Here is a 461373-nt window from a genome sequence, read left to right as displayed (position 1 = left end):
ACCTGGGCTGAACGGCATAATTCGCCACCTTGGTGCGCGCCAAACCAGAGTGCGCACAGGCAACCCGCGAGTGCGTGATGAAACCCGACGATCTGCTGTTGCTGGTAACCCGCGAAATGCCCTTCGGCAAACACAAAGGCCGCTTGCTCGCCGATTTGCCGGGTAACTACCTCAACTGGTTCGCCCGCGAGGGCTTCCCTAAAAGTGAGATTGGTCGGCTGCTGGCGTTGATGCAGGAGATCGATCACAACGGTCTGTCTGGCCTGCTCGACCCGCTGCGAACCAAGCCGCGTGTGCCGCTCAAGGGCCAGTAGGCTGTTGCTTAAGCAATAAAAAACCGGCGCTCGGCCGGTTTTTTATTGCGCAGGCGTTGCTCAGTTATTAACCAGGCTGAGGAACTCGCTGCGGGTGGCGGGGTTCTCGCGGAACTCGCCGAGCATCACCGAGGTGACCATCGAGGAGTTTTGCTTCTCTACGCCGCGCATCATCATGCACATGTGCTGCGCCTCGATCACTACCGCAACGCCGAGGGCACCGGTGACCTGCTGGACGGCTTCGGCGATCTGCCGGCTAAGGCTCTCTTGGATCTGCAGGCGGCGTGCGTACATATCAACAATGCGTGCGACTTTCGACAGGCCGAGCACTTTGCCGTTGGGGATGTAGGCGACGTGGGCTTTGCCGATAAACGGCAGCAGGTGATGCTCGCACAGCGAATACAGCTCGATGTTTTTCACCAACACCATTTCGCTGTTGTCAGAGCTGAACAGTGCGCCATTGGTGACTTCTTCCAGCGTCTGTTGATAGCCCTTGCACAGGTACTGCATGGCTTTGGCGGCGCGCTTTGGGGTGTCGAGCAGGCCTTCGCGGGATACGTCTTCGCCGAGTTGGCCAAGGATCGCGGTGTAATTCTGTTCCAGAGACATGGACACTCTCGTAGGTCTTTGCAGAGCGCGCAGGGTAGGGCGCAGGGAGAAGGCTGGCAAGTGCGCCAGCCGCCAGTTGCAGGGGCTTATTCGTCGCGACCATCCATCATGGTGCGCTTGAGCATCACGTAAACCGCCCCCGTGCCGCCGTGTTTGGCCAGACAGGAGGTGAAGCCGAGCACTTGCGGGTGTTGGCGCAGCCAGGTGTTGACGTGACTTTTGATCATCGGTTTGCGGCCGTCCATGCGTACGGCTTTGCCGTGGGTGATGCGCACGCAGCGCACCTCCAGCTTGTTGGCTTCGGCGATAAATTCCCAAAGGGTGTCGCGGGCTTTTTCGACGGTCATGCCGTGCAGGTCGAGGCTGCCTTCAAAGCTGATTTGACCCAGCTTGAGCTTGCGCATCTGACCTTCTTGCACGCCATTGGCCGCCCAGTACAGCGGGTCTTCGGCGCCGACATCGATAACGAACTGATCGGACAGGCCGTCAACCTTGATCGAATCCACACGCGCGGTGGCCGCCTGACGCAAGGTGGCCAGTTGCGCACGGTTGGTCTTTGGCTTGCCGGTGTCAGCGCGGTCATATTTGATCGGTTTGACGCCGTGCAGCTGGGCTTTAAACAGGGAAATATCGTCGTCTTGCATCTGGGCCTCCGCGAAGGCCGCTAGTGTAACCAACCTGCAGGCCTTCGTGCTGTGCGGATCAGTCAGGCTCAGTCACGCTTTTTCATCAGGTGCGGGGCCATACTCAGGTCGCTGGGGCGATGCAGCCGGCGTCGACAACGCCGCCAGAGCAGCACGCCAACGCAAAGCAGTAGCAAACCGATGACGATAAATGCGCTGGCAGCGGCCGGCGAGTCGTTGAGCGGGCCGAGCGCAGCCGGCTGGCCGAGCAGGGTGGCGGCGCCGGCCATGCTCAGCAGCACGCCAACAGTGGCGAACAGCGCCGCCAGCCCAGCGCCCAGGCGGAAGCGCCAGTTGCGGACATTGCGTGGGCGCAGGCGGCGTGCATCAAAACCATCGGAGAATTTCATTCCGATTTCCTCATGCCAATTTCCTCGGTGGCTATCGGCGGTATGACCGGCATGTACTGGCGTGGTTCAACTGTGGCGGCCAGTACATGTGCAAGTTGCGAACTGCAGCGCGCTGGGCGGCTGCTTAGATCAGGGCGCTGGCGTGCGGTACCACGGCGGCAAAGTTGTCGGCTAGGGCGATCATCTCGGCGCGGTGCATGTCGGCGGCGCTGATTACCTGGTCGTCGAGGGTCGGTAGGTCGCGGGTGGCGCAGGCGGCATCGACCACCGTGCAACGGTAACCATAGTCTTTGGTGGCGCGTACCGTGGTGCTGACGCTCGAGTGGGTCATAAAGCCGCAGACAATCAGATCCAGGTGCCCCAGCGCTTGCAGGCGCTCATGCAGGTCGGTGCCATTAAACGCGTTGGGCATGCGCTTCTCCACAATGATTTCCCCCGGCAGCGGCGCGACTTCGGGCAGGTGCATGCCGCGTGGGCCGCGGGGGTCGAGCAGGCCATCGGGAATGCCCAGGTGTTTGATATGGACGATGGCACTGCCGTGCTGACGTGCAGCGGCGAGCAGTTGAGCAATCTCTGCCAGTGCCGCATCCAGCCCCGGTAACTGCAAGACGCCGCTGCGGTATTCCTCCTGCGCATCGATGATCAGCAAGGTCGCATTACTCAAGTTGGCCGGTGCATGGGCACGGCCAGTGAGGGCGAACATCGTTTTTTGGCGGGACATGGCAGAAGCTCCAAGCTGGCATGGACAGACCAGCCATTGTCCACCCGTACCGCACTTCTGTGAACCATTGCAGCTGATGATCTTATGTGCTGCCTGGGTGGCGGGCTGTTCGCCTGGCTGCCAAGGGCCGGCAATTGCCGGGAAAGGCGTTGCGCCTCACGCGTGACCGGGGGCCGTTATCCAGCCCGCTAAGTCACGCCACAGCTTATGAATCACTATCAGTACAGGCCGAACAACTCGAACTGCAGGTACCAGATACCCAGCGAGCCGAAGAAGTTGACCAGAATCGCGGGCAGGAACTTCAGGTGCACGGCGAAGCTGTAGGTCTTGTCCAGTGACATGGCCATGATCCCAGCGGCTGAACCGACCACCGTCAGCGAGCCGCCAATGCCGACCATCAGCGCATTCAGTGCCCACTGGTTAAGCCCCAGTTCGGGGTTCGACATCAGCGCCGCCGCTTCTACTGGCACGTTGTCCATTACCCCGGAGGCCACGCCGAGCACCACGTTCACGGCGGTAGGGTGCATCACGTCGAACAGCTGCGAGATATACGACAGCCAGCCGACGTGGTTGAGGCACGCCACCGAGGTGATGATGCCGATAAAGAACAGCAGGGCGTTCCACTCGACTTTTTGCAGCTGGTCCTGCCAGGGCAGTTCGATGCCGCGGCGCATCAGCAGCCAGGCGTACAGGGCGACGATGCCCAGGCCGATGCCGATGGCAAATTCGATGCTGACTTTCAGCACAATATTGCACAGCACCGCGCCGAATACGGCGCAGAAGCCAACCAATGCCAGGCCCGCGCCACCAGGCTTGAGAGCTGACTCGGCGGGGTCAGCAAGGTGGACCAAGCTCTCCCCATCGAGTTTGCGTAGGTAGAAAAAGTGCAGAGTGGCGGCGAACAGCAACCAGCCAATCAGCGCCGAAGGGATCAGCAGCAACAAACCGGCGATGCTGATTTTGCCGGCCAGCACCACCATCAGGCTGGTCGAAGTGCCGAGAAACCACACCCCGGAGTTAGACGCGACGACGATGTTGCACAGCGAAATATGCGTGTAACGCTGATTGGTTGAGATGTTCTTCACCGTTTTGCCGAAGATCATCGCCGTGGTGATGTTGTTGAGAAACGGCGAGAGCAGCGCCGACAGCGCGCCGGTGGCCCAGAACATGCCGCGTGCACCGAGGCCTTTGCGCATCAGGTAGCCATTGAGCGCGGTGAACACATTTCGCTCGTTAAGCAGCTCGACGATCATCCACATAAACGCCATAAAGGCGATCAGACCGAACAGTTCTTCCTTGATTTCATTCTGCGCATGCAGGAAGTACTGGAAGCCATTGGGGTCGTAAAACGCGTAGTGGGCACCGATAACGATCAGGCCGGACATCATGAACATCGCCGGCTTGAATTTATCCATCTCCAGTTGTGCTTCAAAAACAATCAGCGTCATGCCAATCAGGAATATCGCCAGCACGAGTAAGCCCGTGAGCGAGAAGGGATCTATGACCATGGTTAGGGATTCTTGAGAAGGGGTAGGGAAGGGTTAGAAAATTGGTAACAAAATTATACGATGTGGCGTGAGGCTTAGGCAGGTTTACTTTGTGACTACGGCGGCCTTTACAGTCAGCTATGCGTCACCCCGATAAGCAGGCGCTGAGTCCAGGCGCGGGTAAGCGTGGCAGGCTGCTAGAATGGCGGACTTTTTCTTGCGGAGAGTTACCGTGACCGACGCTATACATGCCCACCCAACCCGCCTGCGCACTGTGCGTGACTACATTCGCTGGGCGGTCAGTCGGTTTCATGGCGAGGAGCTGTTCTTCGGCCACGGCACCGACAATGCCTGGGACGAAGCGCGGCAGTTGGTCCTCGGTGCCCTGCATCTGCCCTATGAGATTGCCGACAGCTACCTCGATTGCCGCCTGGAAGACGACGAGCATGCGCACCTGCATGCGCTGCTCGCGCGGCGTATCAATGAGCGTGTGCCCACTGCCTACCTGCTGGGCGAGGCTTGGTTTTGCGGCATGTCGTTTATCGTCGATGAGCGCGTGCTGATTCCGCGCTCACCGATTAGCGAGCTGATTGAGCAGCGCTTCGAGCCGTGGCTGGCCATGCAGCCAATGCGGATTCTCGACCTGTGCACCGGTTCGGGTTGTATCGGGATTGCCTGCGCCTATGAGTTCCCCGAGGCCGAGGTGGTGCTCGGTGACTTGTCGTTTGAGGCGCTGGAAGTGGCCAACCAGAATATCGAACGGCATGGCCTGGACGAGCGCGTCTACACCGTACAGGGCGATGGTTTTGACGGGCTGCCGGCTCAGCGTTTCGACCTGATTGTGTCGAACCCGCCTTACGTCGACGCTGAAGATTTTGCCGACATGCCGGCCGAGTATCAGCACGAGCCGGAGCTGGGCCTGGCCTGTGGTGAAGATGGTCTGGACCTGGTGCGGCGTATGCTGGCTGAAGCCGCCGACCACCTAACCGAGAAGGGTGTGCTGATTGTTGAAGTCGGTAATAGCCAAGGGCATGTCGAAGCCCTGTACCCGGAAGTCGATTTCACCTGGCTGGAATTCACGCGCGGCGGTCACGGGGTATTCCTCCTGGCCGCCGAGCAGTGCCGTGAACATCAGGCCTTGTTCCGCGCGCGTCTCTAGTCGTTGTGGGGTAAAGCCGCTGCAGCTGCAGCGTGCTCAGCCCCGTTGTTTGTCCTAACGCAGGGTTAAATGGCGGCTTAGCAGGGCACGCAAAGCCGCCGGCTTGACGGGCTTGCTCAGGTAGTCGAGGCCGGCGGCATGCACCTGGGCAATCAGCTCGGGGCGGCCGTCGGCACTGATCACCACGCCGGGAAGCGGCTCAGCCAGGTAGGTGCGCAGCCAGGCCATCAGCTCGGTGCCGGTTTCGCCGTCATCCAGGTGGAAGTCCACCAGCGCCAATTGTGGCCGCACGTCTTCACTCAACAGGTGCTCGCATTCCAGGCGATTACGCGCCGTCCAGACCTGGCAGCCCCAGCGTGATAACAGGCTGTGCATGCCCGTGAGGATGCTGTCTTCGTTGTCTACGCAGAGCACCTGGGTGCCGGCCAACGGCTGGCCGTAATGGTCCACTGCAGCAACCAGCTTCGGTGCGTCGGCCTTTAGCGCCAAGGGCACGGTGACACTGAAGACACTGCCCATGCCTGGCCAGGAGCGCACTTGCAGCTCGTGGCCCAGGACCCGGCACAGGCCATCGGCAATCGCCAGGCCCAGGCCCAGGCCTTTCTCGGCACGGGTCTGGTGGCTGTCCAGGCGTTTGAACTCCTCGAAAATCACCTGGCGCTTGTCGTCCGGTATGCCTGGCCCGCGGTCCCAGACCTCCAGGCGCAGATGCTGGCCTTGGCGACGCACACCGAGGACCACGTGACCCTTGGCGTAGCGGAAGGCATTGGTCAGGAAGTTCTGCAGGATGCGCCGCAGCAGTTTGATGTCGCTGTCGACGCGCAGGCGGCTGCCGTGCAGGCGGAAGTCCACGCCTTGTTCGGCGGCCAGCACCTTGAATTCCGCACCGAGGGTGTCGAACAGATTATTCAGCACGAAAGCATGACGGTCCGGGGTGATACGGCCGTTTTCCAAGCGCGAGATGTCCAGCAGGTCGCTGATCAGGTCTTCGGCCGAACGCAGCGAACTGTCCAGGTGGCGCACCAACTCGCGGGCATCCGCAGGCAGCACGTCATCCTGGTGGGAGAGGGCGGCGGAAAACAGCCGTGCGGCATTCAACGGCTGCATCAGGTCATGGCTGACGGCAGCCAGGAAGCGGGTTTTCGACTGGTTAGCGGTCTCGGCCACGCGTTTAGCTTCGGTCAGCGCTTGGTTCAGTTGCGACAGCTCATGGGTGCGCTCGCTGACCCGTTGCTCCAGGCCCTCGTTGGCATCTTTCAGCGCACGCTCGGCCTCGCGGAACTCGGTGATGTCGGTAAAACTCATGACAAAGCCGCCGCCTGGCATCGGGTTGCCGATCAGCTCAATCACCCGACCGTTGGGGAACAGACGCTCGGAGGTGTGCGCCGTACCCTGACGCATCCAGTACAGGCGCTTGCTGACATGCTCTTCGATATCGCCACCACCGAGCAGGCCGCGCTCGGCATTGAAACGGATTAATTCCGCCACAGGTCGGCCGACATACACCAGGCCATCGGGGTAGTTGAACAGCTCGATATAGCGGTTGTTCCAGGCCACCAGGCGCAGCGACTGATCGACCACACTGATGCCTTGGGTGATGTTCTCGATCGCCCCTTGCAGTAGCGCGCGGTTGAACTGCAGCACTTCCGAGGCTTCGTCGACGATGCGCACCACATCTTCGACCTGCATTTCGCGGCCTTCAATGGCGGCCTTGACCACCGCGCGGGTTGAGGACGCGCCCAATACGCCGGCCAGTAGGCGCTCGGTGTGGGCAATCCAGTCACTGTTGGCGGTCTGGCTGGGGTCGAAGCTTTTGCCCTGGCGATAGGCAAAGCGCATAAAGCTCTGGCGTGCGCGGTCTTCGCCAACAAAGCGGTTGGCCAGCAGCAGCAGATCGCCGACCTGCACGGCCAGCATGCTGCGGCTACTCGGTTTGTTGCCCAGGTCATGGCCAATAAAGCGCCCGGCCTGCCAGTATTCCGCTACCCGTGCGCGGGAAAAGTACGACACCCAGGCAAACAGCAAGAAGTTACCGGCCAGCGACAGCACTACGCCACGGGTCAGTGGGTCGACTTCAAAGCCTAGGGTGCCGTACAGCAGGGTTTGGATCCCCGGCAAGGCCTCCATCGGCCAGCCGAAGCTGCGCGCGATCAAGGGCATGACCAGGGTGTAGAACCAGATCAATGCACCGATCAGCAGCCCGGCGAATACCCCTTGGCGGTTGGCCTGTTTCCACACCAGCGCGCCAAACATCGCCGGAGCCAACTGGCCGATGGCGGCGAAGGATACCTGGCCAATGGTCGCCAGGCTGGCGTTGGAGCCGAGCAGGCGATAGCAGACGTAGGCCAGCAACAGGATCACCACGATGCTCACGCGGCGCGCGGTGAGCATCCAGTGGCGGAAGGCTTCGAAAGGCCGTTCGGTGTTCTGCCGGCGCAGCAACCAGGGTAGCAGCATGTCGTTGGAAATCATGGTCGACAGCGCCACCGAGGCGACAATCACCATGCCGGTGGCCGCCGACGCACCGCCGATAAAGGCCAGCAGCGCCAGTGCTGGGTGCGCCTCGGCCAGCGGCAGGCTGATCACGAAGGAGTCCGGGGTCACGCCACTTGGCAGCAACATCTGCCCGGCCAGGGCAATCGGCACCACGAACAGCGCAGCGAGTATCAGGTAGGCGGGGAACACCCAGCGCGCCAGCTTCAAGTCATTGGGCTCGATGTTCTCCACCACGGTCACATGGAACTGCCGCGGCAAACAGATGATGGCGATCATCGCGAGGCCGGTCTGCATCATCATCGCCGGCCAGTTTACGGTTTCCGCCCAGAAGTTCGTCAGCGCAGGGCTGGCATTGGCTTGGTTAAACAGGTCGGCAAAGCCGTTGTACAGGCCATAGGTGACAAAGGCACCGACGGCGAGGAAGGCCAGCAGCTTGACCAGCGACTCGAAGGCAATCGCCAGTACCATGCCGCGGTGGTGTTCGGTGACATCCAGGTTGCGCGTGCCAAACAAAATGGTGAACAGCGCCAGGACCAGCGAGACGATCAGCGCGGTGTCCTGAGCGCTGGTGCCCGTAGCCCCTGCGCCTGCGCCAATCAGCAGGTTGACGCCGAGCACGATGCCTTTGAGTTGCAGGGCGATATAGGGCAGTACGCCGACCAGGCAGACCAGCGCCACCACCACCGCCAGGGGCTGCGATTTGCCGTAGCGCGCGGCGATGAAGTCGGCAATCGAGGTGATGTTTTCCTGTTTGCTGATCATCACCATCTTCTGCAGCACCCAGGGCGCAAAGACCAGAATGATGATCGGTCCGAGGTAGATCGGCAGGAACGACCAGAGCTGCTCGGCGGCCTGGCCGACGGCACCAAAAAACGTCCAGCTGGTGCAGTACACCGCCAGCGACAAGCTATAGACCCAGGCCCGCACCCGTGGCGGCATGGGCGCGGCACGGCGGTCGCCGTAGAAGGCGATGGCAAACAGAATGGCCATGTAGATCAGCGCAACTGCGGCGATCAACCCGCTAGACAGGGTCATGCGTACTCCAAAAACAAAGGTTGAGAGACTGCCGCAGCCTTAACAGCAGCGTGGCAGTGGTGCAGAGCCTAGCGCTTCAGGACTCAGGGCAGATTATGGGCAGTAGTCTCGCAGCAAAGTAGCGGCGCGTCAGGCACGACCAAGGTCGCACGCGTGGAGGAGGTTATTACTGTTGCCGATTGTGTGTGCCAGTGGGCGCTGTTAGCGTGTTGTGCAGCGACGCTGTGCGAGGAAGGGCCCTATGTTCAAGCCGCAACTGATAACGCTGCAACGGGGTGGGGTGCGCATCGAGCCCATGGTCGATGGCGATATCCCGGCGTTGGTGAGCCTGGCTGAAGCCAATCGCGCCGAACTGCTGCATATGAATGGCACCCAGCGCCTCGACTGGTACCGCGAGGGCCTGCTGGCGCAGCGCGAAGGGCGGGCCTTGCCCTTTGTCATTCGCCTCGGCGAACAGCTGGTCGGCACCACCCGCTTTGCCGATTTTGTCAGCAGCTTGCCGGCCACAGAGATCGGCTGGACCTGGCTGGATCGCAGTCAGCATGGCACGGGGCTCAACACCCTGATCAAATACCTGATGCTCAAACATGCCTTCGAGAGCTGGGGCATGGTTCGCGTGCAGCTGAAAACCGCTGCCAGCAACCTGCGCTCGCAACGCGCCATCGAAAAACTCGGGGCGCGGCGTGAAGGCGTGCTGCGCAATCACCGCCGCCTGGCCGATGGACGTTTGGACGACAGCGTGCTGTACAGCATCACCGACCATGATTGGCCGGCGATCAAGCTGCAATTGGAAGCACGCCTTAGCCGCTGAGCAGTGTTTCGGGGCGGTGGCACCGTCTACGTTGCTTTTGATACCTGCTAGCGCGTGGCCATCCAGATCAGCAGGCAGGCCTGAAACAAGCAGAAGGCCACCAGGCAGGTGATGGTGAAACGTAAGCTGCCGTCTTCGCGTTTCAACACCTCAATGCGCTCGGCCGACTTGCGTAGCTTGACGTCCTGCTCGTGCAGATTCTGATCGGCCTGCTGGAGCATGCTGGCGGCGTCCAGCAATTCGATGATCTGCACTTTTTCCGTATGCCAATCGCCATGCAGCGCGCTGACCCGTGCTGCGCCGCACTGCGCGTTGAGGTTTAACGGGTCGAGGTACTCGACCACAAAACCCTGAGCCTGCAGGCAGTGGTCACGGCGGGCGCGCGCGACCTCGCTCAAGCCGCTCTGGCTAGGCAGCGAGTTAGTTTCCACGTGGTAATGGGCAAAGTGCTGGCGTGCCCAGACAATCCCCTGGGCCAGAAGAAAGCGCCCAAGGCCACGGTTCTCCGGTTCGACTTGCAGGCCTTGCTCCGGGCCAAATCGGACCCTGCGGTGCTCATGCTCAGCCCAGATTTCGAGGGTGTTTTGTTCCTTGCGCTGCCGTTGGCCGGGTAGCTGCAGGGTCAGGCGCAGCAGGCTGTGCTGCTTGCTCTGGCGTTCGACACGGCCCAGCTGGATAAAACGCAGCGGCCGCGCGCCGGTATGGCGGTCGATGGGCAAGGGCGCCAGGCGCAATAAATGAAAGTGCTCGGGCGCCAGCTCGGCCCAGGGGTGAGCGGGCTCGACGACTTCTTGCGGTGCAGCGTCGGTGGCAGTTTGCGGCGCGGGGCTGGTGGTCATAAACAGCGGTCCTGTGCGCGACGCCGAAACAGTTGGCGCCTGTCAAAGCGCTTATCGGCCGTTACTCGGCTAACTGGAGGTCGGCCTTTTGCCGCTGCGCTGGATAAAGCGCGCGATCTGCTCGCTTAGACCGTGGGCCAATGGCAAGCGAGGGTTGTCATAGCTGGCCAGTTGCGCCGGTAAATCCAGCGCGCTGATGCGCAGCATATGGTTCATGCCTGGGATGATCAGCAGCTCGGCATCCGCTTTGGCGGCTTGCAGCGCTTTGGCGTCGGCGACGCTGACCTGAATATCGTGGCTGCCTTGTACGATCAGCGCAGGGATCTGCAGGCGCGCGAAAGCCTGGCCAGGATGCTGTTGCAGCAGAGAAATCAGATAAGGCTGCACGCTGGGGCGAAACAGCACCTGCAATTGTTTAGGTACCTGCGGGCTGAGTTGCCCAGCCAAAAGGCGGTCGAGCAGCAGGTTACTTTGCGCCAGCAGTGGCGGCGGCAGGCGTGCGGCCAGTTGCTCGCGCAGCAGTTGGTCAATCGGTCGTGAGCTACCGGCTATTGATACCAGGGCATCGGCCTGGGCTTGTTCGGCGACCAGGCTGGCAATCAGTGCGCCTTCGCTGTGGCCGATCAGAATCAGCCGGTCAAACGTCGGGTCGGTCTTGAGCAGCTGCGCCCAGGCTACGGCATCGCTGACATAGCGCTCGACACTGAGTTCGCGCTCATCCGGCGTGGCGGCGCGGCTGGCGGCGACCCCGCGTTTGTCGTAGCGCAGGCTGGCGATGCCCTGTTTGGCCAAACTTTGCGCCAGGCGCTTGAGGCTGTCGCTCTGGCCACCTTCGGGATTATTGCCATCGCGGTCAGTCGGGCCGGAGCCAGCAATCAGCAAGGCCACCGCCATCGGCGTCGTAACACTGGGCTTAAGCAAGGTGCCGTAGAGGGAGCCTTGGCCCGTTTGCAGGCGCATCGCTTGCTGCACGCTGTTGTGCGCAGCGCTCTGGACCGTGGCTTGAGCCAGAGCGGGGAGTAGGCAAAGGGTCAATAGAAGCGCTCGCAACATGGATAACAACTGCCAGAGGGGGAACCGTTGGACGGTTATACGCGCCGAAGGTTCGAGGATGAACTGTACGAACGCCACGGGTATACTCGCCGCCTTACTTAAGTGGGGCTTTGCGCGGTTTAGCGCGGCCCTGTGCTGATTTTCGCGGAGCGTTTTGCACATGTCCGGCAATACCTACGGCAAGCTGTTCACTGTCACCACCGCTGGCGAAAGCCATGGCCCGGCGTTGGTCGCCATTGTCGATGGCTGCCCGCCGGGGCTGGAAATTAGCCTGCAAGACTTGCAGCGCGACCTCGATCGGCGCAAGCCTGGCACCAGCCGGCACACCACTCAGCGTCAGGAAGATGACGAAGTGGAGATCCTCGCCGGGGTGTTTGAGGGCAAGACCACGGGCTGTGCGATTGGCCTGCTGATCCGCAATACCGACCAGAAGTCCAAGGACTACTCGGCGATCAAGGATTCTTTCCGTCCGGCACATGCCGATTACACCTACCACCACAAGTACGGCATCCGTGATTACCGTGGTGGTGGTCGCAGCTCGGCGCGCGAGACCGCCATGCGCGTCGCCGCCGGGGCCATCGCCAAGAAGTACCTGGCCACTCAGGGCATCGTCATCCGCGGCTATATGAGCCAGCTGGGGCCGATTGAAATCCCGTTTAAGAGCTGGGACAGCGTTGAGCAGAATGCCTTCTTCAGCCCTGACCCCGACAAAGTCCCCGAACTGGAAGCCTATATGGACCAGCTGCGTCGCGATCAGGACTCGGTTGGCGCGAAGATCACCGTGGTCGCCGAAGGCGTGCTGCCAGGCCTCGGTGAGCCGATTTTCGATCGCCTGGACGCCGACCTGGCCCATGCGCTGATGAGCATCAACGCGGTCAAAGGCGTGGAAATCGGTGCCGGTTTCGCCTCTGTAGCTCAGCGCGGCACCGAGCACCGCGACGAGCTGACCCCAGAGGGTTTCCTCTCGAATAACGCCGGCGGCATCCTTGGCGGCCTTTCCAGTGGCCAGCCGATTGTCGCCCACCTGGCGCTCAAACCAACGTCGAGCATCACCACCCCGGGGCGCTCGATTGATGTCGACGGCAACCCGCTGGACATCATCACCAAGGGCCGTCATGACCCGTGTGTGGGCATTCGCGCCACGCCAATCGCCGAGGCAATGATGGCCATTGTGTTGATGGACCACCTGCTGCGCCATCGCGGGCAGAATGCCGATGTACAGGTCAGCACGCCGGTGCTGCCACAGCTGTGACAGCCGGGGTCGGTTGGGTTGAGCGCAGCGATACCCAACACTGCACTCCCTGGGTATCGCTGTGCTCAACCCAGGCTACGGTCAAACCATGAACGGCACATTGCCTTACTGGCGGCTGTCCGGTTTCTACTTCTTCTACTTCTCGCTGCTCGGCGCCACCGCGCCGTTTCTCGCGCTGTATTTCGACCACCTGGGGTTTTCTGCGGCGCGGATTGGCGAGTTGATCGCCATTCCTATGCTGATGCGCTGCATCGCGCCGAATATCTGGGGTTGGCTGGGGGATTACAGCGGCCGGCGGCTGGCCATCGTGCGCTTCGGCGCGCTGTGCACGCTGCTGTGTTTTGCCGGCATTTTTATCAGCCAGAGTTACGCCTGGCTGGCGCTGATCATGGCGTTGCATGCGTTCTTCTGGCATGCGGTGCTGCCGCAGTTTGAGGTCATCACCTTTGCCCACCTCAAGGAGCAGGCCGCGCGTTACAGCCAGATTCGCCTGTGGGGCAGCATCGGCTTTATCGTCGCGGTGGTGGGCTTGGGTAAGTTGTTCGAGCTGCTCAGCCTGGATGCCTACCCATGGGCGCTGATTCTGATCATGGCCGGCATCGTCTTGAGCAGCTGGTGGGTGCCCAATGCGCAGCCGCAGATGCGCCCCAATACTCAGGAGCAAGGCGGTTTTCTTCAGCAATTACGCCGTCCGGGAATTCTTGCCTTCTACCTCAGCGTTGGCTTGATGCAGCTGAGCAATGGCCCGTATTACACCTTTCTTAGCTTGCATCTGGAGGCCCTGGGTTATGCCCGCGGGGTGATCGGCCAATTGTGGGCGCTGGGTGTATTGGCCGAAATTGTGCTGTTTATGCTCATGGCCCGGTTGCTGGCGCGCTATTCCCTGCGTACGGTGCTGCTGGCGAGTTTTCTGATCACCGCGCTGCGCTGGTTGCTGCTGGGCAACCTGGCCGGGCATCTGCCGGTGCTGCTGTTTGCCCAACTGATGCATGCAGCCACCTTTGGTGCCTTCCATGCGGCGGCCATGCATTTTGTCCAGCGCAGCTTTGCCGACCGACAGCAAGGCCAGGGCCAGGCGTTATATGCCGCGCTGGCCGGCGTGGGCGGGGCGTTGGGTGCCCTGTACTCCGGTTACAGTTGGCACAGCCTCGGTGCGGCCTGGACCTTTGCCATTGCCAGTTTGATTGCACTGGCCGCGGCAGTAATAACCGCACGCTATATGCGCGATGAGCGGCCGTAGCCCTTATTTGTTGAATTTTAAGGCTTGAATTGAGCCATTTCTGATCGTACGAGAGCCCTGACCATGAGCTGCCTAACCGTCTACCACCAGTCCTCGCCTGAGCATCCCAACAAGCTGCTGAGCCATGTCGAAGACATTGCCAGTACCCTGGCAGCCGTTGGGGTGCAGTTCAGCCAGGTAGCCGTGCAGCAGCCGGTGATTGCCGGTACTGCCAGTGCTGAAGTGATCGCGGCCAGTCGCGTGCAGATCGATCAGCTGATGAGCACGCATGGCTATGCCGCTGCTGAGGTCCTGAGCCTGTGTGATGAGCGCGGTGAAGGCAGTGAGTTGGCCCGTGCCCTGCGCCAGGAACAGCTTTGCCCGTCAGCACACCTGCACTACTACTTGGCCGGCCGTGGTGTGCTGGCGCTGCATATCGGTGAGTACGTTTACAGCCTGTTGTGCGAGAAGAATGACCTCGTGCTATTGCCCGCCGGCACTGCGCATTGGTTCGATGCAGGCGAGCATCCACGTTTTGCCGTGCTGCGGGTGTTCGACAGTCCCCAGGTGCCGGCCCTGGTGAGCGTTGCCGGTGATTTCGCTGCGGCCTTTGCCGGCTTGGATGACTGTTGATTGACCCTTTCGCTGAACTCTGCGCCTGAGCGTCTATCCTAACTGAGCGAAACCATCGCAAAGGAGCGACATCGTATGGGTTCAATGTTTAACGGTTTACTGGGTTTGGTCATCCTGGCGCTGAATATCTGGGCGATTCTCAGCGTGATCAAAAGCAGCGCCGAATCCGGCATCAAGGTGCTGTGGATCTTACTGATCGTCTTGCTGCCGGTGCTCGGCTTGATCATCTGGGCGCTGATGGGCCCGCGCGGCACGATTAAGTTCTAGCGCCCTAACCCAGGCTGCTGGGTTAAAAGCTCAGCAGCGTTTGTGCCGCTAGCGGCACCCCCTCCAGTTCCAGCAGCAGTGCTTTGCGCGGCAGGCCGCCGGCATAACCGGTAAGGCTGCCATCGCGGCCGATCACCCGGTGGCAGGGGATGATGATGGCAATCGGGTTGGCACCATTGGCCGCGCCCACCGCGCGTACCGCCTTGGGTCGCTCAATCGCTGCAGCCAAGGCGCTGTAGCTGCTGGTTTGGCCGTACGGAATACGCTGCAGCGCTTGCCATACCGCTTGCTGAAACACCGTGCCTTGCGGTGCTAAGCGCAACTCGAAACGCTGCCGACTGCCGGCAAAATACTCATCCAGTTGTTTGCACGCCTCATCCAGCTCATCTGTAGCGCTGCGCCAGTGCTCACCGATTCGCCAGGGTTTGCTGTCAATGTCCATCAGCAGTTGCTGCAAGCCGCTTTCATCCGCGGCCAGTAGCAGGCGGCCAATAGGGCTGTCGTGGTAGCAGTAGCGCATCGCTTCAGTCCTCGGCGTAGTTGTGCCACAAGTGCGCTGCGGCATAGGCGCGCCAGGGTCGCCAGGCTTCGGCCCGCGCCCTGAGTTGTTTGGCGTCGATGCCTTCGGAGCCCCACACCGGCGCTTTGAGCAGGCCCAGGTCGCTGGCAGGAAAGGCGTCAGCTTCGCCAAAAGCGCGCAGCGCAATATATTCGGCGGTCCAGGGGCCGATGCCGGGCAGGGCGCAGAGTTGTTCGATAAAGGCTGCGTAGCCTGCCTGCAGCTCCAGACGTAAAGCACCGCTGGCCACCTGCGCGGCGAAATGCTGCAAGGTCTGCACACGCTTGCCGGGCATGCCGATGCCATCCAGATTGGCTTCGGCGATGGCGCTTGGGCTGGGAAACAGGCGCTGAATCTCCGGCGCATCGGCAAACTGCAACGGCTCACCCAAGCGCGTGACCAGGCGACCAGTAATGGTCACCGCCGCCTTGACGGTGACCTGTTGGCCGACGATAGCCCGCACTGCCTGCTCGAACGGATCAAAGGCGGTCGGCAGGCGCAGCCCCGGATTGCGGGCGCGTAGTGGACCGAGCAGCGGGTCACCGGCAAAGTGCGCGCTGATCTGCTGCGGCTGGCAATCCAGGTCGAACATCTTGCGCACCCGCGCGGCCAGTGTCGGCAGGCTGGGTTGCAGTGAGGCGCTGTAGTGCAGTTGCAGTGCGTGCTGAGCACTCAGCGGCTGCACGCACAGCCAGCCGTTCTGGCCATCGAGTTGCACGCTGCGGGCGTAGCTGTCGGGGCGTAAACACTCGACGCCGGCGAGTGCGCGTAGGGCGAAGTGGGCATGAAATTGCTGCCAATCCCAAGGGGCTTGGTAGGTCAGGAGTATGGGGGCGGGTTTCAAGTTGGCCATGCCTGCACAATAACCGCAGCGCCGCCGGGCTGTCAGCGCGCAACTGACTTTCAAACAGTCGCGGTAAGGGCCTGCCGGTATTGCCCTGGGGTCTGGCCTTTCCAGCGTTTGAAGGCATGCAGGAAGTTCGACACCTCGCTGTAGCCCAAGCGCTCGGCAATCTCCTCCTGGCTCAGGCTGGCAATCGCCAGCAGTTCCTCGGCCAGCGCCTGGCGCACTTCTTCCTGCAGTTGGCGAAAACTGCTGCCTTGCTCCTGCAGACGCCGGCGCAGGGTACGGCTGCTGATGTTCAGCTCGCCGGCTATCACTTGCATATCCGCCAGCCGCCCTGGCGTGCTTAGCAAACGGTCACGAATGTGCCCAGCCAAGCCACTGCGCACTTGGCGTTTGGCCAATAAGGCTTGGCACTGCAGTTCGCAGAGCTGAACGCTGTGTGGATTGGCGCGCGGCAGGGGCAGGTCGAGCAGGTGGCGGGGGAAACTGATGCGGTTCTGCGTGCAGGCGAACTCCGGCAACAAGCCGAACTGTTGGATAAAACGCGCCGGATTAGTGGGCGCAGGCACACTTAACTGCACGCTGCTCAGGGGCATCTTAGTGCCCGTTAACTCACGCTGAATCACCATCACTGCCACGGCGTCACGCAGCAGGAGAAAGTCGTGCAGCGTATCCGGTAAATGGCTGCCATCCAGCTGCAGGTGGGCGTGGCTGGCGTCCTCACTCAAGGTGATGCGGTTAAAGGCAAAGGTCAGGTCCAGGTAACGCAGGCCCAATTCGGCAGCTTGGCGGAAGGTCTGGCTGCTGAGCAGGGCGTAACCCCAGATGCCGTAGGTGGTCAGCTGATAGCGCAGGCCGGCTTGCAAGCCCAGGTCGTGCTGCTCGGGCAGGGCGTCGATCAGGTTGCGGATCAGCTGCAGTTCCTGTGCGCCTTCGATTTCGCTGTGCAGTTCGGCCAGTTGCAGCGGGCTGAGGCCGGTGTCGTGCAGGCAGCGCTCAATACTCAGGCCATGGTCGAGACCCAGTTGAGTGAGCAATTGGGCGCTGGTGATGCTGCGTTTGGGTAAGGGCACGGCGTTGGTTGGCATAGGTTGTCCGCGGCGGTTGTCCGAAAGTCACAAACCATTGGCCGACTATGCCATAACTCATCAGCCGCCTGGCAAGTAGCATCCAGCTAGCGCTACTGACAGCGACTGGGGATCTAACAATGCATAACAACTCCCAACATCAGGCCACGTTACGCGTGCTGATTATCGGCAGCGGCTTCGGCGGCCTGGGCATGGCGATTCAGCTACAGAAGGCCGGAATCAAGGATTTTTTGCTGCTGGAAAAAGCCGCAGAAGTGGGCGGAACCTGGCGTGACAACAGCTACCCCGGAGCGGCCTGTGATGTACCGTCACACCTGTATTCGTTCTCTTTTGAGCCGAAACCCGACTGGAGCCGCAAGTTCGCCCCGCAGGCGGAAATCCACGGCTACATGCTGCACTGCGTGGCCAAGTACCAGCTGCGCTCGCGCATCCGCTGCAATGCCGAGGTGGCAAAAGCGCTGTTTGATGCGGACGCGGCGCTGTGGCGAGTGACCCTGAGCAGTGGTGAGGAACTCAGTACGCAGGTGTTGATCAGCGCTTGCGGCCAGCTTAACCAGCCGGCTTACCCAGCGTTGCCGGGTATTGAGCGTTTTGCCGGCGAGGCGTTTCACTCGGCGCGCTGGCGGCATGACGTCGACCTGTCCGATAAGCGCGTGGCGGTGATCGGCAGCGGCGCTTCAGCGATTCAGTTTGTCCCGAAAATCCAGCCGCAGGTTGCTCAACTCAGGCTATTCCAGCGCTCACCGGCCTATGTATTGGCCAAGCCAGACCGTGCTTACAAGCCCTGTGAGCTGGCAGTCATGCGCCGGCTGCCCTGGTTGCAGAAGATTGACCGGGGCCTCAAATACCTGCAGTTCGAGATGCGCGGTCTGGCGTTTATTAGCCTGCCGTGGCTGATGAAGCTGTTCCGCTTCAGCTTCGAGCGGCACTTGCGTCAGCACGTTAGCGACCCGCAACTGCGCAGCCAGCTGCAACCGGACTACCCCATGGGCTGCAAGCGCATCCTGATCAGCAATGACTACTTTCCAGCCTTGGCGCAGGCCAATGTCACGGTGGTGAGTGAGGCCATCAGCGCCGTCACTGAAAACGCTATCGTCACCGCCGATGGCCGCGAGCATCCCTGCGATGTGCTGATCTACGGCACCGGCTTCGCCGCCACGGACTTTCTCGCACCGATGCAGATTACTGGGCTTGATGGGGTGGAGTTAGACCAAGTTTGGCGCGACGGCGCCGAAGCCTACAAAGGCATCAGCGTCAGCGGCTTTCCCAATCTATTTATCCTCTATGGCCCCAATACCAACCTGGGGCACAACTCGATCATCTACATGCTGGAAAGCCAGTTCCGTTACGTGCTCGGTTGCATCGAGATGCTGCGCGAGCAGGACGTACGCTACCTAGACATCAAGGCCGCGGTGCAGCAGCGCTTCAATCAGCGCATTCAGGCCCGCTCGCACCGCACGATCTGGGAGCAAGGCTGTTCAAGCTGGTACAAGACGGCTTCCGGCAAAAGTACGAATAATTGGCCGGGTTATACCTTCACCTACCGCCAACAAACCCGCGCACCGGAGTTGAGTGATTATGACTGTACCCGTTGAATTTACCGCGCCAGCGGCCGATCAGGCGCTGTTGCGCGGCGTGTTGCGCGGCAGTTTGCGCCTGATGTTCCGCGGCCTGGTGCGCCCCCCTATGCCGATTGCCGGCCAGCGCGCGGTGCTGCGTATGCTCACCGCCGTCAGTCCAGCGCCGCGCGGTATCAGTCGCAGCGCCGGCACCCTGGGCGGGCGGTCCTGCGAGTGGCATAAGCCGCCGAGTGGTCGCGGCAGCGTGCTGTTGTACCTGCACGGCGGCGCTTACCTGATTGGCGGGGCGAATACCCACCGGGCCATTTGTGCCCACCTGGCCAAACGCGGGCAAATGGATGTCTGCGCCCTGGATTACCGCCTGGCGCCAGAGCACCCATACCCAGCCGCTCGTGATGATGCACTGGCCGCATTCCAAGGGTTGATCGAGCTGGGTTACCCACCGTCGCAAATCGTCATCGGTGGCGACTCGGCCGGCGGCAACCTGAGCCTGATTACCAGCTTGCGCCTGCGCGACTTGGGCCAGGAGCAACCGGCGGCGCTGGTGTGTTTTTCCCCCGTTACCGACTTCACCTGCACCCAGCTGCATGAGCCGTCAGCCGGTGACCCGCTGATTCACCCTAAGTGGATCGAGCAGGCGCTGGCGTTGTATTGCCCGGCCGACGTAGCGCATGACGATCCCGGCTTATCGCCGCAGTTTGCCGAACTGCACGGCCTGGCGCCGCTGCTGATTCAGGTGGGTGAAGACGAAATTTTGCGCAATGACAGCCTGCGTTTTGCCGACAAGGCCCAGGCCGCCGGTGTGGATGTGCAACTGCAGCGCTACCCGAACCTGTGGCACGTGTTTCAAGCGCACGCCGGCATGCTCAACGCTGCGGATTTCGCCCTGGCCGAAGTGGTGAGCTTTTTGCGCGCACGGGGGTGCTGATGAACAATATCCTGATTACTGGTGCGGCCTCTGGCATTGGCGCAGCAACGGCGCGGCTGTTTCATCGGCAGGGCTGGCAGGTGGGTTTACTGGACATTAACCCGCAGGCCCTGGCCACGCTTGCCGCCGAGCTGGGCAATGCCTGGCATGCCCAGCTGGATGTGACCGATGCGGCGGCGGTCAAGGTCGTCCTGGCAGACTTCTGCGCCCTGCAGGGTGGCCAGTTGCGCCTGCTGTTTAACAGTGCCGGTGTTCTGCAGTGCGGTCACTTTGAGGCAATCGCGTTGAGCGAACATGCGCGCATTCTGCAGATCAATGTGCAGGGCACGCTCAACATGACCCATGCAGCGTTTGCCTACCTAAAAGCCACGCCACAGGCCCAGGTGATCAATATGGGCTCGGCCTCCGGGCTGTATGGCGTGCCGCATTTGGCCAGTTATTCGGCCTCCAAGTTCGCCGTGCGCGGGCTGACTGAAGCGCTGGATCTGGAATGGGCCAAGCACGGTATTCGTGTTGGCGACCTGATGCCGCCGTTTGTCAGCACACCGATGCTCAACAACCAGCGCTTCCAGGCCCCCGTACTGCGCCGTTTGGGCGTCAAGCTGGAGGCCGATGCAGTGGCGCAGGCCGTTTGGCTGCAAGCGCAGCGTAACCAGGTGCACCGGCCGATCAGCCTGCAGTTTAAGTTGTTGTATTGGTCGGGACAGTTAACCCCTGCCTGGCTGACGCGGCGCATTATGGCCTGGTTGGGGCGCGAGTGAAGGTTCACGCAGGTGGCGATAAAGCCGGTGATGCATACGCGCTTACAAGTTTCGCTGGGCAAACGCCGCGCGATAGGGCTAGTCTGCAAATAACGCGTCTGACTTGTTCACTCTGAGCAAGCCTGCGTTGGCCAGCCTTGGATTCAGGTCTGGCTTATGACACATCAAGCGGCTTCAACGCTTGATTCTCGGGCGGCACTGCCACTGGTGCCGCGACATCGCTGAAGCTCAAGCGGTAGCAATGGGAAAGCGTTTAACAGGTTCTCGCACTGCAGTATCGACATCGAGTTGGTTCTTTAGCGTCCTGTAAATTTATCCATCGCCTGAGGAGATCACTTCATGAGCACAGCCTTGCACGACGATCTCAGTAATGGGGTTTTGCGGCGGATGAAGGAAGGTGGCTTCGACTTTGCCAGTTTCCATCCCATCGAGTTCTACGCCCTTTTTCCGGATGAGGCGCGAGCCCGTCAGGCCACCCGTAACTTTCGTGGTGAGTCTTTACACGCCCTGGTAACCGAGCGTGATGACGGTGTATGGCACCTGCAAGTCAGTAAAGTGATGTTTGCCACCTGCGGCGGTATCGACGACTTTGAGCATGACCTGGAGTCAGTCGTGATACCTCTTGGCGGCAAGCTGGACGGGTGGGGCGTAACCCAGGAGGTCAGGCAGCCCTGAAACCCTCACACCGGCCAGCGTTAAGCTGGTCGGTGTCATGCAAACCGCGCTTACTGGCATCCCAAGACAACCCGCTCTCGACCTCAGCCTGCGCTTTGCTTCAGACTTGGCGCATGACTGACATTCTGATTTTTACCCATATTGATTACTGCCCGCCGGCCCATCTCGGCAACGTGCTGGCGCAAGCGGGCCATGCCTTTACGGTGCTACGCGCCGACCTCGGCGAGCTGAATGGCATCGACCTCGACCGCCCCAAGGCTGTAGCCATCATGGGCGGGCCAATGAGCCTGAATGATCCGTTGTCCTGGATCGAGACGGAAGTGGCTGCGCTGCAGTACCTTATTCGCCGTGATATTCCGCTGATCGGCCACTGCCTGGGCGGCCAGTTGCTGGCTAAGGCGCTGGGCGCTGAGATCAGCCGCATGCCCTTTACCGAAAGTGGCTGGCAACCGCTTAGGCGTATTGATCAGGCGGCACCAAGCCCCTGGCTGGCGCATTTGCCCGAGAGCTTTCCGATGTTTCAGTGGCATGGCGACAGCTTCGCCATCCCGGCCGGCGCGCAAGCGTTGCTGAGCAGCCCTTGGTGCAGCAATCAGGCCTTCTCTTGGGGTGACAAGATACTGGCCTTGCAAGGCCATCCAGAGATGCACGAAGCCCTGGTGCGCCAGTGGCTAGGTGACTGGCACCACCTGTTGGACGAAACCCAGCCGAGCCAGCAGAGCCGGGCACAGATGCTCGACGACCTGCCAAGCAAAATCACTGAGCTCAATCATGTGGCTGAGGGCTTCTATCGGCACTGGCTGCAATTGGCCGGGCTCTGAGTCGCGCAGAGGCTTGATGAAGCAGTAGGTGGCTGACGCTTTAACCATTCACGCGGCAATTTGATGGGTGTCGCGCTGCGCAATTTACCTACGGGTCTGCGGAGAGCGTACGAGCGGCCTTGGTCGCGATGTTTTTTTGATCGCGAATCACGGGCAGCCCGCTCCTACCAGGGCCGTGCCTGTGTTCAATCCTGTGATTCCAGGGCGACCTTCAGCTCGTCATAGCCACCGGCGTTGATCAGGTTGGTGTAGCCCATGGTGCGCAGGCTTTCCTCGGCAATGCTGGAGCGGCGACCGCTGCGGCAGTAAAGAACGATGGGCGTGTTTTTGTCTGGGGCCAGGGCGCTGATTTGGCTGGCGATCTGTTCGTAACCAATACGCTCGGCGTTTGGCAAAGCGCCGTCGGCGAACTCCTCAGCCGTGCGGACATCGATCAGCAGCGTGTCGGGCGATTGCAGGGCGGTGACGGCGGCGTTGAGTTCAACTTCGCCGGCCATAAGCGGCAGGCAGATGAGTAAGCTAAGGGTGGCAAATAGGCGGCGCATGGCAGGCTCCCTGGGGTGATTGCGGCAACCCTAGCACAGGCGCTGGTCTTCTCGTGTGGGTGGCGCTTGTGCTGCCACTGCCAGCGCACTCCACGGTGGCGGGCAGGGCAGCAACGCTGATGATTAGCTGACCAAGCGGGTCAGGTTGGGAAGGATCAGGATTACGGTAGTGGCAAAAACGATCATGCCTGCCTGACGCATTTTTATTGGATTGAGCATGGCGATTGGCCTTGTTGTTTTTAGCGGCGGGGCTCACTGCCCTGTGCGTGATGCGGACGCGACGCCTCGCCTCATGTGGGTCATTCAAACCGTCCCGGCAAAACCCGGCGACGACACCTACAGCAGCCGCTCTGCACAGCATTCAGATGGCTTTAGTCAACTGTAGTGGTGAGCCGTGACTTTCTATAGACGCCTTGATTACTAAGGCGCGCTGGTTAGTTTCAAGCAGTTATGACGCCTACCTTGTTGTTGGCGTGCGGGCCTTGAGCTAGACACGCTTAAGCACTTTTACCCAGTGATTGACCGTTGGTCTGAGCTGAGTGGTCAATAGCCCTGAGCATTTCGGTCATTGAGCCTGTCTTGGCGCGGCGTATGGTAGATCCACGCAAACAAAAAACAGGCGTGGGCTCGACCTACGCCGCCAGCCACCCTCCAATGGAGGTCTGAGGACGCCATGACCGAAGCATTTATTTTCGATGCAGTGCGCACGCCCCGCGGCAAGGGTAAGAAGGATGGGGCGCTACACAGTGTCAAGCCTGTTGACCTGGCCGCCGGCCTGCTCAAGGCGCTGCAAACGCGCAACAACCTCGATACCAGCCAGGTCGATGACATCGTGCTGGGCTGCGTAACGCCAGTGGGCGATCAAGGTGCGGATATTGCCAAGACGGCGGCCATGGTTGCCGATTGGGATGTCAGCGTGTCGGGCGTGCAGCTAAACCGTTTTTGCGCTTCGGGTTTGGAGGCGGTGAACCTGGGGGCGATGAAGGTGCGCTCCGGTTTTGAAGACTTGGTGGTGGTCGGCGGCGTCGAGTCGATGTCGCGCATCCCCATGGGGTCGGATGGCGGCGCCTGGGTGATGGACCCGGCCACCAACATGCACACCCACTTCACCCCGCAGGGTATCGGCGCCGACCTTATCGCCACTCTGGAAGGGTTCAGTCGCACTGACGTCGACAGCTTTGCCCTGCGTTCGCAGCAGAAAGCTGCCCGCGCCAGCAAAGACGGCTCGTTCAGCAAATCACTGATTCCGGTGACGGACCAGAACGGCATCGTCCTGCTCGATCACGACGAATTTATTCGCGGCGAGTCCACCCTCGAAGGGCTGGGCAAGCTCAAGCCAAGCTTCGAGATGATGGGCCAGATGGGCTTCGACGGCACCGCGCTGCGGGTTTACAGCCACGTCGAGCAGATCACCCACGTACACACGCCAGGCAACAGCTCAGGCATCGTTGACGGCTCGGCGCTGATGCTGATCGGCTCCGAAGCCAAGGGCCGCGAGCTGGGCCTCAAGCCGCGTGCGCGGATTGTCGCCACCGCCGTCACTGGCACCGACCCGACCATCATGCTTACTGGCCCAGGGCCGGCGACGCGCAAAGCGCTGGCCAAGGCCGGGCTGAACGTCGATGACATCGACCTGTTCGAAGTCAACGAGGCGTTTGCCTCGGTGGTGATGAAATTCATGAAGGACATGGGCGTCAGCGAAGACAAGGTCAACGTCAACGGCGGCTCCATCGCCATGGGCCACCCGCTGGGCGCGACCGGTTGCGCCATCCTCGGCACCCTGCTCGATGAGTTGGAGGCACGCCAGCTGCGCTACGGCCTGGCCACCTTGTGTGTGGGCGGTGGTATGGGTATTGCCACGATTATCGAACGAATCTGAACCGTAGGGTGGGTGGAGCGAAGCGATACCCATCGCCCCGATTGATGGGTATCGCGGGGCTCAACCTTTCCTACGTCCCCCACTTTGGGATGAGAGCAAGAATATGACTGACGCCATCCGTTACGAAAAAGGCCAGGACAATATCGTCGTGCTGACCATTGACATGCCTGGCCAGAGCGCCAACACCATGAACGCGGTGTATCGCGAGGCCATGGGCGCGACCGTTGCCCGTTTGGAAGCCGAGAAAGACGCTATTGCCGGGGTGATTGTCACTTCCGCGAAGAAGACCTTCTTCGCCGGCGGCGATCTGGGTGAACTGATTAAGGTCACCAAGGCCGACGCGCAAAGCTTCTACAACATGATCCTCAACATCAAAGGGCAACTGCGCCGCCTGGAAACCCTGGGCAAGCCGGTAGTAGCCGCCATTAATGGCGCGGCCCTTGGCGGTGGCTGGGAAATCGCCCTGGCCTGCCATCACCGCATCGCCCTGGACAGCTCCAGCGTGCAGCTGGGCCTGCCGGAAGTGACCCTGGGTCTGCTGCCGGGTGGCGGTGGCGTGGTGCGTATGGTGCGCCTGCTCGGTCTGGAAAAAGCCCTGCCGTACCTGGCCGAAGGCAAGAAAGTGCGCCCGGGTGCGGCGCTGAAGGCTGGCCTGATTCATGCTCTGGCATCAGATAAGGATGACCTTCTGGCCAAGGCGCGTGCCTGGATTATGGCTAACCCGAGCGCCGTGCAACCGTGGGACGTCAAGGGTTACAAGATTCCCGGCGGTACGCCATCGAGTCCTAATGTGGCGCAGATGCTGGCCATCGCCCCGAGCGTACTGCGTGACAAAACCAAAGGCTGCTTCCCAGCGCCGGAGAAGATCATGTGCGCTGCCGTTGAAGGTGCTCAGGTCGACTTCGACACCGCGCAGATCATCGAGGCGCGTTACTTCACCGAGCTGACCACCGGCCAAGTGGCGAAGAACATGATTGGCACCTTCTGGTTCCAGCTCAATGAAATCAATGCGGGTGGTTCGCGCCCGCAGGGTTTCGAACCCTACGTGACCAAGAAGGTCGGCGTGCTCGGTGCCGGCATGATGGGCGCCGGTATTGCTTACGTGTCGGCTGTGGCGGGTATCGACGTGGTGCTCAAGGACATCAGCATCGAGAGCGCCGAGAAGGGCAAAGATTACTCGGCCAAGCTGCTGGAGAAGAAAGTCGGCCGTGGCCAGATGAGCGCCGAGAAACGCGATAGCATCTTGGCGCGGATCAAACCGACCATCAGCGATGCTGACTTTCAAGGTTGCGACCTGATCATCGAAGCCGTGTTCGAGGATCGCGACCTCAAAGCCAACGTCACCGCCGCAGCGGAGCGTGCGGCGCTGAGCTATGCGGTGATCGCCTCGAACACGTCGACGCTGCCGATCACCGGTCTGGCCGCCGCCGTGCAGAAGCAGGACAAGTTCATCGGCCTGCATTTCTTCAGCCCGGTGGACAAGATGCCGCTGGTGGAAATCATCAAAGGTGAGCAGACCAGCGATGAAACCCTGGCGCGCGGCTTTGACTACGTCATGCAGATCAAAAAGACCCCGATTGTGGTCAACGACAGCCGCGGCTTCTTCACCTCGCGGGTGTTCGGCACCTTCACCAACGAAGGTCTGGCCATGCTGGGCGAAGGCGTATCGGCGGCGATGATCGAGAACGAAGCGCGCAAGGCCGGTATGCCGGTCGGCCCGCTGGCGATCAGCGACGAAGTGTCGATGAGTCTGATGAACCACATTCGCCAGCAAACCATCAAAGACCTGGCTGCCGAAGGCAAGCAGATCCCTGCGCACCCGGCTTTTGCGGTAATCGACCTGATGCTTAACGAGTACAAGCGTCCGGGCAAGGCCGCTGGTGCGGGCTTCTACGATTATCCGGCGGGTGGCAAGAAGCACCTGTGGCCAGAGCTGAAGAGGCGTTTCGAGAAGACCGATGCGCAAATTTCGCAGGTCGATGTGCGCGACCGCATCCTGTTTATTCAGGCCATCGAGACCGTGCGTTGCGTGGAAGAAGGCGTGCTGAAGTCGGTGGCCGACGCCAATATCGGCTCGATCTTCGGCATCGGCTTTGCCGCCTGGACCGGCGGTGCACTGCAGTTTATCAACCAGTACGGGGTTAAGGACTTCGTCGCCCGCGCCCAGTACCTGGCCGAGCAGTATGGCGAACGCTTCCTGCCACCGGCGTTGTTGCTGGAGAAAGCCGCGAAGGGCGCAACCTTCTAACCCTGGCTGGCACTGCAAACGGCTCGTGGGCAGCCATGGGTGAACGTATTGCATGCGCCATGGAGGTTTAAACATTTACCGCTAAGGCGCAAAAAATCCCCAGAAGGCATATGTCTTCTGGGGATTTTTGCTTTCTGGGTTTCAGCTCGATAGCTGGCCAAAGCTTTGGGCGGCTAAACCAGCGCCTTACCCTGCAGGTGATCTTGTTTTTTTGGCAGAAGTTCGTGGGAATATAGGGTGGCGTACTGATGCAGTGGCCGGGGTAATTTTAGAGGGGTAAGTAGCTGTGGGTGATATTAAATGTTGCGGGGCGAACATCCCTGTTCGGACTTTTAAATTAACGCATGCTGAGGGCGTAGTTATTCAGTACCCAGCTCTGATGATGCTCTTCGCTACGGCTTATCGACCACTTGGTTAGGGCCAGCATGCCCAGCGTCGCGCCAGCGATCATCAGCGGGTAAGCCGCCATAAGTTCGACCAGCGAGTATTTCCACGCCAGCGGACGGCCGACGCCTAGCAGCGCGGCATAGAACCAGGAGACCCCGGACAGTGCGCCGGAAAAGATCGCCAGATTTCGCATGCTAATCGGCAGTTTGAGCAGCGAGCCGGTCTTCTGCAGGGCCGGCAGCACCATGTTGTGCAGTACCACGCCATTGATAGTCAGCAGCACCACGATAGCGACCTTGGCTTGTAACTTGGGATTGAGGAAGTACTGCATGCCGGCGCTGGACGCGTCTAAGGCGATGATGGCGATGCCGCTAATCCAGAGGACGACGAGTGAGAGGCCTACGACGTTCTTCAGGTGCTCAAGGTGCTCGCTAGACTGATGCACGCCTTGGCCTTTGAGCAATTGTTTGACCATGGTGATATCACTGGTCAGTACCAAGCCTATTGCCACACAGCAGGCAATTAGGTGGACGTAAATTATCCCTAGGCGCATCAGTTCCATTGTTTCTTTTTGCTGCAATGCCGAGATTAGAATGGTGTAGAGATCCATGGGATGCCTCTTGTTCTGTAATTAATAATTTAATAGTGCGTGTGCGCATAAACTTTATAAGTTGGCACTGGCTTAAATTAATTTATTAATAAATTAATAGGTGTTGCTGTCACGGTTCTGCTGGACGAACCTCTGGTGGCTCCATTTTTCCGAGCAACAACCATGCGCTGGCGCAATCTCTTGCGGCCAAGAATCGTCCTGATTCAGCGGGGGGAGTCGCTCGTGGGTGGGTGCGTACCCAAACGTGGGGAGCGGATGTAGGAGCGGCAATTATGATGGGTAGTTCATTTTTTGATCAGCCGTTCGTCAGCTTCACCATCTCAGGCGGTCTGTGCTGCATGGGCTGTTTTTGGCCTGTAAGGCCGCTCTGGTCGTGGCTGGCACCTTCTTGGCAGCATTTTGCCGCCGCGACGAGCGGTATCGAGTCATGGCTGGCTGCTGTTCGTTGAGGAGCATTTTTTGGCGAGAGGGTGGCTTGCTCATGGCGGCGATAGCAGTGTGATGCGTCTCTACTAGGGAGAGGCTATTCCTTTGCGCAGAGTCGTATGTTAATAAGCCGCATAAAAATACTCTCCCTCGATGTTCACCTCAGGAAACCTCATGCCGCTGCGTATTTGCATCTTGGAAACCGACATCCTCCGCCCTGAATTGGTCGACCAATACGACAGCTATGGCCGTATGTTTGAACAATTGTTCGCCCGCCAGCCGATTGCGGCCGAGTTCAAGGTGTACAACGTGATGGAGGGGCACTACCCGCCAGACAGCGAGCGTTACGATGCTTATCTGGTCACGGGCAGTAAGGCGGACTCCTTCGGTGCCGATGCCTGGATCCAAACCCTGAAAACCTACCTGCTGGAGCGCTACCGTCGTGGCGAAAAACTGTTGGGGGTGTGTTTCGGCCACCAGATTCTGGCGCTGCTACTCGGCGGCAAGGCTGAACGCGCCGTGCAGGGCTGGGGCGTGGGCATTCACCAGTACCGTATGGCCAACAAGCCGGGCTGGATGAGCCCCGACCTGGAAGACCTGACCCTGCTGATCAGCCATCAGGACCAAGTTACTCAACTGCCAGACAATGCCACCTTGCTGGCCGGCAGCGACTTCTGCCCGATTGCTTCTTACTGCATTGGCGATCAGGTGCTGTGCTTCCAGGGGCACCCCGAGTTTGTCCATGACTACTCGCGGGCGCTGCTCGACCTGCGTCAGCAGCATATCGGTGAGCAGGCGTACGCCAAGGCGGTCGACAGTTTGCATCAGGCTCACCAAGGCCACACGGTGGCCGAGTGGATGATGCGCTTTGTCGCCCATGGCCGCGCAGGCCTGGCCGAGTAACCGGCGGTTAAATGAAAAAGCCCGGTCACTGACCGGGCTTTTTTGTTGCAGTCGGGTCGTCAGGCGCGGCCTTCAATCTCTGCATCAAGGCTGTTGATGCAGTCGTGAATCTGTTGCTGGCACTGCTGCATCAAGGCGGGCAGATCGTCTAGCGTCAAACCGCAGGTGGGAATCGGTGGCAGGGAGCGAATCTTGATAGTGCCGCTGTTCCAACGATTGAGCTGCATGTGATTGACGTAGGTGCTGGTGCACACCTGGATGATCGGTACGCCGGCGGCAATGGCCATCTGAAAAGCGCCTTTCTTGAACGGCAACAGGCCCTTGCCCAAGTTGCGAGTCCCTTCGGCAAACACCCAGATGGAGGTGTCTTTGTGCTGCAGGGTGTCGGTGGTGGTGAGCATGGCCTGCTTGGCCTGCGCTGCATTGCCGCGCTCGATAAGCACGTTGCCCGATAGCCAAAACAGTTGGCCGAAAAACGGTACCCATTTCAGACTTTTCTTACCCAGGCAAACGGTACGTTCCGGCACCACGCTACCGACCACGAACAGGTCGTAGTTGGATTGGTGGTTGGCGACTATCACCGCGCTGCGCGCGTGATCGCGCAAGCTGGCGGTGTCGGCTTCAACTTGGAGGCCGAGAATGCGCAGGGCTGGCCAGGAATAGAGCCGTGCGCATAAACGGCTGTTGTCCGGATTGAACGGGCGGCAGATGCCAAGCAACAGCCCCAAGATGCCCGCCATGATGAAGTGAACGCCCATCGCCAGCATGCGTAGAAGAAAAAGCATTTGGTACGTCCGTCATAGGAAAAAGGCGCGCAGTGTACGGGCGTGCACTGCTTTCGGCAATTGATGCTGATCAGAGGTCGTGGCAGGGTTTGTGGGGGCTCGGCATGGCCTTAAACAGGGGGGCGTGTTAGGCCCCTGGGGGCAGGCGCGACGCTGCTGAGCAACGGCGCGGCTGGTCGAGCGACGCGGTGCTGCTACGCCGTAGCTGGGCATAAATGAAAAGCCCGGCGGATTAGGCCGGGCTTTGTCGTGTGCTACATGGGCTGTACGCCAGGGCGGCTCAGAGGGGGTGTTGTTTATCCACCTCAACGGCCAGGTCGAGGGCTTCAAGCAGCGCTTTGCGTACTTTCAGCTTGGTGTTCTTGTGCGCGTTCATGTTGATTTTCTTCATTTGCTGGGCAACCGCCTGCGCGGTTTCCAGCAACTGTTCGGCCGGGACTACCTTATCGAGGAAGCCAGCATCCACTGCGGTTTGTGGGTTGAACATCTCACCATTGATCACCGAGCGATGGAACGCCGACTTGCGCAGACGATCACGGGCCAGTTCGATGCCCGCGTGGTGCATGGTCATGCCGATCTGCACTTCATTAAGACCGATGCTGAACGGCCCTTCGACGCCGATGCGGTAATCGGCCGACAGCAGAATAAAGGCACCCTTGGCCACGGCATGGCCTGGGCAGGCAACGATGATCGGGAAGGGGTGGGCGAGCATGCGCCGCGCCAGGGTCGAACCGGCGGCCACCAAGTTGATCGCGTTCTGCGGGCCGGAGGTCATCACCTTGAGGTCGTAGCCACCGGAGAGAATGCCCGGCTGGCCGGTAATGATGACGATGGCCTTGTCTTGCACGGCGCGATCCAGAGCGGCATTAAAGGCAGTGATCACATCCGGGGAAATGGCATTGACCTTGCCATTACACAGGGTCAGGGTGGCAATGCCATCGTCGAGTTGGTAGCTGATCAGGTCGCTCATGGTCGGGTTCCTTGTGCTGAAGTGCAGCAGACGTTACTCATCCGCATCGGCCAGGTAAAGCACGATGACTGACTGGCTGGTCAGCGATAATCGACGGTTGGCGCTATGGAAGCGCTCAGCGTCGGCAATTGCTTGACTCGTCCGGCACAGTGTTAGAGCCGCTTCACTTATTAAGTGAGGGGGTTGGCATGCAGGGTTTAACCCGCCTTATCTCGGCCTGGCGCGCGGGCTGGCCTTATTGTTGGCTGGTTTGCTCGGCTGCTCGGCAACCCGCACAGTCAACGCGCTGATGGCCTGCCGGGGTTTATCTTATTTAGCCCCCGGCGCTTCGAGCCTAACGCTGCCAAGCCCGTCGCCTGACGACCAGCATTCGGCATAAGCGCATGAATTTTTTGAAAAAATATTTTGCCTTTGGCGGCCTGTTCGGCTACATTTGCGCGCCTCGACAGACAGCAATGACCGTCGAGACCCGGTGAAGTGTCCGAGCGGTTGAAGGAGCACGCCTGGAAAGTGTGTATACGAGAAATCGTATCGTGGGTTCGAATCCCACCTTCACCGCCAGATAGATTCAGCTAAAGCCCTGATAACTAACAAGTTGTCGGGGCTTTTTGCTTTCTGGCGTTCGGCAGAGTCGCTGAGGTGTCGAAGCGACTATCCGGCCTTTGGCTTTACGAGGTGTGCTAAAGGATCGCTTGCCGGATACTTCAGGCGGCATACAGGGTTCAGGTTCAGCATGAGTAACAGGTGCGATTTTATTTTCTGACGCCGAACCCACTTCAAGGAAGAAGATATGAAACCAGATTGGGACGATGCACCCGACTACATACGCGACAAGAAAAAGGAATCGCCCTGGCGCATGGTCGCCATCCTGGGTGTTGGTTCAGTCATCACGTTGGGGCTGATCGCGCTGCTTGCTAAGCCCGTTGTGATCGACCTTAACCAGCTCAAGCAGGGCATCCGTATTGGCGGTCAGCCGATGTTTAGCCAGCAGTCAGACCAAACCTACAGCGCGCCTTTGCAAGCCATTGAAGAGGTGCCAGCGCCTTTCGAACCTGCTCCACAGGTGGCGCGAACGCCGCTTAGTCAAGCGGATATGCAATGGTCTGAAAAACAGGCTGAGTTTGCTGTAGAGCGGATGCAGAGCTCATTCAGCGATAACAACTACACGCCTAAAGGTGCCACCAACATAGTACCGGCGACGCCGGTGACGAGAGAGCCCGTGGCGAGGCCGCAAAGGCGGCAAGAAATCGTGGTAGTAGGTAAAGAGCAAACACGGCTTAGAGACTACTGCCCATTCCCCAGAGGGAGTATCGAGCTCCGAAACTGCAAAATGCGGGCGGATCTGGACAGCAGGAATCGTTAAGTAGCGAGTTCGGCATTTAACGGGGCGGTATATGCGCGCGACTTGGGATATTTTCTGCAGCGTTGTCGATAACTACGGCGACATCGGCGTGACCTGGCGGTTGGCTCGGCAGCTGGTGGCCGAACATGGTCTGGCGGTGCGGCTGTGGGTCGATGACCTGACTGCCTTTGTGCGCCTGTGTCCGCAAGCGGATAGCCAGTTGTTGAGGCAGGTGCAGCAGGGTGTTGAGGTGTGTGCCTGGTCCGCTGATTGGCAGGCCGTTGAGCCGTCGGATGTGGTGATTGAGGCGTTTGCCTGTGAGCTGCCGGCGGCTTATATCGCAGCGATGGCGAGACGTAAGCGCAAAGTGCTCTGGCTTAACCTGGAGTACCTCAGTGCCGAGGACTGGGTGGAGGGTTGCCATGGCTTGCCCTCGATGCAGTCCAACGGTTTGTCGAAGTTTTTCTTCTTTCCAGGGTTTACGCCGGGCAGTGGTGGTTTGCTGCGTGAGCGTGCGCTGCTGACGCAACGGCGCGCATTTCAGGCAGATGAGCGTGCGCGTGATGCGTTTCTACGCAGCCTGGGTGTTGAACCCGTGGCCGGCGCGCTGCTGATTTCGCTGTTTGCCTATGAGAATGTAGCCTTGGGCAGTTGGTTGGAGGTATTGGCGGCCGGCCCGCAGCCCGCTCAACTGTTGGTGCCAGAGGGGCGCATTTTGACCAGTTTGCAGGGCTGGCTGGGCGGTCCGGCGTTGCAGGTCGCTGATGCCTGTAAACGTGGCCAGTTGCATATCCAGGTGTTGCCGTTTATCCAGCAGGATCAATACGACCGGCTGCTGTGGAGTTGCGATTTCAATGCGGTGCGCGGCGAGGATTCTTTTATTCGGGCGCAGTGGGCCGGGCGGCCGTTGCTCTGGCATATCTATGAGCAGGCCGATGGCGCGCATCTGGACAAGCTCCGCGCGTTTCTAACCCTCTATAAAGAGGGCTTGTCAGCCGATGCGCAAGTTGCGCTGAGCGGTCTTTGGACTGGCTGGAATAGCAACGGAGCGATAGGCGAATGCTGGACGCAGCTGCTGAAAAGTTGGCCGGAGCAGGCCGAGCACGCCGAGAGCTGGTGTCTAAAGCGGGCCTTGCAGGCCGATCTTGCTGAGGCGCTGGTGCAGTTTTACCTAAATTGGCTATGATATGCGGCCAAGAATTTTGTAATTCCATCCAAACCCGGATATTCGTATGAAAACCGCACAAGAAATGAAGCCCAACAGTGTGGCCCTGATCGACGGCCAACCTTGGCTGATCCAGAAGGCCGAATTCACCAAGTCCGGTCGTAACAGCGCCATCGTTAAAATGAAGCTGAAGAACCTGCTGAGCGGCTCTTCGACTGAAACCGTATACAAGGCTGATGACAAGCTTGAGCCGGTTATCCTGGATCGCGTTAGCGTGACCTACTCGTACTACAGCGAGCCGAACTACGTCTTTATGGACGAAGAGTTCAACCAGTACGAGCTGAACAAAGACGACCTGGAAAGCGTAATGCCGTTCATCGTTGATGGCATGACCGACGTCTGTGAAGCCGTATTCTTCGAAGGCAAAGTGGTTTCGGTTGACCTGCCGACCACCATCGTTCGCCAGATCACCTACACCGAAGGCTCCGCTCGCGGCGATACTTCCGGCAAGGTGATGAAGCCAGCTAAACTGAGCAACGGTACTGAAGTTAAGGTTGCAGATTTCTGCAACATCGACGACTGGATCGAGATCGACACCCGTACTGGCGAGTACAAATCCCGCGCTAAAGCTCCGGTCTAAGACTGGCTTTAACAGCGAGAAGCAAAAGCCCGACCTGGTGTCGGGCTTTTTTATGGCCAGCCATCCATGGCGGCCACCCTTTGGGTCGTCGCTGCGCGACGCTAAAAAATGATCCCCGATCATTTTTTCTGCCTGCTGTTTTTGCGCTCAGCTGCGCTGTAGGCCGCTCTGCAGTGCTAGATCCCAGGGCGCTACTGGAGCAAACCTGGCCTTGAGAAACTCCAGTAGCAAACGGCTGCGCGAGTCGGTTTCGCGCTCCAGGCGCAGGGCGTAGATACCGCTGGGCTCGGGCGCGGGTAAGCCGTTTTCGCAGAACAGCGGCAGCAACTCACCGCGAACCAGGTAGTCGCTAATCAGCCAGGTGGGCAGGTGGGCGATACCCAGGCCGGCGAGGGCGCTGAACAGCAAGGCTTCGGCGTTATTGGCGGTCATCCGTAGGCGTTTGGGGCGGCACAGTTGCAGCTTGCCATCCTGTTCAAAACGCCAGGCGTAGGGCGGGGCCAGGCTATCCCAGTCGAGGCCGTCATGCTCGAGTAGCTCGGCAGGCGTACGTGGTACGCCACGTTCTGCCAGGTACGCGGGGCTGGCGCAGACGACCCGGATCATCGGTGAGAGGGCGGTGGCGACCAAGCGGGTATCGGCCAGGGGGCCGATACGCAGCACCAGATCGACTTCGCCCAAATGCGTGCCATGCAGGTCGACGAAGCTGTCGATCAAGCGCAGTTGTACATCCAGCCCTGGATAGGCGACGAGAAACTCGGCAATCGCCGGCGCGAGATGTCGACGGCCGAACGGTGCGGGGGCGTCGATGCGGATCAGCCCCTCGGGTGCGCTGCTCAGCGACACCGCTTCGGCGCGGGCCAGGTGCAGTTCGGCGAGAATGCGCTTGGCCCGTTCGGCAAAGGCCAAACCGGCAGAGGTAGCGCGCACGGCGTGGGTGCTGCGGCTGAACAAATGGCTGCCCAGCGAGCGCTCCAGTGCATCGATGCGCCGCGCTACGGCCGATGGTGTTAGCGGATGGCGGCGGGCGGCAGCGGAAAAACTGCCGGTCTCCAGCACGTCGAGAAACAGGCTGAGCTGATCGGTCAGGGCATCGGGGTTCATGTTGTGGCTCAGTTGTGCGTAATGGGCATAGCCATTTTGCGTTGCTATGCGTTTCGAGGATAGTGGCGAATGGCTAGGCTATGCAGCATCTTCCTGGAGCCTGCCGATGACTTTGCTCGACGTTGCACTGAACCTCTTGCTCGGGGTCGCGCTTGGCACGCTTGGCGGCCTGTTTGGGATTGGTGGCGGGCTAATCGCCATCCCGGCGCTGGGTGTGCTGTTTGGCTTGGATCAGCAACTGGCTCAGGGCACGGCACTGGTGATGGTGGTGCCCAATGTGCTGCTGGCCCTGTGGCGCTATCACCAGCGTAATCGTATCGACTGGCGCCATGCGTTGGCGCTGGCCATCACCAGCTTGATTTTTGCCGTGTTAGGGGCCGGTTGGGCGGTCACCCTGGATGCCGAGCGCATGCGCCTGGGTTTTGTGGTCTTTCTGCTGCTGTTGGCGGTTTACAACGTTTCTCGTCTGTTCAGCAAACCGGCCGTGCTCTCGGTCGGCCTGCGTTATCCCTGGCCCTGGTTGACGTTGCTGGGCAGTGCTGCCGGCATGGTTGGTGGCCTGTTTGGCGTCGGCGGCGCGGTACTGGCGACGCCGGTATTGACCCTGGTATTTGGCGCCAGCCAAGTGGTCGCGCAGGGGCTGTCTCTGGCCCTAGCCGCGCCGAGCACGGCGGTGACCCTGGCGACCTATGCCACGCATGGCCATGTCGACTGGCTGCTGGGGGCTCCCTTGGCGATGGGTGGGCTATTGAGTATCAGTTGGGGGGTCAAGTGCGCGCATGCGCTGTCCGAGCGCGTGCTACGCGGGTTATTTACCGGTTTTCTGTTGCTCTGCGCGCTATTGCTGGGGTTTAAAGCCTGAAGCCTTCGACTATCTGCTCGGCCAGGGTTTCGGTGACCTGACTTTGCGTGTTGCTGTTACGCAGCAGCACGATGCTGGCAGAGGGCAGGGCTGGTAAGCCCTCGGCTTCGCCGATGATCTGCAAGTCGGGAGTGATCAGGCTTTGCAGTTGGGCGGTAATCGCCAGGCCAGCGCTGACCGCCGCCATGATCGCCGACAGGCTGGGGCTGGTGTAGGCAATGCGGAAGTTGCGCCCCAGTGTATCCAGGCCATTGCAGGCCCAGGAGCGGCAGAAACACTGCGAGTTGAACATTGCCAGGGGCAGGGTTTCCAGCTCATGCAGGTTGCTGTTGCGGGCCTGAGCCCATACCAGCTGTTCCTGACGCAACAGTTGGCCGATTTCAGTGCCGGGCTCGCGGGTGACAATGGTCAGGTCGAGGTCCTGGCGTTGCAGCAGCTGGAACGAGGGTTCGCAGTGCAGTTCAACCTGCACCAGTGGATAGGATTGGGCGAATCGCACCAGAATGCCCTGCATAAAGCGCATCACATAGTCATCCGGCGTGCCGATGCGCACGGTGCCGACCATATGTGGCTCACGCATGCTGTTCATCACCTCAGCATGCAGCTTGAGAATGCGTCTGGCGTAGCTGAGCAACAACTGGCCCTCGGCGGTCAGGCTGAACTGGCGGCCATCGCGCAGAAATAACGGGCGCTGCATCACGTCTTCTTCGAGGCGTTTCATCTGCATGCTGACGGCTGATTGAGTGCGGTTGACCATTTCGGCGGCGCGAGTAAAGCCGCCGTGATCGGCAATGGCGACAAAGGTGCGCAGCAGCTCGCTATCGATGCTCGGGTAGCTGGTCATCCATCAATTCCTGAGATGTATTGCATAAGAAACATTCGTTGGATTGATCATAAGCCCAGCGCGAGACTGTCGCCAACCCCACGAGGAGGGCGACGAGATGAAAGGTCAAAAAGGTTATGCGTTAGTCAGTAACGGGCGTCTGCACGGTCGTTGGCCGTTTGAAGTATTAGGCGCTGTCGGTCGCCAGCTTTACCGCTGGTGGCAGTTGCATGAACAGCGCCAGCGCTTGGCTGCACTTGATGGTGACGCGTTGAAGGATCTCGGCTTGAGTCGTGCCGACGCGATGCAGGAAAGCCAGCGGCCATTTTGGGATGATCCGCTAGGGCGCTAAAGGTTGGTCTTCGCGGGTTGCGGTTGGATGTACGCTCAGGATTGCCGTAATTCAGGGAGCGAATTTATTGAAAGGAGAGCATTAATGTCCATTTATCAACTCGCGCAGTTGAATATCGCCAGTATGAAGGAACCCTTGGAATCGCCGAGCATGGCCGACTTTGTCGCCAATCTGCAGCGCATCAATGCGCTAGCTGAGGCCTCGTCTGGTTATGTGTGGCGATTGCAGGACGAAGCGGGCGATGCCACAGCATTTCGCCCGTTTGGTGACGATGTGTTGGTGAATCTGTCCGTCTGGCGGGATGTGCAGGCGCTCAGCGATTACGTGTACAAGTCCGCACATACCGAGATGCTCAAGCGCCGCCAGGAGTGGTTCAGTAAAGTCAGTGCGGCGCATATGGTGTTGTGGTGGGTGCCGACGGGGCATCGTCCAACAGTGGTCGAAGCGGCTGAGCGTTTGGCTCTGCTGCGCGACCATGGTGCGAGCGCAGAAGCGTTCAGTTTTCGTCAGGCATTTGCCGCGCCCAATGGGCTCGTGGCTCAGCCTGTCTAATCATGGTTTGTTGGGCTCTGCTTTAGGAGTGTGCGAGGCTGGCGGATCACCGGGGCGGCAAGCGGGCGGCGCATCCGCTACAATGCGCGCCGAATTTGTCTTGCCCGAGAGCCTGCCCATGTCCGCTTGCCAGACCCCGATCATCGTTGCCCTGGATTTCCCGACCCGTGATGCCGCGCTGGCATTGGCTGATCAACTCGATCCTGCACTGTGCCGGGTCAAGGTCGGCAAAGAACTGTTCACCCGTTGCGGGCCGGAGATTGTCAGTGTGTTGGCAGGCAAGGGCTTTGAGGTGTTTCTCGACCTGAAATTCCACGATATTCCCAACACCACAGCCATGGCAGTCAAGGCCGCCGCCGAGATGGGCGTGTGGATGGTCAATGTGCACTGCTCTGGCGGCCTGCGCATGATGGCGGCCTGCCGCGAAACCCTGGATAAACTCGCCGGTGCCAAGCCGCTGCTGATCGGCGTGACCGTGCTAACCAGCATGGAGCGTGAAGACCTCGCCGGGGTTGGCCTGGATATCGAGCCGCAGGCGCAGGTGCTGCGTCTCGCTGGGCTGGCCGCACAAGCCGGGTTAGATGGCCTGGTGTGTTCAGCCCAGGAGGCGCAGGCGTTGAAAGTCGCGCATCCAGCATTGCAACTGGTGACCCCGGGCATTCGTCCGGCCGGCAGCGCTCAGGATGATCAGCGCCGTATTCTCACGCCGCGACAGGCACTGGATGTGGGTTCTGACTATCTGGTTATCGGTCGTCCGATCAGCCAGGCCGCTGATCCGGCGCAGGCCTTGGCTGCGGTGGTCGCTGACTTGGCTTGAGGCACTTGCAGTGAGGCAGGCGCGCTAGCGCGTCTGCCTTATTGAGGCTCTTTAAAGCGGTATCCACTTTCACGTTTCGACTAATCAGGTTTTCCTATGCATCCCGCCGCCGAAGATTCGCCACTGGGCAAATCCAGCGAATACATCGCTACCTACACTCCCGCTTTGTTGTTTCCCATCTCGCGTGCGGCGAAGTGGGCCGAACTGGGCCTGAGCGCGGAAACGCTGCCGTATCAAGGCGTGGACTTCTGGAACTGCTTTGAGCTGTCCTGGTTGTTGCCGTCGGGCAAGCCTGTGGTAGCGATGGGCGAGTTCGCCTTTCCCGCCGACTCGCCGAATATCATCGAGTCGAAGTCGTTCAAGCTGTACCTCAACTCGCTGAATCAGTCGGTATTCAACACGGCTGGCGAGTTGGCGGCGGTGCTGGTGCAGGACCTCTCGGCCGCTGCGGGCAAACCGGTCGGCGTGCGCGTGCGCAGCTTGGCCGAGGTGACCGCGGAAGGTGTGGTGGCCGCCCCCGGCGTGTGTATTGATGAGCTGGATGTGAGCATCAGTAACTACGAACGGCCGCAGCCCGAGTTGCTGCGTTGTGACGCGGCGCAGGTGGTCGAGGAAAGTCTGCACAGTCATCTGCTCAAGTCCAACTGCCCGGTCACCGGCCAGCCTGACTGGGGCACGCTGGTGGTGCAGTACCGTGGCTTGGCGCTGGATCACGCCAGCCTGCTGGCCTACCTGGTGAGCTTCCGTCAGCATGCGGATTTTCATGAGCAGTGCGTTGAGCGGATCTTTCTCGACCTGCAGCGCCTGCTCAAGCCCGAGCACTTGACGGTGTATGCGCGTTACGTGCGCCGCGGCGGGTTGGATATCAACCCTTACCGCAGCAGCGGGCCCATCAACCCGGACAATCAGCGCTTGGTGCGCCAATGACGAAAAATCCCAGCCATTGAGCTGGGATTTTTGTTTTCAGCTGCTTTAGATGCCCATGTTGGCCAGGCTTTGCATGATGTTACGCAGGGTGCCAGCAAGGGTTGGGTGGCTGACTTCAAAACGCTCCACTGCCAGGTTGACCCCATCAATCAGGGTGGCATCGGGCGCAGCGGCAGCCTGACGGGCCAGTTGCAGCTCAATTTCCTGGGTCAGTACAAATAGCTCGGCGCTTTCTTCTTCGGTCAATGGCGGCTGCTGCGCCAGCTGGTCACGCAGTTCTTGCAGTTGTTGCTGGAGGCGGCTTGCAGGCATGGAATTCTCCCTTTACTGATCGGCAGATGGACTGACTTTGCGCAGGGGCGCAAGGTTCTGCATGGGTTTAGGGTAATCCAAGCCCGCAGGCTTTGCTTGCTTTGGATCAAGCGCTGAGCATTGCTTTAGCTGGCAATAGAATAGGGCGTACCGCGTAGGCACGTTGGCGGCATTTACAGCTCGGCCCTTGAGACTCTTTGAGTGCCGGCGCGCGACTCCTGGGTTTCTCCTCTGATTGTTCGTCCGCTATGCTGCCTTTTTAAGCAACTGCCGCTTTATACTGCGCGACCTGATTTGGCCGCCTGCGGCAGCCTGAGGATTTTCAAGGAGTGACTGTGATGCGTGTGACTGGTGCAAGCTGGATTAAACGATTGAGCCTATTGGTTGCTTGTACCGGCGTGCTATCGCTGCCCGCACTGGCGCAAGCCAGTGAAGATGACCCTTGGCAGGGCTACAACCGCGTTATGTTCCGCATCAACGACAACGTTGATAAATATACCCTTAAGCCTCTGGCCAAAGGCTATCAGGCCGTGACCCCGCAGTTTCTTGAGGACGGCGTGCATAACGTCTTCCGCAACATTGGCGATGTCGGCAATCTGGCCAACAACCTGCTTCAAGCCGAATTTCATGATGCCGGGGTTGATGGCAGCCGCTTGATCTTCAATACCACCTTCGGTCTGCTGGGCTTCTTTGATGTCGGCAGCGCCATGGGCTTACAGCGCAACGATGAGGACTTCGGTCAGACCATGGGCGCGTGGGGGCTCAGCAGCGGCCCATACGTCGTGCTGCCTCTGTTGGGCCCGAGTACCGTGCGTGATGCCTTCGGTAAGGTGCCAGACAGCATGCTTGTCGCGCCTGCGTTCATCGACCATGTGCCGACGCGCAATGTGGTGCATGGGGTTCAGTTAGTCGATCTACGTGCCAGCCTGCTCAAGGCCGAGCGTATGATCAGCGGTGACAAGTACATCTTTATCCGCAATGCCTACCTGCAGAATCGTGAGTTCAAGGTGCGTGATGGCGAGGTTGAGGACGACTTCTGAGTTGTCTGCGTATATGAAAAAGGCGGCCCTGTCACAGGCCGCCTTTTTGTTGTCTGAACATTTTAGTTCATGGAAATAATCGCCAGTCCCAGTGCCTGACGGCCATCGTCCATCGGGCTGGCGCGCACCACCTCGGCTTGTGCATCCAGCCCGCGCAGTGCGTTGTGCTCTGAAGCAATATGCACACGAACCTTATCGCCCATGTTGAGGGCACTTTCAGCTTCCAGCTGCATGCCGGTGCTGGACAGATCGAGGCACAGTGCAGGGATTGCCTTACCGTCATGGTGCAAGGTGACAGGAGCCTCAAGCCGCATGCGGATGTAATCGCGTTTCTCACTGTAGTCACGATCATTTTGGCTCATGGGCGTTTTCCTCTTGTTGTGTGGGCTGTCCTGCAGCTCTTATAACCTTGGCTGATTTGAGGTGTAAAGGCGTGTTTCGACGACTGGCACACGCTTGAATCACATAACGGATGGGAGTACCGTCTGCGCCTTGAAGCTAGCTGAGTTCGCGCGTCTAGGCAGTTGCCCTGATGTATAAGCCAACCCATACCCGGCGCAGTTTGCCTGGATACCTCATGCACACAACCAGTGCCACGCTGCTGATAATCGACGACGACGACGTAGTGCGTGCGAGCCTCGCCGCCTACTTGGAAGACAGTGGTTTTCATGTGCTCCAGGCCGCCAATGGCTCACAGGGGCTGGAAGTCTTTCATGCCGAGTCGCCGGATCTGGTGATCTGTGATCTGCGCATGCCGCAAGTCGACGGCCTTGAACTGATCCGCCGCATCAACGCCCTGCACGTGGAAACCCCGGTCATCGTGGTCTCCGGCGCGGGTGTTATGAGTGATGCCGTTGAGGCCTTGCGCCTAGGGGCTGCCGACTACCTGATCAAGCCTCTGGCGGATCTCGCGGTGCTTGAGCATTCAATTCACCGGGCGCTGGATCGTGCCAATTTGCGCCTGGAAAACCAGCGCTACCGTAACGAATTGGAAACGGCCAATCGCGAACTGCAAGCCAGCCTGCACCTGTTGCAGGAAGATCAGAACGCCGGTCGTCAGGTGCAGATGAACATGCTGCCGGTGTCGCCTTGGCATGCTGATGGCCTGGACTTTGCGCACCAGATCATTCCTTCCCTGTATTTGTCTGGCGATTTTGTCGACTATTTTCGTGTCGACGATAATCGTATCGCCTTCTACCTGGCGGATGTTTCCGGGCATGGCGCGTCTTCAGCGTTTATCACGGTATTGCTGAAGTTTATGACCACCCGCTTGCTTTACGAGTCGCGCCGCGCGGGCAGTCTGCCGCACGTCAAACCGTCCGAAGTACTCGGTCATATCAATCGCGGCCTGATCGACTGTAAGTTGGGCAAGCATGTGACCATGCTTGGCGGTGTGATTGATCAGGCCAGCAATCGCCTGACCTACAGCATTGGTGGGCATCTGCCATTGCCAGTGCTGTACAGCGAAGGCCAGGCCCACTATCTGGAAGGCCGCGGTTTGCCGGTCGGGTTGTTTGTCGAGGCTGAGTACAACGATTTGGAACTGGAGCTGCCCGAGACTTTCAGTTTGACACTGCTATCCGATGGCATCCTCGATCTGCTGCCGGGCGATACCTTGAAAGACAAGGAAACCCTGTTGCCGCAATTGATCAGTAGCGCAGGCGGCACCCTGGATGGCTTGCGCGAGGCTTTTGGGCTGGCCAATCTAGGGGATATGCCGGATGATATCGCCTTGCTGGTGTTAAGCAGGAACCTTGCATGAACCCTGGGATAAGCCCCGGTAGAATTCAGTTTGCCGAACAAGATGGCACCTTCATCCTGAAGTTTGTCGGTGAGGTGCGCCTGACCCTGTGTTCGGCTCTGGATGCGACCATTGAGAAGATTTTTACGGCGCTGAATTTCTCAGCCATCGTGATTGATCTGACTGAAACCCGCAGTATCGATAGCACCACGCTTGGGCTGTTGGCCAAACTGTCGATTTTATCGCGGCAGAAGGTGGGGCTGTTGCCGACGGTGGTGACCACCCATGCCGACATCACCCGACTGTTGCAGTCGATGGGCTTCGATCAGGTATTCAATATCGTCGACACGCCGCTGCCATGCCCGGAGTGTCTGGATGATCTGCCGTCGCAGGACCAATCTGAAGAGTTGGTGCGTGCCAAGGTGCTCGAAGCGCACCGCATTCTGATGAGTTTGAACGAGTCTAACCGCGAAGCCTTCCACGATCTGGTCAGTGCCCTCGAACATCACTGATGTTGGTCAGGACAATAAACGGGGCGCTTTTAGCGCCCCGTTTGCATTCAAGCCGGACGCGTCAGCAGTTTTTCCAGCTTCTCCTGGTCGCGGGCGAACAGGCGAATGCCCTCTGCCAGCTTTTCGGTGCCCATGGCGTCTTCGTTCATGGCCCAGCGAAATTGGCTTTCATTGAGGTTTTGCTTGGCTTCAGCGGTCTTCCCAGGGCTGAGCACACGTGCCAGCGGCTGCTGGACATCGGCCAGTTGCTGCAGTAAATCCGGGCTGATGGTCAGGCGGTCGCAGCCGGCCAGTTGTTCAATTTGACCGGTATTGCGAAAGCTCGCGCCCATCACCACGGTCTGGTAGGCATTGGCCTTGTAGTAGTTGTAGATGCGCGTGACCGACTGCACGCCGGGGTCTTCGGCACCGACAAAGTCACGGCCTTCGGCCTTTTTATACCAATCGTAAATACGCCCAACAAAGGGGGAAATCAGAAATACCCCCGCATCCGCGCAAGCTTGGGCTTGGGCAAAGCTGAACAGCAGCGTCAGGTTGCACTGAATCCCGGCTTTTTCCAGCTGCTCGGCGGCGCGGATGCCTTCCCAGGTCGAGGCGATCTTGATCAGCACGCGTTCGCGGCCGATGCCGGCCTCTTCATACAGGCCAATCAGGCGTTCGGCGCGGCGCAGTGTGGCCTGAGTGTCGAATGACAGGCGTGCATCCACCTCGGTGGAAATCCGCCCGGGAATGATCTTGAGTATTTCGCCGCCCACCGCAACGCCAAAATGGTCGCAGGCCAGGCCCAGGTCACCTTGGCTAGCGCTGACCGCGTTTTTCAGCAGCTCGCTGTAGCCTGGCATTGCCGCGGCCTTGAGCAGCAGGGAAGGGTTGGTGGTGGCATCGACCGGCTTCAGCCGGGCGATGGCGTCGAGGTCACCGGTATCGGCGACCACTGTGGTGAACTGCTTGAGTTGATCCAGCTTGGAAGTCATGACACAGCCTTGTCGTTGCAGATGCACCGACATTACCCGAGTCAGCGACCTTGCAGCAATTGCGCCGCTTGATCGAATAGCGCCAGCGGCTCGTTGGTTTTGTGTATGTCGACCGAGAGCAACTGGCGAAAGCGCCGTGCGCCATTGAAACCTTGGCCCAAACCGAGCATGTGGCGGGTGATGTGGTGCATGCTGCCACCGTCGGCGAGGTGCGCCGCGATGTAGCCGCGCATGCTGTGCATAGCCTCAAAGCGGCTCATAACGGGACGTGTGGAGCCGAACAGCAGTGGATCAACCTGAGCCAGCAGGTAAGGGTTGTGATACGCCTCGCGCCCGAGCATCACACCATCAAAGCGCTGCAGATGCTGTTGGCAATCCTCCAGGGTCTTTATCCCGCCGTTGAGGATGATCTCAAGCGTGGGGAAGTCCTGCTTGAGCTGGGCGGCTACCTCATAACGCAGCGGCGGCACCTCACGGTTTTCCTTGGGTGATAGCCCTTCGAGAATGGCGATACGTGCATGCACGGTGAAACTGCGGCAGCCTGCATCGCGTACCGTACCGACAAAATCACACAGCTCGGCATAGCTGTCGCGGCCATTAATGCCAATGCGGTGTTTCACCGTTACCTGGATATCCACGGCGTCCTGCATGGCCTTCACGCAATCCGCCACCAGCTGCGGGTGACCCATCAGGCAAGCGCCGATCATGTTGTTCTGCACCCGGTCGCTGGGGCAGCCAACGTTCAGGTTAACCTCGTTATAGCCCGCCTCTTGTGCCAGCTTGGCACAGGCCGCCAGATCAGCAGGCACACTGCCGCCAAGCTGCAGTGCGAGCGGATATTCGGCGGCGTTGTGACGTAAAAAGCGCGCAGTATCACCATGCAGAATGGCACCGGTAGTGACCATCTCGGTGTACAGCAGGGCGTGATGTGAAAGCTGGCGCAGGAAGAAGCGGCAATGACGATCAGTCCAGTCCATCATCGGTGCGACACTAAATTTTCTATTAATAACTTTTTGATTTAAAACAGGTTTATTCAATTTAGTGACCAGTGATTTGCTGTGTTTTGGTGCGCGCGATGGGAATGATGGGTGCATCAAGGATGCAGTATACAGGTGTATCGATTTGCACACCGATTGCAGGCTTGGTCAGAACGGCAGATCTCACCGCTACGACAATGCATGGATATTGATCTTCGGCATGCGTTGATGTGCTGGAGTAGCGCATGATGCAGGGGGATTTTGTGAGGTGCGACATGCAGGTGAGCTTTTCCGGATTGGTACTCAGTGGTGGTCGGGGCAGCCGTATGGGCGGTGTCGACAAGGGCTTGGTGCTGTGGCGTGGCACGCCGATGGCTGAGCAGGTTTGTCGGCAGTTGAGGCCATTGGTGTGTGAAGTGTTGGTCTCCTGCAACCGTAATCAAGAACAGTACAGCGCCTTTGCCACGCACACTCTGGGTGATGCGCTGAGTGATTATCCCGGTCCCTTGGCCGGTATTGTCGTGGGGTTGCGCGCGATGCGTGGCTCGCACTTGCTGGTGCTGCCCTGTGACTTACCGGCTATCAGCAGCACATTGCTTGAAGATCTACTCGCGCTGTCTCGCCAGCATCCAGACCGGCCCGTTGTGGTGCGTCAGGGGGCGCATTTACAGCCGTTAGTGTGCGTTTTGCCGCGCACGCTCAAAGAGGCTGTCGAAATGGCCTGGGATCAGGGCGAGCGCAGCCCGAACCGGTTATGGCAAGCCTTGCAGGCTGTTGAGTTGCCCTGTGCCGAAGACGATCCGCAGCTGATCAATGTCAATTCAGCCGCAGTATTAGCAGCGGCATTGACGCCCTGAGCACAGGACTGCAGAGGGCCTATGCAGGTTACTGATAAGCGCAAAGCGTTGGCGATTACGCCATTTAGGCAGGACGACCGCCGTCAGCCGTGGGGTAGTTGGGCTCAATCAAGGCAATCAACTCCCTCCACGGCACCTCCGGCCCATCTCGATCAGGAACAGTTCTTTGCGGGTCTGTTTGCGCTTACTGGCATACTCGGCCTCAACGAAGCTCATCTGCTTCATCGCAACGCTCGGCGAGTGAAATCCAAGTATTTTGCCAAAATCAGGGAGTCTTTTTCAGGCTACCCCTAGGCGCAAACATCGCCCTGAAAGACTATTGGTTCAAACCATCGCCACTCGTTTGAACCATGGCTGCGCCTGCTCCAACTGGGCGGCCAGTCGCAGCAACGTACGATCCTCACCAAAGCGTCCAGCAAACATCACGCCTACCGGCAAGCCAGACTTGCTCCAGTGCAGCGGCACCGACATCGCCGGCTGGCCGGTGATATTGAACACCGTTGTCAGCGACGACATACGCCCCGCCACGACCCCAAAATCTGCAGACGGCATACTCATACTGATAGCGCCTAGCTTTGGTGGTAAATGCGGCAAAGTAGGGCTCAAAATGAGGTCGTAGTTCTGCATGAATGCTGCCATATCACGGCCTGACTGCCGCATTGCTTGGTGCGCAAAACGGTAATCAACGGCCGACACTTGGCGTCCAAAACCGAGCATTTGCCAAGCCACCGGCTCCAGATCGGCCTCGGTTACTTTGCGCCCAAGCTGCATTTCACGTACGCCAACACTCTCTGCCAAACTGACCACACTCATGGTCCCAGCTGCTTTTCCCGCAGCGTTCAAATCTACATTCGGACGCACTTCTTCAACCACATGGCCTAACTGGCTGCACAACTGAGCCGCCTGCTGCACTGCCGTACGGCACTCCTCATCTAAATTGCCACCTAGCAGCGGCTCATACATCACGGCAATGCGTAACTGTCCCGGCGTACGCTGCAATTGCTGCAGATAATTGCCTTGATCAGCTTGAACAACAAATTCGCGGCCCGGATTTTCCCACGCCAATGAGTCCAGCAGCGCTGCACTGTCGCGCACGCTACGACTGATCACGTGCTGAGCAGACAGACCGCCACGCACTTCGGACTCCCCCGAGCCGATCGGAACCAACCCACGGCTAGGCTTGAGTCCAAACAAACCACAGACTGAAGCTGGCATGCGAATCGAACCACCACCATCACTGGCGTGCGCTGCCGGAACCATACCTGCAGCGACCGCTGCCGCCGCCCCACCTGAGGAACCGCCGGCGCTGTACTCTAGGTTCCAAGGGTTATGGGTTTTGCCATGTAAGGTGCTTTCGGTGCTAGGGCTATTACCGAACTCGGGGCTATGGGTCTTACCAAAAATCACCAAGCCGGCCTCACGCACCTTGCGCACATAGGGATCGTCTTGTTTATAAACTGCATCTTTGTAAAAGCGCGACCCTTGTGTGGTCACGGTACCCGCCATGCTGACGCCCAAATCTTTGAGCAGAAAAGGCACGCCGGCAAAAGGCCCTTTCAGGCTGTTGTTTTTTACCAGCTCACGCGCCAACTCATAGTGTTTAAGCACCACAGCATTGACGCTAGGATTGACCTGTTCCGTTCGCGCAATCGCCACTTCCAGCAGCTCAGAAGCGGACACTTCTCCGCGACGTAATAGCTCCGCCAGCGCCACAGCATCATGTTGGCGATATTCGCTAAAGGCGATTCCTGAGGTGCTTGCAAATGCACTCGGAGCACGCAACTGCAGAGCGATTCCAGCCGCCAGCGCACTGCTACCTGCGATGAAATGACGACGCGACATTGGCTTCATTTGATGAATCCTTTTTTATTCTTAGTCGGAAAGGTGGGGGCATGGTGGCTCGCCAATCAACACGCTTATCGCCGTAATACCCACAACACCTATTGCGGCAAATATCAGCTTTGCGGCTTATCAGCCATCGCTCAAAATCCATGCACAGCCTGAGCAATGACTTAGTTTTGTTCGCACTAAACCATTACGCATCATCCGTTTGGACCAGTTCTAGGGCGAGCATCAAGGTTTTACCGCTACTGCCCGTGCGCCATCACTCACCTGCGCGAAGTCAATAACGAAGCGAGTAATGACCTGTTACCCGCAAGACCCAACACCAATACGTTTCCAGCTTTTCGCGACCGACTGCAATGGGCAATAACGGCCAAAAGTGTGTAAAAACGTTGTTGTATCTTGTGTGCCTCGGCCCAGTACTCTTGGACGTGGCGATTTCCCGAGCATTTGCCACGATCATCGCCGGTAACGCGGCAAAGTGCTTATGAAACGCTTTGGCACCTCCTAGGGCAGCAAAAGCCGCGGCTTTTACGCCGTCATCGCCCTCAGCAAGCCCTCGGTACCGATGATTTTCATCACCCGCTTCAAGTTATAAGCGAGCACATTCAAGCTCATCTCTGCACTCACCCCGTTCAGCTTTCGGGTCAGGAAGTGCGTTGCGCCCATCCATTGTTTGAGCGTCCCGAAGGGATGCTCAACAGTCCGTTTTTGAACCCGCATCATCTCTGGCGCTTGGTTCAAACGACGCTGCATTTCCTCCAGCACCGCTTCATGCTCCCAGCGCCTTACTCGACGATTTGTGCTTGGCGTGCACTGGGTTTTCAGCGCGCAACTCTGGCACTTAGAACTCCAGTAACAGTGCATATTCATGCCTTTCTCAACGCTGGAGAATCGCCAGATCAGTGCCTCTCCCGCCGGGCAGGTGTATTCGTTTTTCGGCGCGTCATAAACGAAGGCATCTTTGTTGAATCGTCCTTCTGCCTTAGCGCTGGAGGTCATCGGCTTTGGCACATAGGCGGTGATGTTTGCGTCATGGCAGGCCAGGATTTCTTCACCTTTAAAGTAGCCTCGGTCAGCTACCACGGACAGCGTTTCTGCGCCGATGGCTTCACGAGCTTGCTTCGCCATTGAACTGAGTTGGTCACGGTCGGAGCCTCTATTAGTTACCTCGTGAGCAACGATCAAATGGTGCTGCGTATCGACTGCCGTCTGCACGTTGTAGCCGACGATACCGCTGCCGCGCGTTATCATCGAGCGGGCATCCGGGTCGGTCAGCGAAACCTGATTATCTGGCGACTCGTTGAGCTGAGTTTCGATCCCCTGAAGCTCTTTCATCTGCGCTTTGAGCTTGGTTATTTTCTCTTCCAGGCTCGCAGTGTCAGGCGCAGAGGCGCTAGGAATCTGCCGATCAGCCGCATCGAGCGCGGCCAAATAGCGGCTGATGCTCGCCTCGATTTCTTCCATGCGCCGCTTCAGTTTGGCGCTGGTGAAATTGCGGTCACGGTTGTTCACTGCCTTGAATTTGCTGCCGTCGATGGCAACTAGATTTTCGCCAAACAACCCCAACTGCTGGCAGAGCAAAACGAACTGGCGACAGACGCCGCGAATGGCCTTGCTGTTGTCTTTTCGGAAGTTGGCGATGGTCTTGAAATCGGGCATCAAACACCCGGTTAGCCACATGAGTTCGACGTTGCGCTGGGCTTCTCGCTCAAGGCGTCGGCTCGATTGAATGCGGTTTAGGTAACCGTAGATGTAGATCTTCAGCAGGATCGCAGGGTGGTAAGCGGGTCTGCCGGTTTCGGCTGGAATGACACCATCAAAACCTAGCTTGACCTGGTCGAGTTCATCGACAAAAACGTCGACTACCCGAACCGGATTGGTATCGCTGACGTAGTCGTCGAGGCTCTCGGGAAGTAAGGTGCTTTGACCTCGGTGTTCACCCTGGATAAACCGTTTCATGGGTTTCCCTTGCAATGAGATTCTCCGAAATCATAGCAAGGGTTTACCGGGCCGTTTTTACACACTCTGGGCCAGAAGCGGTCAGTCAGATCCCATATTGATGCAAATCACCTGTCTGTCGCACCTATCTGTCAGGATAAAAATCCTGCTCTATCGTGGTTATAAGGGGGGAAGTGAATTATTTTTAATCGCTGGTCGCGCTGGAGTTCAAATACCTGCTTGGCTCATCAAAATTTGTTCACTCTGCCCACTTTGATTTTTCGCTGCCATGCCGTCACCAACGCTTACAACCCATACTTCAGTAACAAATCCCGGTAAGCCGACCCTGATTTGACCTTTTCCAGCGCACGCGTGAACTGACTTACCAGTGCATCCTCAGTCCCCAGAGTAAAGGCCAGATAGCCTTCGCCAGCCAACTCGGTGAGCTCAAAAAGCCTCTCAACTTGACTGAAATCCAAGCCGAAGCGCTGGGTCGAGTAGAGCAGCATGGTGGGATCTTCGGGCAGAAGGTCAAACCGGCCGTGGAAAAATTTGCGAATATTGGATTCATCATTGCTGGCAATATCCAGATTGGCGGCCAAACCCTGTTTACTCAGATAATGAAACCGGCTGCCTTGCGCAGCAACGCCGATTCGATACTCGTCCAACTCGCTGACACTGCTCGCCTGCACATCCTGGCGCGACTTGAGTCGATAGACGACTATCTTAAAGGGCACCAAAGACCCGACCCAACGGTAGTCCAGTTCAGTTCCTTGATTGCGGTAGACGAGAAAGATCAGGTTATTGGGCTGCTCCAGCACACAGCATTCAATTCTTGGCCAGGGTCGCAGCTTGATCGGCGCCTCGCTGCCCGCCTCGTTGAGCACCAGTTGTACGACCTCGACAGCAAAGCCAGCAGCTTGCCCCGAGCTACTATCAAGGTACTGGTAAGGTGCTTCCTCCGGAGCGTAGACCCCAATCTCCTTAGCCCATACGCTGCCACTGAGCAATGCAAGTCCAAAGTAAATCAGAATCTTAATAGCCATTCAGATCAACCTGCTTCTAGTCCGCTTAAGCTGCAACCGCAGCGTCTGCCTGGTCCAGCGCAAAAGAGCGGAAACGCACAATTAATTGCGTTCCTCCCCACGGCTTCCAGGCCCTTATCCTTACCCTGAATCGCCCCCAGTTTCATAGTCATATCTGAGAGTCCGCTTTGGGTCGACAGTGGCCGGTCGCGAAGGACCGGAAACGACCCTAAACGCTTGGTTGTAGCAAGCAGGCATTAACCCAGCGAACCATTAAGGCAGTCATTGTCCAGTGACTCGATCCCGCAGTCGGTGCTGTCTGGCGGCAAAGCCAAGTCAGATAAGCGAGCAGGGCGGCTGATAACGGAACCTAGGGTAAATACGGCGTGAGGAATATTGACGAAAGTCCGTTGCGGTATGGGCCGCCCGTCAGTCGGATGCGGGTGGCCGCAGGCAGCCGATAGCCATGGCAACGAGGTGGTCGAGTAGTGCCGGGTTTTCCAGGTGCGCGGGAATGTCTTCCAGTACCGAGCGGATCACACTGCGCAAGCCCTGGCCTAGCAAATACGCCGCCATGGCGGGGTCTTGCGTGGTGATCTCATGTTCATACATTCGCAGGAACGGCAGCCAGGTCGCTTCAATGAACTCACTTGCCGTGCGATAAGGCCCACGCCACATCCCCAGATGAAGAGCGGAGTGGTAGCGCAAGTGAAAGGCTTTGTTCAGGTTGAACAGCCGCGTCTCGACGCGAATGATATTGGCAAAAATATCCCGCAATGCCGACTCCAACGGCACGCCAATCAAACGCTCACGCATCTTCAATAGCTGCTCGGACTCCTGATCGAGAACACGCTCGTAGAGCAAGGTGACGATGGCGTCTTTATTGGGGAAGTATTGGTATATCGAACCGACCGCAACGCCTGATACTTCGGCGATGCGGGCGATAGTCAGGGTCTCCTCGCCACCTTCATCCAGAATGCGCAGGCATGCCTGTTCTACGGCGTCGACCAGCGCGCGGGAGCGTGATTGAGTCGGCCGCTTGCGCAACGCGGGAAGTTGCTCAGGTGGTGGCCAGGTGTCGGCGGCGGGCTCACTGTCTTTTTTGCTCATGGGAATCCGAGGGTTAATCTATTGCCGTGCAAAATGTCGAATATTTGTTTTATTAATCAATAACTTATGCGCTTTTAAATGGCGGTGTTAATGCGAGTGTAACAGTACCAGCGACGACAGTATGATCGGTCTGTCGATCAGGCGACCACTAAGCGCGCAGTAATTGCGCCATAACAAGAACAACTTTTCTACCCAAAAGGGAGATTGCTCATGTCGTCATCTTTCACTGTCCACCCTCTTGGTACCAGCATCGGCGCCGAAGTGCTTGATCTGGATCCGAATTCAATCCATTTACCAGAAACGCTGGCCGCGATTGAGGCTGCACTGGTTAAGCATGAAGCCCTGGTGCTGCACGTTCCTGACCTGCAACCAGAGCAACACCTGGCGATTGCTCAGCATTTTGGTGAGCCTGAAGTTCATACCTTTTACCCCAACTTGGGCAAAGGCTTTGAGCAGATAACCGTCATCGACTCCAAGCTGGGTGATCGTGCCGATATGTGGCACCACGACGAGAGTTTTCTGGCCAGCCCGCCAATCGTCACCATGACCCACGCGCAAATCTTGCCGCCGGTTGGTGGCGACACCTGCTGGATCAGCATGACCACGGCGTATGACGCACTGTCCGAGCGCATGAAGCAATACCTCGACGGCCTGAGTGCTTGGCACGATATGAACGGGCCGATGACCGCCGCCCTACGCCAGAATGTGGTCACTCACGAGCGTTATCTCGAAGTGATCAATATGAACCGTCGGCACTTGCATCCGCTGGTGATTAAGCACCCGGTTTCAGGTCGCAAGGCACTGTATTTGAGCCCGACCTACACCACCCATATCGACGGCCTGGCCATCCCAGAAAGCGATGCGATCCTCGCCTACCTGCACGGCCATTGCCAGCAGGTGCATTTTGGCTTCCGCCACCGCTGGACTGTCGGTGACATGGTGATCTGGGATAACCGTAGCGTGTTGCACAATGCCATCCTCGACTACAAGCCGCACCAGCGCCGCATGCAGCGCGCTTCGGTATTCGCTCGCGGGGCTTTCCACGCGTAATTCATTGATTGGTTGATCACCCGTATTCGTGGGTGGCTCAAGAGGAATATCTATGTTGCAAGATAAGCTGAACCAAGACCTGCTGGCTAAATACACGCCCAAGCCGGGTCGTCACGCGCTGCTGCCTGAGTTGACACCACAGCAGACCGTGGCACTGCTGTGCCGGGTGTTGTTTCGCGAGGGTTATAACGACCACATCGCCGGTCACATCACTGTGCGCCAGGACGACGGCACTTATTTGGCCAACCCCTGGGAGCTGACCTGGGGCGAGGTGACTGCCTCGGATATCGTGCGCCTCGATAAGGAGGGCAAGGTGATTGAGGGTGAATGGAACATCACCCCGGCCATCAACTTGCATATAGATCTACACGCCGCCCGTGATGATGTCCACGTAGTGATCCACAACCATCCACAGTGGGGATCGGTGTGGTCGGCGGCCGGGCGTACCCCACCGATCTACGACCAAACGTCCGCCTTGGTTGACACCGACCCGGTGCTCTATGACGAGTATCGCGGCACGGTTGAAGACACCGAGTTGGGCCGTGCCGTGGTGGACGCACTGGGTACGAATAAGTGGGCGATGCTCGCCAACCATGGCGTGGTGGTGGTGGGCAACGGCATTCGCCAGGCGCATTTGCGTGCGATCACCCTGGAGTGGCGCAGCCGCCTGGCCTGGCATGTCGAGGCGCTCGGCGGAGGCTCGCCATTGCCCGACCACGTTGTGGTCGCAACCGGCAAGCGCACCGATGCGAATGGCTTCCCGTTCTTGTGGGAAGCCATGGCCCGCGAGGAAATCCGCCGCGACCCCAGCGTGCTTGAGTAAGCCCTTATTACCGCGGCACGGCGGCATGGCAAGCTGCCGTGCCGCCGGTACTTCTGACTCTGCTTGGAGCTGAGTGCGCAATGAAGCCAACTCTATTACTGCTATCAGCATTGCCCCCTAGCTTGATGGAACGCTTGCACGAGCATTTTGACTGCTACCTGCAGTCGCAACTCGACGAAACACAAGCCATCGCTCTGGCCCCAACCGTGCGTGGCATTGTGGCAACCGGCGAGTCGACAGTGACGCGCGATCAGATCGCTCGGCTGCCTGCACTTGAAATAATTTCGGTGCTGGGTGTCGGCTACGATGGCATCGACCTTGAGGCGGCGCGCGATCACCACGTCTGTGTCACCCATACCCCTGGTCTATCCACCGAAGACATCGCGGAATTCGCCATGGCACTGTTGCTGTGTGCTGCACGCCAAGTGCTCAGCGCTGACCGCTTTATTCGCAGTGGTGGGTGGAAAACCGGTCGTCATCCAATGACTGCGCGCGTGTTTGGCGGGCGAATGGGCATCATCGGTCTAGGCCGTATTGGCAGGGCCGTGGCCTTACGCGCCGAGGCGTTTGGAATGAGTGTTGCGTACACCGGCCGCACGCAAAAAACCGATGTTGCCTATCGCTGGTGCAGCGATGTACAGGCGTTGGCTGCCAGTGTTGATTATCTGGTGGTTTGCGCGAGTGGTGGCTCGGCCACCCACGCCCTGGTCGACGCTGCCGTGCTGAAGGCGCTGGGTCCTGCCGGCGTCTTGGTCAATATCGCGCGCGGCTCCATCGTCGACGAAGATGCCCTGATAGAGGCTCTGCGCGAGCGCAAGATTCTCAGTGCCGGGCTCGATGTGTTTAGCCATGAACCGCATGTTCCTGAAGCTCTGCTGCAACTCGACAACGTGGTGCTAACACCGCACATGGCGAGCACTACAGGTGCGACCGTGCAGGCGATGCTGGACCTGACATTCGATAATTTAGCGACTCACTTCTCAGGCAAACCGGTACTGACGCCAGTCAGTTAGGGCTGCTGACCTGCGTTTCTGCTGATTGCTGTCTTGGTCACCGAGCGCTTTGACAGGGGGGGCTGAGCCGGCCTGGCTGCTCCCCATAAAGAGTTGGCCAAGAGCTGGGCATGCTCAGCTCTTGGCGTACGCCAACAATCTTTTCTACTGCCGCAAGGTATTGGCCTTTAGCTATTTGAGGCCGGCCTGGCGCGCGCCAGAGAGGCTTTCTCTGGGCGTGCTTGCGTACCATCCATCCGCCTGGATCCGATAACTAGCGCCGGCTCAAGCCTGCTGTTGCGGGCGCTTTGGCTGTCATCCGCGCTGGGCTGTGTTTGCCTACGGCCAGAGCCTACCGGTGAGCGTCGGGCAAACGGTCATGTGTTCGGAGCACTGATTGTAATTGGCCGGGGGAAGGGTGGGCACTTTGATCAATAGGGTTGCGTAACCTGCCGCCATAATGCAGCTGGACAGGGTGAGCAATAGCACTTTTCTTGTTGTCATGATCGCCTCTCTGGACGGTTGTCTCGCTATTTGTATGCAGAGGCTATGCGTTGGCAAAAGTGCTTGCCTCGTCAAAGTGGACTAGTACCAAGGTCTTGCTTGGTTGCACTGGCTTGCGCTTACAGACGCTGTTCTGCGCTAGCGCACTGGCCGCTGCGGTGCCGCCTGGGCATATCGAGTGACGCCTTGGTCTTTGCTAAAGCCCACCTGTCCCCGGGTAGCATCCCTCCTTGCACACACACATTTCCAACCGTGCTGATGGCCGCGCTAGCGCTGGTGCTGGGGTGCGCGCGAAAGTCGGCAGAATGCAGCGCAGCTCGTTGGCTACGTGCTGCGGGCCGCACTCTGGCGCTGTGATTTATTTCAGCTGGCATGGGGCGGACTTATCGTCCATTCAGACGAGGAGTGGGGCTCTATGAACCCATAGAGTCGTCGGGGGATGGCGGATGAACGCGTAAAACAGTCTGAATTTACCGGCAGGACGACTGTTCGACCTTGGCCGGTGGCAGCGATTAGTGCTGCCGTCGGCCACAAGCCCATCTCGTACTCGGCTCGGCACGCGTGCCAAGCGCCCAACGCTCTGCGTCCGGGCTGGTGAGCGAGCTACGAGCGAATTAATTGCCGGGTTCTATTTGGGCGCATGCCCGGATAACTCATATCTGACGGAGTACGCCCATGGACATGCACTATTCAACCGCCCGCCCATTGCGGATCGAAGAGGTGCCGCTCTGGCATATCGAGACTGATGTCGCCGTCGTCGGTTTTGGTGCCGCCGGCAGTTGCGCGGCTATCGAGGCGCGGGGTGCCGGCGCCGCCGTCGATATTTTCGAGCTGGCCTCAGCGCCTGGCGGCAGTGCAAGTCTGTCGGGCGGTGAAGTCTACGTAGGCGGCAATGGTGGCACTGACGTGCAGCGTGCCGCCGGCTTCGAGGATCTTACCGAAGACTTTCGTAGCTACCTGATGATGGCCGGTGGTCCGGCCGCGGATGCCGAGCGTGTCGGCCTGTACGCCGAGCAGGCGCTCGGGCATTTCGACTGGTTGCGTGAGCAGGGCGTGCCGTTCAAAGGCAGCTACTTGCCCGGTAAGTGGATTGAGCCCACCACCGACGACACCCTGGTGTGGAGTGGCAGCGAAATGGCCTGGCCTTTTGCCGCGCGGGCCAAGCCTGCGCCGCGTGGCCATACCGTGCAGTTCAAGGGCTGGGGTGGCGGCAAGCTCCTGATGGAGGTGCTTTGTGCGCGGGCTCTAGAAGTCGGCGTGGTCGCCCATTACAGCAGCCGGGCGCTGGCCTTGATCATCGACAGCGAGGGTGCCGTGCGTGGGCTGGTGATACGACAGGACGGTGCGGTTTGTTACGTGCGTGCACGCAAGGGGGTCATCCTCTGTGCCGGCGGCTTTATCGCCAATCAGGACATGGTGCGGCGTTTCGTGCCTCAGGCGCTGGCCTGTCAGCTGCAGGTCAGCGGCGGTAACGACAATGGTTCGGGTATTCGCATGGGCATGAGTGTCGGGGCGGCGACGCTGAATATGCAGGAATTCTTCGCCACCATGCCGTTTTTTCCGCCGGCATCGCTGGTCAAGGGGGTCTTCGTCAATGAGCGTGGGCAGCGGTTCATCAATGAGGACGCTTACCATGGGCGCGTCGCCCATTATGTATTGCGCCAGCCCAATGGCCGCGCTTGGTTGCTGGTTGATAACGCGATATTCGGGCGTCCGGTGATCCAGGAAAACATCGTGATTGCCGCTGTCGGCGATACCTGGGCGGAGTTGGAGCAGGAGTTGGACCTGCCCGCAGGCTCGCTGGTGCATACAGTGGAGGCCTTCAATCGCCATGCTGCCGAGGGCCAGGATCCTTATTTCCATAAACATAGTGAGTGGTTGCGGCCCCTGAGTGAGCCGCCATTCGCCGCCCTCAGCTATTGCCAGGGTGACATCGATGGGCATGCGTTCACGCTGGGAGGCCTCGCCACTTTGCCCAGTGGTGAGGTGCTGGATGCCGATTCCAAGCCAATTGTCGGTCTCTATGCGGCTGGGCGAACCGCTTGCGGCCTGCCGCGCTGGGGCGAAGGTTACAGCTCCGGTTTGTCACTGGGCGACTCAACATTTTTCGGGCGTCAGGCTGGGTTTACTGCGGCGAGCTGCGGTTGATTGGGGCGATTGGGCAATCGTCCATCTGGACGACGTCCTCGCGTCGTGGCTGCCGTTAGAGTTGATGCATAACCGAGCCTGGGCCCGTGATCCGGTAAGAACAATAAGCAGGTAGCACGATGAATGAGCTAGAAGAATTTCGCCAGGAGACCCGCGCTTGGCTCGAAGCCAACTGCCCGGCTTCCATGCGCACGCCAATGCCCTCGGACGAAATGGTCTGGGGTGGGCGCAGCGTCGATTTCAAGCATGAGGACCAGCAGCTGTGGTTTAACCGCATGCGTGATAAGCAGTGGTTCTGTCCCGAATGGCCAGTGGAGTACGGCGGCGGTGGTCTGAGCGCTCAGCAACTGAGCATTCTTGAAGCCGAAATGCGCCGCCTGCAGTGCCGCCCGCCGCAGATCAATCTGGGTATCTGGATGCTCGGCCCGGTGTTGCTGGAGTTTGCCAGCGAGGAGCAGAAGCAGCGCTTTCTGCCGCCCATGGCACGCGGGGAGATTCGTTGGTGTCAGGGCTTTTCCGAACCCAATGCCGGCTCCGACCTGGCCAGCCTGCGCACATCAGCGGTGATCGACGGCGATGACTTCGTCGTCAATGGCTCGAAAATCTGGACGTCCTACGGCAACAAGTCGGACTGGATGTATGCACTGGTCCGCACGGGGCCGATGGAGCCGAAGCAAGCTGGTATCAGCCTGCTTCTGTTGGACATGGCCTCGCCGGGCGTGACGGTCACGCCGATTGATCTGATCAGCGGTAAGTCGAGTTTCTGTCAGGTGTTCTTTGACAACGTGCGGGTGCCGCGTACGCAACTGATCGGTGAGCTCAATGCCGGCTGGACGCTGGGTAAGGCCCTGCTGCAGCACGAACGCCGGGCCATGTCGAAATTCAGTGAGACGGCATTACCCACCCATTTTGATCTGGGCATGCTCCTGAGGCAGTACCTGAGCGAGCCGCAGTCTGTGGCTGAGACCGTACTGCAGCAACGTGCAGTGGCCTGCATGATGGATGAAGAGGCGTTCAGCCTGACCAGCCGGCGTATTGCTGAAACCCTGCGTGCCCGCAAGGACGTCTCGGGGCTCATGGCGATTGCCAAACTGGTGCACAGCGAGCAGGAACGAAGCAAGTTCGAACTGCTGCTGGAAATCATGGGCAATCAGGCGCTGGGCTGGGAGGGCGATGGTTTCAGCCCTCGCGAACTGGAAATGACCAGTGCCTGGTTGATGAGCTTCGCCCAGACCATTGCCGGCGGCTCTTCGGAGGTGCAGTTGAGCGTGATTGCCAAGCGCGTGCTTGGCCTGCCTGAAACCAAGTGAGGAGAGCGACGTGAGTCTGGTTTACAACGAAGATCAACTGCAATTGCAGGACAGCGCGCGCGATTTCTTATCTGGCCGTTCGCCGGTGTCGGTGCAGCGGGCAGTGCGTGATCAGCAGCTTGCTGCCGGTTACGACCATAAGGTTTGGCAGGGCATGCTGGAGCTTGGCTGGGGTGCAGTGGCATTCAGCGAAGAACAAGGTGGGCTGGATTTCGGCTTTGCCGGTTTTGCACCGCTGTTCGAAGAAATTGGCCGCCACCTGAGCGCCTCGCCATTACTTAGCAGTGTGGTGTTGTGCGGTGGGCTGATTGAACAACTGGGTACTGAGTCACAGTGTCAGCAGTGGCTGCCGCAGCTGATCAGCGGCGAGCTGCGTTTGGCGCTGGCGCTGGATGAGACGGCGCGCCATGCACCGCAGACTATTACCCTCAGCGCCCAGGCGGATGCTCAGGGCTGGGTGCTCAATGGCGACAAGAGCTGGGTCGCCGATGGCAGCGAGGCGAACGGCTGGCTGGTGGTGGCGCGTGAGGCGGACGGCGGCTGTGGCGTGTTTCTGGTCAGTGCCGGCACCCCTGGGGTGCAGCTGGAGGCGCGGCAGATGATTGATTCGCGCAACATGGCGGCACTGCACTTGAGCAATGTGCGGCTCGGGCACGAGAGCCGGCTGGGCAGTGCCGACGCTGCCGAGGCGCTCGACCTGGTGCTGGATCGCGGGCGCTGCTGCCTGTCGGCGGAGCTACTGGGCTTGGCCGAAACCGCCTTCCAGATGACCGTCGAGTACCTCAAGACCCGTGTCCAGTTTGGCGTGCCGATTGGCAGTTTTCAGGCGCTACAGCACCGCGCTGCTCGCCTGTATGCCGATTTAGAGTTGGCGCGCAGCTGTGTGATGGGCGCGTTCGCTCAGCTTGACCGCAGCGGTGCAGATAGCTGCGAGCGCCGACGTCTGGTCAGCCTGGCCAAGTGGAAAGCCGGTCAGGTGGCGCTGCGCGTGAGTAATGAGGCGGTGCAAATGCACGGTGGCATCGGTGTCACCGATGAGTTTGATCTCGGGCTATTTCTCAAGCGCATGCGGGTCGCGCAGAACCAGCTGGGTAACAGCGATTATCACTGCCAGCGCTACGGCGAAAACCAGGCGAGCTGAGTCCGCTGGCGACCCTATAAGAACGATAAGAGGTGAACATGCAAGCCAGTCTTCTAGAACAGTGGCGCGGCTGCAGTCAGCAACTGCTCAGCGCCCAGTCGCCATTTGCGCTGGCCGTGGATGAGCAGGGGCAGAAGCATTTTGTGAATGCCCCGGCTGATCTGATCGAGGCCCTCCAGGCCGGCCGTCGCCACGGCAACGCGCCGTTTCTGCTGTGGCGCGAGCAGCGTTTCAGCTTTGCCGAATTTTATGCGGCCGCCGATCAGATGACCGCGGCGCTGCAACAGATACTGCGCATTCAGCCAGGCGCGCGGGTGGCCATTGCCATGCGCAATCGCCCGGAGTGGATGATTGCCTTTGTCGCCTGTGTCCAGGCCGGCGCTGTCCCCGTGCCGCTGAATAGCTGGGGCTTGCATGATGAGCTGCTCCACGCCATTGAGGATGCCGGTGCGGCAGCCCTGATCTGCGATCCGGAGCGTTTGCAGCAACTGCAGGACAGTCTGCAGGGCGTTCAGGTGATTCTGGTCGATGGCCAGCCTGCAGCTGTCCAGCATGCTTGGGCGGCGCTGCTGGATGCCGAACTGGCGCCGATGCAACTGGCGTCCGTCAAACCCGATGATGCGGCATTGATGATGTATACCTCAGGCACCACCAGCCGGGCCAAGGGCGTGTTGTCCAACCATCGTGCGGTGGCTCAGTCACTGTTTGCCCTGGAATACCAGGGCGCCCTGGCCGGCATGACGTCGCCGGAGCGGATCAAACCGATCATGGAGTCAGGGCTGCAGCCCACTGCGCTGCTGTGTTTCCCGTTGTTCCATGTCAGTGGTTTGCACGCCCAGTTTCTGAGCATGCTGCGCAATGGCCGGCGCATGGTGATCATGTACAAGTGGGATGCTGAAGAAGCCCTGCGACTTATAGAGACCGAGCGCTGCACGCAATTCAACGGCGCTCCGGTGATGATGCTGCAGTTGATCAACCATCCGCGTTTCGACAGCAGCGCTACCGCTACGTTGTTCGCCTTGGGCTTGGGTGGCGGGGCGCCATCGCCGGCGCTGCTGGAGCGTTTACTGTCGGTCAAGCCGCTGGCTATGGTCGGTTCCGGCTACGGCATGACCGAAAGCAATGGAGTCGGCTCGGCCCAGGGCGGCGAGCAGTTTGTGCATTTTTCCGCCAGCTCTGGATGGCCGTTGCCGTTGGTCGATGTGGTGATTGGCGAGTCGCCGGAGCAGCCGCTGCCGCCAGGCCAGCCCGGACCGATTTGGCTGCGCTCGGTGACCCTGATGCAGGGTTACTGGAACCGTCAGGAAGAGACCGAACAGGTGCTGCAGAACGGTTGGCTGTTTAGCGGTGATGTCGGTTATTTAGATGAGCACGGCATGGTCTACCTCACCGACCGGATCAAGGACATCATCATCCGCGGCGGCGAGAACATCTCGGCCCTTGAGGTCGAGCAGTGCGTTGCCGGCCATGAAGCGGTGATCGAGGCGGCGGCATTTGCCTTGCCGGATGCCGAGCTGGGTGAGTGCGTGGGTCTGGTGGCCTGTGTCAGTGAGGAGGTCAGCGAGCAGCAGTTGCGCACCTTCCTGGCTGGAAAGCTGGCACCGTTCAAGATCCCCAGTCGGATCTGGTTCACCCGCGAGCCGTTACAGCGCAACGCCACTGGCAAATTGCAGAAGCCTCAGATCAAGCAGGCCCTCGGCCTCGCCTGAGTCATCCTCTCGCTATTGGAGCGCGCTGTGCGTCAGCGTTGCTCCCCTGTGCACGAGAAAACTATGCGCACATTGAATGGAAAGGTCGCCCTCGTCACCGGCGGAGCCCAGGGCATTGGTCGGGGCATTGTCGAGGCTTACCTCAAGGCTGGTGCCTGTGTGTTGTTGAGCGATATCAATGCGCTCGCCATCGAACAAGCGCTGTCCGAGCTGGACGCGCAGCAGGCGGGCCGGGTGCTTGGCTATCAAGCGGATGTCACCTGCAAGGCCGATGTGCAAGGCATGGTGGCGGCGGCTATCGAGCATTTTGGGCGGCTGGATATCCTGGTCAACAATGCCTGGAAAGGGGCCGGATTCGCGCGTTTAGAAGAGCAGTCGGACGAGCAGCTGCGGGGTGCTTTCGATATGGCCGTGATGGCCGCGTTTTGGGCCATGCAGGCGGCGCTGCCGGAGTTTCGCCGATTGGGTGGCGGGCGCGTGATCAACCTGTGCTCGCTCAATGGTGTTAACGCGCACATGTACAGCGCCGACTACAACGCGGCCAAGGAAGGCCTGCGCAGCCTGACCCGCACCGCTGCGCGGGAGTGGGCGCAGTATCAGGTGTGCTGCAACATCATTTGCCCCGGCGCGGCCAGTGAAGCCTATCGGCGCTTCGCGGCGGCCAGCCCGGAGAACGCGGCCGCCATGGCGCAGGCCAACCCCATGGGGCGCATCGGTGATCCACTCCACGACATTGGCCCGGTGGCCGTGTTCCTTGGCAGCGATGACTGCCGCTATGTGACCGGCAATACCCTATTCGTTGACGGCGGTGCGCATATCAACGGCGTGCACTGGGCGCCGCAGCTGAAGTCCTGATTGCCATCGTTTTCCATTCCCGGCTTTATCCAAGCGAGCGCCTGATGAACAAAGACGTTACCAATCCCTGGGTCTGCTTCATTGCCCTGTTGTTCGCTACCTTTGTCACCATCGAGGCGGCGGCCTTCCAAGCGCCGGTGCTACCCAGTGTCACCGCGCACTTCGCTATTGCGGTCAATCTGGCTGCACTGATCCTGATCTTCTACTTCGTTGCAGTGGCGGTTTGCGCACCGATGATGGGGCGTCTCGGCGACCGCTATGGACAGCGGCGTATGGTCAGTATCGGCTTGCTGGTATTTGCTATCGCCGAATTTATGGCGGCCTGGGCGCCGAGCTTCTGGATTTTTCTCCTGGCGCGGTTTCTCCAGGGGTTGGGAGTAGCGTGTATTTTCCCGGCGGTTTTCAGTTACGTGAATCGCCTGTTTCGTGAAGACCAGCGCGGCATGGCGCTGGGCGTAATGATGTTCGTCATGACCTTCGGCGCTGCCAGTGGCGGGCTGCTGGGTGGCTTGATGATCGATGCCTTCGGCTGGCGCAGCGTCTATCTGGTCAGCGGCGTGTTGGCGCTGTTGGGTCTGATTCCTCTGTTGCTGTGGGTGCCGGAGCAGCGGGGGCAGGCCGTGGCAGGGCAGTTTGACTGGCGCGGCGCGCTGTTGCTGCTGTCGACCATTGCGGCGTTGCTGTCGCTGCCCACCTGGGCGGCCAATTTCGGCAGCGACTCCTGGCTTACCTGGGCGATTGGCCTCGTCGGTATCGTCAGTCTGTTGTGGCTGTGGCGCCACAGTGGTCGACACTCGACCCCGGTGATTGATGTGTCGCTGGTGAAGGATCGACGCTTTGCCGTGCCCAGTGCCATCTATTGGATACAGATGATCCTGAGCAGCGGTGTGGTCTATTCGCTGGCGTTCTTTATCAATACCCGCCCGGGTGGCAGCGCCGCCCAGTTCGGCATGGTCACCCTCGCGCTCTTTGGCTGCACCATGCTGGCCTCGCCGATAGCCGGCAAGCTGATCGACCGCATCGAGCCGCGCCGGGTCGTGATCCTGTCACTGCTGGGAAGTTTAGGGGCGTTGATCCTGTTCGCGCGCATGGACACCTCAATGCCGCTGTCGACCGTGTTGGTGTTGGTGGGCTTTATCGGTCTGATGATGGGGGCCAACTGCCCGGCGCTGATGAAGCTGGCGCTTGGCGCGGTGCCGCCGCAGAAAACCGGCGCCGGCTCCGGTCTGTTCAGCATGTTGCGCGACATCGGCGCGCCCACCGGCTCGTCCCTGGCGCTGGCCATCTTCGGTCTGTCCTCAGCCTTTCATACCCGCCGCGTGGCGGAAAATACCGCCAGCGAATTAGGCCTAAGCGCATTGCAGGCCGCTGAGCTGCTGCAGGCCGCGACCCAGCGTGGCAGCGAGATCAGTTCGGGGTTGAGCGACGCGTTGCTCGAGTCGGGCGTTGGCGTCGTGCAGGTACTGGAAAGTATTACGGTTGCCTCGTTGAACGGGGCCATCAACAGCGTAGGTTACCTGCTGATCGGGCTGCTGGTTGTGGCACTGGCGTTGACCCCGTTCCTGGGTCGACGCAGTGATGTGCAGAGCGTATCGGGGAAAGTGGGCAGCATCAGTTAGTGATTTGCGGCTCGCTGTCTCCAGCTGTTTGAAGCAGCGCAAGCGCCTCGAACAGCTCAGCCGCTCACCTTTCGGGCAGCCGAATGCCCGCCTTCTTAGCCGCTATGCGGCCCGTGTGAAAGCCATCAGGCCTGTCGTCAAGTGTGTCTCGGCGATATGGGTCAGCACAGGGGATGTCGGGTGAGCGTCCGCGCGTTGGCTGGCGGCTGTGCAGGCTGAATTCTTAAGCGTGCGGCCACATCATTCAGCACATCTGCTCATCCGCGTGGCGGTTGCCCACCGACGATGTTGGCATTTTTAGCGTGAGGGAAGGGGGAGGGTGGCACTCGTCATTCTTCGCATGGGCGCAGAATGACGAGGCGATAGGCTGAATCCAGGACCGTGATCCAGGATCCGGCCGGGGTTTTACAGCGCCAGGGCGACCTCGGTCGCTGAGCGCAGCGCGCCTTCGATATAACCCAGGGCCTGGCTGTCGCCAAGGCGATGGATGGGCAGGCCACTGCTGGCCAATTCATCGGCCAGGCTGGAGTCCGGCCCGGCACCCAGAGCGAGTACCACCGAGTCGGCGCTGGCCTGCTGAGGCTGGCCATCCTTGTCCAGGTAATGCACGGTCTGTGCGTCAATACGTTGGATCTGCACCTGGGTCAGGAGTGGAACATCATGCTGGCGCAGATTGTCCAGTACCCGCCAGCGGCGCACGATAGACAGCTCGCGGCCCAGATGGGTGTCCGGCTCCAATACGGTGACCCGGCGGCCCCGTTCGAGGAGGAATTCGGCCAGCTCCAGCCCCACCAATCCGCCGCCAATGATCACCACCTGCTTGCCCAGCGGCATCCACAGCTTCGACAGTTGCTTGAGCGCGTCGGCACTGTTGGTCGCACCGGTCATGCTGCCGGCTTTCATCATTGCACGTTGGGTTAATGACAGCTTGGCCTTGGCGATTTCATCGGCACGGTCGCCGGTCATCAGGCGGCGCAGTTCATCACCACTCCAGACATGCTTGAGGTCCGCCCCCGGGATGTCCGGTGCGGCACGGCGCGCGCCGTTGGCGACCAACACTTGATCGGCGCCAAGTTGCAGCAACAGTTCGGGAGTGACATTGACATTCAGACGGACATCGATTGGCAGCTGACCGACCTGATGCACCAGGTTATCGAGCAGTGCGCCGTTTTCCGGGTAGGCCAGTGCAGCGAAGAACAGCGTGCCACCAAGGCGGTTGCTGCGCTCCAGCAGGGTGACCCGGTGGCCGCGCAGGCTGGCCAGGCGCGCCGCTTCCAATCCGGCAGGGCCTGCACCCACTACCACGATATGTTGTGGCTGCGCCGCTGGCAGGATGACCTTCTGCGATTCGTGCCCGGTGAACGGGTTGACCGCGCACTTGACCCGCTGATTGACGAAGATCTGGCTGACGCAGACGTAGCAGTAAATACACGGCCGAATTGCCGCCGCGTCACCCTTGAGCAGCTTGTTGGGCAGTTCCGGGTCGGCCAGCATCTGCCGCGCCATGGCGACGAAATCACATTTGCCGTCGGCGATGGCTTTGTCCCCGGTAAGCGGGTCCAGTCGGCCGACCGCGATCACTGGCACCTTGACGACTTTCTTCACCTGGGCGGCCCAGTCGAGAAAGCCAGCCGGTTTTTGCACCAGCGGCGCTTCAGTAAAGGCCACGCCGGCGGTGGTGGCGGCGTAGGCGGACACCGAAACGGCATCCACCCCGGCGCTTTCGGCCATCTGTGCGAAGGCCTGACACTCTTCCCGGGTGATTCCGCCATCGAGGCGCAGTTCGCGGGCGTCCAGACGCAGCCAGACAGGGAAATCCTCACCCGTACGCCGGCGCACCTCGTGGATCACTTCGAGCATCAGGCGCGCGCGGTTTTCCAGGCTGCCGCCGTATTCATCGTCGCGCTTGTTGTAATAGCCGGAGAGGAAGCCGGCGATGATATAGCTGTGCGCCGCGTGGATCTCGACCCCATCGAAGCCGGCCCGCTGGGCCCGCTCGGCGGCTTCGCCGAACCAGCCGACCAACTGCGCAATGTCGGCTTTATCGAGCACCCGCAAGGTCGGTTTGCTTTTCGGCTTGCCGGCGCTGATGAAGGCCCCCAGTTCTTCTGGGGTCAGTGAATCCATCATGTCGGTTTTGGTTTGCGGTGGGTATGACGGTACCCACAACTCGCGCCCTTCCATCAGGTCGCGCACGGCAGTCTTACCTGCGTGCTGCAACTGGATGGCTATCTTTGCGCCGTGTTTGTGCACCCGCTGCACCAGCTGGCTGAGGCCAGGCAGAAAACGGTCGTCTGAAAGGCCGAGCTGATAGGGTTCGGCCGTCCCGGCGGGGAAGGCAATGGCGCCGACACCCATAATCAGCAGGCCAGCACCACCGGCAGCACGCGCTTCGTAGTAGGCCTGAATGCGCTCGCCGCAGGTGCCATCTGTTTCGGCGAAGTTGGAGCCCATTGGCGCCATGATGATGCGGTTGCGCAGCTGCAGCTTGCCGATGCTGGCCGGCTGCAGCAGGTGGGAGTAACTCATGCGGTAACCCTCATGGGCAGGGCGAGCGGGCTCACCCTAGTATGACTAGTGTTGGTCGTTCGGCGCGTTATGCATCGCCCAGGAAGGTGATGCATTCCCGGTTGAACAGCGCCTGGTGCTCGACCTGTACCCAGTGACCGCAACGGTTGAGCATGATGAACCGTGCATTGGGCGCATTGTCGAGAATTTTCAACGCGCCGGCCGGCGGGTTGAACAGATCGTTAGTGCCCCAGAAACCGAGAATCGGCACCTGGATCTCGCCCAGGCGTTCGGTCATGTTCGGCACCATCATGGTGGAGAAGAGGTTGGCCGGTTGGGTAACCGCGACGGCGGCGCGCTCTTTGAGCAGGTCTTCATCGAGCTGGCTGCTATCGAACAACTGCAGGCTCATGACATCGCGCATTTCCTCGACGCCCATCGGGCCCTTGGCGAACACCTCGACCATGCGCAGAATTCCGGGCATGCGGAAATAGCTCTCGCGCTCTTCCACGCCGCCGGGTGCCATCAGCACCAGTTTCTCTACGCGCTCGGGATAGGCCAGGGTCGCGCCCAGGGCAATGGCCCCGCCCAAGGAGTTACCCAGCAGGGTGCAGCGATCGATGCCCACCTTGTCGAGAAAGCCTTTCAGGCTGCTGACAAAGAAGTCCAGGTCGTAGTTCACATCGGCCGGTTTGTCGGAGCGGCCGAAGCCCGGTAGATCCAGCACGATATTGCGGTAGCCCGCTTCTGCAAAAACTGGATAGTTGCCCTTGAAGTTACTGAAGCCGCTGGCGCCGGGGCCGCTGCCATGCAGCCAGATCACCACCGGGCCGCTGCCGATGTCGAGGTAGTGCAGGGTCAGGCCATTATCCAGGGTGGCATAGCTGCCGGTTGGCAACGGCAGTTCGGCGATAGAAGTGCTATTCACATTCAAATTCCTTCAAGCAAAGCGGGTTCGTTGACTGGATCGGCCTTGGGCCCGTCGACCTGCCGGCGATAGCGGGGGATTGCCAAGGCCAGACTGATACACGGCACTAGCAGAATGGCGATGGTGCTGGCCATGGCGTAGCGCAGGGCTTCGGCGCCCATGGTCTGTATAAAGAAGTCACTGAGCATGCCGACGACCAGCGGGCCGATGCCGACGCCGAACAGGGCAACCCCCATCAGAAATAACGCGGTGCCCTGGGCAAGTTTGTGCGCGGGGAACAGGTGAGTCATGGCGCCGAAGCAAGGAACCGTCCACCAGGTGCCGAAAAACGCGAAACCCAGGTACAGGAGAATCGGCGTTGGTGCATTGAAGCCGCCTATGGCGAATACCGAACCGGCCGGCCACAGGAAGAACATCAGGCCTAGAGGAATGCTCAGCCCCGTACCGATCAGCGCGGTACCCAGCTGCCAGCCGCTGTTGAGACGTACCAGGCGGTCGGTTGTCCAGCCACACGTCAGGGTGCCGATGACCGACATTACACCGCCGCCGATACCCAGCAGCGCGCCCGCTTGAGTCAAGTTGAGGCCGTGTGAGCGGATCAGGAAGCTCGGTGTCCAGGTGCCGATTGCATAGCCAGCGATTGCCGCGAAGCTACCGGAAACCACGATCAAGGCATAAGAGGGCGTTTTGGCCAGCGACAAGAAGGTTTTTACGATGTTTTCCTGGGCCTCCTGGGCCGACGCAACCTTATGCCGCGGCGCACGCACCGTGAAGGCCAGCAGCAAGCCCAGCAGCACGCCCGGTGCCCCGATCAGAATGAACGACCAGCGCCAGCCATACATGTCTGCGATCCAGCCGCCCAGACCCAGGCCGAACACCGCACCCAAAGCCGGGCCCATCAGAAAGATCGCTAAGGCCCGCGAGCGCTGGCTGGGCGGATACAGGTCGGCAACCATGGCCACCGAGGGTGCTGAACCGCCGGCTTCACCAATTGCGACGCAGGCGCGGAATAGCAGCAGCATGGTGAAGCTGGTGGCTACGCCGCAAAGCATGGTCATCACGCTCCAGCCAATACAGGCCACGGCGATCACCGGTTTGCGCCCGATGCGGTCAGAAAGGCGGCCCAGTGGCAGGCCGAACACGGTATAGAACAGCGCGAAGGCGACACCCGAGAGTAATCCGATCATGGTGTCGGAGACGCCGAATTCCAGCTTGATCGGCTCGATCAGAATGGAGATCAGCAAGCGGTCGATGTAATTAAAAATATAGATCAGAGCCAGCATCATCAAGGCGTAGTGGGTATGCCAGGTGACCTTGTGTTGCGACGTACTGGGGGTGACTGGCGGATTCACGGCGATCTCCAGAATAGCGGATATTTGTTCTTGTCTTATCGATCATCCCCTCCGTTGATCGCGCCCAACATCGTCCATTCAGACCAGTGTCGCAGCGCTGTCAGCAAGCCGTATTGCTCAGTTGGATGGTTAGTCTCAATGGACGATGTTGGGGCTTGTTGACGAATGAATCATAGCTAGCACCGGAAACGGGTCGACTGCGAGCGACCGACAGGAGCAGCTATGAAACTCGATAACAAGATTGCCTTTGTAACAGGTGCCGCCCAGGGCATGGGTGCCGCGATTGTTCGTCAGTTCGTCGAGCAGGGTGCGCTGGTGTATGCCGCCGATATTAACGCAGCGGCCATCGAAGCCAGCGTTGCCGAATACGGCGACCGGGCCCGCGCCGTGGTGTGCAATGTAATGGACGAAGCCTCTGTGCAGGCGGCCATGCAGCGCATTAGTGACGAGTCAGGGCGCCTCGATGTACTGGTTAATAACGCGGGTACCGGCTCGGTAGACAGCTTCCTCGATACGCCAGTAGAAAACTGGGATCGGGTGATCGGGGTCAACCTCAAGGGCACCTTCCTCTGCGCCCGCGAAGCCGCTCGACTGATGGTTGCCAAGGAAGCAGCCGGCACCATCATTAATTTCTCCAGCACCGCCGCGGTAACCGGTGAAGGCCCAAGCCATTACGTGGCCTCCAAGGCCGGGGTTATGGGGCTGACGCGCAGCCTGGCTCGTGAGCTGGCGCCTAGCCGTATTCGCGTCAACACCATCGTTCCCGGGCCTACCGATACGCCGATGATGGCGGGCATTCCCGATGAGTGGATGCAGGCCATGATCGCTGCAATTCCTCTAGGCCGGCTCTGCCAGCCCGATGAAGTGGCCCGTGTGGCGGTGTTCCTGGCCAGTGAAGACGCCAGCTTCATCACCGGCCAGAACATCACCGTCAACGGCGGTTCGGCATTCATTTAAGGGGAAGGCACATGACAACACGCATGCAAAACAAAGTGGCTTTCGTCACCGGCGGTGGTTCGGGAATCGGCGCGGCAACCGCGATCAAGATGGCTGCCGAAGGCGCCATCGTAGTGATTTGCGGACGTCGCGAAGAGCCGCTGAAGGATGTCGTCGAGCAGATCCGTGCCGCAGGCGGCAACGCTGATTACCGGGTCGCCGATGTGAGTAACGAAGCTGACTTCGTCAACGCCATCAAAACCACTGCAGAGCAATACGGCCGCCTGGACATCATGGTCAACAACGCCATGGCTTACACCTGGGGCGGGGTCGACAGCATGACTACCGCAGATTGGCACGCCAATTTCGCCACTACGGTGGACGGCACGTTCTGGGGCACCCGTACCGCGATGCAGCTGATGAAGGAGCAGGGTGGTGGCTCGATCGTCAACATCGCTTCGATTTGCGGTCTGTTTGGTACTGCCTGGATGTCCGGTTACTCCGCAGCCAAGGCGGCGGTAATCAACTTCAGCCGTGCGGTCGCCTCAGAAGGTGCGCCCTACAAAGTGCGCTGCAACGTCGTGGTGCCCGGTGTAGTCGCAACTCCAGCCACCGCCGGCATGCTTGGCGATGATAAGACGCGCAACAACACCGAGAAGCTGATCCCCATGGGGCGGGTCGGCGAGGCCGACGAGCTGGCCAATGCGGTGTTCTTCCTCGCCTCCGACGAAGCCTCCTATATCACCGGTGCCAGCCTGGCCGTGGATGGCGGCCGCAGCTCCGATCTGTACACCGTACTGGAATGAAGCGTGGGCCTGCGGGCCCGCCTCACCGCAAAACCTATAGGCAATAGCATGGATCAAAATACCCTTGCGCAGCGTCTGGATCGGCTTGAGTCGATCGAGGCCATCCGCCAGCTGGCGGGCAAATACTCCCTGTCGCTGGACATGCGCGACCTAGATGCCCACGTCAACCTGTTCGCCGCAGATATCCGGGTTGGCGGCGGCAAGGTCGGTCGCGCCCACCTCAAGAGCTGGGTGGACGACACCCTGCGTCAGCAGTTCACCGGCACCTCTCACCATCTTGGTCAGCACATCATCGAGTTCGTCGATGAGGACCACGCCATCGGTGTGGTGTATTCGAAGAACGAGCATGAGACCGACGGTGAGTGGGTGATCATGCAAATGCTCTATTGGGATGACTACCAGCGCATCGACGGGCAGTGGTTTTTCCGCCGCCGACTGCCTTGCTACTGGTATGCCGTGGACCTGAACAAGCCACCGGTCGGTGAGATGAAGATGCGCTGGCCGGGGCGTGAGTCCTACGACGGCACCTTCCATGCGCTGTTTCCGTCCTGGCAGAAATTCTGGGCCGAAACGCCTGCGCGTGACGTGTTGCCGGAGGTGGCAGAGCCCGCTCCGGTTGAGCACTTCCTGCGCCGCATGCGTGCCGATACTCCCGCACCGAAAATCCGTGTTCGCTGAGGGAGAGGGCCTATGAACGCATTAATGCAATCTGCTCGTTTCGGCGAGCTGCACCTGGCCAATCGAATCGTCATGGCACCGATGACGCGCAGCCGTGCCGACAGTGACGCAGTGCCAACAGCGGTGATGGTCGAGTATTACGCCCAGCGCGCGTCGGCTGGCCTGATCGTCGCTGAAGGCACCTCGCCGTCCGCCGATGGTTTGGGCTATTGCCGTACCCCGGCGATCTTCAGCGCGCCGCAGATCGAAGCCTGGCGTCAGGTGACCGATGCGGTGCATGCCGCGGGCGGTCAGATTGTGGTGCAGCTGATGCACTGCGGTCGTGTGGCCACCCATCACAACAAACCTGCCGGCAGCCGTACCGTGGCGCCCTCGGCCGTGCTGGCACAGACCCAGTTGTTTACGGACACCGTGGGTATGGCCGACACCGACATGCCGGACGCCCTGAGTCGAGCGCAGATCAGCCAGGTTATCGACGATTACCGCCAGGCGGCGCTAAATGCTCGCGAAGCCGGCTTTGATGGCGTCGAGCTGCATTGCACCAGTGGCTACCTGCCGATGCAGTTCATGTCGGAAAACGCTAACCAGCGTACCGATGAGTACGGTGGCAGTGCCGACAACCGGGTGCGATTTGCGCTGGAGGTGTTACGCGCCATGGCCGATGCCATCGGCTCGGGGCGCGTCGGCGTGCGCTTCTGCCCTGGTAACAAGTTCAACGACATTGTCGACAGTGACCCGGCGGCAACCCTGGACGCGCTATTGCGTGGGCTGGACGGTATGCAGTTGGCCTACCTGCACATGATGCGTGCGCACACCCGCAAGGTCGATGCCTTCGCCGCAGCCCGTGCCGGATTCAGCGGAGCGCTGATCGTCAATGATGGTTTCGAGCCCGACAGTGCGGCGCAGATTGTTGCCGCTGGGCAGGCTGACGCGGTGTCCTTTGGGCGGCATTACATCGCTAACCCGGATCTGGTGACGCGCATTTGCGAGCAGCTGCCGCTCGCCGAGTTCGACCGTCAGACCCTCTACTCCCCAGGCCCCGACGGCTACATCGATTACCCCACTGCAGACGTCCGCACGCCGGAGGCGTTGTCATGAGCAAAAGCCAGACACAACAACAAGAATTTGCAGATTATGCCTTGCCCACGCCCGAGCAGACCCAGGCCAAACTGGACCTGCGCTCGGTGGCTGCCGGGCGGATAAAACCTGCGCAGAATTACACCCTGGCCGATCGTTTGGAATCTCAGGTGGAACGTTTCCCTGAGCGCGACTTTCTGGTCTACGGCGATCAGCGCTTCAGCTACCGCGAAGTCGACGAGCGCGCCAATCAGTATGCCAATACCTTCCTAGCGCGCGGCATACGCCCCGGCGATGTCTGCGCGATGGCCATGGAGAACCGCCCGGACTTCTTCTTCTGCTGGTTTGGCCTGACCAAGATTGGTGCGGTCACGGCCTTTATCAATTACCACCTTACCGGTAAGGCGCTGGTGCATGCATTGCAGTCCACCTCGGCCAAGGCAGTGGTGATCGGTGAGGAGTGCCTAGGCGGCTTTCTGGACACTGAGCAGACCGCGGATTACCCGCGCTGGTTGGTGGCCGATAGCGAAAAGCCACAGGCGCGTAGCGCGCTGCCGGCCAGCCTCGATCAGCAGTTTGATCAGCAGGTGCTCAATGCTGCGCGCACTCGTCCGGATGCTGCGCTGCGCGCCGGCATCAAGGCCGAAGACGACATGCTGTACATCTTCACCTCAGGCACCACCGGGCTGCCCAAAGCGGCCAAGTACAGCCACATGCGCTGGATGACGTCTGGCGATGTGATGGAGGTGACCTTGGCGGTGACCCCAGATGACGTGTTCTATTGCTGCCTGCCGCTGTACCACGGCGCCGCCGCTACGTCGGTGACCTCCACCGCTCTGGCCGCCGGTGCGTCCATCGTGTTCCGCCGCAAGTTCAGCGCCAGCCAGTTCTGGCAGGACATCCGTCGGCACCGGGTGAGCATTTTCCAGTATATCGGCGAGGTCTGCCGCTATTTGCTGAACAAGCCGGCGCAGCCTGATGACCGTCAGCACGGTCTGCGCTGCATGCTCGGTGCCGGTTTGAGTAAGGAAGTCTGGACGCGCTGGATTGCGCGCTTTGGAGACCTCGAAGTCTTCGAGGGCTGGGGAGCCACCGAGGCGAACGCGGCGACGCTGAACGTTGATAACCGTATCGGCTCCTGCGGTCGGGTGCCGTTCTGGGACAAGACCAACCTGCGCCTGCTCAAATATGACACCGCTAACCAAACCCATCTACGCAATGACGAAGGGCGCTACATCCATTGTCAGCCTGGCGAGGTTGGTGAAGCGGTGGGCATGATCTTCAATCATCCGGATATTGGTGCTGGGCGTTTTGAGGGCTATACCTCGGCCGAGGCCACCGAAAAGAAGATCCTGCGCAATGTATTCAGCGATGGCGACGCCTGGTGGAGCTCAGGCGACCTGCTGCGTTATGACGAAGACGGCTACTGCTATTTCGTCGACCGCATCGGCGATACCTTCCGCTGGAAGAGCGAGAACGTATCGACCCTGGAAGTGGCAGATGCGCTGAGCGACTTCCCTGGCATGGAGCTGGTCAATATTTACGGCGTAAGGGTCCCTCAGCATGAGGGGCGTGCGGGGATGGCCGCCGTGCTGATGCAACCAGGCCAGCACTTCGATCCGCAGGCGTTTTTCGACTTCGCCAGCCAACGCCTGCCGCACTACGCGGTGCCGGTGTTCGTGCGGGTCTCGGCCATGGCGGACATGACCAGCACCTTCAAACTGCGCAAAATCGACCTGCAGCGTGAGGGTTACTCCCCCGATTTGCTCGACGATCCGCTGTTTATCAAGGATGACCGGGCCGGCGGCTACGTACCGCTCAGCAGCGAGGCGTTGGCGCGTGCTGGCCTGCCTGCCTTTGCTGGAGAAGCCTGATGAGCGATCTGGGCCTGCACGAGTCTGCGGTCAGGGACAGCCTGAGCTTTCCCTGGATCGAGCCGCCGCAGCCGGGGCATACCCTGGAAGTGGCGCCTGGCGTGCTGTGGTTGCGCATGCCGCTGCCGTTCGGCCTGGATCACATCAATCTATACCTGCTGCGCCACGAGCACGGTTGGGTTGTGGTGGATACCGGACTGAATACGCCGCAGAGCCGCGAGGTATGGGAAAGCGTTTTCACCGAGGTGTTCGCCGGTGCCCCCGTGCTGGCGGTCATCGTGACGCATTTTCACTATGACCATAGCGGTCTGTTCGGCTGGCTGGTTGATCGCTTTCGCTGCCCGGCGTACATGAGCTTTGGCGAATACCAGTCGATGTTCGTCACGCACCCCAAAGGTGATGAGGGCAATTGGGCGTTCTCGCAGTTCTTTGAGCGCTGCGGCCTGAGCGATGAGCAGATATCTGATCTGCAACCGATGCTCAGCAAAATGTCCTATGACATCGATGCGCCCACCAGTTTTCACCGCCTGCGTGAAAACGGCCTGCTGAAAATTGGCAATCGCAGCTGGCGTGTCGTTGTCGGCTCCGGGCATTCACCCGAGCACGCGTGCCTGTATAGCGAAGACGACCAGCTGCTGATTTCCGGCGACCAGATCCTGCCGCGTATTACCTCCAGCGTTTGCGTGAATGTCACCGAGCCTGAAGCTAACCCGCTGGGTGATTGGCTGGCCTCACTGCGGCGCTTTCGCAACCTGCCCGATTCGGTGCTGGTGCTGCCGGCTCATGAGCGGCCATTCCATGGTCTGCATCATCGCCTAGGGCAGTTACAGCAACACCATGATGCCCATCTGGAGACGCTGCTGACGCTACTGGACAGTCCAAAGACCGTAGCCGAACTGCGCCCTGCGCTGTTTCCCAAGGTACGCAACAGTTTCGATTTGTTGATGGCCATAGGGGAAACCCTGGCCCACATCAATTTCCTCAGGGATGAGGGAGTGCTGACCCGCACGTTTGACGGCAAAGCCTGGCGCTTCGGTCTGTCCAGTAGTGGCGGTGAGGTGTTTACAGCAACTGAAGACATCCATGTTTAACCAAAAACAGCCGGCAAGTTGTTTCACCTAAACGCAGGAGTAGTTATGAAAAACAATAAAAACAACGCTATACACCGGGGGGCTACAGGCTTTGCGGTTGCATCACTGGCCATTGCCATCGCCGCATCTTCTACCCAAGACGTGCAGGCAGGAGAGCGGCTTAGTTTCGACAATGGCGCGACCATCGATTGGACGCTGACCACCAGTTACGGTATTGGCACGCGTTTGGAGAATGCCGACTCTCGGCTGCTGAACGGGCAGGCCAATGGTGATGACGGCAATCGCAACTTCGAGCGTAACGCGCTCACTACCAACCGGGTAACTGCCCTGGGTGAAATCATTCTGCGTAAAGACAACTACGGCGCGGTGTTGCGCGGTAGTACCTTTTACGATGATGTTTACCACAGCCAAAATGACAACAACTCGCCGCGCACCGTGAACAAAACCGGTGCCCACGACGAGTTCACCAGTGACGCGAAGAAGTTTTCCGGTGGCCGCAGCCGCTTCCTCGATGCCTACGTGTTCGGCGACTTTGACCTGCATGACAATCAACGTTTGGGTATCAAGGCCGGTCGACACGTGGTGGCCTGGGGCGAGGGGTTGTTTTATCCAGGGGTGAACGGCGTGCAGGGGCCGGTCAACGTGGTCAACGCCGGCCAGCCGGGGGTTGAGGTCAAGGACATCTTGCTGCCAGTCGGCCAGGTATCGGCCAACTGGGAAATCAACCCCGACTTCGGCCTGTCGGCCTATGTGCAGTATGAGTGGAAGGGCAACGAGCTGAACCCGGTAGGTTCCTTCCTGTCGACTTCCGATGTTACCGGCCCGGGCGCTGAGTTCCTCTATGTACCTGTTGCTCCAGGGTTCTCTGTTAAAGCCGCGAACATGGGCGACAACGAGCCGCGTGACAGCGGTCAGTACGGTCTTCGTGCCATGTACCGGCCGACCCTGACCACCGAACTGGGCTTCTTCCATGTTCGCTATCACGACCGTAACCCGGCCGGGATTACCTTGGGCGGTTTTGGTTTGAGCCCCATCAGCCCGAGACTACCGACCAACTACACGGTCGAATATATCGAGGACATCAAGCTGACCGGCATGAGCTTCTCCACCAGCGTGGGTAATACCCAGGTCGGCGGTGAGTGGTCGTACCGCAGCGGTGCTCCGATCACGCTGGCGAATAACCAGTTGTCCACCGGTTCGGGCCAGCAGATGCAGCTGAGCTTTATCCGGGCGCTGGGTGACATGCCTTGGGCCCAATCGACAACCCTGATTGGCGAAGTCGTGCATGTGCGTGCTGATGACGTCGACAAGGTGGGCAACAACAAGGATTACACCTACAGGACCGCTACCACCTGGCAGAGCAAGACCGCCACGGCCTATACCCTGCAGGCGGTTCTGTCCTATCCCGGGATCTTCTCCGGTTGGGATTTGAGCGTACCGGTTAACTGGTCGCATGTCGTCGAGGGTAATACCCCACTTAAAGGCACAATCTCGGCCGGTCAGGGTGACAAGCGCATGTCGGTGGGAGCGACCTTCAAGTACCTCGGCAACCTAGAGCTGAACACGACGTATGTCGGGTATCTGTATACGCCCGACCCAACTCGCAATCGCATGCTGGGTGATCGTGACTACCTGACGTTCTCGGCTAAGTACTCCTTCTGAATTTAAATCGGAGCGACCTTCAATAGTTGCCTGCCGGCTGTTATGTCTGGTCTGTCGATGATTCGACCGCCAGTGCCGCAAGCAGACATGCAGGTCGCCTCTACCCTGTGGAGATAACAATGATTAATAAGCATGGTGTAGTAGTTTCTCTGGCCGCTGCCATCAGCCTGACGGTGGCGGGGTTTGCCAATGCCGCTGTTTCAGCGGAGGAGGCGGATCGTTTGGGTAAGGACCTGACCTGTGTTGGCGCTGAGCGTGCAGGTAACGCCGCCGGCACCATTCCAGAGTTCAAGGGCCTCTACGTGGGCAAGGTGCCAGGTTGGGATGCCCCGCCGCACAGCGGTGCACACCCCGTCGACCCCTATGCAGCAGACAAGCCGATCCTGGTGATTACCGCTGCCAATATGGCCGAACATGCCGCTAACCTCAGTGACGGTCAGCAGGCGCTGCTCAAGAAGTACCCGGACACCTACAAGATCAACGTCTATGAAGGTCGCCGCGAGTTCGCCTATCCAGAAGTGGTGTGCGAACGGGCGAAGTGGAATGCGCTGAATGCCGAGGTTGTCAATGACGGTTTCGGCTATAAAGGCCTGGGCTACATCGGTTTCCCGATTCCGAAAACCGCCCAGGAAGTGTTGCTGAACCATCAGCTGCCATTCCGTGCCTGGACCCAGGATGAAATTCGCGACATTGCTTCGGTTACTGCCAACGGCAGTATCGGCTGGGGCCGTGTGCATGGTCGCTGCCTGGCGCCGCCGATGGACCCGAACCATCGTGCGCATACCGACGACGGTGTGTCGGCTTACTGCACCACTGAGGTTCAGTTGCCACTGCGCGATCGCGGTAATACCTCGCTCAACCATGAACCCTACGACTACGCAGTTGCACCGCGCACGGCTTGGTCTTACAACACCGGTACCCGTCGGGTGCGCCTGGCACCGGGTTACGGCTTCGATCAGCCGCTGGCCGGCACTAACGGCATGTTGACCATTGACGAGGACCGTCTGTTCAATGGCGCCCCCGAACGCTATGACTGGAAGCTGATCGGCAAGCAAGAAATGTTCGTGCCTGCCAACGCCTACAAACTGCATGGCAAGGATGTGACCTACGAAAAGCTGCTGACACTCCATCACCCCGATCCGCAGTTCCTGCGTTACGAACTGCGCCGGGTTTGGGTGATAGAAGCCACGCTTAAGTCGGGCAGTCGCCATGTGTATGGCAAGCGTCGGTTGTTCATCGATGAGGATTCGTGGCATGCGGTGATGGCTGACAACTATGACACCCGTGGCGAGCTGTGGAAGCACGCGATCCTCAACTACTACTACCATCCGGATACCCAGGCCTGGCAGGCGGGCTCTTCGTTCTACCATGACCTGAACAGCGGTGGTTATGTCGGTTATTCGCTGTTCAACGAGCGTGAGCGTGCCGCGATGCTGAACAAGGGCGAGATGGATCCGACCCAGTTCACTCCCGACCGTCTGCGTGCCATGGGCCGTTGAGTTGAGCGGCGCTGATGAGGGGTTAACCTGATTCAGTAACGGAGCAACAGCTGTAAAAAAGCCGAGACGCATCATGCGTCTCGGCTTTTTGCGTATCTACTAGCGCTTAATTATTGGCTGCGGCCTGTATTTGGTTGTCCAGCAATTGAGCTAGCTGGCTACTGAAAACCCGGGCGTTGCGAATCACCACGATAGGGGTGAAGGCCTTGCCTGAGCGGGTGCGGATCCAGCCGTCCTGGGTGTCCGACAGGGCTCGGTACAACATCGCCCAACGGGCCGAGAGGCCGCTGTCATTAAGAGCGCTAAGGATGCTCGTCAGTTTCTGGTCGAGCTGGAGCAAGAGGTCGTCGGTGTTGGTTGCGTAATAACCGCTCTGTGCGCGGGCGCTGGTCGTTGGGATGCCGATATAGCTGCTGAAGGCATAACGCATAGCCAGGTATTCGGTCATCAGCAGCGCTAGGTAGGCGCTGTCCGTCTCCGCGCTATAGCTGCTGTCGAGTAGCCTAAGTGCCTGTTCATGTAGCTGGTCGAGCTCTTCGGCGGCTGGCGACTGCCCGCCGTCAAGTGCCTCGAGGGTGTGTGCCAGAGTCTTCGGGTAGTGGCTGTCGCTGTGTCCGCTGCGCTGCAGTAACAGCTGCAGTTGCTGCATGTCCTGATGCAACTCCTGACGCTGACGCGACTGGATACCCTCAGCCTGCAGTTGGATTATCAGGGTTAACGAACGCAGGGTCTCGCGCTGTAACTGGATATTGTCCGGCAAAGCAGCCTGGGCAGAGCTGCTGAGAATCAGGCCGCTAAGCAGCAGGCCATGGCAGATTGTTTTTATCATGTGGCATCCGTGTTGTGGTCACTGTCGGGGGCCGGGTCTGGGTTGGCGACAGGTCCTGCCTGCGCGATGTCGTGGCTGCGCAGAATTGGAGTGTTGTAGACCCGGCGGCGCTGATGATCAGGCAGGCTGCCGGCAGCGTCTTAGTCCGTTTGGTGTCGCGTGGCAGTAGAAGAGAAATGCCGGTGTAGGCCTTATGGACGATGAGGTGCAGTAAGTAGCGAATAAGAATGCAGGACAACCGAGTGCAATCGCCTGCTGGAGGCTCACCATGGGTTTGAAGGGGACTGCGGCCATTGTTGGCGCCGCGCAATACAAACCGGAAAAATACGCCACTGCGCCACAGATGTTCCATCTCGAGCAGGTGGCGGATCTGGCTGCGCAGGCCTTGGCTGACGCCGGACTTAAAGCCAGTGATATCGATGGCCTGTGCATTAATGGGCCGCATTTCCATGAGGCTTCAAGTTTTGTGCCGGCCATGGCTGCCGAGTATCTCGGCATCGCGCTGAACTTCGCCGAGGTCGTCGATCTGGGCGGCACCACGGCCGTGGGCATGATCTGGCGAGCGGCTGCCGCGATTGAGCTGGGTATTTGTCAGGCAGTGCTCTGTGTTATCCCGCAGCGCATGGCACCGTTCGGCCCGGATGATGATCCCTCAGCCATGGCGCGGGCCATGCGTTTTGGTGGGCACAGCACCCAGTATGGTGCACCGGAAGCCGAGTTTGACTTGCCTTACGGGCATATGGGGCAGAACACCGGTTACGCCATGATCGCTCAGCGCTATGCGGCGCAGTATGGTTACGACCAGCGGGCCATGGCCAAAATCGCCGTGGATCAGCGCTTCAATGCCCAGGCTCACCCGGATGCGATCTTCCGCGGTCAGACCCTGAGCATCGAGGATGTGCTCAACAGCAAGATGGTCGCTGATCCCTTGCACATCCTTGAAATTGTCATGCCGGTGGCCGGTGGCGCGGCGGTGATTGTCGCGTCCAAGGAGTTGGCGGCCAAAGCCAAGGGGCGCGCGGCCTGCGTGACCGGCTTCGGTGAGCGGCTCGGTTATAAATCGCCGAGCTATTCGCCTGACATGACCGAGACCCCCGTCGGCCCGGCGGCGCGCAGCGCCTTTGCCATGGCTGGCCTGACGCCGGCGCAGATGCATGCGGCGCAGATCTACGATTGCTACACCATTACTGTGCTGCTCAGCCTCGAGGATGCAGGTTTCTGCGCCAAGGGCGAGGGGATGCGCTTCATTCTGGAAAACGACCTGACCTATAAGGGCAACTTCCCGATGAACACCCACGGCGGTCAGCTCAGTTTCGGTCAAGCAGGCTCGGCCGGTGGCTTCTCGCAGGTGATTGAGGCCTATCAGCAAATCGCAGGTAAGGCCGGTGATCGCCAGCTCAAAGTCTGCGATCAGGTGTTCGTCTCTGGCACCGGTGGTGTCATGAGCGAGCAGGGCGCATTGATTCTTCAGGGGGCTTGAGCATGAGCAATAAACCAATGCCGCTGCCGACGGCGATTTCCGCACCCTTTTGGGAAGGGCTCAAGCAAGGTCAGGTGATGTTGCAGCAGTGCGACGCCTGCCAGTTGTGGGTTTTTTACCCGCGCCGTCATTGCAGCCATTGCTGGTCGCACCAGTTGACCTGGAAAGCGGTTTCCGGGGCGGGCACGCTGTACACCTATACCGTGGCGCGAGTGCCAACACTGCCCGAGTTTGCCAGTGCCGAGCCGCAGATCCTGGCGGTGGTGGAGTTGGATCAGGGGGTGCGGATGAATACCACCCTGGTGGGCCTCGACCCCGAGCAGCTCAAGGTGGGAATGCGCGTCAAGCCGGTCTTGGCGCGGGTCAAAGCCGACGGCAGCATGCTGTTGCGCTACACCGGCAGCGATGTTGCGCTGGAGTCGCGTGATGAGGTGCTAAAAGCGCCAGCGGCCCCGGCTCAGGAGAGCGGGGTGGCCAAGCAGCAAATCGCCGTGAAAGATATCGACGCCTTGCGGGCGCTGGTCTCTGAGCAGTTCAGTGGCTGGAGCAACCAGATCCTGGTGGACCAAGCCTTGATCGATCAGTTCGCGGCCCTGTCCGGCGACGATTACTGGATTCATACGGACCCCGAGCGTGCGCGCAAGGAAGGCCCGTTCGGCGGCACCATTGCCCACGGTGCGCTGGTGCAGGTACTGATGTCACGTATGCAGGTGCCGCTCGGTTTCGAGGTCACAGGGTTCACCAATATGGTCAACTATGGCTCCGAGCGGCTGCGCTTCCCCAGTCCGGTACCGGCCGGCTCGCTGCTGCACTCGCGCATGCGGGTCAAGTCGGTCGAGGTATTGGCACGCGGCACGCAGATGATCCTGGAGTGCAATATTCACGTCGTTGGGCAGGAGCGCCCAGCGGTGATCAATGAGTTGGTGGTTCTGTATATGTAATGCGTTTTTTTGGTGCTGTGTCTGTCGCTGTAAATTAGATTTTGGCCGTCCATTGGCAACCATGGACGGCTTTTTTTTTGCCTGCAGTCATGCGCTGCTGCCGGGCTCTTGCCGGGTTTTTGCCCCCCCGCCACAAGCCCCAATTCCTTTAGTCTCAACGGACGATGAATGCGCCAGGTCTGCGCGTAACAATCTCTGCAAGCTATCAAGCCAGTGGATGAGGAGTTACGGCATGAGTGAGATTCGGGCACTGAGCTATTTCGTGGCGCAGATTGATGATGTGCAAAAGTGGCAGCATTACGCCGAGAACGTGCTGGGCATGATGACTTCTCCTGCCCCCGGCGGCGGTCTCTATCTGAAGATGGACGAGCGCCCGTTCCGCATCTTGGTCGTCGAAGGCGAAGACAACCGTTACCTGGCCTCTGGCTGGGAGCTGGCTGGCAAAAGCGCCTTCGATGCGATGCTGGCGAAGCTGGATGCCTGTGACGTGGAGTATCGCCTGGCCGATAAAGCCTTCTGCGCTCAGCGCGGGGTTAACGAGGCGGCGCTGCTGCAAGACCCCGCTGGCAACCGCCATGAGCTGACGTGGGGCTATTTGTCAGATTGTGCGCCCTTTATTTCGCCCCAGGGTGTGCCGCGCTTTCTCACCGGCGATATGGGGCTGGGGCATACCGTGCTGCCAGCACCTGACTTCGACAAGTGCGCGGCGTTCTACCGTGAGGTGTTGGGCTTCGAAACGTCCGACCTGTTCAATTTCCGCCCTGATCCGAATGCCCCGCCGATCCGCCTGCATTTCCTCCACTGCGCCAATGCTCGGCATCACAGCCTGGCCATTGCCGAGTACGACGTGCCGAGCAAGTGCGTGCATGTGATGGTCGAGGTCGACTCGATGACCGAAGTCGGCCGCGCCCATGACCGGCGTCTGGCCCATGGTGTGCCGCTGTCGGCGACCCTGGGTCAGCACCTCAACGACCGTATGACGTCCTTCTACATGAAAACCCCTTCGGGCTTCGATCTGGAGTTCGGCTGGGGTGGCTTGCAGGTCGACTGGAATAACCACACAGCCTTTGAATTCACCAAAGTCAGCATCTGGGGGCATGACTTCAATGCTGGCCGTCAGGAGCAACAGCAATGAATAAGTTGATGACCGCTGCGGATGCAGTGGGCCAATTACGTGATGGCATGACCATCGGTTTCGGTGGCTGGGGGCCGCGGCGTAAGCCGATGGCGATGGTGCGCGAGATTTTGCGCAGCGACGTGAAGGACCTGACCGTGGTCGCCTATGGCGGTCCAGAGGTCGGCATGCTGTGTGCGGCAGGCAAGGTGAAGAAGCTGATCTTCGGTTTCGCCACCATGGATGCCATTCCACTGGAACCTTACTTTCGCAAGGTACGTGAGGCCGGCACCCTGGATGTGATGGAGTTGGACGAAGGCCTGTTTCAGTGGGGCCTAAAGGCCGCGGCTATGCGTCTGCCGTTTCTACCAGCACGTGCGGGTCTGGCCACCGACGTATTGACCCACAACCCTGAGTTGAAACTGATCAGCTCACCCTACGCCGATGGCGAGGTGTTGTTGGCCATGCCGGCGCTGAACCTGGATGTCGCCTTTGTCCATGTCAACCGTGCCGATCGCCTGGGCAACACGCTGATCACGGGTAACGACGTGTACTTCGATCAGCACATGGCGCGTGCCGCGCAAAAGTGCTTCGTTTCCGCCGAAGTGGTGGAGGACTGCTTGGCCGTGGATGCCGCCACCGCACGCTTCGGCGGGTTTGAGCGCTCCATGGTCACTGGGGTTATTGAGGCACCTCTGGGTGCGCACCCTACCGCCTGCGGCCCAGCTTATGGCTGGGACATGCAGCACCTGAAAGACTACAGCGCTAGCGCCAGTGAAGACAACGGCTGGCAGCGTTACCTGGAAACCTATGTGCACTGCAGTGAAGCCCAATATTGCGAGCGCAACGGCGGTGCCGAGCGTATGGCAAACCTGCCAATGCCGACGTTCTGAGGAGTAAAGACCATGAGTTCCACCCCTTTCAGCTTGGCTGAACTGATGATCGTAGCTGCCTCTGAAGCCTGGCGCGATAACGGCGAAGTGCTTGCCTCGGGCCTGGGCATCATTCCGCGCCTGGGCGCCAGTTTGGCGAAGCTAAGCCACAGCCCCGAGTTGCTGATGACCGACAGCGAGGCATTCCTGGTCGAGGAGCCGATTCCGGTAGGCCCGCGCGGTGATTATGTGCCCAAGTATTCTGGTTACATGCCCTTCGAGCGGGTGTTCGACTGTGTTTGGCGCGGTTGCCGCCACGCCATGATCGGCCCTACCCAGGTAGATCGCTGGGCGCAGTGCAACCTGTCAGTTATTGGTGATTACGCCAAACCCAAGGTGGCGATGCTCGGCGTACGCGGTCTGCCGGGTAACAGCATCAACCATTTGAACTCGTTTTTTATCCCCAACCACAGCAAGCGGGTGTTCGTCGAAAATGAAGTGGACATGGTCTCCAGTGTCGGCTTCAACCCCGAGCGCTGGGCACCGGGGATGCGCAATGACCTGATGGGTATCGGCCAGGTGATCACCGACCTCTGCGTGATGGACTTCAACGGTCCGGACCATGCGGCGCGCGTGCTGTCGCTGCATCCCGGGGTGGATTTCCAGTTGGTCCAAGAGCGCACCGGTTTCCCGCTGCTCAAGGTCGACAACCTGGGCGAGACTGCGGCGCCAACGGCCGAGCAACTGGCGCTGATCGCCCGACTCGACCCGCATAACCTGCGTGCACAGCAGCTCAAGGGTAATCCGGCGGGTATCCGTACAGCCGAGGAGGTGCGGGGATGAGCGAATTCGTCGAGCGTGAGGATACCGCGGTCTACGAGACCGAACAGCCGGTGTCCTACCGAGTAGAGCAGGGCGTGGCGATCGTCACCATGAGTCGCCCGCAGTACAACAATGCGCAGAACTCGCAAATGACTTACGCGCTTGACGATTGCTTTCGCCGTGCCATCAATGACGATGAGGTCAAAGTCATCGTCTTGTGTTCCACCGGCAAGCACTTCTCCGCTGGGCATGACATCGGCACCCCAGGACGGGATGTAACCAAGTCCTTCGAGCACAAGCATTTGTGGTGGGATCACACCAATAAACCCGGTGGTGAGTTCCTCTATGTGCGTGAGCAAGAAGTTTATCTGAACATGTGCCGGCGCTGGCGCGAGATGCCCAAGCCGAGCATTGCCATGGTCCAGGGCGGCTGTATCGCCGGCGGGCTGATGCTGGCCTGGGTCTGTGACCTGATCGTCGCCAGCGATGATGCGTTCTTTCAGGATCCGGTGGTGCGCATGGGGATCCCTGGCGTGGAGTACTTCGCCCACGCGTTCGAGATGCACCCACGGATTGCCAAGGAGTTTCTCATGCTCGGCGACCGCATGCCGGCCGCCCGTGCTTATGAGCTGGGTATGGTCAATCGGGTGGTGCCGCGTGCCGAGCTGGAGACCGCAACTCTAGACATCGCGAGACGCATTGCCCAGCAGCCGCGCATGGGCCTGGCGCTGACCAAGCAGGCGGTCAACCACATTGAAGACCTGCAGGGCAAACGCACCGGGATGGACGCTGTATTTGCCTGGCATCACTTTGCCCACGTGCACAACGAACAGGTTTCTGGCGACAAGCTGGGCGGCTTCGACGGCAAGGCGATGGCCGCTGCGAACAAGGCTCAGGCCACTGGGGAGCAGAAGTCATGAGCGCGCTGCAGACACGTCTGACAGCCGCATTGGGCTGCCGTTATCCGATCGTTCAGACGGCGATGGGCTGGGTCTCCGACGCCAATTTGGTGATCGCCACTAGCCGCGCTGGAGGCTTCGGCTTTCTGGCCGGCGCGACCATCGCCGCGGAGCAGTTGGAGGCTGAGATCCAGAAGGTGATTGCCGCCACCGGCAGCAGCAACTTCGGTCTGAACTTCCACATGTTCCAGGAAAACGCCGCGCAGTGCGTCGACTTGGCGATCCAGTACCGGCTGCGGGCGGTGAGCTACGGGCGTGGCCCGGACAAGCACACCATCCAACGCTTCAAAGACGCCGGGGTCCTGTGCATTCCAACCGTAGGCGCGTTGAAACACGCGCTCAAAGCGGTCGAGCTGGGTGCCGACATGATTACCATCCAGGGTGGCGAGGGCGGTGGCCATACCGGCGGCGTGCCGACCACCATCCTGCTGCCGCAGGTGCTGGCGGCGGTCGATGTGCCGGTCATTGCTGCCGGTGGTTTCTCGACTGGGCGCGGCTTGGCCTCGGCGTTGGCCGCGGGTGCTGAAGGCATCGCCATGGGCACCCGCTTCATGATGAGCAGTGACTCGCCGACGCCAGCTGCCACCTTGCAGCGCTATCTGGCGACCCGCGATACCCAACAGATTCGCGTCACCCTGGCGGTCGATGGCATGCGTCATCGGATGGTCGAAAACCCTTTTATCAACAAACTGGAAGCGGCGGGGCCAATGGGCCGACTGTGGATTGCCCTGAACAGTGCGCGTAAGTGGAAGGCGCAAACCGGGATGACCACAGGGCACATGCTCAAGACCTTTTTCAAGGCGTTTCAGGACGATCCGAGCGCCATGTCCCAGGTGATTATGGCGGCCAACCAGCCGGTGTTGTTACAGCGTTCGATGGTCGATGGTTTTCCTGACGAGGGCATCCTGCCGAGCGGTCAGGTCGCCGCGGCGATTGACCGCCTGCTGAGCTGTGAAGAATTGATCCGGGAAATTGCCGACGAGGCCGAGGCCTGTCTGCAGCGCCTGTGCCAGCGCATGCAACAACCCCAGGCGGAGCAAGCCGCCGACCAACACGAGAGAGCCCAATCATGAGCAGCGCATTTAAGGTGGACATCAATCAGGGCATTGCCGAGCTGGTGATCAACAAGCCGCCGGTCAATGCCCTGGACAGTAAAGAGTGGTTGGCACTGGCCGCACAGATCGACGCACTCGGCGCCGATGAGGCTGTCCGCGTGCTGATCATCCGTTCCGAAGGCCGCGGCTTCTGCGCTGGCGTCGACATCAAGGAACTGGATGCCAATCCCGAGCTGATCGTCAAGGTCAACGCGGGCAACTACGCCACGTTCAAAGCCATCCATCGCTGCGCGGTGCCGGTGATCGTCGCGGTGCACGGCTTCGTCCTGGGCGGCGGCATCGGCATGACTGGCGCGGCGGACATCGTCGTTGCATCGCGCTGCGCCACCTTTGCCCTGCCGGAAGTGGATCGTGGCGCTATGGGTGGCGGTGCGCACTTGCAGCGCCTGTTCCCGGTGCAAAAGGTTCGCTACATGTTCTTCACGGGCGAGACGGTCACCGCGCCGGACGCCATGCAGTACGGCTTTATCGAGCGGCTGGTTGAGCGCGATGAGCTGGCTGCCACTGCCCGCGAAATCGCTGCCCGCATCGCCGCCAAGAGCCCGGCCATGATCCGTATTGCCAAGGAAGCGCTGAACGGCATTGAGGACGGCAACCTAGAAGACAAATACCGCTGGGAGCAGGGCTTCACGCTGGAAGCCTACACCTTGCCGGACTCCGCCGAGACCCGCCGCGCCTTCGTCGAAAAGCGCGAAGCCAGCTTCTGAGAACCCAGCCATGCAATTGACCTATACCGCCAAGCAAAAAGCCTTTCGCGCCGAAGTGCGCGCCTGGTTGCAGGCCAATGTACCCAGCCAACCACTGGCCAGTTATGACACCCGCGAAGGTTTCGAGGAACATCGCGCCTGGGAAGGCAAACTGTACGAAAGCCGGCTGTCCATGGTCATGTGGCCTGAACACCTGGGTGGTCGCGGCTGCGACCTGACCGAATGGTTGATCTTCGAGGAAGAGTACTACGCCGCTGGAGCGCCCATGCGGGTCAACCAGAATGGCCAGCTGCTACTCGGGCCGACCCTGATGGAGTTCGGCAGTGAAGAGCAGAAGCGCTACTTTCTGCCGCGCATTGCCTCCAGCCAGGATATGTGGGCGCAGGGCTGGTCGGAGCCGAACGCCGGTTCTGATATGGCGGCTATCCGCAGCAAGGCGCTGCGCGACGGTGATGAGTATGTGATCAACGGTCAGAAAACCTGGTCCACCCGGGCCACCTTTGCCGACTGGATTTTCTGCTTGTTCCGTACCGATCCAAAGAGCAGCCGCCATCATGGCTTGAGCTTCCTGTTGGTTCCCCTGAACAGCCCCGGCGTTACTGTTCGGCCGATCAAGGCCTTGAACGGCAAGGATGCCTTCGCCGAAGTGTTTTTTGATGATGTGCGGGTGCCGGTAGGCAACCTGCTGGGTGCCGAAGGGCAGGGCTGGCATGTGGCGATGGCCACTGCAGGTTTCGAACGTGGCCTGCTGCTGCGCTCACCGGCACGTTTTCAGCAGACCGCCAAGCGTCTGGTCGACCTGTACAAGGCCAACCCGCAGGCCGCCGAACGCGACCCCGGTTTGCGCGATGCAGTGATCGAAAGCTGGATGGGCGCCGAAGCCTACGCCCAGGCGGCCTATCACACCGTCGGCCTGGTCGATAAAGGCGCCAAGATCGGTGCCGAGGCCAGCATCAACAAGATCATCTGGTCTGAACTCGATCTGAAAATGCACGAAACCGCCATGCGCATCCTTGGGCCGTTCGGCGAGCTGAATGGCTATGCGCCAGAGGCTGTTGATCGGGGTAGTTGGCTGGAAGGCTTCCTGTTCGCTCAGGCCGGGCCGATCTACGCCGGGACCAACGAGATCCAGCGCAACATCATCGCCGAGCGCATGCTCGGCCTGCCGAAAGCCTGAGGAAGCCGCCATGGACTTTACCTTTACCGAAGACCAGCTGGCTTTTCGCGAAGCGATAAGCCGCTTCCTGATGACCGAGGCGCCGCCGGAAATGCTGCGCGATATTTGGGACACGGACGACGGTCGCTCTCCGGAGCTACGCGCCAAGATGGCCGAACAAGGGCTCACCGCGTTGTCCGTACCTGAACAGCAGGGCGGCATGGGCATGGACGACATCGCCTGGTCGCTACTGACTCAGGAGCTGGGCTATTACGCCATCCCCGATTCGCTGGCCGATACCGCTTATGTCGCCACCGGTTTGCTTAGCGCGCTGCCCGAAGGCACGCCACAGCGTGACGAGCTGCTCGGCCTGATCGCTGAAGGCAACGTGCGCATCGCCGTTGGCCACAGTGTCAACCCGCTGATCGCCGATGTGCATCTGGCCGACGTGGTGCTGCTCGAGCATCAAGGCGCAGTGCATGGCGTGCGCCGTGAGGCCATCAACTATGAACGCAACCCGAGTATCGACAGCTCCCGCCGCCTGAGCCGGGTGAGCTTCACGCCCAGCGCCGACAGCCTGCTGGTGGCGGCCGAGCAAGGGCGCGCCATCTGGGCGCAGACCCTCAACCGTGGCGCTCTGGCGGTGGCTGGACAAAGCCTGGGTCTGGCCCAGCGCATGCTCGACCTGTCGGTGGACTATGCGGCGCAGCGCAAACAGTTTGAGAAGCCAATCGGCAGCTTTCAGGCGGTCAAGCATCACCTGGCCGACGTCGCCGGCAAGATCGAATTCGCCAAACCGGTGCTGTACCGCGCCGCGCATGCCCTGGCGCACAACGACGCCAACGCGGGTCTGTACGTATCTCACGCCAAACTGGCTTGCTGCGAAGCGGCTTGGCTGGCCGCGCGCCACGGTATCCAGGTGCATGGCGCCATGGGTTACACCTGGGAAGTCGACCTGCAGATGTTTATGAAGCGTGCCTGGGCACTGGACTCGTCCTGGGGCGATCGCGCCTTCCACAAATCTCGGGTGGCCACCGCCATCCTCGCGGCTGATGCCCACATCGGCCCGCAATTCACATTCGGGGAATAAACCATGGCCCAAGCCTACATTGTTGATGCCTTACGCAGCCCGACCGGGCGGCGCAAGGGCAGCCTGGCACAGGTGCACGCTATCGACCTGGGTGCCCATGTGCTCAAGGCGTTGGTTGAACGCAACGGTATTCCTGCCGACGAGTACGACGACGTTATTTTCGGCTGCGTCGACACGATCGGCTCGCAGGCCGGTGACATCGCCCGCACCAGCTGGCTGGCTGCTGGCCTGCCGCTGAATGTGCCCGGCACCACCATCGACCGCCAGTGCGGCTCCTCCCAGCAGGCGCTGCACTTCGCCGCGCAGGCAGTCATGAGCGGGACCCAGGACGTGATTGCTGTCGGTGGTGTACAGACCATGACGCAGATTCCGATTTCCTCCGCGATGCTCGCCGGCCAGCCACTGGGCTTTGCCGATCCGTTCTCTGGCAGTCAGGGTTGGCAGGCGCGCTTCGGCAACCAGCCGGTCAATCAGTTCTACGCCGCTCAGCGGATTGCCAGCCACTGGAAGCTCAGCCGCGCGGACATGGAAGCCTTCGCCCTAGAGAGCCACCAGCGCGCCCTGCGGGCCATCGCTGAAGGCCGTTTCGAACGTGAAATCGTCGCCATGAACGGGCTGGCCGTAGACGAAACGCCACGCGATACCACGCTGGAGAAAATGGCCTCGCTGGAGCCGGTTGATCCGCAGTTTCCAGATATTACCGCCGCTGTATCCAGCCAGACCTGTGATGCCTCGGCCGCCATGCTGGTGGTCTCGGAAGCGGCGCTTGCGCGCTACAACCTGACCCCGCGGGCGCGCATCCATAACCTCACGGTGCTCGGTGACGACCCGATCTGGCACCTCACCGCGCCCATCGCCGCCACCCGCAAGGCCCTGCAACGTGCCGGCATGAACATGGCTGAGATCGACCTGGTGGAAATCAACGAAGCCTTCGCCTCGGTCGTTATGGCCTGGCAGAAAGAGCTGGACTACGACCCGGCGAAGACCAACGTCAACGGCGGTGCCATTGCTCTCGGTCACCCGCTCGGTGCCACCGGCGCACGCCTGATGACCACCCTGCTGCATGAACTTGAGCGCAGCGGCGGTCGGTACGGCTTGCAGACCATGTGCGAAGGCGGCGGGCAGGCCAACGTGACGATTATTGAACGGCTGTAACAGGCCTTTAGCGGCGAGTCGGCCATGGCTTTTGGTGCCGGCCACTCGCAATTACAGCGTTGCTGCCGGTACTGAACCGAACGCAAACAGGCGTGTTCAGTGCGGCTAAGAACAGGAGAATGCAAGATGGGTATTCTGAACGACAGAGTCGTGATCATTACCGGGGCGGGGGGTGGCCTGGGCGCCGCTCACGCTCGCGTGTTCGCCAGCGAAGGCGCGAGCGTGATTGTCAACGACATCAATCGCGACGCCGCGCAGAAAGTAGTCGATGAAATCGTCGCAGCTGGTGGCCGTGCGGTAGTCAATACCTCGGACATCAGCAACTATGCCGACAGCGAGAACGCGGTCAAACAGGCGATAGAAACCTACGGCGACCTGCACGTGGTCGTGAATAACGCGGGGATCAACCGCGACCGCATGTTCGCCTCGATGAGCGAGGCCGAATGGGACGCCATCATGCAGGTGCACCTCAAGGGGCACTTCTGCATCAGCTCGCATGCGGTGCACTACTGGCGCGACCAGAGCAAAGCCGGCCACAAGGTCGATGCACGCATCATCAACACCACCTCCGGTGCTGGCCTGCAGGGCTCTATCGGGCAGTCCAACTATGCCGCGGCGAAGGCCGGTATTGCCGCGCTGACCCTCAACCAGGCTGCCGAACTGCGCCGCTATGGCATCACCGCCAACGCCGTAGCTCCGGCTGCGCGTACCGGCATGACCACCGCTGTGGACGCCATGGCTGCGCGCATGGCTAAGCCGAGCGACGGCAGCTTCGATTATTGGGCGCCGGAAAACGTCAGCACCTTGCTGGCCTGGCTGGCGTGTGCTGACGCGGCCCATGTGACCGGGCGAATCTTCGAAGCCGAAGGCGGGAAAATCTCCATCGCCGACGGCTGGCGCACCACCGCAGGCGTCGACAAGGGCGCGCAGTGGCAACCCGCCGAAGTGGGCGAGGCGATGCAGGCGCTGTTGGCCAAGGAAGTACCCGCGCAGAACGTGTACGGCGCTTAAGCTCGGAGACAGCCCCATGGAATTTCGCTTCACTGACGAGCAGAACATGATCCGCGATACCGCGGAAGGGTTTCTGCGGGATGTATCCACCTCAGCCGCTGTGCGCGAAGCCATGGCTAGCGAGGCGGGTTACGATCCGGCGCTGTGGCAGCGCATCTGCCAGGAGCTGTGTTTCCAAGCGATTAACGTCCCGGAAGAATACGGTGGCATGGGCCTGGGCCACGTTGAACTGGCTGCAGTGCTTGAGCAAATGGGCCGGGTGCTGCTGTGCTCGCCTTTTTTTGCCACCGTCTGCATGGGGGTCAATAGCCTGCTGCTGGCGGGTACCGAGGCGCAGAAACAGCATTATCTACCCGCCATCGTTGACGCTGGCATGACCGCCACCCTGGCCTGGACTGGGCCTCAGGCGGCGCGTGGCGGCGGACAGTGGGGCTGCGAAGCTGTCACCGCCACCTGGCAAGCGACAAACGACGGTTACCGCCTGGAAGGTGAGCTGCGTTATGTCATCGACGGGCACAGTGCCGATCTGCTGATCATTGCCGCTCGTGCACCGGGTAGCCAGGGAACTGCGGGCATTTCGCTATTCGCGGTGCCCTCTGATACCCCCGGTATTGTTCGTCAGTGGTTGCCCACCATGGACCAGACCCGCCATCTGGCCCAGCTCACCCTGAGTAATGTCCAGCTGCCCGCAACGGCCTTGATGGGCGAGGCTGGCCAAGCCGCCGAGACGCTAATCCGCCTGACAGACCTGGCCAAGGTGTGCCTGGCTGCCGAGCAGATGGGGGCCGCCCAGCAGGTGCTGGACATGAGTGTCGCCTACATGCAGGAGCGGGTGCAGTTCGGTCGGCCCATCTCCAGTTATCAGGCGCTCAAGCACAAAGCCGCAGATATGAAACTGAAGTGCGAAGTGGCGCGCTCGGCGGTGTATTACGCGGCCTGCGTAGCCCAGGAGGTGCTGAGCCCGAGCGGTGATCAGCGCGTCGCCAGCGAACTGCACGAGGCCGCTGCTATGGCCAAGGGCTACTGCTCAGACACGCTGTTTTTCAACGCGGGCAACGCCATCCAGTTGTATGGCGGGGTTGGCTTCACCTGGGAATATGACGTGCACCTGTACTTCAAGCGTGCCAAGGCCAGTGAACTGTATCTGGGCAACGGCGCGGCGCAGCGTGAGCTGATCGCCGGCCTGTTGCTGGACTGAGGAAGCCAAGATGAAATTGACATTCAGCCCGGAAGACGAAGCCTTCCGCGAGGAAGTTGCAGGCTGGCTGCGCAACAACCTGGTCGGCGAGTTCGAAGTGCTCCGCTTCCGTGGCGGTCCCGGTGACGAACACATGTTTCCGCAAGAGCGCAAACGCTGGGAACAGAAGCTGGCAGAAGGCGGCTGGACCTGCGTCGGCTGGCCGCAGCAATACGGCGGCCGTGGCGCTTCGATTGAACAGCAAGTGATCTTCTTCGAGGAATATGCCCGCGCCGGTGCGCCAGGACGCGTCGGACACATTGGTGAAGGGCTTGCCGGGCCGACCCTGATTGCCTTCGGCAGCGAAGCGCAGAAGCAGCAATACCTGCCTGGGATCGTCGCTGGCACCGAGCTCTGGTGCCAGGGTTACTCCGAGCCGGGTGCCGGCTCGGACCTGGCCAATGTCAGAACCAAGGCGACCCAGGACGCCGCGTCGGGCAAGTGGCTCATCAATGGACAGAAGGTCTGGACCTCCCTGGCCCATGAGTCTGACTGGTGCTTTGTGATTGCCCGTACCGACCCGCAATCCCAGGCGCATCGCGGCTTGGGGTTCTTCCTGGTGTCGATGCATCAGCCGGGCGTCACCGTGCGCCCGATCGAGCAACTGACGGGCACCTCGGAATTTAATGAGGTGTTCTTCGATGACGCCGTGGCGGCGGATATCGTCGGGGCACCTGGCGATGGCTGGAAGGTCGCGATGGGCTTGCTCGGCTTCGAGCGCGGGGTTTCCACCCTCGGTCAGCAGATGCAATTTCAGAACGAGCTGGACGAGATTATCCGCATCGCCAAGAGCAATGGCGCGGCCAGCGAGCCGAGCATCCGTCAGCGCATTGCCGAAGCTCACACGGGCTTGCGCCTGATGCGCTACAACGCCATGCGCATGCTTTCCGGTCCTGACTCCGGTCAGCCGGACAGCTCCGCATTAGTCTACAAACTGCATTGGTCCAGTTGGCACCGCAATCTCGGGGTGCTGGCCATGGATGTGTTAGGCCCCGAGGCGGAGATCATCGAGTCCGCCCCCTACAACCTGACGCGTCTGCAGTCGATGTTCCTGTTCACCCGTTCGGACACCATCTACGGCGGCACCAACCAGATTCAGCGCAACATTATTGCTGAGCGCGGACTCGGCATGCCCAAAGAAGCTAAAGGCAGGTAACCATGATAGATCTGAAAAATCCCGAGTATGTAACCGGCCATAACCTGCTGCAGGGCAAATCGGTACTGATCACAGCCGCAGCAGGCGCCGGCATTGGTTTTGCCGCTGCTACCCGAGCGGTGGAGGAGGGTTGCCGGGCAATCGTTATCAGCGATGTGCATGAGGGCCGCCTGGCTGCCTCCGTGGACAAGCTCAAGCAGGAAACGGGTCTTGAGGCGGTGTGGGGCAAGCTCTGCAACGTCACCGACGAGACTGAAGTACGCGCGCTGATCGACTTTGCCGAAGACAAACTCCAGGGCACCGACATCCTGATCAACAACGCCGGGCTGGGTACAAGCAAGGCGCTGATCGAGATGGAGGATGCTGAATGGAACAAGGTCATCGATGTGACCTTGAACGGCACCATGCGCATGACCCGCTACATGCTGCAGGTTATGAAGGCCCGCAGCCAAGGCGGGGTCATCGTTAATAACGCCTCGGTGCTTGGCTGGCGCGCACAGAAAGAACAGGCGCACTACGCCGCCGCCAAGGCTGGGGTAATGGCGCTGACCCGCTGTGCGGCTTTGGAGGCCGCCGAGTTCAATGTGCGGATCAACGCCGTTGCCCCCTCGCTGGCCGTGCATCCAATGCTGCGCAAGTCAGCCCCCGAAGCGCTCCTCAAGGAGCTGGAGTCGCGTGAGGCCTATGGCCGGGGCGCTGAGTGTTGGGAGGTGGCCAACGTGATGATGTTCCTGGCCAGTGACTACTCCAGCTACATGACTGGAGAGATCTTGCCGGTCAGTTCACAGCAGGCTTGATGGGCTGCAGCAGCGCCCCGAATGATTTTCGGGCGTTTGCCTTAACGCCGGCACAAGGTTTAAGCGCGGTTATCCGCTGAAGGTGTTTTGACTGCAGCGGACACCGAGTGGTGTTCGCTGCAGACAGAAAAACCGCTAACGCCGCGTCCATGCACAGATCGAACAGGAGAGCAGCATGACCATGGTTTTCAACAGCGCCGCCGCCCTCGAACAGGCAGTGGGCAAGTCCCTCGGCGTGACCGAGTGGATCATCATCGAGCAAAACCGCGTTGATACCTTTGCCGACGCCACCGGTGATCACCAGTGGATCCACGTTGATCCAGAGAAGGCCAGTAAAGGCCCCTTCGGCGGCACCATTGCGCACGGTTACCTGACCCTGTCGTTGGTTAACTACTTCCTGCCGCAACTGATGCGCGTCGAGAACCTGCAGATGGGCGTCAACTACGGCTGCGACCGTGTGCGCTTCCCAGCCCCGGTGCGGGTTGGTGCCAGCATTCGCGGCAACGGTGAAATTACCCAGGTCGAAACCCTGGCCAACGGCGCCGTGCAGGTAGTCGTGCGCGTCACCGTTGAAGTCAAAGGCAGCGACCGTCCCGGCTGTGTGGTGGACACCATCAGCCGTTACACCTTTAACCCGAATTCCTGAAGAGGCACGCCATGCAAGAAGCAGTTATTGTCGCCACCGCACGTACCGCGCTGAGCAAATCCTTTCGCGGCTCTTTCAACGACACCGAAGCGCCGGTATTGGGCGGGCATGTGATACGCGCCGTGGTCGATCGCGCCGGCATTGATCCGGCGGATGTGGGTGATGTGATCATGGGCGCTGCGGTACAGCAGGGCACCCAGGGCTACAACATCGGTCGCCTGTGCGCTTACACCGGTGGTCTGCCTGACTCCGTAGCGGGCATGGCGGTTGATCGCATGTGCGCTTCCGGGTTGATGGCAATTGGCGAGGCCGCCAAGGCGATCATGACCGGTGAGATGGATGTGGCCATCGGTGGGGGCGTCGAATCCCTGTCGCTGACCCAGACCAAGCATAAGAACACCCACCGGGCGCGCTCCGAAGCGGTCATAGAAGTGGCGCCTGCTGCTTATATACCGATGATCGAGACGGCAGAGATCGTTGCCGAACGTTACGGGATCACTCGTGCGGCACAGGATGAGTACTCTCTGCAGAGCCAGCAGCGGACTGCTGCCGCGCAGAAAGCCGGTTTGTTTGATGATGAAATCGTCCCGCTGACGGCCAACAAGCTGCTGTTCGACAAGGAAGGCAAGCCGAACGGCCACGAGCAGGTAAGCGCTGATCGTGACGAGTGTAATCGTCCCTCCACCACCCTCGAAGGTCTCCAGGGCCTGGCACCGGTGTGGAAGGATGGCCAGTGGATCAAGCAGGGTCAGCACATCACCGCCGGTAACGCCTCGCAGTTCTCCGATGGTGCGGCAGCGTGCCTGTTAATGAGTCGTAGCGAAGCCGATCGTCGCGGCCTCAAGCCACTCGGTACCTATCGCGGAATCGCCGTGGCCGGCTGCAAACCGGAAGAAATGGGCATTGGCCCGGTGTATGCGATTCCCAAGTTGCTCAACCGCTTCAACCTCAAGGTCGAGGATATCGGCCTGTGGGAAATCAACGAAGCGTTTGCCAGCCAGGTGCTGTACTGCCGCGATGAGCTGGGCATCCCCAACGATCGGCTGAACGTTAACGGTGGTGCGATCTCCATCGGTCATCCGTTCGGCATGAGCGGTGCACGCATGGTCGGCCATGCTCTACTCGAAGGTCGCCGCCGTGGTGTGCGCTACGTGGTGGTCTCCATGTGCATCGGTGGTGGCATGGGCGCTGCCGGCCTGTTTGAAATCGACTGATACGCCCTCTCTCCCGCCTGCCACGCAGCCCGCTTTACGCGGGCTGCGTGCGTACTGCTTAACTACTTTTGGGTGACACCAGGCGCTCTGGCCTGAGGCTTTGCCTGCACAGTGAGTCACGTAAGCCATTTGGACGATGTTCGCCTAGCAGTGCTGGACCAACATCAAACCACTCTCTGTGCTGCCTCTGTGCCTTTGGCGTGAGCAGCTGACGATCGATAAAAACAATAGGTGGCCTGAGCAGGGCCCCCACAGGGTGAAATTGCGCCATGAGCAAATTGATTAGCTACTCCTTCTGCCTTGTCGTCGCGCTGTTGGTGATATTCGCTTTTTCGCCGCGCGCTGACGTCAACGGTCATCAAGTTCAGCTCAATCTGGCCCGCCTGCAGATCAATGATCTCGTGCAGTTCGGCGAGCGCATTGTCGCAGTAGGCGAGCGCGGCACCATCACGGTCAGCGACGACCGTGGCAAGACCTGGCGCCAGACCCATGGCGACGACCAGCTTGCGGCCACTCTGACGGGAATCAGCTGGCTGGGCGGCGATAACCTGCTGGCGGTTGGTCACGATGCGGTGCTGCTGCGCAGCGACGATGCCGGTGAGACCTGGGACGTGCTGATGCAGGATAAGGAGCAGGGCGAGCCGCTGCTGGGCACCTGGAGCGCAGACGGGCAGCAGATATTTGCTTACGGCAGTTTCAGTAAATTTTTCAGCTCCAGCGATCAGGGCCGCAGCTGGCAGGCACGTGAGCTGGACACCCATGGTGAACATTTCAATGACATGGACGGTGATGGTCAGCGCATGCAGATCATGGTCGGCGAGATGGGCCTTGTGCTACGCAGCGAAGACCACGGCGTCAGCTGGCAGCGTATCGAACCGTTTTACCGCGGCTCGTTATTTGGTGTGGCGTATATGGGTAACAAGGTTTGGGTCTCCTATGGCATGCGCGGCCATGTGTTCGTTAGCCGCGATGACGGGCTGAACTGGACTCCGGTCGATGTGGGGCACCACCTGCCGCTGTACGGCCACGCCATGAATGACACCGGCCTGGTGATTGTCGGGACTGGCGGTGCCTACGTCAGTCTTTCGCGTGAGGGTGCCATTACTGGCTCCGGTTACCTCAAGGGCTTGGGCACCCTGACCTCGGCAGTGGTACTGCCTGATGGCGAACTGTTTGTCGCTGGCCAGAGTGGCCTGCTGCAAAAAGATCGCGGCTATCTCGCAGTCTACGGTCAATAAGGGGGATATATGGACAAGCACAATCGTCGTTGGATAGATCGCTGCGTCGAGGCCATGGCCGATGGCTTGCTGGGCCACCGCAAGTTTTTCCTCACGATCTTCATCTTGCTTACGCTGGGGCTGGGCTACAGCGCCACGCAGATCAAGCTGGACCCAGGCTTCAACAAGCAGATCCCCATCAGCCATCCCTATATGCAGAATTACCTGCATTACAGCGAAACCTTCAGTGGTGCCAATACCATTTTGGTTAGCGTCAAATGGCGCGGCAAGGGGGACATCTACAACGCCGAGTTCCTTGACGTGTTGCGTCAAGTCACCGATGAGGTGTTTTTCATTCCAGGCGTGCGGCGGGCTAGCGTGCGCTCGTTGTTCACCCCGGATGTGCGTTATGTCGAGATTTCCGAAGAAGGTTTCGTCGGTGACGTAGTGATCCCGCCGCACTATGCCGGCAAGCCGGAAGACCTCGATCAGGTGCGCAGTAATACCGCACGTTCGGGCGAGATAGGGCGGCTGGTCGCCAATGACCTCTCGGCCTCGATCGTTAATGCGGAGTTGCAGGAAATCAACCCGCAGACCGGCGAGCGTGTTTCCTACGCCGAGATCGCCGCCCAGCTGGAGGCGATCCGCACACGCTTCGAGAGCGAGAATATCGAGATCAATATCGTCGGCTTTTCCAAGCTGGTGGGTGATGTCATCGATGGGCTGTATATGGTGATGGGCTTCTTCGTCATCGCCTTTGCCATCACTGCGCTGATGCTGTGGTTCTACTCCCGCTCGCTGGTGCAAACCGTGGTGGCGCTGTTGGTGGCGCTGGTGCCGGTGGTCTGGCTGCTGGGGGTACTGCCGCTGATCGGCATGGGCATTGACCCGATGTCGATCCTGGTGCCGTTCTTGATCTTCTCCATCGGCGTGTCGCACGCGGTACAGATGACCAACGCCTGGAAGCAAGACATTCTCAGCGGGCACAATTCCTTTGAGGCGGCCAAGGTATCGTTTTGCAAGATTTTCATCCCCGGCTCCCTGGCGCTGGTCACCAACGCGCTGGGTTTCGGCGTGATCATGCTGATCGATATCCCGATCGTTCATGAGCTGGGTATTACCGCGTGCATCGGCGGGTTGCTGATGATTGTGACCAACAAGATGATGCTGCCGATCGTCATGTCCTACCTCAAGCTGGACAAGCGCGCCTATCAACAGCGTGGGCGTAATGCTGACGGCAAGCACCGCCTGTGGTGGAGTCTGTCGGTCCTGGCGACGCCGAAGGCCGCGCTGGGGGTGTTCGCCATTAGTCTGGTGTTGCTGGTGGCTGGGGCCTGGAAGAGTCGCGAGCTGATTGTCGGTGACGTGGGCGTCGGTGCGCCGGAGCTGCGCGAGAGTTCACGCTATAACCAGGACAACGCCCAGATCTCCAGTAGCTACTCGATCGGTCTGGATGTGCTCTCGGTGTATATGGAAACCAAGATCGAAGAAGCCTGTCTCGACGCCGATGTGATGCGTGCAGTGGAGTCGCTGGATTTTCATGCGCGGAGCATCGATGGGGTCAGTTCGGTTCACAGCGTCGCGGGCATGGGCAAGGTGTCGATTGCCGGCAACAATGAGGGAAATCCGCGTTGGGCCGCTATCCCGGGGTCTACGCGCGGCCTGATTGCGGGTTCGCGAGCCTACACCAACGCTCACGGCCTGGTAGTCGATGGCTGCCAGACCATGCAGGTGCTGCTGTTTCTCGGCGATCACGAGGGCGACACCATTGCCCGGGTTACCGACCAGGTTGAAGGCATCATTGCCCGGATCGATGAGCCCAAGGTCAAATTCCACATGGCCGGCGGTAATGTCGGTGTGATGGCGGCGTCCAACGAGGCGGTCAAGCAGGCAGAGGCGCAGATGCACGGCTCGCTGCTGCTGGCGGTGGCATTGTTCTGCTGGGTGACGTTCCGCTCTGGACGGGCAGTGCTATGCCTGCTGATTCCGCTGGCGATTGTCGCCACCCTGTGCAGCGCGGTGATGGCCGTGTTCGGCATCGGCCTGAAGGTCGCCACCTTGCCGGTGTTGGCGCTGGGTGTGGGGGTCGGTGTGGATTACGGTATCTACCTCTACGAGCGTATGCAGCATGAGCTGGCCTTGGGCAAGGACGTGCGCACGGCCTTCTATGAAGCCATGTGTCAGCGTGGCACTGCGGCGTTGTTCACCGCCTTCACCATGTCGGTGGGGGTCGGGGCTTGGGTCTTCGCACCGTTGAAATTTCAGGCCGACATGGGCGTGCTACTGGCGTTTATGTTCCTGGTCAACGTATTCGGTGCGATTCTCCTGCTGCCAGCGCTGGCTTCCTGGTTGAGCCGCGGCAAGCCGCTGGTGCGGGTAGTGATACCTGCAACGGGCAGTCAGGCTGCAACCGACAGCCATGCACACTGACCAGCAACGCCTGGTAATGGAGGCCTCATCCTTAGATCAGCTATTGGCTGAGCTCTATGATGCCGCTATTGACGACCATAGCTGGAGCCGTTTTCTGGCGCGGGTGCAGCAGCTGTTTCAGGCCAACTACGTCACCCTGATCCTGCGTATCCCGCAGGATTCGGATAAAGGTCTGATGCTGGTCATTGGCGATATCGAAGGGCAGGGGACTATCTCCTACATCACCTACCCCAGTTCGGCGACGCCCTTTGTCAATTGCGCGGTCAACCAGGTGTTTACCGTTACCGACTTGATGAGCGTGGAGAGCTGGCGCGAGTCCGATTACTACCTCCAGTACTGTAAGCAGCAGAATGTTTTCCATGTGATGGGGGTGGATATAACGCCACCCAGTGGTGGGGTGTTTCGTTTTCGGGTCACCCGGGCACCCAACCGCGAGGACTTCTCGGCTGCGGATCGGGCGCTGTGCGACACGCTGATTCCGCACATGAGTCGTGCGCTGCACATTCACAGCCTGCTGGGCCACAAGAATTCGCTGAGCACGCTGTATGCCCAGGCCATGGGGCGGCTATCTATCGCCACGATGATTCTCGACGGCAATGGTCACCTGTTGGAGACCAACCAAGTCGCCCGGGAAATGCTGGCCGCTGGCGATGGCCTGAAGGTTGTCGGTGGTCGTCTGGAGGCCAGCTACCCAGGCGACAACAAGCGTTTGTATAAAGCCATCCGCGCCGCGGCGAGCAGTTCGGCCAGCGGCCGTATCGCTCTGGCCGAAGCACAGTCGGTTGCCCGCCCGTCCGGCCAGGTCAGCCTTGGCATTGTCGTTGAGCCAGTTCCGGAGCAGGATTGGGATGAGGGTGAAAGCCAGCCGGCAGTGGTTATTTATTGCCGTGATGCGGTTGGCCAGCCGCTGCTCAGTACCGCCATTACCCGCCAGGTATTCGGTTTTACTCCATCGGAGTCGGCTTTGGCGATGGAACTGGCAAACGGCCTTTCGCTTGAGGACGCGGCCATTTCCTTAGGCATTCGGCGCAATACTGCTAGAGCGCATCTGCGGGCGATTTTCTCGAAAACCGGCGTGCGCCGTCAGACCGAATTGGTCCGGTTGATCCTCAACAGTGTGGTAACCCTGGGTCAGCCATAAGCATGGACAACATTTGATGCAATTATTGATGGGCGCGCAAAGCGGCCCGTAGTGGCATATAGAGGAAATGGTCTACTTGTGCAGTGCCGGATAACGATATAAATCTGAGCTTCAGCGAAGCTATACGCATGAGGTCGCAACGATGACAACAATAAGTAAAAAAGCGCATCCAGAATCGTCCGAAACACCGTTGTCGCTAGACGACTATGATCGAGTTATTGGTCTTATCCATGACGGTGCCTTGGAAAACGAGCGTCTGTCCGAGGCGTTGTACGAGTTGCGCAATCTGTTTCAGGCCAATTACGTCACGCTGATTCTGCGTATTCCAGGGGTCGAGGATGTCGGCCTGATGTTGGTCGCCGGGAATCTCGAGGGCAGTGGCAAGGTTACCTACTTCCCCTACCTGCATGGCGATACACCGTTCTCCAACATGCCGGCGGATCGGGTATTCACGGTGGATGACGTGATGACCTTCCAAGAGTGGGAAAGCAGCAGCTATTACCGCGACTACAGCAAGCTGAACGACATCTACCACGTCATGGGGGCGGATATTTCCACCATCGACTCCGGCGTGTTGCGCTTTCGCATCACCCGCAACCATTCCCAGCAGGCATTCACCGAGGCCGACAAGGCGCTGTGTTCGCGGCTGGTACCGCATTTGCGGCGCAGCATGCATGTGCACAACCTGCTCGGCCGCAGCGCATCGCTGGGTAACCTGTATGCCGAGGCGGTCAACCGTCTCTCGGTGGCCACCCTGGTACTCGATGAGGCCGGTGGGGTGTTGCAGTTGAATGATGTTGCCCGCGAGCTGCTTGGTCAGGCCGATGGTCTCAAACTGGTAGGTTCCCGGCTGGAGGCAAGCTACCCCAGCGATAACCGCGAGCTGCACAAACTAATCAGGGATGCGGTCGACTCCAAGCATGCACCGCAACCGCTGGGCGCCCGTGAAGCACTCTCGGTTGCGCGGCCCTCTGGGCAAGTCAGTCTCGGGGTGGTGGTCGAGCCAGTGCCCGGCACGGAGTGGGCCGAGGGCCGTGGTCAGCCGGCGGTGATGATGTATATCCGCGATGCGGTTGGTAAATCCCAGGTCGACAACCGGGTTGCCAAAGAACTGTTCAACTTCACTCCGGCGGAAACCGTGCTGGCGCTGCAGTTGGCCAACGGCCTGTCGCTGGAGGAAGCCGCGGAGAATTTGGGCATCATGCGCAACACTGCGCGGGCTCATCTGCGGGCGATCTTTTCCAAAACCGGTGTGCGCCGGCAAGCTGAGCTGGTGCGGGTGATGCTTAACAGTGTGGTGTCCTTGGGGCGTGGCAATGTCTCCCCGTTAGGTGCGCGCGCAGCGGTCATTCCTCATCCTCAGCTGCGCTCCCTGCAGAGCGGCCTTCGCCCGTAACACGTGCTGGTCGCGGAGTAATCCACGGCGTCCAGAGTGTCCCTAAGCAGTCCGTTCACAGCAGCCGTCGACCCTCCAGGTCGGCGGCTTTCTTGTTGTTGAATCCTAGTCTGTGCAGACGATGAGTCGCATGCTGCGGCCTCCGATACTTATCGACAAAATCGCATGGTTGCAGACACTGGGAACACAACATGAACAAGGTGGTATTGGTCACCGGGGCCAGTCGTGGTATCGGCCGGGAAACGGCTCTGGCCTTTGCTCAGGCCGGGTTCGATGTGGCCATCAGTGCGCGTACGCTCGAAGATGGCCAGCAGCATGAGCACAGTCTGACGGGGGCCGACGGGCAGTCCTTACCGGGCAGCTTGGCCTCGGTGGCTGCTGAGATCAGAGCGCTAGGGCGCCAGGCTTGGTGCATTCCGATGAACCTGCTGGACGCTGACTCGGTGCTACTGGCGGCTGATTTGTTGCTGCAGCAGGCCGGGCGTATTGATGTGTTGGTCAATAATGCGGTGTACCAGGGCAGCGACCTCAACCAGACGTTCCTGCAGCTAAGCGCGGATACCCTCGAGCGCATGTACCGCGGCTATATTCTGGCGCCGGTGCTGCTCACTCAACGGCTAGTGCTACCAATGCTGGAGCAGGGCGAGGGGGTGATTATCAACGTGACCTCTGGGGCTGGTGAAAGCAATCCACCGGTGGCGGCAGACCGTGGCGGCTGGGGTTATGCCTACGCCGCCGGCAAGGCGGCCGTGTCGCGTCTGTCGGGGGTCCTCAAAGCTGAAATGGGCGACCGTGGCTTGCGCACCTACACGGTCAATCCTGGCGTGGTCACCACCGACGCGCTGAAAGCCACGATTGGCGAGGCAGGTGTGCGGGCCCTGGGGGCCGGCTCCGCGCCGCCGCTGGTGCCCGCTGCCGTGATGCGCTGGTTGGCGGTCAATGATGTGCAAGGCCTGCATCAGAAGCGCACGGTGCACGTGCAGCCCTTTGCCCTCGAGCACGGCATAGTCGCGGATTGGCGCGACGCCTAAATCTAGTCCAACTGGGGGATGTAGCTGCTTCAGGCTGGCGCGAATATGCCATACATCGGATGTGGTTTTTCGGCAAATTCACGTCGCCGCTCTAGCGGGCCGGCCGTGAAGAAAACTATAACAACGCTCAGTGAGGATTAGGTTCATGAATCAGATGATCGAGGTCAAGTCGGTGGCGGAAACAGCAGAATATCGCTATGCCCGTGGCTGGCATTGTCTTGGTGAGGCTGAGGCCTTTCGTGATGGCAAGCTGCACACCTTGAATGTCTTCGGCAGTCGCCTGTTGGGCTTTGTCGGCAAGGACAATCAAATTGCCGTGCTGGATGCCTACTGCCCACACATGGGGGCTGATCTGTCGCAAGGCGAGTTGGTAGATGGCAAGGTCGTCTGCCCATTCCACCACTGGGCCTTCGATGCCAGTGGGCGTTGTGCCGAGATCCCTTACTGCAAGCGCATTCCACCCAAAGCGAAAACGCGCAAATGGTTGACCTGCGAAGTCAACCGTCTGCTGTTCGTCTGGCACAACCCTGAAGGCCTGCCGCCGGCTGAAGGTGTCGAGATTCCCTATTTCCCGGAAATCGACAGTGACGAGTGGGACAATGACTGGCATTTGGATCTGATGGTCATCGACACCCATCCGCGTGAGCTGGTGGACAATCTGGTCGACGCCCAGCATTTCGGTCCGGTGCATGGCGCGCCGACCAAGTATTTCCGCAACACCTTTCAGGGGCATATTGGCACCCAAGAGTTTCATGGCGACTCCGAGCGCCTGGGTGGTGACCTGGTTGCAGAGTCAGCTTATTACGGCCCTTCAACCCACTTCACCCGGATGCGTGCCGAATATGACGGGCTGACAGTCGAGACGATTCTGCTGAACTGCCATGTACCGATAGGCCCTAGGCAGTTCGAGTTGCGCTTCGGAGTGCTGGTCAAGAAAATTCCCGGCTGGACCGAAGAGCAGAACGAAAAACTGGCGCTGGAATACGTGGAAAATAACCGCACCTCCTTCTACCAGGACGTAGACATTTGGAGCACCAAGCGGCCGGTGGATAACCCGGTGCTGGCCGAGGGCGATGGTCCTATTTACCAGTTGCGCGAGTGGTATGCGCAGTTCTACACCAATGAGGCGGATATCCCGCCGCAGATGGCCGAGCATCGCGAATTTATCACCGTCAATAAGCCCTGACGCTTACCTTGCACCGATCAGAAGCCGCTCTTTTAGGAGCGGCTTTTGGGTTTTCTGACGTCCGAACGGACGATGTGGCAGGAGGCCTGTTCAGCTAACGTCAGAGGCTAATAGAGTATTAATACGGAGGCGCATATGGAACGGTGGAAAAGAGGGCTGGCAGCTTGTCTGCTGCTGTGCATGCTGTTCCATAGCCTTCTGCAGGCCGAGTCGCTGCCCGCTGATGAGCAGCAGGCTCTCGCGCTGCTCGAGCGAGCTTCACAGTATTACTTGCAGGAGGGTGAGCGATCTTTTGCGGCTTTTAGCCGCCAGGGGCAGTTTACCGAGGATGATCTGTATGTATTCGTGGTGGACCGCGACGGCATTATGCTCGCCAGTGGCGGCCCTTCGCGGCAGCTGATTGGTCGGGATGTTTCGCCGCTGCTCGATGATCAGTTGCGAGCCGTTTATCAGTCTGTCCTCGCACAGCCGGCGGCCAATGAAATCCAGGTGGGCGAGTACCGTTGGATCAATTGGCGTCAGGGTCGTGTGGAGCGCAAGAAAGCCTTCTATCGCGTATTTGACCAGCATATCCTGGGGGTCGGCTATTACCAGCCCCGAGCCGATTCTGCCGAAGCACACAACATGTTGCAGCGTGTGGTAGCCGCGTTGGCCGATGACGCGAAACAGACCATCGGTCAGATCAATAATCTCGATTCGCAGTTCTACCGGGATGACATCTACCCGTTCGTTATCGACAGCGACAGCCGCCGCTTCGTTGCCCATGGTAATAACCATGGGCTGGTTGGTAGCCGCTTCGACACTCTCGAAGACCATGCTGGCCAACCGCTGGGTGCGCCGCTCCTGGCGCAGATGAAGGGACGCGATACGGGCGAATTCGCTTATCGCTGGCGCAACCCGGTTACCCAGAAGGTGGAGAACAAGACCGCGCTGATCCAGCGGGTGGGCCGCTATCTGGTGATGGTAGGTTGGTACAGCGACCCCGACGAGTAGCCTAAGCGATATAACTGAGCCTGCGCAGCAGTCCTGCAGCGCAGGCAATGGCTATGCAGCAGTGCTTGGTTTGTCGCCGCCGCTAGACAGCCGCTGGAGAACAGCCACGCCCACGATTAATCCTCTGTTGGCGGTTTATATCGTCCCAGCTCGTGTTTGCACACGCCGTTGTGCGAGGCGCTGCGCTCGTACAACGGGGCGCGCACAAGCGTTACAAATCTAATAACAAAAGTGAGGAAGCCCCGATGTCTGGCATCAAACGAAGGCACTTTCTGCAAGGCTCTGCCTGCCTGGCCGCGGGCCTGGCGTTAAGTTTACGCGCGCCGTCGGCCATGGCAGCGAGCGGCATGAGTTTTGCTGAGTATCGGCGTTGCGATGCCCTGGAACTGGCGCGCTTGGTGCGCGACGGCCAGGTCAGTGCCGAAGAATTGCTGGAGCTGGCGATCCAGCGCACTGAGCTGGTCAACCCGCAGATCAATGCAGTGGTCACCCGGCACTATGATGCGGCACGCCAGCTGGTGGCCTCGGGCATTCCTGACGGGCCATTCCGTGGCGTACCGTTCCTGCTCAAGGATCTGGGCGTGAGCATGGCGGATACGGTGACCACGCACGGCTCGCGCTTCTTCCGCGACGCCAAGGCGACCACGGACGACCCCTATGTCCGCAGCGCGCGCAAGGCCGGACTGGTGATCTTCGGCAAGAGCAACAGCCCTGAGTTTGGTAACAACCCGTCAACCGAAGGCAAATTGTTCGGTGATACGCACAACCCCTGGAATCTCAAGCACAGCGCCGGTGGTTCTTCCGGCGGCGCGGCGGCGGCAGTGGCCGCCGGCATTATGCCAGTGGCACATGCCAGCGATGGCGGTGGCTCGATCCGCCTGCCGGCGTCCTCTTGCGGCTTGTTCGGTATCAAACCAAGCCGCGACCTGGTGCCGATCGGCAGTGACGAAGCGGGTGCCCGTAACTTTTTGTCGGCGCAACATGTCGTCAGTCGCAGCGTGCGTGACTCGGCGGCGCTGCTTGATGCAATGGCCTGGAAGAACCCCGGGCGTGAATTCGACGGTGTCGAGCACGGTTCTTACCTGGCCAAGGTGCAGCAAGCGCCGGGTCGCCTGCGTATCGCCATGATGCGTCAGCCGCTGCTGGCGATGCCGGTGGAGCAGGTCTGCCTGGATGCCCTGGAAGATGCCGCGCGGCTGTGTGTTGAGCTGGGGCATGAGGTGGTAGACGCAGTCCCCAAGCTCAATATGCCGGCCGCTATGCAGGCTTCGGGTACCCTCAGCGTGGTTAGCCTGGCCGAGCGTATTGCCCTGCGCGAAGCGCAGCTGGGCCGGGCGGTGAGCGCCGACGACCTAGAATTGGTGAACATGGAAATGCTCAACTGGGGGCGCAAGGTCAGTGCAGTGGAGTACATGGAGGCTCTGCAAGTGCTGCGCCAAACCGGGCGTGATATGGCCCGCTTCATGAAGGACTACGACCTGATCCTCAGCCCAACGATGACCTGGGCGCCACCTTTGCTGGGCGTGGTGGACATGGACCTGCCGCTGAAGGAATTCGGCCCCTTGGCCACCCGCAGTTCGGCGTTTACTTCGCTGTACAACTTCACCGGACAGCCCGCCATGTCGGTCCCGCTGTACTGGAGTGGCGAAGGCTTGCCAGTGGGCGTGATGTTCGCCGCACGCTTCGGCGCCGAGCATACCCTGTTGAGCCTGGCCGGCCAGCTGGAGCAGGCGCGTCCGTGGTTCGACCGGCTGCCGCCGATTTGAAACCAAAGCAGAATCGATCCCGGGCTGCTCGATAAACGATCAGCCTGCAGGTAATACCTCAGCAAAGGAGTTTCATCATGCCCACAACAGTCGTTACGGGTGCTGCCTCCGGCATCGGCGCCGCCCTGTGCCTGCAATTATCCGAGGCCGGCCATCGTGTGATCGGTATTGATCGCGCCAACAGTGACATCAACGTCGATCTTTCCACCCCGGAGGGCCGCCAGCAGGCGGTTTCCGAGGCCCTTGAACGCTGCAATGGCGTGCTGGACCATGTGGTCTTGTGTGCCGGTGTTGGTGTCACTGCGCCCAGTTGCGGGCTGATTCTGGCGGTCAACTATTTTGCCGTCAGCAGCCTACTGCAAGGGCTGGTGCCAGCACTCAGCAAGGGGACTCAGCCGTCTGCCGTGGTGGTTGGCTCTGTCGCCGGGGTGCAGCCTGGCGCTGACCAACAACCGATCGTTGAGCTGATGCTGGCCGGTGATGAGGCTGCGGCCATTGAAGCGGCCAATCAGGCCAATCAGCCGAGCATGGCCTATGCCGGTTCCAAATATGCGGTCAGTGTATTGGTCCGCCGTCTGGTGCACGATTGGGCGAAAAATGGCGTGCGCCTCAATGTGGTGGCGCCGGGCGTGGTCGAAACGCCGCTGTACAAGGCTTCCACCGAAGACCCACGGTACGGTGAGGCCACCCGCAATTTTGTTGCGCCACTGGGTCGCGGCAGCCAGCCGCAGGAACTGGCCGAGGCGATCCGTTTTCTGCTGTCGCCCCAGGCCAGTTTTATGCACGGCACTGTGGTCTTCGTCGATGGCGGCATGGATGCGATGATGCGCCCAGGCCGCTTCTGAGTCCTCCAGAAACGAAAAAGCCCTGCATATGCAGGGCTTTTTTATTACTGTTCGGCGAAGTGGGGTGGGGCGAAGGCCTGCTGTCGGTAGAGCTGCACCAGCAGGATCAGCGGTAATAGCAGGCTGAGGTGCACCAGCAGCAGCGCGTGACGCAGTGATTCGTTACCGCTCCAGGGCAGGAGCAGATCGCTCAGCACACCGGTCACCAGCGGGCCAAGACCGACCCCCGCGAGGGTGGTGCAGATGGTCTGTAAGGCGATTGCGGTGGCCCGCTGCCAGGGGCTGACCAGTTGCGTCAGCAGGTTGAAACAGGGGCCTACCCACCACATGGTAAAAAAACCCATCAGGGCACACCAGTACATGGCAGTCGGCACTTGCAACGAGCCAATCTGCAGCGCGATGCCTTGCGGCCACAGTATATAAAGCAGCAGGCAGATCAAGGCGATGCTCTGGCCCACCAGAGGGATACCCAGGAGCCAGGCCTGGCTTTGCACGCTCAAGCGGTCGGTCAACCAGCCGCTGAATACCCCGCCCAGTGCGGCGCTTATCCCGGTCACGACACCGGCGAGGATGCCGGCATTCTGCAGGGACAAGTCGTGGGAGCGGATCAGAAACGTGGTATTCCACATGGCGAAGGCGAAGCCGCTGAAGCTGAACAGCGCGCAGGCGGCTACCAGCTTGCAGTAATGTGGGTTACCGAGCAGTTGGCGAGCCGACTGCCACAGGTTTTGCTTCGCTGCGGGGCGCTGTTGCACGCCATCGTAGCGTCCACGGTGCGGTTCACGACCCAGCATGGCCAGCAGCATGGATACCAGTAATGGTGGTGTGGCGACGATGTAGAAACCGCTACGCCAGCCGTACTGATCAATCACCCACGCGCCCAGACTCAGCCCGACAATTGCCGAAATAGTCGGTGCGGCCGTGAAGAAGCTGATTGCCAGCGAACGGTTGCGTGGTGGATACAGGTCGGCGATCAGCGACAGCGAGGCCGGTGTTACCGGCGCTTCGGTGATGGCCACCAGCATGCGGGCAATAACCAGCAGGTAAAAACTGACGGCAAAGCCGCAGAGCAGGGTGGCCAGTGACCACAGTGCGGTGCAGAGTGCCAGCAGCCTGACTCGGCTGTGGCGGTCGGCCAGGCGTCCGGCCGGTAGCCCCATGAGGGCATAGATGCCGGCAAAGGCCAGCCCGGAAATTAGCCCCATGGCGGTATCGCTGACGCCGAAATCCAGCTTGATCGGCTCAATCATCACCGCCATGATTTGCCGGCCAAGGAAGATGCTCGCATACCCGCCTACCAGCAGGGCTAACAACGCATTACTGCTCTTGCCGCCCCTGTCCTCAACGACTGACATGATGGGTTTCCTCCCTGGCAGCAAAATCACCGGCAGCGGTTGCTGCCGGTGCTAGGTTTCAGACTTGGCGCTGTTTAAGCAGGGTCAGAGCAGTATCCTCAATCATGTCTTCCTGGCCGCCGACCATGCCGCGGCGGCCCATCTCGACGAGAATTTCGCGTGCGGGCACGCCGTACTTTTTCTCGGCGCGCTTGGCAAACAGCAGGAAGGAGCCATAGACCCCGCCATAGCCCATAGTCAGAGCGTCTTTGTCGCTGCGGATGGGGAAGTCCATGATCGGCACCACCAGATCATCGGCCACATCTTGAATGGCGAAAATGTCCACTCCGGTGTGAATGCCCATGCGTTGACAGACCGCGACAAGGATTTCCATCGGCGTATTGCCGGCCCCGGCGCCCAGGCCGGCAGCGGCGGCATCGATCCGGGTGGCACCGGCGGCGACTGCGGCAATCGAGTTGGCAACACCCATGGCCAGGTTGTGGTGACCATGGAAGCCGATTTCGGTGCCTGGTTGCAAAGCCTGGCGCACGGCGCTGATCCGGGCGCTGACATCTTCGGGCAGCATGTAGCCGGCGGAGTCGGTGATGTACACACAGTTGGCGCCATAGCTTTCCATCAGCCGGGCCTGTTCGGCCAGACCTTCTGGACTGTTCATGTGCGCCATCATCAAAAAGCCCACGGTGTCCATCTCAAGCTTGCGGGCTAGGGTGATGTGCTGCTCGGAAACGTCGGCCTCGGTGCAGTGCGTGGCCACGCGAATGGTGTTTACGCCGATCTCGTGGGCCATTTTCAGATGATCAATGGTGCCGATTCCGGGCAGCAGCAGGGCGGATACCTTGGCCTTCTTCATCAGCGGCACGACTGCCTGCAGGTACTCCTCGTCGGTGTGCGCGGGGAAACCGTAGTTCACCGAGCTGCCACCGAGGCCGTCGCCGTGGGTCACTTCGATCAGCGGAATGCCGGCGGCATCCAGGCCTTGGGCGATGCCTTGCATCTGCTCCAAACTGATTTGGTGGCGCTTGGGGTGCATGCCGTCACGCAGGGTCATGTCATGCAGAGTGATGCTTTTGCCTTGCAGGTTCATGGACGGCTCCTTAAATGTTGGCACTGATGGCGGCGGGGTTGAAGCTGCCATCGAGCATTTTCTCGGCGAACAGCTCGGCGGTGCGGGCACCTGCGGCGGTCATGATGTCTAGGTTGCCGGCGTATTTAGGCAGGAAGTCACCCAGCCCTTCGACCTCCATGAAGACCGAGACGCGGTTGCCGTCAAACACCGGGCCGTTGACCAGCTTGTAGCCGGGTACGTACTTCTGCACCTCGGCGATCATGCTGTGAATGGAGTCGGTGATGCGGGCTTGATCCGGGGTGTCGGTGGTCAGGCAGTGGACGGTATCGCGCATGATTAACGGCGGTTCGGCCGGGTTGATGACGATGATCGCCTTGCCTTTCTTCGCGCCACCGACCTTCTCGATGGCGCTGGCAGTGGTGCGGGTGAATTCGTCGATGTTCTTCCGCGTGCCGGGGCCGACCGAGCGCGAGGCAGCGGTGGCCACGATCTCGCCGTATTCCACCGACTGCACGCGGGAAATTGCGGCGACCATGGGGATGGTCGCCTGGCCGCCGCAAGTCACCATGTTGACGTTGAGAATCGCCTCGCTGGCATATTGCTCAAGGTTTACAGACGGGACGACGTAGGGGCCGATGGCCGCTGGCGTGAGGTCGATCATCAGCACGCCCAGCTCATTGAGCTTGCGGCTGTTTTCGGCGTGCACATAAGCCGAGGTGGCATCGAAGGCGATGCGGATATCGTCCTCGCGCACGTGCGGCAGCAGTCCGTCGATGCCGTCGCTGGTGACCTTCAGGCCCATTTCTTCGGCGCGCTTCAGGCCTTCGGAGGTGGGGTCGATGCCGACCATCCAGACCGGCTCCAGCACGTCGCTGCGCAGCAATTTGTACAGCAGGTCGGTGCCGATATTGCCTGGCCCGATCAGGGCGCAACGGATCTTTTTGCTCATGGGGTTCTCCGGACGTTAGTCAGTGAAACGCAGGCTGGCACTTCCCAGACCGCTGATATGCATCTCGATGTGGTCGCCGGCGACGACCGGTACCAGTGGTGCCAGCGCACCGGACAAAATGATTTCGCCGCGGCGGAATGGAATGCCCAGTTCGCCCAGGGTATTGGCCAGCCAGGCCACTGCCGTGCAGGGGTGGCCCTGTACCGCCGAGCCCAAGCCGCTGCCCGCTGGCTGGCGGTTAAGCAGCATCTTTAGCTCGACGCTTGCCAGGTCCACCTGGCGTGGGTCGATACGCGCCTCGCCCAGGGCGAATACGCCGCATGAAGCATTGTCGGCAACGGTGTCTTCGATGCGGATTTGCCAGTTGGCAATGCGTGAGTCGACGATCTCGAAGCACGGTGCCACCGCTTCGGTGGCGGCCAGCACATCACTGGCGGTGATGCCAGGGCCGCTCAGGTCTTCGCCCAGGATAAAGGCGATTTCGCCTTCGGCCCGCGGTGCAATCAGACGGTGTTCGGCCAGGCTGACGCTGCTGGCATCGCTGACCTGCATGCGATCGGTGAGGAAGCCGAAGTCGGGCTGGTGCACATTGAGCATGTCCTGCACGGCCTTGCTGGTTACGCCGATCTTCTTGCCGATTACCTTTTCGCCCATGGCCTGGCGACGGCTGAGGAACTGCAGGGAAATGCGGTAGGCAGCGTCCAGCGTCAGCTCGGTGTAACGGCTGGTCAGTGGCGGCACGGCCTTGCGCGAACTTAAGGCTGCATACAGTTCATCGCCCAGGGCCTTGATCAGGTGGTCATCCATTATTCAGTTCCGTTCAGGTGGGGAAAACGCTGGTTTCGGCGCCGCCGTCGACCTCAAGGACTTTGCCCGTCACCCATTTCGAGGCGGGGGTTGCCAGGTACAGGGCCGCGGCGGCGATATCCTCGACTTCGCCGAGCGTGCGCAGCGGAGTGTTCTTTTCCATGATCTGGCGGATTTCGTCGGTCATCACCCCGGCCAGGGCGTCGGTCATAATCGGCCCGGGCGCAATGGCGTTGATGCGGATCAGCGGCGCGAAGTCCTGGGCCAGCATTTTCCCTAGGTGGGTCAGTGCTGCCTTGGCTGCGGCGTAGCGGCTGAAGTTGCGCTGGATGTAGCGCGCGGCACCTGAAGTGATGTTGATGATGTTGCCCTGGCCGGTCTCGAGCATGTGCGGCGCACAGAGCTGGATCAGGTGGTAGGCGCTGGTGACGTTGAAGTGCAGCGAGCGGTCGAATTCTTCCCAGCTCAGCTTTAACGGGCTGTTGGGGCCGCCGCCACCGGCGTTGTTGACCAGGTGGGTGATTTTGCCAAAGGCCTCCAGCGTGCGTGCGACCGCCGCCTCGCGCTGGGCGGGATCGTTGACGTCGCAGGATACTGCGATGGCCTGACCGCCTTGCTGGCGAATCTGCTCGGCCACGGCTTCCACGTCGGCCAGGGTACGGGCCGCGCAGACCACGCTGGCACCCGCTTCGGCATAGGCCAGTGCAATGGCCTTGCCAATGCCTTTACCTGCACCGGTGATCAGCGCCACGTTACCCTGCAGCGTGAAACGTTCTAATAGAGACATGCTGGTGTTCCTTAACCCTTTAGGTGTTTATTCAGGGGTGGGTTTTCAGTCGCCCAAAGGTCGGGCAGGCCGGGGTCGGTGACCTGGATCAGGCGCTTGAGGAGGATCTTCAGTGCCAGAGTGTCGCCGCTGCCGAGCTTCTCGGTGACGTCTTCCTCGACCGCCTTGGCCAGGGCGACATGCTCGAGTGAGACCTCGCGGCCTTCCCCGGTGAGAATGAAACACTGTTCGCCGGACTGCTCGTCGACCACGATGTAGCCTTGCTTCTGCAGGAACAGCAGCATCGACATCGTCACCTCACGCCCGGTGTAGGCGACGAAGTGGTTGATCTGCTTCAGCGTCAGATTGTTCTGGATGCTCAGTACCGAGAGCACGAAGAACGCATGTTCATCGAGCTTGTGGTTGCTCAGCAGGGTGCGTAGAAACGCGACCAGTTGGTAATGCGCTCGCCCAACCAGATAGCCCAGCAGGTCTTCGGTGTAGCTGCATTCGGGGGCAACTTGCTCAATCTGTGACAGGCGCACGCCTTCGTGGGGCTTGCGCGCGGTCAGTGCATATTGGCCGCTCTGAAACGCCAGCGGCGGCAGCTGGCTTTTGTCGAAGCTGAGCACCTCGCCGACGAAGATCAGGTGGTCGCCACCTTCGTACATAAAGGCGGTACGGCACTGAAAGCGCGCCGTGCAGTTGTGCAACAGGGGAATATCGTTGATACCGCGGTCCAGCTGGATACCGGCGAACTTGTCTTCGCCGCGAGAGGCGAAGCGTCCGGACAGAGGCTCCTGTTCCACCGACAGCACGTGTACATTCCAGTGCTTGGTGTTAGAGAACGCTTCCAGGCTGTAGGCGGATTTGGCCAGGCTCCATAGCACCAACGGCGGGTCGAGCGACACCGAGTTGAAGCTGTTGGCCGTGATGCCAACAGGTAAGCCATCGGCGCCGCGAGTGGTGATGATGGTCACGCCCGTGGTGAAGGTACTCAGGGCGTCGCGGAACGCCTTGGGGTTGAAACTTGCCTGAGCATTCATATCTGCCTCGTCTCGTCCAGGTTCAGTGAATCCAGTATTTGCTGGGGCAAATTAGCGGTCATCGTCTCTATGGACTAACGCGCTCCGGGTCTACTGGTCTGTATGGACGAGGTGAGGTGTGGGGAGGCTGTCTATCGTGCAGCACATTAGAAAAATAACGCCTGAACAGGCCGGATAGGCAATAAGGAGACCGCTGCATGCGCGCCCACCTGCAATCGATTGATCAACTCCCGCCATTACTTGCTGCCCAGCGCCTCGCTTTTGACCAGCAGGGGCCGGTCAGTGCCGAGCTGCGTCGGGAGCGCATCCAGGCGGTAATCGACCTGCTGGTGGATCACCATCAGGCGCTGACCGAGGCGATGGACGCGGACTTCGGTGGGCGCCACCCGGGCTTTGGCTTGATGAACGATGTGCTGGGCTCGCTGGCTTCACTCAAGCACGCCCGTGACCATCTCGGTGAGTGGATGCCGAATGAGCCGCGCCAGGTATTCTCGCCCTATGATCAGATGGGCGCAGAGGCGTGGGTGCAATACCAGCCCAAGGGCAGTGTCGGCATCATCGGCACCTGGAATGCCCCGCTGTTTACCTTGTTGAGCCCGCTGGCCTGTGCCTTCGCCGCAGGCAACCGGGCGGTGCTCAAACCTTCCGAGATTGTCCCGCGCACTGCCGCGCTGCTGGCGCAATTGATCGATCAGCGTTTCGACCCACTGGAGTTGGCGATCATCACCGGCGGTGTCGAGGTGGGGCAGGCATTCGCCAGTCAGCCGTTCAATCACCTGGTGTTCACCGGCAGTACCGAAGTCGGGCGCGATATCATGCGCCGCGCGGCGGAACATCTGGTTCCGGTGACCCTGGAGCTGGGCGGTAAATCGCCAGTGGTTATCGGCGCCAGTGCCGATATCGGCGAAGCCGCGCGCCGGTTGGCGATCGCGAAGGGCATCAACGCTGGGCAAATTTGCATCTCGCCGGATCGGGTATTTGTGCCTGCGGCGCAGTGCGAGGAATTTGTTCGTCAGTTCAGTGCAGCCTTCAGTGGCCTATACCCCAGCGTTGCGGACAACCCGGATCTGGTCAGCATCGTCAATCAGCGCCACCTGCAGCGTTTGGATGGCTATCTCGCCGAGGTGCGCGAGCTGGGCGTAGAGGTGGTGCAGTGCCCTGATGTGGCCTTTGATGCCCAGCAGCGCAAGCGGCCGATGAGCCTGGTGATTAACCCGCCGCTGAGCAGCGGCATCATGCGCGAAGAGATCTTTGGCCCTGCGCTGGTGGTGCTCGGTTACTCAGATATTCGCCATGTGCTCGAAGAGATCAATCAAGGCGAACGACCGCTGGCGCTGTATTACTTCGGTAGCGATCAGGCCGAGCAGGATCAGGTGCTGGGGCATACCTTGTCCGGCGGCGTAAGCATTAACGATGCGTTGATGCATGCAGCTATGGAAACCGCTCCGTTCGGCGGCGTCGGCGCTTCGGGTATGGGCCGTTACCATGGGCGTGAGGGCTTTCTCGAGTTCAGTCATGTGCGCACCGTGTACAAAGCGGCGGCCGCCGATCCGCGCGCAGAGTGGGGCATGTTGCCGCCGTACCACGCCGGCTTCACTGGCGTAATGCAGTCGCAAATCACCCGCTGATCCTTTCTTGCTCTTCTGCGTAGCTGCCCGGAACGGGGCAGCTGCGCGTGCCTGGCTGGGAGCCGTTTTATGCCTCGAGTGCATTTGCGTATGAGTATTGCCGCTCGCCTGTTGCTCTGGGCCGGGCTTGCGAGTGTGTTGTTCTACCTGGCGGTGGCCTTGGGTTGGTACGGGCTGCAATCGTCCCGTGACAGTCTGCGTGCGGTGCAGGCCGAGCAATTGTCGGTGATCAGCCGGACCACCGAGATCGAGCATCTGCTGGATGATAATCGGCGACTCGTACTCATCGCCTTTCAATATGATCCCGCCGGCAAACTGTCCATCGCCCATGATCGGGCTATGTCCTTCTACCTGGATGAAATTCGCGCCAATAGCGTGAAAATTGAACAGCTGCGCGCGTTCTTCAGTCAGCGCTCGCTGGATGTCCAGGAACAGGAGTTGGTGGCGAAATTCGAAGCGCATTATCAGCTCTGGCTGGAAGACCTGGATGCCATGTTGGCGCTGCTGGAGATTGAGGACTTTGGCGTCAACGGCATGCGCGCCTTCCTTCAGCTTGGCGCCGAGGAAGGGCGGCTGGCGCGGGTCACGCTGGGTGAGCTGCGGGCTCACCAGCAGCAGAAGGCCGAGGCGGCGTTTGTGTTGGCCGAGCAGCGTTATCGGCTGACGCTCGGCATTTATCTGACCCTGGCAATTGTCGGGCTGGTACTTGGCAGTATTACCGGGGTGCTTACCTTGGCGCGTTTGCGCAGTGGTTTCGGTACCGTGTCGACGCACGTGCGGGCGATTGCCGGTGGTGATCTAAGCGGTGATGTGCGGATCACTGGGCGCGATGAAATTGCTGACCTGTTGGCAGGCTTTTCCCGCATGCAGGCCAACTTAAGGCAACTGATTGGCGGTGTGCATGAACAGGTGAGGCTGCTTGGCAGTTCCTCGGTGCGCCTGTCGGCGTTGTCCGATGGCGCATCACGGATGGCGCAGCAGCAGTCCGATGCGGTGATCAGTATGTCCTCGGCGGTGGAGCAGCTGTCAGTGTCGATCGACGAGGTGGGCGGTCATGCCGAATCGACGCGTAAGATCACCGAGCAGGCCGCTGTGCGCTCCAGTCAGAGTGAAGCGTTGATCCAGCGTATGACCGTGGAGATGACCGAGATCGCCGAGGCGGTCCAGCTGACCGCCGAACAAATGCAAGAACTGGAGCGTTTTTCGCTACAGATTGGCAGCGTTATTCAGGTGATCAACGAGGTGGCTGAACAAACCAACTTGCTTTCGCTGAACGCGGCTATCGAAGCAGCCAGGGCCGGCGAAATGGGCCGAGGCTTTGCCGTGGTGGCGGCAGAGGTGCGACAGCTGGCTGAGCGCACCTCGCGCTCTACCCTGGAAATCGCCGCCACGGTCAAGCAGGTGCAGGGCAGCACCCGTGCGGTGGCGGCGGGTTTGCAGCAAACGGTGGAGCGGGTGCGGGTGGGGGTTGAATTGGCGCATCAGGCTGACAGCTCCTTGGTGCAGATCCGCGCCGGCACCGGCGAGGTGATTGTCGCGGTGAATGAGATCACCGCGGTGCTCAAGGGGCAGTCAGCCGCTACCCGGGAGATTGCCGTGCGTGTCGAGGGGGTCTCCAGCGGTGTCCAGGAAATGTCCGGCAGTGCGGCCCAGAGCGCCTCGGCTGCTGCCGAACTGCAATGCCTGGCCGGTGAACTGGAGCGCATGGCGCAGCAGTTCAGAACGGCCTGAACCTAAGGTGTGCGCATCGCCTGCGCACATTTTTGCAACTGCTTCGTCCCATAGTCCGCTTTGACGATGAGTACTCAAGGTTCGCTCCAGATAATTAGATCAGCCGCGCGCATGGGCGCTGCCGAGAGTCTCTGGAGGACCAAAAGATGGGTATCACTCGCGAGCGATGCGAAAAAGAACTTGAACTGTTGGCAAGTGCGCGGCAGATGATTCCGGCCCTGAGGGCGCGAGCTGAACAAGCTGATCGGGAGCAGAAAATCCCACTCGAAACCATCGCCGATATGCAGGAGGCAGGGTTCTTTCGCGCCATGCAGCCCAAACTCTTTGGCGGCTTTGAGCTCGATCCGCGTGCCTTCTTCGATATTCAGATGACCCTGGCCGAAGGCTGCATGTCCACCGCCTGGATTTATGGGGTTATGGGTGTGCATCCCTGGCAGCTGGCGCGCTATCCGCTGGAGGCCCAGCAAGACGTGTGGGGAGAAAACACCGATACGCTGTTGGGCTCCACCTACATGCCGGTGGCCAAGGTGACGCCGGTGGAGGGCGGTTACCGCATCAGTGGTCGTTGGGGCTTCTCTAGCGGCAGCGAGCACTGCACATGGACCTTGCTGGGCGGCATCATTCCGCCTGATGCCAATGGCGAGGGCGCTGAACATGGCACGTTCCTGGTGCCGTTGAGTGATTACCGCATCGAACGTAACTGGGACGTACTGGGCCTGCGTGGCACCGGTAGCCACAATATTGTGGTGGAGGACGCCTTCGTGCCGTTGCATCGCGTGCAGCGCACCAACAACACCAGCATGGAGGCGACCCCAGGGCGGTTGGTCAACACCAGCCCGCTGTACGCCATTCCCTTTGCTCAGGTATTTACCCGTGCGGTGTCCAGTTCCTGCTTGGGGGCCTTGCAGGGGGCGATCAATGAGTTTCGTGCGAACGCCGCTCAGCATATCGGCAAGCATGGCGCGAAGACCGCTGAAGACCCGTTGGCCCAGGAAGTGGTGGCTGACGCGACCCTGACCCTGGATCAGCTCAAGCTGGTGCTGGAGCGCAACTTTGATCACCTCATGGATCTGGCCCAGCGTGACGAGTTTCCCGATGTGGAAACCCGCCTGCTGTACCGCTATCAATCGGCCCATGTAACCAATATCTGCGCCGAAAAGGCCGACCAGATCTTACGTTGCATGGCCGCCTCGGGTCTCTACAACACCAACCCCGTGGCGCGCATCTTCCGTGACCTGCACCAGGCGCGCGGGCATATCTCCAACAACGTAGCTGCCTTCGCCCGGGCCTTTGGCACTGTGCAGCTTGGCCTGCCCAATCCCGATCCATACGTTTGACGCAGGCCGTCGTCAGCCCATTGGCTGGCGGCGGTTCGACGGATCGCAACTACGAGAGTCGACATGCATAACAAGAATGATTTCAGCGCTACATACGATCTGATAGTGGTGGGTTCGGGTGCGGGTGCGATGACCGCAGCCATTGCGGCTGCCGATCAGGGGCTGTCGGTGTTGATGGTGGAAAAAGCCGCCCAGTATGGCGGTACCTCGGCCATCTCGGGTGGCGGCATCTGGATTCCCGATAACCACTATTTCAAGGCCATCGGCGGCAACGACAGCAAAGAGTTGTCCTGGACCTACCTCAAGGCCGCGGTCGGTGACCGCGTGAGCGATGAACGCCTGCGCACTTATCTGCACAAAGCCCCGGAAATGGTCGCCTGGCTGGAGAAAAAAACCCGCGTTCGCTACGCGGTGGCCGAACAATACCCTGATTACTACCAGCACCTGCCAGGTGCGCTGGAAGGCGGGCGCAGCCTTGACCCCGAGCTGTTCGACCTGAGCGCTCTGGGTGATGAGCTGGCGGCGCTGCGAGAGGCTGCGCCGGGCAACCAGCTGATGGGGCGTATTTCCTGGACGGCCCGGCATGCGCATAAAGCGATGTCTAAATCAACTGGCTGGCGGTTTATGATCCTGTGGCTGATGTTGCGCTACAAACTGGATTTCAGCTGGCGCAAGAAGACCAACAGCAAGCGTGACCGCCGTGCGTCCATGGGCAATGCGCTGGTGGCCAGTTTGCGTGCCTCCATGCTGGATCGTGGTATCGATTTGTGGCTGAGCACCGCCTTTCGTGAGCTGATCGAGCAGGATGGCCGCGTCTGTGGCGTGGTAGTCGAGCGCGACGGCCAGGTGCAGCGGTTGCAGGCGCGCAAGGCGGTGATTCTGGGGTCGGGCGGCTTCGAGCAGAATCAGCAGTTACGCGAAAAATACTTGCCGCAGCCCAGTCAGGTTGCCTGGAGCGCCACTCCTGCTGGGGGCAATACTGGCGCCGCGCTGGAAGCCGCGCAGGCCCTGGGCGCTGCCACTGATCTGATGGAGTGTGGTTGGTGGGCGCCTAGCTTGCTGATACCCGGTGAGGATCGTGCGCGTGGGGTTTTCGCCGAACGTGCGTTCCCTGGCGTCATCGTGGTCAACCAGCAGGGTAAGCGTTTCGTGAACGAGGCTGCGCCTTATCTGGAATTTGTCGCCGCCATGTACCGCGACCATGCAGAAAGTGGCGCGACCATTCCAAGCTGGGCGATCTTCGACAGCAAGTTCCGTTTCAACTACGCCATGGGCCCGCTGATGCCGGCGCAGATCATGCCCGACAGCCGCCTGCGCAAGGCCTGGCTGAACAACGTCTATTACAAGGCGGGCTCGCTGGATGAACTGGCTGGGCAGATTGGCGTCGATGCGACGGGTCTCAAGGCTACGGTCGAGCGCGTGAATGGCTTTGCCCGCAGCGGCACCGATGAAGACTTCGCCCGTGGCGGTAACGCGTTTGACCGTTACTACGGTGACAGCAACGTCAGCCCTAACCCTTGCTTGGCACCGCTGGAAAAGGGGCCGTTCTACGCCATGCCGATGTATGCCGGGGACATTGGTACCAAGGGTGGTCTGCTGACGAACGAGCAGGCCCAGGTGCTGAATGAGTCTGGTCAGCCGATTGCCGGGCTGTATGCCATCGGCAACACCTCGTCCTCCGTTATGGGCACGACCTATCCGGGTGCCGGCGGTACGCTCGGGCCGGCCATGACCTTTGGTTATGTGGCCGCCTTACACGCCGCGCAACAGTAAAGGAGGCCACCATGAGCAATCGATTGATCAATAAAGTGGCGGTAGTCACGGGAGCCGCCAGTGGTATTGGTGAGGCCACCGTACGCCGTTTCGTTGCTGAGGGCGCGCGGGTCATCATGACCGACCTGAATGTCCAGGATGGCGAGCGCATCGCTGCCGAACTCGGTAGCAATGTGCTGTTCATGCGCCACGACGTCACTGCGGCGGCGGACTGGCAGGCGCTGGCTGAACTCGTGCGAGAGCGCTTCCAGCGTCTCGATATTCTGGTCAATAACGCGGGCATCCTGATTGCTGGGAGTATCGAGGAAACGACCCTGGAGCAGTGGCATACCCTGCTACGGGTGAATGCCGATAGCGTGTTTCTCGGTTGCCAGACTGCCGTGACGCTGATGAGGGAGAGCGGCGAGACGGGCTCGATCATCAATATGTCCTCGATCGCCGCCCTGGCGGCCCGCGACGACTACCTCGCCTACGGTGCCAGCAAGGGCGCGGTAGCGGCCCTGACGCGCAGCGTGGCAGTGCATTGCCGGCGGCGAAAGTACCGCATCCGTTGCAACTCGGTGCACCCCGACGGCGTGCTCACGGCGATGACGCGCGGCAGCTATCCCAAGGGCATCGACCCCGCGCGCTTGACCATCGATCACGACCCGATGAACCGTGCTTGTCTGCCGGAAGATGTGGCCGAGGCCGTACTGTTTCTCGCAACGGATGAGTCGCGGGCAGTCAACGGTATCGAGCTGCGTGTCGACAGTGGCCAATTCGTGATGAGTATTTGATATGACAACGCCCGACTACATCTCCCTGACAGTGGCCAAGGTCATTGCCGAGACTCATGACAGCTGCTCCTTCGAGCTGGCGGTGCCGGCGGAATTGGTCGAGCGCTTCCAGTACAAGCCAGGGCAGTTTTTGACCGTACGCATCCCTTGCGGCGATGACTGGTTGCCGCGCTGCTACTCCCTCTCCAGTTCGCCCTTTGCTGGGGAGAATCTGCGCGTCACGGTCAAGCGCGTGGAAGGCGGTCGTGGCTCCAACTGGCTGTGCGATCAGGTCAAACCCGGTGATCAGCTACAGGTCCAGGTGCCCGCTGGGGCCTTCGTGCCTCGGGGGCTGGATGGCGACTTCCTGCTGCTGGCCGGCGGCAGTGGCATCACCCCGGTGCTGTCGATTCTGCGCTCGGCACTCAGCCAGGCCCAAGGCCGGGTGCGCCTGGTGTATGCCAACCGCGATGAGCAATCGGTGATCTTCAAGGCGTTCCTGCTTGAGCTGGTGCGTGAGTACCCCGAGCGTTTGCAGGTGGTGCATTGGCTTGGCAGTGTCCAGGGCAATCCGGATGTCGCGCAGCTGGCGCATCTGGCCGCTGGTTTCGAGCAGGCCCAGGCGTTTATCTGCGGCCCTGCGCCGTTCATGGACGCCGGCAGTGAGGCGCTTAGACGTGCCGGCCTGCCAGGCTCGCACATCCATGTCGAACGCTTCGTGTCACTGCCCAGTGAAAATGAGCAGTCAAAGCTTCCGGTGGTGGAGCTTGAGGATGCCACGGCGACCCAACTGACCGTCGAACTGGACGGTACTACCTATGAGCTCAACTGCGCGCAGGGTGAGGTGCTGTTGACCGCCATGCGCCGTGAAGGGCTGCCGGCACCGCATTCCTGCCTGGTTGGCTCTTGCGCCACCTGCATGTGCACCTTGGTTGAGGGGGCGGTGGAGTTGTTGCACAACGATGCGTTGGACCAGCAGGAACTGAACGAAGGTTGGACTCTGGCCTGTCAGGCGGTGGCGACCAGCGACCGGGTTCATCTGCGGTTTCCCGAATGAACAAGCGAGATTGAACTAATGGCCAGTGTTTTTCCCAACGTTGAAGATCTGCCTGCGTCGATTCCGGCCCTGGTACTGCGAGCTGCCGAGCTGCATGGGGCCGCCGTGGCGCTGGAGGATGATCGACAAGCCATCAGTTACGCCGATCTGCCACAGCGCATGCTGGAGGTGGCGCAGAGTGTGATGGCCGCCGGTATCGACAAGGGCGACCGTGTGGTGATCTGGGCCCCCAACAGTATCGAGTGGGTGTTACTGGCGGTAGGGCTGCAGGCCGCCGGTGCGGTCCTGGTACCGCTTAATACCCGTATGAAAGGTGCCGAGGCGGCCGACATCGTGGCACGCAGTGGCGCGCGTCTGGCCTTTGTTCAGGGCAGTTTCCTGGGTACCGATTACCCCGCGTTGCTCAATGCGCATCGTCCGGCGACTCTGGAACGCATGGTGGTCATCGGTGCCGAACCCGTGCATGCGGCTGATCAACGGCTGGAGGATTTCCTCGCCACTGGTCGCTCGGTTCCTCTGGAGCAGGCCCGCAGCCGCGCCCTGGCGGTGACATCGAACGATCTATCTGATCTGTTGTTCACATCCGGCACCACCGGCAAGTCCAAGGGCGTTATGTACGCCCATGGCCAGTCGTTGCAGGCGTTCAACGAATATGCGCGGATCATCGGCCTGGTGCCGGGGGACCGCTACCTGATCGTCAACCCGTTCTTCCATTCGTTCGGCTACAAAGCGGGCTGGCTGACCTGCCTATTGGGTGGCGCGACCATCCTGCCGCAGCCGGTATTCGATGCCGATGAGGTATTCCGCCGGGTCGCTGAAGAACGCATCACCATTTTGCCCGGCCCACCGACCTTGTACCTGTCGATGCTCGACCATCCACGCCTGGGCAGCACTGATCTGTCTAGCCTGCGGGTGGCGGTGACGGGGGCCTCGACCATCCCGCCGGTGCTGATTCAGCGTATCCGTGATGAGCTGGGCTGCAGCGTGGTGACCACCGCTTACGGGCTGACCGAATGCGGCGGGCTGGCGACCATCTGCGACCCGCAGGACTTGGCTGAAGTGATTGCCGCGACCAGCGGCCGGCCAATCCCCGGTACCGAGCTGGTCATTATCGATGAGCAGGGCCGGCCGCTGCCCCAAGGCCAGAATGGAGAGATCTGCCTGCGTGGCTTTCATGTCATGCAGGGCTATTTCGCTGATCCCGAAGGCACTGCCGCGGCGGTTGATGGCGATGGCTGGCTGCACACTGGGGATATTGGCAGCCTGGATGAGCACGGCAACCTGCGTATCACCGGGCGCTTGAAAGACATGTTCATCGTCGGCGGCTTCAATTGTTATCCGGCGGAAATCGAGGCCGCGCTGAGTGAGCATCCGGCAATCGCCCAAGTGGCTGTGCTGGGCATTCCAGACGAGCGCATGGGCGAGGTTGGCTGTGCTTGCGTGGTGGTGCGTCAGGGAGATTTGCTCGACGAGGCTGCCGTGATCGCCTGGAGCCGAGAGTGCATGGCCAACTACAAGGTGCCACGTCGGGTGGTGTTCTTTGCAGCGCTGCCAACCAATGCGTCGAACAAGGTCGACAAGCTGGCCTTGGCACGGGAGTTGGCTCAACAGCAGCCGGCTTGAGTGTTTTGGTTTTGTTGATGTTGCCTACCCATATTTGCAACGTTGTATGGGTAGGCACACGAGGTGCGGCAGTAAAGAGCAGGCCCAAGGCCCGCAATGCGCTGCTTAGAGGTATCAGGCGGTCAGACTGCCGCCATTCAGGGGTAATACCTGGCCGGTTACCCAGCTGGCTTCACGCGAGGCGAAATATGCCACGCCGGCACCGACATCCTGTGGTGAACCGGCACGCGGAACGAAGCAGGTTTTCTTTGCCAGTGCATCTGAGTCCCAGTTGTTCATGGTTCCCAGTGACAGTGCGTTGACGGTTACACCCTTGCGTCCGGTCTCGGCAGCCAGGTGGCGGATAAAACCCACCGCGCCGGCTTTGGACGCCGCGTAGGCAGCGATACCCATAGGCAGTCCGGCGCGCCAGGATTCCGAGGTGATCGCGATGATGCGCCCGTACTCACGCTCAATCATGCCGGGTACGATGATGTGGCAGGCATTCATCAAGCCAAACATGTTCAGGTCGACGAAACGGTTCCAGTCTTCGCGGGCGGAGTCGAGGAACTTGCAATAGCCCATTCCATCAACGGGTACACCCGCGTTGGAGACGAAAATGTCGATACCGCCGATCTCGGCCTCGATCTGCGCCACCATGTGCTGTACGGCCTCATAGTTGGTTATGTCTGCTGGTGCGGCCAGCGCCTTCAGGCCTTGCTCATGCAGCTGCTGCACGGCGGCCTCAGCCCGCTCGGCATAGAAATCATTGATCGCCACAGTAGCGCCCTGGCGGGCCAGTGTCTCGGCGATACCCAGTCCCATTCCGCGTCCTGCGCCGGTGACTAAGGCCACTTGGCCCTGTAGGGAAAATAGTTCGCTCATGACAGCAGTCCTTTTTTGTCGTTAGTAGCCCTTGAAAATCGGTTTGCGCTTCTCGATGAATGCCTGCATGCCTTCCTTTTGATCCTGCGAGGCAAACAGCAGGGCGTTTGCCTTGCGTTCCAGGGCCAGTGCGGCCTCAAGTGAGGCGTCCATGCCAGCAAGGATCACTTCCTTTATCTGCTCGGCGGCCAGTGGCGACATGCTGGCAACCTGCTGAGCCTGCTCCAGGGCGGTGGCCTGCACCTGATCGTCATCCACCAGCTCGCTGACCAGGCCGGCGACATAGGCTTCTTCGGCGCTTATGGGGCGGCCGGTCAGCGCCATCTGCATGGCCTTGGCCTTGCCGACTGCACGAACCAGCCGCTGGGTGCCGCCAATGCCCGGCATGATGCCGATGCGAATTTCCGGCTGGGAGAAGCGCGCACTGCGCCCGGCAATGATGATGTCGGCATGCATCGCCAGTTCACAGCCGCCGCCGTAGGCGTAGCCGCATACGGCGGCAATGATCGGTTTGGGGCAGTGCTGGATGGGGCCCCAGGTGCGCTCGGTATGCCTTTGCAGAATATCAATCGGGCCGACCCCAGCCATGCTGGAGATATCCCCGCCGGCGGCGAAAACCCGTTCACCACCAGTGAGGATGATGCAGCGAATCTGCGGGTCGCCAGCCAGTTGACTGAAGTGCTCGGCCAGCAACGCCTGCAGTTCGAGGCTGAGGGCATTGGTGACCGTTGGCCGGTTAAGGGTCAGCCGAGCCACGCCCGGTGCAGGCAGATCAAGGAGGACGCTGGGTGCTTCGGAAGGGGACATGACGAGCCTTTGCATGCTGGTGTGTCGGAGGTTAGATCGATTGTTGGGAGGTAGCGGGCAAGCTTCATCGTCCGTTCAGACGAAGTGGCCGAGGTGGTGGAGCAAATACAGTGAGGTCATGACTTCACGTGAGGTGTGTGTATGCAGTCTCCCAGCCAGCTGGATTACCGTGGCAAAGTGGTTCTGATCACCGGCGGTACCAAAGGTATCGGTGCCGGTATCGCGTGTGCCTACCTGGCTGCCGGTGCGCAGGTGTTCGTTTGCGGGCGTCAGCCTCCCGAGCAGCTGCCACAGGCGGCTGGCAACGAGGCAAGCTTTTTGCCAGCCGACGTGCGCGATGTGGACGTTATGGCGCAGGTGTTTGCAACGATCAAACAGCAGGCCGGTCGCCTCGATGTACTGGTCAATAACGCGGGCGGTAGTCCGCATGCCGAGGCGGCAACGGCCTCGCCGCGCTTCAGCGAAAGCATCATTCGCCTCAATCTGCTGGCACCGTTGAATATCGCTCAGCAGGCCAATCAGCTGATGCAGCAGCAGGCCGAAGGCGGGGTGATCATCTTTATCGGCTCGGTTAGCGCCTCCCGACCTTCACCGGGTACTGCCGCTTATGGCGCGGCCAAGGCCGGCATCGTTGCGCTGGCCAGCTCGCTGGCGGTGGAGTGGGCGCCGAAAGTACGGGTGCTGACCATCAGCCCTGGGCTGATCCGCACCGAACAATCCCATTTGCATTACGGCGATGAAGCCGGCATCGCTGCAGTCGGCGCGGGGATTCCCGCCGGCCGTATGGGCGAGCCGGAGGACATCGCCAATGCCTGTCTGTATGCCGGCTCACCGATGGCGGCCTATTTCAGTGGAACCAACCTGCTGTTGCATGGCGGTGGCGAGCGACCAGCCTTTTTGGCTGCTTCCACCTCCGGCAAGGCGTGATGAAACTCGATGATGCCGCTACCGGTATCGTCCAACAGAACTATCAGGAGACGAACTTGGCTGATCAAGAATTGATAGACAAGGTGCAGGCCATGGTCGGGCGTGAATATGGTCGCGTCTACGCCTGGGATCGAGTGAATGCGCCGATGATCCGGCAGTGGTGCGAAGTAATGGGCATCAGCAATCCGCTGTATACCGATGCTGCATTTGCTCGCGCTCAGGGCCATGCGGATGTAGTCGCGCCGCCCGGCATGCTGCAGGTGTGGTGCATGGGTGGACTGGATCAGGAGAACTTCCCTGAGGGTTCCACCACCGAGAACAATTTTGAAGTGCTCAAAGTTATCGAGCCCTACGGCTACCCGGCGGTGGTGGCGGTCAACTCTGATTTGCATTTCGATCGCCCGATCATTGCCGGCGAGCGCCTGTATTTCACCGCACGACTGGATTCGGTCAGTGAGGAGAAGACCACCCCGCTGGGCACTGGTTTCTTCGTCACGGTCTTGATGACCTACTTCTCTGAAGCAGAGGCCGGCGGTTCGGACGAGCAGGTTGGCAAGCAGCTGTTCCGCGTCTTCAAATTCAAGCCCGCACAGCGTCCGCCAGCCGCCAAACCGCAAGAGCAGAAAGCTGCGCCTAAGGCCATGCGTCCCTTGCCCGGCCGAAGTGATGACAGCCGTTTCTTCTGGGAAGGCTGCGAGGCCGGCAAGCTGCTGATTCAACGTTGCAGCGACTGCCAGACCCTGCGCCATCCACCTGCGCCGGTGTGCATCAAGTGCCACAGCTTTGCCTGGGACAGCATCGAGGCCAGCGGTAAGGCTCATCTGTATTCCTTCGTGGTCATGCACTACCCGGAAGTAGCGCCGTTTGATTATCCCAACCCGATCGGCCTGATCGAACTGGACGAGGGCGTGCGGCTGATCGCCGGGCTGGTGGGCGTAAATGCCGATCAGCTGAAGATCGGTCAGCGTCTGCAGGTTGAGTTCGAACGTTTCGATGACCGACAGACTCTGCCGCAATTCCGGCCGGTGGCATAACAGGAGGCGTCCCGTGGATTTTTCATTGACTGACGACCAGCGCGCGATTGCCGAAATGGCCGATAGCGTGTTCCAGGATTACTGCACCGACGAGCGCATGCGCGAGTTCGATCTGGCAGCTGAGCCCTTCATGCAGGCGCTGTGGCAGACCTGCATCGATACGGGGCTGCATGCGCTGGCCATTCCGGAAGCATTCGGCGGCAGCGGCATGGGCATTACCGACTTGCATTGCGTGCTGCGTGCGCAAGGTGCGGGTTTGGGTCAGGTACCGTTGTGGCAGCACCAGCTGACTGCAGCCTGTTTGGCCGAGTTTGCCGCCGACTCCCAGCGAGCATTGATCGAACAGGCCGCTGCCGGCAGCCAACTGCTGAGTTTTTCCCTGCAGGGGCTGGCGTCCAGTCATGGCCTGGCTCTGCGCTTGGATGAACAGGATGGCCGCCTGCTGTTGCAGGGCCATGTTAATGCGGTGGATGTGGCGGCTCAGGCCGACCAGCTGCTGCTGGCCGTCGAGACGGCTGAAGGTCAGCGTTTGGTGCTGCTGGATCCGCGCAGCGAAGGCGTGCAGCTGGTGCCAGCCGTGAGCAACCATGGCCTTGGCGTGGCGGACGTGCAGTGCCGCAATGTATTGATCTATGCCGTGCAGCTCTTGCCGCTTGCGGCCTTGCCTTGGCTGGAGCAGCGGGCGATTGCCGCGGTGGCAGCGTTGCAGCTCGGGGTCAGCGAAGCGCAGGTGCGGCGTACCGTGGAGTACGTTAACCAGCGCGAGCAGTTCGGGCGAGCCATCGGCACCTTCCAGGCGGTGCAGATGAGCATGGCGGACTGCCACATCGCCATTGAGAGTTTGCGCAGCTGTTTGTATCAGCTGTGTTATCGCCTCGACAACGGCATGCCGAGCGGTTCGGAAGCATTTGCCACGCGTTTCCTGTGTGTCGAAGCGGCGCACCTGATCGGCCACAAGGCTCAGCATGTGCATGGTGGCATTGGCGTCGATCTGACCTATCCGATCCACCGTTTTCTTTACTGGAGCCGCTACCTGAGTCTGGTGCTGGGTGGTTCTGCTGCCACTCTCGAGCGTCTCGGTGACTGGCTGGCCAACAATGACACGCTTGGATGGAAATATGACCTCGATGAAAACCAGAACCTTTGCTGAAACCAAGCTCGGCGAGCAACTTCCCGAGCTGGCGATCCCTATCACCGTGACCCTGATCAATGGCGGGGCAATTGCCACCCGTGATTACTTTCCTGGCCACCATGATGTCGAGGCCGCTCGTGAGCTGGGCTCGCCACATATCTTCATGAATATCCTGACCACCACGGCGCTGGTACAGCGGTTTGTCGAAGGTTGGGCCGGCCCGCTGGCCAGTTTCGGCGATGTTCGCATCAAGCTGGGCGTTCCTAACTACCCCGGCGACACCATGACGTTCAGCGGTGAAGTGAGCGAGCGGGACGAAGACAAGCGCTCGCTGGTGATCACGCTCAAGGGTAAGAATTCCATGGGCAACCACGCGGTCGGTACGGTCAGCCTGGTTCTGCCAACATAACGGAGACGCGAAGATGAATGATGCAATGCTGTCCGGAAAGGCTGCGATTGCCGGTCTTGGTGCCACTGAGTTTTCCAAAAACTCCGGTCGCACCGAGCTGCGTCTGGCCATGGAAGCGACGCTGGCGGCGCTGGCCGATGCCGGTATCGACCCTAAAGATGTCGACGGTTTCAGCTCCTACTCGGTAGATAAAGTGCCGGAGTACGAGATCGCTCGGCTGCTGGGTTGCGAGCAGGTGAAATTCTTCTCCCAGGTGCCGCATGGCGGCGGTGCTGCGTGCGGCCCGGTGATGCATGCGGCTATGGCTGTGGCCACCGGTGTGGCGAAAACCGTAGTGGTCTACCGGGCGATGAACGAGCGCTCCTGGTACCGTTTTGGTACTGGCAACTATGGCTTCGCTGATACCCCGCTGTTCGACAACGTCAACTATGGCTGGTACATGCCTCACGGTTTCCATACCCCGGCATCTTGGGTGGGCATGTTCGCCCGCCGCTACATGCACACCTATGGCGCCACCACCGAGGATTTCGGCCGTATCGCTGTGGCCGCGCGCGATTTCGCCGCGACCAACCCCGCAGCCTTCTTCCACGGTAAGCCAATCACCCTGGAAGACCATCAGAACTCGCGCTGGATCTGCGATCCGCTGCGCCTGCTCGATTGCTGCCAGGAGTCAGACGGCGCCGTGGCGATGGTTATCACCTCGGTTGAGCGTGCGCGGGATCTCAAGCAAAAGCCGGTGATCATTAAAGGCGCTGCCCAGGGTATCGCTGCTGGTCAACAGAGCATGACCTCGTTCTATCGCGATGACATTACCGGCTTGCCGGAGATGGGCGTGGTGGCCAAGGAAATCTATCGCCAGTCAGGCCTGGGGCCGGACGCGATCCAGACCGCGGTGATCTACGACCACTTCACCCCCTTCGTGCTGCCGCAACTGGAAGAGTTCGGCTTCTGCGAGCGCGGTGAGGCCAAGGAGTTCATTCGTGCCGGGCATCATGCGCGCGGCGGACGCCTGCCGATCAACACTCATGGTGGTCAGTTGGGTGAAGCCTATATCCATGGCATGAACGGTATTGCCGAAGGCGTGCGCCAGGTACGTGGCAGTTCGGTGAACCAGGTGGTCAACGTAGACAATGTGCTGGTCACCGCCGGTACCGGCGTGCCAACCAGCGGCCTGATTCTGGGCGTAGCCTGAGGAGCGCAGCATGTTTGTAGACTTAACCGCAGAACAGAAAAAACTGCGCCTTGAAGTGCGCGATTACTTCAATGGCCTGATGACCGACGAGCTGCGCTGCGAGCTGCGTGGTGCCGAGGGTTCGGAGACGTCGAACCGGCTGATTCGGCAGATGGGCCAGGACGGCTGGCTGGCAGTGGGTTGGCCGAAGGAGTACGGCGGCCAGGGCTATGGTGCCACTGAGCAGCTGATCTTCTTTGAAGAGGCCAATATCGCCAGTGCGCCGCTGCCTTTCGTTACCATCAGCACCGTGGGCCCGGCCTTAATGGCTAATGGCACAGCCGAGCAGAAACAGGCTTTCCTGCCGGGCATTGCCGCCGGGGAAATCCATTTCGCCATCGGCTATTCGGAGCCGGGCGCGGGGTCGGATCTGGCGACCCTGAAGACCACCGCAAAGGTGGAAGAGGATCGCTTTGTCGTCAACGGCAACAAACTGTGGACCTCGGGTGCGCACTCCGCCGATTACATCTGGCTGGCGGCGCGCACCAATCCGCAAGAGTTGCGCCACAAGGGCATTTCCATCCTGATCGTGGATACCCGCGCCGAGGGCTTCTCTCACACCCTGATCCCGACTTGTAGCAACCCGACGGCGGCAACGTATTACGACAATGTCGAAGTGCCGAAAAATCGTCTGGTTGGCGAGCTGAACAAGGGCTGGCATCTGGTTACCGCACAGCTTAACCATGAGCGTTTGGGCCTTGGCTCATGGTCTGATCGAGTGGTTGGCATGTTTCGCAAGGTCTATCTATGGGCACGGGCCGAGGATGAGCAGGGCCGCCGCGCCATGGATCAGGCTTGGGTACGCAGTCTGCTGGCCGAGTGTTACGCGAAGATCGAGGCCATGCGCCTGATCAACTTCCGCATCGCCGCCGATCTGGATCATGATCGGATGGACGTAGCGTTGGCGTCGACCACCAAGGTGTTCGGCTCCGAGTCAGTGGTGGATATCCTGCGCAAACTGAGTGAGGTCGTAGGTGCCAGCGGGCTGATTCGTGAGGGCAGCGCCGCAGCGTTTTTGCTGGGTGAGTTGGAGTACGACGTGCGCGCCTGCGTGACCTTGACCTTTGGCGGCGGCACTAACGAAATCCAGCGTGAACTGATCGCTCAGTTCGGTCTTGGTATGCCGCGCTCACGCTGAAATATGCACGCCTGGCCAGGTGATTCGCCGCGGTGGATGACCTGGCCATGGATGCTTAGAGATATCTTGCAACCGGTAATGGCGCTCAAGGCTGCTGCGCTCATTGCGGTTTACTCGGTTCCTGGTGATTGTTTACGACTGTGGTGCTGAGTACGAGCGCCTCGCGCGAGCGATCTGCCACCCTCAATGTTGCCCGCCCGCCATTTTTGCTCTGTTGTGCAGAGCAAGCCGTTCGGCAACGTTCTGTTGCCAGAGGATTATTGGCGAGCTGAGCAGAGCGACTGACGACATTCTTATCTAACGAGGAATCCATGAAGGTTCTTGTAGCTGTCAAACGAGTGGTCGACTACAACGTCAAAGTTCGCGTCAAAGCGGACAACAGCGGCGTTGATCTTGCCAACGTCAAGATGTCGATGAACCCTTTCTGCGAAATCGCCGTGGAAGAAGCCGTACGCCTGAAAGAGAAAGGCGTAGCGAGCGAAATCGTTGTTGTAACCATCGGCCCGACCACTGCTCAAGAGCAGCTGCGTACCGCGCTGGCGCTGGGTGCTGACCGTGCCATCCTGGTTGAATCGGCCGATGAGCTGAACTCCCTGGCTGTCGCCAAACTGCTGAAGGCGGTTGTTGATAAAGAGCAGCCACAGCTGGTTATCCTCGGCAAGCAGGCCATCGACAGCGACAACAACCAGACTGGCCAGATGCTCGCTGCCCTGACTGGTTTCGCTCAAGGCACCTTCGCTTCCAAAGTGGAAGTGGCGGGCGACAAGATCAACGTCACCCGCGAAATCGACGGCGGTCTGCAGACCGTTGCGTTGAACCTGCCGGCGATCGTGACCACCGACCTGCGCCTCAACGAGCCGCGCTACGCGTCGCTGCCGAACATCATGAAGGCCAAGAAGAAGCCGCTGGAAACCGTTACCCCGGGCGACCTGGGCGTTTCCACTGCCTCCACTGTGAAGACCCTGAAAGTCGAAGCGCCTGCTACCCGCAGCGCCGGCATCAAGGTCAAGTCCGTGGCTGAACTGGTCGAGAAACTGAAGAACGAGGCGAAGGTAATCTAAATGACTATCCTGGTTATCGCTGAACACACCAATGCCGCCCTGGCTCCAGCCACGCTGAACACCGTGGCTGCTGCTGCGAAGATCGGCGGCGACATTCACGTTCTGGTTGCCGGTGCCGCGTGCGCCGCCGCTGCCGAAGCTGCTGGCAAAATCGCTGGCGTGGCCAAGGTGCTGGTTGCTGACGACGCGGCTTTCGCGCACCAGCTGCCGGAAAACGTCGCGCCGCTAGTGGCCGAACTGGGCAAGGGCTACAGCCACATTCTGGCTGCTGCTACCAGCAACGGTAAGAACATCCTGCCGCGCGTAGCCGCTGCGCTGGACGTTGATCAGATCTCGGAAATCATCGCGGTTGAAAGCGCTGACACCTTCAAGCGTCCGATCTACGCCGGTAATGCTATCGCCACTGTGCAGTCGTCTGCTGCTGTCAAAGTCATCACCGTGCGCGCCACTGGTTTCGATCCAGTTGCTGCCGAAGGCGGCAGTGCTGCTGTTGAAGCCGTTAGCGGCGCAGCGGATGCTGGCAAATCGGCTTTCGTCGGTGAAGAGCTGGCTAAATCCGACCGACCTGAACTGACCGCTGCCAAAATCGTCATTTCCGGCGGTCGTGGCATGCAGAACGGTGACAACTTCAAGCACCTCTACGCTCTGGCCGACAAGCTTGGCGCTGCTGTGGGTGCTTCGCGCGCCGCGGTTGACGCCGGCTTCGTGCCGAACGACATGCAGGTCGGTCAGACCGGCAAGATCGTTGCGCCACAGCTGTACATCGCCGTCGGTATTTCCGGCGCGATCCAGCACCTGGCCGGCATGAAAGACTCCAAAGTGATCGTTGCGATCAACAAGGACGAAGAAGCGCCGATCTTCCAGGTAGCCGATTACGGTCTGGTCGCTGACCTGTTCGACGCCGTACCTGAGCTGGAAAAACTGGTTTAAACCAGGCGTTCTCCGCTCACACAAAACCCGCTCACTGAGCGGGTTTTGTGTGTCAGCTCTTGTGTGTCAGCTCTTGTGTATTAGCTGGAAGTAGTCCAGTTGCTGCCGCCCTCCATTAACACCGCGCAGCGCGCCCAAGGGCCTTGGTCTGGGTCTTCCGTGCGGTGCTCGCCGATGCGTTTACCGGCAGTTTTGCCACATTGCTTACCCCGAAAATCTGCCTGGCGTTTAGCATTCTTGGGCATTTTTGGCGGTTGTCTGGCGGATGCGCGCGGGGCGTGTGATCCAGTGCGTTCACCCTTGATCGACCTGAGCGTATTGACGCAGATGTTGCTGATCATATTCCTGGCCAAAGCGATGCTGATTCTGAACAGTTAAACCCAGGAGTGCTTGCGTTATTGGCACTCGCGACGCGATGGTTGGCTGACCCTGAAGGGGAATGGTTTTTCGCGTATAGGTTGGGTCATAGGCACTTCATCGTTATGCTCTGCGCCACAACAAAATCAGTGGGTGAGTGATGTTCCAGTCAGCGCGTGCCGTAAGACTTCTGCCGTTTGCCATGCTTTTTCTGCTCGCTGCCTGCGCCGGCGGGCCTCAGCTGTTGCCGGAAACCAAGCGCCTGCCGGAGCGAGTCGAGTTGGCCGATGTGCCGTTCTTTCAGCTCAGTGACGCCCAAGGAGGGCCGTCGGCATTGGCCGCGCTGCTCAATCATCATGGCGTGATCAGCAGCCCAGGGCTGGTGGATGAGCGCATGCAGCAACTGGCCAAAGGGCAGAGCCCGCAAGCTGGGCTTGAGGCCGTGGCGCGCTCATATGAGCTGCTGGTTTATCCCATACCCGGCAATCTGGATGCGCTTATCCAGCAGGTATCCGCAGGTCATCCGGTACTGGTGATGCAGGATCGCCTGTTTGGCGGCCCCGGTTCGCAGTTTGCAGTGCTGGTCGGTTATGACCAACGTGAGCGCACGCTGGTGTTGCGCTCCGGTAATACCCGTCGTTGGTACACCAGTTTTGCCAGTTTCGATGATGCCTGGAGCGAGGCAGGGCGCTGGGCGGTACTGGTTCAGCCGACCAATCAGTTGCCGGCGCAGCCGGTTGAGCGGGTCTGGCTGCAGGCTGCACGTGAGTTGCAGCAGCAGGGCCGAGGTGACGCAGCACGGCGTGCCTTGCGTGCTGCCCGCCAGGTTTGGCCGGATGCCGCGCTTTAGGTAGCGCTCTGCTGCGCTGGAATGCAAAACGGCACCCCAAGGGTGCCGTTTCTGTTTGCCGGTGTTGCTTTAAACGCCCAGCTTGTCACGCATTGTGTAGTACCAGGCGCCCAAGGCGCTGAACGGCACCTGGAACAGGCGACCACCCGGGAACGGGTAATGCGGCAGATCAGCGAAGGCGTCGAAGCGCTCGGCCTGGCCACGCAGTGCTTCGGCCAGCACCTTGCCCGCCAGGTGGGTGTAGGTCACGCCGTGACCGCTACAACCTTGCGAGTAATAGATATTGTCGCCCAGGCGGCCCACTTGCGGCAGGCGCGACAAGGTCAGCAGGAAGTTGCCGGTCCAGGCGTAGTCGATCTTCACGTCTTTTAATTGCGGGAAGGCTTTGAGCATTTTCGGGCGAATGATCGCCTCGATGTTCGCAGGGTCACGAGCACCATAGACCACGCCACCACCAAAGATCAGGCGGTTGTCGCTGGTCAGGCGGTAATAGTCCAGTAGGTAGTTGCAGTCCTCGACGCAGTAATCTTGCGGGAGCAAGCTTTTTGCCATCTCAGCCGAAAGTGGTTCGGTGGTGATCACCTGGGTGCCGCATGGCATCGACTTGGCCGACAACTCAGGCACCAAGTTGCCCAAGTAAGCGTTACCCGCTACAACCACGAACTTGGCTTTGATGCGGCCGTTAGGGGTGTGGACAACGGGATTGGCGCCGCGTTCAATGCGGATAGCAGGGGACTGCTCGTAAATCACCCCGCCGAGGGACTCAACTGCAGCAGCTTCGCCCAGTGCCAGGTTGAGCGGGTGGATATGGCCACCACTCATATCGAGCATGCCGCCGGCATAAATGTCGGTGCCGACGACTTCTTGAATGCGCTTGGCGTCCATCAGCTCCAGCTGGGTGTGGCCGTAGCGCTCCCAGAGCTTTTTCTGCGATTCCAAGTGCTTCATGTGCTTGGGCGTGTTGGCTGCAAATACACCGCCGTCCTTGAGGTCGCATTGGATGTTGTACTTGGCGATGCGCTCACGAATGATCCGGCCGCCTTCGAAAGCCATGTCGCCTAGCAGCTGCGCTTGCTTGGGAGCGACACTGCGCTCGATCACGTCAATGTCGCGGCTATAGCTGTTGACGATCTGCCCGCCATTACGGCCTGACGCACCGAAGCCGACTTTGGCGGCTTCGACGATGCTGACCTTAAAGCCGTTTTCCAGCAGGGCGATGGCTGTCGACAGGCCGGTGTAGCCAGCGCCGACAATGCACACGTCAGTCTCGACTTCGCCATTGAGCTCTGGGCGTTCCGGAACCGGGTTCGCGGAGGCCGCGTAATAGGATTGTGGATAAGCTGTGTGCGCCATTTTGCAACCTCTGTTCTTTATTTTTTACGGATAAGCAAATGCTACCTGAGTTGAAAATGCCCGGCTAGTAGCCTGTACGAAATATAAAACGTGCAGCGAAATAGTAAAAAATTCATTTATTCAGGCAGTTAGCGAAAAAAATGTTGACAGTTTTTCCCGCGGCCGTAGAATGCGCACCCATCGTAGGCACGTAGCTCAGTTGGTTAGAGCACCACCTTGACATGGTGGGGGTCGTTGGTTCGAGTCCAATCGTGCCTACCAAATTTGGTAGAAAAAGGGTCGCTTAGGCGGCCCTTTTTTTTGGTTCTTGTAAATGGCCCAGGTCTTCTGTAAGCATCCCTGTGGTTCTTTGTTGTTTAAAACCTCCAGTGACTGCGGTTTGGTTTTGGTTTGGCCCGCAAGCCCTTGCTTCTGTATGGCAGGTATACCGCCGAATCGCTTACTGGCTCATCCCAACCCACGTGGCCTTTGGTAGAGGTCACCACTAGGAGAGGAGGCGCCATGCCCATCATTACTCTTCCCGACGGCAGTCAGCGTTCGTTCGATCATCCGGTATCCGTACTCGAGGTGGCGCAATCCATTGGTGCTGGCTTGGCTAAAGCTACGGTGGCCGGCAAGGTCAACGGCAAGCTGGTTGATGCTTGCGACCTGATTGATAGTGACGCGACCCTGCAGATCATTACGCCCAAAGACCAAGAAGGTCTCGAAATCATTCGCCACTCCTGTGCGCACTTGATTGGGCATGCGGTGAAGCAGCTGTTTCCTGCTGCCAAGATGGTGATCGGTCCGGTCATTGATGATGGTTTCTACTATGACATCGCCTCCGAGCGCCCCTTCACTCTAGATGATGTGGCGGCTATCGAGCAGCGCATGCAGCAGTTGATCGAAAAAGATTACGACGTCATCAAGAAGGTGACGCCGCGCGCTGAGGTTATTGATGTATTTACTGCGCGCGGTGAGGATTACAAGCTGCGCCTGGTAAGCGACATGCCGGATGAGCAGGCCATGGGTCTGTACTATCACGAAGAATATGTCGACATGTGCCGCGGCCCGCACGTGCCCAATACGCGCTTCCTTAAAGCGTTCAAGCTGACCAAGTTGTCCGGTGCTTACTGGCGCGGTGATGCCAAGAATGAGCAGCTGCAGCGCGTGTATGGCACTGCCTGGGCGGACAAGAAGCAGTTGGCTGCTTATGTTCAGCGTATTGAAGAAGCTGAGAAGCGCGACCATCGCAAGATCGGTAAGCGTCTTGATCTGTTCCACGCTCAGGAAGAAGCGCCGGGCATGGTGTTCTGGCACCCGAATGGCTGGACCATTTACCAGGTGCTTGAGCAGTACATGCGTGGCGTGCAGCGCGAGCATGGCTATCAGGAAATCAAGACCCCGCAGATTGTTGATCGCGTGCTCTGGGAGAAGTCCGGGCACTGGGGTAACTACGCCGACAATATGTTCACCACGGAGTCGGAGAGTCGCGATTACGCGATCAAGCCGATGAACTGTCCGTGCCATGTGCAGGTGTTCAATCAGGGTCTGAAAAGCTACCGCGAGTTGCCGCTGCGCTTGGCTGAGTTTGGCTCCTGTCACCGCAATGAGGCTTCGGGTGCTTTGCACGGCATCATGCGCGTGCGTGGCTTCACTCAGGATGATGCGCACATCTTCTGTACCGAAGAGCAGGTCAAGAAAGAGGCGGCGGATTTCATTAAGTTGACCTTGCAGGTCTACGCCGACTTCGGCTTTACCGACGTGCAGATGAAGCTCTCCACGCGTCCAGCTAAGCGCGTTGGTGATGATGCCTTCTGGGATCGTGCCGAAGAGGCCCTGGCCAACGCGCTGAACGAGGCAGGGCTGCCTTGGGAATATCTGCCGGGCGAGGGTGCGTTCTATGGCCCGAAGATCGAGTTTACCCTGCTCGACTGTCTCGGTCGTGCGTGGCAGTGCGGTACTCTGCAGTACGATCCGAACATGCCGCAGCGCCTAGATGCGAGCTATGTCTCCGAAGATAACAGTCGTAAAGTGCCGGTCATGTTGCACCGAGCGATTCTCGGCTCGTTCGAGCGTTTCATCGGTATTTTGATCGAGCATTACGAGGGAGCGTTCCCGGCTTGGCTGGCGCCGACTCAGGCAGTGGTGATGAATATCACCGACAAGCAGGCTGATTTTGCCCTCGAAGTTGAAAAAACACTCAATCAAAGCGGTTTTCGTGCCAAGTCTGACTTGAGGAACGAGAAGATAGGCTTTAAAATCCGCGAGCATACTTTGCTCAAGGTTCCTTATCTCTTGGTTATCGGAGATCGGGAAGTTGAGACGAAAACTGTCGCCGTGCGTACCCGTGAAGGTGCTGATCTGGGCTCAATGCCCATCGCTCAATTCGCTGAATTTATTACGCAGGCGGTTTCCCGGCGTGGTCGCCAAGATTTGGAGTAATCATTATTAAGCGTGATATGAGACAAGATAAGCGAGCTGCACCGAAGGCACCGATCAACGAGAATATCTCGGCACGTGAGGTTCGGTTAATTGGCGCTGAGGGTGAGCAGCTCGGGATTGTGTCAATTGAAGACGCGCTTCTTAAGGCCGAAGAGGCCAAGCTGGATCTGGTAGAAATTTCTGCCGATGCAGTGCCGCCTGTTTGCAAGCTGATGGACTACGGCAAATCGATCTTCGAAAAGAAGAAGCAGGTTGCCGCAGCAAAGAAAAACCAGAAGCAGATTCAAGTTAAAGAAATCAAGTTTCGTCCAGGGACGGAGGAAGGGGATTACCAGGTAAAACTACGCAACCTGGTACGTTTCCTTAGTGAGGGGGACAGGGCCAAGGTTTCATTGCGATTCCGCGGCCGTGAGATGGCCCATCAGGAGCTGGGCATGGAGCTGTTAAAGCGGGTTGAAGCTGACCTGCTTGAATACGGCACCGTTGAACAGCATCCAAAGATGGAAGGACGCCAGCTGATCATGGTCATCGCCCCCAAAAAGAAGAAATAACCACCAGGGCACGGCAGGCCTTGCGGTTATGTTTATCAACTGAATGCGGAGTATCCGAACATGCCAAAGATGAAAACTAAGAGTGGTGCAGCCAAGCGTTTTTTGAAAACCGCTAACGGCTTCAAGCACAAGCACGCTTTCAAGAGCCACATCCTGACCAAGATGTCCACTAAGCGTAAGCGTCAACTGCGGGGCAGCTCCATGGTGCACCCGTCTGACGTAGCAAAAGTGGCGCGCATGCTGCGCGTTCGTTAATCGGTCAAGATAGAGGAAATTACTCATGGCTCGTGTTAAGCGCGGCGTTATCGCTCGCAAGCGTCACAAAAAAATTCTGAAACTCGCTAAAGGCTACTACGGCGCACGCTCACGCGTATTCCGCGTTGCCAAGCAAGCGGTGATCAAGGCAGGCCAATACGCCTACCGTGACCGTCGTCAGAAAAAACGTCAGTTCCGCGCTCTGTGGATCGCTCGTATCAACGCTGGTGCACGTGTTAACGGTCTGTCTTACAGCCGTTTCATTGCTGGCCTGAAAAAAGCGTCCATTGAGATCGACCGTAAGGTACTGGCTGATCTGGCAGTGAACGAAAAAGCGGCGTTTGCTGCGATTGTCGAGAAAGCGAAAGCCGTACTGGCTTAAGTCCCCGACAATCACCGGGCTCGCCCGGTGCTAAACGTCACCAATAGGGGAAGAGCCTTCAAGCTCTTCCCCTATTTCGTATCTGGAGTCTGTAAATGGAAAATCTGGATGTGCTGGTCTCGCAAGCGCTTGAGGCTGTTAGCCACACCGACGATGTGAATGCCCTTGAGCAATTGCGGGTTCACTATCTGGGCAAGAAAGGCGAATTAACTCAGGTGATGAAGACCCTGGGTAATCTGTCGGCAGAAGAGCGTCCGCAAGCGGGTGCGCTGATCAATGCCGCCAAAGATAAAGTTCAGGATGCTCTGAATAGCCGTAAAGAAACATTGGAACAAGCTGCGCTGAGCGCCAAGCTCGCCGCCGAAAAAATTGATGTCACTCTGCCTGGGCGTGGGCAGGTGTCAGGTGGGCTGCATCCGGTAACTCGTACGCTCGAGCGTGTAGAGCAGTTTTTTACTCGGATAGGCTACGGCATTGCCGAAGGCCCCGAGGTCGAGAACGATTACCATAACTTTGAAGCGCTCAATATTCCGGGTCATCACCCTGCGCGGGCGATGCACGACACCTTTTATTTCAATGCAAACATGTTGCTGCGCACCCACACCTCGCCGGTACAGGTGCGCACCATGGAATCCCAGCAGCCGCCGATCCGCATTGTGTGTCCCGGTCGCGTATACCGCTGTGATTCCGATATCACTCACTCGCCGATGTTCCACCAGGTCGAAGGTCTGCTGGTCGATGAGGGCGTGAGCTTTGCCGATCTCAAAGGCACCATCGAAGAGTTTCTGCGAGTGTTCTTCGAAAAGCCCCTGGGTGTGCGTTTTCGTCCATCCTTCTTCCCGTTCACCGAGCCGTCGGCCGAAGTCGATATGCAATGCGTGATGTGCAGCGGTAAGGGCTGCCGCGTGTGCAAGCAGACCGGCTGGCTGGAAGTCATGGGTTGCGGCATGGTGCATCCGAATGTGCTGCGCATGTCGGGCATTGACCCGGAAAAATACTCCGGTTTTGCCTTTGGTATGGGTGTTGAGCGTTTGGCCATGCTGCGCTACGGCGTCAACGATTTACGACTGTTCTTCGATAACGACCTGCGGTTTCTGGCGCAATTTCGCTAGTGCCCTCGTATTGCGTAATCGAATTGGTTCAGGAGAACAGACAGTATGAAATTCAGTGAAAAGTGGCTGCGCAGCTGGGTAAACCCGCAGGTTTCCCGTGATGATTTGGTTGCGCGTCTATCCATGGCTGGCCTTGAAGTAGACAGCGTGTCGTTGGCTGCCGGTGTGTTCAGCGGCGTGGTCGTGGGTGAGGTCTTGAGCACCGAGCAGCATCCCGATGCCGACAAGTTGCGTGTGTGCCAAGTTAGCAGTGGTGCGGAGACCTTTCAGGTGGTCTGTGGCGCACCCAACGTGCGCCCCGGCCTGAAAATTCCGTTCGCCATGATCGGTGCCGAATTACCCGGCGACTTCAAAATCAAGAAAGCTAAGCTGCGTGGTGTTGAGTCCAATGGCATGCTTTGCTCGGCTTCCGAGTTGCAGATTAGTGAAGATAACGATGGCCTGATGGAGCTGCCTACAGATGCACCGGTAGGTCAGAATATTCGCGTCTATTTGGATCTCGACGATGCCAGCATCGAAGTTGACTTGACGCCTAATCGGGGTGACTGCCTGTCCCTGGCCGGCTTGGCCCGGGAAGTCGGTGCCCTCTACGACGCTCCGGTCACTCGCCCTGAAATTTCGGTTGTACCCGCGAGTCGTGACGACGTGTACCCGGTTGAGGTTGTTGCCCCGCAGGCCTGCCCACGTTACCTCGGTCGTGTGTTGCGTAATGTCGATCTTTCCCAGCCAACACCGCTGTGGATGGTCGAGCGCTTGCGTCGAGCAGATGTGCGCAGTATTGATGCGGTTGTCGATATCACCAACTATGTGATGCTTGAGCTGGGCCAGCCAATGCATGCTTTCGATCTTGCCGAGATCAATGGCGGTATTCGCGTGCGTATGGCTGAAGAGAGCGAGAAGCTGGTTCTACTCGATGGCCAGGAAGTCAGTCTGCGCGCTGATACCTTGGTCATTGCTGACCATCAACGTGCTCTGGCTATTGCCGGTGTTATGGGTGGTGAGCATAGCGGCGTTAGTGCCAATACTCGCGATCTATTCCTTGAGAGCGCCTTCTTCGACACCATTGCGATTGCAGGTAAGGCGCGTTCCTACGGTTTACATACTGATGCTTCGCATCGTTTTGAGCGTGGCGTAGATTGGCAATTGGCGCGTGAGGCCATGGAGCGTGCGACTGCACTGCTGATTGAGATCGTTGGTGGCGAAGCCGGGCCGATTATCGAGGTCGTCAGCCAAGAGCAGTTGCCAAATGTTGCTCCGGTCACACTGCGGGCCGAGCGCGTCGAGCAGATGCTCGGCCTGAAAATGGATGATGCGGAAATCGTCCGTCTACTGACTGCCTTGGGGTTGGGTATTTCCGCCGCCGGTGATAGTCAGTGGCAGGTTAGCGTGCCAAGTCATCGCTTCGATATCAGTTTGGAAGTCGATCTGATTGAAGAGCTCGCGCGCTTGTACGGTTATAACCGCTTGCCCGTGCGCTATCCGCAGGCGCGTTTGGCACCGCAGGCGAAGGCCGAAGCCGCAGTTGACCTGCCTGCGCTGCGCCGTTTGTTGGTAGCTCGCGGTTATCATGAGGCAATCACCTACAGCTTTATCGATCCAAAACTGTTCGAGCTATTCAATCCCGGTGTTGCGCCATTGATGCTGGCCAATCCGATTTCCGCGGACATGGCCGCCATGCGTTCTTCGCTGTGGCCGGGCTTGGTGAAAGCGCTTGAGCACAACCTTAATCGTCAGCAGCCACGCGTGCGCCTGTTTGAAAGCGGTCTGCGCTTTGTCGGTCAGCTTGAAGGTTTGCAGCAAGAGCCGATGCTGGCAGGTGTTATCTGTGGCAGCCGCTTGCCTGAAGGCTGGGCGCACGGCCGCGAAAATGTCGACTTCTATGATCTGAAAGCTGATGTCGAGGCGCTGTTGGCCAGCGCTGGTGATGGCGCGAGTTTTACCTTTGTCGCGGGTGAGCATCCAGCGTTGCATCCAGGGCAGGCTGCGCGAATCGAGCGTGAAGGGCGGCTGGTCGGTTTCCTCGGGGCTATGCATCCCGAGTTATCGAAGTCGCTCGGTCTGGATCAGTCCGTGTTCATGTTCGAGTTGCTGCTGAGTGAGGTCACTCAAGGGCTTATGCCTAAGTTTCAGGAACTTTCGAAGTTTCCTGAAGTGCGACGTGACTTGGCTATCTTGGTGGGACGTGATGTGCCAGCAGAGGAATTGCTCAGTGTTATTCGTGAGGGGGCAGGTGAGTGGTTGACTGACCTCAAGCTATTTGACGTGTATCACGGTAAAGGTATTGATCCTGATAGAAAAAGCCTTGCCGTCGGCTTGACCTGGCAGCATCCATCGCGCACTCTTAATGACGATGAGGTGAGTGTCACAACGCAAAAAATTCTCACCTCCCTGGAACAAAGGTTCAACGCCACGTTAAGGAAGTAGCGTATGGGGGCTCTGACGAAAGCTGAGATGGCGGAACGTCTGTATGAAGAGCTGGGCCTGAATAAACGGGAAGCCAAGGAGTTGGTGGAGCTGTTCTTTGAGGAGATCCGCCAAGCGCTGGAGCTCAACGAACAGGTCAAGCTCTCGGGGTTCGGTAATTTTGATCTGCGCGATAAGCGTCAGCGCCCCGGTCGCAATCCAAAAACAGGAGAGGAAATTCCGATCACGGCTCGCCGTGTCGTAACTTTCCGTCCAGGCCAGAAGCTCAAAGCCAGGGTTGAAGCGTATGCTGGAACCAAGTCATAACGACGAACTGCCCGTTATACCCGGCAAACGTTACTTCACCATTGGTGAGGTGAGTGAGCTGTGCGCCGTAAAACCGCACGTACTGCGCTACTGGGAGCAGGAGTTTCCTCAGCTCAATCCAGTTAAGCGGCGTGGTAATCGACGGTATTACCAGCGACAGGATGTGTTGATGATTCGGCAGATCCGAGCTCTTTTGTACGACCAAGGCTTTACCATTGGCGGGGCGCGGCAGCGCCTCTCTGGTGATGAAGCGAAAGACGACAGCACGCAATATAAACAGCTGATCAAGCAAATGATTACTGAGCTTGAGGATGTCTTGCTGGTTCTCAAGAAATAGTCGCGTTATTCAAAAAGTTTCCATATTTCAGAAGCTTAATGTATAGTTCGCGACGTTTTCGGGGTTCCGAAAATAGCAGGTTTGACGCCTAGTCGGGGCGTAGCGCAGTCCGGTAGCGCACTAGCATGGGGTGCTAGGGGTCGAGTGTTCGAATCACTCCGTCCCGACCATATAATTCAATGACTTAGGCCAATGTTCGTGCATTGGACTTTTTCATGCGCGTGACTTTTGCGTGACTTCTCCTAGGCTCACGCTTGTTTTCTCTTCAAAATCGTCAGCACTGGCCCGCGCGAGTCGGTTGCCGATACCATGTTCGCAGCTTCAATCAGATGCCCAAGCTCTGCGCCTGAGTAATGACTGGTGATGCTGCCGTTCTTGTGGCCGAGTAAGGCCTTGCGATCTTCCTCTGTTACACCTGCTGCGCGTAAGCGTCTGCCGAATGTATGCTTGAGGTCGTGGATTCTTACCGAAAGATAACCAGGGTGAGCGGGGCGTAGGTTTTTCTCCTGCCAGAGTTTCGCTGCTCTCACCCGCGCTTTCTTCCACGCCGAGTCATTCATCCTGTGCATGGCCGTGCCGTTGTACGGAAATACCCACTCCCTACTGATACCGCGCTGCTGGTCGATGATCGACTTAGCCACGTTGTTCAGCACAACCAGCCGCTCGTCACCGTTCTTTACGCCTGAGTTCTCATGACGCCCGCCAAAGTCGGCAGGAATCAAGAACACGCTAGTGCCCAACTCAGGAACGGTAATCTCCCAGTCCCAGCGCAGCTTGCACACCTCCTGCTCACGACACCCGGTGTTCACCTTGAACAGGGCCATGGTGTGCAGGTGCGCCGGCAGCTCAGCAAACAGAATCGACTGCTCTTCCCATGACATAGGGTAGGGCTTGCGACTCGACTTCTTCTCTTCCAGCTTGGTCAATAGCATTCTTAAGCCACTGGGGAGATGTATTGGTCAGCGCATCGCCCTAGAGATTCCAGCTGATCGCCTTCTTAGCGCTAGGCGAATCATCTTCAGCACAAAAACGCCCATAGTTGAAACGAAGAACTAATAATTAAGCCGATTATCCCAGGCATATATCTCGCCATTACTCATCTGCGCTAACGAAACTCGGTGCGATTCAAAAGTTTGAATCGCGTTATTAGATTGCCTTGCATAATGCAAGGCAAAAAGGAAAAGCGAGATGGTTTTCACAATTTAAATATTCGGTAATTAATTAAGTGATTGTTTTTAATGTGGTTTTTGTTTTTGGCACGGCCCTTGAAGGTGCATTGACAAGCGGGACTAATCTCGCTGTTCTGAAATGCTAAACACAGACCTCTGAGGTGTTAACCATGAAAACAATGAACAAGGCACTCACTAGCAAGAAGCAAGGCGGTTTTGTGATGACCAGCGAGTTGGTATTGATTACCACCGTTATGGTTATTGGTTTGATGGCCGGTATGGTGACCATGCGCGATGCGGTTACTGCCGAGATGGAGGATGTTGCCGAAGCGATTGGCCATCTCGATCAAACTTATGCCTTCAATGGCATCGTCAATGGTGAGAACACTGCTGCTATTGAGGGCTCAGTGTTTGGCGATGCGACTGATGCGAGTGCTGGTGATGATGTTGAGTTTTCCTTTGTCGCCGCTACTCCACTTGAAGGTGGTGTAACCGCAGCGAGTCTGGGCGCTAGCTCTTCTTCTAATGCCGGCACCATCACCACGCCTTAACAAGGCAGGACCATAAGTGGGCTAGGCCCGGCCATGCTGCTGGGCTGGCTCCAGGTTGGTGTTTTAAGCCAAGAGAGCAAAGGAGTACGCTATGAAACGCAAGTATTCTGGAAGTACTACTGCCGCAATGGCCACCTTTCTGGTGTCAGGAGTATTGGTCAGTGTATTGGGTGTGCGTCAGGTCGAGCGACATACCACTCACGAAGTGTGGGGCATCAATGGCAATTGGCCTGTTGGCACGCTGATTCGACCTGAGATACTGCGCAAGGTGCGTATCGATAACGATGAGTTAGGCGTATCCAATCAGCGGTTATTACTAGGCAAGCAGCTTGCGCAAAGCAAGAAAGATGGGCAGCCGATCCAACCTGCTGAACTGCGCACGCCTGTCAAAACGTGGCTGGCACAGCAGATACCCGATAACAAAGTGCTCTACACATTTGCCCCCAACAAAGGTTCCATTCCCTTCAGCCAGCTGCGCAATGGCGATCGATTTGATGTGCTGGTTACTGGCAAAGGCGGTGTACGTACCGTTGCGCGCGACGCAACATTGATTGGTGCGTTGGCTAAACCCTCGGCTAAGCCCACAGCAGCCGCTGGTTTAAGCGGTCTGGCGCTGCCACCGTTGGCGCGTGATCAAGCGGCGGAGCGGACATCACTGGTTATCGCAATTGACCCTGAAGAGGTGTACCCGCTGGCTCATGTGGGCAGGAATGAACGAGTCAGTATCGTCTTGCACAGCTCAATATTGGATATCGACGGTGAACGTCATTCGATTGAGCCCGAGCCCACTCACCGACAAGTTGAACTTCTGTCAGGTTTGAAGCGCAGCACGGTTACCATAAAATTGTGATTTATCAAAAGAATAACGCTGGTGTGATGAGTCACGCCAGCTTGGCGTTTTGGTTAATAAGTTTTTATGTTTGCATGTATAAGCATATTCATGGCAACTCAGTCCATCTATAAGATCGTTGCGTGGATATTCGTTACATGTGACGGATATATGCTCTTGTGCAGTTGTAAGCCTCTCCTGCTAAAAAACCTTCTACTGTATTTGTCAGTCGGTAATGTTGCGCTGATTGCATAGTTAGTGACTATTTGGCGCTCTAAAGCAATTGGGCATGAACAGTCCTTTTAAGTGCGTATTGCTAAATCTTCCTAAAGCATCGTATGACGCATCTATATGAGCGAGTGGTGATGCGTTTTCTGCGCGCAGCTAGCGCGTTTGTTTAGGTAGGCATCAGTCAGACGCTGCCGTGTGTGTCTACTCGCCATTGGCTGCGGATGACACTTTCCCTATCGCCCCCAATTAGCTATTCGCCAGGTAGATATCTGCCTGGCGAATAGCTGTCGTAATAAATCTAATCGCGTGTTCGGCTCGCTCAGAATTGCTGCTTAAGGTTTTGCACTCTGCTTTGCATTTTGCGAAGCACAGCCATGCTGTTTGCGTTTTGATTTGCTGTGCATGTTGCGCCTTCTTTCTAAGCGTTTGTTTTTATAGGTAAAAAATTAATTAAAGAGGTTGGTACGGGCTGTGCAATAGGTATATCAAACCCGTCATTTTGGCTTTAGTACGTTTGCCTGAGGAACGTTGACGGAATGGCAAGAGGACGGTCCTCGTGCCGCTACCTTCAGAGAGGTTCCATCATGAGAATGCTTAGTTTGCTAACCGGCACCTTGCTTGCTGGTTGTGCTGGACAGGAAAGCGCATTCGTTTCGACTCAGGATGTTCCGCGCTTTTCGCTGAACAGTCATGCACCCGCAACGCACATGGCATATGCCTTAGATCGTGATCCTGAGGCTATTCACCACCCGGCTTACTGGCCGTTTAACCAAGCCAATACGCTCGCGCTGCAGTCTGCGGACTACTGCTTAAACGGCGAACACTATCGCCTGGTTGCACGTATCAGTCCGTTTGATCGTGATCTAACTCAGCTGCCAGTTGCCCAGCAACAGCGTTTACGTTCCGTTGCCCAGACGTTGTTGAATCAGCCGCAACGTTCTAACTCGCTGGTGGTTGGCCATACGGATGCAGTCGGTAGCGCGGCGTATAACCAGCAATTGTCCGAGCAGCGTGCCGCTACTGTTGCCCGCTGGTTTATGACGCAAGGGCTGTCTGCCCAGCGCATCCAGACGCTTGGCTATGGCGAGCGTTCTCCATTGCAGTCGCTCGCGGCTGGTGATGTTGCACCGCATAACCGTCGGGTTGAAGTGTTTACTCAATTACCCAGTGCTGCTGCGAAAGACGGTAGGACGCCATGCATGCGTTCTGCTCAGCCTATCGCGACTGAACATCTGCTTCTCCCCGTTACTGCAGAGGTGACCCCATGAAAAGTATTCGAATGGCAGTGTTGTCAGCGCTTGGGTGTGCTGCTTTGGGTCTGATGATTCCGGCGCCGGTGCATGCCGAGCTGATGTTTGTAGAGGATGCTAGCGGCCGTAAATCATCCTCTTTCCGTGATCTGATCCAGTGGACCCACTCGCGGCTTATTTTCGACAAAGAGCTTAAGCGCGTGGCTATTGGCCAGGAAAAAACCCTTAGCGTAGAAATTCTAGGAGGGCGTGAATTGTTGATCCTGGCCAAGAATGTTGGCCGCACTACGTTGATTGTTTGGTACGCCGATGGCAGCAGTGAAACGTACTTGTTCAGTGTTTCGGAAGATCTTTCCGTGCTGCGCAGTGCCCTGCGTGACATTCATTCTGGCGTAAGGCTTGAGCAAGCGCCTGATCGGCCAGCTCTTGTCTTGCGCGGTCAGGTGCCAACCATTGATTACAAGATCGCCGCAGAAGCAGCGGCGCGTCATTACCTAGGCGTGCGTCAGTCGAGCAACCGTGGCGCGCTGGGTGCAACGCCTGCGCAGAACTTGTCACAAGCCATGCAGATGGTGGTGTCGGCGCAAAGTGGCAGTTCGGCTGGTAATAGCAATGATGCCTTCCGTGTCGATGCGCAGAGCCTGGATGTTGGCAGCCGGGTCGCCGTGATCAATCTAATTCAGGTTGAGACGCTGCCGCAAAGTATGGAAGAAAAGATTGGCCAGGCCATTACGCCTCTCGGTGGTGCCGGTGTAAGGATTCGTCGAGTCATGCAGGGGGATGTGGCCAATGACTATGTCGACAGCCTGATTCTTGAAGGTGAAGTACGCGACCAAGTAACCCTGACCCGTATTCTTAATGTGGCGTCTCGGCTGTTTATCGGCAGCCAGGGCAATAACGGTTTGTCGAGTGTAGATGTTGTGGCCGACGAGTCGGGCGGGCTGATCGATCAGCGTCGTTCAGGCAAGGCATCAGCCTCATTGGGCGGTGGTCTTAGTGGCGGCTCGGGCAATATCCACAACAATGATCTGCGCTCCAATGTGGGCCGCTCAAAATTACTGTCCATGGCCAACGGTCGTCTGCTCTCGGTGATCGAAGTGCGTGACCTACCCCAGGTGCGTGTGGCGGTGCAGATCCATGAGGTTAATCGCAATCGCCTGTACAACTGGCGTCCTGATCTGAGCCTGGTTTCCAGTGGTTACAGCGCGGATGGGCTGTTCAATCTCGGCGGCTTGAATCAAGCACAGCCTGACAGCTCCACGGTGGAAAACGCATTGCAGTTGATTGGCGGCTCGCTGACCAACAATTTGCAGATCGGCGGCAGTCGCATGGCGCTGGACCTGCTGTTTTCACTGATGGAGCGCGAAGGAATTTCCAAAACCCTGTCGCGTCCCACCTTGATGGTGTTGGCCGGTGAATCGGCGGTATTCAGTGTCGGTGGTGAAGTGCCGGTGCCGACCGCGTTCGCACCCACAGGATTGAAGTCGGGTGATGAGGTGGGTAACAACACCTCAGGCGTATTCAGTGGCACCAGCTTCAAGTCGTTTGGGGTGCAGTTGAAAGTGCGCGCCATGGTCGATGAAAACGATCGCATTACCCTGGATGTGAACCCGACTGTCTCGGCACCTGACACGCTGCTCAGCCGGCAGATATCCGACAGTACCGGAAGCAACCTCAACAGCACCGCCTTCAATACGCGCAGCATCAGTACCAGCACGCGTTTACAGGATGGTCAGCCGTTGATCCTCGCCGGTTTGGTCTCCAGTGAGCAATCTACCCAGGAGGACTTCACTCCAGGGGTCAATAAGATTCCCTTCTTCGGACGCTTGGCTGAGGCCTCCAGTGACAGCGGCCAGGAGCGTGAACTGATCATCGTGGTTACCCCGACGCTGGTGCGTGAAGTACAGGGCGATGTCCACCTGTGGGCCTTTCCGTCGCCCCTGGACTTGGCGCAACAAGCCCTGCAGTCCAGCGTGCCAATGACCCGTAAAGAGGAATAATAAAATGAACCGCACCTATATTCTGCCGCTGGTATTGGCCATCGCCACCCTGACGGGTTGCGGATCCATGGATAAGCAACGTACCCAAGCCAGTGAAGATCCGAACGTACAAATCAATAAAATCATGGCGCATTACCGCACGGGCCTGAATAGCGGAACGGCCTGCCTGACGGCTACCCAAGGCTGGAGTGAGCCGGTGGACTGTGACGGGCTGCTGCGCGAGACCATGCAACTCTACGCCGCGTTTCCCAATAATGAGCGGGTAGCCATGCTGGCGGCTCTGATGGCTTACCAGACGAATCACCAGGAGCAGGCGGGTTATCTACTGGATCAATTGCTGTCCGGTCAAAAGCCCCGTCCAGAAGCCGCCATCTTGCGCAGCCGGGTGGCTTTACAAGAAGGCAATATGGCGTTCGCCAGAACCTTGCTGCAGCGCCAGATTCGCTTAAATCCGCGCCATCCTGAGCTCTATGAAACCTTGGCTGCGGTGCAATACCTCGATCGTCAGTACCCTGCGGCCCTGCAAACCTTGACCATGTCTGAACGGGTAGGGGCACCTGGCTGGCGGACCGCTTATCACCGCGGGCTGATCTACGAGCGTCAGCGCCGTCCAGGTGCTGCCTGTCAGCAATACCGTTTAGCGTTATCCGGTAATCCGCAGTTTCTGGCACCACAAGGACGGCTGGTCAGTCTGTCGAATGGCAGTAACTGCTCGGTTGTGGAGGGTTAGCTCATGCCGACTATTGAGCCGGACATACCTGGGATCGATCTTCGCCGCCTGCGTCAGTTTTTACACCAGCGCTTGATCGAGTCCCTTGAAGCTGATGCGGCAGAGACGCTGGTCGAGAGCGACCTGCAAGCTCGCATAGCGAGTCTGATTACACGCTTTGAGGATGAGATCGGTCAGTCGATAGACCCCTCAACCCGGCTGGTGCTCAGTGAGCAGGTTTTGCATGAAGTTCGCGGGTTGGGACCTTTGGCTCCGCTGATGGTCGACCCGAGCATCTCCGACATCCTCATCAACGGTCCGTTTGAGGTATGGATTGACCGTAATGGGCAGCTGAGCAAAACGACTGTGGAGTTCGACAATGAAGCGCACCTGCGGCGCTTTCTTGACCGACTGATTGCCGCACAAGGCAAGCACCTAGACAGCAACTCACCTGCAGTGGATGCGCGCTTACCTGACGGCAGTCGCCTGCATGCCTTGATTCCACCGCTGTGTGCCAGCGGCCCCGTGGTTTCCATCCGGCGTTTTGTCGAAGCACAAAACTCCGACAGCGCGCTACTCGATAGCGGCATGCTGAGTGTTGAGATGCTGGCTTTTTTAGAGCTGGCGGTGAGTTCCGGCCTGAATATTCTGATTGCAGGTGGCGCTGCAGCGGGCAAGACCACCTTGCTTAACGGCGTTTCGCAATACATCCCAGCCAGCGAGCGGGTTATTACCGTTGAAGAGTCGGCTGAACTGCAGCTCCGCCACCCGCATGTGGTGACGCTCGAGGCACGCCAGGGCAACAGTGAAGGCCGTGGCCAGATTGATTTGCGGGTACTGCTACGCAACGCACTGCGCATGCGTGCGGACCGCATCATCGTTGGCGAGGTGCGTGGGCACGAAGTATTTGAAATGCTCCAAGCGATGAACGTGGGGCACGACGGCAGCCTTTCCACTGTTCATGCCAATAGCCCGAATGACGCCCTAAAACGCCTAGAGTCACTGGCGCTGTTGGCGGATGTCGGTCTACCTCGTGAAGCCATTCGCGACATGATCGGCTCGGCCATCCAGGTTGTCGTTCAGGTGGCGCGCTTTCGTGACGGCAGTCGCTGTGTCACCAGTATCGGCGAACTGGTCAGCAGCAATGGCCGCTTGCAGGTGCAGGAGCTGTTCAGTTTTTGCCCCGATCCAATTGACGCTCACGCGCAGACGTCATCCAGTCAGGCGCTGAATCGTAGCGGTCGTCATGTGTTTGGCGAACACGTCCCAAGCTTTTTGAACAGCTTGCTGCATCGCGGCTACACGCTACCGATTTGCCTTGAGCGTTGGCAGCTGGCTGGAGCGGAGGAATAGGCCATGGCGGAGCTAATGCTTGGTCTGCTAGCGGTAGTTGCCATGCTGGCGTCAGCTGTACTGGTGTTTCGTCGCTTAAGCGCGGGTGAGCAGCAGGCTGTTTCGCTTGATTCGATCATGCAGCCTCAGGATAGGCCCTTGGGCCTTGCCCGGCTGTTGCGTGTACTGAATATTCAGTTGCGTCCGGCGCTCTTTATTGGCGGAGTGCTGCTGGTTAGCGCCGCGGTATTCAGTCTGTTTCTCAGCGTATTCCCAACCCGTTTCACGTTAGCCCTTGTGGCCGCCCTGATATTGCTGCCGGTAACGTTGTTGCTGATCAATGACTTGGCCGCATGGCGTTCACGGCAGTTCGAGACCGCCTTGGTTGACGTAGTGGACCTGATGTATGCCGCTGCTGCGGGTGGTACACCGCCGTTGCGGGCTCTCCAGGTTGCTGCCGACGGGGCGCAAGGCTTTGTGCGCAAAGCCCTCTACGAGATTATCCGGCGTCTTGAACTGGGCGCTTCGGTGGATGAGGCCTGCAAGCCGTTATTGCGCCTCTACTCGAGTGAGGGGGTGCGCCTGTTTGCCGACACCCTGGCTTCGCGGTGGCATGCGGGAGGCGACTTCGAGGGGTTGCTGCAGGCGCTGGGCAATATTCTGCGTGAGCGCAGCTTCTATCGTCAGCGCATGCAAGGTCAGCTGTCTGGCGCGCGCTATGCACTGCTGTTTGCCGGTTTTTTCCCTTACATCCTGATTCCATTCTTTCTTTGGAAAGAGCCGGATTGGCTGATCCCGCTTACCCAAGAGCCACTGGGGCCAACTCTGATGTTGAGCGCATTGCTCTGTCAGATATGTGGCTTTTTATGGATGCGTCGAATTCTGCGGAGTGATGAGTGATGAACGGTTTTTTGCTCGATGCCACCTTGCTGATCGTATTGCTGCTGTGTCTGGCCATGGTGGCTGTACTGCTGCGCCCTGAGCTGACATTGGATGAGGGGTTTCAGTTGCTTGAGCGTGAGGCACCGCCGAGCGTGTTATCGCGTCTGGTGTTCCCACAACAGTTGATTCGTCAGGCCGGGATTATGCCGAGTCATATCCGCTTGCTCTATTGGCCGTGCAAACTGGCTATAGCGTTGTTATTCCCGCTGGTGCTACTGGAGTTCCCTGGTCCTTGGGGGCATCCGCTGGTTTTGCTTGTGCTGAGCCTGCTTGGCTTCTTTGCCCTAGATATCTGGTTGTTGAAACGACGTGTCCAGCGGCGCATTCGTATTCAGCAAAGCCTGAGCTTCTTCGTCGACCTGCTATGTGCCTACCTCACATCCGGTTCATCTTTGTCGCAAGCCTTTGATCATGCTGCGCGTTTCGGCTTTAAGGCTGAGCACCCACTCGCGCGCGAGGCATTACTGGTATGTGTTGAGCTCGATGCAGGACAGTCCCTGCGCAAAGCGCTGCAGAGCATGGGGCGGCGCACCGGAGTACAGGAACTGCGACGTCTGGCGGCGGTTTTGGAGGTAGGCACTCAGGTTGGAGCGCCTATTCGTCAGACCCTGGAAAAACAATCGCAGATCCTGCTGGAGAAACAACGCACATTGGCAATTGAGTTGCTTAACCGAAAAAGCATGGAAATGCTGCTGCCGCTGGGCTTGGTGTGTCTGCCCATGTTTTTCTTGTTGGTGATTTATCCAGCAGGCGCGCAACTCTATGACGCCATCACGATTATTAAGCAGCTGCTTTAGGCTTTTTTAGATAGTTAGCGCGGCCTTGGAGATCAACTATGAGTACTTGGAACCACGATAACGCCATGGGCGATTGGGTGCCTAGCCAGCAGAAAAAAGCCCAAGGCGGCTTTGTCATTACCCTTGAACTGATTCTGCTGGTGACTATTTTATTTATCGGCACATTGGTGGGCATCGTGGCGATTCGCGACGCCCTGATCAAACGCTATGTCAGTCAGCAGTCGCAAGTGACCGTGGTGGTGGATGCCGAAGGACGTTTGCTCGGTGAAGCGGTTGGTTTTGATGAACACGATGCGCCGCGCTTGTTCTATATCGACCGTACCCAGAGCACTAATTACCGAACGCTCATTGGTGTTCGCGATGATCGTTTTACCAGTCGCGAACCGCTCTATTACGCTGGCAATAGTTGTGAGGGTGATCCCTGCATCAAAGCCACCAGTGACGAAGCCACCGATAATACTGGCGTAGATGGTATCTCGGGTTCAGGAAGCGTGAGCTACTTCAATGCCCTGCAAGGGCAGCCTAACTATGCGGTTGGCCGAGGAGCTAACGGGCTGCCGGGGGCGCTGTTTCGTGAAACACCGCAAGCCTGTCCGATTGATGCTGAGCAGATAGGTTCGCGCTGGGCCTCGCAAAGCGTGGTGAGTGGCAAGCCCTGTGAGGTCGTCAGCCTTGATCAGGCCGGAACCGAGCCCAGCTTTAATGAGTGCCTGGTCAACACCCTAGAGCCGTGTAGCTGCCCGGAGTCCTATGAGGATGAAGGTGATGTGCTGGCGAATTATCTGCCGTTGATCAATCTCACTCTTGAAAGCACCCTGGCGGCAGTCAATCTGACCCTGCTGCCGTTCGGAGAGCAACTGGACCCCATTGAGGTAGGCACCCTGTGTTGCCCGCAGGCTACATCCCTGCAGCAAACTGAGTTGGTCGATGCCGCCGTGTTTGTCGCGATCAATCAGGCACTGGATCAGTCGAACATCAGAAAGCAGGTTCGCAGATTACTAGATCCGATTCTTTCCCCGTTACAGGGCGAGATACTCTGTGAGGCATTCGTGCAGTTGAAAAGTGCCGAGGCAGTTCCGTCCCCAGATGATCCTGAGCAGAATGCCTTAGAGGCGTTTAGCGCGCCATTTAGGGTCAACCTGCCGGCCGATGCCGGGCAGGGAAGCTGGCGCAGCACGGCTCCACGTGGCGAGGGGGCTTTTGCACCCTAAACATTCTCGATGGCGTGTTGAGGCCCACAATTCAGGGCAGTCGGACAGGGCGCTAAGCTTCGTCCAGCAATACAGCACGATCACTCTCATATCGCCCAACACTCCGATCAATAGACTTGATCGGGGTGTTGGGCGAGCGGTATTCACCTGCAGAGCGGTACCTGGTACTTGGCGTTCATGCATGCGGAGCCACCGTGCAGATCATCGGCGGAATGCAACAGTCAACAGGCTTCTGAAGTAGGCCTATAAAGTCGCGGCGCAGCGGGCACTAGAACGTTACCTGTAGTGCCTGACGCTGCGGATCAAGGGGCTCATTTCTTGGTCGACGGCCTGTTAAAAAAGGGCAGAGTGTTCAGCACACAATGGTGCATGCAGCGTTACCAATAGGACTGATGTTGAGCGCTCCATCGCGACTAACGAGCTGGATCGGCAACTCACGGTGAACGATCCCGGGCAGGTGTGATGCGGTGCGTGATGTACATTTGGGCAGGAACTCGGGGCGATTCAAGTAGCTGACATTTCACTCTGACTAGGGCGGTCATTTACCAGCATCGAGCTCCGCCAAATACGTTGGTGCTAGCGGATCAAACAGAATATGAGCCGGCGTGAAAACTATTGAAATAACGCACCGCTGGAGCGTTTTTTCAGAAGTTTTAAATCAGAAAGAATGCCGGAGAATGGCTCTACCCATCATGGGCAGGCTGAGCGTGTCGTGCTGCGAAATTTGACGGGCCAGCACCACCGTCAGCGGCCATCTAGTTGCAACGGAGAGAGAGTGCCAGTGGAGCCAATCACTGGCCGGATAAACCTGTGTCCAGAATTCGTTAATTACGAACCGTGAGCCTTGAGGGTGGGCACAAATAATACGTATACGGCTTCGCTCAGCCTACTCGAGCAGACGGTTTGCCAAGTGCACGTGACGCCTGACGCAAAGAGCTATCCAGCTGAGTGGTTTCAGGCGTATTGGCTGCCGAGAGATAGTGTTGTTCGATAGCTTTAGCCGGCATGGGGCGACCGGTTAGGTAGCCTTGGATCAGCTGGCAATTGCGTTCGCGCAGGTAGTAGAGCTGCGTATCGGTCTCGATACCTTCTGCCACAAGGGTCAGCTCCAAGGCATGTCCCAAGGCAATGATGGTGTCGACAATGGCGTAAGTGCGACGGGAGTCGGTAATTTCACTGATAAAGGCACGGTCTATCTTGAGGATGTCGACGGGGAAATCCTGGAGCATGCTCAGCGAAGAATGCCCGGTGCCGAAGTCATCGATTGCAATACGAATACCTCGCTCTCTTATCCGCTCCAGCAGCTTTCGCACGTGAGCCTGCTCGACCAGAACACTTTCGGTGATCTCCAGTTCAATCGCCTGCGGTGATACGTCCATACGTTCAAGCAACGCCAGTAACTGCTGGTCAACCATGCGCTGGTTGAATTGATGCCCGGAGACATTCACCGCGATAGGGACATCGGTATACCCGGCCAGTTGCCAGATACGGCTTTGTTTGCAGGCCTGCTCGAGCACCATTTCGCCCAACGGCAGGATCAGTCCGGTTTCTTCGGCCAGGGCAATAAATTCCATGGGTGAAATGTTGCCTAGCTGAGGGTGTTTCCAGCGACTGAGGGCTTCCACGCCTTTAATTTTTCCACTGAGCGAGCACACCTTGGGCTGATACAGCAGTTCCAGTTCGCCCTGGCTGATGGCTTTACGTAAGCAGCTTTCCAGGCTCAAGTTCCGCTGACTTTTTTGCTGTAACTCAGGGCTATAGAAGACGGTGTTGGGCGCATCGAATTGGCTGGCTTTCTGCGTAGCAAGACCGCACATCTTTAGCAGCTCGTCGATATTGCCATGCGCCTCATCGGCACTGGCGATACCGGCGAAAAGCGGCATGCGGAATTCATATTGCGCGACCCGAATGGGTGCTGCGAATGCCTTCTGCAAATCTTCTAGCAGACGCGATATGGCGTCATGCTCATCACTGTCAGCCAACAGCAAATGAAACTCGGCATCAGCACTGCGGGCAAGAAACGGCAGGTGTGCGGTTTGATTGAGGTCTCGTGGCTGACTGACCCCAGCTGTTTTGATCAATGTATGGGTGACGACCTCAATCAGTTTGTCGGCTATCTTGCTGCCGACGCTGTTCTTGATGGCGGGATATTGGGCAAAGTTAAGCTGCAGTAAGTGCAGCGGTATCGCCGGATGGGTATCCAGCTTGCGTTGGCCCACCTGTAACAAGCAGGTGTGGTTCGGCAGACCTGTTTGGCCATCGGCCAGTGACAACTTGTCGATATGACGCTGCTGCATGACCTGCTGGCTGATATCGCGCAGAACACACATCACATCATTAGGGCTGCTGGCAATAAAGCGCACTTCATAAATATGCTGTTGCTGGCCTGGATAGATAATCTGGCTGGCTGTGCTGTCGCCCTGGAGGGCTTTACGCAGAGCCTTAAGTGGCTCAAATGAGTGGACGCCGGTAAATACCTCACTGATGTCGCTGCCAATCGCAGAGCTGCGTGAGAGCAAGCCGGGGGCGTTATCCGGAAACTTCGACGCCAGCAAAATGCCCTCAGCGTCGAAATGCAGTATGCCATCCGGAATAACCTGCAATAGCGCATCTTGGCTCGCGCGCTGTTTATCTAATTCCAGCGAATTGCGTTGAGCCTGGACAATATGACGGATGCGTTTGGCCAGTACGCTGGTGTTCAAGGGCTTGTTCATGTAGTCAACGGCACCCACTTCACTGGCGCGCCGGACGGACTCCTGATCATCCATGCCCGTAAGCATCACCACCGGTGTCGAATCGTGTCCAGGCAGTTTCTTAAGCTCTTCACATGCAGAAAAACCGTCCAGACCGGGCATGCGTACATCCATCAGGACGATATCAAAATGATTGTTAGCCGCCAGGCGCAGGGCTCGGGTGGCGTCACTGGCTTCGTCGATAACCAATCCTTCACTGGAGAGCGCCAATCGCAGGTGCATGCGAATCAGCGCGTCATCGTCGACAATTAACACTGTCAGCGGTGGCTCGCTCCTTGGCTTGAGATCTAGCTGCTGCAGCTCGGTGTTCAAGGTGGCCATGATCAAAATCCTGCTGTCTGCTCGTTTGCTAGGTCTCAGCGAGAAGCATGCCAACGTTACGCAAACCAGAAAAATCCGCCACGATCTAATGCTTTAGCGCTAATTCCAGACGCGCAAAGGCGAAGCTTAATTTTGCAAATTCGACAGTGAGCTCCTAGGGTGAATTGCAAAATAAGAAGCAAATTGCAATTTTTTGGCTGGAAATTGAGCCACGTTTGCGATTTTAGGGCCATGCCGAGCAGTGGTACTGAATTTGCTTTGCACCTATGTACATTCGCCAAGCGAGCCCAGCCTATGAATCAGCAAAGCATTCAAACCTGCAGCGTACGCCTACTGCGTGTGGTTCTTCTGTTTGGCCTGCTGGGGCTGCAGTCGGTGACTGCCGAGGTCATGAGTCTGGGGGTAGTGCCACAGCAACCAGCGGCAAAGCTGTTTTCCTTATGGCAGCCGCTAATTGAGCAGGTACGCAAGACCAGTGGCCTCGAGCTGGTGTTTAAAACCGCAGTGGATATTCCGGCCTTTCAGCAGGCCTTGCGCCGTGGTGATTATGATGTGGCTTATATGAACCCCTATCACTACGCCGTTTTCAGCGAGGCACCCGGTTACAGGGCGTTGGCCGCACAGGCGCCTAATCGACTGAAAGGGCTGATAGTGGTGCGGCGTGATAGCCCCTACCAGCGACTTGAAGACCTTGCCGGGCAGCGTGTGGTCTTTCCTTCTCCGGCAGCATTTGCCGCTTCATTGATTACGCGCAAGGAGCTGGCGGCCCTGGGGGTATCAGTCGATGTGCAATTTGTGCGCTCGCACGACTCGGTGTACCTCAATGTACAGCGCGGTTTTGCTGCAGCAGGCGGAGGCGTGATGCGCACGCTGAATAGCACCACAGCCGAAGCGCGGGAGTCGTTAAGGGTGCTCTGGCAGTCACCCGGCTATACCCCCCATCCGATTGCCGCTCATCCGCGTGTACCTGCGTCGGTGCAAGAGCAGCTGCAGCAGGCAATGGTGAGCCTGAGCGAGACTGCTGAAGGACGCAGCCTGTTGGCGAAATTAAATATCCAGACTTTCAACGCGGTGACCGACAGCGATTATGACGCTATCCGAGAGATTGATTGGCAGGGCGTGGAAGGCACCATCAGTGACCCTGCGGATAGCACCCCATGATGTCCTTTCGCCTCAAAGTGATCCTGGGGATTGCGTTGCTCGAGATATTGGCACTGGCTGGTCTGGTGGGTACCAGTGTGTATTTCTTACGGGCTACCAATGAGCAGTCATTCACCCAGCGTTTTGATGCAGAGGCTGACAAGCTTTCGGTGCTGATTCGCGACGCGGTAGTGGCGTCGGATCTCGCGGCATTGGATGCCGTTGGGGCACTTTTCATGACCAATCCCGATAGCCAGTATTTACGCATTCGTGACAATCAACGTGTTCTTATCGACCTCGGCAGTAGCCCGCCATCCTCGATCGAGTACTCAGCGGATCTGTCGGTAGGCAGCGTAGATGACGGTGTGTTTGATGTGCAGAAGGTCATTTATGTCGACGAGTTTCCTATTGGTTTTTTGGAGCTGGGGACTTCTACGGCAGCCTTTGAAAAGGTCCTTGAGGTCGCTCGAGACCGACTGATAGTCGTCGCATTAATGGCATTGATTCTGGTGGTCCTGACGTCCTGGTTGATTGGCGTGGTACTGACGCGCGATCTGCGTAACCTGCGTAATGCATTGAATGAGATCGTGGAGGGGAACACGGATTTGCAGTTGGGTATGACCGCCAGCAGCGAGTTCAGAGGTCTTGCCCACACCTTTAATCGAATGGCACGCGCGCTGTCGCAGCGTGAGGCAGAGCGCGACGTAGCCGTGAGTGAGGCAACTGAAAATGCCCGCCGCTTAGCCGTGCGTGAGCAGCGTTTGGCTGCACTGCTCGATACCATCACCGATGGCGTATTAATCGTCGATGGCGAGCTACAGATTATTGAGATGAATAGTTCAGCCGAATGTACGTTGGGCCTGACTCAGCACGCGCTAACGCAGCAAGGCCTTACTTGCTTACTTGATGATCCGATTCAGGAACAGCGCCTGCGCAGTAGCTTGATACAGCTCGATCACGAAGCTGATGACGAAACCCGCCTGCATCTGGGACGCATTAAATTTTGTGTAGGCACCAGTGTTATATGGGTTGAGCTGAGTGTCGCAAGATTATGGGAGAACCAACACCGTCAGTTCGCTTTGGCGTTCCGCGATTTGACCTCTGAACTGGCCATCCAGGCCGAGCTAGAGCGTCGAGAACGACTGAAAGAAGCGTTGTCGACGGCCAGTCCGGATGCCATTTTTGTCTTGGACGGGCAGAACCGGGTGGTGGATGCCAACCCCGGTGCGGCAAAGATGTTTCAACAAAAGATCGAGCAGTTACGCGGGCAGCCTCTGCTAGAGGCGATCACCTTGGTCGAGGGTGGCGATGATTTACTTACGCAGTTGGCCAGTAAGCCAAGTGAGCCGCAATCTATTGAGCTTAATCAGCAGACACTTGTCGCGCGGCGCAAGGATGGCGTGAGCATCCCGTTGAGTTTTACTCATGTTCCTGTGCAGTTGGGTGAGCAGCGTTTAGTCACGCTGGTGTTGCGTGACCTGACCGAGCGTAAACAGACTGAGCAGAGCTTGCTGGCCGCTAAAGATGCGGCGGAAAAGGCCAGCCAGGCCAAGTCAGATTTTCTGGCGCATGTTACCCACGAGATACGTTCACCGTTGAACGTCATGTTGGGTTGTGTGGAATTGTTGGGCGGCACCGAGTTGAGTTATCGGCAGCGGCTATATACCGAGTCCGCAGAACAGTCCGCCGGTGTGCTGTTGGGCCTGATAAACAACATTCTGGATTTTGCACGCATTGAGTCAGGTGCGGTGGAGTTGAGTAATGAGCCTTTCGATCTGCTCGAACTCTGTGAATCGGTGCTTGCTGTAGAAGCGTTTCGCCTGAGTGATCGGCAGATTGACTTGGGTATGCTCTACGACCCGAGCCTGCCCACGCTGTGCCGTGGCGATGAATTTAGATTGCGCCAGGTGTTGCTCAATCTGATTGATAACGCCATTAAGTTTACCCAAGAGGGTGGGGTGGTTCTGCAGGTAGTTATGCAGCCCGGAACCGCGGATCAATTCAGCCTCGAATGCACGGTTAGTGACAGCGGTATTGGTATTCCAAGAACCAAACAAGCCGAGATTTTCGAAGCGTTTACCCAGGTCGACAGTACCGATGCCACCCTACATGGCGGAGCAGGCCTGGGGTTATCCATTTGTTACCGACTGGTTGAAGCCATGGGCGGTGCTATTCAATTGGACAGTACCTTGGGGCAGGGATCGACGTTCAGCTTTGCTATTCCCTTGGGTGTTGTTGAGGCCGCTGCAGCGTCTACCTCTCTGACTGGTCGGGTATGGGTCGTGACCGACAATAGGGTTATGGGCGCTGCCATGGTTAAGCAGTTTGCGTTGCTTGGCTTGCAGGCCGAGCGTCATAAGTTTGCCTATGCCGAGGAGCCGTCTGCAGAAGTGGACTGGGTATTTGTCGATGTGCAGTTAGCGAAAGATCCCGCGATTGAACAACATTTGAACCACATTCATGAATCCGGAGGGCGGATTGTATTGATGGCCAGGCGTAAGTGGCTGGCTGAATATTACGTCGAGGGTCAAGCAGATTATTTTGCGGTTATTGAGCAGCCAGTTCGCTATTCACGTCTGGTCCAGGTCCTACAGCAGGGCACATCAGGCCAAGTTCAAGCTGCTCCTTCAAAGAAGCATCAAGGCCAAGTGATGCGTACCGAACGCATTCTGTTGGCTGAGGACAGCGAGGCTAATCAACTCGTCGCCATGAACATGTTGGAACAAGCGGGTTTTCAAGTAGAAGTCGCTAACAACGGTCACGAAGTATTGATGCTGTTGGCTGAGCAAGCGTTTGATCTGATTCTGATGGACATGCGCATGCCGCGCATGGATGGGCTGGAAGCTACGCGGCGCATTCGCGAAAGCGCAACGGCCTATGCGGATATTCCGATTGTAGCGCTCACTGCAAATGCGGGGCATGCAGATACTCAGCGTTGCCTGGCAGCAGGCATGCGCGGTTTTCTCGGCAAACCATTTACGCGTGAGGCATTAGTGCAGGCCATTGATGATGGCTTGCTCAATCGCGACAGTGTGGAAACAGGAGAACACAGCATGACGGCATTGAAATTGATGGACGAGGCGGTGTTGGCGCGCCTTGCTCAGGAAACATCGGACGCCATGCTCGATCGCATGATCAGTTTGTTTGTGATTGAGGCGCAGAAGCGCGTGGACGCTATTGCGGCGCACTTTGCCAGTCTCGACTGTCATGGTGTGGAGATTGAAGCGCATACCTTGAAAAGTAATGCGGCCACCTTTGGCGCAGCCCAACTGGCCGTGCTAGCCCGTGAAATAGAGTCGGCTTGCAAACGTATGGAGCCGGAGCGTGTGCAGCAATTGTTGCCAGAGGTCGGCGACACATTGCGCGACACACTGCAATGCTACCGCCAGCGCTTCAATATTGCCGTACCGGCATAGGGGGATTTATGCACAAGAATCAAATCGAAGGCTCGATCCTATTAATTGAAGACAGCCTGCCTTTGGCCACGTTGTATAGCGAGTACCTGCAGGGGCAGGGGCACCGCGTGGTTCATGCCGAAAACGGTCAGGATGGATTGGTGGCCTTGGGCGAGGAACAGTTTGATCTCCTGTTACTGGACCTGACTCTGCCTGATATGCACGGCTTTGATGTGTTGCGTTACCTGAAGAAAAAAACCATCGATGTACCGGTAGTGGTCGTTACTGCGAGTGACTCGGCCAAGGTTGCCATGGAAGCCATGCGCCTGGGTGCAGAGGACTTCCTGAGTAAGCCTATGGAGGCAGGGCGGCTGCTGGTGACGGTCAACAATGTGCTTAAGCAGCATCGTCTGGAAGACATGCTGGACAGCTACCAGCAGCGTTATGAACGCGATCACTTTGAAAACCTGATCGGTGCATCTCCAGTGATGCAAGGGGTTTACAGGATTATCGAGAGCGCAGCTTCCAGCCGCGCCAGCATTTTCATTACGGGTGAAAGTGGAACCGGTAAAGAACTCTGTGCTGAGGCTGTTCATCGCCTAAGCGACCGCGCTGACAAACCTTTTCTGACCATCAACTGTGCGGCTATTCCACGAGACTTGATGGAGAGTGAGATATTCGGCCATATGAAGGGGGCTTTTACCGGGGCCCATGCCGAGCGCGATGGCGCTGCGACTTTGGCCGACGGCGGCACATTGTTTCTTGATGAGCTTTGCGAAATGGACCTAGAACTGCAAAGCAAGCTGTTGCGCTTTATTCAGTCGGGTACTTTTCAGAAGGTCGGCTCAAGTGTGAGCCAGAAGGTCGATATCCGTTTTGTCTGTGCCACCAACAGAGACCCATTGGAAGAGGTGAGGGCGGGTCGGTTTCGCGAGGACCTTTACTACCGTTTGCATGTCATCCCCCTGCGACTGCCACCCTTGCGCGAGCGTGGCAGCGACAGTCTGCTCATCGCCAATCACCTGTTACAAGACATAAGTGCCAATGAAAACAAGGCATTTCAGGGCTTTTCGGCGGAGGTGGAGTCCATCATCCAAGCGTACCCGTGGCCGGGTAACGTTCGCGAACTGCAAAACGCCATCATGAACATGGTGGTGCTGGGTGAGGGCGAGCAGATTACAGTCGATATGTTGCCTGAGTCGCTGCGCGGAGGACTCCAGCAAAGCGCAACGCCGCATTTATCACCCCCTCCTGCGCCATCAGCGCTTGTGCGTTCAGGCATTTCCTCAGCGCCGGCGAGCTCTGTTCAGGCGGATAACGAAATTCGCCCGCTGTGGATTGAGGAAAAATTGATCATTGAAAGGGCAATTGCGCTGTGTGATGGCAACTTGCCAAAGGCTGCAGCGCTGCTAGAGGTCAGCGCCTCAACTTTATATCGCAAGCGTCAGGCGTGGGAGAAGTCGCCTGAGGAAGAACTGCAGAGCTGACAATGACGCAATTTGCTTTGCAAAATGCAATGCAACTTGCGTGAGCTTGATCTGTTTTTCCGCAAAAACGTCTTGCTTTCGCAACGGCGGTCCCTTGCTGACAGTGCATGCAGCCGTCCTAGAAGGCTGCGCGGTACTTTATACCGAGCTTTTTAGGTTTCGCTAAAACTGGCCTGTATTTTGCGGGGTACTTCTGTATTCGTAAGGAGGGCCACGTATGACCGCACTTAATACAGTGAAAACCCCAGGCACTGATCAATCCGTGCATTGGTGGCAGCGCGGTTTCGTCGCGGCCTGCTTGGCCACTCTGCTGGCTGCTGGCGGCCTGCTTGCTTCGTACGCTTACTACCAAGAGGACTATCGTGCCCAGCGTTCGTTAGAGGAACAGTCCGTCCTGCAAAAGTTGTCCGTAGTCAGGGCGCAGCTTGAGTCCTACCTCAATGGCGATTTGTATTTGGTAAAAGGCTTGATCGCACTGCCTATGGTGAGTCAAACCATCGATGAGCAGTTGTTCTTTCGTGTTGCTGCCGAGTTGGCCAACAAAGATGAGCACATCAAGAGCCTGCAACTGGCCCCCGACGGTATCGTCACCTATGTCTGGCCCTATGATGCAAACAAAGGGGCTATAGGCCATAACCTGCTGGGTGATCCTGAGCGTCGTAAAGCAGCTCAGCGGGCGATTGATGGGCGAGAGTTATGGGTAGCCGGGCCGGTCAAGCTTATTCAGGGTGGAACCGCTGTCATTGGGCGTTATCCGATTTTCGTGACAGAGCCCAACCAATCGCAAGAGCGCTTTTGGGGGTTTGCCAATGTCCTGATTGATTGGGGAGCAATTGTTGAACGCGCTCATCAGGCAGTCGGGGAGTCAGCCGCTGTTGAGATTGCCATGCGCGGCAAAGATGGACTGGGGGCTCAGGGGGAGCTGATTTATGGCCAGCCTGAGGTATTTGCCAACACGCCCATCACCCTGGATGTGGTGTTGCCGGGTGGTGTATGGCAACTGGCGGGTGTGCCAGATGTGGGCTGGACTCAAAAAAACGGCTACAAGTTGGGCCCGCGTTTAGCCTATGCCGCCCTAGTGCTGATCTTAGCTGTGGCATTTTATAGCTTGCTGCGCTTGCCCGTTCGTTTGCGTCGTATGGTGCAGGAAGCCACTGACAACTTGCGTCACAGCGAGTACCGCTTGGTTGATGCGATCGAAGCCATTCCTGATGCGTTTGCCATTTTCGATGCGCAGGATCGACTGGTTTTGTGTAATGCCAATTTTCGTCGTTTTTATGAGCGCAGTGATGCTGTTATTAAACCCGGCACTTCGGCGCGACGCCTGATTGAGTACGGTATTGAGCGCGGTCAATTTGCTACGCAGAGCGATCGCTCTGCAAATATTGATGTGCTGGAAAGCAAGCTGCAGTTACACCGCAGTGGTGAGTCGCATTATGAGGAGTATTTAAGTGATGGCCGAGTGTTGCGGGTTGTGCAGCGACGCATGCGTGATGGCGGCCTCGCTGGTATTCGGGTTGACATCACTGACCTCAAGCGTAAAGAGCTTGAACTGATTGAAGCCCGCCAACGCGCGGATATTTCCAATGATGCCAAGAGTACGTTCCTCGCAACGGTTAGCCATGAGTTACGCACGCCACTGAATGTGGTCATCGGAATTCTGACCGCTTTGGAGCCTTCCAGCCGATTGTCGGTCGAGGAGCGCTCACGTGTCGGTGTGGCTGCGCGCTCAGGTAAGCATCTGCTATCTCTGGTAAACGAAATCCTCGATTTGACACGAGTAGAGTCTGGCAACTTAGAACTGGAGAGTGCGCCCTTTCAATTTGTTGACCTCATTAAACCAGTGCTTAATTATGCGGAATTTTCCTGCGAGCAAAAGGGCTTGAGTTTTGTCTATAACACCAGCGATGGGCTACCGGCTCACTGCATTGGCGACAGCGTGCGGTTGCGTCAGGTGTTGTTTAACCTGTTGTCCAATGCAGTCAAATTCACAGAAAAAGGCACTGTTCGCTTATCAATCAACGCGCAACCAGATGTGAATGGACAGTCGGCCTTTACATTCAGCGTCGACGACTCTGGTCCTGGTGTATCTGAAGAAATGCGTCCGCGATTGTTTGAGGCTTTTGCCCAAGGGGACGCCTCGCTAACGCGTGAGCATGGGGGGGCGGGCTTGGGATTGGCTATTTCTCAGCGCCTGGCTCAGCTGATGGGCAGTGAGATTCTGGTGAGTGAATCCTCGCTTGGCGGCGCACGCTTCAGTTTTACCCTCTCCTTGGCATGTATTCACTTAAAGCCGGCAGTTGAAGAGTGCAAGAGCGCTGAGCCAAATTGGGCAAAGCAGGGCGGTCTGCGTATTTTGGTGGTCGATGACTCCCCGACAAATCAGTTAGTTGTGGAGTGTTTGCTCGAAGGTCGAGGCTACGTATTGAAATATGCCGACAGTGGTGCTCAAGCTTTGCAGGTCGCACAGGAACAACGTTTTGACCTGATTCTCATGGATATTTCCATGCCAGATATGAATGGGGTCGAGGCCACCCAACTGATTCGTGCTGCGCTGGGTAAGCAGTGTCCCGCTATTGTTGCGGTGACCGCCCACTCCATGGCGGGTGATCGCTCCCACTATCTTGAAACAGGTATGGATGGCTTCATCACCAAGCCCATAGATAAGGAAGAGCTGATTAAAGTGATCAGTGCTGTGAAGGCCAGTTCTGAAGAGGCTAAAGCGTAATCGCTTACCCTATATCTGCTTTATCCAACCCTACGGCCCGTTGAGGCAGTAGGGTTTTTTGTGGGTGGCCATTGCTCTGCATCCAAACTCCAAAACGGCTGTTGTGGTCTTCCTGTCGTTCTCAGTGACCTATTGGCGCTGCATGAACATGCCTATCTTGATGGGCTACGTCCTCAGCTTCTCAACAGTTATCGGAACATAGCCAATAAAAAAGCCGACCCAGAGACTGGGTCGGCTTTTCATAGCCTTGTGAGCTATTACTTGCGGCTGGCTTTTTCCAGCATACGCAGAGCGCGCTCGTTGGCTTCGTCAGCAGTTTGCTGAGCCTTCTGAGCAGCGGCCATAGCGTCATCAGCCTTGCGGTAGGCTTCGTCGGCACGGGCTTGAGCGCGAGCAGCTGCATCTTCAGTTGCAGTCAGACGAGCTTCAGTTTCTTTGGACATGCTGCTGCAACCGGTGGCCAGAACTGCGGCCAATGCCAGAGCAGAGAATTTCAGAACGTTGTTCATCGTGTTCCCCTTGAGGTGGAGGTTTTCCATAAAAGCAATTTCCAGATAGTAGGAAATTAGCCGGCGTACATAGTACCTATAACGTGTAGTAAGTAAACGGAGGCAAGGCAAGGCGCAGCGCTTTTTTTCTGATTACTGCAGAGCGGAGCATCTACGGGGTGTCAGTTGCTTAAAAAATAAGCAGTTTTAGAGTGGCTGGGCGTTATTTGCGCAGTATTTATGGAGGTTTAGTGCTGCAGTCGTTAAAAAGTCCGCAACGTAATTTCGGGGTTTTCAGGCGGATGAGCTACTGCGAACTGCGTGGAAAATTACATCGCCGGTAGATGCAGTGCTTCGCTTTTACACATAGCCAACTGCCGCTTTGTGTGATCTAAGCCATTGATTCACGTGACCTCGCAGCTTGTGGCCTGATAAGCTCGCGGTAGTCGCCTACAACTTAATAGGTAAGAAAGTTGTCCCCGTTGCTATAGAAGCAACGGGCGGGTTGAGCGAGTGAACAGAGGAGTTGCGATGAGCGAGGCGTTGTCCATTCACCATGACCTGGCGGGTCATCAATTCGAGACCACAGTGGATGGTGATCGGGCGTATCTGGCTTATATGGATCTTGGCAAGCAGACGCTGGATATCTATCGCACCTTTGTGCCCAACTCGTTGCGTGGACGAGGGATCGCTGCGGCTTTGACCGAGCACGCACTGCAGTATGCAGAACGCTTGGGCTACACCGTGATTCCGTCGTGTTCCTATGTCGAGCGTTATATGGTGCGCCGACAGAGGCCGGCAGATAAGAGCTGAGAGATTCGGTTAACGGAAAAGGCCAGTCCATGACTGGCCTTTTTTATATTTGCTCTTGCCATCAGCTCTTGGCGATCAGGTTGCCGGCATGCAAACCGCACTCTTTCTGTGTGGCCTCTTCCCACCACCAGCGACCTTCGCGTTCATGCTGATTCGGCAGCACAGGGCGAGTGCAGGGTTCGCAGCCGATGCTGATAAAACCGCGCTCATGCAGGCTGTTATAAGGCAGCTCCAGCATGCGGATATAGGCCCAGATATCTTCACTGCTCATCTGTGCCAGCGGGTTGAACTTGTACAGGGTGTTGTCTGCTGTGGAAAAGGCCGCATCGATTTCGACCGCTGCAACCTGGCTGCGTGTGCCAGGGCTTTGATCGCGTCGCTGGCCGGTGGCCCAGGCTTTTACCGTGGCGAGTTTGCGCCGTAGTGGGGCGGTTTTACGGATGCCACAGCATTCACCGTGACCGTCCTTGTAGAAGCTGAACAGGCCCTTTTCCTTGACGAGGGACTCCAGTGCCGTGGCCTCGGGAGAAAGTACGTCGATGCTGATGCCATAGTGCTCACGCACCTGGTCGATAAAACGATAGGTTTCCGGATGCAGGCGGCCGGTGTCGAGGCTGAATACGTTGACGTTTTTGTTGAGTTTCCAGGCCATGTCGACCAACACCACGTCTTCCGCGCCGCTGAAGGACAACCACAGTTCATCACCGAAGTGTTCGAAGGCGAGTTTGAGAATCTCTTGTGGCGACTTGTTGGCGTAGCTCGTCGCCAGTTCGGCTACGTCGAAGGGAAGGCTCATCGGGCTTAATTCCTAGTTAGGGTGACGTCGAGCGTCTTGTGCCGTGATGGTAGCAAAAGCAAGTTATGCGACTAAATAACGAAGTACCTCAGTAGACCTGTCATTTGGGTATAAGGCTCTGCGTTGCAGAGCGCTGGGGGAGCCGCTAGAGTGCCGCCTCTCAAATAAATCCAAGCTAGGAGTGTCCTGTGGAAATCGCGTGTCTCGACCTGGAAGGCGTGCTGGTCCCGGAAATCTGGATCGCTTTCGCGGAAAAAACTGGCATCGAATCGCTGAAGGCGACTACCCGGGATATTCCGGACTATGACGTGCTGATGAAACAGCGTCTGCGCATTCTGGATGAGCACGGCTTGAAGCTGTCCGACATCCAGGAAGTGATTGCCACACTCAAGCCTTTAGACGGCGCAGTGGAGTTTGTGAATTGGCTGCGAGAGCGCTTTCAGGTGGTGATTCTTTCGGACACTTTCTATGAGTTCTCCCAGCCGTTGATGCGGCAGCTGGGTTTCCCGACGTTGTTGTGCCACAAGCTGATCACCGATGAAAGCGATCGCGTGGTGGATTACCAGCTGCGTCAGAAGGACCCCAAGCGTCAGTCGGTACTTGCCTTCAAGAGCCTGTACTACCGGGTCATTGCGGCGGGTGACTCGTACAACGACACCACCATGCTTAGTGAGGCTCATGCCGGCATCTTGTTCCATGCCCCGGACAATGTGATCCGTGAATTCCCACAGTTTCCGGCTGTGCACACCTTTGCAGAGCTCAAGGGCGAGTTCCTCAAAGCGTCCAATCGCCAACTGAGCCTGTAATCAATCGGTGATTGAAAACCCGGTATTCGCGGGTTCTTCAGGCAGTCATCCCAACACCCTGCGTGGACTTGATTCGCGCAGGGTGTTTTGTTTTCAGCTGCGATCAGGTTGCGCACTTGTGCTGGGGCGTACCACTAGCCACAGGGCGATCGCAATCAACACGCCGCCGTACAGATAGGCCCAAGACAACGGCTCATCCAATAGCAGTGCGCCCCACAGCACGCCGAAAGGCGGGATCAGAAAAGTTGTGGTGCTGGCCTTGATCGGGCCAACATCACTTAGCAGGCGGAAATACAACACGTAGGCGAGCGCCGTGCAGATAAAACCCAGCCCGGCGAGAGACAGCCAGACGTCGAGCCCACCCCAGCTAGCAGGCGGTTGTATAACCAGCGAGCCACCGAACAGCGGCAATAGAAATAGGCTTGCACCACACAGGCTGGCAAAGGCAGTTAGGCGGTTATCCAGGCCACCCTGCATGCCGATCCAGCGCCGCGTAAGAAAGCCGGCAAAGCCATAGCAGGCCGTCGCAATCAGGCAGGCGGCTGCGCCGAGCAGCAAGGTCAGGTCAAACTCCACTGGGCCAGTGCGGGTCAGCACGGCGACGCCAAATAGGCCGACAGCTACTCCAGCGGCCTTGCTCATAGTCATGGCCTCAGCAAAGAACAACATGCCGATCAACACGCCCATCATCGGCGTGGTGGCATTGAAGATGGCCGAATAACCAGCGGGCAATACCAGCGCTGCCATGCAGTACATGGCAGAAGGCAGGCCTGCGTTAATTACTCCCAAAATCAGGCAGTGCTTGAGCTTGCCGTTGAAGTCCCAGCGCACCCGCATCAGCAGCAGAATCGCCAGCAGCCCAAGCATGCCCAGGCTGGCGCGGAAAAAAGCAGTCGGCATGCTGCCGAGCACAGGCGCAACGATGCGCATAAACAGAAAGCTCGCGCCCCAGATAGCAGCAAGCAACAGCAGACGCATCAGGTCGACAAGGCGCACAGCGGGCTCCAAGGCAGTTAAAAAGGCCGAACAGTGTTGCCGGGCTGGTGCGCCAAGGCAATTCGAAATGCACTTTCAAAGCGGATGATTGGCAATATTTCGCTGGCGATAAGCGCGTATCCAGGCAATGCCGGCTTTTACTTGGTGCAGTCACTGGATAAGCTCAAGGGAATGTTCGCATTCACCTGTAGGGGTTCGTTTATGCCACAGCAATGGCCGGCCGGCGCGATAGCTGCGCTTATCCTCGAAGGCTTTGACGATTACCGTGAGCAGTTCCGCCAGATCACCAACGGCGCGCGCGTGCGATTTGAGCAGGCTCTGTGGCAGGAAATCCAGGAGGCATCGGCGGATCGTATTGCCCTGTATGAAAAGTGTGTGAGCGCTGTTAGCCGGCAGTTGCGCGAGGCTTATGCGGCTGAGGTATTACTGGAGGTGGAGCAGTGGCCACTGGTCAAGTCGGCCTATATCGTGTTGATTAACCTGCGCGATGACGATGAGTTGGCGGAGACATGGTTCAACTCGATTTTCTGCGGGTTGTTCAGCCATGACCAGATCAATGACGGCTGCATGTTTATCCACACCACCCGCCCGGCACTGCGGGTTAATGCACGTACCCCACAAACCCGCTTGTACGAACCCAAGGGCGATGTCGAGCAGGCTTTGCGGCAGATCTTCGAGGATTTCAGTTTTGAGGTTGGCTACGAAAACCTGGAGCGCGACTTAAGCCGGCTGTTCAAACAATTGCGGCAAAGCCTGCCGGACTGGGTGTGCAAGGACCCTGATCTGCGCATTGAGCTGTTTGCTTCACGCCTGTATCGCAACAAGGGTGCGTACCTGGTGGGACGTATCTACACCTGTGATGAGCAATGGCCGCTGGTGATTCCGCTGTTGCACCGCGAAGGGCAGGGCATCCAGGCCGATGCGCTGATCACCGACGAGGCCGAAGTGTCGATTATCTTCTCCTTTACCCGCTCCTACTTCATGGTACGGGTCGGTTATCCGGCGGAATTCGTCGGCTTTCTCAAGCGTATTTTGCCGGGCAAGCACATTGCCGAGCTGTACACCTCGATCGGCTTCTACAAACACGGTAAGTCGGAGTTTTACCGTTCCCTGATCAACCACCTGGCGACGACGGATGACAAGTTTGTCATGGCCCCCGGCGTCCGTGGCATGGTCATGAGCGTGTTTACCTTGCCGGGCTTCAACACCGTCTTCAAGATCATCAAGGACCGTTTCTCGCCGTCGAAAAACGTCGATCGCAACACGGTGATCGAGAAGTACCGCCTGGTGAAAACGGTCGACCGGGTCGGACGCATGGCCGATACCCAGGAGTTTGCCGACTTCCGCTTTCCGTTGAGCAAGTTTGATCCGCAGTGCCTGGCCGAGTTGTTGGAGGTCGCACCGTCGACCGTCGAGGTTAATGGCGACACCGTACTGGTGCGCCACTGCTGGACCGAGCGACGCATGACGCCGCTGAATTTGTATGTGGAGAGTGGCAGTGAGGCTCAGGTGCGCGAAGCGTTGGATGACTACGGCCTGGCCATCAAGCAGTTGGCGGCAGCGAATATCTTCCCGGGCGACATGCTGCTGAAGAACTTTGGCGTGACCCGTCATGGCCGCGTGGTGTTCTACGACTATGACGAAATCTGTTTCCTGACCGAAGCCAACTTCCGGCGTATACCCCAAGCACGTTACCCGGAAGATGAAATGTCCTCCGAGCCTTGGTATTCAATCGCACCGATGGATGTGTTCCCTGAGGAGTTTCCGCCGTTTCTGTTTGCCAATATGCAGCAGCGCAAGTTGTTCAGTGAGCTGCATGGGGAGTTGTATGACGCTGATTACTGGAAAAGCCTGCAGGAGGCAATTCGCGCGGGCAAGGTGATCGATGTCTTCCCGTATCGGCGTAAAGACCAAGCCGACAGAGAGTACTGAGCGGCGTGCGCTCTTCCCTAAGCGGCATTGCGGTCGCTGCGTGTCTGCTTGTCGATACTGCCGTGGTACAGGCGGCCGCCGACACCGCAGCCGCGGCTGACGAGTTGGCGCCGTTGCTGATTACAGCGCCACGCACCAGTACACGCTGGTTGAGCATGCCGGCCGCCGTCAGCGTGGTTGATGTGGCTGACGCACCAGGTGAGCAGCGTTTAGCCTTGGACTCGTTGCTGGCCCGTGTGCCAGGGGTGTTCAGCCTCAATCGTTACAACCTCGCGCAAGGCCTGCGCCCGGCTATTCGCGGGTTCGGTGCGCGCGGTAATTTTGGCGTGCGCGGAATCCGGGTGTTGGTCGATGGCGTGCCCTTGACCATGCCGGACGGGCAGACCGAACTCGACGGCCTCGACCTTGGTTTGGTTGAGCGCATGGAGGTTTTGCGTGGGCCGGCCTCAGTGCAATATGGCAATGCCGCTGGCGGCGTGCTGGCCATTGAAACCCGCGAGCCGCCGGCCCTGCCTTCGATGCAGCTGGATGTGAGCACAGCAAGCCTCGGCTATCAGCGTATACGCGCTGAAATCGGCGGCAGTGCAGGCAACTTGGGTGCGCTGCTGGCAGTCAACAGTACCCGGTTGGACGGTTACCGCGAGCACAGTCGCGCGCACACCAATAGCCTGACTGGCAAGCTGCGCTGGTATGCGCCGACAGGGCGCTTACGACTGAACTTCAATGCCATCGACAACCGCGCTGAAGACCCCGGCGCTTTGACTGCGGCGCAGGTTGAAACGGACCGTCGGCAACCAGCGGCGAACAACCTGCGCTTTGATGCCGATGAGTTTATTCGTCAGCAACGTCTGGGTTTAGTGTGGGATGGCTATGCGGCGGGCTCCGACCAATATCAACTGCGCAGTTACCTGGGCCAGCGTGAGTTCGGTAATCGACTGGGCTTTGCCACGAGCGGGCAGACCACCTTCGAGCGTTATTTCTCCGGGGTGGGTGGGCAGTACAGTCATCACCGCGCACTCGCGGGACTGCCGCATAAAATCACTACCGGCTTCGATCTTGAGGCGCAGCGAGATGATCGGCGGCGTTACGACAATCTGCTCGGCGAGCGCGGGCCGTTGCGCCAGCAACAAGATGAGTCGGCGCTTAGTCAGGGGCTGTTTATTGAGGATCAACTCGACCTGAGTGACTCGTGGCAGGCCACGCTCGGCGTGCGTTATGACCACGTGCGCTTGGCGGTGGATGACGGTTACCTGGCCGACAGGCGCGATGATTCAGGCTCGCGCAGCCTGGAGGACTGGAGCTACAGCGCCGGCCTGAGTTATCGCCTTACCCCGCAGCAGTCGCTGTATGCCCGCCTGGCCAGCTCATTCGAAACGCCGACAGTCAATGAGCTGGCAAGCCCACAAGGCGCTGGGTTCAATGCAGTGTTGCAGCCTGCCCAGGCGCTCAGCCGAGAGCTGGGGATCAAAGGCGAGTGGCCCGCGTTGCGCTATGCCCTGGCACTTTATCGGATTGATCTGGAGGATGAGTTGCTCGCATTTAGTTTGCCGACTCAGCCCGGACGTAACTTCTACCGCAATGCCGGGCAGTCGCGCCGTGATGGCGTTGAGTTGAGCGTCGATTGGCAGCTGGCCGAGGCTTGGCGCTGGTCCATGGCTTACGCCTTCAACCGCTACCGTTTTGCGGAGTTTCAAACGGCCACTGGCGACTTTTCAGGCAAACGCCTCCCTGGTATTCCCCGGCAAAGCTTTTTCAGCGAAATAGCCTATGAGCGACAAGGTGCATATGTCCGTTTGGGCGTCACCGCCCAGGCGCGGGTATATGCTAACGATGCCAATACGCAGTCAGCTCCGGGGTACGCCTTGCTGAACCTGCGTCTCGGTAAGCACTTGAGCATCGGCGAGCAACGCGTGGAGCCTTACCTGGGTATCGATAACCTGCTTGGGCGTGAGTATTTCGACAACCTACGCATCAACGATGGTGGCGCGCGTTATTTTGAGCCAGGCCCGGGGCGTACGTTGTATGCGGGGCTGCGTGTATTGTTTTAATCGCGGGTGAGCAAGCGGCCGGCATTTTCAATCAGCCTGAACTAGGCTGAGAGGGAGTGTCCAAGCACTTATCGATGTTCTTGGTTGGAGGCTTTTACATGAACGCTAAATTGCAGAACGCCTTGCTTGACCTATTGGCTGCCCTTGGCCTGCGTGAACGGCCATCCCTGCAACCTATTCCCGTACGCAGTAATACGCCGGCATCTCCTGTCGACCGCGGCCGTCGTCGTTCATAAGTCGCCAGAACTAGCTGCGTCTGTGACGCAGCTAGCCTAAGTCTGTGCTTGGGCGCACCTGCCTACCGCCCTGTAACTCTACTGTTGTTCGGACTGGCCCTGTGCAATGCAAGGTCTGCCGCCGCGCGGGCGGTAAATAATTCAAGCAAGCATTTTCTAGCGAGTTAGCACTGTTGTGCTAGACCTACAGCCACAGCTGCGAAAAATCAGACAGGGATAGCTCACTATGCGCCAGAACCTCCCAGTAACCCAGCGAGAAAAAACCTTCCCCGCGCATGAGCGGCTAATTTCCACCACTGATCTGAACAGCAACATCACCTACTGCAATGATGCCTTTGTTGACGTCAGCGGCTTCACGCGTGAAGAGCTGATCGGTCAGCCGCATAATCTCGTGCGTCACCCTGATATGCCTCCCGCCGTGTTTGGCCATATGTGGGAGACCATCAAACAGGGCAAGCCCTGGATGGGGATCGTCAAGAATCGCTCGAAAAATGGTGATTACTACTGGGTCAGCGCTTATGTCACGCCGATCTATGAAGGTGGCCAGGTTGCAGGTTATGAATCGGTGCGCTCCTTGCCTAATGAAGCGCAGAAGCAGCGGGCGGATAAGCTCTATGCACGTTTGCGTGAAGGCAAACCGCCGGTGCCTAAATTGGCGTACTGGACGCTGGATATTATCCAGTCATGGCCGTTGATTCTGGCGGGTTTACTGATTCTCGGCGGGCAGTTTGTACTCAGCGGCCCTTGGCTCTGCGGGGGAATTGTTGTCGTAATGTTTGGCCTCGGCTCCTACCAGCTTGCGGCTAAGCGCCGCCTGATTAGGCAGACACTTGCCGAGCACCCCAAGGCGTTTACCAGTGCACTGGTCGCCTTAACCTATACCGACAACCGTGGTGCGCAAGCCTTGCTTGATATGGCCATGATCAGCGAAGAGGCACGTTTGCAGACGGCGTTGACGCGTATTGAGGATGCGGGGAACAACGTCAAAAAGCATGCGTCGCGCTCGGCGGATCTGTCGCGCTCTAGTGCGCAAATGCTTGATCAACAGCGCAGTGAAACCGATCAGTCGGCAACGGCGATCAACCAGATGGCCGCAACCATCCAGGAAGTTACGCATAACGTACAGAGCACTTCACATGCGGCAGAGGAGGCGGATCGCCTGGCCAAGCAGGGTTTACAGTTGGCCGGCGGTAGCCTGGAGTCCATGCAGCACATGGCTAAGGCCGTGGTGGACATTGGTCAGGCGGTTAATGATCTGGCCAACTCCACTCAGTCAATCGGTAGTGTCGCCGATGTGATTACCTCGATTGCCGAGCAGACCAACCTGCTGGCACTTAACGCTGCAATCGAAGCCGCGCGCGCCGGTGAGCAGGGGCGAGGTTTTGCCGTGGTGGCCGATGAGGTGCGCTCGCTGGCGTCCCGCACGCGGGAGTCGACTGAGCAGATCCATCAGATTATCTCCTCACTGCGCGCGGGTGCCGATCGGGCAGTGGTAACGGCGGGCAAAGGTGAAGCAATTTCCAAGCAGAGTGTCGAGAGTGTGGAGTCTGTGCGCAGCGCGCTGGATGGCATCAGCGCGGCGGTCAGCCAGATTACCGGCATGAGCCAGCAAATGGCCTCGGCATCCGAAGAACAGAGTCATGTGGCCGAAGACATCAGCCGTCAGATTACGCAGATCGCCCAACTCTCTGATCGCAGTGCTGAGCAGGCCCATCAGGGGGCGACGCTTGGCCAGGAGCTGGAGGGTATGGCGGATTATCTGCACAGCCTGGCGGAGCGCTTCAATCGCTGAGTAAGGCGGCTGCTAGGTTATCGGCCCACCTCTGTATGTGAGGCGGGCCGATTTTCTATGGGTTATGGCAAACTGCGCGGCTGAGGAGAAAGCCATGTCGCGCGCGCAATGCCCACGTTGTACCCGTCCAACCGAGCGCTGTTTGTGTGCGCTGATCCCGAACTTGCCGAGTCGCACTCGGGTGTTGATCCTGCAGCACCCGAGCGAGGTCAAGCATGCGCTGAATACTGCTCGTTTGGCTGCGCTTGGCTTGAGCAATGCCGAGTTGCTGATTGGTGAAGTGTTCGAGTCGCTTTCAACAGTGTTACAACAGCCTGGTTATCGCGCATGCCTGCTGTTCCCCGGTGATCAAGCGCAACCCTTGAGGCAGCTCGCGGAACCACTCGCTGAGTTGCCGCTGCTGTTGGTGGTGCCAGACGGCACCTGGCGCAAGGCGCGCAAGCTCCTGCACCTGAACCCACTATTGACCAGCTTGCCCAGAGTCGTGCTGCCAGAAGGGTTGCAGTCGCGCTATCGCCTGCGCAAAGCGCCGATGCCAGGCGCTTTATCAACCATCGAGGCGATTGTTAGCGCGCTGAATACAGTCGAGGCACCTGCCTGTTTCGATGCGCTGCTCAAACCCTTTGAGGTGTTGATTGAAGGGCAGATTGAAGCGATGGGGGAGCAGACCTACCAACGTAACCATGGCAAGTCGGATGCGTCATCGTGAGCGATGTGCTGGCCCGCTACAGTGCGGTTTAGCGTTCGCGCATGGCTTCTGAGCGTGCCTTGAGTACTGGCTTGAGCAGGTAGTCGAGAACGCTTTTCTCGCCGGTAATAATGTCCACGCTGGCGACCATGCCGGGGATGATCAGCAGCGGGTGCTTGTCGCTGCCTAAATGACTCTTCTCGGTGCGCACTTGGATCAGGTAGAAGCTGTTGCCTTCCTTATCAGTAATGGTGTCGGCGCTGATCAGCTCGAGGTTAGCCTTGAGCCCGCCATAAATGGTGTAGTCGTAGGCGGTGAATTTGACCATGGCCTTCTGCCCCGGGTGGAGAAAGGCGACATCCTGCGGCCGTACCTTGGCCTCGATCAGTAAGCTGTCATCCAAGGGGACGATTTCCAGCATGTCGCTGCCAGGCTGCACCACGCCACCAATGGTATTGACCTTGAGTTGGTTGATGATCCCGCGTACAGGTGAAACAACGGTCGTACGGCTGACACGATCATCAATCGCCACGCTACTGGCGGTGATTTTCTGCAGCTCCGTACGAATTTCATTGAGCTCCTTGAAGGCGTCAGAGCGAAAACTCAGCTCAGACTCTTCAATCTTGCTCTTGATTTCATCCATCGCCGATTCGGCTCTGGGTATGGCCAAGTTAGTGGCGTTCAGAGAACCGCGTACTTCTACTAGGCTGCGGCGTAAACGCAGAATTTCCACTTTGGCGATTGCCCCGGCTGCAACCAGGGGCTGCGACATATTTAGCTCCTGCTGCAGCAGGCCCACGCTGGAGCGGTATTGCTGAGACTTGGCGCGAAACTCGGCCAGCTCTTGGGTTTTTTGCCGCAGTTGTTCACTTAATGTGCGTTGCTCACTTTGTAGACGGTTTTGTCGAGATTGATAAACCGACAGTTCGTCTTCAGCCAATTGCGGGGCAAGGCGTAAGATTTCTTCCGGCATGCTTATCGGGCGGCCTTCAGCTTCAGCGCTCAAGCGTTCGACTCGCGCCACCAGGGCTAGGCGATCAGCTTCAGCTTCCCCGCGATTGGAGAGGTAGCGTGTGTCATCCAGGCGCAGCAATACGGCTCCTTGTTCGACGATCTGACCTTCACGAACAAATATCTCGCTGACGATGCCACCTTCTAGATTCTGGATGACCTGGATTTTGCTTGAAGGTATGGCTTTGCCTTCGCCTGTGGTGACTTCTTCCAGCACGGCAAAATTGGCCCAGACCAGCGCTGCTATTAAGCATGCGCCGACCACCCACACAGTGATGCGAGTGAACCAGGGCGAGTCTTCGAGAATGGCCCCGTCGACTTCAGGCATAAACTCGGTGTCCTGCTTGTGCTGGCGCATGCTGGCGAAGTATTGGCTGATCGAATGGTTCATTTGCATGAGCGCTCCTATACCGCTGCGGGGCCAACTCGACCTTTGCGTAGCGCTTCGATGACCGCTTCTTTAGGGCCGTCTGCAACAATATGGCCGTTGTCCAGCACCACCAGGCGGTCTACCAAACTGAGCATGGATGCGCGGTGTGTGATTAACAGCATAGTTTTACCTTGTGCCCAGGTTTGCAGGCGATTGCGCAGGATTTCCTCACTGGTGTTATCCATCGCGCTGGTGGGCTCATCGAGCAGCAGAATAGGCGGCTCAAGTAACAGCGCGCGCGCCAGTAGAACCGCCTGGCGTTGACCGCCCGACAGCAGTTGGCCGCGTTCGCCCACAGGTCGGTCGAAACCTTGTGGGTGCTGCCGGGCGAGGTCGACGACACCGGTTAGTTCGGCTACTTCGAGCATGCGTGCATCGCTGACATAACGTGCGCCCAGCGTCAGGTTATCGCGCAGGCTGCCAGCCAGTAGCGGAAGATCATGGGCGACGTAACCAATCTGATGGCGCAAGTCGGCCACGTCTAGCTGACGCAAGTCGAGGTTATCCAGCAGGATCTGGCCTTTGTCAGGGCTGTAAAACGCCATCAGCAAACGCGCCAGCGTGCTCTTGCCTGAGCCACTGCGGCCAATGATGCCGATGCGCTCTCCGGCGGTCATACGCAGGCTTATTCCTGCAAGCGCCGGGTTGCTTTGGCCGGGATAGCTGAAGGTGACATCTCGTACATCCAGTGCGCCGTGCAGTTGCGTGCGCTCCAGTGGGCGCTGCTTGGCTTGGCGTTCTTGTGGCAACGCCATCAATGCATCGGTGCTGGTCATGGTCAGGCGTGCCTGCTGGTAGCGGGTGATCAGCCCGGCAATCTGCCCAAGTGGTGCGAGAATGCGGCTGCCCAGCATGTAGCAAGCCACAAGAGCACCGACGCTGAGTTGGCCGGCGATGATGATGTAGACCCCAGCCACGATGGTGGCCATGCCAGCGAACTGCTGCAGAAACAGCGTGCCGTTGGTCGCGATTGCGGCCAATGAGCGTGCGTGGATATCCAGGCGGGTGAGTGCACCGTGAGTTTTTTCCCACTGATGCTGGCGTTCGCTCTCTGCGCCGCAAGCTTTCAGGGTTTCCAAACCGCCGAGGGTTTCGATTAGCAGCGCTTGACGCTGTGACGCCAGTTGCAGGCTCTTTTCCACCGTGTCGCGCAAGCGGGCCTGGACAATGAAGGCGAAGAGGGCAGTGATCGGGAATGCGAGCAAGGGGATGACCACCAACCAGCCGCCGATCAGCCAGATCACCGCAATCATCAGAAACGAGAAGGGCAGATCAATCAAACTGGTGAGGGTGACCGCCGTGAGAAACTCACGTAAGCCCTGAAAGTCATGAATGCTTTGGGCAAAACCGCCGATCGTAGCCGGGCGGGCGGTCATCGACATACCGGTGATGCGCTCGAACAGTGTGGCCGACAACACCACATCAGTTTTCTTGCCTGCGGTATCAAGTAAATGTGCGCGCAGAATTTTCAGCAGCAACTCGAAGCCCATGCCGATAAATAAACCGATGGCCAGCACCCAGAGTGTCGAGGTGGCCTGGTTAGGCACTACGCGGTCATAGGTCTGCATGACAAACAGCGGCACCATTAAACCGAGCAGGTTGATCAGCAGGCTGGCAAGGATTGCGTCGGTATAAAGCCAGCGTGACAGTTTCAGCGTGTCGCGAAACCAGGCTTCTATACGTGGAATGAGGGGCGAACGGGTTTCTTCGAGTTCATGGCGTGGACGGGCAAAGAAGGCTTGCCCGCTGTACTCGGTGGCTAATTGCTCACGACTGACCCACTGCTCGCCACCGTCGGCTTCGCAGGGCAGTATTTGCGCCTGATTTTTTGGCCCCCATTGGCGCAAGACAGAGCTGCGGCCGTTTTTCAACAGCAACAGTATTGGCAGGTTGAGGGCTGAGATACTGGCCAGATCGCGATGCAGCAAGCGTCCTTGCAAACCAGCCCGCGCCGCAGCGCGGGGTAACAGTTCCGCGGTCAGGCGTTGTTCTGGCAGCGGCAGACCTGCACTCAAACTGCCACGGCTGGCTGAGCAGCCGTGGAGCTTGCAAAGAATCAATAAGCCATCTAGCAGGGGATCATCGTGGTTTAGACGTGGATCGCCGGATGACTCTGGCCGCTCCATGCTGGTCAAAGGTTACTACTCCTTATGGCCGTTCTACTTCATTGCCGGCAGACGAGCCTCGCTCTTCACTTCGCTGAGGGCTACAGCTTCTGCTGGTACTACGACTTGCTGCTGGCGCAACAAGTCGCCCATCGCGGCGGATACCCGGTACATGGAGAACTCTTCGCTAAAGCGAACTTCGCTGTAACGTCGGTTAGCGCTAAACAGCTCGTTTTCACTGTCCAGCAGGTCGAGCAGAGTGCGCTGTCCGAGACCAAACTGTTGTTGATAGGCCTCGCGAACCTTCGCTGTGTATTCTGCGTAGTCACGTGCTTTGGGGGTTTGTATGCGGGCGTTCTCCATGGCATTCCAGGCCAGTGTGAGGTTCTCATTGAGTACGCGCAGCGCATTGTTGCGGATGTCCATCGACTCATTGATTTGATAGGCAGTCGATTGCAAGCGCGCTTTGTCGCGCATGCCATTGAACAGGTTGTAGTTCATCACTACTGCTGCGCGCCAACCATTGTTATGGCCTTGATCGCCTTGTGTGTTGTTGTCGGCATTGGTGGCCAGTTCAAGGTCCACTCGTGGGTAAAACGTCGACTTGGCAACCTCATATTGTTTTTCGGCGGCTTGCACATCGGCCTGTGCTGATTTCAGAAAGGGGTTGTTGCCCTCGACCGCCTGCCGAGCTTCGGCGAGTGTTTTTGGCAATGAGCCTTTCAGTGAGGCGGGAGAGCTCAATTCATTCGGCATACGGCCAACAGCACTGAAGAAGTTGGCTTCCGCATCGGCTAGATTCACTTGCTCTGTGTAAAAGTTATTTTCTGCGAGAGCCAAGCGGGCTTCGGATTGGTCGAAATCAGCTGCACTGCCAATGCCTTGTTCGCTGCGCAAGCCGATTTGATCATTAATCCGTTGGTGAGCCTGTAGGTTGTTGCGGGCAAGGGCAACCATTTCGCGGCGCATGAGCAAATCCAAGTACACCTCAACGGTACGCAACGCCAGGCTCTCAGAGGTGCCCAGTAGGCGATAGGCCCGCGAGTTCACGACGGCCTTGGTGCGCTCCACTTCGTTGGGTGTGTTGAAACCATCAAAAATCATCTGCCGAAGACGCAGCTCGGAGGTGCCGTAGTTCAGGGTTTCGCTGTTGTGGTTACCCAGTGCACGAGTGCTGGGGCTGTCGGTATTTTGCCGCCCGTAGCCCATCAGCAGATCGACGGTTGGCAGGTAACCGCCTTTAGCAATTTTGAGTTCTTCCTCCGATGAAAGGCGATTATTGGCCCCAGCATGGACCTCAGGGTGGTTATCCAATGTGCTCTGGATCGCCTCCGACAAGGTGATGCCTTGTGCCTGACTACACACTGCTGCCAGCACGATGCTGCTCCATAAAGGGTTGAGTGCGCGCATCTGATACATCTCCTTTTGAGTTCTACATACTGTCGCCAAAAAAATGGCTTTTTAGCTCTTAGGATCGCTCTTGCTCCGTAATAACCAAGCTAAGAACACTTTTCAGCATAGCTAAGATAAAAACGTTACAAGGTCTATAAGGAAAAAATCTTATGCAGTCTGCGTAAAACAGCCCACTGTTTATATTCATAAGTCGCGTATTTTGTGCCTTTCAGAGGTGTATGCGGCTAAAGTAGATGGTCTGATGCATTCAGGGGCGGGATTTTCTGGTTCGATCGGCGGCGTGATTTAGGGTGGCATTTTTCTGTCGTTATTGTTTGTAGGAAAGGCGCCGTAATTATCAACCAGCTGTTTTTGCTCTTCCCTCAAATGCCTCTTGGCCCTTTTGACATACGTGTCGACGGTGGTCGGCAGTTGTAGTGAGGATGGACTCATGGCTACTTTGATTGGTGTCGTCAGCCAAGTTATCGGCGAAGTCTATGCAGTAGCTGGCGACGGAACGCGTCGAGCACTTAGTGAAGGCGATCGGGTTTTTGCGGGGGAGCAAATCGTTACTGGCGTCGCTGGCGCTATCTCAGTTGCTATGCGCAATGGGCAGTTACTTACCCTCGGGCGTGAAAGCAGCCTGAACCTTAATGAGCAGATGCTCGCAGGTGGCTCTGAGCAACAAGCACCACGTGCGCAAGTGCCTGTGGATGGCCCCAGTGCTAGCGACCTGACGGATGTGGAAAAACTGCAAGCGGCGATTGAGGCTGGCGTTGACCCCACTCTTGAAGGCGAAGCAACCGCAGCAGGTCCTGGCGCGGCAGGAGGGCCAGGCTCAGCGGGTGGCGGTCACTCGTTTGTACTGTTGGGTGAGACCGCTGGCGCACTCGAACCGATTATTGGTTTTCCCACCGAAGGCTTGAGTAGTGGGCCGGAATTTCCTGATCCAGAAGCTGGGGTAGCACCTCCTGTAGCGGTAGCAATAGATTTTTCCCCGGAAATTGAAATCATCTATTTCGATGGCCCACCCAATGGCGAGGGCAGTGTACCGGGTGTGCTGGCTGGCCCTGCCGTAGTTGATGAGGCTGCACTGGGGGGCGGCACCAATCCTGCCAGCAATGGCGAGTTCACTTACGGTAGCCTGGTCATAAACTCCCCTGACGGTGTTTCTGCACTTGAAGTGCAAGGCGCCAATGGGGTGTGGGTTAACGTGCAGGGCGGCGGAACTGTCATTGGTGCGTACGGTACCTTGGTTTTCGACGCGGCGGGCAACTGGGTCTACACCCTAACTTCTAACACCTTGAGCCACTCTAATCCCAATGCCACAGGTGCTGCAGACCAAGTGGGCGAGAGCTTCCCGGTGCGGGTGTTCGATAACGACGGCGATGTTTCGCCGACCGTATTGCTTAACGTGGTGGTATATGACGACGGCCCAGTGACTGCCGTGAATAGCGAGACTGAAGGCTTCGGCGAGGTGGCGGTGGACGAAAGCCTGCCGGGCTTGAACGGCGCTTATGGTGATGGCGAGGCACAAGCGGTCTTGGCCGCCAGCATTGTGCAGGCGCAGTTCAACAGCGCCCTGGGCGCTGATGGCGGCAGCACGGCGTACAGCCTAGCGCTGAATACCGGTGCAGGGCTGGGTGTCGGCAGTGGCTTATTTAAAGTCGACAGCAGCCAGCCAAATGGTAAAGGGGCGGAAATTCAGCTGAGCCAGTTGGACAATGTGGTAAGCGGCAAAGTGGGTGGCGACATCTACTTCACCCTGACCATCGATCCGGCTAACGGCAAGGTGACTCTGGACCTGTTCGACAACATCTGGCACGGCAACACCGGCGATCACGACGATGCGCAGAGCCTGCAGCTCGGTGCCGGGATTCTGAAGCTGGTACAGACTCTGACCGATGGTGACGGCGACACCGCCAGCGCCTCGATCGATCTGGGCGCTGCTGGTGTATTCCGCTTCGAGGATGACGGTCCTATTGCCAGCGGCCTTACGAATCAGACCCTGTCAGTCACCTATCAAGGCAGCGATGCTGGCTATAGCAGCACCTATGGCTACTACATCAAGGATGGCAGTGGCAATCCGGTGAGCGGTGAGGTGATCTGGAGCAATGTGAAAGCACAGGCAGTGGGCGATACAGTCACGCTGGTTGGGTTAAATCCAGCTTCGGTGGGTTTTTTCATCATTCCTGACGGCTCTGCTGTCAACAGCGGCGTTTCAGGCTTCGCGAATGGCGCAGCCCTGACCTTTACCCAAGATGGTAGTGGTAGCTGGGTTGCCCACCTTAATGGCACACCGTTAAGTGGCGTTGGCGTGGCGGTATTGTTTGATAATGCCAGCCTTAACGACGATAGCCTGGATCATGTGCAGGACAACGCCGATATCGGTAATCAGAACTGGGAAGACCTGATCGGTGGTGGTGATTTCGACTACAACGACGTCAATATTCAAGCCACCTGGACCATGCCGCTGGTTCATGAGGATAAGCTGAACAGCCCTCATGGTGGTAACGAAGAGAGTGGTCAGACGTTGGTCGCCAGTGGTGGTGCCGGAGCATTGAGTGCGCTGGTCAACTTTGGTGCCGATGGCCCGGGAGCATTCAGTCTGATCAATGTAGCTTCGGACACCGATGCCTTGGCTTCGCTGACTAACCAAGGGCTGAGTTCCGGTGGTGAAACGCTACAGTACCGCATGGACGGTGGTGTATTGGTCGGTTATGTCGAGGGCACGCCGACAGGTGGCTACGACGTCTTCAGCCTGCAGGTAGGGGCTGATGGCAGCTACACCTTCACCCTGATGGGGCCGCTGGATCATCCAGTAGCAGATGGCGATGATAACGAGCTGCTGAGCAGTAGTGGCATGATGCTCGATTTCTCGGGCGTCTTGACGGCGACTGATGGTGATGGTGACCCGGTTGCTGGCGGCTTTGCAGTAGGCAGTTTTGTCATTGATGTTCAAGACGACGTGCCGGTTGCTGGTCTGAATGACCAAGCTCATCTAGATAGGCTAGTACTGGATGAAACCCGCCCATTGGGTTCTGACAGCTCGGGCGGCAACCTGCCTGGAGGGCGGGCCAGCGTGACGGCTAACTTTGCCGACAATTTCGCAGTCCCAGGATTCGGCGCCGATGGCCCGGGCAGTGTCAGCTACAAGCTGCTGCTGGTGGGCTCTAATGTCGGCTCCGGGCTGTATGCACTTGATCCGTTGGACACCATCGATGACGTTGACGGCATCGGCCAGGGCGCGCAGATTTTGCTCAACCAGTCGGGTGACACCATCACCGGTTCGGTGGGCACTACGAACTATTTCACCATCACGGTGAATAGCAATACGGGGCAGGTGACCTTTACCCAGCTGAACAACATCTGGCATGCCAACACCGGCAACCATGACGACAGCGAAACCTTGAGGCTGCCCCGTGCGGATTCGTTGAAGCTGGTGCAGACGGTGACTGACGCCGACGGCGACAGCGATTCAGCTTCGCTTAACCTGGGCCGGAATGTGTTCAAAATCCAGGACGATGGCCCTGATGCATCGCTTGACCCACATGCTCAGCTGGATACCTTGGTACTGGATGAAACCCGCCCATTGGGTTCTGACAGCTCGGGCGGCAACCTGCCTGGAGGGCGGGCCAGCGTGACGGCTAACTTTGCCGACAACTTCGCCGTTCCGGACTTTGGAACCGATGGCCCGGGCAGTGTCAGCTACAAGCTGCTGCTGGCGGGTTCTAATGTCGGCTCCGGGCTGTATACACTTGATCCGTTGGACACCATCAATGACGTTGACGGCATCGGCCAGGGCGCGCAGATTTTGCTCAACCAGTCGGGTGACACCATCACCGGTTCGGTGGGCACTACGAACTATTTCACCATCACGGTGAATAGCAATACGGGGCAGGTGACCTTTACCCAGCTGAACAACATCTGGCATGCCAACACCGGCAACCATGACGACAGCGAAACCTTGAGGCTGCCCCGTGCGGATTCGTTGAAGCTGGTGCAGACGGTGACTGACGCCGACGGCGACAGCGATTCAGCTTCGCTTAACCTGGGCCGGAATGTGTTCAAAATCCAGGACGATGGCCCTGATGCATCGCTTGACCCACATGCTCAGCTGGATACCTTGGTACTGGATGAAACCCGCCCATTGGGTTCTGACAGCTCGGGCGGCAACCTGCCTGGAGGGCGGGCCAGCGTGACGGCTAACTTTGCCGACAACTTCGCCGTTCCGGACTTTGGAACCGATGGCCCGGGCAGTGTCAGCTACAAGCTGCTGCTGGCGGGTTCTAATGTCGGCTCCGGGCTGTATACACTTGATCCGTTGGACACCATCAATGACGTTGACGGCATCGGCCAGGGCGCGCAGATTTTGCTCAACCAGTCGGGTGACACCATCACCGGTTCGGTGGGCACTACGAACTATTTCACCATCACGGTGAATAGCAATACGGGGCAGGTGACCTTTACCCAGCTGAACAACATCTGGCATGCCAACACCGGCAACCATGACGACAGCGAAACCTTGAGGCTGCCCCGTGCGGATTCGTTGAAGCTGGTGCAGACGGTGACTGACGCCGACGGCGACAGCGATTCAGCTTCGCTTAACCTGGGCCGGAATGTGTTCAAAATCCAGGATGATGGGCCGACCGCACTGGATGATGGCAACCTGGCCAGTGTGCCGGAATACTCCAGCAACGTGGTGGTTGGCACCCTGGCCGGCATATTGGCTAACGATAGCTACGGCACCGACGGTGCTCCCATCGGTGGTGGTGTCAGCTTCTCGGTCGGTAGCTTGGGCGGGAGTGTCAGCGTAGATGGCTCCGGTAACCTGCTCTACAGCAACGCCGTGACTAACGTTGCAGCCGGCCAGAACTTGGTTGAGACCTTCACCTATAGCATCGTTGACAGTGATGGCGATGCCTCCACAGCCAGCTTCTCGGTGATATTGAATGACAACGGTGTGCCGGTTGGTGGACAGGCTGCCAATGCGGTGGACGAGGACGGGCTCAGCAATGGCATAGCTGGTGGGCCCAATGACGCTGCCGGTGAGGCAACCCTGGTTACCGGTAATCTTGGCTACAGCTTCGGTTCCGATGGGGTCGGTAGTTTCGCCTGGAGCACCTCTGGCCTTCCCAGTATTTCATCCGAAGGCTCTGCCCTGACCTACAGCGTAAGCCCTGATGGCCTGACGCTGACGGCGAAAGCGGGTCTAGTGGATGTATTCACCCTTAAAGTGACCGACATCACTACAGGTGACTATGAGTTTGAGCTGCACAAGCCGCTGGATCATCCTGCGCCACTCAGTGGTAGTGACGAGGACAACCTCAACTTCCTCTTCGGCTACAGCATGGAGGATTCCGACGGCTCCACAGCCAATGGTAGCCTGAGCATCTCGGTGGACGATGATTCGCCGGCTCAGCCGCAAGACATCAACAAGTCAATGGTGGAGGGTACTGGAGCCGACACCAATCTGATGATCATCCTCGATGTATCCGGAAGCATGGATAGCACCCCCAACGTGTCAGGCTTCTCGACCAAGTTGGCGTTGGCCAAGTCTGCGATCAATCAATTGATCAATGATTACGACAATCTGGGTGATGTGATGGTGCGCCTAGTCGCTTTCAATGCCAGCGCCAGCTCTAATCTCAGCGGCTCTGGGGAGGTTTGGCTCACTGCCGCGCAGGCTATAACGGTGATCACTGGCCTAACCGATACCTATGGTAGTGGTCTGACCAACTACGATGCCGCTTTGTTACAGGCACAAACGGCTTTTGCTTCTTCAGGTAAAATTGTCGGAGGGCAAAATCTCTCTTACTTCTTGTCTGACGGTGCACCGACTACCTCCAGTACCTGGCCTGGCGTGAGTGGGTCGGGAGCTAACGGTATCAACGGCACGGAGGAGGCAGCATGGGAAACCTTCCTTAACAACAACGAGATCAAATCCTTTGCCTTGGGTATGGGTAGTGGCGCGGTGCAAGGCCCGCTCGATCCGGTGGCTTATAACGGCATCGGTGCCGGTTCGGAAATGAACGGAATTGTCGTCACTGATCTGAGCCAGCTGGCTGCCACCTTGTCGGGCACCGTCACCGTGCCGGAGCTCACAGGTAATGTGATCACTGAGGGCTTGCTGGGCGGCTTTGGTGCCGATGGCCCGGGTGATACACCCATTGTTTCTATCGAACACAATGGCGTGGTGTATAACGCCTCGTCGGCTGGATACAACGTCGGCACCCATGAACTTATGTTTACCACTGCACAGGGCGGCACTTTCACCGTCAACTTTGCGACTGGTGCGTACAAGTACAGCCAGGCTGCCGATGTGGCGGATGACCTGACCGAGGACTTTATCTACACCATCCAGGATGGCGATGGCGACATGGGCAGTGCAGCCCTGCACATCACAGTTACGGACAGCAGTGAAGTAGTTGCCTATGACAACTTCAATCAGGGCGTGGTCTATCAAACCTCGGTGCCAGGGGCATTGACACACACAGTGTTAGCTAACTTCTCGAGCACTAACTCGGGAAACCCTAAGGGAGCTCAATGGGTATTCGATAACTCCGGTAGCGGCGACAATGTGGTCAGCAGTAGTCCGACTAGTAGCCAGTGGCAAATGACGGGCGCTACGTCGACTGTTGTGTCAAGCAATGAGCTGGTTATGGTTGATGCTAATGGTGGTTCGGCGAGTGTCATCTTGAGCCCAACCTTCACCGTGAACGGCGGTTCTACTAACACCGTTAGTTTCGATATCGACATTGATACAAGTGGCAGTACTCAGTTCCAAACAGGTGATACCTTCCTCTGGCAATTGCTTAACAGTGGAGGCTCAGCTGTTCAAAGTGGCAATGTCACTGCTGATACCACCATTACGACCGCAGCCATAGCCGCAGGTACCTACCGTCTGCGTTATACGCTTACGGACAACACCAGCGGTGGTGGTGATAAATCCGCAGAGGTACGGATCGATAACATCATCCTCAATACCCTGGCGGCGGCTACTCTGGTCACTCACGCAACTGCAGTAAGCGGCAATGTGCTGACAGACCCCAACAACTATATGGCCAGCAGCGACCCGTGGGGCGCGGTGGATGGCAAGGGGGCAGAAGGCGCTGCGTTAAGTGTCTGGGATGGATTTAGCTATGTCGCTGTGGGCGTTGGTATGTCGATCGCCGGTGCCTATGGTGATCTGCTGATCAACCCCGATGGCTCTTACACCTATACCCCAGATGCAGACATGGGCAACATCGGTAAGGAGGATATGTTCGGCTATATGCTGACTCAGCCTGACGGTGATACTGCTACTGCAAACTTGGTGGTCAAGGTTGGGGGGGCTGCCTATGTTGCGCCGAATGTCATAACCGGACCTGGCGATCTCGTTGGAACTGATGGCAGTGACGTGCTGATTGCAGGCGATAGCGGGCATATGTTGGATGGTGGAGCAGGTTCGGATCGCCTCGAAGGCGGTAATGGCTCCGATACCCTAATAGGTGGCCTGGGTGATGACTTCTTGATTGGTGGTCTTGGAGACGACACGCTGACTGGCGGTGCTGGCAATGACACGTTCATCTGGGCATCTGGTGATACCGGGCATGATGTGGTTTTGGACTTTGGCCAGGCCGTTGGTGATAGGGATGTGCTCGATCTTTCCGATCTGCTGGACTTTAGTGGTGCTCCATCATCCGGTAACTTGCTGGGCTCCTATATCGATATGAGCTTTGCCGGTGGCAATACACTGATTGAAGTTTCCAGTACAGGTAATCTTGGAAGCACGGGGCCCGATCAGACAATCACACTGCAAGGTGTCGATCTGTCGGTTGGTGGTTCGCTGTCTACTGCCAGCATCATTGATGACATGCTGGGCAATGGCACATTAGCCGCCTGATAGGCTCTTGTATCAATGGTTAAAAAGCCCGCTCTATGCAGCGCGGGCTTTTGTTATCCGCACAAGCAGCTATCGCTCTGTCAATTAGCTGTGATTACGCAGCTGCTTTAAATAGGCCACCACATCCGGCGCTCCTGCCAGACGTAACCCTTCACCCAATGCATTGGCTTCGCTGGAGTGTTTGGGTAGTAGGAGGAACTCCGCAGCGTTGGGGCCGCCAAGCAGTGCCAAGCGCGCATAGGGCAAGCCATTGTCCAGCAGTAAGGCCATAAACGCGGGGTCACTCCAGGCCACATTGGGCATGGCTAATACATGGTAGTGCTGCTGCAAGTCATTGAGGCCCTGCTCGCTTAGGCGGTAATGGCTGAGTTCTGCAGGTAAATTGACCTCCAGTTCGCGCCTGCGGGCATAGGCAATAGCGCAGGCAAAAGCCTCGCTATGCTGCTCGCCTGCCCAGAACACGCGCTCACCGCGCCAGCTGGCTTGGCGCAGGTTGATGCGTTCACCTGCGAGAAAGCGCGGTAAGGCCTGGCTAATAGATTTAACGAAGTCTTTGTAGCTGATGATGCGGACCTGGCGACAGGGCTCGCTGGCAGCGAAGGCCTCAAAGCTGGTGTGGTTAGCCTGTTCGGGGTTGCAGGTAGACAGTCCGTCGATCAGGCGTAGGTCGAGCGATGTCAGTTGCTGTTGTTGCGTATCAATGACACGTACCAACATGGCATGAGCTTGTGCCTTGTCTTCCTGAACCGGGCCGGAGAGTGCGCTGCGTGGCAAGTCGATCAGGCGTTCTAACTGCGGCCCGTCTTGCCAGTAGATACTGTCACGCACTTGCGGCATAGGGCTGAAGGGCAGGCGTAGCTGGCTGGCACGCTCAAGTATTTGGCGTTGCCCGCGGCGGATAAGACCTAGCCGTTGCGCCAAGGTAGCGAGGCGTGCACTGAGGGTGGAAGGCTGCTCAGACAGACTCATGGCCAAGTACAAACTCCGAAATCACCAGTGTCAGTGTGGCAGAGCGTACCGAGCGCTGCACCGGCTTTATCGTCCGTTGCGACAGGCTTTTCAAAGGGCCGCGGCGCGGCGTATGGCAAGATAGCTGCAGTCAGTTGCAAAGGTGCCTCCATGCCCAGTCTGGTGTTTGATATTGCGTTATCGGCCGAGCGCATGCGTGTGGTCTATCAAGGACGTGCCAGTCGCATATTAGTGCAAAGTCGTGACGGTAGGAGTGTCAGTGTGCCAGCTCACCATTTCCGGGCATTTCTGACCCATAACGGCATTTATGGTTCCTTCGAGCTTGAATTCAGCGCGACCGGTGAGCTACTGAGCTTGCGCCGATTGGGCTGATACTGCCATGCGCCTCGCCTATCAGGTACGCAGCCAGCTATAATCGCGGCCTTTGTAACTTTATCGAGCTAAGCCTGCCCATGTATACCCTGGCCCGCGAGCTGCTGTTCAAACTTTCCCCTGAAGCCTCCCATGAACTGTCCATCGACTTGATCGGTGCTGGCGGTCGTCTGGGGCTTAACAGTTTACTGACCAAGAGCCCGGCCTCGTTGCCGATCAAGGTGATGGGCTTGGAGTTTGCCAACCCGGTCGGTTTGGCTGCCGGGTTGGACAAGAATGGCGACGCTATTGATGGTTTCGCTCAGCTGGGCTTTGGCTTTGTCGAGATTGGCACCGTGACGCCGCGTCCGCAGCCGGGTAACCCCAAGCCGCGGTTGTTCCGCTTGCCTGAGGCCGAGGCGATCATCAATCGCATGGGCTTTAACAACCACGGTGTTGATCACTTGCTGGCTCGCGTGCAGGCCGCTAAATACAAGAGCGTGCTGGGCATCAATATTGGCAAGAACTTCGATACCCCAGTTGAGAATGCAGTGGATGATTATCTGCTGTGCCTGGACAAGGTCTATCAACACGCCAGCTATGTAACGGTGAACGTCAGTTCGCCCAATACCCCAGGGCTGCGCAGCCTGCAGTTTGGTGATTCGCTCAAGCAATTACTCGAAGCCCTGCGTAAGCGTCAGGAAGACCTGGCTGCTCTGCATGGCAAGCATGTCCCGCTGGCGATCAAAATTGCTCCGGACATGAGTGACGAAGAAACCATCGAGGTCGCCAGTGCGCTGGTTGAAGCAGGGATGGACGCGGTGATTGCCACCAACACCACCTTGAGTCGCGAAGGCGTGCATGGCCTGGAGTGTGCCGATGAGGCAGGCGGCCTGTCAGGGGCACCGGTGCGAGACAAGAGCACCCACATTGTTCAGGTGCTGGCGGGTGAGTTAAAAGGCCGTTTGCCGATCATTGCGGTTGGCGGTATTACCGAAGGTAAGCATGCGGCTGAGAAAATCGCTGCAGGTGCCAGCTTGGTGCAGATTTACTCTGGTTTTATCTACAAGGGACCTGCGTTGATTCGCGAGGCGGTCGATGCTATAGCCGCGTTGCCGCAAAAAGCGTCGGTATAAAAAGGGCTCCCTAAGGGAGCCCGTGGGCTCGCGCCCGCCGCTCGGATGGAGCGTGCTTGGTAAGTCGGTAGGTTCCTGAATCAGCCGACAGCGTGAAGTTCGTTAAGTCGATGGATACCGGCGGTGCCGGTCATGCCGTCCCAATTGTCGCCGCGGCCTTCGCGCCAGCCGTTCAACCAGGCTTGGCGGACAGAGGCGAGAGTGAAGGGGCAGAGCTCGCGGGATTTACCACTGATGCCGTACTGATAACCGCGCAAAAAAGCTCTTTCTAACGGATCACGCTTAAGTCTTCTCATAGGGTGAAGCCCTCAATGTTGACTGTTATGTCCCTTAGACCTTGTCGCAAGGTCAGGCAGAAATGATCTGCCTTACGGAGTCCGCTGCCGGCGTCGCGAGCCTCCTTGCCAAGCACCGTTGCAGTGATGGCCTGAGGTGATTTCTAACCAATGCGCGGGTAGCTGTGAATGATCGTTTCGTCATAAGGCCGTAACCTTTTTGAGGGTCAGGCCATAAGGACGGTGCCAGACGTCCTGCTTTAACGCGGTAACGCCTATGCTGTGGGCGTTACCGCTGGAGATACTGGTGTTTTACTATCGCGAATGGAATGCGATTGAGACTGTTGTTTATTCCGACGAAGTGTCGTGCTGAGACGCTTTGTCACTTATTTTAGGTGTGCTGATTTTGCGGCACCCCGTTGATTGCCTTAGGCACTGGAAATACCCCATGTCGGAACGTTACGAACTCTTTCTCACCTGCCCCAAGGGCCTCGAAGGCTTGCTGCTCGAAGAAGCCAGCAGCCTCGGTCTTGAAGAGGCGCGTGAGCACACGTCGGCCATTCGTGGCATGGCTGACATGGAGACGGCCTACCGCCTGTGCCTGTGGTCGCGTTTGGCCAACCGTGTGCTGTTGGTGCTTAAGCGCTACAGCGTACAAGACGCTCAGAGCCTCTACGAAGGGGTGCTGGAGGTCGATTGGTTCGAGCACTTGGAACCCAGCGGCAGCTTGGCCGTGGAGTTCAGTGGTAACGGTTCGGGTATTGATAACACGCACTTCGGCGCCTTGAAGGTCAAGGACGGTATTGTCGACAAGCTGCGCCTGAAGGACGGCACTCGCCCCTCGGTTGATAAAATCAACCCGGACATGCGCGTGCACCTGCGTCTGGATCGCGGCGAGGCGATTCTCTCGCTTGATCTCTCCGGCCATAGCCTGCACCAGCGTGGTTATCGCCTGCAGCAGGGTGCTGCGCCACTCAAGGAAAACCTCGCGGCAGCGGTGCTGATCCGTGCCGGCTGGCCGCGCATTGCCGCCGAAGGCGGCGCACTGGCCGACCCCATGTGCGGTGTCGGCACCTTCTTGGTGGAAGCGGCGATGATCGCCGCTGATGTAGCGCCGAACCTGACCCGCGAGCAGTGGGGCTTCAGCAAATGGCTGGGGCATGTACCCGCCTTGTGGAAGAAGCTCCAAGCCGAAGCCCAGCAACGCGCCGAAATCGGTATGGCCAAGCCGCCGCTGTGGATTCGCGGTTACGAGGCCGATCCACGGCTGATTCAACCGGCGCGCAATAACATTGATCGTGCGGGGTTGAGCCACTGGATCAAGGTCTACCAGGGCGAAGTGGCAACGTTTGAGCCGCGCCCGGATCAGAGCCAGAAAGGTTTGGTGATCTGTAACCCGCCGTACGGCGAGCGTTTGGGTGACGAAGCCAGCCTGCTGTATCTCTACCAGAACCTCGGCGAGCGCCTGCGTCAGGCCTGCATGGGCTGGGAGGCTGCGGTGTTTACCGGCGCGCCGGACCTGGGCAAGCGCATGGGCATCCGCAGCCACAAGCAGTACGCCTTCTGGAACGGTGCACTGCCGTGCAAGCTATTGCTGATCAAGGTGCAGCCTGAGCAGTTTGTCACCGGCGAGCGCCGTACCCCTGAGCAGCGTGAACGCGAGCGTGAGCAGGTCGAAGCCGACAAGGCTCCACTTGAACCGCAAGAGCGTCAGTACAACAAGAATGGCAACCCGATTAAACCGGCCCCAGCGCCTGTTATCGAGCAGGCACGCTTGAGCGAAGGCGGGCAGATGTTCGCCAATCGCCTGCAAAAGAACCTGAAACAGCTGGGTAAGTGGGCGCGTCGTGAGGGTGTGCAGTGCTACCGCCTGTATGACGCCGACATGCCGGAATATTCCATGGCGGTGGATCTGTATGGTGATTGGGTGCATGTGCAGGAATATGCTGCACCCAAGTCAATTGATCCTGAGAAAGCCAAATCGCGCATGTTTGACGCCATCGCCGCGATTCCGCAAGCGCTGGGCGTCGACAAGAGCAAGGTGGTGCTCAAGCGCCGCGAACGGCAGAGCGGTACCAAGCAGTACCAGCGCCAGGCCACGCAAGGCCAGTTTATGGAAGTCAACGAGGGCGGCGTAAAGCTGCTGGTCAACCTTACCGACTACCTGGATACCGGGCTGTTCCTCGATCACCGTCCGCTGCGCTTGCGCATTCAGAAAGAGGCCGCCGGCAAGCGCTTCCTCAACCTGTTCTGCTACACCGCCACGGCGACTGTGCATGCGGCCAAGGGCGGCGCACGCACCACCACCAGCGTTGACCTGTCGAAGACTTACCTAGATTGGGCACGCCGCAACCTGTCGCTCAATGGCTATTCGGATAAGAACAAGCTGGAGCAGGGTGATGTGATGACCTGGCTGGCTGAGGATCGTGGCGAGTACGAGCTGATCTTTATCGACCCGCCAACCTTCTCCAACTCCAAGCGCATGGAAGGCATCTTCGACATCCAGCGTGACCATGTGCAGTTGCTCGACTTGGCCATGGCCCGTCTGACTAAAGACGGCGTGCTGTATTTCTCCAACAACTTCCGCAAGTTCGTGCTCGATGAGAGCCTGGCGGCGCGTTATCAGGTTGAAGAAATCAGCGAGTCGACCCTTGATCCGGACTTCGCTCGCAACACGAAAATCCACCGCGCCTGGCGCCTCAGCCTGCGAGGCTGATGTTGTTGTGCGCCTGCCCGCAGGCGCACGGGCTTTAGGGTTTGTTGCGGATCAGTGCGCGTAAAGCGAAGCGGTTGGGGTGGCAAGCCTGTGCCACATCGCTGGGTACGGGTAGCGGCTCGTCGTTGAGCCAGGCAGCAATCAACTCTCCTGAAAGCGGCGCGGTAATCAGCCCGCGTGAGCCGTGGCCGCTGTTGATGTACAGGCCATCCAACCACGGGCAGGGCGTGTCCGGCACCTGGCGGGCGTTTTTGCTGAGTACGGCATAAGACTCGGCAAAGGCTTTCTCATCGGCTAAAGGGCCGACAATCGGTAGGTAATCCGGGCTGGTACAGCGGAATGCAGCGCGCCCCTGCAGTTGCTCGGGGTCCAGCGTGGCGGTGTTAAGCGTATTAGCCAGCTGTGGGGAGATTTCTTCCAATAGCTGCAGATTGCTCGCGTTATCGGCGCTGTTCAGCGACAAGTCGTCACTGCTGAAATCGAAACTGGCGCCTAACGTGTGTTCATTCAAGCGTGCTGGAGCGACGTAGCCTTCGGCGCACACCACCGTGCTGAGGGCGCGGCTGGCTACGGTGGCCGGGAGGCAGCTGATCTGTCCGCGGATTCGTTTCAGCGGCAGGTGTGCGCTCTGGCTGAAATCTTTGATGCCGGCGGCACCGGCCAAGACCACCACGCTCGCGCTGGCCAGCAGGTGCTCGCCATTCCAGGCGTGCCAGTGACCACCCTCGCGGCGCAGTTGCAGGGCTTCTTGGTGCAGTTGCACGCGGATATTTGGCTGTTGACTGAGTAGCTCACACAACGCTGGCGGATTAACCCAGCCCGCCTCGGGGTAGAACAGACCGCCTGCCGGCAAGGCAATGCCAGCCTTTGCCTCAGCACTGGCGTTATCCAGTGCAACCAGCAGGTCTGCCGGAAAAGCGTCGGCGAGTTGCGCTTGGCGCTGCGCTTCTTTTGCATCGAAGGCCAGCTGCAGTACGCCACAGTTATCCCAGGCCGTGCCTTTTGGCAGGCGCTCCAATAGCCTGCGCGTATGTCCATAACCGCTGACGATCAGCCGCGACAGCGTGGTGTGATGGGCCGAAAGTTTGAGGTAAAGCACGCCTTGAGGGTTGCCCGAAGCTTCCTGGGCGATGGCGTTATGGCGCTCCAGTAGGGTCACCTGCCAGCCGCGCTGGGCCAGGCTCGCCGCGGTGGCACAACCGGCCAGGCCGGCACCAACCACTAAGGCGTGGCGGGTGCCGACAGTTTGCGGCGGGCGGGCAAACCAGGGCTTTTCAGCCGGCGCAGCGTTGCCGACAAATGCGCCTTTGAGTACTTCCCATTTTTTCCCCAGGCCCGGCACGCGTTTCATCTTAAAACCGGCATCGTTCAGGCGGCGGCGTACATAGCCGGTGCTGGTAAAGGTGCCCAGGGTGGTGCGGGTGGTGGATAACCTGGCCAGCTCGGTAAACAGCTCCGGGGTCCACATGTCCGGGTTTTTCGCCGGGGCGAAACCATCGAGAAACCAGGCATCGACCTTGGCATCCAGCTGCCCCAGCAACTCCAGCGCATCGCCAATCAGCAGGGTAAGGACGATACGCCCGCCGGCAAATACCAGGCGTTGAAAGCCTGGGTGCAGGGCTACGTACTGTGCCAATAACTGCTCTGAATAGGGCGCAAGCTCCGGCCATAAGGCCAGTGCGCGTTGCAGCTCAGCCTGGTTTAACGGGTATTTTTCCACGCTGACGAAGTGCAGGCGCGCGCCTGTTACCGCCTGCTGTGCAAATAGCTGCCAGGCGCAGAGAAAATTCAGCCCGGTGCCAAACCCGGTTTCGCCTATCACCAGATGCTCGTCCGCGGTCAGTGCAGCGAAGCGCTCCGCTAACTGGTTGTTGGCGAGAAACACATAGCGGCTTTCGGCCAGGCCATTCTCGTTGGAGAAGTACACATCGGCGAATTGCCTGGACAGGGGCTGGCCCTGTTCATCCCACTCAAGGCCAGCTTGCTGGTTTTGCGTATCAGGGGTAAGGGGCATGCTCAGCTCGATTATGGGTAGTCGATGGCGACGATGTACCACGTCTTCTCGCCGGTGGGCGTGTGGACGCGCACTTCGGCGTCCAGGCTTTTGCCGATCAAGGCGCGGGCCAGGGGCGAATCGATGCTGATCAGGTTGTTCTTTAGGTCCAGCTCGTCCGGGCCGATGATGCGGTAACGCGCCTCGACGCCGTCTTCATCTTCTACGGTCACCCAGGCACCGAAGTAGACCTTGTCCGGGTCGCTGGGGCGCGCGCTGACGACCTTGAGGCTTTCCAGGCGTTTGGTTAAAAAACGGACGCGGCTGTCGATCTCACGCAGCATCTTCTTGCCATAGGTGTACTCGGCGTTCTCCGAGCGATCACCTTGAGCGGCGGCTTCGCTGACTGATTGGGTGACTTGCGGGCGACGCACGTGCCAGAGCTCATGCAACTCGGCACGCATGCGCGCCTCGCCCTCGGGGGTGATCAAGGGGGTGCCGGCGGAGCGGGGTGGGCGGTAGCGACTCATAAAAACCTGTTTAACGTCTGCTGCGCGTCGGCCTGCTGCGTTAAAAGCAGGCTCTCAGACGGCTTAGGAAAATGATGCGCGAGTCTATCAGCCCTCGCGCAGCACCGTCAGCGGGCTGACATTAAGTGCCCGTCGTGTGCCGAGAATCCCGGCACCGCCGACCAGCAATGCACCGATCAATGGCAGTAGGAGCAGCCAGGGGTGCGGTTGCCAGCTGAGGTCAAAGGCGAAGCGGTAGAGCAGCAAGCTGATCAGCTCACAACCCAGCGCGGCCAGCAGGCCGCTTGCCGCGCCAAGCAGGCCGAATTCGGCGCGGCGTGCCTTGATCAGTAGTTTGCGCTCGGCGCCCAGAGCGCGCAGCAGAGCGCCCTGGCGGATGCGTTCATCCAGCGTGGCTTGCAACCCGGCGAACAGCACGGCGAGGCCAGCGGCCAGGACGAATAGCAGGACGAACTCAATCGCCAGGGTGACCTGGGCAAGGATGCTGCGCAGCTGCGCGAGGAGTGCTTCGACCTGCAGCAAGGTGACAGTAGGGAAGGCGCGCGACAACTCGACCAGTTGCTGCTCATGCTGCGGCGGCAGGTAGAAGCTGGTCAGGTAGGTAACCGGAAGATCCTGCAAGGTGCCGGGTTGGAAGATCATGTAGAAATTGGGCTGGAAGTTGTTCCAGTCGACTTCACGCAGGCTACTGACCACGGCATCGCGGTTGAGGCCGCCGACGCTGAAACTCAGACGGTCGCCGAGTTTTAGCTGCAGGCTTTGCGCCAGTTTGGATTCCACTGATACGCCGGGTAACTCGCTGGCGTTGGCCTCACTCCACCAGCTGCCGGCGATTAGGGTGTTGTCTGCTGGCAAATCGGCGGCCCAGGTCAGGCTCAGGTCGCGGCGAATGGCGCGCTCGCCTTGGGACTCCTTGCTGACAAGCTGCCGTACCGGCTCACCGTTGATCATCACCAGGCGACCTGGCACCACCGGAAACAACGAAGCAGGCAGCGGCGACAGTTCGTTTAGGCGCGCACTGAAGGCCTCTTTATCCGCTGGCAGAATGTTCAGGGCAAAGTGATTGGGCGCCTGTTCCGGCAGTTGGTCCTGCCAGGTGTCGAGCAACTCGCCGCGCAGCAGGGCGATCAGCGCCATGGCGAGAATGATCAGGCCGAAGGCCAGTGACTGCCCAGCGGCGGCGAGTGGGTTGCGCAGTAATTGGCCCAGCCCCAGTCGCCACGGCAATGAGGCGCTCGCCAGCAGGCGGCGCAGGCTCTGCAGGCCGAGCAGCAGCAAACCGCCCAGTAATGCGGCGGTTACCAGGCCGCCGCCGAGCAGGGCAAAGGTCAATTGCAGGTCGAGGCTCAAACGCCACATGATCAGGCCCAGGGCCAGTAAGGCTGCGCCATACACCAGCCAGGAGCTGGCCGGCACCGGCAGTAAGTCGCGGCGCAGCACCCGCAGCGGCGGCACACGGCCCAGCGCCGCCAAAGGCGGCAAGGCGAAGCCAGCGAGGGCGACCAGCCCGGTGGCCATGCCGGCTAGCGCTGGCCACAGGCTGCCGTCAGGAATCTGTGCAGGCAGCAGATCTTGCAAGACGGCGAACAGCGCCTGTTGCGCCAGCCAGCCGAGCAGGGCGCCAACCAGGCTGGCGCTCACCCCCAGCAGCGCCAGTTGCAGGCTAAACAAGCCTAAAGCCTGCTGGCGTGACAGGCCCAGGCAGCGCAGCAGCGCGCTGGCATCAAAACGCCGGGCGGCAAAACGTGCCGCCGATAAGGCCACGGCCACCCCAGCCAGTAACACCGCAGCGAGGCTGGCGAGATTGAGGTAGCGCTCGGCGCGGCCCAGGGCGTTGCCGACCTGACGATTGCTATCTTTGGCATCCTCCAGGCGCTGGTTGGGCGCAAGTGTCGGGGTGACGCTCTGGCGATACTGGGTCAATGCAGTGCTGTCGCCACGCCACAGCTCCTGATAGCGCACGCGGCTACCCGGCTGTACCACGCCAGTAGCGGCCAGGTCATCTAGGTGCATCAATAGATGCGGCGTCAGGCTGTAGAAGTCCCCGGCCTCGTCCGGCAGAAAAGTCAGCACGCGGGTCAGGCGCAGGGTTTTCGCACCGACTTCAATGCTGTCTCCGGGTTTGAGGTTGAGCGCGACAAACAAGCGGGCTTCGGCCCAGGCTTCACCGGGTTGCGGGCCGGGGCCGGTTTCCTCGGTGTCATACAGCGCGGCGGCACTCTTCAATTCGCCGCGTAATGGATAAACACTATCCGCCGCCTTAACGCTGGCCAGCTGAATGCCGGCGTCGCTGGCCACCACGCTGGAAAACTCCACTAACTGGGCGTGCTCCAGCCCCAGCTGCTTGCCCCGGCTGATTTGCTCGGGGGCGCTGGGTGAGCTGCCGGTCAGGCGCAGGTCAGCGGCGAGAAACTCGGTAGCCCGCAGCAGCATGCCGTCGTTAAGGCGGGCGCTGAAATAACCAATAGCGGTGCTGGCGGCTACCGCGATCAGCAAGGCAAAGAACAGCACGCGCAACTCGCCGGAGCGTGCATCGCGCAGCAACTGGCGGCTGGCCAGCGACAGCAGGCGGCTAAACGGCAGATGGTTCATCAGGGTTCCACGTGGTCGACCAAATGGCCGCCTTCAAGACGGATCAGGCGTTGGCAGCGGTGGGCCAGGCGTTCGTCATGGGTGACCAGTACCAGGGTCGCACCGCGCTCCTTGTTCAGCTCAAACAAAAGATCGCTGATTCGCTCGCCCGTGTGGCTGTCGAGGTTGCCGGTGGGTTCGTCGGCAAACAGCACCGCCGGTTCGGCGGCAAAGGCACGGGCAATCGCCACGCGTTGCTGTTCACCGCCCGAGAGTTGACGTGGGTAATGGGTTAGGCGCTGGCCCAGGCCGACTCGCTCCAGCAGGGTGCGAGCACGCTGGCGGGCATCGGCATGGCCTTCGAGTTCTAAGGGCAGCATGACGTTTTCCAAGGCGTTCAAACTGTCGAGCAACTGGAAGGATTGGAATACGAAACCGACATGCTCGGCGCGCACGCGGGCGCGCTGGTCTTCATCGAGAGCGGCCAGATCATTGCCGGCCAACAGCACGCTGCCGCTGCTGGGCAGGTCGAGCCCGGCGAGCAGGCCTAGCAAGGTAGATTTGCCTGAACCGGAACTGCCGACAATCGCCAGGCTGTCGCCTGAAGCAAGCGCCAGTGACAGGTCATGGAGTATGGTGAGTTCGCCTTCCGTGCTGGGAACCACTTTGCTAAGGTTTCGCGCGGTGAGAATACTTGAGCTCATGGAGAATCCAATGCGTACGTGGTTGATCGGTATTGCCCTGAGCCTGCTGTTATGGGGGCCTGCGGCGTTCGCGGGTACCGTACTGGTCGTCGGCGATAGTATCAGCGCGGCTTTTGGCCTGGATACCCGGCAGGGGTGGGTGGCCTTGCTTGAGCAGCGCCTGGCGGCGCAGGGTTTTGCTCATGGCGTGATCAACGCATCGATCAGTGGCGATACCAGCGCAGGCGGCGCCGCGCGGCTGCCTGCGCTGCTTGACGAGCACCAACCGCAACTGGTGATTATTGAGCTGGGTGGTAACGATGGGCTGCGCGGCCAGCCGCCGGCACAATTGCAACAAAACCTTGCGGCCATGGTGCAGCAATCACAAAAGGCCGGGGCCAAGGTGCTGATCCTCGGGATGCAGTTACCGCCGAATTACGGTGTGCGTTACACCACGGCGTTCGCAGCTGTGTTTCCTCAGGTGGCGCAGGCACATGATGCTGCCCTGGTGCCATTCGTGCTGGAAGGCGTCGGTGGCGTGCCTGGGCTGATGCAGAGCGACGGCATTCACCCCACCGCTGAAGCGCAGCCCAGGCTGCTGGATAACGTCTGGCCAACCCTAAAACCTTTGCTCTGAGAGGCTTTTCTGTACGCCGCCTTTCGGCTAATGTGGCGCCCCCGCACTGGAGCCCTCAATGCCGCGCCCTGCCTGGTCTTTGCACGCCTACCAACTGATTGAGCCTGACGAGCAACTTGATTTGTTCGCCTGCCGAGAGGCGCGCGTGCACCTGTTAGCGCGGCAGCTTGAATTAGGCCAGTTCGCTGACCGCACGCTGTGCGGCGGTTTGTTGCCCGCGCAGCCGTTGTGGCGTGATCTGAGCAAGGCTGTACTGCGCGATAAGCGCTTATGTCCAGCGTGCCGGATGACGCTCGAGGCGCAGAAACGCGGTGATCGCCCTGCATTGCTAGGGTGTTGAGCTATCCCGGCTGCTGATCAATCGGTGTACAATCGCCACGTACTATTACCAACCATTTTCGTCAGGAATTTCCGGATGTTGTCGCGTGCCTTTGCCGTCACCCGCTGCCTGCCACTTGCCGCTGTCTTCGCGGCAACGTCTGTCAGTGCGCTTGAACTCCCGTTGCCACCGCCTGGCGACGATATCGTTGGCGAGGTGCAGGTCATCAAGGCCAAGTATGAAGACACCTTTGCTGATCTGGGTGTGGCCAATGATTTGGGCTACCTGGAAATGGTGATCGCCAACCCGGGCGTTGATGCTTGGTTGCCGGGTGAAGGTAGCGAGATCATCTTGCCAACGCGTTATATCCTGCCGCCAGGCCCGCGCGAGGGCATTGTGATCAACCTCGCCGAGTACCGTCTGTACTACTACCCGAAAGGCGCCAATGTGGTGCACACCTATCCGCTGGGTATTGGCCGCGAAGGCTGGAGCTCGCCAGTGGCCAACGCGCGGATTACCGCCAAGACGCCGAATCCGGGTTGGACACCGCCGAAGTCGATTCTTGCCGAACATGCGGCCGACGGTGATCCGTTGCCGGCTTATGTGCCGCCAGGGCCGGATAACCCGCTAGGCCCTTACAAGCTGGGCTTGTCGGTGCCGGGTTACCTGATTCACGGCTCGAACAAGAAGTTCGGTATCGGTATGCGCGTCAGTCACGGCTGTTTCCGCATGCTTAATCATAACGTGCTGAAGCTGGCATCAATGGTTTCTGTGGGCACGCCGGTGCGCATCATCAATGAGCCTTACAAATTTGGCCGCAGCGGCGGCAAGGTCTATCTGGAGGCTCATGCCCCTCTGGATGATGCCGATGATACCTCGGTAGTCGATAAGCACACGGCGGTGATCAATGCGCTGCTGAGTAACGATGAGTTCGCCGGCCTGCGTTTGGATTGGGAAATGCTGCGCGAAGTGGTCGCGGCTGAAGATGGTTTGCCAGTTGAAATTGCACAGCAGCCGGATCAGGCGGTAGTGGCCACTGAGCCTGCGATCTAAATCAACTGCGTCTTAAAAGTCCGTCATGCATCGGCGCTGACGGGCTTATCAGCGGGTCACTGTGGTGGCTTGATGATTCTGGACACCCTGCGAGGGTTATGCTTCGCAGGGTGTTTTTGTCTGTGCTGAGCAATATTGGCTGTCAGTCGCAGAACTGTTCCAGGGTTTCGAGCAGCACTTTGACCTTGGTGATGGACTCCTGATATTCGGCCTGAGCGTCGGAGTCTGCGACGATGCCGCCGCCGCCCCAGCAGCTGATCTGCCCGTCCTTGGCCAGCAGGCTGCGGATGGCGATTGAACTGTCCATTTCGCCGCGCACATCCAGGTACAGCAGTGAGCCGCAATACAGTGCGCGCCGAGTCGGCTCCAGCTCGTCGATGATTTGCATGGCACGAATCTTCGGTGCACCGGTAATCGAGCCGCCCGGAAAGCTGCCGGCGATCAGGTCCAGGGCATCTTTGTCAGCCGCCAATTCGCCGGTCACGGCACTGACCAGGTGATGCACGTTGGGGTAGCTTTCCAGGGCGAAGAGCTCCGGCACCCGCACCGAACCGATTGTGCAACTGCGACCCAGGTCATTGCGTAGCAGGTCGACAATCATCAGGTTTTCCGCGCGGTCCTTGCGGCTGTCGAGCAAGGCAGCGGCCTGGGCCTGATCCTGTTGCGGGTCGGCATGGCGTGGGCGGGTGCCCTTGATCGGGCGGGTTTCCACTTGTCCTGCGCTGATGCGCAAGAAACGCTCGGGCGACAGGCTGATAATCGCGCCACCTTCTGGCAGCGCCTGATAACCGGAGAACGGTGTCGGGCAAGCGGCGCGTAATGCCTGATAAGCCGTCCAGGGTGAGCCCTGGTAGCGCGCCTGAAAGCGTTGAGCAAAGTTGACCTGGTAGCAGTCGCCCGCCTGGATATACGCCTGAATGCGCGCGAAGCACTGCTGGTATTGCGCTTGCGTGATGGCGGCGCGAAAACGTTCGAGCAGTTTGAAGGGTTGCCCTGCAGGCGCTGCCGCCTGGGTGAACAGTGCGCTCAAGCGCTGGCGTTCGGCGGTGGCCAGGCTGGGGTGAAAGACCAGCTGGCTACGCTGTTGTTGATGATCATTAATCAGTGCCCAGGCATACACACCAAAGCGTGCGTCCGCTAGGTTGAGATCGTCGACAGCGTCGGCGGGCAAGTGCTCCAGCCTGCGGCCAAAATCGTAACTCAGGTAGCCAATCAGGCCGCCGACGAAGGGCAGCGGATTGTCGGCGGGCGCTTGGGCTTCGCCCAGGGCGCTCAGGCTCTGGCGCAAGCGTTGTAAAAAGGCGTTGGCCGTTTCGTCAGGCGCTGCTAGCAGTTCAGTCGAGGGCCATGCGCTCATCAGGTCATAGCGCCCGCGCTGCGCGGTTGGCCGGCCGGCATCCAGCAAGACTGCGCCGGGTGCATGCATGACACAGCTGAAGTAACGCGAAGGGTCTGCTTGGTAGGGTAAAGGCAGTACAAGGCAAGTAGGCATATGACACGTTCGAGGTGCGCGGGCGCCGATTGTAGAACGTCGCTCAGATTCATCCTAGCGCTTGCGCAGGCTTCGTTGATCTGGATGGGAAGGTCGGTGCTGGCCACGCCAGTGTGTGCTTGATGGTCGCTGAAAAAAAACACCCTGCGAGAACATTGTCCTCGCAGGGTGTCGGTATTGCGCCTGATTGACGTCGACTAATCCAGGGTTTTTAGCTGTGCGTTAGATCAGCCCTGGGCTGCCGGTATGTGGCCAAACAGCTCTTGCGAGAAACGCACGCGCTCTTCAGGGGTTTCCACAATGCCTTTCTTTTTCAGCTCGGCGATACGTGCTTCAACCGCATGGGCACGGTGGGTGAGGCCACAGTCGTTGGCAATCTGGATGTTCAGGCCGGGGCGGGCGTTGAGTTCAAGAATCAACGGGCCTTTGTCCTGGTCCAGCACCATGTCCACGCCGATATAACCAAGACCGCAGAGCTCGTAACAGCCGGCTGCCAGCTTCATAAAGCCGTCCCAGTTAGGCAGCTGCACGCCATCCACCGCGTTGGTGGTGTCTGGGTGCTTGCTGATGATGTTGTTCAGCCAGGTGCCGCGCAAGGTCACGCCAGTGGCCATGTCCACCCCTACGCCGATAGCGCCCTGGTGCAGGTTGGCCTTGCCGCCGGATTGGCGGGTTGGCAGGCGTAGCATGGCCATTACCGGGTAGCCCATCAACACGATGATGCGGATATCCGGCACGCCTTCATAGCTGATGCTTTTGAAGATCTGGTCCGGGGTAACGCGGTATTCGATCAGCGCGCGATCACGGTGGCCACCTAGCGAGTAGAGGCCCGTGAGGATGCTGGAGATCTGATGCTCGATCTCCTCGTGGCTGATGATCTTGCCCGAGACGGTGCGGTACTTGTCTTCGAAGCGATCAGCGATCACCAGAATGCCGTCACCGCCAGCGCCTTGTGCGGGCTTGACCACGAAGTCAGGGCGGTCGCCAATGATCTCACGCAGCTTGTCGATGCCTTTCTCGGTCTCGATGACGCCATACATTTCCGGCACATCAATGCCCGCTTCGATCGCGCGCTGCTTGGTGATGATCTTGTCATCGACGATCGGGTACAGGTGCCGTTTGTTGTACTTCAGCACGTAGTCCGCGTTGCGTCGGTTGATGCCCATGATGCCTTTGGCTTCAAGGGCTTTCCACGTCTTGATCAGACCGAGCATGGCATTAGTCCTTGAGGAAGGCTTTGAAGCGGAACAGTTCGGTCAGGCGGTAACCGCGATAGCGACCCATCGCCAACATAAAGCCAACCATGATCATCAGCACCGCAGGGAAGGTGAAGATGAAGTAGTTCAGCTCCTGCACGCTCATCAGCAAGTGCGCCAGGGTGGCGGCGAACAGGGTGCCGATGGCGACCTTGAAGGCATGGCCACCGCCGCGCTCTTCCCAGGTAATCGACAGGCGTTCGATGGTCATGGTCAGAATCACCATTGGGAACAGCGCGACCGATAGACCGCGCTCAAGCCCCAGCTTGTGGCTGAACAGGCTGATGGCGGCGATCAACACGACGACGAAGGTCAGCACCACCGACAGGCGTGGCAGCATCTGCAGCTTCAAGTGTTCAAGGTAGGAGCGCAGCGATAGGCCGAGTGCGGTGATGATGGTGAAGAACACAATGCCGTAGCCCAGCTGCATCTCGCGGAAGGCCAGGGCAATCAGCACCGGGGTGAAGGTGCCGAGTGTCTGCAGGCCACCGAGGTTGCGCAGGATCAGGATCACCAGCACGCCGATCGGGATCATCACCATGATCATAAAGGTCTGCTGGGTCTGCAGCGGCAGGCCATACAGGGTGTATTCGAGGAAATCGGCGTCGGTGTTTTCGTCGGTCAGTTTGGCCAAACGAATGGCGTTCATTTCACTGTTGTTCAGGCTGAAGCTGACTTGCGCCTGCTTGCCACCTTCCAGGGTGACCAGGCTGTCATCGCCGGTCCACCAGACTAGGCGATCAGCCGGTAGGCCTTGTTCGCCGCTTTCCGGGTTGAAGTACAGCCATTTCTCGCCGTTGAAGCTGCGCAGCCAAAGCTCTGGGCTCTGCTGGATTTCAGCGGCAAGGCGGATGGTGTGCACGCGCTGCATCGGCACATGGGCAATGGACAGTAGCAACTCGATGGCCGTGGCTTTGTTGGCGGTAGAAGTATCACCGCTGAGCAGCAGTTTGACGTTGTCGTCGTTGCTGTTGTTGACGCGTTTGATGGTTTCGCTGATGAAGGTTTCGACGTCTGCCGAGTGTTGGCGGATCGGTGCGAGCAAGGCTTCAGCGGCAATCTTCTCGGCCCCTTCGACGGGGATGCTGTCACGGAAGATCGGGCCTTTGGCCTTGGCTTGTTCGCCGCTGTAACGCTTGGTCAGCACCAAGCGGTAGTACAGGGTCTGCTTGCCACTGGCGCGGCGGGCGGACCAGGTGACTTTGCGGTTGCCGTCGGCGCGGTTGATGCTGACGCCATAGTTATTCGAGATAAAGCTCTCATTCAGGCTGACGTAGTCCTGGGTCAGTGGCGGCACGAACATCTGCAGCTTGACCGGCTCGCGCGGGCTGGCTTGGAACTCGACTTTGGCGTCGATGTTCCACAGGTCATCAGTTTCGTCCTCGGTCATGGGGATGCCGAGGATAAAAATCTGATAAGCCGTAATCAGAATGCCCAGACTCACAAGGAGTATGACCAGGACTTTCAGATGGAGGGTAAGAGAGCGCATGGGTATTACTCGCCAAGGTTTGCGTCAGGGGTGCAAGCAGGTTTACCTGCTGCGTATTTAAGACTCGGGTCGACCAGGGCCGAAAAGCGTTTGAGTGCCTCGGAGCCTATCAACAACGGGTATTGGAATGCACTACGATCGGTCAAGTTCACTTCAATTGTGCGCAGGGCATGGCCCATGCAAATGTCCATTTCGATCACCGGGCGCGCCGTGTAAGTTTTTTCTTCCTCTGGATCATAGTCGCCCGCGCGCCGTTTGATCTTGCTGATACGCGCCAGCGGGCGTTCGATCGGGTTGCTGTGCGCCTCATCGATGGCCAAGTAGAAGCGCACCCAGGTTTCGCCATCGCGCTTGAAGCGCTTGATGTCGCGAGCGCTGAGCGATGCAGTCTTTGCCCCAGTGTCGAGCTTGGCGGCCAGCTTCAGGTCTAGGTCGAATAAGCGCACGTACTCATTAAGCCCATAGATCGTCTTCTCCGCGGCGAGACTCAGGCCGGGAGCAAGTAGCAGGCATAGCAACAAGAAGAAGGGCTTGAGTGTCATAAGTCCTGAAGGCGCGGGGTTAAGAGAGGCTGAAGGAGGGCGGCTGGCACCTGTTGCAGAGGGTGCCTGGATCTGGAGTTTGGCCTGCAGTCGGGGATTTCCTCTGCAGGCGTTAAACGGCCGGCATTCTACCATGGGCTTTTTCAGTCAGGACAGGCAGTTGTAAGCGTTTTTGCGTGTGATGGCGCGGCCGTGTACGACTAAAGCAGTGCTAACTATTGTCGACAATAGTTAAGGATTGTTTGACTTGTACGCTGGCTATGGGTAGTTTTTAGGCAATTAAATTAATCAGTGTCGACAATATGCTTGATGTGATTGAGCCGTTCGAGTCCAGTCAAGAAGATTCTGAAACCCTCTCCGAGCAGGTTTTTCGGCGTATTCAGGCGGCTATCGTCAAAGGTGAGATTGCCCCCGGCAGCAAAATCTCCGAGCCGGAGCTGGCGCGCACCTATGGCATTAGCCGCGGGCCATTGCGTGAGGCAATCCACCGCCTGGAAGGTCAGCGCCTACTGGTGCGTGTGCCTCACGTCGGGGCGCGTGTGGTGTCGCTCAATCATGCCGAGCTGATCGAGCTGTATGAAATTCGTGAGTCGCTGGAGGGCATGGCTTGTCGCTTGGCGGCTGAGCGCATGACCTCGGCAGAAATTGATGAGCTGCGCCGGGTGCTCGACCTGCATGAGCAGGATGCGGCGTTCAAAGCCGGTGTCGGTTATTACCAGCAAGAAGGCGATTTTGACTTTCACTACCGGATCATCCAGGGCAGCGGCAACAAGACCCTGACCCAGATGCTCTGCGGTGAGCTGTATCAATTGGTGCGCATGTATCGCCTGCAATTCTCGGCGACGCCTAACCGGCCGCGTCAGGCGTTTGCTGAGCACCATCGCATTCTTGATGCCATCGCCGAACGTGACGGCGAGCTGGCCGAGTTATTGATGCGCCGGCATATCGGCGCCTCCAAACGTAATATCGAGCGCCACTTTGCCCTCAGCAAAGAGCGGGGCGCACCCACCAAAACAGCCAAAACCCGAGGTGAGTCATGAGCATGAAAAGTCCCGGTCAGCGTTTCCGCGATGCGGTTGCCGAAGAGCACCCGCTGCAAGTCATTGGCGCAATCAACGCCAACCATGCCCTGCTGGCCAAACGTGCCGGTTTCAAGGCGATTTATCTGTCCGGTGGCGGTGTGGCGGCGGGTTCGCTGGGTTTGCCGGACCTAGGTATCACCGGCCTGGATGACGTGCTCACCGATGTGCGGCGCATTACCGATGTTTGCGATCTGCCGCTGCTGGTGGATGTCGACACGGGTTTCGGCAGTTCGGCGTTCAACGTGGCGCGCACGGTCAAGTCGATGATCAAGTTCGGCGCGGCGGCGATTCATATTGAAGATCAGGTGGGCGCCAAGCGTTGTGGTCATCGTCCTAATAAGGAGATCGTCTCCCAGCAGGAAATGGTCGACCGTATTAAGGCCGCCGTCGATGCCCGTACCGACGACAGCTTCGTGATCATGGCGCGCACCGATGCGCTGGCAGTTGAAGGCTTGAACTCGGCCCTGGATCGCGCAGCAGCCTGTGTCGAGGCCGGTGCTGACATGATTTTCCCGGAAGCGATCACCGAGCTGGCGATGTACAAAACCTTCGCCGACCGCGTCAATGCACCGATTCTGGCCAATATCACCGAATTCGGCGCGACGCCGCTGTACACCACCGAAGAGCTGGCGGCAGTAGACGTTGGTCTGGTGTTGTACCCGCTGTCGGCCTTCCGCGCCATGAACAAAGCGGCCGAGAATGTCTACATGGCCGTGCGCCGCGACGGTACGCAGAAGAATGTGGTCGATACCATGCAGACCCGCATGGAATTGTACGAGCGCATCAATTACCACGCCTTCGAGCAAAGCCTTGACGCGCTGTTTGCCGCCAAAAAATAACCGGAGCGCAGGTCTTAGCCGCCTGCGCATAACAAGAACAGCCCGACCGGATCGGATGAGGAGAGATTAGTCATGAGTGCGACCCCAGAAACCACCACCCCAGGCTTCAAGCCAAAAAAATCCGTGGCCCTGAGCGGCACTGCCGCCGGCAACACCGCCCTGTGCACTGTCGGCCGTACCGGTAACGACCTGCACTACCGCGGTTATGACGTGCTCGATTTTGCCAACCGCTGCGAGTTCGAGGAAATCGCTCACCTGCTGGTGCATGGCAAGCTGCCTAACGTCGCCGAACTGGCGGGTTACAAGGCCAAGCTCAAAGCCCTGCGGGGCCTGCCGGCGAGTCTCAAGGTCAGCCTTGAGCAGCTGCCGCCGTCGGCGCATCCGATGGACGTGATGCGTACCGCCGTATCCGTGTTGGGGTGTGTGTCGCCAGAGAAAGACGATCACAACCATCCGGGCGCCCGTGATATCGCCGACAAGCTGATGGCCTCGCTGGGCAGCGCACTGCTGTACTGGTACCACTTCAGCCACAACGGCAAGCGCATTGATGTGGAAACCGACGATGATTCCATCGGCGGTCACTTCCTCCATCTGCTGCACGGTGAAAAGCCGCGCGAGTCGTGGGTGCGGGCCATGCACACCTCGCTCAACCTGTACGCCGAGCACGAATTCAACGCCTCCACCTTCACCTCGCGGGTCATCGCCGGCACCGGGTCGGACATGTATTCCTGCATCGCCGGCGGTATTGGTGCGTTGCGCGGGCCGAAGCACGGCGGCGCCAACGAAGTGGCGTTCGAGATTCAGAAGCGCTACGACAACCCGGATCAAGCCGAAGCCGATATCCGTGCCCGCGTCGAGAAGAAGGAAGTGGTGATCGGTTTCGGTCACCCGGTCTACACCGTCAGTGATCCGCGTAACCAGGTGATCAAGGACGTTGCTCGCGAGCTGTCTGCCGAGCAGGGCAATATGAAGATGTACGACATTGCCGAGCGCCTTGAGTCGACCATGTGGGAAATCAAGAAGATGTTCCCCAACCTCGACTGGTTCAGCGCGGTTAGCTACCACATGATGGGCGTGCCAACCGCCATGTTCACCCCGCTGTTCGTGATTGCGCGCACCTCGGGTTGGTCCAGCCACGTGATCGAGCAGCGCATCGACGGCAAGATTATTCGCCCGAGCGCCAATTACGTTGGCCCGGAAGACGTCAAGTTCGTGCCGCTCAAGGAGCGTACATAACCATGACCATTACCCTTAACAGCCAATACCGCAAGCCGTTGCCCGGCACCGTGTTGGACTACTTCGACACCCGCGAGGCGGTGGATGCCATTGCCCCCGGTGCCTACGCCAAGCTGCCCTATGTTTCGCGCGTGCTGGCCGAGCAGTTGGTGCGTCGCTGTGACCCAGCGATCCTCACCGAATCGCTAAAGCAGCTGATCGAGCGCAAGCGCGACCTGGATTTCCCCTGGTACCCGGCTCGCGTAGTCTGCCACGACATTCTCGGCCAGACCGCACTGGTCGACCTGGCAGGTTTGCGTGATGCGATTGCCGAGCAGGGCGGTGACCCGTCCAAGGTCAACCCAGTGGTGCCGACCCAGCTTATCGTCGACCACTCGCTGGCTGTTGAGGCTGCGGGTTTCGACCCGGACGCCTTCGACAAGAACCGCGCCATCGAAGATCGCCGCAACGAAGATCGCTTCCACTTTATTGAATGGACCAAGACTGCGTTCAAGAACGTCGACGTGATCCCGGCCGGCAACGGCATCATGCATCAGATCAACCTGGAGAAAATGAGCCCGGTGATTCAGGCGCGGGGCGGCGTGGCCTTCCCGGACACCTGTGTCGGCACTGACAGTCACACCCCGCATGTCGATGCGCTGGGCGTAATCGCAGTGGGTGTGGGTGGTCTGGAAGCCGAAACCGTAATGCTCGGTCGCGCCTCGATGATGCGTCTGCCGGATATCGTCGGCGTCGAGCTGACCGGCAAGCGCCAGCCAGGCATTACCGCCACGGATATCGTCCTGGCCATCACCGAGTTCCTGCGTGCTGAGCGCGTGGTCGGTGCCTGGGTTGAGTTCTTCGGTGAGGGCGCCAACAGCCTGACCATAGGCGACCGCGCCACCATCTCCAACATGTGCCCAGAATACGGCGCTACCGCCTCGATGTTCTACATCGACCAGCAAACCATCGATTACCTCAAGCTCACCGGCCGCGAGCCAGAGCAAGTGGCGCTGGTCGAGCACTACGCCAAGACCACCGGTCTGTGGGCCGATGCGCTGGTCACCGCCGAATACGAGCGAGTGCTGAGCTTCGACCTGTCGACTGTGGTGCGCAACATGGCCGGCCCGAGCAATCCGCATCGCCGCCTGCCGACGTCGGCACTGAACGAGCGTGGCATTGCCGATGGAGCCAAGCTGGCATCCGGTAAGGCTGAAGAAGCCGACGGTTTGATGCCTGATGGTGCGGTGATCATCGCCGCCATCACCAGCTGTACCAACACCTCCAACCCGCGCAACGTGGTGGCCGCTGGCCTGGTGGCGAAGAAGGCCAACGCCCTCGGCCTACTGCGCAAGCCTTGGGTCAAAACCTCCTTTGCCCCAGGTTCCAAGGTCGCCAAGCTGTACCTGGAAGATGCAGGCCTGCTGACCGAGCTGGAGCAGCTGGGTTTCGGCATTGTGGGCTACGCCTGCACCACCTGTAACGGTATGTCCGGCGCGCTGGATCCAGTGATCCAACAGGAAATCATCGACCGCGACCTGTATGCCACCGCCGTATTGTCCGGTAACCGCAACTTTGACGGGCGGATTCACCCCTACGCCAAGCAGGCCTTCCTCGCCTCGCCGCCGCTGGTAGTGGCGTACGCCATCGCCGGCACCGTGCGCTTCGATATTGAGCAGGACGTGCTGGGCCTGGATAAGAGCGGTAATCCGGTCACCCTGAAAGACCTGTGGCCGAGCGATGAGGAAATCGACGCCATCGTTGCCGCTAGCGTTAAGCCGGAGCAGTTCCGTCAGGTTTACATCCCGATGTTCGATCTCGGCGCCGTGACCGAAGCCGAGAGCCCGTTGTACGACTGGCGCCCGATGTCCACCTACATTCGTCGTCCACCGTACTGGGAAGGCGCGCTGGCCGGTGAGCGCACGCTCAAGGGCATGCTGCCGCTGGCCGTGCTGCCGGACAACATCACCACCGATCACTTGTCGCCGTCCAACGCGATTTTGCTGAATTCGGCGGCGGGTGAGTACCTGCACAAAATGGGCTTGCCGGAGGAAGACTTCAACTCCTACGCCACCCACCGTGGTGACCATTTGACCGCGCAGCGCGCCACCTTCGCCAACCCGCAACTGGTCAACGAAATGGCCGTGGTGGATGGCCAGGTGAAGAAGGGCTCGCTGGCTCGCGTCGAGCCGGAAGGCAAGGTCGTACGCATGTGGGAAGCCATCGAAACCTACATGGAGCGCAAGCAGAACCTGATCATCATCGCCGGTGCTGACTATGGCCAGGGCAGCTCGCGTGACTGGGCCGCCAAGGGGCCTCGTTTGGCCGGTGTTGAGGTGATTGCGGCCGAAGGGTTCGAGCGTATTCACCGCACCAACCTGATCGGCATGGGCGTACTGCCACTGGAGTTCAAGCCGGGCACTACGCGCCTGACTTTGGGTATCGACGGTACTGAAAGCTATGACGTGATCGGCGAGCGCACACCGCGCGCGACCCTGACCCTAGTGATCAACCGCCGTAACGGCGAGCGCGTTGAGGTGCCGATGACCTGCCGTCTGGATAGCGACGAAGAAGTGCTGATCTACGAGGCTGGCGGCGTGCTACAGCGCTTCGCTCAGGACTTCCTTGAGTCGTCCAAGGGCTGATCTACCACCGGGGCGGCAACGCCCCGATCTTTCCTAGGGTGGATCACGCTGTATCGATCCACCATGACCGCGTGTGCGGTGGATGAAAAAAAACGCCATCCACCCTACGGTTTCAAAGGCCAGGTAATCCCCATGTCCCAGTTACCCCAGATCAAGATTCCCGCCACTTACATCCGTGGTGGCACCAGCAAAGGCGTGTTCTTTCGTCTGCAGGATCTGCCCGAGCGCTGTCAGGTGCCGGGGGCCGCGCGCGATAAGCTGTTTATGCGGGTGATCGGCAGTCCTGACCCTTATGCCGCGCAGATTGACGGCATGGGCGGTGCGACGTCGTCGACCTCAAAGTGCGTGATCCTGTCGAAAAGCAGCCAGGCCGAGCACGATGTTGACTACCTCTACGGGCAAGTGTCGATCGACAAGGCCTTCGTCGACTGGAGTGGTAATTGCGGCAATCTGTCTACCGCTGCTGGCGCTTTCGCCATCCATGCGGGTCTGGTCGATGCGTCGCGTATTCCAGAGAACGGCGTCTGCGTGGTACGCATCTGGCAGGCCAATATCCAGAAAACCATCATCGCCCATGTGCCCATCACTAATGGCCAGGTGCAAGAGACCGGTGATTTCGAGCTGGATGGGGTGACCTTCCCAGCCGCCGAGATCGTGCTGGAGTTTCTCGATCCGTCCGACGACGGCGAGGAGGGTGGTTCGATGTTCCCCACCGGCAATCTAGTCGACGATCTCGAGGTGCCCGGTGTTGGCACTTTCAAGGCGACCATGATCACGGCCGGTATTCCCACCGTATTCGTTAATGCCGAAGACATCGGCTACAACGGCACCGAGCTGCGCGAGCAGATCAATGGTGACCCTGAGCAGCTGGCGCGCTTCGAGAAAATCCGCGTCGCCGGTGCGTTGCGCATGGGCTTGATCAAGACGGCGGAAGAAGCACTAACCCGTCAGCACACGCCGAAAGTCGCCTTTGTTTCGCCGCCCAAGAGCTATCAGGCGTCCAGTGGCAAGACGGTGCAGGCTAGCGAGATCGATCTGCTGGTGCGGGCGTTGTCCATGGGCAAACTGCACCACGCCATGATGGGTACCTGCGCTGTCGCCATCGGTACGGCGGCGGCGATTCCCGGCACCTTGGTCAATCTGGCGGCCGGTGGCAGTGCGCGTGAGGCGGTGCGTTTTGGTCATCCATCCGGCACGTTGCGGGTGGGGGCTCAGGCGGCGTTGGTCGATGGTCAGTGGGCGGTCACCAAGGCAATCATGAGCCGCAGTGCGCGCATTCTGATGGAAGGTTGGGTGCGGGTGCCGGGCGATTCGTTTTAATCTTTGAGGGTGAGAAAAGACTCGATGTATTAGAGTCTTTTCTTTATGGATCAATGGTTTATCTTGGTTACTTGAAGCGCCGCTCAACACCCTTTTCCACCAGAATCTTGGCGGAAATTTCTTCCACCGAGAAGTGTGTGGAGTTGATGAAGGCGATGTTTTCGCGGCGGAACAGGTTTTCCACCTCGCGCACTTCAAATTCGCATTGGGCATAGCTGGCGTAGCGGCTGTTGGGCTTACGTTCGTTGCGAATGGCGGTGAGGCGATCCGGGTCGATGGTCAGGCCGAACAGCTTGTCCTTGTACTGTTTGAGGGCGGCCGGAAGCTGTAAACGCTCCATGTCGTCTTCGGTCAGTGGGTAGTTGGCGGCGCGGATGCCGTATTGCATGGCCATATACAGGCAGGTTGGGGTTTTACCGCAGCGTGATACGCCGACCAGGATCATGTCGGCCTTGTCGTAGTAGTGGGTGCGCGCGCCGTCGTCGTTATCCAGGGCGAAGTTAACCGCCTCAATGCGTTCCATGTAGTTGGAGTTGTGGCCGATGGAGTGTGACTTGCCGACTGAGTAGGATGAGTGCGAGGTCAGTTCCTGCTCCAGTGGGGCGAGAAAACTGGCGAAGATGTCGATCATAAAGCCGTCGGACTCAGCCAGGATGTCGCGTATATCCTGATTGACGATGGTGTCGAAAATGATCGGCCTAGAGCCGTCTTTCTCGGCGGCGCTGTTGATTTGTTGTACCATTGCGCGCGCTTTTTCCACACTGTCGATGTACGGTCGCGTGAGTTTGGTGAAGTCGATGGTTTCAAACTGGGCCAGTAGGCTTTGGCCTAGGGTTTCGGCAGTGATGCCGGTGCCATCGGAGATGAAAAAAGCGGTTCGTTTCATTTGTGCCATGGGCCTTAAGCTGAGGACGAATCTTGGCTATCATAGGCCCGCCTTTGCAGGGCCGATCAGGCCGGCATTGTTACTTATTTTCCAGGGCCAGGCCACAATCGTGCGGGCAAGTCTGCCGGCGAGTTTCCCCAGCCCCTTGAGCTTTTCCAACACCTTAGTGGAGAGATCACCTTGGTAGAGTACGTAGTTTCCCTCGATAAGCTCGGCAATCACGATGTTGAGCACGTAGGGGGCAAGAACGCCTCCCTGGGCGAGATGATCAGCAACCTGGCCGGTGCCGGAGTATCGGTTCCCGGTGGTTTCGCCACTACTGCCCAGGCTTACCGGGACTTTCTCGAGCAGAGCGGGCTGAATGCGCAGATCCATGCGGCCCTGGATGCGCTGGATGTCGATGACATCAACGCCCTGACTAAAACCGGTGCGCAGATCCGCCAGTGGGTGATGGAAGCGCCGTTCCCGGCTGAGCTGGATAAGCAAATTCGCGTTGCCTTCGCCGAAATGGCTGGCGATAACGCCAATATGGCGGTCGCTGTGCGTTCCTCGGCCACCGCCGAAGACTTGCCCGACGCCTCGTTTGCCGGCCAGCAAGAGACCTTTCTGAACATTCGTGGCGTGGACAACGTGATTCGCGCCGCCAAAGAGGTGTTCGCCTCGCTGTTCAACGATCGCGCCATCGCCTACCGCGTACACCAGGGCTTCGACCACAAGCTGGTCGCCTTGTCTGCTGGTGTGCAGCGCATGGTGCGTTCGGAAACCGGTACTGCCGGTGTGATGTTCACCCTCGATACCGAGTCGGGCTTCCGCGACGTGGTGTTTATCACCGGCGCCTATGGCCTTGGTGAGACCGTGGTGCAGGGCGCGGTTAACCCCGACGAGTTCTACGTGCACAAGCAGACGCTGGAAGCCGGCCGCCCGGCCATTCTGCGCCGCAACCTGGGCAGTAAAGCGATCAAGATGATCTACGGCGACGAAGCCAAGGCCGGTAAATCGGTCAAGGTGGTCGATGTCGATCGCGCCGAGCGTGCACGTTTCTGCCTCAGCGATGCCGAGGTCAGCGAGCTGGCCAAGCAGGCGATGATCATCGAGAAGCACTACGGCCGCCCGATGGACATCGAGTGGGCCAAAGACGGTGACGACGGCCAGCTGTACATCGTGCAGGCCCGCCCGGAAACCGTAAAAAGCCGCACCAATGTCAATGTCATGGAGCGCTACCTGCTCAAGGAAACCGGCACTGTACTGGTTGAAGGTCGCGCTATTGGCCAGAAGATCGGTGCCGGCCGTGTGCGGGTGATTAATGACGTATCCGAGATGGATAAAGTCCAGCCCGGCGACGTGCTGGTCTCCGACATGACCGACCCGGACTGGGAGCCGGTGATGAAGCGCGCCAGCGCCATCGTCACCAACCGTGGTGGGCGTACCTGTCACGCGGCGATCATTGCCCGTGAGTTGGGCATCCCGGCTGTAGTTGGCTGCGGTAACGCCACCCAGGTGCTGAAAGACGGCATGGGTGTGACGGTTTCCTGTGCCGAAGGCGATACCGGCTTTATCTTCGAAGGCGAGTTGGGCTTCGATATCCGCAAGAACTCGGTCGATGCCATGCCGGATCTGCCGTTCAAGATCATGATGAACGTCGGCAACCCGGATCGTGCCTTCGACTTTGCCCAGCTGCCCAACGAGGGCGTAGGCCTGGCCCGACTGGAGTTCATCATCAATCGCATGATTGGCGTGCACCCCAAGGCACTGCTGAACTTCGCCGGCCTGCCGCCGGAGATCAAAGAAAGCGTCGAGAAACGCATCGCCGGTTACGACGATCCGGTCAATTTCTACGTCGAGAAGCTGGTCGAAGGCATCAGCACCTTGGCCGCCGCGTTCTGGCCGAAGAAGGTCATCGTGCGTCTGTCGGACTTCAAGTCCAACGAATACGCCAACCTGATCGGCGGCAAGCTGTATGAGCCGGAAGAAGAGAACCCGATGCTGGGCTTCCGTGGTGCTTCGCGTTACATCAGCGAATCGTTCCGCGATTGCTTCGAGTTGGAATGCCGCGCGCTGAAGAAAGTACGCAACGAAATGGGCCTGACCAACGTCGAGATCATGGTGCCGTTCGTGCGCACCCTCGGTGAAGCCAGCCAGGTGGTCGATCTACTGGCGCAGAACGGTCTGGCGCGTGGCCAGGATGGCCTGAAGATCATCATGATGTGCGAATTGCCGTCCAACGCGATTCTGGCCGAAGAGTTCCTTGAGTTCTTTGACGGTTTCTCCATTGGCTCCAACGACCTGACTCAGCTGACGCTGGGCCTGGACCGCGATTCGGGCATCGTTGCGCATCTGTTCGATGAGCGTAATCCAGCGGTTAAGAAGCTGCTGAGCAACGCCATCCAGGCCTGTAACAAGGCGGGTAAGTACATTGGCATCTGCGGTCAGGGTCCGTCGGATCATCCGGATCTGGCACGCTGGCTGATGGAGCAGGGCATCGAAAGCGTATCGCTGAACCCAGATTCGGTGCTCGATACCTGGTTCTTCCTTGCCGAAGGCCAGCAATCTGCCTGATAGCCCGTTAACGTTAAATTCAAGGGCGGGTTGAACCTGCCCTTTTTTATGGCCTGCCATTCTTGGCGGCCACCTTTCGGGCCGTCGCTAGGCGACGTGAAAACTGCTCCCGGCAATTGGTTGTACCAGAGCGAAAAAAGATGCAAAGCAGCAGTGAGCTTTTCCCCGTCGCCTTGATCAGCGCGGAACTCCGTGGCGACTTGAGCGAGGATGTTTATCGGCTCAAACCCGGTAACAGCCCGGATAAAACTGTTGAGCTGGCCCTGACGCGCTTAGGCCGTGCGGGCCATGAGCACGACCGCGGCGAACCGGTGATCCTGATTCCCGGTAGTTTTTCCAATCGGCGCTTCTGGTTTTCGCCCAAGGGTATTGGTCTTGGGCCTTACCTGGCGCGTGCCGGCTTCGATGTATGGATCGCCGAGATGCGCGGTCATGGTTTGTCGCCACGTAACCGCAACTACTCGCGCAACACGGTCAGTGATTACGTGCGTTTCGACCTGCCGGCCATTGCTGATTTTGTCTACGAGCTGAACCCGCAGAAGGCCCATTGGTTGGGGCACTCCCTGGGTGGGATCATTCTTGCCGGCGCGTTGGGTGGGCATTATCTGGATCAGTGCAAAGTTGCTTCCACTGCCTTGTTCGGCAGCCAGATCAGCCGAGTTTACTGGCCGTTGAAGTTGCCGCCGCTGGAGTGGACTGCACGGCTGCTGCTTAAGCGCTTCTCGGTGCTTTCCGGCTCGCGGCTCAAGCGCGGCCCGGAAGATGAGCCGATTGGCCTAGTGGTTGAGAGCCTGCGCTGGCATGGTTTGTTCGGCCGTTTTGGTGATGCGAAACGCGACTGGTGGGCGGGGCTAGCCGAGGTGCGGGTGCCGGTTTTGGCGGTGGCTGCGCTGGGCGATGAGCAGGATCCGGCCTGGGCGTGTGAGAAGTTGCTTAAGCAGTTCGGTTCACCCTTGAGTGAGTTTCTCTGTCTGGGCCAGAAACATGGCTTCAGCAGCGATTTTGGCCATGTCGAAATGTTGATCAGTAAAGAAGCGCAGCGCGAGGTGTGGCCCTTGCTTGAGCAGTGGTTGCGCAGGAGTCAGGAAGTGCCAGCCGAGCTGGAAAGCAGTAAGTTGGAGGGCCGCGCGGTCACGTCTGCCGAGTAAACGTGGGGCTGATACCCGCTAGGCTGGAGGTCTGCAGGCCTCAACCGTTTGCTGCGCTACGGCAGCCTGCTGCACGAAATTGAGTTTGACCTGGCCAGTGGCTGCACGTTGAATGCGCCCTGTGCCAATTTTGCGAGTTAGCCTGTGGTTTATGATGCGCATCGGGTCGGGATCGACCTGTCAGCGCCCTCACACTATCCAAGGAGCTTTGCCATGTACTACATCACCCCTGATTTGTGCGACGCCTACCCGGAACTGGTCCAGGTGGTTGAACCGATGTTCAGCAACTTTGGTGGCCGCGATTCCTTCGGTGGCGAAATCGTCACCATCAAGTGTTTTGAGGACAACTCGCTGGTCAAGGAGCAGGTTGAGCAGCCAGGTAAAGGCAAGGTTATGGTGGTTGATGGCGGTGCTTCAATGCGCCGTGCGTTACTCGGTGACATGCTTGCCGAGAAAGCCGCGAAAAATGGTTGGGAAGGCATTGTGGTTTACGGTTGTGTGCGCGATGTCGACGTACTGGCGCAAACCGACCTAGGTATCCAGGCCTTGGCCAGCCACCCGATGAAAACCGACAAGCGCGGCATTGGTGACCTCAACGTGCCTGTCACTTTCGCTGGCGTGACCTTCCGTCCGGGTGAGTTTATCTACGCCGACAACAATGGTGTGATCATCTCGCCATCTGCGTTGCAGATGCCGGAGTAGAGAGCTTGCAGGACGTTGGCATGGACGAAGGTGAGAATGCGCAATGGGGCTTGGTGCACGCCTTTGTCCTCAACGGTCAGGGTGGTGCGCGCAGCATTACCCGGCAGGCGCTGCAAGGGTTGCAGCTGGGCGAGCAGGAAAGCCTCTGGTTGCACTGGGATCGCAGTCATCCGCAGACGCAGACTTGGCTGCGTACAGAGAGCGGCCTGAGTGGCTTCGCCTGCGATCTGCTGTTGGAGGAGAACACCCGCCCACGCCTGTTGGCGTTGCAGGAGCAGCAGTTGCTGCTGTTTCTGCGTGGCCTGAACCTTAATCCTGGGGCAGAGCCCGAGGACATGGTCTCGGTGCGCATTTTTGCCGATGCCCGGCGCGCAATTTCTCTGCGTCTACGGCCTTTGCATGCAACCGAAGCCTTGGTCGAAGACTTATTAGCTGGCCGAGGGCCGAAAACCTCCTCCGAACTGATTCTGCGGCTTGCGCATTACCTGACGGACAAGATCGAACTGCTGGTTGGCGAGCTGTCCGAGCAGGTTGATGAGCAGGAAGAGCGCGCCGATGCTATGGAGAGCGAGGCCCCGGACCACTCCGCATTGCTGCAAATCCGCCGCCGTGCCGCCAGTCTGCGACGCTTTCTCGCGCCTCAGCGTGATATTTATGGGCAGCTAACGGCCAGTGCGCAGGCCTGGCTTGTCGGTGCCGAAAGCAGTTACTGGAATGAGCTGAATAACCGCCTGACGCGTTACCTTGAAGAGTTGGAGTTGAGTCGTGAGCGGGTCAATCTGCTGCTTGAAGCTGAAAATCGGCGCATGGATGAGCGGATGAACCGCACCATGTACCGTTTTGGCGTCATTACCGGGATTTTCCTGCCAATGAGCTTTCTAACGGGCTTGCTCGGGATCAACGTCGGTGGCATTCCGGGTTCAGAGAGTCCGTATGGCTTTCTGCTGGCTTGTTCGTTAATGGCGCTGGTGGCGCTGGTGCAGTGGTTGCTGTTTCGACGCTTGCGCTGGATCTGATGTGACCTGTCCAGTGTTGATCTCGTCTAGCCGTCACATCCTGTGAGGTGCGTCATGCACGATCCCTTTGAAGAATCACTGCGCGATTTACTCAAGTCGCCCGCCTCGAATCACGACGATGACGCTTGCCTGCATCGCGTGCTGAAAACCGCTAACCGCCAGGTCGGTGCCGGTGATTTGTTTGCCTTGATGGGGCACTGGGCAGGTGCGCTGATGATCGCGATAAATAACGGCTCGGCGCATGTTGCACCGGTTTCGCGCCGCAAATCTTCTGACTCTTCTCTTGATAAGGCTGACTGAGCATGGAATTTACTCAAGTGCTGGTTGACGCAATGGCCAGCGTCTGGACCCCAATTGCCGCCTTTATCCCGCGGCTGTTTGGCGCCATGGTCGTGGTGCTGCTGGGTTTTGTGGTGGCCAAGTTCCTCGACACGCTGCTGTCGAAATTGCTCGGCAAGATCGGTCTGGATCGTTTGATGGCGGGTACTGGCCTGACCAAAATTCTTAGCCGTGGCGGTATTCAGGTACCGGTATCGACGCTGATCGGGAAAATCGTCTACTGGTTCGTGCTGCTGATCTTTCTGGTTACCGCTGCCGAGTCCCTCGGTCTGGAGCGGGTTTCCGCGACTCTTGATGTACTGGCCCTGTACCTGCCGAAAGTCTTTGGTGCCGCTTTGGTGCTGCTCGCCGGCGTGCTGCTGGCGCAACTGGTCAGCGGGCTGGTGCGCGGCGCGGCAGAGGGTGTAGGGCTGGATTATGCCAGCGGGCTGGGGCGGATTGCCCAGGGCCTGGTGATCATCATCAGTATTTCGGTGGCCATCGGACAGCTTGAGGTCAAGACAGATCTGCTGAACAACGTGATTGCCATTGTGCTGATCTCGGTAGGGCTGGCGGTCGCTCTGGCGCTCGGTCTGGGCAGCCGTGGTATCGCCAGTCAGATTCTGGCCGGCATTTATGTGCGCGAATTGTATGAGGTGGGGCAACAAGTACAGGTTGGTGAGGTCGAAGGGCAGATCGAAGAGATCGGTACGGTCAAAACCACGCTCCTAACGGACGCGGGCGAGCTGGTTTCAGTGGCCAACCGTACCTTGCTTGAGCAGCAGGTAAGCAGCCGCTAAGGCCAATCCCTGTTATTGTATGCGGCCAAACAGCAGCCTGATCCTCAGGCTGCGTTGGCTTATGTCCTGACTGTCGGCCCGACTCGTTTTGAATAAAGCCCACTCTGCATCTTTGCGATACGACCCCCGCGAGCTCTCGGATGAAGAGTTGGTGGCGCGCGCCCATGACGAGTTGTTCCACATAACCCGTGCCTATGAAGAACTGATGCGTCGTTATCAACGCACTTTATTCAATGTCTGCGCGCGTTATTTGGGAAACGACCGTGATGCCGATGATGTTTGCCAGGAAGTAATGCTCAAGGTTTTATATGGCCTTAAAAACTTTGAGGGTAAGTCAAAGTTTAAAACGTGGCTGTACAGCATCACGTACAACGAATGCATCACTCAGTACCGTAAAGAGCGCCGCAAACGCCGCCTTATTGACGCCTTAAGTTTGGACCCGCTCGAAGAGGCCTCTGAAGAAAAGGAGCCAAAACCTGAGGACAAGGGCGGGCTTGATCGTTGGCTGGTACACGTCAACCCAATCGACCGGGAAATTCTGGTGCTACGTTTTGTCGCAGAGCTGGAGTTCCAGGAGATTGCCGACATCATGCACATGGGCCTGAGCGCCACGAAAATGCGCTATAAACGCGCTCTTGATCGGTTGCGCGATAAATTTTCCGACAGCACGGAAACTTATCTGGAGTAAACGCATCATAGTTACCGGTTAATTCTGGTAGAATTACCTGCTGAGTTGTCTTGTGTTTGTCAGACAACTTACTGGCCACCATGAGATAGGGAACATTAGTAATGAAATTGAAAAACACTTTAGGCGTTGTCATTGGCTCGTTGTTGGCCACAGCCTCACTTAGCGTTCTGGCTCAGGGTCAAGGCGCTGTAGAAGTGGAAGGTTTTGCCAAGAAAGAAATGTTCGACAGCGCCCGTGACTTCAAAAACAACGGCAACCTGTTCGGCGGCAGCATTGGCTACTACCTGACTGACGACGTTGAACTGCGTCTGGCTTATGATGAAGTGCACAACGCCCGTGGCGAAGATGGCCGTAACATCAAGGGCTCTAACACCGCTCTGGATGCTCTGTACCACTTCAACAACGCTGGCGACGCGCTGCGTCCTTACGTTTCGGCAGGTTTCTCCGATCAGAGCATCGGTCAATCCGGTCGTAACGGCCGTAACGGCTCTACCTTTGCCAACATTGGCGGCGGTGCTAAGTACTACTTCACTGACAACTTCTATGCCCGTGCTGGCGTTGAAGCTCAGTACAACATCGACCAGGGCGACACCGAGTGGGCACCAAGCGTCGGTATCGGCATGAACTTCGGCGGCGGCAGCAAGCCAGCCCCGGTAGTGGCTGCTGCTCCTGAGCCGGTTGCTGAGCCGGTTGTTGCTGAAGAGCCGATGGAACTGGTTCGTGTTGAGCTGGACGTTAAGTTCGACTTCGACAAAGCCAGCGTTAAAGAAGAAAGCTACGGCGACATCAAGAACCTGGCTGACTTCATGAAGCAGTACCCACAGACCACCACCGTGGTTGAAGGTCACACTGACTCCAAGGGCAGCGACGCCTACAACCAGAAACTGTCCGAGAGCCGTGCTAACGCTGTCCGTGAAGTTCTGGTCAACCAGTACGGTGTAGACGCTAACCGCGTTAACGCTGCTGGCTACGGTGAAGCTCGTCCGGTTGCTGACAACGCCACTGACTCCGGTCGCGCTGTTAACCGCCGCGTAGAAGCTGAAGTAGAAGCTCAGATCAAGCAGTAAGCGATCTGGCTGTATAGAAAAGCCCGGCTTAGGCCGGGCTTTTCTTTGCCTGTGAAAAGCCCGGCGGCCTGGCTAAAGCAACTTCGCTGAGTCGCGAGGTGCTCAGGCACTTAGAGCCGTAACGTGCACATTCGCTTGGTTCGCCACCTCACCAATGACAAGGATGGCCGGACTCTTCAGTTGAAAGTCATGGGCACTCTGCTGCATCGCGGCGAGCGTGCTGCGGCATTCACGCTGCTGGGGGAGCGAGGCGTTTTCAATCATGGCCACGGGCATGTCGCTACGCATGCCGCCGGCCAGCAAACTTTCGCGGATCTCTGCCAGCTTAGCCACGCCCATGTACACCACTAGGGTGGTCCCGCCTTGGGCCAGGGCTGCCCAGTTCAGGCTGCTGTCGTCCAGAGTGTGCGCCGTGATCAGCGTGACCCCGCGTGCTACCCCACGCAAAGTCAGGGGGATGCCGCAATTAGTTGCACCGGCTAATCCTGCGGTGATGCCGTTGACCAGCTCTACCTCGATGTCATGTTCGCTTAGCCAGTCGGCCTCTTCACTGCCGCGGCCGAAGATGCACGGGTCGCCACCCTTCAGGCGTACCACGCATTTACCCTGGCGCGCGTAGCGCAGCATCAGGCGCTGGATAAACGCCTGCGGGGTGGAGCGACAACCGCCGCGCTTGCCCACCGGCATGATTCGCGCAGCAGGGCAGTGCTCCAGCACCGCAGGGTTGACCAGGTCATCGATCATCACGATGTCGGCCTGCTTCAGGGCTTTGACTGCCTTGAGGGTCAGCAAGTCCGGATCACCAGGGCCTGCGCCTACCAGCCAGACTTTTGCGCTCATGTTGATCTCCTTAGGCATTTTGCATCGCCAGCAATGGATTGTTTTCGCTATGCAAACACGTGTTACAGCGGTTGCTCAGGTCGTGGGCGATCCGCTTAAAACGTAGGTAAAAACAAAAAAGGCGTCCCGCTAGCTATCTAGCGAGGACGCCTTTGTCCAAGTCCCGTTTTATCGGGAAGTACGACCGTCTTCGTTGAGGTCGCGATTTATTACATTGTGTAATTAACAATGCAGGGCCTGTGCCAACTGACTAGGTGGTGTTTTATAAGGCTTATCGTGGCTTACAGGCAGAACCTGAATATCTATTGCACCGTTTAGAGGCGTTTTGCGCCGCGTTGGTGCAAGTACCGTGGTGCTTTTATCGCAGTAATCCGATCAGCAGCGCCAAGTTCAATAACAGGGAAAACAATGCCACGCTGCGCCAGACCAACAGCGGTTCGCGCTCCAGTAATGGGCGTGGCCGGCTGCTGAGCGCTTTACGCTCTGTCTGCTCAAGGTTGAGTAGCCATTCTTCGGCGGTTTCATAGCGCTGTTTGGGGTCAGCATTGATGGCGCGGTTGAGGCTGTCGTCGACCCAGCTGGGCAAATCAGGGCGGTAGCGACTGGCTGGAGTCGGTTGGCCAAAGCGCGGGTGCTGAAAGGCTTCAATTTCGCCATAGGGGTAGTGCCCGGTGAGTAGAAAATACAAGGTTACGCCGGCGCTGTAGAGATCCTGCTGCGGGCTAGGCGCGCTGCCGGTGAAGGCTTCAGGTGCGATATAACTGGGGGTGCCAGGTAACTCGCAAGCCTCATCACGACTCAGGCCTGGGCAGTAAGCCAGGCCGAAATCGATTACCCGTAACTCGCCGTCATCACCCCACAGTAGGTTCTCCGGCTTGATATCACGGTGCAGAATATTGCGCCGGTGCAGCATGCCTAGGGCTTTAATCAGGCGCGGGGCAATATCCAGCCATTCCGGCAGGCCGAGCGGACCACTTAGGCGAATGTGCTTGGCGAGGGTCTGTCCGGCGTATTCGCGTTGCACGTAATACAGGTGCTGGCGATGTGGCAGCGGATGTACGTCGGCAAAGAAGCGTCCGGCTACGCGGCGTAAAAACCACTCTTCGAGCAGTAGCGCGGAGCCGGCTTGCGGTTCGTCATTGCGCCCGCTTGGCAGGGTTTTCAGTAGCCAGCGTCGTGCTTGGGCGTCACGTACACGGTAGACCAGCGATTGACGTGACTCGGCGAGCAGGCGTTCAACCTGCCAGCCTTCGAAGCTTTGACCCTCGCGCAGTTTTACCGGTAGCGGCCAGTGCTGCAATTGCGCCAAGGTGTCGGCCAGATCAGTTTCTGGCAGCGCATCGACGCGCAGCAGGAGCGCGCTGGCATTATCCTGACTGCCGGCTAGGTGCGCCGCATTGACCAGCGCCTGGCTGGCGGCTGGCAGATCCTGTTCATCGTGCAAAATGCGCTGAATGCCAACGTCACCCAAAGTGGCCCAGACGCCGTCGCTGACCAAGACGAAGCATTCGCCCTGGCGCAGTTCGCCATCCAGATAGTCCATCGCTAGGTGCTGATCCAGGCCCATGGCGCGCTTGAGCACATGCTGCATGCCTGGTTGTTCCCACACATGATCCTCACTCAGGCGCTCAAGCTTGCCGGCCAGCCAGCGATAGGCGCGGCAATCGCCGACATGCGCCAAGGTGAAACGTCGCCCGCGCAAGATCAGCGCGCTGAGCGTGGTAAGCAAGGGTTGGCCGCCGCCATTGGCTTGCAGCCAGCGGTTGTGGGCCACCAATACACGGTCTAAAGCGTGGGCAACCGCCCAGGTTTCCGGGGTGGAGTAGTAATCCAGGGCGAGGGCTTGCAGGGTGGCGCGGGCCGCTAGGCCGCCGTCGGCGCATTGGCTGACGCCGTCAGCGAGGGCAAACAGGTAACCTTTGCTGGCTGCCAGAGCTGGAGCAGGCGTGACCACGCGAATGGCATCCTGATTTTCGCTACGCGGGCCAATGGCGCTGGCTTCACCGAAGGACAGTTGCAACGCCATGCTGAAATTCCTGATTAGGTGGCCGGCTAAGCTCTGGGTGTTCAGGGGGATGAGCTCAGCATCATCCCCCTGTATTGGTGCAACTATACGCGGGCGGCAGTGACTGCGGCGCTGCCCCAGGTGGTACGCCAGCGCAGCTTAACGCCATACAGGCCGAACCAGGCCAGTACGCCAAGGCTGGCGAACAGCCATAGGCCCAGCTGATAGTCACCGGTTTGTTGCTTGATGGTGCCTAGGCCGGCGGCGAGCAGGAAGCCGCCAATGCCACCGGCCATGCCGATCAGCCCGGTCATTACGCCGATTTCCTTGCGAAAACGCTGTGGCACCAGCTGGAATACTGCGCCGTTACCCGCGCCGAGGCCGAGCATGGCGGTGACGAACAGGGTGAGTGCGGCGGTTGCGCTTTCCAGGTTGAAGCCCACCGCGGCAATGCTCAGCGAGGCCAGGGTGTACATCATCAGCAGCGAGCGGATACCACCAATACGGTCGGCCAATGCGCCACCGAGTGGCCGCATCAGGCTGCCAGCGCAGACACAGGCGGCGGTGTAGTAGCCAGCGGTCACCGGGCTGAGGCCGTACTGGTCGTTGAAATAACCAGGCAGGGCGCTGGCCAGGCCAATAAACCCGCCAAAGGTCACGCTGTAGAAAAACATGAACCACCAGCTGTCACGGTCGCCGAGGGCTTTCAAGTAATCAGCCATGGCTTTTGGCTTGGGACGCTCGGGCGCGTTCTTGGCCAGCAGGGCGAAGATCAGCAGGCTTGCCAGCAGCGGAATCAACGCCCAACCGAAAACGTTCTGCCAGCCGAAGGCGGCCGCCAAGACTGGCGCGAACAGTGCGGCCAGAACCGTGCCGGAGTTACCCGCGCCGGCAATACCCATGGCTGTGCCCTGGTGTTGCGGCGGGTACCACTGCGACGCCAGTGGTAATGCTACGGCGAAAGCGGCTCCGGCAACGCCGAGAAACAGGCCGAGCAGTAATATCTGCTCGTAGCTGCTGACGCCGACCTGCCAGGCGCAGAACAGCGCCACAATCACAATGACTTGGCCCGTCAGACCAGCTGTCTTGGGTGACAGGCGATCAGCAGCAAAGCCCATGACAATGCGCAACACGGCGCCAGCCAGAATTGGCGTGGCGACCATCAGGCCACGTTGTTGGGCGCTCAGCTCAAGTGCGGTGGCAATCTGCACGGCCATTGGGCCGAGTAGGTACCAGACCATGAAGCTCAGGTCGAAATACAGAAACGCGGCGAACAGGGTTGGGGTGTGGCCGGATTTCCAGAAACTTGTATTCATCAAAAACCTCATTCAGCAAAAAAGGATCTCGGTGGGTGTCGTACGCCATGGTCGTGGACACGGCGGTCGCCACCCACCGAGGAGGTGGTGTACTTGTGGTACGCCACCCTGAGGCCGAAGCCACAGCTGGGTTGAGAGAGTGATCAGCACAGGCTCTGGATCACAGAGCAGGTACTGGCCCCAAACGCTGGGGCGTTAAACGCAAAACGTCGCATAAACCGATCCCCGCTAGGGGTGGTTTATGCGACGTCGTTGTCGTTTATTGAGCAGCCACCTTTGGCTAACTGTGTATTGGCTATAGCAAGAGCTGCGCCAACCAGGCGAAACCCTTGTGTCACGTGGCGTGTTGGAGCCTAGAGGGGATTTTTTGCTGTAAAAAGAGGCGCTATCGTTTTAGTGCGCTCTCAAACAGTGCGCGCATGGTGCCAGGGTTGAGCGCGGCAGATGGGCGCGACACCCTAAGATGGCTTGGCTCAGACTGGGCTGTTGAATGCGTTGACACTTGGCTTATGCAGCTGGCACAGCTGGCGGTGGACGAAGCGTGTGTCGGTAAGGGGAGGGTCAGCAGAGCCAGCGCGAGAAGGTTGCTCAACGCGCCGGCGTGACGGATATGGCTGTGCGTGGTTGGCATGTAATTCCCCTGCTTTTATCGTTATGCCTAAGGCGTAGCAGAGCATGTGCCAGCTGTCGTGGCAGTACGCGTTAATTGCGCAAAAAATGCGTACTCAAGCCTGTTTCTTTGCACAAACAGCAAAGTGCAGGCGGTCAGTGCGGGACAACGCTATTTACTGAGCCAATTGACCTTGCCAAATTTACTGCTGAACGCTGCCGGCATCTGCACCACTTTGCCCAGTTTGTAGTTAAAGAACACGAAACCAGACTTAGCCATGGCCACCAGCACACCGTCGGCCGGGCGAGTGATGCGGAAGGTGATGTCGCCGCCATAGGCGTTGAAGTCCATCACGCCGACCTCGAACAACAACTGATCGCGGGCATGGGCTTCAGCGCGGTAGGTGGTGGCCAGGTCCGTGACGATGATGCCGGTGCCATCCTCCTGGGTTTCCTCAATACCGAACTCGAACAGAAAACGCGCGCGCGCCTCGGAGATCATCGAGATCATCGAGTCGTTACCCAGGTGATTGGCGGCGTTGATATCGGTCACGCGCACGGTGAGGTGGGTGCTGTAGCAGAACTGGTCTTCAGGGAAGTCTAGGGTCAGGCGGGCCATGCCAGCATCCGGTCGTTATTATCAGGGGGGCAAATACTACCTTGTTCACGCCTGCGCGGCAGCGCTGGATGCAGCGCTCCGCTAGGTGCCAGGTCCGTGTGGTGTTGGGCGACTGCCCGCGCTGTATTGCCGCTGCTCAAGGTTATGCCGACGCGCTTGGCGCATCGGCACAGTCTTAGCCCTAAGCGGCTGGCCGCTGCTGGCGCTGGTAGAGAAACTCCAGCACCGCCGTGCGGTACGCGTGGTATTGCGGATCATTGGCCAGGGCCAGACGGTCACGCGGGCGCGCCAGGTCGACCTTGAGAGTTTCCCCCACGCTGGCGGCTGGGCCGTTGCCCATCATTACGATGCGGTCAGACAGCAGTACGGCCTCGTCGACATCGTGGGTGATCATGATCACGGTGTTGCCCAGGTCAGCATGAATGTCCATCAAAGAGTCCTGCAGGTGGGCGCGGGTGAGGGCGTCCAGTGCGCCAAATGGCTCATCCATCAGCAACACCTTGGGCTGCATGGCCAAGGCGCGGGCAATGCCAATGCGCTGCTTCATGCCGCCGGATATCTCGCTTGGGCGTTTGTCTTTGGCCTGCGTCATGTGCACTAGGGCGAGGTTGTGTTCAATCCACTCGCGCATTTCGCTGCGCGACTTTTTACCCTGGAACACCTGGCGTACCGCCAGTTCGACATTCTGGTAGCAACTCAGCCAGGGCAGCAGGCTGTGATTCTGGAACACCACGGCGCGTTCGGGGCCAGGCTCGTCGACCTCACGGCCGTCAAGAATGACGCCGCCCATGGTGGCCTTGTGCAGGCCGGCGACTATGTTCAGCACCGTGGATTTGCCGCAACCGGAGTGGCCGATCAGCGAGACAAACTCGCCTTTGTCGATGCGCAGGTTGACGTTTTGCAGGGCGCGGTAAATGCCCTTGTCGGTGGGGAAGTCGATGCCAACGCCGCTGAGTTCGAGGTGTGAGTGGCTCATAAGATGTCTCCTGATTAGCGCAGTACGGCATTCTTGTCCCAGCTGAACTGGCGTTGCAGCAGGAGCATGAGGCGGTCAAGGACGAAGCCGATCAAGCCGATGACGATGACCGCCACCATGATGCGGCCCAGCGAGCTGGAGCTGCCATTCTGGAACTCGTCCCAGATAAATTTCCCCAGCCCCGGGTTTTGCGCCAGCATCTCGGCGGCGATCAGCACCATCCAACCGGTGCCCAGCGACATGCGCAGGCCGGTGAAAATCATCGGCACGGCAGCCGGCAGAACGATGCGTCGCACATGCGAGAGTGGCGAGAGGCTGAGCACTTTGCTGACGTTGTTGAGGTCCTGCTCAATGCTGGCAACCCCGACCGTGGTATTGATCACCGTTGGCCATAAGCAGCACAGCGCAACGGTGATTGCCGAGGTGAGAAATGACTTGGCGAACAGCGGGTCGTCGCTGACGTAGAGTGCGCTCACCAGCATGGTCACCAGTGGCAACCAGGCCAAAGGCGAAACCGGCTTGAATACCTGAATTAGCGGGTTGATAGCGGTGTAGATGCCCTTGCTCAGGCCGCAGATGATGCCCAGTGGAATAGCAATCAGTGAGGCAATGATAAAGCCGGCCATCACCGTGTAGAGGCTGGTGAAAATCTGCTGAATAAAGCTTGGCTTGCCGGTGTAGGGGCGCACTTTTATCTCGGCCTCTGGGTTTTTCGCCAGCAGGGCTGCATTGCGAACGTCTTGGCGCTCGTAGAACTTGCTGGCCTTCTCACGCTCTTTGAAATGAGCGCTGACCAGACCGGAAAACTGTTCGGACACCTGAACCGGCCCGGGAAACTGGCCCAGGCTGGTCTGGATGTTGTTGGCTACCAGCTGCCAGCAGAGCAGAAAACCGAGGATGCCCAGCAGGGGCAAAATCATTGCCGGTGCCCAGCGTTTAACCAGCGCACTGCTGCGCGCTGACTTGAGAGTTGCAGTAATCGGGGTGGCGACGCTCGGGTTGCTCATCGTCCTGTCCTCAGTGTGGGAAGGAGCCAGCGAGCCGGCTCCGGGAAGCCAATTAGAGTTGCGTGTCGCCTTTGAGGCCGATCTTGAATTGCTCAAGGTAGGCATTCGGCTTGCGGCCGTCATAAGGCACACCATCAATGGTGTCGGTCAGCGGTGCACGGAAGCCGTCGTCATTTGCCGGCGGGAAATCGTTGGTGGTGAACTTGCCTTCGGCAACCAGTTCGGCGGCAGCTTCACGGTAGATCGCTGGCAGGTAAACCTGCTTGGCGGTCTCTAAGTACCAACTGTCCGGCTTGGCTTCGGCGATCTGCCCCCAGCGGCGCATTTGCGTCAGGTACCACACCGCATCGGAGTAATAGGGGTAGGTGGCGTTGTAGCGGAAGAACACGTTGAAATCGGGAACCTTGCGTTTGTCACCTTTCTCATACTCGAAGGTGCCGGTCATGGAGTTGGCGATCACCTTTGCATCGGCGCCCACGTACTCGGGGCGGGAAAGGATCTGCACCGCTTCTGCGCGATTGGCGTTGTTGTCGGCATCCAGCCAGTGCCCAGCGCGAATCAGCGCCTTGACCACACGCTTATGGGTTTCCGGGTTGGCGGCGGCCCAGCTTTTCGAAACGCCAAAAACCTTCTCCGACATATTTTTGCGGATGGAATAGTCGGCAACTACCGGCACGCCAATGCCTTTGAATACGGCCGCTTGGTTCCACGGTTCGCCGACGCTGTAACCGTGGATGGTGCCTGCTTCCAGGGTGGCTGGCATCTGCGGTGGCGGGGTCACCGAAAGCAGCGCCTTGGCGTCGATCTGGCCGCTGCTATCGCCTTTATGTGGCGCGTAATAACCCGGGTGGATGCCGCCAGCGGCGAGCCAATAGCGCAGCTCGTAGTTGTGCGTGGAGACCGGAAATACCATGCCGAGGTTGAAGCTTTTACCGTTGGCATTGAATGACTCGATCACCGGCTTAAGGGCATCGGCCTTGATCGGGTGTACGGGCTTGCCATCGGCCATGGGCACATGCGGCTTCATTTGATCCCAGACTGCATTGGAGACGGTGATGGCATTGCCGTTGAGGTCCATGGTGAAGGCGGTGACCACGTCGGCTTTAGTGCCGAAGCCGATGGTGGCGCCAATCGGCTGGCCGGAAAGCATGTGCGCCCCGTCCAGTTCGCCATCAATCACCCGGTCCAGCAGCACCTTCCAGTTGGCTTGGGCTTCGAGGGTCACGTAGAGCCCTTCATCCTCGAAAAAGCCTTTCTCATAAGCGATGGCTAACGGCGCCATATCAGTCAGCTTGATAAAGCCGAACTTAAGTTCATCCTTTTCCGGCTCTGCGGCCAGGGCGATCTGCAGACTTAACGGCGACAGCAGCATGATTGCGGCACAGCCAAGTCCAGACAGGGTTTTTTTCAGTAGCGAGCGGCGAGTGGTGGAGTGGCGCATAGTGCTTCCTCAAGTCCCAGAAACGAAAAAAGACGTCGCAGACAGCTCTGCCAGGTTTGGCTGAGTGTCTTTGACGTCTTTGTCAATTTCGTCCCGATCACCGCCGTTGGCGATCCGAAGACGTGTGTAGTGTCTAGGAGGTTATTTGCAAGGGCCTTGCCAGTTCCTTGCTGAGGGATGCCATGCGTGCTTAACCTGTTCGTATCGATACGGCCATGTGTAGCTGTGTAAGGTATTAATACGCATATAAATCATATGTTTAAGCTGAGAAATTAATCCTCGCTCGGGGCCTCCATGCTGACGTTTAAGCTTTTCTTAAAACCAGCTTTCAGCGTAATAGCGAGCCAATGCTGTGCAAACCGAGCCACCGCTGGCGACTTGTGCTTCGACTTGGTGCTGCGTAATCGACGTGTTTGTTGGTTGCAGCGGCCTAGCGCGCCAGCGCTTTACCCTGCGCCTCTTCCACAAGCGCCTTGAGCCAGCGCAGCACCTCCACGGCCTCCCAACGGGCGGGGTCGAACATGGCATAGGCCAGCCCCTGGTAGCCGACCACGTCCAGTTGCCGGTGATAGCCCGCCCGCTGTAGCAAGGCTTCAATCTCGGCAAAGCAGGTATTGAAGTGCACCCGTGTGAACGGCGTCTTGCCCTCGGTAACGATGCCTTCTAGTTGTAATTCTTTGACGATGCCCCGGATTTTTTCCAGGGGCATGCGGTTTACGCTGTCTTTCATCAGTAGGACGTCGCGCATCTGAATACTCCTGTTAGCACCTTGTACAGGCTCGTTTGCCGGTCTGTGCGGTTGGTTGGGTGGCATGGCCAAGGGTAGTTGAAAAATACTGTACAAATAAACAGTGTTCGATAATAGTAAGCCCAAGGCTTTAAGCGTACCTACTCGATCACTCGCGCCATTGGCTCGCTGAGCCAATGGCGGCAAGCACTGCAAAGGAGTCGCTAACAATGCAACAGATGCTGATGACACTTGTGCTGCTGGGTCTTTTGGCCGGCTGTGCGCAACCGCAACTGGATCAACCCCGAGCCAATGGCACCTACTTGGTGATCGAAAACAGCCAGGCCTGGGCCGTGCTGGTATTCGACGGCATACGTGTCGAAGAGCGTGGCACGGTGGTGGACGTAATCAAGCAACCGAGCGAGGGCTCAGCTGTCGCAGCCAGCTACGTGATCGAGACGGCCAACTGCGGCCGCGTGCAATGGCTGAGCGAACGTTCGGATGCAGCCGATGGCATGACTAACCGGATGTCATTGCACAGTAGCAATCAGTTGGGACAAAACGGCTGCGTGATTACTGATGGTCTTAGCCGAGTGTGGACAGTGTTGGATTACTCGGGTTGAAGCGCTTGTGTGCTGTACCGGCGACTCATGTTGCCGATACGAACTTGGAACAGACCCTCTAGGTTTATCCGTGCACTGCTATCGCATAACTTAAATTAAGCCTATTCGATTCTCTATCGCCGGTAATGCTATTAGTTTAATCCGTCCTAATTTAATAGGCCGGATTTTTAGAGTGAATACTGATTTTATAGGGCGTCAGCTTCGTGATGAGTTGTATGACTTTATCGGTCAATTAAAGTGGTTGTGCGTATATAGTCTGCGTGCTTATTGCAATCATCGAATGGTTGTAAGCTTGCTTATGTTTGCGACCCTAGGCATCTTCATTGTCCTTCGGCAGCGCAGGCTGTGTGAGACGTGCAATATGCGCTTCATACTGTTCCAGTACATCGTCTATCAATTGTTGCTTGGTAAGACCCATCAGGTCATAGCCGCCCGAACCGCTCTCGCTAAACACCTCAAGCCGATAGTAAACGTCAGTCTCCAGTGACATCTTGCCGCTGAACGTCGGCACCGGCGCTTCGACCATCGAAATTTGGTAGTGAAAGGCCGGTAGTTCGCCCATCGACACTCGCAATAATGGCCCTTCAATGCCGGTTGCATTGGTCAGGTTGCTCCGTTCTACCGTGTAGTCTTGGTTGCGGAATTCGGCGGCTATGTCATCAAGCGCAGGAACCACCGTGCGCTCCAGGAAATGACTCACCTCGCGCCGCGACGGGTAGGCCAGCAGGCTACCAAGCCGCTGTTTCCATGAGCGTTCGGGCACATGACCGCCACTGGCGGCGATCGAAGGTCTGCGCAGGACTTGCCCTTCGCGCTCGGCGCGCTCGATGCGCAGCGCCTTATAGAACGAGGCCATCACCAGATAAGCGATAACCGTGACCGGTAAGGCAAAAATCAGCGTTGCATACTCCATCGTCAGCACGCCACCTGCGAGCAACATGGCCACAGTGAGCACAGCGGTTAGCACGGCCCAGAAGATGCGCAGCCACTTAGGCCCATCCTGTGCCGGATCCGGGATCGAGGCTGAGAAATTGGACATGACCATCGCGCCCGAGTTTGCACTCGTGAGGTAAAACAGCAGCCCTGAAAACGTTGCCAGGCAGATCAGGAATATCGCCCCAGGGAACATTTCCAGCAGCGCGTACCAACCTTGCTCCGGGTTGCGTACCGCGAGCTCGGCGAACGCCGTATTGCCTTGTAGCACTTGGTACAGGGCCGAATTGCCGAACAGTGAAACGATAATGAAGTCGCACAGTACAGGCACTGTGATGGCTGCAATCACGAACTCGCGCAGCGTACGCCCGCGTGAAATGCGGGCTAGAAAAACTCCAACGAACGGTCCCCAGGCCAGCCAGAACGCCCAGAAAAACAGCGTCCAGCTCCCCATCCACTCACTGCTTCCGGGCACGTAAGCAAAGGTTTGCAGCATGCGTGAGGGAAGCGTAACCAAGAACTGACCAATGTTTTCAACAAGCGCATTCAACAGAAATGCCGTCTGCCCCGCGATAAGGATATAGGCCATCATCGCTACAGCGCTCCACAGGTTCAGCTCGGAGATCCAGCGAATACCGCGATCAACGCCAGAGGTCGTGGCCGCAATAGTTAGAACTACAGCGCCGATAACCAGCGCGATCTGCAGGGTGAGGCCCTGCTCCAAGGCAAAAATCCGCGAAAACCCTACGTTCAGCAGTACCACGCCGATACCCATGGTGGTGGCAACACCAAACACCGTGCCAACCAGGGCAATAATGCTGATGCCGTCACCCAGTGAGCCGCGTACGCGCTTGCCAAGCAACGGGTACAGGGCTGCACGGATCGATAAGGGCATATTCCAGCGGTAGGCAAAGTAGCCCATCGCCATGCCGAGCAGCGCATATACTGCCCAACCGGCAATGCCATAATGAAACATCGTCCAGACAACCGCATTTTGTAACGCCGCAGCGCTGGCCCCGTCGCCTGACGGGGGGTGCAGGTACTGCACCACTGGGCCAGTGACCGAGAAAAACAGTAGGTCGATACCCACACCGGCAGCAAACAGCATCGCCACCCAAGTGCCCAGCTTGTACTGCGGCCGCGAATCGTCAGGGCCCAGTCGTACGCTGCCTTCTTTGGATAGCGCGACCCACACGACAAAGCCGATCACCATCGCCATCGTCAGCACGTAGTACCAACCCAGGTTTGTTGCAATCCAGTCGACAGCGCTTTTCATCGTCATCTGGGCGGTTTGCGGCATGACGATTGCCCACACTGAGAACGCCAGGATCACCAGGGACGAGATCAGTAAGATGGTCCAGTTAATATGAACCGTGGCGTGTTCCAGTAATTCATCTGGGCCTTTGCTGAGGTCGCTGCGTGACACCGGCACGTCATCATCATGGCGCTGATGCTTAGGTTGTGTGCCGCCAAATCGGCTGCGTTCCAGCGGCGGATGGGGCTTTGCGGTCTTCTCGTGCGGTGCGGGTGGCTTCGACTGAGCAGTGTCGGACAGGTTGTCGTCGGATGGCTCGATTGCCATGGGCTTGTTCCCTCTACTCAATAGTTAAGTGCGTTATGACTTTGGAATGACGCTGATAACACCTAATGCTTAACTCATGTATTTAGTGGTTTGTTGTGGCTTGGTGTTTGTGTTTGTTTATTATTTGTTGAGTGTATGTGATGTGTTTGTGGTTGGTTTACTTCTCTAGGGCTCTTAATTGAGTCGGTTGGGTTTGGTCTGTTTTTATGGTTTAAATGCCCTGCAGGAGTTCTGCGAAAAAGTATAGCTGCTGATAAGGATTTCGCATTATCAGTTGGCTTGTATTTTTATATGCGGCGGCTACATGAGCAGCGGATTCAACTACGTGCACGGCTATTAAGTACGGGGTGTCTGAAGGCTGGTTTGTGCTTGCTAATAATGTGTTGCATGCAAAGTTGAAGTCAAAGCGTTGGATGTGGTGGGGGCATAGTGTAACGTTGTTATGTATGTTTTTGGATGTCGTTATTCTTGTTAGTGAGCGGCTCGGGGCCTTAAGGGGGCTTTGTATAGCTTCAGGTGAGGCTAAAACTTTGGTTAATTCAAAACTTATCAAAAGTGGTAGAGGGCACCCTAAGGTGCCCCCTGCCAGGTTACTCGTCGCCCTTGGCTTTTTGCCCGGGTAACAAGCCATCTGCGCGGAACATCGCCTTGATCCCGCGAATCGCCTGACGGGTGCGGTCTTGGTTTTCGATCAGGGCGAAGCGCACATGGTCATCACCGTAATCACCGAAACCAATGCCAGGGGAGACGCAGACCTTGGCTTCCAGCAGCAGCTTTTTAGCGAATTCCAACGAGCCGAGATCGGCGTATTGCTGAGGGATTTTGGCCCAGACATACATCGAGGCTTTCGGGTTCTCGACCATCCAGCCCAGCTCATGCAGGCCCTTGACCAGTAGGTTGCGACGCTGGCGGTACTGTTCGGCGATATCGCGCACGCATTGTTGGTCGCCTTCCAGTGCAGCAATGGCCGCCACTTGCAATGGGGTGAAGGTGCCGTAGTCGTGGTAGCTCTTGATCCGTGCCAGGGCGTTGACCAGTTCCTTGTTGCCAACCATAAAGCCGATACGCCAGCCGGCCATGTTGTAGCTCTTCGACAGGGTGAAGAACTCCACGGCGATGTCCTTAGCGCCCGGTACCTGCATGATCGATGGGGCTTTCCAGCCGTCGTAGACGATATCGGCGTAGGCCAGGTCGTGAATCACCAGCACGTCGTATTGCTTGGCCAGGGTCACCACGCGTTCGAAGAAGTCCAGCTCCACACATTGCGCTGTGGGGTTGGAAGGAAAGCCAAGGATCATCATCTTCGGCTTGGGAATCGACTCACGAATCGCCCGTTCCAGCTCAGCAAAGAAGTCCACGCCCGGAACCAGCGGCACTGAGCGCACTTGTGCGCCGGCGATTACCGCACCGTAAATGTGGATCGGGTAGCTGGGGTTGGGCACCAATACGGTGTCGCCATGGTCCAGGGTGGCCAACATCAAATGCGCGAGACCTTCCTTGGAGCCGATGGTGACGATGGCTTCGCTTTCCGGGTCGATCTCGACCTCATAGCGGTCTTTGTACCAGCGCGAGATGGCACGGCGCAGACGCGGAATACCGCGCGAGGTGGAGTAGCCGTGGGTGTCTTCGCGCTGGGCCACTTGCACCAACTTTTCGACGATATGCGGTGGCGTGGCGCCATCCGGGTTGCCCATGCTGAAGTCGATGATGTCTTCGCCACGACGGCGTGCGGCCATCTTCAGTTCAGCGGTGATATTGAAAACGTAGGGGGGGAGTCGATCAATGCGCGCAAAGCGGCGCGGAGCTTGGTCAGCCATGCTTGCCTCGGATACGTAAGCGCCCGGAACCGTCCGAGCGACGTTGGCCAGTGCGCTGGCCAGGTGGCGAAGATAAGCGGGCAGGGCTCAGCTGTCCAGAGCAGCTGCCGTCAATCTTAGGGGTACAGCTGTAGGGTGGGTTGAGCGAAGCGTTAGCCACCGGATTAATCGGCGGGTAACGATGCGGCGCACCTCAATCCTGCTACATGCGTTGCGTTCTTAGCTGTCGAGCATATCGTGCATGGCGATGATCTGTTCGGCCACCTGCACCAGCTTTTGCTGGCGACTCATGGCCTGGCGGCGCATCAGGGTGTAGGCCTGCTCCTCGTCGCAGCTTTTCATCTTCATCAGCAGGCCTTTGGCCAGTTCGATGCGTTTGCGTTCGGCCAGCTGAGCGTCACGCGCCTGCAGCTGCGCGCGCAGCGCCTGATCGCTCTCGAAGCGGGCCATGGCCACGTCGAGAATGGGCTGCAGGCGTTGGGCATGAATACCTTCGACGATATAGGCGCTGACACCGCTCTGGATAGCCTGGCGCATCACACCGGGGTCGTGTTCATCAGTGAACATCACAATCGGGCGAGGCTTGTCGCGGCTGACCAGCACCACTTGTTCCATGACGTCACGGCCAGGTGACTCGGTGTCGATCAGGATCACGTCAGGGCGAAGCGCCTCGACCCGTGCCGGCAAGTCGATGGTCAAACCGGATTCATCGATGACTTCAAAACCCGCCTCGCTGAGGGCTATTTTCAGGCGACCGACTTTCTTCGCCGTGTCATTGATCAGCAGGATGCGCAGCATATTAACGGCTCTCCTGTTTGGCGCAGGTGGGGGCATCTGCCAGTGCGTGCAGGGCAAAGCTGCGTGCATAGCCGGCCGGGTCGCTACCGTCCCAAGTGTGCCCATCGAGTAACTGGCTGCTGCGCATTTCACCTGGTACGTCGATGCCGAGTGCCTCGGCCGCCTGTCGATAGAGCTCAAGTTGCTGTACCTGGCGGGCGATGGCTAGGTAATCCGGGTCTTCGATGAGCAGGCCCCAGCGGCGGAACTGGGTCATAAACCACATGCCGTCAGACAGGTAAGGCTGGTTGACCGTACCGCCCGCGTGAAAGCGCAATGGATGAGCGTCCTGCCAGGCATGGCCCAAACCATCCTGGTAGTGGCCGAGAAAACGCGGCTGGATGGCCGGTAGTGGCGCATTCACATATGCGCTGCCGCTGAGCAATTGCGCGGTGCTGCGTTGGTTTTCTTCACTCTCATCGATAAACCGGCTGGCTTCCAGTACCGCCATGATCAGGGCGCGAGCGCTGTTTGGGTGCTGCTCGGCAAATACACGGGTGCAACCCAGCACCTTCTCCGGGTGGTCGGGCCAGATCGCTTGGCTGGTGGTCAGGGTGAAACCCATCTGCTCATCCACGGCCTGAGCACTCCACGGCTCGCCAACGCAAAAACCATCAATACGTTTGGCTTTGAGGTGGGCGAGCATTTGCGCGGGAGGCACGACCACGCTATCAACATCGCTCAGGGGGTGGATGCCTTGGCTGGCCAGCCAGTAATTCAGCCACATGGCATGGGTGCCCGTGGGGAACGTCTGGGCGAAGGTTAATTTTGCCCCAGACTGGTGCGCGTGCTGCGCCAGTGCGCCAGCAGTGCTCACGCCGGCCGCTTGCAGCGCCGGCGACAAGTTGATGCTCTGGCCGTTTTGATTAAGCCCCATCAGTACGGCCATATCCGTGCTGGGCGCACCGCCGAGGCCCAACTGCACACCGTAGATCAAGCCATACAAGCTATGGGCTGCATCCAGTTCGCCACTCAGCAGCTTGTCGCGCAGGGTCGCCCAGGAGGCTTGGCGCTGCAGATTAAGGGTTAGGCCATGTTTCTCGGCGAAGCCTTGGGTGGCTGCAACAATGACTGAGGCTGCATCGGTGAGGGCCATAAAACCGATATTCAGAACCGGCTTTTCGGGGCTATTGCGGCGATCGATGTGGTGCTCATTCATGCTGTTTTTCCGTACCCACATAAAAAAGGTGTCGCGCATAACGCCAGCTCGGGCTGGCGATACGCACGACACCGTTGTCGAGAGAGGCCGTTTCCGTCGCTGGAAAAGCTTTAGGCCTTCAGTCAAAGCAAGGCATATGCCATTTATCTGAGCGGGGTTAGCGAGGCGGAAAAGAAAAAGCCCCGCACTAGGCGGGGCTTTTCTTTAAACGTACAGCGTGATGCGTTGCTCGTTAAGCTTGCACGACCGGAATGTTGGCGTTCGCAGCAGCTTCACGGAACTCGGCGATCTGGTCGAAGCTCAGGTAGCGGTAAACGTCCGCTGCCATGGTGTCGATTTCCTTCGCGTAGACCATGTATTCCTCAACGGTCGGCAGCTTGCCGGTGATTGCCGCGACGGCCGCCAGTTCGGCTGAGGATAGGTACACGTTGGCACCATCGCCCAGACGGTTGGGGAAGTTACGGGTCGACGTCGAGACCACGGTGGAGTTCGCCTCAACGCGTGCTTGGTTGCCCATGCACAGCGAGCAGCCTGGCATTTCCAGACGTGCGCCGGCCTTGCCGAAGATGCCGTAGTAGCCTTCTTCGGTCAGCTGGTGCTGGTCCATCTTGGTAGGCGGCGACAGCCACAGGCGAGTCGGCAGCGAACCGTCGACTTTTTCCAGCAACTTACCGGCGGCGCGGAAGTGACCAATGTTGGTCATGCACGAACCGATGAACACTTCGTCGATCTTCTCGCCGGCAACGCTCGACAGCAGACGGGCATCGTCCGGGTCGTTCGGTGCACAGAGCACTGGCTCGTTGATCTCGGCCAGATCGATTTCGATGATCTCGGCGTACTCAGCATCTTTGTCGGCAGTCATCAGCTTAGGATCGGCCAACCAGGCCTCCATCGCTTGAGCGCGACGCTCCAGGGTGCGTGCATCGCCGTAGCCTTCGCCAATCATCCAGCGCAGCAGGGTGATGTTGGAACGCAGGTACTCGGCAATCGCCTTTTCCGGCAGCTTGATGGTGCAACCGGCAGCGGAGCGCTCGGCGGAGGCATCGGACAGCTCGAATGCTTGCTCGACCGTCAGGTCGTCCAGGCCTTCGATTTCGAGGATGCGGCCGGAGAAGGCGTTGACCTTGCCCTTCTTCTCGACGGTCAGCAGGCCTTTCTGGATGGCTGCGTAAGGAATCGCATGGACCAGGTCACGCAGGGTGATGCCAGGCTGCAGCTTACCTTTGAAACGCACCAGGATGGACTCTGGCATATCCAGCGGCATCACGCCGGTGGCTGCAGCGAACGCGACAAGGCCGGAACCGGCTGGGAACGAGATACCCATCGGGAAGCGGGTGTGCGAGTCACCACCGGTGCCGACGGTGTCCGGCAGCAGCATGCGGTTCAACCAGCTGTGGATGATGCCGTCGCCTGGGCGCAGGGACACGCCACCACGGGTGCGGATGAAATCCGGCAGGGTGTGGTGAGTGTTAACGTCGATTGGCTTTGGGTAAGCCGCGGTGTGGCAGAACGACTGCATCACCAGGTCAGCGGAGAAGCCCAGGCAAGCCAGGTCTTTCAGCTCGTCACGGGTCATCGGACCAGTGGTGTCTTGCGAGCCGACGGTGGTCATCTTCGGTTCGCAGTAGGTGCCAGGGCGTACGCCTTGACCTTCAGGCAGGCCGCAAGCCTTGCCGACCATCTTCTGCGCCAGGGTGAAACCCTTGCTGCTGGTAGCTGGTGGCTCAGGCAGTTTGAACAGGTCCGTTGGACCCAAGCCCAGTTCGGCACGGGCTTTCTCGGTCAGGCCGCGACCAATGATCAGCGGAATACGGCCGCCAGCGCGTACTTCGTCAAGCAGCACCGGGGTCTTCATTTCGAAGGTGGTGAGGACTTCATCGGTACCGTGCTTGCAGACTTTGCCAGCGTGCGGGTACAGATCGATCACGTCGCCCATGTGCATGTTCGAAACGTCGAACTCGATCGGCAAAGCGCCAGCATCTTCCATGGTGTTGTAGAAGATCGGAGCAATTTTGCTACCGAAGCAGAAGCCGCCCGCGCGCTTGTTTGGCACGTTCGGGATGTCGTCGCCGAAGAACCACAGCACCGAGTTGGTGGCGGATTTACGCGAGGAGCCAGTGCCGACCACGTCACCGACGTAAGCGATAGGGAAGCCTTCACCGCGCATGGCTTCGATTTGCTTCATCGGGCCAGTTACGCCTTGCTCGTCCGGCACGATGCCGTCACGGGCCATTTTCAGCATGGCCAGGGCGTGCAGCGGGATATCCGGGCGCGACCAGGCATCTGGAGCGGGGGACAGGTCGTCGGTGTTGGTTTCGCCAGTGACCTTGAATACGCGCAGGCTGATCTTCTCGGCCAGGGTTGGGCGGTTCTTGAACCACTCGCCGTCAGCCCAGGATTGCATCACGGCTTTAGCGTGAGCATTGCCATTTTTGGCTTTTTCAGCGACGTCGTGGAAAGCGTCAAACATCAGCAGAGTGTGCTTCAGTTGCTCGGCAGTCACGCCAGCCAGTTCGCTGTCGTCGAGCAACTCAACCATAGTGGCGATGTTGTAACCGCCCTGCATGGTGCCCAGCAGCTCAACAGCGTGTTGCTTGCTGATCAGCGGGGAAGTGGCTTCGCCTTTGGCAACGGCAGAGAGGAAACCGGCTTTAACGTAGGCGGCTTCATCGACACCTGGCGGTACGCGGTTGGTAATCAGGTCGAGCAGAAAAGCTTCTTCGCCGGCTGGCGGGGACTTCAGCAGCTCGATCAGGCCTGCGGTTTGTTCGGCGTTCAGCGGCTGGGGCACGATACCCTGAGCGGCACGCTCTGCTACATGTTTGCGGTAGGCTTCAAGCACAGTTATTACCCTCATCAGTGGTCCCAAAGGCTTGTCCGGGACGCGATCCAGATAAGCAACAAACCAAGCGCTTTGTGGCTTTATGGGCCGCTTAGCCGAGGTTTCGCTGCTTTCTTGCAGAAGCTGTTTTCAAAGTTTTACGCCGGCAGGACGGGCTGGATGAGGGCTGGTGCCGACACTTGAAGGGTGGCTCAAGGGTCGGCACCAACATCGAACCTGCAGGATTGACTGTGCTCGTGACGCTTTGAAAACAGCTTCCAACGGACATTGCTGCCTATAAAAGGCCGGCTGATTCTACTGGAAAGCTTTCGTAAAGTTAAGCCAAAGGCCCCGCTTATATAGGGGTGATCTGCCTTAGACAAAGGGCTAAGATGCCGGCCTGTCCGCCAGTGTTCATGTCTTTCGTTATGTCCAACCAACGCATCAAAACCCCTTGTGTAGGCCTGTGCTCCACTGTTTACGGTGATTTGGTCTGCCGTGGCTGCAAGCGCTTTCATCATGAGGTGATCAGCTGGAACGGCTATAGCGACGAGGAAAAACGTGCGATATGGCTGCGTCTTGAGGTGTTATTGGTGCAGGTGATGGCGGCAAAACTGGAAGTTTTTGATGCCGGCCTCCTGCGTATGCAGCTGGAACAGCGCAAGATTCGCTTTGTCCCACAGCAATCGCCTTATTGCTGGGCTTACCAGTTGATTGCCCGTGGCGCGCGGGTCATCAGCCAGTTGAACGCCTATGGCATGGTCTTGCTGCCGGAATTCCGTGATTGGGGCTTGCCGGAGCTGCGCGATGCCATTGATCGCGAGTTTTTCCTGCTGTCCGAGGCGCATTACCAGCGCTATATCGCTCCGGGTTTCTTGCACTCAGGCTTACAGCTGCACGATTAAGCCCCGGCAGCTGTAGTCCACGTGTGAGTTTCGAGCGTTATCCGCAAGCCTCATGCCGCACGCTGGCCACTTGGCTCAACCCGCTTGGCAGGCAGTTCATGGGGCTTGAGGATCAGTACGTCGCTGTCTAGCCGTTCGAGCACCGTCTCTGCGGTATTGCCAACCAGCATGCCCCCCAGCCCCCTGCGAGCAACAGTACCCAGCACGGTCAGCGCGGCTCCCTGTTCGCGGGCAACTCGCGGGATCAATGACTTGGCTGGGCCTTCAGCGATATGCAGGTGGCGCTCGGCGAGCGCGTACTCACGCTGGAACCACTGACACTGGTCATGACAGTGCTGGGCAATGGCCTGCTTGATGTGGATATCCGGATCGGCCAGGGGCGGCGCTGTGTATGCGCACACCACATGTAGCTCCGCGTGGAACAGGCGGCACAGGTCGGCGGTGTAATCGATGATATTGCCCTGTAGCGCCCGGTGCTCTTGGTCCTGATGATCGACGTCCATGGCCGCCAAGACGATGCTGTCCGTCCAAGGGCGCGCTGTTTTGACCAGTAGTAAGGGTGTTGGCAGTTCACGCGATAGCTGCCAGTCGTCCGCAAGCCTGAATAGCTGGCTCAGTAGGGGGCTGCGATAGTGCTGCTTGATCACCAAATCACACGCATGAAGCTGGTGCGCTGCGAGAATAGCGGCGTAGGCGTGCTGCGGTTGCCCTTGGACTTGCTCGCCCTGAACCCGGAAGCCTTCACCCCGCAGCGTGGTCAGCAGCCCATCGAGGTATTCGGCATGCTCCTCGCGTGGGTCGCAGAGCAATAGCTGGAGTTCTGCGCCCAAGGACTGGGCGAGTTGCTTGCCGCGTGCCAGGGCTAAGTCTTCGGCAGGGTCTGCATGCAGCATGACCAGGATTTTCTCAATCGTACGCATGGCAATCTCCTTCAACGAATGGAGGCGTGATTGCGGGCTGGCCACTCTTTACTCTTTGTGTCGATTAAAGGACGGCAGGTCTTGCTCGCGGAGTTAATGAACCTGGCGATTCATTGGCTTGATGAGTCAGTCCAGGCAATGAGTCGGTTGCAACAGTCGATTTTTAGACGGCCGTACTGGATGGTCATAAGGCCAAGTGTGGGGCTGGGAACTTATTGGTGCTCTTTACATGCAGGACAAGCAGCAAGCGCTGGATGTTGGTTGTCGTAAGCATGCGTCCCTACATTCACCGATCACTTGGTGGCGATAAAGGGCGCTCAAAGCGGCTATGCGATAAGCATCGGGCCTGGGAGGGCGGGGGAGTCGTGAGTGCCAACGAAAGTATTGATGCTGTCGGTCGATATGCCAAGGCATTCGGTCGGCTGGAGTATTCGCATTACGCCTTGAATATGTAGCGATTGGTTATACCAAGAGGCGGGCGCCTGTACGCCCGCCGCTGGGTTCAGCGCTGAGCAACCAGTTCCTCTAGGTGAGCAATGATGTCGTCCGGCTTGAGTATCAAGATGTCACTTTCCAGAGTGTCGAGAATCACTTCGGCGGTATTGCCGATCAAGGCCCCGGAAAGTCCGGTGCGGGCGACGGTGCCAATCACGGTAACGCCGGCGTTGAACTGGCGGGCGATCTGCGGAATCAATGAGTCCGCTGGACCTTCGGCAATATGCAGGCGTTCATCGCTGATGTCGTACTCAGTCTGGAATGCTTTGCACTGTTCCCGGTAGCGCGTTTCGATGGTCTCTTTTAGCTGGAAGGTCGGGTCGGCAGCTGAAAGCATCGGTGTGGGGTGAGCGCTGATGACATGCAACTCAGCCTTGGCCAGGGCAGCGATATCAAAGCCGTGGCTGACAATGCTGGTGTGCAGGGAGCGGTGTTCACTATCGGCATTGCCCACATCGACGGCCGCCAAGATGACGCTGCTGGTCCAGGGCTTATCGGTTTTAACCATTAACACTGGCGCGGGGCAGTAGCGCAGCAGCTTCCAGTCGCCGGGCGTCAGCAGGGCTTTTTTTAACGGGTTGTCGGGGAAGTGTTGCTTGATCACCAGGCCACAGCCTTCGGCCTGCTGCACATTGATGATGGTTTGGTGCTGGTTTTCATCCCAGGCCTGCTGGCTGGAGGTGCTAAAGCCTTCGCTATTAAGCAACCCGGTGAGGTCACTCAGGTAGCTGCTATGGTCACTCTTCTTGTCGCACACCAGTAAGTGCAGATGTGACTGGGTCACGCCAGCAATCAGTTTGGCGCGCTTTAGGGCCAGGTCCTCCGGGTGGTTGGGCTCCATCACTACCAGAATGCTGCGAATAGCTTGCATGATCGTCTCCATGTGCAGTCAATTGATCTAATTATCACTATAGATCGCTACCACCCGAGCGATGCTGATTGATGTCAATCGAGTGGTGGTTTGCGTGCTCAATCGTATAATGGCCGATCTCTAGCGATATCGCTGCTGCCGGCCTGGTTTTGTGAATTTATGTACCTGTTAATTGAAGCTGAACCCCTGCTGCACTGCTGTTTTTCTGTAATCAAACATTGCCAAGTTGCGGGCGTGTACTTATGAGCCTGCCTGAAATCCATGAATTCTTGGGTTGTCGTACGCCGGATGCCTGGATCACCGCTGCCTTGGCAAATCAGCAGACGCTGTTGATTGATCACAAGAACTGCGAGTTCAAAGCCGCCAGTACAGCGCTGAGCCTAATGGCCAAGTACAACACCTATGTCGATTTGCTCAACGCCATGTCGCGCCTGGCCCGTGAAGAACTGGTGCACCATGAGCAGGTGCTGCGCATCATGAAACGCCGCAAGATCGGCCTGCGCCCGGTGTCGGCGGCGCGCTATGCCTCAGGGTTGCGCAAAGTGGTGCGCACTCACGAACCCTACAAGTTAGTGGATACCCTGGTGGTCGGCGCGTTTATCGAGGCGCGCAGCTGTGAGCGCTTTGAGGCGCTGGTGCCGCACTTGGACGAAGAGCTGGGAAAGTTCTATTTCGGCTTGCTGAAAAGCGAGGCGCGGCATTTCCAAGGCTATTTAAAGCTCGCCTACCAATATGGCGAGGCCCGCGATGTCGATCAGGCTATCGAGCGGGTGAGGGCAGTGGAGCGTGAGCTGATCGAGTCGCCGGACACTGAGTTCCGCTTTCACAGCGGTATTCCGCCTGTCTGAAACAGCGGCGCATCTGAGCCGGCTTGTATGGCGGATGTTGCGCTTAGCATTGTTGTTGCAGGTCCTGTGCCTGTCTGGCACAGCGCCATCAGTTGAGAGGGTGGCTTAGGCCTGCCGCTCGTCACAAACGGCGCGGGTTTGCCGCAGGTGCCGGCAGTCAGTTCGCAGCCAGCTCGAAGGCGCTTTGCTGAAACCCTTGTCTGTCGACTTGCAGGGCCCAGCCCTGTTTGTCCCAGTCGCCGAGCACAATGCGCTGCGCCGTTTCGCCGTTGACCTGCAGTTGATGGGTGGCTGGGCGATGGGTGTGGCCGTGAATCAGCGTGCGCACACGGTGGGTGGCCATGATGCACGGCACTTCTTCTGGGGTTACGTCGACAATCTCACTGGCTTTCATACGGGTCTGCGTACGGCTTTCGTTGCGCAGTTTGCGCGCCAGTTTCTGCCGGCTGCTTAATGGCAGGTTGCGTAAGATAAACAAGGAGATAGGGTTGCGCAGCCAGCGGCGCAGCTTCATGTAGCTGACATCCTGAGTGCACAGGCTATCGCCGTGCATCAACAGTACGCGTTCACCGTTGAGTTCGATCACGCAAGGGTCGGGCAGTAAGGTGCAGCCCGCTTCTTGGCAGAAGGTTTTGCCAAGCAGGAAATCACGATTGCCATGCATCAGGTAGACGCGGGTGCCGCGCTCACTGAGTTGGCGTAAGGCCTGGGCAATCGAGCGTTGAAAGGGGCTTATGGCATCGTCGCCGATCCATACTTCGAAGAAATCTCCCAGGATATACAGCGCCTGGGCATCAACCGCGCGGGTTTCGAGGAAGCGCAGAAACGCCCGGCTGATGTCCGGGCGCTCCTGTTCAAGATGCAGATCAGAGATCAGTAAGATCACTCAACAATCTCGGCACGTTCGATTATCACGTCATCGACAGGCACATCCTGATGGCCGGATTTGCTGGTGGTTTCGACGCCTTTGATCGCGTTGACCACGTCCATACCTTCGACTACTTCACCAAACACCGCGTAGCCCCAGCCTTGTACGGTGGGCGCTGTGTGGTTAAGGAAGCTGTTGTCGCCAACGTTGATGAAGAACTGCGCGGAAGCCGAATGCGGCTCCATAGTGCGGGCCATGGCCACGGTGCCGATCTTGTTGGCGACGCCATTGTTGGCTTCGTTCTTGATAGTGGCGCGGGTAGCTTTCTGCTTCATGCCCGGCTCAAAGCCACCGCCCTGAATCATGAAATTGCTGATGACCCGGTGGAAAACAGTGTTGTCGTAATGACCGTCTTTAACGTACTGCTTGAAGTTGGCCACGGTTTCCGGGGCTTTGTCTTCGAACAGCTTGAGGGTGATAACGCCGTGGTTGGTGTGCAGCTTGATCATGTAGGTAATCGCTCTGTCGATAAATCCATGCGCCGCTTTAACAGCCACTGTTTGCGCACTAGGTAGCGGCAAGCAAAGGACATTGAAGCAGTTCGTGGGCCTGTCAGGGGATTGACAGCTTCGGCTATGATAAGCGCTTTGTTTTAGCCGGCCTACCCTGTGCCGCGCACCTGCATGATCAAGGACCCCATGAGCAAGCCAGAAACTGTCGCCGCCGCTAACATTTTTCGCCCCATCATCCAGGCCGACTTGGATGCAGGCAAGCACGCGAAAATCATCACCCGCTTTCCGCCGGAGCCCAATGGTTACCTGCATATTGGCCATGCCAAGTCGATCTGTCTGAACTTTGGCCTGGCCCAAGAGTTTGGCGGCGAGTGCAACCTGCGCTTCGACGACACCAACCCGGCCAAGGAAGATCAGGAATATATCGACGCAATCAAAAGCGACGTGCAGTGGCTGGGCTTCCAGTGGGCCGGCAAGGAGCACTATGCCTCTGATTATTTCGATCAACTGCACGACTGGGCGGTTGAACTGATCAAGGCTGGCAAAGCCTACGTGTGCGATCTGTCGCCAGAGCAGGCCCGCGAATACCGCGGCAATCTGACCGAGCCAGGCAAGAACAGCCCGTTCCGTGAGCGCAGCGTTGAAGACAACCTCGATCTGTTCGCCCGCATGAAAGCCGGTGAGTACCCCGACGGCACTCGCGCCCTGCGCGCGAAGATCGACATGGCCTCGCCGAACATGAACCTGCGCGACCCGATTCTCTACCGCATTCGCCATGCTCATCACCATCAGACTGGCGACAAGTGGTGCATTTACCCCAGCTACGACTTTACCCACGGTCAGTCGGATGCCATCGAAGGCATTACCCACTCGATCTGCACCCTGGAGTTTGAAGATCATCGCCCGCTGTACGAGTGGTTCCTGGCGCAACTGCCGGTGCCAGCGCAGCCGCGTCAGTATGAATTTGCCCGTCTCAACCTGAACTACACCATCACCAGCAAGCGCAAGCTCAAGCAGTTGGTCGATGAGAAGCACGTCAATGGTTGGGACGACCCACGCATGTCGACCCTGTCGGGCTTCCGTCGCCGCGGCTACACGCCGGCCTCGATCCGCTCTTTCTGCGACATGATCGGCGTCAACCGCGCCGGCGGTGTGGTCGATGTTGGCATGCTCGAGTTCGCCATTCGTGACGACCTCGACGCCAACGCGGCTCGCGCCATGTGCGTGCTCAAGCCACTGAAAGTGGTAATCACCAATTACCCGGAAGGTCAGGTCGAGAATCTCGAGCTGCCGCGTCACCCCAAGCAGGATCTGGGCGTGCGTGTACTGCCGTTCAGCCGCGAAATCTACATCGATGCAGGCGACTTCGAAGAAGTCCCGCCGGCTGGCTTCAAGCGCCTGATTCCGGGTGGTGAAGCCCGCCTGCGTGGCAGCTACGTGATCCGTGCCGATGAGGCGATCAAAGATGCCGAGGGCAACATCATCGAACTGCGCTGCAGCTACGACGAAAATACCCTGGGCAAGAACCCTGAGGGTCGCAAGGTCAAGGGCGTGATCCATTGGGTGCCGGCTGCAGAAAGCGTTGAGTGCGAAGTGCGCCTGTACGACCGCCTGTTCCGCTCCGCCAATCCGGAAAAGGACGAAGACGGCGGCAGCTTCCTCGATAACATCAACCCCGAGTCCTTGGTTGTGCTCAAAGGCTGCCGTGCCGAGCCATCCTTGGCTGAGGCGCTGCCTGAAGAGCGCTTCCAGTTCGAGCGCGAAGGTTATTTCTGCGCCGACATCAAGGACAGCAAACCGGGCGCGCCCGTGTTTAACCGTACCGTAACGCTGCGCGACTCTTGGGCTTAAGGCCTAGATGCTCTGATTAAAACCGGGCCGGCCTGCTGGCCCGTGGTTTCCAAGGAATCCCGATGCTCTCGATCTACAACACGCTGACCAAAAGCAAAGATGTCTTCAAACCGCTGGTGGGTAACCAGGTGCGCATGTACGTCTGCGGCATGACGGTTTACGACTTCTGTCATATCGGTCATGCGCGGGTGATGGTGGCATTCGATGTGGTTACGCGCTGGTTGCGTCATCGCGGCTTCGATGTGACCTACGTGCGTAATATCACCGACATCGACGACAAGATCATCAAGCGCGCCAATGACAATGGCGAGCCGTTCGAAGTGCTGGTTGAGCGCATGATTGCCGCCATGCACGAAGACGAGGCGCGCCTAAACGTGTTGCGCCCTGATCAGGAGCCGCGCGCCACTGATCATATCGCTGGCATGCACCAGATGATTCAGACCCTGATCGACAAGGGCTTTGCCTATGCCCCCGGCAATGGCGATGTGTATTACCGCGTCGGCAAGTTTGTCGGTTACGGCAAGCTGTCGCGCAAGAAGATCGAAGACCTGAAAATCGGCGCGCGTATTGAGGTCGATGAGGCCAAGCAGGATCCGCTGGATTTCGTGCTGTGGAAAGGCGTCAAACCCGGCGAACCAAGCTGGCAGTCGCCCTGGGGCGCTGGCCGCCCGGGTTGGCACATCGAGTGCTCGGTGATGTCCACCTGCTGCCTGGGTGAAACCTTTGATATTCATGGCGGCGGCCCGGATTTGGTGTTCCCGCACCATGAAAACGAGATCGCGCAGAGCGAGGCGGCCACTGGCAAGCTCTACGCCAATGCCTGGATGCACGCCGGTGCGGTGCGCGTGGACGGTGAGAAGATGTCCAAATCACTGGGCAACTTCTTCACCATCCGTGAGGTGCTGGAGAAGTACCACCCGGAAGTGGTGCGTTACCTGCTGGTGTCCAGCCACTACCGCAGCCCGATCAACTACTCGGAAGACAGCCTTAAAGAAGCTAAAGGCGCCCTGGAGCGTTTCTACAACGCGCTCAAGGGGCTGCCGGAAGCGGCTCCAGCGGGCGCTGAAGTGTTTGTGGAGCGTTTCGCCGCAGCGATGGACGACGATTTCAATTCGCCGGAAGCCTGCGCCGTGTTGTTTGAGATGGCCCGCGAGATCAATCGCCTGCGTGAGACTGATCTGCAGGCGGCGGCAGCTCTGGCCGCTCGTTTGCAGGAGTTGGCCGGTGTGTTGGGGGTTTTGCAGCTTGAGCCTGAGGCGTTTCTGCAAGCCGGTGCTGCTGGCAAGGTCGATGCCGCTGAGGTTGAAGCGTTGATCGCTGCGCGCCTGCAGGCCCGCGCCGAGAAGAACTGGGCCGAGTCCGACCGTATTCGTGACCAGCTCACGGCCATGGGCGTAGTGCTGGAAGACGGCAAGGGTGCGACCACTTGGCGTTTGGCTGACTAAGTCGCCGGTTAAAATAAAAAGGCCGCTTTCGAGCGGCCTTTTTATTGTGCGACGGTGGCTAATTCCACAGCCAGTTCCACAGCCCCGGCAGGCGTGCGTATTGCAATGGGTCGCCAAGGGCGCGCTTGAGAGCTGCACGTTGCAGGGCGTCGCGGTGGCCGTAGAACGGCTGCTTGTCGGTGGCCAGGCCCACCTCTGCAGCGACATCCAAGAGGATCTGCAGGTACTCCTGCATATGCCGCGCGGTGTAGGTATTGAGGTCATGGAAGGTCACCACCACCGGGATGACCCCATCAACCGTAGGCAGTGCGCCGACGTTGATCTGCTGCGCGGCCAGTGCCAGTTGATCACGTAAGTTGCTGCGCCGGCGCAGGCTGCCATTAATGCCCCAAGTCTTGCCGTCGTTCGCGCTCAAATCGGTCAATAACAGGCGCAGGCCGTGGGTCTGGTCGGCGGCGAATGTGCGCGCGTCGTAGTTCCAGAAGGGTGGTCGTACCAGGCGCGGGGCGGTACCGCTGATGGCAGTCAGGTCAGCCACGCCATCCTTCAGTGATTGTTTCAATACTGCCGGGTCGAGGAAGCGATGGTTGGCGTGCCCGGGGGTGGCGGTGTGAAAGCCCAGCAGGTGGCCCTCACGTTGCTGACGCCGCAACAGTGCCTGGCCCTGAGGGCTGCCACCTGCTCGGGTGGCGCGCGTTTGCACAAAGAACAGCGCCTTAATCCCCGGCTGAATCGGATTGTCCGCCAAGCTGTCGAGTATCTGTTCGGTTGGATTGTTGTCAGGGCTGGCGCTGGGGCCGTCATCGAAACTCAACAGAAAGCGTATGGGGTCGATTGCGGGATTTGGTTGCGGTGGTGCGATGGCTGCGCATGCGCTCAACAAACCGATGGTCAGCAAGGCGAAAGCACTAAGGCGTATTGGCTGGGGTACTTGCGGAAAAATCGATGTTGGCGTTGCAGGGTAACGCATCAGGTTTTAGCTCGAAAAGGGCGTGAGATTAGCAAGCTGGACGGTGCTGGACGGCAGCGGTGGGGCGCGGAGTCTATGCGGTCAGGGCCGCAGTGGGAACCTGTACGGGGTGGGTCAGCATGTATGCGCAGCTTCGACCGTGCCTGGGGCGTATAGATCCATGACTGCTGGATAAACCTGCGCGGCGTTCTTCAAATAGGTTTAAGGGGCTGTTGATGCGGGTTTCAACGTGTCGTTAGGCCCACTTCCCGTAGTCGTTTGTACAGCGTATTGCGACTGACGCCGAGGCGGCGTGCCAGATGGGAAATATTTCCGCCGCATGCCTGGTATTGGCTGGCCAGATCATTTTCGCCGGCTGCTGTATCAGGCTGCCGAGTGGTATCACGAATGACTGCGGCAGTGGCCTGCAGGTCGGCAAAAAAATCATCGGGTAAATGTTCGGGTCTGATCTGCTGGTCTTCGGCCATGGCCAGGGCAATTTGTAGCACGTTGCTGAGTTGGCGCAGGTTGCCAGGCCATGAGTGGCACTCGAACAGAGCCAACACTTCCGGGCTTATCCCGGCCCGCTGTTGGGGCTCGCGGTGATACTCCCAGATGCGTTGCACCATGGCTGCTTTATCCGTTCGCTCACGTAAGGGTGGCAGTTCAAGGTTGAGGCCGCTGATGCGGTAATACAGATCCTGGCGAAACAATCCGTTTTCGACATCTTGGCGCAACGGTCGGTTGGTGGCGGAGATCAAGCGGATATCCACGGGGTACAACTCACTGCTGCCGAGTGGCTGCACACAACGTTCCTGCAGCACACGTAGCAGGCGCGCCTGTACGCGCAGTGGCATGTCACCGACCTCGTCGAGAAACAGCGTGCCTTTGTGAGCTTTACGAATCAGGCCGATGCTGCCTTTTTGGTTGGCACCAGTGAACGCGCCTTTTTCATAGCCAAACAGCTCAGATTCCACCAGCTCGGCCGGAATGGCCGCACAGTTCACCGCAATAAACGCCTGACTGGCACGCGAGCTGGCGTGGTGCAGGGCTTTGACGAACACTTCCTTACCCACCCCGGTTTCGCCATGCACCAAAAACGGGATGTCTTTTTCCAGCAGGCGCTCGGCCTGGCGGATGGCTTTATCCACGCGCGGGTCGCCCAGGTTGAGCGAACTCAGGCTGAAGTTATCCGCCTGCACGTTTGTTGCGGTCGCGGCCGGCAGGCGAAAATCCCTGGCCTCAATCTTCGCCGCTTGCTGTGGGCGCTTGAGTTGCGCATGGAAGCGGAAGCGGCCACCGGCGCGCAAGTTAAAGGGCTGTGCTTCTGGTTGGTTGAGCAGTTTTTGCACAGAAATATCGAACAGGCTCTCTATATTCACCCGAACCAAACCCACACCGAGCAGGTTATCCGCACGGCGATTGGCGGATACCACCTGGCCTTGCTCATCAAAAATCACCAGCCCGGCCCAAGGGCTGCTGAGGTTGTCCAGACTGGTATTAAAGGTCAGCTGGAAATAGCGCTGCTGGAACAGGTTAAGGATCAGACGATTTTCCACCGACTGGCTCATCATCTTGACCATGCCCAAGGTGTGCGAGGCTGGCAGGTAGCTGTCGCTGGACACATCCAGCACCGCGATCATTTGCCGCTGCTCATCGAAGATCGGTGAGGCCGAGCCGGTCATAAAGCGGTTGGCCTTAAGGAAATGCTCATCGTGCTGGATATGCACCGCCTGGCCGCAACTCAGAGCGGTGCCGATGGCGTTGGTGCCGGTATAGCGCTCCAGCCAGGTGGCACCGGCCACAAACCCCGCGGCGCGAGTAGGCTCGATAAAGCGCTGATCACCCCAGGACTGCAGCACCTGACCTTGGTGGTCGGCCAGCATGATCAGGCAGTTGGAATTGGCCAGGATGGTGCCGTAATAGGGCAGCACTTCTTTGTGGGTGGTGTGCACCAGTGCGTGCTGGCTATCTAGCAGTGCGCTGACGGCGCCGCGCTCGGGTTGACTGAAGACTGGCGTGCTTTGGTGGGTCAGGCCGTAGTCGCGGCAGCGCGACCAGGAGTCCTGGATGATGGTCTCGTGGGGCAGGGCAGTAGCTGTGTCAGCCATGACAGAGGGGCACCTTGATTCTTATTGTTATGAGCCCCGGTCTGCGCCAGGGTCTTTGCAGTGTCGTCAAAGACTGTTCAATGTCAACGTTCAGCTGTTCATTTTGCGCTGTTCAATAGTGTTCATTTTGGCTGTGTAGTTTCTTTATTAATTTTTTAAGTTCTTATAAATCAATATTTTAGAGGTTTATGGCGTGGCTGGCACGGAATGCGCTTTAGACGTGGCTAGAAAACAATAATAAGGACAAGCCATGTCGCTTACCCTGGAGCACGTCACGCGCATCGTTGACCAGCAGGTACACATTGATGATGCCTGCCTGAGCTTCGAGCCCGGTTCTTTCAATGTGTTGCTGGGGCGTACGCTGTCCGGCAAGACCAGCCTTATGCGTTTGATGGCCGGCCTGGATAAACCCAGCAGCGGGCGCATTTTGATGAATGGCGCAGACATGACCCAAGTACCGGTGCGCCAGCGCAACGTGTCCATGGTTTATCAGCAGTTCATCAATTACCCGACCCTGACGGTATTCGAAAACATCGCCTCGCCATTGCGTCAGGCGAAGATGAGCCAGGCCGACATTCTGGAAAAGGTGCACGTCACCGCCAAGATGTTGCGTATCGACGGTTTGCTCAATCGCTATCCGCTGGAGCTGTCCGGCGGTCAACAGCAGCGCACAGCCATGGCCCGGGCGTTGGTCAAAGACGCCTCGCTGATTCTGTTTGATGAGCCGCTGGTCAACCTCGACTACAAACTGCGTGAAGAGCTGCGCCAGGAGATGCGCGAGCTGTTTCAGGCGCGCCATACCATCGCCATTTACGCCACCACCGAACCCAATGAGGCGCTGGCCTTGGGCGGCACCACCACCGTGCTGCATGAAGGACGAGTGATCCAGAGTGGCAAGACGGCCGACGTCTATCACCGGCCGCAGCAAGTGCTGGCGGCTGAGCTTTTTTCTGAGCCTGCCATCAACCTGATGCCGGGGCGCGTCAGCGGTACCGAAGTCAGTTTTGCCGATACCGTGCATTTCCCGCTCAACCCGGACTTACAAGACATTGCCGAGGGCGAGTACCGCTTCGGTGTGCGGCCCAGTCATATTGGTTTGGTGCCGTCCAATGACGACGACCTGGAACTGGCGGTGACCGTCGAGCTGGCTGAAATCAGCGGCTCGGAAACCTTCCTGCACGTGAGCAATGAGCAGTTCGTGTTGGTGCTGCACTTGCCCGGTGTGCATGAGTACGCGGTCGATAGCTCAATTCTTATCTATATCCCTACGCATAAGTTGTTTGTGTTCAGCGCGGATGGACAGTTGATTCAGGCGCCCAGTCGTCGTTTGGGGAGGGTTGCCTGATGGCTGAAATTCGCCTGCGTAACCTCGCTCATAGCTACAGCCGCAGCCCGAGCGGCCCGGCTGATTATGCAATTCGTGAGATGGACCATGTTTGGGAGCAGGGTGGTGCCTATGCGCTGCTGGGACCTTCGGGCTGCGGTAAATCGACGCTGCTGAATATTATTTCCGGCTTGCTCAGCCCCTCCCATGGTGAGGTGCAGTTTGATGGCAAGGTGGTCAATGCTTTGGCGCCGGAGCAACGCAATATTGCTCAGGTTTTCCAGTTTCCGGTGGTCTACGACACCATGACGGTGTTCGACAATCTGGCGTTCCCACTGCGTAACCAGGGCATGAATGAGGCAAAGGTTCTCGCCAAGGTCAACGAAATTGCCGAGGTGCTGGAGCTGCATCCGCTCCTGCGCAAGCGCGCCAGCAACCTCACCGCTGATGAGAAGCAAAAGGTCTCAATGGGGCGCGGCCTGGTGCGTGATGATGTGTCGGCGATTCTCTTTGATGAACCATTGACCGTGATCGATCCGCATTTGAAGTGGAAGCTGCGGCGCAAGCTCAAGCAGATTCATGAGCAGTTCAATATCACCATGGTCTACGTCACCCATGATCAGCTGGAGGCCTCGACCTTTGCCGACAAGATTGCGGTGATGTACGGCGGCCAGATTGTTCAATTTGGTACCCCGCGTGAGTTGTTCGAACGGCCCAGCCACACCTTTGTCGGTTACTTCATCGGCAGCCCTGGAATGAACCTGATTGAGGTGCTGCCTTATGGCGGCGGGGTGCGCTTCAACGAAACGATGTTGCCCTTGTCACCCGCACTCAATCGGCGTGTTGCCGAGATGCCAGGTGCCAAGTTGAAAGTCGGTATTCGCCCGGAGTTCATTCATGTCTGGGATGGCCCAAACGAAGATGCTTTTTGCGCCGATGTCGTGCACGTCGAGGACCTGGGCACCTACAAAATCCTCACCCTCAAGCTCGATGGCCAGTTACTTAAAGTGCGCCTGCAGGAGGATCAACCGGTACCGCAGCGGCAGGCTTACCTGAGCTTCCCTGCGCAGTGGCTAATGCTCTATGCCGATGACATTCTGGTTGAGCCCAAGCCTATGGAGGTGCAGCCATGAAGGTGCATAACAACAAGGCCTGGTGGCTGGTCTTGCCGGTTTTTTTACTAGTGGCGTTCAGCGCCATCGTGCCGATGATGACGGTGGTCAACTATTCGGTGCAGGATATTTTCGATCACTCCACGCGCTACTTCGTCGGTGTCGACTGGTACAAGCAGGTGCTGCAAGACACCCGTCTGCATGACTCGCTGCTGCGTCAGTTCATCTTCTCCGCATGCGTGCTGCTGATCGAGATTCCCTTAGGAATCGCCATCGCCCTGTGCATGCCAACCAAGGGGCGCATGGCCTCGCTGGTGCTGATTGTGTTGGCCATTCCGCTGCTGATTCCGTGGAACGTGGTCGGCACTATCTGGCAGATATTCGGTCGCGCCGACATTGGCTTGCTTGGCTGGAGCCTGAATAGCCTGGGCATTAGCTACAACTACGCCTCCAACACCGGTGATGCCTGGGTCACCGTGCTGATCATGGACGTGTGGCACTGGACCTCGCTGGTCGCGCTGCTGTGCTACTCAGGGCTGCGCGCCATTCCTGATGTGTATTACCAGGCGGCGCGCATTGACCGCGCTTCAGACTGGGCGGTGTTTCGCCATATCCAGCTGCCCAAGTTGAAAAGCGTACTGCTGATCGGGGTGATGCTGCGCTTTATGGACAGCTTCATGATTTACACCGAACCCTTTGTGCTGACGGGGGGCGGGCCGGGAAACGCCACCACCTTCCTTAGTCAGACCCTGACGCAAATGGCTATTGGCCAATTCGATTTGGGGCCGGCTGCAGCCTTCTCGCTGGTGTACTTCCTGATCATCCTGTTGGTGTCCTGGCTGTTCTACACCGCCATGACGCACAACGATAAGACGCGCTGAGGCTGACCATGACCCTACGTAAGAAGGTGGTATTGGGGCTGTATGTCCTGTTTCTGCTGGTGCCGATCTACTGGTTGCTGAATATGTCGTTCAAGAGCAACACGGAGATACTCGGTGGCCTGACGCTGTGGCCGCACGGCTTCACCCTGGACAACTACAAGGTGATTTTCACTGACCCGAGCTGGTATGAGGGTTACCTCAACTCGCTGTATTACGTGTGCCTGAACACCGTGATTTCGTTAACGGTGGCATTGCCGGCGGCCTATGCGTTCTCGCGCTATCGTTTTCTCGGTGATAAGCACCTGTTCTTCTGGTTGTTGACCAACCGCATGGCGCCTCCGGCAGTGTTTCTGCTGCCGTTCTTCCAGCTGTATTCCTCTATTGGTTTGTTTGATACGCATATTGCCGTGGCATTGGCTCATTGCTTGTTCAACGTGCCGTTGGCGGTGTGGATTCTCGAAGGCTTTATGTCCGGGGTGCCCAAGGAAATCGACGAAACGGCCTATATCGACGGCTACAGTTTCCCGAAGTTTTTCGCGAAAATTTTTATCCCTCTGATCGGTTCGGGAATCGGCGTCACCGCATTCTTTTGCTTCATGTTCTCGTGGGTCGAGTTGCTGTTGGCGCGCACCCTGACCTCGGTAGATGCCAAGCCCATTGCCGCCGTGATGACCCGCACCGTATCTGCATCGGGGATCGACTGGGGGGTGCTGGCAGCGGCGGGGGTATTGACCATTCTGCCAGGCATGCTGGTGATCTGGTTTGTGCGTAACCATGTGGCCAAGGGCTTTGCCCTCGGTCGGGTATAGGAGCAACGACTATGGATTGGATGGCCTGGACCTTACCCACAGCTTTGTTCTTCGGCTTTATCGGCACGCTGTTGGTTGGCATGACGATCTGGGAGCTGCGCTCGCCGTGCATCGAGCGCAAGGGCTTGTTGCCGATCAGCACCACCCGTGGTGATCGGCTGTTTATCGGTCTGCTTGGAAGTGCCTACCTGCATCTGCTGGTGGTAGGTGTGACCGATTGGAGTGTCTGGATAGCCTCGGTGCTGTCCCTGTTCTGGTTAATTGCAGTGATGCGTTGGGGTTAAGCAGCCTGCCTCGTGCGCGCCTGTTGCTTGGGCGTGTTCGTTAGCGGCTTGCCCCGTTCAAAACCCTGAGATGGAGGTCTCTATGTTCGACAATAACAACAAAACTCGACATAGCATGGCGCTGGCTGCCTTGCTGACGTTGTCCGGCTTGAGCGGCGCAGCTTGGGCCGATGCGTATGAAGAAGCAGCGAAGAAGTGGATCGGCGAGGAGTTCAACCCATCCACCTTGACGCCTGAGCAGCAGCTGGCTGAGTTGCAGTGGTTTATTAAAGCCGCCGAGCCGTTCCGTGGCATGAGCATCAGTGTGGCCTCGGAAACCATTGCCACTCACGAGTATGAATCCAAAGTCTTGGCCAAGGCCTTTAGCGAAATCACCGGGATCAACCTCAAGCATGACCTGATGCAGGAAGGCGATGTTGTCGAGAAACTGCAAACCCAGATGCAGTCAGACAAGAATATCTACGATGGCTATATCAACGACTCGGACCTTATCGGCACGCACTTTCGCTACGGCAAGGCGGTGGCGATCAGCGACATGATGGCAGGCGAAGGCAAGGCGGTAACCTCGCCGACGCTGGATCTAGAAGACTTTATCGGTCTTTCATTTACCACGGGTCCCGACGGCAAGCTGTACCAGCTGCCTGACCAGCAGTTCGCCAACCTATATTGGTTCCGCGCCGACTGGTTCGAGCGCCCAGAGCTGAAAGCCAAGTTCAAGGAAATCTACGGCTACGAGCTGGGCGTACCGGTCAACTGGTCCGCCTATGAAGACATTGCCGAGTTCTTCTCCGAGAAGGTCAAGGAAATCGACGGCCAGCGCATTTATGGCCACATGGATTACGGCAAGAAGGACCCTTCGCTGGGCTGGCGCTTCACCGACGCCTGGTTCTCCATGGCCGGTGGCGGCGATAAGGGCCTGCCGAATGGCTTGCCAGTGGATGAGTGGGGTATTCGTGTCGATGGTTGCCGGCCTGTAGGTTCCAGCGTTGCCCGTGGCGGTGATACCAACGGCCCGGCAGCGGTGTATGCGACTACCAAGTATGTCGATTGGATGCGCAAATACGCGCCGCCAGAAGCGCAGGGCATGACTTTCTCCGAGTCCGGGCCGGTACCGGCGCAGGGCAGCATTGCGCAGCAGATTTTCTGGTACACCGCGTTTACCGCGGACATGACTAAAGCAGGCCTGCCAGTGGTCAATGAAGACGGCACGCCAAAATGGCGGATGGCGCCGTCGCCTAAAGGCCCTTACTGGGAAGAAGGCATGAAGCTGGGTTATCAGGACACTGGCTCCTGGACCTTCCTCAAGTCCACCCCGGAGAAACAGCGCTTAGCCGCCTGGCTGTATGCGCAGTTTGTGACCTCGAAAACCGTATCGTTGAAGAAGACCCTGGTTGGCCTGACGCCCATTCGTGAGTCAGACATCAACTCGCAAGCCATGACGGATGTTGCGCCAAAACTCGGCGGTCTGGTGGAGTTCTATCGCAGCCCGGCGCGCGTGCAATGGACGCCGACCGGTACCAACGTTCCGGACTATCCTCGTTTGGCCCAGCTGTGGTGGCAGTTTATCACTGAGGCGGCCAGTGGTGATAAGTCGCCTCAGGAGGCTCTAGATGGTCTGGCTGCAGCGCAGGACACGATGCTCGGTCGCTTGGAGCGTGCTGGGGTGTTGGGTGAATGTGGGCCTAAGCTGAATGAGGCGCGTGATCCGCAGTACTGGTTGGATCAACCGGGTGCACCGAAGCCGAAGCTGGCCAACGAGAAGCCTCAGGGCGAGACCATCAACTACAACGAGTTGTTGAAATCGTGGGAGCAGGCGCGCGAGTAAGTAATAAACGCGCGATATCAGTGGCATAAAAAACGGCACCCGCGGGTGCCGTTTTCATTGTTGCGCAGTGCTATGGGGTTCAGTCGTGCAGATGCTCGGCCGCATGCAGGGTGTTTTCCAGCAGGCAGGCGCGTGTCATAGGGCCGACGCCACCCGGTACTGGGGTGATCCAGCCGGCGCGTGGTAGAGCGGTGTCATACACCACATCGCCAATCAACTTGCCGTCTTCCTGGCGGTTAATGCCGACGTCGATAACGATGGCACCCGGTTTGATCCACTCGCCATGCACAAGGCCAGGTTTGCCGGCTGCTACGACAACAATATCGGCCAAGCCAACATGCATAGGTAGGTCTTTAGTGAAACGGTGGGTGACGGTGACGGTGCAGCCGCCCAGCAGCAACTCCATCGCCATCGGCCGACCAACAATGTTCGACGCGCCAACCACCACGGCGTGCATGCCATAAAGGTCAGCTCCGGTGCTTTGCAGCAGGGTCATGATGCCTTTTGGGGTGCACGGGCGCAGCAAGGGCATGCGCTGCGCCAGGCGGCCAATGTTGTAGGGGTGAAAGCCGTCCACATCTTTATCTGGACGAATGCGCTCCAGCAGTAAAGAGGCGTCAAGATGTTCCGGCAGCGGCAATTGCACCAAAATACCGTCGATAGTCGGCTCATCATTAAGGCGGTCGATCAATGCCATGAGTTCGTCCTGACCGGTAGTGGCGGGCAGGTCATAGGCTTGTGAGACGAAACCGACTTCCTCACAGTCTTTGCGTTTGTGCGAAACGTAGACCTGGGACGCAGGGTCGCTGCCGACGAGAATTACCGCTAGTCCAGGTGCGCGCAGGCCTTGTTGGCGTCGCTCGGCGACACGTTTGGCGATCTGCTGACGCAGGCTGGCGGCAATTGCTTTGCCATCGATCAGTTGTGCGGTCATTGCGCTTGGTTAACCATAAAAAAGGATTGGAAAAGGGCGTGCATTCTCGCATGACCCTGTTGTGGGGCAAAGGCGGATGCCACGGTTTTCGCGTAACTCCTTTAAATGTCTGATTTTTTTAACTTTCCCTGTTGACGACCTGAAGTCAGCTCTATAACATTCGCCCCGCTTGTCGAGCACAGCCAGTCGCTGGGTAAGACGGCAAAGGTAGAAGCTGCAAAGTTTTTTCCGAAGCCGAAAGCTTTAAGTCTGCAAAAGCAGATGGATAAGCGCCCGTAGCTCAGCTGGATAGAGCATCCGCCTTCTAAGCGGATGGTCGCAGGTTCGAGTCCTGCCGGGTGCGCCATTTGGCGGTCTTGGCTCAAGTAAATGCAATATGGTGGGCGTAGCTCAGTTGGTAGAGCGCAGGATTGTGACTCCTGTTGTCGTGGGTTCGATCCCCATCGTCCACCCCATATTCCAAAACGCCAGGTTAGCCCCTGGCGTTTTTGTAAAAAGCTTTACCCGCGGACGTGGTGGAATTGGTAGACACACTGGATTTAGGTTCCAGCGCCGCAAGGTGTGAGAGTTCGAGTCTCTCCGTCCGCACCATCTTTTAGAACTCCCTCCCGTTTGCCGCCTGCTTCTTAGGGTGACTTCTGCATATTGACCCTCTAGAATGCATGCCCTTGATTTGGGGCCGGTAAACGGCCGGCTTATGTCTGTGCAACGAGGAATATCAATGCAAGTTTCTGTTGAAAGTACTTCTGCTCTCGAGCGCCGCATGACTGTAGGCGTTTCCGTTGAGCGCATCGAGACTGAAGTCAACAAGCGTCTGCAGCAGACTGCCCGTCGTGCCAAAGTCCCTGGCTTCCGTCCTGGCAAAGTGCCGATGAGCGTGATCCGTCAGCGTTATGAAGACGCTGCGCGTCAGGAAGCGTTGGGCGATCTGATCCAATCTACGTTCTACGAAGCCGTTGTTGAGCAGAAGCTCAATCCAGCTGGCGCTCCGGCCGTTGAGCCGAAGTCCTTCGAGAAAGGCAAGGACCTGGAGTACGTAGCGACCTTCGAAGTGTTCCCGGAGTTCACCGTTGCTGGTTTCGAGTCCATCGCCATCGAGCGCCTGCAGGCTGACGTGGCTGATGCAGACGTCGATAACATGCTGGAAATCCTGCGCAAGCAAAACACCCGTTTTGAAGCTGTTGAGCGCGCCGCTGAGAGTGGCGATCAACTGAACATCGACTTCGTTGGCAAGATCGACGGCGAAGCCTTTGCCGGTGGTTCGGCCAAGGGTACGCAGCTGGTTCTCGGCTCTGGCCGCATGATCCCCGGTTTTGAGGATGCGCTGGTCGGCGCCAAAGCTGGCGAAGAGCGGGTTATCAACCCGACTTTCCCAGCTGATTACCAGAACCTGGATCTGGCTGGTAAAACTGCCGAGTTCAACGTCGCCGTCAACAGCATTGCAGCGCCTCAGTTGCCTGAGCTGAATGATGAGTTCTTCGCCCTGTTCGGCGTGAAAGAAGGCGGTCTGGAAGGCTTCCGCGCCGAGGTTCGCAAGAACATGGAGCGCGAGCTGCGCCAAGCCATCAAGTCCAAGGTCAAAAACCAAGTAATGGACGGCCTGCTGGCTGCCAACGCGATCGAAGTGCCAAAGGCGCTGATCAGCAATGAAATCGATCGTTTGCGCGTACAGGCTGTACAGCAGTTCGGTGGCAACCTGAAGCCAGATCAGCTGCCGGCTGAGCTGTTTGAAGAACAAGCCAAGCGTCGTGTTGCGCTGGGCCTGGTTGTGGCTGAAGTGGTCAAGCAGTGTGAGCTGAAGCCTGACGATGCGCGCGTTCGCGAAATGATTCAGGAAATGGCTTCGGCTTACCAAGAGCCTGAGCAGGTTGTAGCCTGGTACTACAAAAACGACCAGCAAATGAACGAAGTGCGTTCGGTTGTACTGGAAGAGCAAGTTGTAGATACTGTTTTGCAGAAGGCTAACGTGACCGATAAAGCGGTCTCGTACGAAGAAGCTGTCAAGCCGGTAGAAGCACCACAAGCCGCCTGATTTCTTTACCTCGTTCGAATGCGTCATAAGCCAGCCGCCGTGCTGGCTTATGCGTATTTGTGACATGACTATTTAGGGAGCGAGTGCACGCATGTCCCGCAATCCTTTTATGCAGCAAATTCCTGAGATCCAAGCCGCTGGCGGCCTGGTACCCATGGTTGTCGAGCAGACAGCTCGCGGTGAGCGCGCCTACGACATCTATTCGCGCCTGCTCAAGGAGCGAGTGATTTTTCTGGTTGGCCCTGTAGAGGACTACATGGCCAACTTGATCTGTGCGCAACTGCTGTTCCTTGAAGCGGAAAATCCGGACAAGGACATCCATCTTTACATCAACTCTCCAGGCGGCTCGGTTACTGCGGGTATGTCGATCTACGACACCATGCAGTTCATCAAGCCTAACGTGTCGACCACCTGTATTGGTCAGGCATGCAGCATGGGCGCATTCCTGCTAACCGCAGGCACCGAGGGCAAGCGTTACTGTCTGCCAAACTCACGCGTGATGATTCACCAGCCACTGGGCGGTTTCCAGGGGCAGGCGTCGGACATCGAAATCCACGCCAAGGAAATCCTCTTCATTCGCGAGCGTCTCAATACGCTGATGGCCAAGCACAGCGGGCATACCCTGGAAGAAATCGAGCGCGATACCAACCGTGATAACTTCATGAGCGCCGAAGCTGCGCGTGAATACGGGTTGATCGACGCCGTGATCGAAAAGCGCCCCGCTTAATATACGCAGTTCAATATAGGGCGGTCGGCCTGTCAGGCCACCGGCGGGCTTGAAAAAGCCCGCATAAGCCCTCATCTTGTGTTGCAAGCCTATCGGATTTGGATCGAACGAATGACTGACACCCGCAACGGCGAGGACAACGGCAAGTTGCTTTATTGCTCCTTCTGCGGCAAAAGCCAGCATGAAGTGCGCAAATTGATTGCCGGCCCCTCGGTCTTTATCTGCGACGAGTGCGTCGACCTGTGCAATGACATCATCCGCGAGGAGGTGCAGGAAGCCCAGGCCGAGAGCAGCGCGCATAAATTGCCTGCCCCCAAAGAAATCAGCGGCATCCTTGATCAGTATGTGATTGGTCAGGAGCGCGCGAAGAAAATTTTGGCGGTAGCGGTCTATAACCACTACAAGCGTCTTAACCAGCGCGATAAGAAAGACGACATCGAGTTGGGCAAAAGCAACATCCTGCTGATTGGTCCGACTGGCTCGGGTAAAACCTTGCTGGCTGAAACCCTGGCACGCTTGCTCAATGTCCCGTTCACCATCGCTGACGCCACCACCCTGACCGAAGCCGGTTATGTGGGTGAGGACGTCGAGAACATTATTCAGAAGCTGTTGCAGAAGTGCGATTACGATGTAGAAAAAGCCCAGATGGGTATTGTCTATATTGACGAAATCGACAAGATTTCGCGTAAGTCGGACAACCCTTCGATCACCCGTGATGTGTCGGGTGAGGGCGTGCAGCAGGCACTGCTCAAGCTGATTGAAGGGACTGTTGCATCTGTTCCTCCACAAGGTGGTCGCAAGCATCCGCAGCAGGAATTCCTGCAGGTTGATACGCGCAACATCCTATTCATCTGTGGCGGTGCGTTCTCCGGCCTGGAAAAGGTTATTCAGGGTCGCTCGACCAAGGGCGGTATCGGTTTCAGTGCCGAGGTTCGCAGCAAGGAAGAAGGCAAAAAAGTTGGCGAGTCATTGCGTGCTGTTGAGCCTGATGACCTGGTCAAGTTTGGTCTGATTCCTGAGTTTGTGGGGCGCTTGCCGGTTATTGCTACCTTGGATGAGCTTGATGAAGCGGCTTTGGTGCAAATCCTGACCGAGCCGAAGAATGCGCTGACCAAGCAATACGCCAAGTTGTTCGAGATGGAAGGCGTTGAACTGGAGTTTCGTCCAGATGCGCTGAAGTCGGTTGCGCACAAGGCGCTTGAGCGCAAAACCGGTGCCCGTGGCCTGCGTTCGATTCTCGAGGGTATCCTGCTCGATACCATGTACGAGATTCCATCGCAGTCCGACGTCAGCAAGGTGGTTATCGATGAGAGTGTCATCGAAGGTACCTCCAAGCCGCTGCTTATCTATGAGAACAGCGAGCTGCCAGCCAAGGCTGCGCCTGACGCGTAACAGCTTTGTAACATGTTGAAAGCAAGGGGCCTGCGGGCCCCTTTGCTTTTGCTACTGCAATGCTTGTTTTTTGTATGGGCTGCCCCCATCTTAGCTTTAAGGGTCATCCCATCTGTTTACGGCCGTATGGCCGCCGTAGAGCTGAAACTATGAAGACAACCATCGAATTGCCTCTCCTGCCGCTGCGCGATGTTGTGGTCTATCCGCACATGGTCATTCCGTTATTCGTCGGGCGTGAGAAATCCATTGAAGCCCTTGAGGCTGCGATGACGGGCGAGAAGCAGATTCTGCTCCTCGCACAACGCAATCCTGCAGACGACGACCCGGATGAGGCAGGCCTCTATCGTGTCGGCACCGTAGCCACTGTGTTGCAGTTGCTGAAATTGCCGGACGGCACCGTCAAGGTGCTGGTCGAGGGTGAGCAGCGCGGCGAGATTGAGCAATTTATTGCTGCCGACGGTCACTACCGGGCTGAAGTACAGCTGATTGACGAGGTTGACGCCGCTGAGCGTGAGTCAGAGGTCTTCACTCGCAGTCTGCTTAGCCAGTTCGAGCAATACGTACAGCTCGGCAAGAAGGTGCCTGCAGAGGTGCTGGCTTCGCTCAACGGTATCGATGATCCAAGTCGTCTGGTCGACACCATGGCCGCACACATGGTGCTGAAAATTGAGCAAAAGCAGGAAATTCTAGAAATCACCGACCTGACTGCACGTGTTGAGCATGTGCTCGCACTGCTCGATGCCGAGATCGACCTGTTGCAGGTTGAGAAGCGCATTCGTGGCCGGGTCAAGAAACAAATGGAGCGGAGCCAGCGCGAGTACTACCTGAATGAGCAGATGAAGGCCATTCAGAAGGAGCTTGGCGACAGCGAGGACGGCCATAACGAACTCGATGAGCTGAAAAAGCGCATTGATAATGCCGGGCTGACGGCTGAGGCGCTAACCAAAGCCAACACCGAGTTAAATAAGCTCAAGCAAATGTCCCCAATGTCGGCTGAAGCCACCGTGGTGCGTTCTTACATCGACTGGTTGGTTAATGTGCCGTGGAAGGCGCAGAGCAAAGTGCGCCTGGATCTTGCGCGCGCCGAAAGCATTCTGGATGCGGACCACTATGGTCTGGAAGAGGTCAAGGAGCGCATCCTTGAGTACCTCGCCGTGCAGAAACGGGTGAAGAAGCTCAAAGGTCCAGTGCTGTGCCTGGTCGGCCCCCCTGGCGTGGGTAAAACCTCGTTGGCTGAGTCGATTGCCAGTGCCACCAACCGCAAATTCGTCCGCATGGCCCTTGGTGGCGTGCGTGATGAAGCTGAGATTCGTGGCCATCGGCGCACTTATATTGGCTCCATGCCAGGGCGTCTGATTCAGAAGATGACCAAGGTGGGCGTACGTAATCCGCTGTTCTTGCTCGATGAGATCGACAAGATGGGGCAGGACATGCGTGGCGACCCCGCATCGGCACTGCTTGAGGTGCTGGACCCTGAGCAGAATCATAACTTCAACGATCATTACCTGGAGGTCGACTACGACCTCTCCGATGTGATGTTCCTGTGCACGGCCAACTCGATGAACATTCCGGGGCCGTTGCTCGATCGTATGGAGGTGATTCGTCTACCGGGTTATACCGAAGCCGAGAAAATCAACATCGCGATCAAATACCTGGTGCCCAAACAGGTTCAGGCTAACGGCATGAAAAAGGCCGAGTTAGTGTTTGAAAGCGAGGCTATTCGCGACATTATTCGTTACTACACCCGCGAAGCTGGGGTGCGCGGGCTGGAGCGGCAAATTGCCAAAGTGTGCCGCAAGGTAGTCAAAGAGCACTCTACCGAGAAGCGCTTTCAGGTCACTGCTACGGCGGATTCGCTGGAGCATTACCTCGGAGTGCGCAAGCACCGCTATGGTTTGGCTGAGCAGCAGGATCAAATTGGCCAGGTTACCGGCCTGGCCTGGACTCAGGTCGGTGGTGAGTTGTTGACCATTGAAGCGGTTGTCGTACCGGGTAAAGGGCAACTGATTAAGACGGGTTCGCTGGGCGATGTGATGCTGGAGTCGATCACCGCTGCGCAGACGGTTGTGCGCAGTCGGGCCAAGAGCCTGGGCGTGCCTGTGGACTTCTACGAGAAGCAGGATATTCATATCCACATGCCTGAGGGGGCAACGCCTAAAGATGGCCCCAGCGCAGGCGTTGGCATGTGCACGGCGCTCGTTTCAGCGCTGACGCAGATCCCGGTGCGTGCCGATGTGGCAATGACCGGCGAAATCACCCTGCGTGGCCAGGTATTAGCGATCGGTGGTTTGAAAGAAAAACTGCTGGCCGCTCACCGTGGTGGAATCAAAACTGTGATCATTCCAGAAGAGAATGTGCGCGATTTAAAAGAGATTCCGGAGAACATTAAGCAAGACCTGCAGATTAAACCGGTTAAATGGATTGACGAGGTCCTGCAAATTGCGCTGCAATACGCCCCGGAGCCCTTGCCTGATGCGGCTCCCATGGTTGCAAAGGATGAAAAACGCGAGACTGATTCCAAGGAGCGAATTAGCACGCATTAGCCGGAGGGGTTTCTTGACACATTTTTAGAGCCCTTGTTATAAAGCGGCTCTTACCGTGTTCGCAGGCTCTCCAGCACCAGCTTCGCTTACATTTAAAAGCAAGAAATAAACTCAACAGAAATTAAGGGGACTTAAGAGTGAACAAGTCGGAACTGATCGATGCCATCGCCGCATCTGCTGATATCCCAAAAGCTGTTGCCGGCCGTGCGCTGGACGCAGTTATTGAATCCGTTACTGGCGCTCTGAAGGCTGGTGATTCTGTAGTACTGGTTGGCTTTGGTACTTTCGCTGTTAAAGAGCGTGCTGCTCGCACTGGTCGCAACCCACAGACTGGTAACCCAATCAGCATCGCTGCTGCCAAGATTCCAGGTTTCAAAGCCGGTAAAGCTCTGAAAGACGCTGTCAACTAAGCCTCTTTCGGTTTTGCCCAGCAGATCAGTTGAATGACTGATCTGAGCGGGGTGGGATGTTCAGTCAGCCTTATCCGGCTGGACACAACGAATCTGTTGCTTGAGTTCGATCCGCTTCGCAAGTTATGAGAAGGCGCATCCACTGATGCGCCTTTCTTCTATCCGGATTTTACCCACACTGCACGGCTGCTGTTTTGTGCAGTCGTTCTGGGGGACGCATGCTGCAAAATATCAGGGACAATTCACAGGGTTGGATTGCCAAAACCATCATCGGCATCATTGTCGCGCTGCTTGCGCTGACGGGCGTTGATGCCATTTTCACCAGCACCAGTAACAGCCAGAATGCGGCTGAGGTGAATGGTGAGAAAATCACCTCTGCGGAACTCAGCCAGGCTGTTGAGATGCAGCGCCGGCAGTTATTGCAGCAGTTGGGGCGTGACTTCGATGCATCCCTGCTGGATGAGAAGCTGCTGCGTGAAGCGGCTCTGAATGGTTTGGTCGAGCGCACCTTGTTGCTCGATAGCGCCAAAGACGCCAAGTTCGCATTTTCGCAACAAGCGCTGGATCAGTTGATCCTGAAAACGCCTGAATTTCTGGTCGATGGTCAGTTCAACGCAGAACGTTTCGATCAGGTGATCCGTCAGTTGGGCTATAGCCGTTTGCAATTCCGCCAGATGCTTGAGCAGGAAATGTTGATCGGTCAGTTGCGCGCCGGTCTGGCCAATAGCGGTTTTGTCACTGATGCCCAGGTGCAAGCCTTTGCCGCACTGGAAAAACAAACCCGTGACTTCGCCACCCTGACACTCAAAGCCGACCTTGATGCGGTGACGCTTAGCGATGACGACATCAAGGCTTACTACAACGCTCAAGCCAGTGAGTTCATGAGCCCTGAGCAGGTGGTCTTGGAATACGTCGAGCTGAAAAAAGATGCGTTCTTTGACCAAGTCGAAGTCAGTGATGAAGCGCTGCAAAGTGCTTATCAAAGTGAAATCGCCAACCTCGCCGAACAGCGTCGTGCCGCGCATATTTTGCTTGAAGTGAACGATGCTCTGAATGACGAGCAAGCCCAAGCCAAGCTGGTCGAGGTGCAGAAACGTTTGCAGCAGGGCGAGGATTTTGCCGCCTTGGCTAAAGAGCTCTCCGATGACCCTGGCTCGGCAAGCGAAGGTGGTGATCTCGGTTTTGCTGGTCCGGGCGTGTATGACCCGGCCTTTGAAGAGGCGCTGTATGCGCTGAACGAGAATGCCGTATCGGCTCCGGTGCGCAGTGAGTTTGGCTGGCACCTGATCAAACTGCTGGGTGTTCAGTCGCCTGAAGTGCCGAGCTTTGCCAGTCTGGAAGAAAAGCTGCAGCGCGATCTGAAGGCACGTCAGGTTGAGCAGCGCTTTGTCGAAGTCTCCAAAGACCTTGAAGATGCTGCGTTCGAATCTTCGGATCTGGCTCAACCTGCTCAGGAGCTTGGCCTTGAGGTCAAGACCACTGAGGCGTTCGGCCGTCAAGGTGGCAGCGAAGGGCTGACGGCTAACCGCCAGGTAATTCAGGCGGCGTTTAGCGCCGAAGTGTTGGAGGACGGCAGCAACAGCAGTGTGATTGAGCTCGACCCGAACACTGTTGTGGTGGTGCGCGTCAAAGAGCACAACAAGCCTAAGCAGCTGCCGCTTGAGCAAGTTGCCGCAAGCATTCGCGACCAGCTGACTAAGGTGCGTGCCAGCGAAGCTGTGAAAGCCAAAGCTGAAGAGCGACTGGCGGCTTTGCGTGAAGGCCAAACGCCAGTTACTCAAGCGGACTCTGAGCAGGGGTGGACTGTTGTCGAAGCCGCCACGCGGAGTCAGGAAGGCATTGAGCCGGTCGTGCTGCAGGCGCTGTTCCGTATGCCCAAGCCTGAAGCGGCCGACAAGCCAACCTTTTCCGGCATTAGCCTGAGCAACGGTGATTTCGTGATCATTCGGCTTAATGGCGTGAGCCAGCCGCAGCAAGCGCTGTCGGATGAAGACAAGGCGATGTACAGCCGCTTCCTGGCTTCACGCGAAGGGCAGCAGGACTTCGCGGCATTCCGTAAGCAGCTGGAAGAAAAAGCCGACATTGAACGCTTCTAATCCGTTCGCTGCATACAAAAAGGCCGCTCAATTGAGCGGCCTTTTTGTTGCTACCAACTACGCGATTATTCGTCCATCGCGCCCATGGCGGTGGTGTTGAAGCCGCCATCGACATACATGATTTCACCGCTCACACCCGAGGCCAGGTCCGAGCAGAGGAACGCACCGGCGTTGCCGACTTCATCGATGGTGACGTTGCGGCGCAGCGGGGTCTGCTTCTCGTTGGCAGCGAGCATCTTGCGGAAGCTCTTGATCCCGGAGGCCGCCAAAGTGCGGATAGGGCCGGCCGAGATGGCGTTGACGCGGGTGCCTTCTGGACCGAGGCTGCCTGCCAAGTAGCGTACGCCGGCTTCCAGGCTGGCTTTGGCCATGCCCATGACGTTGTAGTTAGGCATGGTGCGCTCGGCACCCAGGTAGGAGAGGGTGAGCAGGCTGCCGTTGCGGCCTTTCATCATCTCGCGGCCGCCTTTGGCCAGGGCCACGAAGCTGTAGGCGCTGATGTCGTGAGCGATGCGGAAGCCTTCGCGGGTGGTGACGTCAGTAAAGTCGCCGTCCAGCTGGTCGCCAGGTGCAAAGCCGACGGAGTGCACGATGCAATCCAAACCGTCCCACTTCTTGCTCAGTGCTGCAAATACCGAGGCGATTTCTTCGTCATTAGCCACGTCGCACGGGAAGCACAGGTCAGCGTTTGAGCCCCAGTCAGCAGCAAAGCCTTCAACCCGGCCCTTGAGCTTTTCGTTCTGGTAGGTGAAGGCCAGTTCGGCGCCTTCACGGTGCATGGCTGCCGCGATGCCGGAGGCGATGGACAGTTTGCTGGCGACGCCAACGATCAGTACGCGCTTGCCGCTTAGAAAACCCATGGATGCGATTCCTCTTCCTGTCTTCAGAATTAATCAGCTGGGACCATAAAGGCCGCTTCCAGCAATTGCTGTGTATAGATGTCCTGTGGCGCGGCAAAGACACGTTCCGCAGGTCCTTGCTCGACTACTTTGCCCTGTTTGACCACCATCACGTGATGGCTCAGGGCTTTAACCACGGCCAGGTCGTGGCTAATAAACAGGTACGTCAGGTTGTATTTGGCCTGCAGCGACCGTAGCAGTTCGACTACCTGGCGTTGCACGGTGCGGTCGAGTGCCGAGGTCGGCTCATCGAGCAGAATCAATGCGGGTTTGAGTACCAGGGCGCGGGCAATGGCAATGCGCTGGCGCTGACCGCCGGAGAACTCATGCGGATAGCGATGGCGGGTGTCTGGGTCAAGATCGACTTCAACCAGGGCATCGATAATCGCCTGCTCCTGCTCGGCTGCAGTGCCCATGCCATGAATCTGTAAGCCTTCGCCGACAATCTGGCTGACTGACATGCGCGGGCTGAGGCTGCCAAACGGGTCCTGAAAGACCACCTGCATTTGTCGCCTCAGCGGCCGGACCTGCTCTTGCGAGAGCTGATCAATTGCCTGCCCCTGGAAGCGAATGTCACCTTGGCTGCCGAGCAGGCGCAAGATCGCCAAGCCAAGGGTGGACTTGCCTGATCCGCTTTCACCAACGATGCCCAAGGTATGCCCCTGCGGCACGCTGAAGTTGATGCCATCCACCGCTTTGACGTGATCGACGGTGCGCCGCAGCAGGCCTTTTTTGATCGGGAACCATACGCGCAGGTTGTCGACTTCCAGCATTGGCTCACCGGCTGGTTGCTCGACCGGGCCGCCGGAAGGTTCGGCCCCCAACAGCTCACGGGTGTAGGGGTGTTGTGGGGCGCTAAACAGTGTGTCGCAAGCGGCTTCTTCGACGATATGCCCGTGCTGCATGACGCAGACTCGGTGAGCAATGCGTCGCACCAGGTTGAGGTCGTGGCTGATCAACAGGATCGCCATGCCCAAACGCGCCTGCAAGTCCTTGAGCAGTTCGAGAATCTTCAGCTGCACGGTAACGTCCAGCGCCGTCGTCGGCTCGTCAGCGATCAGCAGTTCCGGCTCGTTGGCCAGCGCCATGGCAATCACCACGCGCTGACGTTGTCCGCCTGACAGCTCATGTGGATAAGCCTTGAGGCGTTTCTGCGGTTCGGGAATGCCGACCAGCTCCAGCAACTCAAGGGTGCGCGCCGTGGCAGCCTTGCCGCGTAGCCCCTTGTGCAGGGCTAGCACTTCGTTGATCTGCTTTTCGATGCTGTGCAGCGGGTTGAGCGAGGTCATGGGCTCCTGAAAGACCATGGCGATGCGGTTGCCGCGAATGCCGCGCAGTTTGTTTTCGTTGAGCTTGAGCAAGTCCTGCCCGGCATAGTGAATCCTGCCGCTTGGATGTTGGGCCAGCGGGTAGGGCAGCAGGCGCAGGATGGAATGCGCCGTCACCGATTTACCGGAGCCGCTTTCGCCCACCAACGCCAGGGTTTCACCGCGTTTGATGTCGAAGCTGACGCCTTCCAGGACCCGTTGTTTGCGGCTGCCGGTAACGAACTCGACAGCCAGGTCGCGGACTTCGATGAGGGGGGAGTCGGTCATGTTATTTCCTCGGATCGAAGGCGTCACGTGAGGCTTCGCCGATAAACACCAGCAGGCTAAGCATCAGGGCGAGCACGGCAAAGGCGCTGATGCCCAGCCACGGTGCTTGCAGGTTGGACTTGCCCTGGGCCACCAATTCACCCAGCGACGGTGCGCCAGGGGGCAGACCAAAGCCGAGGAAGTCCAGTGCAGTGAGGGTGCCAATTGCGCCGGTGAGGATGAACGGCATAAAGGTCATGGTCGAGATCATGGCGTTGGGCAGGATGTGGCGGAACATGATCGAGCCGTTCTGCATGCCCAGCGCGCGCGCGGCCCGTACATATTCCAGGTTGCGTCCACGCAGGAACTCGGCGCGCACCACATCCACCAGGCTCATCCAGGAAAACAGCAGCATGATGCCCAGCAGCCACCAGAAATTTGGTTGCACGAAGCTGGCCAGGATGATCAGCAAGTAGAGCACCGGCAAGCCCGACCAGACTTCGAGAAAGCGCTGACCCACCAAATCGACCCAGCCGCCGTAGAAGCCCTGCAACGCGCCGGCAAATACGCCGATCAGCGAGCTTGCCAGCGTCAGAATCAGGGCAAACAACACGGAAATGCGAAAGCCGTAGATCACCCGCGCCAGCACATCACGGCCCTGGTCATCGGTGCCCAGCCAGTTCTCTGCCGAGGGTGGGGCCGGCGCGGGCACTTGCAGGTCGTAGTTGATGCTGGAGTAGCTGTAACGGATCAGCGGCCAGATCATCCAGCCGTCTTTTTCCTTGATCAGTTCCTGGATATATGGGCTCTTGTAGTTGGCCTGCAGCGGGAACTCACCACCGAAAGTGGTTTCCGGGTAGCGCTTAAATACCGGGAAATACAGTTCGCTGTCGTAGCTCACCACCAGCGGCTTGTCGTTGGCGATCAGTTCGGCGCCCAGGGTGACGAAAAATAATACGAGGAAAATCCACAGCGACCACCAGCCGCGTTTGTGCGCCTTGAACAGCTGGAAGCGTCGTTGATTGATCGGGGAGAGTGTCATTTCAACCCTCCCGGCTTTCGAAGTCGATGCGCGGATCGACCAGGGTGTAGGTAATGTCGCCGATCAATTTCACCACCAAACCCAGCAGCGTGAAGATAAACAGAGTGCCGAACACCACCGGGTAGTCACGGTTGATGGCGGCCTCGAAGCTCATCAGGCCCAGGCCGTCGAGGGAGAAAATCACCTCGATGAGCAAGGAGCCAGTAAAGAAAATGCCGATAAAGGCCGCGGGGAAGCCGGCGATGATGATCAGCATGGCGTTGCGAAACACATGGCCGTAGAGCACGCGGTTGTTGCTCAAGCCCTTGGCCCTCGCGGTGACCACATATTGTTTGTTGATCTCATCAAGAAAGCTGTTTTTGGTCAGCAGCGTCAGGGTGGCGAAGTTACCGATCACCAAGGCTGTAACGGGCAGAGCGAGGTGCCAGAAGTAGTCGAGCAGCTTGCCGCTAAAGCTCAGTTCATCGAAGTTGTTCGAGGTCAGGCCGCGCAGTGGGAACAAATCCCAGTAACTGCCGCCGGCAAACAGCACGATGAGCAGGATGGCGAACAAAAACGCCGGGATGGCGTAGCCAACGATGATCATCGAACTGGTCCAGACATCGAAAGCACTGCCATGACGGGTGGCCTTGGCGATACCCAGCGGGATCGACACCAGGTACATGATCAGGGTGCTCCACAGGCCTAGGGAGATCGACACCGGCATCTTCTCGATGATCAGGTCGATGACCTCGGCATCGCGAAAGAAGCTGGAGCCAAAGTCCAGTTGTGCGTAGCTCTTGAGCATCAGCCAGAAGCGCTCGGGGGCCGATTTATCGAAGCCATACATACGCTCGATTTCAGCTACCAGATCAGGGTCAAGTCCTTGTGCACCGCGATAATTGGAGCCCGCCACTGAAACTTCGGCACCGCCGCCAGCAATGCGGCTGGTCGCGCCATCGAAGCCTTCCAGCTTGGCAATCATCTGCTCAACCGGACCGCCGGGGGCAGCCTGGATGATGACGAAGTTGATCAGCAAAATACCGAACAGGGTGGGAATGATCAGCAAGAGGCGACGAAAGATATACGCCAGCATCTTATTGCTCCGTGCTCAACGGCGCGCTAACGGCCGCCGCTTCGGGTGATTGCTCGCGGGCCCACCAGGTGTGCAAGCCTATGTCGTATTGCGGCGTCACTTTGGGGTGCTCAAAGCGGTTCCAGTAGGCCACGCGCCAGGTTTTGATATGCCAGTTGGGCACCACGTAATGGCCCCACAACAGCACGCGGTCGAGGGCGCGGGTGTGGCTGATCAGGCTTTGCCGGGAGTCGGCATTGATCAAGCCCTCGACCAGGCTGTCGACAGCCGGGTCTTTGAGGCCGATAAAGTTACGGCTGCCGGGGTTGTCGGCGCTGCTGGAATGCCAGTATTCGCGTTGCTCGTTCCCGGGTGAGTTGGACTGGCCAAAGCCGCCAACGATCAGGTCGTAATCGCGCGAGCGCAGGCGATTGATGTACTGCGATACGTCAACGCGGCGAATCACCAGTTCGATGCCGAGATCGGCCAGGTTGCGTTTGAACGGCAGCAATACGCGTTCGAATTCGGTTTGTGCCAAGAGAAACTCGAAGCTCACCGGCTTGCCGGTGCCGTCGAGCATCTGATCGCCATCGATCCGCCAGCCGGCCTCTTGCAAGAGCTGGTAGGCGCGGCGCTGCTGCTCGCGAATGATCCCGCTGCCATCCGTAACCGAAGGCTGGTATTCGTCGCTGAACACCTGTGGCGGTACTTGTTCGCGCAAAGGTTCCAGCAGCTTCAGCTCATCAGCAGAGGGCAAGCCGACTGAAGCCAGTTCAGAGTTGTCGAAGTAGCTGCGGGTGCGGGTATATGCGCCGTTGAACAGCTGGCGGTTGGTCCACTCGTAATCAAACAGCAGGCCCAAGGCTTCACGCACGCGGCGGTCGCTGAACAACGGGCGGCGTGTGTTGAAAATAAACCCCTGCATGCCGGTGGGGTTGTGATTGGTGATTTCTTCCTTGATCAGTTGGCCGTTGGCGACGGCCTCGGTGTTGTAGGCGGTGGCCCAGTTCTTCGCGCTGGTTTCCAGCCAGAAGTCGAACTGACCGGCCTTGAGCGCTTCCAGGGCTACCGTGTTGTCGCGGTAGTAGTCGGTTTGCAGGGTGTCGAAATTGTAGAAGCCGCGGTTAACCGGCAAGTCCTGACCCCACCAGTCCTTGACCCGTTCGTAGCGTATCGAGCGTCCGGCCTGGACGTCGGCCACTTTATAAGGTCCGCTGCCCAGGGGGATATCCAGATTGCCTTTGCTGAAGTCGCGCTCGGCCCACCAGTGCTTCGGCAGCACCGGTAGCTGGCCGACGATCAGCGGCAGTTCACGATTGCCGGCATGCTTGAACACGAAGCGAACACGCAGGGGGCTTTCGACTTCGACCTTTTCAACATCCGCGTAATAGCCGCGGTACATCGGCGCGCCTTGGCTCATCAGGGTGTCGAAGGTGAACTTAACGTCTTCGGCAGTCACCGGCTGGCCGTCGTGAAAGCGTGCTTGCGGACGAAGATAGAAGCGTACCCAGGCATTGTCCGGGGCTTTCTCAATTTTCTCGGCGAGCAGGCCGTATTCGGTAAAGGGTTCGTCCAGGCCATGGCGGGTCAGGGTGTCGTAGATCATGCCGATGTCGTCGGCAGCCACACCCTTGTTGATAAAGGGGTTTAGGCTGTCAAAGCTGCCAAAGCCCGCTTGACGCAAGGTGCCGCCCTTGGGGGCATCCGGGTTGGCGTAATCAAAGTGGGTGAAGCTGGCCGGGTATTTGGGCGGCTCGTCATACAGGGTTTGTGCATGCTTAGGGCCGGCCAAAGCCAGGCCGGCAGCGCCAAGCAGGGCAATGCTGCTGAAGTGGATGAGCAGGGTGCGCAATGCACGGGTCATTCAGCGTTCTCCATGGATTTTAGCCACCAGGTACGCAGGCCCAGGGTGTAGGGCGGCGTGGCGACGAAGGCAAATCGGTTGCGGTAAGCCAGGCGGTGGTAGTCGATATACCAGTTCGGGATGGTGTAGTGCTGCCACAGCAGCACCCGGTCAAGGGCGCGGGTGGCCGCCACTTGTTCAATTCGTGTTTGAGCCAGCTGAATTTTTTCAATCATCGCGTCGACCACGGGGTGGTTAATCCCGGCGTAGTTTCTGCCGCCCTTGACGTTGACTTGCGATGAGTGGAAGTACTGTGACTGTTCAAGACCGGGGCTGAGGGTTTGCGGCAGGGTGAGCAGGATCATGTCGAAGTCGTACTGATCGAGCCGCTGTTTGTACTGGGCGCGATCAACGATACGCAGGTTGGCCTGGATGCCGATGTTGCTGAGGTTGCGGGCAAAAGGCTGGAGAATACGCTCAAGGTTCGGGTTGACCAGGAGAATCTCTAAGGTGAACGGCTGACCTTGTTTATTGAGTAAACGTTGCCCTGAAGGCTTCCAGCCGGCTTCGGCTAATAAACCCAAGGCGTGGCGCAAGGTTGCCCGTGGGATACCACGGCCATCGGTTTGCGGCATGGTGAAGGGTTCGCGGAACAGGCGCGCCGGCAGTTGTTTACGGTAGGGCGACAGTAGCAGCCACTCTGCGCCCTCTGGCTTGCCTTTGGCGGAGAACTCGCTGTTGGGGTAATAGCTTTTGGCGCGTATGTATGAACTGTTGAACAAGGCGCGGTTAGCCCACTCAAAGTCGAACATCAAGCCAAGGGCCTCACGGACTTTACGCTCGGCGAATTTCTCGCGCCGGGTGTTCATGAACAGTGCCTGGGTCTGGGTGGGGATTTGGTGGGCGATCTCCGCCTTGATCACTTCTCCGCGACTCATCGCGGGAAAGCGATAACCGTTGGCCCAGTTCTTTGCCTGTTGTTCGATGTAGACGTCGAACTCACCTGCCTTGAACGCTTCGAATGCGACATGGCTGTCGCGGTAGAACTCGACGTCTACTCGATCGAAATTGTACTTGCCACGGTTAACCGGAAGTTGCGCGCCCCACCAGTCTTTGACTCTCTCGAAGCGCAGGCTACGCCCCGGGCTGACGTTGGTGATGCGATAGGGTCCGCTGCCCAGCGGTGGCTCGTAGGTGGTGGCCTTGAAGTCGCGGTCTTTCCAATAGTGCTGCGGCAGCACCGGCAGCTCGCCCAGGCGCAAAATCAGTAACGAACTGCCGGCACGCTTGAGGATAAAGCGGATGCTGTGGCGATTGAGGATGTCGACGCGTTTCACTTCCTGCAGGTTGCTGCGGTACTGCGGATGACCTTGCTTGAGCAGCAAGCGGTAGGAAAAAGCCACGTCGTAGGCGGTAATCGGCTTGCCGTCATGGAAGCGCGCCTCGGGGCGTAGGTTGAACACCACCCAGCTGCGATCGTCGCTGTACTCCACCGACTCGGCGATCAGCCCGTAGCTTGAGGCCGGTTCATCGCCGGAAGGATCGTAGGCCCCGGTGCCAACCATCAAGGGCGCGTTAAGTTCATTGACCCCATATTGCAGGAAATTGGCGGTGCTGATCGGGCTGCTGCCCTTGAGGGTGTACGGGTTGAGCGTGTCGAAGGTGCCGTTGGCCATCATCCGCAGGGTGCCACCTTTTGGGGCTTCCGGGTTGACCCAGGCAAAATGGGTGAAGCTGGCAGGGTACTTCAGCTCGCCAAATTGGGCGTAGCCGTGACTTGTATACAGGGTGGCCCAGGCGGACGAACTGATGGCCAGGCAGAGAAACAGCGAGAGGAGGGGACGTATCAAGTGAAATATCCGATCCGTGGCGTCTTTGGGGCTGCTGGTCAGGCACATTAACAGCTTGTATCGACAGGAAAAAGGGTAGGCTCGCGGCTTAGTCATCGCAGCACTTTCACTACACTAAAGCGACTCATCATGAGGACACTGTTTTGGCGACACGATGCCATGGTTTGCAGTCATGGATTGACCACTTCAACCAAGCCGAATTACCTGCCCTGGCGACGGTCGTGCAGGACCTGCAGCGCCTGACGCTGGGCGATAAATCATCGGTTCAGCAGTTGGCGGATGTTTTGTTGCGTGATGCTGCACTGACCGCCAAGGTCCTGCGCATCGGCAATAGTGTGTATTACAACCCTTCCCAGGAAGCCATTCGCACCATCTCCCGGGCCATTGTGCTGATCGGTTTCGATAACGTACGGCAAATCGGCCTGTCGGTCAGCTTGATTGATGGTTTGCTGGCGCGCAGTTCACGCGATCAGCTCGCGGAGTTGCTGGCCTGCTCTTTCCACGCGGCCGTGCAGGCGCGCAATATCGCCGGCTATTTACTGACTAAAAATGACGAGGAAGTGTTTATCGCCGCGTTGTTGCATAACGTCGGTGAGTTGGCGTTCTGGGGCTGCGCGGGCGATGCCGCCGATGAATTAGCCAGCGCCTTAGCTCAGCCTGGGATTGAAACCGATGAGGTAGTGATGCAGTTGCTCGGCACCAGCTTTCGCCAGTTGAGCCTGGCCCTGGTGAAAAGCTGGAACCTGGGCGACACCGTGAGTCTGGCGCATCAGTCCACCAGCCAGAATGATCCAGCGGTTAAGGCTGTGACCCTGGGGGCGAAGATTAGTCAGGCGGCATTGCAGGGTTGGGATACGCCGGCCATGGAGGCGTTGGTCGGGCAGTTGGCCTGTCTTATTGGGGTCACTCCGGAGGAAGCCATGCAGCAAGTGCTGGCCAGTGCCGAGGAGACGGTGAAGATGGCCGCGACTTTTGGCGCCAGTCAGCTGTGCAAGCTGATCCCCAATACCGACCCGGAGCAGATTCGCCTGCAGCGTGAGCAGCGCAAGGTGCAGTTGCTGCAGCCCAACTTACTGGTGTTGCAGCAAGCCCTGCAGGATCTCGGGCTGATGCTTTCGCGGCGTAGCGAAGTTGCTTTGGTGCTCGACACCCTGTTCAAGGGGCTGCATCAGGGGGCAGGTTTGGAGCGCGTCATGCTGGTGGTGCTGGCCGACGGGAAAACTTGCTTTCGCGCCAAACGGGTGATTGGCGAGGGCACGGAAAGCTGGGCGGAAGATTTTGTCTTGCCCGTTTCCCTGCGTGAGCAGCCACATATATTCAGTTATGCGCTGCGCAATAAAGAGGTGCTATGGATGGGGGTACCAGCCAGTTACAACCTTAATGAACTGGTCACCCAACCGATTCGTCAGCGCCTGGGCCAAGGCATGTTCTTTGTTGCGCCGCTGTTGGCCGGCACCCGGGAAATTGGCCTGCTGTATGCCGATTGCCGGGTCTCCGGGCGGGCGTTGAAGCATGAGCAGTTTGTCGCCTTTCAGCGGTTTAGCCAGCTGACGGGGCGTTGCCTGGATGCGATGAGCAGGAAGGCCTGATCAGTTGGCACTGTATAGGGTCAGGGTCTGCCCAGGCTTGAGTGCTCTGCCGGCCTTGGGGTTCCAGTTCTGCAGTGTCTTCATCGGCACCTTGAGGCGCTTGGCGATCAGGTACAACGAATCACCCTGGCGCACCTTGTAATAGGTTGCACTCTGGCGGGTTGTGCCGGGTTTTCCAGCGTGCAAGGTCAATACCTGGCCGACCCGCAGGCTATTGCCCGCTAGCTTGTTCCAGCGCCGTACGTCGTTGACCGCGACCTTGTGGCTCTTGGCGATCTGCCAGAGGCTATCGCCGTTTTTAACCCGATAGGTGCGACTGGGCGCGCGCTGCGCCGTGGTGAGTTGGCGCAGTGGCTCACGCGCGATGACCCCGGACTGTGCGGGAATGCTGAGCATTTGGCCGATGCGCAAGTGATTGCTGGAAAGCTTATTGATGTTCTTCAGCGTGACCACGCTTAGCTGGTGACGATTGGCAATGCTGTGCAAGCTGTCGCCTGAACGTACGCGGTATTGCTGCCAGTCCACCCGATCCTGGGGTTTCATCAATGACAGGTTGGCGGTCAGCAGTTCAGCTTTGTCGGTCGGCACCAGCAGGTGCTGCGGACCGTCCAGAGTGATGCCTTTCTTGAACGCCGGGTTGAGCAGGTACAGTTCATCTTCATCCAGGTCGGCCATGGCGGCGACACGGGCAAGGTTCATGTGCTGCTTGAATTCGATCTTCTCGAAATACGGCTCGTTGGCTATCGGATTGAGGCTGACGCCATAGGCGTGCGGTGTCATCACCACTTGCGAGACTGCCAATAGCTTGGGCACATAATTCTGCGTTTCGGTCGGCAGCGAGAGGTTCCAGTAGTCAGTCGGCAGGCCAAGCTTCTGGTTACGCTCAATCGCTCGACTTACTCGGCCTTCACCTGCGTTGTAAGCGGCCAGGGCGAGTAGCCAGTCACCGTTGAACATTTCCTTGAGGCGCGACAGGTAATCGAGCGCGGCGTTGGTCGAGGCCAGCACATCGCGGCGGCCGTCGTACCAGTTGGTCTGGCGCAGGTTGAAATGGCGACCCGTGGACGGGATGAACTGCCAGAGCCCAACTGCATGGGCATGTGAGTAGGCCAGTGGGTTGTACGAGCTTTCAATCATCGGCAGCAGGGCCAACTCCATCGGCATATCGCGCTGTTCCAAACGCTCAACGATGAAATGGATATAAGGGCTGCTGCGCTCGCCGGCTTTTTCAATAAAGGATGGGTTGCTGACGAACCACAGCCGCTGCTGTTCGATGCGCGGGTTGAGGGTGATGGTCTCTTGCAGCTGATAGCCGTTGCGCACCCGTTCCCAGATGTCTTTAGGCTCTTCGGGAGCTTGCGCCACGCTGTCGTCTAGCCACTCGGGTTCTTGCTCGAGGCTGGCGTTGGACGTGCGCTCATGGCGCTGCTGACTGGTGCTCTGACAGCCCGCCACAGTTATGCATATGATCACCAGAAGCGCCTGCGCGCTACGTGCTAATGCCTTTAAATTCAAGGTCTTGCGTGGTGATAAAAGCATTGGCGGCGATGTACTTCCCGGCGAAAAGGTCGGGCGATTCTAGAAACGAGTCTGCCATTGGTCAAGTTTTAACCAGTTTTTTGTGTGCCTGTCGTGGTTTAGAAACGATCTTTCCAGGCGCGCAAGGCGGCGAAAACCTGAGTCGGCGAACGCTCGGCAGGTCCTTCGCGCTCGGCGATGCAGGCGTTGACTGAAGGCTGTGCACTGCGCAGAAAAGGGTTGGTCGCGCGCTCCAGGCCGATTGATGAGGGCAGGCTGATTTGCCCTGCTTCACGCCATTGGCTGACCTGCGCCAGGCGCTGTCTGATTTCGGGGTTGTTAGGTTCAACTGCCGCGGCGAAGCGCAGGTTGCTCAGGGTGTACTCGTGGGTACAGAACACTTGGGTCTGCTCAGGCAATGCGGCTAGGCGGCTGAGTGATCCATGCATCTGCTCGGGCGTGCCTTCGAACAACCGGCCACAGCCGCCAGCAAACAGCGTGTCACCGCAGAACAGCCAGTGTTGCTCGGGCTGGATATAGGCGATGTGCCCCAGGGTGTGCCCCGGCACTTCAACGATGTTGAAGCAGTGCCCGAGGATCTCAGCCAGGTCGCCGTCGTGGAGCGCCAAGTCACGCCCAGGAATCTGCTCGTTTGCGGGGCCGAGCACCCGAGCGCCAGTGAGAGTCTTGAGCCGCTCGATACCACCGACATGATCAAGGTGATGGTGGGTGATGAGGATGTCGCTCAACTGCCAGCCAGGATTAGCCGCCAGCCAGGCTTCGACAGGTGCAGCGTCGCCAGGGTCGACAACCGCGCAGCGACGCTGTTCAGCGTCTTGCAGTAGCCAGATATAGTTGTCGGTAAATGCAGGCAGGGCGTCGATTTTAATCATCACTAGGTCGCTAAGCAGGGCATAAAGGTTCATCTTAGGGTGCAATAGCGGTGCTGGCTACGTAGGTGTTTTTTATGACCGATCATCCGTTTGCCCATGCTGATAGTGAGTGGCTCGACCTTATAGGCGCTGCGCGTAGTTGGCTGGGCGGTCCGCTCGGGCAGTTATTGCTGGAGCAGGAGCGGCAGCTACTGGAAGAAGAGCTGGCGCGCTTTTTCGGTGGATATTTGCTGCATTACGGCCCAGCTGCCGATACGCCGCCGGACGCCCAGCAGATTCAGCGCAGTGTGCGCGTGGGGGCGCCGTTCAAGGGCGTCGAAATTGTCTGCGAGGAACAAGCCTGGCCACTGACCGAGCATGCCGCTGATGTGGTGGTGCTGCAGCATGGTCTGGATTTCAGCCTGTCGCCCCATGGTTTGCTGCGTGAAGCCGCACGCAGCGTGCGCCCCGGTGGCCATTTGCTGATTGTCGGGATCAACCCGATGAGCAGCTGGGGCATGCGGCATTTATTTACCCGCGATGCGCTGCGTCAGGCACGTTGTATTGCGCCCAGCCGGGTCAGCGACTGGTTGCGCCTGCTGGGCTTCGCGCTGGAGAAACGCCGCTTCGGGTGCTATCGTCCGCCGCTTTCTTCACCGGCCTGGCAAACGCGACTGGCATCGATTGAGCGCTTGGGGGCGGCCTGGCAGCTGCCTGGCGGCGGTGTTTACGTGCTGGTGGCGCGCAAGCTGGTGGTCGGGCTACGCCCACTGCGCCAGCCCAGCCGGCAGACCGTGGGCAAATTGCTGCCGATGCCCGTAGCCAAAGTCAGCCGCCGTGAAACACCGCAGAAATATAACCGGCCGATCAATTGAGTGAGAGTTGCAGATACATGAGTGAACAGGTCGAGATCTACACCGACGGCGCCTGCAAGGGTAACCCGGGCGTGGGTGGCTGGGGCGCGTTGATGATATTCCAGGGCGTGGAAAAAGAGCTGTGGGGCGGTGAGGCCAATACCACTAATAACCGTATGGAAATGACCGCGGCCATTCGCGCCCTGGCCGAGTTGAAGCGTTCTTGCGATGTGCGCCTGGTGACCGACTCACAGTATGTGATGCAGGGTATTCAGGACTGGATGCCAAACTGGAAGAAGCGCGGCTGGAAAACCGCTGCCAAGCAGCCGGTAAAAAACGCCGACCTCTGGCAGCAGCTGGATGAGCAGGTCAATCGGCATACCGTGACCTGGCAGTGGGTGCGGGGACATACCGGCCACCCAGGCAACGAACGTGCCGATCAGTTGGCCAACCGCGGCGTTGATGAAGTAAGAGGTTTGAAGCATGCGTAGTGTGATTCTTTTCTGCCCACTAGGCAGCAGTGTAAACGGGCGGCGAGTGAGTGAGGTCTAGCCTCAAGCCTCGATAGAACGTTGCCCGACAGTCAGTCAGCGTGATGCTGATGATTGAGTCTTCGTCCTTACATGAGGCCAAAGTGTAAATGGTGAGCTATTTCGGCCTTCCATCGTTTACATTTTGAGATGTTGCTCCGAAGACGCGAAAAAACCGTATCCCCGCTAGGGTCTGTTGCCGTTTCACATGGTTAACCAAAGGAAGGCACAGGCCATTGCCACCACGCTTTCATAATTTCTCTTGAGCTTGTCGAATCGAGACGCCAACGTCCGGTAGTGCTTCAGTCGGGCGAAGGCGTTTTCCACCAAGTGTCGATTGCGATAAAGCCCTCTCATACGTATAGAGGCTCAGGGGAGGTTCAAAATGATGGCCGGATTAAACCATAATTTATATGAGTTAGTTGTAGTCGCCCCAGGCCCGGATTAATGTGGTTGGGCCATTCCCTGCATGCGATTTACTTACTATGGTTAGTAGAGAGGAAGATTCATCATAGGGTTTTTGCCGAGAGTATCCTTTACGACTAGAAGCCCTTTTTTAAGGTGCTCTTGGGTGTCTGGTGTTGTGAGTGCAAGTCTCACTGAGTTGAGCTCTTTGCTTCTTCCTTGCGTGAAATGGCTGGAGTCGATGCAGGCAACGCCTTCTAGCTTTAAGGCGCTAATAAACTCAGATGACCGCCATTGCGTTGGTAATTTCAACCATAAGAAAGGCTTTGCTTCATTGTCGGCAGGAAAGTATTCGCCAAGAATTTGTTTGGCTATTTCCCAACGTGCAATAATTTCTTTGCGCTGCCAGTTTGCAAGTTCATAGATGATGCCAGTTTTTATCCATGTTCTGGCAACCTCAGCCTGAAGTGATGAACCAGTCAATGATAGAGCATGTTTGGCGATCTCTAAGTCTGGAATATATTTAATATCAGACCTCAAATAGCCGATGCGTAAAGTGGGGGAGGCATACTTTGAGAGACTGGTTACATAAAAAGTATTGTCGGGTGCCAAGCTTACTATGGGGGGCGGCAACGCTCCTGAAATGGCCCAAAAAGGGTTGTTCTCGATAATGTAAAATCCACATCGCTTTGAAATTTCAGCGATTTGTTTTCTACGCTCTAGAGACAAGGTGATGCCCGTTGGGTTTTGGATGTTGGGTACAATGAACAGCAGTTTAGACTGAGTTTTAGTTGCTACGCTCTCCAAGCATGAAGGGATTATTCCCTGATCATCCATGGCAATGGGGGCGATTACCCGGTTTTGAATAGAGCAGGCTGTTTTGAATCCTAGGTATCCAATCTCTTCTGTCATTACAATGTCACTGGGTTTGGAAAATACACTTAATAGCAAGTGAATCGCTTCCTGAACGCCATCAGTGACTAGTATTTCCGAAGGGGGGGCACTGTAACCGCTTTCAGCCATGAACGATGCGCCGGCTCTTCGGTGGCTTTCGTAACCTAATTCGGGCCCGTAACCAGTAATCGGTTTGCGCAGGAGATCATTGCCTAGCTTAGTCAGTGTGTCTGCAAAAGCTTGTTTTCTAAGTGCACGATCATTTAGTGGAGATGGCAATAGAAGACCAAAATCGACTCTACGTTCCTTCTTCCGCCCTAGTACCAGGCGTGTTTCGGAGTCTTCCTGTTCTTTGATTCGTGTCCCATCACCTACCTTCGCGTAAACCAGCCCCCATTCCGCCAGTAACTGGTAAGCCTTGGCGACGGTTCCAATGGTAACTCCCAGCCGCCAAGCCATTTCACGATGTGCTAGCAGCTTGGAATCAGGCCTGAGCTCTCCACTGAGGATTGCATCGCGTATGGCTTCGGCAACTGCTCTGTAGCGATGGCCGCTGTAGCCACTGATATCGGGAGTCCAATGAGTCATCTGAGGTCTGAAAACTATATTGCCACGGTGTCAATACAGTAATTGACCCCCGGAAGGGTGTCAATGTAGGTTGACTCAAGCTTCGTAAAAGGTAGCAGGGCCAAATGCTCGCCCCTTGATCGAGCGAGGCGAACAGAACCGATAACTATCTTGTAGAGGTCGTGATGCTGAATAACAAAAATACAATGAAGTGCACCATTCTTGGCATGGCGATGGCTAGCGCTCTTGCTGCTGTTGGTGTGGCTCATGCCGCTGGCGACCGATTTGTGACCATCGGTACTGGGGGGGTGACAGGTGTGTACTACCCCACTGGTGCGGCCATTTGTCGCTTGGTTAACAAAGGCCGTGAAGAGCACAAGATCCGCTGCTCTGTCGAGTCGACGGCGGGTTCCGTCTACAACGTCAATGCGATCCGTGCCGGCGAGATGGATTTCGGTGTCATCCAGTCTGATGTGCAGGGCGATGCAGTTCATGGCACAGGGATCTATGCCGATGCCCCCTATAAAGAATTGAGAGCACTATTTTCGACCAGTGCAGAACCTGTTCATTTGATGACACTCCGCGATGCCAATATCAACGACTTTAAACAGCTTGCGGGTAAACGGGTCAACATCGGTAATCCTGGCTCAGGCCAGCGTGCGATGGCGGACCTCGCCATGGAAACTTTGGGGTGGAGCAAAAAAGAGTTCTCTCTGGCTGGCGAGTTGAAATCAACCGAGCAGGCCGGGGCGTTATGTGACGGCAAGATGCAGGCAGTATTTTGGGCGGCTGGTGTGCCGAACGGTGCAGCGCAAGAAGCTACAAGCACCTGCGATGTGAAAATTATTCCCGTGGTCGGTGACTGGGTTGACGCGATCGTAGATAAGAATCCTGCATATACCAAGTCGGTCATACCGGGCGGTACCTACACGGGCAACCCCGACGATATTCCAACGTATGGAACACGCGGCACCTTTGTAACTTCCGCTAACACGCCTGACGATGTCGCCTATCATTTGGTTAAAGCCGTGTTTGACGACTTGGATGCATTTAAAAAGCTCCACCCTGCTTTTACGGCGCTAAAGGCTGAGCAGATGGTAAAAGAATCTCTCTCTGCACCTTTGCATCCCGGCGCTATTAAGTACTACAAAGAGAAAGGCCTGCTCTAAATATTGCAAGCCGGGGGCAGGCATGCCTGCCAACCGGGCTCTTGTTCTTGTATATATTTGCAGTGCATTTCTTATCGCAAAAATTAAGTGAAAAGAAAGCCCGCTGCATCCGTCAATAGAAGTACAAAAATACGGATTACCAGAATGGCTATATTCAAACGCACGGAGAAAGTACCTGTAGATGCTGTCGATGATCTAATAGCGATGGCGGATACCGGAGCGCGCAATCCGAAAAGCCGGATTGTGACATCTCTGCTCTGGTGGACCTTGTTACTTTGGGCACTGTTTCAACTTTGGATTGCCTCTCCCATACCTTATATCCTGGGCGTCGGTGTGATGAATGACACCGAAACTCGGGCCATCCATTTGGCATTCGCCGTATTTCTAGCATTCACGTCCTTTCCAGCATTCAAAAACAGCCCTCGCCGATATATACCACTTGCAGACTGGGGCTTAGCTTTTTTGGCTGCTGGCTGCGCCGCCTATATTTGGATTTTTTACGAGTCACTTTCAACTCGACCGGGAATGCCGAACTCGTTTGATATCGCCGTGGCCGGGTTTGGGATGGTTATTCTGCTGGAGGCGGCACGCCGCGCTCTCGGTGCGCCTTTGGCTGTGGTAGCACTGGTCTTCCTCGCCTATGTTTTCTTCGGCTCTGCAGACTTTCTACCGGATGTGATCCGCTGGAAGGGGGCGTCCTTCGAAAAGGCCATGTCTCACATGTGGCTCGGCACCGAAGGGGTATTCGGTGTTGCTCTTGGCATCTCGTCAGGATTTGTGTTCCTGTTTGTTCTTTTTGGGTCTTTGTTAAACCAGGCGGGTGCCGGAAATTATTTCATTCAAATCGCATTTTCTCTGCTGGGGCATATGCGTGGAGGTCCGGCCAAGGCGGCGGTTATTTCCTCGGCAATGACCGGTTTAATTTCAGGTTCCTCTCTGGCCAATGTGGTGACCACTGGTACCTTTACTATTCCCTTGATGCGCCGGGTCGGTTTCTCGCCGGAAAAGGCAGCTGCTGTTGAAGCCTCTTCTTCCGTTAACGGCGTACTTACTCCTCCGGTGATGGGTGCTGTTGCATTCTTGATGACCGAATATGTCGGTATCAGCTACATCGAGGTGATCAAGCACGCAATCATCCCCGCGTTGATCTCATATATAGCGCTCGTCTATATCGTGCATTTGGAAGCGATGAAGCATGACATGTGCGGGCTGCCCCGCAGTACGCCTATTGCTCCTTGGAAAGCACGCCTGATCCGCTCCGGTATCATACTGTCTAGCTTTATGATCCTCTGCAGCTTGCTCTACTACACGGTCGTGTTTATCAAGTCCCAACTGGGTGATCTGGCGCCTTGGCCGCTGGCATTGTTGATCATTGCTGGTTATGTAGGCCTGCTGAAGATTGCCGCAAAGTCCCCTGATCCCGAACTTGGCGAAAGTGCATTTGAAAAATTGCCAGCCTTCGCAGATATCTACAAGTCGGGTATTCATTACATCATTCCTATGCTGGTGTTGGTGTGGTTCCTGATGGTCGAAGGCAAATCTCCGGGACTCTCCGCATTCTATGCCAGTCTGCTGATGGCTTTTATTCTGTTCACACAGAAACCACTGAAGGCAATCTTCCGTGGTACGAGTGATTTTAAAAAGCAGGTCAAAATCGGCTTCATGGACCTCTGTGAAGGGATGGTCAATGGTTCGCGGAATATGATTGGTATCGCCATCGCCACGGCAGCAGCTGGTGTGATAGTGGGAACGGTCACACTGACAGGTGTAGGTCAGGTGATGGCTGAATTTGTCGAACTACTATCTGGCGGCAATTTGTTCTTGATGCTGGTCTTAGTGGCGACGCTCTGCATCATCTTGGGCATGGGGCTACCCTCAACCGCCAACTACATTGTTGTATCGTCACTAATGGCCGGTGTGGTGGTAGAACTTGCCGCACAGGGTGGCCTGATTTTGCCGTTGATTGCCGTGCACATGTTTGTGTTTTATTACGGCATCATTGGTGATGTAACACCTCCAGTGGGCCTTTGCTCTTATGCGGCGGCAGCAATCGCTAAGGGAGACCCCCTTAAAACGGGGTTTATGGCCTGCTTCTATTCGTTGCGCACAGCCGTTCTACCTTTCCTGTTTGTGTTCAATACAGAGCTGTTGCTTATCGATGTATCGCCTATGCATGCGATTTTCGTGTTCGTAATTGGGCTGACTGCAATGCTGCTTTTTGCAGCCGGTACCATGGGGTTCTTCTTCGTTCGAAGCCGGCTCTGGGAGTCCGCTGCGCTGCTCTTGATCTCCTTTACCCTGTTCCGTCCGGGTTTTTTCCTGGACATGATCGATCCGCCCTTTGAGCAGGTCGCGTCGGCCCAGATCTTTGAAATCGCTGATAAAGCCCCAGCTGAGACTGGTATTCGAGCACGGCTGCGCGGCGAGACGATAGACGGCAAGCTGGTCGAGTCGACCTTCATATTGCCGTTGGGAGCAGATAGAGCTGATGGTGGAATGCGCTTAGAGCAGGCCGCAGGTGTGCAGTTTCGTTTCGAGGGGGAACGTGTCTACGTAGACAATATTACTTACGGCGGAGTTGCACAGAAGGCGGGGATCGACCTTGACTGGGAAGTATTAGTCATCGAGCAAACCAAAGAGAGACTCGACAAAGAGATTTTCTACGTCCCCGCCTTCCTATTGCTGGCATTGGTGATATTTCTCCAAAGAAGACGTAAGGCACCTGCCGAAGTAGCAAAGGAAGTTAATTATGTTTAACGATATTCTTGTAGCGGTAGATCTTAATTACGCAGAAGAGCAGCGTGCAGTTTTAAAGGTGGCTAGGGAACTGGCGGTTGTCCATGGCTCCCGCCTGCATGTTGTCTCTATCATTCCGGATATTGCTAGCGCTCTTGTCGGCATTAATTTTTCAGTGGCTGAGCGCAAGCGGGTACTCGAGCAGGTCAATACACAGCTTCATGCCTATGTTAAGGATGTCGTCGGTGATAGTTGCCCTGTGCAGCATATCGTCGACACCGGAAAAGTTTATGAGGAGGTTTTGCTGTTGGCCAATAAACTACCCATTGACCTCATCGTTATGGGGGCACACCAGCCCGCACTTAGCGATTATTTACTAGGCTCGAATTCCGCACGAGTAGTGCGTCACGCCACCTGCTCGGTATTTATTGTCAGGCCCAGCGAGGTGGTGAGTGAGTAACTCGCCACTTGTTTAAACGGTCATGTTGTCCGAATAAATTATTTAATTTTTAGAAATATTGAGTCGGTGATCTGCAAACAGGTCGCCGCGGGATTAATTTGTCCAGAGAGAACATCAGGTGATGACAAACATTATGAATTTCGAAACGATCATTTACCGTAAAGCAGATCACTATGCGGAGATTCGCTTTAATCGTCCGCACCGCCTCAATGCCGTGGTTGAACAGTTCTATCACGAGTTGTTAGCCGCGTTGACGCAGGCTGAAAATGATCCAGAGGTACGTGCCGTGTTACTCACCGGCGAGGGCCGAGCATTCTGCGTCGGCGCTGATATGAAGGAGCATGGTGCGGGTGAGCGGACGCTTAGCCAGCGCCGCGACTATCTACAAGTAGGCAACGATGTATGCGAAAAAATATTTCGCCTGAAAATCCCCGTTGTTGCCGCCATCAACGGCTATGCCCTGGGCGCCGGCGCAGAGATGGCTTGCTGTTGCGACTTCGTACTGATGGCTGAGACGGCAAAAATCGGCTTTCCGGAAATCAGCATTGGCACCTGTGTGGGCGGCGGTGTAACTCAGTTCCTGCCTCGCCTTGTAGGACTGGCGAAGGCGCGTGAACTGATATTCACCGGTGAAAAAATAACAGGTAAGGAAGCGGCCGCAATCGGCATGGTTAACCGTTCGGTAGCCGATGACGAACTTCAAAGCGAAGCCGAGCGATTTATCGGTGTGCTGGCGAGCAAAGCGCCTATCTCCATGTCGATGGCAAAACGCCTTTTGAATAACGCCTCGTACCAAAACCTAGAAGATCAATTAAAGCTGGAAATCGACAGTGTCTTTATCTGTTCGACCACCGCCGATTGGCAGGAGGGCGTTGATGCCTTTGCCGAGAAACGCCTCCCCCGATTCAAAGGCTGTTGAGACGCTAAAGCTGAATCAATATTTTTCTACAGGTGCGATATGAAAACTTCAGAAGAAAAACATCTACAGTTCCTGGCCCCAAAGTCGATTGCCATTATCGGGGCATCCAACAAGCCAGAGAAGCGCGGCTACCAGGCTATCGCGCAGTTGAAAGCAGACGGCTTTGACCAGAGCAAGATATTCCCGATCAACCCCAAAGCTCCGGATATTTTAGGTATTAAAGCTTATCCGTCGCTGATGGATGTTCAAGAATCCATCGATATCGCGTTGGTCTGTACGCCTGCGAGCTCTTTGCCGGCTGTGATCGCCGACTGCGGCCGTAAAGGTATCCGTGGTGCAGTGATCCTGGCGGCCGGTATGTCCGAGATGGGAGAAGAAGGCAAACTGCTCGAGCAGAATATGCTGGCTGCTGCCAAGGAGTGGAATGTCCGCTTAGTGGGCCCCAACACCAATGGCGTGTTTAACTTGCACTGTAATCTCAACATGGTTGGCGTTTCCGATGCTGGGAAGGGCGATATCGGTATTCTGTCCCAGTCGGGAAACGTCATGTTGGGTTTTGTGGCCGAGGCGAAACGCAAGGGCGGCGTGGGTTTCAGTACCTACATTGGGGTAGGCAATCAGTCAGATATTCGACTGAGCGAGTACCTGGAATATTTCGGCGATGATGAAAATACCGCCGCGACTACAGTCTATATCGAAGGATTCAAAGAGGGCGACGGTCGCCGCTTTTTGGAGGTCGCCCGGCAGGTCGTACACAAGAAGCCGGTAGTCGTCTACAAATCAGGCCGCACAGCCGCCGGCCAGGTGTCCGCCAGTTCGCATACAGGCTCACTGGCGGGTAGCTATCAATTAACCCGCGATGTCTTGCGTCAGGCTGGTGTCACGGTCGTCAGTGAGTCTGACAAGGTGCTCTCCGTTGCCGAGGCCTTGGGCGAGCTGCCGCTGCCCAAGGGCAATCGCGTGGCGATTCTGTGTGACAGTGGGGGCCATGGAACCATAACCACTGATGCGTTGGTGGAGGCCGGTTTGGTGCTGGCAGAGTTGTCACCTGACACCTTAACTCGCCTCAAAGCCACACTGCCTCCTGCCGCCGCGCTGAATAATCCAATCGATGTGGCCGGCGCGACGGACGAAGACACCAGTGCTTTTGCAGACTGCACCGATATTTTGCTGCAGGACGATAACGTCGATGTACTGATGATCGTTGGGATGGTGGGGGCCTACAGTGTGCGGTTCTCGGCAACCCTGCTGGAAAACGAAATGGAGACCTCGCGGCGTATCATCGATCTGGCCCATAAGTATGGCAAGCCGGTGGTTGCCCAGTGCGTTTATCAGCCGCTCAAGCCCAAGCCTCTGCTGATGCTGCGTGAGCACGGCATCCCCGTTTTTATCTGGGCTGAAACAGCAATCCGCTGCGTCAAAGAGCTGGTGGACTACGCTCAGGCTCGTCGCCGCCTTGCGAGCACAAATCCGCATCCCGACGCCACGCCTAAATCGGCCGGTACTGCAATTTTTGACAAAGCCTATGCCGAAGGTAGAGCTGCGCTGTTCGAGTCTGAAGCCAAGGATCTGCTGCGGACCTATGGCATAACGGTACCGGCAGAGCTTGTCGTACGTTCCGAGGCAGACCTGGACAGCCTGCCCGCTGAAATTGCCGATGCGTCCCTGGCGATGAAAATTGTTTCTAAGGACATCCTGCACAAGACCGACGCTGGCGGCGTCAAATTGAAGGTGCAGGGCACGCAGGAACGTCTAGCGGCCTATCGTGAAATCATTGCAAACGCCAAACGCTACAAGGCCGACGCGGATATAGAAGGCGTATTGCTGGCACCGATGCTTAAACCGGGTGTTGAGGTGATCTTGGGTGTAACCCAGGACCCAACTTTTGGTCCGGTCATGATGTTTGGCTTGGGCGGCGTTTTTGTTGAAGTGTTGAAGGATGTCGCATTCCGTTCTATCCCGTTGGCAGAGACCGATGCCCGTGAAATGATCGAGCAAATTCGTGCGGTGGAAATCCTCAACGGTGCGCGTGGTACTGATCCGGTGAATAGGGAAGCACTGGTGGAACTGATCATGAAATTATCCGACTTGGTTTGGAAACACCCGGAGATTTCAGAACTTGACCTTAATCCAGTGATCGCTCGTGCCGACGGCTGCTCGATTGCGGATGCACGGATTATTATGGCGGTGAGAAAAGACCATGAATAAACCACAATTGCAGGACGCGACACTGAGTGTCGAAAACCGCATAGCGTTGCTGACGTTGAATCGCCACGACCTGCGTAACGCCCTGACCGGTTCCAATCTGATCGAGGATATCGTCGCCACCGCAGAATGGGTTAACCACGCTGACGATGTGTCGGTGCTGGTAATCACCGGAGCCGGTTCCGCTTTCAGTGCCGGAGGCAACATCCGCGATATGGCCGAGCGCGGTGGGGACTTTGCCGGCGATGTGGCCGAGTGCGAGCAACGCTACCGCAGGGGCATCCAACGAATCCCCCTGGCTCTGCAAGCAGTCGAGGTACCGATCATCGCCGCCGTCAACGGCCCGGCCATTGGAGCCGGTTTCGACCTGGCCAATATGGCCGATATCCGTATCGCCTCTGATAAAGCCAAGTTCGGCGAGACCTTCCTCAACCTGGGCATCATCCCCGGTGACGGCGGTGCCTGGCTGATGCAGCGCCTGATCGGCTACCAGCGTGCGTTTGAATTGACCCTGACCGGTCGAGTAATCGATGCCGCCGAGGCCAAGGAACTGGGAATCGTCATTGAAGTGACGACACCCGATGACCTGCTGCCGTCAGCCATGAAACTGGCCGAACGCATGGCCAATCAGCCGCCCAAGGCCACCCGGTTGACCAAACGCTTGATGAAGATGGCGCAACGGATGGAGCTCAAGGACTTTCTTGATCTCTGCGCCTGCTTCCAGGGAATGTGCCACAACGAGCCGGAGCACCTGAGCGCAGTGAGTCGGATGCTGGAGTCTATCGCCAAGCGGTAACGCCGATCTTTAATCAGGGCTTGTCGGTAAACCGCGCCCCGAGAGCAATACTCGGGGCGTGGTTTACCGCTCTTTGAATCGCCCCGGGCTTTCTAGACATTCTCCAAGCTCTCTCGATTGCAAGCTTGGTCAGCGTTGAAACGCTAGGTTTGTTGGGACATTCCATCTACCAGGCGCAGCCAGGCCAGTTTTTCAGTGCACGCATCCAGCCGATCTCTAGCGTTTACCCGCCCCCAAGCTCTTTAGATATAGCCTTTGCCGTGTCTAGCAGATGCTCTGTATAGCTGAGTTGAGTTTTCGGGTTGTCGAGAATGGCCTCTGGGCCGGACAGATTGATTGCCGCAACCACCTTACCGCTGTGATCGTTTATGGCGCAGGCGATGGCGGTGGAGTAATCGGAGCGGTGCAGTACCCAACCGTTTTCGCGGTCGCTGGCGAGCATGTTGATCAGCTCTGGCAGGGTTTTCGGTGCGGGTGGCGGGTAGTCGTCCAAGCGCACGTGGCGGTACAGGTTATCGAGTTCGAGTTGCGACAAGTCACTGAGCAGCACGCGGCCCATCGCCGTGCAGTGGCAGGGCAGGCGCGAGCCAATCGGGATGTTGACCGAGAGACGTTGTGCGGCGAAGGCACGGTAGATATAGAGGCTATCCGTTTGCTCACGGATGCTTAAGTGGCAGGTCATCGAGGTGCGGTCGCGCAGGTTGTTCAGGTGCGGCATTGCGATTTCGACAATGTCACGGCTGGCCAGGTAACTGAAGCCGTTGCACATCACCTGCGGCCCAAGCTCGAAAGTGTTCTTGCTGATTTTGTTCAGATAACCCATCTCTAATAACGTGTGCAGAATGCGATAGATCGCCGAGACGCTAAGACCCAAGCGTTCTGCGATGTCGTTACTGCTCAGTTGGCGCTGCTGGCTGCTGAACATTTCCAGCACCATCAGGCCGCGTTGCAGGGCTGGTACGCGATAGTCAACGTCGCGCTCAATGTCGAGGTTCATCAGGGCTCATCCCTTCCATGATTTACCGGCGTGTTTCACAACACGCCGGTTTCTGGCCTCAGTCGAGGAGGGCTGCGATACCTGCTGGCTTACCATCAAACTCCAGCATGGCATCCAATACGGCGTCCCAGAAGTAACTCGCAGAAGCGCGATCGCAGAGGATGTGAAAACTAGGCAACGCTGTAGCGTGATTATTGATAACGATCACGTTGATTCGCGCTGCCGACGTTTGCGCCACTGCACCCTGCGTGAAATTGCCATCGCGCAGATCAACGCCACAGAGTTTGGCCATTACCGAGGCGCAGTGTTCGCCGGTGAGGAGCAGCCACGCGTGGCTGTCCTGACGAGGGAGCAAATAGTTTGCCTGTTCGCTCAATTGCCACTGCGCTTCCAAATCCGCCACCCGAGTGCCGGCATCGCGCAGGCTGCCCAATACCAAGTACTCAGTTTGCGATAAGCGCGCGACAATGCTGCCGTCGTCCTGCGCGTTGGCACGGTTAGCGGCTTCTGGCAGGTCGTAGCCTTTGCTGTGCAGAAAATCTGCCGTATCGGTGCCGCGAAAACCGACGCGGGCCAAATTGCTGAGGTCTACCAGCGCACAGCGCGCTAATTGCGTGTTTTCTGCAGCCTCGCTGTAGCGTGCGACGGCTGCAGTGTCAGCAAGCGCTACCAGCGAAGCATCCTGATGCTTGGCGTATAGCGGGCTGCGTTCTTTGAAGGCTTCTGCTGTCAGGCTGTTCATGCTTACAACTCCTGGCGTTGATTGGCGGGGTCGAAGAAGGGCAGTTCGACAACGGTGGCGTGCACCATTGCGCCGCCTTCCACGCGGATCGGCAGATGGCTTCCGGGGATACTCTGGTTGGCGCCGGCATAGGCCAAGCCGATGATCTGGCCGAGGGATTCGCTGAACTCGCACGAGCTGACATTGCCTGTAATGTCATTGCCATCAAGTACCAGATGACCCTCCAGCGGTTGGCGACTGCCTTTGTCCAGGGTGAAACCCACCAATTTACGGTGCTGTGGTTGCTGCTCGAGAATCTCAACCGAGCGCTTACCAACGAAGAACGGCTTGGTGCGGCTGATTGCCCAGGTCATGTCGATCTCGCCCGGGGTGGTCATGCCGTCGGTGTCCTGGCTGATGATCACGTGGCCTTTCTCCAGGCGCAGCAAGCGTTGTGTCTCGACACCAAACGGACGGATGCCTTCCGCTGCGCCGGCTTCCATCAACACGTCCCAGAGGTATTCGCCGTAGCGCGCGGGGACGTGGATTTCAAAGCCCAGTTCACCGACAAAGCCCACGCGCATCAGGCGCGCTGGGATACCGGCAACCGTGCCCGTGCGTACGCCAAGATAGGGGAAGCCCTCTGGCGAGAGGTCAACATCGCTACACAGCTTTTGCAGCACGTTGCGTGACAAGGGGCCTGCCAGATTGACCGCCGCCAGTGCCGCGGTGACGTTGGTCACATCGACATTCAGGCGCCACTGGGCATTCCACTTGAGCATCTGTTGGTAGATACGGTCGACACCGCTGGTGGTGGCGGTGACATAGAAATGGTTATCGGCGAAACGTGCGCACACACCGTCGTCGATCACCACCCCGTGCTCGTTGGTCATCAGTGCGTAACGCGAACGGCCAACGGGCTGCTTAAGGAACGCAAAGGTGTAGATACGATTGAGGAACTCGGCGGCATCCGGCCCACGCACATCCAGCCCGCCCAGCGTCGATACGTCAATCAGGCCAACTTTGTTGCGCACATGCTTAGCTTCCGCCTGCATGCATTTATCGCGCTCTGCGCTAGTGCCGTAGTACGCCGGACGCTGCCAGACGCCCGCAGGCATCATCTTCGCCCCCGCCTCCAAGTGGCGGCGATGCATAGGCGTTTGACGGTAAGGGTCAAAGCCGCGACCCGCGACATGTGCGAGCTTTTCCGCGACGAAAGGTGGGCGAGCAGTGGTCACCCCGGTTTCGCTGATATTGCGTTGGGTCGATTGGGCGACCAAGCGGGCGGTCGGTAGGGCTGAGTGGCGACCCTGCGAGGGGCCCATGCCGACGGTGGAGAAGCGCTTGACCAACTGTACGTCGCGGTAGCCGATTTTGGTGGCGTTGATAATGTCGCGCACTTGCAAGTCTTCATCGAAGTCGACGAAGTCCTTGCCTTTAGGGTGGGCAAAGATGGGCCACGGGAAATTAACCTGAGCTTCCGGGCTCACCTTAGCGCGGCTATGGTCGCTGTTCAGCCCCAGCGCCGCGATGATATCGAGTGCGCAGTTCGTCGCATCAGCCAGCACGTTATCCAGTGCATGGCAGCCGTTGGCCGAACCACTCACGCGGAGAATCTCCGGTAGGCCGCTGAGGGTGAATTCTGCCAGTTGATCGTCATACGCCAGCTTGCCACCCGCCTGACACAGCAGTTGGTAGACCGGCATGTAACCGCCAGACATACACAGCAGGTCGCAACCGAGGGTCAGTGAATCACTGGCCACTTCGCCCTGAGCGGTGATTTTGCGCAGATCGACGCCGCTAATGTGACGCATGCCTTTTGTGTGCAGGGCCTCAAATACGGTGGTGCTCAAGTGGCAAGTAATGCCGCGCGTTTGCAGGAGCGTGAGCAGTTTCGGGTCAGCGGGCTGGGCACGCATATCGACCAAGGCAGCCACTTCTACGCCTTGCTCGTGCAAGTCGAGAGCCGCCAGATAGCCGTCGTCGTTGCCGGTCAAAACGACTGCACGCTTGCCTGGCTTCACGGCATACAACTTCATCAGTCGTTGTGCCGCGCTGGTCAGCATCACGCCCGGCAGGTCATTGTTGCGGAAAATCACCGGTTGATCGAATGAGCCACTGGCGACCAGGCATTGCTTGGCGCGCACTTTGTACAGGCGCTTACCCTGAATCACCGGCAAGTAGTTATCGGTGAACCAGGCGTTGCAGGTCGCCTTTTTCAGAATCTGGATATTGCAGTGGCCTTCAACTGCGGCGATCAGTTCCTGGCGCAGGTTATCAGCGCGCACGCCTTCGGCGTCGAAGCGCGCATAGGTCAGCGAGCCGCCGAGAATCGACTGTTCTTCTACCAGCAGTACCTTGGCGCCGGCATTGGCAGCGGTCAGTGCGGCCTGCAAGCCCGCCGGGCCAGCACCCACTACGGCGAGGTCGACGAACAGAAATTGTTTGTCGTAGTACTCAGGTTCGAATTTTAAGTCGAGCACACCGAGGCCGGCCTTCTTGCGAATGATCGGCTCCCAAACCTTCCACATGCCTTTTGGCTTATAGAAGGAGCGGTAGTAGAAGCCCACCGGCATAAACTTGGAAAATTTACCCAGGTAGGCGTCGCGGTCGTTGTCCAGTGAGCCGGACACATTCTGCGCGCTGACCTGCATGCCGGCTTCAACGCTAGTGATGTCGGCCAGAACATTGGGCTCGCTGGGCAGTTGCACCAGGGTGTTGGCATCTTGCCCGGCCAGTGTCAGCGGGCCACGAGGGCGGTGGTATTTAAACGAGCGTGACATCAACCAGCGACCATTGGCGATCAGGGCGCTGGCGATACTGTCACCGCCCAGGGCGCTAAAAGATTGGCCGTCGAACTGAAAGCTGAGCGCCTGGTTACGGTCGATCAGCAGGCCCATAGGGGCGGGCAAACGGTTCGAAGAACTCATGCTGTGACTCCCTTGAGCGCGGTGCTATTGGTGTGAAAGTCGACGCGCTGGTTGAATACTTCTTTCGGGTCGAAGGTGCGAATGATCTGGTCTGTCACGGTGTGACGCTCGGCCAGAAACCAGTAGCTCGAGGGTGTGTGCATCCACCATTCAGTCACTACACCGGCAGCGTTATCACTGTTGAACACATAATCAGCCCACTCGATATCGCTGCAGGTGGCCGAATCGGGCATGGCTTTGAGTTCGCCGCCATAGGTGAATTCGCTGATGTTGCGCGGCCCGTTGAGTGGGCAATTCATGATTTTCATTGTCCGATCCTCAATGGCTGGCGGCGGTTGCGCCCATTTCGTTGACTTGCTGGAAACGCGAGAAACGTTCCAGGGCAAAGGGCTTGATCAAGTCAGGCACCTTGCCGCCGCTGGCAATCAGCTCGGCCATGGTTTTGCCGCAGATCGGCGTGGCCTTGAATCCCCAAGTGCCCCAGCCCGCGTCGAGGTAATAGTTCTTCACTGGCGACAGGCCCATGATCGGGCTGTAGTCCGGGGTCATGTCGGTGATCCCGGCCCACTGACGCATCAGTTTGGCGTTGGCCAGGAATGGGAACATTTCGATGGCATGGGCCAGCAGGCTTTCCTTGAGATCCAGGGTCGAGCGGCTGTTGTACAGCGGGTAGGGGTCGGAACCGCCGCCAAACACCACTTCGCCACGGCTGGTTTGCTGCACATAGCAGTGCAGTGCCGAGGAACTTACCAGGGGGTCAAGGAACGGCTTGAACGGCTGCGTCACCATGGCTTGTAACGGGAAGGTCTGGATCGGCGAGCGGATACCGGCCTTGGCCATCATCAGCGAGCTGTGCCCGGCGATGGCTTGTACCGCACAGCCGCACTTGATGGTGCCACGGTTGGTTTTAACCGCGGTAATGGCTCCGTTTTCGATGACCAGGTCTTGCACGTCGGTTAGCTGGTGGATTTCCACGCCGCGCTTGGCCGCCTGCTTGGCATAGCCCCAGGCTACGGCATCGTGACGTGCGGTGGCGCCGTCCATATGCCACAGCCCAGCGAGTACCGGCAGGTGCCCCGGGTCGAGATTGAGGCTCGGCACCAGTTCGCGAATTTGCTGGCGGTCGATCATTTCGGTGCGTCCGCCGAAGTGCTTATTCACCTCGGCGCGCTGGCGAAATGCGCGCACGGTTGCATCCGTGTGGGCCAGGGTCAGTTGGCCGCGCTCGGAATACATGATGTTGAAATCGAATTCGTTGGACAGGTTCTGGAACATCTCCACCGACTCGGCGTAGAAGCGCACGCCCTCGGAGGTGAGGTAGTTGGAGCGGATTACTGCGGTGTTCCGTGCAGTATTACCGCTGCCGAGGTAGGACTTTTCCAATACGGCGATGTTAGTAATGCCGTGATATTTCGACAGGTAGTAGGCGATGGCCAGGCCGTGGCCGCCGGCACCGATGATCACCACGTCGTAGGAGCTCTTCAGCTCCTTCGGCGCGGGAAGATCCACTTCAACCGGGTATTCGGAACTGAGGCCGTATTTCAGGAGATTGAAAGGCATGGTGCCTCCGCACGTGTGGAGTGGGTGGACAGGGCAGGCTGCTGTAATTGGGTTGCGCTGACGGTGTTCTTCATCAGCAAGGCAATGGTCATGGGGCCTACACCGCCGGGCACCGGAGTGATGGCCGAGACCACGCTCAAAGCGCTGTCGAAGTCGACATCACCGACTAGGCGCGTTTTGCCACCTTCGTCGATCCGGTTGATGCCTACGTCAATCACCACGCAACCCGGTTTCAACCAGCTGGCATCGAGCATGCGCGGGCGGCCGACGGCCGCGACCACAATGTCGGCCTGACGGCAAATTTCGCGGGCGTTGACGCTGCGTGAGTGGAGTACGGTGACGCTGCAGTTGGCCTTTAGCAGCAATGCCGCCATCGGTTTCCCGACGATGTTTGAACGCCCGACCACCACGGCGTGTTTGCCGCTCAAGTCGCCGAGTGCGTCGTGCAACAGGTGCATGCAGCCGCTGGGGGTGCAGGGCGTAAGCACGTCACGGCCTTGGCTGAGGCCGCCGACGTTTTCACTGTGAAAGCCGTCGACGTCTTTCAGTGGGTCAATGGCCTGCAATACGCGGTTCTCGTCAATGTGCGCGGGCAGCGGCAGTTGCACGAGGATGCCGTTAATCGCTGGGTCCGCGTTGAGGCCTGCGATCAGATCAAGCAGTTCGGTTTCTGTCGTGTCGAGCGTTAGCTTGTGCTCGACTGAGCGAATGCCGGTCTCTTCAGCGCGCAGCACTTTGTTGCGTACATACACCTGGCTGGCCGGATCATGGCCGACCAGCACCACGGCCAGAGCCGGGTGCAGGTCGTATTCCTTGAGGGCGCTGACAGCGTCGCGAACCTCGCTCAATACGCGGGTGGCGGCGGCTTTACCGTCGATAATGGTGACACTGGAAGGGCTGTTCACCGGAATATCACCGTACGGTCCTGGTTGAGAAAAACCCGGTGCTCGAGGTGGTATTTCACCGCCTTGGACAGGGCCACGGTTTCGGTATCGCGGCCGATGGCCACAAGGTCGTCAGGCAGGTAGGCGTGATCAACACGCTGCACTTCCTGCTCGATGATCGGACCCTCGTCAAGGTCGCTGGTGACGTAGTGGGCGGTGGCGCCGATCAGTTTCACGCCGCGCGTATACGCCTGGTGGTAAGGCTTGGCGCCTTTGAAGCCGGGCAAGAAGGAGTGGTGGATATTGATCGCGCGGCCGGCCAGCTGTTTGCACAGATCATTGGACAGGATCTGCATGTAGCGGGCGAGTACGACGAGTTCAGTTTGGGTCTCGTCGACGATTTTCATCAGCGCGGCTTCTTGCTCAGCTTTGTTGTCTTTGGTCACGGGTAGGTAGATGAAGCGGATGCCCTCACGTTCGGCCATTGAGCGCAGGTCGAGGTGGTTGGAGACAATCGCGGTGATCTGCATGTCGATTTCGCCTTTCTGGTGGCGATACAGCAAATCTGTCAGGCAATGGTCGAACTTGCTTACCATCAACAACACGCGCATTGGCTGTGAGGTGTTACTCAGTGACCATTCCATATCAAAGCGTGCGGCTACATCAGCGAAGCCTTGTTCAATCTCGGCGATATCGCCCTCTATACCCTGGTTAAAGCGGAACACGGCACGCATGAAAAAGCGCTTGCTGATGTCATCATCAAACTGCGCCATCTCGCCGATGTAGCAGCCTTTATCCGCTAGATAGGTCGTCACTGCCGCGACAATACCGGAGGCCGCCGGGCAGCTGATCTTAATAATGAAGTGGCTGTTGGCGTGTTGCATGTCATGTCCTCGATAGGGGGGGCGGCAGCTGATTTCAAAGCGTAAATGCGTGGGCGAAAGTATTTTTTATAGGTGAATATTTTTAACTGAAGGGAATATAAATTTCCCGTGGCGCTTTTATATGCGAAGTAATCCTGCCGGTCTAGCGTTTTGTGAAAATTTATATCCTGGTGGGAAACTATTTGCCGGTGCCGGTCTAGCCAGTGAGGCTGTTCAGGGCATCAAAGGTGGGGCGCACGAGATCGAGGGTGAGGAGGGCATTTTGCGCGGGGGGGTATCAGAGGTCAGGGGCGTCGAAGGAGGAGGTAGCCCGGCGCTTATAGGGATAAGCGCCATGAGCCTGCGATGCAGCCCTTTGTAGATTGTGTAATGCAGTCACAGCCGAATGGCTCATGAATCCTTGCTGTAGTTCATGATCGAGAGCAGGCGGATTGGGACGTGCAGCAATTGCTCGGGTCCATGCGGGACTTCGCCCTCAAAGGTCAGGCTGTCCCCAGCCTGCATATGATAGAGCTGATTACCGTGACGGTAGACCAACTCACCTTCCAGCAGGTGCAGGAACTCGGTGCCGGGATGGGCGAAGGTGGGGAACTCCTCACTGGCGTCATCCATGCTCACCATATAGGCCTCGAAGTTCTTCTTCGGCCCTCGCGTATGGTTAAGCAGCCGATAGGTATGACCCTTCTCTGTGCCACGGCGGACTACTTCAAGGCCTTCACCGGCTTTAACCAGCAGCGCACTGCCGTCAGGCTGGTCGTACTGGCTGAAGAGTTTTGACATCGGCATGCCGAGCACGTCGCAAAGCCGGCTGAGAATCTCCAGGCTGGTCGACACCTGGGCGTTTTCAATTTTACTCAGCATGCCCTGACTGATGTTGGCGATACGCGCCACATCCGCCAGCTTCAGCTCCTGCTCCTGGCGCTGCCGTTTGATCTGCATGCCCAAGTATTGCTCCAGCCTAAGGCGGGGTTGGGTGTCATTCGACATAGAGCGATATTCCTGCACAATTTAGGTTCAAGAAATTTAATTTCGCACAAAGAAAGTGCGAGCTAAGTATCTCAGCCTTCGGCTGCCCCCAAGCTTTCCCTCTGGGAAACGTATATTCCCATATAAACAGAAGGCTGACCGCTCCTCAGCGTTTTTTTAGTGGCCGACGCATTCTGGCAAGGTGATTGCATTCCTGTAGGGAAATAAAGTTTCCCTCATGGAATTAGCATACCGATATGAGCCTGACCTCCTCGAATCAACTGCTTCTCGCAGTAACAGCCTTCTCCCGGTTTTTAGCGATTCGGGCATTTCAAAGTGCCCACGTTCACCTGCCGCTCTTTAACCGCCTTGCCTCTAAATTAGGAGTGAAACCTCATGTTGCCATCTGAAACGCAGCGGCTCATTGATCAGCACGGCATCAAGTATGTGCTGGCCCAGTTCGTCGATATCCATGGTGCGGCGAAGACCAAGTCTGTGCCCGTTTCCGGCCTCAAGACGGTGGCTGAAGAAGGTGCCGGTTTTGCGGGCTTTGCTATCTGCGGCATGGGCATGGAGCCCCATGGCCCTGACTTTATGGCACGTGGCGACCTGTCCACATTAACCCCGGTTCCTTGGCAGCCTGGTTATGGCCGCGTGGTGTGTGTGGGTCATGTCGAAGGCAAGCCGCATCCGTATGACAGCCGCTATGTTCTGCAGCAGCAAGTGCAGCGTCTGAGCGACAAGGGCTGGACCTTGAATACCGGGCTTGAGCCGGAGTTCAGCCTGTTTCGCCGTGACACCGACGGCAAGCTGCAGCTGGTCGATGGCTCCGATAATTTGGACAAGCCTTGCTACGACTATAAGGGCCTGTCGCGCTCCCGTGAGTTTCTCGAGCGTTTGACCGAGGCGCTGCAGCCGGTAGGTTTCGATATTTATCAAATTGATCATGAAGATGCCAACGGCCAGTTCGAGATCAATTACACCTACAGCGATGCCTTGGAGTCAGCTGACCGCTTCACCTTCTTCCGCATGGCCGCCGGCGAGATCGCCAACGACATGGGCATGATTTGCTCGTTCATGCCTAAGCCGGACCCTAAGCGCGCCGGTAACGGCATGCACTTCCATCTGTCGATCAGCAGCGACACGAACAAAAATATGTTCCATGACGCCAGCGATCCAAGTGGCATGGGCTTATCGAAAATGGCCTACCACTTCGCTGCAGGTCTTCTGGCGCATGGTCCAGCGCTGTGTGCCTTTGCCGCACCAACGGTTAATTCTTATAAGCGTTTGGTGGTCGGCAATTCACTGTCCGGCGCTACGTGGGCACCTGCATTTATCGCCTTCGGCTCCAACAACCGCTCGGCCATGGTGCGCGTGCCCTACGGTCGGCTCGAGTTCCGCTTACCAGATGCAGGCTGTAACCCTTACCTGGTGACAGCCGCAATCATCGCCGCCGGCCTGGATGGCATCGACCGCAAGCTGGAAATCGACAATGTCTGTAACGAGAACCTCTACAAGCTCAGCCTTGAGGAGATTGCTGCACGCGGTATTAAAACGCTGCCGCAGTCACTCAAGGAAGCCTGTGACGCACTGGAAGCTGACCCGCTATTTCGCGAAGTCCTGGGGCCCGGAATTGTTGATGAGTTTATCAAGCTAAAGCGCATGGAATGGGTGGAGTACAGCCGTCACGTTTCTGATTGGGAACTGAAGCGCTACACCGAATTTTTCTGATCACCGGATCTATTAACCGTTTTCGACGCCCTGCGAAATGGGTAGGGCGTCTTCTGCCGTGGAGTTTTGACTATGTGTGGAATTGTTGGTCTTTACCTGAAAAATCCGGCGCTGGAGTCTCAGCTGGGTGCGTTGTTCGAGCCGATGCTCGAAGCGATGACTGATCGTGGCCCCGACAGTGCCGGCTTCGCCATTTACGGTGATGAGGTCCCGGACGGCTGGGTCAAGCTGACCCTGCAGGCCACCACTGAAGGCTATGATTTCAAGGCGCTGGTTGCAGCTTTAGAAGACACGCTAGGTGCTGAGCTGGATTGGTTCCAGAACGCCAGCGCCATCGTACTGAAAATCCAGGCCGAAGAAGCCACCGTGCGCGCTGCCTTGGCTGAGCTGGCGCCAACTGTGCGCATCATGAGCGCGGGTAAAAGCATTGAGATCCTCAAGGGCATGGGCCTGCCGAAGGAAATCTCCGAGCGCTTCGGTCTTAAAAATATGCAGGGCAGCCACATCATCGGCCACACCCGTATGGCCACTGAGAGTGCGGTGACCATGGAAGGTAGCCACCCGTTCTCTACCGGTGCCGACCTGTGCCTGGTGCACAACGGCTCGCTGTCCAACCACTTCCGTCTGCGTCAGGAACTGCGCCGCGAAGGCATCAAGTTCGACACCGAAAACGATACCGAAGTCGCTGCCGGTTATCTGGCCTGGCGTCTGCAGCAGGGCGACTCGTTGAAGACCGCGCTGGACAGCTCCCTTGAAGCGCTGGATGGCTTTTTCACCTTCGCCATCGGCACCCGTAACGGCTTTGCTGTGATCCGCGATCCGATTGCCTGCAAGCCGGCGATTCTTGCCGAAACCGATGACTACGTGGCCATGGCCTCGGAATACCAGGCGTTGTCCAGCCTGCCAGGCATCGAGAAAGCCAAGGTTTGGGAACCTGTCCCAGCCACTATGTACATCTGGGAACGCGAGTCGGCTTAAGGAGCTCACACATGAAAACTATCGACCTATCCAACGCCACTGTGCGTGATTTGAACCAGGCTCTGCACGATCAGAGCAAAGAGTTGCAAGACCGCGAGTGGGTAGTGACCCATCCCAACGGCGCACACAACCTGGCGGTTGGTGTGAACGAGGAGATCTCCATCGATATCGAGGGCCATGCCGGCTACTACTGCGCGGGCATGAACCAGAAAGCTTCAGTCACTGTGCACGGTAACGTCGGTGTTGGCTGCGCTGAGAACATGATGTCCGGCTACGTGCGCGTCAAGGGCAGCGCCTCTCAGGCTGCAGGTGCCACCGCTCACGGCGGTCTGTTGGTCATCGAAGGCGATGCCGGCGCACGTTGCGGCATCTCCATGAAAGGTGTCGACATCGTCGTCGGCGGCAGCATTGGCCATATGAGCTGCTTTATGGGTCAGGCCGGCCGTTTAGTGGTCTGCGGTGACGCAGGCGATGCGCTGGGCGATTCGCTGTACGAGACACGCATCTACGTTAAGGGCACAGTCGAATCCTTGGGGTCGGACTGCATCGCCAAAGAGATGCGTGCCGAGCATATCGAAGAGCTCCAGGCGCTGCTTGATCGTGCCGGTTTCAACGAAAAAGCGGCGGACTTCAAGCGCTATGGCTCAGCCCGCCAGCTGTACAACTTCAAAGTCGATAACGCCTCCGCGTACTGATCCAGGAGCAAGAACATGAGCGACCAAACTACCCAGAAAGCAGCTCCACCCGTGCTGCGCGAGTCCGCTACATTCGACCGCCTGACGATCCAGGAAATCCAGCGTGCTGCCGAAACCGGCATCTACGACATCCGGGGTGGTGGCACCAAGCGTAAGCTGCCGCACTTCGATGACTTGCTGCTGATCGGCGCCAGCGTGTCGCGCTATCCGCTTGAAGGCTACCGTGAGAAGTGCGGCACCGATGTAATTCTCGGCAACCGCTTCGCCAAGAAGCCACTGCACCTGAAGATCCCGGTAACCATCGCCGGTATGAGCTTCGGCGCACTGTCGGCCAACGCTAAAGAAGCCTTGGGCCGTGGCGCCAGCATCGCCGGCACCAGTACCACTACCGGCGACGGCGGCATGACCCCGGAAGAGCGCGGCCAGTCGCAGCACTTGGTGTACCAGTACCTGCCGTCGCGTTACGGCATGAACCCGGATGACCTGCGTAAGGCTGATGCCATCGAGATCGTTCTCGGTCAGGGCGCCAAGCCCGGCGGTGGCGGCATGCTGTTGGGCATGAAGGTGACCGAGCGGGTTGCCGGCATGCGCACCCTGCCGATTGGTGTTGACCAGCGCAGTGCTTGCCGTCACCCAGACTGGACCGGCCCGGATGACCTGGCGATCAAGATCGCCGAGATCCGTGAGATCACCGACTGGGAAAAACCGATTTACGTGAAGATCGGCGCTAGCCGCCCGTACTACGACGTCAAGCTGGCCGTTAAGGCCGGTGCTGATGTGATCGTCCTCGACGGCATGCAGGGCGGTACTGCGGCGACCCAGGAAGTGTTTATTGAGCACGTCGGTATTCCTATCCTGCCGGCCATCCCCCAGGCCGTGCAGGCCCTGCAGGAGATGGGCATGCACCGCAAGGTGCAGCTGATTGTCTCCGGTGGCATCCGCAACGGTGCCGACGTAGCCAAGGCCATGGCCTTGGGTGCTGATGCTGTAGCGATCGGTACAGCGGCGTTGATTGCCCTGGGTGACAACCACCCGCGCCTGGACGAGGAGTTGAAGAAAATCGGTTCGGCTGCCGGGTTCTACGATGACTGGCAGAATGGTCGTGACCCGGCGGGTATCACCACTCAGGACCCAGAGCTGTCCAAGCGTCTGGATCCGATCGAGGGCGGTCGTCGCCTGGCTAACTACCTGCGCGTGCTGGTGCTGGAAGCCCAGACCATGGCTCGGGCCTGCGGTAAGTCCCACCTGCACAACCTCGACCCTGAGGATCTGGTGGCATTGACCGTAGAGTCTGCGGCGATGGCCCGTGTGCCGCTGGCGGGTACCAGCTGGATTCCGGGCAAGAGCTACTAGCCGCTGATCTGCAGTGTTGATACGCCGATTCGCAGTAGTGCCAGCACTGCTGCGATCGATTATCGAAAAGGCCCGCTTCGGCGGGCCTTTTTTTGCATAGCAATTATCTCGCTGAGTGAGGTGCATGAAGCGCTGCTCACGGCGTGATCGCGTTTTATATAAAGGAGCTTATATGACTACTTATGGTGCATGGATGGTCTTGCTGGCGGCCGGTGTTTGCGAGGTGATGTACGCCGCAGCAATCCCGCGAACCGAAGGCTTCACCCGCCTGTGGCCCAGCCTTTACTGCGGGCTATTCATCGTTATCAGTCTGTACCTGCTGTCGCTCGCGGTGCGCACCTTGCCGGTAGGGACGGCCTATGCAGTATGGGTTGGCATCGGTGCTCTGGGTACGGCGATCTATGGCATCGCGGTGCTCAATGAGCCTGCCCAATTGGCGCGATTGGGCTGCTTGGGCCTGATCATCGCGGGTGTGGTAGGGCTCAAGCTGGTCAGCACGTCAACGGTGGTCTGAACAACCTAATGCAATAGCCATCGGCTGCGAGCGGTGCATAGCGCACGGCCCCGCAGCCGATGGCGACCTTTGCGTCGCTTGAGTGCCGTTATGAAGGGTTGGCCATTATTCTGGCCCGGAGGGTGGGCGTGAACGCCGTGAGTACCTGCCAATAACGTTGCTAACCCAAAGGCCGGGTAACGCCTCGGACGTCAGGCTACGCGGCTAGCGCAGCAGCGCATCAGATCGCTCTTGAGGCCAGCAGCGACCTGCTGCAGGTATTGCGGGTTGGTATCGGGATGGCCCTGGACGATAAACAGGGCTGAGTCGCTCGTTTCATCTAAGGCGGTAGCCGCACATTGCCGGTATTCCATACGACAAAGCACCTGACCTTTGGCGTCTATGTAGGCGTACTCGCCAGTAGGTAGCGGATGGCTGGTTTGGCTGCCCAGTGCCTGAAAGCTTTCACCGCCCTGGGTTAGGGTCAAGCTGGCCGGCAGCTGTAGATGCCGTAAATCATGGGCACCAATCGATAAGCCACTGTTCAATGACCATTGATTATAAAGATCGACGATCGGTGAGATTGGCCGTAGGCCAGAGTGACGTTGGTACTGGTCGAGTAGGGCCTGTGGCGACGCTGGAAAACGTTTGGGCGAACGCCCCATACGCAAGCGTAATGCATTAAAACCCGCCATCTGCCGTTGGCTGTGCCGGAGGTCGAGTTGATTTCGCAACCGCGCCAGGCAGACCTGCAACGTGCTGCTGTAGTGCAGATTACTCAGTGAGTGCAGGCTGAATGCGATGGCCTTAAGGCCAAGGTTGGGAGGTGTGAGTAGACAGAAAACTGGACTAAACATGGCTGACTCCAGGCCGTCCGACGCCCCTTTGGGCGGCGGACGGCTGAACTTACTTCTTGATCATCGGGCTTTTATAGCTGACCTGCTCGTGACGCACGGTGGCGTAAATGGCGAAGATCGTTAGGGCAACGGCTACGACGAGGATAAAGCCCAAAACCATGGGCTTGTCGGCGAAAGTGAAGACAGTGCTGGCACCTTCCCAGCTGTTTATTGGACTGCTCATGGCATTTCTCCTAGATGGCGTCACCCGGTCGTAAATACCGAGTGACGGGGTTCAAACTCACGCAGGTTTGGTTTCACCAATGATCGTATTAGGGCGCACTTCGCTCTCCGACACCGTGGTGATGCTGGCACCCGTGATGGCCCATTCTGGGTAGGCTTGAGCCGGTACTTCTACCAGGTCCAGACCACGTTCTTCAGCATGCGCAGGTACGCGTAGAACGCCCATTTTCTTCATCAGCAGCGAGATGAAATAGCCAGGGATGAAGCCCAGTGCAGCCAGTACGATTGCGCCGCCGGTTTGGCCGAGGAAGTTGACGGCGGGGGAGCCTTCGATCACGTTCGGGTAGCCCGCGATAAAAATACCGCTGAGCACCAGGCCGGCAAAGCCACCGAAGCCATGGACGGCGAATGCGCCAACGGCATCATCGATACCACGCTTGCCCAAGAACTTGTGCACCAGCGGTGCGGCAGCGGCAACACCCATACCAATAACAAAGGCTAACGGTGGGTAGTAAACGTCCAAACCTGGGGCCACAGAAACAATGCCGATCAGTCCACCGGACATCATCCAGAAAGGCTCGCGAGTGGTCAGGTAAGCACCGATCAAACCGCCGGAAAAACCCATCAAGGTGTTGAAGGCAAATGCCGAGAGGGTGGCTGGCTGACCATAGATGTTGGTCCACTGACCGCCGCCGTTATAGATGATGCAACCACCGAGGAAACCGAAGAAACCGACGATAACCAGCATCAGGCCAATCACGCTCATCGGCATGCTGTGACCAACGATGTTATTCGAGCTGCCATCGGCATTGAAGCGCCCAATACGAGCACCTACGTTCATCACCACGCCCAGGGTGAAGAAACCCGCGATGGTGTGCACGCAGCCGGCAGCACCGACGTCATGGAAGCCCCACTCGGTGGTCAGCCAGCCGGCTGGATGCCAACTCCACGCGGCCCCCAGGATCCAGACGCCCGAACCCAGAATGATGGCCAGCACGATAAAGGCACTCATGCGGGTTCGCTCGATAAGCGCACCGGACATGATCGATGCCGTGGTGGCGGCGAACAGGACAAAAGCGGCCCAGAAAATACCGGTGGCGTTGTCAGTGATGTTCGGCCCCATGCTACTGGCCCACGGCAAGCTGGCGGCGGCACCGTCCAGGTCAGGGATCAGTCCACCGGAAAAGCCGTTGTAGATCCACCAGCCGAAGAAAAAGAACGTCGGCACAATGAAGGCGAACGCCAGAATGTTTTTGACGCCCGCGGTCAGGGCGTTTTTCAGGCGTGAGGCGCCAATTTCGTAGGACAGGAATCCAGCGTGGATCACCATCATCAAGGCGATACACCACCAATAAAAAATTTCCATATTGATGGTGTTAGACATCTGAATGAGCTGTTGTAGCTCTTCCAGTGTGGGGGTGGCCTGTTCCATTGTTGAGTCCTCGATGCAGTTTTCAGAAGTGGATTTGTATTCGGCAGGTCGAGTGTTGAGTAGGTGCGAGTGGGCCTTTAATTTATCTTGGGTTAAGAAAAGTTCCCTTTGAGAAAGTGCAAGGCCTGTGCCATTTCTCTATTTGTCCGCAAAAAGCGCAACTCTGCGGGTTAGCGCTACTGGTTGGCGGCGAAAAAGCCCCATTACTGTTCGTTTCCCGTGGGGCGCGCCTGCTCTTGGGTCATCGGGCGGCTCAGCACCCAGCGTTTAGTTGCGTTGCTGCAACATGGTTTGAATCTGTTGCACCGAATCCTGGGTGCGCTTGGCCAGCGTGCGCACCTCATCGGCGACTACAGCGAAGCCGCGACCCTGTTCGCCAGCGCGAGCGGCTTCGATGGCGGCGTTGAGTGCGAGCAAGTTGGTTTGATCCGCAATACCCTTAATGACGCCTGCTACTTGGGCGATCTGGGTGTAGGTGCTTTTGATGTTGCTCTGTTCGCGCTTGCGAAAATCTTCAGCGGCTTTTTCATCGGTGATTTCGCGTACCGCTCCGATCACACGTTGCAGTACGCCTTGGCTGTTGCGTAAGCAGCGACCTCGCTCGCGGAACCAAAGCTCGCCGCGCTGCTTGTGTTGCATGCGGTATTCAACGACGTAAGCGGGTTGACCTTTGGGGTCAGCAATGAAGTCACCGAAGACCTGCATAACTTTCTTCAGGTCGTCGGGGTTGACCACCGCAAAGAAGCTGTCCCAGCCATCGGTAAACTCGGTGCGGTTGTATCCGATCAGGTTGCGGAACTGTTCGGACCAGCAAATCAGGTTGTCGGGATGATCGGCATCACCCTTAACGACGGTTAGATCCCAGCAGCCTTCGGTGAGGGTTTGCTTGGTCAGTTGCCACGCCTGTTCGTCCTGCTGCCATTGCACCTGTTGCGCCTCAGCGTGTGCCAGTTGTGTATGGTTTTGCTGAAGTTGCTGTTGGAGCTGTTCGTTATGCCGATTGGCATCGTCGAGTTGCTGCTGTAAGTGCTGATATTGCTCAGCGGAGCACGGTGGCGGCGCAAGAGGCTCGGCTTGGTGCTGCGCATGGTGTGTATGCCAGCGATGGCTGAGCCGTTCGATGGCCGCGAGTAAATGGGGGTAGCGTTGCAGCGCTGAAGGCTGTTGACCCTGATGGGTGTGCTGATCGGGTAACTGGGTCAGCACGTTGGCGAGGTCGCTAGCCAGCTGCCGGGCGTTATTGTTGAACCACATGGATTAATGCTCCTCTTAGGGAAACTGCGCTGCTGGCAGCTGGTGCCAAAGCATGACGACCAGAGCGCTAGCAATTTCCCCGCCGTTCCTTGTGGTTAACTCCGGACCCTTGATTTATCCGGGTCGTAGGCGACCGTTCCACTGGAAACGCGTGCGTTAATGCGCTTCTGTAAACCGTCGAGTTTGCCGATTTCAACGACCGTGCCGGCTTCGCAGTAGTCGATTGCCAGGCGGCACAGGGCGATGTTCTTGCCCAGTACCGGTGAACGTGTGGCACTGGTAATCACACCGACTTGCGCTCGACCAACGCGAACACAATCGCCATGCGCGGCCGGCTCGTTACCCTCCAGCTCCAGCCCAACCAAGCGCTGTTGTGGACTGGCATTGCGCCGTTGCAGGGCAGCGCGGCCGATAAAGTCGTCCTGCTTGCTCTTTAGCGGTACACAGAAGCCGATACCTGCTTCATAAGGGTCGGTCTGATCGCTAAAGTCATACCCCGCAAATACCAGCCCGGCTTCGATGCGCAGCATGTCCAGCGCTTCAAGGCCGAGCGGCACCAAGCCGAGTGGTTTGCCGAGCTGCCACACGCGTTCCCAGACACGCATGGCGTCGCTTGGGTGGCACCAGATTTCAAAGCCCAACTCGCCCGTGTAGCCGGTGCGCGAGATCATCAGTGGGCAGCCGTTGTAATCATCAAGGCGACCATTTAGGAAGCGAAACCAACCCAGCTCGCTCACCGTTGGCTGACTGGGCGGCGTCCAGATCATCTGGCTTAGCAACTCGCGACTCAGTGGCCCTTGCACGGCAATGTTATGGATTTGCTCGGAGGCCGATTTTATCCAGACCTTCATGCCGAGTTTTTCAGCCTGCTCGCGCAACCACACGCCGCCGTGGTCTTCGCCGCAGATCCAGCGGAAAGCATCCTGGCCAAGGCGCAGCAAGGTGCCGTCGTCGAGCATGCCGCCGTGCTCGTAGCACATTGCTGAGTACACCACTTGGCCGATAGCCAACTTGCGTACATCGCGGGTCAGGCAGTGGTTGAGCAGGGCTTCGGCATCGGGGCCGAGGATTTCAAATTTGCGCAGGGCCGAGAGGTCCATCACGGCCACATGCTCGCGGCAGCCGTGGTACTCCTCCAATGCGCCGAAACCTTCGAAGTGAGTAGGCGTCCACCAACCGCGATAATCGACAAAATGGCGGGTGAGGGCACTGGTACCTGCATGGAAGCCGCTCTCGCGAGTCAGCACAGGATCGGAATCTGGGGATATGCGCGTGGCCATGGCGATACTGAAACGCTCCTTTGCAGAATAAACGCGGATGTGGATGTCGGTAGGTTGCCAGCCGTTGGCCGGGTCGATGTCGTCCGGGCAGGAACTGTTAGCGCAGATCAGGTCATTACTGGCGCGCATCAGTACGTAGTCGCCGGGGCGTGACCACGGCTCGTCCATGGTCAATTGCTGATGATCATCAATCGCCGTGTTGAAGAAGAAGTTGATCGCGGGCCAGCCCGATCGCGCCGCAACACCATGTTCTGCCAGCGCGCGGCTGATGTTGTCGCTGCAGTTGGCGTGGCCAAAGTAGCCCTGATTCTCGTAATAGCGGGCAGTGCAGGCTAAGGCGAAGGTGTCGTGCCGCCCCACTGTGTCGCGGCAGACTTCGAGCATCGGCTGCATATTGCGATCAAAGAAACGACTAAATAATCCTGGGCCGGGGTAGGCGTGGTGATTAATCGTGCGCGTGACGGTGGGGTCGAGGTCGATCTCTCGGCCCGCATCGAGGCTTCTGCGGTCGAAGGCGACGAAGTCCGAACATTGTCGGCCGGCCACGTCGAGCACTTGAATGTATTGACCCGCGGCTACGGCATACGCCTGCGCTGTACCGGGCTTGATGGTGAATTCATCGATCACCTCGCCAAGCGGCTCTGGCAGCGGCGGCGCAAGCACTTGGCGTGGGTTGGCACGCTGGATGAGTAGGCGCAGCTCACTGGCGCGTAGCTGGCTGAACACCGGGCTGTCTTCACCGGGTGCGGCGACCATAACCACCAAGGCTTCGGCCGCATGCAGGGTGCGACTGTATCCAGCGGGTGTGCTTGCGGGCCACAGATTGGCCGCGGTTTGCATGGCGGCGGTATTGATACCTAGGCCCAATAGCCTGCGCTGACTGCGGATTGATTCAGTGCTGCCATTGGCGAGTAAGCGTTGGCTGAACTCTGCGTGCGGTGTCGCGGTAAGCCCTAGCGCGGCAAGTGCCGCCTGGCCATTTTTGGCAAAGGCATGCAGTTCGGCGCGCTGATCACCTTCGAGGTCAATTACCTGCAGCGTATCGCCGGGTTCAAGGTTAATCAGCGTAAGGCCGCCGGGGGCGACTCGATGACGCTCTAGGCTAGGCGCGCAGGCAAACAGGGCCGGTTCCCAGGGGCGAGAAATGACAGGTTGGCGCATGGTGAGGCTCCACATGGGCGGGGCGTTTAACACCCCGCACGGCTTCAGATAGCGGTTACTTGGCTAACGGCCGGAGTCTCGCTGAGGTAGGCGTCTAGGGAGTCATCAAGTGCTTCCAGCCACGGCGTGTGATGCGGTGTGGCCATGGTGCCGCTGATCAGCGAGCGGAAGCATTTGTTGCGATACCCCATGATGTCCTCGTACTTGTCATGCTTCCAATCAAGGAATGTCTGATTGACCGCGGCAATATCAAAGCTCGGATAGTCCGTGGCTTCGATCAGCTGACGGATGTACTCGCCCTGAAACTCAAACATTTGCTGCGCCGTTTCGAGCATTTCCTCTTCTTGTCGCCACGCCAGATCTTCAGCTTTCATTTGCGCGAGATCGGGCAGATTGATGCGCCCGAGAATGACGTCGCGGGCATACCAGGCCTGCGCGTCGAACATGTTGAAGCTGTACCACTGATCCTGCATGCCGAGGTAAATCAGCTTGGGGTTTTGCTCCCAGAACACGCCCTTGTACAAGCTCAGTGGCCACAGCCGGTTATCCGTCTTCAGGCGCAGCTCTTCGGCGAGGAAGGGGAAGTGGTGCTTGTAGCCGGTGCACAAAATGATCGCGTCGACATGGTGGTGCGTGCCGTCGGCAAACCAGGCGGTTTTGCCGGTCATGCGTTGCAGCAGTGGCTTCTCTTTCCAGTTCTCCGGCCAGCGGTAGCCCATCGGCGCACTGCGGTAACAACTGGTGATCGAGCGGGCGCCGTACTTGTAGCACTGAGAACCGATGTCTTCGGCTGAGTAGCTGCCGCCAACGATCAGGACATCTTTGCCTTTGAACTCCAGCGCATCGCGGAAGTCATGGGCATGCAGCACACGACCGCCAAAGCTTTCGAAGCCTTCGAAATAGGGCACGTTGGGGGTGGAGAAATGACCGCTGGCGACCACCACATAATCAAAGATTTCGGTGCTGGTTTGGTCATTGTCGTAGCTGTGCACGGTGACGCTAAACAGGCCGCTGTCCTGGTCATAGCTGACGCCGCGCACCGTTGTATTGAACTGGATAAACTGGCGAACGCCGGCTTTTTCGACGCGGCCCTTAATGTAGTCCCAAAGCACTTCGCGTGGTGGGTAGGAGCCTAGGGGGCGGCCGAAATGCTCGTCGAAACTGTAGTCAGCAAACTCCAGGCACTCTTTCGGCCCGTTGGACCAGAGGTAGCGGTACATGCTGCCATGGACCGGTTCACCGTGCTGGTCGATGCCGGTGCGCCAGGTGTAATTCCACATGCCGCCCCAATCCGATTGTTTCTCGTAGCAGACTACTTCCGGACAATCTGCGCCTTGCTCCTTGGCTGACTGAAATGCACGTAATTGGGCCAGGCCGCAGGGGCCAGCACCGATGATGGCAACTCGCTTTTTCATGCTGGAATCTCCATAGAAGGTTTAGCCTGGCGAGCAGCCGGGTATTGCAGCTGCGCCGCAGTAACGGTGTTTTTCATCAGGTAGGCGATGGTCATGGGGCCGACGCCTCCGGGTACCGGAGTAATCGCCTAGGCTGTGGCTTTAGCGCTGTCGAAGTCGACGTCTCCGACCAAGCGACTTTTGCCGTTTTGCTCGATACGGTTAATTCCCACGTCGATCACTACCGCGCCGGGCTTTAGCCAGTTGGCATCAACCATTTGCGGACGACCGACAGCAGCAATCACGATGTCGGCCTGGCGGCACAGTTCGCGGATGTTGTGGCTGCGCGAATGCACCACCGTGACGCTGCAGTTGGCCTGTAACAGCAACGCTGCCATTGGCTTGCCGACGATATTCGAGCGGCCAATGACCACCGCGTGCTTGCCACTGAGTTCACCGCACGTCTCTTTTAGCAGGCGCATGCAGCCGGCAGGCGTACAAGGAGTGAGCACCTTGCGGCCTTGGCTCAGGCCACCGACGTTTTCACTGTGAAAACCATCGACATCTTTAAGCGGGTCAACGGCCTGCAGGACGCAGTTCTCATCGATATGCCCAGGCAGCGGCAGTTGCACCAGAATGCCGTGCACCTGTGCGTCGGCATTGAGGCGCTCGATCAGGTTGAGCAACGCTGTTTGTGAGGTGTCGGCGGCCAGCTTGTGTTCAAACGAGCGAATGCCTGTCTCTTCGGCGCGCAGTACTTTGTTGCGCACGTATACCTGGCTAGCCGGGTCGCTGCCGACCAACACCACAGCGAGGCCCGGATCAATACCCACGTCTTTGAGTGCCTTGACCTCGGCACTCACCTCGCGGATTACAGCTGCGGCACAGGCCTTGCCATCGATCAGCGTCGCGGCACTCATGGCAGGATCACCGTTTTGTCGCAGTTAATGAAAACCCGGTGTTCAAGGTGATATTTCAGCGCCTTTGACAGAGCCACGGTTTCGGTATCACGGCCAATTGCTACCAGATCTTCCGGCAGGTAGGCGTGATCCACGCGTTGTACTTCTTGCTCGATGATCGGGCCCTCATCGAGGTCGCTGGTGACGTAATGAGCGGTCGCGCCAATCAGCTTCACACCCCGTGCATAGGCTTGGTGGTAGGGCTTGGCACCCTTGAAGCCGGGCAGGAAGGAGTGATGGATATTGATGGCGCGCCCGGCCAGTTGCTTGCACAGACTGTCCGAAAGGATCTGCATGTAGCGAGCGAGTACCACCAGATCGGTTTTGCTTTCGTCGACGATCTTCATCAACGCAATTTCTTGCTCGGTTTTCGTCTCTTTAGTCACCGGCAGATAGACAAAGCGAATGCCTTGACGCTCGGCCATGGGACGCAAGTCGAGGTGGTTGGAGACGATGGCGGTGATCTGCATGTCCAGCTCGCCTTTTTGGTGGCGATAGAGCAAGTCGGTTAAACAGTGGTCGAACTTGCTGACCATCAACAGGACGCGCGGCGGCTGGCCGGCCTCGAATAATTGCCAATCCATGTCGAACGGCACGGCAACGTCTTCGAAACCCTGACGCAGCACTGTGGTGTCACCCACGCAGCCGCTGTTGAAGCGAAATACCGCGCGCATAAAGAAGCGCCCGGTGAACTCGTCATCGAACTGAGCCAGTTCGCTGATGTAGCACTCATGCTCAGCCAGGTAGGTGGTCACAGCCGCGACGATTCCCGAGGTTGCCGGGCAACTGATCTTGAGGATGTGTTGGGTTGATACGGGAGCCATGAAGCTCTACCTCTCTATAAAAATAATGACTTAGGGGGGTTAGCCTTTGGCTGTGCGTTTCTTTTTTTCCGGATCATCGAAGGGCAGCGTGTGCGCGATCGCGTGGGTTTGCAGGCTGCCGCGAACCTCCAGTGCCACGCCTTGTTCGGCGTAGCCCGGCTCGAAACGGGCAATTGCCATCGAACGATCGGTGAGGCGTGAGTACATGCCGCAGGTGATCACACCGACCTGGCGGCCTTCGTGCCAGAGGGTGTCGCCGCCTTCGGCCGCCTGCTGACCGTCGAGCAGTACGCCGAAAATCTTGAAGCGCTCTTTGCCTTGCAGACGCTGGTGCTCGCTGGCGCCACGGAAGTCCTGCTTGCCTGGTGATACGGTGAAGTCCAGGCCCAGCTCCCAAAGGGTGTCGCCGGCTTTCTGATCGGCGAAGGGGTACATCTGCGAGTTGTCGTAGGGGAAGAACAGCAGGTAGCTTTCGACCCGCAGCCAATCCAGCGCAGTAAAGGCGCACGGGATAATGCCCATGCCTTTGCCGTGTTCGAGGATGCCGTCCCAGATGATTGGTGCATCGGCGGCTTTGCAGAAAATTTCATAGCCGCGTTCGCCGGTGTAGCCGGTGCGCGAGATCATCACCGGGCGGCCAAACAGCTTGCCTTGCAGGTGATGGAAGTAAGGCAGGTCACGGATCCCAGGTACGTGCTCGGCCAAGAAATCGACAGCCAGTGGGCCTTGAAGGGACAGATCGTGCAGGTCGTCATCGAACAAAACAGCGACCTGGCGGCCTTGGGCTGAGCGGATCAACATCTCGTAGCCGGTGCCGGCACCATGCACCACCATGAAGGCGTTGGGACCGGTGCGATATACGATGCAGTCATCAACAAACTTACCGTCTTCATCGAGCATGCTGGCGTAGACCGATTTACCCGGATAAAGCTTGCTCATGTCGCGAGTGGTGGCGAAGTCGAGCAGGCTTTCGGCGTGAGGGCCGACGTAGTGCACTTTCTTTAGACCGGATACATCCATCAGGCCGGCGCGGGTACGGATCGCTTCGTGGTGGTCAGCCAGGTCACTGGAGTAGGTCCAGGGCGTGCCCATACCATTCCAGTCCTCAAGGGAGGAGCCGAGCGCTAGGTGACGGTCGCGTAGAGCAGTGATGCGCCATGAATTAGCCATGGTTAATGTCCTTTTCTGAGGTCGTAAGTAGGGTTCAGGCCTGGCTGTCGAATTGGCTGAGCCAATCCACCAGTGTCTGGCGATAGAGGGTCATGCCCTTGTAGTCGGCAATCGCGTCCGGCAGGTCGCGCAGCACGCGGTGCAGGCGTTGGGCCCAGGCGGGCTGGGTCACCAGTTCGTCCATGCTGATCAGGTAGGTACGGATGCTGAACATCAGCGCGTTGGAGCGCGGCAAGCGAGCCATGACCTGGAGCTCGACGCGCAGATGGACGAGGCTGCCGACGTTTTCCGGGGTGATGCTGGCGCGATCGCTGCCCCACTCGTGGAAGGTTTCCGGCGAGGTGTCGAGGCGCGGGTTGATGGTCAGTGTCCAGTTCAGGCGGCGCACTGGCTGGCCGACCTGGATGTTCACCAGATACTTCAACGCACGGTCGAATACGCCCATCTGATGGGCCATCGGCACCGGCGAGTGCCATTGCTTGAAGCTCATGCCGGCATCGAATGCCAGGGACCAGTCGGCCGGGCAGGTAACGATGCCGGCATCCATGAACAGGTCACCGTCGCGCTGGTCGAGCAAGGCGAAGTCGCCCTGCACCTGACGGCCGATATATTCCAGCGGCTCACATGGCAGCGTATCGGCATCGCCATAAGTGAAGTGTTGCTCGATACCCAGAGCGTGGTTTTGCCACTGCCATTGATCACCGTCGCGGCTCAGGGCGAACCATTGTGGATAGTCCTGGCTGAGGTGCTCCATCAACATGGCCAGGGTGTCCCAGGCTGCGGTTTGCATATGCGGCATCACTAAGCAACGGCGCGGATCGCGCTCCAGTACTCGGCCGCGCTCGGCCATTTCCGAGCGGTAGTGCTCATCGATGTCGAAGCAGTGCTCGAAAATAGAACCGGGATCGCGCGAGGTGGCCGGTTCCAGATTCACCGAGTACATGTACTGGTCTTCAGGGAACGGAAACGGAAAGCGCTGTATGGCCTCTTCGCTGTTACGGAAGCTGAAGTCCTGGTGATAACTCTCCAGCGGCTTAAAAGTCAGGCTCATAAATACGTCTCCTAAAGGTCGAGCAAAAGGGGCTGGCCGCAACCGCGCGAGACGCAGGGCATCAGGCTGGCGGTTTGTTCTTCGGGGCTCAGAAAGTGATCACGGTGCTCAACATCGCCTTGCAGGTAAGCGGTTTGGCATTGGCCGCAAACGCCGCCGCGACACAGGTTCGGTACCTCGACGCCGGCGGCTTCGAGGGCCTCGAGCAGACTTTGATCAGCGCCGACACTCAGCTGTTGCTGACTGCGCAGCAGTTGCACGCTGAATGGCTCGCCCGATTGCGCGGCAGTAAAGGCTTCGCAGTGAATACGGCTGTCACTCCAGCCGAGCGTTGCCGCTTGCTGGTGCAGGTCATCGAGCAGCCGCTGTGGGCCGCAGGCATAGATGTGACTGCCCAGCGGTCGGTTGCTGAGCACGTACTTGAGGTCAAGGCGCTGCTGCGGGCTGTCATAGCAGTGCAGGCGCTCACCGATGAGCTCACGCAGCTGTGCCACATAGGCATCGCTGACGCCGCCGCGGTAGGCGTAATGCAGCTCAAATGGTGCGCCGCGTCGTAGCAGCTCTGCGCAGTAAGGGATGAATGGGGTAATACCAATCCCGGCGGCGAGCAGAATGTGCAGGTGCGCCTCGTTGTGCAGCGGGAAGAGATTGGCAGGCGGCGCAATACGTAATTCATCACCGACCTGTAACTGCTCATGCACATAGCGTGAGCCACCGCGCGAGTCGTCCTGATGGCGCACGGCGATCCGGTAGTGGCGCGTATCCAGTGGGTCGCTGAGCAGCGAGTAGGCGTTGCGCTTGCCGTTGGGCAGCAGCACTTGGATGTGACTGCCAGCCGAGAACGCGGGCAATGCACTGCCGAGTGGCTGCAGGCTGACTTCCCGGATCACCGGGGTGACTTGGCGTATGTCGGTTACGCGCACCGGAATAAAACCGCTCATGCTTGCACCGGCGCAAAAGGCTGGCGAGCGTCGGCGCAAACGCCGAGATAAGCACCCAGGCGCCTGGAAAAATGCTGGCGAATCTCAAGCACCACGCCACATTCTGTACAGGTGTGGGGGCTTTCGAGGGCGCCATGTTGGGTGGTTGAGCAATGCACGCAGTAGATGGCATGACCGCCACTGGCACTCGGCACCACCTCAATCTCTTCAGGTTGCAAACCGGCCACACGGGCCAGTGCGTGCAGCGGCCAAATAAAGTCTTCATCGCCCAATAAGTAAATGCGCAAACCCACTTTGGCTTCGCGCAATGTGCTGAGCATGGCGCGTTGCAGGTCGGCTGAGCTGGCGAAGTCAGTCAAAGTCAGATGAGCCATAGGTACCGACGTGCTGCCTAGGCTGGCGACGATGCGAGCCTGCTCGGTGCAGTTTCTGCCCTGCGAAACCAGCAGGTGATGAGTCGCCATCGGGCTGGGTTCACTGCGGCAATAGCGCGGTACGCTGGTGGGAAACTGTTTGGCTGTAGTGCTCATGTCGATCCTCTTGCTGGCTTGCGCCAATCGCCATTTATGCCCCGTGGTGATGCAGTGAGGCGTTTACTTGGTGCATGAGAAACACGGTTTTGCGGGTGAGCTACCGTTTCCTGTCTGGGAATATATTTTCCCCGTGGGAAAAATTGGTCAATCAGCAAGAGGGGGTACGCACAAAGGGGTAGTGCGATTGGCGGGCACGTAAATTGCTGTTGTTCTGAGTCTGTTAAGCCACGGTTCAATCGCAGCTGAGGAGGAGAACGATGACCAACGCCAGTCTGTTGCTATCCGCCACGCGGCCACAGCGTGTTGTGCCACCCGAGGTGTTGCCGGGCGAACTGACCGAGCGTGAAAGCCAGACACTGGGCTTGATTGCCAATGGCTTGAACAACAAACAAATTGCCCGCGAATTGGGTATCAGTGATGGCACGGTAAAAATTTACGTGCGCAACCTGCTACGCAAATTCCGTCTGACTTCGCGCCTGGAACTGGCAACGTGGGTGCATCGCAGCGATGCCAGCGTCCAACCACTGCCAGTGCAGAACCCGAGCGTTAAGCACGTAGCCAATCCAATGGCGGGTATTGGCGGGCTGATTGATGAGCTACCCGGATTGATCTACCGGGGTGACAACCAGCGTAACTGGCCGATGCAATATGTCAGTGCCGGCTGTAAGGACCTGACGGGTTATTCGCCTGATTATTTATCGAATAACCCTGAGCATCACTATGGCGCGCTGATCCTTCCCGAATACGTGGATTACATCTGGTATTGCGTGCAGTACGCATTGCTGCGCAATGAGCCCTACCAACTGAACTACCGCATCCGCTGCGCTGATGGTCAGATCAAAGCGGTGTGGGAGAAGGGCGTAGGCGTCTACTCGGCGACCGGAGAAGTTCTCGGGGTAGAGGGCGCCATCTTTGAAGTTCACGGGGACGGCTGCAGGAGCTGAGTGCATCACGGTTATTGAATTGAAGTTGGAGCGATTCAGTCAGGTTCGCCTTGGGTCCCCCTCTCCTTGCAGAGAGAGGGGGTAGTGGGGAAGGGAGGGGGCATTGGTTAGGAGGTTAGTTCCTGCTCAAGCTTCACCACTGAGCCGCGCTTCATTGCGAAGTAATAGGTCAGGGCAGGGACCAGCAAGCCTATGACCCAGGCCAGGTCGATACCATCCAGGGCAGTGGCGATGGGGCCGACATAGAGGGTCGTATTCATAAACGGCACTTCCAGCAGGATGGCCAGAATAAAGCTGCCGCAGGCCACCAGATTTACCCGTCCATAGCGACCGTTCAGGTCGAAGATGTCTGGCACGCAGTAGTTGCCTTTCCTCACCAAGTAGTAGTCGACCAGGTTGATGGCAGTCCAGGGAATGAGGAAGTAGCTCATGAAGAAGATGAAGTTGAGGAAGTAATCGATAAAGTTATCTTGGCTGATGGTGCACAGCGCCGTGGCGATGATGCTGATGAGGAGCATGAACACACCCCGCACGCTGGGCGTCACGCGCAGGCGCGAGAAGGGTTCGATCACCGTGATAGTCGACATGAAGGCGCCGTACAGATTGAACACGTTGATCGCCACCTGGCCGTAGACGATGAAGACGAACATCAGCACCGCAGCAGGCCCGAACATTTGCGCCAGGTGGCTACCAACGTTGTCGGAGAAACCGCTGATGGCCACGCTGAGTACTGCGCCGAGAATCATCATCCAGCCCCCACCTAACACGGTACCGGCGTAGCTGTACCAGAACACCTGAGAGGTTCGCGTAGAAGTCGGCAGATATCGCGAGTAGTCCGCCACATAGGGCGCGTAAGAGAGCTGCCAGGTGACGGCGATGCTCACTGCCACGAGGAACTTCGCTAGCGAGAAACCGGCAGGCGACCATTGCTCAGCGGGGATTGGCAGGCCGAGGGCGAGCGCCGAGGCGATCAGAAATACCAGGATGGAAAGGCACGACAGCACCTTTTGCAGACGGTGAATCAGCCGGTAGCCGTAGAGCGCCACGACGAAGCACAACGCGCCGATCAGGTAGATGTTGCCATTACCGTTCAGGGGGCTGACCGACTCGATGGCCTGGGCGGCCAGCAAGGTGTTACTGACGAAGAAGCCCAGGTAGATGAGCATCACGAACAGCAATGGCAGCACTGCGCCGATCACGCCGAACTGAGCACGGCTCTGGATCATCTGCGGGATTCCCAGCTTGGGGCCTTGTGCCGAGTGGGACGCCATGAAGATGGCGCCGATCAGGGAGCCGAGAATGATCGCTACGGCGCTCCAGAACAGGTTTAGGCCGATGGCCACGGGCAACACGCCGGAGGCGATGGTGGTGATGTTCATGTTGGCGCCGAACCAGATGTAGAACAGCGAGCCGGGTTTGCCATAGCGTTCGTTTTCGGGAATGAAATCGATGCTGCGTTTTTCGACATTCATGATGGTCACTCCTGTGGCTGAAGGCTGGCTTCGAGGCGGGCGATGGCCTGCGGAAGCATGTCGGGTTGATGGGCGAAGAGGTCTGGAGCGCTTGGCTTGCAGGAGCTGAAAGCTTCCCCACGCAAGGCGCGCAGGTACTCTTGGCAACTGAACAGTTCGATGGCGTAGACCCAGTTGGCCATGATCAGCAGTGAGGAGTAGTGCGCCGCACTGGTGGTCGAGGTGCATGCGTCGACGATCAGGTCGACCCGATAGCCCAGGGCAAAGGCATCGAGCACCGTGGAGAGTACGCAGGCATCGGTAAGCACCCCGGAGACCATCAGTCGGTCCACCCCGAGCTGCTTGAGCTGTGCATCTAGTTCGCTGGCGTGGAAGGCGCTGTAACGGGGTTTATCGATCACCCGGTCGCCAGATTGAGGCGCCAGGCGCGGAAGGATTTCCACCTGGCGAGTGCCGGCGCAATAGCTGGCCGGGCGTCCGCTGCTGTCCAGCGGCTCGCCGGGCGGTAAGTTGGAGGCGTCGGCGTTGTTGACGTGACGGGTGTAGATCAGCGGAATGCCGGCGGCGCGCGCAGCAACGATCAGCGCGGCGCTGTTGTCGATCACGGTCTCGATGTTGTGCAGGGGGAATCCGTCCTCCTGCTGCATGTCGATGATCAGGTAAGCGATATTAGTTCGCATAAGCAACTCTTGTTTTTGTTGTGCAGAAAAGCTGGCGGCGCGCGCCATGGCGTCGTTGATGCACGGGCGCTATGGCCGGAAACTCGAGTGATCGAGCCGGCAACCAGGTGAGTTCAGCGGGAGGAGTTGCTCAGGTGACTATTTGCCAGAAGCCATTTTGCTTGGCCGAGACAGAGGCGCGTAGGCGCTTGAGATGAACATGCCCAGGGGTCCACTTGCCGCGCAGATAAGCCATTGCGGCTCCGGGCAGTGGTTGGGCGTTGCAGGTGATCAGGCCTTTGTTCATGGGGCTGTCAACCATATTTATGGAGTGCGCAGCCGGATCGCCCGATCCGGCCGCGTAACGCGATGACTCAGCGGAAAGCTGGTACTACGTGCTTGATAAACAATTCCAGAGATTGCTTTTTCTCGGCGTGGGACAAGCCATTGTCGGCCCAGAAGCTGAACTCATCTACACCCAGTTCCTGGTAGTGCTTGATCCGCGCGATGATTTCTTCCGGGGTGCCGATCATGGTGTTCTTGTGGATGTTCTCCAGTTCGAACTCTGGGCGGTCCTTGAATTTTTCTTCCGGGCTAGGCGGCAGCAGACCATTAACTGGGGTCTGCTTGTTGCCGAACCAGGCGTCGAAGGTGCGGTAGAAACGCGAGATGGCCTGAGCGCCAATTTTCCAGCCTTCGGGGTCATCCTTGCTGTGCACGTGGGTATGGCGCAGCACCATCAATTGCGGACGTGGCACGTCTGGGTTGTTGCTCAGGGCGGTTTCGAACTTGTTCATCAGGTCGACAACTTCTTCGTCACCCTTCATCAGCGGCGTGACCATCACGTTGCAACCGTTCTTCACGGCGAAGTTGTGTGAGTCGGGGTCGCGTGCAGCAATCCATACCGGTGGGCCGGGTTGCTGAATGGGCTTGGGTGAAGAGGTGGAGGTGGGGAACTTCCACAGTTCGCCATCGTGGGCGTAGTCGCCCTTCCACAGCGCTTGTACCACTGGGACCATCTCACGCAGGTGCTGGCCACCGGAGGAGGCCGGCATGCCGCCGGCCATGCGGTCGAATTCGTACTGGTAGGCACCGCGGGCCAGGCCCACTTCCATGCGGCCGTTGCTGATTACATCGAGCAGGGCGCATTCGCCGGCCACGCGAATGGGGTGCCAGAACGGCGCGATGATGGTGCCTGCACCGAGACGAATGGTGGTGGTCTTGCCGGCCAAGTAAGAGAGCAACGGCATCGGGCTCGGCGAGATGGTGTATTCCATCGCGTGGTGCTCGCCGATCCACACGGTGCTGAAACCGCCGGCCTCGGCCATCAGAGTCAGTTCGGTGAGATTCTCGAACAGTTGACGATGGCTGACCTGCTCGTCGTAGCGCTCCATGTGCACGAACAAAGAAAATTTCATGACGCTTACCTCGAACCTGGGTGTATTGGGCCTCAGCGCTGGGCTGGCCTCGGGGGTAAAGAGCGCTGCGCGCTTTATCGCTGTGCATCTGTGGCTAGGCCAGTCAGAAGACTCCGCATGTTGCGTATTATTGGTATACCATAATATGGAATATGTGCAAATTTATTCTGCCCGTCGAACAGCCTCTCACAGTAAGGATAGAGGATGAACATCAAGCAAAAACTCACCCTGGGATTTGCCGTTATCGCCTGTGTGCCGATCATTCTGGTTGCCGTGCTGGTCATCCTCAATTTGCGCAGCGAGGCGCGCACGGCGTTCCTCGATAGCAGTGCACGGGAGATCCGCCAGGTCGACAACGCCATGCAGTTGTTCTTCGAGGGCATCAGCCAGAACGTCGAATTCCTTGCCACCCAGCCGCAACTCAAGGCTGTCGACAGCGAGCTGAAAAGCTATGTTTCGGCGAACGCCGCCGGCATCCCTATGGGCCGGCAAGACCAGCGCGTGTTCGACCTGTTCGCCGGCCTGGCCTCCAGCCATCCGGCCTACGCCTACCTGTCGCTGGGCACGCCGGAGGGTGGTTATGTGTTCTGGCCCGGCGACCCCAATCTGAGCAACTACGACCCGCGTACCCGGCCTTGGTATCAGCGCGCCATGGCTGAGCCGGGCAAGACCCTGCGCACCGAGGCCTATTACTGGGCTGATGACGATGTGGTGCTGGTTAGCACCGTGCGCAGCTTTGCCAACCGTTTGGGCAGCCAGGGCGGGGTGATGAACATTGACGTGTCGCTGAAGCAGCTCACCGATATCGTCAAGCAGATCAAGCTGGGCGACAGCGGCTACCTGATGCTCATGGAGCACAACGGCACCGTACTGGTGGACCCGAGCGATCCAGCGCACAACTTCAAGAAGCTGGATGAATTAGGTGCTGCCTATGCCCAGCTCGGCACCGCCGAGAAGGGTCTGGTAGAGATCGAGTTGGATGGTCAGCGCTACATGGCCAATGTCTGGCCTTCCGATAAGCTGGGCTGGCGCTTTGTCGGCCTGATTCGCGAGAGTGAAGTGATGAGCGCCGCGACTCGCCTGACCTGGTTTATCGCGGCCATCGCGCTGGTGCTGGGTCTGCTATTCGCCTGCGTTGGCGCCTATTTCGCCGGGCTGATCGTGCGGCCGATTCGTGCGGTGGCGGGTGGCCTGGAGAGCATTGCCCAAGGTGAAGGTGATCTGACCAGCAGCCTAGCGGTACGCGGTAGTGATGAAACCGCGCAACTGGCCGGTTGGTTCAATCAGTTTCTCGGTGCCATCCGTGAGTTGATCCAGCGCATTGGTCAGGCGGCGACACAGATTCATCGCGCCTCGAGTAACTCCAGCACGGTCGCTCAGGAAATGGCCGAGGCCGCCATGCGTCAGCGCGAAGCCGTGGACATGGTCTCTACCGCCTTCCATGAGATGGTCATGACCGCCAATGAGGTCGCGCGTTCTTGTAGCCAGGCCGCCGTATCCGCTGATAACGGCCAGTGCCAGGCACATGATGGCCAGCGCCAGATTGATGCGGCGGTTACCAGTGTCAACCAGCTCAGTCATGAGCTTGCACATTCGGCCAACGCCATGCAGCAACTGGAGCAGGACAGCAGCGAGATTCAGTCGATTCTCGGCACCATCCGCTCGATTGCCGAGCAGACCAACCTGCTAGCGCTCAACGCGGCCATTGAGGCAGCGCGTGCGGGTGAGCAGGGCCGCGGTTTTGCTGTGGTCGCTGATGAGGTTCGGGCGTTGGCCAAGCGCACCGCAGACACCACGGGGGAAATCGATGGTCTGCTCGGTAAGCTGGCCCAGCGCACCCAGCAGATGGGCAAGCAGATGCACGGCAGCCTGGATATCTCCCAGCAAACCGTCAGCACGATCAATGCGGCGAGCGCCAGTTTTGAGTTGATTCGCGAGTCGGTGGACGTTATTCGCGACATGAACACCCAGATTGCCACCGCCGCCGAAGAGCAGCATCAGGTCGCGGAAGATATCAACCGCCATATCAGTCAGATTCACGGTGATGCGCAGCTGGTGGACACACTGGCCAGCTCCACTCGCGATGATGCGCAGAGGCTCACGGGCCTGTCTGAGGAGTTGAGCAGTCTGATCCAGCGCTTTAAGACCTGATCGAAATTGGCCTGCCCCCGGCTTAGAGGCTGGGTGCAGGCCAATGCAAAGCTGTGCGGGCAGAGATGCTACTGCAGGCGCGTGTAAGCACGCTGCTGCGTGGCTGCGCAATGGATCGAGGGATCGGAATAGCTCAGCGCTGCTGCGCGCGTATTGCGAGGGGGTTGCTCATCCGCCGCGCAAGGCGGCGGATGAGTGGTGGGGCTTTAAGCGAAGGCTTGCAGGGCGCCCATTTTGCCGCGGCAATAGATCATCGGAATTACTTCCTGCTCCGGCACGATCAGGTTCTTTACCGCACCTACGAGGATGGCATGGTCGCCGCCTTCATATTCACGCCACAGCTCGCACTCGATGATTGCCGTGGCATTGCGCAGCACCGGGTTACCCAGCTCGCTGAGGCTCCACTCGATGCCTTGCGCCTTGTCGCTGCCCTTGCGGGCGAAGGCATAGGCTTCGCTTTGCTGCTCGGCCGAGAGAAAGTGAATGGCGAAACGCTTGCTCTTGATTAGCGCCGGGTAGGAGTCAGAGTTGTAATTGGGGCAGAACAGCACCAGCGGCGGATCCATCGATAAAGAGCTGAACGCGCTGGCCGTCATGCCGACGATGTCACCGTTGTCGTCCAGGGTGGTGATCACGGTCACGCCAGAGGGAAAAGAGCCCATGACTTGTTTATAGGCATTTGCATCGATCATCTGGAACACCTCTGCAGAGCATGGCTGCACCCGGCAGCACTGTGGAACGAGAGAAGGGCTGCCGGCATGGATGACGGCGAGGCTATGTCTGATGGTATACCGTAATATTAATGATGCAAGAGCTTTTTAGCGGACGAATACTGGTCAATAGCCGCAGTGGACTCAGGGCGTTTGTTTAAGTGGGGCTGCGAGTGATATTGCGTCGGTTAATCCGGCGCGTAATAAAACAAAACCCCCTGGTCTTCACAGCGAAGAGCAAGGGGTTGTTGTTGATACGTTAAGGCTTTAGTGGGCGCCAGCGGTCTTGCTTAGGTCGCTTTCGTCCCACTCGCTGTAGACGCAGGCATCCGCCGCTGCCCAGCGCACGCGAACTTCTGTGCCGGCGTGCAGTGGCTGCAGGTTGCCGGACAGGGCTTTGACGATGAGTGCTGTGCCGCAAGGCGTGATTACGTTGTACGTCAGGCTTTCACCGAGGAAGACCACTTCGTTGACGGTCGCGCTGATCTCGTTCCAGCCGCTCGCCAGCGGTTCACTGCTCGCCTGAGAAAGGGTCAGGGCCTGGGCTTTTTCCGGGCGTACCATCAGCAGCAGTTCTTGAGCCGCTTGCACGCCTGCGGTGGGGCGGATGGCCACAGACTGGCTAGCAAATTGCGCGCTCACATTGCTTTGCGCTTTGACCTTAAGAAAGTTGGAGTTACCCAGGAAGGAGGCGACGAAGGCATTCGGTGGGTTCTGGTAGAGGTCATAACCGCTGCCCAGGCCGACGATCTTGCCGTGACTGAAGATGGCGATGCGCTGCGACAGGCGCATGGCTTCTTCTTGGTCGTGGGTCACGTAGACGATGGTGATGCCGAGGCGCCGGTGCAGGTGGCGCAGTTCGTCCTGCAGTTCCTCGCGCAGTTTCTTGTCGAGGGCGCCAAGCGGTTCGTCCATTAGCAGTATGCGTGGCTCATAGACCAGCGCGCGGGCAATCGCCACACGTTGCTGCTGGCCGCCGGAAAGCTGAGCCGGACGGCGATGGGCGAAGTCATCCAGTTGCACCAGCTTGAGCATGGCGTCGACTTGGCGCTCACGTTCGGCGACCGGTAGTTTGCGCAGGGTCAGAGGGAAGGCGATGTTGTCGCGTACGCTCAGGTGCGGGAACAGCGAGTAACGCTGGAACACCATGCCAATGTCGCGCTTGTGCGGCGGTACTTTGATCAGCGACTTGCCTTCGACCTGGATTTCACCAGAGGTCGGCGTTTCGAAGCCGGCGAGCATCGACAGGGTGGTGCTTTTGCCAGAGCCGCTGGAACCGAGGAAGGTGAGGAATTCACCTTCCTTAATCTCCAGAGAGATGTTGTCTACCGCGGCGAAGTCGCCGTAGTACTTGTTCAGGTTGCGTAGGCTGACCAAGGATTGTTGATTGGCGTGGGCGGAATCTTTGAGTACTGCGCTCATGTTGTTCTCCTTGGCGCTCAGGCGCTGACTTCATTGCGCCGGCGCAGGGCAGCGGCGATCACCATTATTAGGATGGACAGGCCGATCAGCAGCGTCGAGGCGACGGCGATCACCGGGGTCAGATCCTGGCGTAGGGTGGTCCACATTTTCACCGGCAGGGTCTGCAGGGTCGGGCTGGCCATCATCACGCTGAGCACCACCTCATCCCATGACACCAGGAAGGCGAACAGCGCACCGGCGACCATGCCGGGACGGATTGCCGGAAAGGTCACCTTGTACACCGCCTGCATGCGCGAGGCGCCGCAGATTACCGCTGCATCCTCAATCGATTGATCGAACAGCTTCAGCGAGTTGATGATCGAGATGATGGTAAACGGCAGCGCGACGATGACGTGGCTGACCACGAAGGAAAACAGCGTGCCGGTGTAGCCCAGCTTGAGAAACAACGCGTACACCGCCACTGCGATGATCACCAGGGGCACGATCATCGGTAGGGTGAACAGGCCGTAGAGCAACTCGCGGCCCGGGAAACGCCCGCGTACTAGGGCAAAAGCGGTCGGCAGACCGAGAGCCACGGCGCAAATGGTGGTTAGTACGGCGACCTTGAAACTGGTCAGCACCGAGGCCATCCACTCCGGATTGGAGAAGAATTGCTCGTACCATTTCAGCGTCCAGCCCGGCGGCGGGAACACCAGCCACTGCGAGGAACCGAACGACAGCAGCACGATGAACACGATCGGCAGCAGCAGGAACAGGGCGATCAAGCCGGTGGTCAGGTACAGGCCGATGCGCAAACGCGGGCCCATGGCATTGGGTGTCAGCAACATGCTCGATTACCTCCCATTGCTGGCGCCAACCGGAGATTCCGGCTGGAGCTTAAGGTAGAAGTAGAACAGCACCAGGGTGATGCCGATCAACAACGCGGCCGCCGCGCTGGCGATACCCCAGTTGAGGAAGGACTGCACCTGCTGAATGATGAATTCCGGCAGCATCATGTTTTGCGCGCCACCGAGCAGGGCCGGGGTCACGTAATAGCCGAGAGACATGACGAAGACCATCAGTCCGCCAGAGAACAAGCCGGGGCGACAGAGCGGCAGGAACACCCGAAAGAAGTTGCGCCAAGGGCTCGCGCCACAAATGGCACCGGCCTGCAAGACCATGGGATCAATCGCCTGCATGGTGGCTTGCAGCGGCAGGACGATGAACGGAATCATGATGTAACTCATGCCGATCACTACGCCCGTGAGGTTGTGCACCATCTCCAGTGGCTGATCGATGATGCCCATCGCCATCAGGGTCTTGTTGATGACCCCGGAGGCCTGCAGCAAAACCAGCCAGGAGTAAGTGCGCGCTAGGAGGCTGGTCCACATCGACAGCAGTACGATGTTTAGCAGCCAGCGCCCCCAACCGCGCGGCACCAGGGTGATTGCCCACGCCAGGGGGAACCCCAGCAACAGGCTGATCAGGGTTACCAGGCCGGCCACCGAGAAGGTATTGATCAATACCCGGGTGTACGCCGAATTGGCGAATAATTGTTCGTAGTTGCCCAGTCCCAGGCTGGGCTCAATGAAGCCGCGTAATAGCAGGGCGATCAGCGGTGCGAGGAAGAACAGGCCGAGGAACAGTAGCGCCGGCAGCAGGTTTGGGAACCCTTTCCAGCGTTGCGTATTCGAACTGCTCGTCATGCCGGCGGCACGCGAGGCGCCGGCGGCAACTTTGGACGACTGAGGGGACTGGGCTGTAGTCATCTTATTTCAGCAACCATTCGTTCCACTGAGCGGAGATGGCCTCACCGTTCTTGGCCCAGTAGGCGTAGTCGAGGTTGACCTGATCTTTGACGTGGGCGGTCGGCAGGTTTGGGGCCAGGTCGGCGTTCAGCATTTCGACGCTGCCGACGTTGACCGGGGCATAGGCGGTGAGGTTGGCGAAGTCGGCTTGGCCTTTGGCGCTGCTGGCGTTGGCCAGGAATTTCATCGCCGCGTCCTTGTTCTTCGCGCCCTTGGGGATGACCAGGAAATCGGCCATGACCAGGTTCTGCTTCCAACTTACCCCAACCGGAGCGCCATCCTGCTGCAGTGCATAAATGCGGCCATTCCAGAACTGACCGAGGCTGGCCTCACCGGAGGCCAACAACTGCTGCGACTGTGCGCCGCCGCCCCACCAGACGATGTCTTGTTTGATGGTGTCGAGTTTCTTGAAGGCGCGTGCGAGGTCCAGTGGGTAGAGCTTGTCGGCTGCTACGCCGTCGGCGAGCAAGGCCAGTTCCAGTACGCCAGGGCTGGCCCACTTGTACAGCGCGCGCTTGCCAGGGTAGGTACTGGTGTCGAACAGCGCGGTCCAGTCTTGCGGCGTATTGCCACCGACCTTGCCCTGGTTGTAGCCCAGCACGAAGGAGAAGTAGAAGGAACCGACGCCGTGGTCGGAGACGAAGCGCGGGTCAATGGTTTCGCGCTGGATCACGCTGAAGTCCAGGGGTTCGAGCAAGCCTTCGCTGGCTGCGCGCAGGGCGAAGTCAGCCTCTACGTCGACCACGTCCCATTGCACGTTGCCGCTTTCGACCATGGCCTTGAGCTTGCCGTAGTCAGTTGGCCCGTCCTGTACTACGCGGATGCCGCTGGCTTCGCTGAAGGGTTCAGCCCAGGCCTGCTTCTGTGCGTCTTGGGTGCTACCACCCCAGCTGACGAAGTTCATGCTGTCTGCGGCGACAGCGGTGTTACCACCGAGCATTATAAAGCCTGCGGCTACTAACGCTTTTGCACTTTTATTCAACACCATTTTCACGCCCTCATTTCTTGTGTTTTGAGCGGGCTGTTGACGCCCGCCTATCGGGAGCAGTAGGTCCATCGGAGCCTTTAAAGGCGACCGTGCCAAGGGCTGTTATTGGTGCTGTCCCTGTCGGGCGCACTTGGCAAATTCATCGGTCTACGGAATATCATATTATGGTATTCCAAAATATCTGCAAGCCTTACCTGACTATGGAGTCATCGTATGTGGGGTGAGTTGACTGGTGGTCGTTGGTACGCACGCTAAGGGCATGCGTTGGTTTGTCTGCCGGGGGAGCTGTGATGGTAGAGCTAGGGGCGTAGGCGGGGGAGGTAGGGCTAACAACGTGGAGGCGGGAGGAGGTCCTCCCGCTGCTTGGGTTTATTCGCCGAAGCTGAGGGTTTCCACGACTTCCAAGTCGTAGCCAGTAAGGCCGGCGTATTTCAGTGGGGCGCCAAGGTGGCGCAGTTTACCGACACCAATGTCCTGGAGAATCTGCGCGCCGGTACCCACTTCGGAATAAATACGCGACTGCGAGCGGCTAAATTGCTGGCGTGGCTGAGTCAGCTGTGGCACCCGCTCCAGCAGGGCTTGTGACGACTCGTTGTTGGCCAGCACCACCACCACGCCGCGGCCTTCTTCTGCGACCTTCTGCAGTGCAGCCCAGAGCGTCCAGTTCTGCGGGCCGGTGTACTCGGCGCCGACCAGATCGCGCAGCGGATCAATCACATGCACGCGGACCAATGTCGGCTCGTCGCGGTTGATCTCACCCATCACCATGGCCATGTGCACGCCGCCTTCGATGCGATCTTCATAGGTGATCAGGCGGAACTCGCCGTGCACGGTCGGCAGTTCACGCTCACCGATACGGGTCACGGTGTGTTCGGTGCTCAGGCGATAGTGGATCAAATCGGCGATGGTGCCGATTTTGATGCCGTGTTGGGCGGCAAATTTTTCCAGGTCCGGGCGGCGGGCCATGCTGCCGTCTTCGTTCATCACCTCAACAATCACCGCGGCCGGGCTGAAACCGGCCAAGCGCGCCAGGTCGCAACCCGCTTCGGTGTGGCCGGCGCGGTTGAGCACACCACCGTCGCGGGCGCGCAGTGGAAAGATATGCCCGGGCTGGACCAGGTCTTCAGGTTTGACATCGGCGGCCACGGCGGCCAGTACCGTACGCGCACGGTCGGCTGCGGAGATGCCGGTGGTCACGCCGGTGGCGGCTTCGATGGAAATGGTAAAAGCGGTGGAAAAGGCGCTGCCGTTGCTCGGCACCATCTGCTCCAGGCCGAGGCGCTGGCAGTGCTCGTCGGTCAAGGTCAGGCAGATCAGGCCGCGTGCTTCACGGGCCATAAAGTTGATCGCCGCCGGTGTGCAGGCTTCTGCCGCTAAGAGCAGATCGCCCTCATTTTCACGGTCTTCGTCATCAACCAGCAGGACCATCTTGCCCTGGCGGAAGTCTTCAATGATTTCATCAATGCTGTTGAATGGCATGCCAAGGCTCTCACGGTTTGCGATAGGTGACGGTGGATTAGTAGACTTTATGGTATACCATAATACGTATTGTTGACGAATTACGGAGCGCGCAATGAAGGCCTATTGGATTGCACATGTCGAGGTCACCGATCCCGAGCAGTACAGCGAATACACCCAGCGGGCGCCTGCAGCGTTCATCAAGTATGGCGGCCGCTTCCTCGCCCGTGGTGGTCGCGCAGAGGCCTTGGAAGGTCGGCCGACACCACCGCGCAACGTAGTGATCGAATTTGATTCCTATGAGCAGGCCTTGGCGTGTTATCACTCGCCGGAGTATCAGCAGGCCTGTGGCCACCGCCAAGGCGCAGCGTGCGCCGAGGTGATAATAGTCGAAGGGTGCGCCCCCTGAGGCTATAGGGCGAGGCGGTGGAGCGGTCTTCAGCGGATAAAATGCACCTTGCCGCTATCATCGTTGCCGATATAAATGCCGTAGACGCCGGCCTGCCGCTCCTCAATATAGCGTTCGAGAATCTGCCGGATGGCCGGGTAGTAGATGCTCTCCCACGGGATGTCTTCAGGGGCGAAGAAGCGGTAGTCGCTGGTCTCCGGGCCGAACTGTCCGGTCACCTCCAGCGCCACTGCGCGAAAGATGATGTACACCTCGCTAATCTTTGGCACGCTGAAGACCGAGTAGGGCGAGACGATATCCGCGCGCACCCCACTTTCTTCCCAGACTTCGCGCAGGGCCGCTTGCTCGGTGGTTTCCCCTTTTTCCATAAAGCCGGCTGGCAGGGTCCAGGTGCCGGCGCGGGGAGGGATACCGCGCTGGCAGAGCAAGTATTTGCCGTCCTGCTCGATGATGCAGCCGGCGATGATCTTCGGGTTTTCGTAGTGGATGTACTGACAGCCCGCGCACACCAGGCGTTGGTGCGTATCGCCCGGTGGTATCTCAAGGCAGAGGCGGTCGGCACCGCAGTTGGGGCAGAAGCGCGGGCTGGTCATGGTTTTAGCGTCCTATGCGAGGCTCGTTGAGGGCGATCGGCATAGCGATTTCGCGTGCGTTGCCGGTCTCACCTTGCTTGGATTTAAGATAGTCCAAGGCCACCTTGGCGGCTGCACGGACATGGTCGACCGAGGCCTGATGTGCAGCGAGGTGGTCGCCGCTCTTGATCGCCTCGACCATGCGCTCCATTTCCTGGTTGCTGTGGCCACGGCGATTGGCTTGAGACACCGAGGTTGCACGCAGGTAGCTGATGCGCGCCTGCAACTGACGCAGTTGGGTGGCGGCGATGTGGTTACCGGAGCCTTCCAGCAGCACGTCGTAGAAACCCTGTACCGAGTCGAGCACTTGATGCAATTCACCTTCTTCAAGCACTCGGCGGTTTTCTTCAAGGGCACGCTCAAGGGCCCGAATGTCCTTGGCCTTGGCGTTGAGGGTGAATAGTTGCACGATTAGTCCTTCGAGTACGCAGCGCAGCTCATAGATATCGCAGGCGTCTTCTAGGGTGATGATGGCCACGCGCGGACCTCTGGCGTCGGCAAACTCCACCAGCCCTTCGGACTCCAAATGGCGTAGGGCTTCGCGTACCGAGGTGCGGCTAACCCCTAGGCGATCGCAGAGGTCGCGCTCAACCAAGCGGTCACCGGGCAGCAACTGGAAATTCATGATGGCGCTGCGCAGTTTATCCAGCACAATTTCGCGCAGGGTAATGGGGTTGCGATTGACCTTAAAGCTATCGTCGAGGGGCAGGCGTTTCATGGGGTCCGCTCTAAGTGGTTATCCGAAGAAAAAGCAAAAAAGCACCCCGATCAACGGATCCAGAGTGCCTAGCTCGCTGTGCGCCGCCTACGACTAGGGTTGGCTTTCGGCATCGGCTTCCGCGAAGGCTTCACGGGCAATGCGAAAACTGTCCACGGCCGCAGGCACGCCACAATAAATACCGACTTGAAGCAGGATTTCGCGGATCTGTTCACGGCTGAGGCCGTTACGCAAAGCACCGCGAATATGCAGCTTCAGTTCATGGGGCCGGTTCAGGGCCGAAATCATCGCTAAGTTTATCATGCTGCGTTCCGCCAGCGACAAACCCTCACGGCCCCAGACGTGGCCCCAGCAGTATTCGGTGACCAGTTCCTGCAGGGGGCGATTGAAGTCGTCGGCATTCTCGATCGACTTGTTGACGTAAGCCTCGCCCAGCACTTGAGTGCGGATCGCCAAGCCTTTTTCGTACTTGTCATTACTCATGTTGTTCTCCTTCGATAGTGCAGGTTAGAGGCCGCCCATCAGGGTGTATTTGATTTCGAGGTAATCCTCGATACCGTACTTGGAGCCTTCGCGGCCGAGGCCCGAGGACTTAATGCCGCCGAAGGGCGCGACTTCGGTGGAGATCAACCCTTCGTTGATGCCGACCATGCCATATTCCAGCGCCTCACTCATGCGCCAGGCGCGGCCCAAGTCGCGGGTATAGCAGTAAGCGGCCAGGCCATATTCAGTATCGTTGGCCAGCTGCACGGCTTCGGCTTCACTGCTAAAGCGGAACACGGCGGCCAGCGGGCCGAAGGTCTCTTCGCGGGCGACTTTCATGCTCAGTGAGACGTCGGCGAGCACGGTGGGCTGGAAGAAACCATGGCCGAGTGCATGGCGTTCGCCGCCACAGAGTAAGCGGGCGCCTTTGCTGAGGGCGTCTTGTACATGGTCTTCGACCTTGGCCACCGCGCGTTCGTTGATCAATGGGCCCTGGTTCACGTTGGCCGCGAAGCCGTCGCCGACGGTGAATTCACCAACGCGCTCTGCCAGGCGGCTGACAAAAGCCTCGTAGATGCCGTCCTGCACCAGAAAACGGTTGACGCAAACGCAGGTCTGCCCGGCGTTACGGTACTTAGCGATCAGCGCCCCTTCGATCGCGCGCTCCAGATCAGCGTCGTCAAATACGATAAACGGGGCGTTACCGCCTAGCTCTAGGGAGACCTTCTTCAGGGTGTTGGCGCACTGGGCCATCAACAGTTTGCCGATGGGCGTGGAGCCGGTGAATGACAGCTTACGCACCTCGGTACTGGCGGTCAGTTCACCGCCGATGGCAACCGCGTCACCGGTAATGACATTGAAAATCCCTGCGGGGATGCCTGCCTGTTCGGCTAACGCCGCCATAGCCAGTGCCGAGAAGGGTGTTTCGGGTGCCGGTTTGACGATGCACGGACAGCCCGCGGCCAGCGCTGGGCCGGCCTTGCGGGTGATCATCGCGGCCGGGAAGTTCCAGGGTGTAATGGCTGCCACCACGCCGATCGGCTCTTTGCTGACCACTATTCGCGCGTCGCCCTTGTGGCTCGGGATGGTGTCGCCGTAAATACGCTTGGCTTCTTCAGCGAACCATTCGATAAAGCTCGCCGCGTAGAGGATCTCGCCTTTGGCCTCGGCCAGTGGCTTGCCTTGCTCGAGGGTCAGGAGCTCAGCCAGCGCGTCGGCATTTTCCAGCATAAGGGCGTGCCAGCGTTTGAGGATCGTACTGCGATCCTTCGCTGTGCGCGCGCGCCATGCTGGCCATGCGGCGTTAGCGGCGGCAATGGTCCGTTGGGTTTCCACTGCACCCATATTTGGCACCTGGCCGATGGCAGCGCCATTGGCTGGGTTGAAGATTTCCTGGGTGCTGGCGTCTTCAGCGTCGCACCATTGGCCGTTAATAAAGGCCTGTTGACGGAATAGCGTGGCGGCTGCAGGGGTCATGTGAGCTCCGAAAATAAAAAAAGGGCCGCCACCAGCATAAGCGGCAGGCGGCCCCAAAATAACGTTACGACAATGGTGCTTAAGCTATGGTGGGCAGGGCGCCTAGCTTGCCGCGGTGGTAGACCATCGGCGTGACATCAGCCTCCGGAATAATCAGGTTCTGCACCGCCCCCACGATGATGGCGTGATCACCACCGTCATACTCGCGCCACAGTTCGCACTCAATGATCGCGGTGGCCTTGTTCAGCAGCGGGTTACCCAGCGCGCTGAGCTGCCACTCGATGCCCTTGGCCTTGTCTTTACCCTTGCCGGCAAACGCATAGGCTTCCGCTTTCTGGTCGGCAGACAGCAAGTGGATGGCGAATTTCTTACTGGCGCAGAGTATTGGGTAGGAGTCTGAAGCGTAGTTGGGGCAAAACAGCACCAAGGCCGGCTCAATCGACAAGGCGCTAAAGGCGCTGGCCGTAATGCCAACGATATCGCCCGCTTCGTCGAGGCAGGTGACTACCGTGACACCGGAGGGGAACGAGCCCATTACCTCTTTATAAATACCTGGTTCGATCATCAGTGTGTCCTCTGAATACGGGCGTTGTGCGACTAGCGCATGACAAACGGGTCAGCCATCGGAGCCTGCGAGAGGTTGATCCACACCGTTTTCTGCTCGGTGTAGGCCAGTACCGAATCGATACCGCTCTCACGACCGTAGCCGCTGTTCTTGAAACCGCCGATCGGTGCCATGGCAGAAACCGCGCGGTAGGTGTTGACCCAAATGATGCCCGAGCGCACGTCGCGAGCCAGACGGTGGGCGCGGCCCAAGTCACGTGTCCAGATGCCGGCGGCCAGTCCAAACTGCGAGTCATTGGCCATGGCCAGGGCTTCGGCTTCGTCTTTGAAGCGGATCACTGAGGCCACCGGCCCGAAGACTTCTTCCTGCATGATCTTCATCGAGTTGCTGTCGCACTCGAACAGCGTCGGCTCGTAGTACCAGCCCTTGCCATCGATGGTTGCACGCTTGCCGCCTAAGCGCAGTGTGGCGCCTTCGGCCAGGGCGTCGGCGACCAGACCTTCAACGACCGCCAGTTGTTGCGCGGTGGCCATGGGGCCCATCTCACTGCTGTCATCCTGCGGGTTGCCAATGCGGATGCGTTGAGCGCGAGCGATCAAACGCTCGACGAACTCATCGTAAATCTCGTCTTGCACCAGCAAGCGTGAGCCAGACACACAGCTTTGCCCGGACGCAGCATAAATGCCGGCGACTGCGCCGTTGACCGCGCTGTCTAGGTCGGCGTCAGCGAAGATAATGTTCGGCGACTTGCCGCCCAACTCAAGCGACAGTTTGGCGAAGTTTTCCGCGCTGCTGCGCACCACATGACGGGCCGTAGCGGCGCCGCCGGTAAAGGCGATTTTGCGTACTAATGGGTGACGAGTCAGGGCTGCGCCGGTGCTGGCACCGTAACCGGTGATCACGTTGACCACGCCCGGCGGAATGCCGGCTTGCAGAGCCAGGCGCGCCAGCTCCAGCAAGGTTGCAGAGGCGTGTTCGGAGGGCTTGATAACCATGCAGTTACCCGCTGCCAGGGCCGGTGCCAGCTTGATGGCGGTCAGGTAAAGCGGGCTGTTCCAAGGAATGATCGCGGCCACCACACCGAGCGGCTCGTGAATCGTGTAGCCGAACATGTCGGTCTTATCCAGCGGCAGCGTGCCGCCCTCAAGCTTGTCGGCCAGGCCTGCGGTGTAATAGAAAAATTCCGGCAGGTAGCTGACTTGGCCGCGGGTTTCGCGGATCAGCTTGCCATTGTCACGGCTCTCCAGCTGGGCCAGTTGTTCCTTGTTCTCAGCGATCAGGTCGCCGAGGCGACGCAGCAGTTTGCCGCGGGCAGTGGCAGTCAGGTCTCGCCAGGCCGGGCTTTCAAAAGCCTTCTGGGCAGACTGCACCGCGCGCTCGACGTCTGCTTCGTCCGCATCAGGTAACTCCGCCCAGGGTTCGGCGAGGGCTGGGTTGATGCTTTGGAAGGTGTTGCCGGACAGGGCATCGACCCATTGGCCGTCGATGCACATTTGAAAGCGGGTGAGTGTCATGCAACGGTCCCCTCTGCTGTTTTTTGTGAGGTCTGGGCGCGGTTGAGGAAGTCCAGTAACACCTGATTGACCAAGCGTGGTGACTCCACCGGCATCATATGCCGTTGCTCGCTGAGCACGGCAACCTGCGCACCGGGAATGTGTTCGGCCAGCTCTTGGGCCATTTGCGGGGTCGAGCCGGGGTCCAGCTCGCCGGTGCTGATCAAAGTCGGCACGTGGATGTTGCTGAGCTGATCCACTAGGTACATATCCTGGGTGGCGAACAGCTCGTAGGTGGTCAGGTACCCTTCGGGGTCGTTGCTCGCCATGGTCTGGCGGAGCGCGGCGATTTGCGCCGGGTTGGCAGCCTGATATTCGCGGCTGAACCAGCGCGTTAACGCAGCTTCGGCGTTCGCATTAGGACCGTACTGGGCGACCTGGCGCGTGCGCTCGATAACCGCTGCACGTTGCTCCGGGCTGCGGTTGAATACACTGTTGAGTATCACCAGGCCCAAGGTGTGCTGCGGGTAATGCAGGGCGAAGGCGCGCGCGATCAGGCCGCCCATCGAAAAACCGATGATGGTGGCCTGTGGCAACTGCAGGTGCTCAAGCAGTTCACGTAACTGCTCGGCATAGCCGAGCAAGTTCGTGCCTGTTGCCGGGCGCGGGCTGGCGCCATGGCCGAGCATGTCATAGGCGATGACCCGGTAGTGCGGCGCAAGACCGACGATCTGTCCGCCCCACATCTCTTTGTTTAGGCCGACGCCGTGGATCAGGACCACGGGCTGGCCCTGGCCGGTCGCCATGTAACTGGTGCCGGCAGGGGTGCGTTCAGCGGTGAGTAACATCATGGCTTGCTCCTGCACTGACCGGGGATTACTGAGCCTGCTCTGCAGCGAGCTCTTCCAGGTCGATATAACGGTTACCAATCCGTGGATGCAGGCGGCCACCGTTAGCGGCACCCAGTACGACAACAATTTCGTCGGCGCGCGGGGCGTCTTCGATTTGCATTTCCAGGGTGACGTAGTGCGAGCGTGCGCCTTCGTCATCCTTGTGCATCATCGGGATCTGGATGGAGGTGCCCGGGCCGCCGCGCTTGTTGGTGAAGCTCAGGTAGCTCTTGGCTTGTACCGCCTGGCGGTAGTGGTTGCCGAAGCGCAGGTTGTGGATCACGGCGGAGGCGTGTTCGATCTCGCCATCAGCACCGACCACTGCGGCCTTGCCATAGGCTTCGATCTTATCTGCGCCACCAATGGCGTCGGCCAGGCGCTTAACCATCAGCTCGCCCAGCTCGGAAGCGTGAGGGTTGAGTTCCGAGCGGATGTCTTCGACAAACCCACGGCCTGCCCAAGGGTTCTTCATTACCACGGCCAGACCGACCATGGTCACCGGCTTATCGGTTGCTTTGCCACCCTCGATAAGGGTTTCTTCTACATAGCTGACGATCTTACGAATTTCAAAACTCATGAGGCTCTCCTAGGTAACTGAGACAGAATCAGGCGCATCGCGCTTCTCGGTATCATGGTATACCATAATACGTATCGTGCAAGTCAAGCTTTTAACGCGTGCTGTTTTTCGGCGTAAAGGCCTGTAGCTCTAGGCTTGTGGGATTTTTAATAAGTTGTCGACTAGTGGTCTTTGCTTAACTAATTGCGTTCATGGTATACCGTAATACAAGCGAGGCTGCTGCTCATTTCAGGTTGTTCACGAGCGGTTGTATCCCTAGGTTGAGGCCCTTTCAGGCGGACTAGGTACCAGCAGAGGCAGGGCGCCCGGCATTCGCGATGAGCACTACTTTGTGTGTCCACTATAAAAACAAGGAGGAGACGCGCCTGTGAGCGAACATCCCATGCAAGCCCCTCATCGTCTGTTCGCAGGCGTAAACCCGACAATGGCCATCTCATCGTTGCTTATGGTGGTGGGATTTGTGCTGTTCACTGTGTTGTTCAGTGAGCTCGCCAATAGCCTATTCACTGGCATGAAACAGTGGATCGAGAGTTCTCTGGGTTGGTATTACGTAGCGGTTGTCAGCGGCGTATTGTTCTTCACCCTTTGGGTTGGGCTCAGCCGGTTCGGCAATCTGCGTCTTGGGCACGATGATGAACGCCCTGAATTTAGCAACTTCTCTTGGTTCGCCATGCTGTTCAGTGCCGCAGTGGGTACCGGTTTGCTGTTCTGGAGCATTGCCGAACCGGTGATGCATATGCAGGGCAACCCTTTTATGGAGATGGCCGGGGTAGCGGCTAATACGCCAGAGGCGGCGCAAATCGCCCTGCGTATCACCATGTTCCACTGGGGGCTGCACGGCTGGAGCATTTACATCATTGTCGGTCTGATCCTGGCCTACTTTGCCTATCGTCGCGGCTTGCCCCTGACAATTCGCTCGGCGCTTTACCCGCTGTTTGGTAAGCGTATTTATGGCCCAATCGGCCATGCAGTGGATCTTCTGGCGATTTTCAGCACGCTGTTTGGTACTGCCACCACCCTCGGTTTGGGCGTGTCGCAAATGAATGCTGGCTTGAATTACATGTTCGGTATTGAGATATCGACAACCAATCAGTTGATCCTGATTTCGGCGACAGCGGTGGTTGCCACGCTATCGGCAGTGTCTGGCGTGCGTAAGGGAATCCTCTGGTTGAGCGAGTGGAATATTCGCCTCAGCGGTATTCTGTTCCTGTTCTTGCTATTGGCCGGCCCGACTGTGTTCCTGCTGGGTCTGTATGCCACCAGCGTCGGTGACTACGTGGCGAACTTCATTCCGATGGGCATGTGGACTGACTCCAACCCCGAGCGTCAATGGCAGGGCTGGTGGACCATTTTCTACTGGGGCTGGTGGCTTTCCTGGGGTCCTTTCGTCGGCATGTTCATCGCCCGTATTTCCCGTGGTCGCACCGTGCGCCAAGTGGTACTGGGTGGCATGCTTGCCGCTACCTTGGGCGCTTTCCTGTGGATCGTCATCATGGGCGGCACAGGGGTGTTCTTGCAGCTGTCCGGTGCTGTCGATCTTAGTACGGTAGCCAATAACGACCTGACCATGGTGTTGTACAAAACCATCGAAGGGTTGAATGTGCCATGGGCAACCATGGGTATGGCGGGTCTGGCGACACTTATGATCGTTAGCTGGTTCGTCACTTCAGCCGACTCGGCCACCTTGGTGATCTGTACGATTCTGTCGATGGGCGACCAGAACCCGCCGCAACGCTTCCGCATTATTTGGGGCCTGGGCCTCGGTGCCTTGGCTGGAGTGCTGTTGTTGGCTGGCGGGCTACAAGGGCTTCAGGCTGCCACTATCGCCGCCGCCTTGCCATTCTCTCTGGTGCTGATCCTGATCTGCTATTGCTTGGTCAAGGCCTTGCACCAGGAGGAGCTTGAGGCCCAATCAGGGGTTGATATACAGCTACCGGTTCGTGCTACCTAATTGACTTCTCACGGCCTGCTGCATTGTTTGACGCTGATGGGAGCATGCCGTCGAGTTCAGTCATTAGGGCGAGAAGGCCATGGTTATCCTTATCTAGGCGAGCCATGGTCATTCCGTTAAGCCTGCAGTGCTTAATTCGTTGACGCCGAGCAAGAGGAGGATGTGCGACGGATTGTGGAGGCATTGAAAATGGTGCCATTCAGGATGACCGACCATCGTGTCTTTAGGGCCAAGCTTGTTCACGCTCAACGGCGACCTTTTGAAAAACATCCAGCCACTGGCTGCGACATCAAAACTAAATGGTACGCCGTGACCTAGTCCCACAGCCTTGAGCACGCAGCTTTAAGGCTGTATTCACTGAGTCATCTACCGCCGAATACACTCAAGTTGACGTGCCTCACCACTGTAGTGGTGTGGTCATGTGATTGTTGGCTGCTACTCGCCAACACCGCCACCTAGAACCTTGTACAGGGTGATGCGATTACTTTGCTCGGTGAGTTGCAGGCCGATCAGGTTTTGTCGTGCGGTGTACAGCTCCCGCTGCGAGTCGAGAGCATCCAGGTAACTGCTGGCGCCGTTGCGGTAAAGCGCATCGGCCAGTTTGTAGCTCTGGGCGGTGGCCGCCGTGAGCGCTTGCTGCGCATCCAGTCGTTCAGCCAGAGTACTGCGAACTGCCAACGCATCGGCCACTTCCTGGAAAGCGGTCTGAATACTCTTCTCGTAGGTGGCAATCTGGATCGCGGTCTCGCTTTTCGCGGCATCCAAATTGGCGCGGTTACTGCCGGCATTAAAAATTGGCAAGCTGATGCTCGGGGCGAAGTTCCAAGCCCCACTGCCGGCCTTGAACAGCGAGCTGAGTTCGGTACTACTGGTGCCCCCAATAGCCGTGAGACTGATGCTTGGGAAAAACGCCGCACGCGCAGCCCCGATATCAGAATTGGCAGCCTTCAAGCTGTGCTCAGCGGCCAGCACATCCGGGCGTTGCAGCAGCAGATTGGAGGACAAGCCACTGGGAATACTCAGCAGTTGTGCGCTGTCATCGGCTAACGCTTTTGGCAGTAATGCCTCAGGCAGGCTTTCGCCGGCCAGCAGATTGAGTGCATTGATATCCACCTGCACTTGGCTGCGAAAGTTAGCCACATCACCACGCGCCGTTTCGACCGTCGTCTGCGCTTGGGCCAGCGCCAAGCCTGAGGTGTTGCCCAGCTCATGGCTGCGTTGTTGCAGCTGATAGCTGGCCTGTTGGCTGCTCAGGGTTTCCTCGGCCAACTGCAGTAGACCTCGATCCGCGGCAACCGTTAGCCAGGCATTAGCCACCTCCGCGACCAGGCTGATCTGGGTGCTGCGCTGGGTTTGCGCCAGTGCCAGGTAGTCTTCCAAGGCTGCGTCACTGAGGTTACGCACACGGCTGAACAGGTCCAGCTCATAGCTGCTAAAGCCCAGCTCGACGCTGTACTGGTGGCTTGTGCCGGCGACGCCACTGCTGCTGAGGCTGGATGGCGTTCGGCTGTGACTGCCGCTTGCGCTGGCACTCACAGCTGGCAGTAGCTCAGCTCGCTGAATCCGGTACTGCGCCTGAGCTTTGTCGACGTTCAGCGCCGCCACACGTAGGTCACGGTTGTTGACCAGGGCGCGTTCGATCACTTTTTTCAGTTGTGGGTCGAGAAAGAACTGCTGCCAGCTGATTTCGACGCTGGCTTGACCAGTGCTGGTGCTGGACCACTGGCTGGGCACCGGCGCCAGTGGTTGCTCATAGGTAGGCGCCAAGTTGACGCAACCTGCCAGTAGCAATACGGGCAAGATCAACAGAATTCGCGGAAAACTCATCATGCTTCAACTCCGCCAACAGAGGGGGTCGGTTCACGGCTCGCCAGACGGCGCACCATAACGAATAGCAAGGGCACGAAGAAAATCCCCAAGACGGTGGCGGTGAACATGCCGCCGAGCACACCAGTGCCGATAGATTGCCGCCCGCCGGCACCCGCACCTCTGCTCAGAGCCAACGGCAACACGCCGAACATAAAGGCCAAGGACGTCATCAAGATGGGACGCAGGCGCTGACGACAGGCCTCTAGTGTGGCGCTGATCAGATCCTGACCCTGCTCCTGTAGATGCTTGGCAAACTCGACAATAAGAATCGCGTTTTTCGCCGCCAAGCCCACAGTGGTCAACAGGCCCACCTGGAAATACACGTCATTGGTCAAACCTGTAAGCCAGGTACTGAATACCGCACCAATGACCCCGAGCGGCACGACCAGCATCACCGAAAAGGGCACCGACCAGCTCTCATACAAAGCCGCCAAACAGAGGAAAACGAACAGCACGGATATGGCATAGAGCAACGGCGCTTGCGAGCCGGAGAGGCGTTCCTGATAAGACTGCCCGGACCACTCATAACCGATACCGCTCGGTAGTTGAGCAATCAAGCTTTCCACCTCGGCCATGGCCTCGCCGGAGCTGACTCCGCCTGCCGGATCACCGACCAGCGCCACCGCAGAACTGCCGTTGTAACGCTGCAACAAGGGTGAGCCATAGCTCCAGTCGCTGCGGGTAAATGCACTGAACGGCACCATTTCACCGTTGTCGTTGCGCACGTACCAGGCATTGATGTCATCGGACTGCATGCGGCTAGACGCATCGCCCTGCACATACACTTTCTTTACGCGGCCGTTGTAGACGAAGTCGTTGATATAGCTGCCACCCAAGGCCGTGCCCAGGGTGCTGTTGATGTCGGATGTGCTCAGGCCATAGGCACCGGTTTTATGGTCGTCGATGCTGACGTGCAGCTCCGGGGTATCTTCCAAGCCCGTAGTGCGCACGCCAGCGAGCTTAGTGCTTTGCGCTGCCAGGGCGAGGAACTGGTCGCGCGCATCGATCAGCGCAGTATGGCCAACACCTCCGACATCCTTGAGTTGTAGGCTAAAGCCTGAGCTGTCGCCGAGGCCGCGAATGGCGGGCGGCAGTATCACAAAAATACTGGCGTCACGCAGATCGGACAGTGCGATGGAGGCGCGCCGAGCCAGGCTGGCGGCGGTTTGCTCAGTGCCTAGGCGCTGGCTCCAGTCCTTCAGCTTGATAAAGGCTCGACCGGAGTTCTGCGCGTTGCCCCCCACACCTGCACCGGTAATACTGACCATCGAATCGACTTCTGGTTGAGCCCGCATATAGTCAACCAATTGCTGAGCGGCAGCCTTGGTGCGTTGATCCGTCGCCCCTACTGGTAGCTGGATCATGGCCATCAGTATCCCTTGGTCCTCGTTCGGCAGGAACGAGCTGGGCAGACGCGAATAGCCAAACACCAGCACCGCCAGAATCAGCCCGTACAGCACCAATGCCCTCGGTTTGTGGCGCAGCACACTGGCTACGTTGCGCTGGTAGCCATTAGCGCCGCGTTCAAAGTTGCGGTTAAACCACGCGAAGAAGCCGCGTCGCGCTGGCGTGCCATGCGTTGGCTTAAGCAACGTGGCGCAGAGTGCCGGGGTGAGGCTCATGGCGACCAGCACGGAGAGCAACATGGCGCTGACGATAGTCACCGAAAACTGCCGATAGATCATCCCAGTGGAGCCACTGAAAAACGCCATCGGAATAAATACAGCAGAGAGCACCAGCGCGATACCGATCAGTGCACCACTGATTTCCCGCATCGATTGGCGTGTGGCTTCTAGGGCAGACAAACCCTTTTCGCTCATGACCCGTTCGACGTTCTCCACCACGACGATGGCGTCATCCACCAGCAGACCGATCGCCAAGACCATGGCGAACATGCTCAGGGTATTGATCGAGTAACCAAACACCGCCAATACACCGAATGTGCCAAGCAGTACGATGGGTACGGTAATGGCGGGGATGAGCGTCGCGCGCCAGTTCTGCAGGAACAGGTACATGATCACCACAACCAGTGCAGTGGCCTCGAACAGCGCCTTGACCACTTCCTCGATAGACAGCTTTACGAAAGGGGTGGTGTCGTAGGGGGTGCTCGTGTGCAACTGCATTTCCGCGGGGAAATTAGGCAGCAGCTCGCTGAGCTTGGCTTTCACCGCATCGCCGGTGTTCAGCGCATTAGCATCAGTGCCCAGTTTGATGCCCAATGCGGCCGAGGGTTGGCCGTTGTATGAGGCGACTACATCGTAACTTTCTGCACCGAGTTCGATCCGCGCCACATCGGAGAGCAGCACCAGCGAACCGTCGCTATCGGTTTTGAGGACTATGTCACGAAATTCCTCGACCGATTGCAGCTTGCTGCGAGCCGTAATGGTGGCGTTCAGTTCCTGTCCGGCGACGGCAGGCAGCGCGCCCAACTGGCCTGCAGACACTTCAGTATTCTGTGCTTGCAGTGCGCTACTGATATCGCTTGGCATGAGGGAGAACTGCTGCATTTTAGCGGGGTCGAGCCAGATACGCATCGCATAGGGCGAACCGAGCAACGACACTTCGCCCACACCGTCGACACGGCTCAGCTGGTCAAGCACCTGACTATCAAGAAAGTCGCTGATATCGATATTGTTGATCGTTGGATTATCCGAGGTGAAGGAAATGATCATCAGAAAGTCATTACCGCCCTTGGTCACGGTAATACCTTGGTTTTGCACAGCCAGCGGTAGGCGCGACTCGGCTTGCTGCAGTTTGTTTTGCACCTGCATCTGGGCAACGTCGGCGTCTGTACCCGCAATAAACGAGAGGCTAATACTGGCGCTACCGGCCGAACTACTCGTCGCAGACATGTACACCAGGCCGTCAATGCCCTTCATCTCCTGCTCAATCACCTGGGTGACCGAGTCCTCGATGGTTTTGGCCGAAGCACCCGTGTAGGTGGCGGAAATATTGATGCTGGGCGGCGCGATATCCGGATACTGCTCAAGCGGCAGCTGACTGATGGACAGGCCACCGGCGAGCATAATGACGATGGCGATGACCCACGCGAAGATCGGCCGGTCGATAAAAAAATGTGCCATGTTCAGCCCTCAGTTACTCGCCACGGCAGCCGGGCTACCTGATTGTTTGGCAGCGACGCTGTTGACCGTGTCGCCAATCTTTACTTTCTGCCCGCCCTCGACGATCACCTCGTCACCAGCGGCCAAACCTGCGGTGACCCACCATTGATTGCCGACGTTACGATCGATGCTAATCAGGCGTTGCTCGACCTTGCCATCGACCACCACCAGTACGCTGGTTGCGCCGCTGTGGCTGCGCGTGACGGCGCGTTGTGGAACCAGCAATGCGTGTGGGTCAATGGCTTCAGTCAACACCGCACGCACATACATGCCTGGCAGCAACAGACTGTCTGGGTTTGGCACCACGGCACGCAGGGTTACGCTCCCGGTGCTCTCGGAGACACTGGCCCCGCTGAATTGCAGGCGGCCGGCATGGGCATACTGGCTACCATCCTCCAGTAGCAGATCGATCTTTACACCGTCCTTATCGGCGCCAACAAGGGTACCAGCAGCTAGCTCACGCTTGAGGCGCAGCACTTCGGCGCTGGACTGGGTGATGTCGACATACAGGGAATCGATCTGCTGCACGGTGGTCAGCACGCTGTCCTGACTGGCCGTTACCAGTGCGCCAGCGGTGACGCTGGAGGCTTCAATGCGCCCGGCAATGGGCGAGGTGATGGTGGTGTAGTTGAGATCAATGCGTGCGCTGGCGACACTGGCTTGTGCGGCTTGGTAGGCCGCATCGGCACTTTGCAGGCTGGCCTGCGCGTCTTCATTGTCCTGGCGACTGATCGCATCAATCTTCACCAATTCGCTGTAGCGACTGGCCTTCAATCGAGCGGATGAGAGTGTAGCCTTGGCTTCGGCTGCACTGGCCTTGGACTGGGCGTAAGTGGCTTGATACGGCGCAGGATCAAGCTTGTACAGCGCTTCTCCGGCCTTGACCACACTGCCCTCGGTGAATAACCGCTCTTTAACGATACCGCTCACCTGAGGGCGAATCTGCGCGCTCATCCAGGCCTTGGTCCGGCCTGGCAGTTCGCTGGTCAGGGTTTGTGCCTGAGGTGCCATAGAGATGACGGCAACCTCGGCCTGCTGCTTCTGCGGCGGCGTTTGCTCGGGTGAACAGCCCGCTAACACCAGGCCGATGGTGACGGCCAAGGTAGCCAAGGTGCAGGAATTGATGCGTGACATAGACGTTCTCCAACCGGTTGTGCCGGGTTTTCTATGGTGTGCATCCTGCCGGGCAAATGTGCAGGGAATATGGAGATTGCACGCCTGACGTTGAAGCCTGCGTGGCGTTCGCCCTTAATACGTACATATTTCTGCACTCGGGCCTGCCATGAAACTCAGCTTGTCACGCAAACTGTTCCTCGCCTTATTGGGTACTTCCTTGCTGGTTATTCTGGCGATGGGCGTCGCCGATAAGATGAGTTTCGCGCGCGGCTTTCTCGGCTATATCAATGGTCAGACCGAAGAGCGCATGAGCACCGTGCTACCGAACCTGCGCGATTACTACATCGAGCACGGCAGCTGGGATGAACTACGCGATGGACGCAAGAACTGGTTAGAGCTGATACACCCCCAGAGCAGGCTGGATCCGAACAAGACCAATTGGACGGTGCCAGTCTCTGACTTGACCGGCGCGGTGTTTCGCATTGCCCTGCTGGACGTACATCAGCAGAAGGTTATTGGCTTCGTCGAGTTGCGCGATAAAGATCCGCGCCTACCCATAGTGGTGCAGGGTAAGACGGTGGGCTGGCTGGCCATGGCGCCGTTCCAGAACGTCACTGAAGCAGGTGGCGCGCGCCTACTCAAACAGCAGCTGCTGGCCAGTCTGGGTGTTGGCACGCTGGCCCTGTTACTGGCCGCGTTAATTGCCGGATGGGCCTCGCAGCGGCTACTGGCCCCGGTCCGCCAAGTAGCTGCTGCGACTCATCGGTTGGCCAGTGGCGCTTACGCTGAGCGTGTCACAGTGACCAGTGCTGACGAGGTTGGCCAATTGGCCCGCGACTTCAATCAGTTGGCCCATACCCTGGAGCGTAACGAGCGTATGCGCCGAGACTTCATGGCGGATATTTCCCACGAACTGCGTACGCCTCTGGCGGTGTTGCGCGGCGAGCTGGAGGCGCTCGAAGATGGAGTACGCAAGCTGGACGGCGACTCTCTGTACTCTTTGCAGCAAGAGGTCGCGCAATTAAACAAGCTGGTCGACGACCTCTATGAGCTGTCCCTAGCTGACGTTGGCGCACTGTCCTATCGCAAAAGCAGCCTGGATATACGGGAGGTGTTGCAGCAATCGCTGGTTGGCGCTGTTGAACGCTGCCAGGAAAAAGGGCTGACGCTGGAGTTGCAGCTGCCGACGACACCGCTATCGGTGCTGGCAGACGCCGGACGCCTGCGTCAGCTGTTTAGTAATTTGCTCGAGAACAGCTTGCGCTATACAGAGTCCGGCGGACGCCTATGCATTCACTTATACAGCGACTCCGCAGAGGTCAGGCTCGATTGGCTCGACTCAGCGCCTGGGGTTGCCGAGGCCGATTTACCGCGCTTATTCGAGCGGTTTTTCCGTGGTGAAGCGTCGCGCCGGCGAGCCAGTGGTGGCTCCGGCCTGGGCCTGGCGATCTGCCGCACCATAGCCGAAGCACACGGCGGCAGCCTCGACGCACAGCCGTCTCCGCTGGGCGGGCTATTGCTGCAACTGCGCTTGCCACGGGAGCATGTCTAATGCTGACGAATGACGCGTTGCGCCCTGCGCGCATCATGGTGGTAGAGGACGAACCCAAATTGGCCGCGCTACTGCGCGACTATCTGCAAGTGGCCGGGCATCACGTGGATTGCCTCGATGATGGCCTCGCCGTGGTTCCGGCAGTACGTGCTGCCGAGCCGGAATTGATCCTGCTCGACATCATGCTGCCAGGAATGGATGGCCTGCAGATTTGCCGTGAACTGCGCACCTTCAGCGAAGTGCCGATCATGCTCATTACTGCACGAGTGGAGGAAGTGGATCGCCTGCTTGGGCTGGACCTGGGGGCAGACGATTACATCTGCAAGCCGTTTAGTCCCCGTGAAGTGATGGCGCGCGTGCGTGCCATCCTTCGCCGCCGTCCGGCACAAGCACCCAGTCACTTACAGTTAGATCGCGAGACTTACCGAGCGAGCTTTTCCGGAACTGATCTTGACCTGACTCCGGTGGAGTTCCGCCTGTTGGATTATCTTGCCGGCTCCCCAGGACGCGTATTCTCGCGTGACCAGTTGATGAATCGGCTGTACGACGATCGCCGCGTGGTAACCGACCGGACTGTCGACAGCCACGTAAAAAACCTTCGGCGCAAGCTAGAGCAAGCTGCCCCAGGACAGGAATTGATCCATTCAATTTATGGCGTTGGCTATAAGCTGGAGCTGAATGGTCTTTAGTTTCAGACCCCCCTGATTGTCGGGTTCAGACTGTGTAAAAGCGTATGCGCTGTCGCTTACCTCTAACGTTCCAGTTCCATTAGCACACTGATAGCGCAGATGGAGGCTGAGAAAGCCGCGCGCAATAAAGGTTATGAAGTGTGGGTGCTGCTGGATATCCGCCAGTTTTCTGAATAGCTCAGCGCAACACTTCGCTTATTGCTCAAGGTCACCGAGAGGCTGAATTAGCTCAGGCGAGTCGTACTTAACATTGGCAACGGCTTTGCTGACGGAGTGCCATTCGAAGGCAGTCGCGCTCAGTCCGTGCTTTTGCGCCAGCTCTTCAGCCTTCGCGGAGGTTAAATCTGGGCAGATCCAGGATCAGGCTGCATCCGGGGCCAGAACCACCGGTTGCCGGTCATGGAGGGCTAGCATGTCTCCGCACTCGACTGGGTGATGATCACTAAGGTGATGATCACTAAACCGTCGTCTTCTCTTTCCTGATGGTCATCGCTTGGGTGCTGGCCCAGTGAGCGAAGAACATCGGTGCACCGCTTTTAAGCCTGATGAAGTAGGGCAGCTTCTTCTTAGGATCTGCTTCGTTTTTCACCCATTCGTACCAGCCATCGGCCATGACCAGTGCGCGGTGCGGCCAAATCGATCTGAAATACTTGCCTGTAGCCACGGTCTCGACGCGGGCATTGATCGCTGGAGACAGGCACTGGCTTGGCCCAGTGCGGGGCCCAGCCCCACTTGACAGCGCCTAAGTGGATTCCGCGGCTGTCGCCATAGAGCATGTGCACTTTGGTGCTTGGGGCAACGTTGTAGCGGGTAATGGGTACGTTGTCATAGCCGCTGATAACGCCCCGCTCGGCGTTCAACTCTGCCAGGTAGTCCGCCTGGCCTTGGTACTGGACGAAGCGTCCGCACATAACCGCCTCCATCTGTCGTTCCTTTCAGCATGGCATTGACCGGTCTGCTGTCAATTGTTCTACTGTTTGTCCATACAGTATTTTTTTAGGTATTCCTCCATGGCCACCGCCACGATTCTCGGCCCTGTGGGAAGCTCCCATACCGAGCTGCCCTTTTTTTCCTCTCGTGTTCCCGCTGGCTTTCCCAGCCCGGCGCAGGATCACTTGGAGCAAAAGCTCTCCCTGGATGAGTTGCTGGAAATAGATGCGCCGCATACCTACCTGGTGCGTGCCGATGGCGAGAGCATGATCGGTGCCGGCATTTTCGATGGCGATGTGTTGGTGGTCAGTCGTGCGCTACAGGCGAACAGTGGCGATATCGTCATCGCCGCGATCAATGGGGATGCCTTTGTCAAACGTCTGGACAAGGAGGGCAAGTTGATCGTATTGCGCTCAGAGAACCCCACGTTCGCCCCACGCTTCATCATGGAGGGTGACGAGTTGATTATCTGGGGCGTGGTCACGGCCAGCCTACGCCGGCACCGCTGCCATGCCTGAGCCGGCCATCGCCTTGATCGACTGCAACAGCTTCTACGCCAGTTGCGAGCGAGTGTTTCGCCCAGACCTGCTGCGTACGCCCATCGTGGTGTTGTCCAACAACGACGGCTGCGTGATCGCCCGCTCGGCCGATGCCAAGCCTTTCGTGAAGATGGGTGAGCCGTACTTCCAAATTAAGCACAAGCTTCGCCAGCACGGCATCGTCGCGTTCAGCAGCAATTATGCGTTGTACGGAGACATCAGCGAGCGGGTAATGGCGGTGATCGAGGGCATGGTACCGGCGCTGGAGGTGTACAGCATCGACGAGGCCTTCGCCGATATCAGCGGTATGCCCGGCTCGCTCGAACAGCTTGGTCGGCAGATCCGTGCCCAGGTGCTGCAGTTCACCGGCATCCCGACCGGGTTGGGTATAGCTCCGACCAAGACCCTGGCCAAGCTGGCCAACCATGCCGCCAAACAATGGCAGCGCCAGACCGGAGGCGTGGTGGATATCCGCGATCCGGCCCGCCGTGATCGGCTGCTAAAACGCATGGACGTGAGCGAGGTGTGGGGCATCGGCCGCAAGATGACCGGGCACCTGGCCGGCATGAATATCCGTACTGCCTGGGATCTGGCCCAGGCCGATACCTGGATGCTACGCAAGAACTTCAGCGTGCTGATCGAGAAAACCGCCAGGGAGTTACTCGGCACGCCTTGCCTGGAGTTGGAAGAGGGTGCGCCGGCCAAGCAGGAGATCTGCTGCAGCCGCATGTTCGGTAAGCGCCTGCACGAGCTGCCGCCGCTCCGTGAGGCAGTGGCCACCTTTGCGACTAGGGCCTGCGAGAAGCTGCGCGCCCAGCAGTCCGTTTGCAAAAAAATCCGCGTAAGCATCCGCACCGGCATGTTCAATCCACAAGAGGCCAAGTACGCCAAGGGTGTACTGTGCGAGCTGCCATACCCCACAGACGATACCCGTCTGATCATCAGGGTCGCTCTGGCGGGCTTGGAGCGCGTTTATCGCAGCGGTTTCGCCTACAGCAAAGCCGAGGTGCTGCTACTTGGTCTATGTCAGCGCAACCAATGCAGCGGTGACCTGTTTGCAGCAGTGCAACCGAGCGAGACCAGCCAGGTGATGGACGTGCTTGATCAGATCAATAGCAAATGGGGCAGGGGAACCATCCGCCCGGGACGCGTGCAACTGGCCCCTGACTGGGGGATGCGCCGGGAGATGATGAGCCAGAGCTACACCACGAGGTTGGATCAGTTGTGGCGAGTTGGAGCGCGTTAGGCAGTAGGCAACCGACGCTGTGCAAACCTGCGTTAAAGACCCAAAAAACTAAGTCACTCTAGCTTCGAACTGAGAAACGGCTGATGCCCATACTTAGCCGCAAGCCCCTCTTGAATCCGCCCCTGAAGCAGCACCTCACTTCTGTTTGGATAATGCCGGAGAAGGTGTACCGCAGCAGGCAGCCCAAAGTACTCCAAAGGGGGGAAGGAATATGTACCACTCGTTGAAGGGTAACTTCAGTGTTGAGGTACAGCTAGCTATGGGGCTGCCCACTGAACCAGACGAGAAGATTTCTGGATACCACTCAAGGTGATTAAGAAGTTAGAAAGTTCCGCATGGTTGCGAAATTATGGTGGGCAAAGCGTTTTTCGAAAAGTGTAGGGGAAGTAAATACCTGTGGATGGATTTCCGAAAGATCCGCTGTGGCTATCCCGTGCTAACACGCCCCCCTTACACATGATTTATTTTTTGCGCACTTGAAGAGAGTGCTCGGTGTCATTTACACCTGATCATCGGTCGTTGCGATGGTTTTCGCCCGGCGTGTTAAGATTTGGCGCGCGTTTATAGGGGAAAAGCAATGACGGTTTACAACAACGCTGCTGACAGGAAGGTAGTGCTGGATACTGAAACCACCGGTATGCCGGTGGCGGATGGCCACCGGATTATTGAGATCGGTTGTGTTGAGCTGATCGGCCGTCGCCTGACGGGGCGGCACTTTCATGTCTACCTGCAACCGGATCGTGAGAGCGACGAGGGCGCAATCGCCGTCCACGGTATTACCGATGAGTTTCTGAAGGATAAGCCGCGCTTCAAAGAAGTTGCCGATGAGTTCTTCGAGTTCATCAAAGGCGCGCAGCTGATCATTCATAACGCGGCGTTCGATATCGGCTTTATTGCCAACGAATTCAATTTGCTCGGCCAGCGTGACCGCGCCGAGGTCAGCGATTACTGCTCGATCCTCGATACCCTGATGATGGCCCGTGAGCGGCATCCGGGGCAGCGCAATAACCTTGACGCGCTGTGTAAGCGTTACGGGGTCGATAACTCCGGCCGTGATCTGCACGGCGCCTTGCTCGACGCCGAGATTCTCGCCGACGTCTACCTGACCATGACGGGTGGGCAGACCAATCTGTCCCTGGCGGGCGACGGCTCTGAAGGTGACAACAATGGTCGCCAGCAACCCAGTGCGATTCGCCGCTTGCCTGCAGAGCGTGCCCGCACGCGGGTGATTAAGGCTAATGATGCCGAGCTTGCCGAGCATATGGCGCGCCTGGCAATTATCGAGAAGTCTGCCGGGGCTCTGCCACTTTGGTTGCAGATGGAACAGCCGAAAGTCGAGGCCTGAGCAGTGCGGGCGCTTGTCGTTGCACGCGAGCTGGAACGACAAGCGTCTCTGTGAGTTATTCACTCGCGACCTTTTCGTACAACGTCACGTAGAGGGGGTTACGCCCAGCGTGACGAGTCTCTAACCTGAGGCGATCGGCAGGCCTGCACCTGCCACTCTCAGGGACGCCACAATGTATAAAGACCTAAAGTTCCCCGTCCTGATCGTGCACCGTGACATCAAGGCCGATACAGTGGCCGGTGATCGCGTACGCGCCATCGCGCAAGAACTGGAGCAGGACGGCTTCAGCATTCTCTCCACCGCCAGCTCCGCCGAAGGGCGTATTGTCGCCTCCACCCACCACGGACTGGCCTGCATTTTGGTGGCCGCCGAAGGGGCGGGGGAGAACAGCAACCTGTTGCAGGACATGCTTGAGCTAATCCGCATCGCCCGCCGCCGTGCGCCGCAACTGCCGATTTTTGCCATTGGTGAGCAAGTCACGATTGAGAACGCGCCGGCCGAGGCCATGATCGATCTCAATCAGCTGCGCGGCATTCTCTATTTGTTCGAAGACACCGTGCCATTCCTGGCCCGGCAGGTTGCACGTGCCGCGCGTAATTATCTGGATTGCCTGTTGCCGCCGTTCTTCAAGGCGCTGGTGCAGCACACCTCACAATCTAATTACTCCTGGCACACGCCCGGCCATGGCGGCGGTGTGGCGTATCGCAAGAGCCCGGTGGGGCAGGCGTTTCATCAGTTCTTTGGGGAAAATACCCTGCGCTCCGATCTGTCCGTGTCGGTGCCAGAGCTGGGCTCGCTGCTCGACCACACCGGGCCGCTGGCCGAGGCCGAAGCCCGCGCGGCGCGTAACTTCGGTGCCGACCACACCTATTTCGTGATCAATGGCACCTCGACCGCTAACAAGATCGTCTGGCACAGCATGGTTGGTCGTGATGATTTGGTGCTGGTGGACCGTAACTGCCACAAGTCGATTCTGCATTCGATCATCATGACCGGCGCGATCCCGCTGTACCTGTGCCCGGAACGTAATGAATTGGGGATTATCGGGCCGATTCCGCTGTCCGAATTCAGCCGCGAGTCGATCCAGGCCAAGATCGACGCCAGCCCGCTGGCGCGCGGTCGTGTGCCGAGCAGCAGTGGGGCGATGGTCAAGCTGGTGGTGGTGACCAACTCGACTTACGACGGCCTGTGTTACAACGCCGAACTGATCAAACAGACCTTGGGCAATAGCGTCGAGGTGCTGCATTTCGATGAGGCCTGGTACGCCTACGCGGCGTTTCATGAGTTCTATTCCGGCCGTTATGGCATGGGTACGCTGAAAACCGACGATACGCCGCTGGTGTTTACCACCCACTCGACGCACAAGTTGTTGGCGGCATTCAGCCAGGCTTCGATGATCCATGTGCAGGATGGCGGGGCACGCCAGCTGGATCGCGATCGCTTCAACGAAGCTTTTATGATGCACATTTCCACTTCACCGCAGTACGGCATCATCGCCTCGCTGGATGTCGCCTCGGCGATGATGGAAGGCCCGGCAGGGCGCTCGCTGATTCAGGAAACCTTCGATGAGGCCCTGAGTTTCCGCCGGGCCCTGGCTAATCTGCGGCAAAACCTCCGCGCCGATGACTGGTGGTTCAGCATCTGGCAGCCACCGCAGGCCGAAGGCACTGATGATGTGGTGACTGAGAATTGGCTGCTGCAGCCACAAGCCGATTGGCATGGCTTCGGCGATGTTGCCGAAGATTACGTCTTGCTTGATCCCATCAAGGTGACCCTAGTCACGCCGGGGCTGACGGCGGATGGCACACTGGCTGAGCACGGAATTCCGGCGGCGGTGGTGAGCAAATTCCTCTGGGAACGTGGTCTGGTGGTGGAAAAAACCGGTCTGTACTCCTTCTTGGTGCTGTTCTCCATGGGTATCACCAAGGGCAAATGGAGCACGCTGTTGACCGAGCTGCTGGAGTTCAAGCGCAGCTACGACGCCAACCTGCCGCTGAGTGATGTGTTGCCGTCGATTGCACAGGCGGGGAACGCGTTTTATCAGGGCATGGGCCTGCGTGACTTGTGCGAAGCCTTGCATGCCTGCTACCGCGAAAACGCCACGGCTAAAGCGCTCAAGCGCATGTACACGGTCTTGCCGGAAGTGGCCATCAAGCCCGCCGATGCTTACAACCAACTGGTGCGCGGTGAGGTTGAGGCCGTACCAATCGAACAGCTGGAAGGCCGGATTGCGGCTGTGATGCTGGTGCCCTATCCGCCAGGTATTCCGCTGATCATGCCGGGCGAGCGGTTTACCGCGCAGACGCGCTCGATCATCGATTACCTGGCCTTTGCCCGTACGTTCGATCGCAGCTTCCCCGGCTTTGATGCCGATGTTCACGGCCTGCAGCGTGAAGACGGGGTCTATACCGTTGACTGCATCAAGGGCTGAGCTTGAACTGGCCTGCCAGCATTCGCTGGCAGTTCTGCTCTGTTCTGTTCATTGGCGCGCCGCCAACCTTTCTCAGTAGATCAAGTGCTTATCACCTATAAGTAAAAATCGAGCTTAACTGTGACGACGTGTTCTGCATCACAGAGCCCGGCATCGACTTTTGCCTGTCGGTTGTTATAGTTGCTCGATTTTAAGCATGCGCATAATTTCATTGAGCGCTAGCGCCCCGCTGAGGATGACAGTCTTGTCCGACTACAACGTTTTTAATGTCGTACTGGCAGATTTGCCATCTGGAATTCTGCAATTGGCAGGTACACGCGTGGCCATGCCAGCGCATGTGAGCAAGCAGAAACCGGAGTTCGCTGAGTGATGCAGTCCTGCAATCTGTTCTTAATCTCGAAGCGGGAGGCGCAATAGCTCATGGTTTCTGGAGCCACGTCGCTTAATCTGGTGCGCGATGAATTGTTCACCACCATGGAAGAGGCCGAATCGAGCCTTGAACACTTTATTGCAGAACGCCATAACGGCAGTTTGTTACAACAGGCCGTAGAGAGCCTGCATCAGGTACGCGGCACGTTAAACCTGATCGAACTGACCGGTGCCGAGTTGCTGGCGCAGGAAGTGCTGGATCAGGCCACAGATATTCCCGCAGGTGCCGGTGAAGAGCGCGATGTGCAGCTTTCTGCTTTGAGCAATGCGCTGCATGTTCTGCGCCGCTATCTGGAAAGCGTCGAAGCGCATCGCCAGGAAATGCCCGAGTTGTTGCTGCCGGCGATCAATGATCTGCGTCAGGCCGGCGGGCAGCCTGCCTTGCCGGAGAGCTTCTTTTTTAGTGTGCGTCTCGACCATGCTCGCCCGCGTACCGCGTCGGCCAGCGTTGATGGCGCGGCACGCGAAAGCGAAGGCCGGCGTCTGCGGCACATGTACCAAGTGGGCCTGCTGGGCTTTATTCGTGAGCAGAACCCGCAAGCCAGCCTCAAATTGATGGGCCGTGCGCTGACCCGTCTCGACAGTCTGTTTGCCAACGAGCCGCGCGGCCGACTCTGCTGGGTAGGCGCAGCGGCCGTTGAAGCGCAGGTTGCTGGCCAGTTGCTGGCGCGCAAATCGCGCAAGCAGCTGTTCTCGCGAGTCGATCGCGAACTCAAACAAATGCTTGCCAACGGTCAGTACGAAGCGCCGCGTGGCCTGCTTAAAGAGTTGCTCTATCTGGTGGCTCTGGCCAGCAGTCGTGGGCCGCAAGCGACGGCCCTCGGTGACGTATTTGCTCTGACGTCGCTGCCTTTTACCGACCACCTGCTGGAAGAGGAATACCAGCGCCTGTCTGGCCCTGGGCAATCAGTCATGCGTTCGCTGAGCTCGGCGATTCGCGAAGAACTCAATAGCCTTAAGGACATGCTCGACTTGATCGAGCGAGGCACGTTGCAAAGCGAGAACCTCACGAGCCTGCACGCCTTGCTTGGTAAGTTGAGCAAGACCCTCGGCATGGTCGGTCTCAGCTCGGCCGGCAACTCGCTGAATGCCCAGCTACCAGTCGTTTCCAGCTGGAGTGAGACCAGCGCGCCGCAACCGCAGGCACTGAATAAACTGGCAGATGCGGTGTTGTACGTCGAAGGCATGGTTGCCAGCCTGGAAAGTGGCGAACGCCGTGAGGTGCGCCCTGTCCCGGCGCAACCAGGCAACGAGGCCGACTCATTTGCCCTGCATCAGCTCAACGAAGCGCGCATTGTGGTGGTCGATGAGGCGCAGGCGGGCTTGGCGTTGGCCAAGCGCGCAATTACTGCGTATCTCGAATCGGATGGCGAGCGCATGCACCTGTCTAACGTGCCGTTCAGCCTGCAAGCCGTGCGCGGTGGGTTATGGTTCCTTGACCAGGAGCGCGCCGCCTTGTTGGTCGGTGCCTGTGCCGATTACATCCAGCAGCAGATGTTTGATGCGCCGCAGATGCCTTCCGAGCAGATGCTGGAAACCCTCGCCGATGCCCTGAGCAGCCTTGAGTATTACCTGGAAGCTGGTGCGGTGATGCGTCCGGAAACTCAGCCAAGTGTGCTCGACCTCGCGGCTGAAAGTGTCCGGGCCCTGGGCATGCCGTTGGAGGTTTGAGTATGCAGCGCTGGCACGCCACTGTTCTTGATAGCCAGCAGCCAGGCGGCTGGGTTATCGCGCATTTTAAGCAGCACTTTCTCGCCGACAGCAGCGGTGTGCTGTTCCCTCGGGAGTGGTTGAAGAAACAAGACCTGCCGATTATCGCCGAGCATGGCCTGGGCCACTTTGATGGCGATGCGGTCTACCTGCTGGAACTGGATCAGCCTTTCGAGCTGCCCGGTTGTGCCTGGCAAAGCCTGCGTCAATTTATGCTGCAAGCTGATGACGACATCTTCAAGCTGCTCAGCTACGCCACGCAAATCGGCACATGGGCCAGCCAGCATCGCTTCTGTGGCAGCTGTGGTGGGGCGATGCAGCATGTCCCAGAGCAGCGGGCCATGCATTGCCTGCGTTGCGAGTTGCAGCACTACCCGCGGCTTTCACCCAGCATGATTGTGCTGGTTACGCGTGGTGATGAGATCCTCCTGGCGCGCTCGCCGCGTTTTGTGACGGGCATCTACAGCACCTTGGCAGGGTTTGTCGAAGCCGGCGAGTCGGTGGAGCATTGCGTGGCCCGTGAGGTGCGCGAAGAGGTCGGGCTTGAGATCAACAACTTGCAGTACCTGGGCAGTCAGGGCTGGCCTTTTCCGCATTCACTGATGCTGGGCTTTCATGCGCAATATGTTTCCGGCGATATCGTTATGCAGGTCGATGAAATCGAGGATGCGCAGTGGTTCAGCGTGCATGATCTGCCGCCCTTGCCGGCGCCACGCTCGATTGCGCGCTATCTGATCGATGTTTATGTCGCGCGTCGTTTAGGCCAGCCCGAACCAGTGCTGCCAGGCTAAGCGTACGGTCAAGCCAAGCACCACTAGGATGAACACCGGGCGGATAAACTTCGAGCCGCCTTTGATCGCCGTGCGTGCGCCGAGAAATGCCCCGACCATTAGCGCCAACCCCATGCACAGGCCTAGCAACCAAGCCACTTGCCCGCTGAAGATAAACACGCTGAGTGCGCATATATTGCTGACGAAGTTCATGCTGCGCGCCACGCCGCTGGCCTTGACCAGGTCAAGCGGGTAGAGCAGCAGGCTGCTGACCGTCCAGAACGCTCCCGTGCCAGGGCCGGCCACCCCATCATAGAAACCCAGGCTCAGGCTCTGTGGCCACTGCCGGCCCTTGGCGATCGGTGCTTCTGCGAGTAGCGGCGCTGCCGGGGTTTTGCCAAACAGCAGGTACAGACCGCAGGCAAAAACCACCACAGGCAGCATCTGGTTTAACCATGCCGAGGGCAACCATTGCGCCATGGCCGCGCCAAGCAGGGCGCCGACGGCTGTGCCGATCAAGGCATTGCGCCACTGGCGGGGATCAAACAATTTACGCCGGTAGAAGGTGTAACTGGCAGCGGCCGCGCCAAAGGTCGAGCTGAGCTTGTTGGTGCCAAGCGCCAGATGCGGCGGCAGGCCGGCAGTGAGCAGCGCGGGAATGGTCAGCAACCCGCCACCGCCGGCAATGGCATCGATAAAACCGGCAAAAAATGCGACCAGCGCGAGGATTGCCAACGTCGACAGGTCAACGCTGAGTTCGAACGGGAAAATCATGAAAAGTTACCGGGGGATTTTTAAGGTCATGTAGCGACGGCCAATGGGTAGTCGCCATAGAAATAGGCCACAGCGATTGTTAACGTCGCGCAGGGTGGTCACCATGGATGGCAGACCATAAAAACACGCTCTGCGTCTAATTGTACTGCGCACTTGCTGTTCGTCAGCCTGGCAGCTGCGCATAATGCCGACAATTTCAAACATAAGGAATGCACAGCGATGCAATACGATGGACTGGCATGGGCAACGGCGTTGTTGGCGTTGCTGGCCGCTTTTGTTGCGGTTCGCATTCTGTTCACTCGGCAGTGGTTTCTCGGTTGGTTGCGTGGCACCTGCGGCCTGGCATTTCTCGCTTTGGCCGTGCTGATTGGCGTTTTGGCCAACGATTTGCGCAGCTACGCCCCGATTGCCGAAGGCAAACCGCTAGCGACGCTGAGTTTCAAGGCTGATGGCCCGTTGTATCGGGTCAGTCTGTTGGAGGGTGGGCGTGAGCGTACGCTGACCATGGAGGGCGATCTGTGGCAGCTGGATGCACGCTTCCTGCAATGGAAGGGGCTGGCGGCGTTAATCGGCTTGCAGCCGGGTTATCGCCTGGAAAAACTCTCGGGGCGCTTCCTCTCCATTGAGCAGCAGAACCTGGCCCTGCACACCCGTGTCGAACTGGCGCGCAGTCCCTACGGCATTGATCTGTGGCGCTGGCTGCGATTGGGGCCGCATGACCTGTTTGTCTTCGACCCGCAGGCACGTCGGGTGACTTATTTACCGCTGGCTGATGAGGCGGTTTACAGCATCAACCTGACGCCCGCCGGCTTGCTGGCCGAGCCAATGAACCCGGCAGCCGAGCAAGCGCTGAAAGACTGGCAATAAAGCCTGCATAACAGGCAGCCGCCTAGCTCACGCCGTAACTCCAGAACCGCGCCGCGCCCTGCGTCGGCGCGCTGTTGTGTGGCGTTTCAGCGATATTTTTAAGCGTGTCTCCCTAAGTGCCGCGCACCTATCGCTGCACGTATTTATCCCTGCGCAGCTTCGCGCTTAGCGCAAAAAAAACAGCCCAAAATGCTGCGAGTCGCCGGGCATTTCTCGCTCATAACTGAATCGCATGACAGTCGACTGACCAAAGAGTCAGATATTTGTTGACCTCAAAGTCAGAAAACTCTAAATTTGCCCCATGCCAAGCCGTGTGGAAACGCTGTGCTGCCCTGTGCAGCTGTTTCAGCAGAGCCTGATACAAAAACAATAAAGAGCCTGGAGGTCGTCCTTGATCCAGTTTTTACTCAACCGGGAGCTGCGCACTGAGCACGCCCTCGATCCAAACGTCACCGTGCTCAACTACCTGCGTGAGCACTTAGGCAAGTCTGGAACCAAAGAAGGCTGCGCCTCTGGCGATTGCGGTGCCTGTACCGTGGTAGTCGGTGAATTGGACGGCGAGCGCGTGCGTTATCGCACCCTCAACTCCTGCCTGACCTTTGTATCCTCGTTGCACGGTAAACAACTGATCACGGTCGAAGACCTCAAGCACCAAGGCCAGCTGCACAGCGTGCAACAGGCCATGGTTGACTGTCATGGCTCGCAGTGCGGCTTCTGCACTCCGGGTTTCGTCATGTCGCTGTTCGCCCTGCAGAAAAACAGCAGCGGCTTCGACAAGGCCGAGACCATGGAAGCGCTGGCCGGCAACCTCTGCCGCTGCACCGGCTACCGGCCGATTATCGACGCCGCCCAGCAGGCTTGCTGCCAGAAGCAACCGGATCAGTTTGATGCTACCGAGGCGCAAACCATTGCCCAGCTGCAAAGCATTGCGCCGCGTGACACTGCCGAGCTCAACAGCGGCGACAAGCGCTGCCTGTTACCGCTGACCGTCGCCGACCTGGCCGACCTGTATGCCGCCAACCCGGAAGCGCGCCTGCTCGCCGGCGGCACCGACCTGGCCCTGGAAGTCACCCAGTTCCACCGCGAGTTGCCAGTGATGATCTACGTCGGCCATATCGAGTCGATGAAGCGCGTTGAAGTCAGCGCCGACAGTATCGAAATCGGCGCCGCCACCGCGCTGTCCGATTGCTACGCCGCGCTGGCTCAGGACTACCCGGACTTCGGCGAGCTGCTGCACCGCTTCGCCTCCCTGCAGATTCGTAACCAGGGCACTTTGGGCGGCAATATTGGTAACGCCTCGCCGATTGGCGATGCGCCGCCATTGTTGATCGCCCTTGGCGCACAGATCGTCTTGCGCCGAGGCGCTGAAAGCCGCAGCTTGCCGATTGAAGACTACTTCCTCGATTACAAGGTGACGGCACGCCAGGAAGCCGAATTTATCGAGAAGATCATCGTGCCGCGCCACCAGGCCAGCCAGGCGTTCCGCGCCTACAAGGTGTCCAAGCGCCTGGACGATGATATTTCAGCCGTGTGCGCCGCCTTCAACCTGGTGGTCGAAGAGGGCGTGGTGCAAAGCGCCCGCATCGCCTTTGGCGGCATGGCTGCTATCCCCAAACGTGCCGCCGCCTGTGAAGCTGCTCTGGTTGGTTGTGCTTGGTATCCAGAGGTGATCGAGCAAGCCTGCAAAGCGCTGGCCGCGGATTTCACCCCGCTGAGTGATTTCCGTGCCAGCAAGGAATACCGCCTGCTCATCGCGCAGAACCTGCTGCGTAAATTCTTCCTTGAGCTGCAGGCTCCAGAAGTCGAAACCCGGGTGACCGCTTATGTCTAACCATCACGTAGCCAAAAGCCAGGCCGAACTGGCCGAATTGTTCCGCGCCGACATCACCACCGGCGTTGGTCGCAGCGTTAAACACGATAGCGCCGACAAACACGTATCCGGTGAAGCCGTTTATGTTGACGACCGCCTGGAATTCCCCAATCAGCTGCACGTCTATGCACGCATGAGCGACCGCGCCCACGCCCGCATCCTTCGCATCGACACCGCACCGTGTTACGCCATTCCCGGCGTGACGATAGCGATTACCGCCGAGGATGTACCCGGCCAGCTGGATATCGGCCCGGTTGTCGCCGGTGACCCATTGCTGGCTGACGGTAAGGTCGAGTACATCGGTCAAGTGGTGCTCGCCGTCGGCGCTGACAGCCTGGAAACCGCACGCAAGGCGGCCATGGCCGCGATCATCGAATACGAAGACCTTGAGCCGGTATTGGACGTGGTCGATGCGCTGCGCAAAAAGCACTTCGTGCTCGACAGTCATCAGCACAAGATCGGTAACTCCAGCGCTGAACTCGCCAGCGCGCCGCGCCGCCTGCAAGGCAGCCTGCATATCGGCGGCCAGGAGCACTTCTACCTGGAAACCCAGATTTCCTCGGTGATGCCGACTGAGGATGGTGGCATGCTCGTCTACACCTCGACGCAGAACGCCACTGAAGTGCAGAAGCTGGTGGCTGAAGTGCTTGGCGTGCCGATGCACAAGATCGTCATCGACATGCGCCGCATGGGCGGCGGTTTCGGTGGCAAGGAAACCCAGGCCGCAGGTCCTGCGTGCCTGTGCGCGGTGATCGCGCACCTCACCGGCCGGCCGACCAAGATGCGCCTGCCGCGCGTCGAGGACATGCAGATCACCGGTAAGCGTCACCCGTTCTACGTCGAATACGACGTCGGCTTCGACGACAACGGCCTGCTGCATGGCATCGAAATCGAACTGGCCGGCAACTGCGGCTACTCGCCCGACCTGTCTGGCTCGATTGTCGACCGTGCGATGTTCCACTCCGACAACGCCTATTTCCTCGGTAACGCCACCATCAATGGTCACCGCTGCAAGACCAACACCGCCTCGAACACCGCTTACCGCGGCTTCGGCGGCCCGCAAGGGATGGTCGCTATCGAAGAGATCATGGATGCGATCGCCCGCAGCCTGGGCAAAGACCCGCTGGAAGTGCGCAAGACTAACTACTACGGCAAGACCGAGCGCAACGTCACTCACTACCACCAGACCGTCGAGCACAACGTCATCCACGAGATGACCGCCGAACTGGAGGCCAGCAGTGACTACGCCAAACGCCGTGAAGAAATCCGCGCGTTTAACGCCAAAAGCCCGGTATTGAAGAAAGGCCTGGCACTGACTCCGGTTAAATTCGGCATCAGCTTCACCGCCACCTTCCTCAACCAGGCCGGCGCGCTGATCCACATCTACACCGACGGTTCGATTCACCTGAACCACGGCGGCACCGAGATGGGCCAGGGCCTCAACACCAAGGTCGCGCAGATCGTTGCCGAAGTGTTGCAGGTGGATATCTCGCGTATCCAGATCACCGCCACCAACACCGACAAGGTGCCTAACACTTCTCCGACGGCAGCAAGCAGCGGTACTGACCTCAACGGTAAGGCCGCGCAGAACGCCGCCGAAACGCTGAAGCAGCGCTTGGTTGATTTTCTGGTGCGCGAATACAAGGTCACCCCGGAAGACGTCGAGTTCCGCAACAGCCAGGTGCGCGTGCGTGACTTCTTTCTGAGCTTCGAGGAAGTGATCCAGAAGGCCTATTTCGGTCAGGTCTCGCTTTCCAGTACGGGTTTCTACCGCACGCCGAAGATATTCTACGACCGTGACAAGGCTGCTGGTCGGCCGTTCTACTACTTCGCCTATGGCGCGGCGTGCGCCGAGGTGATCGTCGACACCCTGACCGGCGAGTACAAGATGCTGCGCACCGACATCCTGCACGACGTCGGTGCCTCGCTGAACCCGGCCATCGACATCGGTCAGGTCGAAGGTGCCTTCGTCCAGGGCATGGGTTGGCTGACCATGGAGGAGCTGGTGTGGAACGGCAAAGGTAAGCTGATGACCAGCGGCCCGGCCAGTTACAAGATCCCGGCCGTCGCCGACATGCCGCTGGACCTGCGCGTCAAGCTGGTGGAAAACCGCAAGAACCCGGAAGACACGGTGTTCCATTCCAAGGCCGTGGGAGAGCCGCCGTTTATGCTCGGCATTGCCGTGTGGTGTGCGATCAAGGATGCCGTGGCCAGCCTGGCGGACTACCGCGTACAGCCGAATATCGACGCGCCGGCCACGCCTGAGCGCGTGCTCTGGGGTGTGGAACAAATGAAGAAACTGCAGCAAAACGCCAAATCGGCCGCCGCTACAGAGATTGAACTGGCGTAACGCCAACCACCTTGGTGGATGTGCTGCGCGATATCCACCCTACAAACGGCCATGAAACTGCTGTGGGAGAGGCTTTAGCCGCGACGGTCGCCGCTGAAGCACCTCACACAGGCACAAGAACCACCGCCCGACGCAACAGGTGTACAACAATGACAAAACACACCGACGCAAAGACCCAACCGACTCTACCAGCGCCGGTTCCAATCTTGGATCCGTCGCCAAGCAACTGGCGCCTACCGCGCCCCGGACAACTGCCACCTACCTGGAGGCTGAGCAAATGAGCTGGATCAGCGCCCTCGCCGAACTGCAGCAGCAAGGTCAAGCTTGCGTGCTGGTGACCATCATCGAAGAGCGCGGCTCAACCCCGCGCAATGCCGGCTCGAAAATGGTGGTCACCGCTGAGCGTATTTTCGAGACCATCGGCGGTGGTCATCTGGAATACAAGGCGATGGAACTGGCCCGCGAAATGCTCGACAACCACAGCCAGGACACCCGCTTAGAGCGCTTCAGTCTCGGCGCCAGCCTCGGCCAGTGCTGTGGCGGCGCCACCGTGCTGCTGTTCGAACCCATGGGCCAACCGCAGGCGCAGATCGCCGTGTTCGGTGCGGGCCATGTCGGCCGAGCCCTGGTGCCGCTGCTGGCCAGCCTGCCGTGCAAGGTGCGCTGGATCGACTCGCGGGAAAATGAGTTTCCTGAGCAGATCCCGGCAAACGTGGAGAAAGTGGTCAATGAAGAGGTGGTCGACGAAATCGAGCGCATGCCCGCCGGCAGCTATTTTATTGTCATGACCCACAACCATCAGCTCGACCTGGAGTTGACGGCCGCAATTCTCAAGCGCAACGACTTCACCTATTACGGCTTGATCGGCTCGCAGACCAAGCGCGTCAAATTCGAACACCGCTTGCGTGATCGCGGTTTTGAGCCTGCGGTGGTGGCGCGCATGCGGTGCCCCATGGGCCTGGCCGAGGTCAAAGGCAAGCTGCCGGTGGAAATCGCCGTGTCCATCGCCGGCGAAGTGATCGCCACCTATAACGCCGCCTTTGGCCAAGAGAGCAAAAAGGGCCAGTCCAGCGTTGCCAAGCTGCTGCCCACCTCTCGCCGCAGTCAGGCCTGAATAGCGGCCCAGGCGCACGCGCGCCTGGGCAACCAAATCCATAGATTGAGATAAGCGTTACATGACTAGCCCAGTGAAAGCCTACCGCGCCGCCATCCTGCACAGCCTTGCCGATCCGGCCGTGGTGGGCATTGAGCACTCCTATGAATACTTCGAAGACGGCCTGCTGGTGATCGAAGACGGTCAGGTGGTTAATGTCGGCCCGGCGGCTGAGCTGTTGCCCACCCTCAAGGGCGTGGCGGTCACCGAGTACTGTGATGCGCTGATCACCCCTGGCTTTATCGACACCCATATTCACTACCCACAAACCGGAATGATCGCCTCTTACGGTGAGCAACTGTTGGATTGGCTGAATACCTACACCTTCCCCACAGAACAGCAGTTCGCCGACAAGGCCCATGCTGCGGACGTGGCGGGTATTTTCCTCAAGGAACTGCTGCGTAACGGCACCACCACCGCTCTGGTGTTCGGCAGCGTGCACAAGCAGTCGGTGGACGCCTTCTTCGAGGCCGCCGAGGCGTTAAACCTGCGCATGATTGCCGGCAAAGTGCTGATGGATCGCAACGCCCCGGACTATCTGACCGACACACCCGAATCCGGTTATGCCGACAGCAAAGAGCTGATCGAACGCTGGCACGGTAAAGGCCGCCTGCATTACGCCGTAACCCCGCGCTTTGCCCCAACCAGCACCCCGGAGCAACTGGCGTTGGCAGGCGAGCTGTTCGGCGAATACCCGGACCTGTATATGCACACCCACCTGTCCGAGAACCTTAAGGAAATCGACTGGGTCAAAGCGCTGTTTCCCGAGCGCAAGGGCTACCTGGATGTGTACGACCACTACAAGCTGATCGGCGCGCGCTCGGTATTCGCCCACGGCGTGCACCTGTGCGATGACGAGTGCAAGCGCCTGGCCGAAACCGGCTCGGCTGTGGCCTTCTGCCCGACGTCCAACCTGTTCCTCGGCAGCGGTTTGTTTGACCTGAACAAGCTGGAAGCGCATGGCGTACGCGTCGGCCTGGGTACCGATGTCGGTGCCGGTACCAGTTTCAGCCAACTGCAATCGTTGAACGAGGCGTACAAGGTGATGCAGTTGCAGGGCAAGAAACTCGACCCGTTCAAGTCGCTGTACCTGGCCACGCTGGGCGGTGCCCATGCGCTGTATCTGGACGATAAGCTGGGTAACTTCCTGCCCGGTAAAGACGCCGACTTCGTGGTGCTCGACTACAACGCCACGCCGCTGATCAGCTACCGCATGCAGCAAGCCAAGACGCTCGATGAGAAGCTGTTTGCCCTGACCATGCTCGGTGACGACCGTGCGATCAAGGAAACCTTCGCCGCGGGCCAGTCGGTACACCGCCGCGATTAAAACGTCACGCTACGTCAGCAGGTAAGTACTGCGCGCAATAAAAAAACCGGAGGCTAGGACTCCGGTTTTTATTTGAAGCGCTAGTGCTTTGTCGCTTAAACCGGGAACAGCTCGCTCAGCTTCATAGCCAGCATCATGTCGCCTTCGGCGCGCAGCTTGCCGGACATGAAGGCTTGCATGCCATCGGTTTCGCCGGTGGTGATGCCTTTCAGGGTTTCGGTATCCATGATCAGGGTCACGCTGGCGTTAGGGTTGTCACCTTGCTCAACGGCACAGGTGCCGTCTTTAACGATCAGAGCGTAGTTCTCGCCGTCTTCGATGTTGAACTGGAACACCAGATCCAGGCCGGCAGCGGCCGAGGCGTTGAATTTGGACTGCATGGTATTGACGATGTCTGCAACGCTCATGGTTTTTTCCTTTTCTCAGGTTTTTCTAGCGCCCGTAATGGGTGCAGTGGGCCGCAGCTCAGCGATAAGTGATGAGCTCCGGCGTCTTCAACAGCTGTAAATGCACATGGCTGTTGAAGGAAGCCAGGCTCACTTGGCTGCCGCGAAACTTCAGGCAGCTCAGTGAGGTATTAACAATTTGCCAGTTCAGCTCAAACGCTTGCGCAGGCGGTATGCCGGTAATCAAGTGGAGCAGGGCGGTGATGGTGCCGCCGGAGGTGAATACGGCGATGTTCTGTTTGCTCTCGGCCTGTGCCAGCAGGCGGGCAAGGCCGCCCTGGACCTGCTCGACAAAGCCTTGCCAGCTTTGCAGTTCCGGCTTGTCGTGCTCTCCGCAAATCCAGCGGCCAATCAGCTTGGCGAACAGGCGCTGAAATTCGGCGCGGTTATTCGCGCCATTACGCAGGATGTGCAGGGCTTCTGGTTCTTGATCAAGTATGTCCGGGAGCAGGCTGCGGATCACCGCGTCGGCATCAAATTCATTAAATGCCGCATCAGTTTCCAGCGTCGGTACCGCGATATCAGCCGCGCGCAGCTGCTGCAGGGCGCTGTTGGCCGTGTGTTGCTGACGACGCAGGCTGCCACTGACGCTGCGATCAAGGCGCGTGCCGAGTTGTGCGAGGTGCGCGCCGAGCACTTCGGCCTGGCGAACACCGATGGGCGATAGCACATCGTAGTCGTCGGCACCGAAGGAGGCTTGGCCATGTCTGATCAGGTAGATGCTGCCCACGTCCGCTCGATCCCGGTACGGTGAAAGTTTCGCGAGGGTATGGGGAAGCACAGGGGGCTGTCAACGTAAAAACATACGCTTGTTTGAATTGCATCGATGCGCTGAATGTCAACGCCTTGCTTGCTGGTCGCCAACCCATGGCCTCGGTATGCTTGCGGGTAACTCAGCGTTAACGACAAACGGGCGCTGTCATCGGGGCAAGGGGATAGACGTGGAGTTTTTTGCAGAGTACATCGGCTTTCTGGCTAAGACAGTGACCTTGGTTGTGGCCATTCTCGTCGTGCTGGTGACGATTGCCGCGCTACGCAGCAAGGGCCGCCAGAGCACTGGTCAACTGCAGGTGAACAAGCTCAATGACTTCTTCAAGCAGCTGCAGCAGCGTATGGAGCATGCGGTGCTCGATAAGGATCAGCTGAAAGCCGCCGGCAAAGCCGAAGCCAAGGCTGCCAAGCTGGAGAAGAAGGCTGGCATTCATAAGCCGCGGGTTTACGTGCTGGATTTTGCTGGCGATATCAAAGCCTCGGCCACCGACAGTTTGCGTCACGAGATCACGGCATTGCTGAGCATGGCAACCGCCCAGGATGAAGTGGTGCTGCGCCTGGAAAGCGGTGGCGGCATGGTGCACAGCTATGGTTTGGCGTCTTCACAGCTGGCACGGATTCGTCAGGCGGGTGTGCCATTGACCGTCTGCATAGACAAGGTGGCAGCCAGTGGCGGCTACATGATGGCGTGCATTGGCGAGAAGATTATTTCTGCGCCATTCGCCATCCTCGGTTCGATTGGTGTGGTGGCGCAGTTGCCTAACGTGCATCGTCTGTTGAAAAAGCATGACATCGACTTTGAAGTGCTCACCGCCGGTGAATACAAACGCACCCTGACGGTGTTTGGTGAGAACACCGAGAAGGGCCGGGAGAAGTTTCAGGAAGACCTGGAAATCACCCATGAACTGTTCAAGGGCTTTGTGGCGCGTTACCGGCCGCAGCTGGATATCGATCAGGTTGCTACAGGTGAAGTCTGGCTGGGCCTGGCTGCGCTGGAAAAGCAGCTGGTCGATGAGCTCAAGACCAGTGATGAATACCTGGCAGAGCGGGCGAAGAGCGCCGAGCTGTTTCATCTGCACTATGCCGAGAAGAAAACCCTGCAGGAGCGTGTTGGGCTGGCGGGTAGCATCGCGCTGGATCGTTTTGTGCTGAACTGGCTGAGCCGCTTGAGTCAGCAACGCTTCTGGTAATCGTACCGTCATACAGAGGAAGAACATGAGCAAGTTCAGTGCACTACAAGCCCGTGAAAATGTAGCGGGTGGTTTTGAGCAGGTGATTGTCCAGCGTGATATCGACGAGTTACCGGCCGGTGAGTTGCTGATTCGGGTCAAGTATTCCTCGCTCAACTACAAGGACGCCTTGTCGGCCAGTGGCAACCGCGGCGTAACCAAAAGTTTTCCGCACACCCCGGGCATTGATGCTGCTGGTGTGGTGGAAGCTTCCAGCGTGGCCGAGTTTGGCGCCGGCGATGAGGTCATCATCACGGGTTACGACCTCGGCATGAACACCTCAGGCGGCTTCGCCCAGTACATCCGTATCCCGGCGAGCTGGGCGTTGAAACGGCCCAAGGGTTTGTCGATGCGTGAGGCGATGATTTTGGGTACCGCCGGACTGACGGCCGCGCTCTGTGTGGACAAGCTTGAGCAGGCCGGACTGACGCCAGATGCTGGCACTGTGCTGGTGACTGGGGCCACTGGTGGCGTGGGCAGTGTGGCGGTGGCTTTGCTCACCACCCTGGGTTACCGCGTGGCGGCATCGACGGGCAAGGCGGAGCAGGGCGAGTACCTCAAGGCGCTAGGCGCACAGCAGATTGTGCTGCGCTCCGAGCTGCAGGACGGTAGCGATAAGCCGATGCTCAAAGAACAGTGGGCTGGCGCGGTGGACTGCGTAGGCGGGGACATCCTGTTTAACGTGGTCAAGTCGCTGCGCTATGGTGCCAGCGTTGCCTGTTGTGGCCTGACGGCTGGTGTGGGCTTCAAGGGCAGTGTGCTGCCGTTTATCCTGCGCGGGGTGAATCTGCTTGGGGTCGACTCGGTCGAGCTGCCGCTGGTGGTCAAGGCGTCAATGTGGGACAAGCTGTCGCTGCAGTGGAAGGTCAATCTCGATGCGTTGGTCAGCGAAGTGACGCTTGAGCAATTGCCAGAGGCGATTGCTCAGGTGCTGGCGGGCAAGCAGGTCGGGCGCGTGCTGGTCAACGTGGACTAAATGTCGCGGATATGAAAAGGCCCGGATCACCGGGCCTTTTACCTTGCATGCCTAGATCAGGCGCGGCGACGGAACAGCGGCAGTGGCTGGTCCGTGGAGGCCTGATAAACCTCGCTGAACTCCTCGAAGGCTTTCAAGGCATCCTGCGGGTCTTTGTCCTCACGCAGAGCAAAGGCATCGAAGCCCACGCGCAGGTAGGAGAACAGCTGGTCGCGCAGCACGTCGCCAATGGCGCGTACTTCACCGGTGTAACCGTAGCGGTTGCGCAACAGGTAGGCGGTGGAGCAGTGGCGGCCATCGGTGAAGGCTGGGAAATTCAGCGCGATCACCTGGAAGTTATCCAGCTGATCGGCGATTTCTTCGATTTCCTCACCCGCTTCCAGCCACACGCCCAGGCCGCCATCGCGGGCCTTGAGCGCCGTGCTGTGCTCGACCCACAGGCTCAGCGGCACAATCAGGTCGTCGCAGTTGGAAATGCCGTCCAGCGTGGCGTCCTTGGGCAACAGGTGCCAGCTTTCATCGACCAGCTGACCGTTCTTAATGATTCGCTGCATATACGCGCTCCTTGAACGGGGCGACACCGATACGGCGGAAGGTGTCGAGGAAACTCTCTTCTTCAGTGCGCTGCTCGACATAGACTTTGACGATCTTGTCGACTACGTCAGCCATGTCCGCTTCGGCGAAGGATGGGCCAAGAATCTGTGCCAGGCTGGCGTCACGACCGGCGCTGCCGCCGAGGGACACCTGATAGAACTCCTGACCTTTCTTGTCCACCCCAAGGATGCCGATGTGGCCGACGTGGTGGTGACCGCAGGCGTTCATGCAACCGGAGATGTTCAGGTCGATGTTGCCGATGTCGAATAGGTAGTCCAAGTCATCGAAACGGCGCTGAATGGCTTCGGCAATCGGGATTGACTTGGCGTTGGCCAGAGAGCAGAAGTCACCGCCCGGGCAGCAGATGATGTCGGTCAGCAGGCCGACGTTTGGCGTGGCAAAACCATGCTCACGCAGCTCGCCCCAGAGGCTGAACAGCTGCGCTTGCTCAACATCAGCCAGAATGATGTTCTGATTATGGCTGTTGCGCACTTCGCCAAAGCTGTAGCGATCGGCCAGGTCGGCAATGGCGTCAAACTGTTTGTCGGTCACATCACCCGGTGCCACGCCTGTTGGCTTGAGCGACAGGGTCACGGCGACATAGCCTGGCTGCTTATGGGCAAAGGTGTTGCGCTGACGCCAACGGGCAAACCCAGGGTGCTCGGCATCCAGTGCAGCAAGTGCGGCGTCCTGATCGTCGAGAGCCTTGTAGCTTGGGTCGATAAAGTGCGCGGCAACGCGCGCCACTTCAGCTTCGGTCAGGGTGCTCGGGCCGTCTTTCAGGTGCGCCCACTCGGCCTCAACGCGCTCGGCGAATACGTCAGGGGTGAGGGCCTTGACCAGAATCTTGATGCGCGCCTTGTACTTGTTATCACGACGGCCGTAGCGGTTGTACACACGCAGGATGGCGTCGAGGTAGCTGATCAGGTGCTGCCACGGCAAGAATTCGTTGATAAAGCTGCCGACGATCGGGGTACGGCCCAGGCCGCCGCCGACGGAGACACGGAAGCCCAACTCACCGGCCTCGTTCTGTACGGCTTCCAGGCCGATGTCGTGCACTTCGATCGCCGCGCGATCACTCACCGAGCCGTTGACCGCAATTTTGAACTTGCGCGGTAGGTGGGTGAATTCCGGGTGGAAGGTCGACCACTGGCGGATGATCTCGCACCAGGGGCGCGGGTCGATGATTTCATCCTTGGCTACACCGGCGAACTGGTCGGTGGTGGTGTTACGGATGCAGTTGCCGCTGGTCTGAATCGCGTGCATCTGCACGGTGGCCAGCTCGGCGAGAATATCGGGAACATCTTCGAGGTCCGGCCAGTTGAACTGCACGTTCTGGCGGGTGCTGATGTGCGCGTAGCCCTTGTCGTAGTCGCGGGCAATCTTGGCCATCATGCGCACTTGCGCGGATGACATCAGGCCGTACGGCACGGCAACGCGCAGCATCGGCGCAAAGCGCTGGATATACAGGCCATTTTGCAGGCGCAGCGGGCGGAATTCTTCGCCGCTCAGCTCGCCAGCCAGGTAACGGCGGGTTTGATCGCGATACTGCTTGACGCGGTCTTCGACGATTTTTTGGTCGTACTGGTCGTATACGTACATGTGGTGTCCTGTTATCAGGCTTTTTACAGCTAATCGGCGCGCACGGCCGCGCACTCCTGGCGGAGCTGGTGGAAGATACCAGCTCGGGGTTATGCGCAAAAGTGATGTTTGAGTATATGGAAAGAACTTAAAAGGATAAGGCGGTGGTTGAACATAGCGGTTCGGCTTGAGTAAGCGGGAGCGCTGGTCTTAACTGCAACAAGCGATTCACCCATAAACACAACAACAGGGGTAGTCCATGACCGAACATAGCGAACCGGATAACGCGGACAGTGTGGTAGATGCCAAGGCCATATTGGCCTTAATTGTGATTTTCGTCGCCAGCGTGGTGTTTTGGGTTAGCCAGCAGTAGAGCCCCCCAGCGCAGCCATTTGCCGTTTCTAACGACCAAGCGGGCCCTCGGTAACGAGGGCCCGCTTTTATCTGGAGACCCCAAAGCGATTTATTGGCAGTTGAGGCTGTCGGCCTGGCGATAGAGCATCAGCAGTTTGCGTGTGATGGTCTGTTGGATATCGTCGCATTCAAAGGCGGACAGCCGAGTCAGGCGGCTGACCTGTAGCCGGTGTAGGTGGATATAGGGCATCTGCTGATTAAATTCGCGCAAGTCGCCTTTTATCATGATCGGCAGGAAAATATCGCCGGCCTTTTTCTGGTTACTGATGATCTGCGCCAGCGCAGGTTTGAATGGCATCGTCTTCGGTTTAGGGCCACCTTCCTTGATCATGGTCGTCAGCAGTAATCCCGGCTTGTTTAGCACCACACCGGGCAGTATGCAGAGCCCGGTCTTGCGTATCGCCTGAGCGTCAATGCCGTGCAGGGTGTCATGGAAGGCGTAGGGGTTGGGCAGCACCACCATCTTGCGGCCCAGGTCACTGGGGAAGTGCAGGTCGTAGTTGGTGTACAGCTGGCGTGTCGACTCAGAGTAAACGCACAGGCGGTTCTCGAACAGCTTGATAAAGCGCTCGGCCAGCCCGCGCCGGGCAATGCTGTCCAGGTCCCAGATCAAGTCCTGATTCTGCGGTTTGGTTAGGTCGACTTCCTGGTGTTCCATGCTGCTCATGTATTCCTTATGCCCGGAACTGCCCAAGTAGCTGGTTTAGCTGCTCAGCCAATTGGCCCAAATGTTGCCCGGCATCACTGGACTGTTGCGCCGCCAAGGCATTGTTATGGGCCAGGCTGGCTGCCTGGGTGACGTTTTGATTGATGTCTTCGACCACGTGTGATTGTTGCAGCGTCGCACTGGCGATGGAAGCGTTTAAACCGCTGAGATTGCGCAGCCCGCTGGCGATTAGGGTAAGGCTTGCACCGGCTTGGCTGGCTTGTTCAATGGTCAATTGTGAGGCTTGGCTGCTGTCATTGATCACTTTAACCGCGGCCTCAGAGTTGCCTTGCAGACGCTCGATCATCACCTGAATTTCTGCCGTGGATTTTTGCGTGCGCTGCGCCAGCAGACGCACCTCATCAGCCACCACGGCAAAGCCACGCCCTTGTTCGCCAGCCCGGGCCGCTTCGATTGCAGCATTGAGCGCCAGTAGGTTGGTCTGGTCGGCAATCGAGCGGATGACCTCCAATACGCTGCCGATCTGCGTGCTTTCCTGTGCCAGGGCCTGAATCACCGTCACGGCCTGCTCGATAGTGGCGGATAAGTCGTTGATTTGGCGCAGGCTGCTTTCGATGTTCTGCTGGCCTTGCAGGGCCTGTTCTTCGGCTGCATGCACTTCGGATGAGGCGTGCTCGGCGTTCTTCGCTACGTCCTGTACGGCGTAGGTCACCTCGTTGATCGCAGTGGCAACGAGTTCCATTTGTTGTGACTGTTGCTGGCTGTGCTGGTGCGCCTGAGCGGAAACCTGGCCGAGGTCACGCGCGGCAGTGTCGAGTTGACCGGCCGAGTCGAGAGACTGTTTGACCACCAGGCGTAGCTTGTCGGTAAAGGCGTTGAAGTGGCGGGACAGGGCGGTCAGCTCATCGTTGCCACGGGTGTCAAGGGTGCGCGTCAGGTCGCCATCGCCACTGGCGATATTGGCCATGGCACTAACGGCTTGCTGCAGGGGTTGGGTAATGCTGCGCAAGATCAGCACCACCAGTACGGCCAGCAGCACAGCAATCGCCAGGCCAACCACTATGGCGTTGACTGCCTGAGTCTGAAACTCGGCCTGCACATCATCGACATAGACACCAGAGCCGATGATCCAGCCCCACGGCTGAAACAGCTGTACATAGGAAACCTTTGGCACTGGGTCGCTGGCCCCTGGTTTGGGCCAGCGGTAATCGACCTGACCAGCGCCCTGGCTCTTGCTGATGGCGACCATTTCATTGAACAGCGCTTTGCCGTCGGGGTCCTTGAAACCAGACAGGTTCTGGCCTTCCAGTTTAGGGTTGGTCGGGTGCATGACCATGATCGGTGTCTGGTCATTGATCCAGAAGTATTCCTGGCCGGCATAACGCAGCCCACGGATAGTTTCCATTGCCTGCTTCTGTGCTGCTTCGCGGGTCAGGGTGCCTGCCGCTTCCAGGCTTTGATAATGCTGCAGGATGCCAGTCGCGCTCTGTACCACGTGCTGGGTTTTCTCGGCTTTTGCGGCATACAGATCAGCATGGACCTGCTTGAGCAGCAAAGCGCCCTGAATAACCAGCATGGCGATGGCGACCAGCAAAATTAGCCATAAGCGACGGTTGATGGGCAGGCTGCGCAGGCTATTCATAGCGTTGTTTCCATTATTGTTTTAAGTGTTGGCAGCCTCTTATAGATCAAGAGATCTGCTTGGCTATCTTAGACTTTAGGCTAGTTGCTAGCCAGGCAACCTGCCGGTGGATGATCGCCTGGGGTTTTATTGAACGAACCGTGCAGTGAGTGATGGCGCAGTCGGCATGCGCCATGTGTGCCGCTTCTCTGTTAGGATTTGCGCCATTGCGGGTTAAGTATGTGATTTGTCTGTTTTTTCTGTTTGGCATAAGCCCTTTTAGGGGCGGACTGGTCATCTTTTTACGTTGATCATCATGTGTTTTATAGGCGCCGGGTAAGGCCCGTATTTAGGAGTGGGGATGGATCTTTGGGTGGCTGTTCAGGCGCTGATTCTGGGTATCGTTGAGGGTATTACCGAGTTTCTGCCGATTTCCAGCACCGGGCACCAGATCATTGTCGCTGACCTGATTGGGTTTGGCGGCGAGCGGGCGATGGCCTTCAACATCATCATCCAGCTGGGGGCGATTCTCGCGGTGGTGTGGGAGTACCGGCGCAAGATTCTCGATATCGTGGTGGGTTTACCAACAGAGCCCCAGGCGCAACGCTTCACGGCTAATCTACTGATTGCCTTCCTGCCGGCAGTAGTGCTGGGTGTGCTGTTTGCCGATCTTATCCATCATTACCTGTTCAACCCGATCACTGTAGCCCTGGCGCTGGTGGTCGGCGGAGTGATCATGCTGTGGGCTGAGCGGCGTCAACATCTGGTGCACGCGGAGAGCGTGGATGAGATGACCTGGAAGGATGCACTGAAGATCGGCTTCGCCCAATGCCTGGCGATGATTCCTGGTACTTCCCGCTCGGGTGCGACGATTATCGGTGGCCTGTTGTTCGGTTTGTCGCGCAAGGCGGCGACCGAGTTTTCCTTCTTCCTCGCTATGCCGACCATGGTTGGCGCTGCCGTGTACTCCGGCTACAAGTACCGCGATCTGTTTCAGGCCAGTGATCTGCCAGTGTTTGCCATCGGCTTTGTCACCTCGTTTATCTTCGCCATGATTGCAGTGCGGGCGCTGCTCAAATTTATCGGCAATCACAGCTATGCAGCCTTTGCCTGGTACCGCATCGGTTTCGGCTTGCTGATTCTGGCGACCTGGCAGTTACAGTGGATTGATTGGAGCACTGTGCAAGGTTAGCCGCGCGACCGTATTCGGTGGCGAGTCAGCTCTTCATGGACTGCGTAAAGCAGAACATTTCGGTGATGGTGACAGGCGCGCTGTGTGGCTCAACTGCTTGTGTCTAGCCACTTAACAATCTGAGATGAGCTGCCCCAGCCCCAGCAAACTACCCGCGCACAGTGCAAGAAGGCGACGTTTCCTGAGGGGGCGTCGCTTGATCATTGCGATGCTTTATAAGGTCGACAAAGGCGCTGGCTGGAATCGGTTTACTGAATAGATAGCCTTGGTAGAGCTGGCAGCCATTTTTAAGTAAAAACTCGCGTTGTTGTTGGGTCTCTACGCCCTCAGCGATCACCTCCAAGTTTAATGCGTGACCCAGGGTAATGATCGTGCGCACTAGAGAGGAGCCATCGTGTTTGTCGCTAATATCGTTAATATCGGCAACAAAGGATCGATCAATTTTCAATTGGTGAAACGGCAGTTTTTTCAGATACGACAGAGATGAGTAACCTGTGCCGAAGTCGTCCAGCGAAAATAAAATGCCGGCGGCGCTTAAGATGGACATCTTGCTGATGATGTTGGTCATGTCATAAACAAACAAACTTTCGGTTAACTCCAGTTTGAGCCGGGCGGGATTGGCTTTAGTTTGTTTTAGAGCGGATAGCACCTGCTCGACAAAATCAGGGTGCAGTATTTGTCGGGCGCTGATGTTCACCGCGACGGTAAGCGACTGCAGTGTCGGAACTCGCGCCCACTCGGCGATTTGCAGGCAGGCGAGTTCTAAAATTTTATTGCCCAGTGGGATGATCAGGCCGGAATCCTCACACAGGGCAATGAAGTCTTGCGGGCCGATCAGGCCACGTTGCGGCGACTGCCAGCGCACCAGTGCTTCGGCGCCACGGATGCAGTTGGTTTGATCTACCTGGGCCTGGAAATACAAAACAAACTCATCGCGTTGTACGGCGCTGCGCAACTCGGACTCTAGGTTGGCTCGCTCTTGTGCCTGTAACAACATGGGGGATGCAAAAAAACAGAAGCAATTACGCCCATTAGCTTTGGCCTGATACATCGCTAAATCAGCGTGGGTCATTAACTCTGAGGCGCTTTGTCGCTCGCCACTGAATAGCGCAATACCCATGCTTGAAAAACAGGTGTGCATGTGACCCTCAAGCACATAAGGCTGATTCAAACAGCGTTGGATTTTTTCGACAATCACCGTGACGGGCTGCAGTAGGTCAGTGTTGTCATTGTTTAGGTGCTGGACGAGTACGACAAATTCATCGCCGCCTAGTCGGGCCACAGTGTCGACATCACGTACCGTAGCGCTAAGCCGCCGGGCGACCTCATGCAACAGCATATCGCCCATCTCATGACCGCGGGTGTCGTTGAGGGTTTTGAAATTATCCAGATCAATAAAGATTAATGCCCCTGCTTGTTTAGTGCGTACGCTGAGGGCAATGGTGTGCTGCAGGCGCTCCATTAAAAAGCGCCGGTTTGGCAGCCCGGTTAATACGTCTGTATTGGCTAGCTTCTCCATTGAGCGCTGTGCTTTTAGTTGGGTACGCAGAGCCAGAGCTATTAGAAGCCATGCGAGCGAGAGCACAGAGGCAACAGCAAGAAATTGCCACAAGGCGGTTTGGTCGGCATCGGCGAGGGCGCTTTGCAACTCATCGTGTGAGACATAGCTGTGTAATTGCCAGTCTTCAGTGCCGGCTTCCCTGAATGCTTTGGTGGCTTGAAATACCGTTGGTTCGCGCTCTTGCTCGGCGCTAGCCCAGTAGGTGTTGCGCCGATCGAAAATGCGTATGCCGGTGCGGACGTTTTCAAGCATGTAGTTGACGGGGGTGGTGTCGAGTGAGTTTCCCAGTAACCGTCTGAGTTGCCTCCATTCCTCTTCATGGGTAGGCAGCAGTGGCCAGCCAAGCAGTGCAGCTTCCATCACGTTGCTGCGCAATATGGCGGTCACTAAACCAGTAAACCTGCCGTCGTTTAGCCCATAAATAGGCACTGAAAGGCTAAAGCCCATCGCGTTACGAGGGTCGCGCTCAGCCAGAGAGAGGTATTGTGAGTTATCACAAGTGAGTAATTCGCCAGAAGCGATCGGCGTGATCGCATTCAGGTCATTGCCGATTGGATTTGGGCGCTGGCGAAGTAGCGCCAATTGGCGAACATAGTCCTGATACTCGGCCTCCTCATATTCCTCTGGATGGTCAGGGTCTGAGCCTGGGGGCTCATCTAGCTGCTGATGAAAGCGGTCAAGGATCACGTGATCGAACATCAAAAATGGCACTTGCCCTTTGTTGGGATCAAAGCCGTCGAGCACTAAGTAGATTTCCGACACCGCGACCGATGCCGCTACGTGGTTATACAGTTGTTGGACTGTGTCGAAGTCAGCTTGTGAGATGCGCCCTGTGACAACTACGTCTTCTTTATCGCTGCTGCGATTGTTCGGGGCAATTTCCCGCACACCGGGGAGTAGCGAAATGGTGCGGATAGTGTGGTAGGTGCGCTGCAGGATGCCTTCAACTTCGCTGGCTTTGCTCTGTAGGGCAAAGCGCATTTCACGGTTGAGTTGCTCGCGAATAACGTCGCCGTTTGTTATCCAGTTACGGCCGATCAGCAGTGTGCTGAACAGCAGCAGGGTAGTGAAAATACCTGTGAGTATTTGGGGCAAATAGCGCAGTAAGGTTTCTTTGTAACCCGTTTTCATTTGCACCCCTTGTTTGGTAACGGCGTGTCGCGCATGGCTTCTAACCGGCTGAAGCAAGAATAAGCGGTAGGGGTAGCTGCTTAAGTTTTAAGGTTATCTAGATAGTAGCGCAAAGCCATGACTGTACTAGCCAGCCGGAACTGTCGCTAGTCGAATCGCGGTCCTTGCTGATTGTCTAGCGCATGTTGCTGCTCGGCTTAGTCGCTTCTATTCAAGATCCTTATTTACCCCGAGCGGGAACAGTCGCTGCGTAAGCCATTGCTATGATCGGCATTGAAACCAGCGGAGGGGGCGTAGACGAGAAATTTTCGTACCCGCGAAATTCTCCACGAGCAGTACCTGATGAACCGATAAGGGGGCACATGTGGATCAGCTTGAGCATCAACTACTGCAGGTCAACGGAATAGACCTGAGTCTTTACAGTGCTGGCCCAGCAGCGGGGCGACCGGTCTGGCTGCTGCATGGGTTCCCCGAGTGTTGGCATTCCTGGCGGCAGCAGATCGCCCCCTTGGCGGCTGCAGGCTATCGCGTGTTAATCCCGGAAATGCGTGGCTACGGCAAAAGTAGCGCACCGCGTGAGCATGCCGCCTATGACGTGCTGACCATCTGCGCTGATATTCAGGCCGCCATGGAGCAGCTCGGGCAGCATCAGGTATGCGTAGTGGGGCACGACTGGGGTGCACCGATTGCTTGGCACCTGGCCTTGCTTGAGCCTGCGCGGGTAAAAGCGGTTGTCGGCATGGCGGTGCCGTTTGGCGGACGCCCGAAGCAGCCGGCCATCGACATCATGCGTCAGCTGTATGCCGGGCGCTTTCATTACATCCTGCACTTTCAGGAGCCTGGCGTAGCCGAGGCAGAAATGGATGCCGATATAGCCCGTACCCTGCGCATGATGATGCACAACACTTCAGCGGCCGTGCCCAAGGATCATTTCCTGCAGGACAAACCTGCCGGGGCTGGCTTGTTTGATGGCATGCATGACCCGGGCACCTTACCAGCCTGGTGTGACGCCGCCGCTTTTGCCGAATACCTGAACACCTTCAAAGGGCGTGGCTTCTATGGCGCGGTCAACTGGTATCGAAATTTCGAGCGCAACTGGCAGCGCACCGAGGCATTGGCCGAGCGGCAGGTTGAACAACCGGCGCTGTTCTTGCTCGGCGACATGGACCCAGTCGGCACGCTGGAGGCGTACACCCTGAAACAGATGCCCAAACGCATCGCGCAATTGGAGCAACATGTACTGAAAGAATGCGGGCACTGGATCCAGAACGAGCAGGCCGAGCAGGTTAATCGGCTGTTATTGGACTTTTTGAGTCGCCACTACGCCTGAATCAATGCCACGCACAAACTAAAACGCCCCGTTCGCAGGTTCTGCAAACGGGGCGTTTTGGGTTACTGCAAGCGTTAAACGATCACGCCCTGGCTGCGCAGGTAGTCGTCGTAGGTGCCGCTGAAGTCGGTGATGCCGTTGGCCGACAGCTCAATGATGCGCGTGGCCAGGGAACCGACGAATTCACGGTCGTGGCTGACGAAAATCAGCGTGCCCGGGTAGTTTTCCAGCGCCAGGTTCAGCGCCTCGATGGATTCCATGTCCAAGTGGTTGGTCGGCTCATCCATCACCAATACGTTGGGTTTTTGCAGGATCAGTTTGCCGAACAACATACGGCCTTGCTCACCACCGGAGATGACCTTCACCGATTTGAGGATTTCGTCGTTGCTAAACAGCATGCGGCCCAGTGTGCCGCGGATCATCTGCTCACCGGTGGTCCATTGACCCATCCAGTCGAACAGGCTGACGTCGTCTTCAAAGTCGTGGGCGTGATCCTGGGCGTAGTAGCCGATTTCGGCACTGTCGGTCCATTTCACTTGACCGGCATCCGGGGTCAGCTCGCCAACCAAGGTGCGCAGCAGGGTGGTTTTACCGATACCGTTCGGGCCGATAATCGCCACGCGCTCGCCGGCCTCAACCTGGAAGCTGAAGTTCTTGAACAGCGCCTTGCCGTCGAAACCCTTGGCCATTTTGTCGATCATCACGGCCTGGCGGTGCAGCTTCTTGTTCTGTTCAAAACGAATGAACGGGCTGACGCGGCTGGATGGCTTGACCTCGGCCAGCTGGATCTTGTCGATCTGCTTGGCGCGCGAGGAGGCCTGCTTGGATTTCGAGGCGTTGGCCGAGAAGCGGCTGACGAAGCTTTGCAGCTCGTTGATCTGCGCTTTCTTCTTGGCGTTGTCCGACAGCAATTGCTCGCGCGACTGGGTCGCGGCGGTCATGTACTCATCGTAGTTGCCCGGGAACAGACGCAGCTCGCCGTAATCCAGGTCAGCCATGTGCGTGCACACGCTGTTGAGGAAGTGACGGTCGTGAGAAATGATGATCATGGTGCTGTTGCGCTGAGTGAGGATGTTTTCCAGCCAACGGATGGTGTTGATGTCCAGGTGGTTGGTTGGTTCGTCCAGCAACAACACTTCCGGGTCGGAGAACAGTGCCTGCGCCAGCAAAACGCGCAGTTTCCAGCCCGGCGCGACTTCGCTCATCGGGCCGAAATGCTGCTCCAACGGAATACCCAGGCCCAGCAACAACTCACCGGCACGGGACTCAGCGGTGTAGCCGTCCATCTCGGCGAACTCACCTTCGAGCTCGCCGACCTTCATGCCGTCTTCTTCGCTCATTTCGGCCAGCGAGTAGATACGGTCGCGCTCGGCTTTAACCTTCCACAGCTCTTCGTGCCCCATGATCACGGTGTCGATCACCGTGAATTCTTCGTAGGCGAACTGATCCTGGCGCAACTTACCCAGGCGCACGTTCGGCTCCAGCATCACCTGGCCACCGGAGGGCTCAAGGTCATCACCGAGAATTTTCATAAAGGTCGACTTGCCGCAGCCGTTAGCCCCGATCAAACCGTAGCGGTTGCCGCCGCCAAACTTGACGGACACGTTCTCGAACAGCGGCTTGGCGCCGAATTGCATGGTGATATTAGCGGTGGAGATCAAAGGTCTTACCTATCAATGACTTGCGGCTTGCTGAATGAGGTTGATACCAGGATTCAGCTTTTCCAGTTCGCTCCAGGCGGAGCTTGAGTTGATCCAGCGGGCATACGCTGACCACAACATCTGGACGCTATGGCCCAATTGCTGAGAGATGAATGCGGGATTCATGCCGGACATTACGCATATTGTCGCATAGGTACGACGGCAGTTGTACGGCGGCCGATCACCTAAGTCCAAGCCGCTCAATGCTTAGTTGGCTACACCCCAGGCGAAAGGGCGACTTTTTGCGCGAAGCTTTGTTCATTAGCAAAGGCCCGGCAGGACTACGCGATTAATCCGTCCGCTACCGCTGCTTTTAAACGCGCAGGAATTTTAATCAGTGCGTTTATTTTTACGCCGGATGATGCCCGTGTGTGCGGTGTTCCTGCAGTACCCGGTGTTGGAGTTGGTAGTCGCTGAAGAGGCGCAAGATGCGGCGACTGACTTTATGATGGGCCTGCTGATCACTTATCGTGGGATCTTCCACGATGAAGACGCTGCAGTGAATTGGATCGGCGGCGACGCCTTCCAGAGTGCCTACCACGATTTAGGTGCGCCCACTAAAGCTCTTGAGTTGAGCGGCTTGGCTTTCGCGTCAAGCCGCCACTGTCCATCTGCAATTGCATTTCCGGTATTGCCGCGATGCATATCTATCTAAGGAATTGAGGTGGCTGTTCAGCCTTTCAACTTGGCTACAATTTTTGCGACATGCTCACCCTGGTGGCGGGCAATGCCTAATTCACGCTCGTCAGGCTGGCGCGAGCCATCGCCACCGGCAATAGTTGATGCGCCATAGGGCGTGCCGCCGCCCACTTGGGAGATATCAAAAAGCGCTGACGTGGTGTAGCCGATTGGTACGATGATCATGCCGTGGTGCGCGAGCGTGGTCCAAGTGGACGTGATCGTCATCTCTTGCCCGCCGCCGGTGCCGGTAGAGGTGAACACACTGGCTACTTTGCCTGCCAGAGCGCCATTGGCCCATAGGCCACCGGTCTGATCGAAGAAGGTGCGCATCTGCCCGGACATGTTGCCGAAACGAGTAGGCGTCCCAACGATGATGGCATCGTAATCAGCTAGTTCCGACGGTTTGGCGAATGGTGCATCTTGATCGCTCTTGCCGCCGGCAGCTTTGAACGCCTCGGCATTCATGGTTTCCGGTACACGTTTTACCGTGACCTCTACTCCCGCAACGCTACGAGCGCCTTCGGCCACTGCATTGGCCATTGTTTCGATATGACCGTACATGGAGTGATAAAGAACCAGCACTTTAGTCATTTCAGTGTCCTCTTAAGGTGAGAGTTGAACTGTGTAGGTGCTTTTGGTGATGCAGACGAGCAATTGCCGTTGGGGAATAGCTATTCAATAAACGTTCAACCTGAAAGGTGACAACACCTATCTAACCCATCTGAATGTAGCACTGGATCAGAAAAACGTTGATCACCGCACAGGTATGCGATGTGTTTACAGTAATTCGTGCTGGGCGAATGGCTAGAGCAGCAGACCGAGTTGCAGGCGCTTGGGTAATTTGGCCACGACCAATTGATGTGAGCGTGTCAGCAGTTGTTGCAGTTCGTCATCACTCAGCGGGTAGGGTGCAGCCATGCTGATCCAGCGTGCGCGAGCCAGATAAGGCGCGGGGCGGATACCTGGGCGGTCGCAGAAGCCGAGAAACAAATCGTTTTCGACTTTGAAGGCCAGACCGTCACGACCACTCAGGTGAAACAGGGCGAACATCTTGCTCTCGACCACTGAGAACACTCGCACGCCGCCCCATTTGATGTCCTCGCGGGCGCCGGGCAGGCTTAGGCAAAAAGCTGCAACTTGCTCTGGCGTCATGGCCTACTCCCGGTAGAAAACCTGCACCAGATGATAGCCAAACTGGCTTTTCACCGGGCCGTGCACTTCGCGCACCGGCTTTTTGAAAATCACCTGGTCGATGGCACGCACCATCTGTCCTGGGCGTACCTCGCCTAAGTCGCCACCCTTTTTGCCGGACGGGCAGGTGGAGTACTTGCGCGCGAGCACATCAAAGGCTTCGCCAGCAGCAATGCGTTTCTTCAATGCCGCCGCTTCTGCTTCGGTTTTCACCAGAATGTGGCGGGCCATTGCCTTTGCCATGACGGCCTCCTCGTTTTTTAAGGTGTGTATTGTGCCAGTATTTCAAGTGCTTAGCGCTTGAGCCGAGCGCGCGCTGATTTTCTTCTGAGTGCGCCTCGATCTTGGCCTAAGGTAATCAATCCAACCTGCGGAATAAGACGTTATGGACCTCAATGCAATGCTCAAAGTCCTGTCCAGTCAGGACGGGTCCGATCTTTACCTGTCAACGGGTGCGCCGCCCTGCGCCAAGTTCAACGGCGTGCTCAAGGCGCTGAGCGCCGAGCCACTCAAGGCCGGTGAGGTGGCCGAGATCGCTGATGCGGTGATGGATGTGGCGCAGCGTGAAGAATTTGAACGTGAGCTGGAGATGAACCTGGCCATCTCGATTGCCGGCGTCGGGCGTTTCCGCATAAACATTTTTAAGCAGCGCAACGAGGTGTCGATCGTCGCGCGCAATATCAAGCTGGATATCCCCAAGTTTGAAGACCTCAAACTGCCGGAAGTACTGCTCAAGACGGTGATGGAGAAGCGCGGTCTGGTGCTCTTTGTCGGTGGCACTGGCTCGGGTAAATCGACCTCACTGGCAGCCTTGATCGACTACCGCAACCGCAACAGCGGTGGCCATATCATCACCATCGAAGACCCGGTGGAGTATGTGCATAAGCACAAAAAATCGATCATCAATCAACGTGAAGTCGGGGTCGATACCCGCAGCTTTCATGCAGCGCTGAAAAACACCCTGCGCCAGGCGCCTGATGTGATTTTGATTGGCGAAATCCGTGACCGCGAGACCATGGAGCACGCCCTGGCGTTTGCCGACACCGGGCACTTGGCAATTTCCACGTTGCACGCCAACAACGCCAACCAGGCGTTGGACCGCATCATCAACTTCTTTCCCGAAGACCGTCGGCCGCAGCTGCTTAACGACTTGGGCAACAATCTCAAGGCGTTCGTTTCCCAGCGGCTGGTGAAGACGGTCGACGGCAAGCGCCGCGCGGCGGTTGAAGTGCTGCTGGGTACGCCGACCATTCGTGACCTGATCAAACGCAACGAGTTTGCCGAGATCAAGGAGATCATGGAGAAATCGAAGAACCTCGGCATGCAGACCTTCGATCAGGCCCTGATCGATCTGGTTAATGACGGTTCGATTGATGAAGAGGAAGCGGTGAAAAACGCCGATTCTGCAAACAACGTCCGCCTCAAGCTCAAGCTCTATCGCGAGACACCAAGCGCGCCGGCCGTCGTCGCAGCCCCTGCTCCGGCTGCCACTGCAGCGCGCCCAGCAGCACCAGCAGCGCCAGCGGGTGACTGGGGGCTTGAGTTGAAGTTGGAAGATATTGAAGTCGAGCAGCCGCCGGAAGATCCGGGCCGCAATGGGATTTAACCCGCTACGGTCTTGCCTGGAACAACCGCTGGGTCAGGCTTTTGCCTGGCCCAGCGTATTCACGGTTGGTAAAAGCGCGCTACAGCAGCGCTCAGCGCGCAGCTGTCCGGAAAATCAGCTCTGCAGATCCGGCAAATCACGGAACAGCTCCAGCGCCTGTGGATTGGCCAGGGCATCGGTGTTCTTCACCGGTTTGCCGTGCACCACGTTGCGCACCGCCAACTCGACGATCTTGCCGCTGATGGTGCGCGGAATGTCGCTGACGGCGATGATTTTGGCTGGTACATGGCGCGGCGTGGTGTTGGCGCGGATCACTTGGCGAACCTGCGCTTGCAGCGCCTCGCTCAACTCAACGCCATCACGCAGGCGGACAAACAGCACCACGCGCACGTCATCGTCCCATTCCTGACCGATGGCGATGGACTCCAACACCACTTCGACTTTTTCCACCTGGCGGTAAATTTCTGCGGTGCCAATCCGCACGCCGCCTGGGTTGAGTACCGCATCCGAGCGCCCGTGAATCACCAAACCGCCCTGTGCGGTGATTTCCGCATAGTCGCCATGGGCCCAGATACCGGGGAAGGTGTCGAAGTAGGCGGCCTGGAATTTGCTGCCGTCGGCGTCCTGCCAGAAACCGACCGGCATGCACGGGAAGTGCTGCGCGCAGACCAGTTCGCCTTTCTCGCCGGTTACCGATTGGCCGGCTTCATTCCACACCTGCACATCCATGCCCAGGCCTTTGCATTGCAACTCGCCGCGCCATACCGGCAGCACCGGGTTACCGAGTGCGAAGCAGGAGACGATGTCGGTGCCACCGGAGATCGACGACAGGCACACATCGGCTTTGATCTCGCGGTACACATACTCGAAGCTTTCGTGGGACAACGGCGAACCGGTGGACAGGATGGCTTTCAGGCGTTGCAGCTGGTGTGTGTTACCCGGCTTGGCACCGGCTTTTTCCAATGCGGCAATAAACTTGGCACTGGTGCCGAAAATGCTGATGTTCTCAGCATCAATCAAGTCAATTAGCCGTTCGGCACCTGGGTGGAAGGGCGAGCCATCAAACAGCACCAGGGTCGCGCCCAGCGCCAGGCCGGAGACCAGCCAGTTCCACATCATCCAGCCGCAGGTGGTGTAGTAGAACAAGGTGTCTTCGGCCGTCAGGTCGGTGTGCAGGCCCAGCTCCTTAACGTGCTGCAGCAAGGTGCCGCCGCCGCCGTGGACAATGCACTTGGGCACGCCGGTGGTGCCGCTGGAGTAGAGGATGTACAGCGGGTGATCGAACGGAACTTGAGTGAATTCAGGCTCGCCGCCTGCCTGGTAGAAGCTTTGCCACAGTGCGACTTTGGCCGCTGAGTGGAAGTCGTCAGGCTTGGCCTGAGCGTTGGCGTAGGGCACCACGATCAGCTGTTCAAGCGACGGCAGGCGTTCGAGGATTTCATTGAGTTTGCTGGTCAGGTCGAGGTTCTTGCCGGCGTAGCGATAGCCCGCTGCGGCGATCAGTACCTTGGGTTCGATCTGGCCGAAGCGGTCAATCACACCCTGGGTGCCGAAGTCCGGCGAGCAGCTCGACCAAGTGGCGCCCAGGCTGCTGGCGGCCAGCATGCCGACCAGGGTTTGCCAGGTGTTGGGCATAAAGGCGGCGACGCGATCACCCACGCCAACGCCGGCATGCTTCAGGCTGCGTTGCAGACCGGCAACGTGGGCGGCCAGCTCGGCATAGCTGAGTTGCTCGCGGCTGCCGTCTTCGGCAATTGCCACCAGCGCCGGGTGAGCGTCGCGGCGGCGCAGCAGGTGTTCGGCAAAATTCAGCGTCGCGCCAGGAAACCACTGGGCACTGGGCATGGCCGGGCCTTCGTGCACTACGGCCTCAGGATGGGCACTGAAACGCACGTCGAAGAAATCTACGATGGCCTGCCAGAACGCTGCACGCGTGCTCACGCTCCAGGCGTGCAGGGCCGGGTAGTCGGCCAGCTGCAGGCTGTGGCGCTGATTAACGAAGCAGCGGAAGGCCTCCATGCTGGTGGCGGCGATGCGTTCGGCGGAGGGAGTCCAGAGGGGAGCGTTCATCGGTTTATCCAATCAGGCAAGGAAGTAGAAGCAGCCGGTAATCACCAGGCCAGAGTAAACCAGGGCAATCAGGCAGTAACCCATGATGTCGCGGGCGCCGAGGCCGACGATACCGAGTAAAGGCAAAGCCCAGAACGGTTGGATCATATTGGTCCAGGCGTCGCCCCAGGCAATCGCCATGGCGGTCACCGCAGGTGCTACCCCCAGGGCCTGGCCAGCCGGCAGCATGATCGGCCCTTGTACAGCCCACTGGCCACCGCCGGAGGGTACGAAGACGTTGACCACGCCGGCACTGAGGAAGGCCAGCAGCGGGAAGCTGTCTGCGGACGAACCCTCAATAAACAGCTGGCTGATCTGCCCTGCCAGCGATACGCCGTCAGCATTCGCCCCGGTCATCATGCCCATGATTCCTGCGTAGAAGGGGAATAGTAGGACGATGCCGCCGATGCCGCGCACGCTGATATCCACGGCGCGCATGTAGCGCTCGGGCGAGCCATGCATCAGCAAACCGAGGAACAGAAAAATGCCGATGACGGTATTCAGGTCGAGGACAAAACCCTTAGCAATAAAATGCCCGGCGAAATACACACCGGCCATGGCCACCAGTGCCAGGCCGAGCAGGCGGCTGTCATCTAGGCGTTGCGCGGGGGTGTCACGCGCCGGCAGTGGGCTTTCCGGCTCTGCGAGTAGTGCCGGGTCGGCCGTTTTGCTGTGCGCCGCGCTCGGGTGCATGGCGCGGTTGAGCAGCGGCAGGCCGATCAGCAGCAAGGCGATGATGCTCAGGTTAAGTGGGGTGAACAGGGTCATTTCAATGCCAATGGCGTCGGTGATAACACCGCCACTGATTCTCGCAACATCGGCACCGCCACCGGCCAGCGCCAGCGGAATCGAGCCGGACAGGCCGCCGTGCCAAACCAGAAAGCCGGTGTACGCCGAGGCCACCAGCAGTGGGTAATCGACGCCTTTGACCTGGCGCGCGAGGGCGCGGGCCATCACCGCACCAATTACCAGGCCAAAACCCCAGTTGATCCAGCAGCCGAGCAGACTGATCAGGGTGATCATCACAATGGCCTGAGTCGGGCTGCGCGGAATCGAGGCCAGGCGGTCAAGCAGGCGGCGCAAAGGCGGTGCGCTGGCCAGTGCATGGCCGGTGACAAACACCAAGGCCATTTGCATGGCGAACGCCAGCAAGGTCCAAAACCCGGCGTTCCAGTGTTTGACCATGGTCGGCAGCCCCTGCTGGGTGCTAAACATCGCCAGCGCCAGCACGAACAGGCTGAGCAGGGCAGAGAAAACGAAGGGTGAGGGCAGGTAGCGCTGTACCAGTTGCACATTCCAGTGGGTGATTCGGGCGAACATGGGAACTCCTTTTTATTGTTGTGGGGTGAAGATTTAGCGGGCTAGCCAGCCCCCGTCCATATTCCAGGCGGCGCCACGCACCTGAATGGCGGCATCGCTGCAGAGGAACAGGGCCAGCTCGCCGAGCTGCTCGGGGGTGACGAAGTCCAGTGATGGTTGTTTTTCACTCAGCAAGTCCTCGCGGGCACGGGCGCTGTCACCATCAATGGTGCGGTCATCAATCTGCTTCTGTACCAGGGGCGTCAACACCCAGCCAGGGCAGATGGCATTGCAGGTGATGCCGGTGGTGGCCGTTTCTAGCGCCACGCTTTTGCTCAGACCAATCAAACCGTGCTTGGCCGCTACATAAGCGCTTTTACCGGCTGAAGCGGCCAGGCCATGGGCTGAGGCGATATTGATGATTCGCCCCCAGTTGCGCTCACGCATGCTTGGCATGACCAGGCGAGTGGTGTGGAACGCGGCGCTGAGGTTGATCGCGATGATTGCGTCCCAGCGTGCTACCGGGAAGTCTTCAATCGGTGCCACATGCTGGATGCCGGCGTTATTGATGAGGATGTCGACACCGCCAAAGTTGCTGGTGGCGAAGTGTATTAAAGCCTCGATTTCCTCGGGTTTGCTCATGTCCGCTGGGTGATGCTCGGCGCGCACACCATGGACGCGCACTGCGGCGAGGGCGGCGGCGCTGTCGCCAAAACCGTTAAGCACTAAGTCAGCGCCGGCCTCAGCCAGCTTCAGGGCGATACCTAAGCCGATACCGCTGGTCGAACCTGTTATCAGAGCGGTTTTTCCACTGAGCGTCATAGCGTCTCCACATCATTAATGTATTAAGTGTAAGCAGGCTGTGTGGGGCCTCTGCTTATGCACTGTGTTACGTGCAGTTCTATCGGTCACTTGAGCGTTGGTGACGCCTGGTGATTGCGCTAATCCTCAGTGTGCAAGCTGTCTCGGGCGGCCAGCCTGAAACGCCCAGTATTGTTCGGTTTACTACCTGCTGTACTGAGGTGCTGTGGTGTCAGCGTCACATCATTCAGCCGATTGTCGCGCTTCTTACTCGGATTGCAGCAACGCTCTACGGTTTCAATAATCACATCGTTGACTGTCTGCGCCGGTAGCGCATTCGGCATGCCTGGCATCTGCTAAAAAGGCCGAGCCTGTAGGGCCCGGCAAGGTTTACCACGGAGTCATCGAAGGATGCCGGCGCTGCTTACCAGAGTGGCAGGCTGTAGCTGACGATAAAGCGGTTTTCGTCCAGATCGCTACCAAAGTTGCTGCGGGTGGTGGCGTTACGCAGGCGCAGGCCGACGTTTTTCAGCGGGCCGCTTTGCACCACATAGGCGATATCGGTGTTGCGCTCCCAAGTCTTACCTTCGCTCATACCCACGCCGCGATCGACGTTGTCACCGGACAGGTAGCGCGTCATGAACGTGAGTCCGGGTACCCCCACGGTGGCGAAGTCGAAATCGTAGCGCGCCTGCCAGGAGCGTTCGTCCTGGTTACCGAAGTCGTTAATTTGGATCAGGTTGACCAGTGCGTTGTCCGAGCCTGCGATGTAGGCGAAGCCGGTGTCGCCGCTGAGGTACTGATAGCCGGCGGTCACACCATGGCCACCATGGCGATAAGTGAACAGCGCGCCGAAGGCGTCGTTGTCGACGTTACTGCCGCCATCATCGCTGGAGCGGGCGAAGCGGATATCCGACTTAAAACTCTGACCCTCGCCCAGTGGCAACTGGTGCACAAGGTTAACCAGGTGCTGCTTGTAGAGGCCGTCAAGACCACCGTAGTAGTAGCTGGTGGCCAGTTGCGGGGTCCACTGGTAGCGCCCGCCACCGAACAGGAACTCGTCGCTGGTCTTAGCGCTACCCAGGACGATGTTGCGCTTGCCGCCGTTGAACACACTCATATCCTCGTTATCCGAGGAGTCGCGCTGGTTGACTTGATCGATTCGTCCGAGGTCAAGGCTAAGACCCTCCACCTCGTTACTGTTGAGCCAGGCGCCGCGGAATGTCTGCGGCAGCAGGCGGCTGTCGTTGCGCATCAGTGCAGGCAACACCGGCTGCAGGGTGCCGAGCTTGAGTGTGCTTTTTGAGGCCCGCAATTTGGCCGTGAAACCCGCCTCGCCGTATGCATCTTGGGCGCGCTTGGGCGCTTCGCGGTCGCTCTTGAGGATGCCGGTGCCGGTCCGATCTGGGCTGGAGTCGAGCTTTAGCCCGAGTAGGCCGATGGCATCGAAACCGGCCCCGATTGGCCCCTCGGAATAGCCGGACTCGAAACGCAGCATGAATCCCTGCGCCCATTCCTCAGCTTTGGCTTTAGGGGCACCGCTCTGGCGGAAGTCGCGGTTCATATAGAAATTGCGCGTATCCAACGCGGCCGTACTGTCGTCGACGAAGGCCGCAAAGGTTGGGGCGCAAAGGCCTAGGCCGATGCTGCTGACGAGCAACTGGCGGGTGAATGTCGGCGTGTATCGCATGGGTGCTTCCTCTTGTAGTTATTGTGGTTACAGCTTTATTGCCCACGACCGTCCTGGAAACGCCTGCCAGGCAGCGTCGTGAGGCAGGGTGAAGCCTGAAAAAGTGCAGCCCAATAGGTGGGCTCGCGTGCTCTCTCAAGGCTTAGCAGGGCTCGCCTAAACTCAGGTCCTTGGCGCGTAACAGCCGCGTATGGCCGTCCAGGGCTCTGGGTTGATGAGCGCCAGCAGCGGGGCGGTGTTGCCGGCAGATAGCAGTGCTAGTTGCGGGGCAAGGCAAAATGGGGTGAGGGCGCGGTAGGCGAGCACGCTAAATTCGGCGAAGGACGACGGAGTACCGAGGCTACTCATGGGGGTGTTCCTTATTTTTTTGTTGTTTTTGTTAGCGTCCTGCGTGCGCTGACTTTACGTATGGGCAGGCCGCTCAATGGGTGCTTGAGTTACTACAGCGAAAGGCGTGCCAAACCGGCCAGACGACTGTAGGAAAGCCGGCGTGAAAGCTGCGGGTCAGGCGCTATAAGGTTTTGCGGTCGTCAGCAGGAGCTGTGCCAGCGGGACGGGAGGGGGGTGCGGGAGTGTCTTTATGTCCAATTATCTGGGCATGTTTATCTGGGCGTTTCTTAGAAGAAGGCTCGTCCAGTTTTCTGGACGAGCCGCTCAGCGCTGGCTAAGTCCGTGTTGTTGCAGCTTGCTGTAAAGACTGGCGCGGGAGATGCCCAGTTCGATGGCGGCACGTCGACGGTTACCATTGCAGGCTGCCAAGGCCTGTTGCATGGCTTGGCGCTCAGCTTGGGCCAGGCTTTCTGCCAGGGGCCGTAGCGGTGGTGCCACCTCGCTCGCAGCAATAGCCGGTGGCGTGGTTGGCTGCGTGGGTGCGGGTAGGCCTGGCGCAGCCAGCAGCGGTTGCAGCTGAGCGGCGTCGAGCCGCGGCCCTTCGGCGTCCAGCTGGGTGCGCTCGAGCAGGTTGCGCAGCTCGCGCACGTTGCCTTTCCAGGCTTGCTGGCCGAGCAGTATCAGGGCTTCACGGCTGAGTTCCATTGGAGGCTGGCCGGAGCGGTTAGCGATGTCGTCGAGCAGATGCTCGGCCAGGGTAGGGATATCTTCACGGCGCTCGCGCAGAGGCGGCACGTGCAGGGCCAGCACGTTAAGACGGTAGTAAAGGTCGTCGCGGAACTCGCCGGCGGCAACCTTGGCTTCCAGGTCGATATGGGTGGCGGCGATCACCCGCACGTTGAGTGATTTAACCTGATTGGAACCGAGCGGTTCGACCTCTTGCTCCTGCAGCACGCGCAGCAATTTGGCTTGCAGTGGCATCGGCAAGTCGCCGATTTCGTCGAGGAATAGAGTGCCGCCGTTGGCCACCTCAAACTTACCGATGCGCGCTTTGCGGTCGGCGCCGGTGAAGGCACCGGGGGCGGTGCCGAACAGCTCAGCCTCGACTAGGGTCTCGGGGATGGCGGCGACGTTGACCGCGACGAAAGGACCGTTGGCCCGCGGCGACAGGTTATGGATGCCCTGGGCCAGTAGCTCCTTGCCGGTTCCCGTCTCGCCGCGCAGCAGTACCGTGGCGTCGAGCTGGGCGGCGCGCCGAGCCTGGCGCTTAATCTCGCTGGCAGCAGCGCTGGCGCCAATGAACCCCGCGATGGTGTAGCGCGCACGACGGGCCTTGGCCAATTCGTTCTGGGTGGCGAGCAATTCGTTTTGCAGTAGGTTGAACTTGGCCATCAAGGGTTTCAGGGCGCGTGCACGGTCGAACAGGACGAAACCCAGAGCACCGACCAATGTGCCGTCTTCATCGCGTAGCGGGATACGGGTGACCACGAAGTGTTCGCTGCCGAAGGCCATCAGGTCGAGCATGCTTGGCTGACCGCTCTCCACCACCTCGCGCAGTCTACTTGCCGGCAGCACCTGCTCGATCTCCTTGCCGAGCACGCGGGACGGGTCGTTGATGCCGACCTTCTCAGCATATTTGTCGTTGATCCAAACGATCCGCGCCTGACGGTTGACCGCAATGGTGCCCTCGCACTGGGCGTTGAGGTGATCGAACAACAGCGGCATGGCCACCGCGCGGAAGCGCTCGGGAGACACGCCGACGATCAGGCCGTGCTGGTCGAGGTCTTCGCTGGATATGGCCATGGCTGCTGGGGCTCCATAAGGGGGTGCGAGGGATTATGGGAGCCGCTACGCGGCTGAGGCAAGGTGTTCCCCGAGGGCCCATTGGGCGGCTCGGGGGGAGGGAAAGTTTACGGGCCGCCATACACCTCGTTGGGCAGCCAGGTGGCCAGCTCCTGGAAATAGAACACCAGGGCCAGGCCGAGCAGCTGCAGGGCGATGAAGGGGGCTACGCCCAGGTAAATGTCGCGGGTGGTGATCTCCGGCGGGCAGACGCCCTTGATGTAAAACAGCGCGAAGCCCACCGGAGGGGTGAGAAACGAGGTCTGCAGGCAAATGGCGAAGAGGATGGCGAACCACAGTGGATCCACCCCCATGGAAAACAACACCGGCGCTACCAGCGGCAGGATAATCAGGGTGATCTCCACCCAATCGAGGAAGAACCCCAGCAGGAAGGTGATGAACAGCACGGTGAGCAATACACCGGTCTGGCCAAACGGCAGGCCGGTCAGTGCGTCGCGCACCACGTCGTCGCCGCCAAGGCCGCGCAGCACGGCGGCGAACACCGTGGCACCGATGAAAATGCCGAAGATAAAGGCGGTGGTGCGGCTGGTCTGGTACAACGCCTCCTTGAGCATGCTCAGGTTCAGTCGACGGCTGAGCGCGGTCATCAACAGGGCACCGGCGGCCCCTACTGCCGAAGCTTCCGTGGTGGTGGCGATGCCGAAGAAGATCGAACCCAGCACCGCGAGAATCAGCGCCAGTGGCGGTACCACGGCCCAAAAAACGTCGAGCAGGGCGCGAGCGTCGAGTGGCTGGCGGTCTTTCGGCGCCGGGGCGAAGTCCTTTTTCAGCCAAGACACGATGACGATATACAGGATGTAGAGCAAAGCGAGCATCATGCCGGGAATCAGCGCGCCCATGAACAGCTTGCCAACCGAGGCCTCTGGGGTGCCGAGACGGTCCGCCATCAGCACCAGCATGATGCTCGGCGGAATCAGGATGCCGAGGGTGCCCACCGAACAGGCGGTGCCCACCGCCAGGCTCTTGTTGTAGTTGGCTTGCAGCATTGGGCCCAGCGAGAGCATGCCGAGCAATACCACCGAGGCACCGACAATGCCGGTGGAGGCGGCCAGCAACACGCCGACGATGACCACGGTGATCGCGTAGCCGCCACGCAGCGGCCCCAGTACCCGCACCAGGCTGTGCATCAGGCGTTCGGCGATGCCGGAGCGGTCGAGCATAATGCCCATGAAGATAAACAGCGGCAGCGCCACCATCAGTTCGTTGGCGACGATGCCGTAGATGCGCGCATCAAGTACGCCGATGGTGCCGCTCCAGGTGAACCACAGGTCAGCGTCGAAATACTCCACCAGCACATGCCCGGTGACGGCAAAGACCAGGCCGATACCCGCCAGCGACCACGCCACAGGAAAGCCGCACAGCAGCAGCCCCATGAAGCTGGCGAACATGGCGATAACCAGAATTTGTTCCAGACCCATTACTTCAACCTCGTGATCAGGGGTGCGAATGGCCGCCATTGCGGTCATCGTCGGGCACTTGAACGGCCCGGGGGAAGTTCAGCAGTAAGGTGCTGCAGCGGGAGGCGCGCGAAACCAGGGCAATGAACACCAAGAGCAGGCCTAGCGGCAGTACGCTCTTGAACAGGAAGCGATAAGGCAAGCCGCTGGGTGCCTGCGAATGCTCCTGGTAAACAAAAGCGGTGTAGGCATAGGGGATCATGGTGTCGATCATCAAGCCGATCACTGGTAGGGCCAGCAGGACAATGCCCGCCAACTCAACCTTGGCTTGCAGGCGCAGGGAAAACTTCTCTCGCAGCACATCAACGCGCACATGGTCGTCGCGCACCACTGCGTAAGCCAGGGCCAGCATCATCGCGGCGCCGAACAGGTGCCAGGACATCTCCTCCAAGGCGATGGAGCCGCGAGCCAGGACGAAACGGCTGAACACATTACTCAGCACCACCACCAGCACAGCCAACCATAGCCATGCACTGGCTTGGCCGATGGCGACGATAAAGCGGTCTAGTTGCAAGGAAAGGCGATTTTTTGGCAAGTCAGTTGTGGCCTGCGCATCGGCTGAAGCAGGTTGCTGCATTGGGAAAACCTCGCACGTATCAGGCAAAAACGAAGCGGGCCTCGGCATGGCCGGGCCCGTGTAGGTTCAGGCTGGGTGATCAGTCGTGCTGGTGGAAGTCCCGTGGCAGGTAACCCATGCCATGCCAGGTGCTGTGCAGCTTCATGAACTCGCGCTGGCTGGTGAGCACGCGCTTGAACATGACGTCCTGGCCGGCCATTTCGTCCAGCACCTCGTTGGTTACGCGCTGCAGTTCACGCAGTACGGGCTCAGGCAGAACTTGAGCTTTCACGCCCTCCTTCTGGTACTCGGCAAGAGCAGTTGGCTGGGCCCACTCGCTCTCAGCCAAGCCCTTGAGGGTCGCCGATTCGCAGCCCATCTCGATCAGCGCGCGGCTCTGCGGCTTAAGCTTGTCCCACACGTCTTGGTTGACCAGTAGGTGTGAGGTGGTCAGGGTCTGATGCCATCCTGGCATGATGTAATTCTTGATGATTTGGTCGAGGCCGAGCATCTTGTCGATCGCCGGCTGAGAGAACTCTGTGGCGTCGATGGTCTTGCGCTCTAGCGCCTGGTAGATCTCGCCACCGGGGATCATTGTGACTGAGGCGCCGAGTTTCTCCAGTACCTTACCGCCAATACCGGCGAAGCGAATGCGCAGGCCGTCGAAGTCCTTCAGCTCTGTAATCGGCTTGGCGAACCAGCCCGCGCCTTCCGGGCCGATGATGCTGCACAGCATCGGATGGATGTTGTGCGGGGCGTAAATTTCCTCCAGCAGCTTCTTGCCGTCGCCCTGGTAGTACCAAGCCACGTAGGCGGGCGGCTCGAGGTTGAAGGGCGCACCGGAGTAGAGCGGCAGTGCCGGGATACTGCCTTGGTCGTAGCCGACCCAGGTATAACCGGCTGGGTACTTGCCGCTGCTCACCGCATTCATGATTTCGAACGGAGGTACCAGCTCGCCTGGCTCGTAGTAGCGCAGCTGGATGTCACCGTCGGAGATGGCTTTTAGCGAATCACCCAAGTGCTTGGCTGGGGTTACCAGGCCCACCAGATGCGAAGGGAAGGCCAGCGGTACCTGCCAGCGAATCTTTTCAGCGGCCATTGCTGGACTGGCCAGCAAGCTCCCGGCAAATAGCGCAGCTGCGGTTATACCTAGGGTTAGGCGTGATAGCTGTTGCTTTGTAGACATGCTGGAGTTCCTTTTTATTGTATTTTTTTTGAACACTGACTAAGTGAGACGGCGCCTTCAACTGCGGTAATGACATCTGGCGCTAGCGGTCAGCTTGTGTTGTAAAGCGATTTCCATGCCAGTTATAAATTGCTATATAAAACAATAGCTTATTTATTGGCCTGGGTCGGCTAAATGGGGTTTTCTGAAAATTTGGACCTTTCAGTCTAAGCCATCGCTGGTTGTGTCCAGCAATATAGACTTGCTCGTCCAGATTTCTGGATGCGGGTTGCAACGCAGGCCGGGAAAGCTGCTCGCGCTCAACGGTGCTGGCTGGCCAAAGTGGCGCGAGCCACCCGCGAGCCATTGGCTTTGTTCAGCACCGTACAGATGCGCTGGCCGGCGTTGATCAGTTTATCCATATCAATGCCGGTGTCGATGCACAGGCCGTTAAGCAGGTACAGCACATCTTCTGTGGCCACATTGCCGGTGGCACCTTTGGCATAAGGGCAGCCGCCCAGGCCCGCGACCGAGCTGTCGAACACGCTGATGCCTTCGAGCAGGCTGGCGTAGATGTTGCTCAGGGCCTGGCCATAGGTGTCATGGAAGTGCCCGGCCAGCAAGTTTCGGGGTACCTCGCGGCCGACCACGTTGAATAAGTGACGGGTTGCGCCGGCAGTGCCGGCGCCAATGGTGTCGCCCAGCGACACCTCGTAGCAGCCCATGGCGTAGAGCTCACGCGCTACGCTGGCGACCTGCTCGGGCGCCACATTGCCATCGTACGGGCAGCCCAGCACGCAGGAGACATAGCCGCGCACGCGCACATCGTGCTGCTTGGCAGCCGTCATCAGCGGCACGAAGCGTTCAAGGCTTTCGGCTATTGAGCAGTTGATGTTCTTTTGCGAGAAGGCTTCAGAGGCGGCGGCGAACACCGCCACTTCTTTCACTCCAGCCTGCAGTGCGGCCTCAAAACCACGCAGGTTGGGGGCGAGGGCGGCGTAGGTGACGCCAGGCTGCTGCTGGATCTGCGCAAACACCTCGGCACTGCCGGCCATCTGCGGCACCCACTTTGGCGAGACGAAACTGCCCACTTCGATATAGCCCAGCCCGGTGGCGGACAGGTCATCAACCAAGCGCACCTTGTCAGCCACGCTGATCGGTTGTTTCTCGTTCTGCAAGCCGTCGCGCGGGCCGACTTCGACCAGGCGCACTTGGTTGGGTAGGTTCATGGGGGCCTCGTTGCGCATATTGATGGGTATCGCTGCACTCAACCCATCCTACGTCGCGGTAATTGTTTGTGGGAGTGGTCTTGGCCGAGACCTGTGCTTATTCGTTAGTCACGACCAGGCGCAAAAAACTTGCAGTGTTGACGGTTGCTCAATCGGTAGGCTGGGTTGAGCAGCGCGATGCCCATCAAAGGGCATCCTCCAGCTCCACCAGCACTGCACCTTCGCTGACCATCTCGCCTTCGTTGCAGTACAGCGCCTTGATCGTCCCGGCATGGGCGGCGCGGATGCTGTGTTCCATTTTCATTGCCTCCAACACCACCAGCGCCGTACCCGCTTCGACCTGCTGGCCGGCCTCGACCAGCACGCGTACGATACTGCCGTTCATCGGTGCCGTCAGGCCGTCGTGGTGCTGATGACTGGCTTCGACCTCTGCGATGGGGTCGAAACGCTGAACGCTGCGCAATTCGCCGGCGTAGTGCAGGTACAGGGTATCGCCGCGACGGATCGCCTGATGTTGCTGGCGCACACCATCACGCTCGACGGACAAGCTTTCGCCGTGCAACTGCACTGCAGAGGCGGCCGCCTGGCGCAGGCGGACCACCTGCCGCTCGCCCAGACAGCTCAGGTGCAGGTCGGTTTCTGCCGGTAAGCCCAGGCGCAGGCCATTGTTAGTGGCCCACGGCGAGTGATAGTCGTCATGGCGCGGCTGCGGCGCTTGGCTCTGCACAAAGGCTTCGGCAGCCAGTTGCCAGAATTCGGCGGGCAGCTCGCTAACCGGTGGCAGCAGTAGCGCTTCATGACGCGGGATAAACCCGGTGTCCAGTTCGGCAGCGGCAAAGGCTGGATGCGCCAGCACACGGGTGAGGAATGCCAGGTTGGTCTTAACCCCGCCGACGCAGGTTTCCTTGAGCATGGCCAGCAGACGCAGGCGCGCCTCTTCGCGGTTTTCGCCCCAGGCGATCAGCTTGCCGAGCATGGGGTCGTAAAAGGGCGAGACCTCATCGCCCTCACTCACGCCGCTGTCGACGCGCCGACCGGGGCCAGTTGCCGCTTCGCGGTACAGCGCCAGGGTGCCGGTAGCCGGGAGAAAGTCGTTATCCGGGTCTTCGGCGTACAGTCGCACTTCGATGGCGTGGCCGATCAGCGGCACCTGCTCTTGGCTGATAGGCAGCGCTTCGCCTCGGGCTACGCGGATTTGCCAAGCAACAAGGTCGAGGCCGGTGATCAACTCGGTCACCGGGTGCTCGACCTGCAGGCGGGTGTTCATCTCCATAAAGAAGAACTCACCGCGCTCATCCAGCAGGAACTCCACGGTACCAGCGCCAACATAGCCGATGGCTTGCGCGGCGTTTACTGCGGCTTCGCCCATGGCGCGGCGCAGTTCGGGCGTCAGCCCCGGTGCTGGCGCTTCTTCGACCACTTTCTGGTGGCGGCGCTGGATCGAGCAGTCGCGCTCGTTCAGGTACAGGCAGTTGCCGTGACTGTCGGCGAATACCTGGATTTCCACATGGCGCGGCTTGAGTACGTATTTTTCAACCAACATGCGCGAGTCGCCAAACGATGACTGCGCCTCGCGCTGCGCCGAGGCCAGGGCTTCGGCCAGTTCGCTTTCACGTTCAACCACCTTCATGCCCTTGCCGCCGCCACCGGCAGTGGCCTTGAGCAGTACCGGGTAGCCGATCTGCGCGGCCGCGTCACAAAAGGTTTGCGCATCTTGCGCTTCGCCGTGATAGCCCGGCACCAGCGGTACGCCGGCGGCCTCCATCAGCGCCTTGGCGGCGGATTTGCTGCCCATGGCGTCGATGGCCGAGGCGGGTGGGCCGAGGAAGATCAGCCCACCCGCCTCTATCGCACGGGCAAAGCCGGCGTTTTCCGAGAGAAAGCCATAGCCCGGGTGAATCGCCTGCGCGCCGCTGGCCTGGGCCGCAGCAATTAGCTTATCCACCAGCAGGTAACTGTCCGCCGGCTTGGCGCCGCCCAGGTTCACCGCCACATCGGCTTCGCGCACATGGCGGGCGTTCTGGTCGATGGCGCTGTGCACCGCCACCGTACGAATGCCCATGGCCTTGGCCGTGTGCATCACGCGGCAGGCGATTTCGCCGCGGTTGGCCACCAGCAGGGTGTCGATAGTTTTCAGGCTCATGCGGATGGCTCCTGCCAGGCGGGTTTACGTTTGTCGAGCCGGTGGCTGCGCAGGGCGTGTGCAACCACTGCTTCAAGGACGATGATCATGGTCATTACTCCTGCCAGCTCGGCTTACGTTTATCTAGGAAGGCACGCAGGCCTTCCTGACCTTCTGGGCTGACGCGGATGCGGGCGATGGCGTTCTCGGTGTAGCGGCGCAGGGCCGGGGTCAGTACGCCGCTGCCGACTTCGCGCAGCAGGTCTTTGCTGGCTTGCATGGCTTGCGGGCTGTTGAGCAACAGGGTGCTGATCCAGCTTTCTACTTGAGCGTCTAATTCGCGAGCCGGATAGCTCTCGGCAAATAAGCCCAACTCTTGTGCGCGCTCACCGCTAAAGCGCTCGGCTGTTAGGGCGTAACGGCGCGCCGCACGCTCGCCGATGGCTTGCACGACGAAGGGGCTGATCACCGCCGGCGCCAGGCCGATGCGCACTTCCGACAGGCACAGCTGCGCATCTGTTGCGCCGATGGCCATGTCACAGCAGCTGATCAGGCCCAGCGCGCCGCCGAAGGCCGCACCTTGGACCACGGCTAGGCTCGGGATTTTTAGCTGATAGAGGTTGTGCATCAGTTCGGCCAGCTCACGCGAGTCGGCCAGGTTGGCGTTGTAGTCCAGCGTCGCCGCGTACTGCATCCAGGCCAGGTCCGCGCCGGCGGAGAAGTGCTTGCCACGACCGCGTAGCAACAGAAAACGCAGGGATTTATCAGCCTTCACCGCGTCGAGGGCGAGAATCAGCTCGCGGATCATCTCCGCGTTAAATGCGTTGTTTTTATCGGCGCGATTGAGCCAAAGCGTGGCGAAACCGCGTGGGTCTGTTTCGAGCTGGATGGTGGTGAAATCGGTCATGGTGTTCGACTCGAAAAATTAGTTAACGCTGTGGGAGGGGCTAAAGCCCCTCCCGCGAATCACATGCGGAACACGCCAAAGGTGGTCGGCTCGATCGGTGCGTTGAGGCTGGCAGACAGCGCCAAGCCCAGTACATCGCGGGTTTGCGCGGGGTCGATGACGCCGTCGTCCCACAGCCGGGCGCTGGAGTAGTAGGGGTGGCCCTGGCGCTCGTACTGTTCGAGGATCGGCTGCTTGAGCGCCGCCTCATCGTCGGCGGAAAAACTCTGCCCAGCTCGCGCCGCCTGCTCGTGTTTGACCTGTACCAGTACGCCGGCGGCCTGTTCGGCGCCCATCACGCCGATCCGCGCGTTTGGCCACATCCACAGGAAGCGTGGCTCAAAGGCGCGGCCACACATGCCGTAGTTACCGGCGCCGAAGCTGCCACCGATGATCACGGTAAATTTCGGCACCTTGGCGCAGGCCACGGCGTTGACCAGCTTGGCACCGTGCTTGGCGATACCGCCGGCTTCGTACTTCTGCCCAACCATAAAGCCGGTGATGTTCTGCAGGAACACCAGTGGAATACCGCGCTGGCAGGCTAACTCGATAAAGTGCGCGCCTTTCTGTGCGGATTCGGCAAACAAAATCCCATTATTGGCGAGGATTGCCACCGGATAGCCGTGGATATGCGCAAAGCCGCACACCAAAGTCGCACCGAACAGCGCCTTGAACTCATCGAATACGCTGCCATCGACGGTACGGGTGATCACCTCACGCACATCGAACGGCTGCTTGGCGTCTGCCGGGATCACCCCGTACAGCTCATCGCTGCTGTACAGCGGGTTGATCGGCGCGCGGTTGTTGAGCACGCCGAGCTTGCGCCAGTTCAAATTGCTGATGCTGCGCCGGGCCAGGGCCAGGGCGTGCTCATCGTTGTCGGCGTAATGATCGGCTACCCCCGAGGTTTTGCAATGCACATCGGCGCCGCCAAGCTCTTCGGCGCTGACCACTTCACCGGTGGCGGCTTTCACCAACGGCGGGCCGGCGAGGAAGATGGTCGCCTGATTACGCACCATGATCGCTTCATCAGCCATGGCCGGCACATAAGCGCCGCCCGCAGTGCAAGAGCCCATGACCACGGCGATCTGCGGGATGCCCATGGCACTCATGTTGGCTTGGTTGAAGAAGATCCGCCCGAAGTGCTCGCGGTCCGGGAACACTTCATCCTGACGCGGCAGGTTGGCACCGCCCGAATCCACCAGATAGATGCACGGCAGGCGATTCTGCTGGGCGATGGTCTGCGCGCGCAGGTGCTTTTTCACGGTTAGCGGGTAGTAGCTACCGCCTTTGACCGTGGCGTCGTTGGCCACGATCATGCATTCGACGCCTTCGACCCGGCCGATACCGGCGACCACGCCGGCCGCTGGCACGTCTTCGCCATACACTTCATAGGCAGCCAGCTGGCCAATTTCGAGGAAGGGCGAGCCGATATCCAGCAGGCGGTTGATCCGCTCACGCGGCAATAACTTACCCCGTGAGGTGTGGCGTTCTTGGGCCTTGCTCCCGCCGCCCTCATGCACGCGGGCGAGCAGGGCGCGCAGGTCGTTGACCTGGGCAAGCATCGCCGCACTATTGGCAGCGAACTCCGGTGAACGAGTGTTGATCTGGGTGTGCAGGATGGCCATTGAGTTGGCTCCAGTGTGCTGGCTTGGCGTTTGATGGGTGTCGCGTTGCTCAACCCATCCTACGGCTCTGGTTTATTTGGTTTCGTTGAACAGCTCGCGGCCGATCAGCATGCGGCGGATTTCGCTGGTGCCAGCGCCGATCTCGTAGAGCTTGGCGTCACGCAGCAGGCGGCCGGTGGGGTATTCGTTGATATAGCCGTTACCGCCGAGAATCTGGATCGCATCGAGGGCCATTTGCGTGGCGCGCTCGGCGGTATAAAGGATCACGCCGGCGGCGTCCTTGCGCGTGGTTTCGCCACGGTCGCAGGCCTGGGCCACGGCATAAAGATAGGCGCGGCTGGCGTTGAGCTGGGTGTACATGTCGGCGACCTTGCCCTGGATCAGCTGGAACTCGCCGATGCTCTGGCCGAACTGCTTGCGGTCATGGATGTACGGCACGATCACATCCATACACGCCTGCATGATCCCGGTCGGGCCGCCGGAGAGCACCACACGTTCGTAGTCGAGGCCGCTCATCAGCACGCGTACGCCGCCGTTGAGCTGACCGAGGACGTTTTCTTCCGGGACCTCGACGTTGTCGAAAAACAGCTCGCAGGTGTTGGAGCCGCGCATGCCGAGTTTGTCGAACTTGCTACCACGGCTGAAACCCTTCCAGTCGCGCTCGACGATAAAGGCGCTGATGCCGTGCGCGCCTTTTTCCAGGTCGGTCTTGGCATAAATCACGTAGGTGTTGGCGTCGGGGCCGTTGGTGATCCAGGTTTTGCTGCCGTTGAGTACATAGCGGTCGCCTTTTTTATCGGCGCGCAGCTTCATCGACACCACATCGGAGCCGGCATTCGGCTCACTCATGGCCAGCGCACCGACATGCTCACCGCTCACCAGCTTGGGCAGGTACTTGGCCTTCTGCTCAGCGGTGCCGTTGCGTTTGATCTGGTTCACACACAGGTTGGAGTGCGCGCCGTAGGACAGAGCGACCGACGCCGAGGCGCGGCTGATCTCTTCCATGGCAATCACGTGGGCCAGGTAACCCAAGCCAGAACCGCCATATTCCTCATCAACGGTGATACCGAGCAGGCCCATGTCACCGAACTTCTTCCACATATCAGTCGGGAACTGGTTTTCACTGTCGATGGCGGCGGCGCGTGGCGCCAGTTCGGCCGCAACAAAGGCCTGGGTCTGCTCGCGCAGCATGTCGATGGTATCGCCGAGGGCGAAGTTGAGGGACGGATAGCTCATGGTTCCACCTGTATTGTTAGATTTAAGATCAGGAGATAACTATTTGTTTTTTATCGGTTTCATCTAGAGCTAAAAGACAGCGCTCTTCGGCGGTATCCAGCTCTAATTGCATCTGTTGGATGTCCAGCAGTTGCTGTTGTAACTGGGCGCGGCGCTCGGCAATCTTGCTCATAAAGGTTTCCAGCTGCTTGCGATTGCCGTGCACCGGGTCGTACAACTCGATCAGTTCTTTGCATTCAGCGAGGGAAAAGCCGATGCGCTTGCCGCGCAGGATCAGCTTAAGCGCGACCTTGTCCTTGGCGCTGTAGATGCGCTCCTGGCCACGCCGTTCGGGGCTGAGCATCTGCTGCTCTTCGTAGAAACGGATGGCACGGGTGGTGATATCCAGCTCGCGGGCCAGATCGGAAATTGAATAGGTAGAGGCAGCCATGTTCGATCTCTTGATTTACCTTTACGTTAACGTAAAGGTGAGTCCAGCAGGTGTCAAGCAAGCTGAAGGGCGAATGAGGAGGGCTGTGGAGGGCGTTTAGCCGCGCCTGCACGGTGATGCCGGCAGGCGCTTATGCAGACTATCGAAAGAAGAGATAGCTTATTTATCAGAGACTTATATGGTTAAGCTAAAGCTTTTAATGCTTTGGCTTCCTGGGCCACGGCCTGCTGAGAAATCTCGATAATTTGCTCGCGCATCCAACGGTTTGCAGGGTCCTGGTCAGTGCTTTCGTGCCAGTAGATGTGAGTTTCCAGTGGCGTCATGTCCTTAATCGGCAACTCGACAAAGTGCAGCTCGTTACGCCGGGCGAAGCGTTCCGGTACGGTCATGGCCATGTCGGTGCCTTGCAGCACGGTGGTGGCCATCAGGTAATGCTGCGAGCGCAGGGCAATCTTGCGCTGCATACCCATGCGTCCCAGCGCCAGGTCGACATGGCCGAGACCACTGCGGCGGCTGGAGATGTGGATATGGGTCAGCGCCATGTATTCATCCAGGCTGATCTTATCCTTGGCCAGCGGGTGCCCCTTGCGCAGGGCGCAAACGTAGCGGTCTTCCATCAACTTGACGTGGCGCACTTGGGGGTCGGTGTTAAGCGGTGCATCCACGGCGAAATCCAGGCGGCCAGCGGCCAGCTCCTTGGTGGTTTCGCGGCGGCGCGCCAGCATGCTTTCAATATTCACGCCTGGTGCCATACGCCGCAGGCGCTGGAACAGCGGCGGCAAGATGATCGCTTCAGTCAGGTCGGTCATGCTGATGCGGAAGGTCTTGTTGGCTTGGGCCGGGTTGAAAATGCGGCTTTCTTGCACGGAGATGCGCAGTTGCTGCAGGGCATTGCGCACCGGACTGATGATGTTCTGCGCCATTGGCGTGGGCACCATGCCTTGGGCTGTGCGCACAAACAGCGGGTCATTAAAGGTTTCGCGTAGACGCGCCAGGGCGTTGGATACGGCGGGTTGAGTAATGCCGACAATCTGCCCGGCGCGGGTCAGGTTGGCCTCAGTGTAGATAGCATCGAAGACGACAAAGAGGTTGAGATCGACCTTGTTGAGATTCATTACACGCTCGCTCTGCAGGTTGTCGGTATCAGCGGATCATATATCGGTGATGAATGTTTATACACGATGAGAATAGATTAGATAAATCTTAACCCCTGTTCTAGCATCATTTCACCTTACCGAATGTCCTAAAAATCAGCGTCAGAAGGAACCTCTCATGGATTTCGCCTACTCCCCCAAGGTTCAGCAGTTACGTGAACGCGTTACCGCGTTTATGGAAACGCATGTTTACCCAGCCGAAGCCGTGTTCGAGCAACAGATCAATCAAGGTGACCGCTGGCAGCCCACTGCGATCATGGAAGAGTTGAAAGCCAAGGCTAAAGCCGAAGGCCTATGGAACCTGTTTCTCCCGGATTCCGAACTGGGCGCTGGCCTGACTAACAGCGAGTACGCCCCGCTGGCGGAGATCATGGGCAGCTCGCTGATCGGCCCGGAGCCGTTCAACTGCGCCGCGCCGGACACCGGCAATATGGAAGTGCTGGTGCGTTACGCCAACGAAGCGCAGAAAGAAAAGTGGCTCAAGCCCCTGCTGGACGGCACCATCCGTTCGGCTTTTGCCATGACCGAGCCGGGCGTTGCCTCAAGCGATGCCACCAATATGGAAGCGCGCGCCGTACGTGAAGGTGATGAGTGGGTGATCAACGGCCGCAAGTGGTGGACCTCCGGCGCCTGTGACCCACGCTGCAAAATCATGATCTTTATGGGCCTGACCAACCCCGACGGTCCACGCCATGCGCAGCATTCGATGATTCTGGTGCCGATGGATACCCCTGGCGTGAAAGTGCTGCGTCCGTTGACGGTGTTTGGCTACGACGATGCGCCGCATGGCCACGCCGAAGTGCTGTTCGAAAACGTCCGTGTCCCTTATGAGAACGTGCTGTTGGGCGAGGGCCGTGGTTTTGAGATCGCCCAAGGTCGTCTTGGCCCTGGCCGTATTCACCACTGCATGCGCTCCATCGGTATGGCCGAGCGCGCCCTTAAGCTAATGTGCGAGCGCTCCATCAGCCGCACCGCTTTCGGCAAGCCGCTGGCGCGTCTGGGCGGCAATATTGACCATATCGCCGACTCGCGGATGGAAATCAACATGGCCCGCCTGCTGACGCTTAACGCGGCGTACATGATGGACACCGTGGGCAACAAGGTGGCCGCCAGTGAAATCGCTCAGATCAAAGTCGTGGCACCTAACGTGGCGCTAAAAGTCATCGACCGAGCGATCCAGATGCATGGCGGTGCCGGGGTCTCCAATGACTTCCCGCTGGCTTACTGGTACGCCATGCAGCGCACCCTGCGCCTGGCCGACGGCCCGGATGAGGTGCACCGGGCTGCCATTGGCAAGTTTGAAATTGGTAAGTACGTGTCGAAAGAGGTGATGAACGCCAGCCGTTAAGGCGCTTGCCTCACAGCAAACACAAGGCCCGCTGTTGCGGGCCTTGTGCGTTATGGGCGTAGAGCAATCGGCTGTCTAGCTGCTTGGTTGCAGGGCCTAATCGATTAATTGGTCGGCTTGGATGCTCGGGTTTTAACCAGCGACAGTATGACTGCGCCGGCCAGCAGGCCGAGGGTCACACACAGCGAGAGCAGAGCGGGAACCTTGAATAGGTCGTGGAGGAAAATCTTGCCGCCGATAAACATCAACACCAACGCCAGGGCATATCTCAGGTAGATGAAACGATGCATCAATGCGGCCAGGGCAAAATACAGCGAGCGCAGGCCCAGAATCGCGAAGATGTTCGAGGTGTAGACGATAAATGGGTCTTGGGAAATGGCCAGCACCGCTGGCACGCTGTCCACGGCAAACACCAAGTCGGCCAGTTCAATCAATACCAGGGCCAGGAGCAATGGGCTGGCATGCAGCAGTTGCTTGCCCGAGCGTCGATCCGGCTGGCGCACGAGGAAGCGCCCGTTGTGCATGCTGTCGGTTACTCGCAGGTGCCTGCGCAGGAACTGCAACAGACGGTTCTGGCTTAGATCGGTGTGCTGTTGTTGCTCGGCAGAGAGCATTTTCACGCCGCTGAACAGCAGAAATGCGCCGAACAGGTACAGCACCCACTCGAAGTTTTGTACCAGCGCTGTACCTAGGCCGATCATCGTGGCACGCAGCACGATGACCCCGAGGATGCCCCAGAACAGCACGCGGTGTTGGTAGCGCCGGGGGATGGCGAAGAAATTCAGAATCATCGCCATGACGAATACGTTGTCCATCGACAGCGATTGCTCGACCAGAAAACCGGTGTAGAACTCCAGTGCCTTAGTGGCCCCGAGCTGCCACCAGATCCAGCCGCCAAAGGCGGTGCCAACCGAGAAGTAGCCGCTATACAGCAGCAGGCTTTCACGCATCGCGATTTCATGGTTGTCGCGGTGCAGCACGCCGAGGTCGAGCACCAGCAAGCCGAGAATGATCAGGATAAAGGCTAGCCAGAACCCTCCAGGGGTGCCGAACAGTGGAGTGTTGAGCGCACTAAACAGGCTGTCCATGACGCCGCCTTGTATGTCTGGCCACGTAGAGAATTAACTCAGTGACTCCGACATCACGGTGATGGCTCACCGCCAGAGGGGCCCGGCGTCACGCCTGAACAAGATTAGCAGGGCGGATCACCCTCAGTAGACCCAGACCTCGACCCGGCGATTTTTTATTCGCCCGTCATCGGCGCTGTTGGTCGCCACCGGCAGTTCATCGCCGAGGCCGATAATGTCGCGGAAGATCACCCCACCCTTGCTCAACTCACGGCGTACCGCCATGGCGCGCAGTTTGGAGAGCAGCTCGGCGCGCGCCGGATCAGCCTTGGCATCGCCGAAGCCAACCAGTACCACGCTGCCCTGTAGTTTGTTCTGCTCGCGCAGATAAGCCAGCAGCCGATTGAGGTCGCGTCGGGCTTTGTTGTCCAGGCTGGCGCTGCCTTCCTGAAAGCGGAAGTTCACCGACAGGCGCTGGGCGTGTTGCGCCAAGGTTTGGTAGCTGGCGGGCATTTGCGCATGCGCAGGGATGTTCACTGCCTGCACGGTCTGTGCGATAAACCCGCTTTGCTCGACAATCGCCTGGCCGCGCGGGCTGTGGGCAAACTGCACCAGCGCACGGGCCCAGGGGTTGCTCAACTGCGGCTGGTTATACAGAAACAGCCGCCGCGACAGTGGGTAATCCTCGGTGGCAATCAGGGTCAGGCTAGGCAGCATGGGTTGTGAGTCGCCGGCCGCGATGGCCAGGGCCTTGGCCTGGCGGATATAGGGCAAGCCGATAAAGCCAATACCCTGAGGGTCCTGACTGACCGCATCAGAAAGCCTCTCGCTGGATTCAAAGCGCTTGGCGTTGCTGGCCAGGGCTTTGCCATTGGCACTGAGCACCAGCTCTTTGAAGGTGTCATAGGTGCCGGACTGATCATCGCGGGCATATATATTGATCTCACCTGCGGGTGCGCCCAGTTGGGCCCAGTCGCTGAGTTCACCGGCAAATATCTGCGCCAGCTGTACGGTGTTCAGGGCGGAAATAGGGTTGCCGGGGTGCAGGATGATGGCCAGGCCATCGAGGGCAATAATCTGTTCGGCGGCGGGGCTTTTCAGGTCACCCAGGGCCTGCAGGTTAGCGGCTTCGCTGTCTTTGATGGGGCGTGAGGACGCTGCCAGTTCGGCGCTGCCCTCGGCTAATGAGGTAAACCCGGTGCCAGAGCCGTGCGCCGCAACGTCAATGCTTACGCTGCGGCCATCGGCGGTTTTAGCGGAGATTCTCTGCTCGTTTTCCAGCGCACCGGCTTCGATGCGGATGGCGCTCAGGCCTTGCTCCTCAAACAAGCCTTTGACCAGCGCCGGGCCCAATTTCGCGCCAATGGTATTGGAGCCTTGGATGCGCAGTACGCTGCTGTTGTCGGCAGCAGCCGGCAGGGCCGCGAATACCGACCAGGGCAAGGCGTAGCAGAGTGAGCCGAGCAGCAAGAAGCTGATGGCACGAGTCCATGTGTCACGATCAGAGGCAGAGCGGGCGCGCGGCATGTAGCAAACACCTATATGGGTGAATGAAAGTGCCGCGACGATAAGACAAATAGGTGACTGTTATATGACAGTCACCTTTCCATGTAGACGCTCTAGGGCAGGGCTATTCGCTCAGTTCCAGCCAGATAGGGGCGTGGTCCGAGGGTTTTTCCATGCCACGCAGGTCGTAGTCAATGCCCGCGTCTTTAATGCGTGCCTGCAGGGCTTGGGACGCCAGAATCACATCGATACGCAGGCCGCGCTTGGGCTCGTCTTCGAAACCACGGCTGCGGTAATCGAACCAGCTAAAACGGTCATTCACCGCCGGGTTGAGATGGCGGAAACTGTCGACCAGGCCCCAGTTCTTTAAAGTGGCCAGCCATTCGCGCTCTTCTGGAAGAAAGCTGCACTTGCCGCTTTTCAGCCAGCGCAGACGGTTCGGTTCACCGATGCCGATGTCGATGTCTGCAGTAGAAATATTGATATCGCCCATCACCACCAACGGCTGCTGCGGGCTGAACTGACTTAGCAGCAGATTTTGCAAATCGGCGTAGAAGCGTTGCTTGGCTGGAAACTTAGTCGGGTGATCGCGGTTTTCGCCCTGTGGAAAGTAACCATTCATCACCGTCACCGGGTTGCCCTGGGCATCGGCGAAGGTGCCGTAGATAAAGCGCCGTTGCGCGTCTTCGGCATCCCCAGGAAAACCCTTGTGCAGGCTTAGTGGTGCTTGGCGCGAGAGCAGGGCGACGCCGTAGTGGCCTTTCTGGCCGTGATAGTGGACGTGGTAACCCAGCTCGCGGATGGCTGCTTCAGGGAACTGCTCATCAGCCACCTTGGTTTCCTGCAGGCCAATGACATCCGGCTGGTGCTTGTCGATCAGCGCTGCCAGTTGATGCGGGCGGGCACGCAGGCCATTGATATTGAAGGAGACGATCTTCATGGGCGGCTGTCCTGAGTGGCGTTCTGGAAAACCCGCGATGCTAGCCCATTGTGGGCGCTAGCGGCCAGCCTGTGGCGGCAGGTGGTGCACGGTGCTAACGTGGCTGCAGGCCCGTTAAATCAAGAAAAAAGAGGTCAAACCGATGCCCAACAGTCTCGCCGAAGTTCGTATGCTCGATAGCGGCTATGCCCGCGAAGCGCGTTCGTTGCTGTATCACGCCTACCGGCATGACCCGACGTTTGCTTACCTGTTTGAAGCAGAGCGCCCCGGCTATGACCAGCGGGTGCGCGCGACGGTTCGCGAGCTGGTGCAGCAGCATTTTGCCGAAGACCTACCGGCCATTGGTTTGCTGATTGATGATCGCTTGATCGGTATGGCACTGATCGCCCCGCCACAGCGGCGCATGGACATCACCGAAAGCTGGGGCTGGCGCATGCGCATGCTGCTGACCGCAGGTTTTCGCTGCACCAAGCGTTATCTGGCCTACCACGATGCGGTGATCGCCTGCCTGCCACCAGGGCCGTATCACGTGTTACCACTGCTCGGTATTCACCCGCAGTACCAGGGCAAGCATCTCGGCGAGCAACTGCTTGAGGCGCTGCATAATTGGTGCGCTGAAGACGCCAGTTCGCAAGGCGTGGTGCTTGATACGGGCAACGCGCACTACCTGGATTTCTACAAGCGTCAGGGCTACGAGGAAGTCGGCGAAGTGGCCATTGGCCCGATCATCGAGCACGTGTTCTTCCATCCCAGCCCACAACTGGCGGTTAAGGTCAGCGCCTGATAGCCGCGCACTCGGTGTGTGACGGCACACTGCGGCGCAATGAATCCAGGTAATGATTCCAGGTGCTGGCGCGCTATAACGGCCACTGGCTCGTGCTAGCATCGTCGCATGTCTGTGTTCCCCAAATTTCTTGCCGGGCTTTGCCTGCTCCTGCTGAGTGCTACGGCCCTGGCCGAGGCTCAGTTGCGCGTGCGTGTAGAACCGGCCAACAGTGCCTTGAAAACCAATATCGAAGGCTATATTGGCAGTCTCGGTGAGCGTGATGCTGAGGCCCTGCAGCGTTACCGTCGGGTAGCCGAGAGTCAGGCGGAAAAAGCCGCGCAAGCGCTGGGTTACTATCAGGCGCAGATCACCACCGAGGTCAGTGAAGGCAAGACCCCACGCCTGACCGTGAAGATTCAGCCCGGCGAGCCGGTGCGCCTGCGTGATGTGCTGGTGCGCATCGACGGCCCAGCCGCGCAACTGCGCGCCTTCCGCCCCCCCAGCAAGCCGCAACTGCGCAGCGGCGCGCAGCTCAATCACGGACATTACGATACGGCCAAGCGGGACATCCAGAATCAGGCTTCACGCTATGGTTTCTTCGCCGGACGCTTCAGCCAGCAACGCCTGACCATTGATCCGGATGCTGGGGTTGCCGATATCGAACTGGTCTATGTCAGCGGTCCTCGTTACCAGCTTGGCGCGGTGAGCTTTACCGGCGATGCGCCTTTTGATGAGGATCTGTTGCAGCGCATGGTGCCGTTCCCGGCAGATAGCCCCTATGACTCTGCGCTGATTGCCGAGCTGTATCAGGCACTGCGTTCCAGTGGTTATTTCGAAGCGGTGCAGGTGGATGCCAACCCGAGCAGCGCTGCCGCCGAGCAGATTCCGGTTATGGTGCAACTGCAGGCACGCAAGCCACGCAGCATGGGCTTGGGTGTGGGTTTTTCCACCGATGTTGGCCCACGTGGGCGCGGCAACTGGACCCGGCACTGGGCCAATCCGCAGGGGCACAGTTATGGTGCGGAGTTTGAACTGTCGGCACCGCGGCAGAATGTCGGCCTGTGGTACGACGTACCGCTTGATCCGCCGCTAACCGACAAGTTGCGGGTCGCCGGCGGTTACCAGGCTGAGGAGCTGGCCGATACCGACAGCAATAGCCGCCTGCTGACGTTCGGCCCGGAGTGGCACAGCAAGCTGGATAACGGTTGGCAGCGGGTGCTGGAGCTGAAGTGGCGGCATGAGCAGTACGTCCTCGGCGATGATGCTGGTACCAGCACGTTGTTGATGCCGGGCATCAGTTACTCCTACCTGCACAGTGACAATCAGATTGATCCGAATCACGGTTACCGTCTGCAGTTTGACCTGGCCGGGGCGGCCAAGGGGTTGTTGTCTGACGCCAATGTGTTGCACGGCAATATCCAACTCAAAGGGCTGACCACGCTATTTAAACGCCACCGCCTACTTGGCCGCGTGCAGGTGGGGGGCACTGAATCGAATGGCTTTGCCCAGGTGCCGCCGTCGCTACGTTTTTTTGCCGGCGGCGACCAAAGCGTGCGCGGTTACGACTACCAGAGCCTGTCGCCGGAGAATAGCGCGGGCGACAAAGTCGGCGGCCGCTACCTGTTTAGTAGCAGCCTGGAATACCAATACAGCCTGACCGAGCGTTGGCGCCTGGCGAGCTTTGTCGACCAAGGCAATACCTTCGACTCGTTGCAGCTTCCGTCGCTGAAAAGCGCCGTGGGCCTTGGCGTGCGCTGGGTCTCGCCACTCGGTCCGCTACGCCTCGACTTGGCCCATCCGCTGGATGATCAAGGCGGCATCCGCCTACACTTCTCCATGGGCCCTGAACTGTGAAGCGCCTACTGCGTAATAGCCTGTTCGCGCTGCTGGGGCTGCTGTGTGTGTTGGCGCTTGGTTTGAGTGTGTTGCTGGGTACACAAGGCGGCAGCCGCTGGCTTTTGGCTCAGGTGCCGGGTTTACAGGTGGACGGCTTCAGCGGGCGCTTGGGCGGTAGCTGGCAGGCTGAGCAATTACGTTGGCAACAAGGCGCGAGCCGCGTTGACGTGCAGGCCCCGAGCCTGACCTGGTCGCCCACCTGCCTGCTGCGCTTGACCCTGTGTGTCGAGCAACTGCACAGCGGGCCGATCAGCCTGCTGTTGCCCGCAGACGAACAGCCCAGTAGCGAATCATTCAGCCTGCCGGACGTGAGCCTGCCGCTGGCGCTGCAACTGGGCGAAGTGCGCATCGCCAGTCTGCAACTGAATGGCGTCGAGCAACTTCGCGGCCTCCAACTGGCTGCACGCTGGACGGCGCAAGGTATCCTACTGGACAACATCAGCCTGCATGCCGCTGACCTCGACTTGGTGCTCCAGGGCCAGCTACAAACCAGCGGCAATTGGCCCTTGCAACTCAGCGGGCAACTGCAACTGCCCGCGCCCGAAAAGCAAACCTGGCCGGTGACACTGCAACTTAACGGTGAACTGCGTGAGCGCGTGCAGGTTAAGGCCCGCAGCAGCGGTTATCTGCAGGGCGAGCTAAGCGGCTGGTTGCAGCCTTTGGCGGAACACCTGCCCGCCCAGCTGCGCTTGCAGGTCGCGGCCTTCAAGGCCAGCGCCGAGTTGCCGGACAGCCTGAGCCTGGAGCAGCTTGAGCTGAAAGCCCAGGGCGACTTGCAGGACGGCTATCAGATTGTTGGCAGCGCCAAGCTACCCGCCGCCGAAGGGCCGGTGGCCTTGGCCCTGGCGGGTTTGCTCAAGGCTGACGGTGCGACGATCAGCAACCTGAGCTTGAGCGCTAACCCTGAGCAACAGGTACAGCTCAGTGGCGAGCTGAACTGGCAGCAGGGCCTGAGCCTGGAGAGTCGCTTCAATTGGCAGAATTTCCCCTGGCAGCGCCTTTATCCGCTGGCGGAAGAACCGCCGGTAGCGTTACGCGAGCTCAAGGGCGAGCTGGCCTATCAAGCAGGCAATTACCTTGGGCATTTCGCTGCCGAACTGGATGGGCCGGCCGGAGCCTTCAGCCTGCAGAGCCCACTGAGTGGCGATTTGCAAAAGCTGTACCTGCCCGAACTGCGTCTGCAAGCCGGTCAGGGCCGCGCCGAAGGCCAGGTCAGCCTGGGTTTTGCCGAGCAGCTGAGCTGGGATGTACGCCTGCAGTTGAGTCAGCTTGACCCCGCCTACTGGCTGGCCGAATTGCCCGGTAGCCTGGCCGGCCCCTTAAACAGCGCCGGTAATCTGCGCGATGGGCAGCTCAACCTGAATGCCGACATCGACCTGAGTGGCCGCCTGCGCGGCCAACCGGCCAAGCTGCTGGCGAAATTCACGGGTGGCCTGGAGCAGGGTGAGCTCAGTAGTTTGGATGTGCGCCTCGGCGATAACCGCATCAGTGGCCAGGCCGCTTTGCGCCAACAGCTTAGCGGCCAGTTGCTGCTGGCCATGCCACGTCTGGGGCAGCTCTGGCCGGGTTTACAGGGCCAGCTCAGCGGCCAGCTAGACCTAGCGGGCAAGCTGCAAGCGCCGCAGGGCCAGTTGCAGCTTAAAGGTCAGCGCCTGGCCTATGCCGATCAACGCTTGCGGCAGCTCACGCTCGACGCCAGCCTCAACAGCGCTCAGCGCGGTCAGTTATCCCTGGCGGCGCAGGGTATTCAGCTTGGCGAAACTGCACTGGGCCGGCTGGGTCTCACGGCCGCTGGTGATCAGCGCCAACAGAGCCTTGAGTTGCAGTTGCAAGGCCCCTTGCTCAATAGCCAACTGGCTTTGGCGGGGCGTTTGGATAAGGGCAATTGGCGCGGCAGTCTGAGCCGTGGCGAGGTGCAAAGCGGCGGCCAGGACTGGCGCCTGCAACAGCCGGCCACCTTGGTGCGCCTGGCCAATGGTCAGCTCAGCCTGGGTGCGCATTGCTGGCGCGCCGGCCAGGCCAGCCTGTGCGGGGCAGAGCAGCGCTTGTTGCCGGAGCCGATGCTGGACTACCAACTGAGCAACTTCCCCATGGACAGTCTGGCCGAGTGGCTGCCCAAGGATTTCACCTGGCAGGGTCAACTTAATGGCCAGTTGCAGCTCGCACTGCCGGCCAGCGGCCCGAGCGGTCGTTTGTCGCTGGATGCCGGCAGTGGCACCTGGCGTATTCGCGACCAGCAGCAGTGGCTGGAATTTGCCTATGACAGCCTGCGTCTGGATACGCAGATTGGCCCGCAACGCATCGACAGCTCGCTGCTCCTGCGCGGCCCGGCGATTGGCGAACTGGCCTTGGACGCCCAGCTTGACCCGCGTCCGGCGAGCAAACCCTTGTCTGGCAGCTTCCGCCTGAGTGGCCTGGACCTGGCACTGGTTCGCCCGTTTGTGCCGAAGGTTGAGCGCATCGCCGGGCAGTTGAATGGCTCGGGCAGCCTGTCGGGCGTGTTGCTGGCACCGCAGGTCAATGGCAGCTTGCGCCTCAGCAATGGCGTAATAGCCGGCGGTGAGTTGCCCATGAACATCGAGCAGCTGCAACTGCAGGCCCGCATCGAGGGCGAACGGCTGCTGCTGGAGGGGGATTGGCGCAGTGGTGAGCAGGGCCAGGGCAGCCTTAATGGTGAGTTGAGCTGGGCGACGGGGCTGGCGGCTGACATGCAGCTACGTGGCAGTCGTCTGCCCGTGGCCGTGGAGCCTTACGCGACCGTGCAAGTTGAGCCGGATCTGCGCCTGCGCCTGCGTGATCAGCAGTTGTCGGTGGCGGGCAAGGTGCTGATCCCCAGCGGCAAGATAGAGATACGCCAGTTGCCGCCTTCGACGGTGCAAATATCCAGCGATGCGCATGTGCTGGGGCGTGACAGCGCGCAGCAGCAGGCCACAGCCATTGCCATGGATATTGCTGTCGAAGTCGGCCAGGAACGCCTGACGTTCAGTGGTTTTGGCTTGAAGGCCGAGCTGCAGGGCCGTGTGCATATCGGCAATGACCTGGATACCCGCGGTGAGTTGAATCTGAACAAGGGGCGTTTTCGCGCCTATGGTCAGCGCCTCAATGTACGCCGTGCGCGCCTGCTGTTCGCCGGTCCGATAGACCAGCCGTTTCTGGATATCGAGGCCGTGCGCCAGGTCGATGATGTCGTTGCTGGCCTGCGTCTAAGCGGCAACGCCGCGCAACCGACCAGTGAAGTGTTTTCCGAGCCGGCGATGAGCCAGGAGCAGGCGTTGTCCTACCTGGTCATGGGCCGTCCGTTGGGGCAGGGCGGTGGTGATAACAACATGCTTGCCCAGGCTGCGCTGGCGTTAGGCATGGCCGGCAGTGCACCGCTGGTCAATAACCTGGCCCAAGGGTTGGGGATCAACGACTTTCAGCTTGATACCGAGGGCTCTGGGCTGACCACCAGCGTGGTGGCCAGCGGTAACCTGTCGGAACGTTTGAGCCTGCGTTATGGCGTCGGGGTGTTCGAGCCGGCGAATACCATCGCGTTGCGCTATGAATTGAGCCGCAGGCTCTATCTTGAAGCTGCCAGCGGACTGGCCAGCTCGCTCGATCTGTTCTATCGCCGAGATTTTTAGGGGCCGTTTGTGCGGGCAAACGCTGGATTAAGCCGGTTAATTCGCGTTTTAATTGCATGCCGCGCTCAAAATGTCTGAGCGTTGAAATCTAAACGGTGAAAACCACTATCCCAGTCTCCATATACTGGCTGCCGCTAATCACCGGACAGTCGTCTTGCTGGCTGATATAGCCCGATGCGTTGTTTGTAAACGCGCCAACCCGGCTCGCGTTTTGCGAAACAGCTTGGCCTACCCGGCAATCGGATAAGCGATGGCTATCCACCTCGCGTTCACTAAAACAATAAGGAAATGAGCATGGAATTCGTCAACACCCTGGTTAATCAACTCAATGGCGTGGTCTGGGGCCCGCCCATGCTGGTACTGATTCTCGGCACCGGTCTGTTCCTCATGCTGCGCCTGAAGTTTATGCCGCTGAGCAAGATTGGCGCTGGCTTCAAGCTGATGTGGCAAGGCCGCAAGAAAGGCGACGAAGAAAGTGGCGAAATCAGCCCGTTCCAGGCGCTAATGACCTGCCTGGCTGCCACCGTCGGTACTGGTAATATCGCCGGTGTGGCCACTGCAATCTTCCTTGGCGGCCCAGGCGCACTGTTCTGGATGTGGTGCACCGCACTGGTCGGCATGGCCACCAAGTACTGCGAAGTGGTGCTGGCTGTGCACTACCGCGAGAAGGATGAGCGCGGCGAGCACGTCGGCGGGCCGATGTACGCGATCAAGAACGGTCTGGGCAAGAAGTGGCTGTGGCTGGGCACTGCATTCGCCATCTTCGGCGGCTTTGCTGGTTTCGGCATTGGCAACATGGTGCAGGTCAACAGCATGGCCGCGGCCCTGCAAACCACCTTCAACGTGCCGCTGTGGGTCACCGGCGTGGTGACCATGGTCTTTGTTGGCATGGTGATCCTCGGCGGTATCAAGCGCATCGGTAAAGTCGCTGCGACCCTGGTGCCGTTCATGTGCGTGGCTTACATCATTGCTGCGTTCGTGGTGCTGGTGGTTAACGCCGCGCAAATCCCAGCCGCTTTTGAAATGATCTTCACCTATGCCTTCAGCCCAGCCGCTGCGACCGGTGGTTTTGCTGGTGCGGCAGTGATGGCGGCGATCCGCTTTGGTGTGGCGCGCGGTATCTTCTCCAACGAAGCAGGCCTGGGTACTGCCGGTATCGCGCAAGCGGCCGGGACCACCAACAGCCCGGTGCGTTCGGGGATGATCGGCATGCTCGGGACCTTTATCGACACCATCATCATCTGCTCGATGACCGGTCTGGCGATCATTACCTCCGGCGTATGGACCAGCGGTGTCAGCGGTGCCGCCTTGTCGGCGGCGGCCTTTGAGTCGGCGATGCCAGGCGTGGGTGGCTATATCCTGACCATCGCCCTGGTGGTGTTCGCCTTTACCACCATCCTCGGCTGGAGCTACTTCGGCGAGAAGTGCTGGGAATACATGGTCGGCACCAAGTCGATCCTGCCGTTCCGTATTCTCTGGGTGGTGGCAGTTCCTTTCGGCGCGATTGCCCAGTTGGATTTCGCCTGGCTGGTGGCCGATACTCTTAACGGTTTGATGGCGATCCCCAACCTGCTATCACTGATCTTGCTGAGCCCGATCGTGGTCAAGCTGACCAAGGATTATTTCGCAAAAAATTGATGTAACACTTGGGCGCGCAGGGTAGTCTGACTCATTGGTCAGTTCTACTTGCCGTTCTTCAATAGGGGGTGGGGTTGCCATTTGGCGGCTTCGCCCCTTGTTTGTTAAACCTCCTCAACTCCGCTGAAAGGATCATTCCCATGGCACAAGTCACCCTCAAAGGTTCCCCGGTCGAAGTCACCGGTCAACTGCCGCAAGTTGGTCAGCAAGCGCCGGCTTTTAGCCTGGTCGCCGGTGACCTGAGTGATGTGAGCCTGGCCAGCCTGGCCGGCAAGCGTAAAGTTCTGAACATTTTCCCAAGCGTTGATACCCCGACCTGCGCCACCTCCGTGCGCACCTTCAACGCCAGCGCCAGCAAGCTGGCCAACACCGTGGTGCTGTGCATTTCCACTGACCTGCCGTTTGCTCAGGCACGTTTCTGCGGTGCCGAAGGCCTGGAAAACGTGATCAACCTGTCCACCATGCGCGGTGCTGACTTCCTGCAAAGCTACGGTGTGGCCATCGCGAGCGGCCCGCTGGTGGGTGTGGCTGCCCGTGCTGTAGTGGTACTGGATGAAAACGACAAAGTGCTGCACAGCGAGTTGGTTGGCGAAATCGCCGACGAGCCTAACTACGACGCAGCCCTGGCTGTGCTCAAGTAACACCCGCTGCACGATTGTCCAACGGCCTGCTTTGCAGGCCGTTTTTATTTATGGCCTGCCATCCCGGCGACCACCCTGCGGGCCGTCGCTACGCGACGTTGAAAACTGTTCCTGGCAGTTTTCTATTCGGATCAGACATTTAGTTACCTAAGAGAAAGGTAAATAGGCGGTAAAGACGCTTTGCAGTCTGGCTGATAGTGAATATCGTTCACACTTTCCACGTCAGTGATCGTTGCCATGCCTGATACACAGCTCTCCTCCCGCTCTCGTAGCCTGTCACGCCAATGGCTGATCGGCTTGCTGCTGCTCGCGGCGCTCATCCTGCTGCTGTGGTGGTTCTGGCCGAGCAAACCGGAATCGGGGCAAATGGGCCGTGGCCGTTTCGGCGATATGGGGCCGGTGCCGGTGCGCGTTGCAATGGTCAGCCAGGGCAACTTTCCGGTTGAGCTGAAAGCCCTCGGCACTGTGACTGCTTACAACACGGTGAATGTACGTAGCCGTGTAGACGGAGAGCTGGTCAAGCTGCTGTTTAAGGATGGCCAACAGGTTAAAGCTGGTGACTTGCTCGCAGTGATTGACCCCCGCGCGTATGAAATTGCCCTGCAACAGGCCCAAGGGGCGCTGCAAGAACGCCAGGCGCTGCTGCGCAATGCCGAGTTGGACCTGCAACGCTACCGTGGTTTGTACGCCGAAGACTCGATCGCCAAGCAGACCCTCGATACTCAGGAAGCCTTGGTTAACCAGTACCGCGGCGGCCTCAAGAGTTTGCAGGCAGATGTTGCCACGGCGCGCTTGAACCTCGATTTCACCCAGGTGCGTGCGCCCATCAGCGGTCGTTTAGGCATCCGCCAGGCCGATGTGGGCAATTTGCTCAGTTCCGGCGATGCGCTGCCGTTGGTGGTGATAACCCAAACCCTGCCGATTGCGCTGATGTTTACCCTGCCGGAAGCCGAACTGCCGGCAGTGGTGCAGCAACTGCGCACTGGCGCAACGCTTACGGTTGAGGCCTGGGACCGCAGTGAAACACTCAAGTTGGCTGAAGGCGGGTTGGAAAGCGTCGACAACCTGATCGACACCGCCACCGGCACGGTCAAGCTCAAGGCGCGTTTTGCCAACGCAGAAGAACTGCTGTTCCCCAACCAGTTCGTCAACGTGCGCCTGCGGGTGAAAACCTTGCAGGACGTCACGTTAATGCCCTCGACGGCGCTGCAGTTCGGTGCCAGTGGCACCTTCGCCTATGTGGTAGACGCAGACGATAAGGTTCAACTGACGCCCATCAGCATTGGCGCCAGCGATGGCGTGGTCACTGTGGTCGAGAAGGGGCTCAAGGCGGGTGATCGCCTGGTGCAGGAAGGCACTGATCGCCTGCGCTCGGGTAATAAGGTCGAAGTGATCAGCGATAAACCAGCCGCTACTGAGATTGAACCGGCCAAGGCCGAGAGCCAACGAGCGCCGCGCGCCGAATGAACGCCTCCCGCCTGTTTATCCTGCGCCCGGTCGCTACCACGCTAATCATGCTGGCAATCTTCCTCAGTGGCTTGATCACTTACCGCATGCTGCCGGTATCGGCGTTGCCTGAGGTGGATTACCCGACCATCCGCGTGCTGACCTTGTATCCAGGGGCTAGCCCGGACGTAATGACCAGCGCCGTCACCGCGCCACTGGAACGCCAGTTCGGGCAGATGGCCGGGCTCAAGCAGATGTCCTCGACCAGTTCCGGTGGCGCCTCGGTGATCACCCTGCGCTTTAACCTCGAAGTAAAACTGGATGTGGCCGAGCAGGAAGTGCAAGCGGCGATCAACGGCGCGAGTAACCTGCTGCCGAGCGATTTGCCGGCACCGCCGGTGTACAACAAGGTCAACCCGGCTGACACGCCAGTTTTAACCCTGGCCATCAGTTCGCAAACCCTGCCATTGCCGCAGGTGTTTGACCTGATCGACACCCGCCTGGCGCAAAAACTGGCGCAAACCAGCGGCGTCGGTCTGGTTACTCTCGCGGGTGGCCAGCGGCCGGCGGTGCGGTTGCGGGTCAACCCGCAGGCCTTGGCCGCTTACGGTTTGAACCTCAGCGATGTGCGCACCTTGATCACTGCCAGCAACGTCAACCAGCCCAAAGGCAACTTCGACGGCCCAACCCGGGTGTCGCAACTGGATGCCAACGACCAGCTGAAATCCGTCGACGAATACCGTGAATTGATCCTCGACTACCAGGACGGCGCAGCTCTGCGTCTCAAAGACGTCGCTGAGATCATTGACGGTGCGGAAAACCAGCGCCTGGCCGCCTGGGCGGATCGCAACGAGGCGGTGCTGGTCAATGTGCAGCGTCAACCAGGCGCCAACGTGATTGATGTGGTCGAGCGCATCCAAATCCTGTTACCCAACCTGACGCAGGGCTTACCCGCCAGCGTTGACGTGCGGGTGCTGACCGACCGTACCGAGACCATCCGCGCGGCGGTCAAAGGCGTGCAGCATGAGTTGCTGTGGGCCATTGCCCTGGTGGTGTTGGTGACCTTCCTGTTCCTGCGCAAGCTTTCGGCGACGCTGATTCCGTCTATCGTCGTGCCGCTGTCGCTGGTTGGCACCTTTGCCGTGATGTACCTCGCAGGCTTTACCATCAACAACCTGACGCTGATGGCACTGACCATTGCCACCGGCTTTGTGGTGGACGATGCCATCGTCATGCTGGAGAACATCACGCGGCATCTGGAGGAGGGCGAAACCCCGCTGAACGCCGCGCTGAAAGGCGCGCGGCAAATCGGCTTTACCTTGGTGTCGCTGACCATTTCGCTGATTGCCGTGCTGATTCCGCTGCTGTTTATGGCTGATGTGGTCGGGCGGCTGTTTCGCGAGTTCGCCATCACCTTGGCAGTGGCCATCCTGATTTCTCTGGTGGTGTCGCTGAGCCTGACGCCGATGATGTGTGCACGCCTGCTCAAGGCGGAAAAGCCCGAGGAAGAAGGGCGCTTCTACCGCGCGGCTGGGGCGGTGATCGACGGCATGATCGCCCGTTACGGCGTGTGGCTGATCTGGGTGCTTAAGCATCAGCCGCTGACACTGTTTGTCGCCATTGGCACGATGGCGCTGACGGTGGTGTTGTACCTGGCCGTACCCAAGGGCTTCTTCCCGGTGCAGGACACCGGGGTTATTCAGGGCATTTCCGAGGCGCCGCAGTCAATTTCCTTCAAGGCCATGAGCGAACGCCAGCAGCGTTTGGCCGAGGTGGTTTTGCAGGACCCGGCCGTGGCCAGTCTGTCGTCCTATATCGGTGTCGATGGCGATAACCCAACGCTCAATAGCGGCCGCCTGCTGATCAACCTGACGCCACGGGCCGAGCGCGATGTCAGCGCCAGCCAGATCATCGAACGGCTGCGTCCCGAGTTGGCGCGGATTCCCGGCATCGAGCTGTACCTGCAGCCGGTGCAGGACTTGTCCATCGAGGATCGAGTCAGCCGCACCCAGTTCCAGTTCAGCATGGAATCGCCTGATATCAGCCTGCTGGAAGCGTGGGTGCCCAAGCTGGTCAGCACTCTGGGCGAGCAGCCGGAGCTGCGTGACGTGGCCAGTGACCTGCAGAACCGCGGCCTGCAGGTCTACCTGCAGATCGACCGCGACTTAGCCGGGCGTCTCGGGGTGAGTGTGGCGGACATCGATAACGCGCTGTACGACGCCTTCGGCCAGCGGCAGATTTCCACCATTTATACCCAGGCCAGCCAGTACCGCGTGGTGCTGGAAAGCCAGAATGCCGGCAGCATCGGTCCGGCGGCGTTGCAGCAGATTCACGTCCAGGCCGCCGATGGTCAGCAGGTCGCGTTGTCGACCCTGGCGCGGGTGGAGGAGCGCGCCGCCAGCTTGTTGATCAACCACATCGGCCAATTCCCGGCAGCGACGCTGTCGTTCAACCTGGCCGGCGGTGTGTCGCTGGGCGAGGCGGTGGCGGTGATTGAGCGAGTCGAGCAGCAGATCGGCATCCCGGCCGCCGTACAAACGCGCTTCCAGGGGTCGGCAGAAGCCTTTCGCGCCTCGTTATCCAGCACCTTGCTGTTGATTCTCGCAGCCATCGTTACCATGTACATCGTGCTCGGCGTGCTCTACGAGAGCTATATCCACCCGATCACCATCCTCTCCACCTTGCCCTCGGCGGGAGTCGGCGCGCTGCTGGCGTTGCTGCTTAGCGGTAAAGAGCTGGGGTTAATTGCGATCATCGGCATCATCTTGCTGATCGGCATCGTCAAGAAGAACGCGATCATGATGATCGACTTCGCCCTCGACGCCGAACGCAACCAGGGCATGCAGCCGGAAGCGGCGATTTACCAGGCGGCGTTGCTGCGTTTTCGGCCGATTCTGATGACCACCCTAGCCGCGCTATTCGGCGCGATTCCGCTGATGCTGGCCAGCGGCTCCGGGGCGGAGCTGCGTCAGCCGCTGGGGTTGGTGATGGTCGGCGGTCTGCTGCTTAGCCAGGTGCTGACGCTGTTCACCACGCCGGTGATCTACCTGTATTTTGATCGGCTGTCGCGGCGCATCAGTGGTCGCAGCGCGGCCGGGCTTGTGGTCAGACGATGAACCTTTCTGCGCCCTTTATCCGCCGACCAGTTGCCACCTTGCTGCTGAGCCTGGCAATTCTGTTACTCGGCGGCGTCAGCTTTGGTTTGCTGCCGGTCGCGCCGTTGCCGCAAATGGATTTTCCCACCATCACCGTGCAGGCCAGCTTGCCCGGTGCCAGCCCGCAGATCATGGCGTCGAGCGTGGCCACGCCGCTGGAACGCTCGCTCGGCACCATCGCCGGCATCAGTCAAATGAACAGCCGTAGCAGCCAGGGCAGCACGCGGATCATGATCCAGTTCGACCTGGAGCGGGATATCAACGCCGCTGCCCGTGAAGTACAGGCGGCGATCAATGCCTCGCGCGAGCTGTTGCCCAGCGGTATGCGCAGCATGCCGACCTATGCCAAAGTCAACCCGTCGCAGGCACCGATCATGGTGCTGTCGCTGACCAGCGAGGTACTCGACAAAGGCCAGCTGTACGATGTGGCCTCGACCATCCTGGCGCAGAAGCTCGCCCAGGTAAGCGGCGTCGGTGAAGTGCAGATTGGCGGCAGCTCCTTGCCCGCCGTGCGTGTGGCGCTGGAGCCACGATTGCTCGATCACTATGGCATCGCCTTGGATGAGGTGCGCCAGAGCATCAGCGCGGCCAATGCAAAACGGCCTAAAGGCGCGGTGGAGGATGCCGAGCGACACTGGCAGGTGCAGGCCAGCGACCAGCTGGAGAAAGCCGCCGATTACCTGCCGTTGATCATTCGCTACCAAGACGGCGCTGCGGTGCGTCTCGGTGATGTGGCGAGCGTCAGCGATGGCGTCGAGGATCGCTACAACAGCGGCTTTTTCAACGATCAACAGGCCGTGCTACTGGTGATCAACCGGCAGACCGGCGCCAATATCATCGAAACCATCGCCGGCATTCGCGAGCAATTACCGGCGTTGCAGGCGGTTATTCCCGCCAGCATCGAGTTGCAAGTGGCGATGGATCGCTCGCCGGTGATCACCGCGACCCTGCATGAGGCCGAGCAGACCCTGCTGATCGCCGTGGTGCTGGTGATTCTGGTGGTGTTCGCCTTCCTCGGCCGTTGGCGTGCGGCGCTGATTCCGGCATTGGCGGTGCCGGTGTCGCTGGTCGGCACCTTTGCGCTGATGTACTTGCTGGATTTCTCCCTGAATAACCTGTCGCTGATGGCGCTAATCATCGCCACCGGCCTGGTGGTGGACGATGCCATCGTGGTGCTGGAGAACATCTCGCGGCATATCGAAGCCGGGGAGACGCCGATGGCAGCGGCCTTCAAGGGCGCGCGTGAGGTGGGCTTCACCTTACTGGCGATGAACCTCTCCTTGGTTGCGGTGTTTATCTCGATCCTGTTTATGGGCGGTATTGTCGAAAGGCTGTTTCGCGAGTTTTCCATCACACTGGCGGTGGCCATCGTGATTTCCTTGTTGGTGTCGCTAACGCTGACGCCGATGCTCTGCGCGCGCTGGCTCAAAGTTGAAACTTCCGAACACCGCCCCAGCGCCATGCAGCGTTGGGGCGGTGCTGTGCAAACGAGGGTGTTGGCGTTTTACGCGCGGGGTTTGGACTGGGCACTCAAGCACTCCTTGCTGATGCTGTTCAGCCTGTTGGCGACCATCGCACTGAATATCTTCCTGTTTGTCAGCGTGCCGAAAACCTTTATGCCGCAGCAGGACACCGGCCAACTGATCGGTTTTATCCGTGGCGATGACGGCCTGTCGTTTCAGGTCATGCAGCCGAAAATGGAGATCTACCGCCGCGCCGTGCTGGCTGACCCGGCGGTGGACAGCGTGGCGGGGTTTATCGGCGGCAGTGGCGGGATCAACAACGCCTTCATGATCGTGAGTCTCAAACCGGTAACTGAACGCAAGATCAGCTCGCAAGCGGTGATCAGCCGCCTGCGCGAGACCGTGCCAAAAGTACCCGGCGGGCGGATGTTTCTGATGCCCGATCAGGATCTGCAGATTGGCGGGCGGGAAGGGCGCAGCTCGGAAAACGAATACATGCTGCTGTCCGGTGATCTGGATGCGCTGCGCAAGTGGTTGCCGCCGGTGCGCGAAGCGCTGCGCGCACTGCCGGAGCTGACCGATATCGATGCTAAAGAAGTTGAAGGCACCCAGCAGATTCGCTTGGTGGTGGACCGTGATGTGGCCAAGCGCCTGGGCGTGGACATGAACATGATCACTGCGGTGCTGAATAACGCCTTTAGCCAACGGCAAATCTCGACCATCTATGACAGCCTCAATCAGTACAGCGTGGTCATGGAGATCAACCCGCAGTTCGCTCAATACCCCGAGACGCTTGATCAGATTCAATTGATTACAACAGAAGGTGCGCGAGTGCCGTTATCCAATTTTGCGCGCTGGGAGCGCAGCCTGGAAGAGGATCGCGTCAGCCACCAGGGCCAGTTCGCCGTAGAAAATATCGGCTTTGCCCTGGCCGAAGGCGTTAGCCTCGATCAAGCCAGCCGAGCGATAAACAACGCCATTGCGCGGGTTGGTTTACCGACCGAGGTGCAGGGCATGCTGGGCGGTACTGGTGGGGCGTTCCAGCAAACTCAGCAGAACCAGCCGTGGATGATTCTGCTGGCGTTGGTGGTGGTGTATATCGTTCTCGGCGTGCTCTATGAGAGCTATATCCACCCGTTGACCATTCTTTCCACCTTGCCCTCGGCCGGCGTCGGCGCGCTGCTGGCACTGCAACTGATGAGCATCGAGTTCAGCCTAATCTCACTGCTCGGATTGTTTCTGCTGATCGGCATCGTTAAGAAGAACGCCATTCTGATGATCGACCTGGCGCTGCAGCTGGAACGCCAGCAGCACCTGAGCCCAGAGGAGTCGATCCGCCAGGCCTGCCTGTTGCGTTTCCGCCCGATCATGATGACCACCCTGGCCGCCATTCTCGGCGCGTTACCGCTGATGCTCAGCAGCGCCGAAGGCGCGGAGATGCGTCAGCCGCTGGGCATCACCATCGTTGGCGGGTTGGTCTTGAGCCAGATGCTGACCCTGTACACCACCCCGGTTATCTACCTGTACTTCGACCGCCTGCGCCACCGGGTTAACCGCTGGCGCGGTGTGCGCACCGACGCTGCCTTGGAAACCCCGCTATGAACGTTTTTGCTGCCTACCGTTTACCTACGCTGCTAGTGTTAAGTCTGGCCCTGAGTGCCTGCACCCTCGGCCCGGATTATCAACGCCCGCAGCTGCAAACCCCGGCGCAGTTCAAGCAGATTGCGGGCTGGAGCCAAGCCAAACCTGGCGATGCACTGGCGCGTGGCAGTTGGTGGCAGTTGTACCGCGATGCCGAGTTGAATGCTTTGGTCGAGCGGCTGAATGTCTCCAACCAGAACCTTGCCGCCAGCGAGGCGCAATATCGCCAGGCCCGCGCCTTGGTGCGCGGCGCGCGGGCAGCGTTTTACCCAAGTCTGTCGAGCAGCGCAGCAGCTACCCGCAGCAGCCAAGGCAGCACTGACAGTGCTGCTAGCAGCGGCGTCGACAAGAACTATGACCTGAGCCTGAATGCTGCCTGGGAGCTGGATATTTGGGGCAAGCTGCGCCGTTCGCTGGAATCCAGCCGCGCGGGTGTTGAGGCCAGCGCCGCTGACCTGGCGGCGCTGAAACTCAGCCTGCAGGCCGAACTGGTGCAGAACTACCTGCAACTGCGTGTGCTGGATGATCAGCAGCGCCTGCTCGATGCCACAGTCGCGGCCTATGCGCGCTCGCTGAAACTCACGCAGAACCAGTACAACGCCGGCATCGTGCCGAAATCCGATGTCAGCCAGGCGCTGACCCAGCTGAAAAGCACCCAGGCTCAGGCGATAGACCTGCACTGGCAGCGCGCCCAGTTGGAGCATGCAATAGCCGTATTGGTCGGGGTGCCGCCTAGCGAGCTGAGTATCGCCGTGCGCGAGCAACTGCCGGTGCTGCCGGAAATACCCGTGGCGGTGCCGTCGCAACTGCTGGAACGCCGTCCGGATGTCGCTGCCGCCGAGCGCCGGGTAATGGCCGCCAACGCCGAAATTGGTGTGGCAGAGGCCGCCTGGTACCCGGACCTGAGTATTTCCGCCAACGCTGGCTACCGTGGCAGCAGCTTTGCTGACTGGATCGATCTGCCCAACCGTTTCTGGTCCCTTGGCCCGCAGCTGGCGCTGACGTTGTTTGACGGCGGCGCGCGCAGCGCCGAGCTGGCGCGCACTGAAGCGATTTACGATCAGACCGTGGCGCAATACCGCCAGGCGGTGCTCGACAGCTTCCGTGAGGTGGAAGACTACCTGGTGCAACTGCGCGTATTGCAGCAGGAAGCCGCGGTGCAAGAGGAGGCACTGGAGGCGGCACGCGAATCGCTGAGGTTGGTTGAAAATCAGTACAAGGCCGGCACTGTCGACTTCAATAGCGTGGTCAGCGTGCAGGCTACTGCGCTCAGCAATGAACGCAGCTCTTTAGGCCTACTGGGTGGCCGTTTAACCGCCAGTGTGCAGCTTATTGCTGCACTCGGCGGTGGCTGGCAGCAACAGCAGTTGCTGCAAGAAAACTCAAACGTAGCGGGGCAGCTTGCGCCAGGTAAAGCAGGTACAGCCGCGCCTTGAAGGGTATTGCCGGCCAGTCCTGGTTCTCGCGTATTTCCACTCAGGTATAGCAACCTCATGACACAGCCGCTTGCCGGTAAACGGCTGTGTATGCCGCGCCTATCAGCTGCGCTTGTTGCGGTTAACCGTTTGCGCGGCTTTCATCACGTCTGCGCCGACCACCTCTTCGAACTGCTGCCATACAGGCTGCATGGCCTTGCGCCAGGCGTCGCGCTGTTCGTCGCTGAGGGCGATTACCTGGGTGCCGCTGGCAGCAGCAATGCGCTCTCGGTCGGCTTGGTTGGCGGCTTCGGCCTGACGGTTCACCTCAAAGGTCACCTCGTCGATGATCCCTTCAAGTTGCATGCGGATTTGGTGCGGGATGGCGTACCAGAAACGTGGATTGCTCACCAGCATGTAGTCGAGCACGCCGTGGTTGGTCTCGGTAATAAACGGCTGCACGCTATGCAGCTGCTTGCTGTAGATGTTTGACCAGGGGTTTTCGGCACCCTGCACCTTGCCGCTTTTCAGGGCATCAAACACTTCGGCAAAAGGCAGCACCCGCGGTGTTGCGCCAAGCTGGTTGAACTGTGCTTCCAGTACCGTAGAGGGCTGAATACGGAACGTCAGGCCAGCCGCATCGCTCGGCACCAGCAGCGCTTTGCTGGCTGACAGCTGCTTCATGCCGTTGTGCCAATAGGCCAGGCCGACGATGTTGTGGTCTTCCATTGAGCGCAGCAGTTGGCGGCCTTTGGCCCGTTTCTGGAAGCGATTGACGGCGGCCAGATCATCGAACAAGAAGGGTAGGTCGAAGACTTGCAGTTGCTTGGTGTATTTCTCGAACTTGGCCAGCGAGGGTGCCAGCAGTTGCACCTCGTTATTGCTCAGCGCCTCAAGCTCATTGGCATCGCCGTAGAGCGTGGAGTTGGGGTAGACCTCGACTTTCACCTTATCGCCCAGGCGCTCTTCGGCGAGTTTCTTGAACAGCAGTGCGCCTTGGCCTTTGGGCGTGTTGTCTGCCACCACGTGGGCAAACTTGATCACGATTGGCCCTTTATCGTTTGCGGCGTGAAGCGTGGCAGACGCCAGCAGCAGGCTGCCAGCTGCGATAGCGCAGATCGACTTAAACATAACGGTGTCCCTGTTTTTCTTATGTGGGTGTGGTGACGGCTGCCGATGCTATTCAGCAATCTGGCGGGAACGGCGGTCACTGCATTGCGTGGGCAATGCCAGGGTTGTATCGCAATGCCTATGCCAGAGCGGCAGGCGTGCTAGAGGGCTTGAGTGGTCAGAAAAGGTACGTGATCGAACGCACAGTGCGTGGCGGAAAATCGCCGTTTTGACGATTGGATAGGCGGGAATCCGCTTATCGCCTGGCGCTTTGTCAGGGCAAAGCGCCAGGGCTGATGATTAACGACGAACCGCGCGCCAGGCGGTGAACAGGCACAGTGCCAACAGCAGGGCAACGCTCAACAGCGTCCAGGCCGTGAATGACAGGCCAAGAATGTTGTAGTCGTTCTGCCCGCAGACGCCGGCGCTCATAAACACGTTTGGCAGCCATTCGTGCAGCGGCAGGTAGAAGGCATAAAAGGGGAAGGGCGAGCAGCTGGAGCTTTCCAATACGCCAGTCTCGATCAACAGCAGATGCGTGTTGTCATACACCGCCATGCTGCTTGCAGCCAACAGCAATGGCCACAGCGGCAGGCTCAGCCAGCGCAGGCCGGCGGTTTCTACTGCAAGGATCAGCAGGCTGACAACGCCAGCTAGGAGCAACCACAGACGGATTTGAATGCACAGGGTGCAGGGCTCCCAACCGGACAGATGCTGTAACAACAATGCACCGCCCAACATGGCGAAACAGGCGAGGGCGATCAGGGCGAGCAAGGGTTTGAGTGAAGTCACGCGAAACATCTGAATCTCCGAAAAGGCCTGGCGTATTGGCCAAGGCAAATACTCTGTTGGCCGGCGCCGGCTTAAGTTGCAGACCTGGACGCGCGGTCCAGGTACAGCGCCAGCAGCGCAAGGATGATCGCCAGGGAATAGGCAAACAAGCCCAGATTGATTCCCAGAATCATTTTCTCTGAGATCACCCTCGGGCTGCGCTTAGCGTTTAAGCAGCGCGCAATCCAATTGGTTGAAGCACTGCACGATGCGTTCATGGCTAATATCGGCGAAGGCCTTTTGGGTCAGGCTTACCAGCACGCTGGGTTTTACCCGGCCAGAACGCAGCTGGCGGTTCATGTAGGCCAGCACATCGTCATCGCTAAGGGTGTTGGGGGGCGATTGTTCCACGGTCTGAGGAGCCTTTGTCGGTGAAGTAATGCGGTGTATGGCGTTGCTAGGGTGCGCTGTATCAGTCGCAGTACAGCAACATATTGCATCTTCTTGCTGTTTGACGGCTACGACTCGCAGCTCTGGTGCCATACTCATTGATGACTATAACGCTCATACCGAAATCCTATTGGCTCGTTTACTGCCTAGCTACGAAGCTGTGTGCATCCGTTAGGTGAATACAACAGGAGTGAATCATGTCAAACGAAGCGAAGTGCCCGTTCTCGGGTGGTGCTGGTAAAAACACCGTGTCTGGCGGTGCGCCGAAGAACGCCGATTGGTGGCCGAATCAGCTCAACCTGAAAATTTTGCAGCAACACTCCTCCAAGTCCGACCCTATGGATGCGGACTTCAACTACGCCGACGCATTCAAAAGCCTTGATCTGGACGCTGTGATCAAGGACCTCCACGTGTTGATGACTGACTCCCAGGACTGGTGGCCGGCAGATTGGGGCCACTATGGCGGCCTGATGATCCGCATGGCCTGGCACGCAGCCGGCACCTACCGGACCCATGACGGTCGCGGTGGTGCCGGCACCGGTAACCAGCGTTTTGCGCCGATTAACAGCTGGCCGGATAACGGCAACCTGGACAAGGCGCGTCGCCTGCTCTGGCCGATCAAGCAGAAGTACGGCAGCAAGCTGTCTTGGGCCGATCTGTTGGTACTCGCCGGCAACGTCGCCTTGGAGTCGATGGGCTTCAAGACCTTCGGTTTTGCCGGTGGCCGCGCGGATATCTGGGAGCCGGAAGAAGACACCTACTGGGGTGCCGAGACGGAATGGCTGGCCACCAGCGACAAACCCAACAGCCGTTATTCCGGTGACCGTGACTTGGAAAATCCGCTGGCGGCTGTGCAGATGGGCCTGATCTACGTCAACCCGGAAGGCCCGGACGGCAACCCAGACCCACTGGGTTCGGGGCGCGATGTGCGCGAAACGTTTGCCCGCATGGCCATGAATGATGAGGAAACCGTGGCCCTGGTTGCCGGCGGCCATACCTTCGGCAAAGCCCATGGCGCGGGTGATCCAGCCTTGGTTGGGGCTGAGCCAGAAGCGGCCGGCATCGAAGAGCAAGGCCTCGGCTGGATTAACAAATTTGCCAGCGGCAAAGGCGCACACACCACCACCAGCGGTATCGAAGGTGCCTGGAAGCCCAACCCCACCACGTGGGACAACGGTTATTTCGACATGCTGTTCGGTTACGAGTGGCAGCTGACCAAGAGCCCGGCCGGTGCCCACCAATGGACACCGATTAACTGCAAGCCCGAGCACCTGATTCCCGATGCCCATGATCCGGCGCTGAAACACCCGCCGATGATGACCACCGCCGATATGTCGCTGCGCATGGACCCGGTCTACGAGAAAATCTCGCGGCACTTCCACCAGAACCCTGAAGCATTTGCTGATGCGTTTGCCCGGGCCTGGTTCAAGCTGACCCACCGCGACATGGGCCCACGGGCACGTTACCTCGGCCCGCTGGTGCCTGCAGAAGTACTGATCTGGCAGGACCCGGTTCCAGCCGTCGAGCATGCCCTGGTTGATGCGCAAGACATCGCTAGCCTCAAAGCCAAAGTGCTCGCCAGCGGTCTGTCGGTCGCCCAACTGGTCAATACCGCCTGGGCCTCGGCCTCAACTTTCCGCGGGAGCGACAAGCGCGGTGGTGCTAACGGTGCGCGCATTCGCCTCGCTCCGCAGAAGGATTGGGAAGTTAACCAACCCGCCGAGCTGGCCAAGGTGTTGGCTAAGCTGGAAGCGATCCAGAAGGACTTCAATGCCTCTGCAACCGGCGGCAAGCAAATCGCCCTGGCCGACTTGATCGTTCTAGCCGGCGTCGCAGCAGTTGAAGCCGCAGCGAAGAAGGGTGGTGTGGATGTTGCCGTGCCGTTCGCACCAGGCCGTACGGACGCCACACAGGAGCAGACTGATGTCGACTCCTTCGAGGCGTTGGAGCCCAAGGCAGATGGCTTCCGCAACTATGCCCGCAAGGGTTATGAAGGCGTTGCCGCCGAAATGCTGATCGACAAGGCCCAGCTCTTGGAGCTGACTGCGCCAGAGATGACCGTACTGGTTGGTGGCTTGCGTGCGCTGAATGCCAACGTTGGCAAGGCCCAGCATGGAGTGTTCACTCAACGTCCGGAAACCCTGAGCAACGACTTCTTCGTCAACTTGCTGGATATGGGAACCAAGTGGCAGGTGTCCGCCACTGCAGGCGTGCTAGAGGGGCGTGATCGCAATACCGGCGATTTGAAGTGGACCGGTAGCCAGGTTGATCTGGTGTTCGGCTCCAATTCGCAGTTGCGTGCGCTGGCCGAGGTCTATGCTGCGAGCGATGCGCAGACGAAATTCGTCCACGACTTCGTCGCAGCCTGGGACAAGGTGATGAACCTGGATCGCTTTGATCTGGCTTGATCATCGCACATAAAGCCCTGCGGGCTTAACCCAAAGCCGCAGCCTGATTGAGGGATTTTCCTTTATCAGGCTGCGGCTTTTTTATGCGTGTCTGCTTGCGATAGCCCGCAGTAGATAGACCAAAAAACGCCGCTTAATCGGTGGCGCTGTGTAGTTGATTGCGCCCATTGCTCTTGGCTTGGTAGAGCTGTTTATCAGCCATGGCAATCAACTCTGAGGATTCTCTGCCGACCTGTGGCTGCAAGCTGGCGACGCCGATGGAGAGCGTAAGCTGCTCACTCACTGCAGAGCCGGCGTGCGCGATGGCTAACTGACGGATGTTGGCCTGTATCTGTTTGGCCAATGTCAGTGCTCCTTGCAGGTTGGTCTGCGGCAAAATGCAGGCGAACTCTTCGCCACCAAAGCGCGCGGCCATGTCATAAGGGCGGTTGACGGATTGCTCGATGGTTTTGGCCACCTGGCGTAGGCACTTATCGCCCTCCAGGTGGCCGTAGTGATCGTTATAGCGCTTGAAATAGTCGATATCGATGAGCATCAAGGACAGCGCTCCTGCTTCTCGGCAGGCCTGGCTCCAGGCTTGTGCAAGGCTTGTATCAAAGGCCCGGCGGTTTGGAATGCCGGTTAGGCCATCCAGGGAGGCCAGCCCCTTGAGGTAGTCATTCTGCAGCTTCAGGGTGAGATGGGTTTTGACCCGCGCCCTGACGATGGCTGAGTTCAGCGGCTTACTGATGTAATCAACGGCACCGAGCTCCAAGCCTAACGCCTCATCGATTTCTTCACTTTTGGCAGTGATGAAGATGATCGGGATAGCGGCCGTTGCCGGGTCACTCTTCAGGCGGCGACAGACTTCAAGACCGTCCATGCCCGCCATCATGATGTCGAGCAGAATCAGATCGGGCTGCAAGGTTTTACTGACCGCGATGGCCTGTTCGCCATGAGTGGCCATGTGCATGTCGCAATCAGCGCGGAACAGCTCATTAATAATGCGAATGTTGATGGGCTGGTCGTCCACCACGAGTAACTTCGGGCGCCCCTGGCAATGCTCTATCCAGAAACTCATATCAATCCTCTTGCGCGAGATTAAGCAACTCATCACCCAGTACGCTCGCGTTGGGGAAGTCTAAGCAGTCGACTGCCTGACAAAACTTGGCGAAATGGCGTTGCCATTGCCTAGGGATCTCATGCACCAGCGCCTCGGTCTGCTCAATGGCCTGCAGGTTGCCAACTGCAAGCAGTTTAAGGATGTTGTGCAGCGACTGCTGCCACGGCGCTGTGGGTTTAGCCGTGACTGTGGCTGGTTCTGCTGGTTCTGCTGGTTCTGGGGCAAGAAATGCCAGATGAAGCTCAGCAACGCTCTGTTTTAGCACGTCAGTCAGTGCATCCCGCCAGCCCCTGCGAGCTAGAAACTCGGGCGCAGCGGCTGGATCAAGTTGCTGGATTTTCTGCTCAAGGTTCGCCGCTTGTTCTGCCAGTTGTTGCGCGCCCATGGTGCCGGCGCTGCCCTTGAGCATATGCAACTGAGCCAGCACCGCTTTAAGGTCGCCTTGGGTCGCATGTGAGTTCAGCTGCTGCAGCTGTTTTTGCATTTCCGGTTCAAAGTTGCCGAGCATACGCCGCAGCAGTTTGAGGTTGCCGCCAAACCGTCGAAGCACCGCATCACTATGCTCGGTGACTGCATCTGAGTGTTCTTGACTCGCATGGCTGTGCTGCGCAGTGTTCCCGGTCCAGTGCAGCAGGGCATCGACCAGTTTCTCCAGGTCAATGGGTTTGCCGATGTGAGCACTCATCCCGGCAGAGAGGCAGACTTCTCTGTCCGCCGGCGCTGCATTGGCTGTCATGGCGATGATGGGTAAGTCCGCAAAACGGGCGTCCTGGCGAATCAGTCGTGTGGCTTCAAGGCCGTCGATGCCTGGCATCTGGATATCCATCAGCACCGCATCGAAGCCATTCGCTGAGTCGATAATCATGTCTACACCTTGCTGCCCGCCTTCTGCCAACAGCACCTCGGCACCTTCACCCATCAGCAGTTCTTGAGCGACTTGGCGGTTCAACTGATTGTCTTCAACCACCAGTAGGCGCAGGTTTTCTAGGCGTTTGGAGACTTGATAAGCCGGCGCTATCCGCCTTGCTGGCGCACCACTGATGACCCGCGCGACGGTGCTGGCCAATTGTTTGGGGGTTATCGGCTTGGTCAAAAACGCGGCGAAGGGGGTGTCCGCGTCCTGCGCGCTGTCAGCCAGGGCTTCACGGCCGTGCGCGGTGACCATCACCACCAGTGGCGGGCGTGCATCACCGGCAGAGTCGCGCACAAGCCGGGCCGCGTTCAGGCCGTCCATACCCGGCATCAGCAGGTCCATCAATATCAGGTCGAAGGGGTGTCCTTTGGCATTCGCTTCCCTGACACGGGTCAGGGCCTGGGTGCCGTCATGAGCGGCTTCGGCAGACCAGTCAAGATCAGAGCTCATTTGTACGAGTAGCTCTCGCGCCATTGGATTGTCGTCGACCACGAGGATGTGCAGTTGTTTATCGACCACTGCGCAAGCCGCTTTCATTGGCGTGTGTTCTGCGATAGCAAACTCAAGGTCGAACCAGAAGCGACTGCCTTCGCCAACACGGCTGTCTACGTGCAGTTCACCGCCCATCATATGGATCAAGCGGGTGCTGATTGCCAGGCCCAGGCCAGTGCCGCCATAACGGCGGCTGATGGAGGTTTCTGCCTGGGAAAAGCCTTCGAAAATACGCTTGAGTTGTTCCACACTGATACCGATCCCGGTATCACTGACGGCAACGCGCAACTTAACCTGCGTTTCGTTTCGTGCAAGCTGGCGCAGGCTGACAAGCACATTACCCTCTGCCGTGAACTTAAGGGCGTTACCCGCCAGGTTGATCAGGATCTGCTGCAGACGCTGGCTGTCGCCGATCAGTACTCCCGGCAACGCTGGGTCAAGGTCAAACATCACCTCAACGTTTTTCTGCGCCTGATTACCGCTGAGTACCACCGCTAGATCGCACATCAATGGCTCCAGTTCTATCGGTTGCAGATCAAGCTGCAGCTTGCCCGCTTCGATTTTGGAGTAATCCAGGATGTCGTTGAGCAGGCCCAGCAGTGATTGCGATGCGCCATAGGCTTTTTGAATGTAATCAAGCTGGCGCTGACTCAGTGGGGTCGCCTGTACCAGCTGCAGCATGCCCAGCACTGCATTGAGTGGCGTACGAATTTCATGGCTCATATTGGCCAGGAAGGCGCTCTTGGCCGCACTGGCGGAGTCGGCCTGTTCTTTGGCGAGACGTAAAGAGGCTTCCAGCTCGCGCTGGCTGGTGATGTCGCGATTGATCCCGATCATCTTGACGACATTGCCGTCAGTGTCGGTCTCAACTTGCGCACCGCCCTGAATGATACGGGTACTGCCATCGGGCCGTACGATGCGAAAAATTGGATCGTAAACACCCGTGCCGGCTATTGCGGCTTGGAGTTTCTCTGTCGCCATAGTCGCATCTTCAGGGTGTATTCGCGCGAACCAGTGTTCATAGCTAAGACCTGTCTCGCGAAGTGCTAGTGGCTGCTGATAGAGCTCGTACATGCGCTCATTCCACTGCAGGCTGTTATCGGCCAGTGTCCATGACCAGATGCCCAGCTCTGCAACGTCGGCCGCCATCAACAGTTGATCACGGGTGGTTATGAGCTCTTGGCGCAGTTGCACCTGCTGGCTGAGATCGGTGATCACACAGACCAGCAGTTGCTTGTCGGCGCGCATCGAACCGAGAGAGAGTTGCACAGGGAACTCGCTACCGTCCGAGCGCAAACCAATAAGCTCTGCCGACACCTTGGCGTGATCACGCTCACCAGCCGCCGCAAGCTCCATCAGTGCTTGCATAGGTTGCCGTGAAGCAGGGCTGAGTAATGCAGGCAAAAAATCCTCAGCCGTAGTGCTATCCAGGCCAAATGCCAGCTTGGCCGCCGGGTTGAGGGTATGGATTCGTCCGCAGGCATCCAGGGTCACTACCGGATTGGGCGCGGTGTCCAACACGGCCTGAGTCATATCCAGACTGGCCGCCAGTTCGGCCTCTGCGGCTTTGCGCTGGGTGATATCCACGCCGATACCGAGAAAGCCCACCAGCTCACCGCTGGCCCCGTACATAGCGGTCACCATCAAGGTAACCGCGAGCTGTGTGCCATCTTTGCGCACGTAGCGCCATTCGCGAACTTCGGCACCCTCCGTCTTTGCAATGTGGACAAAGGTTTGGAAGCCCTCGATGGTCTGGCCATATTGCTGACTGAGTTCGCTGCTGCGCTGTTGTACTTCTTCGGGCAGGTGGATAAGGGCAGGGGTTTGTAAGCCGATCATTTCTGCGGCGCTATAGCCCAAAAGGCGTTCCGCACCGTGGTTAAACAGGGTGATCAGACCTTGAGTGTCGGTGGCAATGATCGACACTTCAGAGGCCGAATCCAGCACGTTATTGAGCAAGGTGTTGAGTTCATTGAGTTCGCGGGTACGTGCGACAACCTGCTTTTCCAAACTGGCGTTGAGTTCGCGGATTTCCGACTCTGCAGCCTTCTGTTGGGTGATATCGCGAATTGTTTCTGACACGCCAATGACTTGGCCCAGCTCATCAAAAATCGGCGCGGTGGCCGCTGACACCTCGACCAGGCTGCCATCTTTGCGCCGCCGGTAGGTTTCATAATGCTCTATCGACTCGCCGGCGTTGATGCGCTGCAGGATATTAACTTCTTCGTTTATACGTTCCGCCGGCACAATAAGTTCGAGCAGGCTTTGGCCTACTGTTTCTACGCTATTAAAACCGAAAATATGCTCGGCGCCCTTGTTCCAGCTGGTGACAATGCCGTCGAGGGTTTTACCGATGATGCCATCGCGTGAGCTTTCGACGATGGCCGCTTGCTTGGCTTGCTCAGCAATTACCTGGCGGCGGTGCTGACGGCTTGCGCCGAAAACCGCGCTTAATGCTGCGAGCAACATGCTCAGTAAAACCCCGACCGAGAGCACCAGGCGCGGAGACGTTTGGTACAGGCCGTGGATAAATGCAGGGTGAGCGGTGAGATTGATTTCCCAGCGGCGGCCAAACACCTCCCTCACAGATGTGCTGCTCAGGCTGTCAGACAGTTGGTCTGCTTGCGGATTGTCTGTGTAGAACAGGGCTGGGTTTGCTGGATCGGTGATATCGCGCAAGCGCAGGTCAACATCCCTAGTGCTGAGCGGCAAGCCGCTCAGCACTTGCTCTGTGAGCAGGGGGGCATAGCTCCAGCCGAAGCCTTGTTGCAGCCGCTCGGCTTCTGTTTCTGGGGTGGTGCCTGTGCGGTAAATCGGCAGATAAATCAGGAAAGACTGCAAAGGCTTGCCGCTGGCCTGCACCAGCGTGATGGGGCCCGACAGTTGCACGGTGCCGGTTCTTAAGGCGTTAACTGCAGCGTCGCGACGGTTCTGCTCAGATGAGACATCCAGGCCGACAGCCGCCAGGTTGCGTGCTTCAGGTTCAATGTATTGGATTACAAAGCGCTCATTATTGTGCGGCGCTAATTGACGAATGTTGAAATCTGGCTTGCCGTCGTTGCGGGCTTGCTGGAGAAAATCGGCTTCATCAGTCGGTAGCACCCGACGAATCAAGCCAAAACCCAGTGCTCCTGGAAATTCCTGTTCCAGGTCACGCGTTTGGCTGTATTGGGAAAACAGCTGGCGGCTGATGCCATGCTCACCGAGGGCGACAATTGTGCCGCGGGCTCCACGCAGCCCATATTGGTAGAGCCGCATACGCCTGAATACAGCATCGGCCTTCTCATCGGTGGCTTGCTGTAAGGCCTCCAGGGCCTGGGTTTCATTGCTGTTATGCAGCCATTTGGCAGCCAGTATGCTCAATGCCAGACCGACAGCCAGAGGCAGCAGTACACTGAATGCAGTTGCATGGCGGGAGATGATTTTCTTCAAGGAAAGCATGCCTTATTGGTATGAGTCATGGCTCTTAGTCAAGTCAGACTCTATTAGCGGCGTTGTTTGCAGGTATTCGCACAATTCCTGAAATGGCATCGGTCTGCAATAGAGGAAACCCTGCATGACGCTACAACCAAGGGCCAGTAATTTGCTTGATTGTTCCTGTAACTCTACCCCTTCGGCAATCAACGCAAGGCCCAGCGCCTGACCCATACGGACAATAGCCTCGATAATTGCAGCGTCGCTGCTATCGCTCAGCATGTCACGGACAAAGCTCTGGTCGATCTTCAAAACATCGATGGGCAAGCTCTTCAAGTAGGTCAGGCTGGAATAACCAATGCCGAAGTCATCAATCGCAATATGCACACCCATAGCCTTGAGCTCATTGAGCACATTGCTGGCCACATTAATGTCATGCGCCAGAACGCTCTCGGTGATTTCCAACTCCAGCATCGAGGGCGTAAGCCTCGTCAGCGTCAATGCATCTTTGACCATGCTGAGAAAGGATTCCTCACGAAACTGGATCGCCGAGATATTCACGCTGACCGGCACGTTCAGGCCCATTCGGATCAGCCGCTGTGCATCATGGCAAGCCTGTATCAGCACATAGCGGCCTATTGGGATGATCAACCCGGTTTCTTCAGCCAGTGGAATAAAATCAGCTGGCGAGACCAGGGTGGAATCTGGCTTGCGCCAGCGGATCAAGGCTTCCATGCCACAGATGGTGCGGTTCTGGGCATCGTATTTGGCTTGATAGAAAACCTCGAAAACCCCTTGCTCCAGGGCGCTGCGCATATTGCCTTCGAGCAGGTGGCGGGCGCGCGAAGTATTCTCAAGCGCTGGCGAGAAAAAACGGTAACGGTTACGGCCGAGTTTCTTGGCCTGGTACATGGCGGTATCGGCATGACGGTAGAGCGAGGCAAAGTCTTGGCTGTCGTCTGGGAACACGCCAACACCGGCGCTGGCCGTGATGTCGTAGCGCTTGTCATCGATGAACATCGGGCTGGCGATAATTTCCAGAACACGCTCGACGAAGTCGCTAATGGCGTCCAGGCGAGTCACCTCGGACAGCAGCATCACGAACTCGTCGCCACCGCGCCGGCTGACCGTATCAATCTTGCGGGAGAACTGGGTTAAACGTCGAGCAACCTCAGACAGCACGGCATCGCCAACCGCATGATCGACCGAGTCATTGATGCTTTTGAAGTTATCCAGGTCCAGCATCAGCAAGACCACCTTGCTCTGGTCGCGCTTGGCCTTGTGTAAGGCTTGCACGGCACGATCCTGCAGCAGGCTGCGGTTCGGTAACCCGGTGAGTTCATCGTAATAGGCCAGGCGCTTAGCAGCTTGGCGCAGACTCAAGTGCGCTCGGACGTGCACTTGAACAACGGGGATATTCAGCGGCTTCTTAATAAAGTCGATGCCGCCAAGTTCCAGTGCCTTGATTTCATTTTCTGTCTGGGTTTGCGCGGTCACAAACAGAATGGCGGCGTCACATAATCTGGGATCAGCCTTGATCTCCCGGCAGAGCTGAAAGCCACTCATGCCCGGCATTTGGATATCGAGCAAAATCAGGTCAGGGCGGCAGCGTCTTGCCACCTCAAGGGCCATCTGGCCATTGCTGGCGATATGAATTTCCCCCAGGTCCAGCACTGCCTGGCTAAGCACCAGTAGATCGCTTGGTTGATCATCCACGATCAAAATAGAGGGAGGAGCGATGGGCGTCGCCTCAATCATTAACGGTGCTCCAGAGGTTCCTTTTCTGCTAGAGAGACTAGTCGAAGAGTCAAGCGCCAGATGGTTTTGGCATTTCCCTATTCAATGCTCTAAGCGTTTGCGCATTTATACCACCGCGCTTACGGTCCTGCAGGGGGCAGATAAAAATCTAACGTAAGGCCTACTGCAGCGCTGGGAAAGGGCGGATTGAAGCGTGGCGTGACAGTTACCGTAGTCATCCTTAGGGTTGGTATCAACGGTGCAACCACGCTTTTTTGTAGTGGATAATAGGTTTAGTACGCCCTGAGCGGCTCACCCATCTGGGCGATGGCACTGCACCTGATGCCTCCTTACAGTTGCTGTTACGCCGGACGCAGTTCCCCGGCGTGCCAACAATAAAAATAAGGAGGCACCCATGCGTCGCGTTATTAGTACTGCTCTAGCTGCCGTTGCCTTGGTCGGTGCGGTCGAGGCCCAGGCTGTGGGCTACACCCAGACCAAATACCCCATCGTGTTGGTACACGGGGTGACCGGCTTTGACACCATCGGCGGTTTGATCAACTACTTCCATACCATCCCCTGGAACCTAGAACGCGATGGCGCCAAGGTTTATGTGGCCAGCGTGTCGGCGCTCAATGACAGCGAGCAACGTGGCGCGGCATTGGCGCAGCAGATTGTGCCGTGGGCCGGTGCCAATGGCGGTAAGGTCAACCTGATCGGTCACAGCCAGGGTTCACCGACCTCGCGCGTTGCCGCGTCCTTGCGCCCGGATTTGGTAGCCTCGGTAACGTCGGTCAACGGTGTCAACAAAGGCTCGAAAGTGGCTGATGTGTTGCGCGGGCTGATCCCTGCAAACGGTGCCATTGAAGGCGGCGCCAATGGTCTGGCGAATGCCATTGGTGGGGTGATCAACCTGCTGTCGGGCAGTAATAACCCACAGGATGGCTTAGCCGCGCTGAAAACCCTGACCACCACCGGTACTGCGGCACTGAACAGCCGTCACCCGTGGGGCGTGAACAACAGCAGCTACTGCGCCAAATCCACCGAAGTGCACAACGTGCGCGGGCACAACATCCGTTACTTCTCCTGGACAGGTAACGTGGCCTACAGCAACGTCTTCGATGCGGTTGATCCGTTCCTGGCGATCACTGGCCTGGCTTTTGGCAGCGAGAAGAATGATGGTCTGGTGGGTGTTTGCTCCACCTACTTGGGGCAGGTGATAGGCGATGGCTACAACATGAACCATGTGGATGCGATCAACCACTTGTTTGGTATCCACGGCTGGACTGAGCCGGTATCGCTGTACCGTCAGCATGCCAACCGCCTGAAAAACAAAGGCGTCTGACCTTGGCCCCGGCGGGCTGCGCTGTGCAGCCCGCAATCAGGAGGACATATGGTCCTGTCGTTGCGCTCCACTGCTCCATTGTTGTTACTGGCCGGCAGTGTTGCCGGCCTTACGCTTTATTGGCAGTGGCCAAGCGCGGCCATACCGGCTGCGCCTGCAATAGAGGTTGTCGGCAATCCTCCTCTAAGCGTTGCTCACATACCGCAGCTGAACAGCGCCAAGCCAGCACATGCAGTCGTAGGCGAACCTATGCACTTGCCGGGGTTGCAGGGCACCGAAGTGGATGGCGAGCTCAACGCGGACAGTGCCGGCAATCTACAACTCAACTTAGCGTTGCGTGACTATCTGGATTACTTCCTCAGTGCCGCCGATCAAGCCGGGCTGGAGGTTGTGGTGGAAGCCATGCTCAGCGATGCACGCGGCCGTTTGCCGGAGCCGGCGTTAGGTCAGTTTATTGGCCTGCTGGGCGATTATATGGATTACAAGCGCGCCAGCCTGGCGCTGCTACAGCAACCCATGAGCGCCGCTCAGCAACGCTCATCCGATGGCCAGCTGATCGCTTTGCAGCGCGCCTTTGAGCAGCTCGCGCAGTTGCGCCGTGCGCACTTCTCCAGCGCTGCGGCCGAAGCGTTGTTCGGCGCAGAGGAGGCCTACGGCCGTTACACCCTGGAGAACCTGGCGCTGATGGCCCGTGATGATCTCAGTGCGCAAGGCAAAGCACTGGCGCAGGAACGATTACGTGCTCAGTTGCCCGAGGCCATGCGCGCCAGCGAGGAACGTCAGGCTCAGGCGCAAGCGTTGCAAGTACACAGCGAGAAGCTTTGGCAGCAAGGTGCCAGCGAAGAGCAGGTGCGCCAGCTACTGGCCTTGACCTATGATCCGCCCACAGTCGAACGCCTGCTTAGCGAGCAGCGCAACGAGCGCGTATGGCAACAACGTTATGCCACCTACCAGCAGGAACTTGCCGATTTACAGGGTAATGGCCTTAGCACTGTGGATCAGCAGCGCGAGCAGCAACGTTTGCGTCAGCGTTTATTTAACGCCGATGATCAGCACCGAGTGGAAACCTATGACGCCATTGCCGCCAAACAGCAGGACAACAGCGCCCTCGAGCGATAGCGCAGGCCGCCAGCCATGAGCCTTGAGCAGCAGGAGCCTTTGCTGCTCATGCAACAACGCCGTGGCTATCGGGGCCTGCGTTTCAGTGACGTGCTGGAAGCCGATTTTGTAGAGCACCGGGTGCAGCGTATTCGTCGCCGCCTGCTACTGATCATGAGCACCGCAGTGGTCTTTCAGCTGGTGTACGCCACCCTCGATTTATTACTGCTCGCCCCGACGCTCAGCGCTAGTTTGCTGCCTGTGCGGGTGTTCGGCATAGGGGCAGCGCTGCTGGCTTATTTCTACTGCCGCCGTGCGCAAAGCCCATCGCGACGCACCTTGTTGGCTTATGTAACGGCCTACGGGCTGAACGGTGCCTGCGTTGCGGTGATTATACACCTGTGCTGGAGCCAGGGCGTGGCCATGCCCTATGACGGGCTGTTTCTGGTGCTGCTGTTTGGCTATGTGCTGCTGGGGGTGTCTTTCCGAGCCGTGAGCATGGCCTCCTGGGGGCTATGCGGTTGGTTCCTGTTGCTCGGCTATGTAGGCACGGGTGGGAGCGTGGCGCTGGGCTATCAGGGGATGTTTTTGCTGTGCGCTAACCTGATTGGCAGTGTCGGGGCGTACTTGCAGGAACACGGTCAACGCGGAGCCTGGCTCAACCTGCGCTTGCTCGATTTAGCCCGGCAGCGCGCTGAAACCGACGATGCCCGCAAGCTGCGTGTGTTGGCGGCGGCTAGCCATGATCTACGCCAACCGTTGAATGCCATGGGGCTGTATGCCCAGCATCTGCTGGAGCAAAACCAAGACCCTGACGTGCACCGTATCAGCAGCCGTTTAGCGATTGCCGTGGAGCAGCTCAGTCGATTGCTGCAATCGCTGTTTGATTACACTCGCTTGACCTTACCTGGCGGCGTTCAGCCCAAGCCGCAGGTATTTGCCTTACGTCCTCTGCTCGCGCGGCTAAGCGGTGAAACGCGTGCGGAGGCCGCCTCCTTGGGTATTGAGTTACAGATGCAGTGCGCGGACCTCTGGGTGCGCAGCGATCCCCTGTTGCTGGAACGGGTGCTGCGCAACCTGCTTAGCAATGCGTTGCGCCATGCCCAGGCACGGCATGTTTGGTTGCATGCCCGCGTGGAGCAGGGCGAGGTGCTGTTGCAAGTCGGTGATGATGGCCGGGGGCTAAGCGAAGCACAGCAAGGCCAGGTGTTCGAAGAGTTTCGCCAGCTGGATAACCCCGGACGTAATGCCGAGCGTGGTCTTGGCCTGGGCTTGGCCATCGTCCAGCAACTGCTGCAGTTGCTGGGCCATCGCCTTCAGCTGCACTCAAGCTTGGGCACGGGTGCACGCTTTATCTTGCACCTGCCACAGGCTGAAGCGGGGCAGTGGCAGGCCCCCGCTGCGCCGGTAAACGCCTTGAGTGGGCGGGTGTTATTGCTGGAAGACGATGCGCCGGGACGTGAGGCCTTGGCCGGTTTGCTGCAGCGCTGGGGTTGTGAGGTTTGGCCCTGCGCGGATCCAGCAGAAGCCATGCAGTGTTTGGCGCAAGCCCAGCCGCAGGTGTTGATCAGTGACTATCGACTGGCCGCCACTGAGGATGGCTTGCGTACCATCGAGCGTTTACGTGAACAGGCTGGGCGCATGCTCCCGGCCTTGCTGATCACCGCCGATGTCGGCGCGGACCTGCAGGAACGCTGCACCCGCGCACATGTCACCTTGCTCGGCAAACCCTTGTTGCCGGCCCGTTTGCGTCAGACCCTGGCGGTGTTGTTGCCCGCGCCTACAGCCGTTACAACCAGCCCCGTTGCCGCGCCGCACTGACACAGGCCGTGCGGGTATGCACGGCGAGCTCCTGAAACAGTGATTTGAGGTGGGTTTTCACTGTGTCTTCGGAAACACCGAGCTGACGGCTGATAGATTTGTTCGGCAAACCTTCGGCTAACAACTGGAGGATTTCCAGCTGGCGTGGGGTGAGTTGCGGTTTATCGCTTGCTTGCGGCGCAGGTAGGGTTTCGCCCAGCAGTACGCGGGTTAAGGCTTGGCGCAAGGCGTCGCTGTTAGCACTTTTCGAGATAAACCCTAGCGCACCGGCTGCCAACGCGGCCTGGGCATCTAAGTTGGAGTCGCTGGCGCTGAGGACTGCCACCGGGGTCATGCGGCCTTGTTGTTGCCAGCGTTGCAGCAACTCCAGGCCAGGCATGTCAGGCAGGCGCAAGTCCAGCAGGATCAGGTCGAAGCTGTGGTCTTGCAGGCATATTTCAGCGGCGGCAGCGGATTCGGCGGTGCGAATCTGCAGGTCGGCACAGAGCGGAGCGAGGGCCAGGCTGAGGCCATCGAGAAAAATCTGGTGGTCATCCACCAGCAACAGGCTGAGCTGTGCGGGCAGTTCGTTACAGAGTGCAGTCATGGGGCTGTCTCAGGCGGCATTTTTATTCTTGTGAGCGCCGCGCGAGTGTAACCCAAACCGCTGGTTGAATTAGAAGCGGTAGGTCACTTGCGTGCCCAGGCCATGGGCGGTGTTTTTGTAGGTGGCGCGGTAGTCGCCTTTATCGATGTGGGTGTTGTCTTCCATCAGGTAGGAGTAGGCCAGATCGACGGTTACATCATCATTCGGGCTCCAGGCCGTACCCAGGCTGAAGATTGTGCGGTCACCGGTAGGGATGCGCGGCGAACGGTCGGTGTTGTTAGTCGGCGACTGGTCCACGGCCAGGCCGGCACGCAGGGTCCACTGGCGGTTCAGCTTATAAGCCGCGCCTACAGCATGGGACCAGGTGTCGTGCCAGTTTTGCGGCTCGACGATGCTGTTCAGCCTGCTGGCCAGTAAGCCACCTACGCCTTTGTTATCGGCGCGGATTTCTTCCAAACGGCTCCAGCGTGTCCAGGTGCTGCCGGCATACAGGGTCCAGTCGGCATCCAGCTCATGGGTCACGGAGAAATCCACCGACTCCGGCGTGGTCAGTTCCAGTGACGCGTCGTAGGTGCCGGCTGATGTGGCAATGAAGCCGGGACCAGAGACCGTGGTGTCGCCTTTCAGGCGGTAATCCACCTTGGAGTGGTAGGTCAGGCCGAAACGAGTTTGCGGGGTGATCTCAAACAGCACGCCGAGGTTGTAGCCCAGTGCCGTGTCATCGCCCTTGATTTCGACCTTGCCGTCACCACGGGTGAGTGGATCATTGGCCGCCGAAGTCAGCTCGCCATCAATACGGTTGATGGTTGGGCCGAAACCGATCGACAGCTGCTCGTTGAAGCGGTAGCTCAGGGTTGGTTGCAGAGTAACCACTCGCACTTCGCTACGGTCGCCGTGATAACGGCCTTGGAAGTTGCGCTCGTAATCGGTGACCAAGCCAAACGGCACATACAGGCCCAGGCCGAAGCTCCAGTTATCGTCCAGCGGTTTGACGTAGTAGCCCATGGGCGCGCCGATGAACGGCACCATGTCGCCGTCATTGCTGCCGCGGGTGGAGCCGCTGGCGTCCTCGATATCGGTTTTCGCGTGGATCAGGGCAATGCCGCCGCTGACTTGTTCGCGCTTGATTCGCGCCATGCCGGCCGGGTTACCGAATACGGTGCTGGCGTCATCGGCAGAAGAGGAGCGGCCAGCAAAGGCGGTGCCCATGCTGCTGACGCTTTGTTCATTAATCGCGAAGCCACCGGCGAAGCTATGGCTGGCAGCAGTAGCAAGGGCAATAAACAGACTGGTCTTGACGACTCTTTTGGACACGGGGCAATCCTAGGTTTTAGCGGGAGGCGGAAATTAACAACTTTCCATGGGCCTTGCCAACCTTTGGGGTTCTCGGGCTGGAGCAGAATTATGCTGTCAAATAGCCGCTATCGTCTGGTAACTTCTGTTAGATTGTCGGACAACTGTGTTTGTCTGTTTAGGCTTCAGGCCACCTGGCTGAGGCTGCCGATGCAACGTTGCCAGGCAGCAATAAAGTCTTTGCTACGGCCATGGGGCCTGAACACTCGACGCCAGACCTGCGCCATGCCAAGCAGGTCGTCGGCTGCTGGCAATTCGCGGTGTTCGGCCTCAATCAGCATCCAGGCAATGGCCGTGGCGTAACGCAGGTTAACGGTCAGTTCCAGATGTGGCGCGGCGAGAAAGGCGTGCTGGCTGGCGAGGCCGCGCACTTGGCTGGCGAGCTCCGGGTCCAGCGCCAGGTGTTGATCCCAGAGCTGTTGGTGGCGCTGTGCGGTGATGCGGTAAAGGCCATGGCCGTGTTTGTCATCAAGGATTGAACCAAGCTCCGATTGGCTGGCGGCGGCACCAAGCAGCAAGGCTTCAGCGGCGATGGAGTGGCGACCCAAGTAGAGCAGGGTAGGGCGGATGATGTACTGGCTTATCTCGCAGGCGGCAATTCCCATAAAGCCCTCAGCAGCAGGTTACCGATGGGGCTGGGGCGCTGGCAGCTTTTGCTTGGTTTGATAAAGGCCCCACCGGAAGCGGGTTTAGCCGCTTATCTTCAAGTGTAGTGTGAGCTTATCGCTGTAAAGGATTGTTTTTAAATTGTTATCGGCAGTCGGTTGTTGCCTATATTCCAGTTGGTGCTAAAGCATGGCTGGCGGGCCCGACGGCATCACCAGCCAAAGGCGTTAGTCGCCGGTGGCGACCGGGCGAGCAGGGTCGGTGATCCATTCACTCCACGAACCGGCATACAGCGACGCCAGCGGATAGCCCGCCAGGCACAGGGCGAAAAGGTTATGACAAGCGGTCACGCCTGAGCCGCAGTAAGCCACCAGTTTGGTGGCTGGGCGCTCGCCGAGTTGCGCGGCAAAGCGTTGCTGCAGTTTTGCGGCGCTGAGGAAGTGGCCATCGCTGTCGAGGTTGTCAGTGAAGGCTGCGCACTGTGCGCCGGGAATATGCCCGGCAACTGGGTCGATCGGCTCGACTTCGCCCCTGAAGCGCGGCAGCCCGCGGGCATCCAGTAGGGTCATGTGGTTATTGCCCAGCTGCTGCTGCAGTTGTGCGGCGCTGACTAGAAGGCTGTCATCGGCGCTGCCACTAAAGCTGCCAGGTGTCGGTGACGGGATGGCTTGGGTCAATGCTCCACTTGCCTCGCACCAGGCTTTGAGGCCGCCGTCGAGCAGGTAAACACCGTCACGTTTCCCCAGCCAGGCCAGCAACCACCAGGCCCGTGCAGCAAAAGCGCCGGGGCCGTCGTCATACAGCACCACGTCGCTGTGCGTATTCAGGCCCCATTCGCGCAGGCGTTGCAGCAGTTTCGGCGGTTTTGGCAGTGGGTGGCGGCCAGTAATGCCTTTATGAATCGGACCGGACAGGTCGCGTTCCAGATCGGCAAATTGTGCGCCGGGAATATGCCCCTCGGCGTAGCTGCGCTGACCGTAGGCTGGATCATCCAGGGCAAAGCGACAGTCGAGAATCAACAGCTCGGGCTCAGCCAGGCGTTGTTGCAGTTGTGCAGCGCTGATCAGTTGGGCGAGGGGCATGCCAGTCATCCTGTGGGCAGAGGAACAGCAGGCATCATAAACCCAGTTGTTAGGCTGTCGAGGCCGCGCGTGCAGACAATTTATGCCGACAAGGCGCTGCATCTTTAGCCGTTTATGTGCATGCTGCCTGCCCGTTTGACTCTGACCCAGGTTGTTGCGACCCATGAAGCGTTTTGTATTGCTCGATACCGCCCCGATTCCCGATGGCTCCGGCGCACTGTGCCTGTTCGAATACGGTGAGGATTTTGTGATCAAGATTGCCGGCGGCGATGGTGGTCAGCTGATGAACACCCGTATGCATGGTTCCGAAGATGCCTTGGCGGCGATCCCCTGCAAGAAGGTCGCGGGTCGGCCCGACTCAAGGGTGCTGATCGGCGGCCTGGGCATGGGTTTTACCCTGGCGGCGGCGTTGCAGAACCTTGGCAAGACCGCCGAAGTGGAAGTGGCTGAGCTGGTGCCTGGGGTGGTGGAGTGGAACCGTGGTCCGTTAGGCGCCAAGGCTGGTTACCCGATCAACGATCCGCGTACGCGGGTGATTCAGGACGATGTCGCCAATTGCCTGAAGAGCGCCGATCAGCGTTATGACGCGATCATGCTGGATGTCGACAACGGCCCGGAAGGACTGACGCAGAAGCGCAACGGTTGGCTGTATTCGGCCCAAGGCCTGCAGCGCTGCTATCAAGCATTACGCAACAAAGGCGTGCTGGCAGTGTGGTCGGCCAGTGCCGACCAGCAATTCAGCGACAAGGTGCGTAAAGCCGGCTTTAAGGTGGAAGAAGTGCAGGTGTATGCCCACGGCAACAAGGGTACCCGGCACACCATCTGGATCGCCGAAAAAAAGTAGGCGAGTACTGCAACAAAAAAGCCCGCGCAGCTAAGCCGTTGCGCGGGCTTTTTGTGTAGGTGCTTTAGAGCCTGTTTCGGGTCTTGCGAGCTAGAGCGAAACAAAGCGTTTCAACGCAGCTTGGCCGACGCACAGCAGACCCGAGGCAGGTTTTAGCGAATTTTAAGCTTGCCGATCCGATCATTATCCAGGCTGCCAAAGTACAGGTAGTCACCCACCGGCTTGACCGAGGTGATCATGCGCAAGTGCGTGCCGCTGGTATCGTGCAGGCTCTGGGTGATTTTGCCTTGCTCACTCAAGGCGATAACAAAGCCATAGGGTACGGCCTTGGGCCAGAACGCTCGCGGCAGCTTGGCCAGTTGCGCCTTGGCCCAGGGTGAGCGGTGCAGCAGGTCGGCGTTGGCTTTACGCGGCGTTGGCAAAGCCACCCAGAAGGTACCGTTGCGGTCGCCCTGCAGGTTATCCGGCAGGCCCGGCAGGTTGTCGATAAAGATGTCGTGGCTGCCGGCCTTATCGCCTGTCAGCCAGAAGCGGGTGATGCGATAGCGGTAGGTTTCATTGACCAGGACGAAGTCTTCGTTGGCTGACAGCGCCACGCCGTTGGCGAAGTACAGGTCCTTGAGCAGTACCTTGGTTTCGCCGCTGGCCGGGTTATAGCTGAGCAGGCGGCCATGGGGGCGGGCTTCAAGCAGGTCGAGCAGGTAATCCGGTTGTTCAAAGCGCGCGGAAGCATCGCTGAAGTAGATGGTGCCGTCGCGGGCGATGTCGAGGTCATCGGTGAACTTGAAAGGCACGCCCTCGGCTTCAGTGGTCAGTACCTTGATCTGCCCCTGAGCATCGATACTCAGCAAGCCTTTGTAGGCGTCGGCGACGATCAGGTTACCGGCGGCGTCAAAGTCCATGCCCAGCGGCCGGCCTTGGGTGTTGGCGAAGGTTTCCAGGCTGCCATCGGCTTTGATTCGCACAATTGTGCCGTCATGCAGGCCACTGTAAACCAGGCCCTGGGCGTCCACGGCGGTGTCTTCCGGGCCGTGCACCTGGCCGCGGCCGAGCAATTGGGCTTTCATCAGGGTGTCGTTCGGCTCTAGCACACCGGTCATCGGTGGTGGGCTCGGCGCCTCCCAGGCGAGCGGGTCAATTGGGCTGGGCGTGACGACGAGGTAGATCGCCACTGCCGCGATCAGGGCCACAAGCAGGCCAAGCAGTTTCTTCATTGTTGTTATTCCCTGTAGTGAAGGTGGTCATATGCCAGCGCTGGGCAGAATAGCGCTTATGCGCTTTGTCGCGCATCGTGAATGCCCGGCTATGGGGTGTGGCGATATATACTGCGCGGCATTCTTGATGGGAGAGCCGCGTGGCGATTGATATTCAGTGGATTGGTGATGACGCCAGCCTGGCGCAGCATTGTGCAACCTGGCGTACGCTGGCGTTTGTGGCCGTCGATACCGAGTTTATGCGGGTCGACACCTTTTACCCGATTGCCGGCCTGCTACAGGTCAGCGAAGGCGAGCGGGCTTACCTGATCGATCCACTGCTGATCAGCGACTGGACGCCCTTTGCCGAACTGCTGCAAGACCAATCTGTGGTCAAGGTGTTGCACGCCTGCAGCGAAGACCTCGAAGTCTTCCTGCGCCTGACCGGCAGTCTGCCCGCGCCTTTGTTTGATACCCAATTGGCGGCCGGCTACCTCAATCTCGGTTTTTCCATGGGCTATTCACGCCTAGTACAGGCCGTGCTGAATATCGATCTGCCCAAGGGCGAGACCCGCTCTGACTGGCTGCAGCGGCCGTTATCGGCCAACCAAGTGAGCTATGCCGCCGAAGATGTGCTGCACCTGGCCGAGGTGTATGCCCGACTCAAGGACCAGTTGTCTGCCGAGAAATATGCCTGGGTGCTGGAAGACGGCGCCGAATTGGTCGCCAACCTCACCCGTGAAGTCGATCCCGAGCAGGCCTACCGCGACGCCAAGCTGGCCTGGAAGCTCTCGCGCCAACAGTTAGCCGTGTTGCAAGCGCTGTGCACCTGGCGCGAAGACCAGGCGCGCAAACGCAATCAGCCGCGCAACCGCATTATTCGTGAGCATTCGTTGTGGCCCTTGGCCCGCACCCAGCCGGATAACCTGGTGGCCCTGGCGCGGATCGAGGACATGCACCCGAAAACCGTACGTCAAGACGGCGAATTTATCCTGCAATTAATCAAGCAGGCCGCCGCAACGCCTGCAGCCGACTGGCCGCAGGCGTTGCCCGAGCCATTGCCGCTGGAGGCTTCGTCGTTACTGAAGAAGCTGCGCGCCATCGGTCAACGAGAAGGCGAGCGGCTGAACATTGCCCCAGAGCTGATGCTGCGCAAGAAAACCCTCGAAGCGCTGTTGAAAACCGGCTACCCCAAGGGCCCTTACCAGCTGCCGGAGTCGCTACGCGGCTGGCGGCGTGAACTGATGGGCCAGGCCTTGCTTGATTGCCTGGCTGCAACCGGAGAGTCCGCGTGAAACGTATTTGCTCGATCTATAAAAGCCCTCGCAAGAATGAGATGTACCTGTACGTGCTGCGCAGTGATGCGCTCAAGCGCGTACCGGAAAACCTGCTGCTGGCCTTCGGCCCGCCGACCCTGGCCTTCGAGATGGTGCTGACGCCTGAGCGTGTTCTGGCGCGCGAGGATATTCACAAGGTGTTGGCCAACCTCGACGAGCAGGGCTATCACCTGCAAATGCCGCCTCCGGAAGATGAGTACATCGAGCACCTGCCGGATGAGTTGCTGCGTCGTAACGACCCGGTGTAGTTACCATGAACGCGACTGCAAAAGCCCCGCAGCGGGTGTTGATTGCTGAAGTCGAGCACGCGCGGTATGCCGACTTGCTGCGTCAGCAGGCCCCTGGGCTTGAGTTGTTTGCCAGTGATCAGCCGTCCGAGTTGGCTGCTTATGCTGCGCGCGACGCCATCTGGCTGGGCCGCCCGGATCTGCTCGTGCCCTTGCTGCGCCAAGGCCTGCAGCCGCAGTGGTTGCAGTCGACCTGGGCTGGCGTCACGCCGCTGCTCGCGGCTGGTCTACCAAGCAAGTACCCGCTGACCCGCGCTGTGGGCATCTTCGGCCAGGTGATGGCCGAGTATGTGCTCTGTCATGTGCTGGCCCATGAGCGCCAGTTGTTGACCCGCTTGGCGGCGCAGGTCGAGCAGCGTTGGGATAATCGCCAGCCGCAGAGCCTGAGTGGGCGCAAGGCGTTGATCGTCGGCACGGGTGATATTGGCCTGAGCGTGGCGCAGTTTCTCGCGCCATTCGGCATCGAGTTGCTTGGCATCGCCAGCAGTCCTCGTCATCTGCCGCCGTTTTCTCTGGTGGCCGGTCTCGACGACCTGTCGCGCTTAGTTGGCGAGGCCGATTACGTGATTAACCTGCTGCCTGACACCCCGGCCACCCGCGATATCTATGACGGCGCGTTATTCGCCTGCTGCAAACCCAGCGCGCTGTTTATCAATGCCGGGCGTGGCGTTGCGGTGGTCGATGCCGACTTGGTCGCAGCGCTGCAGCAGGGCCAGTTGGCCGGCGCGGTGATTGATGTCTGCCGTGAGGAACCGCTGCCCGCTGGGCATTCGCTCTGGGATGCACCGCGCCTATTGCTCACCGGGCACAGCTCTGCGCCCACTGATCCGCGCCTACTGGTGCAGCTGTTTGTCGACAACCTGACGCGTTGGCGTGCTGGTGCTGCACTGCGCGGGCATGTGGATTTCGCGCGCGGCTATTAACCCCCGCCTGCCATTCAGCATGCCGCCCTTGGCCGCCGCTAACCAAGCGGCTAGACTGCCGGCCTTTTCGCCCTTCACGTACCCTCGCCATGGCCGCCAAAGTCGAACCCTTCTGGAAACGCAAAACTCTCGAACAGCTGGATCAGGATGAGTGGGAATCGCTGTGCGATGGCTGCGGCCTGTGCTGCCTGCAAAAGCTTGAGGATGAAGACGATGGCAGCGTTTATTACACGCGCATCGCCTGTAAATTGCTCGATCTGAATACCTGCCGCTGCACCGACTACAGCAACCGGCGCAAATTTGTCGCTGACTGCATCCAGCTCACCCCGGCTCAGGCTGACCAGTTCCAGTGGCTGCCGCCTACGTGCGCCTATCGCCTGGTCAGTGAGGGCAAGGACTTGCTGCTCTGGCATCACCTGGTGTGTGGTGACACCGAACAGGTGCACAAACAAAAAATCTCCCAGGCCGGGCGCATGCTCAGCGAAAACAGCGTGGCCGAAGATGATTGGGAAGACCATATGATCTTCCGCTCCGGCTGAACCGCACGCCAGTAACGCGGCCTAAACTCACCTACGCCAATACACAGCCTTGTGGAGCCTTGCCATGTTGATTCGCCGTCTGTTGTTGTCTGCGGTTTTACTGAGTTTGAGCACGCCGTTGTGGGCGAAGAAGGTAGACCTCGACTACCGCGTACGCTTCCTGCCTGAGACCGAGCAAGCCGAAGTCAGCCTCACCTTAGCGGACGGCGCGCCGGTGCTTAGCCTGGCGTTCAATCTGGGTGAGCAGGGCGTTTACAGTGACTTCAAGGCCGATGGTCAGTGGACTCAGGACAAGCCCGAACTCGGCACCTGGCTGCCGGCTAAAGGTACATCGACCCTGACTTACCGCGTACGCATCAACCACGAACGCAGCCCCGGCCGCTTCGATGCGCGGATGACGAAAGACTGGGCGCTGCTGCGGGGGGATGATCTGGTGCCGGCGGTAACCCTGCGTCAGGAAGATAAAACCGAGCTGGTCTCACGTTTGCAGTTCGACCTGCCCAAGGGCTGGAAAAGTGTCGAAACCGGCTGGCCGCGTATCGGTAAGAACAAATTCCGTGTCGATAATCTACAGCGTAAGTTTGATCGGCCGACCGGTTGGATTGTTGCCGGCAAGATCGGTACCCGTCGCGGCAAATTAGGCGAGACCGATATCAGCATCTCGGCACCGGTTGGCGAAGGCATGCGCCGTATGGACGTAATGACCCTGCTGACCTTCATCTGGCCGCATGCTCAGGAAGTATTTCCGCGTGACCCCGCCAAGCTGCTGATTGTCGGCGCCGGTGATCCGATGTGGCGCGGCGGCCTGTCGGCGACTAACTCCTATTACATGCACAGTGATCGGCCACTGGTCAGCGAGAACGGTACCAGCTCCCTGGTGCATGAGTTGGTGCATGTATTCAGCCGCATCCGCGCCCGTGATCGCAGTGACTGGATCACCGAAGGCCTGGCCGAGTATTACGCCATCGAGCTGATGCGTCGTGCCGGCGGCCTGAGCGAGGAGCGTTATCAGAAGATCCGTGAGCAGTTGATCCGCTGGAGCAAGCCGGTCAAAAGCCTGCGCACGGACAACTCCAGCGGCCCGGTGACCGCCCGCGCCGTGCTCTTGCTGCAAGAGCTGGACCGGGAGATTCGTCAGGCCACCAAAGGCAGCACGCAACCGCGCTCGCTGGATGACGTAACTCGCGGCCTGATGCGCCTGGACAAGGCCAGCACCCAAGATTTTATCGAGATCAGCGAAAACGTCATCGGTGGCGCGTCTGAGGTTCTGGACAGCAAGCTGCTGCGCTAGCGCAGCAGCTCACGCTTACTTGAACTTGAGCCCAGACTTGGTGTTGTTGCCCTTGGCCATGCGGTCGTAGAGCACCACATTAACGGTGGCGGCCAGGTTCATGCAGCCCTGGGTGGGGATGTAGATCACGTCCTCGCACCAGTCGAGCACTTCCTTGCTCAGCGAGCCGTCTTCGGGGCCGAAGATATAGATGGCGCGGTCGGGGTGGGTGTATTGCGGCAACGGCCGCGCGCCTTCGACCAGCTCCACGGCCACCGGCGTACAGCCCAGCGGGATGATCTTTTGCAGGTCTTCCACGCCGATTAACGGAATATCCATATATATGCGCTGGGTGTCGGTGACGAAGTCGCGGGCACGCGCATAGCGCTTGCCGCTATAGAACACCGAGGCGGCGCTGTAGCAGCCCGCTGCACGCATCACCGCGCCGACGTTCTCTGGGGATTTGGGGTTGAATAACCCAATGCAGCTGTATCGTTTGTTTGCCACGTGGCCGGCCTTACGGGTAAAAGCCGGCATTATACGGGGTTAAACCGGGCGACTTACTCTTTGCTTTTAAGCAACGCCGCAAGGTCGGCAAAGGCTTTATGGGTCGACTTGGGGCCTTGCTGGCTGGCGGTCGAGCCTTCGCTAAAGTACTGCTGATCGGTGTAGCGCGAATGTTCATTGTCATGGCAGAACAGGCACAGCAGCTCCCAGTTGGAGCCGTCCTGCGGATTGTTGTCATGGTTGTGGTCGCGGTGATGCACTGTCAGCTCGCTGAGGCGCTTGCCGGCAAACTCGCGGGCGCAGCGCCCGCATACGTGCGGGTACATTTTTAACGCTTTGTCGCGGTAGCCTTCTTCACGCGAGCGCTGAGCATCTGCAAGGATGCGGTCAAGCTTGGCGGTGGCGGATTTTTCCGTGCTCATGTCTGGTCTCGGGCTGGCTAGGCTGGGTGTCACAGTGTAATCCGGCCAGTGGTCGGGGAGAACACTAGGACGGGCACTTAATCGCTAGCCGGTTAGCCTAATAAGCGGGTCAGGACAAACGGGAGGAGTTTTATGCAGACGTCCATGTTGCTGCTTGCGAGACTGCTAGCGCTGTCTGCTGCTGCGACCGCCGAAGACTATCGGTTACCGCCAGCCGCGCAACCTGTGCTGGGATCACCCGGTACGGCTACGCCTCAGCCCTTTACCCAACCGACACTGCGCAACCTGCCGAGCAGTGCGCCAAACGTGCCGCCGTTGCTCAGGCGTGGCCCAGCTGACACAGGCTCACGGCTCAACTCGTCGCACGGCAATCTTGCCCTGCCTGATGCTGATTTGCCCTTGCTCGAGGAGCAACGCCAACGTAATAGCCAGCGGTTGGGTGATGACAGGCGCAGGGCCGATTGATCAGAGCTGCTGCTCGACCAGTTGCCCATCAACCATGCGCAGGCGCTTGGACATGGCCACGGCAATCGCACGTATCACCTTGGCTGCCGACTTTGGAGCCTCCACCAGCATTTTATCCAGCGACTCCTTGCTGAGAACCAGCAGGATGCAGTCGCTGATAGCAACGCAACTGGCCGAACGACGTTCGCCATCCAAT

General features: G+C 58.6%; 377 protein-coding genes, 6 tRNA genes and 7 pseudogenes (1 of these 390 running past the window's edge). 214 read left to right on the top strand and 176 right to left on the bottom strand.

What is annotated here, in order from left to right; translation table 11 throughout:
- Positions 1–77: 77 nt before the first annotated feature.
- Entirely contained in the window at positions 78–314 is a 237-nt protein-coding gene (locus Q0V31_RS18225) for a DUF3820 family protein (RefSeq protein ID WP_298190163.1), read from the top strand.
- A gap of 60 nt (positions 315–374) precedes the next feature.
- On the opposite strand, the gene folE is transcribed toward Q0V31_RS18225, so the two are convergent.
- The 5 genes from folE to nhaD form a co-directional block, all read right to left on the bottom strand.
- A complete protein-coding gene (folE, locus tag Q0V31_RS18220; protein ID WP_298190161.1) occupies positions 375–923 on the bottom strand; it encodes a GTP cyclohydrolase I FolE in 549 nt (182 codons plus the stop codon).
- Between the two features lie 86 nt (positions 924–1009).
- Complete coding sequence (locus Q0V31_RS18215; protein ID WP_298190159.1) at positions 1010–1567, bottom strand: Smr/MutS family protein; 558 nt, start codon at positions 1565–1567, stop codon at positions 1010–1012.
- Positions 1568–1635: 68 nt separating this feature from the next.
- Positions 1636–1956, bottom strand: coding sequence for a hypothetical protein (locus Q0V31_RS18210; RefSeq protein ID WP_298190158.1), 321 nt, complete (start codon positions 1954–1956; stop codon positions 1636–1638).
- A 124-nt stretch (positions 1957–2080) separates the two neighbouring features.
- Positions 2081–2677, bottom strand: coding sequence for a cysteine hydrolase family protein (locus Q0V31_RS18205; RefSeq protein WP_298190155.1), 597 nt, complete (start codon positions 2675–2677; stop codon positions 2081–2083).
- A gap of 218 nt (positions 2678–2895) precedes the next feature.
- Positions 2896–4185 carry a sodium:proton antiporter NhaD gene (gene nhaD, locus Q0V31_RS18200; protein WP_298190152.1) on the bottom strand — a complete coding sequence of 430 codons (1290 nt, stop codon included), beginning with the start codon at positions 4183–4185 and terminating at the stop codon, positions 2896–2898.
- Between the two features lie 223 nt (positions 4186–4408).
- On the opposite strand from nhaD, the gene prmB reads away from it, so the two are divergent.
- Positions 4409–5323, top strand: coding sequence for a 50S ribosomal protein L3 N(5)-glutamine methyltransferase (prmB, locus tag Q0V31_RS18195; protein ID WP_298191138.1), 915 nt, complete (start codon positions 4409–4411; stop codon positions 5321–5323).
- Positions 5324–5377: 54 nt separating this feature from the next.
- On the opposite strand, the gene Q0V31_RS18190 is transcribed toward prmB, so the two are convergent.
- Entirely contained in the window at positions 5378–8854 is a 3477-nt protein-coding gene (locus tag Q0V31_RS18190) for a PAS domain-containing hybrid sensor histidine kinase/response regulator (RefSeq protein WP_298190149.1), read from the bottom strand.
- 241 nt (positions 8855–9095) lie between these two features.
- Between Q0V31_RS18190 and Q0V31_RS18185 the strand changes: the two genes are divergently transcribed.
- Positions 9096–9665 (top strand): GNAT family protein, encoded by a 570-nt coding sequence (locus Q0V31_RS18185; protein WP_298190147.1) that lies wholly within the window; start codon positions 9096–9098, stop codon positions 9663–9665.
- Positions 9666–9712: 47 nt separating this feature from the next.
- Here Q0V31_RS18185 and Q0V31_RS18180 read toward each other — a convergent pair whose 3' ends face one another.
- Entirely contained in the window at positions 9713–10504 is a 792-nt protein-coding gene (locus Q0V31_RS18180) for a hypothetical protein (RefSeq protein WP_298190145.1), read from the bottom strand.
- Positions 10505–10573: 69 nt separating this feature from the next.
- The gene (locus tag Q0V31_RS18175) at positions 10574–11557 is read right to left on the bottom strand and encodes an alpha/beta fold hydrolase (protein WP_298190142.1); all 984 of its coding nucleotides are present in this window, start codon (positions 11555–11557) and stop codon (positions 10574–10576) included.
- Between the two features lie 160 nt (positions 11558–11717).
- Here Q0V31_RS18175 and aroC point away from each other — a divergent pair, with 160 nt between their 5' ends.
- The 4 genes from aroC to Q0V31_RS18155 all read left to right on the top strand — a co-directional run bounded on the left by aroC (position 11718) and on the right by Q0V31_RS18155 (position 14928).
- Complete coding sequence (gene aroC / locus Q0V31_RS18170; RefSeq protein WP_298190140.1) at positions 11718–12809, top strand: chorismate synthase; 1092 nt, start codon at positions 11718–11720, stop codon at positions 12807–12809.
- An 88-nt stretch (positions 12810–12897) separates the two neighbouring features.
- Entirely contained in the window at positions 12898–14049 is a 1152-nt protein-coding gene (locus tag Q0V31_RS18165; RefSeq protein ID WP_298190138.1) for an MFS transporter, read from the top strand.
- A gap of 63 nt (positions 14050–14112) precedes the next feature.
- Entirely contained in the window at positions 14113–14661 is a 549-nt protein-coding gene (locus tag Q0V31_RS18160) for an acireductone dioxygenase (protein WP_298190135.1), read from the top strand.
- 75 nt (positions 14662–14736) lie between these two features.
- Complete coding sequence (locus tag Q0V31_RS18155; protein WP_298190132.1) at positions 14737–14928, top strand: PLDc N-terminal domain-containing protein; 192 nt, start codon at positions 14737–14739, stop codon at positions 14926–14928.
- A gap of 22 nt (positions 14929–14950) precedes the next feature.
- On the opposite strand, the gene Q0V31_RS18150 is transcribed toward Q0V31_RS18155, so the two are convergent.
- Genes Q0V31_RS18150 through Q0V31_RS18140 form a run of 3 tightly spaced genes read right to left on the bottom strand, consistent with a single transcriptional unit; the run spans position 14951 to position 17422 of the window.
- Positions 14951–15448 carry a methylated-DNA--[protein]-cysteine S-methyltransferase gene (locus Q0V31_RS18150; protein WP_298190130.1) on the bottom strand — a complete coding sequence of 166 codons (498 nt, stop codon included), beginning with the start codon at positions 15446–15448 and terminating at the stop codon, positions 14951–14953.
- A gap of 4 nt (positions 15449–15452) precedes the next feature.
- Positions 15453–16340, bottom strand: coding sequence for a DNA-3-methyladenine glycosylase (locus Q0V31_RS18145; protein WP_298190128.1), 888 nt, complete (start codon positions 16338–16340; stop codon positions 15453–15455).
- Positions 16341–16390: 50 nt separating this feature from the next.
- Entirely contained in the window at positions 16391–17422 is a 1032-nt protein-coding gene (locus Q0V31_RS18140; protein WP_298190126.1) for an AraC family transcriptional regulator, read from the bottom strand.
- A 119-nt stretch (positions 17423–17541) separates the two neighbouring features.
- On the opposite strand from Q0V31_RS18140, the gene Q0V31_RS18135 reads away from it, so the two are divergent.
- The 5 genes from Q0V31_RS18135 to Q0V31_RS18115 all read left to right on the top strand — a co-directional run bounded on the left by Q0V31_RS18135 (position 17542) and on the right by Q0V31_RS18115 (position 22187).
- Entirely contained in the window at positions 17542–19017 is a 1476-nt protein-coding gene (locus tag Q0V31_RS18135; RefSeq protein ID WP_298190124.1) for an NAD(P)/FAD-dependent oxidoreductase, read from the top strand.
- Positions 19001–19930, top strand: coding sequence for an alpha/beta hydrolase (locus Q0V31_RS18130; RefSeq protein ID WP_298190123.1), 930 nt, complete (start codon positions 19001–19003; stop codon positions 19928–19930). Before Q0V31_RS18135 ends, Q0V31_RS18130 begins: the two co-directional genes overlap by 17 nt.
- Complete coding sequence (locus tag Q0V31_RS18125) at positions 19930–20691, top strand: SDR family oxidoreductase (protein WP_298190122.1); 762 nt, start codon at positions 19930–19932, stop codon at positions 20689–20691. Before Q0V31_RS18130 ends, Q0V31_RS18125 begins: the two co-directional genes overlap by 1 nt.
- 339 nt (positions 20692–21030) lie before the next feature.
- Positions 21031–21366: a ribonuclease E inhibitor RraB gene (locus tag Q0V31_RS18120; protein ID WP_298190120.1), complete on the top strand. Its 336-nt coding sequence runs from the start codon at positions 21031–21033 to the stop codon at positions 21364–21366.
- 113 nt (positions 21367–21479) lie between these two features.
- Entirely contained in the window at positions 21480–22187 is a 708-nt protein-coding gene (locus tag Q0V31_RS18115) for a type 1 glutamine amidotransferase (protein WP_298190118.1), read from the top strand.
- A gap of 185 nt (positions 22188–22372) precedes the next feature.
- Here the strand turns inward: Q0V31_RS18115 and Q0V31_RS18110 are convergent, their stop codons facing one another.
- Positions 22373–22732, bottom strand: coding sequence for a rhodanese-like domain-containing protein (locus Q0V31_RS18110; protein ID WP_298190116.1), 360 nt, complete (start codon positions 22730–22732; stop codon positions 22373–22375).
- Between the two features lie 673 nt (positions 22733–23405).
- On the opposite strand from Q0V31_RS18110, the gene Q0V31_RS18105 reads away from it, so the two are divergent.
- Positions 23406–24611, top strand: a complete 1206-nt coding sequence (locus tag Q0V31_RS18105) for an acetyl-CoA C-acetyltransferase (protein ID WP_298190114.1) — start codon at positions 23406–23408, stop codon at positions 24609–24611.
- Positions 24612–24714: 103 nt separating this feature from the next.
- A complete protein-coding gene (locus tag Q0V31_RS18100; RefSeq protein WP_298190112.1) occupies positions 24715–26859 on the top strand; it encodes a 3-hydroxyacyl-CoA dehydrogenase NAD-binding domain-containing protein in 2145 nt (714 codons plus the stop codon).
- A 337-nt stretch (positions 26860–27196) separates the two neighbouring features.
- Here Q0V31_RS18100 and Q0V31_RS18095 read toward each other — a convergent pair whose 3' ends face one another.
- Complete coding sequence (locus Q0V31_RS18095) at positions 27197–27856, bottom strand: hypothetical protein (protein ID WP_298190110.1); 660 nt, start codon at positions 27854–27856, stop codon at positions 27197–27199.
- Between the two features lie 600 nt (positions 27857–28456).
- Between Q0V31_RS18095 and Q0V31_RS18090 the strand changes: the two genes are divergently transcribed.
- On the top strand, positions 28457–29185 hold the full coding sequence (locus Q0V31_RS18090) for an amidotransferase (protein WP_298190109.1): 729 nt from the start codon (positions 28457–28459) through the stop codon (positions 29183–29185).
- Between the two features lie 59 nt (positions 29186–29244).
- On the opposite strand, the gene Q0V31_RS18085 is transcribed toward Q0V31_RS18090, so the two are convergent.
- The gene (locus tag Q0V31_RS18085) at positions 29245–29970 is read right to left on the bottom strand and encodes a 1-acylglycerol-3-phosphate O-acyltransferase (RefSeq protein ID WP_298190107.1); all 726 of its coding nucleotides are present in this window, start codon (positions 29968–29970) and stop codon (positions 29245–29247) included.
- A 280-nt stretch (positions 29971–30250) separates the two neighbouring features.
- Positions 30251–30940 (bottom strand): crotonase/enoyl-CoA hydratase family protein, encoded by a 690-nt coding sequence (locus tag Q0V31_RS18080; protein WP_298190105.1) that lies wholly within the window; start codon positions 30938–30940, stop codon positions 30251–30253.
- A gap of 471 nt (positions 30941–31411) precedes the next feature.
- Between Q0V31_RS18080 and Q0V31_RS18075 the strand changes: the two genes are divergently transcribed.
- From Q0V31_RS18075 to efp, 4 genes are all read left to right on the top strand, one after another.
- Positions 31412–31501: transfer RNA gene (locus Q0V31_RS18075), tRNA-Ser, on the top strand.
- Positions 31502–31730: 229 nt separating this feature from the next.
- Entirely contained in the window at positions 31731–32303 is a 573-nt protein-coding gene (locus Q0V31_RS18070; RefSeq protein ID WP_298190103.1) for a hypothetical protein, read from the top strand.
- Positions 32304–32334: 31 nt separating this feature from the next.
- Complete coding sequence (gene earP / locus Q0V31_RS18065) at positions 32335–33468, top strand: elongation factor P maturation arginine rhamnosyltransferase EarP (protein WP_298190101.1); 1134 nt, start codon at positions 32335–32337, stop codon at positions 33466–33468.
- A 46-nt stretch (positions 33469–33514) separates the two neighbouring features.
- On the top strand, positions 33515–34087 hold the full coding sequence (efp, locus tag Q0V31_RS18060) for an elongation factor P (protein WP_298190099.1): 573 nt from the start codon (positions 33515–33517) through the stop codon (positions 34085–34087).
- 147 nt (positions 34088–34234) lie between these two features.
- Here the strand turns inward: efp and Q0V31_RS18055 are convergent, their stop codons facing one another.
- Positions 34235–35191: a LysR family transcriptional regulator gene (locus Q0V31_RS18055; protein WP_298190096.1), complete on the bottom strand. Its 957-nt coding sequence runs from the start codon at positions 35189–35191 to the stop codon at positions 34235–34237.
- A gap of 106 nt (positions 35192–35297) precedes the next feature.
- On the opposite strand from Q0V31_RS18055, the gene Q0V31_RS18050 reads away from it, so the two are divergent.
- Positions 35298–36053 carry a sulfite exporter TauE/SafE family protein gene (locus tag Q0V31_RS18050; RefSeq protein ID WP_298190093.1) on the top strand — a complete coding sequence of 252 codons (756 nt, stop codon included), beginning with the start codon at positions 35298–35300 and terminating at the stop codon, positions 36051–36053.
- Here the strand turns inward: Q0V31_RS18050 and Q0V31_RS18045 are convergent.
- Positions 36043–36897, bottom strand: a complete 855-nt coding sequence (locus tag Q0V31_RS18045; RefSeq protein WP_298190091.1) for a LysR substrate-binding domain-containing protein — start codon at positions 36895–36897, stop codon at positions 36043–36045. The genes Q0V31_RS18050 and Q0V31_RS18045 overlap by 11 nt on opposite strands.
- A gap of 97 nt (positions 36898–36994) precedes the next feature.
- Between Q0V31_RS18045 and Q0V31_RS18040 the strand changes: the two genes are divergently transcribed.
- From Q0V31_RS18040 to queF, 4 genes are all read left to right on the top strand, one after another.
- Positions 36995–37228, top strand: a complete 234-nt coding sequence (locus Q0V31_RS18040) for a DUF1127 domain-containing protein (protein WP_298190089.1) — start codon at positions 36995–36997, stop codon at positions 37226–37228.
- A gap of 84 nt (positions 37229–37312) precedes the next feature.
- On the top strand, positions 37313–37780 hold the full coding sequence (locus tag Q0V31_RS18035) for a DUF3291 domain-containing protein (protein ID WP_298190086.1): 468 nt from the start codon (positions 37313–37315) through the stop codon (positions 37778–37780).
- 118 nt (positions 37781–37898) lie between these two features.
- Positions 37899–38597: an orotidine-5'-phosphate decarboxylase gene (pyrF, locus tag Q0V31_RS18030; protein WP_298190082.1), complete on the top strand. Its 699-nt coding sequence runs from the start codon at positions 37899–37901 to the stop codon at positions 38595–38597.
- Between the two features lie 96 nt (positions 38598–38693).
- The gene (gene queF / locus Q0V31_RS18025) at positions 38694–39524 is read left to right on the top strand and encodes an NADPH-dependent 7-cyano-7-deazaguanine reductase QueF (protein ID WP_298190079.1); all 831 of its coding nucleotides are present in this window, start codon (positions 38694–38696) and stop codon (positions 39522–39524) included.
- A 45-nt stretch (positions 39525–39569) separates the two neighbouring features.
- Here the strand turns inward: queF and Q0V31_RS18020 are convergent, their stop codons facing one another.
- Complete coding sequence (locus tag Q0V31_RS18020) at positions 39570–39836, bottom strand: DUF4404 family protein (protein ID WP_298190077.1); 267 nt, start codon at positions 39834–39836, stop codon at positions 39570–39572.
- 338 nt (positions 39837–40174) lie between these two features.
- Between Q0V31_RS18020 and Q0V31_RS18015 the strand changes: the two genes are divergently transcribed.
- Positions 40175–40876, top strand: coding sequence for a VacJ family lipoprotein (locus Q0V31_RS18015; RefSeq protein WP_298190074.1), 702 nt, complete (start codon positions 40175–40177; stop codon positions 40874–40876).
- Between the two features lie 62 nt (positions 40877–40938).
- Here Q0V31_RS18015 and Q0V31_RS18010 read toward each other — a convergent pair whose 3' ends face one another.
- Positions 40939–41238 (bottom strand): PilZ domain-containing protein, encoded by a 300-nt coding sequence (locus Q0V31_RS18010; RefSeq protein WP_298190071.1) that lies wholly within the window; start codon positions 41236–41238, stop codon positions 40939–40941.
- A 215-nt stretch (positions 41239–41453) separates the two neighbouring features.
- On the opposite strand from Q0V31_RS18010, the gene rssB reads away from it, so the two are divergent.
- Together rssB and rssC are read left to right on the top strand one after the other, a co-directional pair.
- Positions 41454–42638: a two-component system response regulator RssB gene (gene rssB, locus Q0V31_RS18005; protein ID WP_298190069.1), complete on the top strand. Its 1185-nt coding sequence runs from the start codon at positions 41454–41456 to the stop codon at positions 42636–42638.
- Positions 42639–42646: 8 nt separating this feature from the next.
- Positions 42647–43129: an anti-sigma factor antagonist RssC gene (gene rssC / locus Q0V31_RS18000; RefSeq protein WP_298191136.1), complete on the top strand. Its 483-nt coding sequence runs from the start codon at positions 42647–42649 to the stop codon at positions 43127–43129.
- Between the two features lie 47 nt (positions 43130–43176).
- On the opposite strand, the gene tal is transcribed toward rssC, so the two are convergent.
- Together tal and dusA are read right to left on the bottom strand one after the other, a co-directional pair.
- Positions 43177–44103: a transaldolase gene (tal, locus tag Q0V31_RS17995; protein ID WP_298190065.1), complete on the bottom strand. Its 927-nt coding sequence runs from the start codon at positions 44101–44103 to the stop codon at positions 43177–43179.
- A 41-nt stretch (positions 44104–44144) separates the two neighbouring features.
- A complete protein-coding gene (gene dusA, locus Q0V31_RS17990) occupies positions 44145–45197 on the bottom strand; it encodes a tRNA dihydrouridine(20/20a) synthase DusA (protein ID WP_298190061.1) in 1053 nt (350 codons plus the stop codon).
- 164 nt (positions 45198–45361) lie between these two features.
- Here dusA and mobA point away from each other — a divergent pair, with 164 nt between their 5' ends.
- Positions 45362–45937, top strand: coding sequence for a molybdenum cofactor guanylyltransferase MobA (gene mobA, locus Q0V31_RS17985; protein WP_298190059.1), 576 nt, complete (start codon positions 45362–45364; stop codon positions 45935–45937).
- 67 nt (positions 45938–46004) lie between these two features.
- Here the strand turns inward: mobA and Q0V31_RS17980 are convergent.
- The 5 genes and pseudogenes from Q0V31_RS17980 to Q0V31_RS17960 form a co-directional block, all read right to left on the bottom strand.
- A pseudogene (locus tag Q0V31_RS17980) lies at positions 46005–46162 on the bottom strand (IS5/IS1182 family transposase); the annotation flags it as partial.
- A gap of 99 nt (positions 46163–46261) precedes the next feature.
- Positions 46262–47788, bottom strand: coding sequence for an amidase (locus tag Q0V31_RS17975; protein WP_298190057.1), 1527 nt, complete (start codon positions 47786–47788; stop codon positions 46262–46264).
- Between the two features lie 522 nt (positions 47789–48310).
- The gene (locus tag Q0V31_RS17970) at positions 48311–49741 is read right to left on the bottom strand and encodes an IS1182 family transposase (protein WP_298190055.1); all 1431 of its coding nucleotides are present in this window, start codon (positions 49739–49741) and stop codon (positions 48311–48313) included.
- A 284-nt stretch (positions 49742–50025) separates the two neighbouring features.
- A complete protein-coding gene (locus tag Q0V31_RS17965; protein ID WP_298190053.1) occupies positions 50026–50766 on the bottom strand; it encodes a hypothetical protein in 741 nt (246 codons plus the stop codon).
- Positions 50767–51174: 408 nt separating this feature from the next.
- Positions 51175–51855: a TetR/AcrR family transcriptional regulator gene (locus tag Q0V31_RS17960; RefSeq protein ID WP_298190050.1), complete on the bottom strand. Its 681-nt coding sequence runs from the start codon at positions 51853–51855 to the stop codon at positions 51175–51177.
- 210 nt (positions 51856–52065) lie between these two features.
- Between Q0V31_RS17960 and Q0V31_RS17955 the strand changes: the two genes are divergently transcribed.
- The 9 genes from Q0V31_RS17955 (at position 52066) to Q0V31_RS17915 (ending at position 64006) form a co-directional block, all read left to right on the top strand.
- A complete protein-coding gene (locus tag Q0V31_RS17955) occupies positions 52066–52905 on the top strand; it encodes a TauD/TfdA family dioxygenase (RefSeq protein ID WP_298190048.1) in 840 nt (279 codons plus the stop codon).
- Positions 52906–52957: 52 nt separating this feature from the next.
- Positions 52958–53728 carry a class II aldolase/adducin family protein gene (locus Q0V31_RS17950; protein WP_298190046.1) on the top strand — a complete coding sequence of 257 codons (771 nt, stop codon included), beginning with the start codon at positions 52958–52960 and terminating at the stop codon, positions 53726–53728.
- Positions 53729–53808: 80 nt separating this feature from the next.
- The gene (locus Q0V31_RS17945) at positions 53809–54741 is read left to right on the top strand and encodes a 2-hydroxyacid dehydrogenase (protein ID WP_298190043.1); all 933 of its coding nucleotides are present in this window, start codon (positions 53809–53811) and stop codon (positions 54739–54741) included.
- A gap of 1158 nt (positions 54742–55899) precedes the next feature.
- The gene (locus tag Q0V31_RS17940; RefSeq protein WP_298190042.1) at positions 55900–57372 is read left to right on the top strand and encodes an FAD-dependent oxidoreductase; all 1473 of its coding nucleotides are present in this window, start codon (positions 55900–55902) and stop codon (positions 57370–57372) included.
- Positions 57373–57491: 119 nt separating this feature from the next.
- Positions 57492–58682: an acyl-CoA dehydrogenase family protein gene (locus Q0V31_RS17935; protein ID WP_298190040.1), complete on the top strand. Its 1191-nt coding sequence runs from the start codon at positions 57492–57494 to the stop codon at positions 58680–58682.
- A gap of 10 nt (positions 58683–58692) precedes the next feature.
- Complete coding sequence (locus Q0V31_RS17930; protein WP_298190038.1) at positions 58693–59823, top strand: acyl-CoA dehydrogenase family protein; 1131 nt, start codon at positions 58693–58695, stop codon at positions 59821–59823.
- A gap of 38 nt (positions 59824–59861) precedes the next feature.
- Positions 59862–61532: a class I adenylate-forming enzyme family protein gene (locus Q0V31_RS17925; RefSeq protein ID WP_298190035.1), complete on the top strand. Its 1671-nt coding sequence runs from the start codon at positions 59862–59864 to the stop codon at positions 61530–61532.
- Between the two features lie 63 nt (positions 61533–61595).
- Positions 61596–62387 (top strand): SDR family oxidoreductase, encoded by a 792-nt coding sequence (locus Q0V31_RS17920; protein WP_298190033.1) that lies wholly within the window; start codon positions 61596–61598, stop codon positions 62385–62387.
- Between the two features lie 44 nt (positions 62388–62431).
- On the top strand, positions 62432–64006 hold the full coding sequence (locus tag Q0V31_RS17915) for an MFS transporter (RefSeq protein WP_298190030.1): 1575 nt from the start codon (positions 62432–62434) through the stop codon (positions 64004–64006).
- A gap of 405 nt (positions 64007–64411) precedes the next feature.
- Here the strand turns inward: Q0V31_RS17915 and Q0V31_RS17910 are convergent, their stop codons facing one another.
- The 3 genes from Q0V31_RS17910 to Q0V31_RS17900 all read right to left on the bottom strand — a co-directional run bounded on the left by Q0V31_RS17910 (position 64412) and on the right by Q0V31_RS17900 (position 68728).
- Positions 64412–66535: an FAD-dependent oxidoreductase gene (locus Q0V31_RS17910; protein WP_298190028.1), complete on the bottom strand. Its 2124-nt coding sequence runs from the start codon at positions 66533–66535 to the stop codon at positions 64412–64414.
- A gap of 67 nt (positions 66536–66602) precedes the next feature.
- On the bottom strand, positions 66603–67442 hold the full coding sequence (locus Q0V31_RS17905; RefSeq protein ID WP_298190026.1) for an alpha/beta hydrolase: 840 nt from the start codon (positions 67440–67442) through the stop codon (positions 66603–66605).
- Between the two features lie 2 nt (positions 67443–67444).
- On the bottom strand, positions 67445–68728 hold the full coding sequence (locus Q0V31_RS17900; RefSeq protein WP_298191134.1) for an MFS transporter: 1284 nt from the start codon (positions 68726–68728) through the stop codon (positions 67445–67447).
- Positions 68729–69016: 288 nt separating this feature from the next.
- Here Q0V31_RS17900 and Q0V31_RS17895 point away from each other — a divergent pair, with 288 nt between their 5' ends.
- The 8 genes from Q0V31_RS17895 to Q0V31_RS17860 all read left to right on the top strand — a co-directional run bounded on the left by Q0V31_RS17895 (position 69017) and on the right by Q0V31_RS17860 (position 78417).
- Positions 69017–69751, top strand: coding sequence for a 3-oxoacyl-ACP reductase family protein (locus tag Q0V31_RS17895; RefSeq protein WP_298190024.1), 735 nt, complete (start codon positions 69017–69019; stop codon positions 69749–69751).
- Between the two features lie 11 nt (positions 69752–69762).
- Entirely contained in the window at positions 69763–70536 is a 774-nt protein-coding gene (locus Q0V31_RS17890; RefSeq protein WP_298190022.1) for an SDR family NAD(P)-dependent oxidoreductase, read from the top strand.
- A 48-nt stretch (positions 70537–70584) separates the two neighbouring features.
- Positions 70585–71214, top strand: coding sequence for a nuclear transport factor 2 family protein (locus tag Q0V31_RS17885; protein WP_298190021.1), 630 nt, complete (start codon positions 70585–70587; stop codon positions 71212–71214).
- A 12-nt stretch (positions 71215–71226) separates the two neighbouring features.
- On the top strand, positions 71227–72312 hold the full coding sequence (locus tag Q0V31_RS17880) for an alkene reductase (RefSeq protein ID WP_298190020.1): 1086 nt from the start codon (positions 71227–71229) through the stop codon (positions 72310–72312).
- Positions 72309–74165: a long-chain-acyl-CoA synthetase gene (locus Q0V31_RS17875; protein WP_298190017.1), complete on the top strand. Its 1857-nt coding sequence runs from the start codon at positions 72309–72311 to the stop codon at positions 74163–74165. The genes Q0V31_RS17880 and Q0V31_RS17875 overlap by 4 nt, the downstream gene beginning before the upstream one ends.
- Positions 74165–75256, top strand: a complete 1092-nt coding sequence (locus Q0V31_RS17870) for an MBL fold metallo-hydrolase (RefSeq protein ID WP_298190015.1) — start codon at positions 74165–74167, stop codon at positions 75254–75256. The genes Q0V31_RS17875 and Q0V31_RS17870 overlap by 1 nt, the downstream gene beginning before the upstream one ends.
- Before the next feature lie 45 nt (positions 75257–75301).
- Positions 75302–76918: a DUF1302 family protein gene (locus tag Q0V31_RS17865; RefSeq protein ID WP_298190012.1), complete on the top strand. Its 1617-nt coding sequence runs from the start codon at positions 75302–75304 to the stop codon at positions 76916–76918.
- 119 nt (positions 76919–77037) lie between these two features.
- Positions 77038–78417 (top strand): DUF1329 domain-containing protein, encoded by a 1380-nt coding sequence (locus Q0V31_RS17860; protein ID WP_298190010.1) that lies wholly within the window; start codon positions 77038–77040, stop codon positions 78415–78417.
- Positions 78418–78523: 106 nt separating this feature from the next.
- On the opposite strand, the gene Q0V31_RS17855 is transcribed toward Q0V31_RS17860, so the two are convergent.
- Positions 78524–79246 (bottom strand): hypothetical protein, encoded by a 723-nt coding sequence (locus Q0V31_RS17855; RefSeq protein ID WP_298190009.1) that lies wholly within the window; start codon positions 79244–79246, stop codon positions 78524–78526.
- Between the two features lie 268 nt (positions 79247–79514).
- Here Q0V31_RS17855 and Q0V31_RS17850 point away from each other — a divergent pair, with 268 nt between their 5' ends.
- From Q0V31_RS17850 to Q0V31_RS17725, 26 genes are all read left to right on the top strand, one after another.
- Entirely contained in the window at positions 79515–80726 is a 1212-nt protein-coding gene (locus tag Q0V31_RS17850) for a thiolase family protein (RefSeq protein ID WP_298190007.1), read from the top strand.
- Positions 80727–80728: 2 nt separating this feature from the next.
- The gene (locus Q0V31_RS17845) at positions 80729–81667 is read left to right on the top strand and encodes an OB-fold domain-containing protein (protein WP_298190005.1); all 939 of its coding nucleotides are present in this window, start codon (positions 80729–80731) and stop codon (positions 81665–81667) included.
- 232 nt (positions 81668–81899) lie between these two features.
- Positions 81900–82802 carry a VOC family protein gene (locus Q0V31_RS17840; RefSeq protein ID WP_298190003.1) on the top strand — a complete coding sequence of 301 codons (903 nt, stop codon included), beginning with the start codon at positions 81900–81902 and terminating at the stop codon, positions 82800–82802.
- On the top strand, positions 82799–83674 hold the full coding sequence (locus Q0V31_RS17835) for a CoA-transferase (RefSeq protein WP_298190001.1): 876 nt from the start codon (positions 82799–82801) through the stop codon (positions 83672–83674). The genes Q0V31_RS17840 and Q0V31_RS17835 overlap by 4 nt, the downstream gene beginning before the upstream one ends.
- A gap of 12 nt (positions 83675–83686) precedes the next feature.
- Positions 83687–84496 (top strand): ketoacid CoA transferase, encoded by an 810-nt coding sequence (locus Q0V31_RS17830; protein ID WP_298189999.1) that lies wholly within the window; start codon positions 83687–83689, stop codon positions 84494–84496.
- Positions 84493–85395 carry an enoyl-CoA hydratase gene (locus tag Q0V31_RS17825; RefSeq protein WP_298189997.1) on the top strand — a complete coding sequence of 301 codons (903 nt, stop codon included), beginning with the start codon at positions 84493–84495 and terminating at the stop codon, positions 85393–85395. Before Q0V31_RS17830 ends, Q0V31_RS17825 begins: the two co-directional genes overlap by 4 nt.
- On the top strand, positions 85392–86507 hold the full coding sequence (locus Q0V31_RS17820) for a nitronate monooxygenase (protein ID WP_298189996.1): 1116 nt from the start codon (positions 85392–85394) through the stop codon (positions 86505–86507). The genes Q0V31_RS17825 and Q0V31_RS17820 overlap by 4 nt, the downstream gene beginning before the upstream one ends.
- Positions 86504–87256, top strand: coding sequence for an enoyl-CoA hydratase family protein (locus Q0V31_RS17815; protein WP_298189995.1), 753 nt, complete (start codon positions 86504–86506; stop codon positions 87254–87256). The genes Q0V31_RS17820 and Q0V31_RS17815 overlap by 4 nt, the downstream gene beginning before the upstream one ends.
- Positions 87257–87266: 10 nt before the next feature.
- Positions 87267–88433 (top strand): acyl-CoA dehydrogenase family protein, encoded by a 1167-nt coding sequence (locus tag Q0V31_RS17810; protein ID WP_298189994.1) that lies wholly within the window; start codon positions 87267–87269, stop codon positions 88431–88433.
- Between the two features lie 10 nt (positions 88434–88443).
- Positions 88444–89502, top strand: coding sequence for an acyl-CoA dehydrogenase family protein (locus Q0V31_RS17805; RefSeq protein ID WP_298189993.1), 1059 nt, complete (start codon positions 88444–88446; stop codon positions 89500–89502).
- Positions 89503–89505: 3 nt separating this feature from the next.
- Complete coding sequence (locus Q0V31_RS17800; protein ID WP_298189992.1) at positions 89506–90657, top strand: acetyl-CoA C-acetyltransferase; 1152 nt, start codon at positions 89506–89508, stop codon at positions 90655–90657.
- 126 nt (positions 90658–90783) lie between these two features.
- The gene (locus tag Q0V31_RS17795) at positions 90784–91668 is read left to right on the top strand and encodes an SDR family oxidoreductase (protein WP_298189991.1); all 885 of its coding nucleotides are present in this window, start codon (positions 90784–90786) and stop codon (positions 91666–91668) included.
- Positions 91669–91684: 16 nt separating this feature from the next.
- On the top strand, positions 91685–92866 hold the full coding sequence (locus Q0V31_RS17790) for an acyl-CoA dehydrogenase family protein (RefSeq protein WP_298189990.1): 1182 nt from the start codon (positions 91685–91687) through the stop codon (positions 92864–92866).
- A gap of 10 nt (positions 92867–92876) precedes the next feature.
- The gene (locus Q0V31_RS17785; protein WP_298189989.1) at positions 92877–94061 is read left to right on the top strand and encodes an acyl-CoA dehydrogenase family protein; all 1185 of its coding nucleotides are present in this window, start codon (positions 92877–92879) and stop codon (positions 94059–94061) included.
- An 11-nt stretch (positions 94062–94072) separates the two neighbouring features.
- A complete protein-coding gene (locus Q0V31_RS17780; protein ID WP_298191132.1) occupies positions 94073–94858 on the top strand; it encodes an SDR family oxidoreductase in 786 nt (261 codons plus the stop codon).
- A gap of 175 nt (positions 94859–95033) precedes the next feature.
- Positions 95034–95504: a MaoC family dehydratase gene (locus tag Q0V31_RS17775; protein WP_298189987.1), complete on the top strand. Its 471-nt coding sequence runs from the start codon at positions 95034–95036 to the stop codon at positions 95502–95504.
- Positions 95505–95515: 11 nt separating this feature from the next.
- Positions 95516–96718 carry an acetyl-CoA C-acyltransferase gene (locus tag Q0V31_RS17770; protein WP_298189985.1) on the top strand — a complete coding sequence of 401 codons (1203 nt, stop codon included), beginning with the start codon at positions 95516–95518 and terminating at the stop codon, positions 96716–96718.
- 269 nt (positions 96719–96987) lie between these two features.
- Positions 96988–97956: a YCF48-related protein gene (locus tag Q0V31_RS17765; protein ID WP_298189984.1), complete on the top strand. Its 969-nt coding sequence runs from the start codon at positions 96988–96990 to the stop codon at positions 97954–97956.
- A gap of 9 nt (positions 97957–97965) precedes the next feature.
- On the top strand, positions 97966–100365 hold the full coding sequence (locus Q0V31_RS17760) for an efflux RND transporter permease subunit (RefSeq protein WP_298189983.1): 2400 nt from the start codon (positions 97966–97968) through the stop codon (positions 100363–100365).
- Complete coding sequence (locus tag Q0V31_RS17755) at positions 100355–101506, top strand: helix-turn-helix transcriptional regulator (protein ID WP_298189982.1); 1152 nt, start codon at positions 100355–100357, stop codon at positions 101504–101506. Before Q0V31_RS17760 ends, Q0V31_RS17755 begins: the two co-directional genes overlap by 11 nt.
- Positions 101507–101648: 142 nt before the next feature.
- Entirely contained in the window at positions 101649–102902 is a 1254-nt protein-coding gene (locus Q0V31_RS17750; protein WP_298189981.1) for a helix-turn-helix transcriptional regulator, read from the top strand.
- Between the two features lie 191 nt (positions 102903–103093).
- Complete coding sequence (locus Q0V31_RS17745; RefSeq protein ID WP_298189979.1) at positions 103094–103933, top strand: SDR family NAD(P)-dependent oxidoreductase; 840 nt, start codon at positions 103094–103096, stop codon at positions 103931–103933.
- A gap of 154 nt (positions 103934–104087) precedes the next feature.
- Positions 104088–105119 carry a Rieske 2Fe-2S domain-containing protein gene (locus Q0V31_RS17740; RefSeq protein ID WP_298191130.1) on the top strand — a complete coding sequence of 344 codons (1032 nt, stop codon included), beginning with the start codon at positions 104088–104090 and terminating at the stop codon, positions 105117–105119.
- Positions 105120–105254: 135 nt separating this feature from the next.
- Complete coding sequence (locus Q0V31_RS17735; RefSeq protein WP_298189977.1) at positions 105255–106112, top strand: cache domain-containing protein; 858 nt, start codon at positions 105255–105257, stop codon at positions 106110–106112.
- 245 nt (positions 106113–106357) lie between these two features.
- Positions 106358–107878, top strand: a complete 1521-nt coding sequence (locus Q0V31_RS17730) for an amidase (RefSeq protein ID WP_298189975.1) — start codon at positions 106358–106360, stop codon at positions 107876–107878.
- Positions 107879–107955: 77 nt separating this feature from the next.
- Positions 107956–108723, top strand: coding sequence for an SDR family oxidoreductase (locus Q0V31_RS17725; RefSeq protein WP_298189974.1), 768 nt, complete (start codon positions 107956–107958; stop codon positions 108721–108723).
- A gap of 44 nt (positions 108724–108767) precedes the next feature.
- Here Q0V31_RS17725 and Q0V31_RS17720 read toward each other — a convergent pair whose 3' ends face one another.
- From Q0V31_RS17720 to Q0V31_RS17695, 6 genes are read right to left on the bottom strand one after another with little or no spacing between them, the layout of a single operon-like run.
- Positions 108768–110078, bottom strand: a complete 1311-nt coding sequence (locus tag Q0V31_RS17720; RefSeq protein WP_298189972.1) for an MFS transporter — start codon at positions 110076–110078, stop codon at positions 108768–108770.
- Positions 110079–110136: 58 nt separating this feature from the next.
- The gene (dmpG, locus tag Q0V31_RS17715) at positions 110137–111162 is read right to left on the bottom strand and encodes a 4-hydroxy-2-oxovalerate aldolase (protein ID WP_298189970.1); all 1026 of its coding nucleotides are present in this window, start codon (positions 111160–111162) and stop codon (positions 110137–110139) included.
- Between the two features lie 10 nt (positions 111163–111172).
- Positions 111173–112093 carry an acetaldehyde dehydrogenase (acetylating) gene (locus tag Q0V31_RS17710; protein ID WP_298189968.1) on the bottom strand — a complete coding sequence of 307 codons (921 nt, stop codon included), beginning with the start codon at positions 112091–112093 and terminating at the stop codon, positions 111173–111175.
- A 15-nt stretch (positions 112094–112108) separates the two neighbouring features.
- Positions 112109–112900 (bottom strand): fumarylacetoacetate hydrolase family protein, encoded by a 792-nt coding sequence (locus Q0V31_RS17705; RefSeq protein ID WP_298189966.1) that lies wholly within the window; start codon positions 112898–112900, stop codon positions 112109–112111.
- A 13-nt stretch (positions 112901–112913) separates the two neighbouring features.
- A complete protein-coding gene (locus Q0V31_RS17700; protein WP_298189963.1) occupies positions 112914–113687 on the bottom strand; it encodes a glucose 1-dehydrogenase in 774 nt (257 codons plus the stop codon).
- Between the two features lie 11 nt (positions 113688–113698).
- Complete coding sequence (locus tag Q0V31_RS17695; RefSeq protein ID WP_298189961.1) at positions 113699–114712, bottom strand: flavin reductase; 1014 nt, start codon at positions 114710–114712, stop codon at positions 113699–113701.
- Between the two features lie 197 nt (positions 114713–114909).
- Here Q0V31_RS17695 and Q0V31_RS17690 point away from each other — a divergent pair, with 197 nt between their 5' ends.
- The 7 genes from Q0V31_RS17690 (at position 114910) to Q0V31_RS17660 (ending at position 124616) form a co-directional block, all read left to right on the top strand.
- Positions 114910–116340, top strand: a complete 1431-nt coding sequence (locus Q0V31_RS17690) for a coniferyl aldehyde dehydrogenase (RefSeq protein ID WP_298189958.1) — start codon at positions 114910–114912, stop codon at positions 116338–116340.
- 69 nt (positions 116341–116409) lie between these two features.
- Positions 116410–118071, top strand: coding sequence for a methyl-accepting chemotaxis protein (locus Q0V31_RS17685; protein ID WP_298189956.1), 1662 nt, complete (start codon positions 116410–116412; stop codon positions 118069–118071).
- Positions 118072–118217: 146 nt separating this feature from the next.
- Complete coding sequence (locus Q0V31_RS17680; protein WP_298189954.1) at positions 118218–119408, top strand: acyl-CoA dehydrogenase family protein; 1191 nt, start codon at positions 118218–118220, stop codon at positions 119406–119408.
- Between the two features lie 63 nt (positions 119409–119471).
- Positions 119472–121181, top strand: a complete 1710-nt coding sequence (locus tag Q0V31_RS17675) for an FAD-binding protein (protein WP_298189950.1) — start codon at positions 119472–119474, stop codon at positions 121179–121181.
- An 11-nt stretch (positions 121182–121192) separates the two neighbouring features.
- Positions 121193–121957, top strand: a complete 765-nt coding sequence (locus Q0V31_RS17670; protein WP_298189948.1) for an SDR family oxidoreductase — start codon at positions 121193–121195, stop codon at positions 121955–121957.
- Between the two features lies 1 nt (position 121958).
- Positions 121959–122993, top strand: coding sequence for a ferredoxin--NADP reductase (locus tag Q0V31_RS17665; protein ID WP_298189946.1), 1035 nt, complete (start codon positions 121959–121961; stop codon positions 122991–122993).
- Positions 122994–123011: 18 nt separating this feature from the next.
- On the top strand, positions 123012–124616 hold the full coding sequence (locus tag Q0V31_RS17660) for a FadD3 family acyl-CoA ligase (protein ID WP_298189944.1): 1605 nt from the start codon (positions 123012–123014) through the stop codon (positions 124614–124616).
- A 114-nt stretch (positions 124617–124730) separates the two neighbouring features.
- Here the strand turns inward: Q0V31_RS17660 and Q0V31_RS17655 are convergent, their stop codons facing one another.
- The gene (locus Q0V31_RS17655) at positions 124731–125480 is read right to left on the bottom strand and encodes an SDR family NAD(P)-dependent oxidoreductase (protein ID WP_298189942.1); all 750 of its coding nucleotides are present in this window, start codon (positions 125478–125480) and stop codon (positions 124731–124733) included.
- A gap of 21 nt (positions 125481–125501) precedes the next feature.
- The gene (locus Q0V31_RS17650) at positions 125502–126287 is read right to left on the bottom strand and encodes an enoyl-CoA hydratase (protein WP_298189940.1); all 786 of its coding nucleotides are present in this window, start codon (positions 126285–126287) and stop codon (positions 125502–125504) included.
- A gap of 141 nt (positions 126288–126428) precedes the next feature.
- Here Q0V31_RS17650 and Q0V31_RS17645 point away from each other — a divergent pair, with 141 nt between their 5' ends.
- The 9 genes from Q0V31_RS17645 to Q0V31_RS17605 all read left to right on the top strand — a co-directional run bounded on the left by Q0V31_RS17645 (position 126429) and on the right by Q0V31_RS17605 (position 135356).
- A complete protein-coding gene (locus tag Q0V31_RS17645) occupies positions 126429–127214 on the top strand; it encodes an SDR family oxidoreductase (RefSeq protein ID WP_298189938.1) in 786 nt (261 codons plus the stop codon).
- A gap of 56 nt (positions 127215–127270) precedes the next feature.
- Positions 127271–128248, top strand: coding sequence for an OB-fold domain-containing protein (locus Q0V31_RS17640; protein ID WP_298191128.1), 978 nt, complete (start codon positions 127271–127273; stop codon positions 128246–128248).
- A 13-nt stretch (positions 128249–128261) separates the two neighbouring features.
- Positions 128262–129398, top strand: a complete 1137-nt coding sequence (locus tag Q0V31_RS17635) for an acyl-CoA dehydrogenase family protein (RefSeq protein WP_298189935.1) — start codon at positions 128262–128264, stop codon at positions 129396–129398.
- On the top strand, positions 129367–129789 hold the full coding sequence (locus Q0V31_RS17630; RefSeq protein ID WP_298189933.1) for a MaoC family dehydratase: 423 nt from the start codon (positions 129367–129369) through the stop codon (positions 129787–129789). The genes Q0V31_RS17635 and Q0V31_RS17630 overlap by 32 nt, the downstream gene beginning before the upstream one ends.
- Positions 129790–129802: 13 nt before the next feature.
- Entirely contained in the window at positions 129803–130981 is a 1179-nt protein-coding gene (locus tag Q0V31_RS17625) for a lipid-transfer protein (RefSeq protein WP_298189931.1), read from the top strand.
- A gap of 10 nt (positions 130982–130991) precedes the next feature.
- The gene (locus Q0V31_RS17620) at positions 130992–132158 is read left to right on the top strand and encodes an acyl-CoA dehydrogenase family protein (RefSeq protein WP_298189929.1); all 1167 of its coding nucleotides are present in this window, start codon (positions 130992–130994) and stop codon (positions 132156–132158) included.
- A 311-nt stretch (positions 132159–132469) separates the two neighbouring features.
- Positions 132470–133219, top strand: a complete 750-nt coding sequence (locus tag Q0V31_RS17615) for an electron transfer flavoprotein subunit beta/FixA family protein (protein WP_298189927.1) — start codon at positions 132470–132472, stop codon at positions 133217–133219.
- A complete protein-coding gene (locus tag Q0V31_RS17610) occupies positions 133220–134149 on the top strand; it encodes an FAD-binding protein (protein ID WP_298188215.1) in 930 nt (309 codons plus the stop codon). It begins immediately after the preceding gene.
- Between the two features lie 559 nt (positions 134150–134708).
- The gene (locus tag Q0V31_RS17605; protein WP_298189924.1) at positions 134709–135356 is read left to right on the top strand and encodes a PA2778 family cysteine peptidase; all 648 of its coding nucleotides are present in this window, start codon (positions 134709–134711) and stop codon (positions 135354–135356) included.
- 69 nt (positions 135357–135425) lie between these two features.
- On the opposite strand, the gene Q0V31_RS17600 is transcribed toward Q0V31_RS17605, so the two are convergent.
- Positions 135426–136709 carry an FAD-binding oxidoreductase gene (locus Q0V31_RS17600; protein WP_298189921.1) on the bottom strand — a complete coding sequence of 428 codons (1284 nt, stop codon included), beginning with the start codon at positions 136707–136709 and terminating at the stop codon, positions 135426–135428.
- 184 nt (positions 136710–136893) lie between these two features.
- Between Q0V31_RS17600 and Q0V31_RS17595 the strand changes: the two genes are divergently transcribed.
- From Q0V31_RS17595 to Q0V31_RS17550, 10 genes are all read left to right on the top strand, one after another.
- Positions 136894–136970, top strand: a tRNA-Val gene (locus Q0V31_RS17595).
- 240 nt (positions 136971–137210) lie between these two features.
- On the top strand, positions 137211–139133 hold the full coding sequence (gene thrS, locus Q0V31_RS17590; RefSeq protein WP_298189919.1) for a threonine--tRNA ligase: 1923 nt from the start codon (positions 137211–137213) through the stop codon (positions 139131–139133).
- The gene (gene infC / locus Q0V31_RS17585) at positions 139133–139684 is read left to right on the top strand and encodes a translation initiation factor IF-3 (protein ID WP_298191126.1); all 552 of its coding nucleotides are present in this window, start codon (positions 139133–139135) and stop codon (positions 139682–139684) included. The genes thrS and infC overlap by 1 nt, the downstream gene beginning before the upstream one ends.
- A gap of 60 nt (positions 139685–139744) precedes the next feature.
- The gene (gene rpmI, locus Q0V31_RS17580; protein WP_136665879.1) at positions 139745–139939 is read left to right on the top strand and encodes a 50S ribosomal protein L35; all 195 of its coding nucleotides are present in this window, start codon (positions 139745–139747) and stop codon (positions 139937–139939) included.
- Between the two features lie 25 nt (positions 139940–139964).
- A complete protein-coding gene (rplT, locus tag Q0V31_RS17575) occupies positions 139965–140321 on the top strand; it encodes a 50S ribosomal protein L20 (protein WP_040069108.1) in 357 nt (118 codons plus the stop codon).
- 95 nt (positions 140322–140416) lie between these two features.
- A complete protein-coding gene (pheS, locus tag Q0V31_RS17570; protein WP_298189914.1) occupies positions 140417–141433 on the top strand; it encodes a phenylalanine--tRNA ligase subunit alpha in 1017 nt (338 codons plus the stop codon).
- Between the two features lie 45 nt (positions 141434–141478).
- Complete coding sequence (pheT, locus tag Q0V31_RS17565) at positions 141479–143857, top strand: phenylalanine--tRNA ligase subunit beta (RefSeq protein WP_298189911.1); 2379 nt, start codon at positions 141479–141481, stop codon at positions 143855–143857.
- A 3-nt stretch (positions 143858–143860) separates the two neighbouring features.
- A complete protein-coding gene (ihfA, locus tag Q0V31_RS17560) occupies positions 143861–144163 on the top strand; it encodes an integration host factor subunit alpha (protein ID WP_003243414.1) in 303 nt (100 codons plus the stop codon).
- The gene (locus Q0V31_RS17555; RefSeq protein ID WP_136665876.1) at positions 144144–144500 is read left to right on the top strand and encodes a MerR family transcriptional regulator; all 357 of its coding nucleotides are present in this window, start codon (positions 144144–144146) and stop codon (positions 144498–144500) included. Before ihfA ends, Q0V31_RS17555 begins: the two co-directional genes overlap by 20 nt.
- Positions 144501–144593: 93 nt before the next feature.
- Positions 144594–144670: transfer RNA gene (locus Q0V31_RS17550), tRNA-Pro, on the top strand.
- 78 nt (positions 144671–144748) lie between these two features.
- On the opposite strand, the pseudogene Q0V31_RS17545 reads toward Q0V31_RS17550, so the two are convergent.
- Positions 144749–145429 (bottom strand): annotated as a pseudogene (locus Q0V31_RS17545) (tyrosine-type recombinase/integrase); the annotation flags it as partial.
- A gap of 410 nt (positions 145430–145839) precedes the next feature.
- Between Q0V31_RS17545 and Q0V31_RS17540 the strand changes: the two are divergent.
- The 9 genes from Q0V31_RS17540 (at position 145840) to Q0V31_RS17500 (ending at position 155521) form a co-directional block, all read left to right on the top strand.
- Complete coding sequence (locus tag Q0V31_RS17540) at positions 145840–146220, top strand: hypothetical protein (RefSeq protein ID WP_298189903.1); 381 nt, start codon at positions 145840–145842, stop codon at positions 146218–146220.
- A gap of 91 nt (positions 146221–146311) precedes the next feature.
- A complete protein-coding gene (locus tag Q0V31_RS17535) occupies positions 146312–147070 on the top strand; it encodes a hypothetical protein (protein ID WP_298189901.1) in 759 nt (252 codons plus the stop codon).
- A 794-nt stretch (positions 147071–147864) separates the two neighbouring features.
- On the top strand, positions 147865–148548 hold the full coding sequence (locus tag Q0V31_RS17530) for an OmpA family protein (RefSeq protein ID WP_298189898.1): 684 nt from the start codon (positions 147865–147867) through the stop codon (positions 148546–148548).
- Positions 148545–150530: a pilus assembly protein N-terminal domain-containing protein gene (locus Q0V31_RS17525; RefSeq protein ID WP_298189896.1), complete on the top strand. Its 1986-nt coding sequence runs from the start codon at positions 148545–148547 to the stop codon at positions 150528–150530. Before Q0V31_RS17530 ends, Q0V31_RS17525 begins: the two co-directional genes overlap by 4 nt.
- A gap of 4 nt (positions 150531–150534) precedes the next feature.
- The gene (locus Q0V31_RS17520) at positions 150535–151260 is read left to right on the top strand and encodes a hypothetical protein (RefSeq protein ID WP_298189893.1); all 726 of its coding nucleotides are present in this window, start codon (positions 150535–150537) and stop codon (positions 151258–151260) included.
- Between the two features lie 3 nt (positions 151261–151263).
- Positions 151264–152592 (top strand): CpaF family protein, encoded by a 1329-nt coding sequence (locus Q0V31_RS17515; protein ID WP_298189890.1) that lies wholly within the window; start codon positions 151264–151266, stop codon positions 152590–152592.
- Positions 152593–152595: 3 nt separating this feature from the next.
- Positions 152596–153471 carry a type II secretion system F family protein gene (locus Q0V31_RS17510; protein ID WP_298189888.1) on the top strand — a complete coding sequence of 292 codons (876 nt, stop codon included), beginning with the start codon at positions 152596–152598 and terminating at the stop codon, positions 153469–153471.
- The gene (locus Q0V31_RS17505) at positions 153471–154310 is read left to right on the top strand and encodes a type II secretion system F family protein (protein ID WP_298189886.1); all 840 of its coding nucleotides are present in this window, start codon (positions 153471–153473) and stop codon (positions 154308–154310) included. Before Q0V31_RS17510 ends, Q0V31_RS17505 begins: the two co-directional genes overlap by 1 nt.
- A 38-nt stretch (positions 154311–154348) precedes the next feature.
- Positions 154349–155521, top strand: a complete 1173-nt coding sequence (locus Q0V31_RS17500) for a hypothetical protein (RefSeq protein WP_298189884.1) — start codon at positions 154349–154351, stop codon at positions 155519–155521.
- A gap of 881 nt (positions 155522–156402) precedes the next feature.
- Here Q0V31_RS17500 and Q0V31_RS17495 read toward each other — a convergent pair.
- Positions 156403–158595 carry an EAL domain-containing protein gene (locus Q0V31_RS17495; protein WP_298189882.1) on the bottom strand — a complete coding sequence of 731 codons (2193 nt, stop codon included), beginning with the start codon at positions 158593–158595 and terminating at the stop codon, positions 156403–156405.
- Positions 158596–158889: 294 nt separating this feature from the next.
- Between Q0V31_RS17495 and Q0V31_RS17490 the strand changes: the two genes are divergently transcribed.
- The 4 genes from Q0V31_RS17490 to Q0V31_RS17475 all read left to right on the top strand — a co-directional run bounded on the left by Q0V31_RS17490 (position 158890) and on the right by Q0V31_RS17475 (position 167345).
- Positions 158890–159756, top strand: a complete 867-nt coding sequence (locus Q0V31_RS17490; protein WP_298189879.1) for a phosphate/phosphite/phosphonate ABC transporter substrate-binding protein — start codon at positions 158890–158892, stop codon at positions 159754–159756.
- Entirely contained in the window at positions 159753–163151 is a 3399-nt protein-coding gene (locus Q0V31_RS17485) for a response regulator (RefSeq protein WP_298189877.1), read from the top strand. Before Q0V31_RS17490 ends, Q0V31_RS17485 begins: the two co-directional genes overlap by 4 nt.
- Positions 163152–163159: 8 nt before the next feature.
- Positions 163160–164617 carry a sigma-54 dependent transcriptional regulator gene (locus tag Q0V31_RS17480; RefSeq protein WP_298189875.1) on the top strand — a complete coding sequence of 486 codons (1458 nt, stop codon included), beginning with the start codon at positions 163160–163162 and terminating at the stop codon, positions 164615–164617.
- Between the two features lie 217 nt (positions 164618–164834).
- The gene (locus Q0V31_RS17475; protein ID WP_298189873.1) at positions 164835–167345 is read left to right on the top strand and encodes a response regulator; all 2511 of its coding nucleotides are present in this window, start codon (positions 164835–164837) and stop codon (positions 167343–167345) included.
- A 257-nt stretch (positions 167346–167602) separates the two neighbouring features.
- On the opposite strand, the gene oprI is transcribed toward Q0V31_RS17475, so the two are convergent.
- Complete coding sequence (gene oprI / locus Q0V31_RS17470; protein WP_090242095.1) at positions 167603–167854, bottom strand: outer membrane lipoprotei OprI; 252 nt, start codon at positions 167852–167854, stop codon at positions 167603–167605.
- Between the two features lie 510 nt (positions 167855–168364).
- Between oprI and Q0V31_RS17465 the strand changes: the two genes are divergently transcribed.
- Positions 168365–168646 carry a GNAT family N-acetyltransferase gene (locus tag Q0V31_RS17465; protein ID WP_298189870.1) on the top strand — a complete coding sequence of 94 codons (282 nt, stop codon included), beginning with the start codon at positions 168365–168367 and terminating at the stop codon, positions 168644–168646.
- 61 nt (positions 168647–168707) lie between these two features.
- Here the strand turns inward: Q0V31_RS17465 and Q0V31_RS17460 are convergent, their stop codons facing one another.
- Positions 168708–169442, bottom strand: coding sequence for a phosphoadenylyl-sulfate reductase (locus Q0V31_RS17460; protein ID WP_298189868.1), 735 nt, complete (start codon positions 169440–169442; stop codon positions 168708–168710).
- A 188-nt stretch (positions 169443–169630) separates the two neighbouring features.
- Between Q0V31_RS17460 and thrH the strand changes: the two genes are divergently transcribed.
- Positions 169631–170248: a bifunctional phosphoserine phosphatase/homoserine phosphotransferase ThrH gene (gene thrH, locus Q0V31_RS17455; RefSeq protein WP_298189865.1), complete on the top strand. Its 618-nt coding sequence runs from the start codon at positions 169631–169633 to the stop codon at positions 170246–170248.
- 93 nt (positions 170249–170341) lie between these two features.
- Here thrH and Q0V31_RS17450 read toward each other — a convergent pair whose 3' ends face one another.
- Complete coding sequence (locus Q0V31_RS17450; RefSeq protein ID WP_298189862.1) at positions 170342–171244, bottom strand: DMT family transporter; 903 nt, start codon at positions 171242–171244, stop codon at positions 170342–170344.
- 201 nt (positions 171245–171445) lie between these two features.
- Here Q0V31_RS17450 and aceK point away from each other — a divergent pair, with 201 nt between their 5' ends.
- The 5 genes from aceK (at position 171446) to Q0V31_RS17425 (ending at position 177961) form a co-directional block, all read left to right on the top strand.
- Positions 171446–173176 (top strand): bifunctional isocitrate dehydrogenase kinase/phosphatase, encoded by a 1731-nt coding sequence (aceK, locus tag Q0V31_RS17445; protein ID WP_298189860.1) that lies wholly within the window; start codon positions 171446–171448, stop codon positions 173174–173176.
- A gap of 5 nt (positions 173177–173181) precedes the next feature.
- On the top strand, positions 173182–175224 hold the full coding sequence (locus Q0V31_RS17440; protein WP_298189858.1) for a TonB-dependent receptor: 2043 nt from the start codon (positions 173182–173184) through the stop codon (positions 175222–175224).
- 98 nt (positions 175225–175322) lie between these two features.
- Positions 175323–175460 carry a PA1414 family protein gene (locus Q0V31_RS17435; RefSeq protein WP_298189856.1) on the top strand — a complete coding sequence of 46 codons (138 nt, stop codon included), beginning with the start codon at positions 175323–175325 and terminating at the stop codon, positions 175458–175460.
- Positions 175461–175686: 226 nt separating this feature from the next.
- Entirely contained in the window at positions 175687–177252 is a 1566-nt protein-coding gene (locus Q0V31_RS17430; RefSeq protein ID WP_298189854.1) for a PAS domain-containing methyl-accepting chemotaxis protein, read from the top strand.
- A gap of 94 nt (positions 177253–177346) precedes the next feature.
- On the top strand, positions 177347–177961 hold the full coding sequence (locus tag Q0V31_RS17425; RefSeq protein ID WP_298189851.1) for a DTW domain-containing protein: 615 nt from the start codon (positions 177347–177349) through the stop codon (positions 177959–177961).
- Between the two features lie 28 nt (positions 177962–177989).
- Here the strand turns inward: Q0V31_RS17425 and Q0V31_RS17420 are convergent, their stop codons facing one another.
- From Q0V31_RS17420 to Q0V31_RS17410, 3 genes are read right to left on the bottom strand one after another with little or no spacing between them, the layout of a single operon-like run.
- Positions 177990–179342 carry an HlyD family type I secretion periplasmic adaptor subunit gene (locus Q0V31_RS17420; protein ID WP_298191124.1) on the bottom strand — a complete coding sequence of 451 codons (1353 nt, stop codon included), beginning with the start codon at positions 179340–179342 and terminating at the stop codon, positions 177990–177992.
- 14 nt (positions 179343–179356) lie between these two features.
- The gene (locus Q0V31_RS17415) at positions 179357–181516 is read right to left on the bottom strand and encodes a type I secretion system permease/ATPase (protein WP_298189847.1); all 2160 of its coding nucleotides are present in this window, start codon (positions 181514–181516) and stop codon (positions 179357–179359) included.
- Between the two features lie 24 nt (positions 181517–181540).
- Positions 181541–182896, bottom strand: a complete 1356-nt coding sequence (locus Q0V31_RS17410; protein WP_298189845.1) for a TolC family outer membrane protein — start codon at positions 182894–182896, stop codon at positions 181541–181543.
- Between the two features lie 433 nt (positions 182897–183329).
- On the opposite strand from Q0V31_RS17410, the gene Q0V31_RS17405 reads away from it, so the two are divergent.
- Positions 183330–190763 carry a retention module-containing protein gene (locus Q0V31_RS17405; RefSeq protein ID WP_298189843.1) on the top strand — a complete coding sequence of 2478 codons (7434 nt, stop codon included), beginning with the start codon at positions 183330–183332 and terminating at the stop codon, positions 190761–190763.
- Between the two features lie 84 nt (positions 190764–190847).
- On the opposite strand, the gene Q0V31_RS17400 is transcribed toward Q0V31_RS17405, so the two are convergent.
- The gene (locus tag Q0V31_RS17400) at positions 190848–191732 is read right to left on the bottom strand and encodes a DUF6685 family protein (protein WP_298189840.1); all 885 of its coding nucleotides are present in this window, start codon (positions 191730–191732) and stop codon (positions 190848–190850) included.
- A gap of 150 nt (positions 191733–191882) precedes the next feature.
- On the opposite strand from Q0V31_RS17400, the gene Q0V31_RS17395 reads away from it, so the two are divergent.
- Positions 191883–192104, top strand: coding sequence for a DUF2835 domain-containing protein (locus Q0V31_RS17395; protein WP_298189836.1), 222 nt, complete (start codon positions 191883–191885; stop codon positions 192102–192104).
- A gap of 80 nt (positions 192105–192184) precedes the next feature.
- On the top strand, positions 192185–193219 hold the full coding sequence (locus tag Q0V31_RS17390; RefSeq protein WP_298189832.1) for a quinone-dependent dihydroorotate dehydrogenase: 1035 nt from the start codon (positions 192185–192187) through the stop codon (positions 193217–193219).
- An 80-nt stretch (positions 193220–193299) separates the two neighbouring features.
- Here Q0V31_RS17390 and rmf read toward each other — a convergent pair whose 3' ends face one another.
- Complete coding sequence (gene rmf / locus Q0V31_RS17385; RefSeq protein ID WP_298189830.1) at positions 193300–193515, bottom strand: ribosome modulation factor; 216 nt, start codon at positions 193513–193515, stop codon at positions 193300–193302.
- 427 nt (positions 193516–193942) lie between these two features.
- Between rmf and rlmKL the strand changes: the two genes are divergently transcribed.
- Entirely contained in the window at positions 193943–196210 is a 2268-nt protein-coding gene (gene rlmKL / locus Q0V31_RS17380) for a bifunctional 23S rRNA (guanine(2069)-N(7))-methyltransferase RlmK/23S rRNA (guanine(2445)-N(2))-methyltransferase RlmL (RefSeq protein WP_298189827.1), read from the top strand.
- A gap of 34 nt (positions 196211–196244) precedes the next feature.
- Here rlmKL and mnmC read toward each other — a convergent pair whose 3' ends face one another.
- The 4 genes from mnmC to Q0V31_RS17360 all read right to left on the bottom strand — a co-directional run bounded on the left by mnmC (position 196245) and on the right by Q0V31_RS17360 (position 202008).
- Positions 196245–198224: a bifunctional tRNA (5-methylaminomethyl-2-thiouridine)(34)-methyltransferase MnmD/FAD-dependent 5-carboxymethylaminomethyl-2-thiouridine(34) oxidoreductase MnmC gene (gene mnmC, locus Q0V31_RS17375; protein WP_298189824.1), complete on the bottom strand. Its 1980-nt coding sequence runs from the start codon at positions 198222–198224 to the stop codon at positions 196245–196247.
- An 11-nt stretch (positions 198225–198235) separates the two neighbouring features.
- Positions 198236–198733, bottom strand: a complete 498-nt coding sequence (gene greB, locus Q0V31_RS17370; RefSeq protein WP_298189822.1) for a transcription elongation factor GreB — start codon at positions 198731–198733, stop codon at positions 198236–198238.
- Positions 198734–198820: 87 nt separating this feature from the next.
- Positions 198821–201325 carry an ABC transporter permease gene (locus tag Q0V31_RS17365; protein ID WP_298189818.1) on the bottom strand — a complete coding sequence of 835 codons (2505 nt, stop codon included), beginning with the start codon at positions 201323–201325 and terminating at the stop codon, positions 198821–198823.
- A complete protein-coding gene (locus Q0V31_RS17360) occupies positions 201325–202008 on the bottom strand; it encodes an ABC transporter ATP-binding protein (protein WP_298189816.1) in 684 nt (227 codons plus the stop codon). Before Q0V31_RS17360 ends, Q0V31_RS17365 begins: the two co-directional genes overlap by 1 nt.
- Positions 202009–202018: 10 nt before the next feature.
- On the opposite strand from Q0V31_RS17360, the gene Q0V31_RS17355 reads away from it, so the two are divergent.
- From Q0V31_RS17355 to Q0V31_RS17345, 3 genes are all read left to right on the top strand, one after another.
- A complete protein-coding gene (locus Q0V31_RS17355) occupies positions 202019–202624 on the top strand; it encodes an arylesterase (protein WP_298189814.1) in 606 nt (201 codons plus the stop codon).
- A 58-nt stretch (positions 202625–202682) separates the two neighbouring features.
- Positions 202683–202964 carry a hypothetical protein gene (locus Q0V31_RS17350; protein ID WP_298189810.1) on the top strand — a complete coding sequence of 94 codons (282 nt, stop codon included), beginning with the start codon at positions 202683–202685 and terminating at the stop codon, positions 202962–202964.
- A 75-nt stretch (positions 202965–203039) separates the two neighbouring features.
- Positions 203040–203996, top strand: coding sequence for a L,D-transpeptidase family protein (locus Q0V31_RS17345; protein WP_298189808.1), 957 nt, complete (start codon positions 203040–203042; stop codon positions 203994–203996).
- 142 nt (positions 203997–204138) lie between these two features.
- On the opposite strand, the gene pabB is transcribed toward Q0V31_RS17345, so the two are convergent.
- The 4 genes from pabB to Q0V31_RS17325 all read right to left on the bottom strand — a co-directional run bounded on the left by pabB (position 204139) and on the right by Q0V31_RS17325 (position 208775).
- On the bottom strand, positions 204139–205488 hold the full coding sequence (pabB, locus tag Q0V31_RS17340) for an aminodeoxychorismate synthase component I (RefSeq protein ID WP_298189807.1): 1350 nt from the start codon (positions 205486–205488) through the stop codon (positions 204139–204141).
- Positions 205489–205715: 227 nt separating this feature from the next.
- Positions 205716–206702: an alpha-L-glutamate ligase-like protein gene (locus tag Q0V31_RS17335; protein WP_298189805.1), complete on the bottom strand. Its 987-nt coding sequence runs from the start codon at positions 206700–206702 to the stop codon at positions 205716–205718.
- A gap of 4 nt (positions 206703–206706) precedes the next feature.
- Entirely contained in the window at positions 206707–208233 is a 1527-nt protein-coding gene (locus Q0V31_RS17330; RefSeq protein ID WP_298189802.1) for an inactive transglutaminase family protein, read from the bottom strand.
- Between the two features lie 5 nt (positions 208234–208238).
- Complete coding sequence (locus tag Q0V31_RS17325) at positions 208239–208775, bottom strand: ATP-dependent zinc protease (protein ID WP_298189800.1); 537 nt, start codon at positions 208773–208775, stop codon at positions 208239–208241.
- A 302-nt stretch (positions 208776–209077) separates the two neighbouring features.
- On the opposite strand from Q0V31_RS17325, the gene Q0V31_RS17320 reads away from it, so the two are divergent.
- From Q0V31_RS17320 to prpF, 5 genes are all read left to right on the top strand, one after another.
- Positions 209078–209815 carry a GntR family transcriptional regulator gene (locus tag Q0V31_RS17320; protein WP_298189797.1) on the top strand — a complete coding sequence of 246 codons (738 nt, stop codon included), beginning with the start codon at positions 209078–209080 and terminating at the stop codon, positions 209813–209815.
- Positions 209812–210696 (top strand): methylisocitrate lyase, encoded by an 885-nt coding sequence (prpB, locus tag Q0V31_RS17315; RefSeq protein ID WP_298189795.1) that lies wholly within the window; start codon positions 209812–209814, stop codon positions 210694–210696. The genes Q0V31_RS17320 and prpB overlap by 4 nt, the downstream gene beginning before the upstream one ends.
- A 72-nt stretch (positions 210697–210768) precedes the next feature.
- Complete coding sequence (gene prpC / locus Q0V31_RS17310) at positions 210769–211932, top strand: 2-methylcitrate synthase (protein ID WP_298189792.1); 1164 nt, start codon at positions 210769–210771, stop codon at positions 211930–211932.
- 2 nt (positions 211933–211934) lie between these two features.
- Positions 211935–214556 carry a Fe/S-dependent 2-methylisocitrate dehydratase AcnD gene (acnD, locus tag Q0V31_RS17305; RefSeq protein ID WP_298189790.1) on the top strand — a complete coding sequence of 874 codons (2622 nt, stop codon included), beginning with the start codon at positions 211935–211937 and terminating at the stop codon, positions 214554–214556.
- Positions 214557–214688: 132 nt separating this feature from the next.
- Positions 214689–215876: a 2-methylaconitate cis-trans isomerase PrpF gene (gene prpF, locus Q0V31_RS17300; RefSeq protein WP_298189788.1), complete on the top strand. Its 1188-nt coding sequence runs from the start codon at positions 214689–214691 to the stop codon at positions 215874–215876.
- A 67-nt stretch (positions 215877–215943) separates the two neighbouring features.
- Here the strand turns inward: prpF and Q0V31_RS17295 are convergent, their stop codons facing one another.
- Positions 215944–216762, bottom strand: coding sequence for a pyruvate, water dikinase regulatory protein (locus Q0V31_RS17295; protein WP_298189786.1), 819 nt, complete (start codon positions 216760–216762; stop codon positions 215944–215946).
- A 180-nt stretch (positions 216763–216942) separates the two neighbouring features.
- Between Q0V31_RS17295 and ppsA the strand changes: the two genes are divergently transcribed.
- From ppsA to Q0V31_RS17255, 8 genes are all read left to right on the top strand, one after another.
- Positions 216943–219318: a phosphoenolpyruvate synthase gene (gene ppsA, locus Q0V31_RS17290; protein ID WP_298189784.1), complete on the top strand. Its 2376-nt coding sequence runs from the start codon at positions 216943–216945 to the stop codon at positions 219316–219318.
- A gap of 140 nt (positions 219319–219458) precedes the next feature.
- On the top strand, positions 219459–220466 hold the full coding sequence (locus tag Q0V31_RS17285) for an alpha/beta fold hydrolase (RefSeq protein WP_298189781.1): 1008 nt from the start codon (positions 219459–219461) through the stop codon (positions 220464–220466).
- 213 nt (positions 220467–220679) lie between these two features.
- A complete protein-coding gene (gene rraA / locus Q0V31_RS17280; protein ID WP_298189780.1) occupies positions 220680–221168 on the top strand; it encodes a ribonuclease E activity regulator RraA in 489 nt (162 codons plus the stop codon).
- Positions 221169–221188: 20 nt separating this feature from the next.
- On the top strand, positions 221189–222184 hold the full coding sequence (locus Q0V31_RS17275; protein WP_298189776.1) for a CorA family divalent cation transporter: 996 nt from the start codon (positions 221189–221191) through the stop codon (positions 222182–222184).
- A gap of 54 nt (positions 222185–222238) precedes the next feature.
- Positions 222239–222484 (top strand): CrfX protein, encoded by a 246-nt coding sequence (locus Q0V31_RS17270; RefSeq protein ID WP_298189774.1) that lies wholly within the window; start codon positions 222239–222241, stop codon positions 222482–222484.
- 2 nt (positions 222485–222486) lie between these two features.
- Positions 222487–223302 carry a mechanosensitive ion channel domain-containing protein gene (locus Q0V31_RS17265; protein WP_298189772.1) on the top strand — a complete coding sequence of 272 codons (816 nt, stop codon included), beginning with the start codon at positions 222487–222489 and terminating at the stop codon, positions 223300–223302.
- A gap of 88 nt (positions 223303–223390) precedes the next feature.
- Positions 223391–223990, top strand: coding sequence for an RNA polymerase sigma factor SigX (sigX, locus tag Q0V31_RS17260; RefSeq protein ID WP_298189769.1), 600 nt, complete (start codon positions 223391–223393; stop codon positions 223988–223990).
- A 101-nt stretch (positions 223991–224091) separates the two neighbouring features.
- Positions 224092–225057 carry an OmpA family protein gene (locus tag Q0V31_RS17255; protein ID WP_298189765.1) on the top strand — a complete coding sequence of 322 codons (966 nt, stop codon included), beginning with the start codon at positions 224092–224094 and terminating at the stop codon, positions 225055–225057.
- A 102-nt stretch (positions 225058–225159) separates the two neighbouring features.
- Here the strand turns inward: Q0V31_RS17255 and cobA are convergent, their stop codons facing one another.
- The 8 genes from cobA to Q0V31_RS17215 all read right to left on the bottom strand — a co-directional run bounded on the left by cobA (position 225160) and on the right by Q0V31_RS17215 (position 234618).
- On the bottom strand, positions 225160–225897 hold the full coding sequence (gene cobA / locus Q0V31_RS17250; RefSeq protein WP_298189763.1) for a uroporphyrinogen-III C-methyltransferase: 738 nt from the start codon (positions 225895–225897) through the stop codon (positions 225160–225162).
- Positions 225898–226255: 358 nt separating this feature from the next.
- Complete coding sequence (locus tag Q0V31_RS17245; RefSeq protein WP_298189761.1) at positions 226256–227923, bottom strand: bifunctional protein-serine/threonine kinase/phosphatase; 1668 nt, start codon at positions 227921–227923, stop codon at positions 226256–226258.
- Between the two features lie 83 nt (positions 227924–228006).
- Positions 228007–229218 carry a nitrate/nitrite transporter gene (locus Q0V31_RS17240; protein ID WP_298189759.1) on the bottom strand — a complete coding sequence of 404 codons (1212 nt, stop codon included), beginning with the start codon at positions 229216–229218 and terminating at the stop codon, positions 228007–228009.
- Between the two features lie 781 nt (positions 229219–229999).
- Positions 230000–230446 carry a thioesterase family protein gene (locus Q0V31_RS17235; protein WP_298189757.1) on the bottom strand — a complete coding sequence of 149 codons (447 nt, stop codon included), beginning with the start codon at positions 230444–230446 and terminating at the stop codon, positions 230000–230002.
- Between the two features lie 181 nt (positions 230447–230627).
- A complete protein-coding gene (locus tag Q0V31_RS17230; protein ID WP_298189754.1) occupies positions 230628–231422 on the bottom strand; it encodes an ABC transporter ATP-binding protein in 795 nt (264 codons plus the stop codon).
- Between the two features lie 14 nt (positions 231423–231436).
- Positions 231437–232429 (bottom strand): ABC transporter permease, encoded by a 993-nt coding sequence (locus tag Q0V31_RS17225; protein WP_298189752.1) that lies wholly within the window; start codon positions 232427–232429, stop codon positions 231437–231439.
- Between the two features lie 52 nt (positions 232430–232481).
- On the bottom strand, positions 232482–233870 hold the full coding sequence (locus tag Q0V31_RS17220) for a CmpA/NrtA family ABC transporter substrate-binding protein (protein WP_298189748.1): 1389 nt from the start codon (positions 233868–233870) through the stop codon (positions 232482–232484).
- 430 nt (positions 233871–234300) lie between these two features.
- Entirely contained in the window at positions 234301–234618 is a 318-nt protein-coding gene (locus Q0V31_RS17215) for a transcriptional regulator (RefSeq protein ID WP_298189746.1), read from the bottom strand.
- A 209-nt stretch (positions 234619–234827) separates the two neighbouring features.
- Between Q0V31_RS17215 and Q0V31_RS17210 the strand changes: the two genes are divergently transcribed.
- Positions 234828–235220, top strand: coding sequence for a hypothetical protein (locus Q0V31_RS17210; protein ID WP_298189744.1), 393 nt, complete (start codon positions 234828–234830; stop codon positions 235218–235220).
- Positions 235221–235530: 310 nt separating this feature from the next.
- Here Q0V31_RS17210 and betT read toward each other — a convergent pair whose 3' ends face one another.
- The 5 genes from betT to acnB all read right to left on the bottom strand — a co-directional run bounded on the left by betT (position 235531) and on the right by acnB (position 244390).
- Positions 235531–237735, bottom strand: a complete 2205-nt coding sequence (gene betT / locus Q0V31_RS17205; RefSeq protein WP_298189742.1) for a choline BCCT transporter BetT — start codon at positions 237733–237735, stop codon at positions 235531–235533.
- A gap of 590 nt (positions 237736–238325) precedes the next feature.
- The gene (gene alaC / locus Q0V31_RS17200; RefSeq protein ID WP_298189740.1) at positions 238326–239552 is read right to left on the bottom strand and encodes an alanine transaminase; all 1227 of its coding nucleotides are present in this window, start codon (positions 239550–239552) and stop codon (positions 238326–238328) included.
- A 219-nt stretch (positions 239553–239771) separates the two neighbouring features.
- Complete coding sequence (locus Q0V31_RS17195) at positions 239772–240350, bottom strand: ANTAR domain-containing protein (protein WP_298189738.1); 579 nt, start codon at positions 240348–240350, stop codon at positions 239772–239774.
- Between the two features lies 1 nt (position 240351).
- Positions 240352–241548: a CmpA/NrtA family ABC transporter substrate-binding protein gene (locus Q0V31_RS17190; RefSeq protein WP_298189736.1), complete on the bottom strand. Its 1197-nt coding sequence runs from the start codon at positions 241546–241548 to the stop codon at positions 240352–240354.
- Positions 241549–241780: 232 nt separating this feature from the next.
- Positions 241781–244390 carry a bifunctional aconitate hydratase 2/2-methylisocitrate dehydratase gene (gene acnB, locus Q0V31_RS17185; protein ID WP_298191122.1) on the bottom strand — a complete coding sequence of 870 codons (2610 nt, stop codon included), beginning with the start codon at positions 244388–244390 and terminating at the stop codon, positions 241781–241783.
- A gap of 407 nt (positions 244391–244797) precedes the next feature.
- Between acnB and Q0V31_RS17180 the strand changes: the two genes are divergently transcribed.
- Positions 244798–245274 carry a DUF1289 domain-containing protein gene (locus Q0V31_RS17180; protein ID WP_298189734.1) on the top strand — a complete coding sequence of 159 codons (477 nt, stop codon included), beginning with the start codon at positions 244798–244800 and terminating at the stop codon, positions 245272–245274.
- Between the two features lie 50 nt (positions 245275–245324).
- Here the strand turns inward: Q0V31_RS17180 and Q0V31_RS17175 are convergent, their stop codons facing one another.
- Both Q0V31_RS17175 and Q0V31_RS17170 read right to left on the bottom strand, forming a co-directional pair.
- Entirely contained in the window at positions 245325–246194 is an 870-nt protein-coding gene (locus Q0V31_RS17175; RefSeq protein WP_298189733.1) for a universal stress protein, read from the bottom strand.
- Positions 246195–246696: 502 nt separating this feature from the next.
- Complete coding sequence (locus tag Q0V31_RS17170; RefSeq protein WP_298189731.1) at positions 246697–247560, bottom strand: universal stress protein; 864 nt, start codon at positions 247558–247560, stop codon at positions 246697–246699.
- A gap of 242 nt (positions 247561–247802) precedes the next feature.
- Here Q0V31_RS17170 and miaE point away from each other — a divergent pair, with 242 nt between their 5' ends.
- On the top strand, positions 247803–248408 hold the full coding sequence (miaE, locus tag Q0V31_RS17165; RefSeq protein ID WP_298189729.1) for a tRNA isopentenyl-2-thiomethyl-A-37 hydroxylase MiaE: 606 nt from the start codon (positions 247803–247805) through the stop codon (positions 248406–248408).
- A 157-nt stretch (positions 248409–248565) separates the two neighbouring features.
- Here miaE and Q0V31_RS17160 read toward each other — a convergent pair whose 3' ends face one another.
- Positions 248566–249294 (bottom strand): UDP-2,3-diacylglucosamine diphosphatase, encoded by a 729-nt coding sequence (locus tag Q0V31_RS17160; RefSeq protein WP_298189728.1) that lies wholly within the window; start codon positions 249292–249294, stop codon positions 248566–248568.
- Entirely contained in the window at positions 249291–249785 is a 495-nt protein-coding gene (locus tag Q0V31_RS17155) for a peptidylprolyl isomerase (RefSeq protein ID WP_298189726.1), read from the bottom strand. Before Q0V31_RS17155 ends, Q0V31_RS17160 begins: the two co-directional genes overlap by 4 nt.
- A gap of 189 nt (positions 249786–249974) precedes the next feature.
- Here Q0V31_RS17155 and Q0V31_RS17150 point away from each other — a divergent pair, with 189 nt between their 5' ends.
- Both Q0V31_RS17150 and cysS read left to right on the top strand, forming a co-directional pair.
- Positions 249975–251639: a glutamine--tRNA ligase/YqeY domain fusion protein gene (locus Q0V31_RS17150; protein WP_298189724.1), complete on the top strand. Its 1665-nt coding sequence runs from the start codon at positions 249975–249977 to the stop codon at positions 251637–251639.
- Between the two features lie 62 nt (positions 251640–251701).
- Positions 251702–253084, top strand: coding sequence for a cysteine--tRNA ligase (gene cysS, locus Q0V31_RS17145; RefSeq protein WP_298189723.1), 1383 nt, complete (start codon positions 251702–251704; stop codon positions 253082–253084).
- Positions 253085–253142: 58 nt separating this feature from the next.
- Here cysS and Q0V31_RS17140 read toward each other — a convergent pair whose 3' ends face one another.
- Both Q0V31_RS17140 and Q0V31_RS17135 read right to left on the bottom strand, forming a co-directional pair.
- Positions 253143–254054, bottom strand: a complete 912-nt coding sequence (locus tag Q0V31_RS17140) for a polysaccharide deacetylase family protein (protein WP_298189722.1) — start codon at positions 254052–254054, stop codon at positions 253143–253145.
- Between the two features lie 224 nt (positions 254055–254278).
- Positions 254279–256144: a sigma-54-dependent Fis family transcriptional regulator gene (locus Q0V31_RS17135; protein ID WP_298189719.1), complete on the bottom strand. Its 1866-nt coding sequence runs from the start codon at positions 256142–256144 to the stop codon at positions 254279–254281.
- A gap of 250 nt (positions 256145–256394) precedes the next feature.
- On the opposite strand from Q0V31_RS17135, the gene Q0V31_RS17130 reads away from it, so the two are divergent.
- From Q0V31_RS17130 to Q0V31_RS17105, 6 genes are all read left to right on the top strand, one after another.
- Complete coding sequence (locus tag Q0V31_RS17130; RefSeq protein ID WP_298189717.1) at positions 256395–257489, top strand: ABC transporter ATP-binding protein; 1095 nt, start codon at positions 256395–256397, stop codon at positions 257487–257489.
- Complete coding sequence (locus tag Q0V31_RS17125; RefSeq protein ID WP_298189714.1) at positions 257489–258601, top strand: ABC transporter ATP-binding protein; 1113 nt, start codon at positions 257489–257491, stop codon at positions 258599–258601. The genes Q0V31_RS17130 and Q0V31_RS17125 overlap by 1 nt, the downstream gene beginning before the upstream one ends.
- Positions 258598–259461, top strand: coding sequence for a carbohydrate ABC transporter permease (locus Q0V31_RS17120; protein WP_298189712.1), 864 nt, complete (start codon positions 258598–258600; stop codon positions 259459–259461). Before Q0V31_RS17125 ends, Q0V31_RS17120 begins: the two co-directional genes overlap by 4 nt.
- A gap of 8 nt (positions 259462–259469) precedes the next feature.
- Positions 259470–260270: a carbohydrate ABC transporter permease gene (locus Q0V31_RS17115; RefSeq protein WP_136664545.1), complete on the top strand. Its 801-nt coding sequence runs from the start codon at positions 259470–259472 to the stop codon at positions 260268–260270.
- An 11-nt stretch (positions 260271–260281) separates the two neighbouring features.
- The gene (locus Q0V31_RS17110; protein ID WP_136664546.1) at positions 260282–260554 is read left to right on the top strand and encodes a DUF2160 domain-containing protein; all 273 of its coding nucleotides are present in this window, start codon (positions 260282–260284) and stop codon (positions 260552–260554) included.
- A gap of 82 nt (positions 260555–260636) precedes the next feature.
- Positions 260637–262379: an ABC transporter substrate-binding protein gene (locus tag Q0V31_RS17105; protein ID WP_298189709.1), complete on the top strand. Its 1743-nt coding sequence runs from the start codon at positions 260637–260639 to the stop codon at positions 262377–262379.
- 79 nt (positions 262380–262458) lie between these two features.
- Here Q0V31_RS17105 and folD (Q0V31_RS17100) read toward each other — a convergent pair whose 3' ends face one another.
- Positions 262459–263313 (bottom strand): bifunctional methylenetetrahydrofolate dehydrogenase/methenyltetrahydrofolate cyclohydrolase FolD, encoded by an 855-nt coding sequence (folD, locus tag Q0V31_RS17100; protein ID WP_298189707.1) that lies wholly within the window; start codon positions 263311–263313, stop codon positions 262459–262461.
- Between the two features lie 269 nt (positions 263314–263582).
- Between folD (Q0V31_RS17100) and Q0V31_RS17095 the strand changes: the two genes are divergently transcribed.
- The 9 genes from Q0V31_RS17095 to Q0V31_RS17055 all read left to right on the top strand — a co-directional run bounded on the left by Q0V31_RS17095 (position 263583) and on the right by Q0V31_RS17055 (position 272513).
- Positions 263583–263659: transfer RNA gene (locus Q0V31_RS17095), tRNA-Arg, on the top strand.
- A 33-nt stretch (positions 263660–263692) separates the two neighbouring features.
- Positions 263693–263768, top strand: a tRNA-His gene (locus Q0V31_RS17090).
- 51 nt (positions 263769–263819) lie between these two features.
- Positions 263820–263904, top strand: a tRNA-Leu gene (locus Q0V31_RS17085).
- Between the two features lie 130 nt (positions 263905–264034).
- Entirely contained in the window at positions 264035–265345 is a 1311-nt protein-coding gene (gene tig / locus Q0V31_RS17080; protein ID WP_298189704.1) for a trigger factor, read from the top strand.
- A gap of 91 nt (positions 265346–265436) precedes the next feature.
- Complete coding sequence (clpP, locus tag Q0V31_RS17075; RefSeq protein WP_298189701.1) at positions 265437–266072, top strand: ATP-dependent Clp endopeptidase proteolytic subunit ClpP; 636 nt, start codon at positions 265437–265439, stop codon at positions 266070–266072.
- Positions 266073–266183: 111 nt separating this feature from the next.
- Positions 266184–267464: an ATP-dependent Clp protease ATP-binding subunit ClpX gene (gene clpX / locus Q0V31_RS17070; protein ID WP_298189698.1), complete on the top strand. Its 1281-nt coding sequence runs from the start codon at positions 266184–266186 to the stop codon at positions 267462–267464.
- A gap of 149 nt (positions 267465–267613) precedes the next feature.
- Positions 267614–270007: an endopeptidase La gene (gene lon, locus Q0V31_RS17065; RefSeq protein WP_298189696.1), complete on the top strand. Its 2394-nt coding sequence runs from the start codon at positions 267614–267616 to the stop codon at positions 270005–270007.
- A gap of 137 nt (positions 270008–270144) precedes the next feature.
- Positions 270145–270417, top strand: a complete 273-nt coding sequence (gene hupB / locus Q0V31_RS17060; protein WP_010490206.1) for a nucleoid-associated protein HU-beta — start codon at positions 270145–270147, stop codon at positions 270415–270417.
- 218 nt (positions 270418–270635) lie between these two features.
- Positions 270636–272513: a SurA N-terminal domain-containing protein gene (locus Q0V31_RS17055; RefSeq protein ID WP_298189689.1), complete on the top strand. Its 1878-nt coding sequence runs from the start codon at positions 270636–270638 to the stop codon at positions 272511–272513.
- A 65-nt stretch (positions 272514–272578) separates the two neighbouring features.
- On the opposite strand, the gene fabI is transcribed toward Q0V31_RS17055, so the two are convergent.
- From fabI to Q0V31_RS17025, 6 genes are read right to left on the bottom strand one after another with little or no spacing between them, the layout of a single operon-like run.
- Positions 272579–273373 carry an enoyl-ACP reductase FabI gene (gene fabI, locus Q0V31_RS17050; RefSeq protein WP_298189687.1) on the bottom strand — a complete coding sequence of 265 codons (795 nt, stop codon included), beginning with the start codon at positions 273371–273373 and terminating at the stop codon, positions 272579–272581.
- Positions 273374–273402: 29 nt separating this feature from the next.
- Positions 273403–275007 carry an ABC transporter ATP-binding protein gene (locus Q0V31_RS17045; RefSeq protein ID WP_298189685.1) on the bottom strand — a complete coding sequence of 535 codons (1605 nt, stop codon included), beginning with the start codon at positions 275005–275007 and terminating at the stop codon, positions 273403–273405.
- Between the two features lies 1 nt (position 275008).
- Positions 275009–276028 carry an ABC transporter permease gene (locus Q0V31_RS17040; protein ID WP_298189683.1) on the bottom strand — a complete coding sequence of 340 codons (1020 nt, stop codon included), beginning with the start codon at positions 276026–276028 and terminating at the stop codon, positions 275009–275011.
- 1 nt (position 276029) lies between these two features.
- Positions 276030–277103, bottom strand: a complete 1074-nt coding sequence (locus Q0V31_RS17035; protein WP_298189680.1) for a microcin C ABC transporter permease YejB — start codon at positions 277101–277103, stop codon at positions 276030–276032.
- A 1-nt stretch (position 277104) separates the two neighbouring features.
- Complete coding sequence (locus Q0V31_RS17030; protein WP_298189678.1) at positions 277105–278946, bottom strand: extracellular solute-binding protein; 1842 nt, start codon at positions 278944–278946, stop codon at positions 277105–277107.
- Complete coding sequence (locus tag Q0V31_RS17025) at positions 278943–280772, bottom strand: extracellular solute-binding protein (RefSeq protein WP_298191120.1); 1830 nt, start codon at positions 280770–280772, stop codon at positions 278943–278945. Before Q0V31_RS17025 ends, Q0V31_RS17030 begins: the two co-directional genes overlap by 4 nt.
- 167 nt (positions 280773–280939) lie before the next feature.
- On the opposite strand from Q0V31_RS17025, the gene Q0V31_RS17020 reads away from it, so the two are divergent.
- Entirely contained in the window at positions 280940–282364 is a 1425-nt protein-coding gene (locus tag Q0V31_RS17020) for an HDOD domain-containing protein (RefSeq protein WP_298189676.1), read from the top strand.
- Here Q0V31_RS17020 and Q0V31_RS17015 read toward each other — a convergent pair whose 3' ends face one another.
- Complete coding sequence (locus Q0V31_RS17015) at positions 282365–283903, bottom strand: lytic transglycosylase domain-containing protein (protein WP_298189674.1); 1539 nt, start codon at positions 283901–283903, stop codon at positions 282365–282367. It abuts the gene before it with no gap.
- Positions 283904–284001: 98 nt separating this feature from the next.
- Positions 284002–284775: a hydroxyacylglutathione hydrolase gene (gene gloB / locus Q0V31_RS17010; RefSeq protein ID WP_298191118.1), complete on the bottom strand. Its 774-nt coding sequence runs from the start codon at positions 284773–284775 to the stop codon at positions 284002–284004.
- A gap of 74 nt (positions 284776–284849) precedes the next feature.
- On the opposite strand from gloB, the gene Q0V31_RS17005 reads away from it, so the two are divergent.
- Entirely contained in the window at positions 284850–285629 is a 780-nt protein-coding gene (locus Q0V31_RS17005) for a methyltransferase domain-containing protein (RefSeq protein ID WP_298189672.1), read from the top strand.
- 17 nt (positions 285630–285646) lie between these two features.
- Entirely contained in the window at positions 285647–286099 is a 453-nt protein-coding gene (rnhA, locus tag Q0V31_RS17000; protein WP_298189669.1) for a ribonuclease HI, read from the top strand.
- A 243-nt stretch (positions 286100–286342) separates the two neighbouring features.
- On the opposite strand, the pseudogene Q0V31_RS16995 reads toward rnhA, so the two are convergent.
- Positions 286343–286486 (bottom strand): annotated as a pseudogene (locus Q0V31_RS16995) (transposase); the annotation flags it as partial.
- Positions 286487–286627: 141 nt separating this feature from the next.
- Positions 286628–288025 (bottom strand): PLP-dependent aminotransferase family protein, encoded by a 1398-nt coding sequence (locus Q0V31_RS16990; protein WP_298189668.1) that lies wholly within the window; start codon positions 288023–288025, stop codon positions 286628–286630.
- A gap of 164 nt (positions 288026–288189) precedes the next feature.
- Here Q0V31_RS16990 and Q0V31_RS16985 point away from each other — a divergent pair, with 164 nt between their 5' ends.
- From Q0V31_RS16985 to Q0V31_RS16960, 6 genes are all read left to right on the top strand, one after another.
- Positions 288190–289173 carry a TAXI family TRAP transporter solute-binding subunit gene (locus Q0V31_RS16985; protein WP_298189667.1) on the top strand — a complete coding sequence of 328 codons (984 nt, stop codon included), beginning with the start codon at positions 288190–288192 and terminating at the stop codon, positions 289171–289173.
- 144 nt (positions 289174–289317) lie between these two features.
- Positions 289318–291930: a TRAP transporter permease gene (locus Q0V31_RS16980; protein WP_298189665.1), complete on the top strand. Its 2613-nt coding sequence runs from the start codon at positions 289318–289320 to the stop codon at positions 291928–291930.
- Positions 291923–292369, top strand: coding sequence for a universal stress protein (locus Q0V31_RS16975; protein ID WP_298189663.1), 447 nt, complete (start codon positions 291923–291925; stop codon positions 292367–292369). The genes Q0V31_RS16980 and Q0V31_RS16975 overlap by 8 nt, the downstream gene beginning before the upstream one ends.
- A gap of 133 nt (positions 292370–292502) precedes the next feature.
- Positions 292503–293288: an enoyl-CoA hydratase/isomerase family protein gene (locus tag Q0V31_RS16970; protein ID WP_298189661.1), complete on the top strand. Its 786-nt coding sequence runs from the start codon at positions 292503–292505 to the stop codon at positions 293286–293288.
- Between the two features lie 39 nt (positions 293289–293327).
- Positions 293328–295496 (top strand): acetate--CoA ligase family protein, encoded by a 2169-nt coding sequence (locus Q0V31_RS16965; protein ID WP_298189660.1) that lies wholly within the window; start codon positions 293328–293330, stop codon positions 295494–295496.
- Positions 295489–296289 (top strand): enoyl-CoA hydratase-related protein, encoded by an 801-nt coding sequence (locus tag Q0V31_RS16960; protein ID WP_298189659.1) that lies wholly within the window; start codon positions 295489–295491, stop codon positions 296287–296289. The genes Q0V31_RS16965 and Q0V31_RS16960 overlap by 8 nt, the downstream gene beginning before the upstream one ends.
- A gap of 223 nt (positions 296290–296512) precedes the next feature.
- On the opposite strand, the gene Q0V31_RS16955 is transcribed toward Q0V31_RS16960, so the two are convergent.
- The 8 genes from Q0V31_RS16955 to Q0V31_RS16920 all read right to left on the bottom strand — a co-directional run bounded on the left by Q0V31_RS16955 (position 296513) and on the right by Q0V31_RS16920 (position 305252).
- A complete protein-coding gene (locus Q0V31_RS16955; protein ID WP_298191116.1) occupies positions 296513–297289 on the bottom strand; it encodes an IclR family transcriptional regulator in 777 nt (258 codons plus the stop codon).
- Positions 297290–297344: 55 nt separating this feature from the next.
- Positions 297345–298028 carry a sarcosine oxidase gene (locus Q0V31_RS16950; RefSeq protein WP_298189656.1) on the bottom strand — a complete coding sequence of 228 codons (684 nt, stop codon included), beginning with the start codon at positions 298026–298028 and terminating at the stop codon, positions 297345–297347.
- Positions 298029–298030: 2 nt separating this feature from the next.
- Positions 298031–300937 (bottom strand): 2Fe-2S iron-sulfur cluster-binding protein, encoded by a 2907-nt coding sequence (locus Q0V31_RS16945; RefSeq protein ID WP_298189654.1) that lies wholly within the window; start codon positions 300935–300937, stop codon positions 298031–298033.
- Positions 300934–301245, bottom strand: coding sequence for a sarcosine oxidase subunit delta (locus Q0V31_RS16940; protein WP_298189652.1), 312 nt, complete (start codon positions 301243–301245; stop codon positions 300934–300936). Before Q0V31_RS16940 ends, Q0V31_RS16945 begins: the two co-directional genes overlap by 4 nt.
- Before the next feature lie 10 nt (positions 301246–301255).
- Positions 301256–302497 carry an FAD-dependent oxidoreductase gene (locus Q0V31_RS16935; protein WP_090242461.1) on the bottom strand — a complete coding sequence of 414 codons (1242 nt, stop codon included), beginning with the start codon at positions 302495–302497 and terminating at the stop codon, positions 301256–301258.
- Entirely contained in the window at positions 302479–303402 is a 924-nt protein-coding gene (folD, locus tag Q0V31_RS16930; protein ID WP_298189650.1) for a bifunctional methylenetetrahydrofolate dehydrogenase/methenyltetrahydrofolate cyclohydrolase FolD, read from the bottom strand. Before folD (Q0V31_RS16930) ends, Q0V31_RS16935 begins: the two co-directional genes overlap by 19 nt.
- A complete protein-coding gene (gene purU, locus Q0V31_RS16925) occupies positions 303399–304265 on the bottom strand; it encodes a formyltetrahydrofolate deformylase (RefSeq protein ID WP_298189649.1) in 867 nt (288 codons plus the stop codon). Before purU (Q0V31_RS16925) ends, folD (Q0V31_RS16930) begins: the two co-directional genes overlap by 4 nt.
- A gap of 390 nt (positions 304266–304655) precedes the next feature.
- Entirely contained in the window at positions 304656–305252 is a 597-nt protein-coding gene (locus tag Q0V31_RS16920; RefSeq protein ID WP_090242456.1) for a cupin domain-containing protein, read from the bottom strand.
- Between the two features lie 375 nt (positions 305253–305627).
- Between Q0V31_RS16920 and glnT the strand changes: the two genes are divergently transcribed.
- From glnT to Q0V31_RS16895, 5 genes are all read left to right on the top strand, one after another.
- A complete protein-coding gene (gene glnT / locus Q0V31_RS16915) occupies positions 305628–306962 on the top strand; it encodes a type III glutamate--ammonia ligase (protein ID WP_298189645.1) in 1335 nt (444 codons plus the stop codon).
- Positions 306963–307034: 72 nt separating this feature from the next.
- Positions 307035–307940, top strand: a complete 906-nt coding sequence (locus tag Q0V31_RS16910) for a glutamine amidotransferase family protein (RefSeq protein ID WP_298189643.1) — start codon at positions 307035–307037, stop codon at positions 307938–307940.
- A gap of 11 nt (positions 307941–307951) precedes the next feature.
- Positions 307952–308635 (top strand): protein glxC, encoded by a 684-nt coding sequence (locus Q0V31_RS16905; RefSeq protein WP_298189642.1) that lies wholly within the window; start codon positions 307952–307954, stop codon positions 308633–308635.
- A gap of 15 nt (positions 308636–308650) precedes the next feature.
- A complete protein-coding gene (locus Q0V31_RS16900) occupies positions 308651–309988 on the top strand; it encodes an FMN-binding glutamate synthase family protein (RefSeq protein WP_298189641.1) in 1338 nt (445 codons plus the stop codon).
- 172 nt (positions 309989–310160) lie between these two features.
- A complete protein-coding gene (locus Q0V31_RS16895) occupies positions 310161–310502 on the top strand; it encodes a multidrug efflux SMR transporter (protein WP_298189639.1) in 342 nt (113 codons plus the stop codon).
- A 191-nt stretch (positions 310503–310693) separates the two neighbouring features.
- Here the strand turns inward: Q0V31_RS16895 and Q0V31_RS16890 are convergent, their stop codons facing one another.
- From Q0V31_RS16890 to Q0V31_RS16835, 12 genes and pseudogenes are all read right to left on the bottom strand, one after another.
- Positions 310694–311338 carry a phenylalanine--tRNA ligase beta subunit-related protein gene (locus Q0V31_RS16890; RefSeq protein ID WP_298189637.1) on the bottom strand — a complete coding sequence of 215 codons (645 nt, stop codon included), beginning with the start codon at positions 311336–311338 and terminating at the stop codon, positions 310694–310696.
- A gap of 49 nt (positions 311339–311387) precedes the next feature.
- The gene (locus Q0V31_RS16885) at positions 311388–311561 is read right to left on the bottom strand and encodes a hypothetical protein (protein WP_298189635.1); all 174 of its coding nucleotides are present in this window, start codon (positions 311559–311561) and stop codon (positions 311388–311390) included.
- Positions 311562–311618: 57 nt separating this feature from the next.
- Positions 311619–312992 (bottom strand): ammonium transporter, encoded by a 1374-nt coding sequence (locus tag Q0V31_RS16880; RefSeq protein WP_090242446.1) that lies wholly within the window; start codon positions 312990–312992, stop codon positions 311619–311621.
- 267 nt (positions 312993–313259) lie between these two features.
- Complete coding sequence (locus tag Q0V31_RS16875) at positions 313260–314246, bottom strand: methyl-accepting chemotaxis protein (RefSeq protein WP_298189627.1); 987 nt, start codon at positions 314244–314246, stop codon at positions 313260–313262.
- 95 nt (positions 314247–314341) lie between these two features.
- Positions 314342–316687 carry an aminomethyltransferase family protein gene (locus tag Q0V31_RS16870; protein WP_298189625.1) on the bottom strand — a complete coding sequence of 782 codons (2346 nt, stop codon included), beginning with the start codon at positions 316685–316687 and terminating at the stop codon, positions 314342–314344.
- Between the two features lie 44 nt (positions 316688–316731).
- Positions 316732–318102 (bottom strand): NAD(P)/FAD-dependent oxidoreductase, encoded by a 1371-nt coding sequence (locus tag Q0V31_RS16865; protein ID WP_298189623.1) that lies wholly within the window; start codon positions 318100–318102, stop codon positions 316732–316734.
- Positions 318099–319001: pseudogene (gene folD / locus Q0V31_RS16860) on the bottom strand (bifunctional methylenetetrahydrofolate dehydrogenase/methenyltetrahydrofolate cyclohydrolase FolD). The gene Q0V31_RS16865 and the pseudogene folD (Q0V31_RS16860) overlap by 4 nt, the downstream one beginning before the upstream one ends.
- Positions 318998–319864, bottom strand: a complete 867-nt coding sequence (gene purU / locus Q0V31_RS16855; RefSeq protein WP_298189621.1) for a formyltetrahydrofolate deformylase — start codon at positions 319862–319864, stop codon at positions 318998–319000. Before purU (Q0V31_RS16855) ends, folD (Q0V31_RS16860) begins: the two are co-directional and overlap by 4 nt.
- 39 nt (positions 319865–319903) lie before the next feature.
- Positions 319904–321034: an aminomethyltransferase family protein gene (locus Q0V31_RS16850; protein ID WP_298189619.1), complete on the bottom strand. Its 1131-nt coding sequence runs from the start codon at positions 321032–321034 to the stop codon at positions 319904–319906.
- Positions 321035–321068: 34 nt separating this feature from the next.
- Positions 321069–322085, bottom strand: a complete 1017-nt coding sequence (locus Q0V31_RS16845) for a DUF3445 domain-containing protein (protein WP_298189617.1) — start codon at positions 322083–322085, stop codon at positions 321069–321071.
- Positions 322086–322096: 11 nt separating this feature from the next.
- Positions 322097–323026 (bottom strand): PDR/VanB family oxidoreductase, encoded by a 930-nt coding sequence (locus Q0V31_RS16840; protein WP_298189615.1) that lies wholly within the window; start codon positions 323024–323026, stop codon positions 322097–322099.
- Positions 323023–323556: a dimethylamine monooxygenase subunit DmmA family protein gene (locus tag Q0V31_RS16835; protein ID WP_298189613.1), complete on the bottom strand. Its 534-nt coding sequence runs from the start codon at positions 323554–323556 to the stop codon at positions 323023–323025. The genes Q0V31_RS16840 and Q0V31_RS16835 overlap by 4 nt, the downstream gene beginning before the upstream one ends.
- A gap of 260 nt (positions 323557–323816) precedes the next feature.
- Here Q0V31_RS16835 and Q0V31_RS16830 point away from each other — a divergent pair, with 260 nt between their 5' ends.
- A complete protein-coding gene (locus Q0V31_RS16830) occupies positions 323817–324503 on the top strand; it encodes a LuxR C-terminal-related transcriptional regulator (RefSeq protein ID WP_298189611.1) in 687 nt (228 codons plus the stop codon).
- A gap of 107 nt (positions 324504–324610) precedes the next feature.
- Here the strand turns inward: Q0V31_RS16830 and Q0V31_RS16825 are convergent, their stop codons facing one another.
- The 4 genes from Q0V31_RS16825 to Q0V31_RS16810 all read right to left on the bottom strand — a co-directional run bounded on the left by Q0V31_RS16825 (position 324611) and on the right by Q0V31_RS16810 (position 328052).
- On the bottom strand, positions 324611–325975 hold the full coding sequence (locus tag Q0V31_RS16825; protein WP_298189608.1) for a cytosine permease: 1365 nt from the start codon (positions 325973–325975) through the stop codon (positions 324611–324613).
- Between the two features lie 5 nt (positions 325976–325980).
- Positions 325981–326655: an isochorismatase family cysteine hydrolase gene (locus Q0V31_RS16820; protein WP_298189605.1), complete on the bottom strand. Its 675-nt coding sequence runs from the start codon at positions 326653–326655 to the stop codon at positions 325981–325983.
- A gap of 130 nt (positions 326656–326785) precedes the next feature.
- The gene (locus Q0V31_RS16815; RefSeq protein ID WP_298189603.1) at positions 326786–326941 is read right to left on the bottom strand and encodes a hypothetical protein; all 156 of its coding nucleotides are present in this window, start codon (positions 326939–326941) and stop codon (positions 326786–326788) included.
- A gap of 67 nt (positions 326942–327008) precedes the next feature.
- Entirely contained in the window at positions 327009–328052 is a 1044-nt protein-coding gene (locus tag Q0V31_RS16810; RefSeq protein WP_298189601.1) for an LLM class flavin-dependent oxidoreductase, read from the bottom strand.
- A gap of 204 nt (positions 328053–328256) precedes the next feature.
- Between Q0V31_RS16810 and Q0V31_RS16805 the strand changes: the two genes are divergently transcribed.
- Positions 328257–330203, top strand: a complete 1947-nt coding sequence (locus Q0V31_RS16805) for a methyl-accepting chemotaxis protein (protein WP_298189599.1) — start codon at positions 328257–328259, stop codon at positions 330201–330203.
- A gap of 206 nt (positions 330204–330409) precedes the next feature.
- Here the strand turns inward: Q0V31_RS16805 and Q0V31_RS16800 are convergent, their stop codons facing one another.
- The 6 genes and pseudogenes from Q0V31_RS16800 to ribBA form a co-directional block, all read right to left on the bottom strand.
- Positions 330410–330895: a flavin reductase family protein gene (locus Q0V31_RS16800; RefSeq protein WP_298189597.1), complete on the bottom strand. Its 486-nt coding sequence runs from the start codon at positions 330893–330895 to the stop codon at positions 330410–330412.
- Between the two features lie 285 nt (positions 330896–331180).
- Entirely contained in the window at positions 331181–332335 is a 1155-nt protein-coding gene (locus Q0V31_RS16795; RefSeq protein ID WP_298189595.1) for an ABC transporter ATP-binding protein, read from the bottom strand.
- Between the two features lie 17 nt (positions 332336–332352).
- Positions 332353–333162 carry an ABC transporter permease gene (locus tag Q0V31_RS16790; protein ID WP_298189593.1) on the bottom strand — a complete coding sequence of 270 codons (810 nt, stop codon included), beginning with the start codon at positions 333160–333162 and terminating at the stop codon, positions 332353–332355.
- 6 nt (positions 333163–333168) lie between these two features.
- A pseudogene (locus Q0V31_RS16785) lies at positions 333169–333999 on the bottom strand (ABC transporter permease); the annotation flags it as partial.
- An 85-nt stretch (positions 334000–334084) separates the two neighbouring features.
- Positions 334085–335110: a polyamine ABC transporter substrate-binding protein gene (locus Q0V31_RS16780; protein ID WP_298189590.1), complete on the bottom strand. Its 1026-nt coding sequence runs from the start codon at positions 335108–335110 to the stop codon at positions 334085–334087.
- Positions 335111–335479: 369 nt separating this feature from the next.
- Positions 335480–336589, bottom strand: coding sequence for a bifunctional 3,4-dihydroxy-2-butanone-4-phosphate synthase/GTP cyclohydrolase II (gene ribBA, locus Q0V31_RS16775; RefSeq protein ID WP_298189587.1), 1110 nt, complete (start codon positions 336587–336589; stop codon positions 335480–335482).
- 94 nt (positions 336590–336683) lie between these two features.
- On the opposite strand from ribBA, the gene Q0V31_RS16770 reads away from it, so the two are divergent.
- A complete protein-coding gene (locus Q0V31_RS16770) occupies positions 336684–336977 on the top strand; it encodes a DUF1330 domain-containing protein (protein ID WP_298189584.1) in 294 nt (97 codons plus the stop codon).
- Positions 336978–337006: 29 nt separating this feature from the next.
- On the opposite strand, the gene Q0V31_RS16765 is transcribed toward Q0V31_RS16770, so the two are convergent.
- From Q0V31_RS16765 to Q0V31_RS16730, 8 genes are all read right to left on the bottom strand, one after another.
- On the bottom strand, positions 337007–337570 hold the full coding sequence (locus tag Q0V31_RS16765; protein WP_298189581.1) for an NUDIX hydrolase: 564 nt from the start codon (positions 337568–337570) through the stop codon (positions 337007–337009).
- 4 nt (positions 337571–337574) lie between these two features.
- A complete protein-coding gene (locus tag Q0V31_RS16760; protein ID WP_298189579.1) occupies positions 337575–338327 on the bottom strand; it encodes a GntR family transcriptional regulator in 753 nt (250 codons plus the stop codon).
- 93 nt (positions 338328–338420) lie between these two features.
- Entirely contained in the window at positions 338421–338810 is a 390-nt protein-coding gene (locus tag Q0V31_RS16755) for a carboxymuconolactone decarboxylase family protein (protein WP_298189576.1), read from the bottom strand.
- Positions 338811–338834: 24 nt separating this feature from the next.
- Positions 338835–340286: an NAD-dependent succinate-semialdehyde dehydrogenase gene (locus Q0V31_RS16750; protein WP_298189574.1), complete on the bottom strand. Its 1452-nt coding sequence runs from the start codon at positions 340284–340286 to the stop codon at positions 338835–338837.
- A gap of 79 nt (positions 340287–340365) precedes the next feature.
- The gene (locus Q0V31_RS16745; RefSeq protein WP_298189572.1) at positions 340366–340851 is read right to left on the bottom strand and encodes a flavin reductase family protein; all 486 of its coding nucleotides are present in this window, start codon (positions 340849–340851) and stop codon (positions 340366–340368) included.
- Between the two features lie 32 nt (positions 340852–340883).
- The gene (locus tag Q0V31_RS16740; RefSeq protein ID WP_298189570.1) at positions 340884–342365 is read right to left on the bottom strand and encodes an aldehyde dehydrogenase; all 1482 of its coding nucleotides are present in this window, start codon (positions 342363–342365) and stop codon (positions 340884–340886) included.
- Positions 342362–343195 (bottom strand): alpha/beta fold hydrolase, encoded by an 834-nt coding sequence (locus tag Q0V31_RS16735; RefSeq protein WP_298189568.1) that lies wholly within the window; start codon positions 343193–343195, stop codon positions 342362–342364. The genes Q0V31_RS16740 and Q0V31_RS16735 overlap by 4 nt, the downstream gene beginning before the upstream one ends.
- Positions 343196–343220: 25 nt before the next feature.
- Positions 343221–343811, bottom strand: coding sequence for an amino acid synthesis family protein (locus tag Q0V31_RS16730; RefSeq protein WP_298189565.1), 591 nt, complete (start codon positions 343809–343811; stop codon positions 343221–343223).
- A gap of 367 nt (positions 343812–344178) precedes the next feature.
- Between Q0V31_RS16730 and Q0V31_RS16725 the strand changes: the two genes are divergently transcribed.
- The gene (locus Q0V31_RS16725) at positions 344179–345762 is read left to right on the top strand and encodes a BCCT family transporter (protein ID WP_298189563.1); all 1584 of its coding nucleotides are present in this window, start codon (positions 344179–344181) and stop codon (positions 345760–345762) included.
- A 435-nt stretch (positions 345763–346197) separates the two neighbouring features.
- On the opposite strand, the gene Q0V31_RS16720 is transcribed toward Q0V31_RS16725, so the two are convergent.
- From Q0V31_RS16720 to Q0V31_RS16710, 3 genes are read right to left on the bottom strand one after another with little or no spacing between them, the layout of a single operon-like run.
- The gene (locus Q0V31_RS16720; RefSeq protein ID WP_298189561.1) at positions 346198–347592 is read right to left on the bottom strand and encodes an efflux transporter outer membrane subunit; all 1395 of its coding nucleotides are present in this window, start codon (positions 347590–347592) and stop codon (positions 346198–346200) included.
- Positions 347589–350714 (bottom strand): efflux RND transporter permease subunit, encoded by a 3126-nt coding sequence (locus tag Q0V31_RS16715; RefSeq protein ID WP_298189559.1) that lies wholly within the window; start codon positions 350712–350714, stop codon positions 347589–347591. The genes Q0V31_RS16720 and Q0V31_RS16715 overlap by 4 nt, the downstream gene beginning before the upstream one ends.
- Positions 350715–350723: 9 nt before the next feature.
- Complete coding sequence (locus Q0V31_RS16710) at positions 350724–351887, bottom strand: efflux RND transporter periplasmic adaptor subunit (protein ID WP_298189556.1); 1164 nt, start codon at positions 351885–351887, stop codon at positions 350724–350726.
- Positions 351888–352035: 148 nt separating this feature from the next.
- On the opposite strand from Q0V31_RS16710, the gene Q0V31_RS16705 reads away from it, so the two are divergent.
- Together Q0V31_RS16705 and Q0V31_RS16700 are read left to right on the top strand one after the other, a co-directional pair.
- A complete protein-coding gene (locus Q0V31_RS16705; protein ID WP_298189554.1) occupies positions 352036–353421 on the top strand; it encodes an ATP-binding protein in 1386 nt (461 codons plus the stop codon).
- Positions 353421–354110, top strand: a complete 690-nt coding sequence (locus Q0V31_RS16700; RefSeq protein ID WP_298189551.1) for a response regulator — start codon at positions 353421–353423, stop codon at positions 354108–354110. Before Q0V31_RS16705 ends, Q0V31_RS16700 begins: the two co-directional genes overlap by 1 nt.
- Positions 354111–354567: 457 nt before the next feature.
- Here the strand turns inward: Q0V31_RS16700 and Q0V31_RS19700 are convergent, their stop codons facing one another.
- Both Q0V31_RS19700 and Q0V31_RS19695 read right to left on the bottom strand, forming a co-directional pair.
- On the bottom strand, positions 354568–354774 hold the full coding sequence (locus Q0V31_RS19700; protein WP_366915227.1) for an SOS response-associated peptidase family protein: 207 nt from the start codon (positions 354772–354774) through the stop codon (positions 354568–354570).
- Positions 354677–355021, bottom strand: a complete 345-nt coding sequence (locus Q0V31_RS19695; RefSeq protein ID WP_366915226.1) for an SOS response-associated peptidase family protein — start codon at positions 355019–355021, stop codon at positions 354677–354679. The genes Q0V31_RS19700 and Q0V31_RS19695 overlap by 98 nt, the downstream gene beginning before the upstream one ends.
- A gap of 99 nt (positions 355022–355120) precedes the next feature.
- Here Q0V31_RS19695 and umuD point away from each other — a divergent pair, with 99 nt between their 5' ends.
- The 6 genes from umuD to nudC all read left to right on the top strand — a co-directional run bounded on the left by umuD (position 355121) and on the right by nudC (position 363531).
- The gene (umuD, locus tag Q0V31_RS16690; RefSeq protein ID WP_298189549.1) at positions 355121–355558 is read left to right on the top strand and encodes a translesion error-prone DNA polymerase V autoproteolytic subunit; all 438 of its coding nucleotides are present in this window, start codon (positions 355121–355123) and stop codon (positions 355556–355558) included.
- On the top strand, positions 355551–356825 hold the full coding sequence (locus Q0V31_RS16685; protein ID WP_298189547.1) for a Y-family DNA polymerase: 1275 nt from the start codon (positions 355551–355553) through the stop codon (positions 356823–356825). The genes umuD and Q0V31_RS16685 overlap by 8 nt, the downstream gene beginning before the upstream one ends.
- 577 nt (positions 356826–357402) lie before the next feature.
- Positions 357403–358170 carry a DNA polymerase III subunit epsilon gene (dnaQ, locus tag Q0V31_RS16680; protein WP_298189545.1) on the top strand — a complete coding sequence of 256 codons (768 nt, stop codon included), beginning with the start codon at positions 357403–357405 and terminating at the stop codon, positions 358168–358170.
- Positions 358171–358342: 172 nt separating this feature from the next.
- Positions 358343–360601, top strand: coding sequence for an Orn/Lys/Arg decarboxylase N-terminal domain-containing protein (locus Q0V31_RS16675; RefSeq protein ID WP_298189543.1), 2259 nt, complete (start codon positions 358343–358345; stop codon positions 360599–360601).
- 420 nt (positions 360602–361021) lie between these two features.
- The gene (locus Q0V31_RS16670; RefSeq protein ID WP_298189541.1) at positions 361022–362701 is read left to right on the top strand and encodes a ferrous iron transporter B; all 1680 of its coding nucleotides are present in this window, start codon (positions 361022–361024) and stop codon (positions 362699–362701) included.
- Positions 362702–362703: 2 nt separating this feature from the next.
- Positions 362704–363531, top strand: a complete 828-nt coding sequence (gene nudC, locus Q0V31_RS16665) for an NAD(+) diphosphatase (RefSeq protein WP_298189539.1) — start codon at positions 362704–362706, stop codon at positions 363529–363531.
- On the opposite strand, the gene Q0V31_RS16660 is transcribed toward nudC, so the two are convergent.
- On the bottom strand, positions 363499–364284 hold the full coding sequence (locus Q0V31_RS16660; RefSeq protein WP_298189537.1) for a TSUP family transporter: 786 nt from the start codon (positions 364282–364284) through the stop codon (positions 363499–363501). The two genes, nudC and Q0V31_RS16660, sit on opposite strands and share 33 nt — an antisense overlap.
- Positions 364285–364503: 219 nt before the next feature.
- Here Q0V31_RS16660 and Q0V31_RS16655 point away from each other — a divergent pair, with 219 nt between their 5' ends.
- The 5 genes from Q0V31_RS16655 to guaD all read left to right on the top strand — a co-directional run bounded on the left by Q0V31_RS16655 (position 364504) and on the right by guaD (position 371851).
- Positions 364504–365151, top strand: a complete 648-nt coding sequence (locus tag Q0V31_RS16655) for a hypothetical protein (RefSeq protein WP_298189535.1) — start codon at positions 364504–364506, stop codon at positions 365149–365151.
- A 391-nt stretch (positions 365152–365542) separates the two neighbouring features.
- Positions 365543–366982, top strand: a complete 1440-nt coding sequence (gene xdhA / locus Q0V31_RS16650; protein WP_298189533.1) for a xanthine dehydrogenase small subunit — start codon at positions 365543–365545, stop codon at positions 366980–366982.
- Entirely contained in the window at positions 366975–369371 is a 2397-nt protein-coding gene (gene xdhB / locus Q0V31_RS16645) for a xanthine dehydrogenase molybdopterin binding subunit (protein ID WP_298189531.1), read from the top strand. The genes xdhA and xdhB overlap by 8 nt, the downstream gene beginning before the upstream one ends.
- A gap of 277 nt (positions 369372–369648) precedes the next feature.
- Positions 369649–370485, top strand: coding sequence for a xanthine dehydrogenase accessory protein XdhC (gene xdhC, locus Q0V31_RS16640; protein WP_298189528.1), 837 nt, complete (start codon positions 369649–369651; stop codon positions 370483–370485).
- Between the two features lie 61 nt (positions 370486–370546).
- Positions 370547–371851 (top strand): guanine deaminase, encoded by a 1305-nt coding sequence (gene guaD, locus Q0V31_RS16635; RefSeq protein WP_298189526.1) that lies wholly within the window; start codon positions 370547–370549, stop codon positions 371849–371851.
- A gap of 95 nt (positions 371852–371946) precedes the next feature.
- On the opposite strand, the gene Q0V31_RS16630 is transcribed toward guaD, so the two are convergent.
- Entirely contained in the window at positions 371947–372258 is a 312-nt protein-coding gene (locus Q0V31_RS16630; RefSeq protein ID WP_298189523.1) for an SCP2 sterol-binding domain-containing protein, read from the bottom strand.
- A gap of 58 nt (positions 372259–372316) precedes the next feature.
- On the bottom strand, positions 372317–373027 hold the full coding sequence (locus Q0V31_RS16625; protein WP_298189519.1) for a histidine phosphatase family protein: 711 nt from the start codon (positions 373025–373027) through the stop codon (positions 372317–372319).
- Between the two features lie 211 nt (positions 373028–373238).
- Here Q0V31_RS16625 and sohB point away from each other — a divergent pair, with 211 nt between their 5' ends.
- Positions 373239–374258 carry a protease SohB gene (gene sohB, locus Q0V31_RS16620; RefSeq protein ID WP_298189517.1) on the top strand — a complete coding sequence of 340 codons (1020 nt, stop codon included), beginning with the start codon at positions 373239–373241 and terminating at the stop codon, positions 374256–374258.
- Positions 374259–374283: 25 nt separating this feature from the next.
- On the top strand, positions 374284–375273 hold the full coding sequence (locus Q0V31_RS16615) for a YhdH/YhfP family quinone oxidoreductase (protein ID WP_298189514.1): 990 nt from the start codon (positions 374284–374286) through the stop codon (positions 375271–375273).
- A 56-nt stretch (positions 375274–375329) separates the two neighbouring features.
- Here Q0V31_RS16615 and Q0V31_RS16610 read toward each other — a convergent pair whose 3' ends face one another.
- From Q0V31_RS16610 to Q0V31_RS16595, 4 genes are all read right to left on the bottom strand, one after another.
- The gene (locus tag Q0V31_RS16610; protein ID WP_298189512.1) at positions 375330–375827 is read right to left on the bottom strand and encodes a DUF934 domain-containing protein; all 498 of its coding nucleotides are present in this window, start codon (positions 375825–375827) and stop codon (positions 375330–375332) included.
- Positions 375811–377469 (bottom strand): nitrite/sulfite reductase, encoded by a 1659-nt coding sequence (locus Q0V31_RS16605; RefSeq protein WP_298189509.1) that lies wholly within the window; start codon positions 377467–377469, stop codon positions 375811–375813. The genes Q0V31_RS16610 and Q0V31_RS16605 overlap by 17 nt, the downstream gene beginning before the upstream one ends.
- Before the next feature lie 442 nt (positions 377470–377911).
- The gene (locus Q0V31_RS16600; protein WP_298189506.1) at positions 377912–378529 is read right to left on the bottom strand and encodes a hypothetical protein; all 618 of its coding nucleotides are present in this window, start codon (positions 378527–378529) and stop codon (positions 377912–377914) included.
- Between the two features lie 7 nt (positions 378530–378536).
- Positions 378537–380171, bottom strand: coding sequence for a methyl-accepting chemotaxis protein (locus tag Q0V31_RS16595; protein ID WP_298189504.1), 1635 nt, complete (start codon positions 380169–380171; stop codon positions 378537–378539).
- Positions 380172–380511: 340 nt separating this feature from the next.
- On the opposite strand from Q0V31_RS16595, the gene Q0V31_RS16590 reads away from it, so the two are divergent.
- A complete protein-coding gene (locus Q0V31_RS16590; protein WP_298189501.1) occupies positions 380512–381342 on the top strand; it encodes an undecaprenyl-diphosphate phosphatase in 831 nt (276 codons plus the stop codon).
- Between the two features lie 148 nt (positions 381343–381490).
- Here the strand turns inward: Q0V31_RS16590 and Q0V31_RS16585 are convergent, their stop codons facing one another.
- Positions 381491–384034 (bottom strand): EAL domain-containing protein, encoded by a 2544-nt coding sequence (locus Q0V31_RS16585; RefSeq protein ID WP_298189498.1) that lies wholly within the window; start codon positions 384032–384034, stop codon positions 381491–381493.
- Positions 384035–384398: 364 nt separating this feature from the next.
- Between Q0V31_RS16585 and Q0V31_RS16580 the strand changes: the two genes are divergently transcribed.
- Positions 384399–385364 (top strand): alpha/beta hydrolase, encoded by a 966-nt coding sequence (locus Q0V31_RS16580; protein WP_298189495.1) that lies wholly within the window; start codon positions 384399–384401, stop codon positions 385362–385364.
- Between the two features lie 74 nt (positions 385365–385438).
- Here the strand turns inward: Q0V31_RS16580 and Q0V31_RS16575 are convergent, their stop codons facing one another.
- Together Q0V31_RS16575 and Q0V31_RS16570 are read right to left on the bottom strand one after the other, a co-directional pair.
- Positions 385439–387025 (bottom strand): ABC-F family ATPase, encoded by a 1587-nt coding sequence (locus Q0V31_RS16575; protein WP_298189492.1) that lies wholly within the window; start codon positions 387023–387025, stop codon positions 385439–385441.
- A 12-nt stretch (positions 387026–387037) separates the two neighbouring features.
- A pseudogene (locus Q0V31_RS16570) lies at positions 387038–387244 on the bottom strand (site-specific integrase); the annotation flags it as partial.
- A 178-nt stretch (positions 387245–387422) separates the two neighbouring features.
- Between Q0V31_RS16570 and Q0V31_RS16565 the strand changes: the two are divergent.
- Positions 387423–387719: pseudogene (locus tag Q0V31_RS16565) on the top strand (hypothetical protein); the annotation flags it as partial.
- 17 nt (positions 387720–387736) lie between these two features.
- Here the strand turns inward: Q0V31_RS16565 and wrbA are convergent.
- The 3 genes from wrbA to Q0V31_RS16550 all read right to left on the bottom strand — a co-directional run bounded on the left by wrbA (position 387737) and on the right by Q0V31_RS16550 (position 389179).
- Entirely contained in the window at positions 387737–388336 is a 600-nt protein-coding gene (gene wrbA, locus Q0V31_RS16560; protein ID WP_298189489.1) for an NAD(P)H:quinone oxidoreductase, read from the bottom strand.
- Between the two features lie 213 nt (positions 388337–388549).
- Positions 388550–388897 carry an MmcQ/YjbR family DNA-binding protein gene (locus Q0V31_RS16555; protein ID WP_298189487.1) on the bottom strand — a complete coding sequence of 116 codons (348 nt, stop codon included), beginning with the start codon at positions 388895–388897 and terminating at the stop codon, positions 388550–388552.
- 3 nt (positions 388898–388900) lie between these two features.
- On the bottom strand, positions 388901–389179 hold the full coding sequence (locus Q0V31_RS16550) for a peptidylprolyl isomerase (protein ID WP_090253882.1): 279 nt from the start codon (positions 389177–389179) through the stop codon (positions 388901–388903).
- Positions 389180–389321: 142 nt separating this feature from the next.
- Here Q0V31_RS16550 and Q0V31_RS16545 point away from each other — a divergent pair, with 142 nt between their 5' ends.
- The gene (locus tag Q0V31_RS16545; protein ID WP_298189486.1) at positions 389322–390542 is read left to right on the top strand and encodes a PilT/PilU family type 4a pilus ATPase; all 1221 of its coding nucleotides are present in this window, start codon (positions 389322–389324) and stop codon (positions 390540–390542) included.
- A gap of 114 nt (positions 390543–390656) precedes the next feature.
- Here the strand turns inward: Q0V31_RS16545 and Q0V31_RS16540 are convergent, their stop codons facing one another.
- The 15 genes from Q0V31_RS16540 to Q0V31_RS16470 all read right to left on the bottom strand — a co-directional run bounded on the left by Q0V31_RS16540 (position 390657) and on the right by Q0V31_RS16470 (position 410518).
- Positions 390657–392612 (bottom strand): acetoacetate--CoA ligase, encoded by a 1956-nt coding sequence (locus Q0V31_RS16540; protein ID WP_298189483.1) that lies wholly within the window; start codon positions 392610–392612, stop codon positions 390657–390659.
- A 12-nt stretch (positions 392613–392624) separates the two neighbouring features.
- Positions 392625–393971, bottom strand: coding sequence for a TIGR00366 family protein (locus Q0V31_RS16535; RefSeq protein WP_298189481.1), 1347 nt, complete (start codon positions 393969–393971; stop codon positions 392625–392627).
- A gap of 33 nt (positions 393972–394004) precedes the next feature.
- Complete coding sequence (locus Q0V31_RS16530) at positions 394005–394772, bottom strand: 3-hydroxybutyrate dehydrogenase (protein WP_298189478.1); 768 nt, start codon at positions 394770–394772, stop codon at positions 394005–394007.
- Between the two features lie 403 nt (positions 394773–395175).
- Entirely contained in the window at positions 395176–396441 is a 1266-nt protein-coding gene (locus Q0V31_RS16525) for an OprD family porin (protein WP_298189476.1), read from the bottom strand.
- A 654-nt stretch (positions 396442–397095) separates the two neighbouring features.
- Positions 397096–398574 carry a sigma 54-interacting transcriptional regulator gene (locus tag Q0V31_RS16520; RefSeq protein WP_298189473.1) on the bottom strand — a complete coding sequence of 493 codons (1479 nt, stop codon included), beginning with the start codon at positions 398572–398574 and terminating at the stop codon, positions 397096–397098.
- 107 nt (positions 398575–398681) lie between these two features.
- Positions 398682–400052, bottom strand: a complete 1371-nt coding sequence (locus Q0V31_RS16515; RefSeq protein ID WP_298191112.1) for a TRAP transporter large permease subunit — start codon at positions 400050–400052, stop codon at positions 398682–398684.
- A 16-nt stretch (positions 400053–400068) separates the two neighbouring features.
- On the bottom strand, positions 400069–400668 hold the full coding sequence (locus tag Q0V31_RS16510; RefSeq protein ID WP_298189471.1) for a TRAP transporter small permease subunit: 600 nt from the start codon (positions 400666–400668) through the stop codon (positions 400069–400071).
- Between the two features lie 79 nt (positions 400669–400747).
- A complete protein-coding gene (locus Q0V31_RS16505; RefSeq protein ID WP_298189469.1) occupies positions 400748–401833 on the bottom strand; it encodes a TRAP transporter substrate-binding protein in 1086 nt (361 codons plus the stop codon).
- Between the two features lie 299 nt (positions 401834–402132).
- Positions 402133–403041 (bottom strand): hydroxymethylglutaryl-CoA lyase, encoded by a 909-nt coding sequence (locus Q0V31_RS16500; RefSeq protein WP_298189467.1) that lies wholly within the window; start codon positions 403039–403041, stop codon positions 402133–402135.
- A gap of 184 nt (positions 403042–403225) precedes the next feature.
- Complete coding sequence (locus Q0V31_RS16495) at positions 403226–405184, bottom strand: acetyl/propionyl/methylcrotonyl-CoA carboxylase subunit alpha (RefSeq protein WP_298189464.1); 1959 nt, start codon at positions 405182–405184, stop codon at positions 403226–403228.
- A gap of 94 nt (positions 405185–405278) precedes the next feature.
- Complete coding sequence (locus Q0V31_RS16490) at positions 405279–406070, bottom strand: gamma-carboxygeranoyl-CoA hydratase (RefSeq protein ID WP_298189459.1); 792 nt, start codon at positions 406068–406070, stop codon at positions 405279–405281.
- 59 nt (positions 406071–406129) lie between these two features.
- Entirely contained in the window at positions 406130–407737 is a 1608-nt protein-coding gene (locus Q0V31_RS16485) for a carboxyl transferase domain-containing protein (RefSeq protein ID WP_298189456.1), read from the bottom strand.
- A 72-nt stretch (positions 407738–407809) separates the two neighbouring features.
- A complete protein-coding gene (locus Q0V31_RS16480) occupies positions 407810–408973 on the bottom strand; it encodes an isovaleryl-CoA dehydrogenase (RefSeq protein ID WP_298189452.1) in 1164 nt (387 codons plus the stop codon).
- A gap of 28 nt (positions 408974–409001) precedes the next feature.
- Entirely contained in the window at positions 409002–409403 is a 402-nt protein-coding gene (locus Q0V31_RS16475; RefSeq protein ID WP_298189450.1) for a MerR family DNA-binding transcriptional regulator, read from the bottom strand.
- 182 nt (positions 409404–409585) lie between these two features.
- On the bottom strand, positions 409586–410518 hold the full coding sequence (locus Q0V31_RS16470; RefSeq protein ID WP_298189447.1) for a LysR family transcriptional regulator: 933 nt from the start codon (positions 410516–410518) through the stop codon (positions 409586–409588).
- Positions 410519–410675: 157 nt separating this feature from the next.
- On the opposite strand from Q0V31_RS16470, the gene Q0V31_RS16465 reads away from it, so the two are divergent.
- Complete coding sequence (locus tag Q0V31_RS16465; RefSeq protein WP_298189444.1) at positions 410676–411905, top strand: acyl-CoA dehydrogenase; 1230 nt, start codon at positions 410676–410678, stop codon at positions 411903–411905.
- 104 nt (positions 411906–412009) lie between these two features.
- Here Q0V31_RS16465 and Q0V31_RS16460 read toward each other — a convergent pair whose 3' ends face one another.
- The 3 genes from Q0V31_RS16460 to xthA all read right to left on the bottom strand — a co-directional run bounded on the left by Q0V31_RS16460 (position 412010) and on the right by xthA (position 415418).
- Positions 412010–412993: a TerC family protein gene (locus Q0V31_RS16460; RefSeq protein ID WP_298189441.1), complete on the bottom strand. Its 984-nt coding sequence runs from the start codon at positions 412991–412993 to the stop codon at positions 412010–412012.
- A gap of 123 nt (positions 412994–413116) precedes the next feature.
- Positions 413117–414499, bottom strand: coding sequence for a phosphate ABC transporter substrate-binding/OmpA family protein (locus tag Q0V31_RS16455; protein ID WP_298189439.1), 1383 nt, complete (start codon positions 414497–414499; stop codon positions 413117–413119).
- A 103-nt stretch (positions 414500–414602) separates the two neighbouring features.
- Entirely contained in the window at positions 414603–415418 is an 816-nt protein-coding gene (xthA, locus tag Q0V31_RS16450) for an exodeoxyribonuclease III (RefSeq protein ID WP_298189437.1), read from the bottom strand.
- 142 nt (positions 415419–415560) lie between these two features.
- On the opposite strand from xthA, the gene Q0V31_RS16445 reads away from it, so the two are divergent.
- From Q0V31_RS16445 to Q0V31_RS16405, 9 genes are all read left to right on the top strand, one after another.
- Positions 415561–416202, top strand: coding sequence for a GNAT family N-acetyltransferase (locus Q0V31_RS16445; protein WP_298189434.1), 642 nt, complete (start codon positions 415561–415563; stop codon positions 416200–416202).
- Positions 416203–416310: 108 nt separating this feature from the next.
- Entirely contained in the window at positions 416311–418038 is a 1728-nt protein-coding gene (locus Q0V31_RS16440; RefSeq protein ID WP_298189431.1) for an autotransporter assembly complex family protein, read from the top strand.
- Positions 418035–421703 (top strand): translocation/assembly module TamB domain-containing protein, encoded by a 3669-nt coding sequence (locus Q0V31_RS16435; RefSeq protein WP_298189428.1) that lies wholly within the window; start codon positions 418035–418037, stop codon positions 421701–421703. The genes Q0V31_RS16440 and Q0V31_RS16435 overlap by 4 nt, the downstream gene beginning before the upstream one ends.
- Before the next feature lie 294 nt (positions 421704–421997).
- Positions 421998–423341 carry a sodium:alanine symporter family protein gene (locus Q0V31_RS16430; RefSeq protein ID WP_298189425.1) on the top strand — a complete coding sequence of 448 codons (1344 nt, stop codon included), beginning with the start codon at positions 421998–422000 and terminating at the stop codon, positions 423339–423341.
- A gap of 140 nt (positions 423342–423481) precedes the next feature.
- On the top strand, positions 423482–423982 hold the full coding sequence (gene tpx / locus Q0V31_RS16425; RefSeq protein WP_298189422.1) for a thiol peroxidase: 501 nt from the start codon (positions 423482–423484) through the stop codon (positions 423980–423982).
- A gap of 237 nt (positions 423983–424219) precedes the next feature.
- Positions 424220–425449: an MdtA/MuxA family multidrug efflux RND transporter periplasmic adaptor subunit gene (locus Q0V31_RS16420; RefSeq protein WP_298189420.1), complete on the top strand. Its 1230-nt coding sequence runs from the start codon at positions 424220–424222 to the stop codon at positions 425447–425449.
- Complete coding sequence (locus tag Q0V31_RS16415) at positions 425446–428544, top strand: MdtB/MuxB family multidrug efflux RND transporter permease subunit (protein ID WP_298189417.1); 3099 nt, start codon at positions 425446–425448, stop codon at positions 428542–428544. The genes Q0V31_RS16420 and Q0V31_RS16415 overlap by 4 nt, the downstream gene beginning before the upstream one ends.
- Positions 428541–431648, top strand: coding sequence for an efflux RND transporter permease subunit (locus Q0V31_RS16410; protein WP_298189413.1), 3108 nt, complete (start codon positions 428541–428543; stop codon positions 431646–431648). Before Q0V31_RS16415 ends, Q0V31_RS16410 begins: the two co-directional genes overlap by 4 nt.
- Complete coding sequence (locus Q0V31_RS16405; RefSeq protein ID WP_298189411.1) at positions 431645–433123, top strand: efflux transporter outer membrane subunit; 1479 nt, start codon at positions 431645–431647, stop codon at positions 433121–433123. Before Q0V31_RS16410 ends, Q0V31_RS16405 begins: the two co-directional genes overlap by 4 nt.
- 102 nt (positions 433124–433225) lie before the next feature.
- Here the strand turns inward: Q0V31_RS16405 and Q0V31_RS16400 are convergent, their stop codons facing one another.
- The 3 genes from Q0V31_RS16400 to Q0V31_RS16390 form a co-directional block, all read right to left on the bottom strand.
- Entirely contained in the window at positions 433226–434233 is a 1008-nt protein-coding gene (locus tag Q0V31_RS16400) for a TRAP transporter substrate-binding protein (RefSeq protein WP_298189408.1), read from the bottom strand.
- Positions 434234–434512: 279 nt separating this feature from the next.
- On the bottom strand, positions 434513–435013 hold the full coding sequence (locus Q0V31_RS16395) for a disulfide bond formation protein B (RefSeq protein WP_298189405.1): 501 nt from the start codon (positions 435011–435013) through the stop codon (positions 434513–434515).
- Between the two features lie 192 nt (positions 435014–435205).
- Positions 435206–435394, bottom strand: a complete 189-nt coding sequence (locus tag Q0V31_RS16390) for a hypothetical protein (protein ID WP_298189403.1) — start codon at positions 435392–435394, stop codon at positions 435206–435208.
- A gap of 236 nt (positions 435395–435630) precedes the next feature.
- Here Q0V31_RS16390 and katG point away from each other — a divergent pair, with 236 nt between their 5' ends.
- A complete protein-coding gene (gene katG, locus Q0V31_RS16385; RefSeq protein ID WP_298189400.1) occupies positions 435631–437841 on the top strand; it encodes a catalase/peroxidase HPI in 2211 nt (736 codons plus the stop codon).
- 133 nt (positions 437842–437974) lie between these two features.
- Here the strand turns inward: katG and Q0V31_RS16380 are convergent, their stop codons facing one another.
- The 3 genes from Q0V31_RS16380 to Q0V31_RS16370 are packed head-to-tail and all read right to left on the bottom strand — an operon-like array spanning position 437975 to position 445520.
- The gene (locus Q0V31_RS16380) at positions 437975–438901 is read right to left on the bottom strand and encodes a diguanylate cyclase (RefSeq protein ID WP_298189397.1); all 927 of its coding nucleotides are present in this window, start codon (positions 438899–438901) and stop codon (positions 437975–437977) included.
- Between the two features lies 1 nt (position 438902).
- Entirely contained in the window at positions 438903–443780 is a 4878-nt protein-coding gene (locus tag Q0V31_RS16375) for a PAS domain S-box protein (RefSeq protein ID WP_298189394.1), read from the bottom strand.
- Between the two features lie 12 nt (positions 443781–443792).
- Positions 443793–445520, bottom strand: a complete 1728-nt coding sequence (locus tag Q0V31_RS16370; protein ID WP_298189392.1) for an EAL domain-containing protein — start codon at positions 445518–445520, stop codon at positions 443793–443795.
- 394 nt (positions 445521–445914) lie between these two features.
- On the opposite strand from Q0V31_RS16370, the gene Q0V31_RS16365 reads away from it, so the two are divergent.
- From Q0V31_RS16365 to Q0V31_RS16355, 3 genes are read left to right on the top strand one after another with little or no spacing between them, the layout of a single operon-like run.
- A complete protein-coding gene (locus Q0V31_RS16365; protein WP_298189390.1) occupies positions 445915–446844 on the top strand; it encodes an alpha/beta fold hydrolase in 930 nt (309 codons plus the stop codon).
- 48 nt (positions 446845–446892) lie between these two features.
- Complete coding sequence (locus Q0V31_RS16360) at positions 446893–447963, top strand: lipase secretion chaperone (RefSeq protein WP_298189388.1); 1071 nt, start codon at positions 446893–446895, stop codon at positions 447961–447963.
- Positions 447964–447978: 15 nt separating this feature from the next.
- The gene (locus Q0V31_RS16355; RefSeq protein WP_298189387.1) at positions 447979–449763 is read left to right on the top strand and encodes a hybrid sensor histidine kinase/response regulator; all 1785 of its coding nucleotides are present in this window, start codon (positions 447979–447981) and stop codon (positions 449761–449763) included.
- Here Q0V31_RS16355 and Q0V31_RS16350 read toward each other — a convergent pair.
- The 4 genes from Q0V31_RS16350 to Q0V31_RS16335 form a co-directional block, all read right to left on the bottom strand.
- The gene (locus Q0V31_RS16350; RefSeq protein WP_298189386.1) at positions 449732–450349 is read right to left on the bottom strand and encodes a response regulator transcription factor; all 618 of its coding nucleotides are present in this window, start codon (positions 450347–450349) and stop codon (positions 449732–449734) included. The two genes, Q0V31_RS16355 and Q0V31_RS16350, sit on opposite strands and share 32 nt — an antisense overlap.
- Before the next feature lie 69 nt (positions 450350–450418).
- A complete protein-coding gene (locus tag Q0V31_RS16345) occupies positions 450419–451663 on the bottom strand; it encodes an outer membrane protein transport protein (RefSeq protein ID WP_298189383.1) in 1245 nt (414 codons plus the stop codon).
- A 164-nt stretch (positions 451664–451827) separates the two neighbouring features.
- A complete protein-coding gene (locus tag Q0V31_RS16340) occupies positions 451828–452307 on the bottom strand; it encodes a hypothetical protein (protein WP_298189381.1) in 480 nt (159 codons plus the stop codon).
- A 228-nt stretch (positions 452308–452535) separates the two neighbouring features.
- On the bottom strand, positions 452536–453390 hold the full coding sequence (locus Q0V31_RS16335) for a sulfurtransferase (RefSeq protein WP_298189380.1): 855 nt from the start codon (positions 453388–453390) through the stop codon (positions 452536–452538).
- Positions 453391–453553: 163 nt separating this feature from the next.
- Between Q0V31_RS16335 and Q0V31_RS16330 the strand changes: the two genes are divergently transcribed.
- Positions 453554–454234 carry an MnmC family methyltransferase gene (locus Q0V31_RS16330; RefSeq protein WP_298189378.1) on the top strand — a complete coding sequence of 227 codons (681 nt, stop codon included), beginning with the start codon at positions 453554–453556 and terminating at the stop codon, positions 454232–454234.
- A gap of 152 nt (positions 454235–454386) precedes the next feature.
- Here Q0V31_RS16330 and Q0V31_RS16325 read toward each other — a convergent pair whose 3' ends face one another.
- Positions 454387–455448, bottom strand: coding sequence for an SMP-30/gluconolactonase/LRE family protein (locus tag Q0V31_RS16325; RefSeq protein ID WP_298189375.1), 1062 nt, complete (start codon positions 455446–455448; stop codon positions 454387–454389).
- Between the two features lie 140 nt (positions 455449–455588).
- Here Q0V31_RS16325 and rnd point away from each other — a divergent pair, with 140 nt between their 5' ends.
- From rnd to Q0V31_RS16300, 5 genes are all read left to right on the top strand, one after another.
- The gene (gene rnd, locus Q0V31_RS16320; RefSeq protein ID WP_298189371.1) at positions 455589–456722 is read left to right on the top strand and encodes a ribonuclease D; all 1134 of its coding nucleotides are present in this window, start codon (positions 455589–455591) and stop codon (positions 456720–456722) included.
- Entirely contained in the window at positions 456719–457012 is a 294-nt protein-coding gene (locus Q0V31_RS16315) for a YcgL domain-containing protein (RefSeq protein WP_298189368.1), read from the top strand. The genes rnd and Q0V31_RS16315 overlap by 4 nt, the downstream gene beginning before the upstream one ends.
- 5 nt (positions 457013–457017) lie before the next feature.
- A complete protein-coding gene (locus Q0V31_RS16310) occupies positions 457018–457974 on the top strand; it encodes a D-2-hydroxyacid dehydrogenase (RefSeq protein WP_298189365.1) in 957 nt (318 codons plus the stop codon).
- A gap of 89 nt (positions 457975–458063) precedes the next feature.
- Positions 458064–458513: a YcgN family cysteine cluster protein gene (locus Q0V31_RS16305; RefSeq protein ID WP_298189361.1), complete on the top strand. Its 450-nt coding sequence runs from the start codon at positions 458064–458066 to the stop codon at positions 458511–458513.
- Positions 458514–458577: 64 nt separating this feature from the next.
- A complete protein-coding gene (locus Q0V31_RS16300; protein ID WP_298189358.1) occupies positions 458578–459804 on the top strand; it encodes a hypothetical protein in 1227 nt (408 codons plus the stop codon).
- A gap of 15 nt (positions 459805–459819) precedes the next feature.
- Here Q0V31_RS16300 and Q0V31_RS16295 read toward each other — a convergent pair whose 3' ends face one another.
- The 3 genes from Q0V31_RS16295 to Q0V31_RS16285 form a co-directional block, all read right to left on the bottom strand.
- Complete coding sequence (locus Q0V31_RS16295; RefSeq protein WP_298189355.1) at positions 459820–460290, bottom strand: RNA methyltransferase; 471 nt, start codon at positions 460288–460290, stop codon at positions 459820–459822.
- A gap of 53 nt (positions 460291–460343) precedes the next feature.
- The gene (locus Q0V31_RS16290; protein ID WP_298189352.1) at positions 460344–460712 is read right to left on the bottom strand and encodes a YajD family HNH nuclease; all 369 of its coding nucleotides are present in this window, start codon (positions 460710–460712) and stop codon (positions 460344–460346) included.
- A 465-nt stretch (positions 460713–461177) separates the two neighbouring features.
- Positions 461178–461373, bottom strand: the end of a protein-coding gene (locus Q0V31_RS16285) for a cyclic nucleotide-binding domain-containing protein (RefSeq protein ID WP_298189349.1). The gene runs 278 nt beyond the window's last position; only the last 196 of its 474 coding nucleotides appear in the window; its start codon lies beyond the right edge, outside the window; its stop codon occupies positions 461178–461180.

Source organism: uncultured Pseudomonas sp. (assembly GCF_943846705.1).
In the GTDB taxonomy this organism is placed as follows: Bacteria; Pseudomonadota; Gammaproteobacteria; order Pseudomonadales; family Pseudomonadaceae; genus Aquipseudomonas.
This window is presented reverse-complemented; position numbering and strand designations above follow the sequence as displayed.

Coding starts and splice junctions, on each gene's coding strand:
- Q0V31_RS18225 (WP_298190163.1), top strand. CDS start 78: ATGAAACCCGACGATCTGCTGTTGCTGGTAACCCGCGAAATGCCCTTC.
- folE (WP_298190161.1), bottom strand. CDS start 923: ATGTCTCTGGAACAGAATTACACCGCGATCCTTGGCCAACTCGGCGAA.
- Q0V31_RS18215 (WP_298190159.1), bottom strand. CDS start 1,567: ATGCAAGACGACGATATTTCCCTGTTTAAAGCCCAGCTGCACGGCGTC.
- Q0V31_RS18210 (WP_298190158.1), bottom strand. CDS start 1,956: ATGAAATTCTCCGATGGTTTTGATGCACGCCGCCTGCGCCCACGCAAT.
- Q0V31_RS18205 (WP_298190155.1), bottom strand. CDS start 2,677: ATGTCCCGCCAAAAAACGATGTTCGCCCTCACTGGCCGTGCCCATGCA.
- nhaD (WP_298190152.1), bottom strand. CDS start 4,185: ATGGTCATAGATCCCTTCTCGCTCACGGGCTTACTCGTGCTGGCGATA.
- Q0V31_RS18190 (WP_298190149.1), bottom strand. CDS start 8,854: ATGACCCTGTCTAGCGGGTTGATCGCCGCAGTTGCGCTGATCTACATG.
- Q0V31_RS18185 (WP_298190147.1), top strand. CDS start 9,096: ATGTTCAAGCCGCAACTGATAACGCTGCAACGGGGTGGGGTGCGCATC.
- Q0V31_RS18180 (WP_298190145.1), bottom strand. CDS start 10,504: ATGACCACCAGCCCCGCGCCGCAAACTGCCACCGACGCTGCACCGCAA.
- Q0V31_RS18175 (WP_298190142.1), bottom strand. CDS start 11,557: ATGTTGCGAGCGCTTCTATTGACCCTTTGCCTACTCCCCGCTCTGGCT.
- aroC (WP_298190140.1), top strand. CDS start 11,718: ATGTCCGGCAATACCTACGGCAAGCTGTTCACTGTCACCACCGCTGGC.
- Q0V31_RS18165 (WP_298190138.1), top strand. CDS start 12,898: ATGAACGGCACATTGCCTTACTGGCGGCTGTCCGGTTTCTACTTCTTC.
- Q0V31_RS18160 (WP_298190135.1), top strand. CDS start 14,113: ATGAGCTGCCTAACCGTCTACCACCAGTCCTCGCCTGAGCATCCCAAC.
- Q0V31_RS18155 (WP_298190132.1), top strand. CDS start 14,737: ATGGGTTCAATGTTTAACGGTTTACTGGGTTTGGTCATCCTGGCGCTG.
- Q0V31_RS18150 (WP_298190130.1), bottom strand. CDS start 15,448: ATGCGCTACTGCTACCACGACAGCCCTATTGGCCGCCTGCTACTGGCC.
- Q0V31_RS18145 (WP_298190128.1), bottom strand. CDS start 16,340: ATGGCCAACTTGAAACCCGCCCCCATACTCCTGACCTACCAAGCCCCT.
- Q0V31_RS18140 (WP_298190126.1), bottom strand. CDS start 17,422: ATGCCAACCAACGCCGTGCCCTTACCCAAACGCAGCATCACCAGCGCC.
- Q0V31_RS18135 (WP_298190124.1), top strand. CDS start 17,542: ATGCATAACAACTCCCAACATCAGGCCACGTTACGCGTGCTGATTATC.
- Q0V31_RS18130 (WP_298190123.1), top strand. CDS start 19,001: ATGACTGTACCCGTTGAATTTACCGCGCCAGCGGCCGATCAGGCGCTG.
- Q0V31_RS18125 (WP_298190122.1), top strand. CDS start 19,930: ATGAACAATATCCTGATTACTGGTGCGGCCTCTGGCATTGGCGCAGCA.
- Q0V31_RS18120 (WP_298190120.1), top strand. CDS start 21,031: ATGAGCACAGCCTTGCACGACGATCTCAGTAATGGGGTTTTGCGGCGG.
- Q0V31_RS18115 (WP_298190118.1), top strand. CDS start 21,480: ATGACTGACATTCTGATTTTTACCCATATTGATTACTGCCCGCCGGCC.
- Q0V31_RS18110 (WP_298190116.1), bottom strand. CDS start 22,732: ATGCGCCGCCTATTTGCCACCCTTAGCTTACTCATCTGCCTGCCGCTT.
- Q0V31_RS18105 (WP_298190114.1), top strand. CDS start 23,406: ATGACCGAAGCATTTATTTTCGATGCAGTGCGCACGCCCCGCGGCAAG.
- Q0V31_RS18100 (WP_298190112.1), top strand. CDS start 24,715: ATGACTGACGCCATCCGTTACGAAAAAGGCCAGGACAATATCGTCGTG.
- Q0V31_RS18095 (WP_298190110.1), bottom strand. CDS start 27,856: ATGGATCTCTACACCATTCTAATCTCGGCATTGCAGCAAAAAGAAACA.
- Q0V31_RS18090 (WP_298190109.1), top strand. CDS start 28,457: ATGCCGCTGCGTATTTGCATCTTGGAAACCGACATCCTCCGCCCTGAA.
- Q0V31_RS18085 (WP_298190107.1), bottom strand. CDS start 29,970: ATGCTTTTTCTTCTACGCATGCTGGCGATGGGCGTTCACTTCATCATG.
- Q0V31_RS18080 (WP_298190105.1), bottom strand. CDS start 30,940: ATGAGCGACCTGATCAGCTACCAACTCGACGATGGCATTGCCACCCTG.
- Q0V31_RS18070 (WP_298190103.1), top strand. CDS start 31,731: ATGAAACCAGATTGGGACGATGCACCCGACTACATACGCGACAAGAAA.
- earP (WP_298190101.1), top strand. CDS start 32,335: ATGCGCGCGACTTGGGATATTTTCTGCAGCGTTGTCGATAACTACGGC.
- efp (WP_298190099.1), top strand. CDS start 33,515: ATGAAAACCGCACAAGAAATGAAGCCCAACAGTGTGGCCCTGATCGAC.
- Q0V31_RS18055 (WP_298190096.1), bottom strand. CDS start 35,191: ATGAACCCCGATGCCCTGACCGATCAGCTCAGCCTGTTTCTCGACGTG.
- Q0V31_RS18050 (WP_298190093.1), top strand. CDS start 35,298: ATGACTTTGCTCGACGTTGCACTGAACCTCTTGCTCGGGGTCGCGCTT.
- Q0V31_RS18045 (WP_298190091.1), bottom strand. CDS start 36,897: ATGACCAGCTACCCGAGCATCGATAGCGAGCTGCTGCGCACCTTTGTC.
- Q0V31_RS18040 (WP_298190089.1), top strand. CDS start 36,995: ATGAAAGGTCAAAAAGGTTATGCGTTAGTCAGTAACGGGCGTCTGCAC.
- Q0V31_RS18035 (WP_298190086.1), top strand. CDS start 37,313: ATGTCCATTTATCAACTCGCGCAGTTGAATATCGCCAGTATGAAGGAA.
- pyrF (WP_298190082.1), top strand. CDS start 37,899: ATGTCCGCTTGCCAGACCCCGATCATCGTTGCCCTGGATTTCCCGACC.
- queF (WP_298190079.1), top strand. CDS start 38,694: ATGCATCCCGCCGCCGAAGATTCGCCACTGGGCAAATCCAGCGAATAC.
- Q0V31_RS18020 (WP_298190077.1), bottom strand. CDS start 39,836: ATGCCTGCAAGCCGCCTCCAGCAACAACTGCAAGAACTGCGTGACCAG.
- Q0V31_RS18015 (WP_298190074.1), top strand. CDS start 40,175: ATGCGTGTGACTGGTGCAAGCTGGATTAAACGATTGAGCCTATTGGTT.
- Q0V31_RS18010 (WP_298190071.1), bottom strand. CDS start 41,238: ATGAGCCAAAATGATCGTGACTACAGTGAGAAACGCGATTACATCCGC.
- rssB (WP_298190069.1), top strand. CDS start 41,454: ATGCACACAACCAGTGCCACGCTGCTGATAATCGACGACGACGACGTA.
- tal (WP_298190065.1), bottom strand. CDS start 44,103: ATGACTTCCAAGCTGGATCAACTCAAGCAGTTCACCACAGTGGTCGCC.
- dusA (WP_298190061.1), bottom strand. CDS start 45,197: ATGCACCCATCATTCCCATCGCGCGCACCAAAACACAGCAAATCACTG.
- Q0V31_RS17975 (WP_298190057.1), bottom strand. CDS start 47,788: ATGAAGCCAATGTCGCGTCGTCATTTCATCGCAGGTAGCAGTGCGCTG.
- Q0V31_RS17970 (WP_298190055.1), bottom strand. CDS start 49,741: ATGAAACGGTTTATCCAGGGTGAACACCGAGGTCAAAGCACCTTACTT.
- Q0V31_RS17965 (WP_298190053.1), bottom strand. CDS start 50,766: ATGGCTATTAAGATTCTGATTTACTTTGGACTTGCATTGCTCAGTGGC.
- Q0V31_RS17960 (WP_298190050.1), bottom strand. CDS start 51,855: ATGAGCAAAAAAGACAGTGAGCCCGCCGCCGACACCTGGCCACCACCT.
- Q0V31_RS17955 (WP_298190048.1), top strand. CDS start 52,066: ATGTCGTCATCTTTCACTGTCCACCCTCTTGGTACCAGCATCGGCGCC.
- Q0V31_RS17950 (WP_298190046.1), top strand. CDS start 52,958: ATGTTGCAAGATAAGCTGAACCAAGACCTGCTGGCTAAATACACGCCC.
- Q0V31_RS17945 (WP_298190043.1), top strand. CDS start 53,809: ATGAAGCCAACTCTATTACTGCTATCAGCATTGCCCCCTAGCTTGATG.
- Q0V31_RS17940 (WP_298190042.1), top strand. CDS start 55,900: ATGGACATGCACTATTCAACCGCCCGCCCATTGCGGATCGAAGAGGTG.
- Q0V31_RS17935 (WP_298190040.1), top strand. CDS start 57,492: ATGAATGAGCTAGAAGAATTTCGCCAGGAGACCCGCGCTTGGCTCGAA.
- Q0V31_RS17925 (WP_298190035.1), top strand. CDS start 59,862: ATGCAAGCCAGTCTTCTAGAACAGTGGCGCGGCTGCAGTCAGCAACTG.
- Q0V31_RS17920 (WP_298190033.1), top strand. CDS start 61,596: ATGCGCACATTGAATGGAAAGGTCGCCCTCGTCACCGGCGGAGCCCAG.
- Q0V31_RS17915 (WP_298190030.1), top strand. CDS start 62,432: ATGAACAAAGACGTTACCAATCCCTGGGTCTGCTTCATTGCCCTGTTG.
- Q0V31_RS17910 (WP_298190028.1), bottom strand. CDS start 66,535: ATGAGTTACTCCCACCTGCTGCAGCCGGCCAGCATCGGCAAGCTGCAG.
- Q0V31_RS17900 (WP_298191134.1), bottom strand. CDS start 68,728: ATGATGCTGGCTCTGATCTATATTTTTAATTACATCGACCGCTTGCTG.
- Q0V31_RS17895 (WP_298190024.1), top strand. CDS start 69,017: ATGAAACTCGATAACAAGATTGCCTTTGTAACAGGTGCCGCCCAGGGC.
- Q0V31_RS17890 (WP_298190022.1), top strand. CDS start 69,763: ATGACAACACGCATGCAAAACAAAGTGGCTTTCGTCACCGGCGGTGGT.
- Q0V31_RS17885 (WP_298190021.1), top strand. CDS start 70,585: ATGGATCAAAATACCCTTGCGCAGCGTCTGGATCGGCTTGAGTCGATC.
- Q0V31_RS17880 (WP_298190020.1), top strand. CDS start 71,227: ATGAACGCATTAATGCAATCTGCTCGTTTCGGCGAGCTGCACCTGGCC.
- Q0V31_RS17875 (WP_298190017.1), top strand. CDS start 72,309: ATGAGCAAAAGCCAGACACAACAACAAGAATTTGCAGATTATGCCTTG.
- Q0V31_RS17870 (WP_298190015.1), top strand. CDS start 74,165: ATGAGCGATCTGGGCCTGCACGAGTCTGCGGTCAGGGACAGCCTGAGC.
- Q0V31_RS17865 (WP_298190012.1), top strand. CDS start 75,302: ATGAAAAACAATAAAAACAACGCTATACACCGGGGGGCTACAGGCTTT.
- Q0V31_RS17860 (WP_298190010.1), top strand. CDS start 77,038: ATGATTAATAAGCATGGTGTAGTAGTTTCTCTGGCCGCTGCCATCAGC.
- Q0V31_RS17855 (WP_298190009.1), bottom strand. CDS start 79,246: ATGATAAAAACAATCTGCCATGGCCTGCTGCTTAGCGGCCTGATTCTC.
- Q0V31_RS17850 (WP_298190007.1), top strand. CDS start 79,515: ATGGGTTTGAAGGGGACTGCGGCCATTGTTGGCGCCGCGCAATACAAA.
- Q0V31_RS17845 (WP_298190005.1), top strand. CDS start 80,729: ATGAGCAATAAACCAATGCCGCTGCCGACGGCGATTTCCGCACCCTTT.
- Q0V31_RS17840 (WP_298190003.1), top strand. CDS start 81,900: ATGAGTGAGATTCGGGCACTGAGCTATTTCGTGGCGCAGATTGATGAT.
- Q0V31_RS17835 (WP_298190001.1), top strand. CDS start 82,799: ATGAATAAGTTGATGACCGCTGCGGATGCAGTGGGCCAATTACGTGAT.
- Q0V31_RS17830 (WP_298189999.1), top strand. CDS start 83,687: ATGAGTTCCACCCCTTTCAGCTTGGCTGAACTGATGATCGTAGCTGCC.
- Q0V31_RS17825 (WP_298189997.1), top strand. CDS start 84,493: ATGAGCGAATTCGTCGAGCGTGAGGATACCGCGGTCTACGAGACCGAA.
- Q0V31_RS17820 (WP_298189996.1), top strand. CDS start 85,392: ATGAGCGCGCTGCAGACACGTCTGACAGCCGCATTGGGCTGCCGTTAT.
- Q0V31_RS17815 (WP_298189995.1), top strand. CDS start 86,504: ATGAGCAGCGCATTTAAGGTGGACATCAATCAGGGCATTGCCGAGCTG.
- Q0V31_RS17810 (WP_298189994.1), top strand. CDS start 87,267: ATGCAATTGACCTATACCGCCAAGCAAAAAGCCTTTCGCGCCGAAGTG.
- Q0V31_RS17805 (WP_298189993.1), top strand. CDS start 88,444: ATGGACTTTACCTTTACCGAAGACCAGCTGGCTTTTCGCGAAGCGATA.
- Q0V31_RS17800 (WP_298189992.1), top strand. CDS start 89,506: ATGGCCCAAGCCTACATTGTTGATGCCTTACGCAGCCCGACCGGGCGG.
- Q0V31_RS17795 (WP_298189991.1), top strand. CDS start 90,784: ATGGGTATTCTGAACGACAGAGTCGTGATCATTACCGGGGCGGGGGGT.
- Q0V31_RS17790 (WP_298189990.1), top strand. CDS start 91,685: ATGGAATTTCGCTTCACTGACGAGCAGAACATGATCCGCGATACCGCG.
- Q0V31_RS17785 (WP_298189989.1), top strand. CDS start 92,877: ATGAAATTGACATTCAGCCCGGAAGACGAAGCCTTCCGCGAGGAAGTT.
- Q0V31_RS17775 (WP_298189987.1), top strand. CDS start 95,034: ATGACCATGGTTTTCAACAGCGCCGCCGCCCTCGAACAGGCAGTGGGC.
- Q0V31_RS17770 (WP_298189985.1), top strand. CDS start 95,516: ATGCAAGAAGCAGTTATTGTCGCCACCGCACGTACCGCGCTGAGCAAA.
- Q0V31_RS17765 (WP_298189984.1), top strand. CDS start 96,988: ATGAGCAAATTGATTAGCTACTCCTTCTGCCTTGTCGTCGCGCTGTTG.
- Q0V31_RS17760 (WP_298189983.1), top strand. CDS start 97,966: ATGGACAAGCACAATCGTCGTTGGATAGATCGCTGCGTCGAGGCCATG.
- Q0V31_RS17755 (WP_298189982.1), top strand. CDS start 100,355: ATGCACACTGACCAGCAACGCCTGGTAATGGAGGCCTCATCCTTAGAT.
- Q0V31_RS17750 (WP_298189981.1), top strand. CDS start 101,649: ATGACAACAATAAGTAAAAAAGCGCATCCAGAATCGTCCGAAACACCG.
- Q0V31_RS17745 (WP_298189979.1), top strand. CDS start 103,094: ATGAACAAGGTGGTATTGGTCACCGGGGCCAGTCGTGGTATCGGCCGG.
- Q0V31_RS17740 (WP_298191130.1), top strand. CDS start 104,088: ATGATCGAGGTCAAGTCGGTGGCGGAAACAGCAGAATATCGCTATGCC.
- Q0V31_RS17735 (WP_298189977.1), top strand. CDS start 105,255: ATGGAACGGTGGAAAAGAGGGCTGGCAGCTTGTCTGCTGCTGTGCATG.
- Q0V31_RS17730 (WP_298189975.1), top strand. CDS start 106,358: ATGTCTGGCATCAAACGAAGGCACTTTCTGCAAGGCTCTGCCTGCCTG.
- Q0V31_RS17725 (WP_298189974.1), top strand. CDS start 107,956: ATGCCCACAACAGTCGTTACGGGTGCTGCCTCCGGCATCGGCGCCGCC.
- Q0V31_RS17720 (WP_298189972.1), bottom strand. CDS start 110,078: ATGTCAGTCGTTGAGGACAGGGGCGGCAAGAGCAGTAATGCGTTGTTA.
- dmpG (WP_298189970.1), bottom strand. CDS start 111,162: ATGAACCTGCAAGGCAAAAGCATCACTCTGCATGACATGACCCTGCGT.
- Q0V31_RS17710 (WP_298189968.1), bottom strand. CDS start 112,093: ATGAGCAAAAAGATCCGTTGCGCCCTGATCGGGCCAGGCAATATCGGC.
- Q0V31_RS17705 (WP_298189966.1), bottom strand. CDS start 112,900: ATGGATGACCACCTGATCAAGGCCCTGGGCGATGAACTGTATGCAGCC.
- Q0V31_RS17700 (WP_298189963.1), bottom strand. CDS start 113,687: ATGTCTCTATTAGAACGTTTCACGCTGCAGGGTAACGTGGCGCTGATC.
- Q0V31_RS17695 (WP_298189961.1), bottom strand. CDS start 114,712: ATGAATGCTCAGGCAAGTTTCAACCCCAAGGCGTTCCGCGACGCCCTG.
- Q0V31_RS17690 (WP_298189958.1), top strand. CDS start 114,910: ATGCGCGCCCACCTGCAATCGATTGATCAACTCCCGCCATTACTTGCT.
- Q0V31_RS17685 (WP_298189956.1), top strand. CDS start 116,410: ATGCCTCGAGTGCATTTGCGTATGAGTATTGCCGCTCGCCTGTTGCTC.
- Q0V31_RS17680 (WP_298189954.1), top strand. CDS start 118,218: ATGGGTATCACTCGCGAGCGATGCGAAAAAGAACTTGAACTGTTGGCA.
- Q0V31_RS17675 (WP_298189950.1), top strand. CDS start 119,472: ATGCATAACAAGAATGATTTCAGCGCTACATACGATCTGATAGTGGTG.
- Q0V31_RS17670 (WP_298189948.1), top strand. CDS start 121,193: ATGAGCAATCGATTGATCAATAAAGTGGCGGTAGTCACGGGAGCCGCC.
- Q0V31_RS17665 (WP_298189946.1), top strand. CDS start 121,959: ATGACAACGCCCGACTACATCTCCCTGACAGTGGCCAAGGTCATTGCC.
- Q0V31_RS17660 (WP_298189944.1), top strand. CDS start 123,012: ATGGCCAGTGTTTTTCCCAACGTTGAAGATCTGCCTGCGTCGATTCCG.
- Q0V31_RS17655 (WP_298189942.1), bottom strand. CDS start 125,480: ATGAGCGAACTATTTTCCCTACAGGGCCAAGTGGCCTTAGTCACCGGC.
- Q0V31_RS17650 (WP_298189940.1), bottom strand. CDS start 126,287: ATGTCCCCTTCCGAAGCACCCAGCGTCCTCCTTGATCTGCCTGCACCG.
- Q0V31_RS17645 (WP_298189938.1), top strand. CDS start 126,429: ATGCAGTCTCCCAGCCAGCTGGATTACCGTGGCAAAGTGGTTCTGATC.
- Q0V31_RS17630 (WP_298189933.1), top strand. CDS start 129,367: ATGACCTCGATGAAAACCAGAACCTTTGCTGAAACCAAGCTCGGCGAG.
- Q0V31_RS17625 (WP_298189931.1), top strand. CDS start 129,803: ATGAATGATGCAATGCTGTCCGGAAAGGCTGCGATTGCCGGTCTTGGT.
- Q0V31_RS17620 (WP_298189929.1), top strand. CDS start 130,992: ATGTTTGTAGACTTAACCGCAGAACAGAAAAAACTGCGCCTTGAAGTG.
- Q0V31_RS17615 (WP_298189927.1), top strand. CDS start 132,470: ATGAAGGTTCTTGTAGCTGTCAAACGAGTGGTCGACTACAACGTCAAA.
- Q0V31_RS17610 (WP_298188215.1), top strand. CDS start 133,220: ATGACTATCCTGGTTATCGCTGAACACACCAATGCCGCCCTGGCTCCA.
- Q0V31_RS17605 (WP_298189924.1), top strand. CDS start 134,709: ATGCTTTTTCTGCTCGCTGCCTGCGCCGGCGGGCCTCAGCTGTTGCCG.
- Q0V31_RS17600 (WP_298189921.1), bottom strand. CDS start 136,709: ATGGCGCACACAGCTTATCCACAATCCTATTACGCGGCCTCCGCGAAC.
- thrS (WP_298189919.1), top strand. CDS start 137,211: ATGCCCATCATTACTCTTCCCGACGGCAGTCAGCGTTCGTTCGATCAT.
- rpmI (WP_136665879.1), top strand. CDS start 139,745: ATGCCAAAGATGAAAACTAAGAGTGGTGCAGCCAAGCGTTTTTTGAAA.
- rplT (WP_040069108.1), top strand. CDS start 139,965: ATGGCTCGTGTTAAGCGCGGCGTTATCGCTCGCAAGCGTCACAAAAAA.
- pheS (WP_298189914.1), top strand. CDS start 140,417: ATGGAAAATCTGGATGTGCTGGTCTCGCAAGCGCTTGAGGCTGTTAGC.
- pheT (WP_298189911.1), top strand. CDS start 141,479: ATGAAATTCAGTGAAAAGTGGCTGCGCAGCTGGGTAAACCCGCAGGTT.
- ihfA (WP_003243414.1), top strand. CDS start 143,861: ATGGGGGCTCTGACGAAAGCTGAGATGGCGGAACGTCTGTATGAAGAG.
- Q0V31_RS17555 (WP_136665876.1), top strand. CDS start 144,144: ATGCTGGAACCAAGTCATAACGACGAACTGCCCGTTATACCCGGCAAA.
- Q0V31_RS17540 (WP_298189903.1), top strand. CDS start 145,840: ATGAAAACAATGAACAAGGCACTCACTAGCAAGAAGCAAGGCGGTTTT.
- Q0V31_RS17535 (WP_298189901.1), top strand. CDS start 146,312: ATGAAACGCAAGTATTCTGGAAGTACTACTGCCGCAATGGCCACCTTT.
- Q0V31_RS17530 (WP_298189898.1), top strand. CDS start 147,865: ATGAGAATGCTTAGTTTGCTAACCGGCACCTTGCTTGCTGGTTGTGCT.
- Q0V31_RS17525 (WP_298189896.1), top strand. CDS start 148,545: ATGAAAAGTATTCGAATGGCAGTGTTGTCAGCGCTTGGGTGTGCTGCT.
- Q0V31_RS17520 (WP_298189893.1), top strand. CDS start 150,535: ATGAACCGCACCTATATTCTGCCGCTGGTATTGGCCATCGCCACCCTG.
- Q0V31_RS17515 (WP_298189890.1), top strand. CDS start 151,264: ATGCCGACTATTGAGCCGGACATACCTGGGATCGATCTTCGCCGCCTG.
- Q0V31_RS17510 (WP_298189888.1), top strand. CDS start 152,596: ATGGCGGAGCTAATGCTTGGTCTGCTAGCGGTAGTTGCCATGCTGGCG.
- Q0V31_RS17505 (WP_298189886.1), top strand. CDS start 153,471: ATGAACGGTTTTTTGCTCGATGCCACCTTGCTGATCGTATTGCTGCTG.
- Q0V31_RS17500 (WP_298189884.1), top strand. CDS start 154,349: ATGAGTACTTGGAACCACGATAACGCCATGGGCGATTGGGTGCCTAGC.
- Q0V31_RS17495 (WP_298189882.1), bottom strand. CDS start 158,595: ATGGCCACCTTGAACACCGAGCTGCAGCAGCTAGATCTCAAGCCAAGG.
- Q0V31_RS17490 (WP_298189879.1), top strand. CDS start 158,890: ATGAATCAGCAAAGCATTCAAACCTGCAGCGTACGCCTACTGCGTGTG.
- Q0V31_RS17485 (WP_298189877.1), top strand. CDS start 159,753: ATGATGTCCTTTCGCCTCAAAGTGATCCTGGGGATTGCGTTGCTCGAG.
- Q0V31_RS17480 (WP_298189875.1), top strand. CDS start 163,160: ATGCACAAGAATCAAATCGAAGGCTCGATCCTATTAATTGAAGACAGC.
- Q0V31_RS17475 (WP_298189873.1), top strand. CDS start 164,835: ATGACCGCACTTAATACAGTGAAAACCCCAGGCACTGATCAATCCGTG.
- oprI (WP_090242095.1), bottom strand. CDS start 167,854: ATGAACAACGTTCTGAAATTCTCTGCTCTGGCATTGGCCGCAGTTCTG.
- Q0V31_RS17465 (WP_298189870.1), top strand. CDS start 168,365: ATGAGCGAGGCGTTGTCCATTCACCATGACCTGGCGGGTCATCAATTC.
- Q0V31_RS17460 (WP_298189868.1), bottom strand. CDS start 169,442: ATGAGCCTTCCCTTCGACGTAGCCGAACTGGCGACGAGCTACGCCAAC.
- aceK (WP_298189860.1), top strand. CDS start 171,446: ATGCCACAGCAATGGCCGGCCGGCGCGATAGCTGCGCTTATCCTCGAA.
- Q0V31_RS17435 (WP_298189856.1), top strand. CDS start 175,323: ATGAACGCTAAATTGCAGAACGCCTTGCTTGACCTATTGGCTGCCCTT.
- Q0V31_RS17430 (WP_298189854.1), top strand. CDS start 175,687: ATGCGCCAGAACCTCCCAGTAACCCAGCGAGAAAAAACCTTCCCCGCG.
- Q0V31_RS17425 (WP_298189851.1), top strand. CDS start 177,347: ATGTCGCGCGCGCAATGCCCACGTTGTACCCGTCCAACCGAGCGCTGT.
- Q0V31_RS17420 (WP_298191124.1), bottom strand. CDS start 179,342: ATGAACCATTCGATCAGCCAATACTTCGCCAGCATGCGCCAGCACAAG.
- Q0V31_RS17410 (WP_298189845.1), bottom strand. CDS start 182,896: ATGCGCGCACTCAACCCTTTATGGAGCAGCATCGTGCTGGCAGCAGTG.
- Q0V31_RS17405 (WP_298189843.1), top strand. CDS start 183,330: ATGGCTACTTTGATTGGTGTCGTCAGCCAAGTTATCGGCGAAGTCTAT.
- Q0V31_RS17400 (WP_298189840.1), bottom strand. CDS start 191,732: ATGAGTCTGTCTGAGCAGCCTTCCACCCTCAGTGCACGCCTCGCTACC.
- Q0V31_RS17395 (WP_298189836.1), top strand. CDS start 191,883: ATGCCCAGTCTGGTGTTTGATATTGCGTTATCGGCCGAGCGCATGCGT.
- Q0V31_RS17390 (WP_298189832.1), top strand. CDS start 192,185: ATGTATACCCTGGCCCGCGAGCTGCTGTTCAAACTTTCCCCTGAAGCC.
- rmf (WP_298189830.1), bottom strand. CDS start 193,515: ATGAGAAGACTTAAGCGTGATCCGTTAGAAAGAGCTTTTTTGCGCGGT.
- rlmKL (WP_298189827.1), top strand. CDS start 193,943: ATGTCGGAACGTTACGAACTCTTTCTCACCTGCCCCAAGGGCCTCGAA.
- mnmC (WP_298189824.1), bottom strand. CDS start 198,224: ATGCCCCTTACCCCTGATACGCAAAACCAGCAAGCTGGCCTTGAGTGG.
- greB (WP_298189822.1), bottom strand. CDS start 198,733: ATGAGTCGCTACCGCCCACCCCGCTCCGCCGGCACCCCCTTGATCACC.
- Q0V31_RS17365 (WP_298189818.1), bottom strand. CDS start 201,325: ATGAACCATCTGCCGTTTAGCCGCCTGCTGTCGCTGGCCAGCCGCCAG.
- Q0V31_RS17360 (WP_298189816.1), bottom strand. CDS start 202,008: ATGAGCTCAAGTATTCTCACCGCGCGAAACCTTAGCAAAGTGGTTCCC.
- Q0V31_RS17355 (WP_298189814.1), top strand. CDS start 202,019: ATGCGTACGTGGTTGATCGGTATTGCCCTGAGCCTGCTGTTATGGGGG.
- Q0V31_RS17350 (WP_298189810.1), top strand. CDS start 202,683: ATGCCGCGCCCTGCCTGGTCTTTGCACGCCTACCAACTGATTGAGCCT.
- Q0V31_RS17345 (WP_298189808.1), top strand. CDS start 203,040: ATGTTGTCGCGTGCCTTTGCCGTCACCCGCTGCCTGCCACTTGCCGCT.
- pabB (WP_298189807.1), bottom strand. CDS start 205,488: ATGCCTACTTGCCTTGTACTGCCTTTACCCTACCAAGCAGACCCTTCG.
- Q0V31_RS17335 (WP_298189805.1), bottom strand. CDS start 206,702: ATGCTCGGTCTGATCAAGACGTGGAAAGCCCTTGAAGCCAAAGGCATC.
- Q0V31_RS17330 (WP_298189802.1), bottom strand. CDS start 208,233: ATGCGCTCTCTTACCCTCCATCTGAAAGTCCTGGTCATACTCCTTGTG.
- Q0V31_RS17325 (WP_298189800.1), bottom strand. CDS start 208,775: ATGACACTCAAGCCCTTCTTCTTGTTGCTATGCCTGCTACTTGCTCCC.
- Q0V31_RS17320 (WP_298189797.1), top strand. CDS start 209,078: ATGCTTGATGTGATTGAGCCGTTCGAGTCCAGTCAAGAAGATTCTGAA.
- prpB (WP_298189795.1), top strand. CDS start 209,812: ATGAGCATGAAAAGTCCCGGTCAGCGTTTCCGCGATGCGGTTGCCGAA.
- prpC (WP_298189792.1), top strand. CDS start 210,769: ATGAGTGCGACCCCAGAAACCACCACCCCAGGCTTCAAGCCAAAAAAA.
- acnD (WP_298189790.1), top strand. CDS start 211,935: ATGACCATTACCCTTAACAGCCAATACCGCAAGCCGTTGCCCGGCACC.
- prpF (WP_298189788.1), top strand. CDS start 214,689: ATGTCCCAGTTACCCCAGATCAAGATTCCCGCCACTTACATCCGTGGT.
- Q0V31_RS17295 (WP_298189786.1), bottom strand. CDS start 216,762: ATGAAACGAACCGCTTTTTTCATCTCCGATGGCACCGGCATCACTGCC.
- Q0V31_RS17285 (WP_298189781.1), top strand. CDS start 219,459: ATGCAAAGCAGCAGTGAGCTTTTCCCCGTCGCCTTGATCAGCGCGGAA.
- rraA (WP_298189780.1), top strand. CDS start 220,680: ATGTACTACATCACCCCTGATTTGTGCGACGCCTACCCGGAACTGGTC.
- Q0V31_RS17275 (WP_298189776.1), top strand. CDS start 221,189: ATGGACGAAGGTGAGAATGCGCAATGGGGCTTGGTGCACGCCTTTGTC.
- Q0V31_RS17270 (WP_298189774.1), top strand. CDS start 222,239: ATGCACGATCCCTTTGAAGAATCACTGCGCGATTTACTCAAGTCGCCC.
- Q0V31_RS17265 (WP_298189772.1), top strand. CDS start 222,487: ATGGAATTTACTCAAGTGCTGGTTGACGCAATGGCCAGCGTCTGGACC.
- Q0V31_RS17255 (WP_298189765.1), top strand. CDS start 224,092: ATGAAATTGAAAAACACTTTAGGCGTTGTCATTGGCTCGTTGTTGGCC.
- cobA (WP_298189763.1), bottom strand. CDS start 225,897: ATGAGCGCAAAAGTCTGGCTGGTAGGCGCAGGCCCTGGTGATCCGGAC.
- Q0V31_RS17245 (WP_298189761.1), bottom strand. CDS start 227,923: ATGGCGTTGCAACTGTCCTTCGGTGAAGCCAGCGCCATTGGCCCGCGT.
- Q0V31_RS17240 (WP_298189759.1), bottom strand. CDS start 229,218: ATGAATACAAGTTTCTGGAAATCCGGCCACACCCCAACCCTGTTCGCC.
- Q0V31_RS17235 (WP_298189757.1), bottom strand. CDS start 230,446: ATGGCCCGCCTGACCCTAGACTTCCCTGAAGACCAGTTCTGCTACAGC.
- Q0V31_RS17230 (WP_298189754.1), bottom strand. CDS start 231,422: ATGAGCCACTCACACCTCGAACTCAGCGGCGTTGGCATCGACTTCCCC.
- Q0V31_RS17225 (WP_298189752.1), bottom strand. CDS start 232,429: ATGAGCAACCCGAGCGTCGCCACCCCGATTACTGCAACTCTCAAGTCA.
- Q0V31_RS17220 (WP_298189748.1), bottom strand. CDS start 233,870: ATGCGCCACTCCACCACTCGCCGCTCGCTACTGAAAAAAACCCTGTCT.
- Q0V31_RS17215 (WP_298189746.1), bottom strand. CDS start 234,618: ATGCGCGACGTCCTACTGATGAAAGACAGCGTAAACCGCATGCCCCTG.
- Q0V31_RS17210 (WP_298189744.1), top strand. CDS start 234,828: ATGCAACAGATGCTGATGACACTTGTGCTGCTGGGTCTTTTGGCCGGC.
- betT (WP_298189742.1), bottom strand. CDS start 237,735: ATGGCAATCGAGCCATCCGACGACAACCTGTCCGACACTGCTCAGTCG.
- alaC (WP_298189740.1), bottom strand. CDS start 239,552: ATGGCTGACCAAGCTCCGCGCCGCTTTGCGCGCATTGATCGACTCCCC.
- Q0V31_RS17195 (WP_298189738.1), bottom strand. CDS start 240,350: ATGCTGCGCATCCTGCTGATCAATGACACGGCGAAGAAAGTCGGTCGC.
- Q0V31_RS17190 (WP_298189736.1), bottom strand. CDS start 241,548: ATGAATGAGCACCACATCGATCGCCGCAATAGCCCCGAAAAGCCGGTT.
- Q0V31_RS17180 (WP_298189734.1), top strand. CDS start 244,798: ATGTCCAACCAACGCATCAAAACCCCTTGTGTAGGCCTGTGCTCCACT.
- Q0V31_RS17175 (WP_298189733.1), bottom strand. CDS start 246,194: ATGCGTACGATTGAGAAAATCCTGGTCATGCTGCATGCAGACCCTGCC.
- Q0V31_RS17170 (WP_298189731.1), bottom strand. CDS start 247,560: ATGCAAGCTATTCGCAGCATTCTGGTAGTGATGGAGCCCAACCACCCG.
- miaE (WP_298189729.1), top strand. CDS start 247,803: ATGAGCCTGCCTGAAATCCATGAATTCTTGGGTTGTCGTACGCCGGAT.
- Q0V31_RS17155 (WP_298189726.1), bottom strand. CDS start 249,785: ATGATCAAGCTGCACACCAACCACGGCGTTATCACCCTCAAGCTGTTC.
- Q0V31_RS17150 (WP_298189724.1), top strand. CDS start 249,975: ATGAGCAAGCCAGAAACTGTCGCCGCCGCTAACATTTTTCGCCCCATC.
- cysS (WP_298189723.1), top strand. CDS start 251,702: ATGCTCTCGATCTACAACACGCTGACCAAAAGCAAAGATGTCTTCAAA.
- Q0V31_RS17140 (WP_298189722.1), bottom strand. CDS start 254,054: ATGCGTTACCCTGCAACGCCAACATCGATTTTTCCGCAAGTACCCCAG.
- Q0V31_RS17135 (WP_298189719.1), bottom strand. CDS start 256,144: ATGGCTGACACAGCTACTGCCCTGCCCCACGAGACCATCATCCAGGAC.
- Q0V31_RS17130 (WP_298189717.1), top strand. CDS start 256,395: ATGTCGCTTACCCTGGAGCACGTCACGCGCATCGTTGACCAGCAGGTA.
- Q0V31_RS17125 (WP_298189714.1), top strand. CDS start 257,489: ATGGCTGAAATTCGCCTGCGTAACCTCGCTCATAGCTACAGCCGCAGC.
- Q0V31_RS17120 (WP_298189712.1), top strand. CDS start 258,598: ATGAAGGTGCATAACAACAAGGCCTGGTGGCTGGTCTTGCCGGTTTTT.
- Q0V31_RS17115 (WP_136664545.1), top strand. CDS start 259,470: ATGACCCTACGTAAGAAGGTGGTATTGGGGCTGTATGTCCTGTTTCTG.
- Q0V31_RS17110 (WP_136664546.1), top strand. CDS start 260,282: ATGGATTGGATGGCCTGGACCTTACCCACAGCTTTGTTCTTCGGCTTT.
- Q0V31_RS17105 (WP_298189709.1), top strand. CDS start 260,637: ATGTTCGACAATAACAACAAAACTCGACATAGCATGGCGCTGGCTGCC.
- folD (WP_298189707.1), bottom strand. CDS start 263,313: ATGACCGCACAACTGATCGATGGCAAAGCAATTGCCGCCAGCCTGCGT.
- tig (WP_298189704.1), top strand. CDS start 264,035: ATGCAAGTTTCTGTTGAAAGTACTTCTGCTCTCGAGCGCCGCATGACT.
- clpP (WP_298189701.1), top strand. CDS start 265,437: ATGTCCCGCAATCCTTTTATGCAGCAAATTCCTGAGATCCAAGCCGCT.
- clpX (WP_298189698.1), top strand. CDS start 266,184: ATGACTGACACCCGCAACGGCGAGGACAACGGCAAGTTGCTTTATTGC.
- lon (WP_298189696.1), top strand. CDS start 267,614: ATGAAGACAACCATCGAATTGCCTCTCCTGCCGCTGCGCGATGTTGTG.
- Q0V31_RS17055 (WP_298189689.1), top strand. CDS start 270,636: ATGCTGCAAAATATCAGGGACAATTCACAGGGTTGGATTGCCAAAACC.
- fabI (WP_298189687.1), bottom strand. CDS start 273,373: ATGGGTTTTCTAAGCGGCAAGCGCGTACTGATCGTTGGCGTCGCCAGC.
- Q0V31_RS17045 (WP_298189685.1), bottom strand. CDS start 275,007: ATGACCGACTCCCCCCTCATCGAAGTCCGCGACCTGGCTGTCGAGTTC.
- Q0V31_RS17040 (WP_298189683.1), bottom strand. CDS start 276,028: ATGACACTCTCCCCGATCAATCAACGACGCTTCCAGCTGTTCAAGGCG.
- Q0V31_RS17035 (WP_298189680.1), bottom strand. CDS start 277,103: ATGCTGGCGTATATCTTTCGTCGCCTCTTGCTGATCATTCCCACCCTG.
- Q0V31_RS17030 (WP_298189678.1), bottom strand. CDS start 278,946: ATGACCCGTGCATTGCGCACCCTGCTCATCCACTTCAGCAGCATTGCC.
- Q0V31_RS17015 (WP_298189674.1), bottom strand. CDS start 283,903: ATGCTTTTATCACCACGCAAGACCTTGAATTTAAAGGCATTAGCACGT.
- gloB (WP_298191118.1), bottom strand. CDS start 284,775: ATGATTAAAATCGACGCCCTGCCTGCATTTACCGACAACTATATCTGG.
- Q0V31_RS17005 (WP_298189672.1), top strand. CDS start 284,850: ATGACCGATCATCCGTTTGCCCATGCTGATAGTGAGTGGCTCGACCTT.
- rnhA (WP_298189669.1), top strand. CDS start 285,647: ATGAGTGAACAGGTCGAGATCTACACCGACGGCGCCTGCAAGGGTAAC.
- Q0V31_RS16990 (WP_298189668.1), bottom strand. CDS start 288,025: ATGACTCATTGGACTCCCGATATCAGTGGCTACAGCGGCCATCGCTAC.
- Q0V31_RS16985 (WP_298189667.1), top strand. CDS start 288,190: ATGCTGAATAACAAAAATACAATGAAGTGCACCATTCTTGGCATGGCG.
- Q0V31_RS16980 (WP_298189665.1), top strand. CDS start 289,318: ATGGCTATATTCAAACGCACGGAGAAAGTACCTGTAGATGCTGTCGAT.
- Q0V31_RS16975 (WP_298189663.1), top strand. CDS start 291,923: ATGTTTAACGATATTCTTGTAGCGGTAGATCTTAATTACGCAGAAGAG.
- Q0V31_RS16970 (WP_298189661.1), top strand. CDS start 292,503: ATGAATTTCGAAACGATCATTTACCGTAAAGCAGATCACTATGCGGAG.
- Q0V31_RS16965 (WP_298189660.1), top strand. CDS start 293,328: ATGAAAACTTCAGAAGAAAAACATCTACAGTTCCTGGCCCCAAAGTCG.
- Q0V31_RS16960 (WP_298189659.1), top strand. CDS start 295,489: ATGAATAAACCACAATTGCAGGACGCGACACTGAGTGTCGAAAACCGC.
- Q0V31_RS16950 (WP_298189656.1), bottom strand. CDS start 298,028: ATGAACAGCCTGACAGCAGAAGCCTTCAAAGAACGCAGCCCGCTATAC.
- Q0V31_RS16945 (WP_298189654.1), bottom strand. CDS start 300,937: ATGAGTTCTTCGAACCGTTTGCCCGCCCCTATGGGCCTGCTGATCGAC.
- Q0V31_RS16940 (WP_298189652.1), bottom strand. CDS start 301,245: ATGAAAATCATGAATTGCCCACTCAACGGGCCGCGCAACATCAGCGAA.
- Q0V31_RS16935 (WP_090242461.1), bottom strand. CDS start 302,497: ATGCCTTTCAATCTCCTGAAATACGGCCTCAGTTCCGAATACCCGGTT.
- purU (WP_298189649.1), bottom strand. CDS start 304,265: ATGCAACACGCCAACAGCCACTTCATTATTAAGATCAGCTGCCCGGCG.
- Q0V31_RS16920 (WP_090242456.1), bottom strand. CDS start 305,252: ATGTCGAATGACACCCAACCCCGCCTTAGGCTGGAGCAATACTTGGGC.
- glnT (WP_298189645.1), top strand. CDS start 305,628: ATGTTGCCATCTGAAACGCAGCGGCTCATTGATCAGCACGGCATCAAG.
- Q0V31_RS16910 (WP_298189643.1), top strand. CDS start 307,035: ATGTGTGGAATTGTTGGTCTTTACCTGAAAAATCCGGCGCTGGAGTCT.
- Q0V31_RS16905 (WP_298189642.1), top strand. CDS start 307,952: ATGAAAACTATCGACCTATCCAACGCCACTGTGCGTGATTTGAACCAG.
- Q0V31_RS16900 (WP_298189641.1), top strand. CDS start 308,651: ATGAGCGACCAAACTACCCAGAAAGCAGCTCCACCCGTGCTGCGCGAG.
- Q0V31_RS16895 (WP_298189639.1), top strand. CDS start 310,161: ATGACTACTTATGGTGCATGGATGGTCTTGCTGGCGGCCGGTGTTTGC.
- Q0V31_RS16890 (WP_298189637.1), bottom strand. CDS start 311,338: ATGTTTAGTCCAGTTTTCTGTCTACTCACACCTCCCAACCTTGGCCTT.
- Q0V31_RS16885 (WP_298189635.1), bottom strand. CDS start 311,561: ATGAGCAGTCCAATAAACAGCTGGGAAGGTGCCAGCACTGTCTTCACT.
- Q0V31_RS16880 (WP_090242446.1), bottom strand. CDS start 312,992: ATGGAACAGGCCACCCCCACACTGGAAGAGCTACAACAGCTCATTCAG.
- Q0V31_RS16875 (WP_298189627.1), bottom strand. CDS start 314,246: ATGTGGTTCAACAATAACGCCCGGCAGCTGGCTAGCGACCTCGCCAAC.
- Q0V31_RS16870 (WP_298189625.1), bottom strand. CDS start 316,687: ATGCGCCAACCTGTCATTTCTCGCCCCTGGGAACCGGCCCTGTTTGCC.
- Q0V31_RS16865 (WP_298189623.1), bottom strand. CDS start 318,102: ATGAAAAAGCGAGTTGCCATCATCGGTGCTGGCCCCTGCGGCCTGGCC.
- purU (WP_298189621.1), bottom strand. CDS start 319,864: ATGGCTCCCGTATCAACCCAACACATCCTCAAGATCAGTTGCCCGGCA.
- Q0V31_RS16850 (WP_298189619.1), bottom strand. CDS start 321,034: ATGGCTAATTCATGGCGCATCACTGCTCTACGCGACCGTCACCTAGCG.
- Q0V31_RS16845 (WP_298189617.1), bottom strand. CDS start 322,085: ATGAGCCTGACTTTTAAGCCGCTGGAGAGTTATCACCAGGACTTCAGC.
- Q0V31_RS16840 (WP_298189615.1), bottom strand. CDS start 323,026: ATGAGCGGTTTTATTCCGGTGCGCGTAACCGACATACGCCAAGTCACC.
- Q0V31_RS16835 (WP_298189613.1), bottom strand. CDS start 323,556: ATGAGCACTACAGCCAAACAGTTTCCCACCAGCGTACCGCGCTATTGC.
- Q0V31_RS16830 (WP_298189611.1), top strand. CDS start 323,817: ATGACCAACGCCAGTCTGTTGCTATCCGCCACGCGGCCACAGCGTGTT.
- Q0V31_RS16825 (WP_298189608.1), bottom strand. CDS start 325,975: ATGAATGTCGAAAAACGCAGCATCGATTTCATTCCCGAAAACGAACGC.
- Q0V31_RS16820 (WP_298189605.1), bottom strand. CDS start 326,655: ATGCGAACTAATATCGCTTACCTGATCATCGACATGCAGCAGGAGGAC.
- Q0V31_RS16815 (WP_298189603.1), bottom strand. CDS start 326,941: ATGAACAAAGGCCTGATCACCTGCAACGCCCAACCACTGCCCGGAGCC.
- Q0V31_RS16810 (WP_298189601.1), bottom strand. CDS start 328,052: ATGAAATTTTCTTTGTTCGTGCACATGGAGCGCTACGACGAGCAGGTC.
- Q0V31_RS16805 (WP_298189599.1), top strand. CDS start 328,257: ATGAACATCAAGCAAAAACTCACCCTGGGATTTGCCGTTATCGCCTGT.
- Q0V31_RS16800 (WP_298189597.1), bottom strand. CDS start 330,895: ATGATCGATGCAAATGCCTATAAACAAGTCATGGGCTCTTTTCCCTCT.
- Q0V31_RS16795 (WP_298189595.1), bottom strand. CDS start 332,335: ATGAGCGCAGTACTCAAAGATTCCGCCCACGCCAATCAACAATCCTTG.
- Q0V31_RS16790 (WP_298189593.1), bottom strand. CDS start 333,162: ATGTTGCTGACACCCAATGCCATGGGCCCGCGTTTGCGCATCGGCCTG.
- Q0V31_RS16780 (WP_298189590.1), bottom strand. CDS start 335,110: ATGGTGTTGAATAAAAGTGCAAAAGCGTTAGTAGCCGCAGGCTTTATA.
- ribBA (WP_298189587.1), bottom strand. CDS start 336,589: ATGCCATTCAACAGCATTGATGAAATCATTGAAGACTTCCGCCAGGGC.
- Q0V31_RS16770 (WP_298189584.1), top strand. CDS start 336,684: ATGAAGGCCTATTGGATTGCACATGTCGAGGTCACCGATCCCGAGCAG.
- Q0V31_RS16765 (WP_298189581.1), bottom strand. CDS start 337,570: ATGACCAGCCCGCGCTTCTGCCCCAACTGCGGTGCCGACCGCCTCTGC.
- Q0V31_RS16760 (WP_298189579.1), bottom strand. CDS start 338,327: ATGAAACGCCTGCCCCTCGACGATAGCTTTAAGGTCAATCGCAACCCC.
- Q0V31_RS16755 (WP_298189576.1), bottom strand. CDS start 338,810: ATGAGTAATGACAAGTACGAAAAAGGCTTGGCGATCCGCACTCAAGTG.
- Q0V31_RS16750 (WP_298189574.1), bottom strand. CDS start 340,286: ATGACCCCTGCAGCCGCCACGCTATTCCGTCAACAGGCCTTTATTAAC.
- Q0V31_RS16745 (WP_298189572.1), bottom strand. CDS start 340,851: ATGATCGAACCAGGTATTTATAAAGAGGTAATGGGCTCGTTCCCCTCC.
- Q0V31_RS16740 (WP_298189570.1), bottom strand. CDS start 342,365: ATGACACTCACCCGCTTTCAAATGTGCATCGACGGCCAATGGGTCGAT.
- Q0V31_RS16735 (WP_298189568.1), bottom strand. CDS start 343,195: ATGATGTTACTCACCGCTGAACGCACCCCTGCCGGCACCAGTTACATG.
- Q0V31_RS16730 (WP_298189565.1), bottom strand. CDS start 343,811: ATGAGTTTTGAAATTCGTAAGATCGTCAGCTATGTAGAAGAAACCCTT.
- Q0V31_RS16720 (WP_298189561.1), bottom strand. CDS start 347,592: ATGATGAGTTTTCCGCGAATTCTGTTGATCTTGCCCGTATTGCTACTG.
- Q0V31_RS16715 (WP_298189559.1), bottom strand. CDS start 350,714: ATGGCACATTTTTTTATCGACCGGCCGATCTTCGCGTGGGTCATCGCC.
- Q0V31_RS16710 (WP_298189556.1), bottom strand. CDS start 351,887: ATGTCACGCATCAATTCCTGCACCTTGGCTACCTTGGCCGTCACCATC.
- Q0V31_RS16705 (WP_298189554.1), top strand. CDS start 352,036: ATGAAACTCAGCTTGTCACGCAAACTGTTCCTCGCCTTATTGGGTACT.
- Q0V31_RS16700 (WP_298189551.1), top strand. CDS start 353,421: ATGCTGACGAATGACGCGTTGCGCCCTGCGCGCATCATGGTGGTAGAG.
- Q0V31_RS19695 (WP_366915226.1), bottom strand. CDS start 355,021: ATGTGCGGACGCTTCGTCCAGTACCAAGGCCAGGCGGACTACCTGGCA.
- umuD (WP_298189549.1), top strand. CDS start 355,121: ATGGCCACCGCCACGATTCTCGGCCCTGTGGGAAGCTCCCATACCGAG.
- Q0V31_RS16685 (WP_298189547.1), top strand. CDS start 355,551: ATGCCTGAGCCGGCCATCGCCTTGATCGACTGCAACAGCTTCTACGCC.
- dnaQ (WP_298189545.1), top strand. CDS start 357,403: ATGACGGTTTACAACAACGCTGCTGACAGGAAGGTAGTGCTGGATACT.
- Q0V31_RS16675 (WP_298189543.1), top strand. CDS start 358,343: ATGTATAAAGACCTAAAGTTCCCCGTCCTGATCGTGCACCGTGACATC.
- Q0V31_RS16670 (WP_298189541.1), top strand. CDS start 361,022: ATGGTTTCTGGAGCCACGTCGCTTAATCTGGTGCGCGATGAATTGTTC.
- nudC (WP_298189539.1), top strand. CDS start 362,704: ATGCAGCGCTGGCACGCCACTGTTCTTGATAGCCAGCAGCCAGGCGGC.
- Q0V31_RS16660 (WP_298189537.1), bottom strand. CDS start 364,284: ATGATTTTCCCGTTCGAACTCAGCGTTGACCTGTCGACGTTGGCAATC.
- Q0V31_RS16655 (WP_298189535.1), top strand. CDS start 364,504: ATGCAATACGATGGACTGGCATGGGCAACGGCGTTGTTGGCGTTGCTG.
- xdhB (WP_298189531.1), top strand. CDS start 366,975: ATGTCTAACCATCACGTAGCCAAAAGCCAGGCCGAACTGGCCGAATTG.
- xdhC (WP_298189528.1), top strand. CDS start 369,649: ATGAGCTGGATCAGCGCCCTCGCCGAACTGCAGCAGCAAGGTCAAGCT.
- guaD (WP_298189526.1), top strand. CDS start 370,547: ATGACTAGCCCAGTGAAAGCCTACCGCGCCGCCATCCTGCACAGCCTT.
- Q0V31_RS16630 (WP_298189523.1), bottom strand. CDS start 372,258: ATGAGCGTTGCAGACATCGTCAATACCATGCAGTCCAAATTCAACGCC.
- Q0V31_RS16615 (WP_298189514.1), top strand. CDS start 374,284: ATGAGCAAGTTCAGTGCACTACAAGCCCGTGAAAATGTAGCGGGTGGT.
- Q0V31_RS16610 (WP_298189512.1), bottom strand. CDS start 375,827: ATGCAGCGAATCATTAAGAACGGTCAGCTGGTCGATGAAAGCTGGCAC.
- Q0V31_RS16605 (WP_298189509.1), bottom strand. CDS start 377,469: ATGTACGTATACGACCAGTACGACCAAAAAATCGTCGAAGACCGCGTC.
- Q0V31_RS16600 (WP_298189506.1), bottom strand. CDS start 378,529: ATGAGCAGCATGGAACACCAGGAAGTCGACCTAACCAAACCGCAGAAT.
- Q0V31_RS16595 (WP_298189504.1), bottom strand. CDS start 380,171: ATGAATAGCCTGCGCAGCCTGCCCATCAACCGTCGCTTATGGCTAATT.
- Q0V31_RS16590 (WP_298189501.1), top strand. CDS start 380,512: ATGGATCTTTGGGTGGCTGTTCAGGCGCTGATTCTGGGTATCGTTGAG.
- Q0V31_RS16585 (WP_298189498.1), bottom strand. CDS start 384,034: ATGAAAACGGGTTACAAAGAAACCTTACTGCGCTATTTGCCCCAAATA.
- wrbA (WP_298189489.1), bottom strand. CDS start 388,336: ATGACTAAAGTGCTGGTTCTTTATCACTCCATGTACGGTCATATCGAA.
- Q0V31_RS16555 (WP_298189487.1), bottom strand. CDS start 388,897: ATGACGCCAGAGCAAGTTGCAGCTTTTTGCCTAAGCCTGCCCGGCGCC.
- Q0V31_RS16550 (WP_090253882.1), bottom strand. CDS start 389,179: ATGGCAAAGGCAATGGCCCGCCACATTCTGGTGAAAACCGAAGCAGAA.
- Q0V31_RS16545 (WP_298189486.1), top strand. CDS start 389,322: ATGGACCTCAATGCAATGCTCAAAGTCCTGTCCAGTCAGGACGGGTCC.
- Q0V31_RS16540 (WP_298189483.1), bottom strand. CDS start 392,612: ATGAACGCTCCCCTCTGGACTCCCTCCGCCGAACGCATCGCCGCCACC.
- Q0V31_RS16535 (WP_298189481.1), bottom strand. CDS start 393,971: ATGTTCGCCCGAATCACCCACTGGAATGTGCAACTGGTACAGCGCTAC.
- Q0V31_RS16530 (WP_298189478.1), bottom strand. CDS start 394,772: ATGACGCTCAGTGGAAAAACCGCTCTGATAACAGGTTCGACCAGCGGT.
- Q0V31_RS16525 (WP_298189476.1), bottom strand. CDS start 396,441: ATGCGATACACGCCGACATTCACCCGCCAGTTGCTCGTCAGCAGCATC.
- Q0V31_RS16520 (WP_298189473.1), bottom strand. CDS start 398,574: ATGGCCATATCCAGCGAAGACCTCGACCAGCACGGCCTGATCGTCGGC.
- Q0V31_RS16515 (WP_298191112.1), bottom strand. CDS start 400,052: ATGGGTCTGGAACAAATTCTGGTTATCGCCATGTTCGCCAGCTTCATG.
- Q0V31_RS16510 (WP_298189471.1), bottom strand. CDS start 400,668: ATGCAGCAACCTGCTTCAGCCGATGCGCAGGCCACAACTGACTTGCCA.
- Q0V31_RS16505 (WP_298189469.1), bottom strand. CDS start 401,833: ATGTCTACAAAGCAACAGCTATCACGCCTAACCCTAGGTATAACCGCA.
- Q0V31_RS16500 (WP_298189467.1), bottom strand. CDS start 403,041: ATGAACCTACCCAACCAAGTGCGCCTGGTCGAAGTCGGCCCGCGCGAC.
- Q0V31_RS16495 (WP_298189464.1), bottom strand. CDS start 405,184: ATGAGCCTGAAAACTATCGACACCCTGCTGGTGGCCAACCGCGGCGAA.
- Q0V31_RS16490 (WP_298189459.1), bottom strand. CDS start 406,070: ATGACCGATTTCACCACCATCCAGCTCGAAACAGACCCACGCGGTTTC.
- Q0V31_RS16485 (WP_298189456.1), bottom strand. CDS start 407,737: ATGGCCATCCTGCACACCCAGATCAACACTCGTTCACCGGAGTTCGCT.
- Q0V31_RS16480 (WP_298189452.1), bottom strand. CDS start 408,973: ATGAGCTATCCGTCCCTCAACTTCGCCCTCGGCGATACCATCGACATG.
- Q0V31_RS16475 (WP_298189450.1), bottom strand. CDS start 409,403: ATGGCTGCCTCTACCTATTCAATTTCCGATCTGGCCCGCGAGCTGGAT.
- Q0V31_RS16470 (WP_298189447.1), bottom strand. CDS start 410,518: ATGAATCTCAACAAGGTCGATCTCAACCTCTTTGTCGTCTTCGATGCT.
- Q0V31_RS16465 (WP_298189444.1), top strand. CDS start 410,676: ATGGATTTCGCCTACTCCCCCAAGGTTCAGCAGTTACGTGAACGCGTT.
- Q0V31_RS16460 (WP_298189441.1), bottom strand. CDS start 412,993: ATGGACAGCCTGTTTAGTGCGCTCAACACTCCACTGTTCGGCACCCCT.
- Q0V31_RS16455 (WP_298189439.1), bottom strand. CDS start 414,499: ATGCCGCGCGCCCGCTCTGCCTCTGATCGTGACACATGGACTCGTGCC.
- xthA (WP_298189437.1), bottom strand. CDS start 415,418: ATGAAGATCGTCTCCTTCAATATCAATGGCCTGCGTGCCCGCCCGCAT.
- Q0V31_RS16445 (WP_298189434.1), top strand. CDS start 415,561: ATGCCCAACAGTCTCGCCGAAGTTCGTATGCTCGATAGCGGCTATGCC.
- Q0V31_RS16440 (WP_298189431.1), top strand. CDS start 416,311: ATGTCTGTGTTCCCCAAATTTCTTGCCGGGCTTTGCCTGCTCCTGCTG.
- Q0V31_RS16430 (WP_298189425.1), top strand. CDS start 421,998: ATGGAATTCGTCAACACCCTGGTTAATCAACTCAATGGCGTGGTCTGG.
- tpx (WP_298189422.1), top strand. CDS start 423,482: ATGGCACAAGTCACCCTCAAAGGTTCCCCGGTCGAAGTCACCGGTCAA.
- Q0V31_RS16420 (WP_298189420.1), top strand. CDS start 424,220: ATGCCTGATACACAGCTCTCCTCCCGCTCTCGTAGCCTGTCACGCCAA.
- Q0V31_RS16415 (WP_298189417.1), top strand. CDS start 425,446: ATGAACGCCTCCCGCCTGTTTATCCTGCGCCCGGTCGCTACCACGCTA.
- Q0V31_RS16410 (WP_298189413.1), top strand. CDS start 428,541: ATGAACCTTTCTGCGCCCTTTATCCGCCGACCAGTTGCCACCTTGCTG.
- Q0V31_RS16405 (WP_298189411.1), top strand. CDS start 431,645: ATGAACGTTTTTGCTGCCTACCGTTTACCTACGCTGCTAGTGTTAAGT.
- Q0V31_RS16400 (WP_298189408.1), bottom strand. CDS start 434,233: ATGTTTAAGTCGATCTGCGCTATCGCAGCTGGCAGCCTGCTGCTGGCG.
- Q0V31_RS16395 (WP_298189405.1), bottom strand. CDS start 435,013: ATGTTTCGCGTGACTTCACTCAAACCCTTGCTCGCCCTGATCGCCCTC.
- katG (WP_298189400.1), top strand. CDS start 435,631: ATGTCAAACGAAGCGAAGTGCCCGTTCTCGGGTGGTGCTGGTAAAAAC.
- Q0V31_RS16380 (WP_298189397.1), bottom strand. CDS start 438,901: ATGAGTTTCTGGATAGAGCATTGCCAGGGGCGCCCGAAGTTACTCGTG.
- Q0V31_RS16370 (WP_298189392.1), bottom strand. CDS start 445,520: ATGATTGAGGCGACGCCCATCGCTCCTCCCTCTATTTTGATCGTGGAT.
- Q0V31_RS16365 (WP_298189390.1), top strand. CDS start 445,915: ATGCGTCGCGTTATTAGTACTGCTCTAGCTGCCGTTGCCTTGGTCGGT.
- Q0V31_RS16360 (WP_298189388.1), top strand. CDS start 446,893: ATGGTCCTGTCGTTGCGCTCCACTGCTCCATTGTTGTTACTGGCCGGC.
- Q0V31_RS16355 (WP_298189387.1), top strand. CDS start 447,979: ATGAGCCTTGAGCAGCAGGAGCCTTTGCTGCTCATGCAACAACGCCGT.
- Q0V31_RS16350 (WP_298189386.1), bottom strand. CDS start 450,349: ATGACTGCACTCTGTAACGAACTGCCCGCACAGCTCAGCCTGTTGCTG.
- Q0V31_RS16340 (WP_298189381.1), bottom strand. CDS start 452,307: ATGGGAATTGCCGCCTGCGAGATAAGCCAGTACATCATCCGCCCTACC.
- Q0V31_RS16335 (WP_298189380.1), bottom strand. CDS start 453,390: ATGCCCCTCGCCCAACTGATCAGCGCTGCACAACTGCAACAACGCCTG.
- Q0V31_RS16330 (WP_298189378.1), top strand. CDS start 453,554: ATGAAGCGTTTTGTATTGCTCGATACCGCCCCGATTCCCGATGGCTCC.
- Q0V31_RS16325 (WP_298189375.1), bottom strand. CDS start 455,448: ATGAAGAAACTGCTTGGCCTGCTTGTGGCCCTGATCGCGGCAGTGGCG.
- Q0V31_RS16310 (WP_298189365.1), top strand. CDS start 457,018: ATGAACGCGACTGCAAAAGCCCCGCAGCGGGTGTTGATTGCTGAAGTC.
- Q0V31_RS16305 (WP_298189361.1), top strand. CDS start 458,064: ATGGCCGCCAAAGTCGAACCCTTCTGGAAACGCAAAACTCTCGAACAG.
- Q0V31_RS16300 (WP_298189358.1), top strand. CDS start 458,578: ATGTTGATTCGCCGTCTGTTGTTGTCTGCGGTTTTACTGAGTTTGAGC.
- Q0V31_RS16290 (WP_298189352.1), bottom strand. CDS start 460,712: ATGAGCACGGAAAAATCCGCCACCGCCAAGCTTGACCGCATCCTTGCA.